Origin of the sequence: Chitinophaga ginsengisegetis (assembly GCF_900168065.1) — a bacterium.
Classification (GTDB): domain Bacteria; phylum Bacteroidota; class Bacteroidia; order Chitinophagales; family Chitinophagaceae; genus Chitinophaga; species Chitinophaga ginsengisegetis.
Genome location: NZ_FUZZ01000001.1, coordinates 3,142,709 through 3,474,743, shown reverse-complemented (window position 1 = coordinate 3,474,743; position 332,035 = coordinate 3,142,709). Strand labels below are relative to the sequence as shown.

278 protein-coding genes, 1 tRNA gene and 1 pseudogene are annotated in these 332,035 nt (G+C 45.7%); 148 read left to right on the top strand and 132 right to left on the bottom strand.

Features of this window, described 5'->3' with window-relative positions:
- The 4 genes from B5Z18_RS13830 to B5Z18_RS13810 all read right to left on the bottom strand — a co-directional run.
- Positions 1 to 736 (bottom strand): TIGR02757 family protein (locus B5Z18_RS13830; RefSeq protein ID WP_079469916.1); only part of this gene is annotated, 736 nt, incomplete at its 3' end.
- A 143-nt stretch (positions 737 to 879) separates the two neighbouring features.
- Positions 880 to 2,019: a cystathionine gamma-synthase gene (locus B5Z18_RS13825; RefSeq protein ID WP_079469915.1), complete on the bottom strand. Its 1,140-nt coding sequence runs from the start codon at positions 2,017 to 2,019 to the stop codon at positions 880 to 882.
- Positions 2,020 to 2,398: 379 nt separating this feature from the next.
- Positions 2,399 to 2,995: a DUF2911 domain-containing protein gene (locus B5Z18_RS13815; protein ID WP_079470086.1), complete on the bottom strand. Its 597-nt coding sequence runs from the start codon at positions 2,993 to 2,995 to the stop codon at positions 2,399 to 2,401.
- A 97-nt stretch (positions 2,996 to 3,092) separates the two neighbouring features.
- Positions 3,093 to 3,692, bottom strand: coding sequence for an acyl carrier protein phosphodiesterase (locus tag B5Z18_RS13810; RefSeq protein WP_079469913.1), 600 nt, complete (start codon positions 3,690 to 3,692; stop codon positions 3,093 to 3,095).
- A 302-nt stretch (positions 3,693 to 3,994) separates the two neighbouring features.
- On the opposite strand from B5Z18_RS13810, the gene B5Z18_RS13805 reads away from it, so the two are divergent.
- Positions 3,995 to 4,447 (top strand): hypothetical protein, encoded by a 453-nt coding sequence (locus B5Z18_RS13805; protein WP_079469912.1) that lies wholly within the window; start codon positions 3,995 to 3,997, stop codon positions 4,445 to 4,447.
- A 152-nt stretch (positions 4,448 to 4,599) separates the two neighbouring features.
- Positions 4,600 to 5,574: a deoxyhypusine synthase family protein gene (locus B5Z18_RS13800; protein ID WP_079469911.1), complete on the top strand. Its 975-nt coding sequence runs from the start codon at positions 4,600 to 4,602 to the stop codon at positions 5,572 to 5,574.
- Positions 5,575 to 5,639: 65 nt separating this feature from the next.
- Here the strand turns inward: B5Z18_RS13800 and hemW are convergent, their stop codons facing one another.
- Positions 5,640 to 6,767, bottom strand: coding sequence for a radical SAM family heme chaperone HemW (gene hemW / locus B5Z18_RS13795; protein ID WP_079469910.1), 1,128 nt, complete (start codon positions 6,765 to 6,767; stop codon positions 5,640 to 5,642).
- 217 nt (positions 6,768 to 6,984) lie between these two features.
- Here hemW and B5Z18_RS13790 point away from each other — a divergent pair, with 217 nt between their 5' ends.
- The 9 genes from B5Z18_RS13790 to B5Z18_RS13750 all read left to right on the top strand — a co-directional run bounded on the left by B5Z18_RS13790 (position 6,985) and on the right by B5Z18_RS13750 (position 17,475).
- Positions 6,985 to 8,037, top strand: coding sequence for a DUF4271 domain-containing protein (locus B5Z18_RS13790; RefSeq protein ID WP_143313570.1), 1,053 nt, complete (start codon positions 6,985 to 6,987; stop codon positions 8,035 to 8,037).
- Between the two features lie 35 nt (positions 8,038 to 8,072).
- Positions 8,073 to 8,864 (top strand): uroporphyrinogen-III synthase, encoded by a 792-nt coding sequence (locus B5Z18_RS13785; RefSeq protein WP_079469908.1) that lies wholly within the window; start codon positions 8,073 to 8,075, stop codon positions 8,862 to 8,864.
- Between the two features lie 174 nt (positions 8,865 to 9,038).
- Positions 9,039 to 11,084, top strand: coding sequence for a thioredoxin domain-containing protein (locus tag B5Z18_RS13780; protein WP_079469907.1), 2,046 nt, complete (start codon positions 9,039 to 9,041; stop codon positions 11,082 to 11,084).
- Between the two features lie 271 nt (positions 11,085 to 11,355).
- A complete protein-coding gene (porK, locus tag B5Z18_RS13775; RefSeq protein ID WP_227024431.1) occupies positions 11,356 to 12,639 on the top strand; it encodes a T9SS ring complex lipoprotein PorK/GldK in 1,284 nt (427 codons plus the stop codon).
- Positions 12,640 to 12,779: 140 nt separating this feature from the next.
- A complete protein-coding gene (gene porL, locus B5Z18_RS13770; protein WP_079469906.1) occupies positions 12,780 to 13,523 on the top strand; it encodes a type IX secretion system motor protein PorL/GldL in 744 nt (247 codons plus the stop codon).
- 55 nt (positions 13,524 to 13,578) lie between these two features.
- A complete protein-coding gene (gene porM, locus B5Z18_RS13765; RefSeq protein ID WP_079469905.1) occupies positions 13,579 to 15,117 on the top strand; it encodes a type IX secretion system motor protein PorM/GldM in 1,539 nt (512 codons plus the stop codon).
- Between the two features lie 21 nt (positions 15,118 to 15,138).
- Entirely contained in the window at positions 15,139 to 16,164 is a 1,026-nt protein-coding gene (gene porN, locus B5Z18_RS13760; RefSeq protein ID WP_079469904.1) for a type IX secretion system ring subunit PorN/GldN, read from the top strand.
- 75 nt (positions 16,165 to 16,239) lie between these two features.
- Positions 16,240 to 16,815: a Crp/Fnr family transcriptional regulator gene (locus B5Z18_RS13755; protein WP_079470084.1), complete on the top strand. Its 576-nt coding sequence runs from the start codon at positions 16,240 to 16,242 to the stop codon at positions 16,813 to 16,815.
- 66 nt (positions 16,816 to 16,881) lie between these two features.
- Positions 16,882 to 17,475, top strand: a complete 594-nt coding sequence (locus tag B5Z18_RS13750; RefSeq protein WP_079469903.1) for a DinB family protein — start codon at positions 16,882 to 16,884, stop codon at positions 17,473 to 17,475.
- 9 nt (positions 17,476 to 17,484) lie between these two features.
- Here the strand turns inward: B5Z18_RS13750 and uvrC are convergent, their stop codons facing one another.
- From uvrC to gpmI, 3 genes are all read right to left on the bottom strand, one after another.
- Positions 17,485 to 19,296 carry an excinuclease ABC subunit UvrC gene (gene uvrC, locus B5Z18_RS13745; RefSeq protein ID WP_079469902.1) on the bottom strand — a complete coding sequence of 604 codons (1,812 nt, stop codon included), beginning with the start codon at positions 19,294 to 19,296 and terminating at the stop codon, positions 17,485 to 17,487.
- 2 nt (positions 19,297 to 19,298) lie between these two features.
- Positions 19,299 to 19,883 carry a hypothetical protein gene (locus tag B5Z18_RS13740; RefSeq protein WP_079469900.1) on the bottom strand — a complete coding sequence of 195 codons (585 nt, stop codon included), beginning with the start codon at positions 19,881 to 19,883 and terminating at the stop codon, positions 19,299 to 19,301.
- A gap of 353 nt (positions 19,884 to 20,236) precedes the next feature.
- Positions 20,237 to 21,760, bottom strand: a complete 1,524-nt coding sequence (gene gpmI / locus B5Z18_RS13735) for a 2,3-bisphosphoglycerate-independent phosphoglycerate mutase (protein ID WP_079469899.1) — start codon at positions 21,758 to 21,760, stop codon at positions 20,237 to 20,239.
- A gap of 293 nt (positions 21,761 to 22,053) precedes the next feature.
- Between gpmI and B5Z18_RS13730 the strand changes: the two genes are divergently transcribed.
- The 4 genes from B5Z18_RS13730 (at position 22,054) to B5Z18_RS13715 (ending at position 24,706) form a co-directional block, all read left to right on the top strand.
- The gene (locus B5Z18_RS13730) at positions 22,054 to 22,467 is read left to right on the top strand and encodes a DUF4783 domain-containing protein (protein WP_079469898.1); all 414 of its coding nucleotides are present in this window, start codon (positions 22,054 to 22,056) and stop codon (positions 22,465 to 22,467) included.
- A gap of 136 nt (positions 22,468 to 22,603) precedes the next feature.
- Positions 22,604 to 23,455, top strand: a complete 852-nt coding sequence (nadC, locus tag B5Z18_RS13725) for a carboxylating nicotinate-nucleotide diphosphorylase (protein WP_079469896.1) — start codon at positions 22,604 to 22,606, stop codon at positions 23,453 to 23,455.
- A gap of 10 nt (positions 23,456 to 23,465) precedes the next feature.
- The gene (locus B5Z18_RS13720; protein WP_079469895.1) at positions 23,466 to 24,347 is read left to right on the top strand and encodes a diacylglycerol/lipid kinase family protein; all 882 of its coding nucleotides are present in this window, start codon (positions 23,466 to 23,468) and stop codon (positions 24,345 to 24,347) included.
- A gap of 20 nt (positions 24,348 to 24,367) precedes the next feature.
- Positions 24,368 to 24,706, top strand: coding sequence for a translation initiation factor (locus B5Z18_RS13715; protein WP_079469894.1), 339 nt, complete (start codon positions 24,368 to 24,370; stop codon positions 24,704 to 24,706).
- Between the two features lie 45 nt (positions 24,707 to 24,751).
- On the opposite strand, the gene B5Z18_RS13710 is transcribed toward B5Z18_RS13715, so the two are convergent.
- Complete coding sequence (locus B5Z18_RS13710; protein WP_079469893.1) at positions 24,752 to 25,744, bottom strand: aldo/keto reductase; 993 nt, start codon at positions 25,742 to 25,744, stop codon at positions 24,752 to 24,754.
- Between the two features lie 87 nt (positions 25,745 to 25,831).
- A complete protein-coding gene (locus tag B5Z18_RS13705) occupies positions 25,832 to 26,770 on the bottom strand; it encodes a helix-turn-helix transcriptional regulator (RefSeq protein ID WP_079469892.1) in 939 nt (312 codons plus the stop codon).
- Positions 26,771 to 27,109: 339 nt separating this feature from the next.
- Here B5Z18_RS13705 and B5Z18_RS13700 point away from each other — a divergent pair, with 339 nt between their 5' ends.
- A complete protein-coding gene (locus B5Z18_RS13700) occupies positions 27,110 to 28,684 on the top strand; it encodes a glycosyltransferase family 39 protein (RefSeq protein ID WP_143313569.1) in 1,575 nt (524 codons plus the stop codon).
- A 3-nt stretch (positions 28,685 to 28,687) separates the two neighbouring features.
- Here the strand turns inward: B5Z18_RS13700 and B5Z18_RS13695 are convergent, their stop codons facing one another.
- Positions 28,688 to 29,431, bottom strand: coding sequence for a biotin--[acetyl-CoA-carboxylase] ligase (locus B5Z18_RS13695; protein WP_079469890.1), 744 nt, complete (start codon positions 29,429 to 29,431; stop codon positions 28,688 to 28,690).
- 158 nt (positions 29,432 to 29,589) lie between these two features.
- Between B5Z18_RS13695 and rsfS the strand changes: the two genes are divergently transcribed.
- The 4 genes from rsfS (at position 29,590) to B5Z18_RS13675 (ending at position 33,674) form a co-directional block, all read left to right on the top strand.
- Entirely contained in the window at positions 29,590 to 29,994 is a 405-nt protein-coding gene (gene rsfS, locus B5Z18_RS13690; RefSeq protein WP_079469889.1) for a ribosome silencing factor, read from the top strand.
- A gap of 76 nt (positions 29,995 to 30,070) precedes the next feature.
- Positions 30,071 to 32,098 carry an ATP-dependent zinc metalloprotease FtsH gene (ftsH, locus tag B5Z18_RS13685; protein ID WP_079469888.1) on the top strand — a complete coding sequence of 676 codons (2,028 nt, stop codon included), beginning with the start codon at positions 30,071 to 30,073 and terminating at the stop codon, positions 32,096 to 32,098.
- Between the two features lie 8 nt (positions 32,099 to 32,106).
- Positions 32,107 to 32,742: a LutC/YkgG family protein gene (locus tag B5Z18_RS13680; RefSeq protein WP_079469887.1), complete on the top strand. Its 636-nt coding sequence runs from the start codon at positions 32,107 to 32,109 to the stop codon at positions 32,740 to 32,742.
- 107 nt (positions 32,743 to 32,849) lie between these two features.
- Positions 32,850 to 33,674, top strand: coding sequence for a UDP-2,3-diacylglucosamine diphosphatase (locus B5Z18_RS13675; protein WP_079469886.1), 825 nt, complete (start codon positions 32,850 to 32,852; stop codon positions 33,672 to 33,674).
- Here B5Z18_RS13675 and recO read toward each other — a convergent pair.
- On the bottom strand, positions 33,646 to 34,383 hold the full coding sequence (gene recO, locus B5Z18_RS13670) for a DNA repair protein RecO (RefSeq protein ID WP_079469885.1): 738 nt from the start codon (positions 34,381 to 34,383) through the stop codon (positions 33,646 to 33,648). The two genes, B5Z18_RS13675 and recO, sit on opposite strands and share 29 nt — an antisense overlap.
- Positions 34,384 to 34,573: 190 nt before the next feature.
- Here recO and B5Z18_RS13665 point away from each other — a divergent pair, with 190 nt between their 5' ends.
- The 8 genes from B5Z18_RS13665 (at position 34,574) to B5Z18_RS13625 (ending at position 53,547) form a co-directional block, all read left to right on the top strand.
- Positions 34,574 to 36,982: an efflux RND transporter permease subunit gene (locus tag B5Z18_RS13665; RefSeq protein ID WP_079469884.1), complete on the top strand. Its 2,409-nt coding sequence runs from the start codon at positions 34,574 to 34,576 to the stop codon at positions 36,980 to 36,982.
- Between the two features lie 253 nt (positions 36,983 to 37,235).
- Positions 37,236 to 37,925: a hypothetical protein gene (locus B5Z18_RS13660; RefSeq protein WP_079469883.1), complete on the top strand. Its 690-nt coding sequence runs from the start codon at positions 37,236 to 37,238 to the stop codon at positions 37,923 to 37,925.
- 479 nt (positions 37,926 to 38,404) lie between these two features.
- Positions 38,405 to 41,497 (top strand): SusC/RagA family TonB-linked outer membrane protein, encoded by a 3,093-nt coding sequence (locus tag B5Z18_RS13655; protein ID WP_159454297.1) that lies wholly within the window; start codon positions 38,405 to 38,407, stop codon positions 41,495 to 41,497.
- A gap of 29 nt (positions 41,498 to 41,526) precedes the next feature.
- Positions 41,527 to 42,939 (top strand): RagB/SusD family nutrient uptake outer membrane protein, encoded by a 1,413-nt coding sequence (locus tag B5Z18_RS13650; protein ID WP_079469881.1) that lies wholly within the window; start codon positions 41,527 to 41,529, stop codon positions 42,937 to 42,939.
- Positions 42,940 to 43,647: 708 nt separating this feature from the next.
- A complete protein-coding gene (locus tag B5Z18_RS13645; protein WP_079469880.1) occupies positions 43,648 to 46,728 on the top strand; it encodes a SusC/RagA family TonB-linked outer membrane protein in 3,081 nt (1,026 codons plus the stop codon).
- A gap of 11 nt (positions 46,729 to 46,739) precedes the next feature.
- Positions 46,740 to 48,155: a SusD/RagB family nutrient-binding outer membrane lipoprotein gene (locus B5Z18_RS13640; protein ID WP_159454296.1), complete on the top strand. Its 1,416-nt coding sequence runs from the start codon at positions 46,740 to 46,742 to the stop codon at positions 48,153 to 48,155.
- 619 nt (positions 48,156 to 48,774) lie between these two features.
- Positions 48,775 to 51,906 carry a SusC/RagA family TonB-linked outer membrane protein gene (locus B5Z18_RS13630; RefSeq protein WP_079469877.1) on the top strand — a complete coding sequence of 1,044 codons (3,132 nt, stop codon included), beginning with the start codon at positions 48,775 to 48,777 and terminating at the stop codon, positions 51,904 to 51,906.
- 12 nt (positions 51,907 to 51,918) lie between these two features.
- Positions 51,919 to 53,547, top strand: a complete 1,629-nt coding sequence (locus B5Z18_RS13625) for a RagB/SusD family nutrient uptake outer membrane protein (RefSeq protein ID WP_200817235.1) — start codon at positions 51,919 to 51,921, stop codon at positions 53,545 to 53,547.
- A gap of 74 nt (positions 53,548 to 53,621) precedes the next feature.
- Here B5Z18_RS13625 and B5Z18_RS13620 read toward each other — a convergent pair whose 3' ends face one another.
- On the bottom strand, positions 53,622 to 54,773 hold the full coding sequence (locus B5Z18_RS13620; protein ID WP_079469876.1) for a TlpA disulfide reductase family protein: 1,152 nt from the start codon (positions 54,771 to 54,773) through the stop codon (positions 53,622 to 53,624).
- Between the two features lie 68 nt (positions 54,774 to 54,841).
- Entirely contained in the window at positions 54,842 to 56,293 is a 1,452-nt protein-coding gene (gene gatB / locus B5Z18_RS13615; protein WP_079469875.1) for an Asp-tRNA(Asn)/Glu-tRNA(Gln) amidotransferase subunit GatB, read from the bottom strand.
- A gap of 104 nt (positions 56,294 to 56,397) precedes the next feature.
- Between gatB and B5Z18_RS13610 the strand changes: the two genes are divergently transcribed.
- Positions 56,398 to 57,780: an aldehyde dehydrogenase gene (locus B5Z18_RS13610; protein ID WP_079469874.1), complete on the top strand. Its 1,383-nt coding sequence runs from the start codon at positions 56,398 to 56,400 to the stop codon at positions 57,778 to 57,780.
- A gap of 2 nt (positions 57,781 to 57,782) precedes the next feature.
- Here the strand turns inward: B5Z18_RS13610 and B5Z18_RS13605 are convergent, their stop codons facing one another.
- Complete coding sequence (locus B5Z18_RS13605) at positions 57,783 to 58,805, bottom strand: PDZ domain-containing protein (RefSeq protein WP_079469873.1); 1,023 nt, start codon at positions 58,803 to 58,805, stop codon at positions 57,783 to 57,785.
- Positions 58,806 to 59,199: 394 nt separating this feature from the next.
- Positions 59,200 to 61,821, bottom strand: coding sequence for an alanine--tRNA ligase (alaS, locus tag B5Z18_RS13595; RefSeq protein ID WP_079469871.1), 2,622 nt, complete (start codon positions 61,819 to 61,821; stop codon positions 59,200 to 59,202).
- Between the two features lie 350 nt (positions 61,822 to 62,171).
- Here alaS and B5Z18_RS13590 point away from each other — a divergent pair, with 350 nt between their 5' ends.
- The 3 genes from B5Z18_RS13590 (at position 62,172) to B5Z18_RS13580 (ending at position 64,306) form a co-directional block, all read left to right on the top strand.
- The gene (locus B5Z18_RS13590; RefSeq protein WP_079469870.1) at positions 62,172 to 63,143 is read left to right on the top strand and encodes a M23 family metallopeptidase; all 972 of its coding nucleotides are present in this window, start codon (positions 62,172 to 62,174) and stop codon (positions 63,141 to 63,143) included.
- Between the two features lie 139 nt (positions 63,144 to 63,282).
- Positions 63,283 to 63,801 carry a MerR family transcriptional regulator gene (locus tag B5Z18_RS32800; RefSeq protein WP_235015921.1) on the top strand — a complete coding sequence of 173 codons (519 nt, stop codon included), beginning with the start codon at positions 63,283 to 63,285 and terminating at the stop codon, positions 63,799 to 63,801.
- A 10-nt stretch (positions 63,802 to 63,811) separates the two neighbouring features.
- Positions 63,812 to 64,306 carry a thioredoxin domain-containing protein gene (locus B5Z18_RS13580; RefSeq protein ID WP_079469869.1) on the top strand — a complete coding sequence of 165 codons (495 nt, stop codon included), beginning with the start codon at positions 63,812 to 63,814 and terminating at the stop codon, positions 64,304 to 64,306.
- A 225-nt stretch (positions 64,307 to 64,531) separates the two neighbouring features.
- On the opposite strand, the gene B5Z18_RS13575 is transcribed toward B5Z18_RS13580, so the two are convergent.
- Together B5Z18_RS13575 and B5Z18_RS13570 are read right to left on the bottom strand one after the other, a co-directional pair.
- On the bottom strand, positions 64,532 to 65,638 hold the full coding sequence (locus B5Z18_RS13575; protein WP_079469868.1) for a mechanosensitive ion channel family protein: 1,107 nt from the start codon (positions 65,636 to 65,638) through the stop codon (positions 64,532 to 64,534).
- 9 nt (positions 65,639 to 65,647) lie between these two features.
- Complete coding sequence (locus B5Z18_RS13570; RefSeq protein ID WP_079469867.1) at positions 65,648 to 66,793, bottom strand: amidohydrolase family protein; 1,146 nt, start codon at positions 66,791 to 66,793, stop codon at positions 65,648 to 65,650.
- A 97-nt stretch (positions 66,794 to 66,890) separates the two neighbouring features.
- Between B5Z18_RS13570 and prfA the strand changes: the two genes are divergently transcribed.
- The 3 genes from prfA to B5Z18_RS13555 all read left to right on the top strand — a co-directional run bounded on the left by prfA (position 66,891) and on the right by B5Z18_RS13555 (position 69,625).
- Positions 66,891 to 67,955: a peptide chain release factor 1 gene (prfA, locus tag B5Z18_RS13565; RefSeq protein ID WP_079469866.1), complete on the top strand. Its 1,065-nt coding sequence runs from the start codon at positions 66,891 to 66,893 to the stop codon at positions 67,953 to 67,955.
- A gap of 170 nt (positions 67,956 to 68,125) precedes the next feature.
- Positions 68,126 to 68,719: a hypothetical protein gene (locus tag B5Z18_RS13560; RefSeq protein ID WP_079469865.1), complete on the top strand. Its 594-nt coding sequence runs from the start codon at positions 68,126 to 68,128 to the stop codon at positions 68,717 to 68,719.
- A gap of 300 nt (positions 68,720 to 69,019) precedes the next feature.
- Positions 69,020 to 69,625 carry a YiaD family glycine zipper/OmpA-like lipoprotein gene (locus tag B5Z18_RS13555; RefSeq protein ID WP_227024429.1) on the top strand — a complete coding sequence of 202 codons (606 nt, stop codon included), beginning with the start codon at positions 69,020 to 69,022 and terminating at the stop codon, positions 69,623 to 69,625.
- A gap of 70 nt (positions 69,626 to 69,695) precedes the next feature.
- Here B5Z18_RS13555 and B5Z18_RS13550 read toward each other — a convergent pair whose 3' ends face one another.
- The 4 genes from B5Z18_RS13550 to B5Z18_RS13535 all read right to left on the bottom strand — a co-directional run bounded on the left by B5Z18_RS13550 (position 69,696) and on the right by B5Z18_RS13535 (position 71,695).
- Positions 69,696 to 70,088 (bottom strand): VanZ family protein, encoded by a 393-nt coding sequence (locus B5Z18_RS13550; protein ID WP_079469864.1) that lies wholly within the window; start codon positions 70,086 to 70,088, stop codon positions 69,696 to 69,698.
- Positions 70,089 to 70,202: 114 nt separating this feature from the next.
- Positions 70,203 to 70,583 (bottom strand): glycine cleavage system protein GcvH, encoded by a 381-nt coding sequence (gene gcvH, locus B5Z18_RS13545; protein ID WP_079469863.1) that lies wholly within the window; start codon positions 70,581 to 70,583, stop codon positions 70,203 to 70,205.
- 101 nt (positions 70,584 to 70,684) lie between these two features.
- Positions 70,685 to 71,347 (bottom strand): peptidylprolyl isomerase, encoded by a 663-nt coding sequence (locus B5Z18_RS13540; RefSeq protein WP_079469862.1) that lies wholly within the window; start codon positions 71,345 to 71,347, stop codon positions 70,685 to 70,687.
- A 9-nt stretch (positions 71,348 to 71,356) separates the two neighbouring features.
- Complete coding sequence (locus B5Z18_RS13535) at positions 71,357 to 71,695, bottom strand: hypothetical protein (RefSeq protein ID WP_079469861.1); 339 nt, start codon at positions 71,693 to 71,695, stop codon at positions 71,357 to 71,359.
- Between the two features lie 245 nt (positions 71,696 to 71,940).
- On the opposite strand from B5Z18_RS13535, the gene B5Z18_RS13530 reads away from it, so the two are divergent.
- The 5 genes from B5Z18_RS13530 to rsgA all read left to right on the top strand — a co-directional run bounded on the left by B5Z18_RS13530 (position 71,941) and on the right by rsgA (position 76,956).
- Positions 71,941 to 72,942, top strand: a complete 1,002-nt coding sequence (locus B5Z18_RS13530; RefSeq protein WP_079469860.1) for an AAA family ATPase — start codon at positions 71,941 to 71,943, stop codon at positions 72,940 to 72,942.
- Positions 72,943 to 73,002: 60 nt separating this feature from the next.
- Complete coding sequence (locus tag B5Z18_RS13525; protein ID WP_079469859.1) at positions 73,003 to 73,869, top strand: DUF58 domain-containing protein; 867 nt, start codon at positions 73,003 to 73,005, stop codon at positions 73,867 to 73,869.
- Between the two features lie 24 nt (positions 73,870 to 73,893).
- A complete protein-coding gene (locus tag B5Z18_RS13520; RefSeq protein WP_079469858.1) occupies positions 73,894 to 74,889 on the top strand; it encodes a hypothetical protein in 996 nt (331 codons plus the stop codon).
- A gap of 29 nt (positions 74,890 to 74,918) precedes the next feature.
- Positions 74,919 to 75,929: a vWA domain-containing protein gene (locus tag B5Z18_RS13515; RefSeq protein ID WP_079469857.1), complete on the top strand. Its 1,011-nt coding sequence runs from the start codon at positions 74,919 to 74,921 to the stop codon at positions 75,927 to 75,929.
- 91 nt (positions 75,930 to 76,020) lie between these two features.
- Complete coding sequence (gene rsgA / locus B5Z18_RS13510) at positions 76,021 to 76,956, top strand: ribosome small subunit-dependent GTPase A (protein ID WP_079469856.1); 936 nt, start codon at positions 76,021 to 76,023, stop codon at positions 76,954 to 76,956.
- Here rsgA and B5Z18_RS32510 read toward each other — a convergent pair whose 3' ends face one another.
- Genes B5Z18_RS32510 through B5Z18_RS13505 form a run of 3 tightly spaced genes read right to left on the bottom strand, consistent with a single transcriptional unit; the run spans position 76,957 to position 77,845 of the window.
- Entirely contained in the window at positions 76,957 to 77,103 is a 147-nt protein-coding gene (locus B5Z18_RS32510; RefSeq protein ID WP_159454295.1) for a hypothetical protein, read from the bottom strand. It abuts the gene before it with no gap.
- Positions 77,104 to 77,112: 9 nt separating this feature from the next.
- Positions 77,113 to 77,262, bottom strand: a complete 150-nt coding sequence (locus B5Z18_RS32505) for a hypothetical protein (protein WP_159454294.1) — start codon at positions 77,260 to 77,262, stop codon at positions 77,113 to 77,115.
- Positions 77,263 to 77,308: 46 nt separating this feature from the next.
- A complete protein-coding gene (locus B5Z18_RS13505) occupies positions 77,309 to 77,845 on the bottom strand; it encodes a gamma carbonic anhydrase family protein (RefSeq protein ID WP_079469855.1) in 537 nt (178 codons plus the stop codon).
- Positions 77,846 to 77,937: 92 nt separating this feature from the next.
- Between B5Z18_RS13505 and B5Z18_RS13500 the strand changes: the two genes are divergently transcribed.
- Complete coding sequence (locus B5Z18_RS13500; RefSeq protein ID WP_079469854.1) at positions 77,938 to 79,119, top strand: aspartate aminotransferase family protein; 1,182 nt, start codon at positions 77,938 to 77,940, stop codon at positions 79,117 to 79,119.
- Positions 79,120 to 79,136: 17 nt separating this feature from the next.
- Here B5Z18_RS13500 and B5Z18_RS13495 read toward each other — a convergent pair whose 3' ends face one another.
- Together B5Z18_RS13495 and B5Z18_RS13490 are read right to left on the bottom strand one after the other, a co-directional pair.
- Positions 79,137 to 79,529, bottom strand: coding sequence for a hypothetical protein (locus B5Z18_RS13495; RefSeq protein WP_113965270.1), 393 nt, complete (start codon positions 79,527 to 79,529; stop codon positions 79,137 to 79,139).
- A 10-nt stretch (positions 79,530 to 79,539) separates the two neighbouring features.
- A complete protein-coding gene (locus B5Z18_RS13490; protein ID WP_079469852.1) occupies positions 79,540 to 82,047 on the bottom strand; it encodes a DUF5686 family protein in 2,508 nt (835 codons plus the stop codon).
- 135 nt (positions 82,048 to 82,182) lie between these two features.
- On the opposite strand from B5Z18_RS13490, the gene B5Z18_RS13485 reads away from it, so the two are divergent.
- From B5Z18_RS13485 to B5Z18_RS13465, 5 genes are read left to right on the top strand one after another with little or no spacing between them, the layout of a single operon-like run.
- Positions 82,183 to 82,821, top strand: coding sequence for a hypothetical protein (locus B5Z18_RS13485; RefSeq protein ID WP_079469851.1), 639 nt, complete (start codon positions 82,183 to 82,185; stop codon positions 82,819 to 82,821).
- An 8-nt stretch (positions 82,822 to 82,829) separates the two neighbouring features.
- Complete coding sequence (locus tag B5Z18_RS13480; protein ID WP_079469850.1) at positions 82,830 to 83,126, top strand: winged helix-turn-helix domain-containing protein; 297 nt, start codon at positions 82,830 to 82,832, stop codon at positions 83,124 to 83,126.
- 54 nt (positions 83,127 to 83,180) lie between these two features.
- On the top strand, positions 83,181 to 84,500 hold the full coding sequence (gene creD / locus B5Z18_RS13475) for a cell envelope integrity protein CreD (protein ID WP_079469849.1): 1,320 nt from the start codon (positions 83,181 to 83,183) through the stop codon (positions 84,498 to 84,500).
- Positions 84,501 to 84,508: 8 nt separating this feature from the next.
- Entirely contained in the window at positions 84,509 to 84,871 is a 363-nt protein-coding gene (locus B5Z18_RS13470) for a diacylglycerol kinase family protein (RefSeq protein WP_079469848.1), read from the top strand.
- A gap of 19 nt (positions 84,872 to 84,890) precedes the next feature.
- Positions 84,891 to 85,562 carry a DUF1361 domain-containing protein gene (locus tag B5Z18_RS13465; RefSeq protein WP_079469847.1) on the top strand — a complete coding sequence of 224 codons (672 nt, stop codon included), beginning with the start codon at positions 84,891 to 84,893 and terminating at the stop codon, positions 85,560 to 85,562.
- 218 nt (positions 85,563 to 85,780) lie between these two features.
- Here the strand turns inward: B5Z18_RS13465 and B5Z18_RS13460 are convergent, their stop codons facing one another.
- Positions 85,781 to 89,188, bottom strand: coding sequence for a hypothetical protein (locus B5Z18_RS13460; RefSeq protein WP_079469846.1), 3,408 nt, complete (start codon positions 89,186 to 89,188; stop codon positions 85,781 to 85,783).
- A gap of 61 nt (positions 89,189 to 89,249) precedes the next feature.
- On the opposite strand from B5Z18_RS13460, the gene B5Z18_RS13455 reads away from it, so the two are divergent.
- Positions 89,250 to 89,891 (top strand): MBL fold metallo-hydrolase, encoded by a 642-nt coding sequence (locus tag B5Z18_RS13455; protein ID WP_079469845.1) that lies wholly within the window; start codon positions 89,250 to 89,252, stop codon positions 89,889 to 89,891.
- A 1-nt stretch (position 89,892) separates the two neighbouring features.
- On the opposite strand, the gene B5Z18_RS13450 is transcribed toward B5Z18_RS13455, so the two are convergent.
- The 4 genes and pseudogenes from B5Z18_RS13450 to B5Z18_RS13435 all read right to left on the bottom strand — a co-directional run bounded on the left by B5Z18_RS13450 (position 89,893) and on the right by B5Z18_RS13435 (position 93,037).
- A complete protein-coding gene (locus tag B5Z18_RS13450) occupies positions 89,893 to 91,428 on the bottom strand; it encodes an oligosaccharide flippase family protein (RefSeq protein WP_143313568.1) in 1,536 nt (511 codons plus the stop codon).
- A 78-nt stretch (positions 91,429 to 91,506) separates the two neighbouring features.
- A pseudogene (arfB, locus tag B5Z18_RS13445) lies at positions 91,507 to 91,890 on the bottom strand (alternative ribosome rescue aminoacyl-tRNA hydrolase ArfB); the annotation flags it as partial.
- 142 nt (positions 91,891 to 92,032) lie between these two features.
- Positions 92,033 to 92,488: a hypothetical protein gene (locus B5Z18_RS13440; protein ID WP_079469842.1), complete on the bottom strand. Its 456-nt coding sequence runs from the start codon at positions 92,486 to 92,488 to the stop codon at positions 92,033 to 92,035.
- A 78-nt stretch (positions 92,489 to 92,566) separates the two neighbouring features.
- Positions 92,567 to 93,037, bottom strand: a complete 471-nt coding sequence (locus B5Z18_RS13435; protein WP_079469841.1) for a hypothetical protein — start codon at positions 93,035 to 93,037, stop codon at positions 92,567 to 92,569.
- Positions 93,038 to 93,135: 98 nt separating this feature from the next.
- Here B5Z18_RS13435 and dtd point away from each other — a divergent pair, with 98 nt between their 5' ends.
- The 4 genes from dtd (at position 93,136) to B5Z18_RS13415 (ending at position 96,437) form a co-directional block, all read left to right on the top strand.
- On the top strand, positions 93,136 to 93,588 hold the full coding sequence (dtd, locus tag B5Z18_RS13430; RefSeq protein WP_079469840.1) for a D-aminoacyl-tRNA deacylase: 453 nt from the start codon (positions 93,136 to 93,138) through the stop codon (positions 93,586 to 93,588).
- A 37-nt stretch (positions 93,589 to 93,625) separates the two neighbouring features.
- Positions 93,626 to 93,955, top strand: coding sequence for a nucleotide pyrophosphohydrolase (locus tag B5Z18_RS13425; protein WP_079469839.1), 330 nt, complete (start codon positions 93,626 to 93,628; stop codon positions 93,953 to 93,955).
- A 43-nt stretch (positions 93,956 to 93,998) separates the two neighbouring features.
- The gene (locus tag B5Z18_RS13420) at positions 93,999 to 94,940 is read left to right on the top strand and encodes a YihY/virulence factor BrkB family protein (protein WP_079469838.1); all 942 of its coding nucleotides are present in this window, start codon (positions 93,999 to 94,001) and stop codon (positions 94,938 to 94,940) included.
- Positions 94,941 to 95,009: 69 nt separating this feature from the next.
- Positions 95,010 to 96,437, top strand: a complete 1,428-nt coding sequence (locus tag B5Z18_RS13415) for a glycine--tRNA ligase (RefSeq protein ID WP_079469837.1) — start codon at positions 95,010 to 95,012, stop codon at positions 96,435 to 96,437.
- A gap of 172 nt (positions 96,438 to 96,609) precedes the next feature.
- Here the strand turns inward: B5Z18_RS13415 and B5Z18_RS13410 are convergent, their stop codons facing one another.
- Positions 96,610 to 97,329 (bottom strand): ferredoxin--NADP reductase, encoded by a 720-nt coding sequence (locus B5Z18_RS13410; protein ID WP_079469836.1) that lies wholly within the window; start codon positions 97,327 to 97,329, stop codon positions 96,610 to 96,612.
- 165 nt (positions 97,330 to 97,494) lie between these two features.
- Between B5Z18_RS13410 and mfd the strand changes: the two genes are divergently transcribed.
- Positions 97,495 to 100,866, top strand: a complete 3,372-nt coding sequence (mfd, locus tag B5Z18_RS13405; protein ID WP_079469835.1) for a transcription-repair coupling factor — start codon at positions 97,495 to 97,497, stop codon at positions 100,864 to 100,866.
- A 191-nt stretch (positions 100,867 to 101,057) separates the two neighbouring features.
- On the top strand, positions 101,058 to 101,762 hold the full coding sequence (locus B5Z18_RS13400; RefSeq protein ID WP_079469834.1) for an SIMPL domain-containing protein: 705 nt from the start codon (positions 101,058 to 101,060) through the stop codon (positions 101,760 to 101,762).
- An 82-nt stretch (positions 101,763 to 101,844) separates the two neighbouring features.
- On the opposite strand, the gene B5Z18_RS13395 is transcribed toward B5Z18_RS13400, so the two are convergent.
- Positions 101,845 to 105,072 carry a TonB-dependent receptor gene (locus B5Z18_RS13395; RefSeq protein ID WP_079469833.1) on the bottom strand — a complete coding sequence of 1,076 codons (3,228 nt, stop codon included), beginning with the start codon at positions 105,070 to 105,072 and terminating at the stop codon, positions 101,845 to 101,847.
- A 315-nt stretch (positions 105,073 to 105,387) separates the two neighbouring features.
- Entirely contained in the window at positions 105,388 to 105,846 is a 459-nt protein-coding gene (locus tag B5Z18_RS13390; protein WP_143313567.1) for a hypothetical protein, read from the bottom strand.
- Between the two features lie 288 nt (positions 105,847 to 106,134).
- Between B5Z18_RS13390 and B5Z18_RS13385 the strand changes: the two genes are divergently transcribed.
- Both B5Z18_RS13385 and B5Z18_RS13380 read left to right on the top strand, forming a co-directional pair.
- Positions 106,135 to 107,463, top strand: coding sequence for an ATP-binding protein (locus B5Z18_RS13385; RefSeq protein ID WP_079469831.1), 1,329 nt, complete (start codon positions 106,135 to 106,137; stop codon positions 107,461 to 107,463).
- Between the two features lie 5 nt (positions 107,464 to 107,468).
- Complete coding sequence (locus tag B5Z18_RS13380; protein ID WP_079469830.1) at positions 107,469 to 108,689, top strand: tetratricopeptide repeat protein; 1,221 nt, start codon at positions 107,469 to 107,471, stop codon at positions 108,687 to 108,689.
- An 86-nt stretch (positions 108,690 to 108,775) separates the two neighbouring features.
- Here the strand turns inward: B5Z18_RS13380 and gyrB are convergent, their stop codons facing one another.
- Both gyrB and B5Z18_RS13370 read right to left on the bottom strand, forming a co-directional pair.
- The gene (gene gyrB / locus B5Z18_RS13375) at positions 108,776 to 110,758 is read right to left on the bottom strand and encodes a DNA topoisomerase (ATP-hydrolyzing) subunit B (RefSeq protein WP_079469829.1); all 1,983 of its coding nucleotides are present in this window, start codon (positions 110,756 to 110,758) and stop codon (positions 108,776 to 108,778) included.
- Positions 110,759 to 110,881: 123 nt separating this feature from the next.
- Positions 110,882 to 112,552, bottom strand: a complete 1,671-nt coding sequence (locus B5Z18_RS13370; protein WP_079469828.1) for a hypothetical protein — start codon at positions 112,550 to 112,552, stop codon at positions 110,882 to 110,884.
- Between the two features lie 118 nt (positions 112,553 to 112,670).
- On the opposite strand from B5Z18_RS13370, the gene B5Z18_RS13365 reads away from it, so the two are divergent.
- Both B5Z18_RS13365 and B5Z18_RS13360 read left to right on the top strand, forming a co-directional pair.
- Positions 112,671 to 113,633 carry a helix-turn-helix domain-containing protein gene (locus B5Z18_RS13365; RefSeq protein ID WP_079469827.1) on the top strand — a complete coding sequence of 321 codons (963 nt, stop codon included), beginning with the start codon at positions 112,671 to 112,673 and terminating at the stop codon, positions 113,631 to 113,633.
- A 113-nt stretch (positions 113,634 to 113,746) separates the two neighbouring features.
- Positions 113,747 to 114,628: a hypothetical protein gene (locus B5Z18_RS13360; protein ID WP_079469826.1), complete on the top strand. Its 882-nt coding sequence runs from the start codon at positions 113,747 to 113,749 to the stop codon at positions 114,626 to 114,628.
- Between the two features lie 737 nt (positions 114,629 to 115,365).
- On the opposite strand, the gene B5Z18_RS13355 is transcribed toward B5Z18_RS13360, so the two are convergent.
- On the bottom strand, positions 115,366 to 115,830 hold the full coding sequence (locus B5Z18_RS13355; RefSeq protein ID WP_079469825.1) for a PepSY-like domain-containing protein: 465 nt from the start codon (positions 115,828 to 115,830) through the stop codon (positions 115,366 to 115,368).
- Between the two features lie 257 nt (positions 115,831 to 116,087).
- Here B5Z18_RS13355 and ileS point away from each other — a divergent pair, with 257 nt between their 5' ends.
- Both ileS and B5Z18_RS32705 read left to right on the top strand, forming a co-directional pair.
- Positions 116,088 to 119,414: an isoleucine--tRNA ligase gene (gene ileS / locus B5Z18_RS13350; protein ID WP_079469824.1), complete on the top strand. Its 3,327-nt coding sequence runs from the start codon at positions 116,088 to 116,090 to the stop codon at positions 119,412 to 119,414.
- 6 nt (positions 119,415 to 119,420) lie between these two features.
- Positions 119,421 to 120,464: a TraR/DksA C4-type zinc finger protein gene (locus B5Z18_RS32705; protein ID WP_111577035.1), complete on the top strand. Its 1,044-nt coding sequence runs from the start codon at positions 119,421 to 119,423 to the stop codon at positions 120,462 to 120,464.
- Between the two features lie 76 nt (positions 120,465 to 120,540).
- On the opposite strand, the gene B5Z18_RS13340 is transcribed toward B5Z18_RS32705, so the two are convergent.
- Both B5Z18_RS13340 and B5Z18_RS13335 read right to left on the bottom strand, forming a co-directional pair.
- On the bottom strand, positions 120,541 to 122,055 hold the full coding sequence (locus tag B5Z18_RS13340) for a glycosyltransferase (RefSeq protein WP_079469823.1): 1,515 nt from the start codon (positions 122,053 to 122,055) through the stop codon (positions 120,541 to 120,543).
- Positions 122,056 to 122,271: 216 nt separating this feature from the next.
- On the bottom strand, positions 122,272 to 124,104 hold the full coding sequence (locus tag B5Z18_RS13335) for an ABC transporter ATP-binding protein (protein ID WP_079469822.1): 1,833 nt from the start codon (positions 124,102 to 124,104) through the stop codon (positions 122,272 to 122,274).
- Between the two features lie 197 nt (positions 124,105 to 124,301).
- Between B5Z18_RS13335 and rbfA the strand changes: the two genes are divergently transcribed.
- The gene (rbfA, locus tag B5Z18_RS13330) at positions 124,302 to 124,682 is read left to right on the top strand and encodes a 30S ribosome-binding factor RbfA (RefSeq protein ID WP_079469821.1); all 381 of its coding nucleotides are present in this window, start codon (positions 124,302 to 124,304) and stop codon (positions 124,680 to 124,682) included.
- Between the two features lie 43 nt (positions 124,683 to 124,725).
- Positions 124,726 to 125,949 (top strand): FtsX-like permease family protein, encoded by a 1,224-nt coding sequence (locus tag B5Z18_RS13325; protein ID WP_079469820.1) that lies wholly within the window; start codon positions 124,726 to 124,728, stop codon positions 125,947 to 125,949.
- An 81-nt stretch (positions 125,950 to 126,030) separates the two neighbouring features.
- On the opposite strand, the gene B5Z18_RS13320 is transcribed toward B5Z18_RS13325, so the two are convergent.
- Positions 126,031 to 126,867, bottom strand: coding sequence for a transketolase (locus B5Z18_RS13320; RefSeq protein ID WP_079469819.1), 837 nt, complete (start codon positions 126,865 to 126,867; stop codon positions 126,031 to 126,033).
- A gap of 162 nt (positions 126,868 to 127,029) precedes the next feature.
- Here B5Z18_RS13320 and B5Z18_RS13315 point away from each other — a divergent pair, with 162 nt between their 5' ends.
- Together B5Z18_RS13315 and frr are read left to right on the top strand one after the other, a co-directional pair.
- Entirely contained in the window at positions 127,030 to 128,172 is a 1,143-nt protein-coding gene (locus B5Z18_RS13315; protein ID WP_079469818.1) for a glycosyltransferase family 4 protein, read from the top strand.
- A gap of 107 nt (positions 128,173 to 128,279) precedes the next feature.
- Entirely contained in the window at positions 128,280 to 128,843 is a 564-nt protein-coding gene (gene frr / locus B5Z18_RS13310) for a ribosome recycling factor (protein ID WP_079469817.1), read from the top strand.
- 85 nt (positions 128,844 to 128,928) lie between these two features.
- Here the strand turns inward: frr and B5Z18_RS13305 are convergent, their stop codons facing one another.
- Positions 128,929 to 129,816, bottom strand: a complete 888-nt coding sequence (locus B5Z18_RS13305) for a DMT family transporter (RefSeq protein ID WP_079469816.1) — start codon at positions 129,814 to 129,816, stop codon at positions 128,929 to 128,931.
- 118 nt (positions 129,817 to 129,934) lie between these two features.
- Here B5Z18_RS13305 and B5Z18_RS13300 point away from each other — a divergent pair, with 118 nt between their 5' ends.
- The 12 genes from B5Z18_RS13300 (at position 129,935) to B5Z18_RS13245 (ending at position 139,087) form a co-directional block, all read left to right on the top strand.
- The gene (locus B5Z18_RS13300) at positions 129,935 to 130,681 is read left to right on the top strand and encodes a PPK2 family polyphosphate kinase (protein ID WP_079470079.1); all 747 of its coding nucleotides are present in this window, start codon (positions 129,935 to 129,937) and stop codon (positions 130,679 to 130,681) included.
- A 76-nt stretch (positions 130,682 to 130,757) separates the two neighbouring features.
- Positions 130,758 to 131,186, top strand: coding sequence for a large conductance mechanosensitive channel protein MscL (gene mscL / locus B5Z18_RS13295; protein WP_079469815.1), 429 nt, complete (start codon positions 130,758 to 130,760; stop codon positions 131,184 to 131,186).
- An 89-nt stretch (positions 131,187 to 131,275) separates the two neighbouring features.
- Entirely contained in the window at positions 131,276 to 132,220 is a 945-nt protein-coding gene (locus tag B5Z18_RS13290) for a DUF3078 domain-containing protein (RefSeq protein ID WP_079469814.1), read from the top strand.
- 122 nt (positions 132,221 to 132,342) lie between these two features.
- Positions 132,343 to 133,137 (top strand): segregation and condensation protein A, encoded by a 795-nt coding sequence (locus B5Z18_RS13285; protein WP_079469813.1) that lies wholly within the window; start codon positions 132,343 to 132,345, stop codon positions 133,135 to 133,137.
- Positions 133,130 to 134,038, top strand: coding sequence for a helix-turn-helix domain-containing protein (locus tag B5Z18_RS13280; protein WP_079469812.1), 909 nt, complete (start codon positions 133,130 to 133,132; stop codon positions 134,036 to 134,038). The genes B5Z18_RS13285 and B5Z18_RS13280 overlap by 8 nt, the downstream gene beginning before the upstream one ends.
- 104 nt (positions 134,039 to 134,142) lie before the next feature.
- Positions 134,143 to 135,015, top strand: a complete 873-nt coding sequence (locus B5Z18_RS13275; RefSeq protein ID WP_079469811.1) for a pirin family protein — start codon at positions 134,143 to 134,145, stop codon at positions 135,013 to 135,015.
- 35 nt (positions 135,016 to 135,050) lie between these two features.
- On the top strand, positions 135,051 to 135,578 hold the full coding sequence (locus B5Z18_RS13270) for a YceI family protein (RefSeq protein ID WP_079469810.1): 528 nt from the start codon (positions 135,051 to 135,053) through the stop codon (positions 135,576 to 135,578).
- A gap of 59 nt (positions 135,579 to 135,637) precedes the next feature.
- On the top strand, positions 135,638 to 136,267 hold the full coding sequence (locus B5Z18_RS13265) for an NAD(P)H-dependent oxidoreductase (protein ID WP_143313566.1): 630 nt from the start codon (positions 135,638 to 135,640) through the stop codon (positions 136,265 to 136,267).
- A gap of 160 nt (positions 136,268 to 136,427) precedes the next feature.
- Complete coding sequence (locus B5Z18_RS13260) at positions 136,428 to 136,838, top strand: OsmC family protein (RefSeq protein WP_079469807.1); 411 nt, start codon at positions 136,428 to 136,430, stop codon at positions 136,836 to 136,838.
- A 176-nt stretch (positions 136,839 to 137,014) separates the two neighbouring features.
- On the top strand, positions 137,015 to 137,728 hold the full coding sequence (locus B5Z18_RS13255; RefSeq protein ID WP_079469806.1) for a pirin family protein: 714 nt from the start codon (positions 137,015 to 137,017) through the stop codon (positions 137,726 to 137,728).
- 120 nt (positions 137,729 to 137,848) lie between these two features.
- Positions 137,849 to 138,562, top strand: coding sequence for an HAD-IIB family hydrolase (locus B5Z18_RS13250; RefSeq protein WP_079469805.1), 714 nt, complete (start codon positions 137,849 to 137,851; stop codon positions 138,560 to 138,562).
- 147 nt (positions 138,563 to 138,709) lie between these two features.
- The gene (locus B5Z18_RS13245; RefSeq protein ID WP_079469804.1) at positions 138,710 to 139,087 is read left to right on the top strand and encodes a hypothetical protein; all 378 of its coding nucleotides are present in this window, start codon (positions 138,710 to 138,712) and stop codon (positions 139,085 to 139,087) included.
- On the opposite strand, the gene B5Z18_RS13240 is transcribed toward B5Z18_RS13245, so the two are convergent.
- The 3 genes from B5Z18_RS13240 to dxs all read right to left on the bottom strand — a co-directional run bounded on the left by B5Z18_RS13240 (position 139,088) and on the right by dxs (position 143,382).
- The gene (locus B5Z18_RS13240; protein WP_159454292.1) at positions 139,088 to 140,194 is read right to left on the bottom strand and encodes a PAS domain-containing protein; all 1,107 of its coding nucleotides are present in this window, start codon (positions 140,192 to 140,194) and stop codon (positions 139,088 to 139,090) included.
- A gap of 133 nt (positions 140,195 to 140,327) precedes the next feature.
- Positions 140,328 to 141,374 (bottom strand): flavin reductase family protein, encoded by a 1,047-nt coding sequence (locus B5Z18_RS13235; protein ID WP_079469802.1) that lies wholly within the window; start codon positions 141,372 to 141,374, stop codon positions 140,328 to 140,330.
- A gap of 82 nt (positions 141,375 to 141,456) precedes the next feature.
- On the bottom strand, positions 141,457 to 143,382 hold the full coding sequence (gene dxs / locus B5Z18_RS13230) for a 1-deoxy-D-xylulose-5-phosphate synthase (protein WP_079469801.1): 1,926 nt from the start codon (positions 143,380 to 143,382) through the stop codon (positions 141,457 to 141,459).
- A 222-nt stretch (positions 143,383 to 143,604) separates the two neighbouring features.
- Between dxs and B5Z18_RS13225 the strand changes: the two genes are divergently transcribed.
- Complete coding sequence (locus B5Z18_RS13225; RefSeq protein WP_079469800.1) at positions 143,605 to 144,633, top strand: sensor histidine kinase; 1,029 nt, start codon at positions 143,605 to 143,607, stop codon at positions 144,631 to 144,633.
- Positions 144,634 to 144,724: 91 nt separating this feature from the next.
- Complete coding sequence (locus B5Z18_RS13220) at positions 144,725 to 145,453, top strand: LytR/AlgR family response regulator transcription factor (protein ID WP_079469799.1); 729 nt, start codon at positions 144,725 to 144,727, stop codon at positions 145,451 to 145,453.
- Between the two features lie 82 nt (positions 145,454 to 145,535).
- Here the strand turns inward: B5Z18_RS13220 and B5Z18_RS13215 are convergent, their stop codons facing one another.
- Positions 145,536 to 146,291 carry a phosphoglycerol geranylgeranyltransferase gene (locus B5Z18_RS13215; RefSeq protein ID WP_079469798.1) on the bottom strand — a complete coding sequence of 252 codons (756 nt, stop codon included), beginning with the start codon at positions 146,289 to 146,291 and terminating at the stop codon, positions 145,536 to 145,538.
- 326 nt (positions 146,292 to 146,617) lie between these two features.
- Between B5Z18_RS13215 and B5Z18_RS13210 the strand changes: the two genes are divergently transcribed.
- From B5Z18_RS13210 to B5Z18_RS13200, 3 genes are all read left to right on the top strand, one after another.
- Positions 146,618 to 149,914 carry a vitamin B12-dependent ribonucleotide reductase gene (locus B5Z18_RS13210; RefSeq protein ID WP_079469797.1) on the top strand — a complete coding sequence of 1,099 codons (3,297 nt, stop codon included), beginning with the start codon at positions 146,618 to 146,620 and terminating at the stop codon, positions 149,912 to 149,914.
- Between the two features lie 547 nt (positions 149,915 to 150,461).
- A complete protein-coding gene (locus B5Z18_RS13205) occupies positions 150,462 to 150,962 on the top strand; it encodes a hypothetical protein (RefSeq protein ID WP_079469796.1) in 501 nt (166 codons plus the stop codon).
- Between the two features lie 20 nt (positions 150,963 to 150,982).
- Positions 150,983 to 151,471: a YcxB family protein gene (locus B5Z18_RS13200; protein ID WP_079469795.1), complete on the top strand. Its 489-nt coding sequence runs from the start codon at positions 150,983 to 150,985 to the stop codon at positions 151,469 to 151,471.
- Between the two features lie 12 nt (positions 151,472 to 151,483).
- Here B5Z18_RS13200 and B5Z18_RS13195 read toward each other — a convergent pair whose 3' ends face one another.
- The 5 genes from B5Z18_RS13195 to prs all read right to left on the bottom strand — a co-directional run bounded on the left by B5Z18_RS13195 (position 151,484) and on the right by prs (position 158,956).
- Positions 151,484 to 152,200 (bottom strand): DUF2490 domain-containing protein, encoded by a 717-nt coding sequence (locus B5Z18_RS13195; protein ID WP_079469794.1) that lies wholly within the window; start codon positions 152,198 to 152,200, stop codon positions 151,484 to 151,486.
- A gap of 110 nt (positions 152,201 to 152,310) precedes the next feature.
- Complete coding sequence (locus tag B5Z18_RS13190) at positions 152,311 to 153,801, bottom strand: SusD/RagB family nutrient-binding outer membrane lipoprotein (protein ID WP_079469793.1); 1,491 nt, start codon at positions 153,799 to 153,801, stop codon at positions 152,311 to 152,313.
- An 11-nt stretch (positions 153,802 to 153,812) separates the two neighbouring features.
- On the bottom strand, positions 153,813 to 157,334 hold the full coding sequence (locus B5Z18_RS13185; RefSeq protein ID WP_159454291.1) for a SusC/RagA family TonB-linked outer membrane protein: 3,522 nt from the start codon (positions 157,332 to 157,334) through the stop codon (positions 153,813 to 153,815).
- 133 nt (positions 157,335 to 157,467) lie between these two features.
- Positions 157,468 to 157,866 carry a GNAT family N-acetyltransferase gene (locus B5Z18_RS13180; protein WP_235015920.1) on the bottom strand — a complete coding sequence of 133 codons (399 nt, stop codon included), beginning with the start codon at positions 157,864 to 157,866 and terminating at the stop codon, positions 157,468 to 157,470.
- A 157-nt stretch (positions 157,867 to 158,023) separates the two neighbouring features.
- Entirely contained in the window at positions 158,024 to 158,956 is a 933-nt protein-coding gene (gene prs / locus B5Z18_RS13175) for a ribose-phosphate diphosphokinase (protein ID WP_079469790.1), read from the bottom strand.
- Positions 158,957 to 159,172: 216 nt separating this feature from the next.
- On the opposite strand from prs, the gene B5Z18_RS13170 reads away from it, so the two are divergent.
- A complete protein-coding gene (locus tag B5Z18_RS13170) occupies positions 159,173 to 159,850 on the top strand; it encodes a carboxypeptidase-like regulatory domain-containing protein (RefSeq protein ID WP_159454290.1) in 678 nt (225 codons plus the stop codon).
- 54 nt (positions 159,851 to 159,904) lie between these two features.
- On the opposite strand, the gene B5Z18_RS13165 is transcribed toward B5Z18_RS13170, so the two are convergent.
- From B5Z18_RS13165 to B5Z18_RS13150, 4 genes are read right to left on the bottom strand one after another with little or no spacing between them, the layout of a single operon-like run.
- Positions 159,905 to 161,026, bottom strand: coding sequence for a hypothetical protein (locus B5Z18_RS13165; RefSeq protein WP_143313565.1), 1,122 nt, complete (start codon positions 161,024 to 161,026; stop codon positions 159,905 to 159,907).
- A 14-nt stretch (positions 161,027 to 161,040) separates the two neighbouring features.
- Positions 161,041 to 164,901, bottom strand: coding sequence for a PAAR-like protein (locus tag B5Z18_RS13160; RefSeq protein ID WP_079469787.1), 3,861 nt, complete (start codon positions 164,899 to 164,901; stop codon positions 161,041 to 161,043).
- 15 nt (positions 164,902 to 164,916) lie between these two features.
- Positions 164,917 to 165,102, bottom strand: coding sequence for a hypothetical protein (locus B5Z18_RS32285; RefSeq protein ID WP_143313564.1), 186 nt, complete (start codon positions 165,100 to 165,102; stop codon positions 164,917 to 164,919).
- An 11-nt stretch (positions 165,103 to 165,113) separates the two neighbouring features.
- Positions 165,114 to 166,937, bottom strand: coding sequence for a type VI secretion system Vgr family protein (locus B5Z18_RS13150; RefSeq protein ID WP_079469785.1), 1,824 nt, complete (start codon positions 166,935 to 166,937; stop codon positions 165,114 to 165,116).
- A gap of 465 nt (positions 166,938 to 167,402) precedes the next feature.
- Between B5Z18_RS13150 and B5Z18_RS13145 the strand changes: the two genes are divergently transcribed.
- Both B5Z18_RS13145 and B5Z18_RS13140 read left to right on the top strand, forming a co-directional pair.
- Positions 167,403 to 168,047 (top strand): hypothetical protein, encoded by a 645-nt coding sequence (locus B5Z18_RS13145; RefSeq protein ID WP_079470078.1) that lies wholly within the window; start codon positions 167,403 to 167,405, stop codon positions 168,045 to 168,047.
- A 40-nt stretch (positions 168,048 to 168,087) separates the two neighbouring features.
- The gene (locus tag B5Z18_RS13140) at positions 168,088 to 168,288 is read left to right on the top strand and encodes a hypothetical protein (RefSeq protein WP_235015919.1); all 201 of its coding nucleotides are present in this window, start codon (positions 168,088 to 168,090) and stop codon (positions 168,286 to 168,288) included.
- Between the two features lie 78 nt (positions 168,289 to 168,366).
- On the opposite strand, the gene B5Z18_RS13135 is transcribed toward B5Z18_RS13140, so the two are convergent.
- From B5Z18_RS13135 to B5Z18_RS13120, 4 genes are all read right to left on the bottom strand, one after another.
- Positions 168,367 to 168,957 carry a 3-keto-alpha-glucoside-1,2-lyase-like domain-containing protein gene (locus B5Z18_RS13135; protein ID WP_079469783.1) on the bottom strand — a complete coding sequence of 197 codons (591 nt, stop codon included), beginning with the start codon at positions 168,955 to 168,957 and terminating at the stop codon, positions 168,367 to 168,369.
- Between the two features lie 220 nt (positions 168,958 to 169,177).
- Positions 169,178 to 170,467 (bottom strand): TolC family protein, encoded by a 1,290-nt coding sequence (locus tag B5Z18_RS13130; protein WP_159454289.1) that lies wholly within the window; start codon positions 170,465 to 170,467, stop codon positions 169,178 to 169,180.
- Between the two features lie 78 nt (positions 170,468 to 170,545).
- Positions 170,546 to 173,677 (bottom strand): efflux RND transporter permease subunit, encoded by a 3,132-nt coding sequence (locus B5Z18_RS13125; protein ID WP_079469781.1) that lies wholly within the window; start codon positions 173,675 to 173,677, stop codon positions 170,546 to 170,548.
- 78 nt (positions 173,678 to 173,755) lie between these two features.
- Positions 173,756 to 174,844, bottom strand: a complete 1,089-nt coding sequence (locus tag B5Z18_RS13120; RefSeq protein WP_079469780.1) for an efflux RND transporter periplasmic adaptor subunit — start codon at positions 174,842 to 174,844, stop codon at positions 173,756 to 173,758.
- Positions 174,845 to 175,295: 451 nt separating this feature from the next.
- On the opposite strand from B5Z18_RS13120, the gene B5Z18_RS13115 reads away from it, so the two are divergent.
- From B5Z18_RS13115 to rnc, 3 genes are read left to right on the top strand one after another with little or no spacing between them, the layout of a single operon-like run.
- Positions 175,296 to 175,532 (top strand): acyl carrier protein, encoded by a 237-nt coding sequence (locus B5Z18_RS13115; protein WP_012788038.1) that lies wholly within the window; start codon positions 175,296 to 175,298, stop codon positions 175,530 to 175,532.
- Positions 175,533 to 175,555: 23 nt separating this feature from the next.
- Positions 175,556 to 176,809: a beta-ketoacyl-ACP synthase II gene (gene fabF / locus B5Z18_RS13110; protein ID WP_079469779.1), complete on the top strand. Its 1,254-nt coding sequence runs from the start codon at positions 175,556 to 175,558 to the stop codon at positions 176,807 to 176,809.
- Between the two features lie 10 nt (positions 176,810 to 176,819).
- Positions 176,820 to 177,539 (top strand): ribonuclease III, encoded by a 720-nt coding sequence (gene rnc / locus B5Z18_RS13105; RefSeq protein WP_079469778.1) that lies wholly within the window; start codon positions 176,820 to 176,822, stop codon positions 177,537 to 177,539.
- Positions 177,540 to 177,574: 35 nt separating this feature from the next.
- Here rnc and B5Z18_RS13100 read toward each other — a convergent pair whose 3' ends face one another.
- From B5Z18_RS13100 to B5Z18_RS13075, 6 genes are all read right to left on the bottom strand, one after another.
- On the bottom strand, positions 177,575 to 178,255 hold the full coding sequence (locus B5Z18_RS13100; protein WP_235015918.1) for a GyrI-like domain-containing protein: 681 nt from the start codon (positions 178,253 to 178,255) through the stop codon (positions 177,575 to 177,577).
- 49 nt (positions 178,256 to 178,304) lie between these two features.
- Positions 178,305 to 179,336, bottom strand: a complete 1,032-nt coding sequence (locus B5Z18_RS13095; protein WP_079469777.1) for a DJ-1/PfpI family protein — start codon at positions 179,334 to 179,336, stop codon at positions 178,305 to 178,307.
- A gap of 75 nt (positions 179,337 to 179,411) precedes the next feature.
- Positions 179,412 to 180,374, bottom strand: coding sequence for a helix-turn-helix transcriptional regulator (locus B5Z18_RS13090; RefSeq protein WP_079469776.1), 963 nt, complete (start codon positions 180,372 to 180,374; stop codon positions 179,412 to 179,414).
- 268 nt (positions 180,375 to 180,642) lie between these two features.
- Positions 180,643 to 181,677: a cytochrome d ubiquinol oxidase subunit II gene (gene cydB / locus B5Z18_RS13085; protein WP_079469775.1), complete on the bottom strand. Its 1,035-nt coding sequence runs from the start codon at positions 181,675 to 181,677 to the stop codon at positions 180,643 to 180,645.
- Positions 181,678 to 181,680: 3 nt separating this feature from the next.
- Positions 181,681 to 183,072 (bottom strand): cytochrome ubiquinol oxidase subunit I, encoded by a 1,392-nt coding sequence (locus tag B5Z18_RS13080; protein WP_079469774.1) that lies wholly within the window; start codon positions 183,070 to 183,072, stop codon positions 181,681 to 181,683.
- Between the two features lie 214 nt (positions 183,073 to 183,286).
- Positions 183,287 to 184,297 (bottom strand): zinc-dependent alcohol dehydrogenase family protein, encoded by a 1,011-nt coding sequence (locus B5Z18_RS13075; protein WP_079469773.1) that lies wholly within the window; start codon positions 184,295 to 184,297, stop codon positions 183,287 to 183,289.
- 116 nt (positions 184,298 to 184,413) lie between these two features.
- Between B5Z18_RS13075 and B5Z18_RS13070 the strand changes: the two genes are divergently transcribed.
- Entirely contained in the window at positions 184,414 to 184,794 is a 381-nt protein-coding gene (locus B5Z18_RS13070) for a winged helix-turn-helix transcriptional regulator (RefSeq protein WP_079469772.1), read from the top strand.
- A gap of 78 nt (positions 184,795 to 184,872) precedes the next feature.
- Here the strand turns inward: B5Z18_RS13070 and B5Z18_RS13065 are convergent, their stop codons facing one another.
- The 4 genes from B5Z18_RS13065 to B5Z18_RS13050 are packed head-to-tail and all read right to left on the bottom strand — an operon-like array spanning position 184,873 to position 191,264.
- Positions 184,873 to 188,262: an ATP-binding protein gene (locus B5Z18_RS13065; RefSeq protein ID WP_079469771.1), complete on the bottom strand. Its 3,390-nt coding sequence runs from the start codon at positions 188,260 to 188,262 to the stop codon at positions 184,873 to 184,875.
- Complete coding sequence (locus tag B5Z18_RS13060; protein WP_079469770.1) at positions 188,243 to 188,833, bottom strand: DUF4194 domain-containing protein; 591 nt, start codon at positions 188,831 to 188,833, stop codon at positions 188,243 to 188,245. The genes B5Z18_RS13065 and B5Z18_RS13060 overlap by 20 nt, the downstream gene beginning before the upstream one ends.
- Positions 188,834 to 188,837: 4 nt before the next feature.
- Positions 188,838 to 190,301: a DUF3375 domain-containing protein gene (locus B5Z18_RS13055; RefSeq protein ID WP_079469769.1), complete on the bottom strand. Its 1,464-nt coding sequence runs from the start codon at positions 190,299 to 190,301 to the stop codon at positions 188,838 to 188,840.
- 54 nt (positions 190,302 to 190,355) lie between these two features.
- Entirely contained in the window at positions 190,356 to 191,264 is a 909-nt protein-coding gene (locus tag B5Z18_RS13050; protein ID WP_079469768.1) for a bestrophin family protein, read from the bottom strand.
- Between the two features lie 363 nt (positions 191,265 to 191,627).
- Between B5Z18_RS13050 and B5Z18_RS13045 the strand changes: the two genes are divergently transcribed.
- Entirely contained in the window at positions 191,628 to 192,245 is a 618-nt protein-coding gene (locus B5Z18_RS13045; protein WP_079469767.1) for a redoxin domain-containing protein, read from the top strand.
- Here the strand turns inward: B5Z18_RS13045 and B5Z18_RS13040 are convergent, their stop codons facing one another.
- The 6 genes from B5Z18_RS13040 to B5Z18_RS13020 all read right to left on the bottom strand — a co-directional run bounded on the left by B5Z18_RS13040 (position 192,246) and on the right by B5Z18_RS13020 (position 195,845).
- Positions 192,246 to 192,494, bottom strand: a complete 249-nt coding sequence (locus tag B5Z18_RS13040; protein WP_079469766.1) for a hypothetical protein — start codon at positions 192,492 to 192,494, stop codon at positions 192,246 to 192,248. It abuts the gene before it with no gap.
- A gap of 26 nt (positions 192,495 to 192,520) precedes the next feature.
- Positions 192,521 to 193,150 (bottom strand): class I SAM-dependent methyltransferase, encoded by a 630-nt coding sequence (locus tag B5Z18_RS13035; protein WP_235015917.1) that lies wholly within the window; start codon positions 193,148 to 193,150, stop codon positions 192,521 to 192,523.
- Positions 193,151 to 193,263: 113 nt separating this feature from the next.
- The gene (locus tag B5Z18_RS13030; RefSeq protein ID WP_079469765.1) at positions 193,264 to 194,148 is read right to left on the bottom strand and encodes an AraC family transcriptional regulator; all 885 of its coding nucleotides are present in this window, start codon (positions 194,146 to 194,148) and stop codon (positions 193,264 to 193,266) included.
- A gap of 330 nt (positions 194,149 to 194,478) precedes the next feature.
- Positions 194,479 to 194,637, bottom strand: coding sequence for a hypothetical protein (locus tag B5Z18_RS32500; RefSeq protein ID WP_159454288.1), 159 nt, complete (start codon positions 194,635 to 194,637; stop codon positions 194,479 to 194,481).
- Positions 194,638 to 194,784: 147 nt separating this feature from the next.
- Positions 194,785 to 195,195, bottom strand: a complete 411-nt coding sequence (locus B5Z18_RS13025) for an ester cyclase (RefSeq protein WP_079469764.1) — start codon at positions 195,193 to 195,195, stop codon at positions 194,785 to 194,787.
- Positions 195,196 to 195,266: 71 nt separating this feature from the next.
- A complete protein-coding gene (locus tag B5Z18_RS13020; RefSeq protein WP_159454287.1) occupies positions 195,267 to 195,845 on the bottom strand; it encodes a Crp/Fnr family transcriptional regulator in 579 nt (192 codons plus the stop codon).
- Positions 195,846 to 196,127: 282 nt separating this feature from the next.
- Here B5Z18_RS13020 and B5Z18_RS13015 point away from each other — a divergent pair, with 282 nt between their 5' ends.
- From B5Z18_RS13015 to B5Z18_RS12990, 6 genes are all read left to right on the top strand, one after another.
- Positions 196,128 to 196,820, top strand: coding sequence for a helix-turn-helix transcriptional regulator (locus tag B5Z18_RS13015; protein WP_079469762.1), 693 nt, complete (start codon positions 196,128 to 196,130; stop codon positions 196,818 to 196,820).
- Positions 196,821 to 197,000: 180 nt separating this feature from the next.
- A complete protein-coding gene (tssD, locus tag B5Z18_RS13010; protein ID WP_079469761.1) occupies positions 197,001 to 197,390 on the top strand; it encodes a type VI secretion system tube protein TssD in 390 nt (129 codons plus the stop codon).
- A 214-nt stretch (positions 197,391 to 197,604) separates the two neighbouring features.
- On the top strand, positions 197,605 to 198,156 hold the full coding sequence (locus tag B5Z18_RS13005; protein WP_079469760.1) for a GNAT family N-acetyltransferase: 552 nt from the start codon (positions 197,605 to 197,607) through the stop codon (positions 198,154 to 198,156).
- Between the two features lie 49 nt (positions 198,157 to 198,205).
- Positions 198,206 to 199,123, top strand: coding sequence for an AraC family transcriptional regulator (locus B5Z18_RS13000; protein ID WP_079469759.1), 918 nt, complete (start codon positions 198,206 to 198,208; stop codon positions 199,121 to 199,123).
- A gap of 54 nt (positions 199,124 to 199,177) precedes the next feature.
- Positions 199,178 to 199,642 carry a hypothetical protein gene (locus B5Z18_RS12995; RefSeq protein ID WP_079469758.1) on the top strand — a complete coding sequence of 155 codons (465 nt, stop codon included), beginning with the start codon at positions 199,178 to 199,180 and terminating at the stop codon, positions 199,640 to 199,642.
- A 2-nt stretch (positions 199,643 to 199,644) separates the two neighbouring features.
- Positions 199,645 to 199,953: a DUF3817 domain-containing protein gene (locus B5Z18_RS12990; protein WP_079469757.1), complete on the top strand. Its 309-nt coding sequence runs from the start codon at positions 199,645 to 199,647 to the stop codon at positions 199,951 to 199,953.
- Positions 199,954 to 199,995: 42 nt separating this feature from the next.
- Here B5Z18_RS12990 and B5Z18_RS12985 read toward each other — a convergent pair whose 3' ends face one another.
- The 5 genes from B5Z18_RS12985 to B5Z18_RS12965 form a co-directional block, all read right to left on the bottom strand.
- On the bottom strand, positions 199,996 to 200,745 hold the full coding sequence (locus tag B5Z18_RS12985; protein WP_079469756.1) for a hypothetical protein: 750 nt from the start codon (positions 200,743 to 200,745) through the stop codon (positions 199,996 to 199,998).
- A gap of 244 nt (positions 200,746 to 200,989) precedes the next feature.
- Positions 200,990 to 201,076: transfer RNA gene (locus B5Z18_RS12980), tRNA-Ser, on the bottom strand.
- Between the two features lie 90 nt (positions 201,077 to 201,166).
- Complete coding sequence (gene aqpZ, locus B5Z18_RS12975; RefSeq protein ID WP_079469755.1) at positions 201,167 to 201,859, bottom strand: aquaporin Z; 693 nt, start codon at positions 201,857 to 201,859, stop codon at positions 201,167 to 201,169.
- A gap of 143 nt (positions 201,860 to 202,002) precedes the next feature.
- Positions 202,003 to 203,040 carry an asparaginase gene (locus B5Z18_RS12970; RefSeq protein WP_079470075.1) on the bottom strand — a complete coding sequence of 346 codons (1,038 nt, stop codon included), beginning with the start codon at positions 203,038 to 203,040 and terminating at the stop codon, positions 202,003 to 202,005.
- A 41-nt stretch (positions 203,041 to 203,081) separates the two neighbouring features.
- Entirely contained in the window at positions 203,082 to 203,852 is a 771-nt protein-coding gene (locus tag B5Z18_RS12965) for a TatD family hydrolase (RefSeq protein WP_079469754.1), read from the bottom strand.
- Positions 203,853 to 203,956: 104 nt separating this feature from the next.
- On the opposite strand from B5Z18_RS12965, the gene B5Z18_RS12960 reads away from it, so the two are divergent.
- The gene (locus B5Z18_RS12960; RefSeq protein WP_079469753.1) at positions 203,957 to 204,871 is read left to right on the top strand and encodes a hypothetical protein; all 915 of its coding nucleotides are present in this window, start codon (positions 203,957 to 203,959) and stop codon (positions 204,869 to 204,871) included.
- 53 nt (positions 204,872 to 204,924) lie between these two features.
- On the opposite strand, the gene B5Z18_RS12955 is transcribed toward B5Z18_RS12960, so the two are convergent.
- Positions 204,925 to 205,548: a polysaccharide deacetylase family protein gene (locus tag B5Z18_RS12955; RefSeq protein WP_079469752.1), complete on the bottom strand. Its 624-nt coding sequence runs from the start codon at positions 205,546 to 205,548 to the stop codon at positions 204,925 to 204,927.
- 148 nt (positions 205,549 to 205,696) lie between these two features.
- Here B5Z18_RS12955 and gltX point away from each other — a divergent pair, with 148 nt between their 5' ends.
- Entirely contained in the window at positions 205,697 to 207,226 is a 1,530-nt protein-coding gene (gene gltX, locus B5Z18_RS12950; RefSeq protein WP_079469751.1) for a glutamate--tRNA ligase, read from the top strand.
- A 54-nt stretch (positions 207,227 to 207,280) separates the two neighbouring features.
- Here gltX and vapC read toward each other — a convergent pair whose 3' ends face one another.
- From vapC to B5Z18_RS12935, 3 genes are all read right to left on the bottom strand, one after another.
- A complete protein-coding gene (gene vapC / locus B5Z18_RS12945; protein WP_079469750.1) occupies positions 207,281 to 207,691 on the bottom strand; it encodes a type II toxin-antitoxin system VapC family toxin in 411 nt (136 codons plus the stop codon).
- A gap of 2 nt (positions 207,692 to 207,693) precedes the next feature.
- Positions 207,694 to 207,885 (bottom strand): type II toxin-antitoxin system VapB family antitoxin, encoded by a 192-nt coding sequence (locus tag B5Z18_RS12940; RefSeq protein ID WP_079470074.1) that lies wholly within the window; start codon positions 207,883 to 207,885, stop codon positions 207,694 to 207,696.
- Between the two features lie 97 nt (positions 207,886 to 207,982).
- Positions 207,983 to 209,653, bottom strand: a complete 1,671-nt coding sequence (locus B5Z18_RS12935) for a glutamine--tRNA ligase/YqeY domain fusion protein (RefSeq protein ID WP_079469749.1) — start codon at positions 209,651 to 209,653, stop codon at positions 207,983 to 207,985.
- Positions 209,654 to 209,746: 93 nt separating this feature from the next.
- On the opposite strand from B5Z18_RS12935, the gene B5Z18_RS12930 reads away from it, so the two are divergent.
- From B5Z18_RS12930 to B5Z18_RS12900, 7 genes are all read left to right on the top strand, one after another.
- Positions 209,747 to 210,166 carry a cobalamin B12-binding domain-containing protein gene (locus B5Z18_RS12930; RefSeq protein ID WP_079469748.1) on the top strand — a complete coding sequence of 140 codons (420 nt, stop codon included), beginning with the start codon at positions 209,747 to 209,749 and terminating at the stop codon, positions 210,164 to 210,166.
- A gap of 93 nt (positions 210,167 to 210,259) precedes the next feature.
- Positions 210,260 to 211,090, top strand: coding sequence for a hypothetical protein (locus B5Z18_RS12925; protein WP_079469747.1), 831 nt, complete (start codon positions 210,260 to 210,262; stop codon positions 211,088 to 211,090).
- Between the two features lie 95 nt (positions 211,091 to 211,185).
- On the top strand, positions 211,186 to 211,932 hold the full coding sequence (locus B5Z18_RS12920; protein ID WP_079469746.1) for a porin family protein: 747 nt from the start codon (positions 211,186 to 211,188) through the stop codon (positions 211,930 to 211,932).
- A 26-nt stretch (positions 211,933 to 211,958) separates the two neighbouring features.
- Positions 211,959 to 213,134 carry a S41 family peptidase gene (locus B5Z18_RS12915; RefSeq protein WP_079469745.1) on the top strand — a complete coding sequence of 392 codons (1,176 nt, stop codon included), beginning with the start codon at positions 211,959 to 211,961 and terminating at the stop codon, positions 213,132 to 213,134.
- A 43-nt stretch (positions 213,135 to 213,177) separates the two neighbouring features.
- On the top strand, positions 213,178 to 213,954 hold the full coding sequence (locus B5Z18_RS12910; RefSeq protein ID WP_079469744.1) for an enoyl-CoA hydratase/isomerase family protein: 777 nt from the start codon (positions 213,178 to 213,180) through the stop codon (positions 213,952 to 213,954).
- Between the two features lie 52 nt (positions 213,955 to 214,006).
- Positions 214,007 to 215,407 carry a class II fumarate hydratase gene (gene fumC, locus B5Z18_RS12905; RefSeq protein WP_079469743.1) on the top strand — a complete coding sequence of 467 codons (1,401 nt, stop codon included), beginning with the start codon at positions 214,007 to 214,009 and terminating at the stop codon, positions 215,405 to 215,407.
- Between the two features lie 86 nt (positions 215,408 to 215,493).
- Positions 215,494 to 216,483: a 2-hydroxyacid dehydrogenase gene (locus B5Z18_RS12900; protein ID WP_079469742.1), complete on the top strand. Its 990-nt coding sequence runs from the start codon at positions 215,494 to 215,496 to the stop codon at positions 216,481 to 216,483.
- Here the strand turns inward: B5Z18_RS12900 and B5Z18_RS12895 are convergent.
- The 8 genes from B5Z18_RS12895 to B5Z18_RS12860 all read right to left on the bottom strand — a co-directional run bounded on the left by B5Z18_RS12895 (position 216,466) and on the right by B5Z18_RS12860 (position 229,189).
- Positions 216,466 to 217,395 (bottom strand): sulfite exporter TauE/SafE family protein, encoded by a 930-nt coding sequence (locus B5Z18_RS12895; protein WP_079469741.1) that lies wholly within the window; start codon positions 217,393 to 217,395, stop codon positions 216,466 to 216,468. The two genes, B5Z18_RS12900 and B5Z18_RS12895, sit on opposite strands and share 18 nt — an antisense overlap.
- A 73-nt stretch (positions 217,396 to 217,468) precedes the next feature.
- Positions 217,469 to 220,327, bottom strand: a complete 2,859-nt coding sequence (locus B5Z18_RS12890) for a TonB-dependent receptor (protein WP_079469740.1) — start codon at positions 220,325 to 220,327, stop codon at positions 217,469 to 217,471.
- 674 nt (positions 220,328 to 221,001) lie between these two features.
- Entirely contained in the window at positions 221,002 to 221,655 is a 654-nt protein-coding gene (locus tag B5Z18_RS12885) for a lipoprotein signal peptidase (protein WP_079469739.1), read from the bottom strand.
- 60 nt (positions 221,656 to 221,715) lie between these two features.
- Positions 221,716 to 224,220: a bifunctional UDP-N-acetylmuramoyl-tripeptide:D-alanyl-D-alanine ligase/alanine racemase gene (locus tag B5Z18_RS12880; RefSeq protein ID WP_079470073.1), complete on the bottom strand. Its 2,505-nt coding sequence runs from the start codon at positions 224,218 to 224,220 to the stop codon at positions 221,716 to 221,718.
- A gap of 57 nt (positions 224,221 to 224,277) precedes the next feature.
- On the bottom strand, positions 224,278 to 225,231 hold the full coding sequence (locus B5Z18_RS12875) for a TerC/Alx family metal homeostasis membrane protein (protein ID WP_079469738.1): 954 nt from the start codon (positions 225,229 to 225,231) through the stop codon (positions 224,278 to 224,280).
- Positions 225,232 to 225,356: 125 nt separating this feature from the next.
- Positions 225,357 to 227,060, bottom strand: a complete 1,704-nt coding sequence (gene gldG / locus B5Z18_RS12870) for a gliding motility-associated ABC transporter substrate-binding protein GldG (RefSeq protein WP_079469737.1) — start codon at positions 227,058 to 227,060, stop codon at positions 225,357 to 225,359.
- A 21-nt stretch (positions 227,061 to 227,081) separates the two neighbouring features.
- Positions 227,082 to 227,822 (bottom strand): gliding motility-associated ABC transporter permease subunit GldF, encoded by a 741-nt coding sequence (gldF, locus tag B5Z18_RS12865; protein ID WP_079469736.1) that lies wholly within the window; start codon positions 227,820 to 227,822, stop codon positions 227,082 to 227,084.
- A 173-nt stretch (positions 227,823 to 227,995) separates the two neighbouring features.
- Positions 227,996 to 229,189, bottom strand: a complete 1,194-nt coding sequence (locus B5Z18_RS12860) for an IscS subfamily cysteine desulfurase (RefSeq protein ID WP_079469735.1) — start codon at positions 229,187 to 229,189, stop codon at positions 227,996 to 227,998.
- A 132-nt stretch (positions 229,190 to 229,321) separates the two neighbouring features.
- Here B5Z18_RS12860 and mce point away from each other — a divergent pair, with 132 nt between their 5' ends.
- Positions 229,322 to 229,723 (top strand): methylmalonyl-CoA epimerase, encoded by a 402-nt coding sequence (gene mce, locus B5Z18_RS12855; RefSeq protein ID WP_079469734.1) that lies wholly within the window; start codon positions 229,322 to 229,324, stop codon positions 229,721 to 229,723.
- 693 nt (positions 229,724 to 230,416) lie between these two features.
- On the opposite strand, the gene B5Z18_RS12850 is transcribed toward mce, so the two are convergent.
- The gene (locus tag B5Z18_RS12850) at positions 230,417 to 233,761 is read right to left on the bottom strand and encodes a TonB-dependent receptor (RefSeq protein ID WP_079469733.1); all 3,345 of its coding nucleotides are present in this window, start codon (positions 233,759 to 233,761) and stop codon (positions 230,417 to 230,419) included.
- 120 nt (positions 233,762 to 233,881) lie between these two features.
- Positions 233,882 to 235,162 (bottom strand): UDP-N-acetylmuramoyl-tripeptide--D-alanyl-D-alanine ligase, encoded by a 1,281-nt coding sequence (locus B5Z18_RS12845; RefSeq protein WP_079469732.1) that lies wholly within the window; start codon positions 235,160 to 235,162, stop codon positions 233,882 to 233,884.
- 129 nt (positions 235,163 to 235,291) lie between these two features.
- Here B5Z18_RS12845 and B5Z18_RS12840 point away from each other — a divergent pair, with 129 nt between their 5' ends.
- From B5Z18_RS12840 to apaG, 5 genes are all read left to right on the top strand, one after another.
- Positions 235,292 to 235,663 carry a hypothetical protein gene (locus B5Z18_RS12840; RefSeq protein ID WP_079469731.1) on the top strand — a complete coding sequence of 124 codons (372 nt, stop codon included), beginning with the start codon at positions 235,292 to 235,294 and terminating at the stop codon, positions 235,661 to 235,663.
- Positions 235,664 to 235,680: 17 nt separating this feature from the next.
- A complete protein-coding gene (locus B5Z18_RS12835; protein ID WP_079469730.1) occupies positions 235,681 to 236,229 on the top strand; it encodes a YceI family protein in 549 nt (182 codons plus the stop codon).
- A gap of 12 nt (positions 236,230 to 236,241) precedes the next feature.
- Positions 236,242 to 237,186, top strand: a complete 945-nt coding sequence (locus tag B5Z18_RS12830) for a DUF5777 family beta-barrel protein (protein ID WP_079469729.1) — start codon at positions 236,242 to 236,244, stop codon at positions 237,184 to 237,186.
- Complete coding sequence (locus tag B5Z18_RS12825; RefSeq protein WP_079469728.1) at positions 237,174 to 237,500, top strand: DUF4157 domain-containing protein; 327 nt, start codon at positions 237,174 to 237,176, stop codon at positions 237,498 to 237,500. The genes B5Z18_RS12830 and B5Z18_RS12825 overlap by 13 nt, the downstream gene beginning before the upstream one ends.
- A 72-nt stretch (positions 237,501 to 237,572) precedes the next feature.
- Positions 237,573 to 237,959: a Co2+/Mg2+ efflux protein ApaG gene (apaG, locus tag B5Z18_RS12820; RefSeq protein WP_079469727.1), complete on the top strand. Its 387-nt coding sequence runs from the start codon at positions 237,573 to 237,575 to the stop codon at positions 237,957 to 237,959.
- Positions 237,960 to 237,990: 31 nt separating this feature from the next.
- Here apaG and gldB read toward each other — a convergent pair whose 3' ends face one another.
- Positions 237,991 to 239,025, bottom strand: a complete 1,035-nt coding sequence (gene gldB, locus B5Z18_RS12815; RefSeq protein WP_079469726.1) for a gliding motility lipoprotein GldB — start codon at positions 239,023 to 239,025, stop codon at positions 237,991 to 237,993.
- 73 nt (positions 239,026 to 239,098) lie between these two features.
- Between gldB and B5Z18_RS12810 the strand changes: the two genes are divergently transcribed.
- The 6 genes from B5Z18_RS12810 to B5Z18_RS12785 all read left to right on the top strand — a co-directional run bounded on the left by B5Z18_RS12810 (position 239,099) and on the right by B5Z18_RS12785 (position 245,424).
- On the top strand, positions 239,099 to 239,785 hold the full coding sequence (locus B5Z18_RS12810; RefSeq protein WP_079469725.1) for a porin family protein: 687 nt from the start codon (positions 239,099 to 239,101) through the stop codon (positions 239,783 to 239,785).
- Positions 239,786 to 239,819: 34 nt separating this feature from the next.
- A complete protein-coding gene (locus B5Z18_RS12805; protein ID WP_079470072.1) occupies positions 239,820 to 241,487 on the top strand; it encodes an NAD+ synthase in 1,668 nt (555 codons plus the stop codon).
- Positions 241,488 to 241,525: 38 nt separating this feature from the next.
- Positions 241,526 to 242,794, top strand: coding sequence for a serine--tRNA ligase (gene serS / locus B5Z18_RS12800; RefSeq protein WP_079469724.1), 1,269 nt, complete (start codon positions 241,526 to 241,528; stop codon positions 242,792 to 242,794).
- A 132-nt stretch (positions 242,795 to 242,926) separates the two neighbouring features.
- Positions 242,927 to 243,469, top strand: a complete 543-nt coding sequence (locus B5Z18_RS12795) for a GNAT family N-acetyltransferase (RefSeq protein ID WP_143313563.1) — start codon at positions 242,927 to 242,929, stop codon at positions 243,467 to 243,469.
- Between the two features lie 117 nt (positions 243,470 to 243,586).
- Positions 243,587 to 244,672 carry a HesA/MoeB/ThiF family protein gene (locus B5Z18_RS12790; protein ID WP_079469722.1) on the top strand — a complete coding sequence of 362 codons (1,086 nt, stop codon included), beginning with the start codon at positions 243,587 to 243,589 and terminating at the stop codon, positions 244,670 to 244,672.
- A 2-nt stretch (positions 244,673 to 244,674) separates the two neighbouring features.
- Complete coding sequence (locus tag B5Z18_RS12785; protein ID WP_079469721.1) at positions 244,675 to 245,424, top strand: sulfite exporter TauE/SafE family protein; 750 nt, start codon at positions 244,675 to 244,677, stop codon at positions 245,422 to 245,424.
- A gap of 4 nt (positions 245,425 to 245,428) precedes the next feature.
- Here the strand turns inward: B5Z18_RS12785 and moaA are convergent, their stop codons facing one another.
- Entirely contained in the window at positions 245,429 to 246,406 is a 978-nt protein-coding gene (moaA, locus tag B5Z18_RS12780) for a GTP 3',8-cyclase MoaA (protein WP_079469720.1), read from the bottom strand.
- A gap of 4 nt (positions 246,407 to 246,410) precedes the next feature.
- Complete coding sequence (locus tag B5Z18_RS12775) at positions 246,411 to 246,782, bottom strand: DUF7009 family protein (RefSeq protein ID WP_079469719.1); 372 nt, start codon at positions 246,780 to 246,782, stop codon at positions 246,411 to 246,413.
- 77 nt (positions 246,783 to 246,859) lie between these two features.
- Between B5Z18_RS12775 and moaD the strand changes: the two genes are divergently transcribed.
- Positions 246,860 to 247,093, top strand: coding sequence for a molybdopterin converting factor subunit 1 (gene moaD / locus B5Z18_RS12770; RefSeq protein ID WP_079469718.1), 234 nt, complete (start codon positions 246,860 to 246,862; stop codon positions 247,091 to 247,093).
- Between the two features lie 29 nt (positions 247,094 to 247,122).
- Entirely contained in the window at positions 247,123 to 247,524 is a 402-nt protein-coding gene (locus B5Z18_RS12765) for a molybdenum cofactor biosynthesis protein MoaE (protein WP_079469717.1), read from the top strand.
- A 31-nt stretch (positions 247,525 to 247,555) separates the two neighbouring features.
- Here B5Z18_RS12765 and B5Z18_RS12760 read toward each other — a convergent pair whose 3' ends face one another.
- Together B5Z18_RS12760 and moaC are read right to left on the bottom strand one after the other, a co-directional pair.
- A complete protein-coding gene (locus B5Z18_RS12760; protein WP_079469716.1) occupies positions 247,556 to 248,155 on the bottom strand; it encodes an NTP transferase domain-containing protein in 600 nt (199 codons plus the stop codon).
- Complete coding sequence (gene moaC / locus B5Z18_RS12755) at positions 248,139 to 248,624, bottom strand: cyclic pyranopterin monophosphate synthase MoaC (RefSeq protein WP_079469715.1); 486 nt, start codon at positions 248,622 to 248,624, stop codon at positions 248,139 to 248,141. The genes B5Z18_RS12760 and moaC overlap by 17 nt, the downstream gene beginning before the upstream one ends.
- 47 nt (positions 248,625 to 248,671) lie before the next feature.
- Between moaC and B5Z18_RS12750 the strand changes: the two genes are divergently transcribed.
- From B5Z18_RS12750 to B5Z18_RS12740, 3 genes are all read left to right on the top strand, one after another.
- Entirely contained in the window at positions 248,672 to 249,880 is a 1,209-nt protein-coding gene (locus tag B5Z18_RS12750; RefSeq protein ID WP_079469714.1) for a molybdopterin molybdotransferase MoeA, read from the top strand.
- Positions 249,881 to 249,968: 88 nt separating this feature from the next.
- Positions 249,969 to 251,417 (top strand): DUF1800 domain-containing protein, encoded by a 1,449-nt coding sequence (locus tag B5Z18_RS12745; protein WP_235015916.1) that lies wholly within the window; start codon positions 249,969 to 249,971, stop codon positions 251,415 to 251,417.
- A gap of 24 nt (positions 251,418 to 251,441) precedes the next feature.
- Positions 251,442 to 252,647: a DUF1501 domain-containing protein gene (locus B5Z18_RS12740; protein WP_079469713.1), complete on the top strand. Its 1,206-nt coding sequence runs from the start codon at positions 251,442 to 251,444 to the stop codon at positions 252,645 to 252,647.
- Between the two features lie 36 nt (positions 252,648 to 252,683).
- On the opposite strand, the gene B5Z18_RS12735 is transcribed toward B5Z18_RS12740, so the two are convergent.
- The 3 genes from B5Z18_RS12735 to B5Z18_RS12725 form a co-directional block, all read right to left on the bottom strand.
- The gene (locus B5Z18_RS12735; protein WP_079469712.1) at positions 252,684 to 253,196 is read right to left on the bottom strand and encodes a hypothetical protein; all 513 of its coding nucleotides are present in this window, start codon (positions 253,194 to 253,196) and stop codon (positions 252,684 to 252,686) included.
- A gap of 126 nt (positions 253,197 to 253,322) precedes the next feature.
- On the bottom strand, positions 253,323 to 255,371 hold the full coding sequence (locus B5Z18_RS12730; RefSeq protein WP_079469711.1) for an OPT family oligopeptide transporter: 2,049 nt from the start codon (positions 255,369 to 255,371) through the stop codon (positions 253,323 to 253,325).
- Positions 255,372 to 255,484: 113 nt separating this feature from the next.
- Positions 255,485 to 257,191: a peptide MFS transporter gene (locus B5Z18_RS12725; RefSeq protein WP_079469710.1), complete on the bottom strand. Its 1,707-nt coding sequence runs from the start codon at positions 257,189 to 257,191 to the stop codon at positions 255,485 to 255,487.
- Between the two features lie 170 nt (positions 257,192 to 257,361).
- On the opposite strand from B5Z18_RS12725, the gene purD reads away from it, so the two are divergent.
- From purD to B5Z18_RS12680, 9 genes are all read left to right on the top strand, one after another.
- Positions 257,362 to 258,639: a phosphoribosylamine--glycine ligase gene (gene purD, locus B5Z18_RS12720; RefSeq protein ID WP_079469709.1), complete on the top strand. Its 1,278-nt coding sequence runs from the start codon at positions 257,362 to 257,364 to the stop codon at positions 258,637 to 258,639.
- Positions 258,640 to 258,898: 259 nt separating this feature from the next.
- Positions 258,899 to 259,936 (top strand): rod shape-determining protein, encoded by a 1,038-nt coding sequence (locus tag B5Z18_RS12715; protein ID WP_441573244.1) that lies wholly within the window; start codon positions 258,899 to 258,901, stop codon positions 259,934 to 259,936.
- A gap of 92 nt (positions 259,937 to 260,028) precedes the next feature.
- Positions 260,029 to 260,916 (top strand): rod shape-determining protein MreC, encoded by an 888-nt coding sequence (gene mreC, locus B5Z18_RS12710; protein ID WP_079469707.1) that lies wholly within the window; start codon positions 260,029 to 260,031, stop codon positions 260,914 to 260,916.
- Positions 260,913 to 261,422 carry a hypothetical protein gene (locus tag B5Z18_RS12705; protein WP_079469706.1) on the top strand — a complete coding sequence of 170 codons (510 nt, stop codon included), beginning with the start codon at positions 260,913 to 260,915 and terminating at the stop codon, positions 261,420 to 261,422. Before mreC ends, B5Z18_RS12705 begins: the two co-directional genes overlap by 4 nt.
- Before the next feature lie 53 nt (positions 261,423 to 261,475).
- Positions 261,476 to 263,413 carry a penicillin-binding protein 2 gene (gene mrdA / locus B5Z18_RS12700; protein ID WP_079469705.1) on the top strand — a complete coding sequence of 646 codons (1,938 nt, stop codon included), beginning with the start codon at positions 261,476 to 261,478 and terminating at the stop codon, positions 263,411 to 263,413.
- Between the two features lie 30 nt (positions 263,414 to 263,443).
- Positions 263,444 to 264,730: a rod shape-determining protein RodA gene (rodA, locus tag B5Z18_RS12695; RefSeq protein WP_079469704.1), complete on the top strand. Its 1,287-nt coding sequence runs from the start codon at positions 263,444 to 263,446 to the stop codon at positions 264,728 to 264,730.
- Positions 264,731 to 264,742: 12 nt separating this feature from the next.
- Complete coding sequence (locus tag B5Z18_RS12690) at positions 264,743 to 265,489, top strand: MBL fold metallo-hydrolase (RefSeq protein WP_227024420.1); 747 nt, start codon at positions 264,743 to 264,745, stop codon at positions 265,487 to 265,489.
- A gap of 13 nt (positions 265,490 to 265,502) precedes the next feature.
- Positions 265,503 to 266,360: an AraC family transcriptional regulator gene (locus B5Z18_RS12685; RefSeq protein ID WP_079469703.1), complete on the top strand. Its 858-nt coding sequence runs from the start codon at positions 265,503 to 265,505 to the stop codon at positions 266,358 to 266,360.
- Positions 266,361 to 266,400: 40 nt separating this feature from the next.
- Positions 266,401 to 266,748 carry a nuclear transport factor 2 family protein gene (locus B5Z18_RS12680; RefSeq protein WP_079469702.1) on the top strand — a complete coding sequence of 116 codons (348 nt, stop codon included), beginning with the start codon at positions 266,401 to 266,403 and terminating at the stop codon, positions 266,746 to 266,748.
- Positions 266,749 to 266,779: 31 nt separating this feature from the next.
- On the opposite strand, the gene B5Z18_RS12675 is transcribed toward B5Z18_RS12680, so the two are convergent.
- The 8 genes from B5Z18_RS12675 to B5Z18_RS12640 all read right to left on the bottom strand — a co-directional run bounded on the left by B5Z18_RS12675 (position 266,780) and on the right by B5Z18_RS12640 (position 273,696).
- Positions 266,780 to 267,268, bottom strand: coding sequence for a hypothetical protein (locus B5Z18_RS12675; RefSeq protein ID WP_136374535.1), 489 nt, complete (start codon positions 267,266 to 267,268; stop codon positions 266,780 to 266,782).
- On the bottom strand, positions 267,265 to 267,960 hold the full coding sequence (locus B5Z18_RS12670; RefSeq protein ID WP_143313562.1) for a hypothetical protein: 696 nt from the start codon (positions 267,958 to 267,960) through the stop codon (positions 267,265 to 267,267). The genes B5Z18_RS12675 and B5Z18_RS12670 overlap by 4 nt, the downstream gene beginning before the upstream one ends.
- Positions 267,961 to 268,101: 141 nt before the next feature.
- Positions 268,102 to 268,653 (bottom strand): RNA polymerase sigma factor, encoded by a 552-nt coding sequence (locus B5Z18_RS12665; protein WP_079469699.1) that lies wholly within the window; start codon positions 268,651 to 268,653, stop codon positions 268,102 to 268,104.
- A 240-nt stretch (positions 268,654 to 268,893) separates the two neighbouring features.
- Entirely contained in the window at positions 268,894 to 269,859 is a 966-nt protein-coding gene (locus B5Z18_RS12660) for a transketolase family protein (RefSeq protein WP_079469698.1), read from the bottom strand.
- A 52-nt stretch (positions 269,860 to 269,911) separates the two neighbouring features.
- Positions 269,912 to 270,940 carry a UDP-glucose 4-epimerase GalE gene (gene galE / locus B5Z18_RS12655; protein WP_079469697.1) on the bottom strand — a complete coding sequence of 343 codons (1,029 nt, stop codon included), beginning with the start codon at positions 270,938 to 270,940 and terminating at the stop codon, positions 269,912 to 269,914.
- A gap of 30 nt (positions 270,941 to 270,970) precedes the next feature.
- Positions 270,971 to 271,843: a glucose-1-phosphate thymidylyltransferase RfbA gene (gene rfbA, locus B5Z18_RS12650; RefSeq protein ID WP_079469696.1), complete on the bottom strand. Its 873-nt coding sequence runs from the start codon at positions 271,841 to 271,843 to the stop codon at positions 270,971 to 270,973.
- Between the two features lie 155 nt (positions 271,844 to 271,998).
- Positions 271,999 to 273,003 (bottom strand): inorganic phosphate transporter, encoded by a 1,005-nt coding sequence (locus tag B5Z18_RS12645; RefSeq protein ID WP_079469695.1) that lies wholly within the window; start codon positions 273,001 to 273,003, stop codon positions 271,999 to 272,001.
- Between the two features lie 42 nt (positions 273,004 to 273,045).
- On the bottom strand, positions 273,046 to 273,696 hold the full coding sequence (locus B5Z18_RS12640; RefSeq protein ID WP_079469694.1) for a DUF47 domain-containing protein: 651 nt from the start codon (positions 273,694 to 273,696) through the stop codon (positions 273,046 to 273,048).
- A 182-nt stretch (positions 273,697 to 273,878) separates the two neighbouring features.
- On the opposite strand from B5Z18_RS12640, the gene B5Z18_RS12635 reads away from it, so the two are divergent.
- From B5Z18_RS12635 to B5Z18_RS12620, 4 genes are all read left to right on the top strand, one after another.
- Positions 273,879 to 274,709 carry a UDP-2,3-diacylglucosamine diphosphatase gene (locus B5Z18_RS12635; RefSeq protein ID WP_079469693.1) on the top strand — a complete coding sequence of 277 codons (831 nt, stop codon included), beginning with the start codon at positions 273,879 to 273,881 and terminating at the stop codon, positions 274,707 to 274,709.
- Positions 274,710 to 274,887: 178 nt separating this feature from the next.
- Complete coding sequence (locus B5Z18_RS12630) at positions 274,888 to 275,289, top strand: hypothetical protein (protein WP_079469692.1); 402 nt, start codon at positions 274,888 to 274,890, stop codon at positions 275,287 to 275,289.
- Positions 275,290 to 275,496: 207 nt separating this feature from the next.
- Positions 275,497 to 278,289: a TonB-dependent receptor gene (locus tag B5Z18_RS12625; protein WP_079469691.1), complete on the top strand. Its 2,793-nt coding sequence runs from the start codon at positions 275,497 to 275,499 to the stop codon at positions 278,287 to 278,289.
- Between the two features lie 67 nt (positions 278,290 to 278,356).
- On the top strand, positions 278,357 to 279,778 hold the full coding sequence (locus tag B5Z18_RS12620; protein WP_079469690.1) for a hypothetical protein: 1,422 nt from the start codon (positions 278,357 to 278,359) through the stop codon (positions 279,776 to 279,778).
- Positions 279,779 to 279,850: 72 nt separating this feature from the next.
- On the opposite strand, the gene B5Z18_RS12615 is transcribed toward B5Z18_RS12620, so the two are convergent.
- Entirely contained in the window at positions 279,851 to 280,132 is a 282-nt protein-coding gene (locus B5Z18_RS12615; protein WP_079469689.1) for a YHS domain-containing protein, read from the bottom strand.
- A 118-nt stretch (positions 280,133 to 280,250) separates the two neighbouring features.
- A complete protein-coding gene (locus B5Z18_RS12610; protein ID WP_079469688.1) occupies positions 280,251 to 282,311 on the bottom strand; it encodes a M13 family metallopeptidase in 2,061 nt (686 codons plus the stop codon).
- 158 nt (positions 282,312 to 282,469) lie between these two features.
- On the opposite strand from B5Z18_RS12610, the gene B5Z18_RS12605 reads away from it, so the two are divergent.
- The 3 genes from B5Z18_RS12605 to B5Z18_RS12595 are packed head-to-tail and all read left to right on the top strand — an operon-like array spanning position 282,470 to position 284,691.
- Positions 282,470 to 282,976: a hypothetical protein gene (locus tag B5Z18_RS12605; protein ID WP_133256111.1), complete on the top strand. Its 507-nt coding sequence runs from the start codon at positions 282,470 to 282,472 to the stop codon at positions 282,974 to 282,976.
- 11 nt (positions 282,977 to 282,987) lie between these two features.
- A complete protein-coding gene (locus B5Z18_RS12600; RefSeq protein WP_079469686.1) occupies positions 282,988 to 283,419 on the top strand; it encodes a group III truncated hemoglobin in 432 nt (143 codons plus the stop codon).
- 15 nt (positions 283,420 to 283,434) lie between these two features.
- Positions 283,435 to 284,691, top strand: coding sequence for a replication-associated recombination protein A (locus tag B5Z18_RS12595; protein ID WP_079469685.1), 1,257 nt, complete (start codon positions 283,435 to 283,437; stop codon positions 284,689 to 284,691).
- Between the two features lie 118 nt (positions 284,692 to 284,809).
- Here B5Z18_RS12595 and pbpC read toward each other — a convergent pair whose 3' ends face one another.
- Positions 284,810 to 287,206: a penicillin-binding protein 1C gene (gene pbpC, locus B5Z18_RS12590; protein ID WP_079469684.1), complete on the bottom strand. Its 2,397-nt coding sequence runs from the start codon at positions 287,204 to 287,206 to the stop codon at positions 284,810 to 284,812.
- 656 nt (positions 287,207 to 287,862) lie between these two features.
- On the opposite strand from pbpC, the gene B5Z18_RS12585 reads away from it, so the two are divergent.
- The 3 genes from B5Z18_RS12585 (at position 287,863) to gap (ending at position 291,046) form a co-directional block, all read left to right on the top strand.
- Positions 287,863 to 288,927, top strand: a complete 1,065-nt coding sequence (locus B5Z18_RS12585) for a PDDEXK nuclease domain-containing protein (RefSeq protein WP_079469683.1) — start codon at positions 287,863 to 287,865, stop codon at positions 288,925 to 288,927.
- 216 nt (positions 288,928 to 289,143) lie between these two features.
- Positions 289,144 to 290,016, top strand: coding sequence for an alpha/beta fold hydrolase (locus B5Z18_RS12580; RefSeq protein WP_079470069.1), 873 nt, complete (start codon positions 289,144 to 289,146; stop codon positions 290,014 to 290,016).
- 19 nt (positions 290,017 to 290,035) lie between these two features.
- Positions 290,036 to 291,046, top strand: a complete 1,011-nt coding sequence (gene gap, locus B5Z18_RS12575) for a type I glyceraldehyde-3-phosphate dehydrogenase (protein ID WP_079469682.1) — start codon at positions 290,036 to 290,038, stop codon at positions 291,044 to 291,046.
- Between the two features lie 65 nt (positions 291,047 to 291,111).
- On the opposite strand, the gene B5Z18_RS12570 is transcribed toward gap, so the two are convergent.
- Both B5Z18_RS12570 and B5Z18_RS12565 read right to left on the bottom strand, forming a co-directional pair.
- Complete coding sequence (locus B5Z18_RS12570; RefSeq protein ID WP_079469681.1) at positions 291,112 to 296,697, bottom strand: alpha-2-macroglobulin family protein; 5,586 nt, start codon at positions 296,695 to 296,697, stop codon at positions 291,112 to 291,114.
- A gap of 120 nt (positions 296,698 to 296,817) precedes the next feature.
- Entirely contained in the window at positions 296,818 to 298,308 is a 1,491-nt protein-coding gene (locus B5Z18_RS12565; RefSeq protein ID WP_079469680.1) for an ATP-binding cassette domain-containing protein, read from the bottom strand.
- A 76-nt stretch (positions 298,309 to 298,384) separates the two neighbouring features.
- On the opposite strand from B5Z18_RS12565, the gene B5Z18_RS12560 reads away from it, so the two are divergent.
- Positions 298,385 to 298,870 carry a GNAT family N-acetyltransferase gene (locus tag B5Z18_RS12560; protein WP_235015915.1) on the top strand — a complete coding sequence of 162 codons (486 nt, stop codon included), beginning with the start codon at positions 298,385 to 298,387 and terminating at the stop codon, positions 298,868 to 298,870.
- A 218-nt stretch (positions 298,871 to 299,088) separates the two neighbouring features.
- On the opposite strand, the gene B5Z18_RS12555 is transcribed toward B5Z18_RS12560, so the two are convergent.
- The 5 genes from B5Z18_RS12555 to B5Z18_RS12535 all read right to left on the bottom strand — a co-directional run bounded on the left by B5Z18_RS12555 (position 299,089) and on the right by B5Z18_RS12535 (position 306,118).
- Positions 299,089 to 299,886: a DUF6048 family protein gene (locus B5Z18_RS12555; RefSeq protein WP_079469679.1), complete on the bottom strand. Its 798-nt coding sequence runs from the start codon at positions 299,884 to 299,886 to the stop codon at positions 299,089 to 299,091.
- On the bottom strand, positions 299,879 to 300,355 hold the full coding sequence (locus B5Z18_RS12550; RefSeq protein ID WP_079469678.1) for a DUF6452 family protein: 477 nt from the start codon (positions 300,353 to 300,355) through the stop codon (positions 299,879 to 299,881). The genes B5Z18_RS12555 and B5Z18_RS12550 overlap by 8 nt, the downstream gene beginning before the upstream one ends.
- Positions 300,356 to 300,379: 24 nt before the next feature.
- The gene (gene uvrA / locus B5Z18_RS12545; protein ID WP_079469677.1) at positions 300,380 to 303,259 is read right to left on the bottom strand and encodes an excinuclease ABC subunit UvrA; all 2,880 of its coding nucleotides are present in this window, start codon (positions 303,257 to 303,259) and stop codon (positions 300,380 to 300,382) included.
- A 260-nt stretch (positions 303,260 to 303,519) separates the two neighbouring features.
- Positions 303,520 to 304,782: a beta-ketoacyl-ACP synthase II gene (gene fabF, locus B5Z18_RS12540; RefSeq protein WP_079469676.1), complete on the bottom strand. Its 1,263-nt coding sequence runs from the start codon at positions 304,780 to 304,782 to the stop codon at positions 303,520 to 303,522.
- 262 nt (positions 304,783 to 305,044) lie between these two features.
- On the bottom strand, positions 305,045 to 306,118 hold the full coding sequence (locus B5Z18_RS12535; protein ID WP_079469675.1) for a fatty acid desaturase family protein: 1,074 nt from the start codon (positions 306,116 to 306,118) through the stop codon (positions 305,045 to 305,047).
- 275 nt (positions 306,119 to 306,393) lie between these two features.
- Here B5Z18_RS12535 and B5Z18_RS12530 point away from each other — a divergent pair, with 275 nt between their 5' ends.
- The 4 genes from B5Z18_RS12530 (at position 306,394) to B5Z18_RS12515 (ending at position 313,254) form a co-directional block, all read left to right on the top strand.
- Complete coding sequence (locus B5Z18_RS12530; protein WP_079469674.1) at positions 306,394 to 307,410, top strand: LacI family DNA-binding transcriptional regulator; 1,017 nt, start codon at positions 306,394 to 306,396, stop codon at positions 307,408 to 307,410.
- A 223-nt stretch (positions 307,411 to 307,633) separates the two neighbouring features.
- Positions 307,634 to 309,928, top strand: coding sequence for a GH92 family glycosyl hydrolase (locus B5Z18_RS12525; RefSeq protein WP_079469673.1), 2,295 nt, complete (start codon positions 307,634 to 307,636; stop codon positions 309,926 to 309,928).
- Between the two features lie 231 nt (positions 309,929 to 310,159).
- Positions 310,160 to 312,442 carry a GH92 family glycosyl hydrolase gene (locus B5Z18_RS12520; RefSeq protein ID WP_079469672.1) on the top strand — a complete coding sequence of 761 codons (2,283 nt, stop codon included), beginning with the start codon at positions 310,160 to 310,162 and terminating at the stop codon, positions 312,440 to 312,442.
- Between the two features lie 95 nt (positions 312,443 to 312,537).
- Positions 312,538 to 313,254 (top strand): GNAT family N-acetyltransferase, encoded by a 717-nt coding sequence (locus B5Z18_RS12515; RefSeq protein ID WP_159454286.1) that lies wholly within the window; start codon positions 312,538 to 312,540, stop codon positions 313,252 to 313,254.
- A gap of 72 nt (positions 313,255 to 313,326) precedes the next feature.
- On the opposite strand, the gene B5Z18_RS12510 is transcribed toward B5Z18_RS12515, so the two are convergent.
- From B5Z18_RS12510 to B5Z18_RS12470, 8 genes are all read right to left on the bottom strand, one after another.
- Positions 313,327 to 316,740 carry a ThuA domain-containing protein gene (locus B5Z18_RS12510; protein ID WP_079469670.1) on the bottom strand — a complete coding sequence of 1,138 codons (3,414 nt, stop codon included), beginning with the start codon at positions 316,738 to 316,740 and terminating at the stop codon, positions 313,327 to 313,329.
- A 9-nt stretch (positions 316,741 to 316,749) separates the two neighbouring features.
- A complete protein-coding gene (locus tag B5Z18_RS12505) occupies positions 316,750 to 317,493 on the bottom strand; it encodes a ThuA domain-containing protein (protein ID WP_079469669.1) in 744 nt (247 codons plus the stop codon).
- 133 nt (positions 317,494 to 317,626) lie between these two features.
- A complete protein-coding gene (locus B5Z18_RS12500) occupies positions 317,627 to 318,349 on the bottom strand; it encodes a 3-keto-disaccharide hydrolase (RefSeq protein ID WP_079469668.1) in 723 nt (240 codons plus the stop codon).
- A 29-nt stretch (positions 318,350 to 318,378) separates the two neighbouring features.
- Positions 318,379 to 318,792: a c-type cytochrome gene (locus tag B5Z18_RS12495; RefSeq protein WP_079469667.1), complete on the bottom strand. Its 414-nt coding sequence runs from the start codon at positions 318,790 to 318,792 to the stop codon at positions 318,379 to 318,381.
- A 62-nt stretch (positions 318,793 to 318,854) separates the two neighbouring features.
- Complete coding sequence (locus B5Z18_RS12490) at positions 318,855 to 319,910, bottom strand: sugar phosphate isomerase/epimerase family protein (RefSeq protein WP_079469666.1); 1,056 nt, start codon at positions 319,908 to 319,910, stop codon at positions 318,855 to 318,857.
- 22 nt (positions 319,911 to 319,932) lie between these two features.
- A complete protein-coding gene (locus tag B5Z18_RS12485) occupies positions 319,933 to 321,096 on the bottom strand; it encodes a Gfo/Idh/MocA family protein (RefSeq protein WP_079469665.1) in 1,164 nt (387 codons plus the stop codon).
- A gap of 23 nt (positions 321,097 to 321,119) precedes the next feature.
- Positions 321,120 to 322,403: an MFS transporter gene (locus tag B5Z18_RS12480; protein WP_079469664.1), complete on the bottom strand. Its 1,284-nt coding sequence runs from the start codon at positions 322,401 to 322,403 to the stop codon at positions 321,120 to 321,122.
- Positions 322,404 to 322,782: 379 nt separating this feature from the next.
- Positions 322,783 to 322,968 (bottom strand): hypothetical protein, encoded by a 186-nt coding sequence (locus tag B5Z18_RS12470; RefSeq protein WP_079469662.1) that lies wholly within the window; start codon positions 322,966 to 322,968, stop codon positions 322,783 to 322,785.
- Positions 322,969 to 323,415: 447 nt separating this feature from the next.
- On the opposite strand from B5Z18_RS12470, the gene secA reads away from it, so the two are divergent.
- The 4 genes from secA to B5Z18_RS12450 all read left to right on the top strand — a co-directional run bounded on the left by secA (position 323,416) and on the right by B5Z18_RS12450 (position 329,121).
- On the top strand, positions 323,416 to 326,739 hold the full coding sequence (gene secA, locus B5Z18_RS12465) for a preprotein translocase subunit SecA (protein WP_079469661.1): 3,324 nt from the start codon (positions 323,416 to 323,418) through the stop codon (positions 326,737 to 326,739).
- An 89-nt stretch (positions 326,740 to 326,828) separates the two neighbouring features.
- Positions 326,829 to 327,491: a deoxyribose-phosphate aldolase gene (gene deoC, locus B5Z18_RS12460; protein WP_079469660.1), complete on the top strand. Its 663-nt coding sequence runs from the start codon at positions 326,829 to 326,831 to the stop codon at positions 327,489 to 327,491.
- 30 nt (positions 327,492 to 327,521) lie between these two features.
- The gene (locus B5Z18_RS12455) at positions 327,522 to 327,962 is read left to right on the top strand and encodes an SPOR domain-containing protein (RefSeq protein WP_079469659.1); all 441 of its coding nucleotides are present in this window, start codon (positions 327,522 to 327,524) and stop codon (positions 327,960 to 327,962) included.
- A complete protein-coding gene (locus tag B5Z18_RS12450) occupies positions 327,946 to 329,121 on the top strand; it encodes a M20 metallopeptidase family protein (protein ID WP_079469658.1) in 1,176 nt (391 codons plus the stop codon). The genes B5Z18_RS12455 and B5Z18_RS12450 overlap by 17 nt, the downstream gene beginning before the upstream one ends.
- A 122-nt stretch (positions 329,122 to 329,243) precedes the next feature.
- On the opposite strand, the gene B5Z18_RS12445 is transcribed toward B5Z18_RS12450, so the two are convergent.
- The 4 genes from B5Z18_RS12445 to B5Z18_RS12430 are packed head-to-tail and all read right to left on the bottom strand — an operon-like array spanning position 329,244 to position 331,954.
- Complete coding sequence (locus tag B5Z18_RS12445) at positions 329,244 to 329,912, bottom strand: hypothetical protein (protein WP_079469657.1); 669 nt, start codon at positions 329,910 to 329,912, stop codon at positions 329,244 to 329,246.
- A gap of 1 nt (position 329,913) precedes the next feature.
- Complete coding sequence (locus B5Z18_RS12440) at positions 329,914 to 330,285, bottom strand: GntR family transcriptional regulator (protein WP_079469656.1); 372 nt, start codon at positions 330,283 to 330,285, stop codon at positions 329,914 to 329,916.
- 12 nt (positions 330,286 to 330,297) lie between these two features.
- Positions 330,298 to 331,113, bottom strand: a complete 816-nt coding sequence (locus B5Z18_RS12435; protein WP_143313561.1) for a hypothetical protein — start codon at positions 331,111 to 331,113, stop codon at positions 330,298 to 330,300.
- Positions 331,114 to 331,120: 7 nt separating this feature from the next.
- Complete coding sequence (locus tag B5Z18_RS12430; protein ID WP_079469654.1) at positions 331,121 to 331,954, bottom strand: ABC transporter ATP-binding protein; 834 nt, start codon at positions 331,952 to 331,954, stop codon at positions 331,121 to 331,123.
- Between the last annotated feature and the right edge of the window lie 81 nt (positions 331,955 to 332,035).

Genomic DNA, 332,035 nt, shown 5'->3' with positions numbered 1-332,035 from the left:
CGAAATCATATTTGGCAGGATCATCAGGATCCAGTTTCTTCAACTGGTGTGTAAGGGCGGTGGCTGTTTTCCAGTCGGCCTTTGGCTCGGCAATGATTCCCAGCCTGGTGGCCACTCTGCTCACGTGTACATCCATCGGGCATACCAGTTGCGAAGGTGATATGTGCTGCCAGAGCCCAAAATCCACGCCATTTTCGTCATTTCTCACCATCCAGCGTAAATACATATTCAATCGCTTGCAGGCAGAGTTCTTTGCCGGTGTGGCGATGTGCTTAACTGTTCTTTCCGGGTGTTCCAGTGCAAAAAACACTTTCCGGAATCCGATCAGTGCTTTTTCCACATTTTCATCCTGCGGGGTGATGTGGGCACTGAAGGCAAATTCCAGCGATGTTACATTGGTGTAATAATGCTGGAGGAACTCTACAAAATACAGCAGATCCAGGCCGTTGAAAGTACGGTGGCAGAAGGAAAGTAATTTCATACGATCCCGCGGCTGGTGATGACGGATAAAATCGTACGGCGAATCATCCATCATTTTCATTAGTTCCGTGCATTTGTTGATAATACTGGTACGGTTTCCCCATGCCAGTATAGCTGCAAAAAGGCCGGCGATTTCGATATCCTGCAATACAGTGAACCGGTGTGGTATGCTAATAGGATCATTAGCTATAAAGTCCGGGTGATTATAGTATGCTGCCTTGGCATCTAAAAACTCCCTTAGTTTCTGGATCTTCATAAGTTTAATCACGTGTATTACCACAAGCCTTTTTACACCGGAATCTTCAATTCAGATATAAAGAGGCTCTGGACATGGTTAGGATAAATATTTACGCTCCCGGTAAAGATAATTTTTACCGCATAAGAATTAAAATCTATTACTCACCCGATGGCTTTTGCGAGGTCTTCAGTGAGGTCATCTGCGTCTTCAATACCCACGCTTAGCCGGATCAGGGAGTCTGCGAGTCCGTTCTTTATTCTGTCTGCGCGTGGAATGGAGGCGTGTGTCATGCTGGCGGGATGGCCTATCAGCGACTCTACCCCTCCCAACGATTCTGCCAGGGCAAATAAATGTGTGTTGCTCAGGATCCGGTTTGCCGACTCTATGCTATCATCTTTTAATGTAAAGGACATCATGCCTCCGAAGCCTCTCATCTGTTGTTTGGCAATATCATGATTTGGATGGTCTGTAAATCCGGGCCAGTATACTTTATCCACCCTGGGGTGGTTGCGGAGGAAATTGGCTACTACTACGCCATTTTCACAATGGCGCTGCATGCGTACGTGTAAGGTTTTGATACCGCGGAGCACCAGGAAGCAATCCTGCGGACCGGGAACGGCGCCGCAGCTGTTCTGGAGAAAATACAGCTGTTTGGCGAGGTCTTCATTTTTTACAATCACTACGCCGTGAACCACATCGCTGTGGCCTCCGAGGTATTTGGTGGCCGAATGCAGCACGATATCAGCGCCCAGGTCCAGCGGATTCTGGAGGTAAGGCGATGCAAAGGTATTATCTACACAAAGTATCACTTCACTTTTACGCGCTATCGTTGCACAGGCCGCAATATCTATGATTTTTAAAAGCGGGTTGGTAGGTGTTTCCAGCCATATCATCCGGGTTTTTGGGGTAATATGGGCTTCTATGTTCCGGGCATCAGACATGTCGATGAAATTGAACCGGATACCGTAACGTTCAAACACTTTGGTAAAGATCCGGTAGGTGCCGCCGTAAAGGTCGTTGGTGGCAATTACCTCGTCGCCGGGGCTCAGGAGTTTCATAACTGCGTCTGTAGCTGCCAGTCCGCTGCCGAAAGAAATGCCATGCGTACCGTTTTCAATGGCTGCCAATGCGTTCTGAAGGGCGTCGCGGGTAGGATTCTGCGTCCGGGCGTATTCATAGCCCTTATGCACCCCTGGCGCACTTTGTACATAGGTAGACGTTTGAAAGATCGGCGTCATAATAGCGCCGGTAGACGGATCGGGAGCTACACCTGCGTGTATGAGTTTAGTACCCAGCTTCATGTCTTAAATAGTTTAGAATGATCAATTTCTGATGGTTTCCAAATATACTCCAGTTTTTGCGATTGGAGATTGGCCAATTGATGAAGGGCAAACTTGTCCATTTTAGCATATATTAAAATATGATCGCATAAAATTCGACGCTTACGAACATTTTTATATCGTTCACCAATTAGGTACTAACGGATATGAATAAACCGGCTAAATTCGTTTCAGGTTTTTCATAGGATATGGTTAAAATTCTTAAGGCGGTATTCTTACCGCTTTTTCTTTTTACAGCAACCACTGTGTAAACAGTTTTCGTATAAACGTTACCGGGGCGGAGCAAAAGCAGGAGAACACTGCTTTTACCCCGCCCCGGCGGCATTTTATAATGTAAGGTTTATTTCTTTTTTGGAACAGCGGAACCCTCGTGCCATTTAATAGGGAGGCTTACGCTTACTTTATCCCAGGCGATAATGAGATTGGCGCCCGGATCTCCTTTTTCAAACACCATTGTAAATGCTTCTACAGGCGTATCCAGCGACAATACCGGGAGGGCAGTTCTTACCACATCCTTTTTCTGATCATATTTGAAAGCTCCCCATACGTCGGTGTCTTTGTTCAGAATGATGGTCCAGGTTTTTTCTGTTGGAATGGCGTAGAGGGTATAACGTCCTTTCGGGATGTTTTTACCGGCGATGATCACGGGCCGGAAGAACTCTATTTCTGTGGCCTCGTTGGCGCCCAGTCGCCATATTTTGCCGTATTCTTCCAGGTTCCCGAAGATATCCCTTCCTTTGGTTTGCGGGCGGCTGTAAATTACTCTGGCTACCAGTGTTCCGGGTTCGCCTTTTACTTTTACAACATAGGGATACATTACAGGGTAATACGCCATATCCATCGGGCTGGCATCAAGTGGAGGTAGTTTTTTATCCTGTGCAGCAGCGCTTAAGCTGATTAAACCTGCTACAAAGGCAAAAAGGAGAACTTTTTTCATCATCCTGGAAAGCTTTATTTCTTTTATAGATTATTGGCGGCAAACCTACTTTTTTTTAAGGAATCTGAAAAGCGTAGTTCTCTCATTTAACAAGCCGTTAGCGGTTTTCGGTTTGTAACAGTTCTTCCACATAAGTTTGCAGCTCGGGGAAGAAATCCTGGTAACATTCTTTCAGGGCGGCATAGTGTTCCATAAACACAGCAAATACAATATTGCCATCGGTTTCCAAATACCTGGCCCGGCGGGCTACTCCCCTGATGGATTTGGAAATTCCTTCTGTAGTATGGTAGTTATAGAGCCAGTTGTACGCCTGCATGTGTTCAAACATCTGCAAAAAAGCCGGCGGCAGCTGGTCTGCGCGCTGGTTAATCTCGCTATAAACGTAACGGGCAAACGAATACAGGGAATCGTTTGTAAAGCGCTCGGGGTCAATGGCCAGGAAATGATCATATACCAGGTCCGTGAACACGCCGCTGTATAATCCGCAGGACGGCCTGAAAAATTGTTTAGCCCTGCCCGTTACCGGATGTTGGTCAGTAAAGTTGTCGATAGCCCGGTGTATCCGGATGCCCTGCTGGATGCCTTCTGTATAGGCAGCCATGTTTTTCCGGCCCTTTACAAAATCTGCAATGAGGTTACCGGTGATCAGTTCCGGTTGGCGGAAAGACAAGTAAGCATGGGCCAGGTGATTCATCATCTCAAGATACACATTTATGCGGCAATTGGCAGTGGCCGGTCAACCGCTGAAAAACCTTATCCATTTTAACAATTTCTTAACTCTCGCCCAAGCAACATTGGCAGGTTGGCACCAACAAACAGGCTATGGCTGGTCTGTATGGCCGTATGTCCGCCACCGGTCAGGCGGACGTTCATTAACGGATAGCCCAACTAATCATGTGCCCCCATCAGTAAAGTATGCCTTGACCACTGGGCACTTCCGGGTGTAGCTTTGACTTATCAAAACAAAAAAAATTACAATCACCATAAATTTTTTCCGCCATGAAAAAACTTATTTTATTAGTCAGCGCAGCGCTCGTGTTAAGTGCCAATGTGCTTTTCGCAAGCCCTTATGAAACTACTGTTAACAACAAGATCAACAGTACTTTCCATGATTCTTTCAACGGTGCTACCGATGTAAAGTGGTACACGGACGATAACAAAACCTTTACCGCCAAGTTTACCATGAGTAACACCAAGGTGACTGCCTTCTTCAAGGAAGACGGTACCCTGCTGGCTACTTCCCGGTACCTGCAGGCAGAACAGCTGCCACTGAAAGTACTCAGCAAACTGAATAAAAAGTATCCTAACACAAGCATTTACTGCGTAGTGGAATATGCGTCTTCAGATAATGTAGTATATTTTGTAACGCTGGAAAGTACTGATACCTGGACTGTCATCAAAACCGATACAGACGCCAATATGAAAGTATACAGCCGTTTGAAAAAAGCTTAGTTTTAGTAGTGTTAAAAATACAAGGCCCGGGGCATTTACCCTGGGCCTTTTTGTTTTATCCCCACGCCCTTGCCCCTGCAAAAATTATCTTAACTTTGCCACCTGTTAAGGCTTTATTAGCCAGACTGTTAATGTATAAATGATTAAATGACATGAATAAGGGACCTGTTTCTCAATTTATCCAGCACCATTACCGCCACTTTAATGCAGCCGCATTGGTGGATGCTGCCAAAGGATATGAAACACATTTACTGGAAGGTGGTAAAATGATGGTGACTTTGGCCGGTGCGATGAGTACGGCTGAACTGGGCATTTCTTTCGCGGAAATGATCCGTCAGGGTAAAGTGGATATCATTTCCTGTACAGGCGCCAACCTGGAAGAGGATATCATGAACCTGGTAGCGCATACACATTATAAGAGAGTACCTAACTACCGTGATCTGAGCCCGCAGGAAGAATGGGATCTGCTGGAGCAGGGCTTTAACCGCGTTACAGATACCTGTATCCCGGAAGAAGAAGCTTTCCGCCGTATTCAGAAACATATCTATAAAATATGGAAAGATGCTGAAGAAGCCGGTGAGCGCTATTTCCCGCATGAATTCATGTACAAGCTCCTGCTGAGCGGTGTGATGAAAGAACACTACGAAATTGATCCAAAGAACAGCTGGATGATTGCAGCTGCCGAAAGAAATATTCCTATCATCGTTCCGGGATGGGAAGACAGTACCATGGGTAACATCTTTGCTTCCTACTGCATTAAGGGCGACCTGAAAACGTCTACCATGAAAAGCGGTATTGAATACATGATCTACCTGTCTGAATGGTACCGCAACAATTCCGCTGGTAAGGGTGTTGGCTTCTTCCAGATTGGTGGTGGTATTGCGGGCGACTTCCCGATTTGTGTGGTACCAATGATGTACCAGGATCTGGAATGGACAGATGTGCCTTTCTGGGGTTATTTCTGCCAGATATCCGACTCCACTACTTCTTATGGTTCGTACTCCGGTGCTGTGCCTAATGAGAAAATTACCTGGGGTAAGCTGGATATTAATACGCCTAAGTTTATCGTAGAATCAGATGCTACTATTGTGGCGCCGCTGATGTTTGCGTATATCCTGGGATGGTAATTAACATTAACTGTGTTTATATAGAAGAGCAGCGGGGATATTACCTCCGCTGCTTTTTTTATTTTTTATAAGATGAATAACTCGCCGGCTATTCCGTCTGCGAACAGGCGACCGGCTTTTGTTAACCGTAATGCTTCCCCTACCCGCTCTATGCGGCCCATTTTAATATACGGTTCACTGTGCGCCAGTAAATGAATGGTATGATCGGTTCCGAACTTCTCTGCCACCCATTCCAGGTTGCATCCCGCGGAGGTCCGGAGGGACGTCATGATGTATTCGTTGAACTGCATCGCTGTAGTGAGCGACTCTATCTCAAAAGGAACCGTACCTGCCGCAATGCTTTTTATGTATTGGGCGTTGTTGGCGATGTTCCATTGCCGTGATGTGCCGTTAAACGAGTGGGCCGACGGGCCCAGCCCGAGATAGGGTTTGCCCTGCCAATAGCTGCTGTTATGCCGGGAATGCCACCCCGGTAAAGCGAAATTGGAGATTTCGTAATGTTCGTAACCGGCTGCTCCCAGCCATTCCATCAGCATTTCAAAATGCTGTGCTGCTTTGTCCAGGTCGGTGGCGGCCATTTTCTTTTTCTTTATAAAGTGATCCAGCGCCGTTCCCGGTTCTACGGTGAGCGCATAGCACGATAAATGCGGAACGCCCAGTGCAATAGCCTGCTTCACATTTTGTTCCCAGCCTTCATTGGTGAGCGTGGGTCCTCCGTAAATAAGGTCGATGGTGATATTCTGAAACCCGAGGTCCTGCGCCTGTTTGATACAATCCAGTGCCTGCCGGCTGTTGTGTGCGCGGTTCATCCAGGTGAGGTCTTCTTCATGAAACGACTGTACGCCTATGCTCAGGCGGTTGATGCCGGCGGCTTTCAGCTGCACCAGTTTTTCGGCCGTAAGGTCGTCGGGGTTGGCCTCCAGGGTAATTTCCGCATCCGCTGCTACCGCAAATGTGGCGCGCAGGTGCAACAGGAGAGCAGTGAGTTCCTGCTCCTTCAGCAGGCTGGGAGTACCGCCGCCAAAGTAAATGGTATGTACCGGCTCCTGTGCGAGGTAATCTTTTTGCAGGGCGATTTCCTGCACAATGCTATTCACCATTGCCTCCTGCTGCAACAGCGAGGTGGAAAAGTGAAAATTGCAGTAGTAGCAGGCCTGCTTGCAAAAAGGGATATGTAAATAAATTCCGGCCATAACGTTTTATGATTGTTTACCCGTATTGGCCGCAAAGATACCTTCTTCCCTTTACTACACTCCGGTCAACTATGGACTATTTTAATATCTTTGCGATATCATAATTACGTTTCCTTTTTGTTATGTGGGCAGGACGTTGTTAATTGCCGTTGATTCCTTTGTGTGGGAAACGGGTTATTGAAAAACCGATTTAAAGTCATTGCAAAATATTTTCCTGGTGCGAAACTGGTTACTGCTGTTATTCATTTTAGGTTATTTGCCCGTTTTGGCACAAACAACAGATTCCGCTGCGGTACGGCCGGCAGTAAAGAAAAAGCCGGTGATTACCCGTACAGCTGCAGATTCATCGCGCCCGAAGGCGCGTACTGCTCCTGTTAAGAAAGACAGCACCAGGGCTGCTTTGCCGGCTGTTGCGCGGGTGAAAAAGGATACCACAAAGCTGCTGAAGGACACGGCAAATCTGAAAACAGATAGCCTGGCATTGGCGGCTGCGCCTAAAAAAAAGCCGGTATCGGCATATGATCTTTACCTGAAGAAGATATCGCAGGAAAACGTCTTCCTGAAACCCGGCAAACCGCGGTTTGCAGATACCAACCCGATAAGGCCCTACCGTAATATGGACTGGCTTATTTACCTGATGGCGGGGGTGTTGCTGGTACTGAGCGTGATCCGGCTGGCTTACCGGAAATATTTCTCGGATCTGTTCCGTGCATTTCTGAATCCTACGTTGAGTCAGCGGCAGTTAAAGGACCAGTTGTCGCAATCGCCTTTCCCTAACATGTTGCTGAATATTTTCTTTGCTATTGCGCTGGGGCTGTATTTTTACCTGGTATTATATCGTCAGCAGGTATTTCCACAGGCGGAGCCCTGGTTGCTGATACCTGGTTTAATAGTGATGGTGGCCGTGGTGTATGGTTTTAAGTATATTATGCTGCGTTTTTGCGGCTGGTTATTCGGGAATTCTGAGCTGGCGGATGCTTATATTTTCATTCTTTACCTGATCAACAAGATTTTGGGAGTGTTACTGGTGCCGTTCCTGGTGATAATTGCCTTCTGTAAGCCCGAAATAGCCCGTACTTTCCTATATATATCCTTGTTTTTTATTGTATTACTCATTATCTACCGGTATATTAGATCTTATTCACTGGTTAGGCAGTACCTATCTTTCAGTAAATTGCATTTTTTTCTTTACCTTTGCGCATTCGAAGTAGCGCCTGTTTTAATATTAACCAAGGTGCTGCAGAATATCTGGTTAACTGGTAATCCCTGATTATCGCCTATTGTTAACACAAGAGCAAAAAACGTATGATAAAAGGCGGGCCAAAAAAAGATTTGCAAGGAAAACAAATTCAGTCAATCCTAATTTCTCAACCTAAGCCTGAAACAGAAAAGTCACCCTACTTTGATCTGGCCAGGAAATTCAATATAAAATTGGATTTTTATCCGTTCATAAGGGTGGAAGGTTTGCCAGCGAAGGAGTTCAGAAAACAGAAAATCGACATTCTCAGCTTTACGGCGGTGATTTTCACCAGTCGTAACTCGGTAGACCACTTTTTCCGGATTTGTGAGGAAATGAAGATTAAGGTGTCACAGGACTGCAAATACTTTTGTATTACGGAAGCAGTTGCGTTGTATCTGCAGAAATTCATTCTCTATCGAAAGCGGAAGGTATTTTACGGAGCAGACGGTTCTACCAAAGGAGTGCTGGAGGTAATGAACAAACACCGGGACAATGAGAAATTCCTTTTCCCGAGTTCCGATAGCCAGAAGAAAGATATTGAAGAATGGCTGAAAGCAAACAAGTGCGACTATGCTACCGCTACCCTTTACAAAACCGTTTCTACAGATGTAAAGGAAGTATTGGCTGCTACTGCTTATGACATGATCGTGTTTTTCAGTCCCTCCGGTGTGAAATCGCTGTTTGAGAATATGCCTGAATTTGTGCAGAACGGGACGCATATCGGCGCCTTCGGTCCTACCACTTCTGCTGCTGTGGAAGAAGCAGGGTTAAGACTCGATGTAAAAGCACCACTTCCACAGGCGCCTTCTATGGCAGCTGCGCTGGAGCAGTACCTGACTACATTAATAAAGAAATAAGCAATTTTTCTGCGATAAAACTGGGCAGGGATGGCATTACGCCATCCCTGTTTTTTTGCTGCTATGGCGGTGCAGGGGCCGTTTTCAAAATATTTCTTTGTAATCCTGAAAAAATAAATTTCTTTGTAGAAGAAATAGAAGATCAATCATTATTTATCGCGTAGGGGGGAATCCATGAATAAGCTTATCAGTGAAACCAGTCCATATCTGCTGCAGCATGCGCATAATCCTGTAAACTGGTATCCGTGGGGAGAAGAGGCGCTGCAACGTGCATTGCAGGAGGATAAACCTATATTGGTAAGTATCGGATATGCCGCCTGTCACTGGTGCCATGTAATGGAGCGGGAAAGTTTTGAGCAGGAAGCTACGGCGGCCATCATGAATGAACACTTCATAAATATTAAGATAGACCGGGAGGAAAGGCCAGATCTGGATCATATTTACATGGATGCTGTACAGGCTATGACCGGCGCTGGTGGCTGGCCGCTGAACGTTTTTCTCACGCCGGATAAAAAACCTTTTTACGGGGGTACTTATTTTCCACCGGTGAAGGCATACAGCCGCCCTTCCTGGACGGATGTACTGTTGTCACTCGCCGATGCGTTCAAGCATAAGCGGGAAGAGATTGAATCACAGGCAGATAACCTGGTGCAGCATATACAGCAGTCGGCCCAGATTGGGCAGCAGCCTGGTTTGCACCTCAATATTCCCTTTGAAGAATTATTTACCAAAGCGCAGTGTGATACCATCTGCGAAAATATACTGAAGCAGGCCGACACCCGCTGGGGTGGTTTTGGGCGGGCGCCGAAGTTCCCGCAAACCTTTACCATTGCCTACCTGCTGAGGTATCATCATGCGTATCAGCATCCCGGAGCGCTGCAACAGGCGTTATTGTCGCTCGATAAAATGTTGCAGGGCGGCCTTTATGATCAGCTGGGCGGCGGTTTTGCCCGTTATTCCACTGACGAAAAATGGCTGGCGCCTCATTTTGAGAAGATGCTGTATGATAATGCCCTCCTCCTTGATGTGTTGTGCGATGCTTACCAGCTGACACACAACGGGGTATACGCCCAAACGATCAGGGATACAATGGACTTTATTACCCGTGAAATGACTGCTCCCGAAGGAGGCTTTTATGCGGCCCTGGACGCGGATTCCGAAGGCGTGGAAGGGAAGTTTTATACCTGGAGCAAAGCGGAGATCCATCATATCCTGGGGGAACAGGCGAAGCCTTTCTGCGAGTATTATGATGTAACGGATCATGGTAACTGGGAAGAACAGAATATTTTATGGGTACAGCAGCCACTGCTGGCCTTTGCGGCGGAGAAGGGATACGATGCGGATATTTTCGGGGCTATGTTAAAGGGGTGCCGGGAAAAACTGCTGGCAGTAAGGGCCAACCGTATCCGGCCGGGGCTGGACGATAAGATCCTGCTGGGATGGAATGCCATGATGATACATGCCTGCTGTAAAGCTTATGCGGCATTGGGTGTACCGGCTTACCGGGAGATGGCAGTCCGCAATATGGATTTCTGTATGGCCAATTTCCGCCAGGAAGCCGCTGGTAGCGCATTTTATCATACATGGAAACAGGACCAGGCAAAGTATCCGGCGTTCCTGGATGATTATGCGTGTTTGATCCGCGCGCTGATAGCATTGCAGGAAGTTACCGGTGACACGCAGTATTTATACGAGGCGCGTGATATTACGGCGTTTGTGATAGCTCATTTCGGTGATGAAGCGGGACAGTTTTTTTATTATACTATTGAAGGTCAGAACGATGTGATTGTGCGGAAGAAGGAGATCTACGACGGGGCGGTGCCCAGTGGAAATGCGGTAATGATGCAGAACCTTTGGTACCTTTCTGTTGTTTTTGATCAGAAGGAATGGACAAACCGTTGTGTGGAAGCCGTTTCCAGCCTGTCGCAAACGATAGTCAGATACCCTACTTCCTTTGGCGTGTGGGCGAGCCAGTTATTACAACTGGTAAAGGGTACCCCCGAACTGGCCATTGTTGGAAAAGATTTCAGGGAAAGAATGAATGAAGCGGGAAAATGGTTTATCCCGTACAGGGTTCTTGTCGGCGCAGAAAAAAATATTCCGGCAATTCCGCTGCTGACCGAACGGGAGCGGGAAAATGACACTTTGGTGTATTTATGTAAAGATTATCATTGCATTAAGCCCGTACATTATATAGAAGAAATTATTAATTTAATATAATAATTATGTAACTTGCCGTTTGTAAGGGAGGCTATTGATTCAATAAATGTTATTACGTTTATATAATAAAATGTTAAAAGGCGCGTTTAAACTAGTTACAGAACGGATATAAGGCGAATTGAAAAAGTTGGATAAAAAGTCACTACGGATTAAAATTAATTATTACATTTGCTATCTTTCATATAAACAAAGCGGGTGAAAAAATGAGAAATGTGTTCCCTTGTATACAGGCAAATCACACCAGGCTGGTTAATAGAAAAAACATATTCTGATGAAAGCTACCCTTATGAAGCTTAACTATGTAAAAGGTCTGTTGGCAGTTTTGCTGGTTTCCCTGCTGGCCAGCTGTGGCGGTAGTAAAACCCCTAAAAATGCGCAAGGGCAATTGATCGGCGTAAGTCCGAGACCGAAGTACTCTCCCCCTGTACCGTATGGGATGGTATACGTACCAGCCGGAACTTTTCACATGGGTCCCAGTGATGAGGACGTAAACTATGCATACACTGCGCGTAACAAGTCGATTTCTATTTCCGGCTTCTATATGGATGCTACGGAAATTACGAATAACGAGTACCGTCAGTTTGTGAATTGGGTACAGGACTCTATTGCACACATTTTGCTGGGTCATGTAAAATCTGATGACGGTCATGATGTGATTGACTGGAAGCAGAAGATTGTCTGGAAAGACAAAGCGACCATTGAGAAGCTGGATGCGATGGTATATACCGAAGCAGACCGGTTATATGGCCGTAAGGATATTGACGTGGGTAAACTGATTTACCACCAGGAAACCTTTAACTGGGATAAAGCAAAGCTGAGAGAGAATTTCGGCAAGCCGCGTTCTACGTTCATTGTAAAGAAAGACGTGCCCATTTATCCGGATACACTGTGCTGGATCAGGGATTTCTCATACGCCTATAACGAGCCGATGACACGTATGTACTTCTGGCATCCGGCGTTTGATAACTATCCGGTGGTAGGTGTAAACTGGCACCAGGCAACCGCTTTCTGTGAGTGGAGAAGTAAATTCTGGGAAGACTACCGCGCCAGCAAGAAGCTGTTTACGGAAGATAAATTCCAGTTACCTTCTGAAGCACAGTGGGAATATGCTGCACGTGGCGGAAGAGAACAAACGCCTTATCCGTGGGGTGGTTACTACATCCGTAACAAAAAGGGATGTTTGCTGGCCAACTTCAAACCAGGCCGTGGTAATTATCCGGAAGATGGCGGTTTTTACACAGTTCGCGCAGATGCTTACTGGCCCAATGATTATGGTTTATATAACATGTCCGGCAACGTTGCAGAATGGACAGCAGATATCTTTTACGAAAATGCCTATTCTTTCACATCAGATATGAACCCATATCTGAGAATGGATGTACCGGATGATGCACCATTAAAGATGAAGCGTAAAGCAATCAGGGGCGGTTCATGGAAAGACGTAGGATATTTCCTTCAAACAGGTACCAGAACATATGAGTATCAGGACAGTTCGAAATCCTATGTTGGTTTCAGATGTACCATTGCCCTGAGCAGACGAGTAAAGCACAGATAGGATAATTAAAATCAGTAATAGCCTGTATTTATTAACACCAAAGAAACCTTTGTAGTATGTACACTATTATGAGTAAATCAGTGAGAATTAACTATTCCATACAGACTTTAACTAACATTTTAACCAGTAAATTTTAACCTATGGCTATGAATCCTAACAAAGCTAAATGGCTGAACTTTTTCGTATGTATTGCGGCTTCCGTGGTAATCGTAGGAGCATTGTTCAAATTACAGCACTGGCGCGGAGCTGACATCGCTCTGATCCTGGGTCTGAGTGTTGAAGCGCTCATCTTTTTCGTTTACGCTTTTGTACCTGATACCGGCGCACACACTGAAGGCCAGGTGGTAGCGGTAGCAGGAAGTCCAGCTGTAGCCGGCCTGGACAAAATGCTCCAGGAAGCAGACATCACACCTGCTAACCTGCAGCGCTTAAGCGAAAACTTCCAGAAACTGGGTACTACCGTTGACAAGATGAGAGACATCAGCGATGTAGTAGCTGCTACCGGAGATTACACACAGAAAACAAGAGAAGCTGCCAGCGCTATTGGTAATGTAGCAAATGCTTACACTACTGCCGCTGCTGCCGTATCTTCTTTCAACAGTGCATCAGAGTCTACTAAAGATTTCCATGTACAGATGCAGGGTATGACTAAAAATCTGGCTTCCCTCAATGCTATCTACGAACTGGAACTCCAGGACACCAACAACCACCTGAAAGCAATGAATTCATTCTACAGCAACCTGCAGAATGCTTCCAGTGCTATGAGTGGCAGCATTGAAGATGCCAAGAAAACACAGGAACAAATTTCCCTGCTCGCTAAAAACCTCAGCAACCTGAACTCAATTTATGGTAATATGCTGAGCGCTATGCACGGAGGAAGATAAGGTAACGCTAATAGTTTCTGAATTAACACATATCAATTAAATCTGAAAACAAACTATGGCACTACCTAAAGATCCTAGGCAGAAGATGATCAACATCATGTACCTGGTCTTGACGGCCATGCTGGCGTTGAACGTCTCTGCTGAAATATTGAACGCTTTTAGTATCGTAAATAATTCAATCAATACTTCAAATAAATCCTTAGCTGACAAGAATGACTTCATCTACAAACAATTTGATGCACAGATGAAGGATAATGCGGAAAAAACAGCACCTCTCAGAGCAAAAGCCCAACAGGTGAAGCAAATATCCGCCAGCATGTACGACTATGTTGAATCTTTAAAGAAAACCATCATTACAGAAAGTGGCGGTTTTGATGAACATGGCGAAATCAAGGATAAAGCCGGCCTGGATGCTCCTACAAGGGTAATGGAGAATATGAAGAAAGGTCCTGAACTGGAAGCTAAACTGAAAGATTTACGTAACCAATTGCTCACTTTCGTTGATCCTAAAAAGAAAGATCAATTCGCAAAAACTTTACCACTGAAAATTGAAGTAGGTAAATCAAATGATGAACATGGCGGCGGTCCTAAATCGTGGACTACCTACCATTTCAACATGGTGCCTACTATCGCTGCAGTAACCATCCTGGGTAAATTCCAGAATGATATCAAAAACTCTGAGTCTGCCATTATCGATGACCTGTTCCGTCAGATTGATGCGAATACTTTCAAATTCGATAAAGTAAGACCTTTTATCTCCCTGAATTCCAAAAACCTGATGGAAGGACAATCCTTAACTGCCAACATCGCAGTGGGTGCTTACAGCACTACGGTTAATCCGACTATTGTTGTAAATGGTACTACCATTGAAGCACATGAAGGTTTAGGAGTATATACTGTTCCTGTTTCCGGCATTGGTGAAAAAACACTTACCGGGTCTATTACCTTACCTAGCCCAACTGGTGGCGCTCCTGAATCCTATTCCTTTACCGAAACTTATAATGTAGGTGCTTCTGCTACCTCCATCTCCGCAGATAAAATGAACGTGCTGTATATCGGCCTGCAGAATCCTATCTCGATTTCTGCTGCGGGTGTACCTGCCGAACAGGTGTCTGCTTCTATATCAGGTGGTAATATGACCAAACGCGGTTCCGGCGAATACCTCGTAACTGTTAGCCAGCCAGGCAAAGCAGTGATTAACGTAGTCGCTAACATCGATGGTAAAACCAAATCACTCGGCCAGAAAGAATTCCGTGTAAAACGTGTTCCGGATCCGGTGTTGAAAGTGGGAGTTAATAAAGGCGGCAGCATGAAAGCAGCTGACTTTAAAGTACAGGGTGGCTTGCGTGCCGACCTTGAAGATTTTGAATTTGAAGGCGTGAAATATGAAGTAATCGGTTACCGCGTAGGTATCTCTGCAAAAGGCAAAGAATACCAGGAAGGCGATGCTACTTCTGCTTATTTCCCAGGAAACGTAGCTGCGTCCATCCGTTCACTGCGCCCAGGCGATGAGGTTTTCTTTGAAAACGTAAAAGTGAAAGGCCCGGATAATGTGGTTCGTTCCATGCCGAGTACTATATTTAAATTAAACTAACGGTCCATTAATTACTGAATTATGCGAGCAGTAATATTTAACAGAATTGGTTGGTGCACTCTTTTGCTGGTAATGCTGGCAACAGCTGCTGATGCGCAACGCCGCGGTGGTACAACACGCCGCAGAACTGCTACTACAGCAACACCACAGGATAGCGTAGTAAACCCGGCTACCGGGAATGCTGTAACGCCTCCTCCTCCTTCTTCTGCTCCTCCTGCTTCTCTGCGTACGGATGGGATATCAGCCCCGCTGGTAGACACTCCACGCAAATCACTGCGAGTGGATGGTGTGGTGGAAAGAAACCTTGCCAGAGAACGTACACCAATTGCCTACGATTACATCCGCGAGGATGACCGGTTCTGGGAAAAACGTGTATGGCAGGTAATCGATATCAGGGAAAAGATCAACCTCCCCTTCCAATACAATGTGGAAGATGAGTCTGGTACCAATCAGCTGTTCATCAATATTTTGCTCGACGCTATCAAGAATAAAGAGATCGAAGCTTTCAACGCTATCGATGACCGCTTTACCACTGTAATGCCCTACTCCGAAATACAAACTAAACTTGCAGGGGAAGAAAGAACCGTACGCAGTATAGATCCGGTAACCGGCGAAGAGAAAATGGTGACTACCCGCGACGACTTTGATGCACGTACCATTAAACAGTACAAAATAAAAGAAGTCTGGGTATTCGACAAAGAAGCTTCCGCCCTCAAAGTTCGCATACTGGGTATAGCTCCTATGGTATCCCGTATAAATGAAGATGGCAGCATTCGCGCATCCATTCCTTTATTCTGGGTGTATTATCCGGACTGCCGCGCTATCCTGGCCAAACACGACGTGTACAACCAGAATAACGATGCATCCACTATCAGCTGGGAAGACCTTTTTGAAATGCGCTTCTTTGGCAGCTACATAGTAAAGGAAAATAATACCTACAACCGCGAGATCAAAGACTACATTAAAGACGGTACCATGCGCCTCCTGGAAGGACAGGCCATTCACGACCGTATCTTTAATAAAGAGCAGGACCTCTGGCAGTACTAATCAAATAATGATCACCGATCAATACCGGGAAGGCAATCAGTTATGCTGATTGCCTTTCTTTTTTTATCTTTCAGTATGTCCCTTCAGCTGCTGCATAAAACCGTTTTCCAGATCATGCCCCTCCCGGATCCAGTATGGGAGGCACTGGCGGCCTGCTGGCATCCTGTACAATTTAAACGCAGGGAAGTGATGACCGCCGCCGGCGAGATAGAAAAGTATCTCTACTTCGTAACTGCCGGCGTACAGCGTGTGTTTTCCCTGGAAGGCGACAAGGAATCCACGCTGGTATTTACCTACACCGGATCTTTCTCCGGTGTACTGGATTCTTTCCAGCTCCAGCAACCGTCGCCCTGGTACCTGGAAACCCTCACATACAGCGAATTCCTGCGGATGTCATACGCCGACTTTAACCGGCTTACCCTCGAATATCCCATTATAGAAAGATGGGTCCGCCTCGGAACTGTTGCCGCAATGGCCGGCGTATTGGAAAGGAATAATGAATTACTGTCTTTCACTGCAGAACAGAAATTCAGGAAACTGCTTACCCGCAGCCCGCATGTGTTGCAGCTGATCCCACATAAATATCTCGCCTCCTACCTCGGGATCGACCCCGCTACTTTCAGCAAATTATTAAGTACCGTGAAACTATAAAATGTTGATCTGCACAAAGATTTTTTACCTCCAACCCGCCTAGTTTTGTATTAAATCATACACAACATGAATCGTGGAAATAGTGATGAACTGCTGCAGGAATTGCGGAGAAAAAATGTGGCCCTGCAATACAAGGCAGAAAGCCGTTTCGGCGGACAACCAGATGCTGTTTTACAACATACACCCGGCCCTGGCCGGTGGAGTGCCGTACAATGCCTGGAGCATCTGAATACTTATGGCCGTTTTTATTTGCCGGCCCTGGACCAGGCTATTACCCGTGGAGAACAGCGTAACAGCCGGCCTGCTCCCCTTTTCCGCAGCAGTTGGATCGGTGCATGGTTTACCCGTCTCATGGAACCTGGAACAGATGGGAGTTTGCGTTCCCGCATGAAATCCCCCAAAGGACACCTGCCATCTGTTCAGCCGGACGTGGCAGCTGTATTGCAGGAGTTCATTCAGCAACAGGAACGGATGGAAGATTTATTACTGCGCGCGGAGAAAGTAAACATCCAACAGCTGAAAGTACCTACTTCCCTGTCGCGTTTTATAAAATTATCTGCCGGCGATACATTTTGTTTTTTAACCGCACATATTCGTCGTCATATATTGCAGGCGGAACGGGCTATTGGCAGTATGCAGCAGGCAGAAAAGGTCGTATAGCCATTAATGTTATGCTTCTTCTTTATGGAAGTGATCCCAGATCAGTTTTGCTTTGGCGGCGCCTACTTCTTTTACCAGGTCTTCCTGTGTGAGCAGTTTGATTTTGGCTACAGAGCGGAATGTTTTCAATAGCTGTGTAGCCGTATTTTCACCGATGCCTTTAATGCTTTCCAGTTCATTTTTAAAGGTGCCTTTACTTCTTTTCTGACGATGGAAGGTAATACCAAAACGGTGTACCTCATCACGCACCCGGCGGATGAGTTTAAGGCTTTCGCTGTTATAGGGCAGTTTGATACTTTCTGAATCTCCCGGGAAAAATATTTCTTCCTCATTTTTAGCAAGTCCCACCACGGTCATGCTGCCTATGAGGTTCAGTTCCCGGATGCTTTCCATAGCGGAGCCCAGCTGGCCTTTACCACCGTCGATGATCACCAGCTGAGGAAGGGGTTGTTGCTCTGCAAGCAGGCGGTTATACCGTCTGAAAACGACTTCCTTCATGGAAGCAAAGTCGTTGATCCCTTCCACCGTTTTAATATTGAAGTGCCGGTAATCTTTATTGGAGGCAACACCGTTTTTAAATACTACGCAGGCGGCTACCGGGTAACTACCCTGGAAGTTGGAGTTATCAAAGCATTCGATGTGTTCCGGTAGTACCGGCAGTTCCAGGTCGGCCTGCAATTGGTATAGTACCTGTTTCCGCTCCATATCCGACTTACCTTCCAGGTGCAGGATTTTCTTACGGTATAATTCTTCTTTAAAATAATTCACATTCTTTTCCGACAATTCCAGCAGCTTCTTTTTATCGCCCCCTTTAGGAACAGTAACGGTAACATTGCTTTCCGGGTATACTAACGGGAACGGTACTACGATTTCCAGGTTGATACTTTTGAATACTTCCCGGAGGTAGGCAATAGCATAAGCCAGAACTTCCTCGTCGCTTTCTTCCAGTTGTTTTTCCAGCGTTACGGTTTTAGTATCCGCAATGGTGCCGTTCAGGATGCGCAGATAATTTACATAGGCATGATTGCCTTCGCTGATAATAGAAAACACATCCACATTACCCATGCGGGTGTTTACGATGGTGGATTTGGCGGAATAATCTTCCAGGCTTTCTATTTTTTTTCGCATGATTTCCGCTTTCTCAAATTCCATCTTCGACACATGCTCCAGCATTTGTTCTTTGAACAGATTTACTACCGGGGTAAGATTACCTTTTAACACGTTCTTTACCTGCTGCAGTCCTTCGCGGTAGTCTTCCTGTGTTTGCAGTCCTTCACAGGGACCTTTGCAGTTACCCAGGTGATATTCCAGGCATACTTTGAATTTCCCCTTCCGGATGTTTTCTTCTGACAGGTTCAGGTTACAGGTACGGAGAGGGATATTGTATTTGATCACATCCAGTATTTCCCTTACCCGGCCTACGGACGTGAATGGTCCCAGATAGTCGGACCCGTCTTTTATAATGTTGCGGGTGAAAAATACCCGTGGAAAAGACTCATGTTTGATAACAATGTAAGGATAGGTTTTATCATCTTTCAGATTGATATTATACCTGGGCTTGAATTGTTTGATGAGGGAATTTTCCAGCAGGAAAGCATCCTGCTCAGAGTCAACGATGGTGAACTCAATATGATGGATATGTTCAACCAGTTTGCGGGTTTTATAGTTGTCATGATTTTTTACAAAATAAGAACTTACCCTTTTGCGCAAACTTTTGGCTTTCCCTACATACAGGAGGGTGCCTGCTTCATCGTAGTATTTGTAGATACCGGCATCTCCCGGTATGGTATGTGATATTTGCTGAAACTCCGCTGCTGTCATGTTTACATCCCTGTTTTTGGTGCGATCGTTACATTTACTTCAAGTTCTTTTGGCGACAGGAAAGCAATTTTCTGATAGGTAGTCATCCGAACCTGCCTGTTTTGCTGGTAGTGCAGATCCTGCCGGAATTCATACACCATGTTACTGGTATAAGAGTGGATGTTTACCTGTTGTATGTTGCCATGTTTATCCAGTTCGAGGGTTATTTCCGAAGGATTGGTTTGTTTTCCTTTGGATTTATAGATCAGTGATCTTCTTCCGGAAAACGGATCATACAAACCAGAGGTATCATATTCGTCCCGGAGGGAGGGCTTATTCAGGTCTGCATCAGTGAAGGGCTTTAACAGGTCGTGTACTGTGGCGCTGTCGCTGCCGGGAATGCTGATGGTGTCTGTTTTGCCGTTGAGTGTCACGGATTTATGTAGTATAAAGCCTCCTGTGCGTATATGGGCATCCTCCTGGCCGAAGTACTCCGGCAGTTTTATGAACTTATCTGGCGTGTTGCTTTTTGATGGTTTATTTGCCAGGTTACAGGCCATTAAGCCAATCATGGTAAACAAAGCGGTTGCTTGCCTGTATTTTTTCATGCTGCAAAATTAATACTTAAATACGGGTCATAAAAAATGCGCCGTAAAAACGGCGCATCGATGCATGAGCAAATCTGTCGAGAGCACTAAAAATATGTAAATCAGCGTGTTGAGCTGATATTTTTCGTGGGTAACGCTTGTTAAACGGAGGTGATAAACCAAATGTTACAGGGGTGAATAAATAAACCGGGGAAAATGGGGAGAGGATCGCCGGGGATCAGACTGATCATATGCGACATCGAAAAGAAGAAGGGAGATAAAAGCGAATATCCGCTTATATCTCCCTTCTTCATATATAAAATCCAAAAGTAATCCTGAAAAAGACAATCGCCGAAGGCGACTTCTTCCTGGGACTACACCAGCAGGTTACCGGTCATTTCTTTCGGAATCTCCAATCCCATGAAATGCAGGATAGTAGGTGCAATGTCACCCAGTTTACCATCTTTTACCGGGCCTCTGAAATCTTTATTGATAATAAAGAAAGGCACCAGGTTCAGTGAGTGGGCAGTGTTGGGAGAACCGTCGGCATTGATCATGAAGTCAGCGTTACCATGATCGGCTGTCAGGAAAACGGTATAATCGCTTGCAAGGGCAGCGGTTACCACGCGTTCCACACAATGATCTACAGTTTCAACGGCTTTGATTACTGCTTCAAACACACCGGTATGTCCTACCATGTCGGCATTGGCGAAGTTGAGCACTACGAAATCAGCGGATTTCGCCTGTAGTTCCGGAACGATGAGGTCTGCCAGTTCATTGGCGCTCATTTCGGGTTTCAGGTCGTAGGTGGCAACTTTTGGAGATGCCGCCATCAGCCTGCGTTCTCCTTCAAATTCTTTTTCCCGTCCGCCGGAGAAGAAGAAGGATACGTGTGGATATTTTTCTGTTTCAGCTATACGGATCTGTGTGCAATGGTCTTTCGCCAGTACTTCACCCAGGGTCATGTTCAGGTTATCGTTTTCGAAGATGACATGTACATTTTTATAGGTACGGTCGTAATCTGTCATGGTGGTGTAGTAGATATCCAGCGGTTTCATACCGAAATCCGGGATGGCTTCCTGGGTAAGCACCTGTGAAATTTCGCGGCAGCGGTCTGTCCGGAAATTGAAGCAAAGCACGGCATCACCGTCCTGGATGGTAGCAATGGCTTTATGCTGATCATCAGTTACGATGATAGGTTTAATGAATTCGTCTGTAACGCCTTCAGCATAGGATGCTTTCACGGCGGTGAAGAGGTCCTGTGTAGGTGTGCCGATACCGTTTACCATGGCGTCGTAGGCCAGCTTTACCCTTTCCCAGCGCTTATCGCGGTCCATTGCATAATAGCGGCCGGTAACCGAAGCGATTTTGCCGGTGGTTTTTTCCAGGTGGGCGGAAAGATCTTCCAGGAAGCCCAATCCGCTTTTCGGGTCGGTATCGCGGCCATCGGTAAAGGCATGGATATATACTTTTTCAAGTCCGTGTGCCTGGGCGATGGTGGCGAGTGCTTTTACGTGTTCAATATGAGAGTGAACGCCGCCGTCGCTTACGAGGCCAATCAGGTGAAGGGCTTTATCATTGTTTTTAGCATGTGCCAGGGTGTCGAGCAGGATCTGGTTCTGGGCCATTTCGCCATCGCGGATGGCTACATTGATCCTTTGCAGTTCCTGGTATACGATTCTGCCGGCGCCGATGTTCAGGTGGCCTACTTCAGAGTTGCCCATTTGCCCGTCAGGAAGACCAACCGCTTCCCCGCAGGTTATAAGGTGGCTATGCGGATATTGCTTGTATAAACTGCTTACAAAAGGGGTTTTTGCATGTGCAATGGCATCGGCTGTAGGAACTTTACCTTCGCCCCATCCGTCCATAATTACGAGAATGGCTCTTTTCTTTTCCATATCCTATCTGGTTATAGTTTAATATAAATTCACTCGAGAGGGTGAAAGTACTTATAAAGGGTTTAAATATTTTACAAAAATAAAACTTCCGCGAAAAATAAGTGCTACAGGCATCTCTATATAGATTTCGTATTCTAATTATTCAAAATGAAACACATATTATCTTACCGTTATTGCTTACGGCTTAATAGCTACCACGATAATGTGATTTTGTTGATTTGCAGGCTGTTTGGCATAGTTTTCGCTTTTAATTTGAGTTGGAGAAAATCACATTTTTAATAAAAAAACTGACAATGAAGAAGCTATTGATGGTGCTGGGGATTATGTTGTTGGGAGGTGCTTTTACAACACAAAAACTATCAGCCAGGTCAATTGAAATCACTGTTGCCGGCCCGTTCGATGATGTGGTGGCAGCACTCAAGAAAGGCGATGTAAGCGGTTTAGCCAGTTACCTCGATAATAACGTAGAGATCAATATAGCCGGAAAATCAAATTCTTACAGTAAGGCACAGGCCGAAATAATTCTGAAAGATTTCTTTTCAAAGAACCAGGTTAAATCATTTGAGCTGGTGCATCAGGGCGGTGATAACTCCCGTTTTGGTATTGGCAATATGACTACCGGCAGCGGTAATTACAGGGTTTCTTTTTTCCTGCAAAAGAAAGGAGGAACGATGGTATTGAACGAACTTAGATTTGAGAATAAATAAAGATGCTAACATAAATTAGTTGAAAAACCATAGTGCCCCGCAATTTATTGCGGGGCACTTTTTATTTTTGAGCTATCTTTCGCGCTCAGAAGCAAAGCACCGATCTTTGCGTGAACACCAGATAATACAATCAATTATGTTAGATGAAGCAGCGCTGAATGCGTTTATCAGAAGCGCACTGGCAGAAGATATCAGAAGCGGAGACCACTCCACAATGGCTTGTATCCCTCCCACCGCCAAAGGGAAAGCGGTGCTGAAAATTAAAGAAGATGGTATCCTGGCCGGAATGGAAGTGGCGGAAGCCATTTTTAAATGGTTGGATATGTTTACTGTTTTTACACCCCATAAAAAAGATGGCGACCCCATGAAGGCCGGTGAAACAGCTTTTGAAGTGGAAGCCGCCGTACACACCCTGTTGATGGGTGAAAGGCTGGTGCTGAACTGCATGCAGCGAATGAGCGGCATCGCCACCTTAACGCACCGGTACGTGGAAAAACTAAAAGGATATCATACCCGCATACTCGATACCCGTAAAACTACTCCCAACTTCAGAATGCTGGAAAAAGAGGCAGTTCGCATAGGTGGCGGCGTTAACCACCGGATGGGATTGTATGATATGGTGATGCTGAAAGATAATCACATTGATTTTTCAGGTGGCATCACTGCTGCCGTTACCAATACCGTTGCATATCTGAAAGAGCGTAACCTGCCCCTCGAAATTGAGGTGGAAACACGTAACCTCAACGACGTGAAAGAAGTGCTGGCCGTAGGCCAGGTGAACAGGATCATGCTGGATAACTTTGCCCCTGCAGATATTGTTAAAGCACTGGCATTGATTAACGGACGTTTTGAAACGGAAGCCTCCGGAGGCATCACAATAGATACCCTTGAGGAATATGCAAAAACAGGAGTAGACTATATTTCCGTGGGCGCTATTATACACCATGCAGTGAGCCTGGATCTGAGCCTGAAGGCGATTATATTATAAAACAGTTTTTTTGAAGAAGATTCTATTTATCATCAACCGCAAAGCGGGCACTGACCGTGAAAAACGATTGGAAAGCGCTATCAGCCGGCATTTGCCTGCCGATCAGTATGAGGTAAGCACTGCCTACCTGGCGTATCTTGGCCATGGTGCAGACCTGGCCAGGGAAGCTGTTAGTAACGGCGTAGATACCGTGGTGGCGGTAGGCGGCGATGGTTCTATCAATGAAATAGCACAGGGACTTGTAGGAAGCAACACCGCAATGGCCATCCTGCCGTTAGGCAGTGGCAACGGCCTTGCGCGCGCGCTGAAAATTCCGCTGGATGTGAATAAAGCGTTAAGTCTTGTTGTTGCCAATAAACAACGCGCCATCGATGTAGGCTACGCCAATGAGCACCTGTTTCTCAGCAATGCCGGCGTAGGATTTGATGCGCTTATTGCAGAACAGTTCCGGCATAATACCAAACGTGGTTTATCCGGTTATGCGAAACTGGTGCTGAAAAGTTTTAACAGCTATGAACCGGCAGAATACAGGATCGATATAGATGGGGAAGTGTTGCAAACAAAAGCATTTCTTTTAACGGTTGCCAATGGCAACCAGTTTGGCTATGAATTTAAACTGGCTCCCAAAGCCAGTGTTTTCGATGGACAACTCGATCTTTGCGTAATGCCACCGGTAGGCATTCTGAGCCTGTTACCGGTAAGTATTTTTTCCCTGATGGGTAACATTGATCAAACAAGATACCTGAAACATTATACCGGCAAGGATATCACCATCAGCAGCAGCGCATTGCAATATTTGCAGGTAGACGGCGACGCAGTACCGCTCACCGAAAACGGCGTGGTACGCATCCGTATTCAAACAGAGGCAATCAATATAGTGGTAAACGAATAACCTTTAAATATTTTAGAGAGATGTCGAAAAAGAAAAATACACCAGGCAATGGAATCGTGTATTCCACCGATCCAAACTTCTCACTGGAGCCAGAGCAGGAAGAAGTAACAGAAACACTTGCGCCCGCAGAACAGATACTGAGAGTCACATTAGATAAAAAACAACGCGCCGGTAAAGTAGTTACCCTCATCACCGGTTTTGTTGGTAAAGAAGAAGATATTGAGAAGCTTGGTAAAGAACTCAAAACGAAATGTGGCACAGGCGGCAGTGTGAAAGATGGTGAAATCCTGATCCAGGGAGATTATAAGGAGAAAGTAGTGAAGTGGCTGCTGGATTGGGGTTATAAGCGTACTAAGTAATGCAGACCGCCTTCGGTGATTTACAATCGCCGAAGGCGATCCCTCCTATCTGTTTACCAGTTTCATTCCTCCTTCTGTATACCGTGTTCCGGCGATGGCGTTATTGCGTAAAATACCATCGATGGCCGTCAGGTCATCTGCTGACAAATTCACTTCTGCAGCAGCGGCATTTTCCTGTAAATATTTTCTGCGTTTTGTTCCCGGAATAGGCACTATATCTTCCCCCTGTGCCAGTAACCATGCAAGTGATAACTGTGCGGCGGTAATTCCTTTTTCTTTGGCAAAAGTTTCCAGCGCATTGACCGTTTGTAAATTCTGCTCAAAATTTTCTCCCTGGAAACGGGGCAGGTTTTTGCGAAAGTCGCCATCTTTCAAAGCACCTGTGCTATTGATGGCGCCGGTGGAAAGGCCCCTTCCCAGCGGGCTGTAAGCCACCAGGGTGATGCCCAGTTCACGGGTAGCAGCCAGAATGCCATCTTCCACATCACGGGTGAACAGGGAGTATTCTGTTTGCAGCGCGGCGATAGGATGAACAGCATGGGCTCTTTTAATAGAGTCCACACTGGCTTCGGATAGTCCGAGATAGCGCACCTTACCTTCTTTTACCAGCTGGGCCATAGCGCCTACTGTTTCTTCTACGGGAATATTTTCATCTATCCGGTGGGTGTAATAAAGGTCAATCACATCTACCTTCAGTCTTTTCAAACTGGCTTCCACCGCTTGTTTCATATATTCAGGAGAACCATCAAAATAGTTGGTGCCATCTTCTTTAAATCTGAATCCGAATTTGGTGGCGAGGAAAACTTTATCTCTTTTAGTTGCAAGTATTTTTGACAAGAGGATTTCGTTGGCACCCTGGCCATACATATCTGCGGTATCCCAGAAGTTAATGCCCAGCTCGAGTGCCAGCTCCAGTGTAGCCAGTGATTCTGTTTCATTAAAATCCTGTGCGGTGCCGTATGCATACGACATGCCCATGCAACCCAGTCCTATTGCGGAAATTGATTCGCCTGTTTTACCTAATTTTCTGTACTGCATATTGTTAAAATTTAGTGATACAAATGTACGTGCAGGTACAGGCCCGGAATTGCAAGAAGCAAACAATTAATTGTAAATATCAAAGTATTACTGCGCCCGGTAAAGATGTGGAGAAACGCCGCTGTGATTTTTAAAGAAGTGCGTAAAGTTACCGGGATCTTCAAATCCCAGGCACCAGGCTATTTCAGCAATCTGCCAATCGGTGTGCATGAGCAGCAGGCGTGCTTCCAGCAGCATTCTTTGCCGGATATGTTCGCTCACAGTGCGGCCGGTGGCCTGTTTCACACACGCATTCAGATGATTGGGATGTGTATTTAATACCTGTGCAAATTCTTTGGCCGTTTTCAGCGCCAATTGATTGTGGGTAAATTCAATCGGAAACTGTTTTTCGAGTTTGTCGGTAAAGCGGTGTGCGAGCGCCTGCGCAGCTGTTAACTGGCGTTTGGGTTCGTTTACCTGGGCCGACAGGCGTTTGCCCTCCAGCATCAGCAATTTCAGGTAAATAAGGATCGCTTCCTGTTTAAAGGCGGCATTCTCGCGGTATTCTTTTACCAGCTGTCTGAAAATGGATTGCAGATAATCGACCTGTTCATTTGTTAAGGTGAACACAGCCTTCGCTCCCAGCTGCAGCAGCGGGTGTTGCAACAGGTTTTCCTGGTGATTAGGCTGTGATTCAAACAGCAGGTCGGTGAACAGGCAGTTGTAGCCTTCCTGCTCATCCGAGGTGGCGTGCCATGTTTTTAATTCGTAAGGATTAATAAAAAGTAAGGTAGGGCTATCGATCTCGTAACGGTTATCGCCGAGCGTAAAGATACCGGAACCTTTGGTGAAGAAACTGATCTTATAATAGTCCCGTCTGCTGGCTCTCACTTCATCCATGCAGGGGCAATCAGATCTTTCATGTACCGTAAAACTGCCATTTAACGGTGCTTTGGGAGTTACCTCCTTGTGCGTGTATAATAGCAGGTCGTCGTTAAATTCATTGAAAGTTCTGAACGTAATGGAGCTGTTTTTACTTGAAGGCATACACCAAATTTAAACAATTCTATGTTAAAATCTTTTGGTAATTCACCTGTGTATGTTAACTTTTATCCGCATGCGATGTGTGTAAACCCGTACTGGTAGCTGCTTGTTTTTATAAATGAAACATAGTTGCAATTTCATTTTTGATTAATCAGAAAAAATTTCACAATTTGTTAACGCCTTTATCAACCAAAATCTTGTTATCATCAAGCCCTGATGATCGCTATGTAGAGCAGCCTGCCACATATGCCACTGAACAAGAAATTTTAAAATCTATAACGGAAATACATTGCAACATCAGCAGGTATTTCCGTTTTTTTTAATGATTAAAATTTTTTGTTAGTGCATATAATACATCCCGCTGCCGGACAACCAGGCTATCGACGCACTTCTTTATGGTTGTTATTATCATTTATTATTATAAAGATGGTTTTCCAGTACGCCGTATTAAGCCCGTATTACGAGCTTCACCGGGATGAGTACCTGCACCTGGATATGGCCAATCACCTCGCAGCAGGATATTTATCGGTGCCTCCGCTTACTGCCTTCAATTCTTTAGTAATACAATGGTTGGGCAATAGCTTCTTTTGGATAAAATTTTTTCCCGCGTTATATGGTGCACTCACAATGGTGCTGGTATGGAAGATGGTGGAAAAGCTGGGTGGCGGCTGGTTTGCGCAGGTACTGGCGGCACTGGCATTTTTATGTTCAGGTTTGTCGCGCATGAACATCCTGTATCAGCCTAATTCTTTTGATATCCTGGCATGGACGGCGTTGTTCTGGTGCCTGATGCAGTTGCTGCAAACACAGAACAATAAATGGTTATTGTGGATGGGTGTTGTTACCGGCGTGGGAGTGCTTAACAAGTACAATATTATTTTCCTGGTACTCGGAATGGCGGGCGCCTTGTTGTTGTCGTCACACCGGAAAGTATTTTTAAGTAAATACCTGTACATAGGAATGGCAGTAGCCGTGGTAATCATTTCCCCGAATATCATCTGGCAGTTGCAGCATGGCATGCCGGTGTTGCATCATATGAAGGAACTGAGTGAAAGCCAGCTGGTACACGTAAGCCGTATTTCTTTTCTGGGAGATCAGTTGAAGTTCTTTGTGGGAGGCGCTTTTATTGTAGTAGCAGCTGTTATCGGGTTAATTATTTCGCCGTCGTTCCGGACTTACAGGGTTATCATCGGTATTTACGCGTTAACGATGCTGTTGTTTACTTACCTGCGTGCAAAAAGTTATTATTCCGTTGGTTTGTACCCGGTGTTACTGGCATTCGGAAGTGTATACTGGGAGCGGATTTTCACCCACGACTGGACGCGTTACCTGCGGTTACTTTGGGTGGCCCTGACAGTAGTGCCTTTTGGGTTGCTGGTGAATGTTATTTTCCCGGTGATGAAACCGGTGCAGATCAGTGAAAAGGCCGGTAAATTCCGGTCGCTGGGTTTGCTGCGCTGGGAAGACGGGCAGGATCATATCCTTCCCCAGGATTTTGCGGATATGCTTGGCTGGCGCGACCTCGCAGATATGTCGTGGCAAACCTGGCAGCAGGTACCGGAAGCGGAGAAGCCATATACTTTGTTGATCTGCGACAACTACGGGGAGGCCGGTGCTTTGAATTATTATAACAGGGGAAGAAATATTCCGCTGGCCAATGCAATGGATGCGGATTATGTTTTCTGGTTCCGGGAGATGGATACCATCCATTACATTGTTAAAATCGGTAAGAAGCCGGAAGGCGCCTATATGAAAATGATAGGCCGGTTGCAGCAAACCGGTGTTATGAAGGATACTTTGTCCAGGGAATACCAGTGGGGCGCCGGCGCCTGGTTACTGTCGGACCTGTCACCGGAGCTGCCGGCAGCGCTGAAGCGGGCTTTGCGTGAAGAGCAAAATGTTTACTCCGGTAAATAGCTATTACCGCGTAATAATAAACTCCACTTCCCCGAAGCCCAGTTGTAATATTTCTCCGTTTTTTTCCAGGCAGAGATGCCCATCCGGCAGTACATCGCGGATGATGCCTTCAAAAATTTCCCCGTCTTTGCGGTATAGCCCGGGTTGTTGCCAGCGGAAGAGCCTTGAAGTATATTCAGCGAGCAAGGTTTCGTAATTGGCGGGTTGCAGCTGCCGGATCCTTTTATCAAGGAAAGTGCATAGTTCTTTGGCCAGGTCTGCCGCCTGGTGGGTTTTGCCGGTAATTTGCCGGAGGGAAACCGCGTTGGGCAACTCAGGGGGGAAGGCGGCCTGGTTGATGTTAAGCCCGATGCCGATAATGGCATATTGCCATATATTTCCACGCAATACATTCTCAATCAGGATGCCACCTGCCTTTCTGTCACGCCAATAAATATCGTTTGGCCATTTGATGATGGTTTCGTCGCCGGCATGGGAAGTGAAGAAATCGGTGGTTCCGAGGGCTACTGCCACGCTGAGCATAAACTGCCTTGAAAGCGGTAACATAGCCGGTTGAAGGGCAATTGTGAGGGCGCTGATGTCTCCGGGTTGAGCGAGCCATTGTTTCCCGCGGGTACCTTTTCCGGCTGTTTGGTTGCTGGTGAACCAGGCTGTGCCTGATGTCACCTGGCCGGAATTTACCTGCTGCATGGCATAGTTATTGGTGCTGTCTATCTCGTCTAATATATAAAACGGGTGTCCTATCACATGAATCTTTTTTAGTCTGTATCCGGCCCGAAAAGTAATTCATTTTATTATTTAATTAACATTTTCAGGCCTCCCGCGGCGGATATTAAACATCTTATATTACTGCTTGTTTAGTAACTTTGACAATTAAAGATTATTTTTAACAAAAACGAGATTTATTGGCACCCTTAACCGTTCTGAGCACGAGAAAGAAGGCGCAGCAACGCCTGACCAGAGAAAGTGAAATTTTTACCACCATCATAAAGGCCATACAGGATAAGAAGGGGGAAAATATCGTGTCCCTGGATCTACGCCAGATTCCTGAAGCCGTGGCCGATTTCTTTATAATATGTGAAGCCAATTCCGGCACCCAGGTGAAAGCCATTGCTGATTATGTGTCAGAGGAGGTGGAGAAGCATACTTCAGAGGAACCGTACAAACACGAAGGATTTAGTTCTCAAAACTGGGTTCTGGTTGATTATGTGAATGTAGTAGTACACATTTTCCAACCCGAAAACCGGAAGTTCTATAATCTGGAAGAAATGTGGAGCGACGCGGACAGGATGGACCACACAGAAGACTGAACAAAACAGTTGTTTTAGAATTTAATTATTCATATTATTCTGATTGCAATAAACATCCGTAAAGGAGCGTAAGATTATGGAAAAAGGAGGCAATAACTTCAACAAGGGTTCAGAGAAATCACCTAAGAAAGGACCGAAGTTCAATATATACTGGGTGTATGCCTTTATTGGCGTAGCCCTGCTCGCAATGAACTTTTTTGATTTGAGATCCCCAACCAAAGAAATCAGTTTCCAGGAATTTCAGATTGATTATCTGAAACCGGGAGATGTTGATAAGCTGGTTGTTGTAAATAAAAAATATGTAGAAGTCTACATAAAACATGACCATCTTAAAGAGGCCAAGTTTAAAGACGTTAACAAAAGTAAATTTGGCGGAGAGAACCCCGGTCCTCACTTCCGTTTTTCTATTGGTAGCGAAGAAAGTTTTAAAAAGGATATAGATAAAGCACAGGAAGGTGTTCCGGTGGAAAACCAGGTGAAGATCTCTTATGATGAGCGTCAGAGCTGGTTTGAACCTATCTTCCAGTTGCTGTTGCCAATTATCCTGATCATTGGTTTGTGGATCTTGCTGATGCGTAAGATGGGCGGCCCTGCCGGTGGCAGCGGAGGTCCTGGTGGCATCTTCAATATTGGTAAATCCAAAGCTACGCTGTTCGATAAAGGTACCCGTGTGAATATTACATTCAACGATGTGGCCGGTTTGGACGAAGCGAAAGTAGAGGTAATGGAAATTGTGGATTTCCTGAAGAATCCTAAAAAATATACTGCCCTGGGAGGTAAAATTCCTAAAGGCGCCCTGCTGGTAGGCCCTCCGGGTACCGGTAAAACCCTCCTGGCAAAAGCCATGGCAGGTGAAGCACAGGTGCCTTTCTTCTCTATGTCCGGTTCCGACTTTGTGGAACTGTTTGTAGGGGTGGGTGCCAGCCGTGTACGTGACCTGTTTAAACAGGCCCGCGAAAAAGCGCCATGTATCATCTTTATCGATGAAATTGATGCGATCGGCCGTGCAAGAGGCAAGAATGTAATGATGAGTAACGACGAACGTGAAAACACCCTGAACCAGTTACTGGTAGAAATGGATGGTTTCGGAACAGACAGCGGTATCATTATCCTGGCTGCTACCAACCGCCCCGATGTACTGGACAGCGCTTTGTTGCGCCCGGGTCGTTTCGATCGTCAGATCTCTATCGATAAACCCGATCTGGCCGGAAGGGAAACTATTTTTGAAGTGCACTTAAAGCCTATCAAAACTTCTCCTAACCTGGATGTGAAAAAACTGGCTTCCATGACGCCAGGCTTCGCCGGCGCTGATATTGCCAACGTATGTAACGAGGCGGCACTGATTGCTGCACGTAAAGGCAAAACGCAGGTGGAAATGGACGACTTTAATGACGCGATTGATCGTGTAATTGGTGGTCTGGAAAAGAAAAACAAAATCATCTCTCCGGAAGAAAAAGAAGTAATTGCTTACCATGAAGCTGGTCACGCTATTTGCGGCTGGCACCTGGAACATGCTAACCCGCTGGTGAAAGTAACCATCGTTCCCCGTGGTGTAGCGGCGCTCGGTTATGCTCAGTATCTTCCGAAGGAACAATATCTGTACAACACCGAACAGTTGCTCGATGATATCTGCATGACCCTCGGTGGCCGCGCAGTAGAGGAACTGGTTTTTGGTAAAATTTCTACCGGCGCACAAAACGACCTGCAGGTAATTACCCGTATGGCGTATGCAATGGTAACCGTGTACGGTATGAACGATAAAGTTGGTAACGTATCTTTCTACGATCCGAACAGCGATCAGTCATTTACCAAACCTTACTCAGAAGAAACATCCAAGATGATTGACGATGAAGTAAGAAAACTGATTGCCACCGCTTATATCAGAACTAAAAACCTGCTCACATCCAAAATGGATCAGGTGAAGGCACTGGCGGAAGAACTGCTGAAAAAAGAAGTTTTATACCAGGCCGACCTGGAAAGATTGATCGGTAAACGTCCTTACGATACCCACAAAGAACACCAGCTGGGTAAAGAAGGCGCTCCTACTGAAGGAGTACATCCGTCAGATATCATCAATCCTTCTCCATCACCAGCTAATGCGTAAATAGTGATATGAAGATTTCTCCTGCTAAGGAAAATATTCTGAAGAGAGTACGGAATGCGTTAAGTCAGTCAGTACAGTTGCCCTTCCCGAATTCGGAGGGCAACTCGTCTGTTTTCAGAACCGAGAACGAGAGCCTGGAATTAAAGTTTGCAGAAGAATTTACCCGGTTGCAGGGAAAGTTTGTTTACTGTACAGGGAAAGGTGAGTTGATGGATAGCCTTCGTGCGCTTTGTGAACACAAAGAATGGCACAATGTGTTTTGTCAGACTCCTGCCCTGCTGAAAATAATTCATCAGCAGGAATTACCAGTATTGAACCAGGGCACTATGCACGAAGCAGATGCTGCCATCACGGATTGTGAATACCTGGTAGCCCGCACCGGAACATTGGTGCTGAGTTCCGCGCAACCCAGTGGCAGGGCCTTACCGGTATATGCACCAGTGCATATCGTGGTAGCCTATACGCACCAGTTGGTATTTGACCTGAAGGATGCGCTTAATAAGCTGAAAGATAAATACGGTAACGATATCCCATCGGCAATATCCTTTGCAACAGGTCCCAGTCGTACCGCAGATATCGAGAAAACACTGGTGGTGGGGATTCATGGTCCCAAAGAAGTATACGTATTTTTAGTAGACGAATAAATAAATGGCTTTTAGTCTTTAGCTGTTAACTTTCAGTGCCTGGGCGATGTATCGTTTCTTTCACTGAAGGTTAACTGTTAAAAGCTAAAAGCTTCATAATTTTAAGAATGGATATTGCATTACCGGCCAATAAGAAAATATATTTTGCCTCCGATTTTCATCTTGGCGCTCCCAATCCTGCCGCCAGCAGGGAGCGTGAAAAACTGCTCCTGCAATGGCTGGAGCAGGTGGAACCCGACGCGCAGCATATTTTCCTGGTAGGTGATATCTTTGATTTCTGGTTTGAATATAAACATGTTATTCCCAAAGGATATACCCGCATTTTAGGAAAGCTGGCAGCGCTAAGCGACAAAGGGATCGGTATCTCTATTTTCATTGGTAACCATGATATGTGGATGGATGGATATTTTGAAGAAGAGCTGAATATCCCGGTGTACTATGAGCCGCAAACCTATACCATTGGCACTAAACGGTTTTATATAGGCCATGGTGATGGTTTGGGCCCCGGCGATCACGGTTATAAGATGCTGAAAAAAGTTTTCAGAAACCCGTTTTGCCGCTGGATGTTTTCTGCTATCCACCCGGCATGGGGCATTGCACTTGCCAATTATTTCAGCCGTAAAAGCCGCTCTGCCACCGGGCAGGAGCTGGAACACTTTCTGGGAGCGGAAAATGAGTGGCTGGCTATCTACAGCAAAGAAGTGCTGCAAAAAGAACATTTCGATTATTTTATCTACGGACACCGGCATCTGCCCCTCGATATTCCCTTATCCAATGGCAGCAGGTATATCAACCTGGGCGATTGGCTGAATTACTTTTCCTACGCTGTTTTTGATGGGAATACGGTAGACCTGAAGTTTTTTACAGAAGATGGCGCAAAGGCGGCCAGGCTGGGGCAGCAGATCAGGCATCCAGAATCTCATGTAAAATAGGCGGGGAATGCATCTCCGTAAAATCGGGTAAGTGCAGCCGGAAAAATTCCAGGTACGCATACAGTAATTTTCTTCTTCTTTCTTTATTCATCGTAATTGCCGCCAGGTGCTCTACTGCTGTGCATTGAAACAGCTGGTCTGTTAATTCGCTGCTGTGCGTGTCGAGGTGATGGGCGTGGTGTGGCGGCAGGTCAGAGAAGGTGCCTTCCTGCAAATCGAGATAAGGAGTATATTCAGAAAATCTTCCATTGAGCCGGAAACCCAGGTGCTCCCCCATTTTCAGCGTAAAATATAACGGCAGGTTTGCCACCACCGGCAGGCCGGAGATGTCCAGCAGCTGCAGGATATTTTCTGTAAAGAAATAGAGATCGGTTTGTTGCTCCGGTTGTTTCAGGCATTTCTGCAGGAGTTCTATCATGTAAAGGGCCACCGTATTTTTCACCACATTCAGGTGTACAGCGTTATACAGATATCCCAGTTTGTATTCGGATATGCGCTGGAGGTTTTTAATTTCGTTGTGATATACCACCAGTTCCAGGATATTACCGGGTTGCAGCAGGTTGCCTTTGGCAGCTTTGGGTTTGGAAGAACGGGCGCCGTTCACAATATACGATTGCACCCCGAAGAGTTCAGTAAATATACTCACGATCAGGCTGGTGTCGCCATACTTTACCGTGCGTAATACGATGCCGCGTGTTTTGTGAAGCAATTTTTCCTGGCTTTTGCTGTTAGCAGTTAGTGAAAGAAACCGGAATGCAAGTTACACAAACGAAGGGATTGAACGGCTAAAAGCTAAAACCTGACAGCTGGCAGCTAAAAGGAGTCGGCTCATCGCGGTCTGTTAACAGCTAATAGCTATTTTAATTACCTTTACGCCCATTACTAAAAAGGAAATCCTTATGTGGCAACGTTTAGCAGGCTTTGTGCTAAAATATCGATTATTGCTTCTTCTTTTACTGCTTGCCGGTACCGGCGTGATGGGTTATTTTGCCAGTAAGGTACAAATGTCATACGAGTATGTGTCCAGTATACCTCATGATAACCAGAAGTTTCTTGAATTCCAGGAGTTCAAGAAGAAGTTTGGTGGAGATGGGAATGTGCTTATGCTCGCTGTACAAACGGATAAATTTTTCCAGGCAGATTTTTTCAAGGACTATGTTCAGCTGAACAAGGACATGAAGAATGTGTTTGCGGTGGAGAATATTATGAGTGTGCCGATGGCTATCAACCTGGTGAAGAACGACAGCACGCAGAAGCTGGAGGCTAATTTACTTTTCCAGGGCGATTTGACAAACCAGGTGGTGATTGATAGTTTATCCCGTGTTTTTAACACGCTCCTTTTTTACAAGGGATTGCTGTACAACCCGGATACCCATGCTTACCTCATGGCTATTTATGTAAACAAGGATGTGTTTAATTCCCCGAAACGTACGGCAGTAGTGAACGAGATCACGAAGCTGGCCAATGCTTTCCAGGAGAAACAGCATACAGAAGTACATTTGAGTGGTTTGCCCCTTATTCGTACAGCCATGGCCGTTAAGGTGGCAGATGAGCTGAAGCTGTTCCTGAAAATATCTTTCCTGTTAACCGGTTTGATCCTGTTCCTGTTCTTCCGTTCATTTGGCGCCGTATTGATGTCGATGATTGTAGTGGCTATCGGCGTAATCTGGTCGGTGGGCACTATTGTACTGATGGGATATAAAATTACCTTGCTTACCGGAATTATCCCTTCGCTGATAGTGGTGATAGGGATTCCCAACTGTGTATACTTCCTGAGTAAATACCATACGGAATATGCCAAAGACGCCAATAAAACGAGGGCATTAGTGCATATGATACAGCGGATGGGGATTGTAACCCTGTTTACCAATCTTACCGCTGCCATTGGTTTTGGAGTGTTCTGTTTTACCAACAGTGCTCTTCTGAAAGAGTTTGGTGTAGTAGCAGGGTTGAATATCATGTTCATCTTCCTGATCTCTTTTATTTTCCTGCCATCTGTTTTAAGTTATTTACCTGCGCCAAAGAGCAAGCATACTACTTACCTGGATAACCGTTTCTTTGGGGCGATACTTGATTTTCTGACTACGCTGGTGTTTAAATACCGGCCGTGGGTATATGGGGTAACTGTTGCGCTGGTGATAGTGGCCATTGTGGGAATGGGGCGTTTGCAATCTGTAGGATATATGCTGGATGATATTCCGCATACCGATAAATTGTATACGGATCTGAAGTTCCTGGAAACGAATTTCAAAGGGGTGATGCCGCTGGAAATTGCAGTGGATACGAAAAAGAAGAATGGTGTGATCAACCTGCAAACGCTGAATAAGCTGGATGAGCTGACACAGCTGATTGCCGCACAGCCTGATTTCGGTCGTCCGTTGTCGGTAGTGGAAGGGATTAAGTTTGCCAAGCAGGCGTATTATAATGGAGACAGCTCCAACTTTGCGGTGCCTAATCAGTTTGATCTGGGATTCCTGGCGCCTTACCTGCGCATGAAGGGCGGCAATACTGCCGGGCCGGCTTCTACCTTTTCAAAACTGGTTTCTTCCTTTATGGACAGTACCAGGCAGGTGGCCAGGCTGAGTGTGAATATGAAAGATGTGGGATCGCAGAAACTGCCGGTATTGCTGGATTCCTTACAGCCTAAGGTAACCGCCATTTTTGATACGGCGCATTACAAGGTTACGTTTACCGGTACCAGCGTGATTTTCCAGGAGGGTACCCGCTTCATTATTAACGGGCTGATGGAGAGCGTTATCCTTGCTTTCGTGTTAATTATGATTTGTATGCTGTACCTGTTCCGTTCGTGGCGGATGCTCATCATATCATTGATTCCAAACGTGATTCCGCTGGTGGTTACTGCCGGTGTGATGGGATGGATAGGTGTTCCGTTGAAACCATCTACAGTGTTGGTATTTAGCGTGGCGCTTGGTATAGCCATTGACGTTACGATCCGTTTCCTGGTTAATTTTAAACAGGAATTGCCACGTCATGATTTGGATATCAGTGCTACAGTGAAGCAAACGATCCATGAAACAGGGTTGAGTATTATTTATACATCTGCCATCCTGTTTGCCGGCTTCATGATTTTCAGTTTTTCAGAATTTGGCGGTACGAAAGCATTGGGCTGGCTCACTTCCCTGACACTGGTGATAGCGATGATTACGAATCTGACCATTTTGCCGGCTTTGCTGTTGTGGATGGAAAAGGCATTGTTGAAGAAAGCGAAGAAGAAAGAGTTGTGGAAGCCGCTGGATGAGGAAGAAGATATTGACATAAAAGAGTTGGGGATCAGCGATCAGGAGTAGTTTATAAAGATAATAATATCAGGGCCACCGGGGCTGACAGGGCGTGTTTTTCATGCTTTCTGTTTGCCCCGGTGGCTTTTTAGTGTCAGGAAACCGCAGTGGATGCTAAATATTTAGCTAAAATGGACAAAAAATAAAGCTGAAATGATCTAGTGGGCAGCATTCACATACCCTTATAGCCGCTTGTAAAAAAAGGGGGGGTATTATAATGAAAAAGTATGAGGTTTAATACGCCATTCTAACCACATAGTTCATGAAAAATAAGTACTTAAAGGGCGCTCATTTATCCGAGCGCAAATTTAAGGAGATCCTGCGGCTGTTTGCCGATGATCTTACTGCGACCCAGATAGCGAATATCAGCGGTGTAAGCAGGGTAACTATTAACAGCTACCTGAAGAAGCTACGACACCAGATTGCGCGATACTGTGAAACGCAGCATCCTGTGCCCGTTCCAGTGTTAACGTACGAACCCCGGCAAAGTGACCTTACCTCCGACCACGACAGCGACACGCTGGTGGCGGTAAAGCCGGAAGTAGACCGGATTGTTAAGCCGGTAATCTTCGGCATCTGCAGATCCTCAGACAGGTTACACACCGAAATTCTCCCGGACGTAAGCCGGTCAATGATTCATGCGGCTACCCGCGGGCGTTCCGTATTGGAAACGCAGGTAGCTACAGAACGTTTGCGCCGGTTCAATGGATTGGTAGATCTCGGTCAGTACCGTTTATACCGGCTGGGGCAAACTTCCGACACGCATCAGATGGATGACGTGGATGCTTTCTGGGGCTTAACCAAGCATCGCCTGGCTAAGTTCAAGGGGCTGAACCGGAACACTGCTTATTTACACCTGAAAGAGTGTGAATACCGGTTTAATCATCGCAATGATGATCTCTTTATGGTATTGCTGGAGTTGTTAAAAACATATCCGCTTACCCTTTCCTGATAAAAACATTCGCCCCGCAGTTATGCGGGGCAACTTTAATCTCGATTTAGATTTTGGTTGATGAGCACAGGCGGTATTCTTGCCGCTTGTTTCATTTTTATGCCCTTACGTATTAGTTATGAGAATTATATGTTAATGAGGTGTTAAAAAGATGTTACCTAAACGTTATCGGGAACTTTCCAAGCTTAACTTTTTGTTAAGAATTATTATATTTGGGGCTGGTTGAAAATTTGCTAAGGAAACTGCTTATGAGGAAGAAGTTGATTACTTCTGCTTGCGATTTATTGAATAAATTGCAAGAGAAGAGGTCAATTGTTTAATTTATGGTCAATATCACTGTACCGTTTTACCTACTCCAGCTTTAAGTATCCAATCACAATTTCACCAACTGCTTATTTAACGGGAACCAATTGAATTAAGGCTTACGGGTCTTGATAATGAGGATTATTTTTTAAGGTTAAGGAAACAAAATCATGCTTATGAGGAAAGTACTATTTCTCCTCTTGTCCGTGCTATTTCTGGGCGGGCAGGTCTATGCGCAAAGCCGCACAGTAACAGGGAGAGTCACTGATGCCGCAGATGGCTCAGCTATTCCTGGTGCCAACATCCAGATTAAAGGCACCACAAAAGGAACCGTAACGAATCCCGAAGGGGCCTACACTATCCAGGTGGATGCCAATGCCACACTGATCGTATCATTTATTGGGTTTGAAGCAAAAGAGGTGCCGGTAGGTACTGCTGCCACTTTGAATGTAAAACTGAAAACAGATTCCAAAAGTCTGGATGAAGTAGTGGTAACAGGTTACACCGTGGAAAAGAAGATCAACTCTACCATTGCCGCATCCAGCATCAATGGCGCAAAGATCAACAACGTTGCACTGCCTGATGTAAACCAGATGCTGCAGGGTAACGCGCCCGGTGTTGCGGTATCAACTAACTCCGGTCAGCCTGGCGCAAAAACGGAGGTACGTATCCGTGGGATCGGTTCTATTTCTGCGAGCAACAGCCCGCTGTATGTAGTAGACGGCGTAATAATTTCTTCCGGAGATTTTACCCAGAACACGCCTTCCCAGGATGTAATTGCTAACCTGAACCCTGCCGACATTGAAAATGTGACCATCCTTAAAGATGCGTCTGCCACAGCATTGTACGGTTCCCGTGGTTCCAACGGTGTGGTGGTTATTACTACCAAAACCGGTAAGAAAGGCGTGAGTAGAATTAATTTCAATGCCAAATATGGTTTCCAGGACCTGTCGCATGGAATTGATATGATGAACGCTACTGAACTGCTGGCATATCAGCGGGAGGCTATGAAAAATGCGACCAAAAAAGACGGTACACCACTTTTCACTGCAGAACAGATCCTGGCGAATCGTCCGAACAGTCTCACAAATATCAACACCGATTGGATGGACGAAGCTTTCCGCACGGGTAAAACTCAGTCCTACGGTATCAACGCCAGCGGCGGAAATGATAAAACGCAGTTCTATGCTTCCGGCGATTATTTCAAACAGCAGGGTATCCTGATTGGCTCTGATTTCAGCCGGTACAGTGGCCGTTTGAATGTGGATCATAAGTTCAACGAAAAATTTGACCTGAGCGTAAAGGTAAACGGCAGCTATACTGATCAGAGAAGTGCAAGTGCAGGTAACAGCTACTCTTCACCGCTGATGGGCGCACTGGCCAATTCTCCGTTTATCCCTTCCCGTGATGAGAACGGAAATCCTTATAACGGATATACTGCAGGTCAGCCAGGCACCACGTCCTGGGCTGGTTTTGCGGATATTCCCTCCTCTTACCGCCCGGTATTACGCGGGGGTAACTTCGTGAGCACTGTAAACAGTAACTATAACAGAAGCAATAATACCCAAACAGTTTTTAATGCTGCATTGGGTTATAACATTATTGACGGGTTACGTTTCGTGGTAAAGGGTAATGCAGAGTTGACCAACATCCGCGAAAAGCAATGGACATCTCCGGACTCTTACGATGGACGCAACTATGGCGGTTATCTGTACAATGTGAATACCAACATGGCGTTGTACACTACCCAGCAATTACTGACTTACAACTTCAACCTGGGTAAAGATCACAGTTTCCGTTTACTGGCAGGTAATGAATATTCCTTCCAGAACCGTGTGTGGAACTATGGTGCAAAGAATGGTTTCCCCAATGGTCAGGCACAGGTGCCGGATGCGGGTTCCCAGTACTTTGACATGGCCGGTGATGAAACATCTTATGCTTTCCAGGGCATACTGGCGAAAGCAGACTATGACTATAAATCAAAGTATTTCTTAAGTGGTAGTTTCAGAAGAGACGGTTCTTCCCGTTTCCCTAAAGACAACCGCTATGGTAATTTCTACTCTGTTGGTGCTGCATGGCGTATTACAGAAGAAGAATTTACAAAAAACCTCTCCTGGCTGAACGATCTGAAACTGCGTTCCAGCTATGGTATTATGGGTAATGCAGAAGGTTTGGGAGATTATCCTTATCAACCCCTGTATAGCCTTGTAGGTGCTTATGATGGCGGATCAGTTGCTTATCTGAAACAGCCGGGCAACATGGCGCTGAGCTGGGAAAAACAAAACCTGTATGATGTGGGATTGGATATCAGTGTACTGAAAAAACGTTTATACGGTAGCGTTGGATATTATGATAAACGCTCTTCCGCATTGCTCATGCAACTGCCATTATCTATGACCAGCGGTTTTGATGTGATGACGATGAACGTAGGTAAGATGCTGAACCAGGGTTTTGAAGTAACACTGGGTGGTATCCCGGTGTCTACTAAAAACTTCCAGTGGACTTCAGATCTGAACTTTGCTACCCTGAAAAACAGGATACTGTCTCTGGGCGGTCAGCAGTTCATTCCGGCGGGTTCCCGTCAGCGGATTGAAGTGGGGATGCCATTTGGTTCCTGGTATATGCCGGTTTGGACAGGTGTTGATCCTGCTACCGGTGCTGCTACCTGGGAAGGCGCCGACGGAAAACCAACTTCCGATTACAATTCAGCAGTTAGGAAATATGTTGGCCAGGCACTGCCTAAAATCACAGGCGGTTTCACCAATAAATTCACTTATAAGGAATTCGACCTGTCTGTGTTCATCACTTTCAGCGCAGGAAACAAAGCTTACAACTATAACCGTTCCTTCCTGGAAAGCGATGGTAACAACACCACCGGAAACCAGGCGAAAGATGCCGGCAGCCACTGGGAAAAACCAGGCGATATTGCCGACAGACCTAAGGTTATCTGGGGTAATGGTACCAACTCCAATGCTTCCTCTACCCGTTACCTGGAAGATATCTCCTATGTGCGGCTGAGAAACCTTTCATTGGGTTACAATCTTCCAAAAAGTACTTTGAGCAGATTGAAAATGCAGGGATTGAGAGTGTATGCGCAGGCAGAGAACTTATTTACGCTGACAGGATATAAAGGATGGGATCCGGATATGAGCACCAACCCGATTTCTCCGACCAGCACTGCATCTCCGGCTACTACAAATGCGGGAACTGATTTTTACCGTTATCCTACTTCAAGAGTGATCACGTTTGGTATTAGTGTGGGACTGTAATGAAGTAACATCAAAAATTTAAGTTAATTATGAAATATACAAAACTCTCCATATTAGCATTGGCTACGGCTGGTTTGTTTTCAGCCTGCTCCAAGCTGGATCAGAATCCGCAGTCCTCATTGAATGAAGGGGATGCGGTAAATGAAGGGAACGCACGTATTCTTGCAAACGGAATGTATGAGCGCATGCAAACGCTGGAATACTATGGCCGCGATTTCATGATCGTGTCTGACCTGGGTGGTAATGATATGAAGATCACTTCCCAGAACTCCAACCGGTTTATTACAGAATTCCAGTTGAACTATACACCATTGCTGGCGCCGCAAACCAATACATTCCTGAATGCATACAGAGTGGTAAACCAGGCGAATGTACTGATCGATAAAATGCCTGAAACTGAAAAGACCAGTACCATCCGTGGAGAAGCCTATTTTCTGCGTGCATTGGCAAATTTCGATCTGGCCAGGAGGTACACAAGACCTTACACCAACGTAGCAGCAAAAATCAATGAGCCCAATACCGGTATTACACTGGTAACAAAAGCGGTGGATGCTCCTGCAAACTATAAACCTGGTCGCAGTACGCTGGCTGAAACCTATGCGGCTATTATCAGCGATCTGAAAGTGGCGCAGCAAACTGCTCCTGCGGGTAAATCCGAAGACAGAAACGCGAATGTGTTTAATGCTACAAAGGATGCAGCAACTGCATTGCTGAGCCGTGCTTACCTGTATAAGGGCGACTGGCAGCTGGCTATTGACGAAGCTGATAAGCTGATCGGGAAGTATTCCTTATATGAAGCGTCTGAAGTGGCGAAAGCATTCAACCTGGATGCCGCCGGTTCGGAAGAAATCTTTTCCCTGCGTTTCCTGACACCAGATGGTGCCGGCTCCAATAACTTCGGTTATATGTATGTACCTGCTAAATTAGGTGGGTATGGAGATATCAGGCTCACAGATGGTTTTATGGAATTGCTGGATCCAAAGGACGTTCGTAATGAGCTGGTTCAGAATCTTGATGGCAGTAACTACCTGATGAAATTTTCGGGTAATGAAGCAACAGGACAGGTAGGTCTTGTAAACGTAAAGATCCTGAGAATCAGTGAAGTGTTGCTGAATCGTGCAGAAGCTTATGCTGAGTTGGGTAACCTGCAGAAAGCAACGGATGATGTGAATATGCTGAGAGCTAAACGTGGACTGGATCCGTTTACTGATGTTGCAAATATCAAAGCTGAAATTATTAAGCAGAGAAGATTGGAGCTGGTGGGTGAAGGTTTGGGTATGTCTGATCTGTTCCGGAAGAATGGACAGCGTAATATCAGAGATGCCAACGCGCTGAGCACAAGGGTTACGGAGGCGAGTGATTTCCGCGTAGCTTTCCCTATTCCGCAGGCCGAGATGGATGCAAATCCGAATATGGTACAGAACCAGGGTTATTCCAATTAATATTATTATATGACAAGAGAGGTGCTTCCGCGAGGAGGCACCTTTTTTTATTTGAGCAGATGCCTACTGGATAAGAAAAAAAAGAGCGGAATAATTATCAAGTGATTTATTTTAGGAAGGATCAGGCAAAACAGGCTCTGGCTGCGGGCAGCATTGCGATATATATATGATCAGACTGATAGCATGTATATCATTATATAATATAATAACCAACCGGTTTTTGCTGGGTACTTATATGAGTATAATATATTTGAAAGATAAATAATTATATATTATATTTATTATAATTACTAGCTTATAAATACGATTCTCAGGTGAAGATGGCTGTTGGGATATATTCCGGAACAGATTTAAAAAAAAGCTGGTTTTGCACTAGTATTTTTTAAATTTCCTATATTGCAGTAGAATTTAAACAATATTTAACAAATACGTATCAGAATCTAAAACAGAATCTAAATAACAAAATCTTAATTAGTTGGTGCTTGTGTGGATTTAACCGCCATTTCAAATCTATACCGGAAACAGTTTCTGATATAGTTTAGGAAGAAAATAGAGGAGAGAAACTGGAATTTGCTTTGAGAAAAATACGAATAAGGAACGATGGGTTATGAGGAAAACGGATTTACGGAATTAACCTTTGGGATAAATGAGTACAGCACCCCCATTTTTATTAGTTAACTGACAATATCTTTCAAATCTAAATTGCTTATGAAAAGAGGACTACTCTTATGGTTGCTAGTGGCCATCAGTGTTGTGCAAGCCTATGCACAAACAAAATTAATCAGCGGCAAGGTTACGGATGCCAAAGACGGCTCCGGACTCCCTGGTGTATCTGTCGGAATTAAAGGTACAGGTAAAGGTTCCCTAACCACCAACGATGGCACTTACAAACTCGAAGCTCCTGTGGGTTCCGTGCTTGTTTTTTCTTTTATTGGGTATGCTTCTAAGGAAGTTCCTGTTGGAGCTGAAGGCACTATCAATGTTGCCCTTGGCGCTGACAATAAAGATCTTAGTGAGGTAGTAGTTACCGCGCTGGGTATTAAACGTGAAAAACGTACCCTGGGTTATACCACCCAGGAAGTAAAAGGTGATGATATCGTGCAATCCAAGGAAGTAAACTTCCTGAATGGTATGCAGGGTAAAATTGCCGGTGTGCAAATCAATAACACTTCCGGTATTCCGGGTGGTGGTACCCGTATCGTTATCCGCGGTGCGGCCTCTTTAACCGGTAATAACCAGCCGTTATATGTAATAGATGGTAACCCGATCAATAATGATCAGATCGGTGCCGGTGATTCTGACGATGATCCCGTACTGGCAGGTGGTACTACACCTAACAGGGGTATTGATATTGACCCGAACATCATTGAATCAGTAAACATTCTTCGTGGTGCATCTGCAACTGCATTGTATGGTTCCAGGGCTGCTGGTGGTGCTATCATCATTACTACCAAGACTGGTGCTGGTTTGAAAGGGAAAACCTTCAGCCTGTCAGTTGGTTCCAGTGTGAACATTGACAAAGTGGTACTGCCTGAATTCCAGACCGATTGGTCACAGGGTAACAACGGAGTTTTCTTTGATGGAATAAACAATAAAACATCCCGTTCCTGGGGCGCTAAGATGGATACCTTAAAGGTAGACGGCAAGCCTGCTGTTAAGTACGATCCACGTGATGCGTTCTTTAAAACAGGAACCACCTGGGATAATAATATTAGCCTGAATGGGTCTACTGATAAGTCAAATTACCTGATGTCTTTCTCTTCTTTAAGACAGGAAGGTGTGGCTCCAGGTACCGATTTTTACCGTAATTCCTTTTACGCAAATTTCTCTACGCGTCTTACCGATAAGTTAACTGCGACTACCGGTATCAGTTATATTGATTCACGTAACGACCGTTTGCTGGAAGGTAATGGTAGTGGCGGTACTTCTTACCTGGCTAACCTCTATAATGCCCCGGTGAGTTATAACCTGCTGCCATATGAAAACCCGGTAGATAAGTCACAGAATATGTATAAGGTGAATGCTAATAACCCTTTCTGGACTGCGGCTAATACCGGCCTGCAACTGAATGTATCCCGCTTCATTCCTAACTTCAGCCTGGTTTACAATCCTTTGAACTGGTTAACATTAACAGAAAGAATAGGCGCGGATATTTATACAGATGAACGCATATTTCATGAGGCTATCGGCTCTTTCGGTACTTTCCCGAATGGTCGTATGTACAATGAAATCATCAACAATAAACAGATCAACCACGATTTTTACGCTACTGCCAGAAAAGAGTTTAATAAATTCGATCTGACAGTAATGGTTGGTAATAATATCATTTCTGAACATTATACCGACCAGTTTTCAAAAGGTATCGGCTTATCCGTACCTGGTTTCTATGATATTACCAGTGCCGAATCTGTAACATCTACCAAAACCTTCTACGACAGAAGAAGGGTAAGTATTTATGGACAGGCAATCCTGGAATATAACCGCATGTTATCTTTAACTTTAACCGGTAGAAATGACTGGTCATCTTCCATGCCGGTTAAGAATAACTCCTACTTCTACCCTTCTGTTACCGGTGCATTTGTATTCTCTGAACTGGAAGGATTAAAAGACAGCAAAGTATTATCATTTGGTAAAGTAAGGGTAGCCTATACTGCCATTGGTAATGACGCACCTCCTTACAAAGTATCAACACCTTTCAATAAAACAGTAGTTGGCGATGGTCTTCGTGGTTCACTGGATCTTCCTTTCAATGGTGTAAATGGTTTCTCTAAGAATAATGTGTTAGGTAATCCTGACCTGAAACCGGAAAAAATTAAAGAATTTGAAGTTGGGTTGGAAACAAAATGGTTAGATAACCGCATTGGTCTGGAGGCAAGTTACTATAACAAGGTTAGTACTGACCTGATATTCCAGACAGCAGTATCTGCTGGTTCCGGTTATACCCAGGCAGTAATCAATGCAGGTAAGATTACCAACAAAGGTTTGGAAGTAACTTTTAATGCTAACCCGATCAGATCAAAAGATTTCAACTGGAATATTTCTGCTAACTACTCCAGGAACAAAGCAATGATCAACAAACTGACGGAAGGTGTAACTTCTATCCAGATAGGTGGTTTCACCACTCCGGGTATATACCTGGTGGAAGGTCAGCCTTATGGTACTATCAGAGGTTCACGTTACATGAGAAACGAACAGGGTAAACTGCTGATCGATGATGATGGTTATCCTATCCAGGATGATGGAACGTCTTTCGATATTGGTAATACCCAGCCAAGATGGATTGGTGGTGTAACCAACAGCGTATCTTATAAAGGTATTAACCTGTCGTTTACTTTCGACGGCCGTTTTGGTGGTCAGGTGATCAACTTTGATGAATACTACATGACCTTCTACGGTACCAGTGGTCTGACCGGCAGCCGCGACGGGTCAATGGTATATGACGGTGTGACCAGCGATGGTAAACAAAACACCAAATCTATCAAAACTAATCAGGCTTACTGGCAGGCATGGGGTGATACCTATGAAAACCTGATCCAGGATGCAACGTTTGTAAAACTGAGAAATGTTACACTGGCCTATAATTTTAGTCCAAAGTTGTTAAAACATACTCCATTTAAAGCAGCAATGGTTTCTGTTGCCGGTCGTAATCTGTGGATCTACACTCCACACTTTACCGGTTCAGATCCTGAATTGAGTACTTATGGAGCAGGTAGTAACTCCGGTGGTTTTTATCACTACGTTTCACCAAGCACCAGATCTTACAACGCAACTTTGAAGTTAACTTTCTAAACTGAGTAATGATGAACAAGAAGATAATTATATCCATTATAGCGGGAAGTGTAATGTTAGGGGGTTCAGGATGTAAAAAATTCCTGGATGTAAACAATGACCCGGCTGCAGCCACAAACGTAACTGACGCCCTGTTGGTGGGCGGCGCTGAATTAACTACCGCATTTAATATTGCGGGTGGTTATCCTGCCAGAACTGCCGCTTTCTGGACACAACAACTGGGGTATGATCAACCTGCACCGGAATGGGATACTTATAAAGTAACAGCTTCCGATGTAGATAATACCTGGTCTTTTGACATGTATCCACAGATACTGAACAACCTGAAGATCCTTCAGGACCAGGCTACCACAGCTAGTCATCCGCATGCCGCTGGTATGGGAAAAATATTAATGGCTTATAACATGGCTGTTACTACCGACTTGTGGAATGCAGTACCTTATTCACAGGGATTCACCGGCTTTGGAAATTTAAAGCCAAAGTATGATACACAGGAAAGCATTTACACCAGCATTAATACTTTACTGGACGATGCCATCGCACTGCTGGCACAGGAAGATGCTTCCGGATCAGTTGGCGATAAAGATCTGATATATGGTTCCGATCCTGAAAAATGGACCGCGTTCGCTTATTTCCTGAAAGCACGTTTTGCTTTACGTTTAACATATGCACCTGGTAAAGTGGCTGCCACTCAGGCACAAGCTGCCTTAACAGCATTGGCAAAGGCTTTCCCCGATGCCAGTTTCAATCCAGGTGTTACATTTGGTACCAAATCCGGGTCAGAAGCTCCCTGGAACCAGTTTACCGTGAAATGGGGTAGCGTTGCGGTATCATCTACTTTCCTTACTTTGCTGCAATCAACAAATGATCCCAGGTTGCCAGTAATGGTAGATCCGGTTAAAAAAGGCACTGGTTACAGAGGCAGAATAATAGGTAGTGATCAGATTGACATTGATTCACTTTCAGGTGTAGGTCAGTTCTTTGCTGCTGCTGATCAGTCAGTGTATTTAGCTACTTATGATGAACAGCTGTTCATCAAAGCAGAAGCTACTTTCCTGACCGCTGGTTTTGCAGCTGCTCAACCTGTTCTTAAAAGTGCAGTGGAAGCGCATATGGAAAGATGCGGTTTGAATCCGGCCAGCGCTGCGGTTCAGGCTTATATCACTGCTAAATGCACACTCACTGCTGCCAATGCCTACGAGGTGATCATGACGCAGAAATATATCTCTAACTATCTGTCTCTTGAATCATACAACGACTGGCGCAGAACTAATTTCCCTAAGCTCACTGTTGTAGAGAATGCATACCAGGGTATCACTACCATCCCACGCAGATGGGTGTATCCAGCTTCAGAGAATGAAACAAACGCACAGCCTGAACAACCAGGCAAACTTACAGATCGCGTTTGGTGGGATACCAAACAATAATCAGTATTTCATTTAACTAATAATATGAAGCGGTTGTCTCTGCAAAGAGACAACCGCTTTTTTTATGCTTATCTTCATTTACCCCGAAAATGTTATTTTTTACTTGAAATGTTTCCCTATATTTGTTCCCGTCATGAAAATTTTCATGAAGCCAAAATCGGAGAATCAAGGTTTATTTAGAGTAATACAACATAACAACGAATACATTTTTTTTGCTTATCGGGAATTTATAACGGGAATATTTGCTTATGGGGAGCGGCTTACGGCCAGATTTTCCATCTAATTTAATGAGATTCAATAGTTGCCCATCCTGCTGTTCACGCGGGAACGGAGTCGTTTTCTGTTGACCACAGAAAATGAAATGGCAATCTGTATAAAATTATCTGATTATTCAGTGGCGTGCCACTGCTGTACTCTTGTTCACTTGTTTTTATAATGTTAGGATTGCTTATGATTTTTAGATTGCTTATGTAGAATTGTGCTTTGCGAAGATTTCCGCAAAGCAACATTGTTATTTCGTTTAGTCTTTATTGTTATATAATAATAGCCTTGCGCTAAATGGCCATGCTATGCCTGGACATGTCTGTATTACATTTATTTTTTCAAATCAAAATCGCTTATGAAGAAAGGATTGTTTCTCTGGTTATTTGCGGCTATTACCGCGCTGCAGGCGCTTGGCCAAACCAGGGTCATCACAGGTAAGGTGACAGACTCCAAAGATGGATCTCCGCTGCCTGGGGTTACAGTGAAAATTGTTGGTACTTCCAACGGCACCATGACCGCCTCCAATGGAGAGTTTAAGCTCAGCGTTGGCGAGAAGGCGACTGCCATTGAATTTTCTTTTGTAGGTTATACCGCCCAACAGGAAAGTATTACCGGTAAATCTACCGTAAACGCCCAACTGGCGGCCGATCTGAAAGGATTGAGCGAAGTAGTGGTGGTGGGTTACGGTACTATTGAGCGTAAAAACCTCACGGCTTCTGTATCCAGCATCAAAGGAGCCACACTGAAAAATGTGGCTGCATCCAGTATCGATCGTCAGTTATCCGGACAGGTAGCAGGTGTACAGGCTACTGTGTCCAGCGGTATACTGGGCCAGCCCGCACGTATCCGTATCCGCGGTACCAACAGTATCAGCAGTGGCACCGATCCGCTGTATGTAATTGACGGGGTACCTTACATCACCGGCAACCAGAGCACTATTACTTCCAATAACCCGCTGGGTGATATCAATCCAAATGATATCGAAAGCATGGAAGTGCTGAAAGATGGCGCCGCCACCGCAATCTACGGTTCCAGGGCTGCTAACGGCGTTATCCTGGTAACTACCAAGAGAGGTAAAAGCGGTAGACCACGCCTCACATACGATATGTGGATGGCTGCAGCTAAGCCTTCCAAATTATTTGATCTGCTGAATGCAGATGAATTTGTAACCATCGCTAATGAGAAAAAGCTGAACGCTAAGCCAACAGCTACACCGGACGCTTTCCCTACACCAAATCCTGATGGGGGTTTTTATAATACCGATTGGCAGAAAATAGTGACCAGAACAGGGTTCCAACAGAATCATGCGTTGTCATTAAGCGGCGCCAATGATCAAACCAACTACTACGTTTCCCTCGGATATACCGATATGAAAGGTATTCTTGTTGGTAACGATCAGCGGAAATACCAGGTACGCCTGAAAGTGGAACAGAAAGCTTTTAATGTAGTAACTGTAGGCGTAAATGCCGGTGTTTCGCACATTACCAACAATGGTCTGAACGTTAGCCAGAACGGACTTTCCAGCAATCTTTCCAATGCTATCCGTGCATTACCTAACGTACCTGCCCAATGGAATGATGGTACCTATAATCTCAGCAACACCAATACACTCGGTAGCGGCGCTAATAAAGCCACTATCGCTGATAACTATACCAACATCAAATATGTGTTGGATCATAACATCTACCGTAACAAGAACCTGAATTTTACCGGTAATACTTTTGCCAGTGTAAAAATTCTGAAAGATTTTGACCTGAGAACGCAGATCGGTATAAACTATATGAATGGGGAAGATTACCAGTACTGGAACCCGATTCATGGCGATGGCCGTGGTACCAATGGTATTATCTATCAGCAGTCTGTTCCAAGCTTCCGTTATAACTGGGTAAACACTTTAAGCTATAACAAAACTATCGGCGCACATAATGTAGGCGCGGTGATCGGAACAGAAAATCAGAAAACCAGAGAAAGAAGTTTCTATGCGCAGGGTACTAACCTGATCAGCCCTTTCTTTGGTACTGATAACCTGATCGACAACAGCACCGGTACTCAAACGGTGGGTGGTACGCTGGTGGAACGCGCATTCCAGTCGTACTTTATCAGAGCTAACTACAGCTACAAAGACCGCTACCTGGTATCTGCCACTCTCCGCAGAGATGCTATTTCTTCCCTGCCTATCGGCAAACAGGATGTAACACTGCCGGGCGTTTCCGTTGGCTGGAGAGCTTCACAGGAAAATTTCTTCCAGGAAGGCGGTATCGCCGACCTGATCAGCAACCTGAAGATCCGCGGCGGTTATGCTAAAGTAGGTAACGTGGATATCGGTGCATATCCTTATGCCGGTACTTACAAACCAGCACTGTATGGATCCTTACTGGGTATTGCTTTCAACCAGGTATACAACCCGGACCTGACTTTTGAAACCAGCAAAAAAATGAATATCGGGCTGGATCTGGGATTATTCCACGACAGGATCACCGTAACGGCTGATTATTTCAGGAATGATATTGACAACATGATCCTGGCGTCTCCGCTGCCTCCGTCATTAGGTGTGCCAAGCGCTACCAAGCCGAATGTATTTTATTCCAACGTGGGTAAAATGTATAACAAAGGTTATGAGCTGACAGTGAACAGTACTAATATTCAGCGTGGTGATTTCTCCTGGACTACTTCCTTCAACATCTCTTTTGTAAAAAATAAAATTACTGCACTGGTAGATAATGCAGATATCGTTTATCCATACAACATTACCCGCGTAGGTGAATCTATGGGTGCTTTTTATGGTTACGAATCAATGGGTGTGAATCCTGCAAACGGTAACCCATTGTGGAAAAAAGCAGATGGTTCCATTATACAGGGTGATGCATCAAAAGGTGTTTACTATGCCTACAATGCTTCAAAGCCTGAAGATGTATCTACTTCAGCAAAAGCATTATCATCTTCCGACAAAAAAATCCTCGGTAACGCTACTCCAACCTATTATGGTGGTTTGAACAATACCGTTAATTACAAAGGATTCGACTTTAACCTGTTCCTCTCTTTCTCCGGTGGTAACAAGGTTTACAGCGTAACCCGCCAGGAAGGTTTGAACAACCAGAAGTTCCTGAACAACGGTAAAGAAATTTTAAACAGGTGGACTACTCCGGGCCAGGTAACAGACGTACCTAAACTGTACCTGGGTGCAGATAATTTTATCCTGCAGAGTGGTAACGTTAACAGCCGTTTCCTGGAAGATGGCAGTTTTATCCGTGCGCAGAACATTGGCCTGGGTTATACCCTGCCTAAAGCTATGCTGGAAAGAATTAAGCTGAGCAGCATCCGCGTTTATGCACAGGTGCAGAACGCATTCATTATCACAAAGTATTCCGGTCTTGATCCTGAATTAAACACTTATGTGGATTCAAGAGCTAACACGCAACCAGGTTTGGATTACAACACCAACCCGGTTCCCCGCAGCTATACTTTTGGTATTAACGTAGGATTATAAAAAATAATGAACATGAGAAATACAATGGCATATAAATATAACAGAAGCATGAAAGCAGTAGCAGCAGGATTACTGGTGTTATCACTGGGTGCTGTGTCCTGTTCAAAATACACGGAATTATCACCAAAGAACGCCTTGCCACAGGACGCCGTATTTTCGGATTCGTCTACTATCGAACTCGCTGCAAATGGTATGTATAATACAGCTGCGCTGGGAAGTTATAATGATGATTATACTTTAGGCCGTGGCTATCCTTTCGGTGCCGCTGCCATAGAGCAGGATGAAATGCGCGGAGAAGATATGGTGAACCTGGCTACGTTTTATGATATCACTTACAAAGGTAGTTACAGTCCTACTTCTGCCAATAATGTGCAGATGTGGGTGAACCTGTATGCACTGATCAACCAGGCCAATACGCTCATTGATGGTGTGCGGAAAGCCGCTGCCAGCAACGTGATTTCGCAGGCTAAAGCGCTGCAGCTGGAAGGTGAAGCCCGTTTTCTGCGTGCGCTGGCGCATCATGAAGCGGTGATTCATTACAGCCGTCCGTATGCAGATGGTGCGGGTGCACAGGTTGGGATTCCTTACAGAGATATGCCTGTCAGCACACCGGCTGAAATACAGGAAGCCCTGAAAGTGGGCCGTGGTACGGTAAAAGAAGACTACACCAAAATACTGGCGGATCTGGATTTTGCAGAAGCGAACCTGCTTCCTACTACAGCCAATCCTATCAGCAGGGCAACCAAAGGAGCAGCTATTGCTTTGAAAACAAGGATTAAGCTCCATATGGCCGATTGGCAGGGTGTTATCACAGAAGCAGCGAAGCTGGGTGCAGATCAAAGCGCGCCATTTGTGAGCCCGGTGAAAGGTTATAAACTCACCGACAGCCCTGATGGACCATTCACAAAAGCAGATAATAATACAGAATCTATTTTCTCTATCGCTAACAGTGCAATCACCAACGGAGGCTCCAACGGTGCGCTGGCAGCAATGTTTGGTCCTTCTGACCAGAAAGGCCGTGGTCTGGTAGCCACCAGCCCGAATCTGTACAATGCCTCTTTCTGGGCAGGCGATGACATGCGCCGTGTTTTATTGCAGGTAAAACAGGCTACCGTATCAGGTGGTAAGCCGGTTCAGAATTTCTACTTCAATTATAAATACCGTGATTATCTGAATAAGTCCGACTGGGCGCCGATGATCCGTTATGCAGAAGTATTGCTGAATGCAGCTGAAGCTTATGCACGCGCAGGTAATATCGTACAGTCGTTCAAGTTATACAATGCTGTTCGCAACCGTTCTTTACCTGAAGGCAGTCCGAACCGCATCACCACTGCTCCGCTCGACATGATCCAGGCAGTACTGGATGAGCGTCGCGTAGAATTTGCAGGTGAAGGCCGCCGCTGGCCGGATATTACCCGTCTTGCACTGGATGCAAAGTATGGAACAGGTGGTATCCCTGCAAAGGTGATCGTTGATGATCTGAAAGATGATGGCAGCAATTACAACACCGTTACCAGACCGGTAACACCGTCCAGTTACGGTAGCATTAAGTATGCTGATTACCGGTTTATCTGGCCGCTGCCGGCAACTGAGATCTCTGCAAATCCTGCTTTGAAGAATGCACAGAATCCACAATACTAAACCTTGCCTTAACCTATAATAACAAAAAACTCACCGGTGTAATGCCGGTGAGTTTTTTTATGTAGATGATTATATTATTTCAGCACTTCCTGCAGCTTCGCTTCCAGCGCAGGTCCTCTCAGGTTGGAGGCAATTACTTTTCCCTGCGGATCCAGCAGGAAATTGGTTGGAATAGCATTAAGACCATACAAAGGTACTACGGAAGAATCCCAGAATTTGAGATCGCTTACATGGCTCCATACCAGTCCATCTGCTTTAATAGCTTCCTGCCATTTATCTTTTGTTTTATCCAGTGATACACCGAGAATGGTAAAGTTTTTTCCTTTGTATTGCTGATAAGCTTTCACCACGTTCGGGTTTTCCTGGCGGCATGGACCGCACCAGCTGGCCCAGAAATCCACCAGTACAAATTTACCGCGGAAAGAACTGAGACTGATCATTTTGCCGGATGGATCGGGAAGGGTGAAGTCGGGAGCTACCTGGCCTACTTTTATAGCAGATGGTTCTTCTCCACCGGCTGCATCGCCGCCGGAGCCCTGATTCTTCTCCAGTTCCAGGATCTTATCTGTCATGCTTTTTACCAAAGTGTTTTTTGGAAAACGGGTAGCAAGATTGGTGATCACCTGTTTGTGTGCAACAATCTCTTCTCCGTTCCTCACCTGGCTGATCGCAAATACTGCGGTGGCCGGATTTTTTGTTTTATCTGCCATCAGGAAAAAGCCGTTTTCAAACTCTTTTTCTTTTTTCTGAAAGGCAGCTACTTTGGGTTGGAATGCACTATCGGGCAGCACAGCGTGGAGACTATCCAGGCTACGCATTTCTTCTGTGAGTGCAATAGACTGTTTGCTGATATCGCTCATAAACTGTTGGAGTTCGGCAGTTGGTTCGGAACCGCTGATCTTTACATCTTCCAGTTTATCTATATCTCCATCTATTTTCATATCGCCGGCATCGAGTGCAAGTAATATAAATTTGCCATTTTCAAAGCGTACGCGGTACAGTCCCTGTTCGGGCACCATTCCTTTCAGCGTGAATTTGCCACTGGCATCTTTTACATTGGTAGAATCCACCACTTTCACATTGTCCAGTGTCAGTTCTTCCAGTAATACAGAACCCAATGGTAAATTGCTCAGGTGTCCTTCTATTTTAAATTCACCTTTTTCCGTTTGCCCGGCGCATCCTGCGAGGAAAGCGGCGGCGGAAATCCATAATAAGTATTTTTTCATGCTACTATTTTTTGAACATTCATCTGACGGATACCACTCAATATAGGATAAATATTTCCAATGCTGTTTTAGCCTTTCAGCTTCTCTGCCAGCAATTCATTGGTGAGCCGCGGATCAGCCTTGCCTTTGGATAATTTCATTACCTCTCCTACGAACAGCGACATCAGCCCTTTTTTGCCACTTTTAAAGGCCGCTACTTTATCCGGATATTTTGCCAGCACTTCATCAATAATGGGAGAAATGTTGTCGGCGTTGTTATCCTGTAATAAATTCAGGCGGGTAGCGATGTCCATCGGATGATCCGCGGGTGTTTGGATCATTTCCGGCAATATGCGGGAAGAGGCGATGGAGAAGCTGACTTTTCCTGCATCTGTAAGCGTAATTAACGCGGCCAATGCCTGTGGCGTTACCGGGAAATGACTGATTTCTGCGGAGTGTTCATTCAGCCAGGATTTAACAGGGCCCAGCATCCAGTTGGCAGCGGCTTTATATTGCGAGGTAACGGCAATTAAACTTTCGTAATAGTCGGCCGTGGATTTATCATCGCAGATAACACGCGCATCGTATTCCGGCAGGCCAAAATCGGTGGTGTATTTACGGATGAGTTCTTCCGGCAGTGCGGGCAGTGTGGCCCGTACGCTGTTAATGAATTCATCTGTTAGCTTAAATGGCGCCAGGTCTGGTTCCGGGAAGTAGCGGTAATCATTAGCTTCTTCTTTGGAACGCAGGGAAAACGAGCTGCCGTTGGATGCATCAAAGCTGCGTGTTTCCTGTACCAGGGTGCCACCGGCTTCTATGAGATCTATTTGTCTTTTTACTTCGTTATCGATGGCCCGTTTTACGTTGCGGATAGAGTTCATATTTTTCACCTCTACCTTCGTACCCAGGGTGGTGCTGCCTTTCAGGCGAACTGAAATGTTGGCATCGCAGCGCATGCTGCCTTCTTCCATATTACCATCACATACGCCCAGGTAACGTACCAGGCGGCGCATTTCGGTAAGGTAGGCGTATGCTTCCTCGCTGTTATGCATGTCTGGTTCGGTTACTATTTCCACGAGGGGAACGCCCGCGCGGTTTAAATCCACGTAGCTGTTGTCGGGGTCCTGGTCGTGCAGGAGTTTACCCGCATCTTCTTCCAGGTGGATGCGGTTCAGCTGTACATTGCGGGTGCCGGCATCTGTAATAATGGTAATATAACCGCCTTTACAGATGGGTGCCGTATGTTGGGATACCTGGTATCCTTTTGGAAGATCCGGGTAGAAATAATTCTTACGGGCAAAATAATTGTCCTTTTCAATTTCACAATGACAGGCAAGACCCAGTTTGATGGCATATTCGGCCGCTTTGCGGTTCATGCGGGGCAAGGTGCCCGGGTGGCCCATTGTAATGGGACTGATATGCGTATTTGGAGCGCCGCCAAAAGCTGCGCTGTCGCTGCAAAATAATTTACTTTCGGTAAGCAGCTGGGCGTGCACTTCCAGCCCGATCACTGTTTCATATTTGCTGTATATATCGCTCATTTTCCGTACTGATTCCCACAAATATATTCAAATAATACCGTGATTTCAGGCTATTTGGTGCCAATAAATCCCTAAATTGAGATACACATCAAAATTTCTTCCCTATGATCAGCAAGGCCCAGGCAAGTCAGCTTTATCAGGCGCAACAGGTTTATTTCGACTCCGGCGCCACACTTTCTTATTCCTTCCGCAAAACGCAGTTAAAGCGTTTGAAGAACGGGATTAAGAAGTTCGAAGATAAAATCACCGCTGCCCTGCATGCTGATCTGCACAAGCATCCGCTGGAATCTTATGGCAGTGAGATAGGATTTTTGTATGAAGAAATCAGCTATATCCTGCAAGGGCTGAAGCAATGGATGGAGCCCGAGCTGGTTACCTCTCCTTTTGTGACCTATCCCAGCAGCAGCCGGGTATATAAGCAGCCGTTGGGGCTTACCCTCATTGTTGGCCCCTGGAACTACCCGTTTATGTTGCTGATCAGCCCTTTACTGGGGGCCATTGCCGGTGGTAACTGTGCCATTATTAAGCCGTCGGAGCTGGCGCCGCATACTGCGGCGGTAACCGCTGCGCTGATAAAAGATACTTTTGATCCGGCCTATATTACGGTAGTAGAGGGGGATGGAACAGAGGTGATTCCTACCCTGATGAGCTTCCGGTTCGATCATGTGTTTTTCACGGGGAGTATCCCGGTGGGCAAGAAGATCCTGGAAATGGCGGTGCCGCACCTCACGCCGGTTACGCTGGAACTGGGCGGTAAATCGCCTTGTGTGGTAGATGAAAAAGTGAATGTAACGGTGGCGGCTAAACGAATAGTGTGGGGTAAGTTCTGGAATGCCGGTCAAACCTGTGTGGCGCCGGATTACCTGCTGGTACACCATAAAGTGAAGGATGAACTGGTAGCTGCGCTGAAAGCGGCGATAACAGAATTTTTCGGGGAAGATCCCTCCCGCAGTGATGATTATGCCCGTATTATCAATGCCAGGCGATTTGATACGGTGGCCGGCTACCTGGGCGAAGGCCACATACTGCACGGCGGGGAAACAAACCGGGATCAGCTTTATATAGCCCCTACCCTGCTGGAAGATGTGGAATGGACGGACCCGGTGATGCAGGACGAAATATTTGGTCCCGTGTTGCCTATACTTACCTACGCCAGCCTGCCGCAGGCCATAGAGGCCATTAAGCAGTTGCCTTACCCGCTGGCGTTGTATGTTTTTACAAAGAGTAAGAAAACGGAGAAGGCACTGATAGAGCAGGTGCGTTTTGGCGGAGGTTGCGTGAATAATGCGCTGGTTCATCTCACCAATCCTGAATTACCCTTTGGTGGCGCAGGGTACAGCGGGATGGGAAAGTATCACGGCAAATACAGCTTTGATACTTTTACCCATCAGAAAGGGATGCTGAAAACGGCTACTTGGCTGGATGTTCCAATGAAGTATCCGCCGTTTAAAAATAAATTGAAGATGATGAAGATGGTGATGAAATAGGCTTATATATCCGCCTTATTCAGTTTCACGGGCAATTTAATTATCAGCGTTTTATCGGATCCATTCCGGCGGATTTTTGCCGGTGCGTCGCCTTTCACTTTGGCCTGTGTTTCACGGTATGCTTTAGATAGCTCTGCTGCATTTTTAACCGGTATCCCGGCAAGTTCCAATACTATATCATCTTTCTGGAAACCTGCTGCTGCGGCTGCAGAAGAAGGAGCCACCTCAATTACCTGTGCGCCTTCATTATTTTCGGTATCCTGTACGCGGAGGCCCAGTTTTTCGTTGTTATCCCAGTTGTCGCCAAATCCCTGGAAACCACGCGGCATAGGGGAAGAGAAGGATCTTGGTCCGTTCTTTGGCAGTGCGGATAAAGGTGGATGCATGGTCCAGCCATTATCCATTTCTTTTCGTTCATCGAGGGTAACCGCTACCTTGTTTGTTTTGGTATTACGTATGTACGTTACCGTTACTTTGTCTGCCGGTTTATGTTTGCCGATCTCTTCAAATAATTCTGCCGGTTCATTGATCTTTTTATCATCTACAGAAGTTATGATATCGCCGGTTTTTATGCCTGCTTTATCAGCTGGAGTACCTTTTGCTACTGATTTTACCGTAACGCCGCTGGCAGCCACTTTTTCAGTGATCACACCGAGGATGGCTTTGTTCATCACCGGCATTTCTATATCGTTGTCTTCATCGTTGTCGTTAAACAAATCAAAGCTGCCTCCCTGTAAACTGTTGCTGTCAAACGTGAGGGCGTTGCCATCGCGCGGCGTGATCTTCCTGCGGAAAACGGTAAGGTCGGAGTTACTGTACTGGTCCAGTTTCTGGCCATTGATCAGCACATCGCCGTTTTTGATTTCCACGGTCACTTTACCGTCTTTGTCGCTTTTATGTTTGATTACAATTTCATCAAACTCTCCCAGCTGATTTTTGGAAGTGTCTTTCGTTTGCGCAGATACCGCGCTCATGGTGAAGCAGGAAAAACCCGCTATAGTGAGGATTTGCAGTAACCTGGTCATGGTGCTTAGGTGTTTTGTTGATTAAATTTAAACTAATGCGGCAAAATTAAAGGGCGTGCCAGGAAAGAAAAAGTTAAAATGTATGGTTTGGGGGCAAAAGAAATACGCTTTACAGCATATTTTTTTATTATTTGATGGAGGAGCCGCTCTTGCCTTGCGGATGTATCTCCAATGCCCCGGACCTGCGTATGTCATGGATCATCCATGCACTATCTATACTGTTAGCATGCACTCCTCATGCACTATTAATGCACTGTTAATGCACTCCCTATGCACTATGTCTACATATATGAATGGAATAAATTATATGAACGGGGTAAAAAAGAGAGGGCTGACCTAAAAGCCCAATAGACTTTTTGGCCAGCCCTCATCTTTTTATCCTGTGAGCATTATTTTATGCTGTGAGTAGTTTCTTTACCGCAGCAATTACCTGATCCAGTTTGTCTGTTTCCTGTCCGCCTGCTGTGGCAAAGGTTTTCTGGCCACCGCCACCACCTTTGATCAGCGGAGCAATGTATTCTTTGATGATCTTTGGAGCTTCCCATCCTTTGGACGCCACCAGTTTCTCATCTATACTGAGCGCCACGCTGGCTTTGCCGCCAACATTGGCAACAAACAGCAGTACATGATCCGGGATCTCGTTTTTCAGCTGGAAAGAAAGTTGTTTCAGTCCTTCCGCGTTGCCTACATTCACTACCTGGCCCAGGAAGTTAACGCCGTTGATATTTTCTGCCTGGTGGCGTATTACTGCTGCCAGCGCCCGTACCTTTTCCAGTTCCAGTGTTTCCAGTTGTTTTTCCAGGGAAGATTTATCCTGGATCAGTGTTTCTATGGATTTTACCAGTTCTTTCGGATTTTTCAGGGCGGCTTTAATTTCTTTCAGTTGCTGCAGTTGCTCGTTAACGAAGGCTTCTGCCTTGGAGCCGGTTACGGCTTCCACGCGGCGTACGCCGGCGGCCACTGCTCCTTCTGAAACAAATTTAAACTGGCCCAATTCGCCGGTTGAGCTGATATGTGTACCACCGCAAAGTTCCACACTATAGGCGGGGTCTATGATCACTACGCGTACAGTATCGCCGTATTTCTCACCAAAAAGAGCCATTGCGCCCAGTTTCAGGGCTTCTTCCTTTGGAAGCTCACGGATCACTACCGGGATATTTTCGCGGATCTTTTCGTTCACAATGGCTTCTATCTGCGCCAGTTCCTCGTCGGTTACTTTGGCGAAGTGCGAGAAGTCGAAACGCAGGGCATCTGCATTTACCAATGAACCTTTCTGTGCCACATGTGTGCCCAATACCTGGCGCAGTGCTGCGTGCAGTAAGTGCGTGGCCGAGTGATGGCGCTCTGTATTATGGCGCTTATCTTTGGCTACGGCGGCTTTTACAGGCGCATCGGGCTGTGCAGGCAGTTTATCTGCAAAATGTATAGTGAGATTGTTTTCTTTTTTGGTGTCGGTAATATGAATTACTTCATCGCCAAAGTGCAGGGTACCGGTATCACCTACCTGTCCGCCGCTTTCAGCGTAGAAAGGCGTTTGGCCCAGTACCAGCTGGAACTGCTCTTTACCTTTTGCTTTCACGGTGCGGTACTTCAGCAGTTTGGTAGTGCTTTCCAGTTGTTCGTAGCCTACGAAAACGGAGTTGGGTGTTTCGTCGAGTATTACCCAATCGCCCATATCCAGTTCTGTAGCGGCGCGGGAGCGGTCTTTCTGCTCCTTCATGGCAGCATCAAAGCCTTTTTCATCTACAGAAAAACCATTTTCTGCGGCTATCAGGCTGGTGAGGTCATAAGGAAAACCGTAGGTATCATACAGTTCAAAAGCTGTTTTTCCATCAACTGCTTTGGTGGCAGCGTGCTGGATAAAATCTTCGATCCGGCGGATACCACTTTCCAGTGTATGCAGGAAGTTGTTTTCTTCTTCGAACACTACTTTCTTCACAAAATCCACCTGCTGTTGCAGTTCAGGGAATACATGCGAAAACTGTGCAGCCAGTACGGGTACCAGTTCGTGCAACAAAGGCTTTTTCACATCGAGGAAAGAGAAATAGTAACGAACTGCCCTGCGGAGAATACGACGGATCACGTAACCGGCGCCGGTATTGGATGGCAGCTGTCCGTCGGCAATGGTAAAGGAAATTGCGCGGATGTGATCAGCAATTACACGGAAGGCTACATCTTTTTTATCATCAGTACCGGCGTATTCCTTACCGGTAAGTCCTTCTGTGGTGTGGATGGTACCCATGAACAGGTCCGTATCATAGTTGGAGGTTTTATCCTGCAACACTCTTACGAGGCGTTCCAGTCCCATACCTGTATCTACGTGTTGGGCAGGCAGTGGTTCCAGGGATTTATCTTTCAGGCGGTTGAACTGCATGAATACGTTGTTCCATATTTCAATCACCTGTGGGTGGTCGGCATTCACCAGGGTTTTACCGTCAACCAGATTTTTTTCTGCTGCAGGTCTGCAGTCTACATGGATTTCTGAGCAGGGGCCGCATGGACCGGTATCACCCATCTCCCAGAAATTATCTTTTTTATTACCCAGCAGGATACGGTCTTCTGCGATATGTTCTTTCCAGAAGTCGTATGCTTCCTGGTCTTTTGGCAGGTTTTCTTTTTCATCTCCCTGGAAAACAGTCACGTAGAGCTTGTCTTTAGGGATTTTATATACTTCTGTGAGCAGTTCCCAGCTCCAGGCAATGGCTTCTTTTTTAAAATAGTCGCCAAAGCTCCAGTTACCGAGCATTTCAAACATGGTATGGTGGTAAGTATCAATGCCTACTTCTTCCAGGTCGTTGTGCTTGCCGCTTACCCGCAGGCACTTTTGCGTATCAACCACCCTTTTGTTGGGAGGCACCCTGTTGCCCAGGAAGTAATCCTTGAACTGGTTCATACCCGCGTTGGTGAACATCAGGGTGGGGTCGTTTTTAATAACGATAGGGGCAGATGGGACAATCTGGTGCCCTTTTGACGCAAAAAAGTCCAGGAATTGCTGTCTTATTTCGGATGCTGTCATAAATATTGATACGAATTAATATGTATTTTATATCTTATAAGCCATAACCGGTTAGGGGCTTGTAGTTGTATTTCAAGCCCTTATGAAGTAGTTAGAAAATTGACAATCAAAAGGTTGATGTTTTAATCTAATTACAGTAGGTTTGTGCGCCTTATTTTCCCGCCGTGTTAAAGGGAGTGCAAAAATATCGAAACCTGTATGATTATGCAAAACAGGTTGTGTTACCCGGCAAAAATAGTTAAGTGGGAAAAGAAATGCCAACGATACCCATCCATAAGTTTGTACCTCGTGAAATAAATCGGCTGTCATAGCGTTCACTGCACTATGGCGCATAAAGTACACCCTGGTGCATGAAGAAGGTTAAATATTTTTATAATACCCAAACATTAAAATACGAGAAGCTCGTGGTTTCCCTGCGGGTAAAAATCCTGAGAATACTGGGGTTTGTGTCTGCGGCTATCGTAACCGGGGCTATTTTTCTTTCTGTGGCATATCGGCTGGTTGACTCTCCAAAAGAGAAATCGCTTCGCCGCGACCTTGAAGGCATGAAAGAAAAATATGATGCGTTGCAGGGCCGGATGCGGGAAGTAAAGGGAAAACTGGCCGAGCTGGAAGACCGTGACAATGAAATTTACCGGGTGATATTTGAAGCCTCTCCTATCCCGGACAGTACCCGGATGGGTAAAGTTAAGCGGGATGAAGAAGCCGCCCAGCTGCAATCCTTTGCCAGCAGTGAGATTATCGCCTCTACCTCCGTACTCCTGAAAGAACTCAATAACCGTGTAAAAGCGCAGGAAGAATCTTACAACGAAATTGATAAGATGGTGAAGAACAAACAGCAGATGCTGGCCTCCATTCCTGCCATCCAGCCGGTTTCCAATAAAGATCTTAAACATATTGCCTCCGGTTTTGGTTACCGGATCGATCCTATTTATAAAACCATGAAATACCACGCGGGGCTCGACTTTGCAGCGCCCAGCGGCACGCCTATCTATGCCACCGGCGACGGTGTTATCGAAGAGGCCAGCCTGAGTGATGTGGGTTACGGCAACCACGTGATTGTACGACATGGATATGGCTATAAAACCCTTTACGGCCACATGCTCCGCATGAAGGTAAAAGCCGGACAGGCAGTGAAACGCGGCGATGTATTGGGTTGGGTAGGCAGCACTGGTAAATCTACCGGACCGCACTGCCATTACGAAGTCATTAAAAACGGGGATAAGGTAGACCCGGTGTATTTCTTCTTTAATGATCTTACCCCGGAACAGTTTGACCGGATGCTCAAAATGGCCAGGTCGGGAAACCAGTCGTTTGACTAAAGTTATTAGCTTTTAGTTAGTTGCGGGCTTTCCGTAAGTTGTCTAAACCCAAAAAATGAGGTCTGAATGTTACAAGCTACAAGCTAAAAGCTTAACTTCATCTTTGTAAAAGATATTTGTCACCTCGTTTTTTACTACGATGCACCAGCTAGACCTTTTTTCGACATCTGGAGTACCGCATCCCACAGAAGCTGCGGTAACAAGACCAGTTAAAGTAAAAGCAAAGGCCAGCAGCAAGAAAGCTGCCGTAGCAACCACCATACCTGGGAAAAAACGGGGGCGTAAATCATTGAAAGAGTTATCGGAGGACCCGGATCTGATTATGGAATTGGATAAATTGGTATTGGATAAACAGTATTATTCGATCAGTGAGGTTGCAGCCATGTTTAAGGTGAATACGTCGCTGATACGTTATTGGGAAAATGAGTTTGATATACTGCAACCTAAAAAGAACCGGAAGGGCGACCGCCTTTTCCGGCAGGAAGATATTCACCACCTTAAATTAATCTACCATTTACTGCGGGAACGAAAATATACGATAGAAGGCGCCAAGCAAAAACTGAAAGAAGATCATAAGCTGGCCGCCCGTAATTTTGAAATGGTACAGGCTTTGCTAAAGGTACGTGGTTTCTTAACGGAACTGAAAGATCAATTATAAAAACAACATTATGCGATTGAAAACATTACTACTGGGTGGTGGCCTGTTATTCTCATCCCTGGCATGGGCACAGAACGAAACAGTACTGAAGGGCAAGATAGATATGAAAACACTGATGAATGACACCTCCGCGACGTGGTTCTACAAAGGTGTAAACAGCTACCAGCCTAACGACAATATGCTGAACTATATTAAAACCAACCGCGCCAACTTCAACATGGTAGTGGTAATGGGTACCTGGGACAATACCAGCCGCGAAGTAGTACCAGCGTTATATAAAGTAATGATCACCGGCGGCAGCCCTGACGAACAGATTGTAATGTTTGCTGCAGATAAAAAACTGCAAACAGATGCGCCGGTAGATTATAAAGTAAAGAAATTACCTACTATCATCGTATTTAAAGATGGTAAAGAAGAAGGCCGTATCGTAGGTGCGCCGAAAGAATCAATAGAGGCTGATATTTCCCGCATTCTGCTGAGCAGCACGAAGAAGGAAAAGGAATAATCGCCTTCGGCGATGGAAATTGTCTTGGAGCAGGATTACGCCGATTAACTGTGATTACGCTGATTTGATCAGGTTTGATTTTAAATATTTAGGGGAGATAGAATCGAATATTTTCGTTTCTATCTCCCCTAATCTTTTAAAAAATCCCAAAAGTAAAATCAATGAAATCACGGTTAATCGGCGTAATCCTGCTCCAAGACAATTTCCATCGCCGAAGGCGATCTTTTACTCCGCCCGCAGGTCGCTCAGCGTAACGGTTGTAGAGGTCGTAGGCAGCTTGAGTTCACGCGCCTCCATCAGTTTGATTACACCAAGGTTCACCGTTTCCCTTAATGCGTTATACTGGGCGCCATCAATAATATACGTGTTAAAGATGATCTGGATCACGTAAGTATCTTTTGTAAAATCATTCAGGTTTACCGTAGGGTTTTCCAGTACGTTAGAATTGTTGTTCAGCATTTGCCGTACATCCTGTAAAAATAACAGCAGCGTGTCTGCCGGCGTATCCGTTCCCAGTTCCAGCTTTAAAGCCACGCGTTGCTGGGTACGCAGGGAAAGATTATCCAGGATACTGTCCACCATTTTTTTGTTGGGAACCGTAACGAAAGTCTTTTCCAGTGTACGGATACGCGTACTGCGTAAACCAATTTTTTCCACAGTCCCCTGCCAGGAGTCCACCTTAACGTTGTCGCCTACACGGAATGGTTTGTCAAAGAAGATAATAAAGGAGCCGATCAGGTTTTCTATACTTTCCTTCGCTGCCAATGCAAGGGCGGCCGCACCTATTCCCAAACCGGCGATGATCTTTTCTACCAGCCCCGGTCCGAAAAGGATGCGGATGAAGGCAATAGCCCCCATGATAAATATAATGGCCTTGAAAAAATCGCGGAAGAAAATAATGAACTGGTTATCGGTTTTATCTTCTGTGAGATCGGCTTTCTTTTCCAGTACCAGGGCGATGAAATCGATCAGCCGCAGCATGATCCAGATAATGCTCATACTCAGCGCCAGGCTCAGTAAGGTATTGGTAACATCATGCAGCGTTGCCTTGTTATAAATATGTACATTAAGAACCTGCGGAAAGGTAAATCGGTCGATGGTGAGCATGAAGGTGACCAACAGGAAAAAATATTCCAGGGGCCGCAGTAACAGGCTGATAAAGTCTTTTTCTTCAATTTGCGGCGACCAGTGTCTTACCAGCCGGAACAGGATGGTGGCGAGTCCTTTTGAAATATACCGTTTGATAATAAATACAAACAATAAAACGCCGATCAATATCAGGTAATCCTGTACGGGGTTGTCTAAAATTACTTTGTTTAAAAACTCGTTCATAAGTTACAGCTAAATAATTCTACTGCTTTCCTGGTTAATCAATATTACACCTGGCTTACTGCCGGTGTTAAAACTGCCATAGGTGTCCTGTATGCCCAGGGCCTTTGCGCCGTTAAAAGTAGCCCATTGCAGTATTTCTTCCAACGGAATCTCCGGAAAAAACTGACGGATGGTTTTTATTTCCTCCCAGATAGACAGGTGATGATTAGAAGCGAGGCTGTCGGTACCCAGTGTGATGTTGCATTGCTGCTGCCGGAATTGTTGAATATCCGGTAAGCGGTTTTCGATGTACAGGTTCGCCTGCGGGCAAAGGCACCACCAGGTTTCCACGGGTTGCTGCTGTGCAAAACGGATATCGGCTTCGGAGGTAAAAGTGTTATGTACCAGCAGGATTTTATTCCGGGAGAAATAAGGCAGATAAGCTTCCAGGCTGTTGGTACCGGTAGGTTGGAAGCCACTGATATCCATGCCGAAGTGCTGGTAAAAAGAAAGGAACTCCCCTGTTTTTTGCTGGTACAATTCATTTTCAGCCGGTGTTTCCTGGTTGTGGATAGATACCGGTGCGTTGTGCGGTGTACCGGCCAGTAGCCCGAACAGGGCGTTGCTAACCGAATAGGGAGCGTGCGGCACAATGGAACAGCTGTGATGGGAGCCATTGATTTCCCGGAACGATGCCAGTACGTCCATACTATACTGGTAGCGGCTATTGGCGCCTGCGGGCGCTACGCCCATACATTCCACAAAGGTGTGGTAATACATCCTGCCTTGCTGTTTCTTTACGAGCGTGGCGGTGCTGTTGCAGATATCGCCTACCGCGGAGATGCCGCTTTCCCACATTTCCTGTTCGGCCTTGTCTATAACAGCGTCATAGTCGCCGGTAGCCTGGTTCCTGGATTGCATCACCTGGGTAAGGAATGCCGGCAGGCCGGTTTTTTCCGGAATTACCCCTTTCATGTGGGATAATTCCAGGTGGCAATGGGTATTTACAAATCCCGGGCATAGTATTCCATCCAGTTCCCTGACATCGCCGCCGGCATCAGATTCGGCTACAATGCCCGTCACTACGCCATCTTCAGCAAGTATCAATACTTTTCCGGGCCCCAGCAGATGCGTACCGTTAAATATATCTTTTCCCTTTAATTTGATCTGTTTCAATTACCTGCTGTTTAATTAAGTTAATGGTGTTAATTTTGCAACCCGATTGGCAGTATCATTTCCGGTTGGAAAGGGTACTCAAAAGTCAAATATAATTATGATAGACAAACTGGAAGCTATAAAAGGTCGTTTCGAGCAGGTATCGATGGCGCTTACCAACCCGGCGGTTGTTAGTGATAACAAGAAGTTTGGTCAGCTGAGCAAGGAATACCGGCAGTTGGAAAAGATCGTGAAGGCATATGATGCCTACCGTAAATTGCTGGATAATATTGCATTTAACAAAGAAGTGCTGGACAGTGGCGACGATGAAATGCGTGAACTGGCCAAAGCTGAAACGGAAGAATTGCAGGAGCAGAAAACAGCCCTGGAAGCAGAGATCCGCAACCTGCTGATACCAAAAGATCCACAGGATGAAAAGAATGCCATCCTTGAAATACGTGCCGGTACCGGCGGCGATGAGGCGAGTCTTTTTGCGGGAGACCTGTTCCGTATGTATCTCCGTTTTTGTGAGCTCAAGGGCTGGACCACCAGTTTGCTGAGTGAAAATGCGGGATCTGCGGGTGGTTATAAGGAAATAGTGATGGAAGTAAACGGTGATGATGTATATGGTACCCTGAAATTTGAATCGGGTGTACACCGGGTACAGCGTGTACCGGCTACAGAGGCTTCCGGACGTGTACATACTTCGGCGGCTACCGTAGCGGTGTTGCCGGAAGCGGAAGAAGTGGATGTGGATGTAAGAGAAGCTGATATTAAAATGGATACCTTCCGTTCCTCTGGTGCGGGTGGTCAGCACGTAAATAAAACTGAATCGGCCGTGAGATTAACGCATATCCCTACCGGTGTGGTAGTGGAGTGCCAGGAGGGGCGCAGTCAGCACTCTAACCGTGAAATTGCAATGAAGATGCTACGTACCCGCATATACGAAGCAGCGGTGCGCAAGCATGAAGATGCCATTGCCTCCCAGCGTAAAAGCCTTGTATCTACCGGCGACCGGTCCGCTAAAATACGTACCTACAACTATCCGCAGGGGCGTGTAACGGACCACCGTATTGGTATGACCGTATATAATATGGACGCCTTTATGAATGGAGATATTAAAGATATGATAGATGCGCTCCAGTTTGCAGAAAACGCGGAGAAGCTGAAACAGGGCAGTTAATAATTACCGGTTTTAAATTTGTGGAAAGTGACGGCTATCCCCGTGCTGTTATCTTTCCACAAATTTTCTGCAGGTTAATTCGTAATCACACAAAATATCCTACATTTAGTCAGCGGTCACAAGCCGTAGCACTAAAGGAAAACCTTTTCTTCCCCCTAAATTATCATCAAATGTTAGAGCAATTAATGGACCTTGTCCGCGAAAATGCCCAGGGTACTGTGGTAAACAACCCTGCTATTCCTAACGAACAGAATGAAGCCGTAATAGGCGCTGCCACTTCTTCTATCGCAACAGGTTTGCAGCAGGAACTGGCCAGTGGTAACACGGAAGGTGTGTTGTCTTTGCTGGGTGGCGCCGGTAGTGATACCTCTGCCGCTAATCCTGTGGTAGGAAATATCTCCAACAACTTTATCGGAACACTCCTGGAGAAATTCAACCTGGATAAAGGTACGGCCACACAGCTGGCGGCTACCCTGATCCCAACGGTATTAGGCTCCCTGGCAAATAAAACAAAAGATCCTAACAATAGCAGTTTCAGCCTGGATGGTATCCTGAACTCACTTACCGGTGGCTCCGCACAGGGACTTAACCTGAACGGTATACTGGGTAGCCTTTCCGGCGGCCTCGATAAAAACGGCGACGGACAGGTTAACCTGGATGATTTAAAGAGCCTGTTATCAAACGGAGCCCAGCAGCAGCAACAGCAACAACAGGCTGGCGATGCCGGCGGTATCGGCGGGTTATTAAAAAATCTGCTTGGCTAATCTTTTTCGCCACTTCGATTGTTGTATAGTCGTACGCGTTACCTTTGTATGCGCAATTATTGTTATGTGATTTATGCCTGCAGTTTTTTTATTGCCTGTTTATTTCTACTGATCAATATGTTGTGTACGCTAAATCAAGTTGGCAAACTATTTGCGTACAAGTTTTTCAATTAGTTTTGTCAACGGAATTAATGCTAAAAAACCTTCATGTCTAAATTTATTATGATGAAAAAAATCAATGTTCTGGTAGCTTTGGTCTTGTCTGCAACCATGTTGTTCAGTTGTAAAACCTGGCAGAGCATGGACAATACTAAAAAAGGTGCTGCAATTGGTGTTGGTGGCGGAGCTGCCGCTGGCGCTGTAATTGGTAAAGTAGCCGGTAATACTGCATTAGGAGCTATTATTGGTGCTGCATTAGGTGGTGCCGGTGGTGCTTTGATCGGTAAAAAAATGGATAAACAGGCACAGGAAATAAAAACAGAAGTACCAAATGCGACTGTAGAACGTGTGGGTGAAGGTATCAACGTAACATTTGATGCAGGTGTGTTATTTGGTTTTGATAAGTCTAACCTGTCTGCTGTAGCACAGGACAATATCAAGCAACTGGCTGTTATCCTGAACAAGTATCCTGACACTTATGTACGTGTGGAAGGTCATACCGACGACAAGGGTACAGATGAGTACAACATGGGTTTATCTGAAAGAAGAACCAAGAGTGTAATGGCTTATCTGGAAGCACAGGGTATTGCCAAGAGCCGTATCCAGGGATTCTGGTATGGTGAATCACAGCCTAAAGTGCCAAATGATTCAGACGCTAACCGCGCTACCAATCGTCGTTGTGAGTTCTCTATCTTCGCAAATGATAAGATGAAAAATGACGCGAAGAAAGAAGCTGGTCAACAGTAATAAAAATATTAAGAACACTTATTTCTCATAAGCAGATATACATTCCCCCCTGGTTACAGGGGGGATTTTTTTATTTATCCAGGTTGTTGAAGAACAGGGATCTGACAACTTTAAATACCCATACGCCGGCGATAGCGCCCAGGGTGTCGGCCACCACATCATACATGTCAAAGCTGCGGCCAATGGCCCAGTATTCCTGGATAAACTCTATTGCAAGACCATAACCGGCTGCACATACCACCAGCAATGCGAGGGTGCCCGCAGAGATGTGTTTTTTTTGCCGGTAGATACCGAGGCTCAGAAATAAAACGATGCCTCCAAACAGGCCGAAGTGAACAAACTTATCAAAATGGATTCTGTCAAAAAATGAGTTGGAGGGAATATCTTTCCCGGGCAGGGTACACAAAACAAGGATCAGGATGATCCATAGAATAGCTGGCATGTAATATCTCAGGAGTTTCATGATCCTTTTTTTAATTAACGGGTTACTGTACTGCTAGTAAAAAGGACAACAGGCTGACCGTTCAATAACGTAGCCTGTTGTCCTTTCTTATATAAAAGATTATTTTGGTCGGAATTATTCACCTACCAGCGCCTGGTAAGCAGCAGCATCCAGCAGACCTTCTACATCAGCGGGGTTGTTAACGGTTACTTTCACCATCCAGCCTTCACCATAAGGATCCTGGTTTACCAGCTCCGGAGAGCCATCCAATGCGGGATTCACTTCACTAACGGTACCTGCAACCGGCATAAACAGATCTGATACTGTTTTTACTGCTTCTACTGTACCAAATACTTCTTCGGCGTTTACTGGCTTGTTCAATGAATTGATATCAACGAAAACTATATCGCCTAATTCGCGTTGTGCAAATTCAGTTATACCGATGGTAGCTACGTTACCTTCTAATAAAATCCATTCGTGATCCTTTGTGTAACGCAGATTTGACGGAAAATTCATATCAAGTTTGATTTTGAGCCGTAAAAATACAGAAACTATTATGATTTTGACGGGAAGCTATCCTAAATTTTGACTTTCCCCGGACATGGTATTTTTTTTATTTAGAAGATCAACCATTTCTTCATGACACGGATCTTCATGGGCATGTCCTGCAGTGGTCTGTCGTGACTGTCGGTTTTAAGTGCGGCGATTTTATCGATCACGTCCATGCCTTTAATCACCTGGCCAAACACGGTATAGTTCTGATCGAGGTGCGGGCTGCCGCCTGCTGTTTTGTATACCTGCCGCTGATCCGTTGGTATTTTGCGGCCTTTAAGTCTTGTTTGCTCCAGTTTATCCAGTTGCTCATCGGTAAACACTTTCCCCTGCACAATGTAAAACTGGCAGCCGGAAGAGGCTTTGTCGGGCCGGTCTTCCCGGGCCGCTCCCAGTGCGCCTTTGCGATGGAATAAGTCCAGCTGGAACTCCGGTGGGATGGTATAACCCACATCGCCGTTGCCCAGCGTATCGCCGGGATGGGCGTGTTTGGAATCCGGATCGCCGCCCTGGATCATAAAGTTCAGGATAACGCGGTGAAACAACGTGCTGTCGTAAAAGTGTTGCCTGGCCAGCTTTATGAAATTATCCCGGTGTTTCGGGGTTTGATCATATAACCGGATGATCATGGTGCCATAAGGGGTCGTAACTTTTACTTTCCGGTCTTTGGCAATGCCCGGGCCAACAATCAGCAAAAAGAGGGTACAAAGGAGTAGCAGTTTCTTCATAAAGGTGTATTAGGCTTCTTCATGACCGGCAAAGTAAGCAATTACGTGTTCTTTCAGAAAGGTTTCCTGTTCCATCATTTCCATTTTTGGAACGGGTTGTAACTCCTTGAAATGCGGCCATCCGTCTTTATCATAGCCATCCAGCTCAAAGTAGCCGCTCTGGCTCAACAGCGTGCATACGGCCACGTGCATCAGGTCCTGTTTCTGTTCTTTGGTATATTTCTTCTTTAAATTATTTATTTCATTTACGCCGATAAGGAACAGAATAGCTTCCATATTGGGCTTTTTACCAAACCTTTCGGTAAGCATATCTTCTACCGGTTTCCAGCGCTTCTCAAAATCTTCCATATTACTGTTGCTTTTAAATTGTTGACGTTTTGCCAACGGCTTATTCCCCGCAAAGGTACGTTATAGGGAAAAATATTATATAAATATGCCGGGCTTTATTAATTTAGGCAGCGCCATTGAATGATTATTAGCCGGAAATGAGCCATAGTGGCAAGTTTAACAGCATTTTAACGGCCCATTCACATAGTGATAAGTTTTATTTGACCAGAGAATGTTTATTTTAGCACACCTGAAAAATTATTAGCATGGAAAATACATCGTCCGACATCCGGCAACTGAATGAGAAGATTCACCAGGCAAGCGCCTTCGTGGACCTGCTCACAATGGAGTTAGGTAAAGTAATTGTTGGCCAGCGTTATATGGTGGAGAGACTGCTCATCGGTTTGCTGGCCCAGGGCCACGTACTGCTGGAAGGCGTACCCGGTCTGGCAAAAACATTGTCTATCAAGTCCCTGTCGTCCGCTATCAACGCAAAATTCAGCCGTATCCAGTTTACGCCTGACCTGTTGCCTGCGGATGTGATAGGTACCATGATCTATAACCAGCAGAAGAATGAGTTTGTAGTACGCAGAGGTCCCATCTTCGCCAATTTTATCCTGGCGGATGAGATCAACCGCGCCCCGGCAAAAGTACAGAGCGCCTTGCTGGAAGCCATGCAGGAAAGACAAATCACCATCGGCGATACTACTTTCAAACTGGACGAGCCCTTCCTGGTACTGGCTACCCAGAACCCGATTGAGCAGGAAGGTACCTACACCCTGCCCGAAGCACAGGTAGACCGTTTCATGCTGAAAGTGGTGATTGGTTATCCTACCAAAGAAGAAGAAAAACAGATCATCCGTCAAAATCTGAACCCGGAACTCTCCGCTCCTATCCGTCCCATTATCCATCCCTCCGATATTCTCGAAGCGCGTAAACTGGTAAGGGAAGTGTATATGGATGAGAAGATCGAAAAATATATTCTCGATATTGTTTTTGCAACCCGTAACCCGGAAGAATACAAACTCAATAAACTGAAACCGCTGATTGCATACGGTGGTTCGCCAAGAGCCAGCATCAACCTGGCCTGGGCAGCCAAAGCCTACGCTTTCATGAAGCGCCGCGGCTATGTGATTCCGGAAGATGTACGCAATATATGCTTCGACGTTATGCGTCACCGTGTAGGATTAACCTATGAAGCAGAAGCGGAAAATGTTACCAGCGAAAATATCCTGAGTGAAATCCTGAACGCAGTAGAAGTACCATAGCAGCTGAAAAGCTGCCGGACCGGGCATTTATTCGTAATTCGTAACTCAAAATTTTTCCCATTGGATACGGCTGAAATATTAAAAAAGGTAAGGCAGATAGAGATTAAGACGAAAGGGCTTACCAACCACATATTTGCGGGAGAGTACCATAGCGCCTTCAAAGGCCGCGGTATGTCGTTCAGCGAAGTAAGGGATTATCATTTTGGTGATGATGTGAGGTCTATCGACTGGAATGTAACAGCACGGTTCAACCATCCTTTCGTAAAGGTTTTTGAAGAAGAAAGAGAACTTACCGTAATGCTGCTGGTGGATATGAGCGAAAGCTCTTCCTTCGGTACCAAAAAGCAGGATAAACGTGACCTGATCACGGAACTGTGCGCTGTACTCGCTTTTTCTGCCATCAAAAATAACGATAAGGTGGGCGTTATCTTTTTCAGCGATGGGATGGAGAAGTATATTCCGCCAAAAAAGGGTAAATCGCATATTCTTTTCATCATCCGTGAACTACTATCGTTTACGCCTAAACGAAAAGGAACCAATATTAAAGAAACCCTGCGTTTCTTTAATAACGCTACAAAAAAACGCAGCATCGTTTTTATGCTGAGCGATTTCTTATCCGGAAATTACCAGGATGCCTTGAACATCGCCGCCAAGCGGCACGATGTAGTAGGCGTACAGGTATACGATCAGCGGGATAAAGACCTGCCCCCGGTAGGACTGATCCAGGTGGCAGACGCTGAAACCGGCGCTACACAATGGGTGGATACCAACGACCGCCGCGTGCGCCAGTATTATGAGCAGCAATTCCTGCAACATTCACAATATTGCAAAAATGCCTTTATGAAAAGTGGCGCAGAATTAGTGAGCGTACGTACCGACGAGGACTATGTGAAAGCACTGCAAACATTTTTCCTGAACAGGGCATAAGATTTAAAGGAGAGCAAATTAAACATGTATAAACAAGAAGTTATAAGGCGTATATTTTTATGTTGCATACTGGGGTTGTTATTTCCTTTCTCCCTGCTGGCACAGCAGGCCGTGGATGTAACCGCCAAAGCAGATACCAACAGTATCAGGATAGGTGAGCAGATAAAACTGCAGCTTACCGCTACGCTGACAGCGCAACAGTTTAAGGACGCTAACTTTAAAGTGCTCTTCCCGGTATTACCCGATTCACTGGACCATTTTGAAGTGGTAACCCGCTCCAATCTTGATACACTGGTAAACCAGGATCAGCATATCCTTCATCAGACTTTTACCCTCACCAGTTTCGACTCCGGCCATTGGGAAATTCCTCCCATGCGTTTTGAAGTTTTCAGCGGGGCCAACGCTACTCCCGATTCAGCCATTACACTGCCCATCGGCGTAGATGTAAATACCGTGGCGGTTGATACTACGAAAGCATTCAAACCTATTAAGGAAATAAAAGGCGTAGCCTGGAGTATCTGGGACTACTGGTTGTATATTGTAATAGGCGCCGCAGCTGTGCTGATCATCGGCGGCCTGATATGGTATCTGCGTACCCGTAAAAAACCGGAACCGGTTATAAAAACACCAACCGTTTCCCCGTACGAAATTGCCATCCAGGAGTTGAAAGCGCTGAAGGAAGAAAAGGTATGGCAACAGGGAGATATTAAACAATACTATACCCGGTTAACAGATATCCTGCGTACCTACTTTGAGCATCAGTTCAGCATTGCTGCACTGGAGCAAACCAGCGAGGAATTACTGCAGAATATTAAACCGGTGACTAAGCTGAACCAGCAAAGAGACAAACTGCGTTCCCTGTTGGCGATTGCGGATCTGGCAAAGTTTGCCAAATTGCAGCCAACGGCAGATGAACACCAGGAATGTATGCAGAAGGCCGAAGAAATCCTGGAGTGGACCAAACCGAAAACTGGTGCGGCAGAAGAAACCGGTACTGATGCCACTCTGGAGAAAGCATAAAGTCAGCATGGATCTTAATTAAAAAATTGATGAATTTTTCAACCTGGAAAAATATTGAATTTGCCTACCCGGTTTTCCTGTGGCTTTTGCTGCTGGTACCGGTGTTGATATACTGGTACTTTGCCCGGCGCAGGGGCCGGCAAAGTGTAATGATGGTATCTTCCATTGAAGGTTTGAAAGGACTGCCGGTATCCTGGAAAGTACGTTTCAGACCTTTGTTACTGGTGCTGCGTATCCTGGCGGTGATTGCACTGATTGTAGCACTGGCAAGACCACAAACTTCCAATACCTCTGAAAGCATCGACAGCGAAGGGATCGACATTGTAATGGCCATTGATATTTCCGGCAGTATGCTGGCGGAAGACCTGCAGCCCAACCGTATGGAGGCAGCAAAGAGAGTGGCCTCCGACTTTGTGGATAAACGCATCAGCGACCGTATCGGGCTGGTGGTATTTTCCGGCGAAAGCTTTACGCAATGCCCGATCACCACTGATCATGCCGTGCTGAAAAACCAGATCATGCAGGTGAAAAGCGGCATGTTGCAGGATGGTACGGCCATTGGAATGGGGCTCGCTACTTCAGTAGACAGGTTGCGTAACAGTCATGCTAAAAGTAAAGTGATCATCCTCCTTACAGATGGGGTGAATAATACCGGCCTGGTAGATCCGCTCACCGCGCTGGAAATAGCCAAGGCATTCAAGATCCGTGTATACACCATTGGCGTGGGTACCATCGGTAAAGCGCCGTTTCCTATGCCGATGTCTGATGGCAGCGTGCAAATGGTGATGCAGGATGTGCAGATCGACGAACCACTGATGAAAAAGATCTCAAAAGAAACCGGTGGTAAATATTTCCGGGCAACCAATACAGACGATCTGAAGAACATCTACGGTGAAATTGACCAGCTGGAAAAAACAAAGGTGGAAATTACTTCCTATAAACGTTTTGCAGAACATTTCTTCCTGCTGGCGATGATTGCGTTAGGCTGCATCCTGCTGGAAGTAGTGCTGCGGTATACGGCTTTCAAGAGCCTGCCATAAATAAACGGAGGGGAAAGCCTTCCCCTCCGCATACAACCTCCGTAAAACAAAATTCGCGTACCTTTGGTGATCTTATAAATATCCAAACGTATTGCAAGCAACAGTATATAAATCAACGGGAAGCTGGTATGTGGTTAAAACGGCCACTGGTGAAACATTTCAGGCGAGGATGAAAGGTATTTTCAAAAAGAATGAAGATATTACTTCTACCAATCCTATCGCTGTAGGCGATGTAGTGGAAATTGTGGAAGACGATAGCGATGCCAACGCCAAAAATGCCATGATAACCGAAATAGGCTCCCGGAAGAATTATATCGTGCGCAGTTCTCCCCACGGTAAAAACAAAAAACACATTGTAGCGGCTAATATGGACCAGGCGATGCTGGTGTGCACCGTAAAGGAACCCCGGACCTCGCAGGGCTTTATCGACCGTTTCCTGGTTACTGCGGCAGCCTATCACATCCCGGTGATACTGGTTTTCAACAAACAGGATATTTATAAAGAGAAGGAAAACGAAAAGTTTGAAGAACTGGAAGAACTGTACAGCAGTATCGGCTACCAGGTATTACTGATTTCTGCGGCGAACGGCAACGGTGTAGATACCGTGAGGGCGCTGCTGAAAGATAAAACCACTTTAATGGCCGGCCATTCCGGTGTGGGTAAATCTTCCCTGATCAATGTGCTGATGCCTGGCCTCGACCTGCGTACCAAAGCGGTGAGCGGTTGGAGTGGCAAGGGATTACACACTACCACTTCTGCTGAAATGTACGACCTGCCTTTTGGCGGTTGTTTGATAGATACCCCCGGCGTCAGGGAATTTGGGATCGTGGATATTCCCAAGCCGGAACTCTCCCACTATTTCCTTGAAATGCAACCTTATATCGCCCAATGCCAGTTTAATAACTGTTTGCATATCAATGAGCCCGGCTGTGCGGTGAAAGTAGCCGTAGAGGAAGGGCATATTGATGTAGACAGGTATGTGAGCTATGCTACCATCCTGGAAACCATTGAGGAAGAACAGTACTGATCAGCCTTTTCCGGGTTTACCCAATTCGTCCAGCACTTTTTCTGCTCCCCAGTTCCGTTTGGGTTGCGGACAGCCTTTTTTTTGTGTTCTGCAGGCAGTAAAGCCTATGATGATGGCCATCAGGGCCAGTGGGATAACTTTGCGCATAGGATAGGTTTAAAACAGGCGCATTTGTTTGCCTGCCTTACGGTTTTGTTGCTTTATTTCTTTCGTGTAGTAGTTGGAGGCAGGGCATCCTGTTTTCTGCGATGAACAGCTGGCAAACAGGATGCTTCCCAATATCAGCAGGCATACGGGTATTTTCATAGGAGGATATTTGCCTGCAATATAACATTTTTTTGTAAGATGATTATTAAGGCGCTTTTACTTCTTCTGCGTTCTGGTACCAGGACGCGTACATGCTGTAGTTTTTGGAAATGCGGTTAATTTCCCCGCTGATGAGGGCCATATCAATATCTTTCACTTTACGGGCAGGCACACCGGCGTAAATGGTGCCTGGTTCCACATGCGTATCGCTCAGTACAACAGCGCCGGCAGCAATGATGCTGTTGCTGCTTACACGGGCATTATCCATCACAATGGCGCCCATTCCTACCAGCACATTATCCTCGATAGTACAGCCATGCAGAATGGCATTATGGCCAATAGACACATTATTGCCCACAATCGTTTTGGTTTTCTGATAAGTACAGTGAATCACCGCACCATCCTGTACGTTCACATTTTCGCCGAGGCGGATGCTGTTTACATCGCCGCGAACAACAGCGTTGAACCATATCGTGCAACCTTTACCCATTACTACATCCCCTACTATGGTAGCATTGGGGGCAACGTAACAGTCTTCAGGAATTTGAGGAGTAACTCCGTTCAGTGGAATAATGTGCGCCATAATTAAATGTTTTAGTGCTTATGTTACAAATATAACAATTACTAATTAGCAGTTGTTTTCTAACTTCGCAAAGAACAGAGCAGTTTAGTGATATGAATAACAGGCAACTTTTTTTGCAGCACGTAGCGCAAACCTCCGACGCTCCTCTGGCATTGGAGATCGTGAAAGCGGAAGGCATGTATATGTGGGATGTAAACGGAAAAAGGTATCTCGACCTTATTGCCGGTATCAGTGTGTGTAACGTAGGACATTGCCATCCTGCTGTTGTAAAGGCTATACAGGAACAGGCGCAGCAATATATGCACCTGCTGGTATATGGCGAGTTTGTACAATCGCCGCAGGTGGCTTTTGCCAGCCTGCTTACCCAACATCTTCCGGAACAGTTAAACTGCGTATATTTTACCAATTCAGGAGCTGAAGCCGTGGAAGGCGCCATGAAGCTGGCCAAGCGGTATACCGGCCGCCCGGAAATAGCTGCTTTTAACCATAGTTATCATGGTTCCACACAAGGAGCGCTGAGTATCCTCGGGGATGAATACTGGCGCAACGCCTACCGGCCTTTGTTGCCGGGTATTCAACACCTGGAGTATAATAATTTTGAATCACTGGAACTGATCACTGAAAAAACTGCCGCCGTGATTGCAGAAAGCGTGCAGGCAGAAGGCGGCGTAATCGTGCCACAACGGGAATGGCTACACGCATTAAGAGATAAATGTTCCGCTACCGGCGCCTTGTTGATACTGGATGAAATTCAGTGTGGTTTTGGGAGAAATGGTACGCTGTGGGCTTTCGAACAATTTGGGATTGTGCCCGATGTATTACTGCTTGGTAAAGCCCTCGGCGGAGGCATGCCTTTGGGCGCGTTCATCGCCTCCCGTGAAATTATGTGGACGCTGACCAACAATCCTGTATTAGGCCATATCACCACTTTTGGCGGCCACCCGGTAAATTGCGCCGCGGGCCGTGCAGGCTTCCAGGCGCTGCTGGACCAGGACTTGTTGAAAGATGTGAATGCAAAGGGGCAGTTGTTCCTGGATCACCTGAAACATCCGGCTATTAAATCGGTGCGTTCATTGGGATTAATGATAGCAGTAGAGTTTGAAAGCTTCCCGGTAAATAAAAAAGTAATTGATTACTGCATCGATAAAGGAGTACTTACGGATTGGTTCCTCTTTGCCGCAGAATGTATGCGCATTGTGCCACCGCTGATTATTACCCCCGAAGAAATTAAATGGGCATGTAGCGTTATCTGCGAAGCAGCCGATAATATATAGTACCTGTTGGCTTTTATTCAGGAATTCAGCCGGCTTAAAGAAAGGGTAACACGTTTGGCAAACAGCTCTATGGCATCGTTTCCGAGGAAAGATAAATAGTAATAGTATTTGCCTTGTGCGGTTATTTCGTGAAGGTTATTGTTAAACTTAAACTGCCCCCGGTAAAAGCTTGTCAGCGAAGTGCTGCCGTTGCTTTTTTCGGGGAGAATGGTGAAACAGGTAATAGTGGTTTGATGAAATTCGAGAATGATTTTATAGTCATCATTAATAAATCTTAACTGTAATTTTTTCTCTGCTCCATCTAATTGCATTTTGATGCATTGATAGTCATTTTCCAGATCGTAAGAGCTGCCGTCTATTTCTCCCCGCAGTATACATTCAAACAGCGGGGTATGTGTTACATCTTTCATGAGCAGCAGGTTAAAACTGTAATTTGAAACTACCGAATACGCCAAAACGTTTGTTGGCAGGTTCTCCCGGTGTTACATCCGGTGTTACTCTCCAGATAAAATCTACCCGCAGGAATTTAAAAATATTTTCTATACCGGTACCCAATTCGAGGTACGGATCACCCTGTAATGTTTTGAATGCAAAACCGTTGTTAAGGTTCAGTTGTTTGTTGGATTCAGACAAGGAACCTATTACGCCTTTGGCAGTCCAGAACTGGCGCCATTTCAGTTTTTTAATTAATGGGATATAACCGAAGATACCATTGCCAATGGTATGTTCTACGTTAAAGCCTGCGTATTGATCGCTGATAAACTCAAAACGGTTCATCATGTTAAAAGCATACTTATTGTAGTAATAAATTTCGTTGCCGGGATGTACTTCAAGCGAAGTATAAGGTACGGTACCAAAAATTTTACCGCCAAAAACGTTATAGTAGAAAGAGCCGAAAGGCGGCAGCTTTACATAATCTGATACGCTGAGTGTGAGGCGCTGATATTGCTGTCCGCTGTTGGCTATGCCGGGTATGCCGGCAGCAAATTTCAGTTCCGCAATGGGGTATTTGCTACCCAAACTGATCCGGTAATAGTTTCCTTCCAGGAATTGTTCATGGAAGGCGTAGCGGAATTTCAGTTCTACTTCCATGCTGGTGAGCGGATCGCGGCCATTGGGCGCTTTCGGATAAAACGCAGCAGTAGGCAGCGGCTCGTAGGGTCTTACCTGTTTGTGCGTCAGTGATATCTGGTGGGAGAAACCGCTGTAATATTCTTTGAAGAATTCAAAGCGTTTTTCATTCACCATTAAAAATTTCTGCGGCACGCCATTTTTCCGGATGGCAAGGGTAAAGATGTTATCGGTACCTACTTCATCATAATAGTGCGTGCCATTGTCCAGGTCTTTCGTGAAAGACGCATACAGATAGGAACGCGGATGTCTTTTCAGCAGCCACAGAGCAGACATCTTCCCTTTATACACGTGATCTGAGAAGCCATAGGCCAGGTAGCCATACAGGTACAGATCTTTATGGAACTGTGGAGTGGTACCGAGGTCCAGTCTTAAACGGAAGCCTTCCAGCCTGTTTTGGGAAAACAGGTAATAGTAAGGTCCCCATTCAATAGGGCCAAAAGGTTTATAGCCGGTAGCCAGGAACCGGATGGTGTTTGAATAACTCCGGAAGAGCGGCATTTTCTGGAGGGTATCCACCATTTTATAGATGCCTTCTTCGTTTTTGCTGAGGTTTTCCGGGCGGTTGTCCATCCAGAAAGAATCTTTCCGGGCTCTTGCACTATCCAGCACCACCACATTTTCAGGAAATTTTTTATTACTGAAGATGTTGGTCGCGGCGGTATCATTCGTTACTACGTCATCATAAGTCGTGGTTTTACGACCTATGAAATCAAATGTTTTCCCCGGCTTGGGGCTTGGCGCCCAGAAGTCGGCAATAAATTTATCTTTATACAGGAACCAGGAGCTGTCGGGCAGTTGCCGGAATTCCTGTACCATACTGATTTTGCGGACGAAGTTAATGTTGGCGTCACGGGGCACCGACAGCGTAGTTTTCTGCACGGCATAGGTGGTATCATGTACCCAGATATCACCTATAAAAGTATTTTCTCCTTTGCGTTTAGGCGTGAAGTTTAGTTTAATAAACCGCTGGCTGTTTACGTATTGTGTATCTGCAATGGAGTAATCGTAATAGAAGGCGCCGTTGTGGTGAATGGGACTTACAAACTGTTTATCGAATACCGGGATGAAGTTGTCGTAAACATTTACATTCTGGTACATCCCACCCAGGAATTTGGTTACGCTTTCATTATCTATGCCGGAGGTCCGGGCAGCTTTGATTATTTCTTTCGTTTTGCGTGGGTTCGACTGGAAGTAGTAATCCGACAATGTTTCCGTGAGGAATATAGGCAGAAAAGGTTTGTCTTCAGAAGTACTGTCTATGTTATCAAGAATAAACGCGAAGGGTTTGGTGAAGCGGTTTCTCCCAAGTTTCTCTTTGTTGAGATTCTTCATATCCAGCTCCAGTTTATTATACACCTCGTATTTGTAGTTATCAAGGCGATTATAATTGTTCTCCGGTTTATGCTTAACAATCTGTTTAAGGAGAATGAGTGCCCAGTTTACGTTGGCTTTCACCTCGTATGTTTTCAGGGAAACATCTGAGCGGGTTACCTCAAAGTTGATGACCTGTTCTTTCTGTTCTTTATTAACTGGCAGTTTAAGGATGTTATATCCCATTACCCTTACCAGTAATGAATCTGATGGGATAACATTTAGTTCGAACAGGTATTTCCCTTCCGCGTTGCTAACCATACCTGTTTGGGTATGCACAAACTGAAGAGTGGCGAACGGAATGATTTCCTGTGAGTGCGCGTCTCTGACCACTCCACTAACCTTGTACTGCTGCGCCATCAAACCCGAACCCCAACCGCTTACGCCGATGATTATTGCTAATATTCTTTTCCAGCCAACCATATCTGACAACAATATTATATTATTTATTGCGATTCTGGACAATCACTATCCTTTAGGTAACGCAGTTATAACAAAAAATTATATTTTGTGATTCGGATTTTTCTATTAGCTTTGTATTGCAAAGTACTTTTTTGTATGACAGACCAACAACATCTGGAGGCATTAACAGACATTAAGCGGATGATGGAACGCAGCAGCCGTTTCATTTCGCTGAGTGGATTAAGCGGTATCTCCGCCGGTATCTGCGGCCTGATTGGGGCATTTATCGCCAATATGTGGCTGAATGAATATTATTTCAGGTGGAACACCACGGGGGTACATAATCATGAAGATTTCATCGTGCTGAAGTACCGGTTAATTGTTTTGGGATTCTCTGTATTAGCGGCGGCACTGATAGCGGGCACTTTTTTCACCTGGCGCAAGGCGAGAAAAAATAATTTACCCATCTGGGATTTAACCTCGCGGAAGGTGCTGATCAATACAGCGATTCCTTTGGCAGCAGGTGGTGCTTTTATAGCGGGTTTATTATTTAATCATCTGGAAGGACTGATAGCTCCTACCTGCCTGGTATTTTACGGGTTGGCCATTATCAATGCCAGTAAATATACTTTGCCGGATGTAAGGTACCTGGGAATCTGTGAAGTTGTTCTCGGTATACTTAATCTTTTCTATTTGAACTACGGTCTTTATTTTTGGGCTATAGGTTTCGGTTTACTGCACATCATTTATGGAACATTGATGTGGTGGAAATATGAACGGAAAGGGACAGTTTAATCAATCGCATGAACCCGATAGGTAACTTAAATAAGATTTTCGAGAGCCGTATACGCCTGGGCGTTATGAGTGTATTGATGGTGAACGAGGAAGTAAATTTCAACGATCTCAAACAGATGCTGGAAGTAACCGATGGTAACCTGGCATCACATCTCAATACACTGGAAGAAAACGGCTATCTCAAAGTGCATAAGGGCTTTATTGGCCGGAAAACCAATACGACCTATGCTATCACCGCGGCTGGCGAAAAAGCTTTCAAAGGCCATATCGCGGCACTTGAGCATATGATCAAATTCACTAAATAAATTTTTTTTGTCTTTTTACTTTGAAACACAAAGTGCTTTCTAAAAATAAAAAATATGGAACCTTCAACAAACGGATCTCCTTCTTTCTTTGACCGCTACGCCTACGCTATTAAAGCGATTATCATTTTTGTATTGATGCTGATACTACTTGTGCCGGCGGCCCTGATTCAAAACATCATCTGGGAACGCCGCGACCGGCAAAATGAAGCCACCCAGGAAATCGGCAGCCGGTGGGGAGGCGAACAGAATATTACAGGACCGGTGCTGGCCATTCCGTATAAACCAGGAACCAGCGAAGCAACCTATGTGTATCTCCTGCCGGATAGCTTACGGATCAACGGGGAGTTATTACCGGAGAAATTACACCGCGGTATTTTCAATGTAGCCGTATACAACGCCAGGTTGCAGCTGAGTGGCACATTTAACCGCAATGAGCTGTTGTCGCTCAATATCCCTCCTTCCGCCTTAGATTGGGAACATGCGTCAGTACTCATTGGCATCAGCGATTTACGCGGCATCGGGAACCAGGTACAGATGATGTGGAATGGTAAATCCTATGCGTTTAACCCCGGTTTGGTCAGCAAGGACCTGTTTGATAACGGGATCCAAACACCGGTATCAGTTACCCCCGGCGACGCCCTGGGCGGTAACTTCTCCCTGGAGCTGGGTATAAAGGGCTCCGGCCGGATCAGCTTCTCTCCCGTTGGTAAAACAACCACGGTAGGTATTAACTCCAGCTGGACCGATCCCGGATTTGACGAAGCCTTTCCCCCGAAAACCCGCAGGGTGGATGAAAAAGGTTTTGCTGCTACCTGGCAGGTCCAGCACCTGAACCGCAACTATCCCCAAAGCTGGGAAGGCAAAAAGTTTAACATCCACTCCGCTGATTTCGGGATTAAGCTGTTTATGCCTGCCGAAAGCTACCAGATGTCTATGCGGGCGGTAAAGTATGCCGTCATGATCATTGGGTTAACTTTTTTTGTTTTTTATTTTATTGAGCTATCACAACGCCGCGCCCTTCATCCATTGCAATATGCCCTTATCGGGTTAGCCCTTTGTATTTTTTATACCCTGCTCATCTCTATCTCAGAACAAATTAACTTTATGATGGCTTATGTTATTGCCAGTGTGCTCACAATAGGTCTGATTATTGCATATACGGCTGCTGCCTTTAAAAGCAGGCGCATTGCAGCCGGCATAGGGGCTACACTTACTATCCTTTATGGATTCATTTATGTGATTATCAGTGCAGAAGATCAGGCGCTGCTCATGGGAAGCTTAGGACTCTTTATCATCCTCGCCCTGATCATGTATTTCAGCACTACTATCAAATGGGATAAATTAGGACAGAAAAACACCAATATCCAGCAATAAAAACAAACATGGGAAACTCTTATATCAGCAAACGGTTGGCCAGCTTCGGATACGCATTTAGTGGTATTGCCGCTTTCCTGCGCAGTGAGCCACATGCGCGTATTCATGCCCTCGCTACCATTGTGGTGGTGGCAGCCGGTTGCTGGTATAAAATAGCAACGCCGGAATGGATTTGGATCATTCTCGCCATTACATTGGTGTGGATTACAGAAATGCTTAATACAGTTATAGAAAAAATAATGGATCATCTTTCGCCGCAGCTGCATCCCAAAGTGAAATTCATCAAGGATGTAGCGGCCGGCGCTGTACTGGTAGCGGCCATAGCAGCCGTTATTATCGGGGCTGTCATATTTATTCCCTACATATTTTAATTTGTCTAAAAGTAACCATATGCAATTGATGAGAACCATCCGTTTATTACAACATCGTATAGGCCGGTCGCGGCACCAATACACCCTGTATACATCTGTACTGTTCAGTATGGCGTTGCTCTTTTTTCGTGTAATGCATACCGGTAGCTATCTGCGGGTATCGCTGATCTGGAACCTTTTCCTGGCCTTTATTCCTTTCGCTATCACCGGCTGGATGGAAAAGCACCCGGAGCAAATTAAGAACCGGTATAACTGGTACGGCTGCTTCATTGTATGGTTGCTGTTTATTCCCAACGCCCCCTACATCCTCACGGATCTGTTCCATTTGTTCGACGGCGGCGTGCCATTGTGGTTTGATCTGTTTGTGATTTTCTCTTTCGCCTGGAATGGTATGATGTTCGGCTATATGTCTATCCGCAGCATGGAAAAATTGTGGGGCAACCGTCACAGCCGCTGGCCGGCATGGTTATTCACTTTCCCGGTAATGTTTCTCTGCGGAATGGGCGTATATATCGGCAGGTATTTACGCTATAACAGCTGGGATATTGTGAAAGACCCGCTTACCCTGTTGGGAGATATGAGGGATATTTTCCTGCATCCCGTGGAAAACCGGCATGCCTGGGCCTTTACCATATGTATGGGAATATTTCTGAGCCTGATGTACCCACTGGTGAAAAAGCAACATGCGTAGGATCGCCTTCGGCGATTTTAAATTGTCTTGGAGCAGGATTAGACTGATTATAATGATTTTGGGATTTTTTATAAAAGAAGAAGGGAGATAAAAGTGAGTATTCACTTCTATCTCCCTTCTTCTTTAAAATCAAAATATAATCAAATCAAAAAAATCAGCACAATCAGTCTAATCCTGCTCCAAGACAATTTAAAATCGCCGAAGGCGATCCCCTCCGTTTAGAAGTCAACGCCCATACCAAAGTACCAGATCGGGCTGCCTCTGAAAAATGCTACAGCAGGCCAGCCAGCATCCGCACGGAGGAAGTAACCGGCAATGGTGGTACGAGCACCAAAACCATAACCACCTACAAAGGGCCCGAGGAAACCTTCTTTGATACGGGTAGTTACACCCTGACCATCGTCATAAGTGGTGTAATTGGCATCTTTAAAGCTCAGCTTTTTATTCCAGGCAGTACCGATATCAATGAAGGAGGTAACCTGGAAATTGCGCAGGAATGCAGAGTTGATAGGCTTGTCGATGAAAGTGGCAAACACCGGTAAACGGAGTTCTGTATTCAACAACATCACATTATTACCATTTCTTGCATTCTGCTTGTAACCACGCAGGTTTTCAGCTAACGTCTGGAAAGCATAATTTTCTGTTAGGTTTACCGGGTTCTTTGTATTGATCTGCGGATTCAGCCAGTTGTCCACACCTCCCAGGTAATACAGCAGTTTGCGCGTGCCCCACGACATATCCATTGCAAAGCGTGTAGCCCAGATAAAGTTGCGGTAAATTTTTGTATAATGGCGGATATCCACTCCCATGTTATAGGTAAACCTGCCCTGTGCTGCAGCAGAAAGACCCGGATTGAATAACTCGTTCAATCCGCCGTTGGTCAGCTGTGCATTGGTTTCTCCATAAATTTTATAACGGGTACCATTCCAGATATTAATAGCCGGGTTGATCGTATTGTCGTATACGTATTCCAGGCGCATTAACGCGTAGGTCTCCTTGTAATCAGGGGCTATCAGCGCTTCTTTGTTCTCCGACTGTATCACCAGTTTATCGGTACGTATGCCTGCTGATAAACGGATACTCCTTACCTGGTCGAAAGGATATCTTATTTCGCCCTGGTAAATGTTGGTGATCATTTTGGTAGAAATAAAAGCGGAATCATTACCAGCTTGGTCACGGATAACAAATCCACTGCCTTTATCCACTTTGCGGTAGTAAGTGAATTTATAATCAAAGCGTTTCTTCAGGTAGTTGGCCGTAAAGAAATACTCCGATCCCTGCAGGGAAGAAGGAATACGGAAACCGCCGTTGAATTTCAGATCTTCAAACAAATCGCTTACCCCGATGCGGATTAACCCGTTCACCGGGTCGGTGAGGCGGATAGGGCCGCTTGGCGGACCGGTAAATGGCTGGTATTTATTTACCAGGATGGAGTTATCCAGTTGCAGGATCAGGTAATCGGAGGCGAATTTGAATTTATACGGGAACAGTTTCGATTTTTTCAGGGTAGATTCCTCGTCTCTTCTTTTTTCAAACAGCGACGGTTCATTTGCGGTAACGGCGTTGTTGCTGGTATCGGCCGGCTCGTTACCAAACTCGTTCTGGAAGAAATTGGGATGTGTACTCGTATCTTTTGACGGCGCCAGGTAGGTAGGCAAGCCTAAACGTAAACTGTCCGCATGCATCTGTGCTTTCCTGAAATTGGTGTTTTTTGCCGTTATATTCCTTTTCTTCAACACCACGGTATCTACCTTCAGCTTCATCAGGCGTTTGATATCTGCATATTGCACTACTTCCGATACTTCTCCCTTTTCCCCGGTAATCCTCGATTCCTGGATGCCGTAAGGATAGTTGGAAATAGGGAAAGTATAGGTAGAATCTTTGGTGATGGTGATGGCTTCTACTGAATCCGGGGCGGTAGAGCCATAGGCTGCCATCGCTGAATCCAGTTCTTCCTGGTCGGGATTATGAAGAATTTCAGAGCCTACATAGAAGAGGGAATCCACGCCATCAGCCTGCGACTTGAAGAAACCGGCATAACGGTTACGGATACCATTGGCATCGGACACAAAGGTAAAGTGAGTGGTATTGTACTGCATGGGCAGTTTGGCGTTGCCGTACTGCAGGTCGGTCAGCTGGGTGATCTGCTTTTCAGAGCTCCGGTTCCAGTTGTCCACCATGAAGATATTGAACGGGTGGTTCAGCAGGGAGGTATCGCTTCCTCTTCCTTTGGGGCCGGGCCTGTTGGAAGAGTAGAGAATACCGCTTTTGCCGGGGAATGCGGCAAAAGACGGGTCCAGGTCATCATACACGTCATTGGTGATCTGGTCTGTTTTAGAATTGCTGATGTTATAGGTAAAGATGTCGGTATGCCCGTTTTTCACGGCAGACAGTAACAGGGTATTTTCCTGTACCGGCATGTATTTAAAGTCGATGATCCGGTCAAACTGGTTCAGTTCCTGGCGTATAGTCGTGCGGGTGATGAGGTCATAGATCATCAGTTTTGTTTTGCCTTCGTGTTCGTATACAACGGCCAGGCGGTTGCCTTTGGTGTTCCATGCCATCTGCGGATAGTTTGGATCTACCTGGTTGGCCAGCTGCATTACACCGCTATGCAGCAATACCTTGGGCTTATTCCAGCCGAGCTGGATCTGTACGCGGTATACTCCTTTTTTGAACTCAACTACCGCGTAGGAATTATTTTTAGGATTCGGGTTAAAGCGGTAGTAATCGGCTTTGGGCGTAATTTCCTGGGCTACGATAGTACGGCCTTTGGCAGAAGTCTTTCTTCTGCGGTTATCTTCCTGGAATCTTTTCTGATAAAATACAAAGAAGTCTTTGGTGGCTTTCTTGGGTGTTTGGTTAAGTACCTGTTCAAAGCCTTTTTTCAGTCCGCGGTTAATACGGGTGATGTACATGAGGTAAGGCACGGCATCTTTGCCGTACTTGCTTTCCACATAGTACCAGAACGCCTGACCTGCCAGGAGGGTGTGGTCATAAGCGAGGGCGTTGAAGTTGCTGTACTTGCCGGACATGATGATGAGTTTTAGTTCTTCATCCTGTTTGGCAGTCCAGTTTTCGGCGGCATAGCCAATAAAGCCATCGGTGAACCATTTCGGGAAGTCGATCAGGGCGGCATTACCGGCAAATTCGCCGATATCTTCCCCAAACAGCAGGGTTTCCAGCATGATACGGGCTATCCCCTGCCGGATCTGGCGGCGGAGGTTTTCGTGGTTACCGTCGAAATAAACGATCATTTTGTTGCCCACCAGTTTGGTCACCCCTCCTGTATTCTGCCAATCCACGCCAATACCGATATTGGACTGCTTCATTTCCCCGAAAGAGTTGTAAACCACAATATTAATACGCTGTCTGGGGTTGGATTCCATGAACTGTTCCAGCTGGGGTAATTCCTTTTCGGCTACCTGGGCGGCATACTTACCAAGTTCCAGCCCGTTCTGGGCGAAATAGGTGTTGAAATGCCGGCTTTGATAGTATCTCCACTTGAAGTTCTTGAACTGCACACGATTTTGTCCGAATTCTACTGTATTGGTCTGGGCCTGGGATACTATCGTTCCAAGTAATAGGGTACCGTGGAATAATAACCGGGTAATAAATCTGTTCATACAGAAAGTATTGATAATATTGTGATCTGTTTTAAAATTAGCCTAAAAAAATCGGGTTACAATGATTGAAATACAACAATTCACTTTTGGTCCACTACAAGAAAACACTTTCCTGCTTATTAACGGAAAAAAGGAATGTATAATTATAGACCCAGGGTGTTATTTTCAGGACGAAAGAAAAGAATTATTACAATATATACAAACACACGGGTTAAATGTTATAAGATTATTGAATACGCACTGCCACTTTGATCATATATTCGGTAATAAGCTCGTATCAGATACGTATAAAGTGCGCCCGGAGTTTCATGAACTGGAACAGCCGGTACTGGACAATTCCCAGCGTGCTGCGGGGATGTACAACATTCCGTTTGATCCCTCCCCCGAGGCAGGCCGTTACCTGGCAGAAGGGGAAAAGATCCTTTTTGGCACCGATGAACTAACGGTGTTGTTTACCCCGGGCCATTCTCCGGGGAGTGTAGCCTTCTACTGTCCTGGTCAGCATTTCGTGATCGGCGGTGATGTGCTGTTTTACCAGAGCATTGGCCGTACCGATCTTCCGGGAGGCAATCATGCCACTTTGCTGAAAAGTATCCGTGAACAAATGTTTGTATTGCCGGACGAGGTAAGGGTGTTCCCGGGTCACGGACCAGCCACCACTATCGGTTTTGAAAAGAAACACAATCCTTTCCTGGTGGATTAGCTTACACTTTAACGAACTTCCCGATTACCGGTAAGCGGGCAAACTCCTTCTTCTCCATACGGAAAATGAACCAGGCATAGGCAGCAAAGAAAGCCGTTGCCACTGCGAGAGGAAGGGGTTTGGGGGCGTAAATATCTTTCGGCGACAGCACCGTCGAGTTAAGCCAGTTGAATACATAGTAAATGCCTGTAGCCAGCCCCATGTAGGTAATTAATTTAGGGAGATGGTAAGGGATGGGGTAATACTTCTGCCCCCATACATAGCAGATAACCATCTGTACAAAATAGCACACCATAGTGGCCAGTGCCGCGCCATAGTAGCCCATCACCGGTATCCACCAATAATTGAGCAGGAAGGCCAGCACGGCTGTGATGATCGTAATCACCGCGCCGGTTTTGGTGCGGTCGGTGAGCTTAAACCAGATAGTGAGATTGTAATAAATGCCCAGGAACATGTTGGCCAGCAGCAATACGGGCACAATACGCATCCCCTGGTAGTAGAAAGGCACGCGCAGGAAGGCTTTCCAGATATTCAGGTAAAGACTTACAAACAGGAACATGAAGCAAAGCATGATCACAAACAGCTTCATGATCCGGGCATACATTTTCCTCGGATCGCCGCTTTCCGCCTGTTTAAAGAAAAAGGGTTCCGCCCCTAACCGGAATGCCTGTATGAACATGGTGATCAGGATGGCCAGTTTATAATTGGCACTGTACAGGGCAATTACTTCTTTTTTGGCCTCCATGTTATCGCCCGGGAGGAACTGGGGTAAAAACCAGGCCCTGTCGAACGTTTCATTGACCATACCCGCCATTCCCACTACGATCAGCGGAAGGGCGTAGTGCATCATTTGTTTCCATAAACCGGCATCAAACTTCCACTCTATTTTACGGATCTGGGGGAGAAACAGTACCAGGGTAATGGCGCTGCCCAGCATATTGCTCAGGTAAATATACCCGGTCTGATCGCTGCCGCTTTGGAGGTCCGGCAGCCAGTGATGGCCGGCGGCATAGAGTTTCGGACAAATGACCAGGAAGAAAATATTGAAAAAGATGGTAGTAACTATCCCGGCTATACGAATTGTGGCGTATCTCATGGGCCGTCCTTCCAGCCGCAGCTGTGCGAAAGGAATGGCTGTGAGCGCATCAAAAGCCATCAGCAGCACTACATAGGTATAGTAGGTGGGATGCCCGTTCAGGCCCGCCAGCTCCCCGGCGTAGGAATTAATGACCGGCGATCGCAGCAATAGCAGTAAAATAGTAATGCTGATAGTGGAAAGCAGTAGGGAAATGGTGGAAGTGCCCAGTACATGCGCTTTGTTCTCCTTTTTGGCGAAACGGAAAAAGGCCGTTTCCATGCCATAAGTCAGCACAATATTGGCAAACGGTATATAGGCGTATACGTTGGACATCTCCCCGAATGATGCACGGGTTAAGATGGTCAGATAAAAGGGAGTAAGGAAATAATTGAGCAGTTTGCTCACTATGTTACTCAATCCGTAAAATACCGTTTGTCCTGCCAGGTTCTTAATACTCAATTCCCAAATATTTTGACGCAAATTACGAATTACGGATTACGAATCGCGGATTTGTGAGGATTGGCCGGTGGCTTGTGTTTATTCAAATCCTCCTCTCCGTTGCTGCTTTTTATCGGAATGCCTTTTTTTCGACTGGATGCGTTTTTCCCTGGCGGCTTTGGACGGCCGCGTAGGTACGCGCTTTTTGCGCGGTATCAGCGCTTTGCTGATCAGGTCATTCATTTTGGAGATCACTTCCTGTTTGTTGCCCAGTTGTGTGCGTTCAGTCTGGGACTTTACCTGTAGCAGGCCGTCTGCGTTGATGCGGTTCTGCAACTTCTCCATCAGCACCGTTTTTTGTTCCGGGGTTAACAGGGCGGAAGCCATGATATCGAAATAGCCTTCCACCATCGTTTCCACCTTATTCACGTTTTGTCCGCCGCTGCCACCGCTGCGGGCTGTGCGGAACGTGATTTCGGGGGTCACATTGATATTCATCTTGATTTAATTTATAATATAAAAAATGTCTCAGGAAGCGCAATTTATTACAAATTACGGCGAATACGCGCTGTTTTTACCGGCGGCAGCGGTTTCCGCCGGTAAAAACAGCAGCTTATCACGACATTTATAAATTATAAGGGATCAGGTAAGTATTGGCAGAATCCCGTGGCACAGGAACGGGGTTGTCGTTCAACTGCAAACTGTATATTTCAGTACCGCAACAGCCAACTGATCTTGTCAGGAAATTCAATTTATCCAGGGTAGTCTTAGCTGGCCGGCCAACACGCAGGGTTTGAGGACCTATCACATAAAAATATAACACAGCGGTATTACGGGGTGTGTCTATCACCTGTTTCACCTGTATGACAGTATCCTGCATCAGAATTTTGATACTATCCAATGGTATGCGGGCATAAGGGCCATAAACAAGATCACGGCCGGTTCCGGGTTCTACCAGTTTGAATTTACAAACAGGCGCCATATAATCACACACAACACCTTCACAGGGATTTTTCTCTGAAGAAGTGGTACAGGCTGCGAATAAAAGTATGCTGATAAACAGGTAACAGATACGGGTCATAGAACGATGATTTTGGTGATCGTTAAACGTAAGTAGTGCGTGATATGTTACAGATACATGAACCGTTGGAAGAACAGACTAAAAATCCAGTGGTATCCTGTATACATAGGTACTGGCCCCCAGCTTTATTACTGTTTTATCATTCAGTATCACCTGTGAAAGCAAAGGGCTGCAGCAGGTTTTGGTGAATTGATAAGTAACCTTAATAATCGTGTCTTTTCCAGGTTTACCTATATACAGGTATACCGGTTCTTGCAGGGGAAGTTCTATTATCTGCCTTTCCGGCGTCCAGCCCGGCCTTTGTTCAATGGGGATAAAAGTGGCATCCCCCGGACCTTTATATTTAACACTGTCTGGTGATATAGTGGCATCCGGGCCATACACCAGGTCTTGCTTATTAGCAGGGTCCATCAGCCTGATCATTGCAACGGTAGGATGCAGGGTGTCGCCTTCACAGGAAATTCCTTCACAGGGATCCGCCAGCTTATCATCGTTACAGGCTGTTATCAATATCGCTAATAACAGTAAAAAGGTAAGGGGCCTGAACATATATTGAGTGATTTTGGTAAAAATTAAAACGATGCACCTGTCCTAAAGTTACAGATACAAACGATTTGCCTTAATTTTCCGGCGTTAAATGAAAATCCATGAGAGCAGTTATACAACGCGTCAGTTCCGCGTCCGTTACAGTAGACGGCGCCGTAACCGGTGAAATCCAGACGGGCCTGCTGGTGCTGCTGGGTATTGAAGATATTGATACGGAAGAAGATATTCAGTGGCTGAGTGCTAAAATAGTGAATCTCCGGATCTTTAACGACGATGAAGGAGTAATGAATGTATCCGTGAAAGATGTTCACGGCGATATTTTGCTCGTAAGCCAGTTTACCCTGCATGCCTCTACCAAAAAGGGAAACCGCCCTTCGTATATCCGTGCCAGTAAGCCGGATGTTGCCATCCCGTTGTACGAAAAAATGATCGTGCAACTGGAACAGGATATGGGCACCACCATTCAACGGGGAATTTTCGGTGCTGATATGAAAGTGGCGTTGTTAAATGATGGTCCTGTTACGATCATCATAGATTCGCACAACCGGGAATAAGGTCAATCCATTATCTTTAATAAATAAAAACTAATCCATGACCATTCAGGAAGCCCAGCAAAAAATTGATAACTGGATCAATACCACCGGTGTACGTTATTTCAGTGAGCTCACCAACATGGCTATCCTCACGGAAGAAGTGGGGGAAGTAGCCCGTATCATGGCCCGTAAGTACGGCGATCAGTCGTCGAAGGAAAGCGATAATAAAAAGCTGCTGGCAGATGAACTGGCTGATGTGATGTGGGTACTGCTTTGTATTGCCAATCAAACCGGTATTGATATGACGGTAGCCCTGGAAAAGAATTTTGAGAAGAAGAATATCCGCGATGCGCAACGCCATCATAACAACCCTAAATTAAAATCATAATACAGCCTGCATACTTTTTGTTTACTGTTACTAAAATGCTGCTATGAAAAAACCGAGCAAGCTTAAAATCATCTGGCAGGTACTGAAGCAGTCCGGTATTGATTTTATAGATGATAAAGTAATGAAGCTCAGTGCCGCACTGGCCTATTATACCATCTTTTCCGTGGCTCCCATGCTGATCATTATTATCTATTTATGCGACCTGTTCCTGGGGAGAGACGCCATCGAAGGAAATATTTACGGCCAGATCCGTGGGCTGGTAGGTAATGATGCGGCAATACAGATACAGGCCATGATTAAAAATGCTTCCCTTTCCGGCGATATGAGCTGGGCCACTATGGTAGGGTTCATTACGCTGATCATTGGTGCCACCGGGGTGTTCGCAGAAATCCAGGACTCTATTAACTTCATCTGGCGGCTGAAATCAAAGCCTAAAAAAAACGGCCTGTTGCGGATGATACTGAACAGGTTGTTGTCTTTTTCACTGGTAGTAAGCCTCGGGTTCATTTTGCTGGTGTCGCTGGCCATCAACGGTTTGGTGGAATTATTCTCCGCCCTTGTGGTGAGTTTTCTTCCAGGGAAGATTACATCAGGCATCCTCTTCTCGCTGGCCGATTTTGTAGTGCCGTTTGTGGTGATCGCTACCTTGTTTGCTATCATCTTTAAAGTGCTGCCCGATGCCCGGATCAAATGGAAAGATGTACGTGTGGGCGCCATTGCCACCGCTATACTTTTTATGATCGGTAAGTTTGCGATCGGTTATTATCTCGGCGCCAGCAGGGTCAGCTCTACTTATGGCGCCGCCGGATCCATTGTTATAATCCTGTTATGGGTATACTATTCCGCAGCTATCCTGTATTTCGGGGCTGTATTTACCCGCAATTATGTACAATATTTCGGCGCACAGATTTATCCCAATGATTATGCGGTTTGGATCAAACAAATTGAAATTCCTCACGAGCCGGAGGTAGTTCAGGAAGGGTAATCATCAGCTTATAAATTATTTAATAATCGCATACGTATTTTCAAAATAGCCCTTTATCTTTGCGCCACTATGTCTACAGATCAGAATAAATTCCAGGCGATCATATCGCATTGTAAAGAATATGGTTTTGTTTTTCCGTCCAGCGAAATTTACGATGGACTCAGCGCCGTATACGATTACGGTCAGTATGGTTCAGAACTGAAGAAAAACATTAAGGATTATTGGTGGAAAAGCATGACCCAGTTGCACGAGGATATCGTAGGGATCGATGCCGCCATCTTTATGCATCCTACTACCTGGAAGGCATCCGGACACGTGGATAATTTCAGCGACCCGATGATCGATAACAAGGATAGCAATAAACGCTACCGGGTAGATCACCTGATTGAAGGTTATGCAGAAACACTACCACAGGAAGCCGGCAATGCCCTTCTGGCACAGATGGATGAACTGCTGAAGGAAAATGACTTCGCAGGTCTTAAAACACTGATAGAAAGCAACAAAATAAAATGCACGGTAAGCGGTACTTCCAACTGGACCGATGTACGTCAGTTTAACCTGATGTTCTCCACCCAGCTGGGTAGCGTAACAGATGAAGCCAGCGAAATATACCTGCGTCCGGAAACGGCCCAGGGTATCTTTGTAAACTTCCTGAACGTACAGAAAACCGGCAGAATGAAAGTGCCGTTTGGTATTGCGCAGATTGGCAAGGCTTTCAGAAATGAAATTGTAGCCCGCCAGTTTATTTTCCGTATGCGTGAATTTGAGCAGATGGAAATGCAGTTCTTTGTACGCCCCGGCACCCAGCAGGAATGGTATGAGAAATGGAAAGAAGAACGTATGCAGTGGCACCTGAGCCTCGGCATCGATCCTGCAAAATATCATTTCAAAGACCATATCAAATTAGCGCACTATGCAGATGCCGCCGTAGACATTGAATACGAATTCCCATTCGGCTTCAAAGAAGTGGAAGGTATCCACTCCCGCACTGATTTTGACCTGAAACAACACCAGGAATACAGCAAGAAGAAAATTCAGTACTTCGATACAGAAATCAATCAGAACTATGTGCCTTACGTGATAGAAACTTCTATCGGTTTGGATCGTATGTTCCTGCTCACTATCTGTAATGCTTATGCAGAAGAGGATCTGAGCACAGCGGAGAAACAAGATAGCCGCGTGGTATTGAAGTTCCCGCCTAAGTTAGCTCCTATTAAACTGGCGGTATTTCCGTTGACGAAAAAAGATGGTTTACCTGAAGTGGCGAAACTGCTTATCAACGAATGCAAGCAGCATTTTCATTGCTACTATGAAGAGAAAGATAGTATCGGTAAACGTTACCGCCGTCAGGATGCCATTGGTACGCCTTTCTGCGTAACCATCGATCATCAGACGAAAGAAGATGGTACGGTTACCATCCGTCACCGCGATAGCATGGAGCAGGAACGCATTCCGCTGTCTGAAGTGAAAGCACTGGTATTAAGTAAAATCCTCTAGTAATATATAAGGGCTACAACCGTTGTATTTAGTATAAGCACTCCTTTATGCCTATACGAATACTTATAACTGTTGCAGCCCTTTTTATTTATAGTTCCCTGTCGGCGCAAATTGCGCTGCCATCAATAACGGTGAAAAATACTGTGGGATTTCGTTTTTAGAAAAGACAGGATTAACCGTACAACTCCTGGTGGATATCATGCCGGTCGTACCCCATTGCCTGGATCCGTTGCTTTGCTTCGTCGATCATGGCTTTCCAGCCGCAAAGAAAGAAATTGGCAGGGCGCTTATCCTGCAGCAGTTCTTCATAAATACTGTGCACATAACCTTTCCGGCCACTCCAGTTTTCTTCGCGTGATAAAGTAGGAATGTAATTGAAATTGGGCAGCGTAGTGGCTAATTGTTCCATTTCAGCCGCATAGAGCAGGTCGTGCTGATAACGGACACCGAAAATAAGGTGAATAGGCGCATGCGGCACTCCATGCAACTGAATGTAATGTGCCATAGACCGGAACGGCGCAATACCAGTGCCTGTACAGATAAGGAATAGCTCTTTGTCCAACGGCTCCGGCAGTACGAAAACGCCCTGTGGTCCTCTCATCAGGAGTTCACTCCCTACTTTTATTTCATTGAACAGGTAAGTACTCCCTAATCCTCCTTCCAGCAAAACAATCACCAGCTCAATTACATTGGTGCCGTCCGGATGGGAGGCAATGGAATAACTACGCCAGCGTTTGTTTTTTTTCTCGTGGATGGGAAGGTCCAGGGTTACAAACTGTCCCGGTTTGAAATCAAACCGTTCCATGTCCGGTACCTGTATCCAAAAACGGCGCGTATTGTGGGTTTCATCCACCAACTTAGTTACGATTCCGGTATGCCATAGGTCCAGCATGGAAGTTGAGTTTGGTCTTATTGAATATAGTGAAAATTTGGCATTCTGCTATTGGGATATTTTCTTATTTATTTTTTTTGTTATGGAGAAGCAGAGCTGCCTTCTCTAAATATCTTCTCTAATCAAATTTCAAAATCGGTAAATCTTCGTACCTTTGCATTCTTCATGAATTTACAGGCTGTATTACAACTATTTCAACGTGATGCGCGCCTGCAGTCGCTGGTGAAGGGGATACAATCACCCACCCCACAATACTTTCAGCTCTCCTCCATTAGTGGAAGCGCAATAAATTTTGTGGCAGTCAGCACCTTGGCGCATGCAGATGCAAACCATCTCTTTATCTTAAACGATAGGGAGGAGGCAGCCTATTTCCATAACGACCTGGAGCAACTCAGCCAGGCACTGGATATTTTCTATTTCCCCGACTCTTTTAAGAAAGCTGGTCAGTTTCATGAAATCAACGGCAGCCATAGTATGCTCCGTACAGAAGCACTCATGAAGCTTTCCGGAGATACCGTAAGGAAGAAGATCCTGGTCACCTATCCGGAAGCACTCTGGGAGAAAGTAGCCGGTAACCAGGCTTTCAGCGCCAACATGGTACAACTGAAAGTAGGCGATGTACTGAAAGTAGATCCACTGCTGGAACAACTCATTGGCTGGGGTTTTCACGCCACCGATTTTGTGTATGAACCCGGTCAGTATGCCGTAAGGGGCGGTATCCTTGATATCTATTCCTTTGGTAATGAAAAGCCTTACCGTATTGAATTATTTGGAGAAGATATAGATTCTATCCGCCTGTTTGATCCGGAATCACAGCTCAGTGAACGCAAACTCACACAGGTAACACTGATCGCCAACATGGACACCCATGCGGCAGACCACAGCAAAACACCACTCACCGAATTCCTTCCTGCCAATACCGTAGTATGGATGAAAGATCCTTCCTATGTAAAAGGCGTGATAGAACAAATGGAACAACGGCTGGATGATTTCCTGCTCACCGGTCAGAAAGTGAAAGTGGATGAAGATGAAGAAATGGTGCTGAAGGAAGAAGACTTTGTGAAAGCGGCGCCACTGCTGGAGCAACTGTTGCAAAAGCCAACGATTGTTTTTGGTAACAAAGACTGGCTTACAGATAACGGTTACCAGCCACAGTTCATCGCCTTCGATACACAGGAACAACCCGTGTTTAACCGGCAGTTTGATCTGCTGATCAAAGATCTCGGTAAACATAACAGCAATAAATACTCCCTCTTTATATTCTCAGACAATCCGCGTCAGCTGGAACGTTTGCGCAGTATATTCGAGGACCTCAAAGCAGATTTTGTATTCTTCCCTATCCCTGTTGCCATCAGCAGTGGATTTATTGATCATTCGCTGAAACTGGCGTGTTATACGGATCACCAGATCTTCCAGCGCTTCCACAAATACAAGGTAAAGCAAGCCTACAACAAGAATAAGGCAATTACCATGAAAACCTTGCGGGAGCTGCAGTCGGGCGATTTTGTAACACATATCGATCATGGTGTGGGCATGTACAGCGGCTTGCAGAAAATTGAAGTAGGTGGTAAAATGCAGGAAGCTATCCGCATTATTTACAAAAACAACGACCTGTTGTATGTAAATATCAACTCCCTGCATAAAATCAGTAAATACACCGGCAAAGAAGGCGTGGAACCTAAAGTGAATAAACTGGGCAGCGATGCCTGGGATAAACTGAAGGAGAAAGCCAAAACGCAGGTAAAAGATATAGCCAAAGACCTGATCCAGTTGTATGCCGTACGTAAAGCCCAGCAAGGCTTTGCACATACGCCGGATACCTATCTGCAAACAGAACTGGAAGCGTCTTTCATCTATGAAGATACGCCGGATCAGAGCAAGGCCACCGCGGATGTGAAACGTGATATGGAATCGCCGGCGCCAATGGACAGGCTGGTGTGCGGAGATGTAGGTTTCGGTAAAACAGAAGTCGCCATCCGCGCAGCGTTTAAATCCATTGTTGATGGTAAACAGGCCGCCGTACTGGTGCCTACTACCATCCTCGCTTTCCAGCACTATAAAACATTTGCAGACCGCCTGAAAGACTTTCCCTGCACTGTTGATTACCTCAACAGGTTTAAATCTTCCAAAGAAAAAAAGGAAACGCTTAAACGCCTCGAAGAAGGAAAGATCGATATCATTATCGGTACGCATGCCTTACTGGGCAAGGAAGTGAAGTTCAAAGACCTCGGTGTGCTGGTGGTAGATGAAGAACAAAAATTCGGTGTTTCTGCCAAAGAAAAACTGAAACAGATAAAGCATAACGTAGATACCCTTACACTAACGGCAACGCCTATACCGCGTACGCTCCAGTTTTCACTGATGGGCGCCCGCGACCTCTCCGTAATCAATACGCCGCCGCCAAACCGCCAGGCCATTGAAACGGAAGTACAGGTGTTTAACCAGGACCTGATCCGCGAAGCTATTTATTATGAAGCCGAAAGAGGCGGACAGGTTTACTTTATCCACAACAGGGTAAAGGGCCTGAAAGAAATGGCGGGCCTCATACAGGGACTTTGCCCCGATCTGTCCATCGCTACCGCACACGGGCAGCTGGAAGGGCATCAGCTGGAAGAAGTGATCCTCGATTTCATTGACCGCAAGTACGATGTGCTGGTGTGTACCAACATAGTGGAAAGTGGTGTGGATATTCCAAACGCTAATACCATCATCATTAATAACGCCCATCATTTCGGGTTGAGTGATCTGCATCAGTTACGTGGCCGTGTAGGCCGCAGTAATAAAAAGGCTTTCTGTTACCTGTTGGCGCCGCCTATGAGCACGCTGCCTTCCGATAGCCGGAAACGCCTGCAAACACTGGAGCAGCACAGTGAGCTGGGCAGCGGTTTCCAGATCGCCATGCGCGACCTCGATATCCGTGGCGCCGGTAACCTGCTGGGTGGTGAACAGAGCGGATTCATGGCCGAAATAGGCTTTGATATGTACCAGAAAATCCTGGACGAAGCCATCCGGGAACTGAAACAAAATGAATTCCGCGACCTGTTTAAAGATCAGCTGGAAGAGAAGAAAGATTTCGTGAGCGACTGTACCATTGATACAGACCTGGAAATACTGATCCCCGATACTTATATTGAAAGCATCCAGGAAAGACTGAACCTTTACCAGGAGTTGGATAACATCACGGAAGAAGGCAAATTACAGGCTTTCGCCAATGATATGATAGACCGCTTCGGCCCCATGCCGGAACCAGTGAAAGACCTGCTCACCGCTATCCGCTGCCGCTGGATGGCCATACAGCTCGGCTTCGAGAAAATGATGCTGAAAGAAGAAAACCTGCGTTGCTACTTTATCAATAACCCGGATTCTCCTTACTTCGAATCCCCTACGTTCAATCATATATTAACGTATATACAAACCCGTACCAACAACGCCAAACTAAAACAGGTTGGTAAAAACTTTATGCTGGTGGCTTCCCGTATCCGTCATATGAACGACCTGTACGACTTCCTGAAAGCTATGACTGATAGCCGGAAATAATTCTTCCCCTGTAACATAATTCCTTTATAATCGTTTCATAACTAATATGAAATGTATAATTCTATTTCTGTAACTATTGCATTAACAAAATTTTATAAATCCCCTTTTGTGGAAACACTTTTTAACCCCGCATCATGAGGGTGTAAATAACAACAAACACTAATTTTTTTAACAATAGAAAACATCGACACATGAAAAAGGTAATGTTATTAGCAGCAGGATTATTTTTTGCACTGAGCACTTTTGCACAGCAAACAGATAAGCAGCCTCCGGTAAAAAAGATTGAAGTAAACGGATCCGCAGAAATGGAAATCACACCGGACGAAATTTATTTCAACATCTCTTTAAGAGAATATCTTAAAGGGAAAACCAAAGTGGAAATCAGCACACTCGAAAAACAACTGCAGAAAGCCGTATCTGATGCAGGAATTCCAAAAGCCGATTTCACCATTGAAAATGTATATGGTAACAACTTTGAGATTTTAAGGAAGAAGAAAGATCCGCAGGAATTTATGGCGCGCAAACAATACCGTCTTAAATTAAGCAAGCTGGATAAAATCAATGAAATCCTCGGCGCAGTAGATGCAGAAGGTATTGAAAATGCCAGGATAGCCTCTTACTCTTCCAGCAAAATGGAAGCTTACCGTAAGGAAGTAAAAATTAAGGCGCTACAGGCTGCGAAAGAAAAAGCAGAGTATATGCTTTCCGCTATTGGTAATAAAACAGATGGTGTGATCGAAATTCAGGAAATGAATACAGATAATTATTCTGATGTTCGTCCTATGATGAGTAACTACATGGCTAAATCAGCAGATAGTGCAGAAGCAGCTTCTGATATTGATTTCAAAACCATTAAGATCCGTGCAGAAGTAAGAGCAGTGTTTGCTATTAAATAATTACACTGGAGATGTAATACCAAAAAAAAGAGGTTGTTCCGTATGGAACAACCTCTTTTACGTTTTATTAAGACAAGCTGAATTAGAAGCTGTATCTCAGGCCCAGCTGCATCTGGTGACGCGATGCAAAGAAATCTTTTGAATATGGAGTGCCTGGTTTACTGAAAGTATAAGTAGGATAATTGTTAACCACTTTACCGGTAGGGCTCAAACCAACACTCGCCATTGAGTTAAAGGTGTTAGGCGTGAAGTACTGAATACCCCAGTCTTTGTTCAACAGGTTAGTAACGTTCACGATATCGTAAGTTAACGTGATGGTATGTACTTTCTTACCTGCTTTAAAGTTATAGTCCTGCGCGAAACGGAAGTCGGCTTGTGTGTTCCACGGTGTGCGGCCGCCGTTACGTTCAGTGAACTGACCTTTACGGCCACTCAGGTAGCTATTGCTGTTAACATAGCTCATGAAATCATTTGCCTGTTGAGCAGCGGTTGGTCCGCCTGCTTTATCGGTAAAGAAGTTGGTTGCTTCAGCCACATCTTTCGGGATGTAGGTGAGGCTCACCTGCTGTGGTGTACCGTTGATGGTAGCATTCACTAAACCATAAGAGAATGGTGTACCGGAAGAGGTATTGAAGAAGGCAGAGAAGTTAGATACCCATTTGCCTTTAGTGCCCCAATCCTGTTTGTAAGCAACGGTAGCAACGATACGGTTACGGATGTCGAAGTTAGAGTAAGCCAGTCCTGGATTGTTAGGATTCAGCGCCTGGTTCAGCTGCCAGTTTGATTCCATCGAGTTGCGGATACCATTGGTGATATCTTTTGCCTGTCCGTAAGTGTAAGCCACCATGAAGTTCAAACCAAAAGGGAATGTTTTGGATACCTGGCCGGTGATGCTGTAACGGTAACCTTTATCGGTGTTGGATAACAGGTAAGCGTTAGTATATAAAGGATTGATTTTAGAACCGGTGTAGATAGGCTGTTGTTTGTTTACATCGTATGCAAAGTAAGTTGGATTATCCGCCAGGTTTACCTGCTGGAACATCAGATCCTTGATTACTTTGGTATAGATACCTTCGATGGAGAACTTCCACTGGTCGTGGGTGGTGTAATCCAATGCGAGGCTGCTTCTCCATACCTGCGGCATTTTGAAGTTGTTGTCGATCATATCCACCTGTGTAGCGCCGGCAGCATTTTTAACATCTACGCCATTCTGAGAGGCAAAGTCTGCGATACCATTCTGGGATGGTTTTGCTGCAGGCAGCGGAGTGTTAACAAATGGTTTGGTGCTGCTTCTCTGATCGTAAGCGCCATAAGTAACACCATTGTTATAATAAGCATAACCGATCCATGCGAAAGGAATACGGCCGGTGAATAAACCGGATCCGCCACGCAGTACCAGGCTGTTATCGCCTTTGATATCGTAGTTGAATCCTAAGCGCGGAGAGATCTGCACATTATTCAGGAAGTCATTTTTGATATCCTTTGGTTTGGTATAGTTGTAAGTGGTGCCGTAGTTAGGATCTTCCGGTGATTTGATGGTTTTATCACTCAACGGCTGTTTGTTGGGAATACCTGTGTAATCCAAACGGATACCCGGAGTAATTCTGAAACGGTCAGTCAGCTGGATTTCATCCTGTCCGTAAACGCTCAGCAGGTTTGCTTTGAACTGGGCAGGAGGATTAGCCATGATATAATCACGGGAGTTGTTGGTGTAGTTGTAGTTACCACGTACACGTGCAGGATTGTTAGCCAGGAAGTCTTCAACGCTGTTGTAATCCAGACGGCCATTCCAGGAGTTTACAAAACCATAGGTGATGTTGTAAAACTCATTGTGTGTACCGAGGGTAATAGTGTGATTTCCTTTGAACAGGGTTACGTTGTCAGTTATCTCAAACGTTTTTTGTTTCATGTTGAAGATACTGGCTTCACGGTCGGTACCCAGGAAGATGGTAGAACCTGGTGTTCTTCCTTTAATCTGGATCTGTGGTGTAGCCGGATCAGACAGTGGATCCCTGTAATCGTGTACATTGGAGTAACCGAGAATCAGGCTGTTGGAGAAACCGCTGTTAAAGTTACTTTTCAGTTCCGCTACAGTAGAGGTCTGGTTATTTACCTGTTTGAAGTCGATACCCTTGAAACGGAAGTTTTGCTGATCGCGTTCCAGGTTGGTAGCTTCGGAAGTGATGGTGTTGTTACGAACAGACAACTGGTGTTTTCCATTGATGTGCCAGTCGATCCTGTTGAAGAATTTATTAGAGTTGGAATAGATGCTGGTGTTACCTGAAGTACCCGGATCTACGCCGTATGTTTTCATCAATGCGGTGATATCAGCAGCGTCTTTTTCTGTTAAGATGCCACCGCCATCAGCAGAACCTGCACCGAGGATCACCGGATCCACACGGCGGGTAATTTCTTCGTTGGTGAAGAAGAATAATTTGTTTTTGATGATGGGGAAACCGAGACGAACACCGGTCTGGTACTCATGAAAATCGCTTGGTAATTTAGAACCGTCGCCGGCGTTGTTTTTACCAACCATAGAAGCGTTGCGGCCAAATCCGTAGATGGAACCGTGTACTTCGTTGGTACCGCTGCGGGTTACGGCATTTACGCTACCACCGAGGAAGTTACCAACTTTCACATCGAAGGGAGCCAGTAACACCTGTATATCCTGGATGGCATCTACAGATACCGGGTTGGTACGGGTGCTGCTGCCTGGCTGACCGCTGGTGTTGCTTTGTCCACCCAGTGAAGGGCTGAAACCAATGGCGTCGTTGTTGATAGCGCCATCTACAGTTACGTTATTGTAACGGTAGTTGGTACCCAGGAAGGAGTTGTTGTTGCTCTGCGGCGTTACTTTGGTAAGGTCCTGCAGGCTGCGGCTCAGTGTAGGGAGCGCTTTAATCTGCTCCTGTCCTACCCTGGTACCGGATTTACCTGCACCGGCATTACCTGTTACCACCACTTCACTCAGTGCAGTGGATTCTTCCTGTAATTTAAAGTTGAAACTGGTGGTTCCCAGTCCGAGGTTAACATCTGATTTTACTTCTTTCTTATATCCAATGAATGAAACAGTGATAGTGTAAGGACCGCCTGGATTCAGGTTAGGCAGATTATAACGGCCATCAGTGTTGGTTTGTACGCCTGATTTGGCGCCGGTGCTGTTATTTACTATTACTACTGTAACGCCGGGAATGGCCTGTCCACCCGGATCGGATACTTTACCCGATATAACGGAAGTGGTCACCTGTGCGTTCGCGCTGTAACATAGAATTACAATGAAGCTAGCTAATAGCGTAAAGAATGATTTCATAAACTGTTTTGTAAGTATTTACAGGTGCAAAGGAAACAGTCTGATGCAACCAGAATGTTAACAGATCATTACGGAATTGTTAAGAAGTGCCTAAAACATCCTAAAAAGGAGCCGTTTAGGGCTATTTAGTGTTTAAATACTATCAGAAATGGGGGTTCTATTTAACTTTAATGTTAACAGTGCGCTAAAATGAGATAGGAATTAATTGTTAACTCAGGGTAAACAACAAACAAAATAATATAACCTTAACGTACGTACGAATTAAAAAGCCCCGCCTTTAAAGGAGGGGCATGTGAGAAAGTTCATCAAATGTGTTCAATAAATTTCGACTTTAAAAGTCCCGTCCGTTAAAGGTTTTTCTGTTTCACCACTTATTAATACACCGGAGAATGTCCCCTCCGCGTGTTTACTATTAATGCTCGTTATAATTACTTTGATATTTTTACTCAGGTAACCCGGTTCTTTTTCCTGGATATTCATCAGCGACATTTCCACATCTTCTATATAAGTACCCGCTTTCAGTGAATCCGGAAAAGTGATCATCAGCTCCATATGATGACCGAAGTTATTGGTAACGCCATCTATCACCAGGGTCTTTTTGCCGGCATATACAGTATCGGTGAGGTATGCTTCTGTGGCATTTGACTGGTATTTAACGCCATCCATTTTAAAATAGAAGCTGCTGGTTGGTGTTGTTTCGGTCTTTTTATCACAGGAACAAAGGATCGTTCCTAAAGCAGCAATAACGGCTACCATTAAGAGTTTCATTCTCATAACATTATAGTTTAGGCATGCCGTTTTTTAACGAAACGAAACCAGTGCCGGCCGCTTTTGTGCAGCCGGCCATTAGTTAATTTGACATAGGATACTGGTTAGGTTCTGTTGGCATAGGGATAATATGGCTGCAATATATATAAATATTTATTAATTAAATAAAATATATATAGATAGAATGAGGAGTATATTTTTGATGGACGTGGGGATTTAGGCACAATTAACACTTTTTTTGCGGCCGAATTGCGTATTATTACGGGGTTACTGAATAATTAAAAGAAGCACATTATGTCATCGGAAGTAATAAAGCAATTACAGGAGGCGGTGCAGTTTTCACCGGAGAATGTGCCTTTACGTATGCATCTGGCGCAGGTACTGCTGCAGGATTATGAATATACTGCCGCAGAAGAACAATACAGAAAAGTACTGGAACTGTCGTCTTCTAATACTGCTGCACAGCTTGGCCTTGCGCGCACCTTTTATCATCAGCATAAATATTCTGCTGCCATTGTGGTACTGGAACAACTGGAAAACCGGGAGCCGGACCATTTTGATGCGCTGCTGCTGCATTGCCGCATCCTGGTGAAGGAACAATCTATACCGTCTGCCAAAGAAATATATCAGCATTTGCTGCAAATAAATCCGGGCTTCCGTGATGAAGCACTGGACGGGCTTTTCAGGGTAGCGCAACAACCATCTGTTTCCTTTAACGGAGAAGATGAGGAAGAAGAAGAAAGTGAGAGCCTGTTCATGCTGGAAAAACCTGAAATTAATTTTTCAGATGTAGGCGGTATGGAAAGAGAAAAGCAGGAAATAGATCTGAAGATCATCAAGCCCCTGCAGTTCCCAGATCTTTATAAAGCCTATGGAAAAAAAGCCGGTGGCGGTATCTTGCTGTATGGCCCTCCGGGATGCGGTAAAACATACCTGGCCAAAGCTACCGCAGGACAAATACAGGCGGAGTTTATAAATGTAGGCATTCATGATGTGCTGGACATGTGGGTGGGTACCAGTGAAAAAAATCTGCATAGCTTGTTTGAGCTGGCCCGTCAGAGTAAGCCCTGTGTTTTGTTTTTTGATGAGGTAGATGCACTAGGCGCTAACCGTACAGCGCTCCGGCAGTCGGGCGCAACGCATATTATTAATCAGTTCCTCGCAGAAATGGATGGTATTGCCGCCAGCAATGAGAACATTCTCATTATTGGCGCCACCAATGCTCCGTGGAGCCTGGATCCTGCATTCCGCCGCCCGGGCCGTTTCGACCGGATCATTTTTGTGGCGCCACCGGAAACGGAAGGCAGGGAAGAGATCCTGAAGTTACAATTACGCAATAAACCGGTAAGCGATATTAATTACAACGCCCTGGCAAAGGCCACTCCGGGCTACTCCGGCGCCGACCTTAAAGCGATTGTGGATATTGCGATAGAAGAGAAACTGTTGGAAGCCTTGCAGAAAGGCGTACCACAGCCCATTACACAGAAGGAATTATTAAAAGCCGCCAAAATACATAAACCCACCACAAGGGAATGGTTTAATACTGCCCGTAATTATGCGCTGTATTCAAATGAAACCGGTCTTTATGATGATGTATTGAAATACCTGGATATTAAGAAATAACGTTTATGGCTGTATTAATTCAGCGCGCTCAGATTTTAGTACAACAAGGCCGCTTCCAAGATGCCTTTGCAGCATTACGTCAGCACCTGAGCACCAATGCCCACGATACCGACGGATTGTATCTGCTGGCAATCTGTTACCTGGAAACAGGCAACACGGCAGAAGCATCCCAGATAGCAAGCAATACCCTCAGCTTTGCGCCATACGATGATCGTTTCCTGTACCTGTTGTCCAGGATCGCTTTTGCAAAGAATCAATTTAACGAAGCTATCAGGACCATCAGCAATGCAGTGGCTATAAACCCTTACCGGGTGAATTATTTTGCCATGTGGAGCCAGATTTTGTTGTCGAGGAAAGAATATGAAGCCGCGCTCCACAAGGCGGAAGAGGGACTGGCTATTAACCCGGAAGATGAAGCCTGTCTTAATCTCCGTTCCCATGCGTTGTTCCGGCTGGGCAAAAAGGAAGAAGCATTTTCCAATTTGCATGAGGCATTGGAGCACAATCCCGAAAATGCTTACACCCACGCCAACCTCGGCCAGAAGTGGCTGGAGGCCGGTGATCACCGGAAGTCGCTGGAGCATTTCAGGGAATCGTTGAAACTGGACCCTAATAATGAATGGGCGCGGCAGGGCATGGTGCAAGCCATGAAAGCCCGGTACTGGCTGTACCGGCAGTTCCTGAACTATGCCTTTTTTATGGCGCGGCAAAAAGCGCGTACACAATGGATCATTATCATTGCCATCTTTATACTCACACAAATCGCCAGCAGGGTATTCTTCCCGGTATACGTACTGTTGGCATTCCTGGCGCTTTCTACCTGGCTCATTACGCCGGTGAGTAACCTGTTCCTGCGCCTGAATCCATACGGCAGATACGCATTGAGCAAAGAACAAACACAGGTGTCTAATGTAGTAGGGATCCTGTTATGTGTATCGTTAGCAGCAGGTGCGGCGTTCCTGTTCTCGCATCTGCAGGGATTGCTGGCATTGTGTCTTTGCAGTGGCATTATGTTGCTGCCGGCAGCGGGATTCTATATACCTGAAAGCAAAAAGAACCGCCGGATTATTACGTGGTATACCGCAGGGCTGGCGCTGCTGGGTGTGTTGGGTACTGTGTTGGCATTTGTTATTAATGATGCCTTCAATATAGTTGTTACTGCTATGCTGATAGGTGTGTTCCTGTACCAGGTGTTGGCAAATTATATTCTTACGAGAGAAGGATAAAGAGATTATTTTCAGATGATAAAACAAAAAATCCTGCCGCTGAAACGGCAGGATTTTTTGTTTATAACTATAACGTATATACGTAATTAAGCATCAATCTTAGCATACTTCGCATGTGATTCGATGAATGCCCTGCGTGGAGGAACTTCATCACCCATCAGCATACTGAATACGCGGTCAGCTTCTGCGGCGCTTTCAATGGTTACCTGTTTCAGGGTACGGTGTTCAGGGTTCATGGTAGTATCCCACAGCTGTTCTGCGTTCATCTCACCCAAACCTTTATAACGCTGAATGGTTACGCTGTCTTCTTTACCGCCGCCAGCGAGCCTTACGGTTGCTTCCTTACGCTGTTCTTCCGTCCAGGCGTAAGTTTGTTCTTTACCTTTTTTCACGAGGTACAGTGGTGGTTGCGCAATGTACACATAACCCTGTTCAACCATTGCTTTCATATAACGGAAAACGAAGGTCAGGATCAGTGTGGCAATGTGGCTACCATCCACGTCGGCATCCGTCATGATGATGAGCTTGTGATAGCGCAGTTTGGAAAGGTTCAGTGCTTTATCATCTTCTTCTGTACCGATGGTAACGCCCAGTGCGGTAAAGATGTTTTTGATTTCATTATCCTCGTAGATCTTATGCTCCATTGCTTTTTCCACGTTGAGGATTTTACCACGGAGCGGCAGGATAGCCTGGTAGTTACGGTTACGTCCCTGTTTGGCGGTACCACCTGCGGAGTCTCCTTCGACAAGGTACAGCTCACATTTGGTAGGATCGTTATCGGAGCAATCGGCCAGTTTACCTGGTAAGCCGCTACCGGTCATTACGCTTTTGCGTTGTACCAGCTGACGTGCTTTACGGGCGGCTTCACGGGCCTGCGCAGCCAATACCACCTTATTGATGATCTGCTTTGCTTCACGCGGATTTTCTTCCAGGAATGCCTCCAGTACTCCGGCAACAGAACTATCTACCACACCCATTACATCGGAGTTACCGAGCTTGGTTTTGGTTTGTCCTTCAAACTGTGGCTCAGGAACCTTTACGCTGATAATAGCGCTCAGTCCTTCACGGAAGTCGTCGCCGGTAACTTCGATCTTCGACTTCTCAAACATTTTATTCTTATCACCATAAGATTTAAATACACGGGTGATAGCACGGCGGAAACCGGCTACGTGTGTACCTCCTTCAATGGTGTTGATATTATTTACGTAGGAGAAAATGTTCTCACTGAATGCGTCGTTGTATACCAGTGCTACCTCTACGGCTACATTTGAAACCGGCTCATGTACTTCTACATAAATTGGATTCAGCAATATCGGGTTACGGCGGCCATTTTTGTCGAGCATCTGGATAAACTCGCGGATACCACCTTCACTGTAGAAAGTTTCAGAGAAGAAGTTACCTTCTTCATCTTTTTCACGTTCGTCGGTTAAAGTGATCTTGATTTTACGGTTCAGGTAAGACAGCTCACGCAAACGACCAGCAAGTATTTCGCGGTTGTAGGTGGTTTCCTTGAAGATTTCACCATCGGGTTTAAAGTGAATGGTGGTTCCGGTTACTTCACTGGTACCTATTTCACGTGCAGGATACTGTGGCGCGCCACGATGAAATTCCTGTTCAAATAATTTGCCTTCACGTTCTACAGTTACATAAAGCCTGTCGCTCAATGCGTTTACGCAACTCACACCCACACCGTGCAAACCACCGGACACCTTGTAAGTGTTCTTGTCAAATTTACCACCGGCGTGGAGTACCGTCATTACCACTTCCAGGGCAGAACGGCCTTCCTTCGGGATAATGCCGGTTGGAATACCACGGCCATCATCCTTTACACGGATGGAGTTATCTTCCAGGATGGTAACATCGATGTTTTTGCAGTACCCCGCCAATGCTTCATCGATAGAGTTATCTACTACCTCATAAACAAGGTGGTGGAGACCCTTGACGCCAATATCGCCGATATACATGGCCGGACGCTTCCTAACGGCTTCCAGTCCTTCCAATACCTGTATACTCCCTGCATCATATCCGTTGCTGCTGGGGCTGGGTGCTTGCACTAATTCTTCGCTCATATGTTGGTGTAAAATCTATTAGAAATAAAATCGGTAGACAATCATGCAAAAATACGAAAAATAAGCCTTATTTCCACAAAAGAAGGGCTGTTTTTATGTGGTGAGGATCCATCATTTTTTCCACTAGAGATTTCCTGCACCAGCAATGTCTTTTACGCCTGTAAATAAAGTTTTCCACACCAGGTTAAAAAAGGACTTTTGGATGTCCCGGGTGTAAGCAACATCCGCAGTACGGACTTTTTCATTTTTGGATGGGTTCTCTGAGTTGATTACCAATGCGTTAGCTACGAGACTAATGAGCCCTTTGCGTTTAAATCCATCGTGATCCTTATTTTGCTTTAAAACGGCAATTTTAAGATTTTGGTACAGCAGTTTTACATGGCCCTTCGCCCTTCGCTCATCTCCATTAATATTAAAGGTAAGATCCTGGATATCGCACGACCTGATCTCGATTTTCCCCATTGGCTGGGTGATAACGTTCAGATCTTTGCCGTTCATATTATTCAGCCGGCCGGAAACGCTAAAACTGCCGCCTTTATCGTTCAGCAGAAAATCAAACCGGGCGGTTAGTTTACCGCTTTTCATAAATATTGCATCAAAATCTGCTGTGAGGTGCCTGTTTTTGGCTACCATGCTATCAATATTGGTGATGTTACGGAACAAACCGTGTACATGACTGAAATTGATATACCCGGTTTGTTCCGTAACCGGGCTCAATTCTGTGTACCGGATATCGATGTTATTGCCGGTAAGCGTATCAATATTCACGGGGATTTTCAGCTTAGCCAGCAGCTGGTGGGGATATTGACCCAGTTTATTGCCGGGAGGCATAGGCATCATGCGGTTCCTGTAAATATCCAGTTTTCCGCTCTGGATATTTGCCCGCTCAGCCCAGATCTGCTGCTCCTGTAATAAAAGACGTGGATTAAGGTTGCGCAGGCTGATATCGTTAAATACCACTTCAAACCGGTCCTGCTGCACGCCGGTCTTTTTCTGGAAGGCGGCTTTATCATAACGGGGTTGCAATTCAAACTGGCTAATATTCACAGTGCGTTGGGCTGCGTCATACCGGATTCCGCGAACATACATCCAGTAAAGGCTATCCCGGGTTCTGTTCATATAGTCCTTCATCCCTATTTCGTAATTGCGGGCATATAAAAAACGGGTGGGATCATCCAGGGCTACCGAGTCTATCAGGAAATCATTGATTTGTACACTCAGGTTGTGGAATTGATGGATCACCCGGGACGAGTCTTTCCGGGTAAAAATATATTTGAAGTTGGTGCTGTCCAGTACCAGCTTACCTATAAAAATGGATTTCATTTTGGCAGAGATATTCTGGTAGGCTGTTTTCGGGGTGCTGGTATCTTTCACGGTGGCGTTTTGGTCCATAATGATACTGGGGCTGGTTACCTTGAGGATACCAGCGTTAAGGTCTTTCCCGAAAAAATAGCGCCAGGGCTTAAAGTATTTAAGTTCCAGCCGGTCCACGCTGATGGTGTAAATATCGGCCGGCGCCCGTTGTTGCGACAACAGGCGTTGATAAACAACGGAATCGGCCGTCATGCTGGCTTTGTTAATAGTTATACTGCCGGAAAGCACGTCCAGGTGCAGTTCTTCGAACTTAACGGTATAAAGACTGTCCGACAGATCGGTTACATAGCCCTGAAGCTCCTGTTTCAGCAGTTTATTCCAGTGTTGATTAAGATACCAGCCGGTACCCAGCACCAATAAGGTAAGTACACCGGCTACAATAAGTATGATCTTTACCAGTCTGCGGATATTTTTTGCCATCAGGGAAGCATAAACGAAATTTATACCAATAAGTGGGCTTTTTCAAGGGGAAAAGCAGGTGTGGGTTTGTAACTGTATTGTCAAAACGTATTTGTTTAAAAAACGAATCCCTAAATTTGTGACTTCTATAACAGCACGGCGTTTAAAAACAGATAAAGTGAAAGAAATACAGGAAATATTGTCTTTAGCCATTCCGCAGCCCGCGATGAGCGACCAGTTACAGCTGGCGGAGCAGGATAGTGTGTCAGTACCTGACTGTCTTGATTTTACGTTACAACGTTTTACCTACGATAAACCGTTACCTGTTGAAGATGTGGCGATGGTTATTTACCAGCCCGCCAAAAGGGGACAATCTGCCGCCATTGAGCTGCGGTATTGTGTTGCCGGCAGTAAATATTGTAAAAATCCTTCCTGTACTGATCAGCTTTGCTCGGAAGGCAAGAAGGAAGCCTGCAATGACAGGGTACCATCGGTAGACCTGATCACAGTTCGCTTCCAGCCTGCATTTATCCAGTCGCTGCAAAAGGGCACCACTACCTTTTCTTTATTTGAAAATCAGTCCCGCAAACCTTTTGTGAAAACCATCCAGCCCTGTACGAAGTCCAAATCCGTACTGGAAACAATGGTGCATCATGACTACGAGGGCATCCTGAAAAATATATTCCTGCAAAGCCGTGCGCTGGACCTGTTATTATACAGCTCCGACCAGTTTATGCAGAATGATACCGACGAACGCTATGGTTGCCGCTTCCTCACTCATCTGGAAGACCGCGAAAAAATAGAAAACGCCCGGGGTATCCTGTTGGAACAACTGGACTCTCCTATTACCATCAGGGATCTCGCCCGCCGGGTAGCCATGAACGAATGTTACCTGAAGAAAGGCTTCAAAGCCATGTATGGTACCACTATATATGATTATTTCCAGAAAGAAAGAATGGAAAAGGCCAAAGGGCTTTTGTATGAAAAAGGAATGTCTGTTTCTGAAGTAGCCATGCTGATGGGATATTCCTGTATTTCCCACTTCTCTACTGCCTTTAAAAAACACACCGGGCTGAAGCCCTGCGAACTGCTGTTGCGTTAAACACAGCTACTTCATTACTTCTACGCGTCACTGCTATGCTTTCCCTGTAAGGGAAATATCTCTGCGTTAAAAATAACGTAACTATATTTATATGATTTTTAAGTCATCTGTTTATGCCTAAAACAGATGATAAAATAGTACATATGTTGAATGACATCTATATATATGAAAACAGGGATCTTATCTATTTAAAGTTATATGAAAGAAAAGCCCGGCGTTTGAGCCTGAATCTTACCGTAATTGGTCCTGATCAATTGAAAGGCAACACCAGGTATGAGCAATTCCTGTCTCTTTATGAACACTATAGTGTCAACTCGGTTGAGTTTGAAGTAAGTTGTTTCGCCCGTTACTTCGCTATTGCGGAAGCTCATAAAAATGAGGATACTTTTATTCTTTCTGATTCAGATATTTACCTGGTGAATAACCTGCAGCATATCCGGGAAGATACATCCTTGCAAGGTGTATTTATTGGCAGTGAAGGTTTTTACGGAGAAGGTAGCGAACACCAGATTTCCCCGCATTTTTCGTTCTGGAATAAAGCGCTGATCAATAGTTTCACTGATTACCTGCTGGAGGTTTATAAGAGAAATAAACAAGATCATTTCCTGGCGAGGCATTACAAAATACAGCAGGAAAAGATAGGAAGAACGGCTATTTCAGACATGACCCTGCTCTATATGTGGGTAAAAGAGAAGGGTATTCCCTACTTGAATTCCAATGCCGTCGGCAGCTCGCTGGGTATTGACCATAACATTTCTTCTGTTTATAGCGAGAATGGCGTTTACCAGTCTTTTTGCAACAGGAAGGCGATTAAATTAAAGGGGGAAGCAGTGTATTGCAAGGCCACCGACGGAAAGGCCCAGGCGATGTCTGTATTGCATTTCCAGGGGGAGTACAAGCAGGTTTTGAAGTATTTCTACCAGGGGCGGTTAGCCAGGTTTTACTGGTTTACCATTTCCCGGGCGCTGAAAAGAAGTTTAAAGTCGGGCAAATGAGCCGGTATTTTCCCTTTTCGATCATTTGTTTTCCCGATTTGAAAAACGGAAGATAAAATATAGGTGTTTCTTTGTAACACGATAGGCAGATATCCATTTGCGTTTCCTATAAGCTTCCTTATCAGATTTGACCTTGGAAGAAGCTTGGCTGGCAAAAGTAAGTAAAGCCATAAATCATACTTGCATGAATATCAAACACCATTGAAGTGCAATATGCCAGAAAAGTTTCTACCAGATTTTATAAAGTCGTTCGCTTCTGCGGGCGACTTTTTTTGTTAGGGAAAAGTATTCTTCTGAAATGTAGTAGGAAATAGTGCTGCAAGTGCAAAAGCAGGTCTATTGGATAATAACCCGGATTATACCCGGAGATGAAATGATGATAAGTCATCGATAAGCCGTATCTCTATAGGTACAAGTTATCTACGGCTTAGATACGGGTTATATACGGCTTATCTACGGCTTATCCTATAATGGCGCCAGCCTGGCAGAACCTTACAGGTAGTACTAATGATACAGGATTAACTTTATATCCTTTTTGTTAAATGCAGTTTGAGCTTTACAGGTTTCCGATTTACGGGTTGTGGAATTTGCAGGTTCTACCGTTGGAAAAAATTCACATGTTGGGAAATGCGGGAGTGAGAAAAACAGATGTGAGGAGTCATAACAAATAAAAAACCCCGCCCAAAAGAGCAGGGTCTGTCCTATTTATCCCTATACCTATGAAATACTTGTTTGTGTTATTCAGTGATGGTACCAGCTTCATTCAGCAACACTGCCTTGTCCGTACCATTATCCTGAATATTGATTTTGTAGTATGAAGCTACATCTGATCTCTCAATTTTCCAGCCATCTTTTATGGTTGCTGCCGGATATTTTGTTTTCAGTGTACCAGCCACTGATTCCGGAAGATTTTGAGCATCATAAGCGCTTCTTGTGGCAACCCATTTGCCATCCGCATCATACTCTGCAATTGTGTTTATGTTGTCTTTTTGGAAACTTGCTGTCCAATGTCCTGCACTTGTCTTTGTCCACTTAGCAGCTGCTGTTCCCGCAAAATTCTGATCAAAAGAACTCTTAACTGCCTCAGGTGCTTGCACCGCTTTGGCAACTATCTTTGTTTTTTTAACTGATTTTTTTTGCTGTGCAAAAGTTATGCCGGAAGTGAATAGAACCGCGCAAAATATTAACGTCAACTTTTTCATATTTGATATGGTTTTTTCCGTTGGGTTAAAATTAACTACTAGGTTTTTCTAATTTCTTCCTGGCTAGTTAGCTAAAACAATGCCAAAAACGCAGTTTAGATACTCTTTATTGCAAATTACAAAAAAAACAATAAAAAATATTCAAAAAGCACAGTTTTTAGCAAAGATGGCCATTTAGGAGCCAGCGTATTTTCTTAACTTCGCACAATTTTAATCAATTATTGTCTAAATAACATCAAAGGGCGGGGAATTGTTTTATGTCCAGCAAATATCAGGAATATAACCAGTTGAATTTACCTCAGATAGAGAAAGATATACTGCAACACTGGGAGCAGCACCAGACTTTTGAAAAAAGTGTGGAAGTGCGCGAAGGCGCCACTCCTTTTGTTTTTTATGAAGGACCTCCAAGCGCCAATGGTTTACCGGGTATTCACCATGTTATTTCACGTACATTAAAAGACCTGGTGTGTCGCTATAAAACGATGCGTGGTTACCAGGTAAAGCGTAAAGGTGGGTGGGATACCCACGGTTTGCCGGTGGAACTGGGTGTTGAAAAAACTTTAGGGATTACCAAAGAAGATATAGGCAAGAAGATTTCTGTTGCTGAATATAATGATACCTGCCGCCGGGAGGTATTGAAGTATAAAGATATGTGGGATGACCTGACCCTGAAAATGGGATACTGGGTTGATCTGAAAGATCCATATATCACTTTTGAGAACAATTATATTGAAACACTCTGGTGGTGTCTTCAAACGCTTTATAAAAAAGGATTCCTGTATAAAAGTGTAAGTATCCAGCCTTACTCCCCTGCGGCGGGTACCGGTCTGAGCTCCCATGAGCTGAATCAGCCGGGCACCTATAAGGACGTAAAGGATACTACGGTTGTGGCGATGTTTAAGGCCCAAAAAGCAAGTAATTCTCAGTTTCTTTTTGATGCGGCAGGATCAGATGAGGTATTTTTCCTGGCCTGGACTACCACCCCGTGGACTTTACCATCAAATCTGGGTTTAACGGTAGGTGCTAATATAGAATATGTACTGGTAAACACTTTTAACCCATATACTCACCTGCCGGTGAATGTTGTAATGGCTAAAGTGCTGCTGGGTAAATACTTCAAGGCAGAAGGAGAAAACGGCGACTTTGCGGCATACCAGGAAGGCGATAAAGTGATTCCGTGGAAGATACTGACCAGCTTTAAGGGCAGTCAGCTCGAAAATATCCGTTACGAACAGTTATTACCATTTGCCCAGCCGGAAGAAGGCGACCCATTCCGTGTAATCCTCGGTGACTTTGTTACTACAGAAGATGGTACGGGTATCGTTCATACTGCTCCCGCTTTTGGCGCGGATGATAACCGGGTAGGTAAGAAATATGGTATTGGTATTTTAACGCTGGTAGACAGAACCGGTAAGTTTACAGAGAATGTTGGTGAATTTTCAGGCAGATATGTAAAGAATTATAAAGATGATCCCGATTACAAAGATGTAGACGTGGATATCGCCGTGAAGCTGAAGAAAGAAAACCGTGCATTTAAGGTAGAAAAGTACGAACATACCTATCCGCATTGCTGGCGTACTGATAAGCCGGTATTGTATTACCCGCTGGATGCGTGGTTTATAAAAACCACTGCGGTAAAAGACAGGATGGTAGAGTTGAATAAAACGATCAACTGGAAGCCGGCATCCACCGGTACCGGTCGTTTTGGCAACTGGTTGGAGAACATGGTGGACTGGAACCTCAGCCGTAGCCGTTACTGGGGTACGCCGTTGCCTATCTGGCGTACAGAAGACGGTACAGAAGAAATCTGTATCGGAGGTATTGAGGAACTGAATGCAGAAATCCGCAAGGCAAACCAGGTGTTGGGCGGAGATGTGAATAAGTCCTATCTCCATGAGGGCATCCTGGATCTGCATAAACCATATGTGGATGATATTATCCTGGTGAGCCCATCAGGCAAACCAATGCGTCGTGAACCTGATCTGGTGGATGTTTGGTTTGACAGCGGCGCGATGCCATATGCACAGTGGCATTATCCCTTTGAGAATAAAGAGCTGATAGATAAAGGACAGGCTTTCCCGGCTGATTTTATTGCTGAGGGCGTGGATCAAACCCGTGGCTGGTTCTATACTTTACACGCACTGGGCGTTATGCTGTTTGATAGCGTGGCGTATAAAACAGTAGTTTCCAACGGGTTAGTACTGGATGCGAAGGGGCAGAAAATGAGTAAACGCCTCGGCAACGTGGTGAATCCGTTTGAAACCATTGAAAAGTTTGGGGCAGATGCCACCCGTTGGTACCTGATCACCAATGCTTCACCCTGGGATAGTTTAAAGTTTGATGTAAAAGGTATAGGTGAAGCGCAGCGTAAATTGTTTGGCACCCTGTACAATACATACAATTTCTTTGCTATGTATGCAAATCTTGATAAGTTTACTTTCAGGGAAGCATATATTCCTTTAGAAGAACGTCCGGAAATTGACCGATGGATTATTTCCGTATTGAATACGCTGGTAAAAGATGTGACCAGTAGCTTCGACGATTACGAGCCTACACAGGCAGGCAGAGCGATAGAGCGTTTTGTGGATGAGCAGCTGAGTAACTGGTACGTGCGTTTGTGCCGTCGCCGGTTCTGGAAAGGGGACTATGAGCATGATAAGATCAGCGCTTACCAGACATTATACGAATGTTTGGAAAAAATTGCACAATTGATGGCCCCGGTTTCCCCATTTTTCACCGATTGGTTATTTAACAACCTGAACAGTGTGAGTGGCCTTAGCAAGGCAGCTTCCATCCATCACACTGATTTTCCTGTGATAAATGAAGGTGCGGTGGATATTGATCTGGAAGAAAGGATGCAGCTGGCGCAGGATATTTCCTCGCTGGTATTATCCTTGCGTAAAAAGGTGAACATTAAGGTTCGTCAGCCTTTGCAGAAGATTTTAATTCCGGTGGCAAATGGCAGAATGAAAGAGCAAATAGAATTGGTAGCCGACCTGATAAAAAGTGAGGTCAATGTCAAAGGGATTGATTATCTTACGGAAACGGAGGGTTTTATCAAGAAAAAGATTAAGCCTAACTTCAAGTCCCTCGGTGGTAAAATGGGAGCAAAGATGAAATCTGTAGCAGCCGCGATCAGCGCGTTTACAGAGGCAGAAATTACCACCATTGAGCGCGACGGCCATTTCAATCTGGTTGTAGAGGGAGAGCAGTTGCAAATCCAACTCTCTGACGTTGAAATCATTTCCGAAGATATTCCGGGATGGACAGTAGCTAATAAAGGCGCCTTAACGGTAGCGCTCGACATTACTATTACCCCCCAGTTACAGGATGAAGGAAATGCCAGGGAACTGGTAAACCGGATACAGAAAATCCGTAAGGATAGTGATTTTGCATTGACTGACAGAATTGACGTAACAGTTGAAAGTGTGGATACGCTCAAGTCGGCCATTGTGAACTATAATGATTATATTTGCACGGAAATTTTGGCAGATAGCCTGGAATTAGTGGAGCGATTACAAGATGGTACAGAAATAGAGGTAAACGACCTTAAATTTAATGTATTAGTTAACAAAAAAAGCTAATCCCCCATGGCAACAAAAAAGAAGGTTGCTAGTAAAACGACCCAGAAGGCGGCTCCGGCTAAGAAGACTGTAGCAAAGGCATCACCAGCGAAGAAAGCTGCTAAACCTGCTCCGGTAAAGAAAGCGGCGCCCGCTCCAAAGAAAGCAGCTGCAAAAGCAGCCCCTGCAAAGGCGGCTCCTAAAACAGCAGCAAAACCAGCAGCCGGAAAAGCCGTGGTAGCTAAAAGCACTGCCAAAAAAGCCGCTCCGGCGCCTAAAAAAGCAGTGAAAAAGGCCTCTGCCTTACCAAACAGTAAAACATCATCCGTCAAGAAAGTTGCTGTACCTGCGAAATCGACCGTTAAAAAAGAGCCTGCTGTAAAGCAGCAAGTGGTAACGAAAAGTGTTTCCGCTGGAAAAGAGAAACCATTTATTTCTAAGTCAGAAGAAAAAGAACTTAAAACGATGGCAGTAAAGAAAGCAGATACTAAGGTAGAAGTTGCTAAGGAAAAAGAATCCACAAAAAAAGCAGCGGAAAAGCCTGTTGTTAAGGCTGAAAAGTCAGTAAAGGCGGAAAGATCCGAGAAACCCGAAAAAACTGAAAAATCTGAGAAAAAAGGTGGAAAAGCTACCCTGGTAACTTACCAACCTGAATTCACCAAGTCAGTGCTGGATCAACCAGCGCAACCTACTGGTCCTGTATACAGATACAGTGATTCAGACCTGCAGGAGTTTAGAGAATTGATCCAAAAGAAGCTGGAATCAGCTAAAAAGGAGCTCATCTATCTGCAAGGCCTGATCACCCGTAAAGACGAGGCAGGTACTGACGATACAGAGAATAAATACATGAGTATGGAAGATGGCAGCGGCTCCCAGGAAAGAGAGCAACTGAACCAAATGGCCAGCCGTCAGATCCAGTTCATCGATCACCTGGAAAAAGCAATGATGCGTATTGAAAACAAAACCTATGGTATTTGCCGCGTAACCGGTAAACTCATAGATAAAGCACGCCTCAGAGCAGTTCCTCACGCCACCTTGAGCATTGAAGCCAAACTGGCTAAAAGTAAATAGTCTTAATAGTATTAAGACAGAAAAGGCGCAGCGGTTATCCGCTGCGCCTTTTCGTTTTATAGCTGAATGAATATTATCAACAGGCGGCCATCTCTTTTTTATTACGCATCTGCCGCACGGCCAGGTAAAGTAATCCTGCTCCGGCTAATCCTATCAGGCTGCCAACTCCAATATTACGCGCCTGCTTTTTACTGATAGCCGGTAGCTTGATTCCAAACTTTGCAGGACTGGCCTGCGCAATATCCAGCAATGGCGCTAATGATAAACCACTGATGATTTTATCGGCAACCTTTTCTACAACATTGCCGGGATACTGTGGACAAAAAGCAACGCCGATGCCGGCCTCGGTTAATAATTTGCTGTCCCGTTTTCCATCTCCCACATAAATGATATTCTGTGTATTAATATGATATTGCTGCGCGATGTAAGGATACATATTGCTCCGGGAATACTCGGCTCCTTTCATGAAATAATCTGCAATGGTAAACTCGCCGGTAGCCACGCTGTTCACCAGATGCAGCTTATTGGCAAATACGAAATCCATTCCCAGCTGATTCTTAATATGACGGGCAACAGTACCAAATCCATCGGTGATAAGACCAACAGCATAGCCTCTTTTTTTCAGCTCACGCACTATTTCGCGGATGCCGGGTACCAACGGAATAGCATCGGCTACTTCCAGCAGTTCTGCAATGTTGCGCCCTTCAAAAAGAGTAGCTTTTAAATGTAGTGTAGTTACTTCGCTATGTCCGGCAGATTCAATTTCCTGTAATCCTTCCTCCTGCCCAAAGGCCACTGCGGCCCACTGCATGTAATCTTGTGTAAACACCGCATGATCGAGGTTGAAGATGACCATCTTCTGTAATTTATCAATAGATTCCAGGATAGAGTACTCCATCTGCTCCCGGATCAGGTTAATATTTCCCAGTGTTTCGAGGTTTTCCTGTGGTATATTTTCCGCCTTGCGGAGAATGGTGCGGGATACTTCTCTCGACATTTTGCTCAGCTGTTCCCAGGTTTGCATAGCATTTTCCACCTTTCCGATATTGGCTTCTGTGATGCGCGCGCCCAGGTGATGCATATCTATCAGCAGGCCGATATCTACGCCATAATCATTTTCAAAATGCACACGGGAAAGGAAAGATTTACGTGCTGCAATCATACCGCTGAGTGGCTGCTGGAAATGCGCAATCTCGGGGAATAATATACTCAGCAGTGGCTTGGCCACCAATTGGGTGACCCTGCCTGCCTGCCTTTCAAAGTAGGATTTGACGAAGTCAGCTTCGTCTTTTTCGATAGGACCAGTTAATAGGTCTATAATATTGTCGGGGTAAGTCAGGATGTCGCCATCTACGTAGGCAATAATATCATGTTTGGCAGCCATCATACCTTCACGCATAGATATTCCTTTTCCGCGCTGGCTGCTGGTAATCACTCTCACATGTTCTTTCATCGCCTCTTCCACTGTGTTGTCTGTAGAATTATCATCTACCACAATGATCTCAATTTTCCGGGTTGTTTTCTTTACGGTTTTAATAACCTGGCGTATGGTAGCACCTTCGTTTAATACAGGAATTACGATAGATATCATAGGAGTTCGCTATGTTAAAGGTTAAAAAATAAGTGCTGCAAAGAGCTGGTGTTGGCATTGTCAGGGCGCTTCAATAACAAAAACCGTACCTGTTACGGTTTTTTGGGAAGAAGAAAATGTTATGGAAAGCCATGTGGAGATGGATAAAACGCAACACGTTCCACTTTTTGAGCGGAACGTGCAATATTGCGTATATGCTTTAACGTTAGGATTCCTTTATTTAAATTCCTGCATTTCCACCAGTTTGTGATAGATGCCATGCTGCTTCAGCAATGCATCGTGGGTACCACGTTCTTTGATTTCTCCCTGGTCCATTACAATGATTTCACTGGCATGTTGTATGGTACTCAACCGGTGTGCGATTACAATGGTGGTGCGGTTTTGCATGAGCTTATCCAGCGCTGCCTGTACCAGTTTTTCGGACTCCGTATCCAGTGCGGAAGTGGCTTCATCCAATATGAGAATAGGAGGATTTTTGAAAATAGCGCGTGCAATGGTAAGGCGTTGACGCTGGCCCCCGCTGAGTTTCAGCCCGCGGTCGCCAATAATGGTGTCATAACCGTTGTCCAGCTGTTCAATAAATTCATGTGCATTGGCAATTTTTGCAGCGGTTATAATGGCCTCCCTGTCGGCCTTTGGCTGACCAAAGGCAATATTGTTCAGTACTGTATCATTAAAGAGAATGGCTTCCTGCGATACAACACCGATCAGGCTGCGGAGGTCGTGTACTTTCAGGTCGCGTATATCGGTACCGTCTATACGAATGGCACCTTCATTTACATCATAGAAGCGTGGTAAAATATCGGCCATCGTGGATTTGCCCGCACCACTGCGGCCAACAAGCGCTATCATCTGCCCCTTATTAATAGTAAGCCGGATGTGCTTCAGCACATATTGCTGTTCGTATTTAAAGGAAACATCATCGTATTCCACGCTGCTATTAAACCCGCTCACAGCGCGTGCATCAGGCTTTTCGTGGATGGCGACCGGTGCATCCAGAATTTTGAAAATCCTTTCACTGGCCACCATTCCTTTTTGTATAGTAGTAATGGAAGTAGATACGTTTTTTGCAGGCTGCATGATCTGTGAGTAGAAAACAAGATAGGTCATGAAGGTAGCGCCGGTAAGCAGTTCGCTGCCCGATAATACGAGGCTTCCTCCATAGATCACGAGGATAACGATAACGATTACCCCAAGTATTTCAGAAATAGGAGAAGCCAGTTCGCGCTGGTTGTACATCGACTTACTCACTTTCACAAACCGGGTGTTTACCTCACCGAATTTATTTTTCATGAAACGCTCTGCAGTAAAGGATTGTATGATCCGGATACCGCTCAGTGTTTCTTCTGTTACTGAAAGGATTTTTCCCAGCAGGTCCTGGCTGAATTTACCTTTTAGTTTTAATTTTTTGGATACATAAGATATCAGTAAACCGGAGATAGGAAAGAATACGATGGTGAACAGGGTGAGTTTTACAGAGAGATAGAACAGCGCTGCGAAGTAGCCGATTATAATGAATGGATCGCGCAGCAGTGTTTGTATGGCGTTGATCACACTGTTTTCAATTTCCTGTACATCGTTGGTCATGGAAGAAAGCAGATCTCCTTTTTGCTGATCGCTGTAAAATGATAATGATTGTTGCGTGAATTTTTCATAGAGGCGTATACGTAGCCTGGACAGGACGGTCATTTTAAGCCGTACCATTACCCTGGCACTCATGTAGCGGCCAAAGTTGGCGATCACGATACACACGCCTATCACTGCACAAACAAAGTACAGGGCGCTTTGTTTGGAGCCGCTGGCCCTGATGAAATTGTAGAAATAGTAGTTGAACAGGTCAATGAAGTAGTTAATAGAGAAGGTGAAATGTGGTTCCGGCAGTGCCTGGGGAATTTCTCCCACCTGGTTAAAAATAACGGTCAGTAGTGGAATCAGCATTGCAAAATTGACCATACCGAATATGATACCTATAAAAGTATATATCACATATTCGGGCAGATAATGGTGCAAAGGTGTGGCAAATCGTAGTAATCGCTTGAATGTCTTCATTCCTGGTAGTCTGTTTAACTTGCTGGCAAAAATAGCATAATTAAGGTATGAGGGGGTGTAAATGCGGCTATTCTTTGCCGGAAATGGTTAATTTCGCAACTGACGGGCTGCTGGCAGCCGGTTATGGTTTGGCGGGGCGGGGTAATTATGTTATTATCGTACGCAGACTGTTTTACTAACGATTAAAACTGAATGAGATGCAGGAAACTAAAAGGCAGAAACAAATAGGACAACTTGTGCAGCAGGAGCTGAGTGGTATTTTTCAGCGGTTGGGATTTAACGTGGTGGATGGGGGAATGATATCTGTTGCTGCCGTGAAGATGACCCCAGACCTGCTGGAAGCGAAGGTATACCTGAGTATGTTCCAGATCAAAGCTCCTTCTGAGATGCTGGAGCGGATCAAGGAAAGAATGGGTGAAATCAAGAAGTTACTCGGAATAGGATTAGGTAAACAATTGCGCAGAATCCCCGAGCTGAGCTTCTTTTTGGATGATACCCTTGACTATGTGTTTAAGATGGAAGAATTGTTTAAGAAGATCAAGGAAGATGACGCCAACATTAAGGATGGCAAGAAATAAGGGTTACGGATTCTTTATTCTTCATTCGTAATTCTACAAATACATGGTTTGGCAATTTGCTTCCCGTTACTTCCGGGCAAAAAAATCTACCAATGCTATCAATATCATTGCCTGGGTAAGTGTGGCGGCAATTGCAGTTGGGACAGGCGCCCTCATTGTGATACTGAGTGTATTCAACGGCTTTGAGGGCCTGGTAAAATCCCTTTACTCCTCTTTTTATCCCGCGGTGAAGATTGCGCCGGTTACCGGTAAAACAATTATCCTTACGCCTGCGCAGTTGCAGCAAATAGCAGCGGTGCCGGGTGTGGCCCATTTCTCCCGGGTAATTGAAGAGAAGGCGGTGCTGCGCTACGGTGACGAGCCTACGATTGCAGTGTTGAAGGGCGTTGACAGCAGTTACAATTATGTTACGGATGTGAAAAGCAACATTATCCGGGGACGTTTTGACACCGGCGACAGTGTCGCTTACCGGGCGGTGCTGGGGTTAGAGCTGGAAGGCGCGCTGGGCGTGGATGTAGTGCATAGTATTGCACCTGTTACGGTATATCTTCCCCGCAGGAATGTGAATGCTTTTGTAACCCCTGAGGATGCGCTGAACAATGGCGTTTTGTATCCTGCCGGAACTTTTGCTATTCAGCAGGAGTTTAACAGCAAGTATGTTATTACAAACATTGAATTTTTAAGGGGCCTGTTGCAGATGGGGGACGATGAGATGTCGTCGCTGGAAATCGGGACACGGGCAGGGATAAACGATAAAGAACTGAAAGTGCAACTTGAAAAGTTGCTGGGGAGCCATTACAAAGTGCAAACCCGGTATGAGCAGAATCAATCGCTGTATGCCATTATGCAAACGGAGAAGTGGGCGGTATACGTGATACTTAGCTTTATTATGATCATTGCCGCTTTTAATATGATTGGCTCTTTGTACATGCTGGTGATAGAAAAGCAAAAAGATATTACGATCCTGAAGGCAATGGGTGCGCGTAAATCATTGATTATGCGCATCTTCCTGGCAGAAGGACTGATCATTGCAGGGATAGGAACCGCGCTGGGCTTTGGTTTGGGCATCACCTTTTGTGTGTTGCAACAGCATTTTGGTATTATTAAGCTGGAGGGAACCTCTTTCCTGGTGGATTCATACCCGGTGAGTATGCATGCGGCAGATTTCCTGCTGGTGTTTGTTACGATTATAGTGATAGGTGTGGCTGCCAGCTGGTATCCGGCGAGAAGAGCGGCGGTGGAAGCGATAACACTGAAGGCCACCTGATAAGGACCTGATTAAAAATATTAAAAAAGGAGGAGCATGAATTCATGCTCCTCCTTTTTTAATATTTTTAAGTAACTACAATTAATAGTCGCCTAATGTTTCTGGTAACTGAGCCAGTGCTTTGGCGAGTTGTTCGTCACTTGGAGCGATACCATGCCATTCGTGGTGGCCTTCCATGAAGTCAACACCCTGACCCATAACGGTTTTCATGATAATAGCAATGGGTTTACCCTGACCGGTAAGGCTTTTGGCTTTTTCCAGTGTGGCAACAACATCATCCATATCGTTACCATTCATGTGCAGAACGAGCCATCCGAATACTTCGAATTTAGCGCCTACATCACCGAGGCCGGCAACATCATCTGTAGTTCCATCAATTTGCTGACCATTCAGATCAACGGTGATGATAAGATTATCTACTTTATGATGAGGAGCAAACATTACGGATTCCCATATTTGTCCTTCTTCCAGCTCACCGTCTCCGTGCAGGGAGAATACCAGGTTTTTATCGTTATTGAGTTTTTTAGCGAGCGCTGCGCCTATTGCCACGCTCATGCCCTGGCCCAGGGAGCCGGAAGCGATGCGTACGCCCGGTAAGTGTTCGTGGGTGGTGGGGTGGCCCTGCAGGCGGGAGTTCAGCTTACGGAAAGTGCTCAGTTCCTGTACGGGGAAGTAGCCAGAACGGGCCAGTGCGCTATAGAACACTGGTGAAATATGTCCATTGGACAGGAAGAACAAGTCCTGGTTCTTACCATCCATATCAAAAGGTTCCGGTTTGTGATCCATTACCTTGAAATACAATGCAGTCAGAAAGTCGGCGCAACCTAATGAACCTCCGGGGTGACCGCTTTGAACGCCATGTACCATCCGTACAATATCTCTCCTTACCTGAGTAGCAATATCTTTGAGCTGTGGCATGATAGTTGTTAATTTTTGTGCCGCAAAACTAATAGAATTTCGTAGAATTTGTGGCTGTTGAATGTTTTTTTGCGATCTCAAAGTATTAAAAAAGTTGATTTTTTTAACGTTTCTTTTCACATTTCGTTGAAATTAATATCTTTGCACAATTAAGCCCCACTAATGGAGAATGTATTAATTGCTACCGTCCTAAGTTTTGTTGTTACCTATTTTTCTATTCCAATACTGATTAGAGTGGCGGAATTAAAGCATTTATACGACGAACCGGACGAAAGAAAGACGCATAAACAGCGTATACCAACGCTCGGAGGAATCGGTTTTTTCTCCGGATTTATAATTGCCACTGCTATCTGCGTACCCGCGTTAGCCAACTCGCCATTTCAATACATGATGGCGGCGTTCTTTATCATTTTCATGGTAGGTATGAAAGATGATATCGTAGGGCTGTCTCCGTTAAAGAAATTAATCGGGCAGCTGGCAGCCTCTTTCGCTATTATCTACCTGGGCAATCTGCAGATTACAAGCATGTATGGCTTCATGGGCATTTATGCTATGCCTCCCAATATCAGCCTGATGCTGACCTATTTCACTTTTATTGTGGTAATCAATGCTTTCAACCTGATAGACGGGGTAGATGGTCATGCCGGCAGCATCGGATTGCTGGTAAGTGCCGTACTGGGGGCTTATTTTCTGCATGTAGGTGAAATCACTTATGCAGTCATTGGTTTTGCACTGGCAGGTGGACTGGCCAGTTTTCTTATATATAATATTTCCCCCGCCCGCATTTTTATGGGTGATACGGGATCCTTACTGATAGGATTGGTAAATGCGGTGCTGGTGCTGAAATTCATTGATGTGGCAGGGAACCCGGCCGGTAAGATGCCAATCGGAGCTACACCAGCTGTGGCTTTTGCCATTCTGATCGTACCTTTATTTGATACTTTACGCGTATTCGCTGTTCGTATGTTACAGGGAAGATCTCCTTTCACTGCCGACAGAAACCATATCCATCACTACCTGCTGGACCTGAAGCTCAATCACAGGCAAACCACGCTGGTTTCCGTAGCCATTAATGCTACCTACATACTTGGTGCATTTGTGCTGCAGGGAATGGGCGCTACCTGGTTGTTAATGGTTGTAATAGGTTCTGCTACCTTTTTTACAGGAATATTATACCTGGCACGCCGGAAGAAACTGGCTGTGAAAGCTATACCAGAACCGGTAGTACAGCCAGCAGCGGCAACAGCAAAAGAAGCCACCAAAATATTGCGTGTTACAACAGAGGGTGTATTACAAGATAAATAATCCTTTTGTTGTGGTTATTTGTAAGCATTTCTACTTCCATTATCAGGGCGTTGCTTTGACGATTAAAAGAAAACCTGTAGGTTTGCACGCACTTAACTATTTATGTTATGCAAGATGATCTAACGCTTATCATTGATGAGGCAGCGGACTCGATGAAGAAAGCTATCGGGCACCTGGAATTGGAACTTACAAAAATCAGAGCCGGGAAAGCCAATCCGCAAATACTGGATGGTATCTTTGTTGACTATTATGGCGCACCAACTGCACTAAACCAGGTAGCTAACGTAAGCATTGCAGATGCCCGTACCCTGACCATTCAGCCCTGGGAAAAAAACATGCTGCAACCTATTGAAAGAGCCATTATTGCATCTAATATTGGTCTCAATCCACAAAACGACGGGGTTATCATCCGTTTATTCCTCCCGCCATTAACCGAAGAACGCAGGAAAGAATTTGTGAAAAAGGTGAATAACGAAGGCGAACAGGCAAAAGTAGCCATCAGGAATATCCGCAGGGATGCTATTGAAGCAGTTAAAAAATTGCAGAAAGACGGTTTAAGTGAAGATACTGCCAAGGATGCAGAAGCCGATATCCAGCAATTAACCGACAAGCACATTACGCTGATCGATAAACACTGCGAAGTAAAAGAGAAAGAAATTATGGCTATTTAAGAGTTTTATAGCCTGAAAATATAACAGCGGAGATATTAACGGATGCTGATCCGGTTAATATCTCCGCTGCTTTTTTAGCAGTGGCTTATTTTGCCGGAGCCACTTTGTTAGCCTTGTTTACGAGGTACACACCGAGCAGAATAATACCCATGCTCCCCACCTGGACCCAGGTAATTGTTTCATGCGCCACTAATCCCCACCCTACTGCTACTAACGGTAACGCATATGCTACCATTGAGGCCAGCATGGATCCCGCTTTTTTGATGAGCAGGAAAAAGAGTACAGCTGCCACCCCGGTTCCCATCACCCCCAGTACCAGGCCCGCTGAAAGCGACCGCCAGGGCGCATCCGGTTGTGAAAACTGCGGAAAGAAATTACTGCACCACAAAATAGGGAAAGTGAACAGGGCACAAAAGAACATAGCAATAGACCCCAACTGCAGCGAACTGAAACCCTGCAGCTTATGATGTACCATACTAATATTAACGCCATAGCTTACGGTAGCCAGAATTACCAGCAGGGCATAATACCAGTGGCCATTTGTATTGATACCTTTGGCGGTGAACAATAACACTACCCCTGCCAGTCCTACGAAAATGCCGGTGAGCTGCGCTTTTTTAAATGGACTTTTAAAGATAATAATCCCGGACAGTAAGGCCATCAATGGTGTTAAGGCATTAAGTATACCTGCAAGAGAGCTGTCGATTTCCGTTTCGGCCAAACAAAACAGAAAGGCCGGGATACCGTTACCCAGGATACCGGACAATATGATAATGGGAAGCTTATTTACGGGTGTTTGTCTGAATGCCTTTGGTAAAAAAGGAGAAAGTGCAATGCCAGCAGCTACCAGTCTTAAGCTGGCTACCTGGTAGGATGTAAATGATTCCAGACCTATTTTCATCAATATAAAGGAACTGCCCCAGGTGAGTGATAACAGGATAAACACTCCCCAATGGGCGAAACGTTGCTGCATATCTTTTATTTTTCGAGTACAAAGGTGCAGGTATCCTTCATATTCAGCAAAATATAAATCGTGTTAATGCAACACTTCTGTCCCTATTTTGTTAAATTTATTTATAAGAATGCGCTACATGGGTAAAATCAAATTGTCAGCTATCAGCACATCGGCTCCCAAAAAGCTGGAAAAAGAAACGATAAAGGCGGTAACCCGGGAAATTCTGGAAGAACTGGATGAACTTCAAAACCTGCTGTATGCACAGCATAAGCACTGTGTATTGCTGGTGGTACAGGGAATGGACGCCAGTGGGAAAGACGGCGTAATAAAGAATGTTACAGGTACCTTGAATCCACAGGGTTGCGTAGTACACTCTTTCAAAGCACCCACCACAGAAGAATCAGAACATGATTTTTTATGGAGGGTACATCAGCATGCGCCGGGTAAAGGCATGATCCAGGTATTTAACCGCTCACATTATGAGGATATTCTCATACAACGTGTACATAAGTGGATTGACGATAAAATGGCTTTTAAACGGATGGAGGCCATTAATGATTTTGAAAAGTTGCTAACGGTTCATAATAATACACACATCATAAAATGTTACCTGCATGTATCACAGGAAGCCCAGCAGCAGCGCCTGATGGAACGAACCGAAGACCCCCGGAAAATGTGGAAGTATAACGAAAATGACCTGGCAGAAGCAAAGTTGTGGAATAAATATATGGATGCGTATGAAGACGCCATCAACCGCTGTAATTATGTGCCCTGGCTGATTGTACCGGCAGATCAGAACTGGTATAAAGAATACCTGATTGCGCTAACGTTGAGGGATACACTGAAATCATTAAAGATGAAATACCCCCGGTTAAAGAAATAATAACCTAATAATTAACGTCTTCGGGGATTATACTTTAATTTTGTTCACTTATTTTAACCAATAAAAACCTTGCATTATGTCGTTCATCAAAGAGTTTAAGGAGTTTGCCATGAAAGGCAATGTAATGGATCTTGCTGTGGGTGTGATTATAGGTGGTGCGTTTGGAAAGATTGTTACATCTCTGGTAGATAATATCCTGATGCCTCTCGTCGGATTATTTACCCGGGGAAAGAATTTTAACGACGTCTTTTATGTATTGGACACAAGTAAGGGAGAGGTGGCCACACTGGCAGATGCGAAAGCCAAAGGGATAGCGGTATTTGCTTATGGTGCTTTTATACAGAGCGTGATTGATTTCCTTATTATCGCCTTCTGTATTTTCCTGCTGGTAAAATTTATGAATAAGCTTACCAAGAAAAAAGAAGAAGCCCCTGCCCCGGCAGAACTGTCTACCCAGGAAAAACTGCTCATGGAAATTCGTGATGAACTGAAAAAATCCAGATAATTTTTTTTAAAAATACCCTTACCATCCCATTTTTCCTTCCCGGAAGAAGTGGGATGGTTTATTACGTATACTCATTTAAACACAAATTGATGAAAAAAATTACTTTATCCATTGCCTGCTGTATGTTATTGTTTACGGCCGTGCACGCGCAAAATGACTGGATGAAGAAGTCGAGAGAAGAAGCTTCTGATAAAATCAAGAAAGACGCTAATGACACCATTCCCAAATTATGGAAGAAAGGGATGAACATTAACGTCAATATCAATCAGGGATCATTAAGTAACTGGGCTGCGGGTGGCGATAATTTTGCTTTCTCCCTTGGGTCCAATCTTTTTGCCTGGGCATTTTATAAAAACGGAAGACATTCCTGGGACAACGTGGCCGACCTCGCATATGGTTATATTAACACCACCAGTTTGGGCGGGCGCAAGAATGATGACCGTATTGACCTGACCACCAAGTATGGTTATGATATCGGCAAAAACTGGTATTTAAGCGGGTTAGTGAATCTGCGTACGCAATTCACCAATGGTTATTTGTATCCTTCAGATACTACGCCACAGTTGTCCTCAAAATTCTTCTCTCCTGCTTATGTGCTGGTGTCGCCGGGTTTTGACTATAAACCAGACAAATCATTTTCTTTATTCCTGTCGCCGATTACTTCCCGTTTTGTGTTTGTAATGGATGACGTACTCTCTAAACAGGGTGCTTATGGAGTGGATACGGGCTCGCATTTTAAATATGAAATAGGCGCCTACCTGTCTGCCAACTATATAAAGACTTTTGCCAAAAACATGACTTACAAAGGCCGGCTGGATTTATTTTCCGATTACAGGCATAACCCGGGAAATATAGATGTGTTTTTTACCAACGCATTGGAACTGAAGGTTAATAAGTGGATTTCCGCCCTGCTGACCGTAGATATGATATATGATGATGATGTAAAAGTATTTGAGAATAAAGAAACTGGTGTAATGGGGCCTCGTCTGCAAATAAAACAGGTGATAGGGGTTGGCTTTGCTGCCAAGTTCTGATTCGCCGGAATTTTGTTATTTTTGATATCGCACAGCGGCATGGAGCCAAGTAGCCGGTTATATTGAACCGGGCATTTAATGACTCCGTGCAATTGTGCGATATCTTTTTAAAAAAATCTTTAATGAGCGAACAAGCACCTGTCTATAAGATCAAATTACCGCAATTTGAAGGTCCTTTCGACCTGTTGCTGTTCTTCATTGAACGTGATGAGCTGGATATCTACAATATCCCTATTAATACTCTCACACAGGACTTCCTGGATTATATCCATCATATTGAAACGTTGAATATTGAGCTGGCCAGTGAATTCATTCTCTTTGTATCTACCCTCATGCGTATCAAGGCCAAAATGCTGCTGCCACGCAAGGAGCTGGATGAGCAGGGAAATGAGATTGATCCCCGCATGGAGCTGATAGACAAGATCCTCGAATATAAGCGCTACAAGCTGGCAGCCGCGGAACTGGCAGAAATGGAAGCAGACCGTATGCTGTCTGTAAAGCGTGGAAATATTGCAAAGGAACTGGCGGAAATCGGGGAAGTGACCAGTGAAGGTACCGAAGTACAGACGCTCACGCTCTTCAAGCTGACAAAAACCTTTGAAAAGGTGATACAGCGCATGAAAGAGCGTGATAATAAGCCCCAGCACGTAGTATACAAGTACGACTATACGATGGAAGGCTCCAGGATGTATATGGAAGAGCTGGCGCGGGCGGAACGTACTTTATCATTTGAAAAAATATTCGATCACTGTAAAGACCGTGTACATGCCATTTTCCTGTTCCTCAGTATGCTGGAACTGGTGCAGATGAAGCATATGGGGATTATGGTGGGAGAAGGCAGGAATAACTTTATTATTGAATACATTGATCCTTCCGAGAGGGAGGAGGAAACTGCAGGAACCTTAATAGATGGCTGAGAAACGTGAAAATATCGGGATTGTTTCCTTACCGGAATACTCGCATGCAGATCCGGGATTTGTGGTGTCTGGTCTTTGTGAATTAGGCAACAGTTTTTTTGATCAGATCGGGGTGCCGCACCGGCACGATTTCTACACCATTTACTGGATTAAGAAAGGTAAGCTGTTGCATACTATTGATGCTGTGACGCACGAGGTAAAGAAAAACACTTTGTTTTTTGTAGCTCCCGGCCAGGTGCATAACCTGCAGGCAACCGATAAAATAGATGGATACATGATTGCGTTTCGTGATGCTTTCATGTGTTTAAAAGATCAGACGCAGGTATCCGGTATTAATTCCGGGTTGTTTTTCAATAGCCAGTTCAGCAGCGTTATTCATATTGATGATGAACAGGAGAAGGATATTGACGCTATTGTGCGCCTGATGATGAAAGAATTAACCCTGCGCGAACCTGAATACGAAATGGCCCTGCACGGATTGCTGCGTTATTTCCTGGTACTGGCTTCCCGCATAAAGGGAGAGAATGTGGCCATTACCCCTGAACAGCATGCTGCTCACAATAGTTCCATCTTCCTGAAATTTAAAAACCTGATAGAGGAAAAATACCAGGAATTAAAAACCGTATCTGATTATGCGGGCCTTTTACATATCAAACCTGTGCTGCTGAATGAAATCAGCAAGCAATTATCCGGTATTACTGCCGGGGAGCATATCCGTAACCGGGTGATCCTGGAAGCGCAGCGGTATTTGTATAATACAGACCTTACTGCCAAAGAAATTGCCTACAAGCTGGGTTTTGATGACCCGCACTATTTCAGCCGCTTTTTTAAGAAGTATACCAACCAGAGTCCTTCTGAATTTAAAGAGGCTTCCCGCAATTCTGTAGGCCCTTCTGTCTGAATTTTCCGGAATTTTCAAAAAAAGTCCATCACTAGGAGTGTTTTATCCATTCTTAATGGATGTTGCAACATGTACTTTTGTGTTGTCTTAAGGAGGCAAACAATATGAAAACACAAAAACATGTAAGCCAGATCATAATTGCAGCCACACCACACATGGTAGGTGATGGATTCAGGGTACAGAGTACCTTACCGGGCGGTACCCGTTCTGAAGGTAACAGGATCAGTCCTTTTATCATGATGGACTATGCAGCTCCCAACTACATCCCACCGAGTGTAAGACCCAAAGGTGTTGGCGAACATCCGCACAAAGGCTTTGAAACCGTTACCATCGTATACCAGGGCGAACTGGAACACCGGGATTCTACCGGTAGTCACGGTTTGTTGTTTCCGGGTGATGTGCAGTGGATGACAGCAGCCGGCGGCATCTTACATGAAGAAAAATACAGTGACGCATTCAGCAAACAAGGCGGGAAAGCAGAATTTGCCCAGTTATGGGTAAATCTTCCCAAAGCATTTAAAAATAATCCTCCCTCCTATCAGAACCTTACCCAAGCAGCAATACCTGTGATAAAAGTAAGTGAAGAAGGATATGTGAGAGTAATTGCAGGTGAATATGATGGCGTGAAAGGCGCTGCCAGTACCTTTTCCCCGGTGAATGTTTATGATATCCATCTGAAAAAAGATGATAAGATCACTTTAAGCATACCGGAAAATTTTAACACGGCAGCAGTAGTATTCCGGGGAGAAGCAGATGTGAATGGTCAGCCGCTCAAAGGAGTAGAAACTGCACTCTTTGAAAAAGAGGGTACTGAAATAATCATCACCGCGCTGAAAGACACTGCTATGCTGGTGTTGAGCGGCGAACCGATTGATGAGCCAATTTTTGCTTACGGTCCGTTTGTGATGAATACGGAAGATGAAATCAGAACGGCGATAGATGACTACAACGCCGGTAAAATGGGAGTTTTAAACTAATTAAACATTTAATAATACTAAAAAAACAAAATTATATGACAACCTGGAAAATTGATCCTTCACACAGTGACGTACAATTTAAAATAAAGCACCTGATGATTACGACTGTAACCGGTCAGTTTGCAAAATTTGATGGTACCATGCAGACCGTTGATAATGATTTCAGCACTGCCAACATTACATTTGAAGCAGATATCAACAGTATTTCCACGCAGAATGCGCAGCGTGATGCTCACCTGCAGGCAGGAGATTTCTTCGAAGCAGAAAAGTATCCTAAGCTCACATTCGTGTCTAAAGAAGTAAAGAAAATAGATGCCGATACATTTAAGCTGGTAGGTGACTTAACCATCCGCGACAATACCCGTCCTGTAGAGCTGAATGTTGAATTTGGCGGCGAAGTGGTAGATCCTTATGGTCAGACTAAAGCAGGATTTGAACTGAGCGGTAAAATTAACCGTAAAGATTTTGGTCTTACTTTCCACGCCACTACTGAAACCGGCGGTTTGCTGCTGAGTGATGAAGTAAAGCTGCTGGCCAGCGTGCAAATGGTAAAACAACAATAAGATAGTGTTTACCCGTTACAGATCATGATCTGTAACGGGTAATGCTCAATAAAAATGAAATGGATATTCTGAATAAACTGGAATGGCGTTATGCCGTTAAGAAATTTGACCCGGCTAAGAAACTGAGTGCAGATCAGCTGGAGAAATTACTGGCCGCTACAAGACTCTCTGCCTCTTCCTACGGTTTACAACCGTATAAGATCCTGGTAGTAGAGAACCCGGCCGTACGTGAGCAACTGAAAGCGGTGTCCAACGGACAGTTGCAGGTTACGGATGCATCGCATCTGATCGTTTTTGCGAGGTATACCGATCTGAACGAAACCCACGTAGATGACTATATGAATAATGTGGCGGAAACGCGTAACATAGCTCTTGAACAACTGGCAGGTTTTTCAGGAGTAGTGAAGGGAACCGTTAACCGGTTAGGTGCAGAAGGAACAGCTGTATGGAGTGCAAAGCAGGCATATCTTGCTTTGGGCACCCTGCTTACGGCAGCAGCTGTGGAAAACATTGATGCCTGTCCGATGGAAGGCTTTGATGCTGCCGGATACAACAGGATATTAGGACTTACAGAGAAGGGCCTGGCTGCTGTAGTAGTTGCTGCGATAGGATTCAGAGCTCCCGATGATGTGATGCAACATGCCAGGAAAGTACGTAAGCCAATTGCAGAATTGGTAGAAATGATATAGGAATCAATTGACAGGAACCATGTACAGCCGCACAGGAAACTGTGCGGCTTTTTTATGTGCTTTTATGTTCCGGGAAGCTCCGGCATTTTTTATTGCCGATTAATTTGTAATTTGGGCCTCCGCACTGATTTTTCTAACAGGAAAAAAATAAAAATTTAACATGAAAAGATTTGCATCTGCCAATTGGCAAGGTACCGGTAAAGAAGGTAAAGGCACTTTAACTTCCCAGTCAACTGTATTAAACAAGACCCAGTACTCTTTCAGCAGCCGCTTTGAAGATGGTATTGGTACTAACCCTGAAGAACTGATTGCCGCAGCTCATGCCGGTTGTTTTACCATGAAACTGAGCTTTGTGATCACTGGCGCCGGTTTTACTCCCGGTAACATTGATACCAAATGCACAATCACTTTAGATAACGGTGCTATTACTACCAGCCACCTGGAAGTAACCGCCAGCGTAGAGGGCCTGGATGCCGCCAAATTCGCTGAATTTGTAGCGGATGCTGAGGCTAACTGCCCGGTGAGCAAAGTGCTGAATGCTACCATTACTACAGATGCGAAACTGGTGTAAATAGTTACCAGGCATCGTTACTGCTTTACGGATTTTTCATATGCATACCGTTTTTTCACGCGGGTAGTGCATAGAGAAATCCGTATTTTTTTGTCCACGCTTTTCAACATATGATCCATTCTCCACCGCTTTGTTTATAACGATATTTGTAGTGTTAAAACAAAGGAGATTTAGTTATGAAAAAAGTTATTCATCGTGCAGATACCAGGGGATATGCCAACCACGGCTGGCTGAAGAGCCACCATACTTTCAGCTTTGCTAACTATTATGATCCAAACAGGATTCACTTTGGCGCACTGCGTGTGTTGAATGATGATGCGGTAAAAGGTGGAATGGGTTTTGGCGCTCACCCGCATGATAATATGGAAATTGTATCTATTGTGTTGGATGGTGAATTAGCGCACAGCGATAACACCGGTAATAAAGAAGTGATCCGTAAAAATGATGTACAGATTATGAGTGCCGGAACAGGTGTGGTACACTCTGAGTTTAATGCGTCTAAAACGGAGGAGGTAAGCTTTCTGCAGATTTGGGTGATACCGAGAGAAAGAAATGTAACGCCCCGTTATGATCAGCAAACATTTGATCCTGCCGCCCGTGAAAACGCTTTACAGGTGGTGATTTCACCGGATAAAAATGCCAACGGCCTGTGGTTGAACCAGGATGCCTGGTTTACATTAGGTAAATATGAAGCCGGTAAAACACTGGACATTGCAGCGAAAGCACCTAACATAGGTACTTACCTGTTTTTGCTCAGTGGTGAATTGAAAGTAGATGGAGAAACATTAGCAACACGTGATGCAATCGGGTTATCCGAATATGACAAAGTAAGTATTGAAGTAATCAAACCGGCAGAGTTTTTGCTGATAGATGTACCAATGCTGAACTAATCACATCGTTATATACTAACCCGTTATATCTAAAAGAAGATCAGTCGTTACGGCTGGTCTTTTTTTTATACTTTTATCGGCATCCGCATTCATTGAAATCATTAAAAGCCACTACAACACATGTTATTAGCCACAGATCTGGACGGTACATTTTTAGGAGGTACAGCAGCAGATAAAGAACAATTATACAGTTTATTGCAGCAACAAAAAGATATACAGCTGGTGTTTGTAACCGGCCGGGGCATACCAAGTGTATTATCGTTACTGGAGAATAATGCTTTGCCGCGGCCCGAATATATTATTGGAGATGTAGGGGCTACTGTTACCCACCTGCCTACATTGACGGCGGTGGAGCCGGTACAATCGCACATTGCGGCCAAATGGCCTGGTGATCATGTGAGAGAGACATTGAAAACAGTGAGAGGATTACTGCACCAGGAGGCACATCAGCAATACCGTTGTTCTTATTATTATAATGACAGCACTGATATTGAAGGTGCCCGTGAAATAGCGGCATCGCTGCAATGCGACCTGGTTTTATCTGCCGGAAAATACCTTGATATATTACCTGCCGGTGTAAATAAAGGGTTTACGTTGAAACAATTATTGCAGGTGCTGGCACTGCCTCATCAAAAGGTGCTGGTGGCCGGAGATTCTATGAATGATTATTCCATGTATGAATCCGGATTCAAAGGAGTGGTAGTAGGTGATTCGGAGCCCGAATTAATAGCGCGCACTGCAGGAATGTCGAATGTATTGCAGGCGCAGCGGGCGGGTGCAGGCGGCATTCTGGAAGCGATGAGTTTTTTTCCTGAGTTTGGCATTTATCTGTAAAAAGAAGTGCAAAAGTGAGGGGTGGAACAGAAAAAGATTGTACCTTAGAACAGGTCTTTTCTGGTAAATTAATATGGATATTGACAACAGCGTTTGGTATGATGAATAGTTTTTTAATCATCATTTAAATTGATAAATCAATACACCATGGAAATCACAACTCCCACTGAAGAGCTGCACCAGCAGCTGAATTCCTGGAAAGAAGAAGTAAATGAAGTAAGAACTGAAGTAAAAATGATGCGGGAGCGGTTGGAACAAATCGCCCTCAGCAAAGCTTCCCGGGATGTAATGACACAGGTTGAACATTTTGAAAACCGTTTACTGCGGCAACGTGAAGTAGCTGATGAAATGCATCACGACATCAAGCAGTGCGCTAAAAGAGTAGCCAACGCGCCGGTAACCGTAGTGCATGACGACCGTCCTATCGATGACTTTCAGACCATACAACATCGTATGGAAATTTTCCGGAAATTATATATGTCGTTAAAAGAAGACTTCAATCAATTTATACCTTACGAGGTGTAGTTACTGGAGAGCTTTTACCTTATGCTCAATTTTATGAATGATTTCATCCAGCTGAAGAGTGGATTCATGCAGCCATTCCATGAGCTGGGTGTTGAGATGCAGGTCCTGGTTGCTTTTATCGAATAAGCCGGCAATACTGAGTATAGATACTACCGGCCGGCGTATTTCGTGGGAATTGATCCAGGCAATTTCCTTGAGTGTTTCATTTTGTTCTTCCAGTTGCCTGGCTTGTTTTACGAGCTTGTCGATATCCTGTATCATCCCTATCATGCGATATGGGATATTATTTTCGTACATGATGAATGCACGGTCTACCACATATTTATAGCTGCCATCTGCACATTTAAAGCGGTATTCTTCCGACCAGTAGTTCAGATGTGCACGTTTGCAGCTATCAAGTGAAGAAATGATCCTGGCATGATCTGCGGGGTGTATATTATCCTGCCACCACTGCACCAGGTCGGTTTCATCATGGCTGTTATAATGGAAGAGATTATGTAGTCCGTGGTTCCAGGTAACGGCATTTGTTACGAGGTTTTTGTCGTATACAGCATCATTTGTAGCCTGCGCAAGCAGTTCATAGCGAATGCCCAGTTCACGCGCTTCTTTGGCCGCCCTCATTTGTGCATCCACGTCTTTGGCCATGATGAAGCGGGCATTTTTTCCGTAGTATACCGCGGGAAGGGAGTAGATCTCTACAAAAAAATTGGTGCCATCTTTTTTACGGTGTTTCCAGATGCCCCTGTATTCATCTCCATTGCACCGTTCTGCAGCATTTTCCAGCAGCAGTGGTATATCTTCTTCATTACGTATATCCTTTAACGTTAGGTTCAGGAAATCTTTCCTGTTGTACCCGTATTTTTCTACGGCAGCATTGTTAACAGATAAAAAGCGCATGGTGGCTTTTTCATAGATCCACATGGGGATCGGGTATTCATTAAAAAGATGTTCGAACTGAAGGGGACGTTTGTCTGATAAGAATGTGGCGACAATCAGCAGGGCAAATACACTGCAAAGCGTTAGTATACTGAGTGACAGTAGTAATGAAGATGTTTGAAAACCGTTTTTAAACAGGAGATAGCTGTTAATAAAGATAACAACAAGCAAAAGCGATAAGCAAGTAATCTTTATCGGGGCATTTCGCATCACCTGATTTTCCTTATAATTTAGCCAAAATTTTAGCAACTAAAAAATAATATCAGATCGTTATGACTGATAATATTTTTTACATTATATGGTTTTATAATTCAAGGATCACTTCGTCGCTTGCGGGATATCCAACGCAGGTAAGTACGAGACCTTCGGCGAGTTCTTTATCTGTAAGTACTTCATTTACCGGCATCCATACTTTACCACTCACACACTGTGCCGTGCAGGAACCACATACGCCGCCTTTGCAGCTGTAGGGCAACAATACTTCGTTTGCCAATGCGTAATTCAGAATGGTTTGGTTACCGGGAACAGCCAGTGTGTATTCTGCATTGCGGTAGCGGATGATTACCTGTTTCAGGTCGTGATCCTGCGGCAATGGTGTTTTGGCGATCCGGGTATCTGTATTCACCACAAAGTTTTCTTTATGGAGCTGTGATTCCCTGAAGCCCATGAAGGTAAGCGTGAGCAGGATAGTGCGCATATAATCGGGAGGACCACAAAGAAAGAATTGCGAATCTTCCCGGTGGTAACGAATATGGGTATTTACCAGTTGTTCCAGTAAAATATTATTAAGCCTTCTGTAGGTATGATGACTATCCGGATCGTTGCTGAAAAGCCAGATGCATTCCAGTTGCTGCGGGTAACGCTTTTGCCACGTTAGCAATGCTTCATAAAAGATGGTTCTTTCGGGGGTGGTGTTGCTGTAAATCAGTTTAACGTGGGCATTGGGCTCCGTTGTTAATATCTGTTTCAGCAGCGAAAATACGGGCGTTATACCGCTTCCTGCAGCCAGGAGGAAAATGTCTTTCTCCGCAACGCCCGATTTTTCGTAAGTGAACCGGCCGGAAGGTTCCAGTGCGGTAACGATATCATTTACTTTCCAGGTATGGATAAGGTGACGTGATATTTCCCCGTTTTCTTTTTCGCGGATCGTTACAGACAGAAAGGAATCCACGCCTGGTGTGGAGCTGAAAGAATAAGAACGTCTGTATTCTTTATTGTTGAGTGCAATGAGAAAGGTGAGGAATTGTCCGGCGATGTATTCCAGTGGTTCCGACGATGTATTTTCCAGCTTATAAGTATAAGTACCGGGCGTTTCCCGTATGATCTCCGTTATCCTGAGCTGAAAATACATGGTATAAAAAAGTTTAGCTATTTAAATATTCAATTTCTGTGGAAATCAAATATTCAAATAGCTAAATAACTAAATTCTTTTATTAAATAGTGACGGTAATTTTTTCTTTCAGCATATCCCTGGTGGTGCGTGCAATACCAGCAGCATCATAACCACATTCGCGGTATAATTCTTCCGGCTTGCCATGTTCCACAATTCTATCGGGGATACCTAATCTTTTAACGGTTGCCTTATAGTTGTTAGCTGCCATGAATTCGATAACGGCGCTGCCGAAACCACCTACAATGGTACCATCTTCCACAGTAATTATTTTGTCGAACGACTGGAAGATTTCGTGCAGCATGGTTTCATCCAATGGTTTTACAAAGCGCATATCGTAGTGAGCGGGTTGTAATCCGTCTCCTATTAATTCCTTACATGCTTCAGCCACGAAGTTACCGGTATGTCCGAGGGAGAGGATAGCGATATCTTTTCCGTCGCGGATTTTGCGGCCGGTACCTGCTTTGATGGCTTTAAACGGTGTACGCCATTCCGGCATTACGCCTTGTCCGCGTGGATAGCGGATCACATAAGGCATATCATTTTCCGGCAGTTGGGCGCTGTACATCAGGTTGCGCATTTCTTCCTCATTCATGGGCGCGCTGATGATCACATTGGGAATACTGCGCATATAGGCAATATCGTAGGCGCCGTGATGGGTAGGTCCGTCTTCTCCTACGAGTCCTGCCCTGTCGAGGCAGAATATCACGGGTAGTTTCTGGATGGCTACATCATGTACGGCCTGATCGAAGGCACGTTGGAAGAAGGAAGAGTAGATGTTACAGAAAACGCGCATGCCCTGTGTTGCCATGCCGGCAGAGAGGGTAACCGCATGTTGTTCGCAGATGCCCACGTCGAAGGCTCTTTGCGGCATTTTCTCCATCATAAATTTGAGGGAGGAGCCGGAAGGCATAGCGGGGGTGATGCCGATAATTTTATCGTTTTGTTCTGCGAGTTCAATGATGGTATGGCCAAAAACGTCCTGGTATTTGGGAGGTTGCGGGCTGGTGACCGGTTTTTTGAATATTTCGCCGGTAATTTTATCGAAGAGACCCGGCGCGTGCCAGGTGGTTTGGTCCTTTTCTGCGAGTGCATAGCCTTTACCTTTGGTGGTAACGATGTGCAGCAGTTTCGGGCCGGGAATATCTTTCAGATCCTGGAGGGTATCCGCCAGTTTGGTGATGTTATGTCCGTCGATGGGGCCAAAGTAGCGCATCTTCAGTGCTTCGAAGAGGTTGCTGGATTTGGACACTACGCCTTTGAGGCTGGCTTCCAGTTTGGAGGCCATGTCGCGGGTAAATTTCTTTCCTACAGGTAATTTGCCCAGCAGGTTCCACACATCATCCCTTACCTTGTTATAGGTGGGGGAAGTGGTGATATCTGTGAGGTATTCTTTCAGCGCGCCCACATTAGGATCTATGGACATGCAGTTATCGTTCAGGATAATGAGTACGTTGGCGTTTGCCACACCGGCGTGGTTGAGGGCTTCGAAGGCCATACCTGCGGTCATGGCGCCGTCGCCGATCACTGCAATATGCTGGCGGTCGAATTCTCCTTTATAATGGGAGGCCATTGCCATGCCCAGTGCTGCGGAGATGGAAGTGGATGAGTGTCCTACGCCGAAGGTATCGTAGCGGCTTTCATCTCTTTTAGGAAATCCGCTGAGGCCCTTATATTTCCTGTTGGTAGGAAATGTTTCCCGGCGACCGGTGAGAATTTTATGGCCGTATGCCTGATGGCCCACGTCCCATACCAGCTGATCGTAAGGAGTATTAAAAACGTAATGCAAAGCGACTGTCAGCTCCACTACACCAAGACTGGCCGCAAAGTGGCCACCATGCACACTTACTACGTCAATAATGTATTGACGCAGCTCCTCACATACCTGGTGAAGCTGTTCTTTATTCAGCTTTCGCAAATCAGCGGGATATTCTATCTGGCTCAACAGTTGACCTGCCTTTATATTCATAATTGGGCTCAGGGTTTATATGAAGTAACAAAAATACATAAAAATATGTGGTAAATAGTGTAAGTATGACAGGAAAATAGGACAGTTCCGTGATATTTCGCCATTCAGATACAGCCATCTGCCATTTACCTTTTTTGATTCACCATTTATAACATTTAGGTTTCTGCAGGGGGCGCTGTAGGGTATTTTTGGAATATAGGTGAAGTTTACTAATTTGATTGAATGTTTAAACAAATAAACAAATATTGGTGGTGCCAGATATTGGGGTGGTCGGCATATTTTCTGATCAATGTTTTCTTCGCCTTTTCTGTTTACAGAAAAACGTCTCCGGACGCGGCTTATTATCTGAATCTGGTAATTTTTGTGTTATTCGGTTTTATAGCCACCCATTTTTTCCGTAACCTGATTCACCGGTTTGCGTGGGTGAACTATAATTTTGAGAACCAGATTCTGCTGTTCATCGGGTTAATGACGGGATCGGGGCTGGTATCGTATATTGGATATTACTTTTTTGGGATATACCTGTTGCACTTATCGGATACGCCCATCCAGGTGGGGATTGTAGGTTCTTTCCTGATCACTACTATCTGGTGGTTTCTATATTTCATATGGCACTACATTGAAAGGAACCGGCGGTCGCAGGTGGATCAGTTAAAGCTGGAGGCTACTGTGAAGGAGCTGGAGCTGAAAACGATTAAAGCGCAGCTGAATCCGCATTTTATTTTTAACGCACTGAACAGTATCCGGGCGCTGGTAGATGAAAATCCCCAACGGGCAAGAACTGCCATCACAGAGCTTTCCAATATCCTGCGAAGCTCTATGCAAACGGAGAAGGCGGAAACGGTGAGTCTGGAAAACGAATTGAATATAGTAAAGGATTACCTTGCATTGGAACATATCCGGTTTGAGGAGCGTTTGAGTGTAAAGTATGAGATTGACCCGGATACGCTGGAGTTACAGGTACCTCCTATGATGTTGCAAACGCTGGTGGAAAATGCCATTAAACATGGGATTTCCCGGATCATCAGGGGCGGGTTCGTTTATATTCACTCTTCCCTGAAAGGTATGCAGCATGTAATTACCATTGAAAACACCGGCCAGCTTGTAGAAAACAATATGAACGGGCATGGCTTTGGATTACAAAGCACCCGGCAGCGGTTGAGCCTTTTGTTTGGAAGCAGGGCTTCCTTTGAAATCAGGAATAAAGATGAGCAAACGGTAGAAGCTACTGTAGTGATGCCTTTGCTCTAAATCACTTGTTATAAACTGCTGTAGCCGGATAAACTGGTTATAGCTATTATTTTTAAATCAATTAAATCATCAACCAAACTTCATATTGCCAATGAAAAAAGCATTGATAATAGATGATGAACGCCTGGCCAGGAGTGAGTTAAAGAAATTGCTGGCAGATCACCCGGAAATAGTGGTGGTAGGAGAAGCTGTGAATGCGAAGGATGGTATAGAAAAGATAGAAACGCTTCATCCCGACCTACTGTTCCTGGATATTCAGATGCCTGATAAAACGGGCTTTGACTTGCTGGCAGAGCTGGAAAAAACACCACAGGTGATTTTCACTACTGCATATGATGAGTATGCGCTGAAAGCATTTGAGTACAACGCGCTGGACTACCTGTTAAAGCCGGTAGAGCCCAAGCGGCTGGCAGATGCGATCCACAAACTGCATCAGCAGGATGAAAAGGACCGTTTGGCGGCATCCGGTGGTATCCGTAATTTATTGTCTGAGAATGACCAGGTTTTTGTGAAAGATGGCGACAGGTGCTGGTTTGTGAAGCTGCAGGAGATCCGGCTTTTTGAAAGTGTGGGGAACTATGCACGGGTATATTTTGAAACCAACAAACCTTTGATCCTCAAATCATTGAATGCGCTGGAAGAAAGACTGGACGAGCGTACTTTTTTCCGTGCAAACCGTAAACATATTGTGAATCTGCGGATGATTGAGAAAATTGATACTTATTTTAATGGCGGTCTGTTGCTGGAAATGCGCGGAGGCGAAAAAATTGAAGTAAGCCGCAGACAGGCAGTGAAGTTTAAAGAAATGATGAGCCTGTAAGTATTTGGCGATCAGCTATTAAAGCGAATGACAGCAGGATATCTGCTGTCATTCGCTTTATATCTTTTAAGTCAAATCTGTTTTATGCTTTCACGGGAACAGAATGCACCGCATCTGCCAGTTCCTTGATGAGAGAGAGATCTTTCTCAATAGCATTACCCACTACGAGAATATCCGCGCCTGCTTTACAGTTCAGGTAAGCTTTTTCTGCATCCCTGATACCTCCTCCAACGATAATAGGAGCCTGTACCTGGCTGGCCACCCGGCTGATCATACTTTCTGTGATAGGTACACGGGCGCCGCTGCCGGCATCCATATAAATCACTTTCATTCCCAGCATTTCCCCTGCTATTGCGGTACACATGGCAATATCTGCCTTGTCTGCCGGGATAGGCATGGTGTTACTGATATAAGAAACAGTTGTGGGTGCTCCGCCGTCGATTACCATGTAACCGGTTGAAATTACTTCCAGTCCGCTTTTCTTCACGGCAGCAGCAGATACTACATGCTGACCGATCAGTAATTCGGGGTTTCTGCCGGAAATTACAGACAGATAGAGTAAGGCATCGGCATATTTTGATACCTGAGAAGGGCTTCCGGGAAATAATACAACGGGAATGTTGCAGCTGGCTTTCAGCTGTTGTACGCATTCATCAAGGTGATCAGAAATCACCAGACTACCTCCAAGGAAGATATAATCAACTTTGGCAGCAGTGCATTTATCAGCAATCTCTATGATTCCGGCAGGGGTCACCTTATCCGGATCAATTAAAACCGCGAATGCCTTTTCCTTTTTAGCCTTTCTTTCGATGAACGAAGTGTATATGTTATTGTACATCAATAGCGCATTGTTCCGGTTGTCGCAAATGTATAATATTTTTATTAATAACACACATTGCTAAATAAATATGCATTCAATTCATTTTCTATTCATGAACTTCATGATACCTAGCTGATTATGTGTGACAGAACTGTAAACGTTTTGTTAATGACAAATTTTAAGCCGGATTTCTTTTGGCTCTATAACAAACGTGTTGGCAAACTGTTTGCGCAATTATCCACAATCTGTGCAAAATAAATGAGTCGCTCCAGGCATTTTAAAATTAATTTTAGAGTACTCCGCTATACTAACTCATTTATATCATCTAAGAAAAATTTACGGGCATGAAAAATCCAGTCAATAGTAAGAATGGGCTTGCGTTTTCCCGCCATTTTACGAAAGAAGGTGTGAGTCCTTACGATCAGTTTACGTATGAGCTCCGCTCCTCTGTGATCCGTAATCCTGGTGGCGACGTAGTATTCGAAATGAACAACGTGGAAGTGCCGGCAGCCTGGTCGCAAATTGCTACCGACATCCTGGCGCAGAAATATTTCCGCAAAGCCGGGGTGCCACAGGCCGATGGAACTTCAGGGAGGGAAACTTCTGTGAAACAGGTGGTACATCGTATGGCCAACTGCTGGCGTGCCTGGGGAGAAAAATACGGCTATTTCGCTTCTGCAGAAGATGCCCGGGTATTTTATGAGGAACTGACCTACAGCATGCTCAACCAATCGTGTGCGCCTAACTCCCCGCAGTGGTTCAATACTGGTTTATTTGAGAGCTATGGTATTAAAGGCAAGCCTCAGGGGCATTATTATGTAGAGCAGCACACAGGTACCCTGGAAAAATCTACCTCTGCCTATGAGCGGCCTCAGCCTCATGCCTGTTTTATATTAAGTGTAAATGATGACCTGGTGAATGAAGGCGGAATAATGGATTTATGGATGCGGGAAGCGCGCATCTTTAAATATGGTTCCGGCGTTGGTACTAATTTTTCGCATATCCGGGGAGATGGGGAAAAGCTTAGTGGTGGCGGAACTTCCAGTGGATTAATGAGCTTTCTGAAGATCGGTGACCGGGCAGCGGGAGCTATTAAGTCGGGTGGTACCACCAGGAGGGCGGCAAAAATGGTGTGCCTGGATCTTGATCACCCGGAGATCATGGAATTTGTGAACTGGAAAGTTGAGGAAGAAAAGAAGGTGGCAGCGCTGATTGCCGCCGGGTATTCTTCTGATTATGAGGGAGATGCATATAAAACAGTATCCGGTCAAAATTCCAATAACTCCGTGCGGGTGCCGAACTCTTTTTTCCGGGTACTGGAAGCAGATGGCGAATGGGAGCTGAAGGCCAGGAGTACCGGTAAAACCGTGAAAACGGTAAAGGCAAAGGATCTCTGGGACCAAATTACCTATGCAGCCTGGCGTTGTGCAGATCCGGGTACTCAATATGATACTACTATCAATGAGTGGCATACCTGTCCGCAGGGCGGGCGTATTAACGCCTCCAATCCGTGTTCGGAGTATATGTTTCTTGATAATACAGCCTGCAATCTGGCTTCTGTGAACCTGAGGCGGTTTTTCAATGATGAAAAGAACCTGTTTGACGTGCCGGGCTTTGAGTATACCGTGAGATTATGGACGGTGGTGCTGGAGATTTCCGTATTGATGGCGCAGTTCCCATCTAAAGAGGTGGCGCAGCTCAGTTACGAGTACCGCACGCTGGGGCTGGGGTATGCTAATCTGGGTTCCATGCTGATGGTGAGTGGTATCGCGTATGACAGTGAGGAGGCGCGTGGCATATCGGGGGCAATATCTGCTATCATGACGGGGATTGCCTACAAAACATCTGCGGAGATGGCTGCACACCTGGGCGCCTTTCCACGGTATGAGGAAAACCGGGAGGATATGTTGCGGGTGATGCGGAATCACCGGGCGGCGGCATATGATGCATCTGACGCATATGATGGGCTGGAAATAAGACCCAAAGGCATTGACGCGCGGTATTGCGCGGATTATTTATTAAAGTCGGCCACTAAGGCCTGGGATGAGGCGGTGAAGCTGGGAGAGCAATATGGTTACCGCAATGCGCAGGCAACCGTGATTGCACCTACCGGTACTATCGGTCTGGTGATGGATTGTGACACGACTGGTGTGGAGCCTGATTTTGCATTGGTGAAATTCAAAAAGCTTTCTGGTGGCGGTTATTTTAAGATTATTAACCAGTCTATCCCTACGGCGTTGCAAAACCTGGGATATTCTTCCCATGAAATAAAGGCGATTGTGGATTACGCGAAGGGTACCGGCAATTTTGCCGGAGCGCCTTATATTAATCATCAGTCGCTGAGTGAGAAAGGGTTTATGGGAGAAGAGCTGAAGAAGCTGGATACTGCTGTTTCTTCTTCTTTTGATATATCATTTGTATTTAATGTTTACACATTGGGAGAAGAATGTTTGCAGCGGTTAGGATTTAAGGCGGAGGAATATTACAGTCTTGAGTTCAGCCTGTTGCATGCTTTGGGATTTACGGATGAGCAGATAGAGGCGGCGAATGATTATGTGTGCGGAACAATGACCGTAGAGGGCGCGCCTTACCTGAAGGAGGCTCATTTGCCGGTGTTTGACTGTGCCAATAAGTGCGGCAAGCATGGAGAGAGATACATACATGCGCATGGCCATATCAGGATGATGGCGGCGGTGCAGCCTTTTATTTCCGGGGCTATTTCCAAAACCATTAACCTGCCGAACGAGGCGACTGTGGATGAAATTGCGGACGCTTACAAGCTGAGCTGGGAGCTTGGGTTGAAAGCCTGTGCTTTGTACAGGGATGGTAGTAAGTTAAGTCAGCCTTTGAGTAACAAGAGCGATAAAAAGAAAAAGGTGGAGGCTGTAACCGAGCCTGCAACCGGGCAGGATTTGCAACAGCTGACGATAGATGAGTTGCTGGAAGAAGTGAACAAGCGCATGCTGGCCAGCAGGGACACAACATTGAAGCGTCAGTTGTCGAGGATTGTAGAGCGGCAAAGTTTGCCATCCAAACGGGGTGGATTTACGCAAAAGGCGAATGTGGGGGGCCAGGTGATTTTTGTGCGTACCGGAGAATATAATGATGGTACGTTGGGAGAGATATTTATTGATCTGGCGAAAGAGGGCTCTACTTTACGGAGTTTGATGAACTGTTTTGCCATTGCGGTTTCTGTGGGTTTGCAATATGGGGTTCCGTTGGAGGAGTTTGTGGATAAGTTTGTATTTACGCGGTTTGAGCCGGCCGGGATGGTAGATCATCCCAATATTAAATCGGCTACCTCACTGATTGATTATATTTTCCGGGTATTGGGATACGAGTACCTGGGGCGTACGGACCTGGTGCATGTGCTTGACGCACCCGGTAATACGGGTGAAGGGGATGCGGATGAGGACGCGGAGGCTCCATTGCCGGGGCGGGTAAGTAATAGCGGGCAGGCTGCGCCGCGTGTTCCCAAAAAGCAGGCGGCTACTGCGTTTCAGCAGGAAAGTGGTACGCAGGATTACCTGAAAAGTATGCAAAGTGATGCACCTGCATGTAATACCTGCGGGCATATCACGGTACGTTCGGGAACTTGCTATAAATGTTTGAATTGTGGTACCAGCATGGGTTGCAGCTGATTGATGTTGCAACTTCTTGTTAATGATATGTTATTTAGCCTCTAAAATTTCAAAGAAAAATAACATGCCCTTACCTTTGTATTCAAATAGGGTTTTCATAGGATAGTAACAAATTGAGGGCGCTTTTCTAGGCGCCCTTACTTTTTTCAAAAAACGCCCGATTTTTCCTCTCTTCTCCGGACGATATTTAAGTCTTTATTCTTATCACATATTTTTCTATTTGATTTTTTTCTAAAAAGATTGATTTTATTGCGTCTTTTTAAAAAATTTCTCAAAATATTTTATTATTTCTAATATTTAATCTTTCGCCTGACTCACGATATAATTTTATTATATTTGTTATTGTATTAATTTTTATTATGGTTACTGTCCTATGAAAAACCAAATATTCCTACACCGCGTGATTCATCATGCACTGTAAATGACTCTCGAAAGCAATGGTTCGCCCATTGCTTTTGTTTTTTTCAGGGGTTTTTACGCATATTTTGGAATCTACTAGAAATCTCAAAATATAATTGTATTTTTAGACTCGAAAATTTGACACCTTATGAAAAAGCTGTTGTTAATGCTGTTGGTAGTTTTGGCCGCAGCCGCATCAGCAAATGCCAGCACTGGTTTCAAGAACGGGGATAATAATGGTGATAAAAACGGAGACAACAACGATAACCGTAATAACGCCAAAAACACAAATAATGCAAAACCTGTAAGGGTAGAAGAGTTTGTGTTAATGTTTCCGCGGGTAGAGACAACAGAGAAAGTGGATGAAGCAGAGTTGGAGAAAGCTATTGTGGATTTATACAAGTGGTACTTACAAAACGAAACCAAGTTAAATACAAACGACTTCCTCAAAGGAAGTGGTAAGGAGTTGGCTTTTCCTTTCAAGGTAGATCCAAAAACCTTGCAACAATATTTTCTGTTCATCAAGAAGAACTTCCCCGGATTCAGCGAGGACGATCTGTCTAATGTAAAACGCGGCCGGAAGAAGGAAGCACCTGTTACTGTGCGTGATGAAATGGATAATCCTATGTCGATTTCAGTTAACAGATAAAATAGTTTTGCCAGGCGATAATGCATTTAGAGTTTAACTACGATAAAGGGGATGTGTTGCATGCATTGCGCTATCATTTTATGCGAAGAGGCGAGATTAAAGTCTTCCGCAATACCCTTATCATCTTATTACTTGCTACTTTAACGGGTTATTTTTTCAGCGTGGTTACCACTGGTGCACTCACTGGTATTGTTATCATGATACTGGTGCTTGGCTGGGTATTCTGGTACCTGTTACCCGTTTCCATTTATAATAAGGCAGCTACTTTTAAAGACAGTATACATCTGAAGTATTCTGATGAAGGGTTATTGATTACCACCCGCGGGAGTGACCATCCGCGGAATATCAGCTGGAGTAATTTTTCCCGGGTAGTGGAAACTGAAAAATTCTTCTTCCTCTATCGTGATAAGAAAACCTTCTTTCTCATTCCTACCAGCGCTTTCCAGACAGAGGAAGCCTACCGCAATTTCGCGGGAATACTCAAATCGAAATTTAGTAATTACCAGTAATGGTTTGCAGCGTTACAGGTTGATGTTCTGGAATACGCTGAAATGCAGGATGTGGTTCATGGTTTTAGCGCCCGAGGTAACCTGGATCAGCTGGTTCATGTAGCCTATATCTGCTTTGAGGTTGGCATTGAACTGATATCCAAAGGCCACCAGGAAACGGTTCTGATCGAACAGCAGGTTGCTGATATCATTCCCCCAGAGATTCAAAAAGATTTCATCCTGTAAGGCTACATAGAATGGTGTGGCTGCTTTTTTATGACGGACAGGCAGTTGTGTGCGGTTGAAATAGCGGGCGCGGTTGCCATATTTCCAGTTGCCGATAGCGTGTGGATCCCCTGGTGCAGAAGGTTGTGATACCCAGCGTTGCTCCAGCCGGACGCGATGCGTCATATCCAGTTTTTTTGCTTTATGGATATATTGTTCAAAGATGCGTTGTTCGGGTAGCCATGTATTGCTGATAGCATTATAGGTTGGCACATAGGCGTATCCCAATAAAATATGATCCTGTTTGTTAATAGAATATTGCAGACCGCCACGCATGAGCAGTTGACCTTTGTTACTGATACCATCCCTGATACGTAACTGCACATCAAACGGAACCGCCCATTTGCTGTTAATTTTCATGGTGCCGAAATAGGTATACCAATTCTGGTATGCCTGTGTCATATCCTGTGCCGATACAAAACGGGCAATAGCCATCAGGGCTATTGTTAGCAGTACTTTCCTCATAATCGCTGAATATAGGTGGGGCTAAAGATAAATAAATAGGGATAAAAAAAGAAAGCGCCTGCAGATGCAGGCGCCGGTAGATTGTTGTTTAGCTATAGTTGATTGTTGTATCAGAATTTGTTATACCACAGTTTGGTGCCTTTCTTGTCGCCACCGATGTCGGAAGCTGCTTTTTCATAGCTGGCTTTATTCTGTGTTTGTTCGGATTGCAGATAAGTTAACCGGTAAGGCACCATTGTTACGCTTGGGTCCAGAGAACCTGATACCGGAGCAATGAATAATGGTTGTCCGCCGGGTTTGCTGAAATGCAACCTGGTTCTTTCAAACCATGCCTGGAAGCCTTGCGGATAAAGTGCCAGCCATTTTTGTGTACCAATCACATTTCTCCAGTCGGCTGCCACGTAAGGTACCTTTGCTATATATGCCTGAATGGTGGCGTCGGTAATATCTGAATTGTTGGTAAGCGTGCGCCAGTAGTTGATGGAAGCGGTGATGCCTTTTGCGTAATGTGTAGCAGCATCGTCGCCTACACTCATTCCCCTGGCCGCGGCTTCAGCGAGGATAAACTCCACTTCGGCGTAGCCCATCAGGATACCTGGCATTGTTGCGCTATAGATCTGTGTGCCCGGAAACGAGTAGTTGTCTATAGGAAGCCTGTCCGGATTTGAAGCGGATGAGCCATATGGCATACCTAAAATAGTATCGCTAATAGTGGATGGACGGGCATAGATGCTGAGACGTGGATCATTTACACTTTTCATGTAGTCTACCAGGGTAGCGCTTACGGAGAAATCGATGATAGCGCGCTCAGACTCGTTATATGGAAACTTATTGGGTGCCGTACTGAGATATTCGAACTCTGCATTTTCCCCGTTGTCGCTAATGGCATCCTTGTAATGCGCCTCAATGATTTGTTTGGCTTTTTGCGGGTTGGCATCTACCATACGAATGGCCAATCTGAGCATCAGTGAATTTGCCAGTTTTTTCCATTTTTCCACATCTCCGTTATAAATAATATCCCCGGTTTCAAAGCTTACCTGTGCTGTATCCAGCACATTTATTTGTGCCTGCAGTGTATCGAGCAGGGAGTTATAAATGGTTTGGGCATCATCATACTGGGGGGTAATATTACTACTACCCTGGAAGGTTTTTGTGTATGGAATGTTCCCATAGGTATCTGCCAGAATCTGGTAGATCCATGCGCTGGTAATTTTGGCGATGGCACTCTGGTTAGTTGCACCAGGCAGTCCCGGGTTAGCAGTGTTTTGTTTAACCAGGTCGTCGAGATTATGCAATGAGATACGATATAATGTATTCCAGAAGGCGGCATTATTACCTTCATCAAGATTGAACTGGCTATCATTTGTTCTGGAGTTTCCAGTCCAGAACTGTGCATAGTTCATAGCGATGAAGCCGTTTTGTAATCCGCTGTAAAGCATGTCCATCGTGCTTTTCTGGGCACCTGTAAGCAGGTTTGCCGGTGAAGCGGTAGTTGGTCTGGTTGGATCAGTGTTCATATCATCCAACTTTTTACAGCTGGTAACTGCCAGTGAAGCCAACAAGAACAGGATGCTGCTATATTTAAAAATCTTTTTAGTCATCTTCACAAAATTTAGAATGATACATTCAGGTTTAATCCATAAGACCGGAGTGATGGCAGCGCACCACCTTCAATTCCCTGCACATTGGAAGCGGAATTGAGGATATTGGATGGATCTACATTCGGCGCGTTGGATTTGATCAGCCACAGATTACGGCCGTAGAGAGACAGGCGGGCCGCCTGGGCTCCTATCTTCTTATACCATGATTCCGGCAGGTTATAACCAATTTTGGCTTCTCTCAGGTAGATGTAGCTGGCATCATACAGGTTAGCTTTACTGATCACATTTCCACCGTTGTAGTTGAAGTGATCCTGTGCGCTGATTTTTGTGGTATTGGCATGACCATCTGCAGTAACACCAGGAACGATGATACCATTTTCACGAATGCCATTTTCTACGGTAGTTTCCAGCAGACCGGATTTGTTTCCGTACAGGTTAGTGTAGGAGAAGAAATCGCCGCCGTGTTGAAAGTCAACCAGTGCCGACAGATAAATACCTTTATAAGAGAAGGTGTTGGTAACACCGCCTACATAGTCGGGATAGGCGTTACCGATAGGTTTGATTTCGCTGGGTACATAACGTCCGAGCGCATCTACAACTTTCTGGCCGTTAAGATAAGTATAGTCGGTACCACGAATGGTTCCCAGTGGTTCTCCTACCTGACCTACTACGGATACCTTCTGGGTACGGCGGTCGGTGCCGATAGTCAGGAAGTCCAGCGAGGTGTTATACTGTGCAATATCCAGGTTCAGTACCTTGTTCCGGTTGCGGGCAATGTTGGCACTGATATCCCAGCGGAAGCCATTTTTCAGACGGATGGGGTTCAGGTTCAGACCTATTTCAATACCTTTATTTTCCACACTACCACCGTTTACGTAGGCGCCGGTAAAGCCGGTTGCTGTGGGCAATGCCAGCGTAATGATCTGATCCTTGGTAACGCGTCTGTAGTAGGTGAAATCAACACCGATACGATTGTCCAGGAATTTTAATTCCACGCCTGTTTCCACTTCTGTAGTACGTTCCGGCTTCAGGTCTTCATTGTATAATGTTGGAGAGAACTGAATAACCGGGTTGCTGCCGAAAGGAGGAATGAAGTCGTATGTGTTATAGATCCGGTATGGGTCTGCATCATTACCTACTGCGGCGAGGCTACCTCTTAATTTACCAAATGACAGCCATTTCCATTCTTTCAGCAGGTCTGAGAAAACAAAAGAAAGGGAAGCAGATGGATAGAAGTATTGGTTATTGCCTTTTACCAGTGTAGAGGACCAGTCGCTGCGACCAGTGAGGTCGAGGAACAGCAGGTTTTTGTAGCCCAGGTTGGCAGTAGCAAAAACGGAGTTGATCTGTTTTTCGTAGTACTGATCTATGGCCTGTGCCGGTTGTGCGGAGTTGAGCAGGTTGTATACATCTTTAGTAATCAATCCGCCTACGGTGCTTCCACCGGTAACGGTCCATTTACGATGCATCACGTTTCCACCCACTGTTGCATTCAGCTGGAAATCTGTACCGAAATCTTTTTTGATATCTGCTGTTAACTGGTAGTTCATTTCGCGGTTGCTTCTCACGCGTTTGATATATCCGCCTATCGCATAATCTTTTGCTGTTCTTTCTTCTTCAAGTGTGCTATAATCATCCATAAACACGCGGCCGGAGAAGGAGAGCCATTTGGTGGCGTCTATATCCAGTCCTGCAGATCCAAAGAGCCTGTTGCGGCTATCTGTTTCATAATCCATATAACGGTTCCAGTATGGTCCGTTGCTGGAGGAGATATTTGGATTGTCCCATGCCCGGCGGTTCCAGGTAATTTGGGAGCCATCATCGTATTTATACCTTTTCTCCTTTTCTATATCCAGCTGACGCTGACCATACATGGTAAACTGCAATGTAGGATTGGGGCCGGTAAAGCCGGTACCCGGACGGCCTTTTACCTTTAAGGAGGTGTAGTTCATGGAAGCTACAGCCCTTACTCCCTTTGTTAATTCATAGCTACCGTTGAAAGAGAGATTATTTCTTTTGTTGGTGGCATTGGGGAGTACAAAGGTTTGATCCATGTTTCCATATGACAAGCGGAAGCTTCCTTTATCGTCGCTGCCTGCCATTGAAATATTGTTGGTGAGTGTAAAACCTGTTTTATAAAAGTCTTTTACGTTATTTGGATGTGGTGACCAGGTATCGGTTTGACCGAAGTATGGATTGTTTTTTTCTTTATCCCATGACCAGTAAGGGCGAACGATCTGGCCGTTCAGTTTTGGGCCCCATGATTCATCCACTGCGTATTGCGGCATGAGGTCGTAGCGTCCTTTGCCATTGTTATCATCGTAAGTAGCTGCCTGTTCATTCAGGAAGCCTTCCGGATGCTGGTTGTAATACAGGGTATCAAATTTTCCTGCACTACCGCCACCGTATGTGTTCTGATAATTGGGCAGTACAGCTACCTGGTCTATCTGAGCATTAAGACTATAAGTAACGCCGATTCCTCTTTCTGTGTCCGGGCGTTTTTTGGTAGTTATCTGAAGAACGCCGTTAGCACCGCGGCTTCCGTAGAGGGCAGTTGCGGCTGCACCTTTCAGGACGGAAATATTTTCGATGTCTTCCGGGTTGATATCCTGCATGGGGCTACCGTAGTCGTAACCACCACCGCCGTTTTGCTGACCGGGATCGTTTGTTACGTTGTTTATCATGGGTACACCATCCAGCACAAAGAAGGCATTGTTATCACCCAGGATTGATTTTACACCACGAATGGTGATTTTGCTGGCGCCGCCCATGGATCCTGTGTTTGAGCTGATTTGCACACCGGGAACTTTTCCTGTGAGGGCGTTTACAAAATTTACTTCTTTTGCTTCCTGTACAGCATTGCCGCTTACTTCCTGTATGGCGTAGCCTACAGAGCGGGGATTCTTTTTAATGCCGAGCGCTGTAACAACTACTTCTCCCAATACTTTTTTAGTAGCACTGGAGGGAACCAGTGTAACATTGAGTTCACCTCTTTTTTCTACTGGGATAGACTGTTCACCGAAGGTAGGAGCTGTGACGAGTATGGTATCACGTATGGCTGCTTTGATGGTGTATTCACCAGTTGGGTCTGCCTGTGCATTTAGTTTAGATGTTTTGTTCCGGATGATGGCGCCGGGGATAGGAGTTCCTTTATCATCTTTCACTGATCCTGTAAGCTGGAATTTTCCTACTTCACTTTTTGCAGTAGCAGAATCCGGAGGAAGGATGAGTGCGGTATCCTCTTTCGGTTTAGCTACAGCGGTTTTGGTAGTATCAGTTACCGGTTTGGAAGTATCCTGTTTGGGTTTAACAGTGGAATCGGTGGCGGGCTTGATAACTACAGGAACCGTGGTATCCTGTTTAGGTTTAACACTGGTATCAGCAGCAGCGGGTTTAATCACTACCGGAACAGTGGTATCAGCTTGCAGCTGTTTTGCTGTGAGATACCCTTCGGGTTTTGCGTATGCGCTGCTGGAGGTATAGCAGAAAAAGGCATAGCACAGCCCCGACCAGGCTAGTACATGGCTTCTCATCGTATTATGAAAGATTTGGTTACAAAATTTTTTGACAGGATTCCTATGCTGTCTATTGTTATATTGGTTATCCATCAATATAACAATACAATCAAAACGCCTTCTACAATGGGTTGCAGAAGCAAAAAAATAATTAATTCAGGTTTTTCCTCATTTCGTAGTGCGGAATGCCCACCTCTGTAAATTCTTCTCCACAGATTTTATATCCCAGTTTCTGATAGAATCCAGTGGCTTCTTTCCGGGCGTGCATGGTTAATTCATCAAAGCCGTTGCTACGTGCGTATTGTTCTGCGAATATTACAATTTCTCTGCCGATACCTTTTCCCTGCAAATTGGGTGATACCGCCATTTGTCTTAACTGTACCGTGTTTTCACTGACAGGAGTAAGAATACAACAACCGGCGAGTATTTCGCGATCATCCTTTTGTGTAAAGCCAGCAATGAAGATATCATTGATTTCTTTCTGTAATTGTTCGGCTGAAAATGTGAGCCCCAGCGGCTTTCGAAGCACCTCGTTACGAAGGTCTGTCATAGTGTGGTAGTCACAACTACCGTATTCGATTATACGAAAATCAAGCATAATTATTTATCAGATTTGCAGATGGCCTGTTCTGCCATTTCGATTTGCAGGAATTACCGCTACATGGTTCACAAGTGTCTGGGTGACAAATAGCCTGCCAACAGGATGATCAGGAGTGTTGCGACTGGAAATAATTGACGATCAGCTGATCGACTGATTTTACGAGCAACATATCGTCGTTGATGGTGATGGCATTGGGATGGGTATCGGTGCAGACTACCTTTTTAATGAGCCCGGATTGTTTGATTTTTTCGAAACCATTTCCCGCAAAGATGCCGTGGGTGGTGATAACGAAGATATTTGCGGCACCTGCATCACGATAAGATTGTGCAGCGTGGATAAGAGATCCACCGGTGCGGATCATATCATCATAGATGATCACTGTTTTGTCTTTTACGTCAGCACTGATAGCGGTAATGGCGGTTTCATCGCCGGAGAGGCGGCGTTTGAAGGCGAAAGCCGCCGGTACATGCAGGTCGTTGGCGAGGGATTCTACCCACTTAGCCCTGCCGGCATCTGTGCTGGCCAGTACAAAAGGCTTTCCGGCCGCGAGTTCCATCGCGGTATTCATAACAAATTCCTTGGCATATAAGTGTACCGGGCGAACGTCGTTTTCAAAATACCAGGTAATGCCATCCACATGCAGGTCAATCATCACGATCCTGTTGCCACGGGAGGTATTCGGTAAAGATGAAAACAATACAGCGCGTGTTTTAGCCTTTACAATTTCGCCATATTTCACGGCGCGTTCCATCGTAGAATATCCGAAGAAAGGGATGATGATAGTCAGGGAGTAAGCTCCGAGTTGGATACAGCCACTGGCCAGATCATATAATTCCAGTGTTTCTTTATCGTCGATGGTGCCGCCTAGCAAAATCACTTCTTTGTTGCTGACATTACTCAAAATGCGGTGATAATGTTCCCCATCGGGAAAATCACGTATGTCTAATTCCCCATTTTCCCAGGTGGAGCCTGTAATTGCCAGGATCCGGTCTTTTAGATACTGATAATGTTGGGTAGCAAAGATGATTTTCTGTGGCATGACTTTTACAAGATAAATGACTGATAACCGTAAAAATAAGTGATTAGGGGGATATTTATAATGTTGATAATTAATAATTTTGCCGTTGAGCACTTACATTTCCCCTGTTTTTTAACTTTTCATTTGCGGGTGGAACATTAAATTTGAAGGATTAGTATATTCATGATTCGTATTACAGCATATATCGGAGCACTGTTTTTTTTCTTTTTCATTAGCATGCAGGAAACCTTCGCACAGGTGCGTTTGTCCGGTATGGTGGCGGATCAGGATTCCAAAACGGGATTACCTTTTGTTTCTATTGTTAACAAGAGGACCATGACGGGCACATTAAGTAATGAAAGTGGCCGTTTTTATATTGAAGCCATGCCGGGGGATACCCTTGAATTTTCCATGTTGAGCTATACGCCGAAAATGATGCTTGTTCCGGGAATGTCATCTTCCCAGGACGTGTATATGCAGAAGCGGTTATTTGAACTGCAGGGTGTAAATATACGTGGTAAGAACTACCGCAACGACTCTATGGCGCTGCGGGATGAATATGGGCGCTACTTTGACTACCGTAAGCCGGGTGCTATGGATGTACTTAAAACCTTACCGGCAAACCCTATTACGGCTTTAAGTTATCTAGTGCCGAGTAAAGTGCGTAAAAGAAAAGAACAGTTTCATGAACAGCTGCTTTACTGGGAGAAAGAAAAATTCATTGATTATCGCTACTCTCCTGAGCTTGTAGGAAGAATGACTAAGCTACAGAGTCCGGAACTGGATTCGTTTATGTATAAATACAGACCGGGATACCAGTTTTTAAATTCAGCTTCCGATTATGATCTGTTACTTTATATAAAACAATCGTTTGAAGAGTATCAGAAACAGAAGATAGAAAAGAAAGAACCTTAAATGATAGCTACGCCGGGGATAATTCCCCGGCGTAGTAGTTAGGAAGTAATGTATTTAATCGGCCGGTTCCAGTTCCTGTTTTAACGCAGGCAATGAAAAATAGCGATGCTGTTTGAGAAAATCAGCCAGACCCTTATCCTCGTTAAGTATATTTTCCAGCACCGTTGAAACCGGCCACATCCCGGGATTTTGAGGAGCAAGCCTGTGATGAAGCGGTTCATAGATATTGGCGATATAAGCCGCAATTTTTCTTTTTTCCTCCAGCGAAAATATTTCGAAGGGATTATTGGTGAAGATGTTGTTGCTGCTGTTGTTGTATAAAGAATAGGCGTATTGCGCCAGCGCCTGAAGCAATGTATTATCATTTGCGTGGGTATGATCCGAAACCCATTGTAGTAGTTCCTGCTTTATTTCTAATACGCCTTCTGCGTTTTTTACAAAGATGATCTCTCCTACTGTTGGCATATGATTGTTATCAAGATCGAGGTAGTCGTTCATTGCCAGCGTGTTTATTTTTTCTTCTTTGGTATAGCCAAATGATTTGACCAGCGTTTTGAGGAAGAGTGTATCTTCAGCGAGAAGGTAAGCGAGATCTGATTGGCTATTGTTGAAGAGGTATTTGTTGCGCGCGATTAAAGGAGGATTGATTTCTATTTTATAATGATTGCTATCCGTGAATTCAACAAAATCTCCAATTAAGGGTACATAGGTAATAAACTTATATTCTTTGGAAACGAAAACATTCTCTATTGTATAGTCAAACTCATCCTCATTTGTGGATGTTGAATCAACGAAAATGGTATTGAACTTCGTTCTCAGTTTTACTTTATGATTATTTCCGTGAAATATATTTCCGAATATTGTTTTTATCTTCTCCTCAAATACAGGTTGTTCCAGTTGAATGAACCCTTTTTCTTTTAATCCCTCAGCGATAATAGGTAAGGCTATCTCTACATCGTGTATTGTGTAATTGTAGATGGGGTAGCTATTATCCTCTGATGCTTCTATACGGGATTGCAAATGCATCTGTTTTTTTATTTCCTCTATATTCATATCATATACCTTTCCTGTGAGAATACTGTCTTTTATCGGCGGAGTTGATGCAGCTTTGTTTTGCATTTGACAGCTTGTTAAGTATGCCATAATAGTTATTGACAGTATGAATGTGTTTCTCATATAAATTGTGTTGATTATCGGAGACCTATGTGAAAATGATTTTTGTGAATATCTGTAGACATGCCTGTGGTGTTTTTAATTCCTGTCTTATACGCGTAATTCTTTTTAAATCCCCATCTCCCGGCTATTTTAAGTATGTTCTCCAACACTTTCAAAAACTCTCTTTCACTACCATATGCCTGCTTAGCCTCCGTCCATAATACCGCTCCTTTCCTGTTTGAACTCCCAGGATACCTGATGTCAATATCATTACCATTTATATGTCCCTTATGTCCTATATTCCTTTTATCCCCGGCAGAGATATCATTAAAATAAAGCTTGTCCTTATAGCCGTTTCCCGGCAATGAATAGAAAAAACCAAATAAAGCTGCAGCAATACCAGGCGCTATGTAATTATCATCGCCCCCGTCTCTGGTGCCGTATCTTCCCCAGTTGGGCCCAGTTTCCGGGAATGGCAGCAGGCCGTTTCTATTTTTGTGCAACAGGAATGTTTTAACAAGCGTACCGGCGTTGTACAGGTCGTACTTATATTGATGGGAAGTGGCATTTTGTTCTACCATTGTGTAACTGAAAGAATCTATTTTAACAATGTACCTGTTCAACGCACCGCTGGATATTTTCCTATGCCGGCAGTTGTTTACCCCGAATAAAACGGATGAATTTGTGTCAAAAAAATGCTTCTTTTCTGCATGTGAGCTTTTACCATTTGAAACTGCATCCAATCCCACCACCCTGCTTATTTTGGTGGTTACTTCTGTATTACCGTTAGCAGCGAGATGCAGTCCTTTCCACTTCCAGAAAGCCATTGAAGAGAGTACGGCTATTTTTATATCCGTAGCCACCAGGTCCGGATGGAGAAGGATATCAGCCTTTTCTTTCTGCGTAAAATTGTTTGCGTAAGCATAAGCTGCCCGGCCGGTAAGCTGGATAAGTCCCCGTCCGCGGAACTTCCATCCATCTCCTTTTTGTATATTGCCTAACGTTTTTCCCTTTATGGAATCGGGGCCGTATACATAATCAGCAATATGTTGTTGGTTTTCCTTTGTTACGCCGGGATGAGCCGGTTTTCTTACTGCTCTGCCCCATGCTTTCGCCTTTATTTTACCTGCTGCTGTTCTGAAAGGTGGGAAATTTTTATCCAGGTCTTCCCAATACCAGTTGAAGCTTTCTCCTTCTTTGATATTCAGAGATCCGCCACTTTCAATGGCCACCTGTGCAAAAAAGTGCGCCTTATTCCAACAAGTGTTCATCCCGGTTTGCTCCATAAACCTGTTGTAGGTGGCAGCTGCCACCTGTAATACTGGCATGGCTGCGCGGGTGAATATTTTAGCCAGTTGTTCAGTAGTAACCATCTCATTACATGCCGGGCATTGGATGTCAGGCTCATTTGTTTCCGGTTGCTCTCCCAGTACTACGGGAGCATTTTCCCTGGAGTGCCTGTTGAGCAGTTTATCAAACCAGTTTGATAGTTTTATATGCTGATAGTAACTGATATTGTCCGGGGTCAGGATATTTTTATCTGATATTTCATGTGGATAGAAGTACTTATCTGAAGGAGACTTTATCACTACATAGAAGCAACGGAGAAAGCTATCTTCCAATATGCTTCCGGCTGAAAGCCGGTTTGAATCTATCTCTGCGTCTGCTGTTCCATATTCATTTATATAAAGTTTACCACTGAGGCAGTATTTATCCTTTGCCTGATATTTGTTTTCCCATATCTCAAAAATTAATTCTTCTCCTGTAAGATTGGTAGTTTGTACGTGCATGCTGAACTGCTGGCCGTACTTATAAACTTTATAAGCAGGATGATGCTGCTGGTCATAAAAGTGTACAGCTACTACACGCCGTTTTATATTGAGTTCCAGGTACGTTCCTTTTTCCTGTATACGCTTATTGCTTTGCATTTGCGGTACCCAATATTGAGTTCCGTCGCAGGTAATCGTTTTCATATCAGCAAACCGGATGCAGTTGGTTGATATAGGTATTGCAAACAACAGGCGGAATGTATCCCATTCAAAACCGGTGTTAGTTAACAGTGGCTTCAGGATTTTTGTGCTGATATCGAGTTGTACCTGCCCTTCGGCATTGAAAGTCACTATTCCAAGATCCTTTACATGATGAATGCAATTCGCCGGATTTATCTGTAACAGATGAAGGGGTATGTTTTCGTTTGCCGCTTCCCGACTGCTGATAACTGCCCGCACTACCTCCCGCCAACCTGCGTACGATTTATAAATTAATTGTTCATCCGTAAAACACCAGCGGATAATCTTTGCTTTTACTGCATTTACCGGGAGCGTTTTTTGAGAATTACCCAAGCGCGCACTGATAATGAATCCGCCCTCCTGTGAAGCAAAGGCATCTGATACTGTATTGGTATGAGCTCCATAAGGATTCCAGAGAACAGGCCCATCCAATGTTTCATCATACTCCATTAGTGTTTGCGCAGAAAGGGTATAATACTTTCCGATAATCCAGTTCGTACTCCCATTCTGGACGAGTATCTTTAATATTTCATTGTTTTTTACTTCAAAGTGCCAGGCGGCATGTTGATTACCAATACCCTCTTTTTCCGCAGTGCTCACGGATACTTCTATCGTATACTTTCCGGGAACAATAAGATGAATGTCGCCATTGACTGTGATGGCCGGCCCTGTGCCTATGGGACTGCCGTTTAGGAGCCATCGGATAGCCGTTACAGGTACAGGCGGTGGTATGGTACGCACCATTTCTGATACCTGAAAATGCATGTTTGTACGGGGCCTCACTACATGTACTGAGGCCCGGTTGATCACCGATATGGCACCGTTGTTTTGGGTTTGGATTTCTTTGCTGACTACCTGTGAATGTATCTCACTGTACATGGTGGCGGAAACAATATAAGTGGCAGAGGCATTGGTGGGTGTGAACCAGATTTTGTCACTATCAGATATGGCAATTGTGTTTTTACTATTATCGGTTACCCGCATAGACACCTGCGCTCTTTCTGCTTCGGTTGGAGGAGTTATCTTGTATACTGCTTCTGCACAAACCGGAATCCCACTCTGCAGACGGCCGGATTTATGAGACGTTCCATTAATAATGAATTCCTCTTTAAGTGTGTTGTTATCCACATGTATATCTATGTAAGCGCTGCTATCTGTTTGCTCCTTTCCGAAGGCCAGTACCCGGTAATTGCCGCTGGCACTAAATGAGAATGGCAACCGGGAACCGGATGATTCGAATGATGCAATGCTGCTGCTATAATCGTGATGATTGAATATCTTCCATTGTACCGCTGATTCGTCCGGAGAGCTACAATTATAGTAGCTTTCAACCTCAAATAATAAAGACTCATTGATCCTGACGGGAACGTTACCCTCCTGCTCACTATTAAAATCCGCCGGAGGGTTGCGCGTCTCAATATATAAAGTAATTGCACGTACGGCAGGAAATTTCCTGCGCTTCGGCCGGGTGGCAGCTAACGGATTTAGTGCCTGTATAGCATTAGATTGACTTTCAGAAGTACTGTGATGAGTAACGAAAGCTGTTTGTCCGTGATGGATAATGCAAACAGAAGAACTTCCTGATACAGCACAGACAGCGGTACTGTTTTCCGTTAGTATTTTTCCACCATTGGAAAGTGTAATGCCGGGCAATACGTTCCGCCATTGGGTAATGTTGGGAATGCAGGGCTTGCGCGTTAGTGCGCATGCACCAAATGTACCGGGTATAAACGGATTTCCTGTTTCGTTGGAGCCGGCAACCGGTTTGGAATTCCCGCTTGCATCATTCATGTATTCGGCGCCTGTGGGAACCTGTATTTTAGCGGGAGTACTTCCAAAACTACATTTGCATAAAGCTCCCTGTACTACAAAGTGTTGGTCTGCCATCTTTTTAATACAGTTTTATTTTTCAGGATTATGACTGACGGCGGCTTTATGAAATTTTATACCTTTCTGTTTGCCATTGATGACTACAGATTTACCGGAATGAAGAAACAGATCTCCGGAACTATGCCAGCGGATACTTTTTCCGGTTTCTATGTATTTTTTGCAGGTGATCAGCACGCATCCTGCGGGGTTATTACGCATGTGTTGGTGTTTTAGAATAATTTTGACTTCTCTGTACTTTTTATATTGACAGATTTTCCTGAACTGATCTGCATATTTTCTTTTGAGCTGTCGATGTTTATTTCTTCTGCATGCTTATCTATTTCCCGTGCTTGCACATTTATATTTTCCAGGGCTATCTTGGTGATATTGGTTGCTGTCAGGTGATAATCGTTCACCGTATATTGATAGAGACAGTTGCCGGCTTGTTGAAGTATGTCCATGCCGGCAGAGTGGTTGATGTTATTTCCGGCATTGATACTGACATTTTCAATAGCATTAATGCGGATATTTTTGGCGGTTATATTTATTTTTTCCGGTGCTGAAAGCGAAATGTTCTGGCTCCTGGTATCCATCGTGATGGTATTGCCGCCTTTATCGGTGATGATAATATTTTCATCGCCATCTGTATCGTCGAGGCGAATCATGTGACCACTACGGGTTTTAATCGCTTTGATATTATTCATCGGATCTCCGAGTCCGGGAGCTGCTTTCCCATTATAGGCGCAACCGGTAACGTAAGGTGCTTCTGGATTGCCGCCTTCGAAATCCACCCATACCTCTTCATTTATTTCAGGAATAAAATAGAACCCTTTGTTGGCGCCACCATGTGGCTGATGAAGCCTGATCCAGGGTGAGCTTCCCTGCTGCCAGACAAATTTTACCCGGACACGCCCAAGTCCTTTGGGATCATGGTTATCGGTTACAATGGCGCTTTGGGCTTCGCAACGGGGAATGTTCTCCAGGTTCATAACGGGTGCCGTTATATCAGCAGGAATGCCTTCGAACGTATTGTAATAGTCGCCGTTTCCGTTGCAGTGGTGTTCCAGCATCGTGAGCACAAATTCACCATAATCTTCCCGGTTAGATAGATCTTCCTGTATACTAACTATATCTCCTATACGCAAACCGGTATTCCGGCTACTGCCTTTTATGGAAACCAGACCGGCTATTCGTCCTTTGTAAAAATGGCGTGTAAGTGTAGAAAGTTCTGCAGCAGCATTGTTGCCAAATACATATGGAACTTTATAACTGTTTTTATACGGATACAGTTTTTCGCTTAATGATTGTACGTGATGCGAGTGGTGGTTGATGTTGCTGAAAGCTATCTCACGACTGTCTTCTTCCAGGATCCTATGTAACCTGTACTCATACGCTTGAAACGTTTGATGGATGGGTATAATTTTGTATTCCAGCTGAAAATCGATCAGGTCTTTCTGATGCACCAGATTCTCTCTTTGTGGACTATACTGACCAAAGAAAATTTGCTGCCCGTTATAAAAGAAGTGTTCTCCATAGCGTTGGGAAAGCCGGTGGAGAAAATCAAATCCTGTTTCTTTGTATTGTACAATATACTTCAGCGGTTGTGTAAAAGCGGGGTTCACCTGTGGAGGCAGGGCAAAGGGGTAACAATTTTTTATAACGGTGTTTACAATGGATGATAAGGCCAGCTGCTCATAAGATTGTATATGTGGACTACCGGAAAGTAGTATTGTGGGACTGTTGCCATGAAGTATACAACTACCTGCATTACCATTATTTTCTTTTCCTGCATTGATGCCGGTAATGATCCCGTTAAATAACAACGGGCTAAACGTTCCATCCACTTCAACGGGCCGGATGCATATGCTGATTTCCTTTCCCAGTAATGATCTGCCCGCTGCAACAGCATTTGATCCATACTGAGATAGCCACTCGTATCCTATGCCTATCTCAAATTCATGATGTTGCCTCATGTATTGTTTCAGGTGTAAAAACTGAAACTGACTGAATTGTTGTTCGCCAATTGATATGGTTGTTGTGGTATACAATGCCATGACTAAGTGAATTGAAAGAGTTGAGGATATGTTTTGGTGAGGAGTTAACTTGAAGTTATTAGCTGATAACAAACGTGAAAACTAAATTATGTAATTAATTTTAATTGATGAAAAAATAATTAAGATTCCTACCTAAAAATTATTTCAATCATCGCGTTTTTAATAGTTAAAATTTTATGTCATTGTGATATAATGCTTATCAATATTGTGTCTCATTGTATTTTTCTTTTTGAAAGAAAGTAAAAATATTTTTTTGACTGTGTTTATTTTTATCTGAAAAGAAATAAATTGTGGACTGATGTTTTCTTTTATGTTGTTAGCTGGTTTGTTATCCGGCGATACTTTCACAACAATAGGTGTTCCATCCGTAGTAAATGTATGTTGCAGGGAGCAGGATTAAGCTGATCTAATCATTCAGTGTAATCTTGTTCTATGATTTATTGTTCATGTTAATCTATCATGGAAATGATTCACGCAACACGACCCGGATTGGTGCTTGGTTTTCACGGTTGTGAAGAAAAAGTAAGAGACGCATTGGTGACAGGAAGTATTAAAATGAGTCCCAGCAGTAAGCCATACGATTGGCTGGGAAGTGGATGCTATTTCTGGGAGAATAATTATGAACGCGCATACGACTACGCATGCAATCCTCCGGGAAATAAAGTGATCCGGTCACCGGCGGTATTGGGAGCCGTGATTGATTTGAAATTCTGTCTTGATCTGCTGGATACAACTTGTTTGAGACTTTTGTATGATTCTTACAAAACACTATCTGAAGCAGCAGCGCAGAGTGGCAGAATGCTGCCGGTAAATAAATATGCAACGGGATCAAGGGATTTATTGCTAAGAAACCTGGATTGTGCAGTAATTGAAAATTTGCACGCTGATAGAGAAATGAAAAGCTTGCTGCCGTATGATTCTGTCAGAAGTGTTTTTGTAGAAGGGGATGAATTATATCCTAATGCCGGGTTTAGGGATAAGAATCATATTCAGATTTGTATTCGTAATCCAAATTGCATCAAGGGATATTTTAATCCTGTAAGAGAAGTACAATGGCCGCATGCGTTTTTATTAAAAGATAATAATGCTGATTATATACAACAAATTTGAATTTTAAATTTGCTATATGACTGAGAAAGATTATTTAGAAATGAAACAGATCTTAAAGGAGCAGCGGGAGTTGGTAAGCCGGGACGCTGAAGCTGCCCGTGAACTGCTGATAAGACTTAATATCTTTCATCTTTGTATACCCCGGGATGCTTATACAGAGATGGAAGTAGTATATCCCGTAGACACTTTTTCAGAAGGAATTTATGTGGAAACCAAGCTGCGCACTTTTCTATGTAATTGAGATATAAACCCTCAAATAAAAAGGCTTTAAGAACCCGCGTTCTCAAAGCCCTGACTTCTAACTTATCAATCAACAGTCTTAGTTTATTGTTAGATTCTTCCAGTCGCCGCCGGAGTTATTGCCAACCCAGTACCCTATCATCCCGTTTTTTTGCTTGCTGAGTAATGTAACTGTTAAGCATCTGTCGCCGTTCAGATAGGCAGTTGCCTCAGTATCCGTTACTACTATTTTTACATGAAACCATTTGTTGGGATCTGTAGACGGGTTTACTTCGTGCTCATATTTTCCGGGATATTGTTCTCTTAAAAACGGCCAGTCGTTTGCAGGAAGCGAAATATATTGTACAGCATGACTTCTCCTGCCGGCTTCCGGAACCTGGAAGTTAAAGGGCCTGAAATAAATAGCGTCATAAGTAGAATCGTTTACGCCGTGGAAAGCAATGCCTACAAAACTTTGCTGTAAAACATTTTTTCCTTTCACATCAAACTCAATAGTGCCATTGGCAAATTGTTTATTTTTAATCCAGGCTATTCCTGCGCCAGGCGCTTCATTCAAATGAATAACAGCGTCACCGCTTACAGTGCGGTTTACCGCCTGTAATTCCTGTGCTGCGCATATGTGGGCGAAGCCGATAATACCACTTAAAGTGAGCATAACATAACGTAACATGTGTATCCTGTTTTATAATCCGCAAGAGATGTTTGCAAAACCATGCCGGATAGATTGACTTTGAGTGGTAATATTTTTTATATTGTCTATTATTAAATATGTTCGTTAATGATACAAATGGTTGTTCATGCCCGTACAGTTGGCGATAGGATTAAAAAAAGAAGCGGATAAGCGGGATACATCTCCCTGACTTATCCGCTTCAGATATAAAAAAAGTAGATTATTGCAACAATGCGCCATTCAAACGGCCCAGTTCCGTTTCAGCAAGTTTGGTATTATAACGTGCCTGTATAAGCCGGTAATAGGAATCTTCCAGGCTTTGTTGCGCTATTTTTACTTCAAGGATAGTGGATACGCCCTGTTTGAAACGCTCTAACGCTACCATCGCATTTTCCCTCGCAAGATCGTTTGTTTCTTCTTCCAGCGATACCTGTTTTTTATAGTATTCGTAATCTTTGAATGCGTTGTTCAATGAGAGGTCTACCTGGGATTTTACGTTATCCAGTGTGATATTCTGGAAATCAAAGTCTATCCGCGCATTTTGCACCTGTCTTTTTACATTAAATCCATTGAAGATAGGAATAGCAGCAGTAAAGCCGTAGTTAAAAACCGCATTCCGGCTGAACCGCGGACTGAAAGCATTGGACGCTGCATTGGAGGTATTCCGGTTATAATTATATCCTGAATTGAAGGATATTACCGGGAAATAATCTGCTTTACGTTCCTTCACCGTAAGTGCAGAAACATTTACGTTCTGTTGCTGTACTTTAATAGCGGTATTGTTGTTGGCAATATTTTGTTGCAGCACCGCAAAAGAAAGACCACTGTTTAACGGAATAGAATCTACCACGTCGTAACCGGTAGCGCCGGCGGGAACTGCCATTAACTGATTTAGTAACGACTTGCTTTGCTCTATCAGCGTTTGCTGGCGGATATATAATGCCTTCTGCGCATTCAGGTCAACTTTTGATTGCAGGAGATCTGTTTTAGGCGCAAGCCCTGTACTGAATTTGGCGTCAGATAATTTTACCCGTTCTTCGGAGATGGACATCTGCTCTGCGAGGGCTTTCAACTGTTGCTTTTGTTGTACAATGTTATAGTATCCGCCGATGATAGTGGAGATAGAATTCTGCACCTGGTCTTTTATAGCCAGCTCGCCGAGGTCGCGGATAGATGCTATTTTATTGCGGGTGGCGAACATTTTTAAACCGTCAAACAATGTCCAGCTAAGGGTTACGTTGCCGGTGAGATTGTTGCCCTTAATGCCGCTGGTATCGCGTTTGGTGCCGTTCACAAACTCCTGTTTGGTGGCAGTACTATTCCAGGTAGTCCCTGCTGTGGCATTCAGGCGGGGTACAAATGCGAAATTCGCATAGGCGTAGTCGTTAGCAGATAACTCTGCTGTATTTCTGGCTAAACGGATATCGAAGTTGTTTTTCAGCGCCACGTCTATCGCCTGTTCAAGGGTAAGTACCTGTTGCTGTGCTTTTAACGCACCTGTGCTTACCATTAAAAGGAGTAAGAAAAAACACTTCTTTATATTTTTCATCATAAATAGCATAATCGTGATCATTCAAATCTGTTATAATCAGGCATGTGCTGCTGCTACCTGTGCTTCCTCATCATTTTCCATTTCATCTTCCTCGTCGGTATTATTGTTTTTGCCTCTGCGCGACAGGAAAGTATACATCGCCGGGATTACAAATAAAGTTAACACCAGGGAGAAGATGATTCCACCCACAATAACGATCCCCAGCGGAATACGGCTGGTGGCGGCTGCACCGAGCGACATCGCAATAGGTAACGCGCCCAGCGCCATGGCAAGACTCGTCATCAGGATAGGACGCAAACGCATCGACGACGCATGGATTACAGCGTCAGCTTTTGCCATCCCGGTATCACGCTGATGGTTGGCAAATTCCACGATCAGGATACCATTCTTCGTTACCAATCCTATCAGCATAATTACACCGATCTGCGAAAAGATATTCCAGGTTTGATTAAATAACCATAACGACAATAATGCTCCTGCAAATGCCAGCGGCACTGTTAACATGATGATCAGCGGATCTACCCAGCTTTCAAACTGTGCGGCCAGTACCAGGTAAATGAGTACCAGTGCCAGTCCTAACGCAAACATAGTATTGGAGCCGCTTTCTGCATAGTCGCGGGAAGAGCCGGACAAAGCCGTGTTAAACGATTCATTCAGCACGGTTTCCTTTTGCAGTTTATTATAGATCCGGTACATTTCATTGATGCCATCGCCGATGGTTCTGCCCGGCGCCAGTCCGGCAGATACGGTGGCGGACTTATAACGGTTAAAGTGGTAAATGATCGGCGGACTGGTTTCTTCTTCAATACTTACCACGTTATCGAGCTGTATGGCTTCACCGCGTGAGTTGCGTACATAAAGGTTTTGCAGATCCATCGGGTCGTCACGGTCGGCGCGGAACACCTGTCCCATTACCTGGTATTGTTTACCATTCCTGATAAAGTAACCATAACGAAGGTTACTCAATGCCAGCTGTAAGGTGGAAGAAATATCCTGTACCGAAACGCCGAGTTGTGTTGCTTTGTCGCGGTTGATATGTATGCGCAGTTCCGGTTTATTGAATTTCAGATCCACATCCGTTCCCTGGAATACGGGGCTGTTGCCTACTTCTTCCATAAACTTAGGCAATACCTTAGTAAGACTGTCAAAGTTGATGTGCTCCAGCACAAAAGATACGGGTAACCCGGCGCGGCGGCCCACCTGGATTGTTTGGGATTCAATGGCAAATACTTTACCCTCCGGAAATTTGTTCATACTCCGGTTTACCATATTCACAATATCCTTCTGCGAGCGGGTACGATCATGCGGATCCGTGAGCATCACGTTGGCAAAGGCGGTGTTTACTGCACCGGAGCCACTGAAGCCGGGAGAGGTTACGCTGAGGATGATCTTCTTTTCAGGAATGGAATCCATCATGAACTTGGTAAGCTTATCCACGTAATTGTCCATGTAGTCGAACGCGGTTCCTTCCGGTGTGGTAATAGACAGGCGGAAAGTGCTGCGGTCTTCCAGTGGCGCCAGTTCCGACTGGAGCGTTTTAAAGAGGAAGTAAATCATTACCAGGCAGCCGGTAATGATTAGCCCGGCTACCCAACGGAAACGCATAAACGATTCCAGTGAGCGTTTATAACCATCTTCCATCCACCGGAAGAAAGGTTCTGTTTTGGTATAGAACCAGGAGTGGGTATGTGTTTTACGTCCGAGTTTAACGTTTAGTACAGGCGTTAACGTGAGTGATACAAAGGCAGAGATGATTACTGCGCCGGCCACCACAATACCAAACTCACGGAACAGTTGTCCCACGAATCCCTGGAGGAAGATGATCGGTAAGAATACAAAGGCCAGTGTGATCGACGTAGCGATTACAGCGAAGAATATTTCTTCAGATCCTTCGCGGGCCGCCCTCATACGGGGTATCCCCTGTTCTATCTTCTTATAAATATTTTCCGTTACCACAATACCATCATCCACCACGAGGCCGGTGGCCAGTACAATAGCCAGCAGGGTGAGGATATTAATGGTAAAGCCGCAGGCGTACATAATAAAGAAGGCGCCGATTAAAGATACCGGGATGTCTATCAGCGGACGGAGCGCCATGAGCCAGTCGCGGAAGAACAGGTATACAATAATAATTACGAGTACCAGTGCTACTATCAGGGTTTCCTCTACTTCATCGATGGATTGTGTGATGAAGCGGGTGTTATCCATTGCAATATTCACGGAGTAATCTTCCGGGATATCTTTTTTCAGTTGTTCAAATCTTTTATAGAACTCTTCTGCGATGGCTACGTAGTTGGAACCGGGCTGCGGGATGAGGGCGAGTGCAATCATCGGGCTGCCTGATTCTTTCAGTACGGTTTCTTCATTTTCGGGTCCCAGCACTGCCTGGCCGATGTCACGGATACGTATTTCGCTGCCGTTTACATTTTTGATGATCAGGCCGTTGAAATCGTCTTCAGATACCAGCCGTCCGAAGGTACGCACGGTAAAGTCGGTGGCGTTACCGGCAATTTTACCGGAGGGCAGTTCCACGTTTTCGCGTAACAGGGCGGCCTGTACATCGCCGGGGGTAAGACTGTAAGACGATAACCTGGCGGGGTCCATCCAGATACGCATGGCGTATTTTTTTTCTCCCCATATCTGTATGGCGCTAACGCCGGGAATGGTTTGCAGTTTTTCCAGGAGTACGTTGGAGGCGTATTCCGTTACTTCCAGCTGGTTGCGGGTGTTGCTCTGCACTGTCATGGAAATGATGGGGTCGGAGTTGGCGTCCTGCTTGGATACAACGGGAGGGGCATCAATATCGGGTGGCAGCTGGCGCAACGCCTGTGATACTTTATCACGCACGTCGTTGGTAGCGCCTTCGAGGTCTTGCCCCAGTTCAAATTCCACGGTGATGTTGCTGCTTCCCTGGCTGCTGCTGGAGGAAATATTTTTGATCCCTGCGATACCATTGATTTGTTTTTCCAATGGTTCGGTGATCTGTGTTTCGATGATATCGGAGTTGGCGCCTGCGTAGGAGGTGCGCACGTTCACGATAGGCGGATCGATCGCCGGGAAATCCCTTACCCCCAGAAAAGTAAAGCCCACCAGGCCGAATATCACGATAATGATATTCATCACGATAGCAAATACCGGGCGTTTGAGAGATAATGAAGGTAAACTCATGATAATTATTTTCAGATTTTCCTGCCGGGTTTCCTGTTGGCAGTGGTGCTGCCGGGAACGGTGCCGTTGGGAAAACTATTATTGTATCTTATTATACTTCAACTGCATGCCTGGTTTCAGCTGGAGAATACCAGTGATAATAACCGTATCACCAGGTTGAAGGCCACTGGTGATTTGTACGCTGCTTTCGGTTCTGATGCCTGTTTCTACTGTTACAAACTTGGCCAGGCCTTTATCGGCGATAATTACTTTTTTATCACGGGTACCGGGAATAACGGCCTGGGACGGTATCAGCATGGCATCCGGGAGGTCTTTCAACAGAATTTTTACTTTGGCGAAAGAACCGGGGAAGAGGATACCGTTATTATTAGGAACGATAGCGCGGAGCTTTACAGTACGGGTGGTAAGATCTATTTTAGGGTCGATGGCATAAATGCTGCCTTTATATTCTTTATTATCACCGGATACCAAAAAGTTCACCTGATCGCCGTTTTTAATGGCATTACGGTATTTCTCGGCCACGGAGAAGTCCATTTTCAGCGGATCTATCTGCTGGAGGGTAGTAATAATGGTAAGGGAAGACACGATGGCGCCTTCACTTACGTTACGTAAACCGAGTTTACCGCTGAAGGGGGCGCGTAGTTCTGTTTTCTGCAGCTGGGTTTGGGTATATTCCATATCAGCTCCGTAGGCGCTCACCTGGTTGCGGGTTACATCTACGTCCTGCTGGCTGATACCATTTATTTTAAGGAGGTTTTCCTGGCGTTCCAGGGTTGTTTTGGCCAGTTGTTGCTGTAATTTAAGCTTCTGAAGCTGCGCTCTGAGGTCTTCGTCATACAGTTTAACCAGGAGGTCTCCTTTTCTTACGGTGGTTCCTTCTTTAAAATAAAGGTGTATGATGCGGCCATTAATTTCCGGTTTCACCTCTACTTCTTCATTGCTTTGCAAGGTGCCGCTTGCTTCAATAGATTGATCGAGCCGGGAGGTTTTAACGATCCAGGCGTCTGTAAGCAGTAGCCGGGAAGCGCCTCCTTTTGCACCGGATGCGGCAGCAGCCGGCTCTCCGGCTGATTTGTTGCCGGCTATTTTCTTATAAACGAGGAAAATGACGATACCGGCTGCGGCCAATATAACTATTGTGCGAACGGTCTTTTTGGTGATGGCCATATCTTTTTATATGTGTTTTTCTAACTTTTTGCTACTGATTCATAACAGAGAAACAGGCTCCTAAAGGGATACTATCTCACAAGCCGGACAAATTTACGCATTGAGGAGGCTGAATGCTCCGGGCAACTGTTAAATAGCGTTAATGCTTTAGATAAGTGGCTAAATAGCCGGTTGAATGGAGATATTTTAAGATTTATATGTTTTGGATTTCAGAGAATGGCGTAATTGTCCCGAAAAAGGCGACTTTTGTGGTAAAATATGCAAATCTGTAATCCAACCAGTATCAAAAATATATAAATTCTTTTATTAACAAAGCTATGAATATGTTTACTGTATTGGGTTTGGTAGGATTGACCCGGTTAGAGCGTCCTTAAAATTCGGGCTATCTGTTGGCAATTCAATAAAAATTATATTTTTGCAGTCAAGTTTTAAACCAAAAACACTTAAAATTATGTCAGACATTGCATCAAGAGTTAAAAAGATCATCATTGACAAATTGGGCGTTGACGAAGCCGAGGTAACTCCTGAAGCCAGCTTCACCAATGACTTAGGCGCTGACTCTTTGGATACGGTAGAACTGATTATGGAATTCGAAAAAGAATTCAACATCTCCATTCCTGACGAACAAGCTGAAACTATTACTACTGTTGGCCAGGCAGTTGCTTACCTGGAAGAACATGTAAAATAATCCTACTAATCAGAATTGTTTTAATGCAACCAAGACGAGTTGTCGTTACAGGTTTAGGCGCTCTTACACCGCTCGGCAATACTGTAGCCGATTTTTGGCACGGATTGACGAACGGTGTATCCGGCGCGGATTATATCAAGCAATTTGATGCTTCCAAGTTCAAAACCCGTTTTGCTTGCGAACTGAAAAATTTTGATCCTGCTAACTACCTGGACAAAAAAGAGGCCCGTAAAATGGACCCCTTTACACAGACGGCTGTAATTGCCGCAGATCAGGCGATACTGGACGCCAATATCAATAAAGACAAGATCAATGCTGATCGTGTTGGGGTGATATGGGGCACTGGTGTTGGAGGTATGATCAATTTCAGTCACGAGCTGAGAGATTTCCATACAGGGGATGGTACGCCCCGCTTCAGTCCTTTTCTAATTCCGAGGCTTATTCTTGATATCGCGGCCGGGTATATTTCTATCCGTCACGGTTTCAGGGGGCCTAATTTTTCCGTTGTATCAGCCTGCGCATCTGCTACCAATGCCATTATTGAGGCAATGTACAGCATCCGTTACGGCAAAACCGATATGGTGATTACCGGCGGATCGGAAAATGTGATCAATGAGCCTTGTGTTGGCGGCTTCAACGCCATGAAGGCCCTGTCAGAAAGGAATGAAGACCCAAAAACTGCTTCCAGACCCTTTGATCTTGACCGCGATGGTTTTGTAATGGGTGAAGGAGCTGGCGCACTGGTACTGGAGTCGTTAGAACACGCACAGGAAAGAGGCGCCAGGATATACGCAGAGTTAGCCGGCGGCGGCGCTACTGCAGACGCATATCACATCACCGCTCCACATCCGGAAGGACTGGGCGCTTTAAATGTAATGCGGAACGCTTTGGCAGATGCCGAAATGCAGGCCAACGAAATCGATTACATCAACGTTCACGGTACTTCCACTCCGTTGGGAGATATTGCCGAAGTAAAAGCCATTCAGCGCGTTTTTGAAGAGCATGCTTATAAAATGAACATCAGCTCTACAAAATCCATGACAGGGCACTTACTCGGGGCTGCCGGCGCCGTTGAATCCATAGCCGTAATTATGTCTATCCTCGATGGCATAGTTCCTCCTACGATCAACCACTTTACTGACGACCCGCAGTTAGACCCGAAACTGAATTTTACTTTTAATATCGCACAAAGGAGAGAAGTAAACGCTGCATTGTCCAACACCTTTGGGTTTGGCGGACATAATGCTTCCGTGATTTTCAAAAAATTTGTTCCTTGATCTTGATTGTGTGAGTTTACTGCCAGGTTTTTTATATCGACTAGTTTCCAAAAAAAGGCACTTATATAAAGAGCTGCACAACCTGCTGGGCTTCCCGCCTGGTAACTTTGCCCTTTATGAAGTGGCCCTGAGCCATCGTTCCAGTAAAGAAAAATTCCTGGAAAGCAACGAAAGGCTGGAATACCTCGGTGACGCTATTCTCGGCGCCATTGTGGGTGACTACCTCTTTAAAAAATATCCCTATAAAACAGAAGGATATTTAACAGAGATGCGCTCCAAGATCGTTAACCGGCAACAACTGAACGATATCGCTATCAAGATGGGCTTGCGCAAGCTCACCATCTACGACAAATACAACAGCTTTCTCAAAATAAGCCAGATATTCGGCAATACCCTCGAAGCCCTCGTAGGTGCTGTATACCTCGACCGCGGCTATAATAAAACCCAACAGTTTGTGCATAAACGCATTATCATGCCTTATATAGACATGGAACTGCTGGAAACCGTGGAAATGAACCACAAAAACAAATTATACGGCTGGGCCAATAAAAATGGCAAAACGCTGGAATTCGAACTCCTCGAAGAACAGATGGACAACGGCCGGCGCATCTTCACCGTAGGCGCTGTGGTAGACGGGGAACTCATCTGCAGCGGCAAAGCCTTCAATAAAAAAGATGCCAGCCAGATCGCCGCACAACAAGCCATTATACAGCTGGGGTTAACCGACTAACTGTTTTGGGTAAGATGCGCTCCGCCCCTCATCAACTACTTACTCACCGGGTGTCTTAATATCGTTTTCAGCTTTTCCGGCGCAGTTTTCCGGAAGTCAGACAAATAAATTTCATGATGCCGCCCATTCATGCGCAATCCCTGCTGCTGCATGAAGTCATCCATCTTTTTCAACGATGCCGGCTCCTCACTATAGGGACCAATATGCATTAGCTGTACGCTCAGTCCCTCTTCTATATGTTTTAAATCCACCTGCCTGATAAAAACAGACTTCTTCTTTTTCTCCGCAGCAAGCACGGCTTCCGAAAATTGCTGACGGGTAATGTAGTCTGGCATCCTGATGGCCAGTTCATAGTTCCATTGATCACGCGGCGCCTGCCGCGGATCTGCATAATCGCCATTTACCCACCAGAAGCCTTCCAGCTTGCTCACGGTAAAGTCGCGGCCCTTTTGCTTGCTGCTGAACTTAATGCCATATGCCACTGCATACAGGGCAGCAGTTACCTCAGCGAACAGGGGACCATTGGGATCACCTTTACCTATGACAGTTACAAACAGTCCCTTTTCTATGGTAACCACTTCAGGCACTAAAGCAGCGGTATAGTACTGTTTAAATTCCTTTGTTAAATCCAGTTTACTCATATTTTTCAGTGTTAATTGTATATCAAAAGCAAAGGTGATGAGCAACAGCCATCCCATGATGATATAGGCTTTCATTGTTTAAGAGTTAAAATCCCCCGGGAGTACCGGGGGATGTTTATACCGGTTAAAGCACACCAATCTGTATGTTGGTGATATTTTGCGCCGGTTGTTCAAAATTATAGCGCAGGTATTGTTCCCGCGTGTAGCCGGTTACGGGCAGGCCCAGCATACCGATACCTGTAAACAGCTGTTCGTACGTAGTGATGAGCTGCTCCCAGGGGCCTTTGTGTTGCATGCTTACACACTTGAAGGCCGGTAGTGTTTCGCAATGCCACGGCGCCGAAACCGGTTTCACCGCCGTTACCGGAAGGCCAATATCCAGGGTAAACACTGTATCCGGCTTTCCGTCGAAGTTGCGGTAATGCCATTCAGGCGCGCCGCATATTTCCAGCCCGGCATTGATGGCTTCCTGGTATACATCTTTAATAGCGGTGCGTACGAGGGACAGCATACCGGCATAGTTAGTTTCGTAGCGTTGATAGAAGAAATGGAAAGGCACTGCGGATAACATCTCCGGAAGAACAGCTGTATGATCAAAGAAGCCAAACCAGAACTTCAGGGGTTCTATCTCCAGTAAATTAAAATGCTGATAGATGGCTTTGGCAAATGGGATCATTGCGGTGCCGCTGGCAGTGATAATTTGTTTATCAGCTACTGCGGGTTCATCCAGGTATTTACCGGCGCCTTTATAAGTGGGCGCCTGTTGCTTCAATACTTCGGGGTGATTGCTGGTATGGGCAATGTTGTCCAGGAAGCCGTGTTGCCCCAGCAGCACGGTGGCGCCGCAGATGGCTGCAATTGTTTTTTGCTGTGCCAGCAGTTGTTTAACAAGTGGAATGATCGCCGCATTGGAGCCATTTTCCATTGCCTCTCCACCAGGAAGAATCAGCAGGTCGATATCCGCTTTCAATGCCTCATCGAGACTTGTATGAGGCTGTATCTTCAGCTGTCCGCCGGAAGTAACGGTTTCGCCGGTAAACGAAAAGGTAACGATGTTGGTATCTGTAAAGCTTCCTATGCCATACATGGTCAAGGCAGGTTCCCAATCGGAGTAGCCGTCGAAGAGGAATACATAGCAATTGCTGAGCTTATTCATATTTGTATTGTTTTTGATAACAGTACAAAAGAACAGCCAGGGAGTGACAACCTTATGTCAGCAGCATTCCAAGATTTATAAATAATGTCCGTGGAGTTCTGTTACAAGCTCTCCGATAGCGGTTTTGAGCTCTTCAGGCTGAAGCACTTCCACCCGGCTTCCAAACATAATGAGCCACCTGGCAAAATAATTCAGGGAGGATTGCAGGAAGGTAAGCTCTGTTTTATCGCCCACTACCTTTTCTTCCATAAGGCCATAGTAGTACTTCTGCTCTCTTACATACCGCATCAGATCATTGTCCACCGCTATTTTAATGAGATAGGTATTTTCGCTGTGGCTGCTGCGCTGTTGCTCCAGGTAGTCCTGCAAAGAGAGGTGTTTGTTTTTCTTATAAGTGGCCGGCAGCACGGCTAATTTGCGGATACGGTCTACCCGGAAATCCCGGTAACCCTGCCGGAGCCGGCAGAAAGCGATCAGGTGCCAGTTGGCGCTGCTATGAAAAATGCCTATTGGCTCTACTTCCCTGCGGGTGGCCACTTCTTCCTGGAAAGAAAAGTATTCCATACTGATCACCTGGTTCATGCCCAGGGCTTGTTGAATATCAGTGAGGAACCGGTTGGGGAACTCGGCCGCGTCCGTGACCATAGGGCGGTACCGCAATACGGCGATGTTTTCATCCAGTGATTCGAGGTAGTCCTTTTCTGTTCCACGGAGTACGGAACGGATCTTTTCCATTGCCAGGCTGAACTGTTTCCGGTTGCTGTGGTCACTGAACTGTTCCATCAGTTTTTCCCCGGTAAGGAGTGCCGCCGCCTCTTCTTTGGAAAACATTACAGGGGGCAGGTGATATCCTTCCACGATGTAATAGCCGGTACCCGCCTCCGCACCAATAGGCACGCCGGCTTCCTGCAGGGCTTTTACATCCCGGTATACCGTTCTTAAACTGATATTAAAGCGGTCGGCAATTTCGGAGGCCCTTACTATTTTTTTACCCTGTAATTGTATGAGAATGGCGGTAAGCCGGTCGATACGGTTCATGGAATGAATCAATTCTGGGTACTAATTTCGGCTTCCCGGAATTATTTTCAGAAATTTTTTTAAACCGGTTAAACTTTTATCAAAGCAGGCGGTCTTAAATATACAAATCTCCTGATAAAAGATAGGATACCGGGAAAACGACAACTGGCGACTTTCGGGAGATCATCAACACAATGCTACAGTACAGAATATAGGTTAAATGGTAAGTCCCTGCAATTTCTTGCGGGGACCTGTTTTTTTAGCCAATGGCTGTTAACCTTTCTGATATCTAATAGCTCATTTCGTTCAGCTTCACTTTACCCCGGAATGTCCAGAATAAGAAAGTAGTATATCCAATTACCATCGGGGTACCTATGGCTGCAATGAGCAGCATAATTTTCAACGACTTAACAGAAGACGCCGCTGCATAAATGCTGATGCTATAGGCCGGATCAGTGGTAGATATCACAATATTGGGATATAACCCTACGGCAAACAGGATGAGCAGGCAGGCCGTGATAATGGAAGAATAGAGGAAAGCAGTATAATACCTGCGGGCATCTACATTTCTTTTGATATTCAACAGGATCAGCACAGCCAGCATGGGCAACAGGAACAGCTGGGGATGTGACTTAAACTGCAAGGTCATGTGCGGCACATAAATAAGGGTAGCCATTGACGTTAGAATAAAGCAGAGAATGAAGAACTTGCTGCAGTTGTTCACAATCACTGTGAGCCTGGTGTACAGCCTGTTTTCCGTTTTCATCACCAGGTAAATAGAGCCATGCAGCATGAACAGCGACAAGGTGGTAAAAGCAATCAGTATCGCATAAGGATTAAAAAACGTGAGCAGCGTACCGGTAAATTCATGTTCCTTATTAATCGGAAGGCCGTGAATAAGGTTGCCCAGTACCAGTCCCAGCAACAGCGTGATGCCGGTGCTGGACACAGTATAACTGATGTCCCACATTTTGCGCCACCACAGCCAGGTTTCCTTACTTCTGAATTCTATTGAAATAGCCCTGAAGATGAGGGCTACGAGGAATAACATAAAGGGAATATAGAAGGTAGATAATACCACGCCGTATACCAGCGGGAACCCGGCAAACAATGCACCACCGGCAATTACCAGCCATACTTCGTTCCCATCCCATACCGGTCCTATCGCATTCAGCACCAGGCGCCGGCTTTCTTCTTTTTTAAAAAACAGGTGCAAAGCACCGGCACCCAGGTCGAAGCCATCCAGCACACCATAACCGGTGATCAATCCGCCAATCACTAAAAACCACCAGGTGGGAAGGTCCAGTCCGAGAATTGTTTCCATGAGTTATAATTTAGTAGGATGGTAAGTTATATTATCGTGATAATAGCCGTCGTATTCAATTTCCGCGTTCTCTGAAACATCCGGTCCATGCTGTATTTTCCGGGTCAGCAGGTAGATGAACAACGTAAACAGCAGCATATACACCAGCGTAAATAATATCAGTGAAAACATTACCTGGTCGGCCGTTACCTTACGCGACAGCGCATCGGATGTACGCAACAGCTTGTACACCACCCAGGGCTGGCGGCCCACTTCGGCGGCATACCATCCAACCTGGTTGGCTATTTGCGGCAGCAGTACTGCCCACGCGAATATGATCATCAGCCAGCGCTGGTTAAACAGCTTCTTTCTCCATAAAAGGAAAACGGCCAGGAGTGTAAGCGCTATGAGTATCATGCCGATAGAGATCATAATGTGATACATCTGGAACACAAAGTTCACTGCGCCGGGCCTGTCTGCTTTGGGTGTGGCCCTGAGCCCTTCTACCGGGGCGGAAAAGCTGCCATGCGTAAGGAAAGAAAGTCCTCCGGGAATTTTTATACCGGTTGTCTTTTCATTTTTGTTATCTACCCAACCCACAATGTACATCGGTGCTACCGCAGAACTATCGTAATGGCCTTCCATAGCGGCCAGTTTGGCGGGTTGATATTTGCTCACATAGTGAGCGGAACGGTGACCGGTGAAAAGCTGCATCAGTGCTGCTATTACGGCTACGCCCAAACCTACTTTAAACATGGCTTGTGCATGTTTGGCAGAGCGGTTTTTCAGGATGTACCAGGCGGCAACGCTCATCACCAGGAAAGAGCCTGCGAGAAAGGAACCGATGATCACATGTGAAAACCGGTCTACTGAAGAAGGGTTAAACACCATTTCCCAGAAATCCGTAACTACTGCGCGTGCCTGCAGATCATGTCCTTCTATACGGTAACCTGTTGGCGTTTGCTGCCAGGAATTGGCAATAACGATCCACAATGCAGAAAAGATAGAACCCAGCGCCACCATGCAGGTAGAAAAGAAGTGAACCCCTTTATGAACACGGTTCCAGCCAAATAATAATACCCCCAGGAAGGCAGATTCCATGGCAAAGGCGAAGATGCCTTCCGCCGCCAGGGCGCTTCCGAAAATGTCACCTACGTAATGCGAATAGGTGGCCCAGTTGGTGCCAAATTCAAATTCCATTACAATGCCGGTGGCTACACCGATCCCGAAGATCAACGCAAATATCTTAATCCAAAATCGCGTAATGTCTTTATAAAGCGACAAACCTGTTTTAAGATACAGGCCCTCCATGATCACAAGACAGAGGCCCAGTCCTATGCTCAGCGGAGGATAGATGTAGTGAAAGGCAATAGTAAACGCAAACTGTATTCTGGATAGTATTTCTACTGAAGGCATAATGTTCGATTATTGATGCAAAGGTAGCAGGTGAAGATATCCATGAAACTGATGTTTGTCATGTATTGATAAAAATATAATGTTATCATCACCTTAACAAGTAAATAACCCCGTTTTCAACTTGTTTTTACTATCTTGAAACAATAATTTTAGTGTAATGGTTTACTTGGTATAACGTCCTGCCGATGCGCAGGACGTTTATATGTCAGCTACTTTACTTCATTTCTATTACTACTTTCCCGAAATAATTACCACTACCCATATATCTAAATGCCTCCTGCGCTTCGCTTACAGGGAATATACTGTCTATTACCGGATGGATATTATTTACTTCCACCGCAGCAGCCAGCTCCTGGAAACTTTTCAGGCTGCCTACAGAATAACCCTGCAACCTGATATAGCTGCCTACTACAGTAAACAAGTCTATTGGCAGCTGCGCGCCCTCAATAAAGCCTACCAGGCCCACAAAGCCATTGAAGCCTACCGACTTAACAGAATTAACAATGGTGGCGGCGCCGGCAATATCCAGTGTGGCATGCACGCCTTCTCCACCAGTGATACGTTTTACTTCTTCGTACCAGTTTGGATATTTTTTATAATCGATCACTTCGTGGGCGCCCAGCTCCTGTAATTTCTTCAGCTTGTCCGGATGGCTGCTGGTGGCAATTACCTTCGCACCTGCTGCCAATGCGATTTGCATGGCAAAAAGAGATACGCCGCCGGTGCCCTGTGTGAGCACTGTTTGTCCTGCTTTGATGCCGGCGTAGCCCATCAGGCCCGTCCACGCGGTAACGCCGGCAACGGGCAATGTAGCGGCTTCCACGCTGGTTAAATTGGCAGGAGTGCGCACCAGTGCATATTCAGGGATCACGGCATATTCTGCCAGCAGGCCGGGCGTGCTTACGCCTGTTCTGATATGATTGGTAGCGGCGGTGGCATGGCCATGCTGCCAGAGCTGGTTGTAATGAATGGCTACGCGGTCGCCCGGTTGCCATTTGGTTACCTGATCGCCGATAGCTTCTACCACGCCGGCGCCATCAGAAGTGGGAATGCGGGGTAGCGGCAACTCCTTGCTATAGGTGCCGGTAGCGAGGGCTACGTCGAGGTAATTGAGTGCCGCGGCTTCTATTTTTACCAGTACTTCACCGGGGCCGGGTGTGGGTGTAGGTATTTCTTTGAGCTGTAAACTTTCCAGTCCGAATGCCACTTGTTGTATTGCTTTCATAAGAACTATTTTTTTCTTTCACAAAATTGCCCCCTAACTTCATATAAGACAAGTATGCACCATTTGGGAATGTAGGTACCAGATGGATACTATTGCTGATAATCAATACCAGAAAAATGAAGAAATCCGGAAAAAATATTCATACTGATACGATTTGTGCGGTTGATTACGCTTTTCAACGGATTGGCGGAAAGCATAAAGGACGTGTTATTTATCACCTGAGAAATGGGGTAAGGAGATATGGAGAACTACGTAAAATCATGACCGGTATAACCCCTAAAATGCTCACACAGGTATTGCGTGAACTGGAAGACGATGAGCTGATAACCCGGCATGTGTACCTGGAAGTGCCGCCACGCGTGGAATACCAGCTAACAGATACGGGCCGGGAACTGCTGCCGTTTATTACATTGCTGAGTGAATGGGGCGCCAGGCAAATGGGACGGGAGCCGCAATGCCAGCCGGTGTTGGCAGGACAATCAGGCATGCCGGCGTAACGCCAATTTAAAATACATAAAAAAGGCTGATACACCTGTTGATGATGTATCAGCCTTTTTATTGCGCGGTGTTGCCGCTTACGACATCACAGCCATTGATTCAAACTCCTTCTTCCTGTCGCGGTACTCTTCCATCGTAAAGTTATACACCACCGAATCACGTTTGTTTTTATTCGCTACAAAGTGACAGGCATGTATATAAGGTTCTGCGATATTCAGTTTATCCAGCGGCGTTACTACCAGTAACTGCAGGTTCAGCTGTCCGCAGTATTCCATGAGGTAGTGACTCTTTTCAGGATCCAGTTTGCTGAAGGCTTCATCCACTGTGATGAAGCGTAAGCTGCGGTGCTGGCGGTTAGCTTCATTGATACCAAACTGGTAAGCAATGGCTGCTCCCAGGATGGTGTAAGTGAACTGTGCTTTTTCACCACCGGAAAGACTGGCCGTATCCTCATAATATTTGAACGCCTTATTATCGGCCACATAAAATTCTTTTGCACCGAAGTCGAGCCAGTTGCGTACATCCGTTACTTTACGGCGCCATGCTTCGTTTTGCTGCAACTCGGTGATGAGCAGTTTGATATTTTCAAACAGCTGGTCGCCGTAGGCTTCATCTTTTTCGAGCTGGTATTTATAAGAGTCCGGTACTGCGTTACTGAGTTTCTCTTTGAAGTTACGGATCTCCACATCGCGTACATGGCGGCATTCCAGCTGGAGGTAGGTATCCGGGTTTTTATTGAAGGTGATGTTGCGTAATGGTTCGTTGAGATCTTCCATTACTTCGCGGATCACGTCTTCCTGTCCGTATATCCATGCCCGGTAGTTGGTGATGGCATTGAGCATGCTGGTGTCCATGTATTTGCGGAAGCGTTCTTTATGCTCAATGAGCCGCTGGAATTTAATCCGCTCATAGAGGGAAGTAAATTCGTCGAGGTATTTCACATGCGGCTGCAGATCCGTTACATCACCGAGCCAGTCCGGGAAAGTATCGTGGATAGATTTTGGCGGCATTACAAATGCTGCCAGCTGCCGGGTGATTTCTGCTTCTTTTTCCGCGGTGAGGCGCATGGCATCGTGCAGGGTTGCCTTCATGTTATCATCTGCCCGTTTGCGGTAGGATGCCAGCTCAAGGGTTGTTTCCGCCGGTTCGGTCAGCGACAGGTCAGTAAGATATTCCAGTATGTATTGGAGAGAAACATCGTCCAGTTTATTAACCTTCAGTTGATTGAAGTGGCGTAGTTTCTCTGCGGCTTTATCATCCAGCCGGCCTTTTTCCTGAAGCGTTCCTTCTTTCTCTTTTTCCTTGCTTTGTATTTGCAAGGTAATTTCGTCCAGCTGATCACAGATCGCCTGGTATTTGTCGCTGGTTTTTAGCAGCGTTGCTTTTTCACGCGCGAACGATTCAATGACGCCGGCATGAGTTTGCCAGTTGATTTCACTGTAGTTGCGCAGCGACAGCAATGCGTTCAGCAGCGCATTGATATTGGCGATGGCTTTCCTGCTGTCTTCCAGCTGGGAAATGCTATGTTGCAGCGTTTCGATGTTGTTATTGCATTCATCCTGTTCTTCTTTTAACAGGCGTAATTTGTTTTTATTGTTCCATCCCAGTACATAATTGTTTTTCTGGGAGCGGTTAGGGCGGTCATCTTTTTCATGGCGTGTAGCCTGCCGCGTTAGTCCGTTGGAAGTAACTGCTTTCCGGCAACGGTTAAACACGGTCATGTCGTCGGTACAGGTATAATCAAACTGATCAAGCAGCTGGTTTTGCAGCCATTCTTTGAAGATGGTGCCGGGTTTGATATCTATCTTTTGTAACAGGCTTTCTTTTTCAGAAGGCATCCGCAACATGGTATAACTCTCCTCTTCTACTTTGTGGTATACGAGGCGGGTTTGCAGGTTGTTGGAATTGATGTACCGGTTGATGTCCAGGATATATTCTTCCGGCACGAGGAGGCGCAGACCAAAGTTGTGCAATACTTTTTCAATAGCACTTTCCCAATGGATTTCTGCGTCTTTTACTTTGATCAATTCACCGGCAAACGGCAGGTCATCTTCCTGGATATCCAGCATATTTGCCAGCTGTTGACGGATACGGATCAGCTCATAGGGAATATTATTTTTCCGGTGGAGGAAGGAGTCTATTTCTTCTTCCAGTTTTGATACCTGTGATCTTTCGGCAGCGAGGCTGCTTTTGTGATGAAAAATTTCTTCCTGTAATGTTTCCAGCTGTTTATCGTGCGCTGTTTTCATCTGTTCAGCGCCGGTAATATTTTCGTGGAACTGTTGCTCATCCGGATTGGGAGCGAGTTCCAGCCGGTCTGTGAGCATGTTGTATTCTTCCATCTTATTACGCTTGGCCTCTAAGGCTTTTTGTTCGTAATGGATGGATTTTTCAATAGAGCGCAGTTGTTCATCCACGCTGTTATTGGCTTTCTGGGCTATCAGTTCGTCTTTACGCAGGTGAAGCGACTGAAGTTGTTCATTGATAGCGGTGAGACTGCGGGTAGTTGTTTGTTGTTCTTTCTGTAAAGATTCCAGTTCTCTTTCCAGGATATCTTTTTCCTGTTTATTAAACCACGAGGGCAGGATGTCCTGGAGCATTTGCAATTCCCGGTTCCTGTCCTGTAGTTGTTGCCAGGAAGCGCGGTTTTCGATGATGGGTTCCAGCAGTTTCAGCTGGGTTTCATCTTTCTGAATAGCGCGGTGACTGGTGAGCAAACTATCATAGTTTTCGCGCAGTTTCAGGAATTCATTTTCGCTGTCTGTTTCTTCCAGCATCTGTCCGCGGATAAACGTGTTCAGATCGCCGAGTACTTTGATACCAACGGTTTGGTTAAAGAGAGACAGGGCTTTTTCGCTTCGCAGTCCGAAGATGTTGCTGAACAGGGCTGCGTATTCTTTAAAGCTATCAGTGATTTCTGTTTTCGGAAATTCGAGGCGCAGTCTTTTTTTCCAGTCGCCTTTCACATCAAATTTTCCGTTACCGAAATGGTCGTTGATATTAAGTTTATGTGGAGAAACGATGTATTGCCGTTTCATTTCCCCGGAGTACCATCTTACCTGTGCCAGCGTGATCTGGTGCATGGTAGCGGCATTGTAGAAATAGGCCAGCAGTACGGAGTAAGGGTTGTTTTCCTTATGACGCAGCTGGTCTGTTTTTGACTGCTGGGATTCTTCGGAGAAAGTTTTACCGTAGTAGCCCCAGAAATAGGATTCTTCTCCTCTGTCGCGGCGTTGTTCTGTACCGGACGACTGGTTATAGAATCTTTTACCGGCGGGTACCAGCAGTGTTAAGAGTGCATCGATCAGGGTGGTTTTACCGCTACCGTTTGCGCCGGTGAGCAGGGAAGTATTACCGTTGGTATTGACGCGATATATTTTATTGTGAAAGGTTCCCCAGTTGTATATTTCAAAATATTGCAACCGGAATCCACTTTCTTTTGAATCACTATTGAACAGGGTGGACATGCAGTTTTAATTTTGATTTTATTTCTTCCAGTTTCTCGTTATTCACCAGTGCTTTGATAATCCTTTTTACCTCGTATTGATGCAGTTCCTTATTGGCAGCGTCCTCCCGGGTAGTTTTCAGCACGCCTACATTTAAGAGGCTGTTGATGGGTTTGTTGAGATCTTTCAGTAGTTTGGATTTGTTGTGTCGTTCTTTGAAGAAGAGCGCGAGTCTTTCTTTGATTTCTTTTTGTGTCATAAAAAGACGGGTGCCATTGCCCTGGATATCAAATTCATCGAGGGCTTCGCGGAGTACTATGCACAGCAGCGTGGCTTCGTAGGTAAGCCGCGTTTTGCGCATGAGGCGTGGCAGTGGTTTCTCGTTGGTTTCATCTGCTTCCGGTTGTACGATACGTGCAAATCCGTCGGCTTCATTTACCACCAGTTGCAGACCTGTTTGCTGCAGGTATTTGCTGAGTTCTGTTTGCCATCCCAGCAGGTCTTTCCAGTAAGATTTATCTTCTTCGTATACAGGTCCCTGCATGAGTTTTAGAAACACGTGTGCAAAGGGAGATATATTTTTCTCGGCCATGATATTAGTTTTGTGAATTTGTGAACAGCACCATCGGCATATTGATGGTGCGGCTGCCCAGCATCACCGGGTCCGGGGTTTCCAGGATGATATGGTGTGCCGATTGGCTGGCGATAGAGAAATAGGTAATGAGTTCCGTGAGCCCTTTTTCGGCGCCGTAAATTTCTACCATTTCTTTCAGGCTTACCTGCTTTTTATTTTGCAGTTGTGTGGAAATGCGGTCTTCCAGCAGGGCGCGGTCTATATTAAAATGGTTAAATAATGCGTTAAGGTCATTGTCGTCAAACTCAGTGCCACCCATCCCTTCGGGGAATTCCACCTCTACGTTGGGTTTTTTCTCGTCTGCCATATCCCAGCGGTCGAGGAGGTCTAATTCAGGATCGCCTTCTATCTCTATAAAAAATTCCTCACCGGGTGGCTGCTCCAGCGATTGAAAGGCCAGTTGCCGGATATCATTGATGAGTTCCACGGCTTTCCTGCGATCGGTGAGATTATTTTCACTGAGTACGCGACTGAGTTTATCGCTCAGTTTTTTATTGGCATCAATTACTTTTTTACCGGAGGCATGAAGGAATTGTTTGAGTTTTTTTAAGAAGCGGTCATTTTTGTATTCGATGTTCCGGTCTTCCAGCAGGAGGTACAATTTTTCGATCAGCTCCCGCATCTCCTCCTGTTTGTTTTCATCCATGAGGAACTGCCAGAAGGAGTAGAAGCTTTTTCCCTGGTCTTTCTGGCGGAGTGCCTCGAAGGAATCGAGGGTATAAGCCAGCAGGGCGCCTTTGGCGATATTTTTTTCGCTTTGTTTGCGGTAAATTTCCTGTGTGATTTGTTCAAAGTTTTGTTCCACTTCTTTAAAATCGCTCAGGAGTTCGCGCGACATGCGGTTGACGTCGTAAAATCTTTCCTTTATCTGGGTATCATCAAACACCTGTACTTTACCGGTGATGGTGATGGCTTTTATTTCCTGTTCTATTTCATATTTCTTTTTCTCCAGTTCCTGGATCCTTTGTTCCGGGTCTTTATTGCTCTGGTCAATCAGTTCTTTTAGTTTGGAGAAGATGTCTTTGAAGCGGCTTTCTGTGCCCACAAATTCTCTTTTCTGGAGGGTGGATACCCAGTGCATTACTTTTTCCATGTCGCTGCTCAGCTCATGGATATCCAGTCCGTCGTCGTCGGGATATTTGCGGAGGAAGCCTTTATTACTCCATTGATCGATATATTTCCTGGCTTTCACATCATCATGTTCCAGCAGGCTGGTAGCGTCTATTTCATCATCTGTGGCCTGGTAGCCGGTTACGCCGAGGTAATCGGACAAACGGGTTACCAGTTCCACATTGGAAATGGTAGTATGGTTCTTTTCCTTGAATGTGTAATGAAAAAATGACAGCATCATTGGCGCGCTACGTGCCCGTAGTATCTTGAGGGTAACTGACTGGGCATATAGATTACATAATTGGTCATACGTCATAGGTGTAAAAATAAGGAATTACGTATTACAAAGTAAATACGTTTCCCTGTGGGCTTACATTACGTAAAGACCTTCCTGCCGCGGCAGTACCGGTGCGGGTACCGGTTCGTCTCCCAGCAGCTGGATCACGTTGATTTCGATGGTCCGCGCGATGCTGTCGAGCGGAATGGCGAGGGGCTGGAAATCAAAAGGATCCATGAGGGTGATGCCGTTCAGGTGGGTTACATGGAATACGAAGCCGAACATCCATCCGAAGGGAATGGCCCATGCGCCAATGGATTCCGTCATCATCAATGTATTCATGATTACATAAAACCAGATAAACATCTGCGTAAAATACACATAGCTGGGAGGGAATACGGTATTCCTGATCCGTTCAGACTGGCCCATGGAATCGCAGTGTTTTACCAGGATCTGGTTCAGCTCTATAAAAGTGAAGCCATCGATACTGCCCGAGTTCCGGAGCTGCTGGAGGTCGCGGGTCTGGAGGTTCAGGATGGCATTGGGGATATTGCTTTGTTTTTGTACTTCTTCAATTTCTTCGGTAGTGAGGTAGCGGGTGTAGTAGTCGTCGGGCCGTTTGCGAAGCACGGTTTTGAGTGCATAGATAAAGGCGAGGTGCCGGTAAATCATGTGGCGGACGAGGGCTTTGGTTTCGGGGGTAGCATCCGGGGAGGGATAATTGAGCATCGACCGGCTCCAGGTGCGGGAGTCGTTTACCAGTGCGCCCCATATTTTGCGGGCTTCCCACCAGCGGTCGTATGCCTGGTTGTTATTGAAGCCGATAAAGAAGGCAATCGCGGTACCCAGTACGGTAGATACGGCTATGGGGATGTTGATATGTGCTGCCAGCCAGCGTGAGTCGAGGAAATATACCAGGGTACAACATCCCAGCAGCATGAGGTCTACCTTCCAGGTAAAGGAGAAGATCTGGCCGAGTGATAGTCTGTGTTTCAGCAGCATATGTCGTTATTTATTCTTTTATGGCTTCCCTGTAAATTATGTCATCCGGGTTTATCCTGGCAAATTTTTATTCATTTTTTTAAAGACAGGTTGCCACGGTTTTCCATGACTTTATAACAATAACGGGTACACGCTTTGAATGTTTAGCACTGGTCTAAATATCCCCTTATTTTCATCTCCCCGGAAAAATATTTTTCAATCAAAGTTATTAGGAACCAATTATTTAGATTTTATATCCCTAATAGTCTATAGGAATAGTAGGGTAATTAAAATATTCTCCCTATATTTGTTCTACGAAAGCAAAAGATATTCACCAAACCTATAACAGCGGCCATTTTATCAGCCATTATAAAAGCCTTTAATATGTCATCATTATACAGATACGCCGATTACTTACCGCAGCCTACACCGGAAAACTTCCCCAGCCCTGTGAGGAACAGGGAAAAGATTAACCCATTAAAAGCAGGTAGCTTTTTCCCCGAATTTTTTATTGAAGAAGCGCGTGTGATCAACGCGGGTCCGTTGCTGAATAATGCTCATTCCGGCGCGTCATTGCACAGTCTTACTTTGCAGCCGCTGGTAGTGGTTTTTTATTCCTGGCATTGGAACAATTACGCGGATCAGCTGATAGAGCGGCTGAAGGAAAGCCATGCGGCTATTACTGCGGCCGGAGCCCGTTTGCTGGTATTATCCAGTGAAGATAAGAAGCAGTTCACCTCAGTATATCCGGAGGCGCTGCCCTTTGATGTAGTGCACGACGCACAATACCGCATAGCCAGGAAAGCAGGCATTTACAGGGAATCAGACCCGATCTGGGGTTTTGTTTCCGGTGTCAATGCAGACGTACCTGTGCCGGCAGCATATCTTATTACGCCTTCACTGGAAATCAGTTACGATTTTGTTGATCTGTATTTACAGGAAGAATTTTCGCCGGAAGCCGTAGTGGCTGCCATTGGCAAAAAGCTGGCCATCAGCGCCTGATCAGCAGGCTGGTTCCATTGTTGTGCATTTACGTACATGCATCAGTGCATAACGGTAAATGCTCCATTGTAAACTGTTACATTCCAATGGCGACAAGCTTTCTATTTTTTCCTGGAGGGAGGTGAAGATTTCTTTATATAAAGCGGCATGTTCCTTTTTTACGGTGGCCAGTAACTGGTCTGCCTGCTGGTAATCCGTTATGGTGCCTAATTGTGCTATGATCTCTAAAGCATGTCCGTCTGTAGTCATTGTATTAATTTTTGTATTACTTAGTCCTATCTTCTGATCCACATTTTTAGCATTAAATCCGTAGAAGCATCCACCATCTGGTAACAGGGAGGTACTTCATCTTCAAGACTGTGGTATGTTACGAGTCTTGTGCCGCTTGCACTGCTTGCCAGTTTTTTAAATAAAAAGCGGCTGTAATAATTATATAAACTTGTTGAATATTCTACCTTGTTATCTATCTGATCCTGATCTACCAGGTTTTCAAAGAAAGAATTATAGAAGTAAAAGCCATCGTACGCAGAAAGATCTTCCTGCGTAAAATTGCCGTGAATAAAGCTCACGTTCCTGGTTTGTGTGGCAGCCTTTGCTTCGAGGGCATATTGATAGAGTTCTTCCCGTTGTTCAATACCGTAAAAGTTGGTTTCCGGGTAAAAACGGGCGCCTACCAGGCAAAATTTCCCGACACCGCTGCCGATGTCCAGAATTTTCTTCCCGGGTTCATTTGCGAGAAAACGGGCTGCTGCTTTAGCAATACTGAGTGGCGTCCAGTGCCGTCTTGATAGTTGCTGTATTTTTTCAGGATACAACCAGTCAAACCCGGCATCATTTACGTAGCAATTCGGCTTTAATAAAGTAGAAGTCTGCATGAAGGCGCAAAGGTACGCATTTACCGGCATTTTTAGAGATTTTAACCCTTATATATATGCAAAACAGGGCATGTAAATAGCTGCTGTAGCCGGTAACACCATATTCCAGATGTGTTAATGTTACATTTTACCTGCTAACAGCGCTACACGAAAGTTCTTGTTCCGGAGGAAGTATAGGCCAGCCTGAATTCCTTGGGTGTACAATCTTTTTTCTTTTTGAAGATGCGGTTGAAGTTGGAGATATTATTAAAACCGCACTTATAAGCGATCTCATTCACGGTGTGCGTGGTTTCTATCAGCAGCCGGGAGGCGTGTCCCAGCCTGATTTCTATGAGGGTATCCACAAAGGTTTTGCCGATCTTGGCCTTAAAGAAGCGGCTGAAAGCCACTTCCGTCATGGCCGCAAGCCTGGCCGCTTCTCCCAGTGAAATACTTTTATCGAAGTTGGCATTCAGATAGGTCATGATCTTTTCTACGCGGCGACTGTTGTAGGAGAAGGTTTCCGTGTTGCCAAAAGTAGAATCCGACAGGATGCGCATATTCCGGCTGATAGACAGGTCGTGCAAAATAGACATCAGTTCCAGCACGGAATCGAAGCCCTGTTGCTGTGGCAGCCGGATGAGGCGGGGCATGATCTGCTGGGTGGTTTCGGTAGAGAAGAGGATGCCCCGCAGGGAGCGTTCAAACATATTTTTGATAAAGTTCATCTGGTTGCGCTGCAGGAACTTATCGTCAAACAGGTCCCGGTGAAACTGGATGGTTATTTCTTTAACGTTGCCGCCTTCATGGTTGTTGGCAAACCAGCCGTGTTGCAGGTTGGGGCCAACCAGTACCAGTTCAAGGTCGCCGATCTCTTCAATATGATCCCCGATGATCCGTTTAGCACCACTGGCGTATTGGATAAAGTTCAACTCAAATTCATCGTGGTAATGCAACGGGAAATCGAATACTTTTTTCTCCCGGGCAAACAACGTAAAGCAGTCGCTTTGCGTAAGAGGAGTGATTTCCCTTAATAATTTACTCTTCATAATGAGCATAGTTTTTATAACATACCGGAAGCCCTGAAGTGGAATGTAACGTATTAACTGTTGATTTATATGACCTGGGTGCTAAAAAAGCATTATAAATGTAAGGTTATCAGTCGTAAAATACAATTTTTACTTTTTTACCAATAGTATTAACTACCGGGCGATCTGGTTATATAGGTGTTATTGTTACACTTATTTTATCATGAATTTGACTATCAAAGTATAATTAAAAGATAAAAAAGTATTAAGTATATGTTTGAATAAGAGGCATATTTGTGTAACACAAGCCTTTTTGTGATGAAAAGTATCTGTAAGGGATACTGTTTAAAATTATTTCCAGGGGTTACAGCCGGTGTGATATTGTAATGGGGAGATGAATATTACCGGAAGGAGCTGGCTGTTGGAATCAACGATCCGGATGCGCGGATAGTTGATTTTACAGTGGCTCCGGAAGGGAACATAGCCGGCCGTAACACCTGGATTTTTCATTGTATGTCTTTTCACAGACGGACCGCTTACATTTTTTATTCCACTTCACGTTTTATTACCGGGTTACCAATGATGATTTGTTGCCTGTGGAAGGGGAGCAACAAATCATCATTGGATGTTTATAACGGGTATGGGCCTACGGCGTATTTAAGGTTGGGAGGTAAGTTTTTTTTCGAGTGTATTTCCGTCTATTAAAGCCCAATGTTCAATGATCCGGTTATCCTGCAATCGAAAGCAACGATAGCCGGGAATACTTACTGTTAAGCCGGTGGCGCTTATTCCCCGCCATAGTCCGATGTGTTTCATGCGCATGGTTACTTTTATCATACACTTACCAGGTTCGGCTACCTGGTCTTCTATAATTGTTTCGGGTTGAAAGGATTCATGCGTTAATGCAATCCATTGTTTTAGCCCGGTGGCGTTGGCGGGTAGTGCCGGCGGCAATGAATGATCCACATAGTCCGGATGCAGGAATTGCTCCAAACGGCTGGTATCACCGAGGTTCCAGGTGGTGGCAATGTAGTGTGTTATGAAATCTTTCTGTTCTTGTATAGTCATGACCGTTAGTTTTACCGGATAAAGGTAGCTGCCATGCTATAAAGCGATTGTGTCAAACGTCACATAATAGTTCAGGGTAAGCGGCGGCGGATGCGGCTGAGGGTTTCGCGGGAGATGCCCAGGTAAGAGCTGAGTTGTGTAAGAGATACACGTTGCAGGAGTTCGGGTTGGTTGTTTAGTATTGACTGGTACCTTTCTTCCGGGCTGTTTCTTTTAAGCCAGTGATTGTGTTTTTCCTGTTCAATGAACAGATGTTCCAGCCACTGGCGGCCAAAGGCGGTGATTTCGGGGGATTGCTGATAGAGTGAAAACAGATCGTCTTTATGCCATTGCCATAAGGTACCGGCTTCTATAGTTTGTATATTGTAATCGGCCGGAACGTTGTTTCGCAGGCTGTTCAGGTTAGTGAGGAATGTATTTTCAAAGTAGAAACCGGTGTTGATCTCCTTTTCGTTGTGATGCTGAAAGGCTCTGCAGGCGCCGGTTTCAATGAACCATATGTATTGGCAGCGTTGTCCTTCGCGCAACAGGTAGTCACCCTTTTTTACCATTTGTAAAGTGGTATGCGCGGCAAATAATTCCATTGCTTCATGGCTAAGGGGAGCAATGTACGAGAGGCTTTCAAGGAAATGTTCCGGGCTGGATTTCATGACAGGAAGGTCATTTATTTTTTCAAAAATACTCACATGTAGGTATTTGTTTCCCTTTAGCTTTAACATATCTTTGTGAAAATAATCTGATTTTACCTTATTATATATAAAGTCATCCACCTGATTTAGTCAATCACCGTATTTTCTATCCCCAAAAAAGGGTCTCTTCTTTGTGATGGGACCCTTTCTTATTTTTACTACATTTGCTACCAGAAAGAGCACTAAAGTAAGTAGTCAACCAACATCACAGAGGATTCCTATACACGATTTTATATCACGTACATGATTGAGCACGCTGCATTTAATAATGACGGATCAGGGCTGGAAGAGAAGCTGAACGCTTTAAAGGCCATTGATCAGGAGCTTCCCGTAGTGGTAATAGTAATGAATGTGGTAAAGAGCTACGTGGAGTATATGTCGCCGCGGGGCTGCCGGGAACTGGATATTACGCTGGAGGCCTTGCAGGAAATGGGCGCAAGGTATTACGACACCTTCTTTAACCCACACGATGTAGCAGATTATCTTCCAAAGATCATCAATATGCTGGATGCGCCGGCAGCAGCCAACATAACGGTTACCTTTTTCCAGCAGGTACGCACTACGGCTTCGCGGGACTGGACCTGGCATCTGGGTTCTACACGGGTATTTATGCGGGATGCCGAAGGAGTTCCTACGCATGTAATTACCTGCGTCATTCCCATTGATCCATTGCACCACGTTACCAGTAAGGTGAACCGCCTGCTGGAAGAGAATAACTTCCTGCGCCGCAACCAGCATATTTTTGCTTCCCTTACTAAAAGGGAAAAGGAAATCCTGCGGCTGCTGGCCCTGGGCCTCAGCGCTATTGAAATTGCCGAGGAAGCAGGGATCTCGGAAAAGACTGCCGTTACGCACCGCCGGAATATCAAAGCAAAGATCGGGGCACAGTCCAGCTACGACCTGACCAGTTTTGCCCAGGCATTTGATCTTATATAGATATTAAACAGTATATCAAAGGCTGGCTGAAAGGCCCGTCCCTGCAATATCCGGCGGCTTTCCTCAAAAATAACCCTCAATTTTTCGGCATGTAAACAGAAATGTGTATTTTCATTCTGTATACCATATTTTTGTGCCTGTCTGTTGTGCCTTGCAACGGACCTGTTAACCAGATTAATTATGTCTTTTAAAGCTGTTCTCAACATCGACGGGGAGGAAATGAACATCCTGGAATGCAGGTTTTCATTTACCCAAAATACAGATCATAACGGGAAACCTGCCGCCCGCCCCAAAGGAGGCACTATTAACCTGCTGATTGAGTCTGCCGGTGAAACCAGTTTGTTTGACTGGATGATTTCCAACACCCAGACGAAAAACGGCAGTATTACCTTTTTCCGGCGGGATTCCATGTCGAGGCTCAAAGAGCTGAAGTTTACAGACGCCTATTGTGTAGAATACGAAGAGACGTTTAATTCCGCCAATGAGCAACCCCTGCAAATACAGCTGACTTTGTCATCGAGGGAGGTGAAATTAAATAATTCCACCTACCAGAATCCGTGGCCTGCATAGCACTACCCCGTTATACATCTTTTTAAGAAAAAGTAACAACCTGCATGAACACCTGTTGCATGCGGGTTGTACCTGTTCGCCGGATGGCCGTTTCATCCGTGTTTCTTTCACCGGTTTATTATTTTATCCTCGGTTCCCGGTGAACAATCCCACCGCCCCTTTAGTGTTTTTCCCGCATGAGATCGGACAACTGAATAATGATTAATTTACGCGTATGCCAGTACTTAATTTTAACCCTTTTCCGACGCTTGTTTCCGAGCGGTTTATCCTGAGGGCTCCTGCATTGTATGATGACGAAGCCCTTTCCATTCTGCGGTCGGATCCGCGTGTGAACCAGTTCCTGAACCGGTCTGCTACCACTACAGTTGCAGAGGCCCGGCAGTTTATTGAAAAGATCCAGGCCAACATTGCCGCCAACCAATCACTGTATTGGATAATTACTACCAAAGAAAGTGATCACCTCGTTGGCACTATCTGCTACTGGAATATGGAACCTGAGCTGGAGCAGGCTGAAATAGGTTATGAACTGCAGTCGGCTTTCTTTGGAAAAGGCATTATGCAGGAAGTGATTCCGGTAGTAATAAAGTTTGGATTTGAACAATTACATCTTCAGAAAATTACGGCCTTCCTCGCTGCCGGGAATGAAAAATCCATCAAACTCCTGGAACGCAATCACTTTAAAACAGATCAGGCATTGAGAGAAAAACTGGAAAAGGAAGAAGACCTGACGGGGCTTTTGTGTTACTCACTCACCCGGCCGGCATAATGTCTTCTGCTCCGGAAGCACTATCTTTCAAGGTAAAAGAAAATTGATCATGCCGGTGAAAAAAGGAATAAAGGTATATGGTCCGGATTCATTTACTGCCAGGTTTATGCAACCCAGGAAGGAGCTTGACAGCATATTAAGACCTGATTTTGATAAGTTTTTTATTGTGAAAGTGGAAGATATGTACCGGCTGGTAACGCAGTCTGTACCCGCTTCCCGGTCAACCAACCATAGTTGTTTGTTTATTACCAGTGGAGAAGCCAGTATGAAAATTGGCAGTGAATTATATACGATCCACAAAAATGAAATGTTGTTTGTGCCGGCGGGTCAGGTTTTTTCCTTTAAAAGCGGCGAAGTGAACAAGGGCTATCTGTGTAATTTTCATACCGATATCCTCACCGGGAAATACAATACACAAGAGCCACTGAAAGCATTTGAATTTTTAAGGGTATGGGGTAATCCGATGGTGAGTCTCGATAAGCAAACCGCCGGATTTGTGGTGCATCTTTTCAAACGCCTGTTGTTTGATTACAGCCGGAACGGGCTGCGTAATCCTGAAATTATCCAGCCATACCTGACTACATTGCTGTTTGAGGTGAAGCAGCTTTACAAACCACTGACGGATAATCATCAAACCGCCGCCATCAATATCACCAACCGTTTTAAGGAACTGGTATTTACCAATATCCGGACGCGGCACCTGGTAACGGACTATGCTGCCCTGCTGAATATTTCACCGAATCATTTAAACAAATCGGTGAAAGCCGTTACCGCTAAATCACCTGCGCGGTGGATCGATGAGGCCATCGTGCTGGAAGCAAAAGTACTGCTGAGCCAAAGTGATCTCACCATCAGCGAAGTGGCGCAGGAAGTGGGTTTTGAGGATCAGTCGTACTTCACCCGGCTCTTCAAAAAGTATGAAGGCATTACGCCTACCGACTTCCGCAGGAAGATTGAATTATCCTAAAACTCCCCTTATTCGTCCTAACAGCCCAATGCTTTTAATCAGAGCTTTGCGGGCATGTATTTCTTTTTGTTATTCGCACATTCACTATTCCGCTGGGCGGTGGTGATAAGTCTCTTATACGCTGTTTACCGTGGTATACGCGGATGGCGCCACAAGAATATATTTACACGGCGGGATGATTTGGTAAGACATAGCACCGCCACTATCGCACATATCCAGTTGGCAATTGGTTATGTGCTATACTTTAAAAGCCCGGTGGTGGCTTATTTCAGATCTCATTTCCATGAAGCCATCCGGCAGTTTGATTTCCTGTTTTTCGGATTGATACATATTGTATTGATGACGATTGCCATTGTGTTTATAACCATCGGTTCATCCGTGGCCAAACGGCAGGATACTGCTACGGTAAAGTTCCGTACTATGACCATCTGGTTTTCCCTCGCGCTTATTATTATTTTCATTGCAATACCGTGGCCGTTCTCTCCACTGGCGAACGGGCCATATATAAGATCATTTTAACTATGCTGAAGTTCTTTAATACAAAAATCGGAAGATTGCGGCTGATCGCCTTTTTAGAAGGAATTTCCCTGCTGATACTAACAGGTATCGCAGTACCGCTGAAGTATGTATATCATGATCCTTCCCTGGTGAAGGCAATAGGACCGGTACATGGGATATTGTTTCTGTTCTTTATATTGAACACACTGAGTGTGGGAATTGCTTATAAGTGGAAATTCAGCACTACTACCTGGAAGGTTTTACTGGCGTGTATTATTCCTTTCGGAACGTTTTATGTGGACAGGGTTATTTTGTCGCGGATGATGGCGTGAAGTTTAGATAAGATGTCCTGTTGTTACGATGGATTGGTAAAATCAATAATTATAAGTAGCATACTGAAAAGACTGTGCCTGCCTCAGGTAAAATTTATCCGTAATTAGCCGGTCAATTTGAGTTACCAAAGCCAGCAGTTCCTTTTTACGGCCCATGGCACAATCTACAGCATCGTTGTCTACCTCCATCTCATCAGCAATCACTTGCCGCAACATGGCGATATAAAGTTTTTTCTGCGCTGCAATATTACCCTGTATTGTACTATTGCTTTCATACAAAGTGTATAGGTATACGCTATATTCTACATAGCCCGATATCCGTTCTTCCCTATGGCCATAGTAAGTACCAAAGGGGCAATGCAACCGCCCATAAAGCGTATTAAGGAATCGAAACAGGTTATCTAGTTTTTTTCTTGTAACGGCATATTTAGCGGCGCCATTTTGCCGCTTTAAAAAGAAGCCATACACCTGGTAATACCAATCCTTACCCGCTTCACTGTCAAAATAAATCGACTGTCTGCTATGAGCCGCATATAACAGACCAGGACTTTCCGGAAAATCCTGGTGTAGGAGTTCGGGATAGTATTTGGTAATGTTATCCCAATCTTCTTTACTCATTACCAGCGAATCGCCATCATTGGCTAGCAGCAAGGTATCTCCAGTTGGCTGGGAAGTATCGCCAATAAAAATTTTATCATCGTAACCCCTTGAAAAATCATCAACAGCACAAATGCTTTGGGCAAATATGCGCTGCGTTACCATAAGCAACAGTAAAATGAGCAGGTACTTCATATATCTGTCTTTTGAAAAGAGGGCTTTTAATTTAAGCTTCGTTAATTGATTCTCTCAATAGAATGGAAATATTGTATATAGACTTTAAAAATTCTTTATCTGTCATAATTAAAGGGCAATAAAGTATTATACAAAAGTAGTAGTAATCTAAAACGGGATTATCCCTGAAAGCAGGTATTTATTTACCGTAGGACATAAAACAAAAAAGCCCTGATAACTTGCGTTACCAGAGCTTTAAAGCTTGCGGAGAAGAAGGGATTCGAACCCTTGATAGGCTTTCACCTATACACACTTTCCAGGCGTGCCAGTTCAACCACTCCTGCACTTCTCCGTGATTATCTTTTCCTGAACAAACGGAAGGGTTGATTTTCCAATTCAGGGTTGCAAAGATAATCCTTTAGTTTATATTTCAAAAAAAAGTTTAATTCTTATCGTACAGCTTCCATATTCCTCCGCCCAGAAGCCCGCCTACAATGGGGCCTACAATAAACACCCACAAATGGGAAATGGCGCCGCCGCCAACAAACAGAGCCGGTCCGATACTTCTTGCAGGGTTTACGGATACGCCTGTAACCGGGATGCCTACAATATGGATCATGGTCAGGCAGAGACCAATCGCCAATCCGGCAAATGCACTGTTGCCATTATTTTTACTGGTGCTGCCGTGAACTACCACGAGGAAAATGGCGGTAAGGACGATTTCAGCAATCAATCCACTAATTAGTGAATAATGGTCTGGTGAGCCATCTTCCACACCATTGGCGCCGAGGCCGTTGGCAGCAAGACTGTAATCCGCTTTTCCCTGAGCGATGAAATACAGGAGTGCAGCAGCTACAATACCTCCGATGATCTGTGCTACAATATACCCGCCTGCATCTTTACCGGATATTTTGCCTGTAGACCACAGGGAAATAGTAATAGCCGGATTTAAATGACAGCCGGAAATGTGACCTACTGCGTAAGCCATCGTCACAACTGATAATCCAAATGCAAAAGCGATACCCAGAAACCCTACGTGCGTGCCGGCTAACACGGCGCTGCCGCAACCCATAAATACCAGGACAAAAGTGCCAAAGAATTCAGCAATGCATTTCTGTGATAAGGAAACTCCCATAGAATAATGAATTTTGTGGTGAATAGAAAATGGGGAAAGAGAATTTGGTGATATTTAAATTTACCTTAAATATTCAAGATAAAAAAAAGCGGAAGTACAACTGATTGTATCTCCCGCCTGTATAAGCTTCCGGAAAAAGATATTTAGTATACTTCGATTGGCGTTAATTCACCCCGCAGCGACGTTTCCAGCATTACCTTTGCATCGGCCACAGACAAGCCCTGACCCAATACAAACATCAATTTGGTGACCGCTGCTTCAAAGGTCATATCATGCCCGCTCACTACACCAATTTCCATTAAGTGCTGACTGGTTTCATATTTGCCCAGCTCCACAGAACCCCCGTCACATTGGGTGATATCTACTACGATGGCGCCGTGATCGATCACCTTCTTAATGCTTTCAATAAACCAGGGCTGTGTATTGGTGTTACCACTACCAAAGGTTTCCATGATCACACCTTTCAAACCGGATACGCCCAGCGTAGCTTCTACCGCTCTCCTGGTAATTCCCGGGAATAATTTCAGTACGGTAATATTTGTTTCCAGTTCCTTATGCACCTTCAGTGGTAGTGTAGGTGGCGGTAAAATAAACTGGTGCTTGAATTTAATATCGATGCCGGCTTCCGCGAGCTGAGGATAGTTCATGGTATAGAATGCCTCAAACTTTTCCGCGTTATATTTTTTGGAACGGTTGCCTCTGAACAGGGAGAAATCAAAGTAAATACATACTTCCGGCACCATAGAGATAGTAGTGCCATTATGCCGGCTGCAGGCTATTTCCATTGCCGTAATAATATTCTCTTTGGCATCTGTGCGTATTTTGCCGATGGGAAGCTGGGAACCGGTTAAGATAACAGGCTTCGACAGGTTTTCCAGCATAAAGCTCAGGGCAGATGCCGTGAAGGCCATTGTATCCGAGCCGTGCAGGATTACAAAGCCATCGTACCGGTCGTACCGGTCTTCAATAATACTGGCCAGTTCCACCCATATCTCCGGCTGCATGTCTGATGAATCTATAGGCGGATTAAATGCGTACACATAAAAATCGATGCCCATCCGGTATAGTTCCGGTAAATTATTCCTTATTTCATTGAAGCCGATCGGGCGCAGTGCTTTGGTTTTATCATCGTAGATCATACCTACAGTACCGCCCGTGTAAATAATCAGAATTTTACTCATTGTGCTATTAGCCATTGCCTGCAAAGGTATTCACTAAACAGTTAGAGCATTTTGAATAATTTCCGGGCATTGCTGCTTGTTATATCTGCAACGTCTGCAATTTTTAGATTTTTTATATCTGCCACCTTTTCACCTGCCAGCGGGAGGTACGCACTTTCGTTGCGTTTACCGCGATAAGGAACCGGCGCCAGATAGGGAGCGTCTGTTTCCATTACGATGTGCGCCAGGTCTATTTCCTCCAGTAATTTATCCAAACCGGATTTCTTGAAGGTAACTACCCCGCCTATGCCCAGGTAAAAGCCCAGGTCAATGATTTCCTTTGCTTCCTCCAGGGTGCCCGAAAAGCAGTGGAAAACCCCGCTTAAACGGCCATCCTGTAGAGCTTTTACTTCGTTGATACATTCCCGTGTAGCTTCCCGGCTGTGGATGGATACCGGCAGCCCATACTCCCGCGCCAGCATCAGCTGCTCCTGGAAAGCCTTGTATTGCTGGATAAGCAGGGATTTATCCCAGTAAAAATCCAGTCCTATTTCCCCGATGGCCTTGAAAGAACGCTGCTGTAACCAGGCCTTTACCAGGTCCAGCTGCTCATCTACCTCCTCTTTTACATAACAGGGATGTATCCCCATCATCGCATAAATATGATCCGGGTGCTTCGCTTCCAGCGCCAGCATCCCTTCGATAGAACTCTCATCTATATTCGGCAAAAACAGTTTATCTACCCCCGCTGCTATGGCACGCGCTACCATCTCTTCCCGGTCTGCCTCAAATTCTTCAGAATAAAGGTGCGTGTGGGTATCTATCCAAAGCATAATAATTATTTTATTAAATTTGTAATTTCTTTAATATTTAAGCAGTATCTTTATTACCACAAAGGTAAAGACCGAAAAACCTAATTGCTAATAAAACCTAAACTATGAAAAGCTATTTCAGTACAAATCGTGTGCTGGCGTGGACCTTCACCAGCGTGGCGGTAGTCACCATTTTCTTTGCCTGTAAGAAAGAAGTAACCACAGATACGGCGCCGAATAACCAATCAGATAATAATACTATTGCTGCAGCGCAACACGAAGCGGCAGCCAGCGCCATGTACAGCGGACTTTTTGAAACCGTGGCAGAAGTAGCCATTACACAAGGGTTGTTTACTGCCCGCAAGGCGGATAATATAAACAATGCACTGGCTGTTACCACCTCGCCCTCCTGCCCGGTAGCTGAGCTACTGGATGCCACCAATCCTGACCAATGGCCTAAAAAAGTAAAGATCGATTTTGGTGGGTCGTGCCTCGACAATTATGGTGTGAGCCGTAGCGGTGTGCTGAATGTTACTTTCAGCGGTCCGTTATTTAGCCCCGCTTCTATCATCCGGGTGGAGCCCGATGGTTATAAAATCAACGGCAAATCCATAGAAGGACTGTTTACCATCAGTGGCGTTAGCTACAGCAAAACAACCGGTATCCAGTATACCACTGAATTAACCGGTGGGAAAGTAACGCTGAGCGATACCGTTGTGATCAACTACGCCAGTAAGAAAACCATTAAGCAAACGGCAGGATTTGACCCGGTAACACCCTTGTTAAATCCGTCTGATGACGTGTTTACTGTAGAAGGAAATGCCAGCATTTCTTATGAGAAAGGTCCTGTAACCGGTGTTACAGCCACTTTTACAACACAGGAAGCACTGGTAAAAATATTTGATTGCCAGCATTTCGTTAAAGGGAAACTGAAGGTTGAATTTGATAAAGTAACCGGGGTAATTGATTATGGGAATGGTAAATGTACCGATCCTGTTACGATTACAGTGGGAGATAAAACCAAAGAGATCAAGTTATAAAAACCTGCTCAACTGTTGCTGATAAACTCATTTATCAGCAACAGTTATTATAATTATAAGATTGCTGCTACTTCAAATTTTTGCTTCCTGCAATACTCCAGCACCCGCGGCAGCGCATATTCCAGCCGGTCCCAGGCTTTGGTGCTGTCGTGAAATACTACAATAGATCCCGGCTGCAATTTGAATACTACGTTCTGCACACAGGCTTCTCCGTTGATCTGCGTATCGAAATCACCACTGAGGATATCCCACATAATAATTTTAGCGCCCGGAATTTTATTCCTGATCTGACGGATCTGGAAGGGAGTAATCCTGCCATAGGGTGGTCTGAACAACGGGGAGGCAATATATTTTGCCGCTTCCAGCACGTTTTCAAGATATTTTTCGGTGTTGGTTTTCCACCCGTTCAGATGGTTATGGGTATGATTGCCGGTGGTATGCCCTGCTTCCAGGATCTGCTGATAGATAGCGGGATACTCCACCACGTTTTTCCCGATACAGAAAAAAGTAGCTTTGGCGTTGAACTTTGCCAGTTGCTCCAGCACAAAGGGCGTTGCCTGCGGATGCGGGCCATCATCAAAAGTAAGATATACCTTATTACCTGCCGGAGACAGATTCCAGACACAGCTTTTATATAAGGCTTTCAGGATGCCGGGAGTTTTAGTAAGATAGAACATATAGCCTTTGGCTTTTTAGCGATGAGCTTTAGTACCGCAATATACTTAATGTCTGTTAGCAGGACTTCGTATTAAAAAATTTTAATCTCCCAATATCTCCGGGTACAATAACTCCCACCTAAAAGCTAAATCCTTATCTTTGCGGCCTATGGATCACAAAAAAGTAAGAGTGCGTTTTGCGCCCAGTCCTACTGGTGGCCTACATCTTGGAGGTGTACGCACTGTATTGTTCAACTATTTATTTGCGAAGCAGCATAAAGGCGATTTTGTGCTGCGTATAGAAGATACAGACCAAACCCGTTACGTTCCCGGAGCGGAAGAGTATATCAATGAATGCTTGCGTTGGTGCGGCCTTACTCCTGATGAAAGTCCGGAAGCAGGCGGACCGTTTGCGCCTTACCGTCAGAGTGAGCGTAAGCATTTATACCGTCAATATGCAGAACAGCTGGTAAAAGCCGGTCATGCTTACTACGCTTTCGATACCCCGGAAGAACTGGAAAGTATGCGTGAGCGCCTGAAAACGCCGGAGAATCCTTCTCCCCAGTACAACCATATTGTACGGGCAAAAATGCGTAATTCCCTTACACTTTCCGATGCAGAAGTACAGGAACTGCTGGTGAAGAATACGCCGCATGTGATCCGCATAAATATGCCTGCCAATGAAGAAATTACTTTTACCGACCTGGTTCGTGGAGAAGTAACCTTTCATACCTCGCAGGTAGATGATAAAGTTTTGCTGAAAGCAGATGGTATGCCTACCTATCACCTTGCTGTGGTAGTGGACGACTATCTCATGAAAATTACCCATGCTTTCCGTGGAGAAGAGTGGCTGCCATCGGCGCCGGTACATCTCCTGTTGTGGAAATTCCTGGGTTGGGAAGCGGATATGCCGCAATGGGCGCATCTTCCACTGATCCTGAAACCGGATGGCAATGGTAAACTGAGCAAACGCGACGGCGATCGTTTAGGCTTCCCCGTATACGCCATGAACTGGACAGACCCTGTGAGCAAAGAAGTAACGAAAGGTTTCCGTGAACGTGGTTTCCTGCCGGAAGCATTTATTAATATGCTGGCTATGCTGGGCTGGAACGATGGTACCGAACAGGAAATTTTCTCCCTGGATGAACTGATCCGGAAGTTCTCCCTGGAACGTGTACATAAGGCCGGCGCTAAATTCGATTTTGAAAAAGCCAAATGGTTTAACCATCAGTATATTCATCACAAAGACAATGAAAGCCTGGCAGCCTTGTTCCAGCCCGTGCTGGACGAAAAGGGCGTTACTGCCGATCCGGCTTATGTAGCTACCGTAGCAGGGTTAGTAAAAGAACGCTGCTATTTTGTAAATGAAATATGGGATCATGGATTTTTCTTCTTCCAAAGCCCTGACAGCTATGATGAAGCTGCAGTGAAACCAAAATGGAATGCCGATAAAGAAGCATTTTTCCATGCATGGTCTGAACAGCTGGAGTCATTGTCTGCCGCTCCCGCAGCCGATCTGGAAGCCGCGTTCAAAGCGTTGGCTGCTGAAAAGAATCTTAAAATGGGAGATGTGCAACTGCCGTTCCGTATTATGCTGACCGGTGGTAAATTCGGCCCTCCTGTATTTGATATTGTGGCTACGCTCGGTGTAGCGGAAACCCGTAACAGGATTGCAAAGGGACTGGAGGCGTTTAAGTAGAATTGTTATTAGTTTCAAATAGATTAAGGCTAAGCGATGAAGAGTCGCTTAGCCTTAATTATTTCTCCACGTTTTTAATCCTGAATATGTGCTGATCAGCTCAAAGTCGCTGTCGTTGTGCACCACTTCCAGATCAAAGCTCAAAGCATAAAAAGCGATTACGCAATCGTTGCTTTTGCGAATGGTAACACCTTTTTTGCGGAGTGAGCGGAATAATGCAGAGGCGCCCATAGCGACAGCCATATGGGCTATTTCCAACTTGGTGTGCCAGGATAGAATATCCTTCATTTTTTTGTGTTGTGCATCATCTCTGATTCCTTGTAAAAATTCCTGCGCAACAACAGGAACAAGCGGTGTTTCAAACTTATTTTTCAGATAATAGCTTAAAAGAAGGGTTTGCGGAGTTTCTTTTCTTTTTGCATAGTCAATCCAAACGGATGTGTCAAAAATGAGTGGGTTATTCATAACTACTTATACTTTTCATTTAAGTTATCATCCCAATAAATTTTACCTTTCATATCAAGGAGTTCCCGGTTCTTAACGCCTAAGATATATTCCCTCAGCGCCTCGTTTACCACTTCCTCTTTGGTTTTACCCTTGTTAAGCTTCATCGCTTCTTTGATCAGCTTATCATCTAAATCTATATTGGTTTTAGCCATATAAAGTGATTTACTATAAATAAAAATACATATAATAATACACATAAAAAGGCCGGACAGTAACTGCCCGGCCTTCACTATTTTTTAAAAAAAATATTTATTTTCCTTTGGCGCTTTCCTTAGCCCATGCGTCTTTCAGCGTTACAGTCCTGTTGAACACCACTTTTTCAGAAGTACTGTCTTTATCCACTACAAAGTAACCTTTGCGCAGGAACTGGAAACGTTCACCGGGAGTAGCCTTCAGCAAACCTGGTTCTACATACGCCTGTTTGATGATGTGCAGCGAATCCGGGTTGATGAGCGTTTTGAAGTCGGCTTCTTCTGCCTGTGGATTTTCCACGGTAAAGAGGCGGTCGTAAATCCGTACTTCGGCGGTGGCAGCATGTGCTGCGCTTACCCAGTGAATGGTGCCTTTAACGGTTAAGCCGCTCTGGTCGCCGCCACTTTTGCTTTCGGGCAGGTAGGTGGCGTAAATGGTAGTGATATTGCCGTCGGCATCTTTCTCAAAGCTTTCGCCTTTGATGATATAGGCATTTTTCAAACGTACCATCAGGCCGGGACCGAGGCGGAAGAACTTTTTAGGAGGCGCCTCCATGAAGTCTTCCCGCTCAATGTACAGGGTATTGCTGAAAGGCAGGGTACGGGAGCCTGCGTTTTCATCTTCCGGGTTATTGTCGGCGGCCATTTCTTCTACCTGTCCTTCGGGGTAGTTGGTGATCACCAGTTTTACCGGGTCCAGTACTGCCATTACGCGGTTGGCGGTTCTGTTCAGCTCTTCGCGGATACAGAATTCCAGCAGGCCGAGTTCAATCATGTTATCACGTTTCTGTACGCCTACACGTTCGCAGAGCTGGCGGATGCTGGCGGGCGTGTAACCGCGGCGGCGCAGGCCACTGATGGTAGGCATGCGGGGATCGTCCCATCCGTTTACATGACCTTCTTCCACCAGTTGTTTCAGTTTTCGTTTACTCATCACCGTATAAGTGAGGTTTAAACGGGCAAACTCGTACTGGCGGCTGGGGAATATGTCCAGTTCTTTGATGAACCAGTCGTACAGCGGGCGATGCGGAATGAACTCCAGTGTACAAATGGAATGGGTAATATGTTCGATGCTATCGCTTTGTCCGTGCGCAAAATCATACATCGGGTAGATGCACCATTTGTCGCCGGTACGGTGGTGATGGGCATGTTTAATGCGATACATGAGTGGGTCGCGCATGTGCATGTTAGGCGAAGCCAGGTCTGCTTTGGCGCGGAGTGTTTTTTCCCCGTCTTTGAATTCGCCTTTGCGCATCCGCTCAAACAGGTCCAGGTTTTCCGCTACAGAGCGGCTTCTGGCCGGCGTGGGGGTGCCGGGTACGGTGGGGGTACCTTTGGCAGCGGCAATTTCATCGGCGCTGGCATCTTCTACATAGGCCAGTCCTTTTTCTATCATTTTTACGGCAAATGCGTAGAGTTGTTCAAAATAGTCGGAGGCATACAATTCCTTCTCCCACTCAAATCCCAGCCAGCGGATATCCTCTTTGATAGAATCCACGTATTCAGTATCCTCTGTTACCGGGTTGGTATCATCGAAGCGGAGATTGGTTTTTCCATTGTATTTCTGGGCCAGTCCAAAGTTCAGCACAATGGATTTGGCATGACCTATATGCAGGTAGCCATTGGGTTCCGGCGGAAAACGGGTCAGTACCCTTCCGTCATTAACGCCGTTCGCTATGTCTTCTTCAACAATTTGTTCTATAAAGTTGAGGGATCTTTCTTCGCTCATAATGATTTTATCTTGGACGGCAAATGTACAAAAAAGCCGAGAGCTTAAGCTTTCTGCTTTTTCGTACATTTACTTCCTTAATATGATAATGGTATGGTCAACCCGTTAAATCGTCCTGTTCGTGTATTGGTAGCTAAAGTGGGCCTGGATGGCCACGACAGGGGCGCAAAAGTAATTGCGGCAGCACTGCGGGATGCCGGAATGGAGGTAATATATACCGGCTTACGCCAAACCCCGGAAATGGTGGTGAATGCTGCCCTGCAGGAAGATGTGGACGCTATTGGCATCAGTATCCTCTCCGGCGCCCATATGACCGTATTCCCCAAGATCATTGCCCAGATGAAAGAAAAGGGTATGAACGACGTACTGCTTACCGGTGGCGGTATTATCCCCGATGCCGATATGGAAACGCTGCAGGAAATGGGGGTAGGAAAACTGTTCCCTCCCGGCACCAATACCAAAGATATTTCCGAGTATATCACCGGCTGGGTGGCCAGTCACAGGAATTTTTAAAAATATTTCCCTATTGCCGTAACATTTTCTGAACCGGGTCGTCTTTAGTGGAAATAGTCCACCAAATATCTAAAAAACCATAACACCCGTATTATGAAATGTAAGTTATGCCCGTTGTTCCTGCTACTGTTGACGTTGTGTTGTAGTGCATTTGCCCAGGATAAAAAAGATTCAGCCAATGCTGCTGCCCCCGCCGATACCACCGGCGCAAAAACCGTTTTTTCCATCATTTTCGGAAAATATCCCAAACACCGGGAAGGGATATACGTAACCCACGGTGGCGACGGTCCCCTGCTGTCCTTTGCTTCTATGAAAGAAAACGGGGAGCATATGCGCAATATCCCGCGGTTTACCCTCTTTTTTAATGTGGGCTCTAACTTTAATAAAGACTTCTCCAAAAACTTTGGTGTGTTTACAGGCATCAACATCAAGAATATTGGTTTGATCTCAAAACCTGCCGACTCCCTGAAACTGAAGCAGCGCGTATATACCATCGGTATTCCGGTAGGGATAAAGATCGGCGATGTTACTTCCGGCAGCTTCTTCTTTTTTGCCGGTGGAGAAATAGATATGGCTGTTAATTATAAAGAGAAACAATTTGTAGATGGCGATAAGGTCCATAAATTCAATGAATGGTTCAGCGACCGTACGCCGCTGCTGATGCCCTCCCTGTTTGCCGGGTTCCGCATTAACCCCGGCTTCGGACTGAAAGTGCAATACTACCCGCAGAATTTCTTTAACCAGGACTTTAAAACAAAAGATAAAGCCGGTAACTCCGTTTATCCTTATAAGAACCTAGAGGCAAATATGATGTTCGTTACCCTCGGATATAATTTCAGCGGTATCGATTACTTTAAAGTAAAGAGAAAAAGACACTATATGAAGATGAAAAACGGCAAAGCGGAGTTTGAAGTAAATTATTAAGAAATATATCCGCTATTTTTGGCAAACCGGAACTAATTGTAAAATTAGTTCCGGTTTTTTTTGTCGACAGCAGTTATCACCAAAATAAGAACCATATGAAACGGAAACTATGCTTATTCGTCGCGCTATTCCTGTGCGCGTATGGCGCCTATGCGCAATTTGAAGTCGGGATTTCAGGAGGCTACAACCGGAACTATCTGCATACCAGCACGGGGTACAGGGCCTTTACAAAGTATGAGGACCTGGGTGGGTTTGTAGTAGGGATTCCTATTCAATACCATTTCAACGATTGGTTCGCTATTGAAGCCGATCCTTCTTACATTCAGAAAAATTATGAGCAAAGCAGGGATCATTTCTTTGAAGGTATTTATCAAAAAAATACCAACAGTTATATCCAGCTGCCATTGATGGCGCATTTCTCTTTCGGAGGCAGTAAACTGAGAGGTTTTTTTAATGCCGGTGGTTATGCCGCCTATTGGATGAGCGGCCGCATTAAAGGCGCAATGGCCAACGTTTTTGACGATGGCCCGGAGATCCCGGACAATGAACAGGTGTACGATTATTTACAGTTTAACCAGGCTTACAAATATGATGAGAAGTATACCTTCGACAGCCGCCGCGATCGTCGTATTGAGCTCGGGCTGCTGGCAGGCGCCGGTATAGAATACCGGCTGCAGCAGAAATACCGTTTCTTTGTAGAAGCCCGCTATTATTACGGGTTATCGGATCAGCAGAAAAATTACATGATCAACCAGATCCCCCGCTACAACGATACTTACGTGCTCCAGGCCGGATGCATGTTTAACATCCGAAACATCTTCCACGGTTCTTCCGCAGAATAAATTTGTTAACAGTTAATCTTACTGAGATGAAACATCTTAATGTATATATTATTGCCCTGATCGCAGTATGCGTATCCGCTTCCTGCCGCAAAGACTTACCCGAAATAAACGATCCTGCCAACACCATCTCCGGAAATTTCAGCGAAGTATTTGACTCTTACTGGAACGGAATGAATAACAACTACGTGTTCTGGGATATAGATACCACCGATTGGGACCGGGTGTACAAACAGTATAAACCGCTGTTTGCAAAATTAAATCTCAATGATTCAACAGATGTCAGAAAAGGATATACTTATTTTAAGGAGATGACCGCCGGCCTGGTGGATTCCCACTACGATCTTACATTTAAAGATGCCTGGTTAGCGGATTCTTTCAGTATTAATCCGGCATACCAGCGTAAAGTGGCCAGCCCGGATTATCATGATCCTATCAGCATCTTCCACTTTTACAACGATGTGCCACGTGGGTATCTTGATGCCGGCGCTGTGAGAGGCTTTACCAATGTGGGTACAACCGCACAGTATGTAGCGGTTTCCGGTACTATCAACCAGGACATCCTGTATTTCTTTTTCAGCGGATTTAACCTGAAAACACTGTATAACACAGATACCGCCAATGGTGTGAAAACAGTAGAGCAGTATTTCTTTGATAAGCTGAAAAATACTGCCAACATTAAAGGAGTGATCATCGATGTACGTGGTAATGGCGGCGGAGATCTGGCAGACCTTAATTTTTTATTGGGAAGAATGATCGACAAGCAGCTGGATTTTGGTTATACCCGCTCCAAGCAGGGCAATGGCCGGCTGGATTATTCGCCGTGGGCGCCGGCTTTTGTAACGCCACAGGCAGGTGCACGGAATATTACGGCGCCTATTGTGATGCTGGCGGATGCCTGGTCCGTAAGTATGGCGGAAATGACCACTATGGCCGTGAAATCGCTGCCCAACGGACATTTTGTAGGGGAACGTACCTGGGGCGCCAATGGCCCGCTGACCAGCAACATATATTACAATGGCGGGCAGTTCTCCACTGATTATATCAACCTGGTGTATACTTCGTCGCTGATGCTGAAATACCGCGATGGGAAGATTTATGAAGGGGTCGGATTTCCGCCGGATGTAGAAGTGAAATATGATGCGGCCTCCCTGGAAACCGGTCGGGATAAGCAATTGGAGGCGGCTATCGGGCTGATTCGTTAGGTTATTGAATATTGCTTAATATTGATAAACTAAAATACGGCACATGTATCAGACGTTAAGCACACAATTGGAAAACAATATCCTCACCATCACCATCAACCGCCCGGAAAAGCTGAATGCCCTCAACCAGCAGGTGCTGGCTGATCTGGCGCTGGCTGTGGATGAAATATACAGCGACCGGCAAATCAAGGGCGCCATTATTACCGGCGCAGGTGATAAAGCTTTTGTGGCAGGTGCAGATATCAGCGAGTTTCTTACTTTATCAGATAAACAGGGAGAAGAGCTGGCCAAGAAAGGCCATGTGATTTTCCAGCGTATAGAAAACAGCCCTAAGCCCATCATAGCCGCGGTAAACGGCTTTGCACTGGGCGGGGGCTGCGAACTGGCGATGGCCTGCCACTTCCGGATTGCCAGCGAAAATGCAAAATTTGGCCAGCCGGAAGTAAACCTCGGGCTCATTCCCGGCTATGGCGGCACCCAGCGCCTTACGCAGCTGATAGGAAAAGGGAAAGCCCTGGAACTGATGCTCACCGGGGATATGATCAATGCCACTGAGGCACAGGCATGGGGACTGGTAAACCATGTTTTAAAGCCCGAAGAATTGCTGCCCAAAGCCACCTCCATCTTACAAAAAATACAAACAAAAGCGCCATTGGCAGTAGCCCGTGTAATTAAATGCGCTAATGCCGCACTGGATAAGGACCAGGATGGCTTTGAGATGGAGTTGAAAGAATTCGGGGCCTGCTTCGCTACAAAGGATCTGCAGGAAGGCGCCGCCGCCTTTATTCAGAAAAGACAGGCGAATTTTACAGGGGAATAGCTTGCTGCCCAACCCGTAAAGCCGTACTTTTGTAGCCTTAAAAGTTTAAGTCATGGAATTCAGAATAGAGAAAGACACAATGGGCGAGGTTAAAGTGCCTGTAAATGCCTATTATGGCGCTCAAACACAGCGCTCCATTGAAAATTTCAAGATCGCACAGGATATCAACAAAATGCCGAAGGAAATTATCAAGGCATTCGCTTACCTGAAGAAAGCGGCAGCTATCACCAACCTCGAAGCAGGTGTACTGCCTAAGGAAAAAAGTGATCTGATCGGTCAGGTTTGCGATGAAATCCTGGAAGGTAAACTGGACGACCAGTTTCCGCTGGTAGTATGGCAAACAGGCTCCGGTACCCAGTCTAACATGAACGTAAACGAAGTGGTGGCTTACCGCGCTCACGTAATTCATGGCGGTCAGCTTACTGATAAGGACAAATTTGTTCACCCGAATGATGATGTGAACAAATCGCAGTCCTCCAACGATACCTTCCCTACTGCTATGCACATCGCTGCTTACAAAATGCTGAAAGAAGTAACCATTCCCGGTATTACAAAGCTCCGCGATACGCTGGCGAAAAAGGCAGAAGCGTTTAAAAACGTAGTAAAAATTGGCCGTACCCACTTCATGGATGCTACGCCGCTTACACTGGGACAGGAAATCAGCGGCTATGTAGCCCAGCTGAATCATGGCCTGAAAGCGATCAACAATTCACTGGCTCACCTGAGCGAGCTGGCATTGGGTGGTACTGCGGTAGGTACCGGCATCAATACGCCTAAAGGTTATTCTGAGAACGTGGCAAAGAATATCGCCCTGTTAACCGGGTTGCCTTTTATTACTGCAGAAAATAAATTTGAAGCCCTGGCTGCACACGATGCCATTGTGGAAGCACATGGCGCGCTGAAAACAGTTGCTGTAAGTTTAATGAAGATAGCCAACGACATACGCATGCTCAGCTCCGGCCCACGCGCAGGTATCGGCGAAATTCATATTCCCGACAATGAACCGGGATCGTCTATCATGCCGGGTAAAGTGAATCCAACCCAGTGTGAAGCCCTCACCATGATTGCGGCCCAGGTAATGGGTAACGATGTTACCATCAGTATCGGCGGTTCCAACGGTCACTTTGAACTGAACGTATTTAAGCCGGTAATGATCTTCAACTTCCTGCACTCTGCACGACTGATCGGCGATGGCTGCGTAAGCTTCAACGATAAATGCGCGGAAGGCATCGAACCCATTGAAGCCAATATCAAAAAACATGTGGAAAATTCCCTGATGCTGGTAACTGCACTGAATACCAAAATTGGCTACTACAAAGCAGCTGAAATTGCGCAGAAAGCCCACAAGGAAGGAACTACCCTCAAGGAAATGGCCGTGAAACTGGGTTATGTAACCCCGGCTGAATTTGATGAGTGGGTAGTGCCTGCACACATGGTAGGAGAAATCAAGTAATAACAGATCATATTTATGGAAGAAGAGAGTCCCGCTAATAACGGGGCTCTTTTTTGTTACCTTCAATGCAAACAAGCCCAACGATCATGGATATACTCTTTTTCAGCGCGCAGCCATACGATATTCATTACTTCAACCAGGGCAACCAGCAGGGAGCGCACCGTTTCCGTTTCCTCGAGGCGCAGTTAAATGAAGATAATGCTGCCCTGATAAAAGATGAAGCGGTGATCTGTGTATTTGTGAATGATAAAGTGAATGCGACCGTCATCAACGAACTTCAGCAAAAAGGGGTACGTCTTATTGCATTACGTTGCGCCGGATTCAATAATGTAGATCTGAAAGCCGCCGCAGCAGCAGGGATTAAGGTGGTGCGGGTGCCTGCCTATTCGCCCCATGCGGTGGCAGAACATGCGGTGGCCTTACTCCTGGCACTGAACAGGAAAATATATAAATCGTATAATCGTGTACGTGATGGAAACTTTACATTGAGCGGACTGGAAGGTTTTGATCTCTTTGGTAAAACGATCGGCGTAGTGGGTACGGGTAACATAGGCGCAGTGTTTTGCAGGATCATGCTGGGCTTCGGCTGTAAGGTGTATGCACATGATATTTATGAAAACGAAGAGCTGGTAGAGTTAGGTGTAAAGTATGTATCGCTGGATACTATTTTTGCGCAGTCGGATGTGATATCGCTGCATTGCCCGCTGATGGAGAGTACACGGCATATGATTAATGCAAACTCTATTGCATCCATGAAAATGGGCGTAGTGCTGATCAATACCAGTCGTGGCGGATTAATAGATACTGCTTCAGTAGTAGCAGCGCTTAAAAACAGCCATATAGGCGCGCTTGGAATAGATGTGTATGAGCAGGAAGAACACCTGTTTTTTCAGAACTTCTCCGGAAGTATTATCCAGGACGATGTATTATCAAGATTAACCACTTTCCCGAATGTGCTGGTAACCGCCCACCAGGGCTTTTTTACAAAAGAAGCGCTTACGCAGATAGCAGAGGTAACGTTGAGCAATATACGTAGTTTTGAAAAAGAAGGCGTATTGCTAAACGAGGTGAAGTAGGGTAGCGATAATTGTACGCAGGCTCAGTATTATAATGAGGACGCCTACCATAATCATCAATGGTTTGCGCTTTATTCTCCGCACCAGGATGGCTGCAAACGGAGAAGCGATCACCCCGCCGATTACCAGTCCCACAATTACCTGCCAGCTGGATATACCCGTGAAGATCAGGAAGGTGGTGGCGCTGGAAAGTGAAATAAAGAACTCTGCTGCATTTACAGAACCAATGGTATAATGTACGGTACGGCCTTTACTCAGCAAGGTGGAAGTAACAATGGGGCCCCAGCCTCCACCGCCAATGGCGTCCATAAACCCGCCTGCAAAAGCCAGTGGTCCGAGTCTTTTTGTTTTGGTTTTTCTTTTATTTTTCTGGATGCCTTTCCGGATCACAATAATGCCGAGTACCAGCAGGTATGCACTGATAAAGGGTTTTATTACATCTCCGTCTATTTTGTCTGACAGCAGGTATGCGCCGGAGATGGCTCCGATCATTCCGGGGATCAGCAGGCACAAAAACAGTTTCTTATTAACGTTGCCCAGTTTAAAATGTGCGAATCCCGATGCGCCGGTGGTAAATACTTCTGCCACGTGTACACTGGCGCTGCTTACTGAAGGAGATACGCCCAGTCCCAGCAATAAAGAAGAGGAGGTAGCGCCGTAAGCCATACCCAACGCGCCATCTACCAGTTGTGCGCATAACCCCACCACAATATAAAACAGCAGCTCTGTTGTAAAAAGAGAATGAAAGAACCGGCGTACATCTCCCTGTACGGCGTCTGGTACTTCGTAGTAATAGAGGGCAATGAGTACGGTAGCCAGTAACAACGATACAACAGCGATCTGCCACCATTTGAAGGAGGATTGTGGCTTTTCGGTGACGGTGCCTGCAACAGCTGTTGTTCGTGTAGTCATACCAGTTATTTTATGTAGTTTTTAAAAACAGGGGATGCAGTTATATTACTGCACCCCTGTATCTCAGCAACTATTATTTCCTCTGAAAAACGTTGTCGTATGTTAACGCCAGGTAGTATAATCCACCGATGGTTGGACCGCCCACATACTGGAAGTATTTAGAGTTGAGAATATTGGAAGCACCCAGTTTAAAGGATGTTTTGATTTTTGGTACACGGTAGGTGATCTGTGCATCTACTGTGTTGTAAGAAGGCACGTCGCCGTTACCAAAGAGGTTCTGCCAGTAGAAAGTATTCTGCCAGTGCCAAACCACGTTGAAGCCGATGTTTTTGTACACGTTGCGGTTACCTAAGCTTACGTTGGTGAACCAGTCTGGTGTATTAAAGCCGGGGATCAACGCATCATCTTTTGTTTTGTCCTGCGCCAGTTTGTTGTAGTTGGCGTTACCGCTGATGGTGTAGTTTTTATACAGATCGTAGGTAACGGCCACCGCGAATCCGTAGTTGTTTACAGTGGATTTACTGTTGGTCCATACGCGGTAGCGATTCTGTAAAGACTTATCCAGCATCTGGTTCAGCACTGTTTGATCGGGATTGTTAACGTTACCTGTTTTAGGTACTACAGCTTCAATCTGACCGATGAAATGTTTGTAGGAGCTATAGTAGCCATCTACATCGACAAAGAGTTTGTTATCGAGCAGTACTGCTTTATAACCGGCTTCAAACGAAGTGATCTGTTCCGGAACGATGGGATCGAGGTTCGCTACTTTTAATATGCCTGCATTTTTTGCAGCGGCGGCATCTTTGGAGATGTGCTCGGCGTTGATGGTTTTATTTACTGCTACGCCAAATGCATCTACTGAGCTGGTGAGGAAAGAGTTTTTAAAGTAACCGAGTCCTTCTTCAATGAAAGCGAGTCCGCCTACACGTCTTACCTGGCCGTTGTTTACGAAGGAGTAAGCTTCAAACAGTGATGGGAAGCGGAATCCGTTTTGCCAGGAGAGGCGGAAGTTATGTTTGTCTTTGATGCTGTAAACTGCCGCGATACGTGGGTTTACTTTACCATCAAACTGTTCGTTTTTATCGTAGCGCAGGGAGCCGGTGAGCTTTAATGCATCGTTGAAGAACGTTTTGCTGATTTGTGCGAAGCCACCGTATTTGCCGTACCAGATGTGTTTACCGCCTGGCTCATTGCGTTTGTCGGCGGGGCGGGAGAAATCCACGAAGTTGTTGCCATCGGGGATAATTTCGTAGGTGCGGTAATCGGCGCCTACCAATACATCTGCGAAGTGGATGTATTTACGCAGGTTCCAGGTACCTTCCGTGTGGTAGAAGCGGCTCTTCTGGAGGAGAGCGGCGCCGCCACTGGTGTTTTCAGGGTTTTTGGAAGTAGGGTAAATATCCCAGTCGTTGATACTTTTTATTTTGGCTACCTGTGCATCAAATGCGGGGGTGCCGGGTGTCCATCTGCCGGCGTCTGCAAAGGCGCGGGCAGCGGCGTGTGCGGCCACCAGGTCGGAACCTGCGGTGAGCGCGTTGTTCAGGCCGGAAGTATAATCAGACAGCCATTTTTTATCTGTTTTGAATGACTTCTCCAGATTGTCGGCCAGGGGATTCATGTTATAGGAATCGCCGGTATTTTCAATGGAGATGTAGGACCTCACGGTAAAGTCGGGGTGTACGAGTTCCAGTTTACCGTTTTGTACGGTTACACCTCTGAGGCCGATACGGTTACCACGTTGGAAGAAGCCGTCCATTTCGCCGTAGCGGTAGGAAGCAGACAGTTCCAGTTTGTGCGGTAAGCGGAAATTGAAAGAAACGTCGGCTTTTTTATTCTTAACGGTAAAGTCGCCTACGATATCTTTTTCCCAATAGCCGGTGCGGTGCACGTTGTAAGCGCGTCCGTCTTTATCAATTACCTGGAGGTTGGAGTTATCGCCATATTTGTTCCAGGCGTCGTTGGCGATGTTGTTGGCGCCGCTGAGTTGTGGAAAGTCGGGGTTGGCTTTGGATTGCGGAGAAAAGTCGTTATGGCTGTCAGCGTACCAGTCGGTACCCTGCATGTAGCTCAGGTTAATTTTCCATGCAAACCAGGAAGAGTATTGCTGTGCATAGCGTACAGCCGTTTCCGTGAGTAATTTGGCGCCACCGTCGTCGCCAACGTGGTTTACGGCTACTTTCTGGTATACGCTTACGCCCTGGTATTGGAAGGGGTTTTTAGTGATGAGGTTGGACATTCCGTTGATGGCGTTCATGCCATACAGGGCGGAAGATGCGCCAGGAGTAACTTCCACGCTGGAAATATCAAGCTCCGTGGGGCCGATGGCGTTACCCAGCGGTACGCCGAGCGTAGCGGCCTGGTTATCCACACCATCTACCAGCTGCATGAAGCGGAAGTTGTTGGGAACGTTGAAGCCACGGGTGTTGAATACTTTGAAGGTAAGACCCGCAGTGGTCATTTGCACGCCTTTCAGGTTACCGAGGGCGTCGTAGAAAGTAGACGAAGGGGTTTCTTTCAGCGCCCTGATGTCCAGCTTTTCGATGGCTACCGGCGACCGGAGCAGTTTTTCCTGCTGACGGGAAGCGGATACTACTACTTCATTTACCAGCAGTGATTGTGTATATAACTGGATGGCCAGTTTGCTGCTGCTGCTTTTTACTTCAAACTCCTGGGGTTGATATCCTATGAGCCTGATTACCAGCTTCAGCGGAAATTTGGAGTTGGTGGTAACTTCAAAGCGGCCGGTGGTATCTGTTTGAGCGCCGAATGAAGTGCCTTTGATTTGTACGGAGGCACCGGGAAGCGCTACCCCGTGATCGTCTGTAATTTTACCCTGAATTACATAAGACCCGTTAAGTTGAGCGTGTACCAGTACCGGACTGAATACCAAAATTAAAAACAGGTATTTTGCCAGCATTAAAAACTTTTGCATGTGCTGTAAACATTATTGATTCTGGAATGATAAAAAATGATAAGGGGACCTTTTACGATGCCGTGCCGCAACATCGTGCTGAAAATGAATGATTTGTAAAAACGATTATCATATAGTCTATAGAATTAGTAGACAAATATAATCCGGGTATTTTTCATTTCAAAGCAAATGGGGGGATTATTTGGAAAAAGCAGGGCCGGGAACTGCGGCCAGGAGCGCAGTTGAGCTTATAACCTCTTCAGGGTGAAGGGTTTGCGGGCTGCGTTTTTTTTTGAAGAAGAATTGTTGCAGCATTGAATGAATATGCCCCTGTTACTTATCGCATACTTCTCCGATACTTCTTGGATACTTAGGAGTCGTCTATGTGTCGTATTCCCTATACAGTCCCTATACAGTCCCCATACAGTCCCCATACAGTTCCTATACTGTTCCCATACACTCCCCATACACTCACAATACACTTCCCATACACTCCCCATACACTTAGGGGTATTTGCAGGTGCCTGGCAAATTCGCTTTTTGAGCATTTTACGGAAAAAATCGAATAATCGACAAAATGAAAGACGGATATTTTGTTTGTCATCTCCCTAAGCCCATAAAAATACCAGCAGTGTCCGGCATAAAAAAAGCGTTCACCACCGGCGAACGCTTTTACATATAAGTAAGATAGTAATTTAAACTACGTGATCCTTTGCCACGGGATGTTCAACGGCTTTAGGCTGCATATGTTTTCCGAAAAACCGTTTCTGGAACAGCAGGATAGTGATTACGCCGATAGAAATAGCTGCATCAGCTACGTTAAATACCGGGCGGAAAAACACGAAGTAGTCGCCGCCTTTAAACGGCACCCATTTAGGCAGGTAACCTTCGTAAATGGGGAAGTACAACATATCCACCACGCGGCCGTGTAAAAAGCTACCGTAACCGCCGCCGGCAGGCATAAACTTCGATACTTCATACCCTATGCTATCGTTGAAAATAAGGCCATAGAACATACTATCTATCAGGTTGCCGGCTGCTCCTGCCAGGATCAGGGATCCACAAATCAGGAGGCCCGTGCTGTATTTTTCTTTGATAAGCTTTTTCATGTACACAAAACCTACCACTACAGCCACCAGGCGGAACAGGGTAAGAAGGATCTTCCCGAAGTCGCCTCCGAATTTAAGACCATAAGCCATTCCTTCATTTTCAATAAAATGGATCCGGAACCAATTGGGGAAAATCACAAACTCCTGTTGCATAAACATATGCGTTTTGATCCAGAATTTCAGTGTCTGGTCAATAACCAGGATCAGGATAACGATAAATACTACGTGACGATATTTCAACTGATATTAGAATTTTATCAAAAATAATAGTTTATTTCAAAGTCGAAGCCTGCAATATCATTATTCCTGGAAATATACCCTTTTTACGCGCTGTGAAATTCCTGTTAATATTTCATAGGGAATGGTTTCAGCCCAGGCGGATAGGTCCTGTACGGACAAGTCCTGGCCAAAAACAATGACTTCATCCCCTTCTTCTATATCCGGGATATGTGTTACATCGAGCATGAGCATATCCATAGCCACTACACCGGCCACGGGCGCCAGTTTGCCCCGTACCAGCATTTTGCCAACGCCCATACCCAGCCTGCGGGGATAGCCATCGGCATAGCCAATGCGTACGGTAGCGGTTACTGCGGGGCCTTTGGCTTCCCATTTGGCGCCATAACCCACGGTATCACCGGCTACCAGGTGTTTCAGCTGGGCCACGGTTGTTTTCAGGGTGCTTACATTGCGAAGCTGGTCCTGGATCCCGTTGCTGCTGTCGATTCCATACATGCCGATGCCGAGGCGTACCATATCCAGCTGCAGATCAGGATGGCGGCTGATAGCGGCGCTGTTGGCAATATGGCGGATCACGGTATAGCCCAGTGCCTTTTGCAGTTCATGGCTCATATCATAAAACAACCGGCCCTGCTGCTGCGTGAAGGCATCCTTGGCGGGATCTTCACTGGCGGCCAGGTGGCTGAAAATGGATTGTACTTTCATCAGCGGGGTGGCGGTGAGTATTTGTGCCAGCTCGGCAATTTCACTTTTCACAAAGCCCAGGCGGTGCATACCGGTGTCGAGCTTTATGTGAACAGGAAATTCCGTTTTACCTGCTGTGGTGATTTCTTCCATAAACTGCAGGAGGATCTGCATGGAATAGATTTCCGGCTCCAGGTTCCAGTGGAGGATGGCATCAAAGCTGGCGGGTTCAGGGTTCATGACCATAATAGGCATGGTAATGCCGGCCCTTCTCAGCTCTACTCCTTCATCTGCATAGGCTACTGCGAGGTAGTCTACTCCGTGAAACTGGAGGAGGTTGGCTATTTCAAAACTGCCGCTGCCATAGGAAAACGCTTTTACCATTGCCATTAATTTGGTGTTGGGCTTTAGCAGCGACTGGTACAGCTTTACGTTATGGGAAATAGCAGTGAGATTGATTTCCAGGATGGTTTGATGCGCTTTTTGTTCCAGCAGTTTGCCGATGCGTTCAAACTGGAAGATGCGGGAGCCTTTTACCAGGATGGTTTCATTCTGGAAGTCATCCGCATTGAATTGTTGTATGTATTCGTCGGTAGTGGTGAGGAACTGTGTTTTCAGTCCTTCTATCTGCTGGAAGCTTTTTTTCTCCCTGCCTATATTTTTACCTATGGCAATTAATTTATTGATGCCTTTCTTTTGCAGGAGATCTGCTACTTCTTCATACAGGGTAGCATCGCTTTTACCGCTTTGCAGGATATCGCTGAGGATAACGGTGCGGGTGGCGTGCTGCTGCTGTTGCTGGAGGAAGTCGAGCGCAATGGTTAAGGAGCCGAGATCCAGGCTGTAACTGTCGTTAATCACGGAGCAGTTATTGATCCCCTGTTTCAGTTCCAGGCGCATGGCAATATTGCTGAGCTGATCCATCCGTTGCTGGATAACGGATTGTTCTTTACCCATGTACAGCATGAGTGCCAGGCAGTGAATGGCATTTTCGATAGAGCCTTCATCCACAAAAGGGATCTGGAAATGCAGTGGTTCCTGTTTGTAGAGGGCATCTATGCGGGTATGGTTATCCAGTTTATCCACATTGGTAACCCGGAGGTCGGCATCTGTTTTCCGTGACCAGGAAAATAATTCCGGTCCGCCTTCCTGGTTTTCCTTTTTGCCTACCTGGTTGTGAAAGGCCAGCACACACTCATTGAGGGCAAGATAGTCTTTGCAGTAAATGAGAATATCGCTTTTGGCGAACAGCACCAGCTTTTCATTTATTTTCTGGCGGATATTTAAGAACCCTTCGCTGTGGGCTTCCCCGATGTTGGTGAAGATGCCGATGGTGGGGCGGATAATCTTTTCGAGGTTCACCATTTCACCGGGTTGTGAAATGCCGGCTTCAAAGATAGCCAGCTGGTGTTCCGGTTTCATTTGCCATACAGAAAGCGGTACTCCTATCTGGGAGTTATAGCTTTTAGGACTGCGAACAATATTGTAATCCTTTTCCAGCAGCTGGTACAGCCATTCTTTTACAATGGTTTTGCCATTGCTGCCGGTGATGCCAATAACGGGTATGTGGAACTGCTGCCGGTGAAAGGCTACCAGTGCATGCAGCGCCTGCAGGGTGTCTTTTACGAGAATGAAGGTGGCTTTAGGATACTTCTCCAGTGGCACTGGTTCACTCACCACAAAATTACTTACCCCTTTGCGGTACAATTCTTCAATGTATTGATGCGCGTTGCGCCGCGGGCTAACCAATGGAATAAACAGAGATGTTTCGGGGAAGCTGAGCTTCCTGCTGTCCAATAAAAGATGGTCAATTTCAGAAAATCCGGTCTCTTGCAACAATTCCCCTTTCAAAGTCTTGTTGATGCTTGCTGCGTTATACACGTTTATCAGGTTTGAATAATCACTTAGCTGCTGCAAAACTAATGTCTGCGCTGCTTTTTACTTCGCTTCTCCTTCCGGTACTTCTTTTTTCTGATGATAGAGAGAATAGAGGATGGAACCTCCCAGGCATAGCACTATCACTATTAATGATACATATACCGGTATTTGAATATCGTGCTTGTGCAAAAAATACTCAGCCAGCATTTTCAGTCCTATAAAAACCAGGACGATGGCAATACCCTGGGGCAGGTATTCAAATTTATCTACCGCTCCCCTCAGTAAAAAGAACAGGGACCTGAGTCCCAAAACCGCAAATATGTTAGAGGTATATACTACCATCGGATCACGTGATATGGCAAATACAGCCGGAATAGAATCTACCGCAAATAAGATATCTGTTACTGCCAACATCACTACAACCAGTGATAACGTAGTAAGATATGCCTTATTATGTTTACGGATCACAAACCTGCCTTTCGGCTCTTCCGTGGTTACCCGCATGTATTTATTCATAAAACGGTAAATCGCATTCTCCTCCGGTTTAAATTCATCATCATCTTTTGTGACAAACATTTTAATACCGGTGTAAATGAGAAACGCACCGAAAATGTATAATATCCATTCAAACTTTTGTATGAGCGCAATTCCCAGCCAGATAAATATGGCCCTGAAAATAATGGCCATCAGTATACCTATCAGTAATACCCGGGAATAGTACTCTTCTTTTATCTTAAAAAAACTAAAGATGAGTACAAACACAAAGATATTATCTATCGACAGGGATTTCTCCATCAGGTACGCGCTCAAAAAGCTGATGGCGGGTTCTGCGCCGTCTTCCAGCCACATGAACCCAAAAAAGAGCATAGATAAAACTACCCAGAAAATGCTTTGCCACAGCGCTGTTTTGAGACTTGTCTTTGTATTTTTCTTACTAAAAAAACCAAGGTCAAATACTAACGCCAGGATGATCACAATAAAAAATACCAGATATGTTATCTCTGTTTTTCCCACGTGATTGCATTTTATGAGCAGCAAAGATAGGAAAACGGCAGCTAGGTTTCCGGTTTAAGGTTGCCATTTCCATTAAGCATCCACTGCTATAAGCCCTGAAAGCCAGTGGCTTACAGCACTTCAGGCTATTCAGTAAATTTACGTTGACGTATAAACTGGAATACCATTGCAAATAATAAAACCAGTCCAACGGGCACCAGGAAACAGATCACCTGCCACTTGGTTTTTTCCTGCCGGATTTTTTCCCCATCCAGCAAACGCAGTGTCAGCTCCTTGTTCCGGGCTTCCATGATACCGCTGTTACCGCTGAGATATTCCAGGCAGTTGAGAAAAAATTCTTTATTGGCAAAGGCAAAGCCCGGGTTAAATTCGTTGATGCCCATTTGCAGCGGGCCTTCCTTGCGGGATACGGCATTGGCAATTACATCGCCATCGCTGACCACAATCATTTTGTTGATAGTATCAGCGGATTCTTTGAAAGACTGCCCGGATGCGTGGAACAGCTGATTCACCGCATCAGGGTTTTCCCGGTTGCGGAACAGGGAGGTGAACTTCCCTTCCAGCAAAACGGCTGTGGGCAGGTATTTTTGGCGGTATTCCCGCGGATTGGGTTGCGTTTTCACGATGTCCCAGCTCACCTGCGCCGGCAGCCGCGTAGTACGGCTGTTCCTGGAAGTGGTGAGCAGTATGGTTTTGCGGATGGCGTCGTTTTTTATGGTATCGATAGAACTTACAAAGCGGCTCAGCACCATATCCAGATTTTTTACAATGGGATGCGCTTTGGTAGGCATCAGCATCGGGAAATAAGGAAACGGCATGGGTTGTATCTGCGGCCGGTTGCCCACATTGCCCACTACCAACGGCACTACATCGCTTTGCAGATCCAGCACCAGGTCCTGGTTGATACGCACACCGTAGCGGAAGAGGAGATCTTCCAGGTTCAGTCCGCGATCCATCGCAAAAAATTCAGGATGTTCATGAAGACTGTCCATACTGGCGCTGGATTCATCGAGGAACCACAGCACCTTGCCCCCGTTCATTACGTATTGATCTATCTTGAACTTATCTGCATCCGAGAAGGCGCCTGCGGGTTTGGCAAAGAGAATGACATTAAAATCGCGGGGTATGTAGGACGCTGCCTGCAGGGTGAGGGTATCCAGCCCATAGCTGGTTTGAAGGGTGCTCAGTGCGTCGTATACTTCGGCGCCGAGCGATTCCCCATGGCCCAGCATATACCCTACGAGTGGCTTTTCCTTTTCCTGCAATTTGTGGATCGCGTAGGCAAACTGGTATTCCAGCAAGGCTTCCGAGCTGTTCATGGTTTGCAGGGGATCTTGCCCGCCCTGGTTTTTCAGGAGATTCACTCCTATTGTTTTGCCTTTGTAATGCACCAGTGCGCCGGGAAAGATCAGCTTCTCGGCGAAGCCGTCGTTGGCTTCCTGCTGTACTTTCATATTAAAAGGCATGATGCCCTGTGCGGTGAGTTCACCGAGGAACTTCATGCGTGCGGAGTCTGTGAGGCCCTGTCCCGGATTGATAAATGTAAACCGGAGGTTTTGTTTTCCGTATTCACGGAACTCTTCCAGTAGTTCTGACGTAGACTGTGCCAGCTGGCGGAAACTGGCGGGATAGTCGCCTTTGAGGAATACTTCAATTTCCACCGGGCTGTCCAGTTTGCGGAGCATTTGCCGGGTGCTGGCGGTGAGGGTATATCTTTTTTCTGCTGTCAGATCCCATCTGCCATGAAAGTAAGCTGCTGCTATATTGATGCCCGTGAGTACCAGTATTACTGCTATTGCACGTTGTATGTATTTTTTTCGTGTAGCCATGTTGTTTAGTAAGGACGGTTATTAACCGTTTTGCCAGAGTTTTCTTTGCAGGGATAATTTAGTAAGATAGAGCATCAGGCCAATGATGCTGATAAAATAAACAATATCACGGCTATCTATTACGCCGCGGCTGATGGAGGCATAATGAAATTTGATCCCTGCCATTTGCAGGTAGTAGTCGGCTCCGCCGCTGAAGGCCGGTATTTTGCTAACGGCATCGAAGCCGTTGTAAAGAATAAAGCAGGTAAACAGTGCGATGAGAAAGGCAATCATGGCATTATTGGTTAAGGAAGACGACCAGATGCCGGTGGCCGTGAACGTTGCTCCCAGTAGTAACAGGCCGATATAGGAACCGATGATACCGCCGGTATCAAGCAGCTGGTTATCTACACTTAATTGTTTTATGGCAAAATAATAAACGATAGTAGGAAGCAGGGAGATGGCTACAATGAGCAGGCTACCCCAGAATTTGCCCATTACAATCTGCCAGCCGGTGAGTGGTTTGGTGCTTAGTAATTCCATTGTACCGGTTTTGAATTCATCTGCGAAGCAGCGCATGGTAATGGCTGGAATGAGCAGCAGGTAAATGAGCGGCGCCAGGTTGAACAGCGGGTCCAGGTTGGCGTACCCGGTATCGAGTAAGCTGGTTTCCGGAAACACGAACAACATTAATCCATTCGCCAGCAAAAACAGTATGATGGCTACATAGCCTGTAACACTGCTGAAAAACTGGTTGATCTCTTTCTTAAAGATGGCTAGCATGAACAGTTTGTAAGGATTAGGATATTAGTAAAGATACAAATATAGGGTAAACGCTATTACCTTTCCGGCTATTGTATGGGAGGTTTTTAAGGGGCTTTATACCGAAGTATCCACGACGTATCTACGAGGCATCTACGAAGCATCCACGACGTTGACCCGGAGTAAAGGTGGACTTAAAGGTCTACGCCATCTTTATACATTTCCCATATGGGGCTGATGGTTCTCAGCTGGGTAACGGCGTCGGTAATGGTTTGGATGGTAAAATCTATTTGTTCATCTGTGGTAAACCGTCCCAGGCCAAAGCGGAGGGAGGCGTGCGCGAGGTCGTCGCTGAGGCCCATTGCTTTCAGCACATAGCTGGGCTCCAGGGAAGCCGAAGTACAGGCCGATCCGGAGGAAAGGGCGATCTTTTTATTAAAGCCCATCATGAGGGTTTCGCTTTCCACGTATTTAAACGAGAGGTTACAGGTATGTGGCAGGCGCTGCCCGGGGGCTCCGTTTAAATACGTTTGCTCTATTTCCAGCAAAGCCTTTTCCAGCCGGTTTCTCATGGGGAGGATGCGTTGCGTGTCGGCAGCCATTTCCTCCATGCACAGCTCGCATGCCTTTCCCAGTCCTACGATACCGGGCACATTCAGGGTGCCGGAGCGCATACCTCTTTCGTGGCCGCCTCCGTCGATCTGTGCAGTGAGTGTTACGCGGGGCGATCGTCTGCGGACATATAAAGCGCCTGTTCCTTTGGGTCCGTACATTTTATGGGCGCTGAGGGTAAGCAGATCTATGCCGTCGTTGTTTACATCTACCGGAATTTTTCCTGCTGCCTGGGTGGCGTCTGTCATAAACAATACTCCATGTTTCCGGGCAATATCGCTGATGGCGCGTACAGGGTTGATCACGCCGGTTTCATTGTTGGCGTACATCAGGCTGATCAGGATAGTTTTGGGAGTAATGGCGGCTTCCAGTTCGCTGAGGTCAATAAGTCCTTCGTGGTTTACCGGAAGCCAGGTTACCTGTGCGCCTTGTTTTTCGAGGTGTTTGCAGGTATCTATTACTGCTTTGTGTTCGGTGACGGCGGTAATAATATGATTGCCTTTGGTGGTATATGTTTCATATACTCCTTTGATGGCGAGGTTAACGGCTTCTGTGGCGCCGGAAGTAAAGATAATTTCTTTGGGTGTGGCGCCAATCAGTTTGGCTACCTGTTCACGGGCATTGTCTACCGCTTCCTCTGCAGCCCATCCCAGCGGGTGGCTGCGGCTTGCTGCGTTCCCAAATATTTCGGTGAAATAGGGCAACATAGCAGCTACTACCCTGGGATCGCAGGGCGTGGTAGCATTGTTATCGAGGTAAACGGGCAGCTGTAGCATATTGTCTTTCTGTTTATATTAAAGTCCGGGCCTAACAAATTTACGACATAAGTTCTATTTTTACCGGGTTAAGCATATTCCGAAAAAGCTGTACGGATACCGATTCCGTGCAGCTGTTAAACAGCTGTAAACATGCTCAGGGTAGAACATATAGGCATTGCCGTTAATAAATTATCTGTGTCCATTCCGCTTTTTGAAAAGTTGTTGAACACCCCTTGTTATAAGCAGGAGGAGGTGGATAGTGAACAGGTACAGACGGCTTTTTTCCGGCAGGGCGAAACCAAAATAGAGTTGCTGGAGGCAACAGGACCAGACAGTGCTATTGCAAAGTTCCTGGATAAAAAAGGAGAAGGGATGCATCACATCGCTTTTGAGGTAACGGATATTTATGCGGAAATGAAACGGTTACAGGAAGAAGGGTTTGTTTTATTGCAGGAAACGCCTAAAAAGGGAGCCGATAACAAACTGATCTGTTTCCTGCATCCTAAGCATAGTAACGGGGTTTTGATAGAAATTTGTCAGGATATCAAGTAAGCATTTACTTATATATTTAAAATATAAATAATAATATTTTTTTTAATTTTTTTTCCATTTTAGCAATCCAAAGGAATTTATCATCCGTAAGTAATAGAGAGACACCCCGGAAAGAAGGGCCCAAAATGTTAAGACCAAAATAATTTTTAGGATTTTTTGAACAAATACATTTTCCATTACGTTATCTCTTATATACAAAATAGAAAAAACATCAATACTCAAAATATTACAAGACTTAGGCTTTATAGATTATTAACAGTTTAAGTTTTAACGATTACTCTAAAGTTGGCATAGGTTATGAACACCTGCGGGTTTTTTAGCTTGCAGGTCTTTTTTTTAAGCCACTTCTACATAAATAGAGGGATCAATTTCAAAAATATCAGGGAAATTACTTCAGGCAGGATAGTACAGATGTTTCTTTCTGTATTTCATTAACGCTCAATTACTTCAATAAATTGTTTTTCTGTGCAAAAAATTTTGCGGAGGATCGCCGAAGGCGATGTTAAATTGTCCTGGAGCAGGATTAGACTGATCAACCGTGATTACACTGATTTGATTACGTTTTGATTTAAAAAGATTAAGGGAGATAAAAGCGGATCTATGCTTTTATCTCCCTTAATCTTTTTAAAATCCCAAAAATAAAATCCAGGAATCAGTATAATCAGTCTAATCCTGGGAAAGACAAAATTCGCGTTAGTTAAACATATACCTGATACCGAGCTGGCCCTGCCACCTGGAAATGGTGCCGGTATTGTCTCTCCATGAACTGGTGAGCGGAATCTGGTTCGCCGCATCCAGGTAAGGGAAAGAGTAAGCTGCTGCTGCAGTAGCATTGCCCGAAGCATCTTTGTATTGTCCTTCGTACTTCAGGAAAGAAGGCAGGTTCGGGATCTTGGAAATACCCCAGCGTTTATTCAGGAAGTTACCAAAGTTGATGATATCAAAACTGATACGCAGGGTGTGTTTTGTTTTCTCCTTGCCGCTGAATACAAAGATGTCCTGCGTAATATTCAGGTCCATCCGTTTGGCGAATGGTAATACCACGGCGTTACGTTCTGCATATTGTCCGCGGTGACCACTCAGGTAGTTATCCTGTTTAATAAAATTATCGAGCTGATTCCAGATGATATCTGCAGTGCGTTTATCTGCATTGGTAGCGGGGTTATAGGTTTTGTCGCCATAACCAACCGGCACCAGTTTAATATCGTTCCTGGTTTTTGGAATGTAGATCAGGTCGTTGTTACCACCGGATGCATCGTTGTTCACATCGCCGTTGTAAGTATAGGAAGTGTTGCTGTAAAGTCCGTTTATACTTGGAGCGGCTTCATACACTACACCTACAGATGTAGCGAAATGTTTGGCCCAGGTAAAGCGGTAGGTAGCAGCTGCAATTACACGATGCGGCATGTAGTAATTGGAGTAGCCCAGTGCATTGGCATTGGGATCGCCGGCAACGGGGCGGTCGCGCCAGTTGCTTTGTGCAATGCTGCCACCATCATTTACGCTGCGCGACTTGCTGTAAGTATAGGCCGCACTCAGGTAAAGATTAGGCAGATTTTTTTGTAACTGGATAGTGGCAAAATACGAATAGCCTTTATTGGTATTGCGCATCAGGATGGCATCACTGATGTTCGGATTGCTCAGGCTGTTGCCTGCGTATATTTTGGAAGAATTATAGCGTGTGCGGTGATCGGGGGTGCTATCCAGCTGGAACCCTGCAGTGGGAAGGTTTACGTTCTGGAAATATACAGCGTTGATATCTTTGGAATAGTTGAATTCCAGGGTACCTATTACGCCCCACGGCAACTGACGGTCAACCGCCAGTGTTGCTTTTAATACCTGCGGATATTTAAAGTTCCTATCGGTAACGGCTATATTATATTGATAAGATAGCTTTCCTTCTGTGCCCACTTTGTAAGTATTGGGATCGGAGCTGAAGGGATAAGGAATGGTAGGCGCCGTAGCACTTGTTTGCGCTACAAATGATCCGAACTGTACGCCATTGTTTCCGGCCTGGTTGCTCAGCCAAACAGCGGGCGGCGGACCGGCAAATAAGCCAGCACCACCACGGAGCTGCGTTTTGCCATCATGCGTAATATCCCAGTTAAATCCAATTCTCGGCGACAGGAGCGGTGTTGTTTTTGGCGCCTGGCCCACATCTATCTTCACACCATCTCTGAAAGTCAGCGCAGCGAGCGAATCATTTTTGGAGAAAGTGCTGCCTATAACTGGTACGTCTATACGTAAACCATAGGTAAAGGTAAAGAAGTTGGTAACACTCCACTTATCCTGGATAAACGCGCCCAGTTCCAGCATGTTGATTTTTGCGTATGGAAAGGAGCCGTCTTTGGTAGTTGCATAAGACACTGCGTAGCGTGAAGCCGTTGCCAGGTTGCTGTTGGCGCTGGCATAAAAATCGGAGAGTGTATTAAAGCGGTAGTTACCGTTGTAGTTTGGCGCAAAGCCATTCACGAATGTTTTATAATAGTTCTGCGTTCCAATCGTGATTTCATGCTTCCCTTTGTACATGGTGAAGATATCAGACAGCTGGTATACGTCGGTATTAAGCTTATTGTTGTAGGTAAACGGCTCATAACCGAAGGCGGTATAGCTGGCGCCCTGGCCGTTCATAATATCTACCAGCGGGAAATTGCTTTGTGACAAAGCATTTCTGAAATCGCGCATGGCGGAGTAGCCGATCTGCAGTTTATTGGAGGCACGGTTACCGATGCGGGTATTCAGTTCAGCAATGAAGATGTTGAAATTGTTGTTGATGGTATAGCCGCTTCCGCTGAAAGGAAGACCTGTAGCGCTGGGCTGGCGGCCACTTCCAACAGCACCGCCACCGGGAGCACCGCTGTTGCTGGCGGGAATATCTTTAAATGATTTCAGGTAACTGTATTTAAAGGTAAACGTGTTGTGCTCATTCACGTTCCAGTCGACCTTAAAAGTTACTTTATCGCTTTGTGTGCGGTAGGTATAATTCTGGTAATCGCCGGGATCATATCCGTATTTGCTTATCAGGAATTGTTTCAATGCATCCAGTGTATCTGCTACGGCCTGGGATACGTTACCACCGGCCACTCCACCGGGTTTGTTGGCTACGAGGCTGGTAGCGGGCGCTTTAATTCTTTCCTGTTCAGCGCTTACGAAGAAGAACAATTTGTTGGGGATGATGGCGCCGCCTACATTGAAGCCACGCAGGTTATAATTGAAGTCGGGTTTTGGAACGGTGGCGTTGCCTACTTTCAGTCCCTGTAATCCGGGTGTTTGAATGTAGGTGTAAACGGCTCCTTTGAACGTGTTGGTACCGCTTTTGGTAACGCTGTTGATACCGGCGCCGGAGAAGCCACCCTGTCTTACATCATATGGAGATACGTTTACCTGGATCTGCTCCAGCGCTTCGAGGCTGATGGGCTGGGATGATGTCTGGGAGCCGAGCGTGGCCTGCAAACCAAATGAGTTGTTGAAGTTGGCGCCATCAACGGTGATGTTGTTCAGCTGGTTGCTTCTGCCACCGATATTCAGTCCGTTGGCGGAGGGCGTGAGTTTCGTGAAGTCCTGCATGGACCTGCTGATAGTTGGCAGGCGGTCCATCTGGGAGCGGGTGATCACTTCCTGGCTACCGGTGCGGGCCCTGTTAATTACTTTGTTTTGACTAACAGAAGTAACCACTATTTCTGTGAGCGTGCTGGTACTGGATTGCAGGTTGATGTCTGATTTGAAATCCTGTCCCAGTGAAAGAAAAATGTTGTCGCGCTTTTCGTCTTTGAAGCCGATGTAGGAAACAGACAGGGTGTAGGGGCCACCAACGCGGAGGTTGGGTAAATTATAACGGCCGTCTTTCCGTGAAACGGTGTTATATTTTGTGCCGGTAGGCACATGGATAGCTGTAATGCTGGCGCCGGGAACCGGACCTTCTTTACTTAGAATAGTACCGGCTATGTCGGCGGTTGTTTCCTGGGCAAACAGGGCAGCAGGGATTATTAGCACGCAGCAAAGCATACTAATAAGGGAATGCCAGATTTTTTTGTGCATTGCGATTCAGATTTTGGTAAAGTTCAAATGACAGATTGAAGTATTAAAAATAATACAATTATGAAATCGTTAACAAATATTTTGAACGGGTCCTGTCAACTCACTGAATCGCTTTATTTATCAGGCCAGCACTTTTTCCATACCGGTACTCCTGGAGCCTTTAATAAGTATATGTGCATCCTGGTATTGTTGCTGCTGCAGCCATTTTCCGGCTTCCGTGGAATTTTCCAGGAAGATATACGGGTGGGTTACTTTTTTGAAGTCGCCGCCAACTAATACCACTGCTTCCCAATGTGAGCGTTCCAGTAAGTTTACGAGTTCCTGGTGTTCTTTAACGCTGTCTGTTCCCAGTTCCATCATGGCGCCGAGCAGCAGTATTTTTTTATCGGCCTGGATGCCGGCAAAATTTTCAATAGCGGCTCTCATGCTGGAAGGGTTGGCATTATATGCATCCATGATAATGGTATTGCTGCCCTGCTTTATTACCTGTGAGCGGTTGTTGGAAGGTGTATAATGTGCAATGGCCGGTGCAATAGCTGATTCCGGCACGTTAAAGTGGCTGGCTACTGCTACAGCCGCCATTACATTGGGGAAGTTATAAGCGCCTACCAGTTGGGTTTGTATAAATCCTACCTGGCTGCTGCCCCGCACTTCCACGGCCAGGAATGCGTTGTCGGCGATGGCTTCGCCTACGTAATCGGCCTCGCTGCTGCCATAGGTAATAATTTCCGGGATGCCGTGTGCCATTTCAAGAAGGTAATCATAATCATTGCATACGAAAACGGTTCCGTTGTTGGCGCGTAAAAAATCATACAGTTCCCCTTTGGCTTTTTTAACGCCTTCTTCGCTGCCAAAGCCTTCCAGGTGAGCTTTCCCGATGTTGGTAATGATACCGTGGGTAGGCAATGCAATTTCACAATAACCGGCTATTTCTTTCTGGTGGTTTGCGCCCATTTCCACCACGGCAATTTCCACACCGGGGAGGATACTTAAAATAGTAAGGGGTACGCCGATGTGGTTGTTGAGGTTGCCAACAGTAGCATATGTTTTTAACCCGGCAGACAATGCCGCGTTGATCAGTTCTTTCGTAGTGGTTTTACCGTTAGTACCGGTGATGGCCAGGAACGGGATGTTTAATTGTTTGCGGTGGTGTAAAGCCAATTGCTGTAAAGCGGTGAGGGCATCGTTTACCAGCATCATTTTGTCCGGCACGGTGAAATAAGCTGCTTCATCTACCACGGCAAAGGCGGCGCCCAATTCCAGCGCCCGGGCTGCAAATTCATTACCGTTGAAGTTGCCTCCTTTCAGCGCAAAGAAAATATCGTTGGCTTTCAGTTTACGGGTATCTGTTTGTACGGAGCGATGCTGCTCGTAGATGCTGTATAGTTGTTCAATATTCACGGTCGGATCTTATTTGGTACAAAAATAAGTGGTTAATCATGTAATATAGCAGAATTTTATCTGCCTGTGAAAGCAACCAATTCTGTCATCATCCCGTACTCTCTATCTGCAATCAAATTTGAAAAACCAATGACAAGGAACAAGATTTTTTTATTGGCCTGCGTGCTGCTGGCCGCCTGTAAAAATGAACAGGCCCCTGCGCCGGTAAGCGGCGGCTTAGACTGCGATGCCGCCCATATCACAACAGCCACCGTTTTTGCTACCATACAGGCTAACTGTACCAGCCGTGGCTGCCATCCGGGCGGGTTTTCCCCCGCCGTGGCAGATTTTTCCACTGAAGCCAAGTTGAAAGCGTATATCAACACCAACCGCGCTGTTTTTGAAGCCCGTGTTACCGGCCCACAGGCAGATATGCCACAATCGATGTCTTTTCCCGCACTCAGCCAGGGCTTAAAGGACTCTATCGCCTGCTGGATCGCAAAAGGACTTCCGGATCAATAACCTGAAAAAAGATAAACATGAAATACTTATTGCTTTTTGCAGTTGCCGTAATATCGGCTGTTGCCGCATCTGCACAGGATGTTTACTCCTGTAAAAACACCCGTTTATCCTTTTTTTCGTCTTCTCCACTGGAAGATATAGAAGCAAAAACAGATAAGGGCGCTTCTGCACTCAATACAAAAACGAAGGAAGTTTTCTTTAAAGTGCCTATCAGTTCTTTCCAGTTTAAGAAGAAGCTGATGCAGGAGCACTTCAACGAAAATTACCTGGAAAGTGATAAATACCCGTTTGCGGAGTTCAAAGGAAAGATCAATGAATCACCGGAATTCAGTAAAGACGGCACTTACCCGGTAACGGTTACGGGCACACTGAATATTCACGGGATAGAAAAAAGCTACACTGCCAAAGGCACTATTACTACGCAGGGCACAACGCTTACCGTTGCATCCACCTTTAATGTACGTGTAGCCGATCACGGTATAAAAATACCGTCCCTGGTAATACAGAATGTAGCCGAAGTGGTAGCCGTTACGGTTAATGCAGTTTATACACCTTACAGTAAATAATAACATCAATCCATGAAGTATATATCAACCATCTTATTATGCTGCGTGCTCTCTGTATTTGCACATGCACAGGGCCTCGACAAACTTTTTGATTCTACGGCCACCGGTCATACCAAAGTGAGGGATACGTATAAAAGTACCCGCATTGTGCAGGGGCAGTCGACTGAAATGCTGCGCAAGCATGAACTGGACTTCCGCGTTACACACCGCTTTGGCGACGCTGGTGGCGAGTTTGGCGGTACCAAAACATTTTTCGGTACGGATAATTCTACGGATATCCGCATTGCTTTTGAATACGGTGTGAGCGACAACCTGATGGTGGGTATCAGCCGGACTAAAGGCAGCGGGGATTTGCAGCAGTTGTACGAAGGGCTGGTGAAGTACCGCTTTTTACAGCAAACCACCGACAATCATGTGCCACTATCACTGGCGGTATTTGGCAATGCAGTGATCAGCGGGATGCCTTCTGCCACGGATAAAACGTCGGCGGCTTATTTCGAGGATGGCGCCGACCGGCTCATGTATGTAGCCCAGGCGATTGTATCAAGGAAATTTGGCGATAAGTTATCGCTTACCCTGTCGCCTACTTATGTACACCGTAACCATGTGGCATACATGGACATGAATAATATGTTTGCCCTGGGAGCCGCCGGCAGATTGAAGCTCAGCAAAAGAATGGGATTCCTGGCAGAATACTATTATCCGTTCCGTTCCCAGGAAAGCAAGGACTATTTCAAATCTGCCCGGGGTCTCTCTTTTTACAACCCGCTGGCCGTTGGACTGGAAATAGAAACCGGTGGTCACGTATTCAGCATTACTTTTACCAATTCCACTGCCATACAGGAAAGTCAGTTTATTCCTGAAACCACTACTTCCTGGTTACAGGGGCAATTCCGGTGGGGTTTCAATATTTCCCGTAGATTTACGTTATTCGGGAAGAAAGATTGGAAAAAATAAAATGCCGCATACGTGAAAATTCATGGTTAGCCAAAATAGCCGCCCGCTTCATGCGGGTGCAGTCTGTAGCCATGGTCCTGGGGCGCACCATCCATTTGCATGGAGCGTCCCGGGAGCGCTTTTTAGCGGATATAGCCTGGATGCGGCATGAAGCTTGTCATATCAAACAATACCAGCATCTGGGCTTTTTTGGCTTTTTATGGAGATATTTGTCTGAATACCTGCGGAGAGGCTACTATAACAACGCATTAGAGGTGGCTGCCAGGGCCTCAGAGGAAGATCCCGCTATACTGGATGATGTTGAAATAGTCTAAAGAATCGTTAAAGTCAGAAATTTTCCAGTCACTGGTTTTATTTTTCTTATTTTTACGTTAAAGGTTGATTTTATGGTTAAGAAGGTAACAGAGGGCATCACCATCAGCGTGGAAACATTCTACCAGCCGGATTATTCAAATCCTATTGGAAGCGAATTCATGTTTGCTTACCGTATTACCATTGAGAACAACAACATTTTCCCGATCAAACTGCTTCGCCGTCACTGGTACATTATTGATTCCAATGGCACACACCGTGAAGTAGAAGGAGAAGGTGTTGTGGGTGTTCAACCACTGCTGGCGCCGGGTGAAACTTATCAGTACGTCTCGGGATCCAATCTACGGACTGAGATCGGCAAGATGTACGGTACTTATCAAATGGAAAACCAGCTGGACAAGAAAATACTGGAAGTGAAAATTCCTGAGTTCCAGATGGTCGTTCCTTTTAAACTGAATTAATTCCGTTTTCGTTTAGCCTGTAATTCTCTTGTCAGGGCCTGTACTTCGAGGCTTTGAAGATCTCCGTCACTTCTTTTGACTCCATTAATTGCTGCAAGGTCATCTCCTTGTGCTCACTCATATACTTTTTTATGATCTGCCATCCTACAAAATTGGCAATTTTACCAGGCGCACCCTCGGGCATCCCCTGTGTAGACGGGCCATCGCCAATAAAATGATTGATCTGCTGCCAGTCGCTGGAATACACCAGGTTATTCTGTACAAAAAACTGCCAGATCATCCGCTCGTTTTCCCGGCACCAGTCCAGCTGGCTTTTCGTATATCCCAGCTTGATAGTATCCGGTGTTTCCGGCAATACTTTATCCAGGAAATACTGTTGCTTGCCGGCTTCCATCATCTGTTCCAGCAGGTTACCGTTTTTACGTGCAGGGGGATACAGCTGTTGCTGGATTACCTGCATACAATTGGTGGTAATGTATTGAGGAGCAAAGCGGTGAACCATATAATCCGGGTAATCAGGGATTTGGGCATAGGGTGGAAAGTCTTCTCCCATATACATATCCAAACCAATCCCCAGGATGGAATCTACGGTGATAGCGCCATAGTTGGCGATACCGGAAATAAAAGTGACCACTTTAGGCGGATGGAAAGACGGGATATAGTATTTGACGTACCGGAAGCTTTGTTCCAGTTCTGATTGCAATGTTGAATTACTGCCGTATTTGGCAGATACAGCTTTTTCCAGCTGCCGGAAATCAGGCGTGGTTAAAAACAGGTGCAGTTGTTGCAGTACCGCTGCGTTGCTGTCGGAATAGGCGCCCAGGTTAAGGATATCCGTAATGTACAGGGGCAGGAATACCGGGTATGCTTCATGCAGCTTTGCCAGTCCGGGTTGTATATTGTTGGTATCAATAGTGAACAGAGCAGAGTCGAAACGCGACAAACTAACGTTCATGGCTATATGACTAACATCCGGCGCTTTATTACCGGAATTACAGGCTGCGGTGCCCAGCAGGGCTACCACGCAACTTATCAGCAGGGTATATTTATTAATGTAACTTTGCATCACTCTTAAAACTCATCTAAGGTAAAATTATTATTTACCTTGTATTATAAAAAATTAAGAATTAGCATCATCTATGAAGAAGATCATCTTTTTACTGACGATAATAGGAGTAGCGAAAACAGGAATGGCTCAATATGGCGGTAATTCTTTCAGGGATAAAGTGAAGCTTGGGTTTACGGTGAGCCCGATGGTTTCCATCCTGAAGCCACAGGAATCGGGGGTAAACAGGAACAGCGCCAAAGCCGGGCTGAACTTCGGTCTGATGGCCGATTTTAAGCTGAACGAACAAGGCACCTACGCATTTTCGTCGGGGTTCCAGGTATTACTGGCCGGCAGTAAGCTGAAATATGATGCTGGTAAGGGTTTGAGCGATTATAAAGCCAATCCTGCTGAATATAATATGAAGCTTACCTATATAGAAATACCACTGGCCCTGAAGCTGAAAACCTCGCCGGATGAAGGTGGCATCGGTTTCTGGGGGCAGTTTGGCACCTATCTCGATTTCCCGATAACCGGCCGCGCGGATGTAGTGTCTATGGGGCAAACCTATGATAAGGTGAATATCTTACCGGAAATGAACCGTATCAACATCGGAATGTTATTGGGAGCAGGGATAGAATACCCGCTGGGCGCCAATCTTACCGGGATGGCCGGCATTACCTACCAGAACGGTTTTGTGGATGTAACCCGTAACGGCAAATGGGACGACGGAAGGGTAAATATGAATAGCTTTGCACTCCGGCTGGGTGTATTCTTTTAGTTTTCCCACTTTTTTTGAATCGAATATTTTTACCATGAATATTATACTGGCACAGCAGAATTATCATATTGGCAATTTTGAAAAGAATATAGCGAAGATTATCGACGGGATTAATGCGGCAAAGGCCCAGGGTGCTGACCTGGTGGTGTTTCCAGAATTATGCGTATGCGGTTATCCCCCGCGCGATTTCCTCGAATTTGAAGATTTTATTGCACAATGCTATCACGCGATAGATGTTATAAAAACGCATACCAAAGATATCGCGGTGCTGGTAGGTGGCCCTGCCCGTAACCCGCAAAGGGAAGGGAAAGACCTGTTTAACGCCGCCTGGTTTTTATACGAAGGTGAAGTAAAGCAGGTGGTACATAAAACCCTGCTGCCTACTTACGATGTGTTTGATGAGTACCGTTACTTTGAGCCGTCTTACGAATGGAATATCATTCCGTTTAAAGGGAAGAAGCTGGCAGTGACCATCTGTGAAGATATCTGGAACCTGGGAGATAATCCCCTGTACCGTATCTGCCCGATGGATCAGCTGATTGCACAGGAGCCGGATGTGATGATTAACCTCTCTGCCTCTCCGTTTGATTATGATCATGATGAGGACCGGAAAGAAATTATTCTCGCCAATGTATTGAAGTATAAGATCCCGATGTATTACTGCAATGCTGTGGGTTCTCAAACGGAGATTGTGTTTGACGGCGGTTCCCTCATTTATGATGCGCAGGGTAACATTGCCAGGGAGCTTCCTTACTTTGAAGAAGCAATGGATGGTATGGAGCTGGAAAAGCTGGTTGGCAGCCACTTGCCGCCGGTGAAACCTGCTGATTTTACGCCACTCACCGAGCTGGTGTTTGACCATAACATTGATCGCATCTATGATGCCCTGGTGTTGGGTATCCGGGATTATTTTGGCAAGATGGGCTTTACAAAGGCCATTCTGGGATCTTCAGGCGGTATCGACAGCGCCGTTACACTGGCTATTGCCTGCGATGCGTTGGGCAAAGAAAATGTACGGGCCATCCTGATGCCTTCTCCCTACTCTACCAGTCACTCTGTAGATGATGCTGTGGCGTTGTCCAAAAACCTGGATAACCCGTATGATATTATCCGCATTAACGACATTTACGAAACGTTCTTAACCACACTGGAGCCTTATTTCAAAGGATTGCCTTTTAATGTGGCGGAAGAAAATACGCAGTCCCGTATACGGGGTAACCTGCTGATGGGCTTATCCAACAAGTTTGGTTATATCCTGCTGAATACGTCTAACAAAAGTGAGCTGTCTACCGGCTATGGTACTTTATATGGAGATATGGCGGGCGGATTGAGTGTTTTGGGAGATGTGTATAAGATGCAGGTGTATTCACTGGCAAGATATATTAACCGGGAGAAAGAAATTATACCGGCCAATATTATTGATAAGGCGCCTTCTGCAGAGCTGCGGCCGGATCAGAAGGACAGCGACAGTTTACCGGATTATGCCATCCTCGACAGGATACTTTATCAGTATATAGAGCGCCGTCAGGGACCGCGCGAAATAGTTGCTCAGGGCTTTGATGCCGCGTTGGTTTCGCGGGCCTTAAAGATGGTAAATACCAATGAATACAAGAGAAATCAATTCTGCCCTATTATACGGGTATCCTCCAAAGCCTTTGGTGTAGGCCGCAGAGTGCCGATTGTAGGGAAGTACCTGAGTTAAGCTATTTTAATATATTTGCTAAAATTTGATCATACAACATGTTACAAGTACCGTTTATACGTCAAAATAAAGAGTTGGTATTGGAGCGCCTGGCATTTAAGAATTTCAAGGAGCTGGAAGTAGTGGAAGAAGTGCTGGCACTGGACGACAAGCGTAAGAAGTTAACCCTCGAATACGATGAAACACAAGCCCAGGTAAATAGTTTATCCAAAGAAATCGGTAAACTGATGGCCCAGGGGAAAAAGGAAGAAGGCGAAGCGCAACGTGCTGCTGTAGCGGCTTTAAAAGACCGCCTCGGCCCCGTGAATGAAGAGCTGAATGCCACCGAAAAAGCATTGCAGGATGCCCTGGTAAAACTCCCGAATCTGCCCGCTGCCATGGTTCCTGCTGGTAAAACACCGGAAGAAAACGTGGAAATCCGCAAGGGGGGTAAAATTCCTGACTTGTATGCAGGCGCCGTTCCACACTGGGACCTCGCCAAACAGTACGACCTGATTGACTTTGAGCTGGGGAACAAAATTACCGGCAGTGGTTTTCCTGTTTTCAAAAACAGGGGAGCCCGCTTACAACGCGCCCTGATCCAGTACTTCCTGGATTACAATACCTCCAACGGCTACACGGAATATGCGCCGCCTTACCTGGTTAATGAAGCATCTGCCTACGGTACCGGCCAGCTGCCGGATAAAGAAGGCCAGATGTATCATGCTACCGCGGATAACTACTATCTCATCCCTACTGCAGAAGTACCGGTGACCAATATTTACCGTGATGAGATCATAAAAGATACAGACCTGCCGGTGAAAATGACTGCGTATACGCCTTGTTTCCGCCGTGAAGCCGGTTCTTACGGTAAAGATGTACGTGGTTTGAACCGTGTTCACCAGTTTGATAAAGTAGAAATTGTGCAGCTGGTGCATCCTGATAAATCTTACGAAGCGCTGGATGAAATGGTAGCACACGTAGAAGCGTTGCTGAACCAGCTGGAGCTGCCTTACCGCATTCTTCGTTTATGCGCCGGCGATATGGGCTTTACTTCTGCCATCACTTATGATTTTGAAGTATACAGCGCTGCCCAGCAGAAATGGCTGGAAGTAAGCTCTGTGAGCAACTTTGAAGCTTACCAAACGAATCGTATGAAAATACGGTTCAAGGAAAACAATGGTAAGCCGCAGCTGCTGCACTCCCTGAACGGAAGCTCCCTGGCATTGCCGCGTATCCTGGCCTGCCTGCTGGAAAACAACCAGACCGTGGAAGGTATACAGATACCGACCGTGTTGCAGAGCTATTTCGGCAGCCACAAGATATAAGCACTATTACGGATAATCTTTAACGGATGACGGATTCGCAGGGAGATTGTAAACGGAATAATATCCGCTGACAGCTGCCTGAAATCCGTCATTCGTCGTTTGGAATTCGTAATTTCCACCCGGTATTCTATTATGAAACATTTCCTGCCCACCGGCGACGAACTCATCATTCGCCCTCCCGAACACAATGATGCAGCAGGCTTGCTGGCCAGTTTCCAGCGCCTGACCCGGGAAACGGATTACCTGCTCTTTACCCGCAGCGAATCGATGGAGCTGGATATTGCATCTGAAGAGGATTATATCCAGTCGTATACCGACAATCCTAATCAGCTGTTGCTGGTAGCCATTGTGAGGGACCAGATCATTGGCTCTATCAACGTAAACCATACCGGTTTGCACAAAAAGGCGCATACCGCGGAAATAGGTATTGCTGTGGAAAAGCAATGGAATAATATGGGTATCGGCCGGCGCCTGCTCACCGCCATGTTGCGCTGGACAGAATCGCGCGCCGCATTACGCCTGATCTACCTGCATGTTTTTTCCACGAACGAAAAGGCTATGCAGCTATACCGCAATTTCGGCTTCATGGAATGTGGCCGCCTGCCCAATGGTATTATGCAGAAAAACGGCAACTATGTAGACCTGGTAACCATGTACCTGGATCTGAAACGCTGACGGGCACATGGCCTGATCACCTGCACCGCGGCTTCCGACCGGATTCCCCTTCTCCCGAAAAAACACCCGTAAAATTTCTCCCGAATACAATTAATTTTAAGGTCTAAATGAAGCAGTATGGACAGATATGACAGGCAAACACGACTGGAAGGATTTGGCTCCGCAAAACAGGCATTACTGCAACAGGCAAAAGTGCTGGTGATTGGCGCCGGCGGACTCGGCGTACCGGTGTTGCAATACCTCACTGCGATGGGGATCGGGAAAATAGGCATCGTGGAACATGATGTGGTTTCCATCACCAACCTGCAACGGCAGGTACTGTATACCACCGCCGACCAGGGGAAATCTAAAGTAGAGCAGGCCGTAAAACGGCTGCAGCAGCTGAACCCGGAGGTAACCCACATCATACACGATACCTGGCTTACCACAGATAATGCACTGGCGCTTTTTTCTGAATACGATGTAATTGTGGATGGTTCAGATAATTTTGGTACCCGCTACCTGGTAAATGATGCCTGTGTAATTACCGGCAAACCACTGATATACGGTGCTATCTATAAATACGAAGGACAACTGAGCGTATTTAACTACCAGGAGGGCGCTACCTATCGTTGTATTTTCCCGGAGGCGCCGGAAAGCGGTGAAATGCTGAACTGCAACGACATTGGCGTGCTCGGTGTTTTACCCGGTATCATCGGCTGTTATATGGCCAATGAAACGGTAAAAGTAATTACCGGTATCGGCACGCCCCTGCGCAACCAACTGATGACCATCGATACGCTGAACAATACCCATCTTACCTTTAATATTACCCCGGTAGCGGCTAACCGGCAAATCACTTCTTTGCAAACAAACTACCAGCAAACAGTTTGCGAACTGGAAGGCGTGCAATCTTTATCCGTACAGCAATTAAACGACTGGATGCAACGCGATACTCCCTTTATGCTGCTGGATGTGCGGGAGGATGATGAATGGGAGATCTGCCATATTCCGCAATCCGTGCATATCCCGATGGGACGTGTATTACAGCAGGTATCCGCTATCCCGGATGATGTACCGGTAGCGGTGCTTTGTCATCATGGAATGCGAAGCCGCGCCGTGGCGCAGCGTTTAACGGAACTGGGCTTTAACCGGGTGTATAATGTGGAGGGCGGCATCCATGCCTGGGCCAGTGCTATTGATCACCAGATGCAAACTTACTAACTGTGATCCCTGAACTTTGTATCCTCTTTTTTATTGTGGCGCTGGCCTACTCTGCTGCGGGCTTTGGCGGTGGTTCCAGCTACCTGGCTATTTTATCGTTGCCCTTTTGGGCAGTAGATTTTCAGCTGATGAAATCCACTGCTTTGTTGTGTAATGTAGCGGTGGTAACCGGTGGCGTTTATCATTTTTACAAGAGTGGCCACCTGCCTTTGAAAAAGGCGTGGCAGTTGTCGCTGGTAAGTGTGCCGCTGGCTTTTGTGGGCAGTTACTTGCCTATGAAGCAGGCTACTTTTTTCCTGTTGCTGGGATTGGCGCTTACACTGGCGGCGGTGCTGATGTGCTACCGTTTGTTTTTTGAGAAAGAAGAGCCTATTATCCCTGCCAATAAAGGGAATGGCATAGTGTACGGGGTTATTGGCGGCGGCATTGGGTTGCTTTCCGGTATGACGGGAATTGGCGGGGGCATCTATCTTTCGCCGGTGCTGCGTTTGGGCAAATATGATACGGCCAAGAACATTGCCGGGTTGAGCAGTTTTTTTATCCTCGTGAATTCTATTGCGGGTTTATGCGGTCAGGCGGCCAAGCATGCCATTGTGTTTGATGTAAAGTTTGCAGGGCCTTTGCTGCTGGCGGTTATTGCCGGCGGACAAATTGGTGCGCGGCTGAGTGCGAGGGTGCTGAATCCCAGGTGGGTGGCGGGCGCTACGGCTTTGCTGATCCTGTATGCGGGTGTGCAGATGCTGCTGAAGTGAGTTGTTAACCTCCTATCACCGACATACTTTCCATATTTTTTTCGGTATGATGCTGTTCTGCTTCGAAGCCGTTGGCAAAACGCGCGTGGATGGCTGATTGTATGGCTGGTAGCAGCAGATGTTGCTGTAACTCATCTCTCATCATTTCTTTTACATTTAAAACATCGTTACCATACAAACATGTTTTCATACTACCGGTAGCGGATATACGAAGACGGTTACAGGTACCGCAAAAAGTACGGCTATAAGCGGGAATTACACCTATATTGCCTTTGTGGCCGGGGATGTGATAGTTGAGAGAGGTGGAATGCGGCGCATCCACTATTTTTTGCAGGGTATAATTTTCCCCGATAGTGGACAGGATTTTATGATAGTTCCATACGATACCTGAAAACGTATGTCCCTGCCCGTTAAAAGGCATTTCTTCTATAAACCTTACGGACAGTGCATTATCGCGTGTGAGTGCGGTGAACGCATTGAGTTCGTCGGTATTCACATTTTCCATTACAACTGCGTTGATCTTCACCTGCATGTTGTGTTGCAGCAGGCTTTGCAAGGTGTCCATTACTGCGGTGAACCGGTTGCGCCGGGTGATTTGCAGAAAGCGGTCGGCCTGCAGGGTATCCAGGCTCAGGTTAATATGTGTGATGCCCAGTTGCTGCAATGCAGGGATATATGCCTGTGTTAGTACGCCGTTGGTAGTAATGGCTATTTCACGGATACCGGGAATGGCTTTTATTTTTTCCAGGAGGGCCATCAGGCCGGGCCGGAGAAAGGGTTCGCCACCGGTGATCCTTATTTTGGAAATGCCCGCGGCTGCAAGTGTTTGCAGCAGCCGTAAAATTTCGTCGTCGGTGAGTAATGCTTTGCGTTGCACAAAATGCATATTTTCCGGCATGCAGTAGGTACAACGGAGATTGCACCGGTCTGTTACCGACAAGCGTACGTAGTCTATGATACGATGATGTGCATCTGTGAGCATTTTATCAGCAGTTTTTTCCCGCCATCGGATTATCGAATGCCTGGCTTTCGTCCTCATTTCTGTCTGTAAGACATTTAAAATCCTTTTCCACCAGGATAGTCACTTCTGAACCATCGGCGTTGGGCAGGATCAGTTCAAAACCTACCTGGTCGGGTGCGTACCAGGAGGCGAGACGGGGAAGCGGGAGCAGCAGGTGTACGCCATCGTGTTCCATCTTTATGATGGGATCGGAAATATCTTTTCCCCGGAGGCAGAAATGGAGGGTACCGGCGCCTATATGCGTAATTGATTCCACTTTCCCGGTATTTTCCAGGAGTTCCACATCTGCTTTGTCCAGGCGATATCTTATACTGTTGCCTCTTAACCGTATTTTCATAAAATTGATTTTCTGCCGTATTAAAATTACTACTTTATCGGGGCTATATTGTAGTTTTAACCAACAATTTACAACGTATGGGCATATTATTGTTCGGAGCAGCGAAAGATATTGCTGGTGTGCCGGTACTGGACAAGCCGGAACATATTACAGATGTGGCTACCCTGAAAGCCTGGCTGTACGAGGTGTATCCGTCGTTGCAGCAGCTACGGTCCGTGATGATAGCAGTAAACCGGACCTATGCGGCTGATACACAGGAGATAAGCAGCCAGGATGAGATTGCAGTGATCCCGCCGGTGAGTGGAGGTTGAGTATAGTTTTTAGTTTTAGTATTTAAGAGATGGAAATATTAATAGATATTAAAGATACCATTACCGTGGAAGAAGCGCTGGCCTTCATCCAGGCGCCGGAATGCGGCGGGGAGGTGATTTTTGCCGGTACCGTGCGTAATCATACCAAACAGCGGCCGGTATTAAAATTATTTTACGAATGTTATGAGGCGATGGCTATTTCTGAAATGCAGAAAATAGCAGCGCAGGTAGCGGGAAAATGGGATGTACAGCGCCTGGCCATGCTGCATGCTGTGGGGGATAAATATCCCGGCGACCTCGCGGTGGTGATAGCGGTGGCTTCTGCTCACAGGGGTGTGGCCTTTGATGCCTGTGAATTTGCGATAGATACCCTCAAAGAAACAGTGCCTATCTGGAAAAAGGAATTTTTTGCAGATGGTGAAATTGTGTAATCCTGCAATGATTGAATTTTAACCCCGGTGTTTATTTCTCCAGGTCTTTCAATGCTTCCGCCTTTTCTTCGGGCGTGTTGGCATTAAATTGTTCTGCTGCATATGGATTTTTGAAAAGGGCAATGTCGTTGTTCAGCATGGTTTTCCGTGGACAGTTCTTCCCTGCGGTCACATTTTCCAGCAGTGCCTGTAAGCCGGCTGGTTCCCAGATGGCGATGAGCGGTTCCGGTAAATTGTTCACCGGGCTTACGAAAGTAGTGGCCGTTTTGGTGGCGTCGCGTTGAGCGATCAGCAGCTCCAGGCTTTGTTTGCTGAGCAGGGGCAGATCACAGGCGAGTACCAGCCAGGCCGTTTCCGGTTGTAGTGCGTGGGCGCTCAGCAGCCCGGCGGATGGCCCGCCAAAAGGCACCGAATCGGGTACCAGGTTAGGATAGCCGGCAAAATGTTCCTGCTGATCTTCGCGGCAGGAAATATATACTTCCGGCAGCAGCGATTGCAGTAAGGTAACGAGGTATTGCCATTGAGGCATACCGTGATAGTTAATGCTGCTTTTATCTTCCTGCATGCGGGTGCTGAATCCGCCGCAGAGCACCAGTCCTTTTAGTGGCGCGTTATTACCGGTTATAGTCATGTTTGCCACCTGTTTTGCTGATGAGTTTTGTTTCCCGGATAATCATATCCTGGGTGAGTGCTTTACACATATCATAAATGGTAAGTGCCGCTACGCTGGCGCCGGTGAGGGCTTCCATTTCCACGCCTGTTTTACCGTTGGTTTTCACCGTGCAGCGGATGATGGCTTCCACTCCTTCCAGGTGGATTTGTACATCGCAACCGTCCAGCAGTAAGGTATGACAAAGCGGGATGAGTTCCGGCGTTTTTTTCGCGGCCATAATACCGGCGATGATAGCGGTTTGAAATACGCCACCTTTGCGGGTTTGGATATCCTGTCCGTGAAACTGGTCGCGTATCACCTGCGGGAGGTAAACACGGCTCTCGGCAACGGCTATACGATAAGTATCCAGTTTGCCGCTGATATCCACCATTGCGGGCTGGCCACTTTCGTTCAGATGTGAAAAAGCATTACTTGATTCATTGGACATAAAAGCATAAATTTAAACAAGTTCACTTTACACAAAAGTAATTCAAAATGATGTTGACTGTTGCTGCTGCATTTAAGGCTGTGATGCAAACTGTGCGGGATCTGGGTACTGAAACGGTACCGTTTGAATCCGCTGCCGGCCGTATTTTGCGGGAGCCTGTACTGGCCGACAGGCCCTTTCCGCCATTTGACCGCGTAACAATGGATGGTATCGCTGTCAATTACGACAGCTTCGCCCGGGGCCAGCATATTTTTGGCGTGGAAGACGTACAGGCTGCGGGCACACCGCAGCTGCAGCTTTCCAATACTGCCAACTGTATTGAAGTAATGACCGGAGCCATTTTGCCGGAAATGACGGATACAGTTATTCAATATGAACACCTCACGCCCTCCGAACATGAAGGATTCCGCCGCTTTACTGTTCATGGCGCTGTAAAGAAGGGGCAAAATATTCATAGAAAAGGCTCGGATGTGGATAGCGGGTCCGTACTGATAAAGCCCGGCACCCGCATAGGTGCGGCTGAAGCCGGTGTGCTGGCCACCGTGGGCCAAACCACGGTGGAAGTAAGCAAATTGCCCCGTGTGGTGGTAATTGCTACGGGAGATGAACTAGTAGCGGTACATGAAACACCGGAACCCCACCAGGTGCGCATTTCCAATGTATACAGCCTGCTGGCATCGCTGTCGGAAATGGGTATTCCTGCCCGTTATGTGCACCTGCCGGACGATGAAGCAGCTATGAAAGACCAGCTCCTGCCATTGCTGGCCGAAACCGATATATGGATCAGCTCCGGCGCGGTAAGTGCAGGTATGTTCGATTACCTGCCTGCCGTACTGCAACAGCTGGGAATGCAACAGGTATTCCATAAAGTGCAGCAGCGGCCCGGAAAGCCTTTCCTGTTCGGCACTTTCAAAGATGGTCCCGTTGTGTTTGCCTTACCCGGCAACCCCGTATCGGGCTTTATGTGTTTTTACAGGTACATACACGCGTGGATACAATCCGCTATGGGCGCGGCATTGCCGGAGCCCTGCTATGCGCAGTTATCGGAGAAAGTTATTTTTGACGCCGCATTGGAATATTATTTGCCTGTAAAATTACAATCACAACCCAACGGCATACTGGTGGCCATACCGCAGCCTTACCAGGGCTCGGGCGATCTGGCCAGTTTGCTTAAAGCAGATGCATTTCTCACCCTGCCACTGGAAGAAAGTGTTTTTGAAAAAGGAAGCAGTTACCAGGTGTGGAAGTTCCGTTAACAACCGTTCCCGGTGATTATTTCTGTGATACGCCGCTGATTGGTTAAACCCGTTCTGCATTTGATAGTCTCACTATAAATCAATGCTTATGGCTGAAGTTGCCCGTAAAATTCAGATGCAACATCTCGCCTGGCGCGCTGGCTTTGGAGAAACCCTCCCTGTGATCTCTCACTGGGAAAGCAAAAGGCGGGAAAAAATTGTGAATAAGATACTTATCGGCCCTGCAAGAGCGTCAGTTACTTCTGTAGATGTAGTAGCAGCAGATGATCTTCCGGATTACCGGAAGCAGAAAACAATGACACCGGAGGAAAAGAAAAGTGTGCGGCAGATGAATGACCAGGGCATTAAAGACCTGAATGTATCATGGGTAAATGCGATGGTACAGAGTGAACATCCCCTCCGCGAAAAAATGAGTCTTTTCTGGCATGGTCATTTTGCCTGCCGCACGCAAAACGTATTATTTAATCAGCAGCTGCTATCGGTAGTGCGTGAAAATGCACTCGGCAATTTTGGAGATCTGCTCAGTGCAGTATCCAAAAGCCCGGCTATGCTGCAATTCCTCAATAATCAGCAGAACCGAAAACAACATCCCAATGAAAATTTTGCCCGCGAAGTGATGGAGCTATTCACGATGGGAAGAGGTAACTATTCCGAACATGATGTGAAAGAAGCAGCAAGAGCCTTTACCGGATGGGGTTTTGATGAAACCGGCACTTTTGTTTTCCGGCAAAAACAACATGACGATGGTGTGAAAAATTTCCTGGGCAAACAGGGAAATTTTAATGGAGATGATGTACTGAAAATACTTTTGGAGCAACGGCACACCGCCAGGTTCATTACCGCAAAAATATACCAGTACTTTGTGTCTGAAACCCCTGATGAAGCGCGGATTACCGCGTTGTCGGAAAAGTTTTACCAGTCGGGTTACCACATCAAATCGTTGATGAAAGAGATATTTATGGCCGACTGGTTTTACAGTCCGGATATTATCGGTAACAGGATAAAATCGCCCGTGGAGTTGCTGGCAGGTATCCGCAGAACTATTCCCATGACTTTTGAAAAGGAAGAAGTGATGTTGTTGTTTCAGCGCGTATTGGGTCAGTTGCTTTTTTACCCGCCCAATGTAGCCGGCTGGCCCGGCGGGCGGAACTGGATCGACAGTTCCAGCCTGATGTTCCGGTTACGTGTGCCACAGGTGATATTGTATTCCCAGGCGTTTAATGTAAAGCCCAAAGAGCTGACGCCTGAAATGGGCGAAGGCGCTAACTATAAAATGACGCTGCAGATCAATGATTTCCTGAAACGGCAATTCGCAAAAAAAGTAAATGCAAATGTGAATTGGGACCCTTACGTGGCCGGCTTCGAAAAGATACCGAGAGAGAAACTGGCAGATGAAATTGCCGGCGTTTTATTGCAGCAGCCCGGCAATATCAGCCGCCAGCTGTTGGAAAAATATGCTGATAGCAGCAGCCGGGAAAACTATATCAAAACGGTAACGATTGATGTGATGAGTACACCGGAATATCAATTGTGTTAACTACTAACCGCTAAAAGTTATGCTATGCTGATTCTCAACAGGCGTCGTTTTTTACAGGTAGGTTCATTGGCTTCAGCAGCGATGATGATGCCAAAGTTCCTGAAAGCACTGGAAAGAGGGCATCTCGCACCTCCCGGCAACAAGGTGCTGGTGATCATCCAGCTATCCGGTGGTAATGATGGATTGAATACTATTATTCCTTATCGTAACGATATTTATTATAAGGCGCGCCCGGCGCTGGGCATAAAAAGGGAAGCTGCCCTTTCCCTGAATGATGAACTGGGAATACACCCGGCGCTGAAAGGGTTAAAGGCCCTGTATGATGATGGTGCGCTGGGCATTCTGAACAATGTAGGCTATCCTAACCCGGATCGCTCGCATTTCCGCTCTATGGATATCTGGCACTCTGCGAGCCAGTCGAACGAGTACTGGTCTGATGGCTGGATAGGCCGCTACCTCGATGCGCAATGCAAGGGTTGTGATAAACCCACACAGGCGCTGGAAATAGATGATACCCTGAGCCTGGCGCTGAAAGGCGACAGCGATAAAGGGCTTGCAATGACAGACCCCGCAAGGCTTTACGGTACCAGTAATGATAAATATTTTGCGGAACTTTTAAAGCAGCATACCAGCGATAACGATCATCACAATAATGCGGATTACCTGTATAAAACGATGGGTGAAACCATTTCTTCTGCAGCCTATATCCAGCAACAGTTTAAAACATATAAATCTTCCGCTCCCTATCCCAATACAGAACTGGGAAGGAACCTGCGAACCATTGCCAACCTGGTAATGTCGGATATCAACACCAAAGTATATTATGTGTCGCATGGTAGTTTTGATACCCATGTAAACCAGCAGGATCAACAGGCCCGCCTGTTTGGTCAGCTAAGTGATGCGTTAACGGTATTTACGGATGATCTGAAGGCGAATCATCGTTTTGAGGATGTTGTAGTGATGACTTTCTCTGAATTTGGAAGAAGGGTAAGCCAGAATGCCAGTGGAGGTACCGATCATGGTACTGCGAATAATATGTTCCTGGTGGGTGGCGGGCTAAAGCAGCCGGGGCTTATCAACGATGGTCCGGACCTGCTTAACCTGAAAGATGGGGACCTGCAATACCAGGTTGACTTTAAAAGCGTGTATGCTACCCTGTTATCTAACTGGCTGGGTGCTGATGATAAAGCAGTACTGAAAAATACCTATTCTCATCTATCGTTTGTTTAGTGCGGAGGGAAAATATTTCACCTCCGCCCCGCCCCGTTATTGTCCCTGTTGACTGATGAGCGCTCTGAAAGCTCCGTCTTTAGTAACGCGCGTCCCGCCAGCGCCGGAGGCATCTTTCAATGTTCCGGAAAAAGTTCCTTCTACCGTAAGGTTATCTATACTGGTAATAGTAATTTTAAAATCAGTGCTTCCTGCTGAAGTAAGGTTGGTGTAGTAAGTGCTGTTCAAAGCGATCAGTAAGCCATTTCCTTTCTGTGTAGCGGGATACACGCCCGGTTTGAAAGGCATGGATGCTGTAGCTAAGCTGAAGGTGATCACATCTCCGTTATAGCTCTGGCCGGTGATTTCCATAGTGGGATAATCATTATCCGGGTTTTCGTCCGTAAGATTTGGCAGGGTGATAGTGCCTTTGGGATTTTCTGAAAGATAAACCCTGTCGTCCAGCTTCAATGAAATAAATCTGCGTTGGCGGCTATCGTCTTTATCCTTGCCGCAGGATGTGCCCAGTAAAACAATGGCGCTGAGCATTGCGGTAACTAATATGCGCATAGGTTATATTATAATCAGTTCTAATTAATCAACGGCTAAATTAAACATTTAAAAATAAAAACGGATGCCGGTAATGGATTGTTACACCCCGTTACCGGCATCAGTAATGATCTTGAAAAGTTGGATCTAGGCTTTGCGGGCGGTGCGGTACAGGTACCAGCCCATAAACGCAAAAAAGGCGCATCCTATTATATAGTAGCCACCCTGCCCGAGGATATTTGTAAGCAGCTGTTGATTATTGAGTTTGGCAAGAATGACAGCGGACCAGTCGAAACCCGCGAGAATAGCGATAATCACGCCGGCTACCGCACCACCGGCCACGAGTCCTGTGGCAAACAGGTTGCCTTTACCTAGTTCCTCTTCTTCCGGAGATATTTTTTTATTGGCTTTCTTTTGTTGGTGATCAACCACACCACGGATAGCGCCACCAACAAAGATGGGCAATGTAGTGGATAATGGAAGATAGGCGCCCACTGCGAAAGAGAGCGAATTAACGCCGCACAGTTCCATTGTTACAGACAGGAACACTCCTACCAGTACAAATTGCCAGTCGAGGTTAAATGAAAGAATACCTTTTGCCAGTGTAGCCATGAGGGTACCCTGCGGGGCAGGATAATATGCGCTGCCGATTGCGTGTTCGGTAACACCGTGCGCAATCATATCTGCCGTAGGCTTATCCAGGAACTTCACTGTTAAACCTATTACCACAGAGGATACAATGGCGCCAATGAACAACGCTATTTGCTGGTACATAGGCGTGGCGCCTACGATGTAGCCCGATTTCAGATCCTGGGAAGTGCCGCCGGCATTGGCTGCTGCGATACAGATCATACCGCCTACCACCAGTGCCATTGGTTCATATAGTTTGCCGGTCCAGCCTACGGCGATAAACACCAGGCAGGTGCCCATCAGTGTGGCGATGGTCATACCGGAAATAGGATTGTTGGAAGAGCCGATTAGCCCTACAATACGGCTGGATACCGTAACGAAGAATGCGCCGAAAACGACTACGAGCAAACCTACCAGTAATTTTTTACCGATAGAATCGCCTGGAAGCTGTGGTAAGAAAGCCATCAGCAGGATGAGGGCAATACTGCCAAACAGCACTACTTTCAGGCTAAGATCCCTTTCTGTTCTGGGTACATTTCCTTTTTCGTCTGTACTGCCGGAGCCATCTTTAATAGCGCCTATGCTTCCTTTGAAAGAGGAGATGATAGTAGGGATAGTTTTCAGCAGGGTGATGAAACCACCTGCTGCTACGGCGCCTGCGCCGATTTGTCTTACGTATGCGTAATAAACGGCGGAAGAATAATCGGAGAAAGTGTGTGTGAGCGGATTCCAGTCGCCCTGCCCGCCTGGTGTTTGCAGGTTAGCGAGGTAGCCTATTTTCACCAGCTGCGTGGCAATCACATCTGCCGGCAGCAATGATGCGAGCAGCGGGATGAGTGCCAGCCACGACAGCACGCCGCCGGCCACCAGCACGCCCGCAATGCGTGGACCGATGATATAACCCACACCCATATACTCCGGGGTGATATCAGCGCTGATTTTAGCGGAAGGGAAAAATTTACTGGCCTGTTTGGTCATGTATTCCGGTGTTTCGGCAATGACGTGCAGGATCTTTTGCAGGATGGCATAAGCAAAAGCAAAGCCCAGTCCGTAGAAGGCAGTTTTTGCAAAGTCGCCGCCTTTCTCCCCTGCTATCAGTACATCGCCGCAGGCAGTGCCTTCGGGATAAGGCAGGGTTTTATGTTCTTTTACAATCAGTGATTTTCTTAAAGGGATCATCATCAGGGTACCGAGAATACCGCCGAATATGGCCAGGATGAGGATGGTGAAGTAGTTAAAGAACTGCGTACCGCCGCCATCACTGAGGAACAGGAATCCCGGCAGCGTGAATACTACCCCCGCAGCAATGGACTCGCCGGCAGATCCGGTAGTTTGGATAATGTTGTTTTCCAGGATGGTGGTCTTGAAAAATTTTCTTCCTAAGGTAATAGCGATAACAGCAATAGGAATAGATGCAGAAACGGTAAGACCTGCTTTCAGCGCGAGGTACACGGTGGCCGCTCCGAAGATGACGCCAAAAACACAGCCCAGTAAAATGGATTTCAGCGTAAATTCTTTCATTTGTACGCCGGGTAAAACAAAGGGTTTGAAGTTGTTATCAGACATAAGATTGTTTATGGATTACAGGTAGAGATGTAATAAGGAATGAATTTACTTTTAAAAAAGGAAAGGAGGAAAGTTATCAGCTTTCCTCCTTTCCTTTTTATAATAAGGGTGACTTACCTAACACCGTGCATCCATTTTTTCAGGAAGCTGGTAGACAGGAACAGCAGTATGGCTGCGGCGCCTGGCAGGATTACAAACACCATGAAAAACTCATAAAGGTTGTGGATGGTGAAGCCTGCGAAGGTTGGGTAATGTGTAGCCAGTTTAAGTTCTTGTAATTTATCCATCTGCTGTGCGGTAGCGGTGATGGTGCCATCGAGGATGCCTTTCAGGTCGATACCGTTATCAGTAGCGAGTTTGTATTTATCCAGGGTTGGCGGCAGCAGGGCGCCGAGGGTACCGGCAAGTGCGTAACCGGCAGCATTGGCGAGGAACCATACGCCCATGAGCAGGGAAGAGAAACGGTGAGGGGCCAGTTTGGATACCAGCGACAAGCCTATCGGCGACAAGCACAATTCGCCGAGGGTATGGAAGAGGTACATCAGGATCAACCAGCTTACGCCCAGTTTCTCGTTAGGTCCGAGATTTTTCATCTGTATAGCGATGATAAAGAATCCGAGTGCCAGCAATGCCAGTCCGAGTGATTGTTTCATCGGGGAGATGGGCTCCAGGTTGCGTTGTTGTAATTTGAGCCATAACCAGCTGAAAGGCAATGCAAATACGATGATGAAGATAGAGTTGGCGTTTTGAACGAAGGAAGGAGGCATATCCCAGCCGAAGAGGCGGCGATCTGTCTGGTAATCAGCTACAAAGGTAAGGGAGGAACCGGCTTGTTCGAAGCAGGCCCAGAAGAAGATAACGAAGAAGGCCACGAAATAGATAACGGTGATCTGTTGTCTTTCTACTTTGGTAATAGATTTATCGGTAAGGATCAGTACTGCAAGGCTGATACCGGCGGCATATATAAAAGGATATACCCATGATTTGATCGGGTTGGGATCGAGCGACAGGTAGTGGATACTAAAAAAGAGGGCTACCATTAAAACCAGTACGCCAACGATAGCGCCGGTAGTAAATTTGGCTTTGTCGGCTTCGCCGGTTATGGAAGAAGGTTTGGAGAAATCCGGTTTACCGCCGATGGCTTCACCGTTTGGCTTTACCACGTATTTGTCTTTCAGGAAGAAGAAGAGGATCGTTCCTGTGAACATGGCTATACTGGCAGCGAGGAAACCCCATTTGAAAGCGCTCACCATTCTTACACCGTCTACTTTCACGTCACCGAGGATCGGGCAGATGAGCATACCGAGGAAGGCGCCCATGTTGATACCCATGTAAAAGATGGTGAAGGCAGAATCGAGACGGCCGTCGTTTTTCGGATACAGCTGGCCCACCATAGAAGAGATGTTGGGTTTAAAGAAGCCGTTACCGAAGATGATGATGAAGAGGGCGAGCCAAACGATGGTTTTGGCTGTTTCCACGTTGGTAGCGTAGATTGTGGCGCTGAGTACCATGAGGAGCTGGCCAACGCCCATTATAAAACCACCTAATATAATACAGTTCCTGTTACCGAGGTATCTGTCGGAGATGTATCCTCCCAGCATGGGGGTGAGATAACATAAGCCAAGAAAGCCGCCGTAAATGATAGAGGAGTCTGCTTCGGAAAAAGCCAGTGCATTTACCAGGAAGAGCGTGAGTAACGCCCGCATACCATAAAAGTTAAACCGTTCCCACATTTCCGTGGCAAATAATACTGAGAGCCCTTTAGGGTGGCCCTTCTCAGAGGCAATAGGGGACTCTTGTGCAACAGTAGTTTGCATCATAAATTGGTTAGTTTTAGCAATAGTTGTTTTAGATTTCGTGAACCTTTAAATGTGGCAAGTTAAATAAAATCGTTAATCTGCGTAAAAAAATGGTATAAATGCTCATTTTTTGCGGTTTTTTGATCTTTCTTTGCACTTTCTTTCGCATCTGCATTTATTAGGCAATTCATATGAACATACTATTACTTGGAAGTGGTGGCCGGGAACACGCACTGGCCCTTAAAATGTCACAAAGCACCCTTTGCGGTCAACTGTTTATAGCGCCGGGTAATGCCGGTACCGCTCAATGCGGCACGAACGTTAACATGGGAGTGAGTGAATTTGATAAGATAAAGACCTTTTGCCTGGATAATGCGATCGACCTGGTAGTGCCCGGATCTGAAGAGGCCCTGGTAAACGGGATCTATGACTTTTTTCAGAAAGATGCCTTGTTACAGCATATCCCGGTACTGGGCCCATCAAAGGAGGGCGCCCAGCTGGAGGGTAGTAAAGCTTATGCCAAGCTGTTTATGCAGCGGAACAATATTCCTACGGCTGCTTACCGGGAATTTAGTGAAGAGAATTATGAAGAAGGATTGGCTTATCTTCAGCAGCACTCCTTACCAATTGTGTTAAAGGCCGATGGACTGGCCGCAGGTAAAGGCGTGGTGATAGCGGCTTCTTATGAAGAGGCGGCAGAGGAGTTTGAGCAGATGATCAAATCAGCTAAGTTTGGCGATGCCAGCAAAACCGTGGTAGTGGAGCAGTTTCTGACAGGTATTGAGTTGTCTGTATTTGCGATCACCGATGGTCATACCTATAAGATATTACCCGAAGCAAAGGATTATAAAAGAATTGGAGAAGGTGACCTGGGGCTGAATACCGGTGGTATGGGAGCCGTGTCGCCGGTGCCGTTTGCCGACGCTGCTTTTATGAAAAAAGTAGAGGATGATGTGATCCGGCCCACGATAGCAGGGCTTTCCAAAGAAGGTATTGTGTATCATGGCTTTGTGTTTTTTGGCCTGATTAATGTAGAGGGTTCGCCTTTTGTAATTGAATATAACTGCCGTATGGGCGACCCGGAAACGGAAGTTGTGATGCCACGTTTGAAGAATGATGCGTTGGAACTGTTTACTGCAGTAATGACCGGCAAACTGAGCGAGCAAACCATTTACGCTGATGAGCGTGCAGCTGCTACGGTGATGCTGGTATCAAAAGGATATCCTGAAGCATACGAAAAGAATAAGGTGATCAACGGAATTCCGGCGCCTACCCGCGACCAGGTTGTATTTCATGCCGGTACCCGGCAGGAAGGCAACGAGGTGCTAACCAACGGCGGCCGGGTATTGAGCATTACTTCACTGGCGTCTGACCTGTCTTTGGCACTGGCTCATTCTGTACAAACAGCGGAGCAGATTGCGTTTGACGGTAAGGTATACCGCAGGGACATCGGATACGAATTTGTTTAGACGTTAGCCGGAGTTAATCTACAGTAGGGAGGACTGGTACAGGACAATTGAAAAGCGGGACTTGTAAAGGCACAATTTTAGGCAGTAGGAACAATTAAAACGGGGTTATCCCGTTCATCTGGTCGGAGCATAAAGAGAGCAGTTACTATGCCGTTTGTACAACAAATAACTTTTTTTAATATTTAGCTGTATTATTGCAAGAATATCCATTTTTTGCATCGTATATTCGTTGGAATTATTCATTTTTGCATTCTAATTTTTGACCGTATCAACAATGGGATTTTTTAATTTTTTAACGCAGGAAATCGCGATTGATCTTGGTACAGCGAACACGCTGATAATTCATAATGACCAGGTGGTAGTGGACGAGCCTTCCATTGTAGCGATAGAACGGGCTAGTGGCAAAATTGTGGCAGTTGGAAAAAAGGCCATGATGATGCACGAAAAAACACACGAATATCTTCGTACTATACGTCCCCTGAAAGATGGCGTGATAGCGGATTTTAATGCCGCTGAAGGAATGCTCAGGGAACTCATAAAAATGGTTTACCCCAAAAAGCCCTTGTTTGCACCAAGCTGGCGGATGGTGATCTGTATCCCTTCCAGCATTACGGAAGTGGAAAAGAGAGCTGTACGCGACTCTGCAGAACAGGCCGGCGCGAAGGAAGTATACCTGTTGCACGAGCCAATGGCAGCTGCCCTGGGTATCGGTATTGATGTAGAGGAGCCGGTGGGTAATATGATCATTGATATAGGTGGTGGTACTACCGGTATTTCGGTAATTGCCCTGGCTGGTATTGTTTGCGACCAGAGTATCCGTATTGCCGGTGACGAGTTCACTGCTGATATCATGGAAGCCCTGCGCCGTTACCATAGCCTCCTGATAGGTGAAAGAACTGCGGAACAGATTAAGATCCATATCGGGTCAGCCCTGAAGGAACTGGATAACCCGCCGGATGATATTCCTGTTAACGGAAGGGATCTGGTAACCGGTATCCCCAAGCAAATCATGGTATCTTACCAGGAAATTGCGGAAGCCCTTGATAAATCTATCTTTAAAATCGAAGAAGCCATCCTGAAAGCGCTGGAAACAACGCCTCCGGAACTGGCCTCAGATATTTACCGCAGGGGTTTATACCTGACCGGTGGCGGTGCATTGCTGCGCGGACTGGATAAACGTCTTACCCAAAAAATCAAACTGCCGGTGCATGTAGCAGACGATCCGTTACGCGCAGTGGTAAGAGGTACAGGTATTGCCTTAAAGCATGTAGGTAAGTATCCGTTCCTGATGCAATAAAACTATTTGTGATCCGGATATTTTGTTATTCATCCTATTGGGAAGGAACGGCAGGGTATCCGGATAACCAAATCCTAAAATAGTGCGCGCTTGTGCGAAATCTAATCATTTTCTTTAGGCGATATTTTAACTTCTTCTTATTTCTGCTGCTGGAAGTGATTTGTATGGTATTGGTATTCCAGCATAACAACTTTCAGCGAGCCGCCTACCTCAGTTCCGCAAATGACATCAGCGGGAAATTATATGACAAGTATAATAATGTACAGTATTACTTTCACCTGAAGTCGACCAACGACAGCCTGGTGAATGAAAACATGCGCCTGCACAACATGCTCCGTACCAGCTACGACAGCATGGTAACCACCAACGGGATCAAAATTGACACCGTTCGCCAGTACAGCGATGATACAGCCCACCGGATCATTGGCACACAGATCCGCCGGTACGAGTACTTCTCCGCCAAAGTGATCAACAACTCCATCAATAAACCCGTTAACTATATTACTATTCACCGCGGCAGCCTGCAGGGTATCCGTCCTAATATGGGTGTTATCAGTAGCAGCGGCGTGGTAGGTGTGGTGAGAAGCGTGAGCGACAACTACTCCGTGGTATTGTCCATGCTCTCAAAATCCAATTCTGTATCCATCAGCGCCCGCCTGGGTCAGGGAAAAGAAATGGGTTCCGTACACTGGGACGGTGAAGATGCCGGTTATGCCCTGTTGAAAGATGTACCGAAAAGTGCCAAGATACATAAAGGTGATACGGTGGTGACCAGCGGCTTCTCTGCCCTGTTCCCCGAAAATATTCCGATCGGCTATGTGGAAAGCATTGCTGTAGGAGACAAAGCCAGCACCTCATTTACTATCCGGTTAAAATTGGCTACCAATTTCTTTAACCTGCAGTATGTGTATGTGATAGAAAACCTGTTGAAAGAAGAACAACAAAGATTGGAAGATTCAACGTATAAGTTGATTAAATGAGTATACTGTTAAGAAATATAATCCGCTTCGTGCTCCTGCTGTTGATTCAGGTGTTTGTGCTCAATGAAATATTGTTGCACCAGCTGGTGAGCCCCTATCTTTATATGCTGTTTATCCTGGCGCTGCCTTTTAATCTGCCACGCCCGGGGCTTATGCTCCTGGGATTGCTGATGGGGCTTTCACTGGATATGTTTATGAATACGCCTGGTATGCATGCTGCTGCCTGTGTATTCATTGCTTATCTGCGTCCGTTTATTATCAATATCCTATCGCCCCAGGGAGGTTTTGAAACTACCCAGAAAACGCCTTCGATGACCAGTATGGGCGTGTCCCAGTTTCTCATCTATGCCGCTATCCTGGTATTCCTGCACCATGCGCTTTTCTTTACACTGGAAGTATTTGGTATGGGCAACCCGTTATACCTGGTGATGAAGATCATTTTTTCAACACTGGCCAGTCTTTTCCTGATTGTGCTGTATGAATTGCTGTTCTTCTCGAAAAAATAATTTCTGCTTTTTAACGTAGGTTTGTAACTTAAAATAATTCCGTCCTTAATAGCATGTCAGTATTCAATCAGCCCAGGAAGAGAGTAATACAGATGATTATACTTGGGATGGTAATACTGATCATCACCAGGTTATTCTTTCTGCAGGTAGTGGAAAAGAAGTACGCCAAGCTGGCGGATGCCAATGCCGTGCTTCGTAAAGTCATTTATCCAAGCCGGGGTATTATCTACGACCGGCAGAACCGCAGCATCCTCGGCAACGACGTATTATATGACCTCGTGGTAACGCCTGCCAGCGTAAAAAGCATCGATACAGGCTATCTCTGTAATATTTTAAAAATAGATAAGGAAGAATTCAGGAAACGGATTGTTACCGCCATTATCAAAAACGGCCGGGTAAGACAATCAGTTTTTGCCCCCCTGCTGGCGCCGGAAGTATTCGGCCAGCTACAGGAAAGCATGTACCTTTTCCAGCCGGGCTTTGAACTGGTTCCCCGGCAAATCCGCTCCTACCCTTATTCGGCTGCAGCTAATATTCTCGGATATATTGCGGAAATATCCCCCGCCATGTTAAAGGACACAGGGAATTATGCCTCCTATAACTCCGGCGATTATCTGGGGTTCACTGGTCTGGAAAAGACCTATGAAACCGTATTAATGGGACAACGCGGTATACAATACCTGATTAAAGATAACCTGAACAGGCCACAGGGCGCTTACGAAAACGGGGAGTTTGACAGTGCGGCAGTAGCAGGCCGGAACCTGCGGCTTTCCCTGGATATTGAATTACAGGTACTCGGCGAAAAATTAATGAAAGGTAAATCGGGCAGCATCGTGGCCATTGATCCGCAAACCGGCGGTATCCTGGCAATGGTAAGCGGTCCTAGCTTCGATCCCAACCTGCTCACAGGTCCGTACCGGAGCGCCAATTTCAGTAAACTCTATACAGATACTACCAAACCACTGTTTAACCGTGCCATCCAGGCTACTTATCCGCCGGGCTCCACGTTTAAACCGATGATTGCACTGGTAGGACTGGATGAAGGCGTAATTACGCCGAGCTTTGGATACCCTTGTGGCGGCGCTTACTACGGCTGTTCAAGACCTATCAAATGCGAACACCACGACGCCGGTCACGCGGCTAACCTCCGCCTGGCTTTATCGCATTCCTGTAACTCCTATTTTTCGCATGTATACCGTTTGAGTGTGGATGCGGCCAAATTTGGCGGCATCAAGGTAGGCGGCATGCAGAAGTGGGCCGACTATATGAACAACTTCGGCTTTGGCCATAAGATAGGGGTAGATATTCCCAGTGAAGGACGTGGACTGGTGCCCGATAAAAAATACTATGATGCCCGGTACAAAGGCAGCTGGAACTCCTGTACTTCGGTGTTCCTGGGAATTGGTCAGGGTGAGTTGCTGTTAACACCGCTGCAAATGGCCAATGCCATGTGTATTGTGGCTAACCGTGGCTCCTACTATATTCCGCACTTTGTAGCCAGTATTGATAACGATAACACGCATCTCCTGGATAAATACAAACAGAAACACGAAGTAGCGCATATCTCTGATACAGCCTACAGCGCTGTTATTCACGGTATGACAGATGTGGTGGAAAGTGGTACCGGGCGTATTGCGCAGATTGAAGGTATCAGCGTTGGTGGTAAAACCGGTACAGCAGAAAACTACGGTATTGTAAACGGTGTAAGAACAAAACTGAAGAACCATGCGGTGTTTGTGGCCTTTGCCCCTGCTGAAAAAGCACGTATAGCCATTGCCGTGATTGTGGAAAACTCCGGTTTTGGTGCGAAGTATGCAGCGCCTATTGCTAGTTTGATGATGGAGAAATACCTGAAAGACAGTATCTCCACCAAACGTCAGCCGCTGTTGAAAACAGTGATGGAAACAGTAACAATAGATCAGGCCATGCTGGCTAAATCGCATTTGGATTCATTGAATCAGAATGCTGTTATTAAGAAGAACAAGCCTTAACCAATCATCGAATAAACCGATTAATCGATAATGAACCGCTCGCAAGCCAAACTGACACAAGGGATTGACTGGCCAATAGTTGGCCTGTACCTGGCATTGGTGATCATAGGCATCATGTCCATTTTTGCTGCGGAATACCGGGGTGATGATAACGTGTGGCAGGATATCCTTCATCCAAGTAAAAATTATTCCAGACAGCTGATCTGGTTTGGTGTATCCATTGTACTGGCAGCAGTGATATGGCTTACAGACAGTAAATTTTTTACGGCCACGGCCAACCTGATGTATGCAGGCGGGCTACTGCTTTTGTTGCTGGTACTGGGCATCGGTAAAGATGTGAAGGGATCGCATTCCTGGCTGGTGATCGGGGGATTCCAGTTTCAGCCGGCGGAGCTGACCAAGCTCTGTACCAACCTGGCCCTCGCCAAATACCTGTCGTCGCAGGAAACTGATTTCACGAAACTACGATCGAGACTGATTGCCGCTGCATTGGCCCTGATACCTGCCGGTATCATCATTTTGCAGGACGAAACAGGATTGGCGTTGGTATATTTTTCCTTTTTCCTGGTGATGTTCCGCGAAGGATTACCCGGCGTATTGCTGGTGATAGCCTTTTCGGGCATTGTGCTGGTACTGTCGGCCCTGCTGGTTGACCGAACGATACTGTTTATCATTTTTACGGTCATCACCGCGCTGGTCATATACTTTATGCGGCGCGAAATAAAACGAAAGCGATCGAAGCTTGCACTGATACTGGGGGTATATGCCTTCTGCGGACTGTTTGTAATGTTCATCGTTCCCTTTGTATTTACCAAAGTGCTGAAAGACTACCAGGTACGCCGTATTGAAGTAATGCTGGGTAAGGAAAATGATCCCAAGGCGACCTACAATACCAGGCAGAGTATGATTGCCATCGGTTCCGGCGGCTTCTGGGGAAAGGGGTACCTGAAAGGCACCCAAACCCGTTATGATTTTGTACCTGAACAAAGTACCGACTTTATCTTTTGTACTGTGGGAGAAGATTTCGGCTTCTTCGGGAGCGTGATTTTCCTGGGTATTTATGTAGCCCTGCTTTTCCGGATCATTTTTGTGGCGGAGCGACAGCGATCGACCTTTACGCGGGTGTATGCCTATGGAGTAGCCAGTATCATCTTTTTCCACCTGGCTATTAATATTGCTATGACGATCGGTCTTGCGCCGGTGATCGGGATTCCGTTGCCACTGGTGAGCTATGGCGGGTCTTCCCTGATGACCTTTACCATGCTGATATTTATACTGCTGCGGCTGGATGCCGACCGGCAGATGGTGTTAAGATAGTATCTTTGCAAAATGGCACGTATCATTCCATTATCAGAAGGGTCATTTACCGTAGACGGGACCAAGAAATTTTTTCCTTTTAAGCTGGGAACGGATAGCATGCAGGACCGCCCGCATGGTTCGTTGCTGGTTGAAATACAGCCGTTCCTTGTTATCACGGACCGCGACTATATTTTATTTGATACCGGGTTGGGTTTCCGTAACCCCGATGGCGTATTGCAAATCCACCAGCACCTGATAGACAATGGCATCAATCCTATGGAGATCACCAAGGTATTGATGAGCCATTTACATAAAGATCATTCCGGTGGCGTTTCTTCAGAAGATCCTATCACGAAAGAGCGTACGCTCAATTTTCCGGGGGCTACCTATTATGTGAACAACGAGGAAATGCTTTATGCGATAGAACACTCCGGCAAATCCTATCTCTCCGAAGATATAATATTATTACAACAGCGGGATAACGTGGTGTTTACTACCGGCAATGGCACTATCGACGGATATATTCACTACGAAGTGACCGGTGGTCACTGTCCTTATCACCAGGTGTTTTTGGTAGATGATGGAACGGATAAAATATTTTTCGGGGGAGATGTGGCGCCACAGATATCCCAGATGAGGAGCAGGTTTGCAGCTAAATATGATTACGACGGCAAGCGCAGTATGGAACTTCGCCAGGAGTTTCTGGAGCGCGGCAAACAGGAAGGCTGGACATTCCTTTTTTATCATGATACCAAAGAACCTTTTGCTAAGTTTTAAAAGCTAAAGGAGCATGTATACGTTGTTTAACAGCTTGTCACTTACCGGACAGGATACCATTAAAACATGGGAGCAACAAGGCCGCAGCTGGGCATCGTATAGTGTTTACCGTGATCAGGCCACACACGAACTGTATATTCCGCAAACGATACTCAACCTGGTAGTACAGGGAGAGAAAAGAATGTACGACGGCAGGCAGGTACATTATCTGCATGCCGGAGATGCGATGATAATTCCGCCCGGAAGCCTGCTTTGCTCTGAAATATTACGGCCACAGCGGCAATACGGGAGCATTAACCTGGTGATCCCGGATGAGATGATCCTGGCCTTCCTCAAAAAGCCAGGGAAAACCAATACGGCCGGGCGGGCATTAACCACGCTGCCGGTAAACAGCCGGTGGCACAGCTTCACCCAATCGCTGCTGCGTCACTTTGCAGACGATAACCTCACCACACCTGATTATTACGACATTATTTCACACGCGCTTCATCTTATTTCCGGAGAAGAAGCTATAAGTGCCATGCTCACCAAAGCCGCTATGTATCCGCTTCCGGAGGTGATGGAAAAGCTGAGTACAGGGATGGCAGAAGTAAAGCAGCTGGAAGAGGTAGCTGCTATGGGGCACATGAGCACTGCCACATTGAAACGCCGCTTCCGGGATATTTATCATAGTTCTCCTATGCACTGGGTGCTGGAGAAGCGGTTGCAGATGGCCGGTTTCCTGTTGCGTACCACGGAGCAACCGATCGCGGAAATAGCTTACAGCACCGGGTTTGAAGACGTAACCCATTTTTACCGGCAGTTCCGCCGTTGTTTTGAAGTAACGCCATTGCAATGGCGTAAAATGGAAACTGATCTTTTCAGCAAATAGTTGTGCCGGCGGATGGCTTACATTGTGAAAAAAAACAGCAATGGAAAATCTGATCCACATCGGTGAAGCCTGGGTACAGGCGTGGAATTCACACAACCTCGACGAAATAATGTCGCACTACGACGATGATGTTACCTTCTATTCCCCGTTAATTAAAAGAATCAACAATGACCCTACGGGTTGTATCCGGGGGAAAGAAAACTTAAAGGCTTACTTCACCAGGGGGCTGGAAGCCTATCCTGATCTGCATTTTGAGCTGTATCACATCCTGGAAGGCGTGAATTCTATTGTGCTTTATTATAAGAGTATCAATGATAAATTAAGTACGGAGATGATGGTGATTAATGAGAAAGGGATGGTAAGTGAAGTAAGGGCACATTATAAATAAAGAGAATTGCGGGGGCTTCCCCGTAATTCTTTCAGGGTCTTCTTCTCGGGCCTCCACCCATTCTGTTCATGCGTTGGGTATTGAGGTGGTTAACCATGATGGTCCGGAATTCTCTTTCGCTTTTAAACACCATGCCTGCTTTTCTGCCGGGGAGTACACGCTGGAATTCTGTACTGTAGCGTGATTTAATGTCCAGCATTCGTTTTTCGTACTTCAGTTCCTTATCCATATTTCTCCGGGCGGCATCGTCGGCGTTGTCGGTGGCTATTTTTTCCTGGTCTCTTTTCTGGTGGCGTTCTGCGATCAGTTGTTCCACTTCATGGGTATAATTATTATAAACCGGCCAGAACTTCTGGGCTTCTTCCGGTGTGAGGTTTAATTTCTGGGAGAGGTATTGGATCTGTATGGCTTTTATTTTTTCTGCGGCGCTTTCGGACGGGGTTTGCTGGGCGTTACTCACGCCGGCATGGGTGAGGAGCACAAACATTGTAATCCATATAAAGTAAAAATGTTTCATCATTTATTTTCAGGTAACACTTCCTTTGATAAATCGGTCCTTTGCAGGTATTTTTCGATGGCTTCCAGTGGAACTGCTTCATTCAGCTGACTTTGCACCGGGCTTGTTTCCGCGGAACTGGCAAAGAAAGCTTCATTATCAAAGGGATCTGTGTGGGTTTGCAGGTAATTAACGATATCCTGGTCATTCAGGTCTTCCAGTTGTCTTTCTATAGTATTATGATGGTTGTTATTGTTGATAACGAACAGTATGGCGCTGCTACCGATGAAAGCGGTAAGACAGGCGGCCACGGTCCATTTCAACCACGTGGCGGTCCGGTTCCGGTGCGCTACCCGCAGTGGAATTACGGGGCTGGAGTTGGCCCGGAGCGACTCAAAATAGCCGGTGGGTACTGTAAATGGCGTCTGTTTGGGGATTGCCGCCAGGAAGGGGGAAATAGCTTCCAGTTCCGCATGTACGAAGGTGAGGGAGCTGGTTTCTTCTTCCGTTTGGATCCGTTGCAGGATGGCCTGTGGTAATCCTTCGAAATAGCCGGCAGGAACAGTTTGCGGCTGATTTGGAACAGCGGTTGTCCCGGAACGCAGATCTTCCAGCTGAATTTGCAGCAGGATAGCGGCGGGCAGGTGTTCAAAATAGCCTGCTGGTACCGTAAATGGTACTTCTGCGGGCCAGTTGGTGCCTGGAGCTATTTGCATTAATTCATTTGTTATGTAGGTCTGCCTGTTCATATTTGCTGTTTTTTAGACAGTAAACGGTACTAATAGTTTAATGTGATTTTAATCTTTTGGTAAAATTCTTTAAAAATTACTTAAAATAAATATTTGTAAAATTTATACTCAGCCATTACGGATGAACTCCTCGATTTTCTTAACAGCATGATGATAAGAGGCTTTCAGGGCGCCTTCCGAGGTATCCAGCACTTTGCTCATTTCCTCGTAGGGCATTTCATCATAGTAGCGCAGGTTAAATACAATCCTTTGTTTATCGGGTAAACTGAGGATGGCGCGCTGCAGTTTCCATTCCAGTTTATTGGGATCGAACTGCGGATCTGCCCTGAGTTTGTTGCTTAGGCCGGTTTCTATATCCGACAGCGAAACGGACGTTTTACGTTTTTGCTGCTCCAGGAAAGTCAGGCTTTCGTTGGTGGCTATTTTATAGAGCCAGGTATATAGCTGTGCATCTTCCCGGAAATTTTCCAGATTTTTCCACACTTTAATAAAAACATTTTGCAACACATCGTTGGCATCGTCGTGATCCATTACCATCCTGCGGATATGCCAGTAAAGCCTTTCCTGGTACTTTTGGATAATAAGGGTAAACCCTTTTTCCTTAGTATCAGGTATACGGTATAATGCCAAGAGTGATTTATCGTCCTGTGAAACGGCCATAGGTTAAATGGTTCTTAACAGGTTTTAGTTCATTGAATATAAATAAAAACCTGTTCATAAGACGCGGAGATTGTGGCAAAGTTTAATGAGGGTGGAGAGATCGCCTTCGGCGATTACGTTTTGATGTAAAAAAGATTTGGGAGATGAAAGCAGGTATATCTGCTTTCATCTCCCAAAATATTATCATCAGACTGATGTCTGATTCTGTAAAAGACAATCACCGAAGGCGATTTGCTTTGCTTATGCTTTTTTCTTACGCTGTATTGCTTTTTCTGCTGCGGCAACGATGTGACCTGCATCGAGGCCATATTTTTTCAGCAGGTCCAGCGGTTTACCGCTTTCACCGAACGTATCGTTGGTGCCCACATATTCAATGGGAACAGGCGTATGACGGGCAGCTACCTGTGCGATGCTGTCGCCCAGACCACCGAGTACGTTGTGTTCTTCTGCAGTAACTGCGCAACCGGTTTTCTTCAGGGAAGCAATGACTGCTGCTTCGTCCAGCGGCTTAATAGTGTGAATGTTGATGATTTCCACGCTGTAGCCTTTTTCTTCCAGTACTTTACCGGCTTCGATGGCAATCCAAACCAGGTGACCGCAGGCGAATAAGGTGATGTCTGTTCCTTCGTGGAGGATCTGTGCTTTACCTACTTCAAATTTCTGGTCTTCAGCGGTAAAGTTGGGCCATTTCGGACGGCCGAAACGGAGATATACCGGTCCTTCGTAATCAGCGATAGCGATGGTAGCTGCTTTGGTTTGGTTGAAATCGCAGGGTACGATTACAGTCATTCCGGGCAGCATTTTCATCATGCCGATATCTTCCAGGATCTGGTGGGTAGCGCCATCTTCACCCAGGGTAAGTCCTGCGTGGGAAGCGCATATTTTTACGTTCTTGTTGGAGTAGGCAACAGACTGACGGATCTGGTCGTATACCCTTCCGGTAGAAAAGTTAGCGAAAGTAGTGGTGTAGGGGATTTTACCGCCGATGGTTAAGCCGGCGGCGATGCCGATCATGTTGGCTTCTGCGATACCTACCTGCACAAAGCGATCAGGAAATTCTTTAATAAAAGCGTTCAGTTTCATAGAACCGAGCAAATCTGCTGTCAGCGCAACTACATTGGGGTTTTTACGACCTACTTCGAGTATGCCCTCACCAAACCCACCGCGGGTTTCTTTTTCATTTAGTGGTTGAATATCTTTTACCATTGTGGTCTTTTTAAAATTGAAGCGTAAATGTAATCATTAAAAAAAGAGGATCCTAGTTACTCAGCACTTTATTGCGCAGGCTCACTTCCCATTGCCATGCAGTGCGCATACTGTCTTCGATACCAATTTTGGGTTCCCAGTTCAGCTTTTCTTTTGCTTTACTGTTGTTGGCGTAAATAGAGATCACATCTCCTTCCCTGCGTGGGCCGGTGGTGTAGTTTAATTTGATGCCGGAAATTTTTTCGAATGCCTTGATGGCTTCCAGAACGGTTACTCCGTTGCCGGTGCCGAGGTTAAACACTTCGCAGTTGCTGGAATTCCGGTGTTCTATGAGGTATTGGAGCGCTTTAGTGTGAGCGGCGGCGATATCCATTACGTGGATATAGTCACGAACGCAGGAACCGTCGCGGGTATCGTAATCGGTTCCGAATACGGTCATTTTAGGAATTTTACCAATAGCCGTTTGGGTGATTACGGGAACCAGGTTGTCTGGTTTTCCCAGTGGCAGTTCGCCGATAAGTGCGGATGGGTGTGCGCCTACCGGGTTAAAATAACGAAGCAGGATAGAGTTGGTTTCATTTACCCGGCTATAGTCTTCGATGATTTGTTCACCCATTTGCTTGGTACGTGCGTATGGCGATTGAGCTTCGCCGAGCGGAGTTTCTTCCACTACCGGCAGGGCTTTGGTATTGCCATAAACGGAGCAGGAAGAGGAGAATACGAGGTTGGGGACATTGTATTCTTTTACGCATTTCAGCACGTTGATGAGCGAGGTGAGGTTATTCTGAAAGTACATCAGGGGCTCGTTTACAGATTCTCCCACTGCTTTCAGGGCTGCAAAATGGATGACGCCAACGATATCCCGGTTTTCATGAAATACCGCATTGGTGTCTTCCAGGTTACAAAGATCTACTTTGTAATTGCGTACCTTTTTTCCGGTAATTTTCTCTATACCATCTAATAATTGGGTGCTGCTCCTGATATTACTGTCTACAGATACTACATCAAATCCATTATTGATCAGATCTACAATAGTATGCGCGCCTATATAGCCACAACCACCCGTAACAAGAACCTTCATGATATTTCAGATTTACGTTTATTTGATATTTCAGAAAACTTTTTGATTGAGCACCGTTTCGAGGTAAGCTCCATAGCCGCTTTTCAGCAAAGGCTTGGCCAGTTCTTTAAGTTGGCTGGCGTCAATAAATCCTTTGCGGTAGGCGATTTCTTCGATACAGGCTACTTTGATTCCTTGTCTTTGTTCTATTACCTGTACAAATTGGGATGCCTGCATGAGCGAGTCGAAGGTACCGGTATCCAGCCATGCCGTTCCGCGTGGTAAGATAGAAACTTTTAATTTTCCACGCTGTAAATATTCTTTATTTACATCTGTAATTTCATATTCGCCGCGTGGACTGGGTTGCAGGTTTTTAGCGATTTCCACTACTTCGTTATCGTAGAAATAAAGTCCCGGTACGGCGAAGTTGGATTTGGGTTGGGTGGGTTTTTCCTCGATGGACAGTACTTTCATGTCTGCACCGAATTCCACTACTCCATATCTTTCGGGGTCGGATACCTGGTAGGCATATACGATTCCGCCGTCGGGGTTGGTGTTATGTGCCAGTTGCGTACCGAGTCCGGCGCCGTAAAAGATGTTATCACCCAGTACCAGGGCTACCGTGTCCTTACCGATGAATTCCTCACCGATCACAAAAGCCTGGGCCAAACCATTTGGATTGGGTTGTTCTGCGTAGGTTAAATTCAGTCCAAGTTGTTGTCCGTTGCCGAAAAGCCGTTGAAAAGCCGGCAGGTCGTGCGGGGTGGAAATGATCAGGATATCCTTGATGCCCGCCAGCATCAGGGTAGACAGCGGGTAATAGATCATTGGTTTATCATACACCGGCATTATCTGTTTGCTGATAGCATACGTAATGGGGTGTAGGCGGGTGCCGGAGCCGCCGGCCAGGATAATTCCTTTCATTTGCAAGATCAATTTTTGATGGTCACTAACTTAACTTTCCAATTAGGAAAACCGCACAAAAATAGCGGCTCTCTTTCAATTGGCATCTTTTTTTTATAAAAAAAGCTCTCCGGAGGTTGCGGAGAGCTTTTCAAAGTATGTGCCGGTTCACTTTTTTAAATGAACAGATTTACGATGAAATAGGTGAATGCAGCCAGTAATCCACTGATGGGGATGGTTAAAACCCAGGCCCACAGCAGGGATACGGTAACGCCCCAACGAACGGCGGATAACCTTTTGGTAGCACCTACCCCCATAATAGCACCCGTAATAACGTGGGTGGTACTGGCGGGAATACCCAGATGTTCCGTGAGGAAAAGGGTAATGGCGCCGGAGGTTTCAGCAGCCACACCTTCCAGTGGGGTTACTTTGGTGATACGCGTTCCCATTGTTTTTACGATTTTCCAGCCACCGCTCATGGTTCCGAGCGCAATACAGGTAAAGCAGGCAAGCGGTACCCAATCCGGCATTTCCTTGAGACTACCGATATAACCGGCAGACACCATCGCGGCGGAGATGATACCCATTACCTTTTGGGCATCGTTACTACCGTGACCGAGGCTCAATGCCGCGGAAGAGGCCAGCTGCAGGCGTTTGAACCAGCTTTCTGCCCGGTATGGATTTGCCTTACGGCAGACATTTACAATGATGAGTGTTATAATAAAGGCCACCACCATACCTATGAGGGGTGCCAGTACAATAAAATACACGGTGGGTAATACTTTGTGGAAATTGATTACATCAATATTGCCACCGGAGGCCGTTACAGCCGCACCAATGAAACCGCCTATCAGGGTATGCGAGGAGCTGGATGGAATCCCCAGCCACCACGTGAAGAGGTTCCAGGTAATAGCAGCCACCAGGCCGCAAAGGATTACTTTCAGCGTGATAAACTGTTCAAATACCGAGTTGGCAACGGAATTCGCTACTTTAAATTCACCGATGTAATATTTGGCAACAAAAAAGGCCACAAAGTTGAATACTGCGGCCCAGAGTACTGCCTGGAAAGGGGTAAGTACCTTGGTCGACACAATAGTGGCGATAGAGTTGGCGGCATCATGGAAACCATTGATATAGTCGAAAATGAATGCCAGTATGATAATAATTACTAGTAAAGTCATGACATCAGGAGAATTATGCGTTCAGAACTGTATTCCCCTTTATCAGGAGTACTTGATAATAATGGTTTCTATTACGTTGGCGCAGTCCTCGCATTTATCGGTAGCGATTTCCAGGGCCTGGTAGATTTCACGCATTTTAATCAGTTCTGCCGCGTTCTGCTCTGTGTCAAACAGGTCGGCGATAGCCATGTCGTAGATGTCATCAGCATGGTTTTCCAGGCTGTTGATCTTTACGCAGGCATCCGTAATGATGCGCATATTCTGCATATTACGCAGTTCGGGGATTGCTTTGGCAAGTTCCAGTACACCCAGGTGGATCAGTTCCGCCAGTTTGCGGATGCTATCGTTGATGTAGTGTACTTTATAGAGATCCATTCTTTTGGCAGAACCGTGGATGTAATCTGCAACATCGTCCAGTGTTGCCGCCAGGTAGTGAATGTCTTCACGGTCAAATGGGGTGATAAAGTTCTGTCCGAGCTCTACAAATATGCGGTGTGTGTAATCGTCGTTTTTGTGTTCCAGGCGTTCTATCAGGTGTACCTTATCCTTTCTCACGGCCAGATCTGTGGTGGCTACCAGCTCGTTGAGCACAGTCGCCATTTCTACCAGATTGGAAGCTACATCTTCAAACAAAGAATAAAATACCCGGTCTTTCGGCATGAATAGTTTAACAAAAGAATTGAAGCCTCCCATACGTTTGAGTTTATAAAATTTGCCGCAAAAATAGCTTTCAGAATCTATCCCAGCCAGTAAAAAACGTGAATTAATAATTCCTTAACACTGGATTAATATAAAAGTAATATAGCGATTTTTCCTTTGCATAGAAAATTATACTCATAAACAGGCTGCCTACAACCTGTACATACAAACCTATAATGTCGGATAAACGCCCATTAGATATAGCTGTAATTTCAGATGTTCATCTGGGAATTTACGGTTGTCACGCCAAAGAGCTGATTCAGTACCTGGATAGTATCGACCCGCGGATATTGGTGCTGAATGGGGATATTATCGATATCTGGCAATTCAGCAAACGCTATTTCCCAAAGGCCCATACCAAAGTGATCCGGAAAATCCTGAAGATGATCGGCAAAGGCACCGAGGTGTATTATCTGACAGGTAATCACGACGAGGCCCTTCGTAAATACGCAGGGTTTGAACTGGGCAACTTTACGATCGATAATAAGCTGGTGCTGGAGGTAGATGGCAAAAGGCACTGGTTCTTTCATGGCGACGTGTACGATGTGACCATGAAAAACTCCAAGTGGCTGGCCAAACTCGGTGGCAAGGGATACGATCTGCTGATTATCCTCAACCGGCTGGTAAATCATGTACTGGAAAGCATGGGGAGGGAAAAGATGTCTTTCTCCAAAAAAGTAAAACAAGGGGTAAAGTCGGCCGTGAAGTTTATTTCCGATTTTGAACAAACCGTTGCTGAAATAGCGGCAGACAAGGAGTTTGATGTAGTGTGCTGCGGTCATATCCACCAGCCCCTGATCAAAGAAATGAAAGTAGGCGATAAAACGATCACTTACCTGAATTCCGGCGATTGGGTAGAAAGTCTCACCTCTCTTGAATATATTAACCAGCAATGGGCCCTTTACCAACACCCCGTTACCCGTAAAGGCGCTGTATTGGCAGAAGATGACGATGATGGGCTCACCGATTGGGACGCTACGCGTATTATTACCTTCCCCGGTTCCTGATTTTTTTCTTTCTGTTTATTACATTTAAATATTTTAAATATATTTATATTTAAATACTATTTTCACAAAATCATAACAAGCGCTTAATATTAAATTAAAAGTAGACTACTAAGTTTGCCAGAGAAATAATTAAGTGTGACGATATTGGCACATTTAAATAAGCAAGAAAAACAGCTAGATGAAAGTATTGAAGTTACATCCTTTAATGACTATCTCCCTATTGCAAATGCAGATCCAGCGTTTGCTCTTTTGTAATGTGGCCGTGTATGTGCGTAACTCACTTGCCAATACATTTGATACATTAAAGGACGCGGGTTTTGAAGAAGATGTTTTGATTGAATTTCCTATCGACGAAACATTGAGTTTGCGGGAGTTTGAGGAAGAAGTGGAAGAACGGTTTAATTTTTCCCTGGAGTTGTGCAATAAGGACAACAAACCCTTCATGAATAAAAGCCAGCACTTATTCCAGATTGCCTGCCCCGTAGCTGATAGAAAAACCGACCGTAACTACCAGCTGGATATTTCCCTTGATATGTTGACGAATAATAACCGCCAGTCGCCACAGCAAAATATGTGGTAACCGACAATATTCCCCTGACCTGTATTCTCTTAGCTGACCCGGCTATTTTCTGTTTATATTACCATCAACGCTCTTCCTGAAAAACCTTTTATCAATTAACATTCTGGTAATGCCCCGTTAACACTTCGATAATGTAGTGCCAATACTTTTGCCATCAAATATTAAAACGGGCTTAAAACCGTATTAAAATCTGATTAAAAAAATATTGTGAAACGAATCTCTTCTGTACTTATCTGGGCACTGTTAGTGTGCTGTTCCTTTGCCAATGCCTCCTTCGCAGTTGATCCTGCCAAAATCACCGGTAAGGTGACAGACAAGAAAACAGGTGAAGCCATCATCGGGTTAACCGTAGTGGTAGCCGGTACAGGCAAAGGTGGGGTAACGGATGTTGAAGGTAGATACCAGATTTCAGTAGCACCCGGCACTTATACCCTGGAGTTTAAATTCATGGGATATCAGACCAAATCAGTTTCAGAAGTAGTGGTGAATGCAGGTAAACCTACTTACCTGGATATTGTAATGGAAGAAAGAAGTTCCAAAAGCCTGAAAGAAGTAGTGATCACCGGAACCGCTAAACAGGAAACCATTAACTCCCTGCTTACCCTGCAAAAGAATACCAACACCGTAGCACAGGTAGTATCTGCAGAAGCGATCCGTAAATCACCGGACAGAAATACCGGAGAAGTACTGAAAAGAGTATCCGGCGCTTCTTTGCAGGAAGGAAAATACCTCATCGTACGCGGACTTGCCGACCGTTACAACCAGGCCACCGTTAACGGCGCCCTGTTGTCCAGCACAGAACCAGACCGCAAAACATTTTCCTTTGACCTGTTCCCCTCCAATATTGTTGAAAACATTGTGATCAATAAAGCCGCTGTACCTGAATTGCCCGCAGAATTTGCCGGCGGTCTTGTACAGGTGAACACAAAAGATATTCCTTCCGAAAACTTCCTGACCGTATTGGCAGGTACAGGTTTCAATACCATGTCTGTCGGAAAGGATTTCTACACTTATAAAGGTGGAAACCAGGACTGGATTGGTATTGACGATGGAACCAGAAAGCTGCCATCGGCTTTTCCATCTTCCAAAGCTGGTTATGATCAGCTGTCAACTGCAGATAAAATTGCTGTATCCAAATCATTCCCGGACATCTGGGGCGTAAATACCAAAACCACACCGCTTAACTCCAATTTTCAGATTGCAGGCGGTATCAATAAAGGAAAAGAAGGCAATCGCTTCGGCGCTGTACTGTCATTGAGCTACAACCGAAACAACCGTAATTTCGATACTTACCGTACCGACTTTGATAATGACGGGTCCCGGATCTATAATTACTACGATAAGAAATCCACACAGAATGTATTGTGGGGCGGCCTTGCTAACTTATCCTACCAGTTTGGCAAGAATAAAATCAGTTTCAAAAACCTGTACAGTATCAATTCCACAGTAGCCACTACCGTGAGAAATGGTAACGACATTCCTTCTGAAACAGATGTTCGCGCCTATGAACTTGGTTTCAACAGCAACCGCATTTATACTTCACAGTTATCAGGCGAGCATTTCTGGGAGAAAGCAAAAGTGAAGATCAGGTGGAATGGCAGCTACACCAATATGAAGCAGGATGTACCGGATCTGCGCCGGTTGGGCTATAACAGCATTGCTGGTAAGAATGATTATTACGCCAATATATCTTCCGGTGGTTCCGCTACCCTCACCGGTTCCGGCCGTTTCTATTCTAAACTGAATGACAATATTTACGGTGGCATCCTGGACCTGAGCCGGTTTGTGAAAATCGGTGGTAAGCAACAGCAGATCAAGATGGGTTACCTGATCCAGAGTAAGGAACGTGGCTTTACCCCGCGGGCATTGGGTTACACGCTTTTTGACGCCGGCGATCCTTATGCACATGACCTGGTACGTTTATCTCCTGATAAATTATTTGCACCGGAAAACTTTACCGACCGGTTATTGCGGATGGATGAAATCACCAACACGCCGGATGCTTACGGCGCCAATGCTTTACTCAATGCAGGCTACCTGCAGTTTGATAACAATATTTATGAGAAATGGCGCCTGGTATGGGGTGTGAGAGTGGAGAACTTTGACCAGTCGATTAAATACAATCAGAACGGACCACAGAATAATAAAACTACGGTAACGGATATATTACCTTCCCTGAACCTGACTTACCTGCTGAATGCAAAAACAAATATCCGCTTCAGCGCTTCTCAAACCGTTATCCGGCCGGAGTTTCGTGAACAGGCACCGTTTGCCTTCTACAACTTTGACCTGATGGCTACCGAATCAGGTAACTCTAACCTGAAGAGAAGTAAAGTGACCAATGTGGATCTGCGCTATGAGTTGTATCCCCGTTCGGGTGAAGTATTAACCATTGCCGGTTTCTACAAACACTTTGAATCTCCTATAGAAAGATTCTACAACAGTGGTGCGGGTTCTGTAGGTTTAACCTACCTGAATGCTCCTAAAGCCAATAGTGCAGGCGCCGAAGTGGAGTTCAGAAAGAACCTCGATTTTCTGAATCCTGATAATGCAGGATTCTGGCATTCATTCACCGTGTTTTCCAATGTTGCCTATATCTATAATAAAGTTTCTTTTGAGAAAGATAAAGTGCTGAAAGCACGGCCTATGCAGGGACAATCCCCGTATGTGATCAACGTAGGATTACAGTTTGAAAAGGAATCGACCGGTACTGTTGCCAATGTATTGTTTAACCGCATCGGCAGAAGGATTTTCATTGTTGGAAATGACACCGAACCGGATGTATATGAAGCGCCAAGATCATTACTGGACTTCATGGTATCGCAGAAGGTTTTCCGTAAGGGAGAAATCAAGCTGACGGTAAGTGATATCCTGAATCAGTCTGCCAATTTTTACCAGGATAATGATGACAACGGCAGGTATGATAAAACATCAGACTTTCTCAGAATAAGTACCAAAGGCGGTACCAATGTAAATCTTTCTTTCTCTTATAAATTCTGATAAAGAGAGGAGTAATAATAGGAATAGTAGATTTTAAAAAATTGCATTTAATTTCAATCCATCTGACATGAAAAAAATTCTGTTTCCTGTAATGTTTTTGGCTGTGATTATATCATCCTGCGGCAAAGACGACGATCCTACAACTCCGCCACCGGCCCAGCCAGTAGACATGACTAAGGCCACTATTGAAAGAACCAGCGATAACAGTGAATTTAAGGAGTCTCCTGAAACACTGCCAAAGCAGATTACTTCCAATACTGTTTTGAAAACAGGTAAAACTTACCTGCTGACTGATTTCACTTTTGTATTGAACGGTGCAACTATCAAAATAGAACCAGGTGTTACCATTAAAGGATCTAAATCTCCGAATAAAGGTGCGCTGATCATTACCAGGAATGGTAAAATTGATGCACAGGGTACTGCTGCCGCTCCGATTGTATTTACATCCAGCCAGGCTACTCCTAACAGTGGCGACTGGGGTGGTATTATCCTGCTGGGTAATGCGCCAAACAATGGTGCAAAAGACGGTATTGCCGGCTTACAGGCCATTGAAGGTGGTGTAAATGAAACTGCTACCGGTTACGGTTTACATGGTGGTACCAAAGCTGATGACAACTCCGGTATTCTGAAATATGTAAGAGTAGAATATCCGGGTATTGCTTTCGCAGTAAATGATGAAATCAACGGTGTTACTTTTGGTAGCGTTGGTTCCGGAACTACTGTTGATTATGTTCAGGTAAGTCACTCCGGTGATGATTCCTTTGAGTGGTTTGGTGGTACTGTAAATTGTAAACACCTGATCGCTTATCGCGGTACTGATGATGATTTTGATACTGATAACGGTTTCTCCGGAAAGATCCAGTTTGGCCTGGTACTGCGTGATGCTGCCGTTGCTGATTTCGGTCCGAGTGGCGCTTCCAATGGTTTTGAATCTGACAACGATGCAGATGGTACTACCAAAACGCCGCAGACGTCTGCTACTTTCAGCAATATAACAGTTGTTGGACCTTACGCTAACGCTACTCCGGCTGCTACTGCAGCTCCTTACAAAAGAGGTGCGCATATCAGAAGGAACAGTAAAATTTCTATCTTCAACTCTGTATTTGTAGGCTGGCCTGTTGGTTTGTTCCTGGATGGCGCGCTGACAGAAGCAAGTGCTACTTCCAATGCACTGGAGTATAAGAATAACACCATTGCGGGTAGCCCACTGGTGGTAGCTCCTGGTACTGCAACATTTAATTCCCTGAACTGGTTCAGCACTGCAGCATTTGCCAATAAAACACTGGCAGCCGTTGCTGATGTGAAACTGACCAACACGGGTTATACCACTTTTGATCCAACCCCCGCAGCTGGTTCTCCACTGCTGGCTGGTGCGGATTTCACCAGCGCAAAATTAGGTGGTGGCGCCTTTACTACCACTACTTATGTAGGTGCAGCAGCAGCAGGTGATACCTGGTTCAAAGGCTGGACTAAATTTGCAGATAAATAGTATTTATTTAAATTTCATAAACTGTAATCTTAGGCCGCCCGGGTTTTTACCCAGGCGGCTATTTTTTATATACTATTTGCCGAGTTTGGCCATATATTTTTCCGGCGCTTTTTCAAATACGCCTTTGCAGGTAGTTGAGCAGAAATGCAGGGTATCTGTTTTATACACAGCCCATTCTTTATAACTGGTATCATAGGGCATTTCGCAAACAGGGTCCGGAAGCTTATTGCTGGCCACTACCGCCGGCATTTCAGCAGCGGCAGGTGCGGGAGTGCCGGCATTTTCAGCAGGGGCCTGCTTTTGCGCACAGGCAAACAGGAATAAGGCGCTACAGGTAATGAATATGTATTTCATACGTATTTTTTTAACGAAGGTATTGATAAAAAAGAATTACGGATTTGCGGGGAGATGGTGAACTTGTCACACTTCTTCCAACAAATCCGTAATGCTATATAATAGTTGCCGGTAATTATTACCAGATCACTACACGTTCTGCTTCCGGTAATACCATTTTACTTCCGGGAGTGCAGCCCCATGCAGCCTGGAATTCAGCCAGGTGAGGCAGCGGTCCGTTAATACGGAATTTTGCCGGCGAGTGAGGATCTGTCTGGATCTGGTTGCGCAGGGCGGCATCTGTGATGTTGCCATGCCATACCTGTGCCCAGCCCAGGAAGAAACGCTGCTGCCAGGTAAATCCATCGATAGGTTTGGGTTCACCTTTGCCTTCAAACGATTTTACCAGTGCGTGATAGGCCAGTGTTAAACCACCCAGGTCGGCTACGTTTTCACCGATGGTTAAGGCGCCGTTGATTTTGAAACCAGGCAGTGCTTCGAGGCCGCTGAAGTAGTCGATATAACGTTTGGTCAGTTTATCGAAGTTCTTACGGTCGGCTTCTGTCCACCAGTTTTTCAGGTTACCGTCTGCATCGAACTGTGAACCCTGGTCGTCGAAGCCGTGGGTAAATTCGTGGCCGATAACGGCAATGATACCACCGTAGTTGATGGCGTCGTCTGCATTAGGGTTGTAGAAAGGCGGCTGGAGGATACCTGCAGGGAATACTACTTCGTTGTTTAACGGGTTGTAGTATGCGTTTACCGTTTGAGGTGTCATACCCCATTCGCTTTTATCTACCGGTTTACCTATTTTATCAACACTCTCTTTGTGTACGTATAAGCTTGCTGCTATTACATTTTCCACCAGTTTCCCTTTTTCTATATTGATGGAAGAGTAGTCTTTCCATTTGTCGGGGTAACCGATTTTATAGGTAAAGGAAGCGAGTTTTTTGTGTGCCATTTGTTTGGTAGAATCGCCCATCCAGGTGAGTTTATCGATTCTTTCGCCATATACTTTACGCACATTTTCGATCATCTCGGACACTTTCTGTTTGCTGCTTTCCGGGAAATATTTTTTGGCAAACAGTTTACCCAGCGGCATGCCCATTTTTCCGTCGGTAGAGCGGATAGCACGTTCTGCGCGGGTTTTCTGCGATTTTTTACCTGTCATTATTGTACCGTAGAAATGAAAGTTTTCATTATCAAAGGTAGATGGTAAATAACCGGCGAACTGGCCGAGCAGCTGCCATTTGGAATATGTTTTCAGTGTTTCCAGCGGGGTAGCTTTCAGGAGCGCGTTGGCTTTGGTGAGATAGGCTTTGTTCTGAAGTACGAGGGTATCGGTTTTGATATCCTGTTTAGCGGCAAAGTTTTCCCAATCGAAATCAGGCGCCAGTGTTTTCAGTTCTGAGAATGCGGCCCTGTTATAGGTTTTAACGGGATCGCGGAGTTCTACATTGCTCAGCTGAATAGCGGCGAGTTTGGTTTCAAAGTCGAGGATTGTTTTTCCCGCGTTGGCTTCAGGGAAACCTGCCAGTTTAAACATTTTATCAACGTGACTAACAAATTCGCTGCGTACATTTTTGGTAGCGGAATCCTGTCTTTCGTAGTAGCTTTTTTCACCGAGGCTCAGACCGTCCTGTCCCTGGTATAGGATATTCATTTTACTGTTTTTGGCATCTGCTTCTGCGCCAAAACCGGTAAAGGTAGATACCCCGATTTTCTGGAGTTCACCAGTTACGCTGGCCCAGTCGGCGAGTGTTTTAACGGCTGCAATCTTATCCAGATAAGGTTGCAGCGGGGTGATGCCGCGTTGTTCGATGGTAGCGGTATCCAGGAAAGAAGAGTAGTAGTCGGCGATCTGTTGTTCTTCTGTACCTTTTTTCAGGTCTGTTTTGCTGGTGATTTCAGCAATGATCCCTTTGAGGCGAACTTCCTTATTTTCTTTATCGAGCACGTTAAACGCTCCCCAGCGGCTTTCTGTAGAAGGGATGGGGTTGTTTTTTTTCCAGTTACCATTCACATAATTGTCAAAATCATCACAGGCTTTGTAGGAAGAATCGATATCAGCCAGGTTAAAAGCGGGCACCTTTGTGGTGTCGGCCGTTTCCGCCTGCTGCGAGGAACTGTTTGAATTGCAGGCTGCGAGTGTAACGATGGCAGCCAGCAACGGTAGTTTTACCGCATTGGTTTTGTTCATATTTAAAACAGGTTTAGTATTCTAAGTTATGGAAAACGGGTCAGGTTGCATGAAGGGTTTTTTATGAACGGCAATCCCCGCTGTGATGGCTGTTGTTGATCAAATCCCGGAATCTCTGAATAATTAGGTAGGTTTGTGTTACGTAAATTAACATATAAATGGATTTCAGGTTTAAATTGTACAGGGTTACCACGGCTATAGTATTGATGATATCCGGCATTTTCACGTTCATGCTCTTGTCCAGCGTACTTTTTCTGGGTACGAACTTTGGATCAATTGTATCCCTGCTTTCGATGGGCGCCTGTTTTATCCATAGCGTTTTATCATTATATCTTCAGCGGAGCCTGCTATTGCCGGAAATTCCCCTGAAGGAGAGCACACCGGGAGGCATGAGGTTTATGGGTACGGTGGGACTGATATTTTCTATCCTGCTCATTTTGTCGGGGTTAACCATTTTGCTGGTTACGCCGGAGCAGATGAAAGCGGAGATTGATAATTTACCGGCCGATCAACAGGCAGCGGTTAAGCAAACGCTGGTAGCGCCAATAGGTGTGTTCCTGCTGGTGATGGGCAGTTTGTTTACGTTGAATATTGTACTGTCGTTCCGTTACCTCCGCCAGTGGCTGCAGTTACAGAGCGGCAGGAACGAAGAAAAGGAAGAATAAAAAACGGAGTTATGGAAAAGCGGGAGATAGCCAACAGAAATGATATCATATTACTGGTAGACAGTTTTTATGATAAAGTAAAGACAGATGATGTGATCGGCTTTATTTTTAATGATGTGGCGAAGGTCGACTGGCCACATCACCTGCCCATCATGTATAATTTTTGGGAAGGGCTGTTGCTGGATGGTGGCAATTATAAAGGGAATGTGATGGATCCTCATTTTAAGCTGAACAAGCTGATTCCATTGGAGCCTGCCTATTTTGACCGCTGGCTGCAACTGTTTGAGGCCACTGTAGCCGAAAATTTTACGGGAGAGAAAGCCACACTGGCGGTTACCCGCGCCCGGTCCGTAAAAGGGATCATGTCGTTTAAAATGAACCAGGTCAACCGTCCTGATTCAGACAAACAAATTCCGCTCGTTAACCCGGGCAATAAACAATAAACCAATAAGTGTAGTATGCAACCATTAGCGGAGCGGCTAAGACCGGTAACGTTGGATGAACTGGTGGGGCAGGAACATCTTACCGGCAAGGACAGTATTTTAAGAAAAGCGATAGAGCAGGGAATGATCCCTTCCATGATTTTGTGGGGTCCTCCCGGTGTTGGGAAAACAACTATTGCCAACATTATTGCACATACATTACAGGTTCCTTTTTACACACTCAGTGCTATATCGGCCGGGGTAAAGGAAGTGAGGGAAGTGATAGAGATGGCAAGGCGGCAGCAGCACGCGGTGTTATTCATTGATGAGATCCACCGGTTTAATAAATCGCAGCAGGATGCCCTGCTGGGTGCTGTGGAAAAAGGGATTATCACCCTTATCGGCGCGACTACCGAGAATCCATCTTTTGAAGTGAATGCGGCGGTGTTATCCCGCAGCCAGGTGTATGTGCTGAAACCTCTCGGCAACGATCAGCTGATGCAGCTATTGCAACAGGCAATGGAACGGGATGAGTGGCTGCGCAGCAAACATATTGAAATCAAGGAAACCAGTGCGCTGTTTAACATCTCCGGCGGAGATGCCCGTAAATTGCTTAATCTTTTTGAGCTGGTGGTAACCACTTTACGGGAAGATCCGATTGTGATTACAGACAAGAAAGTAATGGACATCGCCCAGCAACGGGTAGCCATATACGATAAAAAAGGAGAGCAGCATTACGACATTATTTCCGCGTTTATTAAGTCCATCCGGGGAAGTGATCCCAATGCGGCATTGTACTATCTCGCCAGGATGATCGACGGTGGTGAAGACGTGAAATTTATTGCCCGCAGATTGGTGATCCTGGCTTCGGAAGACATCGGCAACGCCAATCCCAATGCGCAATTGCTGGCCACCAGCTGTTTCCAGGCGGTAAACCTGATAGGCTTTCCTGAATCGAGGATTATCCTGTCGCAATGCGTTACCTACCTGGCTGCTTCGGCCAAAAGCAATGCAGCCGTTGCCGCTATCAGCGCGGCGCAGTCGGTGGTAGCTAAAACCGGTGATCTGCCGGTACCTTTGCATATCAGGAACGCCCCTACGAAATTGATGAAGGAAATGGACTATGGCAAAGGATATGCGTATGCACATAGTTATGAAAATAATTTTGTGATACAGGAGTTTCTGCCGGACGCTATTAAAGGAACGAAGTTTTATGATCCGGGAAATAACCCGCGTGAAAATGAGCTGAGGAATTACCTGAAGAGTTTGTGGAAGGAGAAATATAATTATTAAGAATAAAAACGGCCGGTTCAACAATTTTGAACCGGCCGTTTAACTTTTTTATTTGAAATGCAAAACGCCTTCTTTGAAATAATAACTACTGCTGGTGGGGATAAGCTGCATTTTTCCTTTATTCTCTCTCTTTATCTAAAATTTCAAATGATTGTTCTATCCTCTCGCCGTTTTCATCAACCAGTGTAATGATATGTTTACCTGCTGCCGGGTGCAGTGCCATCTGGTGAAACTCTGTGGTTGCGCCTATAAAGTTGTTATCCAGGTGCCAGAATATTTTAGTGGCATTGTTGCGGTGGGTGGCGGTAAAGATCGTTTGCCCGGGCTTTCCGTCGATTTCAACGGGAACGAATATACGTGCGCCTGGTCTTGGATAAATCAGTTCCATAGGTGCTTTATCCTGCCCCAGTGATGCCAGGCAATCCGGCTTGTAGGGTGGCAGCTGCTGATAGTAGTTTTTGCTGCGGTAGTAGTACTCCTGTGAAGGCGGCAATACAAACCACGATTTATGTTGCATGAGCGAGGGGGATTCGCAGGCTTCCGTTACGCGCCACTGGCCGGTTCTGTCGAGATGAACCAACTGGTGGTACGGACACACGCCCGCCCTGATGCCGGCTGCCGGTACATAAATAGAATCCTTTTCATCACATAGTTCGCCGGCGCGGAATCCGCTTTTGCGGCATACTTCAATTTTTTTCAGTTGTTGATAGGGTGTGCTAAACCAGCCGCTGGTATGCAGTAACCGGAATACATCAAACAGGATGGGGGCTGCAGTGGATACGCCTATCAGGCCGGGACGACCTTCTCCGTCTGCATTTCCTACCCATACGCCTACTACATATTGTGGTGTTACGCCAATGGCCCATCCATCGCGGAAGCCGAAGCTGGTGCCTGTTTTCCAGGCGATGCGCTGTGAAGAAGAGAATTGCTGCCACAGCAATTCTTCGCCGGGCCGCATTACTTCGGTCATCGCCTGAAAGGCGTACCAGATTGAGCCTGCATCCAGCAGTCCATCTTTACTCAATCCATATTTCGACGGGTGTTGAATATTGAGCCGGTAATTGGGAGGATGAATGTCATCCATATCGTATTTGCCTTTGTACTGATCCATGTGTATCAGTGTGCGGGCCATGCTGGCGTACATGCCGCACATTTCCCAGAGAGTGGTTTCGCCTCCGCCAAGGATCAGTGATAAACCATAATGATCGGCCGGTTTGTTCAGCGTGGTGATTCCCATTTTCTGCAGCAGGGAGTGAAACCGTTCGTAGCGGTATTGCTGCAGCATGCGCACGGCCGGGATATTGAGAGATCTGGCCAGCGCACGGGAGGCCGGTACTGCGCCATCGTAACCCAGGTCGAAATTTTGCGGCGAATAACCGGCTATCTGTGTGGGAATATCAGGAATCAGCGTATTGGGCAATATCAGGCCATCATTGAGCATGGCAGCATAGAGTATGGGCTTCAATGTACTACCGGGACTTCTTCTCGCCTGTACAATATCTACATGACTTTCCAGCTCCGGGTCTGAAGGGTGATAAATGTTTCCTACGTAGGCAAGGGTATTACCGGTTTCTACGTCGAGTACCAGCACTGCGGCGTTGTTGATGCCGTTGGCCTTATAAGCATTGTGATAACGTTCGGCGATGGCGGTGGCATTATGTTGCAGATCTGCCTGCAGGGTTGTTTTGATGCGGGTAGGTTCGTCTGTTTTTTGTTGCTGATAGTCGCGGCGGAACAGATCCAGCAGGTGTGGCGCTTCCTGCGGCAATGGCAACGGCTGATCCGGCAGAGGTTCCATTTTTGCCAGTTGGCAGGTAATGCTATCGATGGTATGCTGACGGTACAATTTATTCAGCAGCTGATTTCGTTTATTCAGTAACGTTACCCTGTTACGGCCGGGATGTACCAGCGCCGGGCTATTAGGTAATACGGCCAGTGCAGCCATTTCGCCCCACGACAACAAATCTGCTTTGCGGCCATAGTATCGCCAGGCGGCAGCTTCCAGTCCCACTACGTTGCCTCCGAAAGGAGCGTTGGCAGCATATAAAGCGATAATCTTCTTTTTAGAGGCCGCAAATTCCAGCCTGGTAGCCAACACCGCCTCCATCATTTTCTGCCAGATATTACGGGGCTGATTGCGCGACAGGCGTATCACCTGCATGGTGAGAGTGCTGCCACCGCTTACTACTTTTCTACCGCGGGCGTTTTGGTTAACGGCCCGGCCTATAGCGATGGGATCTATGCCCCAGTGATAATAAAAACGTTTGTCTTCATAGGCAACGATACACTTTTCAAATTTATCCGGTACATGCGCATTGTACGGAAACCGCCACTGTCCATCCGGTGCGATGCTGGCATTCAGCAGATCACCGTTGCTGTCCTCCAGCACATAGGAAGTGGGGCTGGTAAAGAGTTGTTTGGGTAAACAAAAATAATAGGCAATGAGCACAACAGCTGTGGCAGCGAGCCACCACTTTTTTTTGATGCACCATTGTTTAAGGGTATCGAACTTCATTACTTTTTTTATGCGCGTTCAAAGATAGGTTTAACTTATTGTTTTGAGCTGTTCATACACATATTAATCATGGCGCGATCAATGAATAAAATGAATAAGGATTGTGTATGGTTTGTTTGTTCCTTTGCGTACGTGGATTTTGTTTGCCCTGGTTGTTTTGTTGATTTCCGAGAGATGTTATTCTTCACTTTTCTACCCCCTGGATGAATTTTGTTTTAGTGTGTTTGTCGATTATTGGATGATCAAAGTGATCGATGGTAGTTCTTTGATTTATTGGAGGTTTATTTTTTTAAATTATTGATTTTCAGTTAGATGTAATTGTGCTACCACTGATGGCACAATTAGAAAACCAATTGGCAAGGAGGTTTTTTGATAAGAATATTCATAAGTGACTTATTATCAATTGAATAAAAATTATTTATTGGAAAATGAAAAGTAGTTAGAATACCTGGAATGGATAATGTTAATTACGTATATGTAATGCGTAAATTATTGATTAATAAAGTAATATAATTTCGCCGACACTGTCGGCGAAATTTAAAAATATTTATAATATGTTTTTGAATTGATAGTGATGAAAAGTACCCACTGTTGTTCGGAAAATTAAGAAACTGAGAAACTGTTTTTTATTTCTTACATACAAAAATCTAAATTTTATGACACATCAATTTGCAGAAATTGTAACGCTTATTCAGCGATCCAGAATTAGTGCCCAGCGAATGGTGAATGTTGAAATGATCAATCTTTATTGGAAAGTTGGGGAGCACATTCATGAAAAAATGCAAAGTAACATCTGGGGAAGTGGAACAATTAAAGAGCTGTCTGATTTTATTGCCAGGCATCATCCCGAATTGAAAGGGTTTAGTAATCGAGGGCTATATAAAATGAAACTTTTTTATGAAACTTATATGGCCGATTTAAACTTACTTTCGGATATTGAAGGGGCTAATCATATTGATAATCAACTAAGTATAATTTCGCCAACAGTGTCGGCGAAATTTAAGCATATTCGTAATACGTTGTTGGTTAAGGTATCCTGGTCTCACCACATTGTATTGTTGGAGAAAGTTAAAAGAAATGAAGAGAGAGTATTTTATATTCGGCTATGTATTAATGAGAGCTATTCCTTAAGAGAGCTGGAACGACAAGTAAAGAGTAGCCTGTATGAAAGAATACTGTTAGGTAATTATCCCTCTCAGGAAAGGATAACAAATAAGCCACAAAAAACTTCTGTTGGCTTCAAAGACAGCTACGTTTTCGAATTCCTCAACCTCCCCGAACCACACAATGAAAGCGATTTACAAAAAGCGCTTATCCATAAAATTAAAACCTTTGTCCTCGAACTGGGAAAGGACTTCATTTTCATGGACCAGGAATTTAAGATCATGGTAGGCGGCGTTAACTTCTACATCGACCTGTTGTTTTATCACCGGGAGTTGCATTGCCTGGTGGCTTTTGAGCTGAAAGCCACGGAGTTTATGCCGGAGTATATTGGCAAACTGAATTTCTATCTCGAAGCGCTGGACCGGAATGTCAGGAAGTCGCACGAGAACCCGAGCGTGGGCATTTTGCTTTGCAAAGAGAAAAATAATGAGATAGTAGAGTTTGCCCTCAGCAGAAACCTTTCTCCTGCCGTTATTGCTGAGTATCAGACGATCCTGCCCGATAAAAAACTGCTGCAGCAGAAACTCCACGAGTTGTTTGAGAATGAGTTAGCCTGATCAATTTAAAGTATGTCCGATCTCATCATCTTCCTGTATATCTTCCCCTCAACATTTTTTTAAAATATATTTTGTACCAATTGGTAAAATATATACCTTTATGCGAGCAAATAACTTCTATATGACATATTTCACACAATAACCGCAAGCAACCACTCACCATAAGCGATATTTTTTTATCTAATAATGTACTGAATGGTACAAAAATATATTTATATGCAAACACTCACTACCGCCCCCGTTCTTCACAAAACAGTTACTGTTAACAACCTCGATATCTTTTACCGCGAAGCCGGCCCGGCAGATGCACCGGTAATATTGCTGCTCCACGGTTTCCCATCTACCTCACACATGTACCGCGATCTGATCCGTGACCTGGCAGACAGGTATCATGTGATTGCCCCGGATTACCCTGGATTCGGCCAAAGCAGTATTCCTTCGCTAACTGCATTCGACTATACATTTGATAACCTTGCGCTGGTAATAGAACAGTTTATCGACAAGCTGGGATTAACAAAATTCAGCTGGTATTTGCAGGACTACGGCGGCCCCGTTGCATTCCGGATCATCAGTAAAAGACCCGAACTGGTAGAAGCGCTGATCATACAAAATGCCAATGTATATAATGAAGGCTTAGGACCCGATGTACAGGAAGTTGGCGCATTACAAAAAGCCGGAGATGAGAAAGCATTACTGGCAGCTATTGTACATAAGCTTAGCCTTGAAAAAATTAAAGAAGAACATCTGCTGGGAGCAGCCAACCCGGAAAGTGTGAGCCCCGACAGTTACGAACTGGCGCATGCCTATATGTCGAGGCCCGGCGTAGAAGCTATACAGGTGGCCCTGTTCCGGAATTATGGTACCAATTTTCCAAAGTACCCGGAATGGCAGCAGTATCTGCGTACACACCAACCGCGGCTCCTCGTAGTATGGGGAAAACATGACCGCATCTTTACCTGGCCGGGCGCAGAAGCCTATAAAAGGGATGTACCAAATGCAGAAGTACACCTGCTGGAAGGCAGCCACTTCGCGCTGGAAGAATACCATGAGGAAATAGCTGCCCTGATACACGATTTCTTAAAAAGATAATTACTAAAAAATATTTTTTATGTCGCACACAAAAATCGCCATCAACGGATTTGGAAGAATTGGAAGATTGTTTTTTCGTGAGATGTACCATCAGCCCGGTATTGAAATTGTGGCTATCAATGATTTAACCAGTCCGGCTGTATTAGCGCACCTGTTGAAGTATGATACGGCACAGGGCAGGTTTGATGCAAATGTAACAGCCACCGAAAATGCCATCTCTGTAAATGGAAAAGAAATTAAGGTATACGCCAAAAGAAATCCTGCTGAAATTCCCTGGGCACAACATGCAGTAGACGTAGTACTGGAAAGCACCGGCTTTTTTACAGACAGGAACACCGCCGCAGCCCACCTGGAAGCAGGTGCAGCGAAAGTGGTGATCTCGGCCCCTGCAACAGGTGATCTGAAAACCATCGTGTATAATGTTAACCACAACATCTTAGATGGAACAGAAAGCATTATCAGTTGTGCCTCCTGTACCACCAACTGCCTGGCCCCTATGGCGCAGGTGCTGGAAGATACTTTCGGTATTGTAAATGGCCTCATGACTACCATTCACGCCTATACGAATGATCAGAATATCCAGGATGCGCCCCATGCCAAAGGAGATTTGCGGAGAGCAAGAGCCGCGGCTCAAAGTATTATCCCCACCAGTACAGGAGCCGCAAAGGCAATAGGACTGGTACTTCCCACTTTAAAAGGAAAACTGGATGGTACATCGCAGCGGGTACCGGTAATAGCCGGATCATTAACTGAACTTACGGTGACCCTGCAAAAGAAAGTAACTGCAGATGAAGTGAACGCTGCCATGAAAGCCGCTGCCAACGAAAGTTTCGGATATAACACCGATGAAATAGTGAGCAGCGATATTATAGGCAGCCACTACGGCTCTCTCTTTGATGCCACACAAACAAAAGTATTATCAGCAGGAGATCAGCAGATCGTAAGAGTGGTAAGCTGGTACGATAATGAAATGAGTTATGTATCACAACTGGTGCGTACCGTAACATATTTTGCCCGGTTAAAGCAGTAGTTATCTGCTCATAAAAAAAGGCGCTCCGGAGTTTCCGGAACGCCTTTTTTATTTATTATTTCTTTCTACTTCACTACCTCTACCCACTTGCCTGGTGTGAAAGCGTGTATGGTGTTGTCATACATCGCTTCGCAGGAAGTTGCCGGCAGATAATATCTACCCAGATAGGCGGCGTTCAGCAATACATTATACGTACGTTTTTTACTCTCTTCTATATTGAAATAAGTATATACCCGGTCATCACGTATATCCATATACGTAGATGGGGAAGAATGGAACGCGCTATCGTTTTCCATCAAGCGGGTATTTATTATTTCCCAGCCTGAAGGGAAGATCTGCGACAAAGCCATTTGTTCATAATAGCCTCTCTTGCCCGGATTGGTGATGGTAACGGTGGCCATAAAGTCGCTTCCCTGCCGCAATGTAGCCGGATCCAGCGGTTTACCATCGCGGGTACTGAAGCTTACCTGCATGCCCAATATATCCGGGTTATTAGTGGCTACGGGTTCCTGACCGGCATCCGGTTGTCCCTGAAGAATAAGCCGCACATACAATACGTTTTGCCCGTTATTCTGTATGCTGATATTGCCCGCGCTGCTGTTGAACGTAACAGGTATCTGTGTAACAAAAGACTGCCCGTTTACATTGCCCTTGACGCCGTTGATGGTGTAGGCAAAATTCATCTTACTGCCACCTTTGTTGTTGCCGCAATACTTTGCAACGGCAATCAGCGAGTAAGCGGTTGTTTGTGTGCTGTACCACTGGTCGTTTTGCGACAGTTGTGCGGCAATCTGTTTCACCAGTTCGTTGGCGCGGTTACGTTGGCCCATGATGGTGAGTGTTTCCAGGATCATGGCCCTGTCGCGCAAATCAGAACCAAAAGTACCGCCCAGTTGCGTATACGCTTTAACTTCAGTGGCAAGTCCCTGTACAAGAGAGTTGGCTACCTCCGGCTGACCGGAAAGTTTATAAGCAGCAGCGAGCCTCCATTTGGCAGGAACAGACAGGTACTTGAATTCCTTTAACCGGTTCATCGCACCCAGCTCCGGCGATTTGGCCAGTGCCAGCAGGTACAGGCGGTACGATTGTGTAAGATCGCCACCATAAAAATTAAGAGTACTGGGCGCCCATGTACCGGCTTTATTGCGCTGGTATTTCTTCCATTGATCCAGTAACCCGGCTGGCAAGGTATAACCCTGCGCCTGCGCCTCTATGAGGAAATGACCACCATAATTGGTACCCCACTCATCGGAGTTGCCTTCACCCGGCCAGTAGCTGAAACCACCGTCGGAAGTCTGGAAGCTTTTCAGCCTGTTGATACCCGCTTTTACATTGCGGTCTACTTCTGCCCGCTGACTTTCTTTCAGATCCATCAACTGGTTCAGCACCAGCTGCGGGAACACGCCCGAAGTAGTTTGCTCAATACAGCCATGCGGATATTCTATCAGGAACCGCAGGCGTTTGCCCAGGTTGAGAGATGGAATGGTAGACACTTCCAGCACGCCGGAATTGGTGCCTGTCATGCCCACGGGGCTGAAAGCAGATTGCCAGCTCTTATTTCCTTCCAGGGTATTTTCAATAATATTGGTGATCACCGGGTTAGGATTACGAACATTCAGTTCAATGTTTTCTTCTGCTTTTTCTGCACCACTGCTGGCTGTTACTTTTATTTTAGCCACGCCTGTTTGCGGACGTACTTTTACATCGAAATAAACAATTTGTTCTCCGGGTTGTGAGAAGGTCACTGTTTTGGTTTGTTCGCCTACAATTTCCAGCAACGAACTGGTACTTAAACTAACATTCACATTGCGGATATTGGGTTCCAGGCCAAATACGGTTACCGGCACCTGGATGGTTTCTGACGGCCCAAGCACGCGCGGCGCTGTGGTGAGCAACATCAACGGTTTCTTTACCGCTACTGCTTTTTCAGCAAAGCCATAAGCGCCGTCCTGACCGGCTACTACCATCGCTTTCACAGATCCTATGTATGGTGGCAGCTTAAATTTATGTGTTTGTTTTTGCCCTGTTTTCAGGTAGAAGGGACCCATATATTTTACCACGGGCTTAAAGCGATTGGCTTTGGCGCCACCGGCATTTTTATCCAGTCCTTCATCACCACCAATACTCAGGATGCGATCCATGTCCGCTCCCCAGGCGCCTATCACGTAGTCGAATAAATCCCAGGTTTTTACGCCAAGTGCTTCTCTTGCATAGAATGCATTATGAGGGTCCGGTGTTTTGAAACGGGTAAGATCGAGCAGCCCCTCATCTACAATGGCGATGGTGTAAGTCATCGGTTTGCCATTGCCTTCACTCACGGTGATGCTGGCTTCTGTTTCAGGTTTCAGCTTGTCTGCCATCGTGATCACCGGTTTGAGGATGGTGCCGGGGTCTTCAATGGAAATCGGAATGGTACCATACATACGGATCGGCAGATCGTTGAGGGTTTGCGCATGTGGCTGCAGCAAACTAACGTTCACGTATATATTAGGCGTCATATTCTTTTCCGCCTTGAACTTAAAGGTGGTTTGTCCCTGTTTGGTAGTGATCCAGTATGTTTTCAGCACTTTGCTGCCTGATTCAATACTTACCAGCCCGCGGCCGCCTTCGCTGCTTGGGATGGTGAGGTTAATGTCATCACCGGTTTTATAGGTTTGTTTATCGGAGGTAAACACCAGCATAGATGCTTCCGCAGGATTATCCTTCTGCATCCTTTCTGCCCATCCGGGCCAGTCGATATACACGGCTTTACCTGCGGTATGGCCGCTTTGCAGGTCTTTCACCCTGATCAGGTACCTGCCCCAATCCGGTGAATTTACGCGCAGGTCCCATTTGCCTTTACCATTCTGCAGGGTAACGGTTTCTTTGCTCAACAGCTGGTTATAGCTGTCCTGTGTGAAGTTGGAGTAGTCGTCCTGCTCACCTTCATCCCACCACCATCTCCATTTAATTTTATATAATTCTACCTGTACTTCGCGGCTGCCGGTAGTGAGATTGCCATTGCCATCTACATCCACCAGGTCGATAGAATGTGGCCGGTCTGTGAGCAGCATACCGGTGGTGCGGTCGCCTGTGGGGATGCGCAAGCCTGCGTAAGAGGTGAATGGATTATAGGGCATGGAGAAGTGATCGATACTGAAATCGCCTCCGGGTTCAAATACTTTTACTTCAAAGTTTGCTTTCAGCTGGCCCGGCGCTACTTTGCCCAGTTGTATGTCTGCATTCACAGGGGCGCTGCCGCTTTCACTCAGCGGGCCTTCAAAGATGGTTTTATTTTCTGCCTCGAAATGAGTTACCGGATCATCGAAAGAGTAGTCCCCGAATTTGGGGAAGCTGGTGCTTTGCTGTACCAGCGATACATCTACCTTAGCTTTCAGATGCTGTGCCGTGGCGCCAAACAGCCATATGGCCGATAAGTTACCGGTAGCGCTGCCTTTCGACAAGGAAGTGGTGCTGCCGAAATCCATTTTTATTTTAAGGCGGTTGGGCTTTACGGTTTCAATGCGTACATTCTTCTGGAAGGTGGCGCCGCCTACTTTTACTTTTGCCACCCAGTTACCGGTTGGATCATCCGGTGCAGTAGCAGTCGCAAAGCTGTAGAAGCCGTTTAGTCCTTCGTGCTGATTGATCCGTTTGTATAGTTGTCCTTTTGGATTGTATAGTTCCAGTGAAACAGGGTGATCTGCCGGTAATTTCTCTCCTTTATCTTCCAAAATAAAAGTAAGATAAACGGAATCACCGGGACGCCATACGCCACGCTCGCCATAGAGGAAGCCTTTGATACCGTTTTGTACTTCCTCTCCTTTTACATCAAACCGGCTTAATGGAAGGGAACTGCCGTCGTCGAGTTTAAGATAACCCCGTTCATTTTCTTTTTTGGCGATAAGCAGGTAGGGCTTACGTTTCAGATCGAAAGAAGCGAGTCCTTCCCCGTCACTTTTAGTTTTAAAGATGACCTGGTTTTGATAGTCGAGTAATTCCAGTTCCACTCCTATGAGGGGTTTGGTATCACGTATATCCGTTACCGCTACCAGCATGCTGTTATCGTTTCCTCTTTTGGCGATGAGGCCAATGTTGGAAGAAATGACATTGCGGGATGCCCATTTGTCTTTGCTGTAGTAGGAATTGGAGCAGGCATCATTCCGGCGGTCCCAGTTATAGCCGTATGGATAGTAGCTATCGTACCGTTGCCAGAAGGAATCATCATCATCAATTTTTTCTCCGCCTCCGTAATATTCTTCCTCTCCTTCCTCATCGGAGGAAGCGTTATCACCGTCTTTGGTGGTATCTGCGGAGCAGGCGGTCATAGCGTATGATTTCCGGAAACCGATAGTGATGCGGTAAATGGCGCCGGGTTCGGTGCGCAGCATTTTATCGAGGTCCAGGAAGAAGCGGTTTTTCTTATGGAGGTTTACCGATTTATCCCCATCGAGGCGGATAGTTTTTTCTACTACGGGCTTGCCTACACGCCGTAGCTCCTGGCTGCCATCGAGGTCGTTCCGCTGAAGATATTGCGGTACATTATTTTCGTAGATTTTTATAATGGAAACGTCTACCGCGTTGAGGTTCACCGCTTCAAACGGCATCACCAGCTTATTGCTTTCCGGCAGGATCACGCCTTTGCCGGGAATGCTTACGCTGGGTAAAGTATTTTCAAAGTTAACGTTGGCGCTGAAAGTTTTGCCTAAGCGTTTATCCGTGATGTTTATAACACCTTCATTTACTATTACGTTGTAGTTTCCTTCCAGTCGCACGGGTGCATATACGCTAACTTCGCTGCCATCAATGGTATAACGCAGGTCGCTTTGACCGCTGATGCCGATAAGCCCTTCCAGTGTCTGGGCCATGCTTACAGGATCAGAAAATTGTACCAGGAGGTGTTGTTCCGGATCTGCGAGGGCTTTTACATTCAGCACTTTAAAATCGCCGATAGCAGGAACTTCGATGGTGTTCTTTCCGTTGTTGTCCACTTTCAGGGGCGCCCCGTTCCAGCTCAGTTCCATGTTACGGGCAATATTGGCCCGTGCGATGTTGGCAATCGTAAAGCGGGAGGTACGTTCTGCGGCGTTGTGCTGCCAGGTAATGGGTAAGCCTTTACCGGCATATTGTGCGGTGAGTATTTTTTCAATCGCCTGCGGATCTTCCACATCCGCCGTATAAATGGCGCCTGGGCAGGTCATTCGGTCGAGGGTATTATTGGTACTGGCTTTCAGCCCGAAATTTTCTATCGAGAAAGAGGGTTTGATGATCTTGAATTCAAAGTCAAATGATTTGAGTTCCTTGGGCACTTCCAGTATTTTACCAAGTTTAAAGTTGGCTTCATACGTTTTGCCGGGTTGCAGATTTTCATCTGGTCTGAATTCGATGGTGGTGGCATCAATCCAGTAGGACTTTCCTTTGATGGAAGGAGAAAATTCGAATACTTCCTTTTCCAGTGGCTCGTTCTGGGTATGGGTTACATTCGTTTGTGCGGTGAGGTGAACACGGATGGCGCTTTGTTTGGAAATGATACCCGCGGTGTATGCCTCAATGTACCGGGCAAATTCGGGGTTCATTTCTTTTTTCGCCGTACGGCAACCACTGATCACAAACAGGGCGGCCAGGAATGAAAATAATGCTGCTACAGCGGTAAGCCTTTTTGTTGGGTGCATCAGGAAAGCAGATTAGGTGATTAACTATTAGGTGCGAATGTCGGGAATTTTATTCAAACAGGAAGGGGGAAGACTTAAAGCCTTCCCCCTTCCTGTTTGAATGTGATCACATATAATTTGCTACACCATTTCGCCTTTATTGAGCCGGATAAACTTATCTACACAGGAAGGCAGTTCATCTTCGTAGTGGGTAACAAAGATGAGTGTTACCGGCATGTGTTCACACAGCTGTTCTATCACCTTTTTGAAATGTAGTTTTTGCTGGGTGTCCAGTCCCTGGCAGGGCTCATCAAAGATCAGCAGGGGCGGATTTTTAACAAGGGCGCGGGCCAGCAAGGTTAGGCGCTGCGCGCTTTCAGGCACCTGTTTGAACGGCGCCTTTTCGTGTTCGGCTATATTCAGAATGCTCATCCAGTCGCGGGCCACCTGCTGTTGTCCGGGAGTAGCCGGCCTGGTGCTGCCAATTACATCCGAGAAGCCGGAGCATACCACCTGGAGGCAGTTATCGCGGGAGGTAAAATACTGGTGCAGTTCCGGCGATACGAAGCCGATTTTTTTCTTGATATCCCAGATACTTTCCCCGCTGCCCCGTTTCCGGTCGAACAGCCAGAGCTTATTGGCATACGCCTGTGGATTATCGCCGTTTACAAGACTCAGCAGGGTGGATTTACCTGCGCCGTTGGGCCCCAGCAAAGCCCATTTTTCATTTGGCTTAACTGTCCAGTTGATGTTATTGAGGATGGTATTTTCGCCGTATTTAATATGGATGTCCTCCATCCGCACAATCGTATCAAATTGTTGTTGCTGGCTGTTTTGTACCAGCGCTGTTATTTTATCAGCCTCCATTTCCGGCAGCGTTATTGCTGTTGCCGCGGGTAATGGCAGCTGTGTAAATTCGCTGCGTGTATACTTGCCAGTTATACTGCCATTTTCCAGGGTAAGCACATGCGTAATATGTTCGGGAATTTCATGAGGGGCGGTAGCCAGCAATACGGTGGCGCCACCGGCAATGATTTCATTGATCATATTGCTGAAATCCTTCCTGGCCTGTACATCCAGCCCGATGTAGGGATTATCCAGCATGAGCAGTTGCGGCTGTTGGATGAGGGCGCGTGCAATCATTACCCGGCGGGTTTCGCCATTGGATAATTTGATGAGCCGTTTTTCCATCAGCGGGGCAATACGCAGTGGCTGGAGTAATGCCGGTACTTCGGTGAGTTCCAGGTATTCCATTACGGTGGGGGAATTATCTGCATCCATGCTGTTGAAGCGTTGCTGATAATAAAAATCCGTAGTGGTATTGGAGAGGTTGCGGAAGGTATGATGATGTCCTACCAGGGCCACCAGGTTGCGGTAATTAAACCAGGGATCTGTGATGGTATGTTGCCGGCACCACTCGTCGTAAAAGTGGTAATGGATGCTACCATTGATGATATTAAATTTACCAAGAATGGTATTCAGCAGGGCGGTTTTACCGGAACCGCTGGGCCCTGTGATGGCCCATTGTTCTCTTTTGTTGATCTGCCAGGTGAGGGTATTGAATAATGTTTTATCGAGATACCTCACCGTAATATGTTCCAGTGAGAGGAATGGCGTTTGCTGTGCTGTCATAGTTTGAACGATTGGACTCAGTATTCTTCTGTCGGATATAAAATTAACCCGATTATTGAAAGCTTCCAGTAAATTTATGGCAAAGTTTGAGGGTATGATCTGGAATATAAAATCATTTGAAGAATTAACCACTGCAGAACTCTATGCTATCCTGCATTTGCGCAGTGAAGTATTTGTGGTGGAGCAAAATTGCGCTTACCAGGATCTGGACTATTCCGACCAGAAGGGGCTGCATTTAATGGGAACAGATGAAGAAGGCCGGTTGTTGGCGTATACCCGTATTTTTCCACCGGGAATCAAGTTTAAAGAGGCTTCTATCGGCAGGGTGATTACTTCTCCGCTGGCCCGCGGCAAAGGTGCGGGAAGGGAACTGATGGAGCGTTCTATTGCAGCGCTACAGGAGCATTATGGTGTGATTCCTATCAGGATCGGGGCGCAGCAATATTTACAACGGTTTTATACTTCACTGGGGTTTGAGCAAACCAGTGATACTTATATGGAAGATGGAATTCCTCATATTGAGATGCTGAGGCGGAGCGGAGAGATCGCCTTCGGCGATTAAATTGTCTTGGAGCAGGATTACGCTGATTAACCGTGATTCAAATGATTTTTCCACCTTTTGTTTAAAATATTGAGGGGAGATAAAAGCGAATATCCGCTTCTATCTCCCCTTATTCTTTTTATAATCTAAAATCCGCTAAAATAAAATCATAATACTCACGGTTAATCAGCGTAATCCTGCTCCAAGACAATTTAATCGCCGAAGGCGATCCTTCCGCTCTACCGCTTTGGTATTTTTTTCTTTTTCTCTTCTTTATTGGGCGCGTGCTCTTTCACCCGGTAGAAAGGGATAACATATGAGATGGTGTATTGCACATCGAAAGCAGATCTTTTGGAACCACTGCCAAAACCGGGAATGACCAGCGGCGTTATGTTATCGGTTTTCACACTGTTAACCAGGATGCGTTCCCGGATGTTCCAACCCATAAAGAGGTTCTTCAGTACTTCTACCTTTAATCCTACCAGCAGCTCTACCCAGTGGGCATTTACCGCGGTTTTGGGCACGCTGCCACTGAGGTTATCACCCCAATAGGTGTTTTTGATGGAATAAGTGGGAACGGAATAATTAAAATGAGAGAATCCGTAACGGAAGCCTGTATAGAACATATTCTTTTCAGAAACATATTGTCTTTTCAGAAAATTATAATCAACACCCAGGGTTACAAACATACCATTCCCTTTGTAGGTGTAATTGGTATCGCTGTAGGGGGTGTTGGCGTAGCCGCCTTCAAAGGCAACGTAAAGATTACTGTTGATACGGGCATCGGCTACTACTGTTACTTCTTTCCTATAAGGATAATAGATAGCAGAAACGATACGGCTGAGATCCACTCCTATCCGCACGCCGCCCGGAATAAACCAGGAGCTGTCTTTATGCGCCAACACTGCCGCTTTTGCCGTATCGGCAAGTGCTTTATGGGTAGTATCTGCTTTAACAGTTTTGGGCAGCGTATCCGTTTTAACGGTGGCCGGCTTGTTTTGTGCCGTGGCAGCAACGCTGAGCAGGATACTAGTCAAAAAAGAAATACAAAGTAAGATGCGTGTCATTACTGCTAGTTACGGACTTATTATTAATTACAACAGAATCGATGGTATGCATGGTGGTGATGACGGTATCTATATTAAAATAGGTACCAAAACCACATCCGGGGGAAATAAAATGTTGTTGCCGTGTATACCTGATCTTTAAGGTATCAGGTACAAAGCTGGAATCCACTTTCAGGTAAAAGAGGCTGCTGTCTGCTATCGGCGATAGCTGGAAGAACAGGTCGCCCAGTGCCTGGCTTCTGTAAATGCTATCTCTGCCAAATGCATATGCGGTTACTTTAGGCATCACAGTATCTGATAATCTGTCATTGAGTTTGCGCATAAGATGCGTATGGTAATCATTCCGCAAAGTCTGATCGCATACTTTCGTTTCATTTTCACAGGCTACGATGCCCGCGAAAATGAAACAGGTGAGTAATATCTGGTAGATGCTTTTCATTACTTGTTTACAGTTGGCAAGATATTAAATTCCCAGCTCCTTTTTGAGGAATCTGGCGGTATGACTTTCTTTGCAGGTACTTACCTGTTCGGGAGTGCCGGTACATAAAATGGTACCGCCGCCGCCGCCGCCTTCCGGCCCCAGGTCTACAATGTAGTCAGCCATTTTAATAACGTCCAGGTTATGTTCAATGACCAGTACGGTGTTGCCTCTGTCTACCAGTTTGTACAGCACTTTTAGTAGCAGCTGTATATCCTGGAAATGCAGCCCCGTTGTTGGTTCATCGAGGATATAGATGGTTTTGCCGGTATCTTTCTTGGAAAGTTCGGTGGCCAGTTTTACCCGCTGGGCCTCTCCTCCGGAGAGGGTTACAGCAGATTGTCCGAGGGTAATGTATCCCAGTCCAACGTCCTGCAGTGTTTTTATTTTGCGGTAGATCCACGGTACCGGCTGGAAAAATTCCACGGCTTCATCTACCGTCATGTCCAGCACATCGGAAATGGACTTGCCTTTGTAGCGTATTTCCAGCGTTTCGCGGTTATACCGGCGGCCGTTACATTTTTCGCAATGCACGTATACATCCGGCAGGAAATTCATTTCGATCACGCGCATGCCGCCGCCTTCACAAACGTCGCAGCGACCGGTTTTTACATTAAATGAAAAACGGCCGGCATTATATCCCCTGATCTTGGCCTCCGGTACGGAAGCAAAGAGGGTTCTGATGTCGGTGAAAAATCCGCAGTACGTAGCGGGATTGCTGCGTGGGGTGCGGCCGATGGGCGATTGGTCAATTTCAATCACTTTATCAATAAACTCCAGTCCCTTGATGCTTTTGTAGGGCATGGGAACCATCTTGGAGTCGTACGCATGTTTGGAAAGAATGGGATACAGCGTTTCATTGATCAGGGTAGATTTACCGCTGCCGGAAACACCGGTAACACAAATGAAAGTGCCGAGGGGTAGTTTCAGGTTTACATTCTTCAGGTTGTTGCCGGACGCGCCTTTCAGTTCCAGGAAATTACCGTTGCCTTTGCGGCGTTGTTCGGGTATTTCCGGGGAGGTATTGCCATTCAGGTATCCGGCGGTGGGGGTATTGAGTTTAAGGATTTGTTTGGGTGTGCCCTGTGCAATGATCTGGCCGCCATGCACACCTGCGCCGGGGCCGATGTCTACCAGGTGATCGGCGTGGAGCATGATGTCTTTGTCGTGTTCCACTACAATGACGGTATTGCCCATGTCTTTCAGGTTGCGGAGGGCATCTATCAACTGCATGTTATCGCGCTGATGTAAACCAATACTGGGTTCATCCAAAATATAGGTGATGCCCATGAGCTGGGATCCTATCTGCGTGGCGAGGCGGATACGCTGTGATTCGCCACCACTGAGGCTCCGGGTAGGACGGTTCAGGGTGAGGTAGTTTAATCCTACGTTCAGCAGGAACCCAAGTCTTTCGCGGATTTCTTTCAGAATATCCTTGGCGATGGCATTTTGTTTTTTCTCAAGACGGGTTTCAATATTTCCAAACCAGGCGAGGAGCTTATCCAGGTCCATGTTACCGAGTTCAGATATATTTTTTTCATCGATCTTGAAAAACAGGCTTTCCTTTTTGAGGCGGGCGCCGTTACATTCGGGGCAGGTGCTCAGTTTCATGAAGCCTTCTGCCCAGCTGCGTACATGATCGGAGGAGGTGTCGTTGAAATAACGGCGAACCATATTTACTACTCCTTCGTATTCAGTGGCGTATTCGGTGCTGCCGTTGCTTTCTCCAAATTCCAGGTCTACTTCCAGTTTGCCGTTTTCATCACCAAACAACAATACGTTGAGGGCTTTTTGCGGGATGTTGGAAATAGGGGCTGTTAAGGAAAATTTATACTTTTTGGCGAGTTGTTGTACCTGTTTAAAGGTAAAGGTATCACGTGCTTCGCCCAATGGTTTTAGTCCGCCGTCGGTGATGGAGATGTTGTAATCAGGGATTACTTCGTCCATATCTATCTGGTAGATAGTGCCAAGACCTTTACAGCGCGGGCAGGCGCCGTAGGGGGAGTTAAAGGAGAAGGTGTTTGGACTGGGCTCTTCGTAGGAAAGCCCGGTTTCCTCGCACATCAGTTGCTTACTGTACTGGCTCACTTTATTGGTGTCGTGGTCCATAATAAACAGCAATCCTTTTCCCATCGTGAGCGCTTTTTGTACGCTCTGGCTGATCCGGGTGCGGGCATCTTCCTGCACCTGGATACGGTCTATCACAAGTTCGATGTCGTGGATCTTGTAGCGGTCCACCTGCATTCTTTCTTTCAGGTCTTCTATTTCCCCGTCGATCCGCACTTTGAGGTAGCCTTGTTTGCGTACCTGTTCAAACAGTTCCCGGTAGTGGCCTTTTCGTCCGCGTACAAGCGGGGCGAGGATAGCCAGCTTTTTGTTCTTATAATGTTTGAAAAGATGCGCCAGTATTTCCTCTTCTGAGAAGCGGGTCATGGGTTTGTTGGTATTGTAGGAGTAGGCGGTTCCGGCGCGTGCGTAGAGCAGGCGGAGGAAATCGTAGATCTCCGTGATGGTACCAACAGTAGACCGTGGATTTTTATTGGTCGTTTTCTGTTCTATAGAAATAACGGGAGAAAGTCCGGTGATTTTATCCACATCGGGCCTTTCCATATCGCCGATAAACTGGCGGGCATAAGCGGAAAAGCTTTCCATGTAACGGCGTTGTCCTTCTGCATAGATGGTATCAAATGCCAGTGATGATTTACCACTGCCGCTGATGCCGGTGATCACTACCAGTTTATTTTTGGGCAACTGCAGATCCAGGTTTTTCAGGTTATGCTCCCGGGCGCCAAAAATGGCTATTTGTTCATCTGCCGGGGCTTGCGCCACGGAAGTATCGGGTACATTCTCTTTTTTCTTTGCCATAATATTAAACTACTAAGCTACGGCATAATTGCGAATTTTCGGTTTTGTATTGCTAAGAATTTTAGCGAAGTGAGGGAAGAAGCGCCTTCGGCGCTGGTAAATTGTCCTGGAGCAGGATTTTGGGATTAATCGTGATTACGCTGATTTATCCACCATTTGATATAAATAATCCGGGGAGATAAAAGCGGATTCGCTTCTATCTCCCCGGAACAGTCATGTCTAATCCTGGAAATACAATCGCCGAAGGCGATTCTTTTCGCTTAGGCTTTATATTTTTTAAATATTACAATCGCATTATGACCACCAAAACCGAAGGTATTGCTCATGGCTACATTTACAGTACGCTGCTGTGCCTTACCGAGAGTGAGGTTCAGGTTGGTAGGGATTCCTTCTCCCAATACGGAAGTATTGATGGTGGGAGGAACGATATCTTCCTGTGTAGCTTTGATACAAGCGATGGCTTCAATAGCGCCGGCAGCTCCGAGCAGGTGACCTGTCATGGATTTGGTAGCGCTGATATTGAGTTTTTGCACATGGTCACCAAACGCGGCAACAATGGCTTTTAATTCGCTGAGATCTCCTACTGGAGTGGAAGTGGTGTGTGAGTTGATATAGTCCACATCGGTAGTGGCAATCTCGGCATCTTCCAGGGCCTGTTCCATACCTAAGCGTGCGCCCATACCTTCAGGGTGGGTAGCCGTGAGGTGGTAGGCATCGCAGGTCATGGCGCCGCCAATCATTTCTCCGTAGATGGTAGCACCTCTGGCGATAGCGTGTTCATATTCTTCCAGGATGATAGCGCCTGCGCCTTCACCCATTACAAACCCATCACGTTCTATATCGAACGGGCGGGAAGCATGTGCTGCATCTTCGTTGCGGGTAGATAATGCTTTGAGGGCATTGAATCCTGCAATACCGGCGCGGGTTACAGGAGCTTCAGAACCACCTGCCACAATTGCGTTGGCTTTACCGAGACGGATGTAGTTGAAAGCATCTACCAGGGCGCTGGTAGAGGAAGCGCATGCAGAAACTGTACAGAAGTTGATGCCCATGAAACCATATTTCATAGCTATCTGGCCTGCTGCAATATCACATATCAATTTAGGAATAAAGAAAGGGTTGAATTTAGGGACAAAGTTGGCCTGTGTAAATTCAACGATCTGTTCTTCGAACGTAAGCATTCCGCCATTGCCGGATGCCCAGATTACACCAATTTTAGTTTTGTCGATGTTGGCACTATCGAGACCGGCATCCTGTACTGCTTCCTGTGCAGCCGCCATAGCGTACTGGGTGAAGCAATCCATTTTACGGGCTTCCTTCTTTTCCATATATTTTTCCACATCAAAACCTTTGACTTCACAGGCGAATTTTGTTTTAAACTCTGTGGTGTCAAATTTAGTGATGGGGCCGGCGCCACTAACGCCTGCCTTCATATTGTTCCAAAAAGTATTTACATCATTCCCGATAGGTGTTAATGCTCCCAAGCCGGTAACCACAACCCTTTTCAGTGTAACAGTACGCATATTTTTTACTTTAATAAAAAAAGTTAGAGCGCAAATTTAGTTACTTATTGTTATGATTAAGCATATTCATTAAGATAATATAATATAACTTTTTGGAATTTACGATGAAAGCCGGTGTGGATGCGGTTTTATACGTATGAGCGCGCAGGATCTGACAGTCTCCTTACTTTTTTCCGGACATTTTTATCTTAAAAATGTGCGAATGCAAGGAAATTGTAACCTCGTAAAAGGAAACTCTCCGCAAATAAACGGTAATATATTATCAGGCAGCAGCTACTACTGCCGGTACCGGCAGGGTGGTAATTTTCCGGGTACGCTGTTTCAGGAAGCAGATGACTTCAGCATCTGTCTGGAAGCGGTCGCCGATATTTACAAAGTGTTTGGCCAGCAGGTCGTAACGTTTGCCCATCAGGAAGGCCCATACGTGCAGGAAATGGATGCCATCAAATACAATGGCGTCATTGCTGATATATTCGCCCAGTGTTTTGGTGAAGTATACAGGATGCTCTGTCCAGTGCATGCTGGGTTTTACGTGGTGACTGATATGATAGCCATCGTTCCAGCACTTGTGATTATATTTTGTATTGATGCAGGTGATGCTGTTTTTGTAAGAATTTTCCGGCTCTTCCGGATCAATAAATGCATGCTGGGCCCAGTTACCTACCATCATAATTACGCGGGAAATGAGGAAGGGCAATATAAATACCACGAAGGTGGCAGGGAAGTTAATAAAGGATAATCCTACGCAGGCGGCAATGAAAAGCACTTCACCCCTTACGAGTTTTACCATTAACTTATTTCTTTTTTTACGGAGATGATAGCGGGCGGTGTCATATACTCCCAGCGTAACAAAGTTTCCGAGGTATGCGAGGAATCCGCGGAAGGAATCGCGCTGGTATATCATTGTGCAGCTGTCGTCGTCCGGCATATTGTTTTCCGGATGATGCATACCGATATGATGGGAATAGTATGATTCCGGTGTTTGTCCGAATAAGGGACCGATCGCCCAGGGCAGGTAATTATTCCAGAACTGGTACTTCTTTTCAAAAAATACACGGTGACTGGTACAGTGGAGCATCAGGCCAAAAGGCCCTTTGAAGGTAACGTTATTCAGGAACTGGTAAGCAATAGCAGCGCCCCACCAAACCCAGTTGTTTAATCCGGGAATATACATGAGTATAGCCAGCGGCCAGAGAGTGAAAGTAATTTTTAGTGTCAGGTACACAAAGGGAAGGTCACGCTCATCCCTGATCCAGCTTTTAAAAAGACGGTCAAGTGCAGTTTCATGTGTTGGCTTTACGTAAACTGGGTCAGTAAGTTGAGAAAGTTGCTTCATATGCTCAGTGTATTTTACTACAGTTGTAATAATGTTGGCCTGGAGCCGGTGAATTATTATAACGCTCCCCCGGAAGATATATTATGCCGTATAGGGTAACTGAAGATAACCATTTTTTTCTTCTCTGGTAGTAATTACAGGTATTTTTGTAATTTCCGTTTCGATGCGTATCTGTCAGAGGGGAACATACCCTGTAATATGTAATAAAAATATGTGGATGTGTGGAAATGTTCAGGTAATTCCATTTTCATATATGCCAAAACCAATCACTATACATGAAGCGATTAACCCTTAAGGATGTTGCAAAAATGGCCGGAGTAGCGCCTTCCACGGTCTCTTTCGTTTTAAACGGAAAGGGAAAGCAAATGCGTATCCGCGACGAAGTGGCCACCAGGATTATGCAGGTGGCGGAAAAATCGGGATACGAGCCTCACCGTATGGCGGTTAATCTCCGTACCGGGCAATCCAAAACCCTGGGCCTGATCGTGGAAAGTATTTCCGGAAGTTTTTTTGCCAGTCTTGCCAAAACAATTGAAACGGAAGCAGAGCGCAAAGGATATAATGTAGTGTATTGCAGCACTGAAAACAATGCCCAGAAAGGCGGGGAGTTAATACGTATGCTTGGCCGGCAAATGGTAGACGGTTACCTGATTACACCGGCACCGGGTATGGAGAAGGAAATCCAGCAACTGGTACAGCAGCATAAGCCGGTAGTGCTGATGGACAGCTATTTCCCGTCTATCAAAACGCCCTATGTACTGATCAATAACTTCGACGGTGTGCAGCAGGGGATGAAACACCTGATCAGCAAGGGCTTTACCAAAATAGGTTTTGTGATGGTAGATGTGAAGCTGATACAGATAGAAGAACGCCTGCGGGGCTATACCACCGCACTGAAGGAGCATAAGATCCCCGTAAAGAAAAAATACATCCTGCAGCTGCAATACCACCGGCAGCGGGAAGACTCTCTGAATGAGCTGCAGGCTTTCATAGAAGCCAATCCTGAACTGGATGCCATCTTTTTCTCTACCAACTACCTGGGCATCCTGGGGCTGGAAGTGATTGCCAGGATGGGATTGAAGATGCCCGACGATATCGCCGTACTGTGTTTCGATGATCACGACATCTTCCGTTTATATCCTCCCGGTATATCTGTGATAGAGCAACCAATAGAAGGTATCGCCAAAACAGCCATAGACCTGCTTATGCATCAGCTGGATAAAAACAGCGGACCCATGAAAAAAACGGCAGTGGAATTACCCGGAAAGTTTATCCTGAGGGGATCGGCTTAAACACCGCTACCACTTGTAAAAAAAGCGTTAAATACTTGCAAATGCTGGAAAAATATTTATACTTTTAGAATTGGCTATTGTAGTTTAAGAGGAAAGGATTCGCTGAATCTTTTTTTTCTATGCCTGTGCTAAATCGATTTTGTAAAAATTTCACGGTATCTTCACACCCCGGAGTGTGACATTGACCAAAAGGATCATTTTTGTTGTATATAATATCTAATTCATGAAAAAAGTTGGACTGTTAGCAGCCGCTTTATTATGCCTGCATGGTGCACACAGCCAAACGGTAAATAAAGTTGCTGAGCCGGCGGAATGGGTAAATACCCTGATGGGCACTGATTCCAAAGTGAGCTTATCAAACGGGAACACCTATCCTGCCATTGCCCTGCCCTGGGGTATGAACTTCTGGATGCCACAAACCAATACGATGGGGAATGGCTGGGCGTATCAATACACCGCTGATAAAATCAGGGGATTCAAGCAAACGCACCAACCTTCACCGTGGATCAACGACTATGGCCAGTTTGCCATTATGCCCGTTACCGGTACCGTGAAGTTTGACCAGAACAAACGCGCCAGCTGGTTTTCTCATAAATCAGAAGTAGCCAAACCATATTATTACAGCGTATACCTCGCCGATCCGGACGTTACCACAGAAATTACGCCCACGGAAAGAGCCGCCCAGCTGCGGTTTACCTACCCGGCCACCGACAGCGCTTTTATAGTGGTAGACGCATTCGATAAAGGTTCCTATATTAAAATATTACCGGACGAAAAGAAGATTATCGGGTATACCACCAAAAACAGTGGCGGCGTACCATCCAACTTCAAAAACTACTTTGTTATCAAATTTGATAAACCATTTACCGTAGCCGATATCTGGCACGACTCTGTACTGGTGAAAGGTCAGCTGGAACTGCAGGCAGATCATACCGGCGCCGTGGTTGGTTTTAAAACAAAGAAAGGCGAAAAGGTAGGCATTAAAACCGCCTCCTCTTTTATCAGCTTTGAACAGGCAGAATTAAACCTGCAACGCGAAATTGGCCAGGACAACTTTGACGCTACGTGTAAGAAAGCAAAGGACAGCTGGAATAAAGAACTCGGCAGACTGGCCATAGAAGGCGGTACCAGCGACCAGGTAAGTACCTTCTACTCTTCCCTGTACCGCACCATGCTCTTCCCGCGCAAGTTCTATGAAATCAATGCAAAGAACGAAATAGTACACTACAGCCCGTTCAATGGCCAGGTATTACCAGGCTACATGTTCACCGATAACGGGTTCTGGGATACCTTCCGCGCGGTACATCCTTTCTTCACCCTGATGTATCCTACACTCAGCTCGCATATCATGGAAGGATTATCCAACGCTTACAATGAAAGCGGCTGGTTACCTGAGTGGGCAAGCCCCGGTCACCGCGACTGTATGGTAGGTTCCAACTCCGCATCACTGATCGCCGACGCCTATTTAAAAGGTATCCGCGGATATGATATCAATAACCTCTATAAAGCTATTCTGAAGAATACGGAAAACGAAGGTCCGCTCAGCTCTGTAGGCCGCCTGGGTGTTAAGTATTACAACACGCTCGGCTATGTGCCTTACGATGTGGAAGTAAATGAAAACGCCGCGCGTACCCTGGAATACGCATACGACGACTTCACCATTTACCAGCTGGCAAAAGCACTGAACCGTCCGAAAAGCGAAATCGATCTTTTTGAAAAACGCTCCCAGAACTACCGCAATCTCTTTGATCCGGAAACAAAACTGATGCGTGGAAAAAACAAGGATGGTAAATTCCAGACACCATTCAATCCATTCAAATGGGGCGACGCCTTTACAGAAGGAAACAGCTGGCACTATACCTGGTCTGTATTCCATGATGTACAAGGGTTGGCCAAACTGATGGGTGGCCGCGACATGTTTGCCAAGATGCTGGATTCTGTTTTCAACATGCCACCGGTATTTGATGAAAGCTATTACGGCACCGTTATCCACGAAATACGCGAAATGCAGATCATGAACATGGGACAGTATGCTCACGGCAACCAGCCCATTCAGCACATGATCTATCTGTATAACTATGCAGACCAGCCCTGGAAAACACAATACTGGATCCGCCAGGTAATGAGCCGTTTGTACAAAGCCACTCCGGATGGATATTGTGGCGATGAAGACAACGGTCAAACCAGCGCCTGGTACGTGTTCTCTGCAATGGGCTTCTATCCTGTTTGTCCGGGTACCCAACAATATGTACTGGGTACACCACTCTTCTCCAAACTCACCATGACTTTCGAAGATGGTAAGAAAATGGTGATCAACGCGCCGGGCAACAGCGACACGAACCTGTATGTGCAAAAGGCATCCTTAAACGGACAGCCTTATTCAAAGAACTGGATCAGCCACCAGGACCTGCAGAAAGGCGGTACCCTGGAATTCAAAATGGGCGCTACTCCTGAGAAATCAAGAGGAACCGAGCCTGCGGCTTATCCATATTCCTTTTCAGCAACAGCGAATAAATAACACATATTACCTGTAAACGATTTTCATTGTTCACTGAAATATTTCATCCCGACTCTTCGGGATGTATCAAATTTCTTACGCGGAGGTTGTCTTACTCAGGATTAAACTGATATTTTTCTTTTGATTTTAAAAGATTTTTAAAAATTCTATAAAAAGATTTAAAAGATATCAGCGAAATCAGTTTAATCAGTTTAATCCTGAGTAAGACAACATCCAATAAAATCAGCCGCCATGAGAAAACTACTTTTACCTTTACTCTTCTTTCCGTCCCTGTGCGCAATGGCACAGGAAAACGTAATACAATATGTGAAGCCGATTACCGGCACACAACGGATGGGACACACCTATCCCGGCGCCACCGTACCTTTTGGTATGGTGCAGCTTAGTCCTGAAACCGATACTATTCCTTATGAAATGAACGGGAAGTATAACCCCGATGTATATAAGTATTGCGCGGGTTACCAGTATGAAGATAAAACGATCGTTGGCTTCAGCCATACCCACTTCAGCGGTACCGGCCACTCCGATCTGGGCGATTTTTTAATCATGCCTACCGTAGGCGCCCTGCAATTAAATCCCGGTACGGCAGATCATCCTGAAAGTGGCTACAGATCCACATTTTCCCATAGCACTGAAGTAGCGGAACCCGCTTATTATAAAGTGAAACTGGAAGATGATAACATCCTCGCAGAACTCACCGCCTCCAACCGCGTGGGATTTCACCAGTATACTTTTCCCGGTACAGACCAGGCGCACATCATTCTTGATATGATGTCCGGCATTTACAACTACGACAATAAAAACGTGTGGACCTTCATCCGGGTAGAAAATGATACCCTGATCACCGGGTTTCGCCAAACTAACGGTTGGGCACGTACGAGAATAGAATATTTTGCAATGACCTTCTCCAAACCATTTGTACAATACGGGCATCAGAACTATGCGAAAGACGTGTACAAAGGCTTCTGGAGAAAGTTTGACCAGTCGAAGAACTTCCCCGAAATGGCAGGCAAACAGATCCGTGCTTATTTCGATTTTAAAACAGCACCCGGCGAAAAGATCAAAATTAAATTTGCCTTATCGCCGGTGAGCACCGAAGGCGCCCTGAAAAACCTGCGCGCAGAAATTCCGGGTTGGGATTTCGACCAGGTAAAACGCGACGGACAGGCACTGTGGACTAAAGAGCTGAACAAAATTCACATTGAATCAAAAAGCCGCGAAGAGAAGGAAAACTTCTACACCGCCATGTACCACGCGTTCATTAATCCAACTACCTACATGGATGTGGACGGAGCCTACCGCGGACTGGATATGAACATTCATACCGCCAACGGATATACGAATTATACTACTTTCTCCCTCTGGGATACTTACCGCGCATTGCACCCGCTGTTTAATGTGATCCAGCCGAAACGCAACGCTGATATGATCCAGTCGATGCTGAACCACTACGAACAAAGCGCACAACATATGCTGCCTATCTGGTCGCACTATGCCAATGAAAACTGGTGCATGATCGGCTATCACAGCGTATCCGTTATTGCGGATGCCATCATGAAAGGCAATACGCCCTTTGATGTAAACAAAGCACTGGATGCGTGCGTAACCACTGCACGGCACCGCACCTACGATGGGCTGGAATACTACATCGACAGGGGCTATATACCGGAAGATAAAAATGGTTCCTCTGTTTCGAAAACACTTGAATATGCATATGACGACTGGTGCATTGCACAGGTGGCAAAGAAGTTGGGAAGAACAGATCTCTATGAGGAGTTTATTAAACGTTCGCTGAACTATAAGAATGTATACGATTCCAATACCGGTTTCATGCGTCCCAAACTGAATGACGGTACTTTCAAGGCTAACTTTGATGCGCTGCAAACACACGACCAGGGCTTTATTGAAGGGAATGCCTGGAACTATAGTTTATACGTGCCTCATTATCCCGATGAAATGATTGCCATGATGGGCGGTAAGAAACAATTTACCACTCACCTCGATTCACTGTTTACTATGGAATTGCCCGATAAATTTTTTGCTGAAACAGAAGATATCACCCGCGATGGTATTATCGGTAACTACGTGCATGGTAACGAGCCTTCGCATCATGTGGCCTACCTGTATAACTGGACCGGCTATCCGTGGAAAACGCAGGAACGTGTACGCATGATCCTGAAAAAGATGTACCGCCCAGGTCCTGATGGTCTTGGTGGTAACGACGACTGCGGACAAATGAGTGCCTGGTACATTTTCACCACGCTGGGCTTTTACCCGGTTTGTCCTGGTTCCGACCAGTATTCGCTGGGCAGTCCGGCTATTGATAAGGCAACGCTGCAGCTGGAAAACGGTAAAACCTTTGTGGTGGATGTAAAAAATCAAAGCGATAAAAATGTGTATGTGCAAAAGGTACTGCTCAATGGTGCGCCATTGAACCGGTTGTATATCACACATGCAGATATTATGAATGGCGGCACCATCACTTTTTATATGAGCGCCAAACCAAAGAAATAACAAGAATGCCCAATCAGACAACTGGCTGTTTCCGATTACGGAAGCAGCCTTTTTTATGCCGGCATATTCCTATCTTGGTTGTAATAAATAACAAAATGGATCCTATTGTTAAAGCAAATATCAACAACCTGGTTGATGTGTGGCGTACGGCCAGTACGCCTTTCAACGCCTGTGTAGAAGGGCCTGCTTTCAGCTGGTGCAGTGTGCCCGGCTTTGAATGGCCCAATAAATTATGGTTTAACGGAGATATTACAGAAGAAGTAATGCGAACTGCACTGGATAGTATTCCTTCCGGCAAAATGGTAATTCCTTATTGGAATACTACCGGGGAAGAAATTATTATCGCGCATGGAGGGGTAAAAGGTTCTGAACAGGCAGGGATGTCGTTAAAACTGGAACGGCCATTCCACACTGAGAACAGGCTGTTGTTCCGGGTGGTGAATACCCCTGCTGATGCAGCGTTATGGGCGGGAATTTATCCACAGGCATTTGGATACAGTATTGATCAGAAAATCCTGGAGGCTACGTATAGCTGTCTCCGTTATTACCTTGCTTTACTGGACGGGCAGCCGGTCGGTACTGCTATCCTGCATCTTCAGGATGGTATTGCCGGCATACACGGAGTAGGCGTGGTTCCGGCGGCGAGAAGAAAAGGATTTGCCAATGAAATTATGGCTTTTGTATTAAATGAATCTATAGCATTGAATGCGGGCTATGCCACATTACAGGCGTCGCAAATGGGAAAAGGTATTTACCTGGACATGGGGTTTGGAGAGCAGTTTACCATCAGGAATTATGCTGTACATAAGTGAATTTATTTTATAAAAAGAAAGGGGAACTCTTTTTACAGAGCTCCCCTTTTCTTTTTTATAAAGAATTAATTATTATGGATGCAGGGTAAATGACACGATACCCAACTGTACTTTTTGTGCCGCATCAATTGCTTTGTAGCGGAAATACAGGTTGTGTTTCTTGCTGTCTGCTACCGGGGTAAAGTTGAAGTTTACCTTGTTCGGAGCTTTTGGCTGTGCACCCGGACCAATGGTTACTTCACCCAGGCGGGTACCGTTGGCATCATCCAGGAATGCTTCCACTATATAGCCGGATTGTGGTGTTTCCTGTACCATATAAGCGAGTTCTATGCCGCTTACGCCGGTCAGATCCAGGTTGTTATAAGTGGCCCATCCAGCTGTGTTGGAAGGGATGAGGAACTTCGTACCATTTACAGCGAATACTGCCATGCCATCAGCTTTGCTGAAATCTGCTGCTGCCAGTTTAGGGCTGAGCAGTTCTGCAGCCGCAGTTCCGGTGATAGGTTTAATACCAGGACCACCTTTATCAGTATAGCTGGCCAGGAGGTACAACACGCCGTTGTCTTTTGCTTCACCACCCAGTGTTGGGTTGATGCTGCCGTTTACAGGCAGTGAAGGCACTTTAGGTGCATTACCACCGATAGAATAAATATATTCTACCAGCTGTTTGGCTTCACCCTGAGAGATGCCCGGATGCGCCGACATAGCGGTTTCACCCCATACGCCGCCACCGCCGTTGATGATCTTTTTAGCGAGCATTTCAGGAGCAGCAGGATCGTCTTTGTACTTTTCTGTTATTTGTTTGAAGGAAGGTCCGATAGATTTTTCATCCGGCTTGTGGCAGGTTTTACAATCAGATACCTCCATGATATTTTTACCTGCAATAGCGCCGGTAATAATCTGGTGGCCCTGTGGTTGCGCTGCTTTATCACGTCCTTCCACATAATCCGCCTTTACAAAAATGTTATTGGCATCCAGTTTACCATCTGCCGAGTTGCCATCTTCCTTATCGGAGATATTAACTGTATACTGCACGGGTTTGCCCGGGAAGTAGAACATCTGGTTACCGGTGATATTGATCTTTACATCAGGCGTTTCATTACCGGCGTACAGATCAATGGATTTACTCTTTGTTTTGGCGCCTTTATCATCTGCCACTTCTACAAATACAGGGTATTCGCCGGCGGCGCTGTAGGTATATTCTACCGTAGGTTCAGTGGTTTCTTTCTTTGTGCCATTGCCAAAATTCCAGAGATAAGTGAGTTTATCGCCGTCAGGATCTTTAGATCCTTCTGCGGTTAATTTCACTTTAAATGGTAAGCCGCCGGTAGTGCGCGTAGCATGGATATTGGCTACAGGCGCGCGGTTGCCGCCATTGAAGTCAATGCGGGAAAGCCCTGCATCTGCGTTTTTGCTAAACCATCCGTTACCATATTCGAGGATATACAAACGGCCGTCAGGACCCATTTCCATATCGATGGGAGCATTCAGTTTGGTGTTGGGTATAAACTTTTCCATTTTGGAGAAGTTACCGTTTTTGTCCATTGTTACGGCCATTACCCATCCACGGATCCAGTCGTAGATAAACAGTTTATCGTTATAGTAATCCGGGAAACGGGTTTCTTTCGGATAAAATTCGCTGTGGTAAATCGGGCCCGCTTCTGCGTTACGGCCACCGCTGCCTACAATCGGGAACTCGTCTGATTTTGCATATGGATACCAGATGAAGGCGGGAGTAGCCGGTGGCAACTCTTTCAAACCGGTGTTGTTGCGGGAATCATTGATTGGTTTCAGCGGATCGAAATAAGGACCGCTTTCACCTGTTTCGTAATTGTATTGACGGTATGGTTTATTGTTGGCAATAAACATCGGGTAACCGAAGAACCCGGGCTTTTTCGCCTGGTTTATTTCATCGTATCCTCTCGGCCCCCGCAGGGAGTCGTCGTTGTTGGCATCCGGCCCTACTTCTCCCCAATATACATATCCTGTTTTCTGGTCTACCGACATCCGGTAAGGATTACGTGTACCCATTGCATAAATTTCAGGACGGGTGCCTTTGGTGCCTTTCGGGAACAGGTTACCATCCGGAATAGTATAGGAGCCATCAGCTTCAACCTTGATGCGGATGATCTTTCCACGCAGGTCATTGGTGTTGGCTGATCCGCGGCGGTCATCGTACTGCAGGTGACCGGGACGGTCATCAGTAGGACCATAACCTTTGCTCACATATTTTTGTCCCGGTTCATCAAACGGCGTAGTGTTGTCGCCGGTGGATAAGTACAGCAATCCGCCTGGTCCGAAAGCAATGGAACCGCCGGTATGGCAGCAGATATCGCGTTGGGAGTAGAATTGCAGGATTACTTTTTCGGAAGACATATCCAGTTTGTTGTTTTCAAATTTGAAACGTGACAAACGGTTTACGGAAGTATCTACCGGTGAATACATTGCGTAGATGTAGTGATTGTTTTTAAAGTCGGGGTCTGCGGCAAGGCCGAGGAAACCTTCTTCTGCATTTACCTTTGGTACATCGGTATGATGATATACTTTGAGGAAACCTACCTGTGAGAGTTTCTTTTCTGCTGCGTTATAAAGCATCAGCTCTCCGCGGCGTTGCGCCACCAGGATATCCAGGTTAGGGAGTATAGCCATTTCCGTTGGTTCAAAGAACTCACCGGATACGAGCACATTTTTAGTGAAGCGGTCTTCTTCCGGTACACGCAGGGTTTTAGCTACGCTGTAGTCGAGCACCTGGTTTTTACCGATAGCATATTTGATACCGCCGGCGAGGTGTTTCAGAAAAAGACTGTCGGTATAAGATTCTTCTGTATGACCAAGACCGGTATAAAAAGCGCGGCCGCCATCGTAATCATGATACCAGCTGATGGGATGATTGCCTTTCATAGTACCACCCTGGTATGATTTCTCGTCCAGTTTCAGCAGTACCGTAGTGGTGGTATCCACATCTTTATAATTATACCACTCATCGGTATGTTCCCATTTTTCGGGAAGTCCTTCTGTAGCGGGAAAAGATTTTTCTATTACATCAATTATAGCTTTGTGAACGCCCGGAGGATGGCTCTGGAACCATGCGCCGGCGAGGTGGTTATACCAGCCCCATTCGTATTCGGTGTCAGCTGCGGCGTGTACACCCACATAACCGCCACCTGCCTGGATATATCTTTCGAAATCGGCTTCCTGGTAGTTATCGAGTACATCACCGGTAGTGTTCAGGAAGATAACAGCGGCATATTGCGCCAGGGTATCTTCATTAAATTTAGCGGCATTTTCTGTAGTGTCTACATCAAATCCGTTTTCCAGTCCCAGTTTCTGAATGGCTTTAATACCAACAGGGATGGAGCTGTGGCGGAACCCGCCGGTTTTGGTAAATACCAGCACTCTGGGTTTACCGGGGCGCGATTTTTTACAGGCTGCGAGGCCAACAACAACAAGTGCCAGCAGCAGAAAAATTCTGAGAGTACGTTTCATTATAGCGGATTATTTTTTGGGTTTCCAGTTACCGATGGCGTATTCAATGCCACCCAGTAAATGTTTCAGATATACAGGATCCTGGTAAGCTTCTTTCACATGTCCCATTTCGGTATAAAAGGCGCGGCCTCCTTCAAAGTCGTGATACCAGCACATAGGATGGTTATCGCCGTTTTTGCCGCCGGTATAGCTGGATTCATCAATTTTGATGAGCACATGTACATCGGGATTGAGGTCTTTGAAATTGTACCATTCGTCTTTGCGGATCCATTCGTCCGGTAAATCTTTTGTAGCCGGATGATTGTGGTCCACCACTTTGAGGGTAGCTGTTTGCTGGCTCGGATGACTCAGGAACCATGCGCCGGCGAGTTTGTTATACCACGGCCAGTCGTACTCCGTATCTGTAGCTGCGTGGATACCCATCCATGCACCGCCTTTGTGGATATAGTTCTGAAAAGCCTCCTGTTGGGCGTTGTCGAGTACATCGCCGGTGGTGCAGCTGAAAATTACGGCTGCATATTTTTTCAGATTATCAGTAGTAAAGGCGCTGGCATCTTCCGTAGTATCTACTTCAAAGCCATTTTCCTTTCCGAGTTGCATGATCGCTATTTTGGCAGCGGGAATGCAATCGTGGCGGAAGCCTTTTGTTTTTGAGAACACGAGCACCCTTTTGGCCTTGTGTTTATGCTTTGCCTGCACTGAAATAGTGCCGGCGAGGAGCAAGAGTGTAATAAACGCGGTTAGTGCTTTCATCTTATTTTACGTGGGAATGGAAATTAAAAATTCGGAAAAGTAAAAAGCAAAAAGCTACTGAAGTATTGAGATAAGCGAGCGCCCATCTCCGCTTCAGTAGCTTTTTGCTTAATGCTTTTACGCTATCCGGAAATTAAAGAACTCTTATTTTGATATTGCGGTACCATACATCATCGCCGTGATCCTGCAGGGCGATATGACCTTTCGCATACTTGCCGAACTCTTTCCAGTCGTGGAATTTGCTTTTTGCTACCAGGGCATCCCATTCAGGCGTGCCCATTGTAGTTTCTGCAGTTTTCACGCCGTTGAGCCAGAGGGTCAGGTGACCATCTTTCTTCGTTAATTTGGCGGAATTCCACTCACCAACAGGTTTGGCTGGTCTGGTAGAAGCTTTGATGAGATCGTATAATTCACCCGCATTGTGTTTTGGGTTTTTACCATCGGGATGGCCCGCATCATCAATCACCTGCATTTCAGGACCGGAGAGGTAAGTTTGGCTTAAAGACGGATCTTCATGAACGCTGAAGATAAGACCGCTGTTGCCGCCCGGAGAAATTTTCCATTCGTAACTCAGCTCATAGTTTTCGTATTCCGCATCGGTAACGAGATCTCCGCCGGGTGCGCCATTCTTTTTAGCTTCCTGGTTCAGACCGATCGCACCATCTGTTACGCCCCATGCAGGACTGGCAGTGGATTTCAGGTAAGTATGCCAGCCTTTGGTAGAAGTACCATCGAACAGGAGTACCCATCCTTGCTTCTTTTCCTTCGCTGACAGGGTATTTAATTTCTGGGCTTTTACTGCGGTGGTACCGAGAACGGCAGCTACCATCAGTGCACCCATGATTAATTTTTTCATTCCGGATGATTGAGTTTATGATAAATCAATTATTTGCCAATAGATAAGATATAGCTTACCATTTCTTTGGCATCTTCTTTTGAAATCTGTGGATGTGGTAACATAGCTACTTCGCCCCAGTTACCGGAACCGCCTTTGATGACTTTCTCCGCCAGTTTTTCCACATTCTCCGGAGTGTTAGGATATTTGCCTGCAATGTCTTTCAGGGCAGGTCCTACCACTTTCATTTCTTCTTTATGACATGTTTTACAATCGCTTTCAGCCATCAGTGTTTCGCCTTTGCTTGCTGGTTTGTTAGCGCTTGGCGAAACCATTGAATTATCTGCTGCTGGGCTTTCATGAGTGCTAACGCTGTCAGCGTTTTCTGCTTTTTTCTCACCACCTCCGCAAGCTGCAAAGAATAATACACTTAATACGAGCGGCGCCAGATATCTCTTTCTCATTTGTTGATTTTTTTTATTTGGTTATTGTTTACTAACGATCGGTGGATTGGTTGGCTATTATATTACAAGCCTAATATTCTTTTATTGAAAGCATCATCGGTACCGCCTCCTGCAAAGTCATCAAATGCTTTTTCAGTAACACGGATAATATGATCCTTGATGAAGGGGGCGCCTTCTTTAGCGCCATCTTCCGGATGTTTAATACAACATTCCCATTCCATAACGGCCCAGCCGGCAAAATCGTATTGCGCCATTTTACTGAAGATGGATTTAAAGTCGACCTGGCCATCGCCCAGAGAGCGGAAACGGCCCGGGCGGTCGATCCATGCCTGGTATCCGCCGTAAACGCCGGAGCGGCCGGTGGCATTGAATTCGGCATCTTTTACGTGAAAGGCTTTGATCCTTTCGTGGTAAATGTCGATATATTCAAGATAATCGAGGCATTGCAGCAACAGGTGGCTGGGATCGTACAGCAGGTTAGCGCGGGTATGGTTACCGGTGGCTTCCAGGAAGCGTTCAAAGGTGATACCATCGTGCAGGTCTTCTCCCGGATGAATTTCATAGCAAACGTCTACGCCGTTGGCATCAAATTCATTGAGGATCGGGAGCCAGCGTTTTGCCAGTTCGGCAAAACCTGTTTCCACCAGTCCGGCCGGACGTTGTGGCCACGGATACATAGCCGGGGCCCATAACAGGGCGCCGCTGAATGTAGCGTGGGCAGTGAGGCCCAGGTTACGGCTGGCTTTTGCAGCATATTTCAGCTGGTTTACCGCCCATTCTGTGCGCGCCTGGATATTATTGTGATATTGTGCAGGTGCGAAGCCGTCGAACATCTCCGTAAAAGCCGGATTAACTGCTACCAACTGTCCCTGCAGGTGTGTGCTGAGTTCAGTGATTTCCAGTCCGGCTGCATTTACGATACCTTTGATTTCATCTGCATAGGTTTTGCTTTCGGCAGCCTTTTGCAGGTCTATCAGGCGTGTTTCCCAGGTGGGGATCTGTACTCCTTTGAAACCAATGGAGGCCGCCCATTCGCAGATGGATTTCAGATTATTGAAAGGCGCTTCATCTCCCATGAACTGCGCCAGAAAAATACCAGGTCCTTTTATCGTTTTCATATGCTCAATCTGGTGATGAATACTATATCTCGAAGTTAGTCCATTTAGCATCGCTTTGTGAAGAGCGAACTACGTTATCGATGAACGCCATACCACGTACGCCTTCTTCTGTACCCGGGAAATCCAGTGATTCCGGGGATGGCTGAACACCATCGATTTTAGCAGATAAAGTTTGTGCGAAGTTGCGGTACAGGTTACCGAATGCTTCCAGGTATCCTTCCGGATGCCCGCCTGGAGTGCGGGTATTGTGGGTCATGTAGGACGACTGGAAATTGTATCCACCACCTGCGCGGTAAATTTCGGTGGGTTTATCCAGCCATTTTACGAGGAGGGTATTGGGTTCATGCTGTGCCCATTCGAGGCCGCCTTTTTCGCCGTATACACGGATCTTCAGGGCGTTTTCCTCGCCGGCTGCCACCTGCGATGCCATTAATACGCCGGCAGCGCCATTGTCGAAGCGGAGCAGTACAGCGCCGTCGTCGTCCAGTGCGCGGCCTGGCACCATGATATTGAGATCAGCGCATAATTTTTCAATTTTGGCGCCGCTGATATATTCTGCCAGGTTAGCTGCGTGGGTACCGATGTCGCCCATACAGCCGCTTTTGCCTGATTTTTTAGGATCTGTTCTCCAGGCTGCCTGTGCGTTGCCTTCTCTTTCACTCAGTTTGCTGAGCCATCCCTGTGGGTATTCCACCCATACTTTACGGATTTTGCCCAGTGCGCCGTCTTTCACCATCTGCCTGGCTTGTTTCACCATGGGGTAGCCGGTGTAGGTATGTGTGAGTAAAAGTGTTAAACCGGTGGCTTCTACTTTTGCTTTTAATTGTTTGGCTTCGTCGAGGGAAAACGTGATCGGTTTTTCGATAACTACGTTGAAACCCAGGTCCAGCGCCATCATGGCAGGTTCAAAATGGGCGAAGTTTGGCGTAACGATGGTTACGAAGTCCAGCCGTTTATCTGCCGGCATTTTTGCTTCATTTTCCAGCATGGTTTTAAAATCGAGGTAAGTACGTTCCGGGTCGAGGAACAACATTTTACCTGATTCTACCGCGACGTCATTATTAATGCTGAGGGCGCCCGCAGTCAGCTCAATCAGTCCGTCCATATTAGCTGCAATACGGTGAATTGCACCAATGAAGGCATCCTTACCGCCTCCTATCATTCCCATTCTAAGTTTCCGTGTCATATTTACAATTATCGTTTTATAATTTATACTATTTGAACGTGTGCTTTTTCTACTTTTTTGCGGCTGCGCATGTAAAAGAAAAGTCCTGTGAAAGCCACAATCAGGATAACGGGTATTACCAGGGTAGCGTTAATAATTTCCGGACCGGCTACTGCGGTGGCCTGGCTGAAAGCGGTAGCTTCAGCAGAGCCGGGTGCAGCGGAGCGGTACGCATCCAGGGATGCACCGGCAGGCAGTTGTTTTACGATGATGCTATCGTAGAAACCACCCATAAAATACATGTATACAGATACGGCGAACATACCGGCGCCGCCCATCAGGTTCATACCCAGTGCACCTGATTCGGGAATGTTTTCTGATACAAAACCCAGCATGGTTGGCCAGAAATAAGTAACGCCCATACCAAAGATAAAGGCCGCCACAAATACCATATTGCCTGATACATGGGAAAGTAAATATAAGCCCAAAGCGGATAAAATCGCAGAAATAAGTAAAACACCGGTAGGAGAAATTTTATGTACCACCGGGCCGGCGATACCTCTTCCCAGTACCTGTACACCAGCTGTTAACGCCAGTATAAGAATGGAGTTTTCGGTTACATTTTTCAGCAATACTTCAATCCACTGTCCGGTGAAAAGCTCTGTGATGGCGGTGCCAAACATCAGGATAAACATCACGATGAACAGGGGGCTTAATACAGATTTGTACATCTGCGCAGAAGAAACGCCGGCTGCCACCCTTTCGGTAACGGGGAAGTCGAGTTTCATAAAAAGATAACCATAGATCAGGGTAGGGATCACCATAGTGGCTACCTGCAGCTGCCAGATGAGGCCAATTTTGGTAAGTAAAAACACCAGCAGGGTACCTACTACGATACCGCCGGGGAACCACAGGTGAAAGTGATTCAGCTTGGTAGTTTTGTTGGCCGGGAAAATAGTGGCCACCAGTGGATTACACGCCGCTTCCACGGTACCGTTGGCCATACCGATAAACAGGGTGGAAATGAACAGCGACCAGAAACCGTTCGCAAATACCGTCAGCACAATACCCAGCAGGTGCAGGATAAAAGCTGCCAACAGCAACCGTTTCATGCCTATGGCATCTACAATGAATCCTCCTATAATTACTGCCAGCGGGAATCCCCAGAAAGCAGTTCCCGCAATGATGCTCAGTTGTTTGGTATCCAGATGGAACTCAACGCCTAAGCGGCTTAATATTCCGGCACGGATGCCAAAAGATAATGATGTTACCAGTAGCGCCATACAGCTTGCTACGAACAATTTTTGCGGCTGAATTGCATTTGCCATAAACGTGGATGTTTGTGTAAATAAGTTAAAACGGCTATTAAACCTTTAAATTTATAAAAAGTATTTTCATATTTCCATCTTTTTATATGGACGACGGGCATTTTTTTTGAAAATTTTCTTTTCAAGCACCGGCGAGCAATCCCGGCGGGAAGCCGGGCTTACATCTGGTCGTATTTTATGATAAGCGGTTTGCCGGGGAAGAAGTGCCGGAATGCTTCCGGGGTGGAGGTTACAGGGATTTAATGTGTTACTTATAAAAGTAAGGGCAGATGTTTTCCCTTCGTATACTCCTGGCACAGCATATTTCACCACACCAACGGCAGTAACTACGTACAGGCGTTGACGAAAGACAGACGAATGGATACCTCCCGCCGTTTTTTTATGCCGGATCTTCCCCCGCACCATGACTGGTACTGGTATTTTGGCAGATGGAAACCGGAACCCTTGCAGCAGTGGTACTGCCAATTTGGGCAATGCCTCCTAAACAAATAACCCGGCGGATGGCGGGTTCCCTGCTTTCAGGCGGCAGTGTTTTGCCGCGTGGCACCGCCTTCCAGGTTGTCATTATCCACTGGCGTTTGCTGTATAATTTCCGGGAATTAGCTCGGTATAGTATTTACAACTACCTGAAAAAGACCGGGACGGGTCAGTAAAAAAGGATCCCGGGTTTTCTTGCCGGAGTGGCTACACCAGTAACTTTCACCGCAAATATCAAGGATATGTTAATTGATTGCGGCAAAATGGAAAATCCCTTCAAAATCCCCCTTGAATCACCGAATTTATTCCTACTTTTACAGGCCTTGCCGGGGCGGGCTGTAAAACTGACACCTTGACAGTTTGTCTTTAACAAGCACAATATTTGAGTAATCTGGATGCCGTCTATCCAACTGACGAAGCCCGCAGCCTTTGTGCCACAGGCTGGTGAAGCAGGAATCTATCAACTGATACACGCTGCCTGGATGGGATCAGGTTACAATAAATAGAAATCGTAATTCGTAATTAAACATTTAACATGTTAGGTTTTTTATCAAAGCTATTTGGAGGGAATAAATCAGAAAGGGATATTAAATCCATCTCTCCGGTGGTGCAGCAGATTAATGAGGAGTACGAAAAACTGCAATCCCTGCCTATCGATGAGCTGCGCCACAAAACGCAGGAATTCCGCGCACGTATCGCTGAGCATCTCGCCACTATTGATAAAGAAATAGCGGAAAAACAGGCCGGCGCAGATGAAGAGGAAGATGTAACCGCAAAAGACACGATATACCAGGAAATAGATATTCTTAAAAAAGACCGCGACAAGCAACTGGAAGTAGTGCTGAAAGAATTGCTGCCAGCCGCTTTTGCAGTAGTAAAAGAAACAGCCCGCCGTTTTACCAATAATACCACACTGACTGCAACTGCTACCAACCTCGATCGTCAGCTCGCTGTGAGAAAGGATTACGTAACCATTGAAGGCGATAAGGCCATCTGGAAAAACAGCTGGAGCGCAGCCGGCAGCATGGTTACCTGGAACATGGTACACTATGATGTTCAGCTGATCGGTGGTACCGTACTGCATCAGGGTAAAATTGCCGAAATGGCTACGGGTGAAGGTAAAACCCTGGTATCTACCCTTCCCGCTTATCTCAATGCACTGGCAGGACAAGGGGTACACATCGTAACGGTGAATGATTACCTGGCTCGTCGTGACTCTGAGTGGAACGGACCTCTTTTCGAATTCCTCGATATTACAGTAGACTGTATCGATAAACATCAACCCAATACACCAGACCGCCGTAACGCTTACCTGGCGGACATTACCTACGGTACCAACAATGAATTCGGTTTTGACTACCTCCGTGATAACATGGTGCACAACCCGGATGAAATGGTACAACGTAAACACCATTACGCAATGGTGGATGAGGTGGATAGCGTACTGGTGGATGATGCCCGTACCCCGTTGATCATTTCCGGCCCTATCCCCCGCGGTGAAGAACAGGAATTCCACGCATTAAAACCACGTATCGAATACCTGGTGGAAATGCAGAAGAAAGCAACCAACCAATACCTGCAGGAAGCAAAGAAACTTATTGCAGAAGGTAAAGATGATCCAAAAACCGGTGGACTGGCCCTGATGCGCGCCTGGAGAGGCTTGCCAAAGAGCAGTGCACTGATCAAATATCTCAGCGAACCCGGTAACAGGGTATTATTGCAGAAAGCTGAAAACTACTACCTGGCAGATCAGCAACGCGAAATGCCAAAAGTAGATGAAGGGCTGTTCTTCGCTATTGAAGAAAAACAAAACAGTGTAGATCTCACCGATAAGGGTATTCACCTGATCACCCAGGGCGGAGAAGATGCGAACTTCTTTATCCTCCCGGATGTAGGAACTGAACTGGCTGAAATTGAAAAGCTGTCACTGACGCCCGAAGAAAAACTGCAGCGTAAAGACGTATTACTGCAAGACTTTGCCGCTAAGTCAGACCGTATCCACTCCGTACAGCAGTTGCTGAAAGCATACACTTTATTTGATAAAGATGTAGAGTACGTGGTAATGGATGGTAAAGTGAAGATCGTGGATGAGCAAACCGGTCGTATCCTTGATGGCCGCCGTTACTCAGATGGATTGCACCAGGCAATTGAAGCAAAGGAAAATGTAAAAGTGGAAGCTGCCACCCAAACATTTGCCACTATCACCCTGCAGAACTTCTTCCGTATGTATCATAAGCTGGCCGGTATGACCGGTACAGCCTCCACAGAAGCCGGTGAGCTCTGGGAAATCTACAAACTGGATGTGGTAACTATTCCTACCAACGTTCCTATTTCCCGTGTAGATGCAGAAGATCTTGTATACAAAACAAAGAGAGACAAATACAAAGCAGTTATCGAAGAAATCAAGCAGTTGCAGGCAAAAGGACGCCCCGTACTGGTAGGTACTACCTCCGTGGAAGTGTCTGAGTTGCTGAGCAAAATGCTCACCTTCGAAAAAGTGCCGCATAATGTACTGAATGCGAAACAGCACGCCCGTGAAGCACAAATCGTTGCGGAAGCAGGTTTGCCCGGAGCCGTGACCATCGCTACCAACATGGCGGGTCGTGGTACGGATATCAAACTCGGACCCGGCGTGAAAGAAGCCGGCGGGTTGGCGATCATTGGTACAGAAAGACATGAAAGCCGTCGTGTTGACCGCCAGCTGCGTGGTCGTGCCGGTCGTCAGGGTGATCCGGGAACTTCACAGTTCTTCGTTTCCCTGGAAGATGACCTGATGCGTATGTTCGGTTCAGAACGTATTGCCGGCCTTATGGACCGTATGGGTTATAAGGAAGGGGAAGTGATCCAGCACAGCATGATCACCCGTTCCATTGAAAGAGCGCAGAAGAAAGTGGAAGAGAATAACTTCGGTATCCGTAAGCGTTTGCTGGAGTATGATGATGTGATGAATAAACAGCGTACCGTGATCTACGCAAAACGTAATCACGCCCTGTTTGGCGAACGCCTGGCAATAGACATCGACAACGCTTTCTATGATGTAGCGGAAAATATGGTGTCTACCCATAAAGCCAGCGGAGATTATGAAGCTTTCAAGATGGATGCTATCATGAACTTCTCCATCGATACAAAAATTACCAGTGAAGAACTGGCCAAGACAGATATTCCTAACCTGGCCAACAAGCTGTATTTCGAAGGAAAAGATAACTATACACGTAAGGTAAATGATTTGATCAGCAACACCTTACCGGTAATAGAACGTATTTACCAGGAACAAGGTCATCAGATCGAAAATATCTCTATACCATTTACCGATGGTAAAAAAGGTATCAACGTACTGGCTAACCTGCAGAAGGTAGTGGAAACAAAGGGTCATGAAACCATGAGTGCCCTGGAACGCAGCATCACCCTGGCTTTGATCGATGAATCATGGAAAGAGCACCTGCGTGCAATGGATGATCTGAAACAGTCTGTACAGAGTGCGGTATACGAACAGAAAGATCCGTTACTGATCTATAAATTTGAGGCATTCAACCTGTTCAAGGCAATGGACGGTGAAACCAGCCGCGATATCGTTTCCTTCCTGACCAAATGCGGTATCCCCGTAAGCAACCAGGAACAGGAAGCTGCTCCGGAAATTCGTGAAGGCCGTGAAGAGAAAACCGATATGAGCCGCATGCGTGCTTCTCATGAGGAACTGGCGGAAAACGGCAGTCACCAGAGCGCCGGCCCGGAAATTCAAATGGCTGAAGAAGTAAAAGCAGAGCCAATCCGCCACCAGGGACCACAAATAGGTCGTAATGATCTTTGCCCCTGTGGTAGCGGTAAAAAATACAAACAATGCCACGGTAAGAACGCTTAAGCGAACCAACCTGGAAATGATATCAGAACGGATTACGGCAACGTAATCCGTTTTGCATTAATTTCGCCCTGTAATCAAGTAAATGAATAATGGAGATTAACCGCTATATAGACCATACCGTATTGAAGCCCACCACCACGCTGGAAGATGTTAAACAGTTGTGCATGCAGTGCGTGGAATACGATTTTGCAGCGGCCTGTGTGCCCCCGTTATATGTAAAACTGGCCAAACAATTCCTGGGCGCCACCAATACCAAAATTGCCACCGTTATCGGCTTTCCATTCGGCTATTCCGCTATTGAAGCCAAAGTAGCGGAAACGGTACTGGCTATTGTTGACGGCGCCGATGAACTGGATGTGGTGATCAATATCTCCGCTATTAAAAACAAAGACTGGGAATATCTCGAAAAAGAGATCGCTAATATCATGTACCTGGTGCGGGAGAAGAAGAAGGTGATTAAGATTATCATTGAAAGTGGCATATTATTGGAAGAAGAAATTGTGCAGTGTTGCCAGCTGTATGCGAAGTATGGCGTGGATTTCATGAAAACATCCACGGGATATGCAGAAAGAGGCGCTACCGTGGAAGCCGTAAAGCTGATGCGTGCTAATTTGCCGGCCAACATACAAATAAAAGCTTCCGGAGGTATTCGTACCTTTGCTTTTGCGAAAGAGCTGATAGATGCCGGCGCTACCCGGATCGGGGCCAGTGCCAGCGTGAACATTGTAAAAGAAAGCAAGGAAGCTCAGTAACGATTATTCATAGTTAATTATACCGTATTCATGCAAAAGTTATTCATCCTGGTATGCTGTCTGTTGGGGAGTGGTGTGGCCATGGCGCAGGACAATGCAATCGCCGGCAACGGAAATGTGAGAGTGGTGAAAGATAGTCGTTTGGACGTGCTGATTAAAAAACAGATCTACATTAATACCCTGGCCATCCGCAACCAGTCCGGTTTCCGGGTACAGGTAATTTCTACTAACAAACGCGGTGATGCCAATGAAGCCAAAGCAAAAGTGATGCAGCTTTTTGGCGACTACCGCACTTATCTCGATTACCAGGCCCCCTATTTTAAAGTGCGCGTAGGCGATTTTAAAACCCGTGAAGAAGCAGCTGAATTACGGGACAAATTATCCGACCTGTTTGCAGGTGGTGTATTTGTAGTACCTGCCATTATTAACGTGTCACTGGATAAAGAACTATCGAATGAAGAACCGTATTAAAGAGCTGGCAAAGGCATATGCACCTGAGTTTACTGCCATCAGGAGACATCTCCATTCCCACCCGGAACTATCCTTCCAGGAATTTGAAACCACTGCTTATATCCAACAGCAGTTAACCGCCTTCGGCGTTCCCTTCAAAGCAGGTATTGCCGGCACCGGCATCATTGCGCTGATAGAAGGAAAGAACCCGGCCTCCAAAACCATCGCATTGCGTGCAGATATGGACGCACTGCCGATCACTGAAGCCAACGACGTGCCCTATAAATCTACCAACGTAGGCGTAATGCATGCCTGCGGACATGATGTACATACTTCCGTGGTACTGGGCGCTACCAAAATATTAAATGAATTAAAAGATCAGTTTGAAGGCACCATCAAAGTGCTGTTCCAGCCAGGTGAAGAAAAACATCCCGGCGGCGCCAGCATCATGATTGAAGAAGGCGCCCTTGAAAACCCCCGCCCGGACGCTATCCTGGGATTGCATGTGCATCCCTCTATGGAAGCCGGCAAGCTGGGATTTCATGCCGGTAAGTACATGGCCAGTGCCGATGAAATTTATATTACCATCAAAGGAAAAGGAGGCCATGCCGCGCAACCACATCTTACAGTAGATACTATCCTGGTAGCATCTCAACTGGTGGTAAGCTTACAGCAGATCATCTCCCGTAACAACAATCCTTTTTCTCCTTCTGTATTATCTATCTGTGCTTTCAATGGCGGATTCACTACCAACGTGATCCCCAGCGAAGTGAAGCTGATGGGTACTTTCAGGGCAATGGATGAAACCTGGCGGTTTAAAGCGCACGAGCTGATCCGCAAACAGGCAATAGGTATTGCCGAAGCGATGGGCGCCGGCATTGATATTGAAATATTAGTGGGTTATCCTACTTTATATAATAATGAAGAAGTGACCACCAAAGCCCGTGGTTTTGCTACCGATTACCTGGGCGCGGAAGCAGTAGGTGATACAGAAATCAGGATGGGCGCAGAAGATTTTGCTTTTTACTCCCAGGTAGTACCTGCCTGTTTCTTCCGGTTGGGTACCGGCAATGTGGCCCGTGGAATTACTTCCGGTGTGCATACCCCTACTTTTGATGTAGATGAACATGCGATAGAGATAGGCATTGGAACGATGGCCTACCTGGCTACGCAGTTTTAAAAGATATAACAGCAACGTCCCGATGAAAATCGGGACGTTCATTTTTAACACAAAAACTTGTTATGTAATTTGAAACCGGTTAGAAAACAGGTTTATTCATTGATAGAATTTATTGCTAATCATTAGTTAATCCGTTTTAAACTCTGTAACGACTTGCCGGTTATATTCAGGTTGTCTAAACTATCTACCCTGAATTCCCCTGACTGATACGGCGCATAAAAGTAGAGTGAACCACGTTTATCCATCGTTACTTTCACAGAGTCCAGTATATTATCTTCATTTACTTCAAGCGTATTGTTTTTCCCACCCGTATAGGCAAAAGAATTAATTTTTGTACTGATCATAAAGGTCCGTACATCGTTGCCTGCGTTAATTTCCAGGCTGGGCGATTTAATATCCGAGAGGCTGATGCCGTAATCACTTCTGTTGTCGATATAGCTCATGGCCGGAGCGTATAGCGTGATGTCACGCGACTTGCTGATCTCCACTATAAGGGTGTCGCCCGACATATTGTAAGTAGCGTTCTTATAGAATTCGAGGTGATATTCCGGCGATTCACGGACATAGATAGTAGCCTCGTGCTTTTCATTAATTGCAGCAGTGTTTTTCAGCACCAGCGCTTTGAAGGCAGGCAGGGTAACTTTTGCATAGTCCGGGTCCTGCTGTGGCTGGTGCTGCTCTGTATTGGTGATGCCTTTATTGTAATTGGCTTTTAGTATAATGGCAGAAAACAGCATGAGTAACACCAGTACGCCTGAAAAACCTAGTAGTAATTTATTGCTGGTTGTCATGTTAATTGAAGTTTGATTTTTTGAATTTCTCAAAATGAGGTTTCAGTTCATCGAGGTCAAGATCCAGCAGGTACATGCTGCGGAAGAAGCTTGGTAATTCATTGCGGATAAAAGTATCTTTTTTGAATTGCTTTATTTTCTTCACGGCGTCTCCGCTGATAAAGTAGCCGATCCCTCTTTTATTCTGAATAATTTCCTGTTGCTGCAGGAGCTCGCAGGTGCGCATTACTGTGTTGGGATTTACTTCCAGCGAAACCGCCAGTTCCCTTACAGAAGGAATACGTTCTTCCGGCTGCCATTTGGTAAGCAATATCTGTTCGCAGATATAGTCCGCGATCTGTATATATATTGCCTGTGTATCTTTGAATTCCATTTCGCTAAGTTTTTAAATTTCTTGATCCTTCAACCGGAAATAGGCAATGATCCAGAGTACAGGTGCTATCACAAATTTTATTGTAAAGAGGTAAGTGTTTTGCAGCCATTCCGGGATCAGGTATACCGTGCTATGCCAGGAAGAGGGCCCGACTTCCTGTTTGGCGACCAGCAGGAATGGCACCGATCTTTTCCAGAACTCTTGTCCGAACCCGAAGAGCAGGGTAACAATAATGCAGTTAATAAGCCATAATGCAAAACCAAATATGAAAACGGATAACACTGTTTTGATAAAACTGTACTTATGGAAATAGGTGGCGCCAAGTAAAAATGCTGCCTGCAGGATGACGTAGCCGTAATAGACGTATACCTTTTCTTTCGGGTTGTCCAGTAGATCGTAGTTTCTTTCGATTTTTTGATTGAGGGCTGTTAATTGTGCGCCTTCAATAATTTTAAAGCTGAGATAGCTGCTGATATGGTAAAATAACAGGTAGCCTATACTGCTGATGAGGAACAGGGTGATGAATTTCTCAAACTGGGAGGCTGGCAACATCAGGAAATCCACTCCTTTTTCTTTACTACCCAGTTCATTGAAAGCCCTGCTGGTGAAGAGCAAACCACCCAGGAACAACCCGATATAATAGAAAGGAACCAGCTCACTCATGCGGCGGAAGGGTTCGCGGGCTACCAGTATCATTAAAACCGCGATGCCGGTCATCAGCCCGAATATGACCAGCATGCCCATTCCGTAGAAGCGGTAATGATCGGTAAAGTGTTTTTGCAGGTATAACTGCATACGGCGAACATTGAATACATTATTTGGTTGCATGTGTTAATCAGTTGAATATTTCCTGGATGGGTTTATGATTGGTGAGGATCGCATTAAACAGCAGCTCCATATCTATTTTGCTTTGTTCCTGGCCTGCGTTGCGGGTAATGACGGTGTGCCCGCGCAGGTTACTGTCGGCGAAGAGAACACCGGTAGTTTCCTCGATCCTGCTCACGGTTTTGAAACTCAGTTTATCCGTCACCGTTTGTACATCTTCCCGGAAAATAATTTTGTGGTCATCAATGATCACGATACTGTCGATGAGGTTATCCAGGTCACGCACCTGGTGTGTGGAAATCACAATACATTTATCGTCACTCACTGCGGCTGCAATCACTTTACGGAACTGGCTTTTGGAGGGGATGTCCAGGCCGTTGGTAGGTTCGTCCATGATCAGCGCTTTGGTGTTGGCGGCCAGGGCAAAACTGATCAGTACTTTCTTCTTTTGTCCGTACGACATTTCCGTTAACTGCTGATCCTTTGGAATTTCAAATTCCTTGAGATAGTTGTAAAACGCGGCTTCGTCGAAGTTGGGATAAAAAGGGGCGTAGGTGTTTACATATCTTTTCACACTTACTTTCGGGAGATAGAATTCTTCCGGTACAAGGAATATCTCCCGGAGGAAGGCGGGTTGCCTTTTGGCAGATGGGTAGCCCAGTACCTCACAGGTGCCGCTGTCGGGGAATAGTAAGCCGGCCATTTGTTTCAGGAGCGTGGATTTGCCCGCACCGTTTTTTCCAAGCAAACCATAAATATGTCCTGCTTCCAGCCGTAGCTGTAAGTTTTCAAACAGGGGCTTGTTTTTCCGGTAGCTGAATGTCAGGGATTGGATGTTAATCATATCTTGTGGTTTAGTGTACTACTTAACTAGTACACTATAAAGATAAGGGTATATTTTGATTTACAAAATAAAAGGCAAAAA

Bases quoted from the DNA above. Each gene is read 5' to 3' on its own strand.
- B5Z18_RS12430 (WP_079469654.1), bottom strand. From the start codon at position 331,954: ATGATTAACATCCAATCCCTGACATTCAGCTACCGGAAAAACAAGCCC.
- fumC (WP_079469743.1), top strand. From the start codon at position 214,007: ATGGAATTCAGAATAGAGAAAGACACAATGGGCGAGGTTAAAGTGCCT.
- B5Z18_RS13025 (WP_079469764.1), bottom strand. From the start codon at position 195,195: ATGACTATACAAGAACAGAAAGATTTCATAACACACTACATTGCCACC.
- B5Z18_RS12645 (WP_079469695.1), bottom strand. From the start codon at position 273,003: ATGACTTTACTAGTAATTATTATCATACTGGCATTCATTTTCGACTAT.
- uvrC (WP_079469902.1), bottom strand. From the start codon at position 19,296: ATGACAGCAGCGGAGTTTCAGCAAATATCACATACCATACCGGGAGAT.
- alaS (WP_079469871.1), bottom strand. From the start codon at position 61,821: ATGACAGCATCCGAAATAAGACAGCAATTCCTGGACTTTTTTGCGTCA.
- B5Z18_RS13605 (WP_079469873.1), bottom strand. From the start codon at position 58,805: ATGACCAGGTTACTGCAAATCCTCACTATAGCGGGTTTTTCCTGCTTC.
- B5Z18_RS13320 (WP_079469819.1), bottom strand. From the start codon at position 126,867: ATGCCACAGCTCAAAGATATTGCTACTCAGGTAAGGAGAGATATTGTA.
- mscL (WP_079469815.1), top strand. From the start codon at position 130,758: ATGTCGTTCATCAAAGAGTTTAAGGAGTTTGCCATGAAAGGCAATGTA.
- B5Z18_RS12470 (WP_079469662.1), bottom strand. From the start codon at position 322,968: ATGACAACCTGGAAGGCGGTGCCACGCGGCAAAACACTGCCGCCTGAA.
- B5Z18_RS12440 (WP_079469656.1), bottom strand. From the start codon at position 330,285: ATGGAATTCAAAGATACACAGGCAATATATATACAGATCGCGGACTAT.
- ileS (WP_079469824.1), top strand. From the start codon at position 116,088: ATGTCCAGCAAATATCAGGAATATAACCAGTTGAATTTACCTCAGATA.
- B5Z18_RS13065 (WP_079469771.1), bottom strand. From the start codon at position 188,262: ATGTCCACCCTGTTCAATAGTGATTCAAAAGAAAGTGGATTCCGGTTG.
- apaG (WP_079469727.1), top strand. From the start codon at position 237,573: ATGGTTAAGAAGGTAACAGAGGGCATCACCATCAGCGTGGAAACATTC.
- B5Z18_RS13550 (WP_079469864.1), bottom strand. From the start codon at position 70,088: ATGAAACTCCTGAGATATTACATGCCAGCTATTCTATGGATCATCCTG.
- B5Z18_RS12610 (WP_079469688.1), bottom strand. From the start codon at position 282,311: ATGAACAAAACCAATGCGGTAAAACTACCGTTGCTGGCTGCCATCGTT.
- B5Z18_RS13465 (WP_079469847.1), top strand. From the start codon at position 84,891: ATGCAATTGATGAGAACCATCCGTTTATTACAACATCGTATAGGCCGG.
- B5Z18_RS12445 (WP_079469657.1), bottom strand. From the start codon at position 329,912: ATGACAACCAGCAATAAATTACTACTAGGTTTTTCAGGCGTACTGGTG.
- B5Z18_RS12630 (WP_079469692.1), top strand. From the start codon at position 274,888: ATGAAAGTATTGAAGTTACATCCTTTAATGACTATCTCCCTATTGCAA.
- B5Z18_RS12580 (WP_079470069.1), top strand. From the start codon at position 289,144: ATGCAAACACTCACTACCGCCCCCGTTCTTCACAAAACAGTTACTGTT.
- B5Z18_RS13195 (WP_079469794.1), bottom strand. From the start codon at position 152,200: ATGAGGAAAGTACTGCTAACAATAGCCCTGATGGCTATTGCCCGTTTT.
- gltX (WP_079469751.1), top strand. From the start codon at position 205,697: ATGGATCACAAAAAAGTAAGAGTGCGTTTTGCGCCCAGTCCTACTGGT.
- B5Z18_RS13035 (WP_235015917.1), bottom strand. From the start codon at position 193,150: ATGCCGGTAAATGCGTACCTTTGCGCCTTCATGCAGACTTCTACTTTA.
- gpmI (WP_079469899.1), bottom strand. From the start codon at position 21,760: ATGGAAAAGAAAAGAGCCATTCTCGTAATTATGGACGGATGGGGCGAA.
- B5Z18_RS13055 (WP_079469769.1), bottom strand. From the start codon at position 190,301: ATGACGTATGACCAATTATGTAATCTATATGCCCAGTCAGTTACCCTC.
- galE (WP_079469697.1), bottom strand. From the start codon at position 270,940: ATGAAGGTTCTTGTTACGGGTGGTTGTGGCTATATAGGCGCGCATACT.
- B5Z18_RS12830 (WP_079469729.1), top strand. From the start codon at position 236,242: ATGAAGTATATATCAACCATCTTATTATGCTGCGTGCTCTCTGTATTT.
- porM (WP_079469905.1), top strand. From the start codon at position 13,579: ATGGCACTACCTAAAGATCCTAGGCAGAAGATGATCAACATCATGTAC.
- B5Z18_RS12775 (WP_079469719.1), bottom strand. From the start codon at position 246,782: ATGAAAATACGGTTAAGAGGCAACAGTATAAGATATCGCCTGGACAAA.
- B5Z18_RS12730 (WP_079469711.1), bottom strand. From the start codon at position 255,371: ATGTCTGATAACAACTTCAAACCCTTTGTTTTACCCGGCGTACAAATG.
- B5Z18_RS12895 (WP_079469741.1), bottom strand. From the start codon at position 217,395: ATGACTACACGAACAACAGCTGTTGCAGGCACCGTCACCGAAAAGCCA.
- B5Z18_RS13655 (WP_159454297.1), top strand. From the start codon at position 38,405: ATGAGGAAAGTACTATTTCTCCTCTTGTCCGTGCTATTTCTGGGCGGG.
- B5Z18_RS12675 (WP_136374535.1), bottom strand. From the start codon at position 267,268: ATGATGAAACATTTTTACTTTATATGGATTACAATGTTTGTGCTCCTC.
- B5Z18_RS13000 (WP_079469759.1), top strand. From the start codon at position 198,206: ATGCCGGTGAAAAAAGGAATAAAGGTATATGGTCCGGATTCATTTACT.
- B5Z18_RS13260 (WP_079469807.1), top strand. From the start codon at position 136,428: ATGAAAAGATTTGCATCTGCCAATTGGCAAGGTACCGGTAAAGAAGGT.
- B5Z18_RS12740 (WP_079469713.1), top strand. From the start codon at position 251,442: ATGCTGATTCTCAACAGGCGTCGTTTTTTACAGGTAGGTTCATTGGCT.
- B5Z18_RS13500 (WP_079469854.1), top strand. From the start codon at position 77,938: ATGAATAACAGGCAACTTTTTTTGCAGCACGTAGCGCAAACCTCCGAC.
- B5Z18_RS13100 (WP_235015918.1), bottom strand. From the start codon at position 178,255: ATGAAAGCCTATATCATCATGGGATGGCTGTTGCTCATCACCTTTGCT.
- B5Z18_RS13250 (WP_079469805.1), top strand. From the start codon at position 137,849: ATGTTATTAGCCACAGATCTGGACGGTACATTTTTAGGAGGTACAGCA.
- B5Z18_RS13370 (WP_079469828.1), bottom strand. From the start codon at position 112,552: ATGGCAAAAAATATCCGCAGACTGGTAAAGATCATACTTATTGTAGCC.
- B5Z18_RS13095 (WP_079469777.1), bottom strand. From the start codon at position 179,336: ATGAATAAGCTCAGCAATTGCTATGTATTCCTCTTCGACGGCTACTCC.
- mrdA (WP_079469705.1), top strand. From the start codon at position 261,476: ATGTCAGTATTCAATCAGCCCAGGAAGAGAGTAATACAGATGATTATA.
- B5Z18_RS12660 (WP_079469698.1), bottom strand. From the start codon at position 269,859: ATGGTAAAAGATATTCAACCACTAAATGAAAAAGAAACCCGCGGTGGG.
- prs (WP_079469790.1), bottom strand. From the start codon at position 158,956: ATGCCACAGAAAATCATCTTTGCTACCCAACATTATCAGTATCTAAAA.
- mce (WP_079469734.1), top strand. From the start codon at position 229,322: ATGCTCAGGGTAGAACATATAGGCATTGCCGTTAATAAATTATCTGTG.
- B5Z18_RS12760 (WP_079469716.1), bottom strand. From the start codon at position 248,155: ATGACTATAACCGGTAATAACGCGCCACTAAAAGGACTGGTGCTCTGC.
- vapC (WP_079469750.1), bottom strand. From the start codon at position 207,691: ATGAATAACCCACTCATTTTTGACACATCCGTTTGGATTGACTATGCA.
- rodA (WP_079469704.1), top strand. From the start codon at position 263,444: ATGAACCGCTCGCAAGCCAAACTGACACAAGGGATTGACTGGCCAATA.
- B5Z18_RS12585 (WP_079469683.1), top strand. From the start codon at position 287,863: ATGACACATCAATTTGCAGAAATTGTAACGCTTATTCAGCGATCCAGA.
- B5Z18_RS13005 (WP_079469760.1), top strand. From the start codon at position 197,605: ATGCCAGTACTTAATTTTAACCCTTTTCCGACGCTTGTTTCCGAGCGG.
- B5Z18_RS12795 (WP_143313563.1), top strand. From the start codon at position 242,927: ATGAAACATTTCCTGCCCACCGGCGACGAACTCATCATTCGCCCTCCC.
- B5Z18_RS13710 (WP_079469893.1), bottom strand. From the start codon at position 25,744: ATGCAGTACAGAAAATTAGGTAAAACAGGCGAATCAATTTCCGCAATA.
- gldF (WP_079469736.1), bottom strand. From the start codon at position 227,822: ATGCTAGCCATCTTTAAGAAAGAGATCAACCAGTTTTTCAGCAGTGTT.
- B5Z18_RS12910 (WP_079469744.1), top strand. From the start codon at position 213,178: ATGTATCAGACGTTAAGCACACAATTGGAAAACAATATCCTCACCATC.
- B5Z18_RS13015 (WP_079469762.1), top strand. From the start codon at position 196,128: ATGATTGAGCACGCTGCATTTAATAATGACGGATCAGGGCTGGAAGAG.
- B5Z18_RS12965 (WP_079469754.1), bottom strand. From the start codon at position 203,852: ATGCTTTGGATAGATACCCACACGCACCTTTATTCTGAAGAATTTGAG.
- B5Z18_RS13730 (WP_079469898.1), top strand. From the start codon at position 22,054: ATGAAGAAGCTATTGATGGTGCTGGGGATTATGTTGTTGGGAGGTGCT.
- gldG (WP_079469737.1), bottom strand. From the start codon at position 227,060: ATGGCTACACGAAAAAAATACATACAACGTGCAATAGCAGTAATACTG.
- B5Z18_RS13305 (WP_079469816.1), bottom strand. From the start codon at position 129,816: ATGCAGCAACGTTTCGCCCATTGGGGAGTGTTTATCCTGTTATCACTC.
- B5Z18_RS12835 (WP_079469730.1), top strand. From the start codon at position 235,681: ATGAAATACTTATTGCTTTTTGCAGTTGCCGTAATATCGGCTGTTGCC.
- B5Z18_RS13030 (WP_079469765.1), bottom strand. From the start codon at position 194,148: ATGAAGAGTAAATTATTAAGGGAAATCACTCCTCTTACGCAAAGCGAC.
- B5Z18_RS13245 (WP_079469804.1), top strand. From the start codon at position 138,710: ATGGAAATCACAACTCCCACTGAAGAGCTGCACCAGCAGCTGAATTCC.
- gap (WP_079469682.1), top strand. From the start codon at position 290,036: ATGTCGCACACAAAAATCGCCATCAACGGATTTGGAAGAATTGGAAGA.
- B5Z18_RS13810 (WP_079469913.1), bottom strand. From the start codon at position 3,692: ATGATGAATCACCTGGCCCATGCTTACTTGTCTTTCCGCCAACCGGAA.
- gyrB (WP_079469829.1), bottom strand. From the start codon at position 110,758: ATGAGCGAAGAATTAGTGCAAGCACCCAGCCCCAGCAGCAACGGATAT.
- gcvH (WP_079469863.1), bottom strand. From the start codon at position 70,583: ATGAATTTTCCGTCAAATCTGCGTTACACAAAGGATCACGAATGGATT.
- B5Z18_RS12920 (WP_079469746.1), top strand. From the start codon at position 211,186: ATGAAACGGAAACTATGCTTATTCGTCGCGCTATTCCTGTGCGCGTAT.
- B5Z18_RS12530 (WP_079469674.1), top strand. From the start codon at position 306,394: ATGAAGCGATTAACCCTTAAGGATGTTGCAAAAATGGCCGGAGTAGCG.
- B5Z18_RS13495 (WP_113965270.1), bottom strand. From the start codon at position 79,529: ATGAAAGATGTAACACATACCCCGCTGTTTGAATGTATACTGCGGGGA.
- deoC (WP_079469660.1), top strand. From the start codon at position 326,829: ATGGAGATTAACCGCTATATAGACCATACCGTATTGAAGCCCACCACC.
- B5Z18_RS12500 (WP_079469668.1), bottom strand. From the start codon at position 318,349: ATGAAAAAATTAATCATGGGTGCACTGATGGTAGCTGCCGTTCTCGGT.
- B5Z18_RS12900 (WP_079469742.1), top strand. From the start codon at position 215,494: ATGGATATACTCTTTTTCAGCGCGCAGCCATACGATATTCATTACTTC.
- B5Z18_RS12570 (WP_079469681.1), bottom strand. From the start codon at position 296,697: ATGCACCCAACAAAAAGGCTTACCGCTGTAGCAGCATTATTTTCATTC.
- B5Z18_RS13190 (WP_079469793.1), bottom strand. From the start codon at position 153,801: ATGACTAAAAAGATTTTTAAATATAGCAGCATCCTGTTCTTGTTGGCT.
- B5Z18_RS13040 (WP_079469766.1), bottom strand. From the start codon at position 192,494: ATGACTACAGACGGACATGCTTTAGAGATCATAGCACAATTAGGCACC.
- frr (WP_079469817.1), top strand. From the start codon at position 128,280: ATGCAAGATGATCTAACGCTTATCATTGATGAGGCAGCGGACTCGATG.
- B5Z18_RS12735 (WP_079469712.1), bottom strand. From the start codon at position 253,196: ATGCGCATATTAGTTACCGCAATGCTCAGCGCCATTGTTTTACTGGGC.
- B5Z18_RS13050 (WP_079469768.1), bottom strand. From the start codon at position 191,264: ATGCTGCTGAAACACAGACTATCACTCGGCCAGATCTTCTCCTTTACC.
- B5Z18_RS12790 (WP_079469722.1), top strand. From the start codon at position 243,587: ATGGACAGATATGACAGGCAAACACGACTGGAAGGATTTGGCTCCGCA.
- B5Z18_RS12840 (WP_079469731.1), top strand. From the start codon at position 235,292: ATGACAAGGAACAAGATTTTTTTATTGGCCTGCGTGCTGCTGGCCGCC.
- B5Z18_RS13270 (WP_079469810.1), top strand. From the start codon at position 135,051: ATGACAACCTGGAAAATTGATCCTTCACACAGTGACGTACAATTTAAA.
- B5Z18_RS32285 (WP_143313564.1), bottom strand. From the start codon at position 165,102: ATGCGTAATAACCCCGCAGGATGCGTGCTGATCACCTGCAAAAAATAC.
- purD (WP_079469709.1), top strand. From the start codon at position 257,362: ATGAACATACTATTACTTGGAAGTGGTGGCCGGGAACACGCACTGGCC.
- B5Z18_RS13215 (WP_079469798.1), bottom strand. From the start codon at position 146,291: ATGTACAATAACATATACACTTCGTTCATCGAAAGAAAGGCTAAAAAG.
- dtd (WP_079469840.1), top strand. From the start codon at position 93,136: ATGAGAGCAGTTATACAACGCGTCAGTTCCGCGTCCGTTACAGTAGAC.
- B5Z18_RS12750 (WP_079469714.1), top strand. From the start codon at position 248,672: ATGATGTTGACTGTTGCTGCTGCATTTAAGGCTGTGATGCAAACTGTG.
- B5Z18_RS13825 (WP_079469915.1), bottom strand. From the start codon at position 2,019: ATGAAGCTGGGTACTAAACTCATACACGCAGGTGTAGCTCCCGATCCG.
- B5Z18_RS13075 (WP_079469773.1), bottom strand. From the start codon at position 184,297: ATGAAAGCAATACAACAAGTGGCATTCGGACTGGAAAGTTTACAGCTC.
- B5Z18_RS13080 (WP_079469774.1), bottom strand. From the start codon at position 183,072: ATGCCTTCAGTAGAAATACTATCCAGAATACAGTTTGCGTTTACTATT.
- B5Z18_RS13460 (WP_079469846.1), bottom strand. From the start codon at position 89,188: ATGAACAGATTTATTACCCGGTTATTATTCCACGGTACCCTATTACTT.
- B5Z18_RS13575 (WP_079469868.1), bottom strand. From the start codon at position 65,638: ATGAACGAGTTTTTAAACAAAGTAATTTTAGACAACCCCGTACAGGAT.
- B5Z18_RS13280 (WP_079469812.1), top strand. From the start codon at position 133,130: ATGGCTGAGAAACGTGAAAATATCGGGATTGTTTCCTTACCGGAATAC.
- B5Z18_RS13660 (WP_079469883.1), top strand. From the start codon at position 37,236: ATGAAAAATAAGTACTTAAAGGGCGCTCATTTATCCGAGCGCAAATTT.
- B5Z18_RS13785 (WP_079469908.1), top strand. From the start codon at position 8,073: ATGATAAAAGGCGGGCCAAAAAAAGATTTGCAAGGAAAACAAATTCAG.
- B5Z18_RS13225 (WP_079469800.1), top strand. From the start codon at position 143,605: ATGTTTAAACAAATAAACAAATATTGGTGGTGCCAGATATTGGGGTGG.
- B5Z18_RS13705 (WP_079469892.1), bottom strand. From the start codon at position 26,770: ATGCCTTCAAGTAAAAACAGCTCCATTACGTTCAGAACTTTCAATGAA.
- B5Z18_RS12935 (WP_079469749.1), bottom strand. From the start codon at position 209,653: ATGAGCGAAGAAAGATCCCTCAACTTTATAGAACAAATTGTTGAAGAA.
- B5Z18_RS12505 (WP_079469669.1), bottom strand. From the start codon at position 317,493: ATGAAAGCACTAACCGCGTTTATTACACTCTTGCTCCTCGCCGGCACT.
- B5Z18_RS13740 (WP_079469900.1), bottom strand. From the start codon at position 19,883: ATGAAAAAATACAGGCAAGCAACCGCTTTGTTTACCATGATTGGCTTA.
- B5Z18_RS13070 (WP_079469772.1), top strand. From the start codon at position 184,414: ATGAAGAAATCCGGAAAAAATATTCATACTGATACGATTTGTGCGGTT.
- mfd (WP_079469835.1), top strand. From the start codon at position 97,495: ATGAATTTACAGGCTGTATTACAACTATTTCAACGTGATGCGCGCCTG.
- B5Z18_RS13580 (WP_079469869.1), top strand. From the start codon at position 63,812: ATGCGATTGAAAACATTACTACTGGGTGGTGGCCTGTTATTCTCATCC.
- B5Z18_RS12810 (WP_079469725.1), top strand. From the start codon at position 239,099: ATGAAGAAGATCATCTTTTTACTGACGATAATAGGAGTAGCGAAAACA.
- B5Z18_RS12925 (WP_079469747.1), top strand. From the start codon at position 210,260: ATGAAATGTAAGTTATGCCCGTTGTTCCTGCTACTGTTGACGTTGTGT.
- gatB (WP_079469875.1), bottom strand. From the start codon at position 56,293: ATGAGCGATATATACAGCAAATATGAAACAGTGATCGGGCTGGAAGTG.
- B5Z18_RS12485 (WP_079469665.1), bottom strand. From the start codon at position 321,096: ATGACACGGAAACTTAGAATGGGAATGATAGGAGGCGGTAAGGATGCC.
- B5Z18_RS12560 (WP_235015915.1), top strand. From the start codon at position 298,385: ATGGCAAAGTTTGAGGGTATGATCTGGAATATAAAATCATTTGAAGAA.
- B5Z18_RS13020 (WP_159454287.1), bottom strand. From the start codon at position 195,845: ATGAAATCCAGCCCGGAACATTTCCTTGAAAGCCTCTCGTACATTGCT.
- B5Z18_RS13200 (WP_079469795.1), top strand. From the start codon at position 150,983: ATGCATTTAGAGTTTAACTACGATAAAGGGGATGTGTTGCATGCATTG.
- B5Z18_RS13470 (WP_079469848.1), top strand. From the start codon at position 84,509: ATGGGAAACTCTTATATCAGCAAACGGTTGGCCAGCTTCGGATACGCA.
- B5Z18_RS13335 (WP_079469822.1), bottom strand. From the start codon at position 124,104: ATGAAGACATTCAAGCGATTACTACGATTTGCCACACCTTTGCACCAT.
- B5Z18_RS12995 (WP_079469758.1), top strand. From the start codon at position 199,178: ATGTATTTCTTTTTGTTATTCGCACATTCACTATTCCGCTGGGCGGTG.
- B5Z18_RS12665 (WP_079469699.1), bottom strand. From the start codon at position 268,653: ATGGCCGTTTCACAGGACGATAAATCACTCTTGGCATTATACCGTATA.
- B5Z18_RS13625 (WP_200817235.1), top strand. From the start codon at position 51,919: ATGAGAAATACAATGGCATATAAATATAACAGAAGCATGAAAGCAGTA.
- B5Z18_RS12565 (WP_079469680.1), bottom strand. From the start codon at position 298,308: ATGACAGCACAGCAAACGCCATTCCTCTCACTGGAACATATTACGGTG.
- B5Z18_RS13325 (WP_079469820.1), top strand. From the start codon at position 124,726: ATGGTTTGGCAATTTGCTTCCCGTTACTTCCGGGCAAAAAAATCTACC.
- gldB (WP_079469726.1), bottom strand. From the start codon at position 239,025: ATGCAAAGTTACATTAATAAATATACCCTGCTGATAAGTTGCGTGGTA.
- B5Z18_RS12985 (WP_079469756.1), bottom strand. From the start codon at position 200,745: ATGAAGTACCTGCTCATTTTACTGTTGCTTATGGTAACGCAGCGCATA.
- B5Z18_RS13650 (WP_079469881.1), top strand. From the start codon at position 41,527: ATGAAATATACAAAACTCTCCATATTAGCATTGGCTACGGCTGGTTTG.
- B5Z18_RS13800 (WP_079469911.1), top strand. From the start codon at position 4,600: ATGAATAAGGGACCTGTTTCTCAATTTATCCAGCACCATTACCGCCAC.
- B5Z18_RS13165 (WP_143313565.1), bottom strand. From the start codon at position 161,026: ATGAGAAACACATTCATACTGTCAATAACTATTATGGCATACTTAACA.
- B5Z18_RS13780 (WP_079469907.1), top strand. From the start codon at position 9,039: ATGAATAAGCTTATCAGTGAAACCAGTCCATATCTGCTGCAGCATGCG.
- B5Z18_RS12955 (WP_079469752.1), bottom strand. From the start codon at position 205,548: ATGTTCTATCTTACTAAAACTCCCGGCATCCTGAAAGCCTTATATAAA.
- B5Z18_RS12550 (WP_079469678.1), bottom strand. From the start codon at position 300,355: ATGAAAAGCATCTACCAGATATTACTCACCTGTTTCATTTTCGCGGGC.
- B5Z18_RS13815 (WP_079470086.1), bottom strand. From the start codon at position 2,995: ATGAAAAAAGTTCTCCTTTTTGCCTTTGTAGCAGGTTTAATCAGCTTA.
- B5Z18_RS13340 (WP_079469823.1), bottom strand. From the start codon at position 122,055: ATGATATCTATCGTAATTCCTGTATTAAACGAAGGTGCTACCATACGC.
- B5Z18_RS12640 (WP_079469694.1), bottom strand. From the start codon at position 273,696: ATGGGAGGCTTCAATTCTTTTGTTAAACTATTCATGCCGAAAGACCGG.
- B5Z18_RS12805 (WP_079470072.1), top strand. From the start codon at position 239,820: ATGAATATTATACTGGCACAGCAGAATTATCATATTGGCAATTTTGAA.
- B5Z18_RS12450 (WP_079469658.1), top strand. From the start codon at position 327,946: ATGAAGAACCGTATTAAAGAGCTGGCAAAGGCATATGCACCTGAGTTT.
- B5Z18_RS13630 (WP_079469877.1), top strand. From the start codon at position 48,775: ATGAAGAAAGGATTGTTTCTCTGGTTATTTGCGGCTATTACCGCGCTG.
- B5Z18_RS13455 (WP_079469845.1), top strand. From the start codon at position 89,250: ATGATTGAAATACAACAATTCACTTTTGGTCCACTACAAGAAAACACT.
- B5Z18_RS32510 (WP_159454295.1), bottom strand. From the start codon at position 77,103: ATGCGCAAAGTTATCCCACTGGCCCTGATGGCCATCATCATAGGCTTT.
- B5Z18_RS13755 (WP_079470084.1), top strand. From the start codon at position 16,240: ATGTCCCTTCAGCTGCTGCATAAAACCGTTTTCCAGATCATGCCCCTC.
- B5Z18_RS12915 (WP_079469745.1), top strand. From the start codon at position 211,959: ATGAAACATCTTAATGTATATATTATTGCCCTGATCGCAGTATGCGTA.
- B5Z18_RS13140 (WP_235015919.1), top strand. From the start codon at position 168,088: ATGAAACAGATCTTAAAGGAGCAGCGGGAGTTGGTAAGCCGGGACGCT.
- B5Z18_RS32505 (WP_159454294.1), bottom strand. From the start codon at position 77,262: ATGAAAATACCCGTATGCCTGCTGATATTGGGAAGCATCCTGTTTGCC.
- B5Z18_RS13805 (WP_079469912.1), top strand. From the start codon at position 3,995: ATGAAAAAACTTATTTTATTAGTCAGCGCAGCGCTCGTGTTAAGTGCC.
- B5Z18_RS13425 (WP_079469839.1), top strand. From the start codon at position 93,626: ATGACCATTCAGGAAGCCCAGCAAAAAATTGATAACTGGATCAATACC.
- B5Z18_RS12940 (WP_079470074.1), bottom strand. From the start codon at position 207,885: ATGGCTAAAACCAATATAGATTTAGATGATAAGCTGATCAAAGAAGCG.
- rbfA (WP_079469821.1), top strand. From the start codon at position 124,302: ATGCAGGAAACTAAAAGGCAGAAACAAATAGGACAACTTGTGCAGCAG.
- B5Z18_RS12525 (WP_079469673.1), top strand. From the start codon at position 307,634: ATGAAAAAAGTTGGACTGTTAGCAGCCGCTTTATTATGCCTGCATGGT.
- fabF (WP_079469779.1), top strand. From the start codon at position 175,556: ATGCAACCAAGACGAGTTGTCGTTACAGGTTTAGGCGCTCTTACACCG.
- B5Z18_RS13420 (WP_079469838.1), top strand. From the start codon at position 93,999: ATGAAAAAACCGAGCAAGCTTAAAATCATCTGGCAGGTACTGAAGCAG.
- B5Z18_RS13265 (WP_143313566.1), top strand. From the start codon at position 135,638: ATGGATATTCTGAATAAACTGGAATGGCGTTATGCCGTTAAGAAATTT.
- B5Z18_RS13750 (WP_079469903.1), top strand. From the start codon at position 16,882: ATGAATCGTGGAAATAGTGATGAACTGCTGCAGGAATTGCGGAGAAAA.
- B5Z18_RS12745 (WP_235015916.1), top strand. From the start codon at position 249,969: ATGGCTGAAGTTGCCCGTAAAATTCAGATGCAACATCTCGCCTGGCGC.
- secA (WP_079469661.1), top strand. From the start codon at position 323,416: ATGTTAGGTTTTTTATCAAAGCTATTTGGAGGGAATAAATCAGAAAGG.
- B5Z18_RS12680 (WP_079469702.1), top strand. From the start codon at position 266,401: ATGGAAAATCTGATCCACATCGGTGAAGCCTGGGTACAGGCGTGGAAT.
- B5Z18_RS12725 (WP_079469710.1), bottom strand. From the start codon at position 257,191: ATGATGCAAACTACTGTTGCACAAGAGTCCCCTATTGCCTCTGAGAAG.
- B5Z18_RS12690 (WP_227024420.1), top strand. From the start codon at position 264,743: ATGGCACGTATCATTCCATTATCAGAAGGGTCATTTACCGTAGACGGG.
- rfbA (WP_079469696.1), bottom strand. From the start codon at position 271,843: ATGAAAGGAATTATCCTGGCCGGCGGCTCCGGCACCCGCCTACACCCC.
- B5Z18_RS13620 (WP_079469876.1), bottom strand. From the start codon at position 54,773: ATGAAAAAATACTTATTATGGATTTCCGCCGCCGCTTTCCTCGCAGGA.
- B5Z18_RS13645 (WP_079469880.1), top strand. From the start codon at position 43,648: ATGAAAAGAGGACTACTCTTATGGTTGCTAGTGGCCATCAGTGTTGTG.
- B5Z18_RS13665 (WP_079469884.1), top strand. From the start codon at position 34,574: ATGTGGCAACGTTTAGCAGGCTTTGTGCTAAAATATCGATTATTGCTT.
- B5Z18_RS13150 (WP_079469785.1), bottom strand. From the start codon at position 166,937: ATGGCATTGTATACCACAACAACCATATCAATTGGCGAACAACAATTC.
- porN (WP_079469904.1), top strand. From the start codon at position 15,139: ATGCGAGCAGTAATATTTAACAGAATTGGTTGGTGCACTCTTTTGCTG.
- pbpC (WP_079469684.1), bottom strand. From the start codon at position 287,206: ATGAAGTTCGATACCCTTAAACAATGGTGCATCAAAAAAAAGTGGTGG.
- B5Z18_RS13135 (WP_079469783.1), bottom strand. From the start codon at position 168,957: ATGTTACGTTATGTTATGCTCACTTTAAGTGGTATTATCGGCTTCGCC.
- B5Z18_RS13540 (WP_079469862.1), bottom strand. From the start codon at position 71,347: ATGAAGAAACTGCTACTCCTTTGTACCCTCTTTTTGCTGATTGTTGGC.
- B5Z18_RS13390 (WP_143313567.1), bottom strand. From the start codon at position 105,846: ATGAGAATGAAACTCTTAATGGTAGCCGTTATTGCTGCTTTAGGAACG.
- B5Z18_RS13170 (WP_159454290.1), top strand. From the start codon at position 159,173: ATGCAGGAAACCTTCGCACAGGTGCGTTTGTCCGGTATGGTGGCGGAT.
- B5Z18_RS13400 (WP_079469834.1), top strand. From the start codon at position 101,058: ATGAAAAAGGTAATGTTATTAGCAGCAGGATTATTTTTTGCACTGAGC.
- B5Z18_RS32800 (WP_235015921.1), top strand. From the start codon at position 63,283: ATGCACCAGCTAGACCTTTTTTCGACATCTGGAGTACCGCATCCCACA.
- hemW (WP_079469910.1), bottom strand. From the start codon at position 6,767: ATGGCCGGAATTTATTTACATATCCCTTTTTGCAAGCAGGCCTGCTAC.
- B5Z18_RS12595 (WP_079469685.1), top strand. From the start codon at position 283,435: ATGCAACCATTAGCGGAGCGGCTAAGACCGGTAACGTTGGATGAACTG.
- B5Z18_RS13415 (WP_079469837.1), top strand. From the start codon at position 95,010: ATGTCTACAGATCAGAATAAATTCCAGGCGATCATATCGCATTGTAAA.
- B5Z18_RS13180 (WP_235015920.1), bottom strand. From the start codon at position 157,866: ATGACAGACCTTCGTAACGAGGTGCTTCGAAAGCCGCTGGGGCTCACA.
- B5Z18_RS13130 (WP_159454289.1), bottom strand. From the start codon at position 170,467: ATGGTAAGCACAGGTGCGTTAAAAGCACAGCAACAGGTACTTACCCTT.
- B5Z18_RS13045 (WP_079469767.1), top strand. From the start codon at position 191,628: ATGTCATCATTATACAGATACGCCGATTACTTACCGCAGCCTACACCG.
- B5Z18_RS12635 (WP_079469693.1), top strand. From the start codon at position 273,879: ATGTCGGATAAACGCCCATTAGATATAGCTGTAATTTCAGATGTTCAT.
- B5Z18_RS13380 (WP_079469830.1), top strand. From the start codon at position 107,469: ATGGCTGTATTAATTCAGCGCGCTCAGATTTTAGTACAACAAGGCCGC.
- B5Z18_RS13300 (WP_079470079.1), top strand. From the start codon at position 129,935: ATGGGTAAAATCAAATTGTCAGCTATCAGCACATCGGCTCCCAAAAAG.
- B5Z18_RS12455 (WP_079469659.1), top strand. From the start codon at position 327,522: ATGCAAAAGTTATTCATCCTGGTATGCTGTCTGTTGGGGAGTGGTGTG.
- B5Z18_RS13285 (WP_079469813.1), top strand. From the start codon at position 132,343: ATGAGCGAACAAGCACCTGTCTATAAGATCAAATTACCGCAATTTGAA.
- B5Z18_RS13440 (WP_079469842.1), bottom strand. From the start codon at position 92,488: ATGACCCGTATCTGTTACCTGTTTATCAGCATACTTTTATTCGCAGCC.
- B5Z18_RS13505 (WP_079469855.1), bottom strand. From the start codon at position 77,845: ATGGCGCACATTATTCCACTGAACGGAGTTACTCCTCAAATTCCTGAA.
- B5Z18_RS13590 (WP_079469870.1), top strand. From the start codon at position 62,172: ATGAAGAAGGTTAAATATTTTTATAATACCCAAACATTAAAATACGAG.
- B5Z18_RS13235 (WP_079469802.1), bottom strand. From the start codon at position 141,374: ATGTATTTTCAGCTCAGGATAACGGAGATCATACGGGAAACGCCCGGT.
- B5Z18_RS12600 (WP_079469686.1), top strand. From the start codon at position 282,988: ATGGAAAAGCGGGAGATAGCCAACAGAAATGATATCATATTACTGGTA.
- fabF (WP_079469676.1), bottom strand. From the start codon at position 304,782: ATGCGTACTGTTACACTGAAAAGGGTTGTGGTTACCGGCTTGGGAGCA.
- B5Z18_RS13395 (WP_079469833.1), bottom strand. From the start codon at position 105,072: ATGAAATCATTCTTTACGCTATTAGCTAGCTTCATTGTAATTCTATGT.
- B5Z18_RS13355 (WP_079469825.1), bottom strand. From the start codon at position 115,830: ATGAAAAAGTTGACGTTAATATTTTGCGCGGTTCTATTCACTTCCGGC.
- porK (WP_227024431.1), top strand. From the start codon at position 11,356: ATGAAAGCTACCCTTATGAAGCTTAACTATGTAAAAGGTCTGTTGGCA.
- prfA (WP_079469866.1), top strand. From the start codon at position 66,891: ATGATAGACAAACTGGAAGCTATAAAAGGTCGTTTCGAGCAGGTATCG.
- B5Z18_RS13315 (WP_079469818.1), top strand. From the start codon at position 127,030: ATGGAGAATGTATTAATTGCTACCGTCCTAAGTTTTGTTGTTACCTAT.
- B5Z18_RS12495 (WP_079469667.1), bottom strand. From the start codon at position 318,792: ATGAGAAAGAGATATCTGGCGCCGCTCGTATTAAGTGTATTATTCTTT.
- moaD (WP_079469718.1), top strand. From the start codon at position 246,860: ATGGGCATATTATTGTTCGGAGCAGCGAAAGATATTGCTGGTGTGCCG.
- B5Z18_RS13115 (WP_012788038.1), top strand. From the start codon at position 175,296: ATGTCAGACATTGCATCAAGAGTTAAAAAGATCATCATTGACAAATTG.
- B5Z18_RS13290 (WP_079469814.1), top strand. From the start codon at position 131,276: ATGAAAAAAATTACTTTATCCATTGCCTGCTGTATGTTATTGTTTACG.
- moaC (WP_079469715.1), bottom strand. From the start codon at position 248,624: ATGTCCAATGAATCAAGTAATGCTTTTTCACATCTGAACGAAAGTGGC.
- B5Z18_RS12930 (WP_079469748.1), top strand. From the start codon at position 209,747: ATGGTCAACCCGTTAAATCGTCCTGTTCGTGTATTGGTAGCTAAAGTG.
- aqpZ (WP_079469755.1), bottom strand. From the start codon at position 201,859: ATGGGAGTTTCCTTATCACAGAAATGCATTGCTGAATTCTTTGGCACT.
- ftsH (WP_079469888.1), top strand. From the start codon at position 30,071: ATGGAAAAAGGAGGCAATAACTTCAACAAGGGTTCAGAGAAATCACCT.
- B5Z18_RS12605 (WP_133256111.1), top strand. From the start codon at position 282,470: ATGGATTTCAGGTTTAAATTGTACAGGGTTACCACGGCTATAGTATTG.
- B5Z18_RS12670 (WP_143313562.1), bottom strand. From the start codon at position 267,960: ATGCAAATAGCTCCAGGCACCAACTGGCCCGCAGAAGTACCATTTACG.
- B5Z18_RS12520 (WP_079469672.1), top strand. From the start codon at position 310,160: ATGAGAAAACTACTTTTACCTTTACTCTTCTTTCCGTCCCTGTGCGCA.
- B5Z18_RS12620 (WP_079469690.1), top strand. From the start codon at position 278,357: ATGAAAAAAATTCTGTTTCCTGTAATGTTTTTGGCTGTGATTATATCA.
- B5Z18_RS13060 (WP_079469770.1), bottom strand. From the start codon at position 188,833: ATGGCCGAGAAAAATATATCTCCCTTTGCACACGTGTTTCTAAAACTC.
- B5Z18_RS12960 (WP_079469753.1), top strand. From the start codon at position 203,957: ATGAAAAGCTATTTCAGTACAAATCGTGTGCTGGCGTGGACCTTCACC.
- B5Z18_RS13715 (WP_079469894.1), top strand. From the start codon at position 24,368: ATGTCGAAAAAGAAAAATACACCAGGCAATGGAATCGTGTATTCCACC.
- B5Z18_RS13255 (WP_079469806.1), top strand. From the start codon at position 137,015: ATGAAAAAAGTTATTCATCGTGCAGATACCAGGGGATATGCCAACCAC.
- B5Z18_RS12850 (WP_079469733.1), bottom strand. From the start codon at position 233,761: ATGCACAAAAAAATCTGGCATTCCCTTATTAGTATGCTTTGCTGCGTG.
- B5Z18_RS13160 (WP_079469787.1), bottom strand. From the start codon at position 164,901: ATGGCAGACCAACACTTTGTAGTACAGGGAGCTTTATGCAAATGTAGT.
- B5Z18_RS12860 (WP_079469735.1), bottom strand. From the start codon at position 229,189: ATGCTACAGCTGCCCGTTTACCTCGATAACAATGCTACCACGCCCTGC.
- B5Z18_RS13515 (WP_079469857.1), top strand. From the start codon at position 74,919: ATGAATTTTTCAACCTGGAAAAATATTGAATTTGCCTACCCGGTTTTC.
- B5Z18_RS13485 (WP_079469851.1), top strand. From the start codon at position 82,183: ATGACAGACCAACAACATCTGGAGGCATTAACAGACATTAAGCGGATG.
- B5Z18_RS13410 (WP_079469836.1), bottom strand. From the start codon at position 97,329: ATGCTGGACCTATGGCATACCGGAATCGTAACTAAGTTGGTGGATGAA.
- B5Z18_RS13555 (WP_227024429.1), top strand. From the start codon at position 69,020: ATGGACAATACTAAAAAAGGTGCTGCAATTGGTGTTGGTGGCGGAGCT.
- B5Z18_RS12615 (WP_079469689.1), bottom strand. From the start codon at position 280,132: ATGAAATACATATTCATTACCTGTAGCGCCTTATTCCTGTTTGCCTGT.
- B5Z18_RS13680 (WP_079469887.1), top strand. From the start codon at position 32,107: ATGAAGATTTCTCCTGCTAAGGAAAATATTCTGAAGAGAGTACGGAAT.
- B5Z18_RS12990 (WP_079469757.1), top strand. From the start codon at position 199,645: ATGCTGAAGTTCTTTAATACAAAAATCGGAAGATTGCGGCTGATCGCC.
- B5Z18_RS13205 (WP_079469796.1), top strand. From the start codon at position 150,462: ATGAAAAAGCTGTTGTTAATGCTGTTGGTAGTTTTGGCCGCAGCCGCA.
- B5Z18_RS13560 (WP_079469865.1), top strand. From the start codon at position 68,126: ATGTTAGAGCAATTAATGGACCTTGTCCGCGAAAATGCCCAGGGTACT.
- B5Z18_RS12705 (WP_079469706.1), top strand. From the start codon at position 260,913: ATGAGTATACTGTTAAGAAATATAATCCGCTTCGTGCTCCTGCTGTTG.
- uvrA (WP_079469677.1), bottom strand. From the start codon at position 303,259: ATGGCAAAGAAAAAAGAGAATGTACCCGATACTTCCGTGGCGCAAGCC.
- B5Z18_RS13185 (WP_159454291.1), bottom strand. From the start codon at position 157,334: ATGAGAAGCCATGTACTAGCCTGGTCGGGGCTGTGCTATGCCTTTTTC.
- B5Z18_RS13125 (WP_079469781.1), bottom strand. From the start codon at position 173,677: ATGAGTTTACCTTCATTATCTCTCAAACGCCCGGTATTTGCTATCGTG.
- porL (WP_079469906.1), top strand. From the start codon at position 12,780: ATGGCTATGAATCCTAACAAAGCTAAATGGCTGAACTTTTTCGTATGT.
- B5Z18_RS12970 (WP_079470075.1), bottom strand. From the start codon at position 203,040: ATGAGTAAAATTCTGATTATTTACACGGGCGGTACTGTAGGTATGATC.
- dxs (WP_079469801.1), bottom strand. From the start codon at position 143,382: ATGAATATAAAGGCAGGTCAACTGTTGAGCCAGATAGAATATCCCGCT.
- B5Z18_RS13220 (WP_079469799.1), top strand. From the start codon at position 144,725: ATGAAAAAAGCATTGATAATAGATGATGAACGCCTGGCCAGGAGTGAG.
- B5Z18_RS13145 (WP_079470078.1), top strand. From the start codon at position 167,403: ATGATTCACGCAACACGACCCGGATTGGTGCTTGGTTTTCACGGTTGT.
- B5Z18_RS13360 (WP_079469826.1), top strand. From the start codon at position 113,747: ATGCCTAAAACAGATGATAAAATAGTACATATGTTGAATGACATCTAT.
- B5Z18_RS12765 (WP_079469717.1), top strand. From the start codon at position 247,123: ATGGAAATATTAATAGATATTAAAGATACCATTACCGTGGAAGAAGCG.
- B5Z18_RS12890 (WP_079469740.1), bottom strand. From the start codon at position 220,327: ATGCAAAAGTTTTTAATGCTGGCAAAATACCTGTTTTTAATTTTGGTA.
- B5Z18_RS12685 (WP_079469703.1), top strand. From the start codon at position 265,503: ATGTATACGTTGTTTAACAGCTTGTCACTTACCGGACAGGATACCATT.
- B5Z18_RS13090 (WP_079469776.1), bottom strand. From the start codon at position 180,374: ATGAACCGTATCGACCGGCTTACCGCCATTCTCATACAATTACAGGGT.
- cydB (WP_079469775.1), bottom strand. From the start codon at position 181,677: ATGGAAACAATTCTCGGACTGGACCTTCCCACCTGGTGGTTTTTAGTG.
- B5Z18_RS13520 (WP_079469858.1), top strand. From the start codon at position 73,894: ATGTATAAACAAGAAGTTATAAGGCGTATATTTTTATGTTGCATACTG.
- B5Z18_RS13675 (WP_079469886.1), top strand. From the start codon at position 32,850: ATGGATATTGCATTACCGGCCAATAAGAAAATATATTTTGCCTCCGAT.
- B5Z18_RS12435 (WP_143313561.1), bottom strand. From the start codon at position 331,113: ATGCAACCAAATAATGTATTCAATGTTCGCCGTATGCAGTTATACCTG.
- B5Z18_RS12480 (WP_079469664.1), bottom strand. From the start codon at position 322,403: ATGGCAAATGCAATTCAGCCGCAAAAATTGTTCGTAGCAAGCTGTATG.
- B5Z18_RS13435 (WP_079469841.1), bottom strand. From the start codon at position 93,037: ATGTTCAGGCCCCTTACCTTTTTACTGTTATTAGCGATATTGATAACA.
- B5Z18_RS12535 (WP_079469675.1), bottom strand. From the start codon at position 306,118: ATGAAGCAACTTTCTCAACTTACTGACCCAGTTTACGTAAAGCCAACA.
- B5Z18_RS13640 (WP_159454296.1), top strand. From the start codon at position 46,740: ATGAACAAGAAGATAATTATATCCATTATAGCGGGAAGTGTAATGTTA.
- B5Z18_RS13535 (WP_079469861.1), bottom strand. From the start codon at position 71,695: ATGGAAGATTTTGAGAAGCGCTGGAAACCGGTAGAAGATATGCTTACC.
- moaA (WP_079469720.1), bottom strand. From the start codon at position 246,406: ATGCTCACAGATGCACATCATCGTATCATAGACTACGTACGCTTGTCG.
- creD (WP_079469849.1), top strand. From the start codon at position 83,181: ATGGAACCTTCAACAAACGGATCTCCTTCTTTCTTTGACCGCTACGCC.
- serS (WP_079469724.1), top strand. From the start codon at position 241,526: ATGTTACAAGTACCGTTTATACGTCAAAATAAAGAGTTGGTATTGGAG.
- B5Z18_RS32500 (WP_159454288.1), bottom strand. From the start codon at position 194,637: ATGAAAAATCCAGGTGTTACGGCCGGCTATGTTCCCTTCCGGAGCCAC.
- B5Z18_RS13490 (WP_079469852.1), bottom strand. From the start codon at position 82,047: ATGGTTGGCTGGAAAAGAATATTAGCAATAATCATCGGCGTAAGCGGT.
- tssD (WP_079469761.1), top strand. From the start codon at position 197,001: ATGTCTTTTAAAGCTGTTCTCAACATCGACGGGGAGGAAATGAACATC.
- B5Z18_RS12510 (WP_079469670.1), bottom strand. From the start codon at position 316,740: ATGAAACGTACTCTCAGAATTTTTCTGCTGCTGGCACTTGTTGTTGTT.
- B5Z18_RS12515 (WP_159454286.1), top strand. From the start codon at position 312,538: ATGGATCCTATTGTTAAAGCAAATATCAACAACCTGGTTGATGTGTGG.
- B5Z18_RS13480 (WP_079469850.1), top strand. From the start codon at position 82,830: ATGAACCCGATAGGTAACTTAAATAAGATTTTCGAGAGCCGTATACGC.
- B5Z18_RS13610 (WP_079469874.1), top strand. From the start codon at position 56,398: ATGATCAGCAAGGCCCAGGCAAGTCAGCTTTATCAGGCGCAACAGGTT.
- B5Z18_RS13385 (WP_079469831.1), top strand. From the start codon at position 106,135: ATGTCATCGGAAGTAATAAAGCAATTACAGGAGGCGGTGCAGTTTTCA.
- B5Z18_RS13530 (WP_079469860.1), top strand. From the start codon at position 71,941: ATGGAAAATACATCGTCCGACATCCGGCAACTGAATGAGAAGATTCAC.
- B5Z18_RS32705 (WP_111577035.1), top strand. From the start codon at position 119,421: ATGGCAACAAAAAAGAAGGTTGCTAGTAAAACGACCCAGAAGGCGGCT.
- B5Z18_RS13275 (WP_079469811.1), top strand. From the start codon at position 134,143: ATGAAAACACAAAAACATGTAAGCCAGATCATAATTGCAGCCACACCA.
- B5Z18_RS13210 (WP_079469797.1), top strand. From the start codon at position 146,618: ATGAAAAATCCAGTCAATAGTAAGAATGGGCTTGCGTTTTCCCGCCAT.
- nadC (WP_079469896.1), top strand. From the start codon at position 22,604: ATGTTAGATGAAGCAGCGCTGAATGCGTTTATCAGAAGCGCACTGGCA.
- B5Z18_RS13120 (WP_079469780.1), bottom strand. From the start codon at position 174,844: ATGGCCATCACCAAAAAGACCGTTCGCACAATAGTTATATTGGCCGCA.
- B5Z18_RS12490 (WP_079469666.1), bottom strand. From the start codon at position 319,910: ATGAAAACGATAAAAGGACCTGGTATTTTTCTGGCGCAGTTCATGGGA.